At 70.0% G+C, this 458,498-nt stretch carries 390 protein-coding genes, 2 tRNA genes, 42 pseudogenes and 1 riboswitch (2 of these 435 running past the window's edge); of the genes and pseudogenes, 210 read left to right on the top strand and 224 right to left on the bottom strand.

What is annotated here, in order from left to right; translation table 11 throughout:
* A protein-coding gene (locus OG978_RS37820) for an amino acid permease (RefSeq protein WP_326769541.1) crosses the window boundary here: on the top strand, window positions 1-290 show its end. The gene continues 1,153 nt to the left of window position 1, outside the view; only the last 290 of its 1,443 coding nucleotides appear in the window; its start codon lies off the left edge, out of view; it ends in the stop codon at window positions 288-290.
* A 202-nt stretch (window positions 291-492) separates the two neighbouring features.
* A complete protein-coding gene (locus tag OG978_RS37815) occupies window positions 493-1,062 on the top strand; it encodes a sigma-70 family RNA polymerase sigma factor (RefSeq protein WP_326769540.1) in 570 nt (189 codons plus the stop codon).
* Here OG978_RS37815 and OG978_RS37810 read toward each other — a convergent pair.
* Window positions 996-1,193 (bottom strand): zf-HC2 domain-containing protein, encoded by a 198-nt coding sequence (locus tag OG978_RS37810; RefSeq protein ID WP_326769539.1) that lies wholly within the window; start codon window positions 1,191-1,193, stop codon window positions 996-998. The genes OG978_RS37815 and OG978_RS37810 overlap by 67 nt on opposite strands.
* A 125-nt stretch (window positions 1,194-1,318) precedes the next feature.
* On the opposite strand from OG978_RS37810, the gene OG978_RS37805 reads away from it, so the two are divergent.
* Entirely contained in the window at window positions 1,319-1,837 is a 519-nt protein-coding gene (locus tag OG978_RS37805) for a hypothetical protein (RefSeq protein ID WP_326769538.1), read from the top strand.
* Window positions 1,838-1,856: 19 nt separating this feature from the next.
* On the opposite strand, the gene OG978_RS37800 is transcribed toward OG978_RS37805, so the two are convergent.
* The 10 genes from OG978_RS37800 to OG978_RS37755 all read right to left on the bottom strand — a co-directional run bounded on the left by OG978_RS37800 (window position 1,857) and on the right by OG978_RS37755 (window position 12,788).
* Window positions 1,857-3,086, bottom strand: coding sequence for a sensor histidine kinase (locus OG978_RS37800; RefSeq protein WP_326769537.1), 1,230 nt, complete (start codon window positions 3,084-3,086; stop codon window positions 1,857-1,859).
* A 178-nt stretch (window positions 3,087-3,264) separates the two neighbouring features.
* Window positions 3,265-4,728 carry a sodium/solute symporter gene (locus OG978_RS37795; protein ID WP_326769536.1) on the bottom strand — a complete coding sequence of 488 codons (1,464 nt, stop codon included), beginning with the start codon at window positions 4,726-4,728 and terminating at the stop codon, window positions 3,265-3,267.
* Window positions 4,725-5,087 carry a hypothetical protein gene (locus tag OG978_RS37790; RefSeq protein WP_326769535.1) on the bottom strand — a complete coding sequence of 121 codons (363 nt, stop codon included), beginning with the start codon at window positions 5,085-5,087 and terminating at the stop codon, window positions 4,725-4,727. The genes OG978_RS37795 and OG978_RS37790 overlap by 4 nt, the downstream gene beginning before the upstream one ends.
* A 62-nt stretch (window positions 5,088-5,149) precedes the next feature.
* Entirely contained in the window at window positions 5,150-5,902 is a 753-nt protein-coding gene (locus OG978_RS37785) for a LytR/AlgR family response regulator transcription factor (RefSeq protein WP_326769534.1), read from the bottom strand.
* An 88-nt stretch (window positions 5,903-5,990) separates the two neighbouring features.
* Window positions 5,991-6,851, bottom strand: a complete 861-nt coding sequence (locus OG978_RS37780) for an Fpg/Nei family DNA glycosylase (protein WP_326769533.1) — start codon at window positions 6,849-6,851, stop codon at window positions 5,991-5,993.
* 36 nt (window positions 6,852-6,887) lie between these two features.
* Entirely contained in the window at window positions 6,888-7,742 is an 855-nt protein-coding gene (locus OG978_RS37775; protein WP_326769532.1) for an amidohydrolase family protein, read from the bottom strand.
* A gap of 1 nt (window position 7,743) precedes the next feature.
* Window positions 7,744-8,055 carry an L-rhamnose mutarotase gene (locus OG978_RS37770; protein ID WP_326769531.1) on the bottom strand — a complete coding sequence of 104 codons (312 nt, stop codon included), beginning with the start codon at window positions 8,053-8,055 and terminating at the stop codon, window positions 7,744-7,746.
* Window position 8,056: 1 nt separating this feature from the next.
* On the bottom strand, window positions 8,057-9,049 hold the full coding sequence (locus tag OG978_RS37765) for an aldo/keto reductase (protein ID WP_326770278.1): 993 nt from the start codon (window positions 9,047-9,049) through the stop codon (window positions 8,057-8,059).
* 120 nt (window positions 9,050-9,169) lie between these two features.
* Window positions 9,170-10,582 carry a wax ester/triacylglycerol synthase family O-acyltransferase gene (locus OG978_RS37760; RefSeq protein WP_326769530.1) on the bottom strand — a complete coding sequence of 471 codons (1,413 nt, stop codon included), beginning with the start codon at window positions 10,580-10,582 and terminating at the stop codon, window positions 9,170-9,172.
* Window positions 10,583-10,721: 139 nt separating this feature from the next.
* Entirely contained in the window at window positions 10,722-12,788 is a 2,067-nt protein-coding gene (locus tag OG978_RS37755) for a SpoIIE family protein phosphatase (RefSeq protein ID WP_326769529.1), read from the bottom strand.
* A gap of 258 nt (window positions 12,789-13,046) precedes the next feature.
* On the opposite strand from OG978_RS37755, the gene OG978_RS37750 reads away from it, so the two are divergent.
* Window positions 13,047-14,414, top strand: a complete 1,368-nt coding sequence (locus OG978_RS37750; RefSeq protein ID WP_326769528.1) for an FAD-dependent oxidoreductase — start codon at window positions 13,047-13,049, stop codon at window positions 14,412-14,414.
* 95 nt (window positions 14,415-14,509) lie between these two features.
* Here the strand turns inward: OG978_RS37750 and OG978_RS37745 are convergent, their stop codons facing one another.
* Window positions 14,510-15,562 carry a chitinase gene (locus OG978_RS37745; RefSeq protein WP_326769527.1) on the bottom strand — a complete coding sequence of 351 codons (1,053 nt, stop codon included), beginning with the start codon at window positions 15,560-15,562 and terminating at the stop codon, window positions 14,510-14,512.
* A gap of 418 nt (window positions 15,563-15,980) precedes the next feature.
* Between OG978_RS37745 and OG978_RS37740 the strand changes: the two genes are divergently transcribed.
* From OG978_RS37740 to OG978_RS37730, 3 genes are read left to right on the top strand one after another with little or no spacing between them, the layout of a single operon-like run.
* On the top strand, window positions 15,981-17,030 hold the full coding sequence (locus OG978_RS37740; protein WP_326769526.1) for an iron-siderophore ABC transporter substrate-binding protein: 1,050 nt from the start codon (window positions 15,981-15,983) through the stop codon (window positions 17,028-17,030).
* 17 nt (window positions 17,031-17,047) lie between these two features.
* Complete coding sequence (locus OG978_RS37735) at window positions 17,048-18,085, top strand: FecCD family ABC transporter permease (protein WP_326769525.1); 1,038 nt, start codon at window positions 17,048-17,050, stop codon at window positions 18,083-18,085.
* A complete protein-coding gene (locus OG978_RS37730) occupies window positions 18,082-19,146 on the top strand; it encodes a FecCD family ABC transporter permease (RefSeq protein ID WP_326769524.1) in 1,065 nt (354 codons plus the stop codon). The genes OG978_RS37735 and OG978_RS37730 overlap by 4 nt, the downstream gene beginning before the upstream one ends.
* A gap of 16 nt (window positions 19,147-19,162) precedes the next feature.
* On the opposite strand, the gene OG978_RS37725 is transcribed toward OG978_RS37730, so the two are convergent.
* Window positions 19,163-19,618: a hypothetical protein gene (locus tag OG978_RS37725; RefSeq protein ID WP_326769523.1), complete on the bottom strand. Its 456-nt coding sequence runs from the start codon at window positions 19,616-19,618 to the stop codon at window positions 19,163-19,165.
* Window positions 19,619-19,775: 157 nt separating this feature from the next.
* On the opposite strand from OG978_RS37725, the gene OG978_RS37720 reads away from it, so the two are divergent.
* The 3 genes from OG978_RS37720 to OG978_RS37710 are packed head-to-tail and all read left to right on the top strand — an operon-like array spanning window position 19,776 to window position 22,598.
* Window positions 19,776-20,621, top strand: a complete 846-nt coding sequence (locus OG978_RS37720; RefSeq protein ID WP_326769522.1) for a YndJ family protein — start codon at window positions 19,776-19,778, stop codon at window positions 20,619-20,621.
* On the top strand, window positions 20,618-21,142 hold the full coding sequence (locus OG978_RS37715) for a DUF1990 family protein (protein ID WP_326769521.1): 525 nt from the start codon (window positions 20,618-20,620) through the stop codon (window positions 21,140-21,142). Before OG978_RS37720 ends, OG978_RS37715 begins: the two co-directional genes overlap by 4 nt.
* Window positions 21,143-21,161: 19 nt before the next feature.
* On the top strand, window positions 21,162-22,598 hold the full coding sequence (locus OG978_RS37710) for a lipase maturation factor family protein (RefSeq protein ID WP_326769520.1): 1,437 nt from the start codon (window positions 21,162-21,164) through the stop codon (window positions 22,596-22,598).
* On the opposite strand, the gene OG978_RS37705 is transcribed toward OG978_RS37710, so the two are convergent.
* The 3 genes from OG978_RS37705 to OG978_RS37695 form a co-directional block, all read right to left on the bottom strand.
* Window positions 22,576-24,939: an alpha-L-fucosidase gene (locus OG978_RS37705; protein ID WP_326769519.1), complete on the bottom strand. Its 2,364-nt coding sequence runs from the start codon at window positions 24,937-24,939 to the stop codon at window positions 22,576-22,578. The two genes, OG978_RS37710 and OG978_RS37705, sit on opposite strands and share 23 nt — an antisense overlap.
* 181 nt (window positions 24,940-25,120) lie before the next feature.
* A complete protein-coding gene (locus tag OG978_RS37700) occupies window positions 25,121-25,297 on the bottom strand; it encodes a hypothetical protein (protein ID WP_326769518.1) in 177 nt (58 codons plus the stop codon).
* 347 nt (window positions 25,298-25,644) lie between these two features.
* A complete protein-coding gene (locus OG978_RS37695; RefSeq protein ID WP_326769517.1) occupies window positions 25,645-27,129 on the bottom strand; it encodes an SDR family NAD(P)-dependent oxidoreductase in 1,485 nt (494 codons plus the stop codon).
* 254 nt (window positions 27,130-27,383) lie between these two features.
* On the opposite strand from OG978_RS37695, the pseudogene OG978_RS37690 reads away from it, so the two are divergent.
* Together OG978_RS37690 and OG978_RS37685 are read left to right on the top strand one after the other, a co-directional pair.
* Window positions 27,384-27,934 (top strand): annotated as a pseudogene (locus OG978_RS37690) (sensor histidine kinase); the annotation flags it as partial.
* 99 nt (window positions 27,935-28,033) lie between these two features.
* Window positions 28,034-28,489, top strand: coding sequence for an ATP-binding protein (locus tag OG978_RS37685; protein ID WP_326769516.1), 456 nt, complete (start codon window positions 28,034-28,036; stop codon window positions 28,487-28,489).
* Between the two features lie 41 nt (window positions 28,490-28,530).
* Here OG978_RS37685 and OG978_RS37680 read toward each other — a convergent pair whose 3' ends face one another.
* From OG978_RS37680 to OG978_RS37670, 3 genes and pseudogenes are all read right to left on the bottom strand, one after another.
* Entirely contained in the window at window positions 28,531-30,882 is a 2,352-nt protein-coding gene (locus tag OG978_RS37680; RefSeq protein ID WP_326769515.1) for a GH92 family glycosyl hydrolase, read from the bottom strand.
* Window positions 30,883-31,015: 133 nt separating this feature from the next.
* Window positions 31,016-31,368, bottom strand: a pseudogene (locus tag OG978_RS37675) (glycoside hydrolase family 2); the annotation flags it as partial.
* A 403-nt stretch (window positions 31,369-31,771) separates the two neighbouring features.
* Window positions 31,772-32,452, bottom strand: a complete 681-nt coding sequence (locus OG978_RS37670; RefSeq protein WP_326769514.1) for a (2Fe-2S)-binding protein — start codon at window positions 32,450-32,452, stop codon at window positions 31,772-31,774.
* A 234-nt stretch (window positions 32,453-32,686) separates the two neighbouring features.
* Here OG978_RS37670 and OG978_RS37665 point away from each other — a divergent pair, with 234 nt between their 5' ends.
* Window positions 32,687-33,811, top strand: coding sequence for a DMT family transporter (locus OG978_RS37665; protein ID WP_326769513.1), 1,125 nt, complete (start codon window positions 32,687-32,689; stop codon window positions 33,809-33,811).
* On the opposite strand, the gene OG978_RS37660 is transcribed toward OG978_RS37665, so the two are convergent.
* The 3 genes from OG978_RS37660 to eat all read right to left on the bottom strand — a co-directional run bounded on the left by OG978_RS37660 (window position 33,781) and on the right by eat (window position 37,615).
* Complete coding sequence (locus OG978_RS37660; protein WP_326769512.1) at window positions 33,781-35,166, bottom strand: peptidoglycan DD-metalloendopeptidase family protein; 1,386 nt, start codon at window positions 35,164-35,166, stop codon at window positions 33,781-33,783. The two genes, OG978_RS37665 and OG978_RS37660, sit on opposite strands and share 31 nt — an antisense overlap.
* Before the next feature lie 129 nt (window positions 35,167-35,295).
* Complete coding sequence (locus OG978_RS37655; RefSeq protein WP_326769511.1) at window positions 35,296-36,018, bottom strand: gamma-glutamyl-gamma-aminobutyrate hydrolase family protein; 723 nt, start codon at window positions 36,016-36,018, stop codon at window positions 35,296-35,298.
* A 127-nt stretch (window positions 36,019-36,145) separates the two neighbouring features.
* Window positions 36,146-37,615: an ethanolamine permease gene (gene eat / locus OG978_RS37650; protein ID WP_326769510.1), complete on the bottom strand. Its 1,470-nt coding sequence runs from the start codon at window positions 37,613-37,615 to the stop codon at window positions 36,146-36,148.
* A 268-nt stretch (window positions 37,616-37,883) separates the two neighbouring features.
* Between eat and OG978_RS37645 the strand changes: the two genes are divergently transcribed.
* The 3 genes from OG978_RS37645 to OG978_RS37635 are packed head-to-tail and all read left to right on the top strand — an operon-like array spanning window position 37,884 to window position 41,466.
* A complete protein-coding gene (locus OG978_RS37645; RefSeq protein WP_326769509.1) occupies window positions 37,884-39,248 on the top strand; it encodes a glutamine synthetase family protein in 1,365 nt (454 codons plus the stop codon).
* A 38-nt stretch (window positions 39,249-39,286) separates the two neighbouring features.
* On the top strand, window positions 39,287-40,675 hold the full coding sequence (locus OG978_RS37640; RefSeq protein WP_326769508.1) for an aldehyde dehydrogenase family protein: 1,389 nt from the start codon (window positions 39,287-39,289) through the stop codon (window positions 40,673-40,675).
* Between the two features lie 5 nt (window positions 40,676-40,680).
* Window positions 40,681-41,466, top strand: coding sequence for a 3-oxoacyl-ACP reductase (locus tag OG978_RS37635; protein ID WP_326769507.1), 786 nt, complete (start codon window positions 40,681-40,683; stop codon window positions 41,464-41,466).
* Between the two features lie 260 nt (window positions 41,467-41,726).
* Here OG978_RS37635 and OG978_RS37625 read toward each other — a convergent pair whose 3' ends face one another.
* Together OG978_RS37625 and OG978_RS37620 are read right to left on the bottom strand one after the other, a co-directional pair.
* Window positions 41,727-42,608, bottom strand: a complete 882-nt coding sequence (locus tag OG978_RS37625) for an alpha/beta fold hydrolase (RefSeq protein ID WP_326769506.1) — start codon at window positions 42,606-42,608, stop codon at window positions 41,727-41,729.
* Window positions 42,601-43,209 carry a TetR/AcrR family transcriptional regulator gene (locus OG978_RS37620; RefSeq protein WP_326769505.1) on the bottom strand — a complete coding sequence of 203 codons (609 nt, stop codon included), beginning with the start codon at window positions 43,207-43,209 and terminating at the stop codon, window positions 42,601-42,603. The genes OG978_RS37625 and OG978_RS37620 overlap by 8 nt, the downstream gene beginning before the upstream one ends.
* Window positions 43,210-43,387: 178 nt before the next feature.
* Between OG978_RS37620 and OG978_RS37615 the strand changes: the two are divergent.
* The 5 genes and pseudogenes from OG978_RS37615 to OG978_RS37595 form a co-directional block, all read left to right on the top strand.
* A pseudogene (locus OG978_RS37615) lies at window positions 43,388-43,954 on the top strand (NAD(P)-binding domain-containing protein); the annotation flags it as partial.
* Between the two features lie 68 nt (window positions 43,955-44,022).
* Entirely contained in the window at window positions 44,023-45,168 is a 1,146-nt protein-coding gene (locus tag OG978_RS37610; RefSeq protein WP_326769504.1) for a tyrosine-type recombinase/integrase, read from the top strand.
* Window positions 45,169-45,810: 642 nt separating this feature from the next.
* Window positions 45,811-47,250, top strand: a complete 1,440-nt coding sequence (gene gndA, locus OG978_RS37605; RefSeq protein ID WP_326769503.1) for an NADP-dependent phosphogluconate dehydrogenase — start codon at window positions 45,811-45,813, stop codon at window positions 47,248-47,250.
* A gap of 461 nt (window positions 47,251-47,711) precedes the next feature.
* Window positions 47,712-48,289 (top strand): annotated as a pseudogene (locus OG978_RS37600) (IS110 family transposase); the annotation flags it as partial.
* 155 nt (window positions 48,290-48,444) lie between these two features.
* On the top strand, window positions 48,445-49,128 hold the full coding sequence (locus OG978_RS37595) for an alpha/beta fold hydrolase (RefSeq protein WP_326769502.1): 684 nt from the start codon (window positions 48,445-48,447) through the stop codon (window positions 49,126-49,128).
* 18 nt (window positions 49,129-49,146) lie between these two features.
* Here the strand turns inward: OG978_RS37595 and OG978_RS37590 are convergent.
* Window positions 49,147-49,413: pseudogene (locus tag OG978_RS37590) on the bottom strand (IS630 family transposase); the annotation flags it as partial.
* 1 nt (window position 49,414) lies between these two features.
* On the opposite strand from OG978_RS37590, the pseudogene OG978_RS37585 reads away from it, so the two are divergent.
* Window positions 49,415-49,956: pseudogene (locus tag OG978_RS37585) on the top strand (IS701 family transposase); the annotation flags it as partial.
* A gap of 59 nt (window positions 49,957-50,015) precedes the next feature.
* Here OG978_RS37585 and OG978_RS37580 read toward each other — a convergent pair.
* From OG978_RS37580 to OG978_RS37560, 6 genes and pseudogenes are all read right to left on the bottom strand, one after another.
* A complete protein-coding gene (locus OG978_RS37580; protein WP_326769501.1) occupies window positions 50,016-50,435 on the bottom strand; it encodes a CBS domain-containing protein in 420 nt (139 codons plus the stop codon).
* Window positions 50,436-50,718: 283 nt separating this feature from the next.
* Window positions 50,719-50,835, bottom strand: coding sequence for a hypothetical protein (locus OG978_RS48490; protein ID WP_442817801.1), 117 nt, complete (start codon window positions 50,833-50,835; stop codon window positions 50,719-50,721).
* A gap of 136 nt (window positions 50,836-50,971) precedes the next feature.
* Window positions 50,972-51,043, bottom strand: a pseudogene (locus OG978_RS48485) (hypothetical protein); the annotation flags it as partial.
* Window positions 51,044-51,308: 265 nt separating this feature from the next.
* The gene (locus tag OG978_RS37570) at window positions 51,309-51,581 is read right to left on the bottom strand and encodes an SHOCT domain-containing protein (protein WP_326769499.1); all 273 of its coding nucleotides are present in this window, start codon (window positions 51,579-51,581) and stop codon (window positions 51,309-51,311) included.
* Window positions 51,582-52,224: 643 nt separating this feature from the next.
* Window positions 52,225-52,527, bottom strand: coding sequence for a universal stress protein (locus tag OG978_RS48480; protein WP_442817867.1), 303 nt, complete (start codon window positions 52,525-52,527; stop codon window positions 52,225-52,227).
* Between the two features lie 196 nt (window positions 52,528-52,723).
* On the bottom strand, window positions 52,724-53,398 hold the full coding sequence (locus OG978_RS37560; protein ID WP_326769498.1) for a CBS domain-containing protein: 675 nt from the start codon (window positions 53,396-53,398) through the stop codon (window positions 52,724-52,726).
* A gap of 217 nt (window positions 53,399-53,615) precedes the next feature.
* Here OG978_RS37560 and OG978_RS37555 point away from each other — a divergent pair.
* Window positions 53,616-53,795 (top strand): annotated as a pseudogene (locus OG978_RS37555) (DUF1918 domain-containing protein); the annotation flags it as partial.
* Between the two features lie 105 nt (window positions 53,796-53,900).
* Here OG978_RS37555 and OG978_RS37550 read toward each other — a convergent pair.
* From OG978_RS37550 to OG978_RS37535, 4 genes and pseudogenes are all read right to left on the bottom strand, one after another.
* On the bottom strand, window positions 53,901-54,191 hold the full coding sequence (locus tag OG978_RS37550) for a molybdopterin dinucleotide binding domain-containing protein (RefSeq protein WP_326769497.1): 291 nt from the start codon (window positions 54,189-54,191) through the stop codon (window positions 53,901-53,903).
* Entirely contained in the window at window positions 54,188-54,664 is a 477-nt protein-coding gene (locus tag OG978_RS37545; RefSeq protein ID WP_326770326.1) for a hypothetical protein, read from the bottom strand. Before OG978_RS37545 ends, OG978_RS37550 begins: the two co-directional genes overlap by 4 nt.
* A gap of 79 nt (window positions 54,665-54,743) precedes the next feature.
* Window positions 54,744-54,992 (bottom strand): annotated as a pseudogene (locus OG978_RS37540) (protein disulfide oxidoreductase); the annotation flags it as partial.
* Window positions 54,992-55,231 carry a hypothetical protein gene (locus tag OG978_RS37535; protein ID WP_326769496.1) on the bottom strand — a complete coding sequence of 80 codons (240 nt, stop codon included), beginning with the start codon at window positions 55,229-55,231 and terminating at the stop codon, window positions 54,992-54,994. The pseudogene OG978_RS37540 and the gene OG978_RS37535, both read right to left, overlap by 1 nt.
* Window positions 55,232-55,357: 126 nt before the next feature.
* Between OG978_RS37535 and ppk2 the strand changes: the two genes are divergently transcribed.
* Window positions 55,358-56,179, top strand: a complete 822-nt coding sequence (gene ppk2, locus OG978_RS37530) for a polyphosphate kinase 2 (protein WP_326769495.1) — start codon at window positions 55,358-55,360, stop codon at window positions 56,177-56,179.
* Here the strand turns inward: ppk2 and OG978_RS37525 are convergent.
* Entirely contained in the window at window positions 56,162-57,073 is a 912-nt protein-coding gene (locus OG978_RS37525; RefSeq protein WP_326769494.1) for a universal stress protein, read from the bottom strand. The genes ppk2 and OG978_RS37525 overlap by 18 nt on opposite strands.
* 426 nt (window positions 57,074-57,499) lie before the next feature.
* Between OG978_RS37525 and OG978_RS37520 the strand changes: the two genes are divergently transcribed.
* Both OG978_RS37520 and OG978_RS37515 read left to right on the top strand, forming a co-directional pair.
* Window positions 57,500-57,961 (top strand): cyclic nucleotide-binding domain-containing protein, encoded by a 462-nt coding sequence (locus OG978_RS37520; RefSeq protein WP_326769493.1) that lies wholly within the window; start codon window positions 57,500-57,502, stop codon window positions 57,959-57,961.
* Window positions 57,962-58,008: 47 nt separating this feature from the next.
* Window positions 58,009-58,632, top strand: coding sequence for a CBS domain-containing protein (locus OG978_RS37515; protein ID WP_326769492.1), 624 nt, complete (start codon window positions 58,009-58,011; stop codon window positions 58,630-58,632).
* Between the two features lie 169 nt (window positions 58,633-58,801).
* On the opposite strand, the gene OG978_RS48475 is transcribed toward OG978_RS37515, so the two are convergent.
* From OG978_RS48475 to OG978_RS37505, 3 genes are all read right to left on the bottom strand, one after another.
* The gene (locus tag OG978_RS48475) at window positions 58,802-59,242 is read right to left on the bottom strand and encodes a universal stress protein (RefSeq protein ID WP_442817800.1); all 441 of its coding nucleotides are present in this window, start codon (window positions 59,240-59,242) and stop codon (window positions 58,802-58,804) included.
* A 131-nt stretch (window positions 59,243-59,373) separates the two neighbouring features.
* Window positions 59,374-59,538 carry a hypothetical protein gene (locus tag OG978_RS48470; protein WP_442817799.1) on the bottom strand — a complete coding sequence of 55 codons (165 nt, stop codon included), beginning with the start codon at window positions 59,536-59,538 and terminating at the stop codon, window positions 59,374-59,376.
* Window positions 59,538-59,717 carry a universal stress protein gene (locus OG978_RS37505; protein WP_326769491.1) on the bottom strand — a complete coding sequence of 60 codons (180 nt, stop codon included), beginning with the start codon at window positions 59,715-59,717 and terminating at the stop codon, window positions 59,538-59,540. The genes OG978_RS48470 and OG978_RS37505 overlap by 1 nt, the downstream gene beginning before the upstream one ends.
* Window positions 59,718-60,063: 346 nt before the next feature.
* On the opposite strand from OG978_RS37505, the pseudogene OG978_RS37500 reads away from it, so the two are divergent.
* From OG978_RS37500 to OG978_RS48465, 3 genes and pseudogenes are all read left to right on the top strand, one after another.
* Window positions 60,064-60,309: pseudogene (locus OG978_RS37500) on the top strand (Acg family FMN-binding oxidoreductase); the annotation flags it as partial.
* Between the two features lie 58 nt (window positions 60,310-60,367).
* Window positions 60,368-61,123, top strand: a complete 756-nt coding sequence (locus tag OG978_RS37495; RefSeq protein WP_442817798.1) for a universal stress protein — start codon at window positions 60,368-60,370, stop codon at window positions 61,121-61,123.
* Window positions 61,056-61,244 carry a universal stress protein gene (locus OG978_RS48465; protein WP_442817797.1) on the top strand — a complete coding sequence of 63 codons (189 nt, stop codon included), beginning with the start codon at window positions 61,056-61,058 and terminating at the stop codon, window positions 61,242-61,244. Before OG978_RS37495 ends, OG978_RS48465 begins: the two co-directional genes overlap by 68 nt.
* 46 nt (window positions 61,245-61,290) lie before the next feature.
* Here the strand turns inward: OG978_RS48465 and OG978_RS37490 are convergent, their stop codons facing one another.
* From OG978_RS37490 to OG978_RS37480, 3 genes are read right to left on the bottom strand one after another with little or no spacing between them, the layout of a single operon-like run.
* Window positions 61,291-61,578, bottom strand: a complete 288-nt coding sequence (locus OG978_RS37490; protein WP_326769490.1) for a universal stress protein — start codon at window positions 61,576-61,578, stop codon at window positions 61,291-61,293.
* Window positions 61,473-61,901 (bottom strand): universal stress protein, encoded by a 429-nt coding sequence (locus OG978_RS37485; protein ID WP_326770277.1) that lies wholly within the window; start codon window positions 61,899-61,901, stop codon window positions 61,473-61,475. Before OG978_RS37485 ends, OG978_RS37490 begins: the two co-directional genes overlap by 106 nt.
* 59 nt (window positions 61,902-61,960) lie before the next feature.
* Window positions 61,961-62,566, bottom strand: coding sequence for an Rv1733c family protein (locus OG978_RS37480; RefSeq protein WP_442817796.1), 606 nt, complete (start codon window positions 62,564-62,566; stop codon window positions 61,961-61,963).
* Between the two features lie 309 nt (window positions 62,567-62,875).
* Here OG978_RS37480 and OG978_RS37475 point away from each other — a divergent pair, with 309 nt between their 5' ends.
* Together OG978_RS37475 and OG978_RS37470 are read left to right on the top strand one after the other, a co-directional pair.
* Window positions 62,876-63,337, top strand: coding sequence for a cyclic nucleotide-binding domain-containing protein (locus tag OG978_RS37475; RefSeq protein WP_326769488.1), 462 nt, complete (start codon window positions 62,876-62,878; stop codon window positions 63,335-63,337).
* A 103-nt stretch (window positions 63,338-63,440) separates the two neighbouring features.
* The gene (locus tag OG978_RS37470) at window positions 63,441-64,151 is read left to right on the top strand and encodes a response regulator transcription factor (protein ID WP_326769487.1); all 711 of its coding nucleotides are present in this window, start codon (window positions 63,441-63,443) and stop codon (window positions 64,149-64,151) included.
* A gap of 32 nt (window positions 64,152-64,183) precedes the next feature.
* Here the strand turns inward: OG978_RS37470 and OG978_RS37465 are convergent, their stop codons facing one another.
* A complete protein-coding gene (locus OG978_RS37465) occupies window positions 64,184-65,914 on the bottom strand; it encodes a GAF domain-containing protein (protein WP_442817866.1) in 1,731 nt (576 codons plus the stop codon).
* Window positions 65,915-66,122: 208 nt separating this feature from the next.
* Between OG978_RS37465 and OG978_RS37460 the strand changes: the two are divergent.
* A pseudogene (locus OG978_RS37460) lies at window positions 66,123-68,063 on the top strand (heavy metal translocating P-type ATPase); the annotation flags it as partial.
* 334 nt (window positions 68,064-68,397) lie between these two features.
* Complete coding sequence (locus tag OG978_RS37455) at window positions 68,398-68,856, top strand: Crp/Fnr family transcriptional regulator (RefSeq protein WP_326769485.1); 459 nt, start codon at window positions 68,398-68,400, stop codon at window positions 68,854-68,856.
* A 202-nt stretch (window positions 68,857-69,058) separates the two neighbouring features.
* On the opposite strand, the pseudogene OG978_RS37450 reads toward OG978_RS37455, so the two are convergent.
* Window positions 69,059-69,451, bottom strand: a pseudogene (locus OG978_RS37450) (CBS domain-containing protein); the annotation flags it as partial.
* Between the two features lie 29 nt (window positions 69,452-69,480).
* Between OG978_RS37450 and OG978_RS37445 the strand changes: the two are divergent.
* The 5 genes from OG978_RS37445 (at window position 69,481) to OG978_RS37425 (ending at window position 74,665) form a co-directional block, all read left to right on the top strand.
* A complete protein-coding gene (locus OG978_RS37445) occupies window positions 69,481-71,265 on the top strand; it encodes a cation-translocating P-type ATPase (RefSeq protein ID WP_326769484.1) in 1,785 nt (594 codons plus the stop codon).
* On the top strand, window positions 71,262-71,921 hold the full coding sequence (locus OG978_RS37440) for a potassium channel family protein (RefSeq protein ID WP_326769483.1): 660 nt from the start codon (window positions 71,262-71,264) through the stop codon (window positions 71,919-71,921). Before OG978_RS37445 ends, OG978_RS37440 begins: the two co-directional genes overlap by 4 nt.
* The gene (locus OG978_RS37435) at window positions 71,918-72,574 is read left to right on the top strand and encodes a potassium channel family protein (RefSeq protein ID WP_326769482.1); all 657 of its coding nucleotides are present in this window, start codon (window positions 71,918-71,920) and stop codon (window positions 72,572-72,574) included. The genes OG978_RS37440 and OG978_RS37435 overlap by 4 nt, the downstream gene beginning before the upstream one ends.
* A 356-nt stretch (window positions 72,575-72,930) precedes the next feature.
* Window positions 72,931-74,322 (top strand): AMP-binding protein, encoded by a 1,392-nt coding sequence (locus OG978_RS37430; protein ID WP_326769481.1) that lies wholly within the window; start codon window positions 72,931-72,933, stop codon window positions 74,320-74,322.
* The gene (locus tag OG978_RS37425; RefSeq protein WP_326769480.1) at window positions 74,207-74,665 is read left to right on the top strand and encodes an amidase family protein; all 459 of its coding nucleotides are present in this window, start codon (window positions 74,207-74,209) and stop codon (window positions 74,663-74,665) included. The genes OG978_RS37430 and OG978_RS37425 overlap by 116 nt, the downstream gene beginning before the upstream one ends.
* Before the next feature lie 315 nt (window positions 74,666-74,980).
* Here OG978_RS37425 and OG978_RS37420 read toward each other — a convergent pair whose 3' ends face one another.
* The gene (locus tag OG978_RS37420; RefSeq protein WP_326769479.1) at window positions 74,981-75,775 is read right to left on the bottom strand and encodes a hypothetical protein; all 795 of its coding nucleotides are present in this window, start codon (window positions 75,773-75,775) and stop codon (window positions 74,981-74,983) included.
* A 407-nt stretch (window positions 75,776-76,182) separates the two neighbouring features.
* Here OG978_RS37420 and OG978_RS37415 point away from each other — a divergent pair, with 407 nt between their 5' ends.
* On the top strand, window positions 76,183-77,439 hold the full coding sequence (locus tag OG978_RS37415; RefSeq protein WP_326770276.1) for an SLC13 family permease: 1,257 nt from the start codon (window positions 76,183-76,185) through the stop codon (window positions 77,437-77,439).
* 6 nt (window positions 77,440-77,445) lie between these two features.
* Window positions 77,446-77,949: a universal stress protein gene (locus tag OG978_RS37410; protein WP_326769478.1), complete on the top strand. Its 504-nt coding sequence runs from the start codon at window positions 77,446-77,448 to the stop codon at window positions 77,947-77,949.
* A gap of 109 nt (window positions 77,950-78,058) precedes the next feature.
* Here the strand turns inward: OG978_RS37410 and OG978_RS37405 are convergent, their stop codons facing one another.
* The 5 genes from OG978_RS37405 to OG978_RS37385 all read right to left on the bottom strand — a co-directional run bounded on the left by OG978_RS37405 (window position 78,059) and on the right by OG978_RS37385 (window position 83,430).
* A complete protein-coding gene (locus OG978_RS37405; RefSeq protein WP_326769477.1) occupies window positions 78,059-79,231 on the bottom strand; it encodes a serine hydrolase domain-containing protein in 1,173 nt (390 codons plus the stop codon).
* A complete protein-coding gene (locus OG978_RS37400) occupies window positions 79,228-80,208 on the bottom strand; it encodes a glycosyl hydrolase family 32 (protein ID WP_326769476.1) in 981 nt (326 codons plus the stop codon). The genes OG978_RS37405 and OG978_RS37400 overlap by 4 nt, the downstream gene beginning before the upstream one ends.
* A 71-nt stretch (window positions 80,209-80,279) precedes the next feature.
* Window positions 80,280-81,104 (bottom strand): carbohydrate ABC transporter permease, encoded by an 825-nt coding sequence (locus OG978_RS37395; protein WP_326769475.1) that lies wholly within the window; start codon window positions 81,102-81,104, stop codon window positions 80,280-80,282.
* Window positions 81,104-82,102, bottom strand: coding sequence for a carbohydrate ABC transporter permease (locus OG978_RS37390; RefSeq protein ID WP_326769474.1), 999 nt, complete (start codon window positions 82,100-82,102; stop codon window positions 81,104-81,106). The genes OG978_RS37395 and OG978_RS37390 overlap by 1 nt, the downstream gene beginning before the upstream one ends.
* On the bottom strand, window positions 82,102-83,430 hold the full coding sequence (locus OG978_RS37385) for an ABC transporter substrate-binding protein (protein WP_326769473.1): 1,329 nt from the start codon (window positions 83,428-83,430) through the stop codon (window positions 82,102-82,104). Before OG978_RS37385 ends, OG978_RS37390 begins: the two co-directional genes overlap by 1 nt.
* 293 nt (window positions 83,431-83,723) lie before the next feature.
* Between OG978_RS37385 and OG978_RS37380 the strand changes: the two genes are divergently transcribed.
* Window positions 83,724-84,767 carry a LacI family DNA-binding transcriptional regulator gene (locus OG978_RS37380; RefSeq protein ID WP_326769472.1) on the top strand — a complete coding sequence of 348 codons (1,044 nt, stop codon included), beginning with the start codon at window positions 83,724-83,726 and terminating at the stop codon, window positions 84,765-84,767.
* Window positions 84,768-85,487: 720 nt separating this feature from the next.
* Here OG978_RS37380 and OG978_RS37375 read toward each other — a convergent pair.
* Window positions 85,488-85,904: an ester cyclase gene (locus OG978_RS37375; RefSeq protein WP_326769471.1), complete on the bottom strand. Its 417-nt coding sequence runs from the start codon at window positions 85,902-85,904 to the stop codon at window positions 85,488-85,490.
* Window positions 85,905-85,966: 62 nt separating this feature from the next.
* On the opposite strand from OG978_RS37375, the gene OG978_RS37370 reads away from it, so the two are divergent.
* On the top strand, window positions 85,967-86,629 hold the full coding sequence (locus OG978_RS37370) for a TetR/AcrR family transcriptional regulator (protein WP_326769470.1): 663 nt from the start codon (window positions 85,967-85,969) through the stop codon (window positions 86,627-86,629).
* Window positions 86,630-87,289: 660 nt separating this feature from the next.
* Window positions 87,290-87,577 (top strand): annotated as a pseudogene (locus tag OG978_RS48460) (transposase); the annotation flags it as partial.
* Between the two features lie 674 nt (window positions 87,578-88,251).
* On the opposite strand, the pseudogene OG978_RS37360 reads toward OG978_RS48460, so the two are convergent.
* Window positions 88,252-88,771: pseudogene (locus OG978_RS37360) on the bottom strand (MBL fold metallo-hydrolase); the annotation flags it as partial.
* 175 nt (window positions 88,772-88,946) lie between these two features.
* Window positions 88,947-90,284, bottom strand: coding sequence for an aminotransferase-like domain-containing protein (locus tag OG978_RS37355; protein WP_326769469.1), 1,338 nt, complete (start codon window positions 90,282-90,284; stop codon window positions 88,947-88,949).
* Between the two features lie 200 nt (window positions 90,285-90,484).
* Between OG978_RS37355 and OG978_RS37350 the strand changes: the two genes are divergently transcribed.
* Window positions 90,485-91,081, top strand: coding sequence for a hypothetical protein (locus tag OG978_RS37350; protein ID WP_326769468.1), 597 nt, complete (start codon window positions 90,485-90,487; stop codon window positions 91,079-91,081).
* Between the two features lie 19 nt (window positions 91,082-91,100).
* A complete protein-coding gene (locus tag OG978_RS37345) occupies window positions 91,101-91,748 on the top strand; it encodes a LysE family translocator (RefSeq protein ID WP_326769467.1) in 648 nt (215 codons plus the stop codon).
* A 61-nt stretch (window positions 91,749-91,809) separates the two neighbouring features.
* Here the strand turns inward: OG978_RS37345 and OG978_RS37340 are convergent, their stop codons facing one another.
* Window positions 91,810-92,529, bottom strand: a complete 720-nt coding sequence (locus OG978_RS37340; RefSeq protein WP_326770275.1) for a response regulator transcription factor — start codon at window positions 92,527-92,529, stop codon at window positions 91,810-91,812.
* Window positions 92,530-92,992: 463 nt separating this feature from the next.
* On the opposite strand from OG978_RS37340, the gene OG978_RS37335 reads away from it, so the two are divergent.
* From OG978_RS37335 to OG978_RS37310, 7 genes and pseudogenes are all read left to right on the top strand, one after another.
* Entirely contained in the window at window positions 92,993-93,916 is a 924-nt protein-coding gene (locus OG978_RS37335; protein WP_326769466.1) for an NADP-dependent oxidoreductase, read from the top strand.
* Between the two features lie 34 nt (window positions 93,917-93,950).
* The gene (locus tag OG978_RS37330) at window positions 93,951-94,889 is read left to right on the top strand and encodes an AraC family transcriptional regulator (protein WP_326769465.1); all 939 of its coding nucleotides are present in this window, start codon (window positions 93,951-93,953) and stop codon (window positions 94,887-94,889) included.
* 502 nt (window positions 94,890-95,391) lie between these two features.
* Window positions 95,392-95,598 (top strand): hypothetical protein, encoded by a 207-nt coding sequence (locus tag OG978_RS37325; protein WP_326763348.1) that lies wholly within the window; start codon window positions 95,392-95,394, stop codon window positions 95,596-95,598.
* 10 nt (window positions 95,599-95,608) lie between these two features.
* Complete coding sequence (locus OG978_RS37320; protein ID WP_326763349.1) at window positions 95,609-96,226, top strand: TetR/AcrR family transcriptional regulator; 618 nt, start codon at window positions 95,609-95,611, stop codon at window positions 96,224-96,226.
* A gap of 88 nt (window positions 96,227-96,314) precedes the next feature.
* The gene (locus tag OG978_RS37315) at window positions 96,315-97,109 is read left to right on the top strand and encodes an SDR family NAD(P)-dependent oxidoreductase (protein WP_326769464.1); all 795 of its coding nucleotides are present in this window, start codon (window positions 96,315-96,317) and stop codon (window positions 97,107-97,109) included.
* Between the two features lie 82 nt (window positions 97,110-97,191).
* Window positions 97,192-97,464: pseudogene (locus OG978_RS48455) on the top strand (DDE-type integrase/transposase/recombinase); the annotation flags it as partial.
* On the top strand, window positions 97,451-97,684 hold the full coding sequence (locus OG978_RS37310; RefSeq protein ID WP_326769463.1) for an integrase core domain-containing protein: 234 nt from the start codon (window positions 97,451-97,453) through the stop codon (window positions 97,682-97,684). The pseudogene OG978_RS48455 and the gene OG978_RS37310, both read left to right, overlap by 14 nt.
* Before the next feature lie 17 nt (window positions 97,685-97,701).
* Here OG978_RS37310 and OG978_RS37305 read toward each other — a convergent pair whose 3' ends face one another.
* Window positions 97,702-98,379, bottom strand: coding sequence for a FadR/GntR family transcriptional regulator (locus tag OG978_RS37305; RefSeq protein ID WP_326769462.1), 678 nt, complete (start codon window positions 98,377-98,379; stop codon window positions 97,702-97,704).
* A 92-nt stretch (window positions 98,380-98,471) separates the two neighbouring features.
* Between OG978_RS37305 and OG978_RS37300 the strand changes: the two genes are divergently transcribed.
* The 5 genes and pseudogenes from OG978_RS37300 (at window position 98,472) to OG978_RS37280 (ending at window position 101,985) form a co-directional block, all read left to right on the top strand.
* Window positions 98,472-98,909, top strand: coding sequence for a RidA family protein (locus tag OG978_RS37300; RefSeq protein WP_326769461.1), 438 nt, complete (start codon window positions 98,472-98,474; stop codon window positions 98,907-98,909).
* Between the two features lie 164 nt (window positions 98,910-99,073).
* Window positions 99,074-99,598 (top strand): cupin domain-containing protein, encoded by a 525-nt coding sequence (locus OG978_RS37295; protein ID WP_326769460.1) that lies wholly within the window; start codon window positions 99,074-99,076, stop codon window positions 99,596-99,598.
* A gap of 247 nt (window positions 99,599-99,845) precedes the next feature.
* Window positions 99,846-99,974, top strand: a pseudogene (locus OG978_RS37290) (ABC transporter permease); the annotation flags it as partial.
* 20 nt (window positions 99,975-99,994) lie between these two features.
* On the top strand, window positions 99,995-101,302 hold the full coding sequence (locus OG978_RS37285; protein ID WP_326769459.1) for a sensor histidine kinase: 1,308 nt from the start codon (window positions 99,995-99,997) through the stop codon (window positions 101,300-101,302).
* 18 nt (window positions 101,303-101,320) lie between these two features.
* Window positions 101,321-101,985: pseudogene (locus tag OG978_RS37280) on the top strand (response regulator).
* 218 nt (window positions 101,986-102,203) lie between these two features.
* Here OG978_RS37280 and OG978_RS37275 read toward each other — a convergent pair.
* Window positions 102,204-102,650, bottom strand: coding sequence for a transposase (locus OG978_RS37275; protein WP_326769458.1), 447 nt, complete (start codon window positions 102,648-102,650; stop codon window positions 102,204-102,206).
* On the opposite strand from OG978_RS37275, the gene OG978_RS37270 reads away from it, so the two are divergent.
* Window positions 102,624-102,959, top strand: coding sequence for a tetratricopeptide repeat protein (locus tag OG978_RS37270; RefSeq protein ID WP_326769457.1), 336 nt, complete (start codon window positions 102,624-102,626; stop codon window positions 102,957-102,959). The genes OG978_RS37275 and OG978_RS37270 overlap by 27 nt on opposite strands.
* Before the next feature lie 87 nt (window positions 102,960-103,046).
* Here OG978_RS37270 and OG978_RS37265 read toward each other — a convergent pair whose 3' ends face one another.
* The 5 genes from OG978_RS37265 to OG978_RS37245 all read right to left on the bottom strand — a co-directional run bounded on the left by OG978_RS37265 (window position 103,047) and on the right by OG978_RS37245 (window position 108,067).
* Entirely contained in the window at window positions 103,047-103,946 is a 900-nt protein-coding gene (locus OG978_RS37265; RefSeq protein ID WP_266687104.1) for a polysaccharide deacetylase family protein, read from the bottom strand.
* The gene (locus tag OG978_RS37260) at window positions 103,936-104,646 is read right to left on the bottom strand and encodes a fumarylacetoacetate hydrolase family protein (RefSeq protein WP_326769456.1); all 711 of its coding nucleotides are present in this window, start codon (window positions 104,644-104,646) and stop codon (window positions 103,936-103,938) included. Before OG978_RS37260 ends, OG978_RS37265 begins: the two co-directional genes overlap by 11 nt.
* The gene (locus OG978_RS37255; RefSeq protein ID WP_326769455.1) at window positions 104,643-105,887 is read right to left on the bottom strand and encodes an MFS transporter; all 1,245 of its coding nucleotides are present in this window, start codon (window positions 105,885-105,887) and stop codon (window positions 104,643-104,645) included. Before OG978_RS37255 ends, OG978_RS37260 begins: the two co-directional genes overlap by 4 nt.
* 70 nt (window positions 105,888-105,957) lie before the next feature.
* Entirely contained in the window at window positions 105,958-107,313 is a 1,356-nt protein-coding gene (locus OG978_RS37250) for an amidohydrolase family protein (protein ID WP_326769454.1), read from the bottom strand.
* On the bottom strand, window positions 107,303-108,067 hold the full coding sequence (locus OG978_RS37245; protein WP_326769453.1) for a sulfite exporter TauE/SafE family protein: 765 nt from the start codon (window positions 108,065-108,067) through the stop codon (window positions 107,303-107,305). The genes OG978_RS37250 and OG978_RS37245 overlap by 11 nt, the downstream gene beginning before the upstream one ends.
* Window positions 108,068-108,197: 130 nt before the next feature.
* Here OG978_RS37245 and OG978_RS37240 point away from each other — a divergent pair, with 130 nt between their 5' ends.
* Window positions 108,198-108,869 (top strand): GntR family transcriptional regulator, encoded by a 672-nt coding sequence (locus OG978_RS37240; protein WP_326770274.1) that lies wholly within the window; start codon window positions 108,198-108,200, stop codon window positions 108,867-108,869.
* 291 nt (window positions 108,870-109,160) lie between these two features.
* Here OG978_RS37240 and OG978_RS48450 read toward each other — a convergent pair.
* Together OG978_RS48450 and OG978_RS37235 are read right to left on the bottom strand one after the other, a co-directional pair.
* Window positions 109,161-109,354 (bottom strand): annotated as a pseudogene (locus OG978_RS48450) (hypothetical protein); the annotation flags it as partial.
* A 572-nt stretch (window positions 109,355-109,926) separates the two neighbouring features.
* Window positions 109,927-110,147 (bottom strand): annotated as a pseudogene (locus tag OG978_RS37235) (tautomerase family protein); the annotation flags it as partial.
* Between OG978_RS37235 and OG978_RS48445 the strand changes: the two are divergent.
* A pseudogene (locus OG978_RS48445) lies at window positions 110,141-110,470 on the top strand (alpha/beta fold hydrolase); the annotation flags it as partial. The pseudogenes OG978_RS37235 and OG978_RS48445 overlap by 7 nt on opposite strands.
* On the opposite strand, the pseudogene OG978_RS48440 reads toward OG978_RS48445, so the two are convergent.
* A pseudogene (locus OG978_RS48440) lies at window positions 110,415-110,548 on the bottom strand (IS5/IS1182 family transposase); the annotation flags it as partial. The pseudogenes OG978_RS48445 and OG978_RS48440 overlap by 56 nt on opposite strands.
* A gap of 265 nt (window positions 110,549-110,813) precedes the next feature.
* Here OG978_RS48440 and OG978_RS37225 point away from each other — a divergent pair.
* A pseudogene (locus OG978_RS37225) lies at window positions 110,814-111,052 on the top strand (hypothetical protein); the annotation flags it as partial.
* 77 nt (window positions 111,053-111,129) lie between these two features.
* On the opposite strand, the pseudogene OG978_RS37220 reads toward OG978_RS37225, so the two are convergent.
* Window positions 111,130-111,338 (bottom strand): annotated as a pseudogene (locus OG978_RS37220) (CBS domain-containing protein); the annotation flags it as partial.
* A gap of 1,004 nt (window positions 111,339-112,342) precedes the next feature.
* Window positions 112,343-113,062, bottom strand: coding sequence for a DJ-1/PfpI family protein (locus tag OG978_RS37215; RefSeq protein ID WP_326769452.1), 720 nt, complete (start codon window positions 113,060-113,062; stop codon window positions 112,343-112,345).
* 146 nt (window positions 113,063-113,208) lie between these two features.
* Between OG978_RS37215 and OG978_RS37210 the strand changes: the two genes are divergently transcribed.
* Window positions 113,209-114,210, top strand: coding sequence for a GlxA family transcriptional regulator (locus tag OG978_RS37210; RefSeq protein ID WP_326769451.1), 1,002 nt, complete (start codon window positions 113,209-113,211; stop codon window positions 114,208-114,210).
* Window positions 114,211-114,350: 140 nt separating this feature from the next.
* On the opposite strand, the gene OG978_RS37205 is transcribed toward OG978_RS37210, so the two are convergent.
* Entirely contained in the window at window positions 114,351-114,674 is a 324-nt protein-coding gene (locus OG978_RS37205) for a recombinase family protein (RefSeq protein WP_326769450.1), read from the bottom strand.
* Between the two features lie 287 nt (window positions 114,675-114,961).
* Here OG978_RS37205 and OG978_RS37200 point away from each other — a divergent pair, with 287 nt between their 5' ends.
* Window positions 114,962-115,108 carry a hypothetical protein gene (locus tag OG978_RS37200; protein ID WP_326769449.1) on the top strand — a complete coding sequence of 49 codons (147 nt, stop codon included), beginning with the start codon at window positions 114,962-114,964 and terminating at the stop codon, window positions 115,106-115,108.
* Window positions 115,109-115,136: 28 nt separating this feature from the next.
* Entirely contained in the window at window positions 115,137-115,736 is a 600-nt protein-coding gene (gene rsgA / locus OG978_RS37195; RefSeq protein ID WP_326769448.1) for a GTPase RsgA, read from the top strand.
* Between the two features lie 128 nt (window positions 115,737-115,864).
* On the opposite strand, the gene OG978_RS37190 is transcribed toward rsgA, so the two are convergent.
* Complete coding sequence (locus OG978_RS37190; protein WP_326769447.1) at window positions 115,865-116,269, bottom strand: RidA family protein; 405 nt, start codon at window positions 116,267-116,269, stop codon at window positions 115,865-115,867.
* A gap of 65 nt (window positions 116,270-116,334) precedes the next feature.
* Between OG978_RS37190 and OG978_RS37185 the strand changes: the two genes are divergently transcribed.
* The 3 genes from OG978_RS37185 (at window position 116,335) to OG978_RS37175 (ending at window position 118,738) form a co-directional block, all read left to right on the top strand.
* The gene (locus tag OG978_RS37185; protein ID WP_442817795.1) at window positions 116,335-116,478 is read left to right on the top strand and encodes a mycothiol transferase; all 144 of its coding nucleotides are present in this window, start codon (window positions 116,335-116,337) and stop codon (window positions 116,476-116,478) included.
* Between the two features lie 314 nt (window positions 116,479-116,792).
* A complete protein-coding gene (locus tag OG978_RS37180) occupies window positions 116,793-117,992 on the top strand; it encodes an alpha/beta hydrolase family protein (RefSeq protein WP_326769446.1) in 1,200 nt (399 codons plus the stop codon).
* An 80-nt stretch (window positions 117,993-118,072) separates the two neighbouring features.
* Window positions 118,073-118,738 carry a DDE-type integrase/transposase/recombinase gene (locus OG978_RS37175; protein WP_326770273.1) on the top strand — a complete coding sequence of 222 codons (666 nt, stop codon included), beginning with the start codon at window positions 118,073-118,075 and terminating at the stop codon, window positions 118,736-118,738.
* Between the two features lie 511 nt (window positions 118,739-119,249).
* Here the strand turns inward: OG978_RS37175 and OG978_RS37170 are convergent.
* The 5 genes and pseudogenes from OG978_RS37170 to OG978_RS37145 form a co-directional block, all read right to left on the bottom strand.
* Window positions 119,250-119,574 (bottom strand): annotated as a pseudogene (locus OG978_RS37170) (NF041680 family putative transposase); the annotation flags it as partial.
* A gap of 276 nt (window positions 119,575-119,850) precedes the next feature.
* Window positions 119,851-120,563, bottom strand: a pseudogene (locus OG978_RS37165) (alpha/beta hydrolase); the annotation flags it as partial.
* Between the two features lie 273 nt (window positions 120,564-120,836).
* Entirely contained in the window at window positions 120,837-121,481 is a 645-nt protein-coding gene (locus tag OG978_RS37160; protein ID WP_326769445.1) for a zinc-binding dehydrogenase, read from the bottom strand.
* A 169-nt stretch (window positions 121,482-121,650) separates the two neighbouring features.
* A complete protein-coding gene (locus tag OG978_RS37155; RefSeq protein ID WP_326769444.1) occupies window positions 121,651-122,115 on the bottom strand; it encodes a hypothetical protein in 465 nt (154 codons plus the stop codon).
* Window positions 122,116-122,752: 637 nt separating this feature from the next.
* Window positions 122,753-123,019 (bottom strand): hypothetical protein, encoded by a 267-nt coding sequence (locus OG978_RS37145; protein WP_326770325.1) that lies wholly within the window; start codon window positions 123,017-123,019, stop codon window positions 122,753-122,755.
* Window positions 123,020-123,221: 202 nt separating this feature from the next.
* Between OG978_RS37145 and OG978_RS37140 the strand changes: the two are divergent.
* The 3 genes and pseudogenes from OG978_RS37140 to OG978_RS37130 all read left to right on the top strand — a co-directional run.
* Window positions 123,222-124,115: pseudogene (locus tag OG978_RS37140) on the top strand (NADP-dependent phosphogluconate dehydrogenase); the annotation flags it as partial.
* A 168-nt stretch (window positions 124,116-124,283) separates the two neighbouring features.
* Window positions 124,284-125,357, top strand: a complete 1,074-nt coding sequence (locus OG978_RS37135) for a Dyp-type peroxidase (RefSeq protein ID WP_326769443.1) — start codon at window positions 124,284-124,286, stop codon at window positions 125,355-125,357.
* Window positions 125,357-126,154 carry a family 1 encapsulin nanocompartment shell protein gene (locus tag OG978_RS37130; protein ID WP_326769442.1) on the top strand — a complete coding sequence of 266 codons (798 nt, stop codon included), beginning with the start codon at window positions 125,357-125,359 and terminating at the stop codon, window positions 126,152-126,154. The genes OG978_RS37135 and OG978_RS37130 overlap by 1 nt, the downstream gene beginning before the upstream one ends.
* A 4-nt stretch (window positions 126,155-126,158) precedes the next feature.
* Here the strand turns inward: OG978_RS37130 and OG978_RS37125 are convergent, their stop codons facing one another.
* Window positions 126,159-127,571: a M64 family metallopeptidase gene (locus OG978_RS37125; RefSeq protein WP_326769441.1), complete on the bottom strand. Its 1,413-nt coding sequence runs from the start codon at window positions 127,569-127,571 to the stop codon at window positions 126,159-126,161.
* 204 nt (window positions 127,572-127,775) lie between these two features.
* Between OG978_RS37125 and OG978_RS37120 the strand changes: the two genes are divergently transcribed.
* On the top strand, window positions 127,776-129,152 hold the full coding sequence (locus OG978_RS37120; RefSeq protein ID WP_326769440.1) for a helix-turn-helix domain-containing protein: 1,377 nt from the start codon (window positions 127,776-127,778) through the stop codon (window positions 129,150-129,152).
* Between the two features lie 21 nt (window positions 129,153-129,173).
* On the opposite strand, the gene OG978_RS37115 is transcribed toward OG978_RS37120, so the two are convergent.
* The 4 genes from OG978_RS37115 to panD form a co-directional block, all read right to left on the bottom strand.
* Window positions 129,174-129,458: a hypothetical protein gene (locus OG978_RS37115; protein ID WP_326769439.1), complete on the bottom strand. Its 285-nt coding sequence runs from the start codon at window positions 129,456-129,458 to the stop codon at window positions 129,174-129,176.
* 415 nt (window positions 129,459-129,873) lie between these two features.
* A complete protein-coding gene (locus OG978_RS37110; RefSeq protein WP_326769438.1) occupies window positions 129,874-130,500 on the bottom strand; it encodes an aspartate/glutamate racemase family protein in 627 nt (208 codons plus the stop codon).
* 36 nt (window positions 130,501-130,536) lie between these two features.
* A complete protein-coding gene (locus OG978_RS37105; protein ID WP_326769437.1) occupies window positions 130,537-130,896 on the bottom strand; it encodes a GNAT family N-acetyltransferase in 360 nt (119 codons plus the stop codon).
* 30 nt (window positions 130,897-130,926) lie between these two features.
* A complete protein-coding gene (gene panD, locus OG978_RS37100; protein ID WP_326769436.1) occupies window positions 130,927-131,352 on the bottom strand; it encodes an aspartate 1-decarboxylase in 426 nt (141 codons plus the stop codon).
* 283 nt (window positions 131,353-131,635) lie between these two features.
* Between panD and OG978_RS37095 the strand changes: the two genes are divergently transcribed.
* From OG978_RS37095 to OG978_RS37085, 3 genes are all read left to right on the top strand, one after another.
* Window positions 131,636-131,866, top strand: coding sequence for a hypothetical protein (locus OG978_RS37095; protein WP_326769435.1), 231 nt, complete (start codon window positions 131,636-131,638; stop codon window positions 131,864-131,866).
* Window positions 131,867-133,122: 1,256 nt separating this feature from the next.
* Complete coding sequence (locus OG978_RS37090) at window positions 133,123-134,061, top strand: NUDIX hydrolase (RefSeq protein ID WP_326769434.1); 939 nt, start codon at window positions 133,123-133,125, stop codon at window positions 134,059-134,061.
* A gap of 6 nt (window positions 134,062-134,067) precedes the next feature.
* Window positions 134,068-134,763, top strand: a complete 696-nt coding sequence (locus OG978_RS37085; protein ID WP_326769433.1) for a hypothetical protein — start codon at window positions 134,068-134,070, stop codon at window positions 134,761-134,763.
* Window positions 134,764-135,077: 314 nt separating this feature from the next.
* Here the strand turns inward: OG978_RS37085 and OG978_RS37080 are convergent, their stop codons facing one another.
* From OG978_RS37080 to OG978_RS37060, 5 genes and pseudogenes are all read right to left on the bottom strand, one after another.
* On the bottom strand, window positions 135,078-135,884 hold the full coding sequence (locus OG978_RS37080; protein WP_326769432.1) for a hypothetical protein: 807 nt from the start codon (window positions 135,882-135,884) through the stop codon (window positions 135,078-135,080).
* 1,030 nt (window positions 135,885-136,914) lie between these two features.
* Window positions 136,915-137,130 (bottom strand): annotated as a pseudogene (locus OG978_RS37075) (IS701 family transposase); the annotation flags it as partial.
* A 119-nt stretch (window positions 137,131-137,249) separates the two neighbouring features.
* A complete protein-coding gene (locus OG978_RS37070) occupies window positions 137,250-138,341 on the bottom strand; it encodes a hypothetical protein (RefSeq protein WP_326769431.1) in 1,092 nt (363 codons plus the stop codon).
* A gap of 80 nt (window positions 138,342-138,421) precedes the next feature.
* Window positions 138,422-138,730, bottom strand: a pseudogene (locus tag OG978_RS37065) (transposase); the annotation flags it as partial.
* Window positions 138,704-139,477: pseudogene (locus OG978_RS37060) on the bottom strand (transposase); the annotation flags it as partial. The pseudogenes OG978_RS37065 and OG978_RS37060, both read right to left, overlap by 27 nt.
* Window positions 139,478-139,660: 183 nt before the next feature.
* On the opposite strand from OG978_RS37060, the gene OG978_RS37055 reads away from it, so the two are divergent.
* Window positions 139,661-141,916, top strand: coding sequence for an NB-ARC domain-containing protein (locus tag OG978_RS37055; RefSeq protein ID WP_326769430.1), 2,256 nt, complete (start codon window positions 139,661-139,663; stop codon window positions 141,914-141,916).
* Window positions 141,917-142,025: 109 nt separating this feature from the next.
* Here OG978_RS37055 and OG978_RS37050 read toward each other — a convergent pair whose 3' ends face one another.
* From OG978_RS37050 to OG978_RS37015, 8 genes are all read right to left on the bottom strand, one after another.
* On the bottom strand, window positions 142,026-143,015 hold the full coding sequence (locus OG978_RS37050) for an alpha/beta hydrolase (RefSeq protein WP_326769429.1): 990 nt from the start codon (window positions 143,013-143,015) through the stop codon (window positions 142,026-142,028).
* A 179-nt stretch (window positions 143,016-143,194) separates the two neighbouring features.
* Complete coding sequence (locus OG978_RS37045; RefSeq protein WP_442817794.1) at window positions 143,195-144,220, bottom strand: helix-turn-helix domain-containing protein; 1,026 nt, start codon at window positions 144,218-144,220, stop codon at window positions 143,195-143,197.
* 511 nt (window positions 144,221-144,731) lie between these two features.
* On the bottom strand, window positions 144,732-145,979 hold the full coding sequence (locus OG978_RS37040) for an MFS transporter (RefSeq protein ID WP_326769428.1): 1,248 nt from the start codon (window positions 145,977-145,979) through the stop codon (window positions 144,732-144,734).
* 155 nt (window positions 145,980-146,134) lie between these two features.
* Window positions 146,135-146,470: a GNAT family N-acetyltransferase gene (locus OG978_RS37035; protein ID WP_326769427.1), complete on the bottom strand. Its 336-nt coding sequence runs from the start codon at window positions 146,468-146,470 to the stop codon at window positions 146,135-146,137.
* A gap of 130 nt (window positions 146,471-146,600) precedes the next feature.
* The gene (locus OG978_RS37030; protein ID WP_326769426.1) at window positions 146,601-146,726 is read right to left on the bottom strand and encodes a hypothetical protein; all 126 of its coding nucleotides are present in this window, start codon (window positions 146,724-146,726) and stop codon (window positions 146,601-146,603) included.
* A gap of 80 nt (window positions 146,727-146,806) precedes the next feature.
* Entirely contained in the window at window positions 146,807-147,403 is a 597-nt protein-coding gene (locus tag OG978_RS37025) for a CE1759 family FMN reductase (RefSeq protein WP_326769425.1), read from the bottom strand.
* Complete coding sequence (locus OG978_RS37020) at window positions 147,400-148,515, bottom strand: LLM class flavin-dependent oxidoreductase (protein WP_326769424.1); 1,116 nt, start codon at window positions 148,513-148,515, stop codon at window positions 147,400-147,402. Before OG978_RS37020 ends, OG978_RS37025 begins: the two co-directional genes overlap by 4 nt.
* Window positions 148,516-148,607: 92 nt before the next feature.
* Entirely contained in the window at window positions 148,608-149,033 is a 426-nt protein-coding gene (locus OG978_RS37015) for an SsgA family sporulation/cell division regulator (RefSeq protein ID WP_326769423.1), read from the bottom strand.
* A 417-nt stretch (window positions 149,034-149,450) separates the two neighbouring features.
* Here OG978_RS37015 and OG978_RS37010 point away from each other — a divergent pair.
* From OG978_RS37010 to OG978_RS36990, 4 genes and pseudogenes are all read left to right on the top strand, one after another.
* Window positions 149,451-151,220 (top strand): annotated as a pseudogene (locus OG978_RS37010) (thiamine pyrophosphate-binding protein); the annotation flags it as partial.
* A 322-nt stretch (window positions 151,221-151,542) separates the two neighbouring features.
* Window positions 151,543-152,517, top strand: a complete 975-nt coding sequence (locus tag OG978_RS37000; RefSeq protein WP_326770270.1) for a hypothetical protein — start codon at window positions 151,543-151,545, stop codon at window positions 152,515-152,517.
* 140 nt (window positions 152,518-152,657) lie between these two features.
* Window positions 152,658-153,167, top strand: coding sequence for a MaoC family dehydratase (locus tag OG978_RS36995; protein ID WP_326769422.1), 510 nt, complete (start codon window positions 152,658-152,660; stop codon window positions 153,165-153,167).
* Window positions 153,168-153,183: 16 nt separating this feature from the next.
* Window positions 153,184-153,336 carry a hypothetical protein gene (locus OG978_RS36990; protein ID WP_326769421.1) on the top strand — a complete coding sequence of 51 codons (153 nt, stop codon included), beginning with the start codon at window positions 153,184-153,186 and terminating at the stop codon, window positions 153,334-153,336.
* A 200-nt stretch (window positions 153,337-153,536) separates the two neighbouring features.
* Here OG978_RS36990 and OG978_RS36985 read toward each other — a convergent pair whose 3' ends face one another.
* Window positions 153,537-153,878 carry a GNAT family N-acetyltransferase gene (locus OG978_RS36985; protein ID WP_326769420.1) on the bottom strand — a complete coding sequence of 114 codons (342 nt, stop codon included), beginning with the start codon at window positions 153,876-153,878 and terminating at the stop codon, window positions 153,537-153,539.
* 10 nt (window positions 153,879-153,888) lie between these two features.
* Window positions 153,889-154,869 (bottom strand): pirin family protein, encoded by a 981-nt coding sequence (locus tag OG978_RS36980; protein WP_326769419.1) that lies wholly within the window; start codon window positions 154,867-154,869, stop codon window positions 153,889-153,891.
* Window positions 154,870-154,986: 117 nt separating this feature from the next.
* On the opposite strand from OG978_RS36980, the gene OG978_RS36975 reads away from it, so the two are divergent.
* Both OG978_RS36975 and OG978_RS48435 read left to right on the top strand, forming a co-directional pair.
* Window positions 154,987-155,475 carry a carboxymuconolactone decarboxylase family protein gene (locus tag OG978_RS36975; protein ID WP_326769418.1) on the top strand — a complete coding sequence of 163 codons (489 nt, stop codon included), beginning with the start codon at window positions 154,987-154,989 and terminating at the stop codon, window positions 155,473-155,475.
* A gap of 37 nt (window positions 155,476-155,512) precedes the next feature.
* Window positions 155,513-155,637, top strand: a pseudogene (locus OG978_RS48435) (IS256 family transposase); the annotation flags it as partial.
* Between the two features lie 160 nt (window positions 155,638-155,797).
* Here OG978_RS48435 and OG978_RS36970 read toward each other — a convergent pair.
* Window positions 155,798-157,108, bottom strand: a complete 1,311-nt coding sequence (locus OG978_RS36970; protein WP_326769417.1) for a helix-turn-helix transcriptional regulator — start codon at window positions 157,106-157,108, stop codon at window positions 155,798-155,800.
* Here OG978_RS36970 and OG978_RS36965 point away from each other — a divergent pair.
* The 3 genes and pseudogenes from OG978_RS36965 to OG978_RS36955 all read left to right on the top strand — a co-directional run.
* Entirely contained in the window at window positions 157,107-157,886 is a 780-nt protein-coding gene (locus OG978_RS36965; RefSeq protein ID WP_326769416.1) for a helix-turn-helix transcriptional regulator, read from the top strand. The two genes, OG978_RS36970 and OG978_RS36965, sit on opposite strands and share 2 nt — an antisense overlap.
* A gap of 118 nt (window positions 157,887-158,004) precedes the next feature.
* A complete protein-coding gene (locus OG978_RS36960; RefSeq protein ID WP_326769415.1) occupies window positions 158,005-158,991 on the top strand; it encodes an alpha/beta hydrolase in 987 nt (328 codons plus the stop codon).
* 87 nt (window positions 158,992-159,078) lie between these two features.
* A pseudogene (locus OG978_RS36955) lies at window positions 159,079-160,035 on the top strand (helix-turn-helix domain-containing protein); the annotation flags it as partial.
* 20 nt (window positions 160,036-160,055) lie between these two features.
* Here the strand turns inward: OG978_RS36955 and OG978_RS36950 are convergent.
* From OG978_RS36950 to OG978_RS36930, 5 genes are all read right to left on the bottom strand, one after another.
* Window positions 160,056-161,795, bottom strand: a complete 1,740-nt coding sequence (locus tag OG978_RS36950) for an MFS transporter (protein WP_326769414.1) — start codon at window positions 161,793-161,795, stop codon at window positions 160,056-160,058.
* A gap of 181 nt (window positions 161,796-161,976) precedes the next feature.
* A complete protein-coding gene (locus OG978_RS36945; protein WP_326769413.1) occupies window positions 161,977-162,714 on the bottom strand; it encodes a YoaK family protein in 738 nt (245 codons plus the stop codon).
* Window positions 162,695-163,219 (bottom strand): DoxX family protein, encoded by a 525-nt coding sequence (locus OG978_RS36940; protein WP_326769412.1) that lies wholly within the window; start codon window positions 163,217-163,219, stop codon window positions 162,695-162,697. The genes OG978_RS36945 and OG978_RS36940 overlap by 20 nt, the downstream gene beginning before the upstream one ends.
* Before the next feature lie 46 nt (window positions 163,220-163,265).
* Window positions 163,266-163,928 (bottom strand): hydrolase, encoded by a 663-nt coding sequence (locus OG978_RS36935; protein WP_326769411.1) that lies wholly within the window; start codon window positions 163,926-163,928, stop codon window positions 163,266-163,268.
* Window positions 163,929-164,060: 132 nt separating this feature from the next.
* On the bottom strand, window positions 164,061-165,950 hold the full coding sequence (locus OG978_RS36930) for an amidohydrolase (protein WP_442817793.1): 1,890 nt from the start codon (window positions 165,948-165,950) through the stop codon (window positions 164,061-164,063).
* A gap of 415 nt (window positions 165,951-166,365) precedes the next feature.
* Between OG978_RS36930 and OG978_RS36925 the strand changes: the two genes are divergently transcribed.
* Window positions 166,366-167,337, top strand: coding sequence for an alpha/beta hydrolase (locus OG978_RS36925; RefSeq protein ID WP_326769410.1), 972 nt, complete (start codon window positions 166,366-166,368; stop codon window positions 167,335-167,337).
* A 56-nt stretch (window positions 167,338-167,393) separates the two neighbouring features.
* Window positions 167,394-168,116 carry an alpha/beta fold hydrolase gene (locus OG978_RS36920; protein WP_189280738.1) on the top strand — a complete coding sequence of 241 codons (723 nt, stop codon included), beginning with the start codon at window positions 167,394-167,396 and terminating at the stop codon, window positions 168,114-168,116.
* Window positions 168,117-168,209: 93 nt separating this feature from the next.
* Here the strand turns inward: OG978_RS36920 and OG978_RS36915 are convergent, their stop codons facing one another.
* A complete protein-coding gene (locus OG978_RS36915) occupies window positions 168,210-169,352 on the bottom strand; it encodes a low temperature requirement protein A (RefSeq protein WP_326769409.1) in 1,143 nt (380 codons plus the stop codon).
* Window positions 169,353-169,402: 50 nt separating this feature from the next.
* Window positions 169,403-170,770 (bottom strand): dihydrolipoyl dehydrogenase family protein, encoded by a 1,368-nt coding sequence (locus OG978_RS36910; protein WP_326769408.1) that lies wholly within the window; start codon window positions 170,768-170,770, stop codon window positions 169,403-169,405.
* A gap of 243 nt (window positions 170,771-171,013) precedes the next feature.
* Here OG978_RS36910 and OG978_RS36905 point away from each other — a divergent pair, with 243 nt between their 5' ends.
* Both OG978_RS36905 and OG978_RS36900 read left to right on the top strand, forming a co-directional pair.
* The gene (locus tag OG978_RS36905) at window positions 171,014-171,592 is read left to right on the top strand and encodes a Dps family protein (protein WP_326769407.1); all 579 of its coding nucleotides are present in this window, start codon (window positions 171,014-171,016) and stop codon (window positions 171,590-171,592) included.
* Between the two features lie 152 nt (window positions 171,593-171,744).
* Window positions 171,745-172,617 carry a LysR family transcriptional regulator gene (locus OG978_RS36900; RefSeq protein WP_326769406.1) on the top strand — a complete coding sequence of 291 codons (873 nt, stop codon included), beginning with the start codon at window positions 171,745-171,747 and terminating at the stop codon, window positions 172,615-172,617.
* Window positions 172,618-172,992: 375 nt separating this feature from the next.
* On the opposite strand, the gene OG978_RS36895 is transcribed toward OG978_RS36900, so the two are convergent.
* Genes OG978_RS36895 through OG978_RS36885 form a run of 3 tightly spaced genes read right to left on the bottom strand, consistent with a single transcriptional unit; the run spans window position 172,993 to window position 174,349 of the window.
* Window positions 172,993-173,142, bottom strand: a complete 150-nt coding sequence (locus OG978_RS36895; RefSeq protein WP_326769405.1) for a hypothetical protein — start codon at window positions 173,140-173,142, stop codon at window positions 172,993-172,995.
* Window positions 173,100-173,723, bottom strand: a complete 624-nt coding sequence (locus OG978_RS36890) for an FAD-dependent monooxygenase (protein WP_326769404.1) — start codon at window positions 173,721-173,723, stop codon at window positions 173,100-173,102. The genes OG978_RS36895 and OG978_RS36890 overlap by 43 nt, the downstream gene beginning before the upstream one ends.
* Window positions 173,720-174,349 (bottom strand): MFS transporter, encoded by a 630-nt coding sequence (locus OG978_RS36885; protein WP_326769403.1) that lies wholly within the window; start codon window positions 174,347-174,349, stop codon window positions 173,720-173,722. Before OG978_RS36885 ends, OG978_RS36890 begins: the two co-directional genes overlap by 4 nt.
* Between OG978_RS36885 and OG978_RS36880 the strand changes: the two are divergent.
* Window positions 174,238-175,078 (top strand): annotated as a pseudogene (locus tag OG978_RS36880) (IS5 family transposase). The gene OG978_RS36885 and the pseudogene OG978_RS36880 sit on opposite strands and share 112 nt — an antisense overlap.
* A gap of 213 nt (window positions 175,079-175,291) precedes the next feature.
* On the opposite strand, the gene OG978_RS36875 reads toward OG978_RS36880, so the two are convergent.
* Together OG978_RS36875 and OG978_RS36870 are read right to left on the bottom strand one after the other, a co-directional pair.
* Window positions 175,292-175,987, bottom strand: coding sequence for a hypothetical protein (locus tag OG978_RS36875; protein WP_326769402.1), 696 nt, complete (start codon window positions 175,985-175,987; stop codon window positions 175,292-175,294).
* Between the two features lie 271 nt (window positions 175,988-176,258).
* Window positions 176,259-176,945 (bottom strand): hypothetical protein, encoded by a 687-nt coding sequence (locus OG978_RS36870; RefSeq protein ID WP_326769401.1) that lies wholly within the window; start codon window positions 176,943-176,945, stop codon window positions 176,259-176,261.
* 804 nt (window positions 176,946-177,749) lie between these two features.
* On the opposite strand from OG978_RS36870, the gene OG978_RS36865 reads away from it, so the two are divergent.
* The gene (locus tag OG978_RS36865; protein ID WP_326769400.1) at window positions 177,750-181,175 is read left to right on the top strand and encodes a galactose-binding domain-containing protein; all 3,426 of its coding nucleotides are present in this window, start codon (window positions 177,750-177,752) and stop codon (window positions 181,173-181,175) included.
* A 269-nt stretch (window positions 181,176-181,444) separates the two neighbouring features.
* Here OG978_RS36865 and OG978_RS36860 read toward each other — a convergent pair whose 3' ends face one another.
* From OG978_RS36860 to OG978_RS36830, 7 genes are all read right to left on the bottom strand, one after another.
* On the bottom strand, window positions 181,445-184,972 hold the full coding sequence (locus OG978_RS36860; RefSeq protein WP_326769399.1) for a glycoside hydrolase family 2 protein: 3,528 nt from the start codon (window positions 184,970-184,972) through the stop codon (window positions 181,445-181,447).
* Between the two features lie 75 nt (window positions 184,973-185,047).
* On the bottom strand, window positions 185,048-186,817 hold the full coding sequence (locus OG978_RS36855) for a glycoside hydrolase family 35 protein (RefSeq protein WP_326769398.1): 1,770 nt from the start codon (window positions 186,815-186,817) through the stop codon (window positions 185,048-185,050).
* A 74-nt stretch (window positions 186,818-186,891) separates the two neighbouring features.
* Window positions 186,892-188,538 (bottom strand): ABC transporter substrate-binding protein, encoded by a 1,647-nt coding sequence (locus tag OG978_RS36850; RefSeq protein ID WP_326769397.1) that lies wholly within the window; start codon window positions 188,536-188,538, stop codon window positions 186,892-186,894.
* Window positions 188,535-189,596 carry an ABC transporter ATP-binding protein gene (locus OG978_RS36845; RefSeq protein ID WP_326769396.1) on the bottom strand — a complete coding sequence of 354 codons (1,062 nt, stop codon included), beginning with the start codon at window positions 189,594-189,596 and terminating at the stop codon, window positions 188,535-188,537. The genes OG978_RS36850 and OG978_RS36845 overlap by 4 nt, the downstream gene beginning before the upstream one ends.
* Window positions 189,593-190,657: an ABC transporter ATP-binding protein gene (locus OG978_RS36840; protein WP_326769395.1), complete on the bottom strand. Its 1,065-nt coding sequence runs from the start codon at window positions 190,655-190,657 to the stop codon at window positions 189,593-189,595. Before OG978_RS36840 ends, OG978_RS36845 begins: the two co-directional genes overlap by 4 nt.
* Window positions 190,654-191,574 (bottom strand): ABC transporter permease, encoded by a 921-nt coding sequence (locus OG978_RS36835; protein ID WP_326769394.1) that lies wholly within the window; start codon window positions 191,572-191,574, stop codon window positions 190,654-190,656. The genes OG978_RS36840 and OG978_RS36835 overlap by 4 nt, the downstream gene beginning before the upstream one ends.
* Window positions 191,571-192,644 carry an ABC transporter permease gene (locus OG978_RS36830; protein ID WP_326769393.1) on the bottom strand — a complete coding sequence of 358 codons (1,074 nt, stop codon included), beginning with the start codon at window positions 192,642-192,644 and terminating at the stop codon, window positions 191,571-191,573. The genes OG978_RS36835 and OG978_RS36830 overlap by 4 nt, the downstream gene beginning before the upstream one ends.
* A 375-nt stretch (window positions 192,645-193,019) precedes the next feature.
* On the opposite strand from OG978_RS36830, the gene OG978_RS36825 reads away from it, so the two are divergent.
* Window positions 193,020-194,063, top strand: a complete 1,044-nt coding sequence (locus OG978_RS36825; RefSeq protein WP_326769392.1) for an enolase C-terminal domain-like protein — start codon at window positions 193,020-193,022, stop codon at window positions 194,061-194,063.
* Window positions 194,064-194,338: 275 nt separating this feature from the next.
* Here the strand turns inward: OG978_RS36825 and OG978_RS36820 are convergent, their stop codons facing one another.
* The gene (locus OG978_RS36820; RefSeq protein WP_326769391.1) at window positions 194,339-195,115 is read right to left on the bottom strand and encodes a FadR/GntR family transcriptional regulator; all 777 of its coding nucleotides are present in this window, start codon (window positions 195,113-195,115) and stop codon (window positions 194,339-194,341) included.
* A gap of 411 nt (window positions 195,116-195,526) precedes the next feature.
* Between OG978_RS36820 and OG978_RS36815 the strand changes: the two genes are divergently transcribed.
* Window positions 195,527-196,696: a Gfo/Idh/MocA family protein gene (locus tag OG978_RS36815; RefSeq protein WP_326769390.1), complete on the top strand. Its 1,170-nt coding sequence runs from the start codon at window positions 195,527-195,529 to the stop codon at window positions 196,694-196,696.
* A gap of 146 nt (window positions 196,697-196,842) precedes the next feature.
* Here OG978_RS36815 and OG978_RS36810 read toward each other — a convergent pair.
* The 5 genes and pseudogenes from OG978_RS36810 to OG978_RS36790 form a co-directional block, all read right to left on the bottom strand.
* Window positions 196,843-197,675, bottom strand: a pseudogene (locus OG978_RS36810) (amidohydrolase family protein).
* 61 nt (window positions 197,676-197,736) lie between these two features.
* Window positions 197,737-198,744 carry an aldo/keto reductase gene (locus tag OG978_RS36805; protein ID WP_326769389.1) on the bottom strand — a complete coding sequence of 336 codons (1,008 nt, stop codon included), beginning with the start codon at window positions 198,742-198,744 and terminating at the stop codon, window positions 197,737-197,739.
* A 140-nt stretch (window positions 198,745-198,884) separates the two neighbouring features.
* Window positions 198,885-199,712 (bottom strand): carbohydrate ABC transporter permease, encoded by an 828-nt coding sequence (locus OG978_RS36800; protein ID WP_326769388.1) that lies wholly within the window; start codon window positions 199,710-199,712, stop codon window positions 198,885-198,887.
* Window positions 199,713-199,714: 2 nt separating this feature from the next.
* A complete protein-coding gene (locus OG978_RS36795; RefSeq protein ID WP_442817865.1) occupies window positions 199,715-200,524 on the bottom strand; it encodes a carbohydrate ABC transporter permease in 810 nt (269 codons plus the stop codon).
* A 188-nt stretch (window positions 200,525-200,712) separates the two neighbouring features.
* On the bottom strand, window positions 200,713-202,005 hold the full coding sequence (locus tag OG978_RS36790) for an extracellular solute-binding protein (RefSeq protein WP_326769386.1): 1,293 nt from the start codon (window positions 202,003-202,005) through the stop codon (window positions 200,713-200,715).
* 423 nt (window positions 202,006-202,428) lie between these two features.
* On the opposite strand from OG978_RS36790, the gene OG978_RS36785 reads away from it, so the two are divergent.
* The gene (locus OG978_RS36785) at window positions 202,429-204,807 is read left to right on the top strand and encodes an Ig domain-containing protein (protein WP_326769385.1); all 2,379 of its coding nucleotides are present in this window, start codon (window positions 202,429-202,431) and stop codon (window positions 204,805-204,807) included.
* 94 nt (window positions 204,808-204,901) lie between these two features.
* Here OG978_RS36785 and OG978_RS36780 read toward each other — a convergent pair whose 3' ends face one another.
* The 3 genes from OG978_RS36780 to OG978_RS36770 all read right to left on the bottom strand — a co-directional run bounded on the left by OG978_RS36780 (window position 204,902) and on the right by OG978_RS36770 (window position 212,106).
* A complete protein-coding gene (locus OG978_RS36780; protein ID WP_326769384.1) occupies window positions 204,902-207,271 on the bottom strand; it encodes an Ig domain-containing protein in 2,370 nt (789 codons plus the stop codon).
* Between the two features lie 37 nt (window positions 207,272-207,308).
* Entirely contained in the window at window positions 207,309-209,660 is a 2,352-nt protein-coding gene (locus OG978_RS36775) for a discoidin domain-containing protein (protein ID WP_326769383.1), read from the bottom strand.
* Between the two features lie 97 nt (window positions 209,661-209,757).
* Window positions 209,758-212,106, bottom strand: a complete 2,349-nt coding sequence (locus OG978_RS36770) for a ricin-type beta-trefoil lectin domain protein (RefSeq protein ID WP_326769382.1) — start codon at window positions 212,104-212,106, stop codon at window positions 209,758-209,760.
* Window positions 212,107-212,621: 515 nt separating this feature from the next.
* Between OG978_RS36770 and OG978_RS36765 the strand changes: the two genes are divergently transcribed.
* The 14 genes from OG978_RS36765 to OG978_RS36700 all read left to right on the top strand — a co-directional run bounded on the left by OG978_RS36765 (window position 212,622) and on the right by OG978_RS36700 (window position 229,599).
* Window positions 212,622-213,128: a hypothetical protein gene (locus OG978_RS36765; protein WP_326769381.1), complete on the top strand. Its 507-nt coding sequence runs from the start codon at window positions 212,622-212,624 to the stop codon at window positions 213,126-213,128.
* 127 nt (window positions 213,129-213,255) lie between these two features.
* Complete coding sequence (locus OG978_RS36760) at window positions 213,256-216,381, top strand: ATP-binding protein (RefSeq protein ID WP_326769380.1); 3,126 nt, start codon at window positions 213,256-213,258, stop codon at window positions 216,379-216,381.
* A gap of 137 nt (window positions 216,382-216,518) precedes the next feature.
* Complete coding sequence (locus tag OG978_RS36755; RefSeq protein ID WP_326769379.1) at window positions 216,519-217,595, top strand: ATP-binding cassette domain-containing protein; 1,077 nt, start codon at window positions 216,519-216,521, stop codon at window positions 217,593-217,595.
* Window positions 217,592-218,383: an ABC transporter permease gene (locus OG978_RS36750; RefSeq protein ID WP_326769378.1), complete on the top strand. Its 792-nt coding sequence runs from the start codon at window positions 217,592-217,594 to the stop codon at window positions 218,381-218,383. The genes OG978_RS36755 and OG978_RS36750 overlap by 4 nt, the downstream gene beginning before the upstream one ends.
* 169 nt (window positions 218,384-218,552) lie before the next feature.
* Entirely contained in the window at window positions 218,553-218,906 is a 354-nt protein-coding gene (locus tag OG978_RS36745; RefSeq protein ID WP_326769377.1) for a cation:proton antiporter domain-containing protein, read from the top strand.
* Window positions 218,907-219,490: 584 nt separating this feature from the next.
* Window positions 219,491-220,345 (top strand): helix-turn-helix domain-containing protein, encoded by an 855-nt coding sequence (locus tag OG978_RS36740; protein ID WP_326769376.1) that lies wholly within the window; start codon window positions 219,491-219,493, stop codon window positions 220,343-220,345.
* Window positions 220,346-220,679: 334 nt separating this feature from the next.
* On the top strand, window positions 220,680-221,768 hold the full coding sequence (locus OG978_RS36735) for an iron-siderophore ABC transporter substrate-binding protein (RefSeq protein WP_326769375.1): 1,089 nt from the start codon (window positions 220,680-220,682) through the stop codon (window positions 221,766-221,768).
* Between the two features lie 45 nt (window positions 221,769-221,813).
* Window positions 221,814-222,896, top strand: a complete 1,083-nt coding sequence (locus OG978_RS36730; RefSeq protein WP_326769374.1) for a FecCD family ABC transporter permease — start codon at window positions 221,814-221,816, stop codon at window positions 222,894-222,896.
* Between the two features lie 77 nt (window positions 222,897-222,973).
* Window positions 222,974-223,972, top strand: a complete 999-nt coding sequence (locus OG978_RS36725; protein WP_442817864.1) for a FecCD family ABC transporter permease — start codon at window positions 222,974-222,976, stop codon at window positions 223,970-223,972.
* A gap of 80 nt (window positions 223,973-224,052) precedes the next feature.
* Window positions 224,053-224,880, top strand: coding sequence for an ABC transporter ATP-binding protein (locus OG978_RS36720; protein WP_442817792.1), 828 nt, complete (start codon window positions 224,053-224,055; stop codon window positions 224,878-224,880).
* On the top strand, window positions 224,877-226,562 hold the full coding sequence (locus OG978_RS36715) for an ABC transporter ATP-binding protein (RefSeq protein ID WP_326769372.1): 1,686 nt from the start codon (window positions 224,877-224,879) through the stop codon (window positions 226,560-226,562). Before OG978_RS36720 ends, OG978_RS36715 begins: the two co-directional genes overlap by 4 nt.
* Window positions 226,559-228,325: an ABC transporter ATP-binding protein gene (locus OG978_RS36710; RefSeq protein WP_326769371.1), complete on the top strand. Its 1,767-nt coding sequence runs from the start codon at window positions 226,559-226,561 to the stop codon at window positions 228,323-228,325. The genes OG978_RS36715 and OG978_RS36710 overlap by 4 nt, the downstream gene beginning before the upstream one ends.
* A 73-nt stretch (window positions 228,326-228,398) precedes the next feature.
* On the top strand, window positions 228,399-229,292 hold the full coding sequence (locus OG978_RS36705) for a siderophore-interacting protein (RefSeq protein WP_326769370.1): 894 nt from the start codon (window positions 228,399-228,401) through the stop codon (window positions 229,290-229,292).
* A 160-nt stretch (window positions 229,293-229,452) separates the two neighbouring features.
* Window positions 229,453-229,599, top strand: a complete 147-nt coding sequence (locus OG978_RS36700) for a hypothetical protein (RefSeq protein ID WP_326769369.1) — start codon at window positions 229,453-229,455, stop codon at window positions 229,597-229,599.
* 60 nt (window positions 229,600-229,659) lie between these two features.
* Here OG978_RS36700 and OG978_RS36695 read toward each other — a convergent pair whose 3' ends face one another.
* From OG978_RS36695 to OG978_RS36685, 3 genes are all read right to left on the bottom strand, one after another.
* Window positions 229,660-230,262: a dienelactone hydrolase family protein gene (locus OG978_RS36695; protein ID WP_326769368.1), complete on the bottom strand. Its 603-nt coding sequence runs from the start codon at window positions 230,260-230,262 to the stop codon at window positions 229,660-229,662.
* Between the two features lie 60 nt (window positions 230,263-230,322).
* Window positions 230,323-230,844: a hypothetical protein gene (locus OG978_RS36690; protein WP_326769367.1), complete on the bottom strand. Its 522-nt coding sequence runs from the start codon at window positions 230,842-230,844 to the stop codon at window positions 230,323-230,325.
* Between the two features lie 343 nt (window positions 230,845-231,187).
* Window positions 231,188-231,715, bottom strand: a complete 528-nt coding sequence (locus tag OG978_RS36685; RefSeq protein WP_326769366.1) for a DoxX family protein — start codon at window positions 231,713-231,715, stop codon at window positions 231,188-231,190.
* A gap of 237 nt (window positions 231,716-231,952) precedes the next feature.
* Here OG978_RS36685 and OG978_RS36680 point away from each other — a divergent pair, with 237 nt between their 5' ends.
* Both OG978_RS36680 and OG978_RS36675 read left to right on the top strand, forming a co-directional pair.
* Entirely contained in the window at window positions 231,953-233,968 is a 2,016-nt protein-coding gene (locus tag OG978_RS36680; protein WP_326769365.1) for an NADPH-dependent 2,4-dienoyl-CoA reductase, read from the top strand.
* A gap of 104 nt (window positions 233,969-234,072) precedes the next feature.
* Entirely contained in the window at window positions 234,073-234,612 is a 540-nt protein-coding gene (locus tag OG978_RS36675) for a PadR family transcriptional regulator (protein ID WP_326769364.1), read from the top strand.
* An 87-nt stretch (window positions 234,613-234,699) separates the two neighbouring features.
* Here the strand turns inward: OG978_RS36675 and OG978_RS36670 are convergent, their stop codons facing one another.
* Window positions 234,700-235,665 carry a hypothetical protein gene (locus OG978_RS36670; RefSeq protein ID WP_326769363.1) on the bottom strand — a complete coding sequence of 322 codons (966 nt, stop codon included), beginning with the start codon at window positions 235,663-235,665 and terminating at the stop codon, window positions 234,700-234,702.
* On the bottom strand, window positions 235,662-236,510 hold the full coding sequence (locus tag OG978_RS36665; protein ID WP_326769362.1) for a phosphatase PAP2 family protein: 849 nt from the start codon (window positions 236,508-236,510) through the stop codon (window positions 235,662-235,664). Before OG978_RS36665 ends, OG978_RS36670 begins: the two co-directional genes overlap by 4 nt.
* 162 nt (window positions 236,511-236,672) lie before the next feature.
* Here OG978_RS36665 and OG978_RS36660 point away from each other — a divergent pair, with 162 nt between their 5' ends.
* The 6 genes from OG978_RS36660 to OG978_RS36635 all read left to right on the top strand — a co-directional run bounded on the left by OG978_RS36660 (window position 236,673) and on the right by OG978_RS36635 (window position 241,557).
* Window positions 236,673-237,296, top strand: a complete 624-nt coding sequence (locus OG978_RS36660; RefSeq protein WP_326769361.1) for a TetR/AcrR family transcriptional regulator — start codon at window positions 236,673-236,675, stop codon at window positions 237,294-237,296.
* Between the two features lie 238 nt (window positions 237,297-237,534).
* Window positions 237,535-238,353, top strand: a complete 819-nt coding sequence (locus OG978_RS36655; RefSeq protein WP_326769360.1) for an SDR family oxidoreductase — start codon at window positions 237,535-237,537, stop codon at window positions 238,351-238,353.
* Between the two features lie 90 nt (window positions 238,354-238,443).
* Window positions 238,444-239,457, top strand: a complete 1,014-nt coding sequence (locus tag OG978_RS36650; protein ID WP_326769359.1) for an SPFH domain-containing protein — start codon at window positions 238,444-238,446, stop codon at window positions 239,455-239,457.
* Entirely contained in the window at window positions 239,454-240,353 is a 900-nt protein-coding gene (locus OG978_RS36645) for a hypothetical protein (protein WP_326769358.1), read from the top strand. The genes OG978_RS36650 and OG978_RS36645 overlap by 4 nt, the downstream gene beginning before the upstream one ends.
* Window positions 240,354-240,488: 135 nt before the next feature.
* On the top strand, window positions 240,489-241,007 hold the full coding sequence (locus tag OG978_RS36640) for a nucleotide triphosphate diphosphatase NUDT15 (RefSeq protein ID WP_326769357.1): 519 nt from the start codon (window positions 240,489-240,491) through the stop codon (window positions 241,005-241,007).
* Window positions 241,008-241,062: 55 nt separating this feature from the next.
* Window positions 241,063-241,557, top strand: a complete 495-nt coding sequence (locus tag OG978_RS36635) for an FBP domain-containing protein (protein ID WP_326769356.1) — start codon at window positions 241,063-241,065, stop codon at window positions 241,555-241,557.
* A gap of 21 nt (window positions 241,558-241,578) precedes the next feature.
* Here OG978_RS36635 and OG978_RS36630 read toward each other — a convergent pair whose 3' ends face one another.
* The 7 genes and pseudogenes from OG978_RS36630 to OG978_RS36600 form a co-directional block, all read right to left on the bottom strand.
* Entirely contained in the window at window positions 241,579-242,805 is a 1,227-nt protein-coding gene (locus OG978_RS36630; RefSeq protein WP_326769355.1) for a cytochrome P450 family protein, read from the bottom strand.
* A 144-nt stretch (window positions 242,806-242,949) separates the two neighbouring features.
* A complete protein-coding gene (locus tag OG978_RS36625; RefSeq protein ID WP_326769354.1) occupies window positions 242,950-243,456 on the bottom strand; it encodes a GNAT family N-acetyltransferase in 507 nt (168 codons plus the stop codon).
* A gap of 88 nt (window positions 243,457-243,544) precedes the next feature.
* The gene (locus OG978_RS36620; protein WP_326770324.1) at window positions 243,545-244,132 is read right to left on the bottom strand and encodes a hypothetical protein; all 588 of its coding nucleotides are present in this window, start codon (window positions 244,130-244,132) and stop codon (window positions 243,545-243,547) included.
* 1 nt (window position 244,133) lies between these two features.
* Window positions 244,134-244,253: pseudogene (locus OG978_RS36615) on the bottom strand (transposase); the annotation flags it as partial.
* A gap of 117 nt (window positions 244,254-244,370) precedes the next feature.
* Window positions 244,371-244,907 (bottom strand): MarR family winged helix-turn-helix transcriptional regulator, encoded by a 537-nt coding sequence (locus OG978_RS36610; protein WP_326769353.1) that lies wholly within the window; start codon window positions 244,905-244,907, stop codon window positions 244,371-244,373.
* 32 nt (window positions 244,908-244,939) lie between these two features.
* Window positions 244,940-245,539 (bottom strand): hypothetical protein, encoded by a 600-nt coding sequence (locus tag OG978_RS36605; RefSeq protein WP_326769352.1) that lies wholly within the window; start codon window positions 245,537-245,539, stop codon window positions 244,940-244,942.
* Between the two features lie 5 nt (window positions 245,540-245,544).
* Window positions 245,545-245,694 carry a 2Fe-2S iron-sulfur cluster-binding protein gene (locus OG978_RS36600; protein WP_326769351.1) on the bottom strand — a complete coding sequence of 50 codons (150 nt, stop codon included), beginning with the start codon at window positions 245,692-245,694 and terminating at the stop codon, window positions 245,545-245,547.
* On the opposite strand from OG978_RS36600, the gene OG978_RS36595 reads away from it, so the two are divergent.
* Window positions 245,693-245,833, top strand: coding sequence for a hypothetical protein (locus OG978_RS36595; RefSeq protein WP_326769350.1), 141 nt, complete (start codon window positions 245,693-245,695; stop codon window positions 245,831-245,833). The genes OG978_RS36600 and OG978_RS36595 overlap by 2 nt on opposite strands.
* Window positions 245,834-245,878: 45 nt before the next feature.
* Here the strand turns inward: OG978_RS36595 and OG978_RS36590 are convergent, their stop codons facing one another.
* The gene (locus tag OG978_RS36590) at window positions 245,879-247,243 is read right to left on the bottom strand and encodes an MFS transporter (protein WP_326769349.1); all 1,365 of its coding nucleotides are present in this window, start codon (window positions 247,241-247,243) and stop codon (window positions 245,879-245,881) included.
* A 303-nt stretch (window positions 247,244-247,546) separates the two neighbouring features.
* On the opposite strand from OG978_RS36590, the gene OG978_RS36585 reads away from it, so the two are divergent.
* From OG978_RS36585 to OG978_RS36535, 11 genes are read left to right on the top strand one after another with little or no spacing between them, the layout of a single operon-like run.
* Window positions 247,547-249,031, top strand: coding sequence for an aldehyde dehydrogenase (locus OG978_RS36585; protein WP_326769348.1), 1,485 nt, complete (start codon window positions 247,547-247,549; stop codon window positions 249,029-249,031).
* Between the two features lie 31 nt (window positions 249,032-249,062).
* Window positions 249,063-250,007: a VOC family protein gene (locus OG978_RS36580; RefSeq protein WP_326769347.1), complete on the top strand. Its 945-nt coding sequence runs from the start codon at window positions 249,063-249,065 to the stop codon at window positions 250,005-250,007.
* Window positions 250,004-250,801: an aspartate dehydrogenase domain-containing protein gene (locus OG978_RS36575; protein WP_326769346.1), complete on the top strand. Its 798-nt coding sequence runs from the start codon at window positions 250,004-250,006 to the stop codon at window positions 250,799-250,801. The genes OG978_RS36580 and OG978_RS36575 overlap by 4 nt, the downstream gene beginning before the upstream one ends.
* Complete coding sequence (locus OG978_RS36570) at window positions 250,798-251,586, top strand: alpha/beta fold hydrolase (protein ID WP_326769345.1); 789 nt, start codon at window positions 250,798-250,800, stop codon at window positions 251,584-251,586. Before OG978_RS36575 ends, OG978_RS36570 begins: the two co-directional genes overlap by 4 nt.
* Before the next feature lie 12 nt (window positions 251,587-251,598).
* Complete coding sequence (locus OG978_RS36565; protein ID WP_326769344.1) at window positions 251,599-252,120, top strand: cupin domain-containing protein; 522 nt, start codon at window positions 251,599-251,601, stop codon at window positions 252,118-252,120.
* Window positions 252,113-252,868, top strand: a complete 756-nt coding sequence (locus tag OG978_RS36560; protein ID WP_326769343.1) for an SDR family oxidoreductase — start codon at window positions 252,113-252,115, stop codon at window positions 252,866-252,868. The genes OG978_RS36565 and OG978_RS36560 overlap by 8 nt, the downstream gene beginning before the upstream one ends.
* 19 nt (window positions 252,869-252,887) lie before the next feature.
* Window positions 252,888-253,676 (top strand): SDR family oxidoreductase, encoded by a 789-nt coding sequence (locus tag OG978_RS36555; protein WP_326769342.1) that lies wholly within the window; start codon window positions 252,888-252,890, stop codon window positions 253,674-253,676.
* Between the two features lie 9 nt (window positions 253,677-253,685).
* The gene (locus OG978_RS36550; RefSeq protein ID WP_326769341.1) at window positions 253,686-255,311 is read left to right on the top strand and encodes a thiamine pyrophosphate-binding protein; all 1,626 of its coding nucleotides are present in this window, start codon (window positions 253,686-253,688) and stop codon (window positions 255,309-255,311) included.
* A gap of 38 nt (window positions 255,312-255,349) precedes the next feature.
* Window positions 255,350-256,285 (top strand): PDR/VanB family oxidoreductase, encoded by a 936-nt coding sequence (locus tag OG978_RS36545; RefSeq protein WP_326769340.1) that lies wholly within the window; start codon window positions 255,350-255,352, stop codon window positions 256,283-256,285.
* Between the two features lie 28 nt (window positions 256,286-256,313).
* On the top strand, window positions 256,314-256,538 hold the full coding sequence (locus tag OG978_RS36540) for a recombinase-like helix-turn-helix domain-containing protein (protein WP_326769339.1): 225 nt from the start codon (window positions 256,314-256,316) through the stop codon (window positions 256,536-256,538).
* 2 nt (window positions 256,539-256,540) lie between these two features.
* Complete coding sequence (locus tag OG978_RS36535) at window positions 256,541-257,557, top strand: aromatic ring-hydroxylating dioxygenase subunit alpha (protein WP_326769338.1); 1,017 nt, start codon at window positions 256,541-256,543, stop codon at window positions 257,555-257,557.
* A gap of 234 nt (window positions 257,558-257,791) precedes the next feature.
* Here the strand turns inward: OG978_RS36535 and OG978_RS36530 are convergent, their stop codons facing one another.
* Complete coding sequence (locus tag OG978_RS36530; RefSeq protein WP_326769337.1) at window positions 257,792-258,136, bottom strand: hypothetical protein; 345 nt, start codon at window positions 258,134-258,136, stop codon at window positions 257,792-257,794.
* On the opposite strand from OG978_RS36530, the gene OG978_RS36525 reads away from it, so the two are divergent.
* From OG978_RS36525 to OG978_RS36495, 7 genes are all read left to right on the top strand, one after another.
* Window positions 258,122-259,138 carry an ABC transporter permease subunit gene (locus tag OG978_RS36525; protein WP_326769336.1) on the top strand — a complete coding sequence of 339 codons (1,017 nt, stop codon included), beginning with the start codon at window positions 258,122-258,124 and terminating at the stop codon, window positions 259,136-259,138. The genes OG978_RS36530 and OG978_RS36525 overlap by 15 nt on opposite strands.
* A 75-nt stretch (window positions 259,139-259,213) precedes the next feature.
* The gene (locus OG978_RS36520) at window positions 259,214-259,615 is read left to right on the top strand and encodes a hypothetical protein (RefSeq protein ID WP_326769335.1); all 402 of its coding nucleotides are present in this window, start codon (window positions 259,214-259,216) and stop codon (window positions 259,613-259,615) included.
* 126 nt (window positions 259,616-259,741) lie between these two features.
* The gene (locus OG978_RS36515; protein ID WP_326769334.1) at window positions 259,742-260,389 is read left to right on the top strand and encodes a hypothetical protein; all 648 of its coding nucleotides are present in this window, start codon (window positions 259,742-259,744) and stop codon (window positions 260,387-260,389) included.
* 382 nt (window positions 260,390-260,771) lie between these two features.
* On the top strand, window positions 260,772-263,570 hold the full coding sequence (locus OG978_RS36510) for a GH92 family glycosyl hydrolase (protein WP_326769333.1): 2,799 nt from the start codon (window positions 260,772-260,774) through the stop codon (window positions 263,568-263,570).
* Between the two features lie 268 nt (window positions 263,571-263,838).
* Window positions 263,839-264,150, top strand: a complete 312-nt coding sequence (locus OG978_RS36505) for a beta-galactosidase (RefSeq protein ID WP_326769332.1) — start codon at window positions 263,839-263,841, stop codon at window positions 264,148-264,150.
* A gap of 924 nt (window positions 264,151-265,074) precedes the next feature.
* Window positions 265,075-269,262, top strand: coding sequence for an NPCBM/NEW2 domain-containing protein (locus tag OG978_RS36500; RefSeq protein ID WP_326769331.1), 4,188 nt, complete (start codon window positions 265,075-265,077; stop codon window positions 269,260-269,262).
* A gap of 216 nt (window positions 269,263-269,478) precedes the next feature.
* A complete protein-coding gene (locus tag OG978_RS36495; protein WP_326769330.1) occupies window positions 269,479-270,840 on the top strand; it encodes a hypothetical protein in 1,362 nt (453 codons plus the stop codon).
* Between the two features lie 368 nt (window positions 270,841-271,208).
* On the opposite strand, the gene OG978_RS36490 is transcribed toward OG978_RS36495, so the two are convergent.
* The 7 genes from OG978_RS36490 to OG978_RS36460 form a co-directional block, all read right to left on the bottom strand.
* Window positions 271,209-272,276, bottom strand: coding sequence for a class I SAM-dependent methyltransferase (locus OG978_RS36490; protein WP_326769329.1), 1,068 nt, complete (start codon window positions 272,274-272,276; stop codon window positions 271,209-271,211).
* Window positions 272,277-272,404: 128 nt separating this feature from the next.
* Window positions 272,405-272,608 carry a hypothetical protein gene (locus OG978_RS36485; RefSeq protein WP_326769328.1) on the bottom strand — a complete coding sequence of 68 codons (204 nt, stop codon included), beginning with the start codon at window positions 272,606-272,608 and terminating at the stop codon, window positions 272,405-272,407.
* Window positions 272,605-273,801: a glycosyltransferase gene (locus tag OG978_RS36480; protein ID WP_326769327.1), complete on the bottom strand. Its 1,197-nt coding sequence runs from the start codon at window positions 273,799-273,801 to the stop codon at window positions 272,605-272,607. The genes OG978_RS36485 and OG978_RS36480 overlap by 4 nt, the downstream gene beginning before the upstream one ends.
* Window positions 273,798-274,625, bottom strand: coding sequence for an alpha/beta fold hydrolase (locus tag OG978_RS36475; protein WP_326769326.1), 828 nt, complete (start codon window positions 274,623-274,625; stop codon window positions 273,798-273,800). The genes OG978_RS36480 and OG978_RS36475 overlap by 4 nt, the downstream gene beginning before the upstream one ends.
* Window positions 274,626-274,628: 3 nt before the next feature.
* On the bottom strand, window positions 274,629-274,955 hold the full coding sequence (locus OG978_RS36470) for an acyl carrier protein (protein ID WP_326769325.1): 327 nt from the start codon (window positions 274,953-274,955) through the stop codon (window positions 274,629-274,631).
* Window positions 274,952-279,430 carry a beta-ketoacyl synthase N-terminal-like domain-containing protein gene (locus tag OG978_RS36465; RefSeq protein WP_326769324.1) on the bottom strand — a complete coding sequence of 1,493 codons (4,479 nt, stop codon included), beginning with the start codon at window positions 279,428-279,430 and terminating at the stop codon, window positions 274,952-274,954. The genes OG978_RS36470 and OG978_RS36465 overlap by 4 nt, the downstream gene beginning before the upstream one ends.
* Before the next feature lie 44 nt (window positions 279,431-279,474).
* Window positions 279,475-286,371, bottom strand: coding sequence for an SDR family oxidoreductase (locus OG978_RS36460; protein ID WP_326769323.1), 6,897 nt, complete (start codon window positions 286,369-286,371; stop codon window positions 279,475-279,477).
* Window positions 286,372-287,149: 778 nt separating this feature from the next.
* Between OG978_RS36460 and OG978_RS36455 the strand changes: the two are divergent.
* Window positions 287,150-287,690: pseudogene (locus OG978_RS36455) on the top strand (tyrosine-type recombinase/integrase).
* A 98-nt stretch (window positions 287,691-287,788) separates the two neighbouring features.
* On the opposite strand, the gene OG978_RS36450 reads toward OG978_RS36455, so the two are convergent.
* Both OG978_RS36450 and OG978_RS36445 read right to left on the bottom strand, forming a co-directional pair.
* Window positions 287,789-287,862 (bottom strand) — tRNA-Pro (locus tag OG978_RS36450).
* A gap of 50 nt (window positions 287,863-287,912) precedes the next feature.
* Window positions 287,913-290,546: an ATP-binding protein gene (locus OG978_RS36445; RefSeq protein ID WP_326769322.1), complete on the bottom strand. Its 2,634-nt coding sequence runs from the start codon at window positions 290,544-290,546 to the stop codon at window positions 287,913-287,915.
* Between the two features lie 107 nt (window positions 290,547-290,653).
* Between OG978_RS36445 and OG978_RS36440 the strand changes: the two genes are divergently transcribed.
* Together OG978_RS36440 and OG978_RS36435 are read left to right on the top strand one after the other, a co-directional pair.
* On the top strand, window positions 290,654-291,178 hold the full coding sequence (locus OG978_RS36440; RefSeq protein ID WP_326769321.1) for a DUF309 domain-containing protein: 525 nt from the start codon (window positions 290,654-290,656) through the stop codon (window positions 291,176-291,178).
* A 133-nt stretch (window positions 291,179-291,311) separates the two neighbouring features.
* The gene (locus tag OG978_RS36435; RefSeq protein ID WP_326769320.1) at window positions 291,312-291,680 is read left to right on the top strand and encodes a hypothetical protein; all 369 of its coding nucleotides are present in this window, start codon (window positions 291,312-291,314) and stop codon (window positions 291,678-291,680) included.
* A 7-nt stretch (window positions 291,681-291,687) separates the two neighbouring features.
* Here the strand turns inward: OG978_RS36435 and OG978_RS36430 are convergent, their stop codons facing one another.
* The 3 genes from OG978_RS36430 to OG978_RS36420 are packed head-to-tail and all read right to left on the bottom strand — an operon-like array spanning window position 291,688 to window position 295,821.
* Window positions 291,688-292,923 (bottom strand): FAD-dependent oxidoreductase, encoded by a 1,236-nt coding sequence (locus tag OG978_RS36430; RefSeq protein ID WP_326769319.1) that lies wholly within the window; start codon window positions 292,921-292,923, stop codon window positions 291,688-291,690.
* Window positions 292,920-294,368: an NAD(P)/FAD-dependent oxidoreductase gene (locus OG978_RS36425; RefSeq protein WP_326769318.1), complete on the bottom strand. Its 1,449-nt coding sequence runs from the start codon at window positions 294,366-294,368 to the stop codon at window positions 292,920-292,922. Before OG978_RS36425 ends, OG978_RS36430 begins: the two co-directional genes overlap by 4 nt.
* Window positions 294,369-294,387: 19 nt before the next feature.
* Entirely contained in the window at window positions 294,388-295,821 is a 1,434-nt protein-coding gene (locus OG978_RS36420) for an FGGY family carbohydrate kinase (protein WP_326769317.1), read from the bottom strand.
* Between the two features lie 442 nt (window positions 295,822-296,263).
* Between OG978_RS36420 and OG978_RS36415 the strand changes: the two genes are divergently transcribed.
* Window positions 296,264-297,271 (top strand): hypothetical protein, encoded by a 1,008-nt coding sequence (locus OG978_RS36415; protein ID WP_326769316.1) that lies wholly within the window; start codon window positions 296,264-296,266, stop codon window positions 297,269-297,271.
* Between the two features lie 86 nt (window positions 297,272-297,357).
* Window positions 297,358-298,887 carry an amino acid permease gene (locus OG978_RS36410; protein ID WP_326769315.1) on the top strand — a complete coding sequence of 510 codons (1,530 nt, stop codon included), beginning with the start codon at window positions 297,358-297,360 and terminating at the stop codon, window positions 298,885-298,887.
* A gap of 92 nt (window positions 298,888-298,979) precedes the next feature.
* Here OG978_RS36410 and OG978_RS36405 read toward each other — a convergent pair whose 3' ends face one another.
* Genes OG978_RS36405 through OG978_RS36395 form a run of 3 tightly spaced genes read right to left on the bottom strand, consistent with a single transcriptional unit; the run spans window position 298,980 to window position 302,769 of the window.
* On the bottom strand, window positions 298,980-300,278 hold the full coding sequence (locus tag OG978_RS36405) for an MFS transporter (protein WP_326769314.1): 1,299 nt from the start codon (window positions 300,276-300,278) through the stop codon (window positions 298,980-298,982).
* Window positions 300,251-300,856, bottom strand: coding sequence for a DUF5825 family protein (locus OG978_RS36400; RefSeq protein ID WP_326769313.1), 606 nt, complete (start codon window positions 300,854-300,856; stop codon window positions 300,251-300,253). Before OG978_RS36400 ends, OG978_RS36405 begins: the two co-directional genes overlap by 28 nt.
* Window positions 300,853-302,769 (bottom strand): RiPP maturation radical SAM C-methyltransferase, encoded by a 1,917-nt coding sequence (locus OG978_RS36395; protein ID WP_326769312.1) that lies wholly within the window; start codon window positions 302,767-302,769, stop codon window positions 300,853-300,855. Before OG978_RS36395 ends, OG978_RS36400 begins: the two co-directional genes overlap by 4 nt.
* Window positions 302,770-303,198: 429 nt before the next feature.
* Between OG978_RS36395 and OG978_RS36390 the strand changes: the two genes are divergently transcribed.
* The 5 genes and pseudogenes from OG978_RS36390 to OG978_RS36370 all read left to right on the top strand — a co-directional run bounded on the left by OG978_RS36390 (window position 303,199) and on the right by OG978_RS36370 (window position 307,896).
* On the top strand, window positions 303,199-304,341 hold the full coding sequence (locus tag OG978_RS36390; protein ID WP_326769311.1) for a substrate-binding domain-containing protein: 1,143 nt from the start codon (window positions 303,199-303,201) through the stop codon (window positions 304,339-304,341).
* 102 nt (window positions 304,342-304,443) lie between these two features.
* The gene (locus OG978_RS36385) at window positions 304,444-304,650 is read left to right on the top strand and encodes a hypothetical protein (RefSeq protein WP_326769310.1); all 207 of its coding nucleotides are present in this window, start codon (window positions 304,444-304,446) and stop codon (window positions 304,648-304,650) included.
* Window positions 304,608-304,898: pseudogene (locus tag OG978_RS36380) on the top strand (carbohydrate ABC transporter permease); the annotation flags it as partial. The gene OG978_RS36385 and the pseudogene OG978_RS36380, both read left to right, overlap by 43 nt.
* A 47-nt stretch (window positions 304,899-304,945) precedes the next feature.
* On the top strand, window positions 304,946-305,998 hold the full coding sequence (locus tag OG978_RS36375; protein WP_326769309.1) for a hydroxyacid dehydrogenase: 1,053 nt from the start codon (window positions 304,946-304,948) through the stop codon (window positions 305,996-305,998).
* Window positions 305,995-307,896, top strand: a complete 1,902-nt coding sequence (locus OG978_RS36370) for a DUF2264 domain-containing protein (RefSeq protein ID WP_326769308.1) — start codon at window positions 305,995-305,997, stop codon at window positions 307,894-307,896. The genes OG978_RS36375 and OG978_RS36370 overlap by 4 nt, the downstream gene beginning before the upstream one ends.
* A 51-nt stretch (window positions 307,897-307,947) precedes the next feature.
* On the opposite strand, the gene OG978_RS36365 is transcribed toward OG978_RS36370, so the two are convergent.
* The 6 genes from OG978_RS36365 to OG978_RS36340 all read right to left on the bottom strand — a co-directional run bounded on the left by OG978_RS36365 (window position 307,948) and on the right by OG978_RS36340 (window position 313,873).
* Entirely contained in the window at window positions 307,948-308,580 is a 633-nt protein-coding gene (locus tag OG978_RS36365) for a LutC/YkgG family protein (protein ID WP_326769307.1), read from the bottom strand.
* Window positions 308,577-310,124: a lactate utilization protein B gene (locus tag OG978_RS36360; RefSeq protein WP_326769306.1), complete on the bottom strand. Its 1,548-nt coding sequence runs from the start codon at window positions 310,122-310,124 to the stop codon at window positions 308,577-308,579. The genes OG978_RS36365 and OG978_RS36360 overlap by 4 nt, the downstream gene beginning before the upstream one ends.
* Window positions 310,121-310,888 carry a (Fe-S)-binding protein gene (locus OG978_RS36355; RefSeq protein WP_326769305.1) on the bottom strand — a complete coding sequence of 256 codons (768 nt, stop codon included), beginning with the start codon at window positions 310,886-310,888 and terminating at the stop codon, window positions 310,121-310,123. The genes OG978_RS36360 and OG978_RS36355 overlap by 4 nt, the downstream gene beginning before the upstream one ends.
* Before the next feature lie 184 nt (window positions 310,889-311,072).
* Window positions 311,073-311,819, bottom strand: a complete 747-nt coding sequence (locus tag OG978_RS36350) for a FadR/GntR family transcriptional regulator (protein ID WP_326769304.1) — start codon at window positions 311,817-311,819, stop codon at window positions 311,073-311,075.
* Between the two features lie 134 nt (window positions 311,820-311,953).
* Window positions 311,954-313,000 carry a S66 family peptidase gene (locus OG978_RS36345; RefSeq protein ID WP_326769303.1) on the bottom strand — a complete coding sequence of 349 codons (1,047 nt, stop codon included), beginning with the start codon at window positions 312,998-313,000 and terminating at the stop codon, window positions 311,954-311,956.
* Window positions 313,001-313,093: 93 nt separating this feature from the next.
* On the bottom strand, window positions 313,094-313,873 hold the full coding sequence (locus OG978_RS36340) for a crotonase/enoyl-CoA hydratase family protein (RefSeq protein WP_326769302.1): 780 nt from the start codon (window positions 313,871-313,873) through the stop codon (window positions 313,094-313,096).
* A 108-nt stretch (window positions 313,874-313,981) separates the two neighbouring features.
* Here OG978_RS36340 and OG978_RS36335 point away from each other — a divergent pair, with 108 nt between their 5' ends.
* Together OG978_RS36335 and OG978_RS36330 are read left to right on the top strand one after the other, a co-directional pair.
* Window positions 313,982-314,860 (top strand): DUF2510 domain-containing protein, encoded by an 879-nt coding sequence (locus OG978_RS36335; protein WP_326770267.1) that lies wholly within the window; start codon window positions 313,982-313,984, stop codon window positions 314,858-314,860.
* Window positions 314,861-314,980: 120 nt separating this feature from the next.
* Window positions 314,981-315,307 carry a hypothetical protein gene (locus tag OG978_RS36330; RefSeq protein ID WP_326769301.1) on the top strand — a complete coding sequence of 109 codons (327 nt, stop codon included), beginning with the start codon at window positions 314,981-314,983 and terminating at the stop codon, window positions 315,305-315,307.
* Between the two features lie 38 nt (window positions 315,308-315,345).
* Here the strand turns inward: OG978_RS36330 and OG978_RS36325 are convergent, their stop codons facing one another.
* Window positions 315,346-315,978, bottom strand: coding sequence for a class I SAM-dependent methyltransferase (locus tag OG978_RS36325; protein ID WP_326769300.1), 633 nt, complete (start codon window positions 315,976-315,978; stop codon window positions 315,346-315,348).
* A 536-nt stretch (window positions 315,979-316,514) separates the two neighbouring features.
* Here OG978_RS36325 and fusA point away from each other — a divergent pair.
* The gene (fusA, locus tag OG978_RS36320; RefSeq protein ID WP_326769299.1) at window positions 316,515-318,620 is read left to right on the top strand and encodes an elongation factor G; all 2,106 of its coding nucleotides are present in this window, start codon (window positions 316,515-316,517) and stop codon (window positions 318,618-318,620) included.
* A 225-nt stretch (window positions 318,621-318,845) separates the two neighbouring features.
* A pseudogene (locus tag OG978_RS36315) lies at window positions 318,846-319,073 on the top strand (IS1380 family transposase); the annotation flags it as partial.
* Between the two features lie 32 nt (window positions 319,074-319,105).
* Here OG978_RS36315 and OG978_RS36310 read toward each other — a convergent pair.
* On the bottom strand, window positions 319,106-319,936 hold the full coding sequence (locus OG978_RS36310; protein WP_326769298.1) for a nucleotidyltransferase domain-containing protein: 831 nt from the start codon (window positions 319,934-319,936) through the stop codon (window positions 319,106-319,108).
* Window positions 319,937-320,814: 878 nt separating this feature from the next.
* Here OG978_RS36310 and OG978_RS36305 point away from each other — a divergent pair.
* The 22 genes from OG978_RS36305 (at window position 320,815) to OG978_RS36200 (ending at window position 344,780) form a co-directional block, all read left to right on the top strand.
* Window positions 320,815-321,462 (top strand): helix-turn-helix transcriptional regulator, encoded by a 648-nt coding sequence (locus tag OG978_RS36305; protein ID WP_326769297.1) that lies wholly within the window; start codon window positions 320,815-320,817, stop codon window positions 321,460-321,462.
* A 64-nt stretch (window positions 321,463-321,526) separates the two neighbouring features.
* Complete coding sequence (locus OG978_RS36300; protein WP_326769296.1) at window positions 321,527-322,048, top strand: aspartyl/asparaginyl beta-hydroxylase domain-containing protein; 522 nt, start codon at window positions 321,527-321,529, stop codon at window positions 322,046-322,048.
* Window positions 322,049-322,067: 19 nt separating this feature from the next.
* A complete protein-coding gene (locus OG978_RS36295) occupies window positions 322,068-322,709 on the top strand; it encodes a class I SAM-dependent DNA methyltransferase (RefSeq protein WP_326769295.1) in 642 nt (213 codons plus the stop codon).
* Window positions 322,706-323,263: a hypothetical protein gene (locus OG978_RS36290; RefSeq protein ID WP_326769294.1), complete on the top strand. Its 558-nt coding sequence runs from the start codon at window positions 322,706-322,708 to the stop codon at window positions 323,261-323,263. The genes OG978_RS36295 and OG978_RS36290 overlap by 4 nt, the downstream gene beginning before the upstream one ends.
* A 9-nt stretch (window positions 323,264-323,272) precedes the next feature.
* Window positions 323,273-324,598 (top strand): hypothetical protein, encoded by a 1,326-nt coding sequence (locus tag OG978_RS36285; protein ID WP_326769293.1) that lies wholly within the window; start codon window positions 323,273-323,275, stop codon window positions 324,596-324,598.
* Between the two features lie 4 nt (window positions 324,599-324,602).
* Window positions 324,603-325,886, top strand: coding sequence for a hypothetical protein (locus tag OG978_RS36280; RefSeq protein WP_326769292.1), 1,284 nt, complete (start codon window positions 324,603-324,605; stop codon window positions 325,884-325,886).
* A gap of 73 nt (window positions 325,887-325,959) precedes the next feature.
* A complete protein-coding gene (locus tag OG978_RS36275) occupies window positions 325,960-326,790 on the top strand; it encodes a TauD/TfdA family dioxygenase (protein WP_326769291.1) in 831 nt (276 codons plus the stop codon).
* The gene (locus OG978_RS36270) at window positions 326,787-327,488 is read left to right on the top strand and encodes a hypothetical protein (protein WP_326769290.1); all 702 of its coding nucleotides are present in this window, start codon (window positions 326,787-326,789) and stop codon (window positions 327,486-327,488) included. The genes OG978_RS36275 and OG978_RS36270 overlap by 4 nt, the downstream gene beginning before the upstream one ends.
* Entirely contained in the window at window positions 327,473-328,621 is a 1,149-nt protein-coding gene (locus OG978_RS36265) for a hypothetical protein (RefSeq protein WP_326769289.1), read from the top strand. The genes OG978_RS36270 and OG978_RS36265 overlap by 16 nt, the downstream gene beginning before the upstream one ends.
* On the top strand, window positions 328,618-329,892 hold the full coding sequence (locus OG978_RS36260; protein WP_326769288.1) for an aminotransferase class III-fold pyridoxal phosphate-dependent enzyme: 1,275 nt from the start codon (window positions 328,618-328,620) through the stop codon (window positions 329,890-329,892). Before OG978_RS36265 ends, OG978_RS36260 begins: the two co-directional genes overlap by 4 nt.
* 10 nt (window positions 329,893-329,902) lie before the next feature.
* Window positions 329,903-331,273: a thymidine phosphorylase gene (locus OG978_RS36255; protein ID WP_326769287.1), complete on the top strand. Its 1,371-nt coding sequence runs from the start codon at window positions 329,903-329,905 to the stop codon at window positions 331,271-331,273.
* Window positions 331,266-332,330 carry a phenazine antibiotic biosynthesis protein gene (locus OG978_RS36250; RefSeq protein ID WP_326769286.1) on the top strand — a complete coding sequence of 355 codons (1,065 nt, stop codon included), beginning with the start codon at window positions 331,266-331,268 and terminating at the stop codon, window positions 332,328-332,330. The genes OG978_RS36255 and OG978_RS36250 overlap by 8 nt, the downstream gene beginning before the upstream one ends.
* Window positions 332,330-333,805, top strand: a complete 1,476-nt coding sequence (locus tag OG978_RS36245; RefSeq protein WP_326769285.1) for a carboxylesterase family protein — start codon at window positions 332,330-332,332, stop codon at window positions 333,803-333,805. Before OG978_RS36250 ends, OG978_RS36245 begins: the two co-directional genes overlap by 1 nt.
* A 20-nt stretch (window positions 333,806-333,825) precedes the next feature.
* The gene (locus tag OG978_RS36240; RefSeq protein ID WP_326769284.1) at window positions 333,826-337,593 is read left to right on the top strand and encodes an ABC transporter ATP-binding protein; all 3,768 of its coding nucleotides are present in this window, start codon (window positions 333,826-333,828) and stop codon (window positions 337,591-337,593) included.
* Complete coding sequence (locus OG978_RS36235) at window positions 337,590-338,624, top strand: hypothetical protein (RefSeq protein ID WP_326769283.1); 1,035 nt, start codon at window positions 337,590-337,592, stop codon at window positions 338,622-338,624. The genes OG978_RS36240 and OG978_RS36235 overlap by 4 nt, the downstream gene beginning before the upstream one ends.
* Before the next feature lie 71 nt (window positions 338,625-338,695).
* On the top strand, window positions 338,696-338,899 hold the full coding sequence (locus tag OG978_RS36230) for a hypothetical protein (protein WP_326769282.1): 204 nt from the start codon (window positions 338,696-338,698) through the stop codon (window positions 338,897-338,899).
* Between the two features lie 18 nt (window positions 338,900-338,917).
* Window positions 338,918-340,744 (top strand): hypothetical protein, encoded by a 1,827-nt coding sequence (locus OG978_RS36225; protein ID WP_326769281.1) that lies wholly within the window; start codon window positions 338,918-338,920, stop codon window positions 340,742-340,744.
* A 56-nt stretch (window positions 340,745-340,800) separates the two neighbouring features.
* Window positions 340,801-341,826 carry a zinc-binding dehydrogenase gene (locus OG978_RS36220; protein WP_326769280.1) on the top strand — a complete coding sequence of 342 codons (1,026 nt, stop codon included), beginning with the start codon at window positions 340,801-340,803 and terminating at the stop codon, window positions 341,824-341,826.
* Window positions 341,823-343,043, top strand: a complete 1,221-nt coding sequence (locus OG978_RS36215; RefSeq protein WP_326769279.1) for a class I SAM-dependent methyltransferase — start codon at window positions 341,823-341,825, stop codon at window positions 343,041-343,043. Before OG978_RS36220 ends, OG978_RS36215 begins: the two co-directional genes overlap by 4 nt.
* Before the next feature lie 60 nt (window positions 343,044-343,103).
* On the top strand, window positions 343,104-343,640 hold the full coding sequence (locus OG978_RS36210) for an AAA family ATPase (protein WP_442817863.1): 537 nt from the start codon (window positions 343,104-343,106) through the stop codon (window positions 343,638-343,640).
* 216 nt (window positions 343,641-343,856) lie between these two features.
* Window positions 343,857-344,489 carry a hypothetical protein gene (locus tag OG978_RS36205; RefSeq protein WP_326769277.1) on the top strand — a complete coding sequence of 211 codons (633 nt, stop codon included), beginning with the start codon at window positions 343,857-343,859 and terminating at the stop codon, window positions 344,487-344,489.
* Window positions 344,490-344,642: 153 nt separating this feature from the next.
* Entirely contained in the window at window positions 344,643-344,780 is a 138-nt protein-coding gene (locus OG978_RS36200; protein ID WP_326769276.1) for a DUF2283 domain-containing protein, read from the top strand.
* A gap of 112 nt (window positions 344,781-344,892) precedes the next feature.
* Here the strand turns inward: OG978_RS36200 and OG978_RS36195 are convergent.
* A tRNA-Pro gene (locus OG978_RS36195) sits at window positions 344,893-344,966 on the bottom strand.
* Window positions 344,967-345,092: 126 nt separating this feature from the next.
* Here OG978_RS36195 and OG978_RS36190 point away from each other — a divergent pair.
* The 4 genes from OG978_RS36190 to OG978_RS36175 all read left to right on the top strand — a co-directional run bounded on the left by OG978_RS36190 (window position 345,093) and on the right by OG978_RS36175 (window position 351,294).
* Complete coding sequence (locus OG978_RS36190; protein ID WP_326769275.1) at window positions 345,093-345,794, top strand: transketolase; 702 nt, start codon at window positions 345,093-345,095, stop codon at window positions 345,792-345,794.
* 61 nt (window positions 345,795-345,855) lie between these two features.
* A complete protein-coding gene (locus tag OG978_RS36185; protein ID WP_326769274.1) occupies window positions 345,856-346,758 on the top strand; it encodes a transketolase family protein in 903 nt (300 codons plus the stop codon).
* Between the two features lie 183 nt (window positions 346,759-346,941).
* Window positions 346,942-350,424, top strand: a complete 3,483-nt coding sequence (locus tag OG978_RS36180) for a ThuA domain-containing protein (RefSeq protein ID WP_326769273.1) — start codon at window positions 346,942-346,944, stop codon at window positions 350,422-350,424.
* Window positions 350,425-350,439: 15 nt separating this feature from the next.
* On the top strand, window positions 350,440-351,294 hold the full coding sequence (locus tag OG978_RS36175) for a sugar phosphate isomerase/epimerase family protein (RefSeq protein WP_326769272.1): 855 nt from the start codon (window positions 350,440-350,442) through the stop codon (window positions 351,292-351,294).
* Between the two features lie 67 nt (window positions 351,295-351,361).
* Here the strand turns inward: OG978_RS36175 and OG978_RS36170 are convergent, their stop codons facing one another.
* The 3 genes from OG978_RS36170 to OG978_RS36160 are packed head-to-tail and all read right to left on the bottom strand — an operon-like array spanning window position 351,362 to window position 354,104.
* Window positions 351,362-352,186: an ABC transporter ATP-binding protein gene (locus OG978_RS36170; protein WP_326769271.1), complete on the bottom strand. Its 825-nt coding sequence runs from the start codon at window positions 352,184-352,186 to the stop codon at window positions 351,362-351,364.
* The gene (locus OG978_RS36165) at window positions 352,183-353,202 is read right to left on the bottom strand and encodes an ABC transporter substrate-binding protein (RefSeq protein ID WP_326769270.1); all 1,020 of its coding nucleotides are present in this window, start codon (window positions 353,200-353,202) and stop codon (window positions 352,183-352,185) included. The genes OG978_RS36170 and OG978_RS36165 overlap by 4 nt, the downstream gene beginning before the upstream one ends.
* A gap of 38 nt (window positions 353,203-353,240) precedes the next feature.
* Window positions 353,241-354,104 (bottom strand): ABC transporter permease, encoded by an 864-nt coding sequence (locus tag OG978_RS36160; RefSeq protein WP_326769269.1) that lies wholly within the window; start codon window positions 354,102-354,104, stop codon window positions 353,241-353,243.
* Between the two features lie 247 nt (window positions 354,105-354,351).
* Between OG978_RS36160 and OG978_RS36155 the strand changes: the two genes are divergently transcribed.
* Window positions 354,352-355,443 carry a LacI family DNA-binding transcriptional regulator gene (locus OG978_RS36155; RefSeq protein WP_326769268.1) on the top strand — a complete coding sequence of 364 codons (1,092 nt, stop codon included), beginning with the start codon at window positions 354,352-354,354 and terminating at the stop codon, window positions 355,441-355,443.
* 52 nt (window positions 355,444-355,495) lie between these two features.
* Here OG978_RS36155 and OG978_RS36150 read toward each other — a convergent pair whose 3' ends face one another.
* The 5 genes from OG978_RS36150 to OG978_RS36130 all read right to left on the bottom strand — a co-directional run bounded on the left by OG978_RS36150 (window position 355,496) and on the right by OG978_RS36130 (window position 362,897).
* Window positions 355,496-357,712, bottom strand: a complete 2,217-nt coding sequence (locus OG978_RS36150) for a right-handed parallel beta-helix repeat-containing protein (protein ID WP_326769267.1) — start codon at window positions 357,710-357,712, stop codon at window positions 355,496-355,498.
* Window positions 357,709-359,175: a M1 family metallopeptidase gene (locus tag OG978_RS36145; protein WP_326769266.1), complete on the bottom strand. Its 1,467-nt coding sequence runs from the start codon at window positions 359,173-359,175 to the stop codon at window positions 357,709-357,711. Before OG978_RS36145 ends, OG978_RS36150 begins: the two co-directional genes overlap by 4 nt.
* A complete protein-coding gene (locus OG978_RS36140) occupies window positions 359,172-360,845 on the bottom strand; it encodes an extracellular solute-binding protein (protein WP_326769265.1) in 1,674 nt (557 codons plus the stop codon). The genes OG978_RS36145 and OG978_RS36140 overlap by 4 nt, the downstream gene beginning before the upstream one ends.
* 95 nt (window positions 360,846-360,940) lie before the next feature.
* Entirely contained in the window at window positions 360,941-361,801 is an 861-nt protein-coding gene (locus tag OG978_RS36135; RefSeq protein ID WP_326770266.1) for a carbohydrate ABC transporter permease, read from the bottom strand.
* Window positions 361,802-361,883: 82 nt separating this feature from the next.
* Complete coding sequence (locus OG978_RS36130; RefSeq protein ID WP_326769264.1) at window positions 361,884-362,897, bottom strand: ABC transporter permease; 1,014 nt, start codon at window positions 362,895-362,897, stop codon at window positions 361,884-361,886.
* Window positions 362,898-363,236: 339 nt separating this feature from the next.
* On the opposite strand from OG978_RS36130, the gene OG978_RS36125 reads away from it, so the two are divergent.
* The 6 genes from OG978_RS36125 (at window position 363,237) to OG978_RS36100 (ending at window position 370,721) form a co-directional block, all read left to right on the top strand.
* Window positions 363,237-364,223, top strand: a complete 987-nt coding sequence (locus tag OG978_RS36125) for a hydroxyacid dehydrogenase (RefSeq protein WP_326769263.1) — start codon at window positions 363,237-363,239, stop codon at window positions 364,221-364,223.
* A gap of 59 nt (window positions 364,224-364,282) precedes the next feature.
* Entirely contained in the window at window positions 364,283-365,377 is a 1,095-nt protein-coding gene (locus tag OG978_RS36120; protein WP_326770265.1) for a LacI family DNA-binding transcriptional regulator, read from the top strand.
* A 156-nt stretch (window positions 365,378-365,533) separates the two neighbouring features.
* The gene (locus OG978_RS36115) at window positions 365,534-366,934 is read left to right on the top strand and encodes a M60 family metallopeptidase (protein WP_326769262.1); all 1,401 of its coding nucleotides are present in this window, start codon (window positions 365,534-365,536) and stop codon (window positions 366,932-366,934) included.
* A gap of 23 nt (window positions 366,935-366,957) precedes the next feature.
* Entirely contained in the window at window positions 366,958-367,353 is a 396-nt protein-coding gene (locus OG978_RS36110) for a hypothetical protein (protein WP_326769261.1), read from the top strand.
* Window positions 367,353-368,786, top strand: coding sequence for a polysaccharide lyase family 8 super-sandwich domain-containing protein (locus tag OG978_RS36105; RefSeq protein WP_326769260.1), 1,434 nt, complete (start codon window positions 367,353-367,355; stop codon window positions 368,784-368,786). The genes OG978_RS36110 and OG978_RS36105 overlap by 1 nt, the downstream gene beginning before the upstream one ends.
* A gap of 24 nt (window positions 368,787-368,810) precedes the next feature.
* Entirely contained in the window at window positions 368,811-370,721 is a 1,911-nt protein-coding gene (locus tag OG978_RS36100; RefSeq protein WP_326769259.1) for a DUF2264 domain-containing protein, read from the top strand.
* Between the two features lie 45 nt (window positions 370,722-370,766).
* On the opposite strand, the gene OG978_RS36095 is transcribed toward OG978_RS36100, so the two are convergent.
* From OG978_RS36095 to OG978_RS48430, 6 genes and pseudogenes are all read right to left on the bottom strand, one after another.
* A complete protein-coding gene (locus OG978_RS36095) occupies window positions 370,767-371,354 on the bottom strand; it encodes a GAF domain-containing protein (protein ID WP_326769258.1) in 588 nt (195 codons plus the stop codon).
* Window positions 371,351-371,989: a GTP-binding protein gene (locus OG978_RS36090; protein WP_326770264.1), complete on the bottom strand. Its 639-nt coding sequence runs from the start codon at window positions 371,987-371,989 to the stop codon at window positions 371,351-371,353. The genes OG978_RS36095 and OG978_RS36090 overlap by 4 nt, the downstream gene beginning before the upstream one ends.
* Before the next feature lie 283 nt (window positions 371,990-372,272).
* On the bottom strand, window positions 372,273-372,644 hold the full coding sequence (locus OG978_RS36085) for a DUF742 domain-containing protein (RefSeq protein ID WP_326769257.1): 372 nt from the start codon (window positions 372,642-372,644) through the stop codon (window positions 372,273-372,275).
* A 2-nt stretch (window positions 372,645-372,646) separates the two neighbouring features.
* The gene (locus OG978_RS36080; protein ID WP_072488891.1) at window positions 372,647-373,081 is read right to left on the bottom strand and encodes a roadblock/LC7 domain-containing protein; all 435 of its coding nucleotides are present in this window, start codon (window positions 373,079-373,081) and stop codon (window positions 372,647-372,649) included.
* 7 nt (window positions 373,082-373,088) lie between these two features.
* Entirely contained in the window at window positions 373,089-375,068 is a 1,980-nt protein-coding gene (locus tag OG978_RS36075) for a sensor histidine kinase (protein ID WP_326769256.1), read from the bottom strand.
* A 461-nt stretch (window positions 375,069-375,529) separates the two neighbouring features.
* Window positions 375,530-375,682 (bottom strand): annotated as a pseudogene (locus tag OG978_RS48430) (IS630 family transposase); the annotation flags it as partial.
* A gap of 202 nt (window positions 375,683-375,884) precedes the next feature.
* Between OG978_RS48430 and OG978_RS36070 the strand changes: the two are divergent.
* Window positions 375,885-377,099: a beta-ketoacyl-[acyl-carrier-protein] synthase family protein gene (locus OG978_RS36070; RefSeq protein WP_326769255.1), complete on the top strand. Its 1,215-nt coding sequence runs from the start codon at window positions 375,885-375,887 to the stop codon at window positions 377,097-377,099.
* Here the strand turns inward: OG978_RS36070 and OG978_RS48425 are convergent.
* From OG978_RS48425 to OG978_RS36060, 3 genes are all read right to left on the bottom strand, one after another.
* Window positions 377,027-377,326 (bottom strand): TIR domain-containing protein, encoded by a 300-nt coding sequence (locus OG978_RS48425; RefSeq protein ID WP_442817791.1) that lies wholly within the window; start codon window positions 377,324-377,326, stop codon window positions 377,027-377,029. The genes OG978_RS36070 and OG978_RS48425 overlap by 73 nt on opposite strands.
* A 285-nt stretch (window positions 377,327-377,611) precedes the next feature.
* On the bottom strand, window positions 377,612-378,811 hold the full coding sequence (locus OG978_RS36065; RefSeq protein WP_326769254.1) for an MBL fold metallo-hydrolase: 1,200 nt from the start codon (window positions 378,809-378,811) through the stop codon (window positions 377,612-377,614).
* 100 nt (window positions 378,812-378,911) lie between these two features.
* Window positions 378,912-379,352, bottom strand: a complete 441-nt coding sequence (locus OG978_RS36060; RefSeq protein WP_326769253.1) for a PPOX class F420-dependent oxidoreductase — start codon at window positions 379,350-379,352, stop codon at window positions 378,912-378,914.
* A gap of 161 nt (window positions 379,353-379,513) precedes the next feature.
* Between OG978_RS36060 and OG978_RS36055 the strand changes: the two genes are divergently transcribed.
* The gene (locus tag OG978_RS36055) at window positions 379,514-380,077 is read left to right on the top strand and encodes a carboxymuconolactone decarboxylase family protein (protein ID WP_326769252.1); all 564 of its coding nucleotides are present in this window, start codon (window positions 379,514-379,516) and stop codon (window positions 380,075-380,077) included.
* Window positions 380,078-380,329: 252 nt separating this feature from the next.
* The gene (locus tag OG978_RS36050) at window positions 380,330-380,920 is read left to right on the top strand and encodes a TetR/AcrR family transcriptional regulator (protein WP_326769251.1); all 591 of its coding nucleotides are present in this window, start codon (window positions 380,330-380,332) and stop codon (window positions 380,918-380,920) included.
* Window positions 380,921-380,988: 68 nt separating this feature from the next.
* Here OG978_RS36050 and OG978_RS36045 read toward each other — a convergent pair whose 3' ends face one another.
* Entirely contained in the window at window positions 380,989-381,990 is a 1,002-nt protein-coding gene (locus OG978_RS36045) for a DUF6745 domain-containing protein (protein WP_326769250.1), read from the bottom strand.
* 190 nt (window positions 381,991-382,180) lie between these two features.
* Window positions 382,181-382,507, bottom strand: coding sequence for a hypothetical protein (locus OG978_RS36040; protein ID WP_326769249.1), 327 nt, complete (start codon window positions 382,505-382,507; stop codon window positions 382,181-382,183).
* A gap of 191 nt (window positions 382,508-382,698) precedes the next feature.
* On the opposite strand from OG978_RS36040, the gene OG978_RS36035 reads away from it, so the two are divergent.
* From OG978_RS36035 to OG978_RS36010, 6 genes are read left to right on the top strand one after another with little or no spacing between them, the layout of a single operon-like run.
* Window positions 382,699-383,655 carry an STM4015 family protein gene (locus tag OG978_RS36035; protein ID WP_326769248.1) on the top strand — a complete coding sequence of 319 codons (957 nt, stop codon included), beginning with the start codon at window positions 382,699-382,701 and terminating at the stop codon, window positions 383,653-383,655.
* A gap of 6 nt (window positions 383,656-383,661) precedes the next feature.
* Window positions 383,662-384,633 carry an STM4015 family protein gene (locus OG978_RS36030; RefSeq protein WP_326769247.1) on the top strand — a complete coding sequence of 324 codons (972 nt, stop codon included), beginning with the start codon at window positions 383,662-383,664 and terminating at the stop codon, window positions 384,631-384,633.
* Window positions 384,614-385,768 (top strand): STM4014 family protein, encoded by a 1,155-nt coding sequence (locus OG978_RS36025; RefSeq protein ID WP_326769246.1) that lies wholly within the window; start codon window positions 384,614-384,616, stop codon window positions 385,766-385,768. Before OG978_RS36030 ends, OG978_RS36025 begins: the two co-directional genes overlap by 20 nt.
* Before the next feature lie 37 nt (window positions 385,769-385,805).
* Window positions 385,806-386,621, top strand: coding sequence for an STM4013/SEN3800 family hydrolase (locus OG978_RS36020; RefSeq protein WP_326770263.1), 816 nt, complete (start codon window positions 385,806-385,808; stop codon window positions 386,619-386,621).
* Window positions 386,618-387,979: an STM4012 family radical SAM protein gene (locus tag OG978_RS36015; protein WP_326769245.1), complete on the top strand. Its 1,362-nt coding sequence runs from the start codon at window positions 386,618-386,620 to the stop codon at window positions 387,977-387,979. The genes OG978_RS36020 and OG978_RS36015 overlap by 4 nt, the downstream gene beginning before the upstream one ends.
* Before the next feature lie 8 nt (window positions 387,980-387,987).
* Window positions 387,988-388,863, top strand: a complete 876-nt coding sequence (locus OG978_RS36010) for an STM4011 family radical SAM protein (protein WP_326769244.1) — start codon at window positions 387,988-387,990, stop codon at window positions 388,861-388,863.
* Between the two features lie 71 nt (window positions 388,864-388,934).
* Here the strand turns inward: OG978_RS36010 and OG978_RS36005 are convergent, their stop codons facing one another.
* The 3 genes from OG978_RS36005 to OG978_RS35995 form a co-directional block, all read right to left on the bottom strand.
* The gene (locus tag OG978_RS36005) at window positions 388,935-389,780 is read right to left on the bottom strand and encodes an SGNH/GDSL hydrolase family protein (protein WP_326769243.1); all 846 of its coding nucleotides are present in this window, start codon (window positions 389,778-389,780) and stop codon (window positions 388,935-388,937) included.
* 187 nt (window positions 389,781-389,967) lie between these two features.
* The gene (locus OG978_RS36000; RefSeq protein ID WP_326769242.1) at window positions 389,968-390,912 is read right to left on the bottom strand and encodes a M23 family metallopeptidase; all 945 of its coding nucleotides are present in this window, start codon (window positions 390,910-390,912) and stop codon (window positions 389,968-389,970) included.
* Between the two features lie 3 nt (window positions 390,913-390,915).
* Window positions 390,916-391,072, bottom strand: a riboswitch (cyclic di-AMP (ydaO/yuaA leader).
* A gap of 297 nt (window positions 391,073-391,369) precedes the next feature.
* Complete coding sequence (locus OG978_RS35995) at window positions 391,370-393,466, bottom strand: alpha-galactosidase (protein ID WP_326769241.1); 2,097 nt, start codon at window positions 393,464-393,466, stop codon at window positions 391,370-391,372.
* 225 nt (window positions 393,467-393,691) lie between these two features.
* Here OG978_RS35995 and OG978_RS35990 point away from each other — a divergent pair, with 225 nt between their 5' ends.
* A complete protein-coding gene (locus OG978_RS35990) occupies window positions 393,692-394,504 on the top strand; it encodes a tyrosine-protein phosphatase (protein WP_326769240.1) in 813 nt (270 codons plus the stop codon).
* A 21-nt stretch (window positions 394,505-394,525) separates the two neighbouring features.
* Here the strand turns inward: OG978_RS35990 and OG978_RS35985 are convergent, their stop codons facing one another.
* The 19 genes from OG978_RS35985 to OG978_RS35895 form a co-directional block, all read right to left on the bottom strand.
* A complete protein-coding gene (locus tag OG978_RS35985) occupies window positions 394,526-394,693 on the bottom strand; it encodes a DUF6126 family protein (RefSeq protein WP_176729046.1) in 168 nt (55 codons plus the stop codon).
* Window positions 394,694-394,726: 33 nt separating this feature from the next.
* Complete coding sequence (locus OG978_RS35980; protein WP_326769239.1) at window positions 394,727-395,335, bottom strand: helix-turn-helix domain-containing protein; 609 nt, start codon at window positions 395,333-395,335, stop codon at window positions 394,727-394,729.
* A 67-nt stretch (window positions 395,336-395,402) separates the two neighbouring features.
* The gene (locus tag OG978_RS35975; protein WP_326769238.1) at window positions 395,403-396,800 is read right to left on the bottom strand and encodes an aspartate aminotransferase family protein; all 1,398 of its coding nucleotides are present in this window, start codon (window positions 396,798-396,800) and stop codon (window positions 395,403-395,405) included.
* Window positions 396,797-398,698 carry a 1-deoxy-D-xylulose-5-phosphate synthase gene (dxs, locus tag OG978_RS35970; RefSeq protein WP_326769237.1) on the bottom strand — a complete coding sequence of 634 codons (1,902 nt, stop codon included), beginning with the start codon at window positions 398,696-398,698 and terminating at the stop codon, window positions 396,797-396,799. Before dxs ends, OG978_RS35975 begins: the two co-directional genes overlap by 4 nt.
* Before the next feature lie 26 nt (window positions 398,699-398,724).
* Window positions 398,725-399,891, bottom strand: coding sequence for a flavodoxin-dependent (E)-4-hydroxy-3-methylbut-2-enyl-diphosphate synthase (gene ispG / locus OG978_RS35965; RefSeq protein ID WP_326769236.1), 1,167 nt, complete (start codon window positions 399,889-399,891; stop codon window positions 398,725-398,727).
* 4 nt (window positions 399,892-399,895) lie between these two features.
* Entirely contained in the window at window positions 399,896-400,915 is a 1,020-nt protein-coding gene (hpnH, locus tag OG978_RS35960) for an adenosyl-hopene transferase HpnH (RefSeq protein WP_326769235.1), read from the bottom strand.
* A 5-nt stretch (window positions 400,916-400,920) separates the two neighbouring features.
* Complete coding sequence (locus OG978_RS35955; protein ID WP_326769234.1) at window positions 400,921-401,580, bottom strand: phosphorylase family protein; 660 nt, start codon at window positions 401,578-401,580, stop codon at window positions 400,921-400,923.
* Window positions 401,580-403,580 (bottom strand): squalene--hopene cyclase, encoded by a 2,001-nt coding sequence (gene shc, locus OG978_RS35950; protein ID WP_326769233.1) that lies wholly within the window; start codon window positions 403,578-403,580, stop codon window positions 401,580-401,582. The genes OG978_RS35955 and shc overlap by 1 nt, the downstream gene beginning before the upstream one ends.
* A gap of 108 nt (window positions 403,581-403,688) precedes the next feature.
* Entirely contained in the window at window positions 403,689-404,792 is a 1,104-nt protein-coding gene (locus OG978_RS35945; RefSeq protein ID WP_326769232.1) for a polyprenyl synthetase family protein, read from the bottom strand.
* Entirely contained in the window at window positions 404,789-406,177 is a 1,389-nt protein-coding gene (hpnE, locus tag OG978_RS35940; protein WP_326769231.1) for a hydroxysqualene dehydroxylase HpnE, read from the bottom strand. The genes OG978_RS35945 and hpnE overlap by 4 nt, the downstream gene beginning before the upstream one ends.
* Window positions 406,178-406,295: 118 nt before the next feature.
* Entirely contained in the window at window positions 406,296-407,216 is a 921-nt protein-coding gene (gene hpnD / locus OG978_RS35935) for a presqualene diphosphate synthase HpnD (protein WP_326769230.1), read from the bottom strand.
* 29 nt (window positions 407,217-407,245) lie between these two features.
* Entirely contained in the window at window positions 407,246-408,166 is a 921-nt protein-coding gene (gene hpnC / locus OG978_RS35930; protein ID WP_326769229.1) for a squalene synthase HpnC, read from the bottom strand.
* Between the two features lie 447 nt (window positions 408,167-408,613).
* On the bottom strand, window positions 408,614-409,399 hold the full coding sequence (locus OG978_RS35925; protein ID WP_326769228.1) for an ABC transporter ATP-binding protein: 786 nt from the start codon (window positions 409,397-409,399) through the stop codon (window positions 408,614-408,616).
* Window positions 409,392-410,321, bottom strand: a complete 930-nt coding sequence (locus OG978_RS35920; protein WP_326769227.1) for an ABC transporter permease — start codon at window positions 410,319-410,321, stop codon at window positions 409,392-409,394. The genes OG978_RS35925 and OG978_RS35920 overlap by 8 nt, the downstream gene beginning before the upstream one ends.
* Before the next feature lie 110 nt (window positions 410,322-410,431).
* On the bottom strand, window positions 410,432-411,304 hold the full coding sequence (locus tag OG978_RS35915) for a glycosyltransferase family 2 protein (RefSeq protein WP_326770262.1): 873 nt from the start codon (window positions 411,302-411,304) through the stop codon (window positions 410,432-410,434).
* Between the two features lie 8 nt (window positions 411,305-411,312).
* Complete coding sequence (locus OG978_RS35910) at window positions 411,313-412,092, bottom strand: CDP-alcohol phosphatidyltransferase family protein (RefSeq protein WP_326769226.1); 780 nt, start codon at window positions 412,090-412,092, stop codon at window positions 411,313-411,315.
* On the bottom strand, window positions 412,070-413,131 hold the full coding sequence (locus OG978_RS35905; RefSeq protein WP_326769225.1) for an iron-containing alcohol dehydrogenase family protein: 1,062 nt from the start codon (window positions 413,129-413,131) through the stop codon (window positions 412,070-412,072). Before OG978_RS35905 ends, OG978_RS35910 begins: the two co-directional genes overlap by 23 nt.
* Entirely contained in the window at window positions 413,119-413,856 is a 738-nt protein-coding gene (locus OG978_RS35900) for a phosphocholine cytidylyltransferase family protein (protein ID WP_326769224.1), read from the bottom strand. Before OG978_RS35900 ends, OG978_RS35905 begins: the two co-directional genes overlap by 13 nt.
* Entirely contained in the window at window positions 413,853-415,622 is a 1,770-nt protein-coding gene (locus OG978_RS35895; RefSeq protein ID WP_326770261.1) for a DUF5941 domain-containing protein, read from the bottom strand. Before OG978_RS35895 ends, OG978_RS35900 begins: the two co-directional genes overlap by 4 nt.
* A 437-nt stretch (window positions 415,623-416,059) precedes the next feature.
* Here OG978_RS35895 and OG978_RS35890 point away from each other — a divergent pair, with 437 nt between their 5' ends.
* From OG978_RS35890 to idi, 3 genes are all read left to right on the top strand, one after another.
* Window positions 416,060-417,001 carry a cation diffusion facilitator family transporter gene (locus OG978_RS35890; protein ID WP_326769223.1) on the top strand — a complete coding sequence of 314 codons (942 nt, stop codon included), beginning with the start codon at window positions 416,060-416,062 and terminating at the stop codon, window positions 416,999-417,001.
* A 210-nt stretch (window positions 417,002-417,211) separates the two neighbouring features.
* Window positions 417,212-418,480: a bifunctional class I SAM-dependent methyltransferase/N-acetyltransferase gene (locus OG978_RS35885; protein WP_326769222.1), complete on the top strand. Its 1,269-nt coding sequence runs from the start codon at window positions 417,212-417,214 to the stop codon at window positions 418,478-418,480.
* Window positions 418,481-418,627: 147 nt separating this feature from the next.
* Complete coding sequence (gene idi / locus OG978_RS35880; RefSeq protein ID WP_326769221.1) at window positions 418,628-419,221, top strand: isopentenyl-diphosphate Delta-isomerase; 594 nt, start codon at window positions 418,628-418,630, stop codon at window positions 419,219-419,221.
* 75 nt (window positions 419,222-419,296) lie between these two features.
* On the opposite strand, the gene OG978_RS35875 is transcribed toward idi, so the two are convergent.
* Complete coding sequence (locus OG978_RS35875) at window positions 419,297-419,752, bottom strand: ATP-binding protein (protein WP_326769220.1); 456 nt, start codon at window positions 419,750-419,752, stop codon at window positions 419,297-419,299.
* Between the two features lie 135 nt (window positions 419,753-419,887).
* Complete coding sequence (locus OG978_RS35870) at window positions 419,888-420,511, bottom strand: HdeD family acid-resistance protein (RefSeq protein ID WP_326769219.1); 624 nt, start codon at window positions 420,509-420,511, stop codon at window positions 419,888-419,890.
* Window positions 420,512-420,591: 80 nt separating this feature from the next.
* On the opposite strand from OG978_RS35870, the gene OG978_RS35865 reads away from it, so the two are divergent.
* Complete coding sequence (locus OG978_RS35865) at window positions 420,592-421,350, top strand: enoyl-CoA hydratase/isomerase family protein (protein ID WP_326769218.1); 759 nt, start codon at window positions 420,592-420,594, stop codon at window positions 421,348-421,350.
* Window positions 421,351-421,374: 24 nt separating this feature from the next.
* Here OG978_RS35865 and OG978_RS35860 read toward each other — a convergent pair whose 3' ends face one another.
* From OG978_RS35860 to OG978_RS35850, 3 genes and pseudogenes are all read right to left on the bottom strand, one after another.
* Window positions 421,375-422,010, bottom strand: a complete 636-nt coding sequence (locus tag OG978_RS35860) for a DJ-1/PfpI family protein (protein WP_326769217.1) — start codon at window positions 422,008-422,010, stop codon at window positions 421,375-421,377.
* 48 nt (window positions 422,011-422,058) lie between these two features.
* A pseudogene (locus tag OG978_RS35855) lies at window positions 422,059-422,766 on the bottom strand (GlxA family transcriptional regulator); the annotation flags it as partial.
* A 165-nt stretch (window positions 422,767-422,931) separates the two neighbouring features.
* Window positions 422,932-423,186: pseudogene (locus tag OG978_RS35850) on the bottom strand (DJ-1/PfpI family protein); the annotation flags it as partial.
* A gap of 133 nt (window positions 423,187-423,319) precedes the next feature.
* Here OG978_RS35850 and OG978_RS35845 point away from each other — a divergent pair.
* Window positions 423,320-424,183, top strand: a complete 864-nt coding sequence (locus OG978_RS35845) for an SCO6745 family protein (protein ID WP_326769216.1) — start codon at window positions 423,320-423,322, stop codon at window positions 424,181-424,183.
* Window positions 424,184-424,333: 150 nt separating this feature from the next.
* On the top strand, window positions 424,334-426,748 hold the full coding sequence (locus tag OG978_RS35840) for a Tex family protein (RefSeq protein WP_326769215.1): 2,415 nt from the start codon (window positions 424,334-424,336) through the stop codon (window positions 426,746-426,748).
* Between the two features lie 227 nt (window positions 426,749-426,975).
* Here OG978_RS35840 and OG978_RS35835 read toward each other — a convergent pair whose 3' ends face one another.
* The 3 genes and pseudogenes from OG978_RS35835 to OG978_RS35825 form a co-directional block, all read right to left on the bottom strand.
* Window positions 426,976-428,613 carry an ABC-F family ATP-binding cassette domain-containing protein gene (locus OG978_RS35835; protein ID WP_326769214.1) on the bottom strand — a complete coding sequence of 546 codons (1,638 nt, stop codon included), beginning with the start codon at window positions 428,611-428,613 and terminating at the stop codon, window positions 426,976-426,978.
* A gap of 76 nt (window positions 428,614-428,689) precedes the next feature.
* A complete protein-coding gene (locus tag OG978_RS35830) occupies window positions 428,690-430,459 on the bottom strand; it encodes a BCCT family transporter (RefSeq protein ID WP_326769213.1) in 1,770 nt (589 codons plus the stop codon).
* A gap of 131 nt (window positions 430,460-430,590) precedes the next feature.
* A pseudogene (locus OG978_RS35825) lies at window positions 430,591-432,587 on the bottom strand (Xaa-Pro dipeptidyl-peptidase).
* Between the two features lie 210 nt (window positions 432,588-432,797).
* Between OG978_RS35825 and OG978_RS35820 the strand changes: the two are divergent.
* Together OG978_RS35820 and OG978_RS35815 are read left to right on the top strand one after the other, a co-directional pair.
* The gene (locus tag OG978_RS35820; protein ID WP_326769212.1) at window positions 432,798-434,291 is read left to right on the top strand and encodes a M1 family metallopeptidase; all 1,494 of its coding nucleotides are present in this window, start codon (window positions 432,798-432,800) and stop codon (window positions 434,289-434,291) included.
* A gap of 162 nt (window positions 434,292-434,453) precedes the next feature.
* Window positions 434,454-435,503: a LacI family DNA-binding transcriptional regulator gene (locus OG978_RS35815; RefSeq protein WP_326769211.1), complete on the top strand. Its 1,050-nt coding sequence runs from the start codon at window positions 434,454-434,456 to the stop codon at window positions 435,501-435,503.
* Here OG978_RS35815 and OG978_RS35810 read toward each other — a convergent pair.
* On the bottom strand, window positions 435,466-436,383 hold the full coding sequence (locus tag OG978_RS35810) for an oxygenase MpaB family protein (protein WP_326769210.1): 918 nt from the start codon (window positions 436,381-436,383) through the stop codon (window positions 435,466-435,468). The genes OG978_RS35815 and OG978_RS35810 overlap by 38 nt on opposite strands.
* Window positions 436,384-436,676: 293 nt before the next feature.
* On the opposite strand from OG978_RS35810, the gene OG978_RS35805 reads away from it, so the two are divergent.
* Complete coding sequence (locus OG978_RS35805) at window positions 436,677-437,651, top strand: oxygenase MpaB family protein (RefSeq protein ID WP_326769209.1); 975 nt, start codon at window positions 436,677-436,679, stop codon at window positions 437,649-437,651.
* Here the strand turns inward: OG978_RS35805 and OG978_RS35800 are convergent.
* The gene (locus OG978_RS35800) at window positions 437,569-438,201 is read right to left on the bottom strand and encodes a TetR/AcrR family transcriptional regulator (RefSeq protein WP_326769208.1); all 633 of its coding nucleotides are present in this window, start codon (window positions 438,199-438,201) and stop codon (window positions 437,569-437,571) included. The two genes, OG978_RS35805 and OG978_RS35800, sit on opposite strands and share 83 nt — an antisense overlap.
* Window positions 438,202-438,643: 442 nt before the next feature.
* Window positions 438,644-439,120, bottom strand: coding sequence for a macro domain-containing protein (locus OG978_RS35795; protein WP_326769207.1), 477 nt, complete (start codon window positions 439,118-439,120; stop codon window positions 438,644-438,646).
* Between the two features lie 129 nt (window positions 439,121-439,249).
* Here OG978_RS35795 and OG978_RS35790 point away from each other — a divergent pair, with 129 nt between their 5' ends.
* Window positions 439,250-439,981, top strand: coding sequence for a MerR family transcriptional regulator (locus OG978_RS35790; RefSeq protein WP_326769206.1), 732 nt, complete (start codon window positions 439,250-439,252; stop codon window positions 439,979-439,981).
* A 34-nt stretch (window positions 439,982-440,015) separates the two neighbouring features.
* On the opposite strand, the gene OG978_RS35785 is transcribed toward OG978_RS35790, so the two are convergent.
* The 4 genes from OG978_RS35785 to OG978_RS35770 all read right to left on the bottom strand — a co-directional run bounded on the left by OG978_RS35785 (window position 440,016) and on the right by OG978_RS35770 (window position 445,979).
* Window positions 440,016-442,187 (bottom strand): 3-hydroxyacyl-CoA dehydrogenase NAD-binding domain-containing protein, encoded by a 2,172-nt coding sequence (locus OG978_RS35785; protein ID WP_326769205.1) that lies wholly within the window; start codon window positions 442,185-442,187, stop codon window positions 440,016-440,018.
* A 199-nt stretch (window positions 442,188-442,386) separates the two neighbouring features.
* A complete protein-coding gene (locus OG978_RS35780) occupies window positions 442,387-443,601 on the bottom strand; it encodes an acetyl-CoA C-acetyltransferase (RefSeq protein ID WP_326769204.1) in 1,215 nt (404 codons plus the stop codon).
* A 35-nt stretch (window positions 443,602-443,636) separates the two neighbouring features.
* The gene (locus OG978_RS35775; RefSeq protein ID WP_326769203.1) at window positions 443,637-444,779 is read right to left on the bottom strand and encodes an acyl-CoA dehydrogenase family protein; all 1,143 of its coding nucleotides are present in this window, start codon (window positions 444,777-444,779) and stop codon (window positions 443,637-443,639) included.
* 66 nt (window positions 444,780-444,845) lie between these two features.
* Window positions 444,846-445,979 carry a CaiB/BaiF CoA transferase family protein gene (locus tag OG978_RS35770; protein ID WP_326770260.1) on the bottom strand — a complete coding sequence of 378 codons (1,134 nt, stop codon included), beginning with the start codon at window positions 445,977-445,979 and terminating at the stop codon, window positions 444,846-444,848.
* Between the two features lie 202 nt (window positions 445,980-446,181).
* Between OG978_RS35770 and OG978_RS35765 the strand changes: the two genes are divergently transcribed.
* Together OG978_RS35765 and OG978_RS35760 are read left to right on the top strand one after the other, a co-directional pair.
* On the top strand, window positions 446,182-447,372 hold the full coding sequence (locus OG978_RS35765) for a saccharopine dehydrogenase family protein (RefSeq protein ID WP_326769202.1): 1,191 nt from the start codon (window positions 446,182-446,184) through the stop codon (window positions 447,370-447,372).
* A gap of 229 nt (window positions 447,373-447,601) precedes the next feature.
* Window positions 447,602-448,561: a peptidoglycan-binding protein gene (locus OG978_RS35760; RefSeq protein ID WP_326769201.1), complete on the top strand. Its 960-nt coding sequence runs from the start codon at window positions 447,602-447,604 to the stop codon at window positions 448,559-448,561.
* Window positions 448,562-448,599: 38 nt separating this feature from the next.
* On the opposite strand, the gene mmpA is transcribed toward OG978_RS35760, so the two are convergent.
* Both mmpA and OG978_RS35750 read right to left on the bottom strand, forming a co-directional pair.
* The gene (mmpA, locus tag OG978_RS35755) at window positions 448,600-448,743 is read right to left on the bottom strand and encodes a morphogenic membrane protein MmpA (protein WP_266429678.1); all 144 of its coding nucleotides are present in this window, start codon (window positions 448,741-448,743) and stop codon (window positions 448,600-448,602) included.
* A gap of 49 nt (window positions 448,744-448,792) precedes the next feature.
* Complete coding sequence (locus tag OG978_RS35750; protein WP_326769200.1) at window positions 448,793-449,470, bottom strand: endonuclease V; 678 nt, start codon at window positions 449,468-449,470, stop codon at window positions 448,793-448,795.
* A gap of 113 nt (window positions 449,471-449,583) precedes the next feature.
* Here OG978_RS35750 and OG978_RS35745 point away from each other — a divergent pair, with 113 nt between their 5' ends.
* Window positions 449,584-449,883, top strand: a complete 300-nt coding sequence (locus tag OG978_RS35745) for a YciI family protein (RefSeq protein ID WP_326769199.1) — start codon at window positions 449,584-449,586, stop codon at window positions 449,881-449,883.
* Between the two features lie 66 nt (window positions 449,884-449,949).
* On the opposite strand, the gene OG978_RS35740 is transcribed toward OG978_RS35745, so the two are convergent.
* A complete protein-coding gene (locus OG978_RS35740) occupies window positions 449,950-451,050 on the bottom strand; it encodes a WD40/YVTN/BNR-like repeat-containing protein (RefSeq protein ID WP_326769198.1) in 1,101 nt (366 codons plus the stop codon).
* Between the two features lie 183 nt (window positions 451,051-451,233).
* On the opposite strand from OG978_RS35740, the gene OG978_RS35735 reads away from it, so the two are divergent.
* Window positions 451,234-451,650: an SsgA family sporulation/cell division regulator gene (locus OG978_RS35735; RefSeq protein ID WP_326769197.1), complete on the top strand. Its 417-nt coding sequence runs from the start codon at window positions 451,234-451,236 to the stop codon at window positions 451,648-451,650.
* Between the two features lie 68 nt (window positions 451,651-451,718).
* On the opposite strand, the gene OG978_RS35730 is transcribed toward OG978_RS35735, so the two are convergent.
* On the bottom strand, window positions 451,719-452,123 hold the full coding sequence (locus OG978_RS35730; protein ID WP_326769196.1) for an ATP-binding protein: 405 nt from the start codon (window positions 452,121-452,123) through the stop codon (window positions 451,719-451,721).
* 214 nt (window positions 452,124-452,337) lie between these two features.
* Here OG978_RS35730 and OG978_RS35725 point away from each other — a divergent pair, with 214 nt between their 5' ends.
* The 3 genes from OG978_RS35725 to OG978_RS35715 all read left to right on the top strand — a co-directional run bounded on the left by OG978_RS35725 (window position 452,338) and on the right by OG978_RS35715 (window position 454,661).
* Window positions 452,338-453,189 carry a Scr1 family TA system antitoxin-like transcriptional regulator gene (locus tag OG978_RS35725; RefSeq protein WP_326769195.1) on the top strand — a complete coding sequence of 284 codons (852 nt, stop codon included), beginning with the start codon at window positions 452,338-452,340 and terminating at the stop codon, window positions 453,187-453,189.
* A gap of 11 nt (window positions 453,190-453,200) precedes the next feature.
* The gene (locus OG978_RS35720) at window positions 453,201-453,392 is read left to right on the top strand and encodes a hypothetical protein (RefSeq protein ID WP_326769194.1); all 192 of its coding nucleotides are present in this window, start codon (window positions 453,201-453,203) and stop codon (window positions 453,390-453,392) included.
* Between the two features lie 294 nt (window positions 453,393-453,686).
* Complete coding sequence (locus OG978_RS35715) at window positions 453,687-454,661, top strand: acyl-ACP desaturase (protein ID WP_326769193.1); 975 nt, start codon at window positions 453,687-453,689, stop codon at window positions 454,659-454,661.
* Between the two features lie 98 nt (window positions 454,662-454,759).
* Here OG978_RS35715 and OG978_RS35710 read toward each other — a convergent pair whose 3' ends face one another.
* The 4 genes from OG978_RS35710 to OG978_RS35695 form a co-directional block, all read right to left on the bottom strand.
* Window positions 454,760-455,260, bottom strand: coding sequence for a tetratricopeptide repeat protein (locus tag OG978_RS35710; protein WP_326769192.1), 501 nt, complete (start codon window positions 455,258-455,260; stop codon window positions 454,760-454,762).
* A gap of 48 nt (window positions 455,261-455,308) precedes the next feature.
* A complete protein-coding gene (locus OG978_RS35705) occupies window positions 455,309-455,899 on the bottom strand; it encodes a GMC oxidoreductase (protein WP_326769191.1) in 591 nt (196 codons plus the stop codon).
* A gap of 87 nt (window positions 455,900-455,986) precedes the next feature.
* Window positions 455,987-456,235 carry a WhiB family transcriptional regulator gene (locus OG978_RS35700; RefSeq protein ID WP_326769190.1) on the bottom strand — a complete coding sequence of 83 codons (249 nt, stop codon included), beginning with the start codon at window positions 456,233-456,235 and terminating at the stop codon, window positions 455,987-455,989.
* A gap of 73 nt (window positions 456,236-456,308) precedes the next feature.
* On the bottom strand, window positions 456,309-457,109 hold the full coding sequence (locus OG978_RS35695) for a VOC family protein (protein ID WP_326769189.1): 801 nt from the start codon (window positions 457,107-457,109) through the stop codon (window positions 456,309-456,311).
* A 320-nt stretch (window positions 457,110-457,429) separates the two neighbouring features.
* On the opposite strand from OG978_RS35695, the gene OG978_RS35690 reads away from it, so the two are divergent.
* Both OG978_RS35690 and OG978_RS35685 read left to right on the top strand, forming a co-directional pair.
* Window positions 457,430-458,296, top strand: coding sequence for a hypothetical protein (locus OG978_RS35690; protein WP_326769188.1), 867 nt, complete (start codon window positions 457,430-457,432; stop codon window positions 458,294-458,296).
* A gap of 151 nt (window positions 458,297-458,447) precedes the next feature.
* Window positions 458,448-458,498: the beginning of a LacI family DNA-binding transcriptional regulator gene (locus OG978_RS35685; protein ID WP_326769187.1), read on the top strand. It continues 975 nt past the right edge of the window; the window shows 51 of its 1,026 coding nt (coding positions 1-51); it begins with the start codon at window positions 458,448-458,450; its stop codon lies off the right edge, out of view.

Raw genomic sequence — 458,498 nt, 5'->3', positions numbered from 1 at the left:
CCGAGCTGACGAACATCGGCATTCTGCTGGCGTTCGTCGTGGTCTGCATCGCGGTGATCGTGCTGCGCTACAAGCAGCCTGACCTGCCGCGCACGTTCCGCACCCCCGGCATGCCGTTCGTCCCGGCCCTCGGGGTGGTGTTCTCGATCTGGCTGATCACCTTCCTTCAGTGGCAGACCTGGGTGCGGTTCGTGATCTGGTTGCTGATCGGTCTGGTCATCTACTTCGGCTACTCGTACCGGAAGTCGGAGATGGCGAAGGCACCCGGAACGGGCACGGGTACGGGCTGACCGGGCGGCCGCGCGGCGGCTGCCCGGCACCCGTGCGCACACCGCACCGGCCGCCGCCCGACCGTTCACCGCACCATTCGCCGCACTGTGCGACCGCTCGTCGCACGGAACCGCCCACCGCCTGTTCCTCGGCGTCCCGATGCGTTCGTATACGCCAGTCGGCAGCGAAGCGGCAGGGACCTCGGCGGGAAGGGCGTTCACGATGACCACCACGACGACCGATGAGCGGGCCCTCGCGGATCTCCAGCGGGAGCACGGGCCGGCCCTCTTCCATTTCCTGCTCGGTCTGACTTTCGGCGACCGGCAGCGGGCCGAGGATCTCCTCCAGGAGACGCTGGTCCGGGCGTGGCAGCATCCGGAGGCCTTCGACGCCCCGTACGACTCGATGCGGCCCTGGCTCTTCACGGTCGCGCGGCGGCTCGCGATCGATGCGCGCCGGTCCAGGCAGGCCCGGCCGACCGAGGTCGGCGACGCCGTGCTGGAGACCACCCCGGCCGGTCAGGACACCGCCGAAGCCACGGTCTCGGCCCTCGACGTACGCGATGCGGTGCGCACCCTCAGTCCTGAGCACCGTGCGGTCCTCGTCCAGATGTATTTCCGCGGGCTCACCGTGGACGAGACGGCCCGGGTGCTCGGCATTCCGGCGGGCACGGTGAAGTCCCGGTCCTACTACGCGCTGCGGCAGCTCTCCCGTAACCTGCCCGGCTACTCCAGCAGGTCCTCCTCGCGCAGCAGGGCGAGCAGCGAGACGGCCTCCGCGACCTCCACGTAGTCGGCGGCGCAACGGTCGCAGGACTGCAGATGACAAGAGACCGCGCGGGTCTCCTCTGCCGTGAGCGCGTCGAGTACGTAGGCGCCGAGCACATGCCGCATGTGCGGGCCCTCCCCGGGATCGGCGGTCATCGCATCCTCGTGTCGTGAACGGATCCGGTCGTGACGGATCCTGTCCTTCTGGCCACGCGGGGCGCGCTCCCCCGGTTCAATGCTCCGTGAAGCGCGGTGCCGAACAGAGAAAGAGGCGAAACGGGATGCGCCCGGAACGTCAGGATGGAACCAGTGGGGGCGGGCTGCTGGTCCCGATGGCCTGGATGTACGCGGAGTACATCGCCGATGAACTGCTGAGGACCGGCGATCTGATGGAGCCGTCCACGCTGGAGTACCGGGCGGGGCGGGACGCCCTTGCGCTCACCGTCTTCCTCTCCGACGGCGCGGTGGCCGATGCGCTGCCCGCGGCCCGGCTGGACGAGCTGCGCCTGCTGACGGCGTACGGGGCGGAGTGGTGCGGCTGGGTCCGTGAGCGGCTGGACGCGCTCGCCGCTGCCCCCGCGTCCGGGACGGCGGGCCCGGATCCCGATCTGGCGCTGGCCCGCGCGGCCTGGCGCTGGCTGGAGGAGACCGAACTGCTCGCGGCCGACCTCGATGCGATCGGTGCGCCGCCCTGGGAAGCGGTGGGCGACGAGCCGGACGCGGAGGAGGCGGCCCAGGTGTGGACGCCGGCGTGGCAGCTGGGCCTTCCGCTGGGACATCTGGCGATCCATCTCCACTGAGCGGTAACCGGCCCGCCGGTCAGGAACCGTGCACCCCGGCACGGTACTTCGGCAGCCGTACCGTGATCTTCATCCCGGCGCCGATGCCCGTCTCGATGACGAGTCCGTAGTCGTCCCCGTACACCTGACGCAGCCGTTCGTCGACGTTGAGCAGTCCGATTCCGGTGGAGTGGCCGCCCTCGCCGCGCAGGATGTGACGCAGGCGTTCCGGGTCCATTCCGGTGCCGTTGTCCTCGATGACGACCTCGGCCTCGGAGCCGGCGTCGAAGGCGCTGATGGTGATGCGGGTCGGGGTCTCCCCCGCCCGGACGGAGCCGGGGTCCCGGGGAACGGGCACGGCACCTTCGAGGCCGTGCTTGACGGCGTTCTCGACCAGTGGCTGGAGACAGAGGAACGGCAGGGCGACGGGCAGTACTTCGGGAGCGATCTGGAGGGTGACCGCGAGCCGTTCGCCGAAGCGGGCCCGTACCAGTGCCAGGTACTGGTCGATGGAGTGGAGTTCGTCGGCGAGGGTGGTGAAGTCGCCGTGGCTGCGGAACGAGTAGCGGGTGAAGTCGGCGAACTCCAGCAGGAGTTCGCGGGCCCGCTCCGGGTCGGTGCGGACGAACGAGGCGATGGCGGCGAGTGAGTTGAAGATGAAGTGCGGGGAGATCTGGGCCCGCAGCGCTCTGATCTCGGCCTCGATGAGCTGGGTGCGGGAGCGGTCGAGTTCGGCGAGTTCCAGCTGTACGCAGACCCAGCGGGCCACCTCCCCGGCGGCTCTCGCCAGCACCGCGGACTCGCGCGGTGCGTAGGCGATCAGGGTGCCCAGTACCCGGTTGTCCACGGTGAGGGGCACGGCGACGGCCCAGCGCAGCGGGCAGTCGAGATCGTCGCAGTCGCTGCGGAAGGCGGTGTCCCGGCCGCTGGCGAGGAGGTCCCGCACCTGGTCCATGACGTGGCCGCCGTGGTGTTCGCCCTCGCCGTCCCAGACGAGCACCCGGTCGCGGTCGGTGAGGCAGAGCGCGTCGGTGCCGAGCAGGGAGCGCAGCCTGCGGGCGGATCTGCGGGCGCTCTCCTCGGTGAGCCCGGCGCGCAGCGAGGGCGCGGCGAGCGAGGCGGTGTGCAGGGTCTCGAAGGTGGCGTGCTCGACGGGGGTCCCGACGTCGCTGGTGCGGACGGGCCGGGCGGTGCGCCGGCCGAGCAGGAATCCCGCGCCGAGCAGCAGGAGCGCGAGCAGGACGAGTACGGCGTATCCGGCTCCGGTCATCGGTGTCTCCCCGAGGTCGAGAGGGCCCGGCATTGGGCAGCGCGGGTGAAGGAGCGGGGCTGGGGTGCGTGCATCGCAGGGCGGAGGATTGAGGCAACGCAGAGCGTTGGTGATTGACGACAACGCCGCGAGGTGCGCACCCCAGCCCCGCGACGCCGCGAGGCCCGCTGCCGCACCCTCACAGCGCTTCGGGGAGGTGGAAGCGGGTCATGGCGGCGTTGGTGCCGGGGGGTATCCGGCCGGGCGTGGCGAGGGAGACCAGGACCATCGCGAGGAAGCCGACGGGCACCGACCAGACGGCGGGCCAGGCGAGCAGGGCGTGCGGCCAGCCCGGTGGGCGTACCGCGCCGCTGACGGTGATGGCGACGGACAGGAACGCGGAGCCGCCGCCGAGCAGCAGTCCGGCGATGGCGCCGGGCGGGGTGAGCCGCCGCCACCAGATGCCGAGGACCAGCAGCGGGCAGAAGGAGGACGCGGAGACGGCGAACGCCATGCCCACGGAGTCGGCCACCGGCACCCGGCTGACGATCAGCGAACCGGCCAGCGGTACGCACATGGCGAGGACGGTGGCCAGCCGGAAGTGCCGCACCCCGCGCGATGGCAGCACGTCCTGGGTGATGACTCCAGCGACGGCCATGGTGAGCCCGGAGGCGGTGGACAGGAACGCGGCGAAGGCGCCGCCCGCGATGAGCGCGCCGAGCAGGTCCCCGCCGAGCCCGCCGACGATCCGGCCGGGCAGCAGCAGCACGGCGGCGTCCGCGTCCCCGCCGTGGATCAGCTCGGGGGCGTACAGCCTGCCCAGTGCGCCGTAGACCGGGGGCAGCAGGTAGAACACGCCGATGAGGGCGAGGACGGCGACCGTCGTGCGGCGGGCGTCGCGGCCGTTGGGGCTGGTGTAGAAGCGGACGACGACGTGCGGCAGGCCCATGGTGCCGAGGAAGGTCGCGACGATCAGCCCGTAGGTGGCGTACAGCGGATGGTCGGCGCGGAAGACGGAGAGCTGCTCGTCGAAGGTGACGCGGGGCCGTCCGTCGCCCTGCCAGGCGAGCACCAGGAAGATCGCGGGGACCAGGAGTGCGGTCAGTTTCAGCCAGTACTGGAACACCTGCACGAAGGTGATGGACCGCATGCCACCCGCGGCGACGGCAATGACGACGACGGCCGCCACGAGCACGTCGCCGAGCCAGCCGGGCGCCCCGGTGAGGATCTTGAGCGTCAGCCCCGCGCCCTGGAGCTGCGGTACGAGATAGAGCCAGCCCGCCGCGACCACGAAGACGCTGACCAGCCTGCGCACCTGCCGTGACTCCAGCCGCCCCTCGGCGAAGTCGGGCAGCGTGTACGCGCCCGAGCGGCGCAGCGGTGCGGCGACGAAGACCAGCAGCACCAGATAGCCCGCGGTGTAGCCGACCGGGTACCAGAGCATGTCGGGGCCGTGCACGAGCACCAGGCCGGCGATGCCGAGGAAGGAGGCGGCGGAGAGGTATTCGCCGCTGATGGCCGCGGCGTTGAGCCGGGGCCGTACGGTGCGCGAGGCGACGTAGAAGTCGGAGGTGGTGCGGGAGATGCGCAGTCCGAAACCGCCGACGAGGACGGTCGCGAGAACGACAACGGCGACCGCCGCCACCGCGTACGTACGGCTCACTGCGCGGGGCGGCCTTCCACGAGCCGGGCGAAGTCGCGTTCGTTGCGCTCGGCCCGTCGCACGTACCACCAGGCAATGAGGGTGAGCGGCGGGTAGGCGGCGAATCCGAGGACTGCCCAGACGAGCGCGGCGCTGTGCAGGGCCTCGAAGACCAGCGGCAGTGTTCCGACGATCACGGCGAGGAGGGTGAACGCGGTCAGTCCGGCGCGCAGTTGGCTGCGCATCAGCGAACGGACGTACGCGCCGCCGAGTGCGGTCTGCTCGTCGATCTCCGACTGGGTGCGGTAGCGCGGCAGCGGGCGCACCCGCCGGGGCTCCCCGGTCACCACTTCGCGCCGGGGCGTTGGCTCTGCGGACATGGGCCCGGAGTGTACGCAGCACCGGACCGCCGTGGGAAGGGCCGGATCCCGGGAGGCCCTGGTCAGCGGCCGGTCTGGCGCATCAGCAGATCACGCAGCGCACGGGTGTGGCGGCGGCTCACCGCGAGCTCGGCGGAGCCGATGCGGACGCTCATGCTGCCCGCGTCGAGGCGGAGTTCGTCGATCCGGCCCAGCGCGACGAGGTGGCGCCGGTGGATGCGCACGAAGCCGCGAGTGCGCCAGCGCTCCTCCAGGGTAGTGAGGGGAACGCGGACGAGGTGGCTGCCGGCGGCGGTGTGCAGCCGGGCGTAGTCGCCCTGGGCCTCGGCGTAGGCGATGTCGTCGATCGGAATGAACCGGATGACTCCGCCGAGCTCCACCGGGATCTGGTCGCCCGCGGTGTCGAGCACGGGTGCGGAGCGGTCGCCGACCTGTTCGGCGACGCGGCGCACCGCTTCGGCCAGCCGCTCGCGGCGTACGGGTTTGAGGACGTAGTCGACGGCCTTCAGGTCGAAGGCCTGGACGGCGAAGCCCTCGTGCGCGGTGACGAAGACGATGAGGGGAGGCGCGGCGAACCCGGCCAGCAGTTGAGCGACATCGAGACCGGTGAGGCCCGCCATGTGGATGTCCAGGAACACCACGTCGATGGCTGCCGGGTCGTCCGGCCCGGCCTCGACGGCGCTGCCGATGCGGCGCAGCGCCTCGGTGGCCCCGGTGGCCCCCTCGGCGCTGCGGATCCGGGGATCGGCGCGCAGGAGGTAGAGGAGTTCCTCCAGGGCGGGTTCTTCGTCGTCGACGGCGAGTACGCGCAGCATGGGCCGGAGTGTAGAGCGCGCGCCGGGGTACGGGGCCGGGTGATTCACCGCTTCTTCGCGTACCGGCCGGCCCGCGCACCCCGGCGGGTCATTTGAGGAGCCGGGAGAGGCGGCGGTCGGCCAGTGGCTTGCCGCCGGTCTGGCAGGTCGGACAGTACTGGAGCGAGGAGTCGCTGAACGACACCTCGCGGATGGTGCCCCCGCAGACGGGGCACGCCTCGCCGGTGCGTCCGTGGACCCGCATCCCGCTCTTCTTCTCGGCCTTGAGCTTGCCGGCCGCGAGGCCGCTGGAGCGTGCGACCGCGTCGTGGAGCGTGGTGCGCATCGCCGTGTGGAGGAGGGTGATCTGGTCGTCGGTGAGGTTCGCGGTGAGCAGGTACGGCGACATCTTCGCGACGTGCAGGATCTCGTCGCTGTAGGCGTTGCCGATGCCGGCGATCAGGGACTGGTCGCGCAGGGCACCCTTGATCCGGCGGCGTTCCCCGGCGAGCAGCGCGGCGAACGCGTCGCGGTCGAAGGATTCGTCGAGCGGGTCGGGGCCCAGCCGGGCGATGCCCGGCACCTCGGCCGGGTCGTGCACCAGATACACGGCGAGGCGTTTGGTGGTGCCGGCCTCGGTGAGGTCGAAGCCGTCGCCGCCGGTGAGCACGGTGCGCAGCGCCAGGGGCCCCTTGCCGGGGCGCGGCGGTGCGGCGGGGAAGGTGTCCTTCCAGCGCAGCCAGCCGGCCCGGGCGAGATGGGTGATCAGATGCAGGGGGCCGGCTCCGATGTCCAGGAACTTGCCGTGCCGGGCGATGCCGGTGACCGCGGCGCCGTGCAGGGCGGTCAGCGGTGGGTCGTACGTCTTGAGGACGCTCACGTTGAGCGGCAGGACGCGGTCGATCTCCTTGCCGACCAGGTGGTCGTCGAGGAAGACCCGCAGGGCTTCGACTTCCGGCAGTTCGGGCATGGTTCCAGACTGCCGGAAGCGTCGGTGGGGTGCCTCTCAGAGGCCGTAGACCCGCTCGGCCGTGGTGGCGAGGACGCCGGCCCGTTCGTCTCCGGTGAGGGCGTCGGTCAGGGTGCGGGCCGTGTCGACGACCTCCTCGTACGTCGCCGCGAGCCGGCACACGGGCCAGTCCGAGCCGAACATCAGCCGGTCGGGGCCGAAGGCGTCGAGAACGGTGTCGGCGTACGGGCGCAGGTCGCTCACCGTCCAGGAGCGCACATCGGCCTCGGTGACCAGGCCGGAGAGTTTGCACACGGTGTTGGGACGGGCGGCCAGCGCCCTGACGTCGTCGGCCCAGGGCCGCAGCTCACCGGTGGCGACGGGTGGCTTGCCGGCGTGGTCGAGCACGAAGGTCAGCTCGGGCAGCAGTGCCGCCGCCTGGACGGTGGCGGGCAGTTGGCGGGCCTGGACGACGAGGTCGTAGACGAGCCCGGCGTCGGCGACTGCGCGCAGTCCGCGCCGGACGTCGGGGCGCAGCAGCCAGGCGGGGTCGGGTTCGCCCTGGACCTGGTGGCGGACTCCGACGAGCCGGTCGCCGCCGGGGAGTTCACGCAGCGCGGCCAGTGTGCCGGCGACGTCCGGCGCCGTGAGGTCGCACCAGCCGACGACGCCCGCGACGAGGTCGCTGTCATGGGCGAGGGCCAGGAACTCCGGGGTCTCCTCCGCAACGGTGACGGTCTGGACGAGGACGGTGGCGTACACCCCGGCGGCGCGCGCCTCGGGCTCCAGATCGGCCAGGGTGAAGTCGCGCCGGAGCGGGGCGAGTTCGTCGCCGGTGATCCAGTCCTGGTCGCGTACCGACAGGTCCCAGACATGGTGGTGGGCGTCGACGATCCGTTCCTGACCAGTCATGTCACAGCTCCCAGGCGACCGGGAGCCCGGCTTCGGCGCCATCGGCCGAGTAGTCGTGCGCCACGTCGAGCAGGTCGTCCATCCTGGCCTGCCAGGCCACGTTGACGGGGAGCTGCTCCAGCTCGGCGAGGAGTGCGGCGTAGTCCTCGCAGTCGATGACGTGGAAGAGGTCGGTGCCGCTGCGCCAGATCGTCCAGGACGTGGCGCCCGCCGCGCGGATCGCGGCGGTGAGCTCCGCCGGGACTTCGCGGTGCGCAGCCTCGTACTCCTCGATGCGGTCGGCGCGGACCTTGGTGTGCAGGGCGATTCTCATGTCAGTGTCCGTTCTCGGTCAGCAGGCCCTCGGCGCGCAGCTCGTCCCAGAGCTCGTCCGGGATCTCGTGGCGGAGCAGGGCGGCGGCGTCGCGCACCTCGTCCGGGGAGCGGGTGCCCACGAGCACTCCGGCGACGGCCGGGTGGGCGAGCGGGTAATGGAGGGCGGCGGCCCGCAGCGGGACGCCGTGGCCCTCCGTGACGGCCTTGATGCGCAGGGCCCGGTCCAGGAGGGAGAGGGGCGCGGCGGTGTAGTCGTACGTGGCGCCGGGGTGCGGGTCGGCGAGCAGCCCGGAGTTGAAGACCCCTCCGACGACCACGCTGCGGCCGCGGGCGGCCGCCTCGGGCAGCAGCTCGTCGAGCGCGGACTGGTCGAGGAGGGTGTAGCGCCCGGCGCAGAGCACCACGTCGACATCGGTGTCGCGCAGGAACCGGGTCAGCATCGCGGTCTGGTTCATCCCGGCGCCGATGGCTCCTACGACACCCTGCGCGCGCAGCTTCTCCAGTGCCGGGTAGGCCTCGTGGAACGCGGCCTCCGCGTGGTCGTCCGGGTCGTGCAGATAGGCGATGTCGATGCGGTCGAGGCCCAGCCGTTCCAGGCTGTCCTCGATGCTGCGGCGTACGCCGTCGGCGCTGAAGTCCCAGCGGCGGCGGTGGGTGGCGGGTACGGCGAAGCCCTCGGAGAGGCCGTCGGGGCCGCCACCGGCGGCGACGGCGTCGGCGGGCAGCGGGTCGAGCAGCCGTCCCACCTTCGTGGAGAGCACGTACGAGTCGCGGGGCCGGTCGCGCAGGGCCTCGCCCAGCCGTCGTTCGGAGAGGCCGAGTCCGTAGTGCGGAGCAGTGTCGAAGTAGCGGATGCCCTCGTCCCAGGCGGCGTCGACCGCGGCGGTCGCCCGCGCCGGTTCGACGGCGGTGAAGAGATTGCCGATGGCGGCCGCCCCGAAGGACAGCTCGGTGACCTCGACCGCGCTGCTTCCCAGCCTGTTGCGCCGCATGCTTCCGCCGCCCTCTCCGGTGATCGCTTCCTGCACACAGCGAATATTCATCGGATCACTTGGGCGCGTCAACACCTCAGGCACCACTGACTGTGGCACTTTCCGGGATATCTGTCCGACCTATGCCCGATCGGGGCGGCGTTCGCTCAGTGCGCCGGCAGTAAGCGTGAGCAGCTCCGCCACCTCGTCGTCGGCGCAGCGCGCCAGCCGCTCCAGATCGGGCAGCGCCTTGCCGTCGGCCACCAGCCCGACCCGCACCCGGCCGCCGTACGCGGACAGTGCGATGGCGAGGGACTGGCCGCGGGCCAGCGGCGCCATCGGGTAGACGGCGCGCAGCGGGCAGCCGCCGAGCGAGAGAGCCGAGCGCGGCAGGGGCACGCTGGTGACCAGGACGTCGAAGAGCATCCTGGCCGCATTCCCGGCGAGCGGCGCGCCGAAGCGGTGGGCCAGCGACGGCAGTTGGTCGGCGAGTACGGCGACCGCACCGGCGCCGCGCAGGGGGCCCGCGGACTTGTTGCGGTCCATGGCGGTGCGGACGATGCCGAGCCGCTGCCACGGATCGGGTTCGCCGACCGGGAGCCCGAGCAGATAGGCGGAGAGCCTGTTCCCGGTCGCCGCGGCCTGACCCGGCCTGCGGCGGGAGACCGGCACCAGGGCCCGCGGGTCCTCGTCGGGCAGCGGTTCACCACGCTCCTGCATCCAGCGGCGCAGCGCTCCGGCGACGATCGCGAGCAGGACGTCGTTGGTCGTGCCGCCCGCGGCTCGGCGGATCCGCTGGACGGCTTCGAGGTCCAGGTCCGCGGTGGCCAGCCGCCGGGTGCCGCTGGAGCTCGCGGTGAGCGCGGGCGCGCCGCGCGGATCGAGGCGGCTGGCCCGCACCATGGAGGCACCGACGCCGAACGCCCGCCCGAGATCCTCGATCCGCCCGAGCGCCAGGCCGGCCACCTGGCGCGGGCCAGGCATCCACGAGCGGGGCGGGACGGTACGCGCCCGACGGGTGGGGACCCCGACGCGGGCGCGGCCGGCGGCGATCTCGTCGAAGATCCCTGCGCCGATGGCGACCGCGCGCATTCCGTCGGCCAGCGCGTGGTGGAGTTTGACGAGCACCGCGAAGGGACCGCCGGCGGCGCCGCCGATCACGTACATCTGCCAGGGCGGCAGCCCCCGTTCGAGCGGCCGTTCCATCAGTTCACCGGCGAGCCGGGTGGCGCCCGCCATGAATCCGCCGTCCTCGTCCCGCGACTCCGCCTCGGTCAGCCGCACCCGCTCGATGTGCCGGTGGACGTCGAAGTCCTTGTCCACGAACCAGGCCGCACCGCCGACGGGCAGCAGTACGTCCCTGACCCGCATCCGCAGCCGGGGGATGGCGGCGGCGCGGGTGCCCAGCAGTTCGAGCACGGTCTCCGCGTCGGCACCGTGCACCGGGTCGGGGGCAGGGGAGAAGACGGCGAGCGCGCCGAGGTGCATCGGATGGGCATCGGATTCGAGGTGCCAGAAGGCCAGATCGAGGGGTGCCAGCAGCTCAGTTCCCAACGGATCCTCATGTCGTCGAAGACAAGGACTGACGGAGTCAAAAAAGACTGACGATTCGCAGTCAATCGCTCGCGGTCGGTTACGGTCAAGTACTGACATGTTACGTTCTGTTACTGTCGAGTAGGTAGACGTGTTTCTGTCACTCGTGTGCCGGGATGACGAATTCGCACCAGACGCACTTGCCGCTGCCCCGGGACTCCACGCCCCACAGGTCCGCCAGCCGGTCCACCAGCATCAACCCCCGCCCGGACACCCCGGCCTCCCCCGCGTCCCGGCGCCGGGGCAGCGCGCTGGAGCGGTCCTCGACGTCGACCCGCAGGCGCCGCTCGGGTCCGGTGAGCACGCGGATCGTGACGATGGCCCCGCCGTCGGTGTGCATGAGCGCGTTGGTGATCAGCTCGTCGGCGGCCAGCTCGACCTCGTCGGCCCGCGCCTTGGCGCCCCAGGCCCGTACCGCCGCCCGGATCATGTGCCGCGCGGAGCTCAGCGCCTCCGGGTCGCTCTGCGCGACATGCTGCTGGAGCCGGCCGCCCGGCTGGGGCGCGTGAGCGACCTTGCGGCGCAGCAGCAGGACCGCGACATCGTCCTCGCCACCGCGCTCGTCGACCTCCTCGCAGAGCCGGTCGGCCAGCCGCTGGAGGTCCTGCGGGCCGTTGCGCACCATGGCGGCCAGCAGCTGCATGCCCTCGTCGAGATCTGCGCCCGGCAGCTCCACGAGACCGTCGGTGAACAGCACCAGGGTCTGGCCGGGGTCCAGCTCGACGGTGCTGACCGGGTACTCGAGCCGCCCGAACTCGGCCGAGAGCCCCAGCGGCAGCCCGCCCTCCGCGGGAAGCCTGCTGCAGCTGCCGTCGCTCCCGCGCACCAGCGGATCGACGTGGCCGGCCCGGACCAGCTGCACCACTCCGGTCGTCAGGTCCACCTCGGCGTAGGTGCAGGTCGCGAAGCGCTCCGTGTCCAGCTCGTGCAGGAAGACGGAGGCCCGTGCCATCACCGTGGCGGGGCTGTGCCCCTCGGCCGCGTAAGCGCGCAGCACGATGCGCAGCTGCCCCATGACGGCCGCCGCGTGGGTGTCGTGGCCCTGCACGTCCCCGATGACGGCCCCGACCCGGCCGCCGGGCAGCGGAATGACGTCGTACCAGTCGCCCCCGATGTCCCGGCCCAGCCGGGCCGAGCGGTACCGGACGGCGACCTGCGCCCCCGGCACCTCCGGGATCCTGCGCGGCAGCATGGCCTGCTGGAGGCCCTCGGCGAGGTCGTGCTCCTGCTCGTACAGCATGGCCCGCTGGAGGCTCTGCGCGATGGAGCTGCCGAGCGCGACCAGCAGATTGCGTTCGTCGCCGGTGAAGCCGTCCTTGTCGCTGTAGAGCAGGCCGAGCGCGCCGATGGGCCGGGCCTGGGCGATCAGCGGCAGATAGGCGGCCGAGGTGATGCCGAGGTGGCTGATGTGGGGCCACAGAATCGGGTACGAGGTGGCGAAGTCCGTGGCGGATTCGATGAATCGGGGCGTGAGCGTGCGTACGACCTCACTCATCGGGTACTGCTCGTCCGTCCGGGTGTACCGGGTGCCGGGCACGAACGAGTCCTCCGGGCCGTCGGCCACCAGATGGATGCGTCCGGCCTCTATCAGCCCCATCACCAGGCTGGTGGCCCCGAGGTGTGCCAGGCCCTGGGAGTTCTTCAGCACCTCGATGACGTCCCCGACGGTGCGGGCGTGGGCCAGTGCGGCCGTGGTGCCGTCCACCAGGCTGGTGCGGCGGCGCCGCTCCAGGTCCAGCTCGCGGCGGGCGGTGGAGTCGGCCAGCTCCTGGGTCGCGTCGCGGACGATGCCGATGATGCGGTGGGGGCGGCCGGTCGTGTCCCGCCGGATGAAGCCCTGGGTATGGGTCCAGCGGAGGCTGCCGTCGCGCCGCTTGATCCTGAAGTACGCCCCGTAATTGCTCCGCCCGCTCTTGAGCGCCTGCGCGACCATGGCGTCGAGCCGTACGCCCTCGTCCGGCGGCACCCGGCGCCCGAGCGACTCCGGCCGGTCGTCGTACTCCTCCGCCCGCAGGTCGAACACGTCGAGCGCGGGCCGGTCCATGTGCATGAGGCCGCTGTCGAGGTCCCAGTCGAAGCTGCCCATACGGTTCAGGGCCAGGCTGAGATCCGGGTGGGCGGGCCAGTCGTCCGGGAGTGACAGGGCACCCGCTACCCGATCATCCATGTGGGTCACTCTGCCATTATTTGTCCGATTCTTCGAGCGATCCTCGCGCGGCTGGGCGAATCCCGCGCTCGCGCCACCCGAGTGCACTTCAAGCCATTTCGGGCACCGGACGAAGGGACCGGATGTCTCGTAGGGCGAACCGCCCCGAGGCTGTGGGCCGGCAACGGATACGGTGTTCCATGGAGCACGGTAAGCCCAGCCTTACCTTTACCCTGAGCTGCACTGCCCGCATCAGCACGTTCTAAGGACCAGCACCTGATGACCCGCCCCGTCCGCGTCGCCATAGTCGGAGCCGGCCCCGCCGGCATCTACGCTGCGGACGCGCTCCTGAAATCCGAGGCCGCCCAGGACCCGGGGGTTTCGATCGACCTGTTCGAGCGGATGCCCGCCCCCTTCGGCCTGATCCGTTACGGAGTGGCCCCGGACCACCCACGGATCAAGGGCATCGTCCAGGCACTCCACCAGGTTCTCGACAAGCCGCAGCTGCGCCTGTTCGGCAACGTCGACTACCCCAACGACATCGACCTGGACGATCTGCGGTCCTTCTACGACGCCGTGGTCTTCTCCACCGGCGCCGACGCGGACCGCGCGCTGGACATCCCCGGCGGCGCCCTGGACGGCTCCCACGGCGCCGCCGACTTCGTCTCCTGGTACGACGGCCACCCCGATGTGGCACGCACCTGGCCGCTGGAGGCGGAGAAGGTCGCCGTCCTCGGCGTGGGCAATGTGGCCCTGGACGTGGCGCGCATCCTCGCCAAGACCGCGGACGAGCTGCTGCCGACCGAGATCCCCGCGAACGTCCACGAGGGCCTCAAGGCCAACAAGGCCCTTGAGGTGCACGTCTTCGGACGCCGCGGTCCCGCGCAGGCCAAGTTCAGCCCGATGGAGCTGCGGGAGCTGGACCACTCGCCGAACATCGAGGTCATCGTCAACCCCGAGGACATCGAGTACGACGCGGGTTCGATCGAGACCCGGCGCGGCAACAAGCAGGCCAACATGGTCGCCTCCACGCTGGAGAACTGGGCCATCCGCGACATCGGCGACCGGCCGCACAAGCTGTTCCTGCACTTCTTCGAGTCCCCGGTGGAGATCCTCGGCGAGGACGGCCGGGTCGTCGGCCTGCGCACCGAGCGGACCGAGCTGGACGGCACCGGCAACGTCAAGGGCACCGGGAACTTCACCGACTGGGACGTGCAGAGCGTCTACCGCGCGGTCGGCTACTACTCGCAGGAGCTCCCGAAGCTCCCGTTCGACGTGGTCTCCGGCACCGTCCCGCACGCCGCGGGACGGGTCGTCGACGGCGGGGAGCACATGCCCTCGGTGTACGTCACGGGCTGGATCAAGCGCGGCCCGATCGGCCTGATCGGCCACACCAAGGGCGACGCCAACGAGACCGTGGCCTGCCTGCTGGAGGACCGGGCCGCGGGACGGCTGCCCGCCCCGGTCCGGCCCGAGCCGGAGGCCGTCACCGCCTTCCTGGAGGAGCGCGGCGTCCGTTACACCACCCGCGAGGGCTGGTACCGCCTGGACGCGCACGAGAAGGCCCTGGGCGCGGAGCAGGACCGCGAGCGGATCAAGGTCGTGGAGCGCGAGGCCATGCTGGACGCCTCCGAGCCCCGTTCCTGACCGTACGGCGTACCGACCGGCCGCCACCACGGCCGGCCGTAGGGGCAGCTCCGTCCACCTCGGCGGAGCTGCCCGGTCCGCGGTCGCCCGGCGCCTCAGCGGCCCTGCAGCGCCTTGACGTTGTCCCCGAAGGTCCATCCCTTCGAGCCGTCCCAGTTGAGCGACCAGGTCATCAGGCCCTTGAGGGCGTTGCCGTAGTGGTTCCAGGCCTGCGACACCTGACCCGGTGACATGTGACCGCCACCCGCGCCCGGCTGGGCGGGCAGCCCCGGAACCTGCTTGTCGTACGGGACCTTGATCGTGGTGCCCTGGATGACGAGCCCCTTGTCCAGGCAGTCGGTCTGGGCCGCGAACCCCTCGACCGTGCCCGCGGAGTACGAATCACCGGCGCATCCGTACATGCTGCCGTTGTAGTACTGCATGTTGAGCCACCACAGGCGCCCGTTGTCCGCGTACTTCTTCACGATGGGCAGGTACGCACCCCAGATCGAGCCGTAGGTGACGCTCCCGCCGGTGACATAGGCCGTCTCCGGCGCCATCGTCAGGCCGAAGTTCGAGGGCATCTGCGCGAGCACGCCGTCGATGATGCGGATGAGGTTGGTCTGCGAGGCCGACAGCTGGTTGATGTTGCCGCTGCCGGTCAGACCGGTCTCGATGTCGATGTCGATGCCGTCGAAGTTGTACTTCTTGAGGATCGGCACGATCGTCTCGACGAACCGGTCGGCGACGGCGCTGGAGTTGAGATCGATGCCGGCGGCCGCGCCGCCGATCGACATCAGGGTGGTGAGCCCGGACTCCTTCGCCCGGCACATCTCGGCCGGGGTCGGGACCTTCACGGTGGAGTCCATCCCGTCCTCCCACAGAACGGTGCCGTCCGAGAGGATGACCGGGAAGGCCGCGTTGATCACGTTGTAGCCGTGCTGCGGGATGCGGCTGTCGGTGACCGGGATCCAGCCGAGCGGCGGGTGCACACCGTTCGAAGCGCCGTCCCAGTTCTCCCAGTACCCCTGGAGCACCTTTCCGGAGGGCTTCGACTTGACCGCGCAGGTCTCCTCCTGCGCGGCGCTCGGCGTTGCACCCACCAGCAGCTGTACGACACATGCCGCCGCGAGGCCGACCCCCAGCAGGCGCGATGTCCGACCGAACATGCTCAGTTCCCTTCCTGTCGCGGCCGGGCGCCGCCGGGGCGATGCTGCTGCCCGAGGCGGCCCGGCGCGGGGCGAGTTGGCGCGTGAATGGCATGCCCCTGACAATCCCGGAATGCGGTCTCACATTTCACGGCTCGCCACACGCTAGGGAGGCCCGAACCTTCCGTCAATAGGTCTGGACCAAAGTGGCGACCAGCCGAGCCCCCGGCATCGACACCGAACCGGTGCAGGACGAGACCGAAAGCGTTTTCCAGGGGGGCCGGTTGTCGCCACACAAAGGCTTAGCTTAGGCTTGCCTAACTCCTTGCGATCTGCATCGGGGGAAGCCCGTCGTACCCCCGTACGGCCGCTCCTTCGGCATGCCCTCACGCGGTCTCGGGGACCTGCTGCTCCATCCGTTCAAACATGAGGAACATCCATGTCCCGGTTCACCCGCGCGCGTCGCCGGACGCTCGCCGCAACTGCCGCCGCCGCAGCCCTCGTTCTCGCCCTCGGTGGCTGCTCGTCGAGCGACGACGGCAAGGAGACCTCCGGCGCATCCGGGAAGAGCAGCGGCGCGTTCCCCGTCTCCATCAAGAGCGCGCTCGGCACCGCGGAGATCAAGGAGCAGCCCGAACGGGTCGTCACCCTCGGCCAGGGCTCCGCCGAGACCGCCATCGCGCTCGGCAACACCCCGGTGGGCATCGAGAAGTACGAGTGGGGAAGCGACAAGACGGGCTATCTGCCCTGGATCCACGAAGCGGTGAAGAAATCCGGCGACAAGCTGCCGACCCAGTTCACGGGCGGTGAGGACATCGACTTCGAGGCCATCACCGAGCTGGAGCCGGACGTCATCCTCGCGCCGTGGTCCGGGATCACGCAGAAGGACTACGACATCCTCAAGGACATCGCCCCCACCGTCGCCTATCCCGACCTGCCGTGGAGCACGGACTGGGACCAGCAGATCGAGATCATCGCCAAGGCGCTGGGACAGCCGGACGAGGCGAAGACCCTCACCTCGAAGATCGAGAAGCAGCTGTCCGACGCGGCGGCGACCCGGCCGGAGTACAAGAAGCACACGTTCTCGTACATCTACAACACCGGCCCCGGCACCCTCGGTGTGTTCAAGCCGAATGAGCAGCGCGTCAAGATGGTCTCCTCGCTCGGTCTCAAGGTCGACCCGGTGGTGAACAGCTTCAAGGAGACCAAGGGCACCGACTCGGCGCTCATCGGCCTGGAGAACGCCGAGAAGCTGAAGGACAGCGACCTGGTCTTCACCTTCTACATGGACGACAAGACCCGCAAGGAGATCGAGGCGCAGCCGCTGTACGCGGCGATCCCCGCGGTCAAGAGCGGCGCCGTGGTGGCCGGCAAGGACAACTCCTTCGTCACGGCCTCCTCGATCATCAACCCGCTCACCGTGCCGTGGGTGATCGACCGTTACCTGCCGCTGATCGACAAGGCCGTCGAGTCCGCCGACAAGGGCTGAGGCGGACCACCACCCACATGGCCACCACCACGCACGCACCGCCGAGCGGTGCCGGTACCTCACGGACCGGCACCGCTCGGCGGGTGTTTTCCGTCGTCATCGCAGTCGCCGTCCTGGTGCTCGCCGTGCTCGCGAGCGTCATGTTCGGCAGCCGCACCACCTCGTTCGGCGATGTGCTGGACGTCCTGTCCGGCAGCGCGGACCCGAATGTCACCACCATCGTCGAGAGTCGCTATCCGCGGACCGCGCTCGGTGTGCTGGCCGGACTCTGCCTCGCCGTCGCGGGCACCCTCATGCAGGGCGTGACCCGCAATCCGCTGGCCGATCCGGGCCTGCTCGGGATCAACGCGGGCGTCTCCGCGAGCATCGTCGCCGCGACGGCGTTCCTGGGGGCGTCGGGCAGCACCGCCACCATGTGGTGGGCGCTGCCCGGCGCGTTGCTCGCGGGTCTGCTCGTCCATGCGATCGGTTCTGCGGGTTCGGGCGGCGGTCTCGTCCGGCTGGTGCTCGCCGGCGCGGTGCTCTCCGCCGTGCTGATGGCGTTCATCCAGGCGGTGACCCTGGGCCGCCCGAAGGTGTTCGACAGCTACCGGTACTGGGTCGTCGGCGCGCTGGGCGGACGGGACTTCGACGTCTTCTGGTCGGTGCTGCCGTTCGCCGTGGCCGGTCTGGTGATCGCCGCGGTGCTCGGTCCCGGCCTCAACGCGCTCGCGCTCGGCGACTCGACGGCGGCGTCCCTGGGGGCGAATCCGGCGCTGGTGCGGGCGGGCGGGCTGCTCGCGGCCACGCTGCTGAGCGCGGCGGCGACGGCGGCGGTCGGTCCGATCGCCTTCGTCGGACTGGCCGTTCCGCATGTGGTGCGGGCCGTGGTCGGCGTCGATTTCCGCATGCAGGTCCTTTTCTCGGCGCTGGCAGGTCCGGCGCTGCTGCTCCTGGCGGATGTCGTGGGCCGGGTGGTCATGCGCCCGCAGGAGCTGATGGTCGGTGTCGTGACCGCGTTCATCGGGGCGCCCGCACTGCTCATCGCCGTACGCAGGATGAGGGGCAACGCATGACGTCGCAGCAGACCGCGGTCCGCACCGCTTCGCCCCGTAAGGTGCTGAGGGCCGGCGGGAGGGTGGCCGTGCCGGTCCGGCGGGTGTCGGTGCTGACGGCCCTCGTGCTGCTGGTGCTGCTCGTGGCGGGCGCCGTCGCCACGCTGTCGCTCGGGCGGCTGGGCATTCCGCTCGCCGACCTGGCCGGGGCGGTGACCGGCGGGGCCGAGGGCAAGAACGCGTTCGTGCTGGAGCGGCTGCGCGGCCCCCGGCTGACGGTCGCCGTGGGCACCGGTGCGGCACTCGGGCTCTCCGGGGCGCTGTTCCAGTCCGTCACCCGCAATCCGCTCGGCAGCCCCGATGTGATCGGGCTGGCGTCCGGTGCCGGGGCGGGGGCCGCGATCTCCGCGCTGTTGTTCCCGGACACCGTGCCGGTGGCGCTCGGCGCGCTGCTCGGCGCCGTCCTCGCCATGGTGCTGGTCTATGTGTCGACCGGTACCGGGTTCCGCAACCCGGCCCGGCTGGTCATCGCGGGCATCGGGGTCGCCGCGATCGGCACCGCGATCACCCAGTACGTCGTCTACGCCATGGAGCGGGACCGGGCCGCCGTGCTCAGCGCCTACGTCAACGGCAGCCTGTCGGCGCGGTCGTGGGAGGACGCCACCACGATCTGGCTGGTGCTGCTGGTGGTGGCCCCGCTCACCGTGCTCCTCTCGCGGCGGCTGGACATCGGGGAGATGGGCGACGACATCGCGGCCGCGCTCGGCTCCGAGCCCCGCCGCACCAAGACGGCCGCCGTGGTGCTGGCGATCGTGCTCTCGGCGGGGGCGGTCAGTGTCGCCGGTCCCATCGCGTTCATCGCGCTGACGTCCCCGCAGGTCGCCAAGCGGATCACCCGTGTATCCGGCCCGCACCTGGCGCTGTCGGCGCTGACCGGCGCGCTGCTGCTGGTACTGGCGGATCTCTGCGCCCAGCAGCTGCCGCTCTTCGACAACCTGCCCGTCGGCATCTACACGATGGCCATCGGAGGCGTGTACCTCGGCTATCTGCTGGTACGGGAGTGGCGCCGGGGAGTTCTGTGAGACGCGGCGCCGTACGCTACTCGCCGCCGAAGTAGCCGTACGGCGCCACGGACACGCCCTCGACGACACACCTCGGGTCGTCCTCCCCGGCCGTCGGGTCCACCTGACGCGCCTCCAGCACGCGCATGGACCAGACGGAGAACCCGGCGTGGAAGTCGTAGCCGATGTCGCACGGCGTGCTGGTGTAGCCCTTGGCGTGCAGTTCGGCGACGACGTCGTCGATCAGCCGGTGGGTCAGCTGGATCCCGTCGTAGCTCGCCTCGGCCTCGCCGCCCTGCCCGCTGCAGCCGATTTCGACGAGTTCCACGGTGTCGTCGGGTGCGTAGGTGATCACGAGCGTCGGTGTGGTGTCGTACACGGCAGGGCGGACGGCGGCGGTGCCGAGGCTCGGCGGGCCGACGCGCTCCTCGACCCGGGTCCGGTGGTCGCCGATCATGGCGAGGCCGACGCCGCGTCCAGGGATGATCTCCATGCCGGGCATCCTGCCATCGGCGCCCGGGTCTTCCCCTCCCACCCCTCGCACGCCCAGCTCCCCCCCCGCCCTCGCACACCCCCACTTGAACACGTTCAAGAAAGCTCGTAGAGTCGATGCCGAACACAGTTGAACACGTTCAAATCAGGGGGCGGCGATGTCCGTACTGGTCAATTCGATCGTGATGCTGGGCATGCTGGTGGTGGTCCCCGCGGGACTGCGGCTGACCGGTGCGGCCGAGCTGGACCGGATGCGGCGTCTGTGGCCGCTCTTCGCCGTTCCCGGCGCCGTCTCACTGTGGCTGCCGCGCGGCACGGCTGCCACCGCCCTGGCGGTCTGTTACGCGCTCGGCACCGCACTCCTCGCCCTGCACGCCCCGCCCCGGCTGCTCCGCAGTCCGTCGAGGTCCACAGCGCCCGCCGAGGTCGCCCTGCTCACCGCCCTGGTCACCCCGTCGGTCGCCGCCACCGCGCTGGTCGCCGAACGTTCGGGGCACCCGCTCTTCGGCTTCGGGCTCGGCATCCTCGCGCTGACCGTGCCGCACTTCCACTTCGCCGGATTCGCCGCCGCCCTGGTCGCGGGGCTCGTCTGCCGGGTCGCCGACAGCGCCGCGGGAAGGTTCGCCGCGCTGAGCGTTCCACTGGGCACCCTGCTCGTCCTGATCGGCTACTTCATCGGCGACTGGGCCGAACTGGCCGGCGCGGCCGTCCTGACCGCGGGAATGTGGACCGTCGCCGTCCTCACCTGGCGGTCGGTCCGTACCGGGCAGCGGGACCGGATCACCCGGTCGCTGCTCGCCGTCTCGTCCGCCGTGCTCGCCGTCACCATGGTGCTCGCCCTGAGCTGGGCGCTCGGCGAGGCCACCGGACTCCCGCACCCCACACTGCCCTGGATGGCCGCCACCCACGGCCTCGGCAACGCGCTGGGCTTCGCACTCTGCTCGGTGCTCGCCTGGCAGCGGCTCCGCGATCACACCGACCACGAAGAAAGCAGGACCGCATGAGCACCCTCAGCTATCCCGAGGTCGGCGCCACCCGCCTCGGCCCCCTCCCCACCGGATACCACCACCTCCACCACCGGGCCCGGGTCGGGCGCGGCCGGGCCGACCTCCGGGCGGCGGGCGCGGCGGTCACCGAATGGCGCATGCACCGCACCAGCGGTGCCCGGGTCCGCGCCTCGGCGCCCCGTGCCGGGGACGGGGTACGCGTCCGGGTGTCGCTGGGCATCGGCCTGCTCCGGTTCACCGCGCCCTGCCAGGTCGTCTGGACCGCGTACGAGCAGGATCGCATCGGATTCGCCTACGGGACCGAGGTCCGGCACCCGGAACGCGGCGAGGAGTCCTTCGTGGTGGAGCTGGCGGACGACGGGACGGTGTGGTTCACCGTCATGGCGTTCAGCCGCCCGGCCACCTGGTACACCCGGCTCGCCGGGCCCGTCGTACCAGTGCTCCAGCGGCTGTACGCCCGGCGGCTGGGCAGCACGCTCCGTCGCATCGTGGACGAGGAGCGCGGCGGGCGGGGCTGAATCGCCGATACTGGAAGTGATGGAGTGGTTCACCGCAGACGGGTACTGGCTCAGCCGGCTGATCTTCCAGCGGGCATTGGCCGCTGTCTATCTGGTCGCGTTTCTCACCGCCGCGCTCCAGTTCCGGGCGCTGATCGGCGAACGCGGCATGCTGCCGGTACCCGATTTCCTGCGCCGCACCGACTGGCGCGACGGCCCCGGGATCTTCCGGCTCCACTACTCCGACCGCTTCTTCGCCTTCATCGCCTGGACCGGCTGCGCGATCGCCGTCGCCCTGCTCGCGGGCGCGGACTCGTACCTTCCGCTCTGGCCGGCGATGGTGCTCTGGGCGCTGCCCTGGGCGCTCTATCTGTCGATCGTCCAGGTCGGCCAGACCTGGTACGGCTTCGGCTGGGAATCGCTGCTGCTGGAGACCGGCTTCCTCGCCGTCTTCCTCGGCAACGCGCACACCGCTCCCCCGGTACTGGTGCTGTGGCTGCTGCGCTGGGTGCTGTTCCGGGTGGAGTTCGGCGCCGGGCTGATCAAGATCCGTGGCGACGAGTGCTGGCGCAAGCTGACGTGCCTGTACTTCCACCACGAGACCCAGCCGATGCCGGGGCCGCTGAGCTGGTTCTTCCACCGGCTGCCGGGGCCCGTCCACCGGGCCGAGGTGGCGGCCAACCACGTCACCCAACTCCTGGTGCCGGTGCTTCTCTTCACCCCGCAGCCGGTGGCGAGCGCGGCCGCGGGGCTGATGATCGTCACCCAGCTGTGGCTGGTCGTCTCGGGGAACTTCGCCTGGCTGAACTGGCTGACGATCACCCTGGCCCTGTCCGCCGTCGACTGGTCCCTGTTCACCGCGCCGCCCGCCCAGTCCGCGCCGCCGCTCTGGTACGAGATCGTCGTCATCGCGGTGACCGCGCTGGTCGTCTTCCTCAGCTACCGCCCGGCGCGCAATCTGGTCTCCCGCCGCCAGGTGATGAACCGCTCGTTCGACCCGCTGCATCTGGTCAACACCTACGGCGCGTTCGGCAGCATCAGCCGGGTCCGGCTGGAGGTGGTGGTCGAGGGAACGGACGAGCAGGTCCTCCACGACGGCACCGTCTGGCGGGAGTACGGCTTCCGCGGCAAGCCGGGGGATCCGCGCCGGATGCCCCGCCAGTTCGCCCCGTACCATCTGCGGCTGGACTGGCTGATGTGGTTCGCGGCGCTCTCCCCCGCGTACGCCCGCCCCTGGTTCGGCCCGTTCGTGGAGCGGCTGCTGGAGAACGACCGGGACACCCTGCGGCTGCTGCGTCACAACCCGTTCCCCGACGCCCCGCCCGCGCACGTCCGCGCCAGGGTGTACCACTACCGGTACACCACCTGGCGCGAACTGCGGGCCACCGGACGCTGGTGGCACCGGACCTATGTGCGGGATTTCATGCGCCCGGTCTCGCTCGGCCCCGCCTGGCTCAGCCCGACCAGGCGATCTTGAACACCCAGGCGTGCTTCCCGTTCCTGCGGGCCGCCGCCGGTACGTCGATCACCAGCGAGCCGCCCCGGACCCGCCAGTTGAGCGGCCGGTCGTGACCGAGCAGGGTGACCCGGTCACCGCCGCGGACCGGCACCGGCGCCTCGACGGTGAGGGTCGCGCCCGGCCGCGCCAGCGAGTGGATGTAGAACGCACGGTTCGGCCGCAGGGTGAACCGCAGATCCTCACCGAGCTGCGGCATCCGTGACCAGTACGTGGTGTCGTAGATCGCCTCCCCGTTGGTCTTCAGCCACTCCCCCGTCTCGCGCAGCCTGCGCTGCATGATGTCGGGGATCGTGCCGTCGGCCCTGGGGCCGATGTCCAGCAGGAAGTTGCCGTTCTTGGAGACGATGTCGACGAGCGAGTGCACGATCTCCTCGGCCGTCATGTACTTCTCGTCCGGCGTCTGGGCGTTGTAGCCGTAACTGAACGGGTCGAGGCCGCGGCTGGACTCCCACTTCGCTGTGACGATCTGGTCGTACGTCGTGTACTCGGGCGTGGTGAAGTCGTACGGCCCGATCCCGGAGCGGTTGTTGACGGTGACCTCGACCGGGCGGGCCCGGTTCTTCGCGTGGTTGAAGTACTCGGCCAGCACCCGGTGGCTGTCGTTGTCGCCACCGATGTCGCACCAGAGGATCTCGGGGTCGTAGCCGTGGATCAGCTCCAGCATCTGCGGGCCCTGGAACTGGGTGACGTAGTCCCTGCCCGCCGTGTGCCCGGTGTACGGGACGGGCTCCAGGGTGTACGGATTGCGCGGGGCGTGGCCCATCCACGGGTGGTCGGGGTTGAACCACTCGGGCATGGAGAAGTACAGCCCGCGGTGGAGTTCGGGGGTGTAGCGGCGCGAGGCGTCGAAGAGCTCCCTGACCAGGTCGCGCCCCGGCCCCATCTTCACCGAGTTGCGGTCCGAGAGCTTGGTGTCCCAGAGCGCGAAGCCCTCGTGGTGCTTGGAGGTGAGGACGTGGTACTGGGCGCCGGCGTCCCGGAAGAGCTCCACCCAGGATCGCGGGTCGAAGCGTTCGGCGCGGAATCGCGGGATGAAGTCGTCGTACGCGAAGGACTCGCCGTAGGTCTCGCGGTGGTGGGCGTGGGTGGGGTTGTTGGGGTCCTGCATCTGGTTCCAGTACCACTCGGCGTACTGGGTGCCGACCGGCGCCCAGGCGGGCACCGAGTAGACCCCCCAGTGGATGAAGATCCCGAACTTCGCCTGCTGGAACCAGTACGGCGCCTGGTGGGTGGAGAGGGAGGCGTCCGTCGGCGCGTAGTCGGGGACGCCGAGGGTGAGCGAGCGCCGGACCGTGGCCGCCCGCGCCCCGCGTCCGCGTGCGACAACGTTGCCTTCCTGGGCGGTGCCGGGTGCGGTGCCGGGTCTGCTGCGGATGCCGATGCGGACGCGGGCCTGTTCGCCGGGGGCGAGGCGGGAGACGCGGGCAGGCGCGACGGTGCGGGCTCCGGGCACGTCCACGGAGAGGGTGAGGCCGTCGGCGGCGAGGATGCCGACCGTGCCCGCGTTGACGACGGTGGCCTCGACGCTCTGGGCGCCGGAGTCCAGCAGCGAGGTGGTGGAGTGGGCGTCGCGCAGCGACAACGCCCGCCCCTGGGCCGCCGGTTGGAGCGAGAGCGCGAAGATGTGCAGGGACGGCTTGCCCGCCTCGGCAGGCTGGGTGGTGGGCAGGGTGAGCGCGACGGCTTCCCTGGCCGGGTCGAGCGCGATCTCGCTGACGGCGATGGACACCTGGTGCGGGTCCTTGGCTCCGTCGGCGGCGTAGCGGTACGCGGCGGTAAGGGCGCCGCTGCCGGCGTACCAGTCGGGCCCGCCGAGCACCGGGGTCGTCGTGGTGCCGTCGGCGTAGTGGACCGTGGCCCTGCCGGACGCGGCGCCGTAGCTGCACGCGGTGAGGAAGAGACCGGAGAGATAGCGGCCGGGCGGGAGGTCGATGCGCTGACCGAGGGCGACGACGTTGTTCCTGGCGCCCTCGGAGGAGGCCGGGAAGAGGAAGGCGGTGCCGCCGATCTCCCGTTCTCCGGCGGGGAGTTCCTCACCCGGGAAGGTGTAGCCGGAACCGTCGAAGTCGCCGCCGCGGGCATCGGCGGTGTCGAGGCCGTCGTTGTCGAACCACTGGTCGAGCGGCACGGGGACGGCGGCGGGAACGGTGCCCCACTCGCCCTCATCGGCGCCGGCTCCTGTGTGCGGTGCGGCTGCGGTGCGCGGGGCCGCATCGGCGGTGGCGGGAGTGAGCAGGGCGACGCCGACTGCCGCCCCTGCCGTCATTCCGAGTACATGGCGCCTGGGAAGTTCGGTCATGACATCCGATGATTGGAGTACGACGCGAACCTGTCAATGCAATCTTCCAGACAGAACGAAACACCGTTCCCGCACTCATCCGATGACTGGACGAAGCCGGGAGCGCGCCGAACGGCCGAGCTCCGGCCCGCGCGATGCGGGCCGGAGCTCGGGTGGTGTGGTGCCGGGGCGCGAAGCGGAGTCAGTCGATGCCGGGCAGGATGTGCGGCTCGGCGAGGTCGTCCTCGTAGCCGGCCAGCCGGATCGGTGCGGACCTGGCCCAGACCTCGATGTTCCGGAGCTTCTCGGGCCTACGGGGCCGGTCTCCGTGCCGTTCGGCCGGTCGCTTCTCGTGCTTCGTCAGTTCCGGTGTCGTCACCGCGCACTCCTTTGTGTCGCGTAGCCCCGGGCGTCGCCGATGCTCCGGCCTCATTACCGGGAAGCGGCCGCCCGTGCGGGGCAGGGGCAAGAACAGTTCGGTCGCGGTGGCGCCGGGTAGGGGGCGGGACGGCGACTTGGTTGACAAGCCTGTCCCTGGACGGTCGAGGAAGGTTTGTGGACTCCTCGATTACGTCCGTTCACATCAGGGTAACCAAATGAGCGCTTCCGCGCTCGATGGAACGTGTGCTCTAGGTCACTTTCAGCCACCGCATACGGAAAAGACCCGGTCGGGAGCGGCTCCCGACCGGGTCCACGGCGGCTCACGGACGCCGCATCACCGAACGACTACCAGTTGGCGGGCGCGTAGTCCTTGAGGAAGCAGCCGTACAGATCCTCGCCGTCCTCGCCGCGCACGATCGGATCGTAGACGCGGGCGGCACCGTCGACCAGGTCGAGCGGGGCGTGGAAACCCTCTTCGGCGAGGCGGATCTTGTCGGGGTGCGGGCGCTCGTCGGTGATCCAGCCGGTGTCGACGGCGGTCATCAGGATGCCGTCCCTCTCGAACATCTCCTGGGCGCTCGTGCGGGTGAGCATGTTCAGGGCGGCCTTGGCCATGTTGGTGTGCGGGTGACCCGCGCCCTTGTAGCCGCGGCTGAACACGCCCTCCATCGCGGAGACGTTGACCACGTAGGCGCGCTTGGCGGCCGTTGCCGCCATGGCCGGACGGAGCCGGCTGATCAGGATGAACGGGGCGGTGGAGTTGCAGAGCTGGACTTCCAGCAGCTCGATCGGCTCGACCTCCTCGACGGTCTGGATCCAGCTGTTGGTGTCGTGCAGGTCGGGCACGAGTCCGCCCGCGTCGATCGCCGTCCCGGCGGCGATCCGCTCCAGCGAGGCGGATCCGGTGACCAGGGCGAGCTCGGTGACGTCCTGTGCGCTCAGCCCCTCCTTGCGGGCGGCCGGCAGGGCCGCGACCCGGTCGACGGTGCCACTGCCGAAGGTGCCGATGACCTCGGCGGCGGGCAGCTCGCCCGCCGGGAGCGGCGCGGACTCGGCATTGACCAGTTCGCTGTACGCGTTCGCGGAACGGCGCACCGTCTGCGCCGCGTTGTTGATCAGGATGTCCAGCGGGCCCTCGGCGGCGACCGAATCGGCGAGCGCGACGACCTGGGCGGGGTCGCGCAGGTCGATGCCGACGATCTTCAGCCGGTGGATCCACTCGTCGCTGTCCGGCATCGCCTTGAAGCGGCGGATCGCGTCGTTGGGGAAGCGGGTGGTGATGGTGGTGTGCGCCCCGTCGCGCAGCAGCCGCAGCGCGATGTACATACCGATCTTCGCCCGGCCGCCGGTCAGCAGCGCGCGTCGGCCGGTGAGGTCGGTCCGGGCGTCGCGGCGCGCACGGTTCTCCTTCGCGCACTGCTGGCAGAGCTGGTGGTAGAAGGCGTCCACCTCGACGTAACGGGTCTTGCAGATGTAGCAGGAGCGGGGCCGCTGGAGCACTCCCGCGATCTCGGCACGGGCGGACGACGACGGCAGGACGCCCTGGGTCTCGTCGTCGATCCGGTCGGCCGAGCCGGTCGCGGTGGCCTCGGTGACCGCCTTGTCGTGCGCGGTCTTGGCGGCGCGGCGCTCCTGGCGGCGGCGCTGCTTCACCGTCCGGTAGATCCCGGCCGTGGCGCGGCGCACGGCGATGGCGTCGGGGTGGTCGATCTCGATGGTGTCGAGTTCGTCGAGCACGCTCAGGCAGACGGCCAGCCGCTCCGGGTCGATACCGGGACCGAACTCCTCAGTACCGGGAGCGAGCTCCGGGCTGTCCTCTGTCACCGTCATTGCCGTTCCTCTGCCATCTGTCTCTCGTGGCGCCGACCGCCGTACCTGCTCCTGCCGGGCCGAACGCCCCGATCAAGTCTGCCATGCACCGGATGCTGCTCCGTTCGCGTGACTTCTCGGCCGTTCGGCACGGTTGGCAGGCGCGGGGTGCGGACGGCCGCGCCCGCCTGTGCCCGGCCGTCTCCGCCACGGGGCGCGGCGCCCAGGACTATCTCGTCAAGGGGCGGCTCGACCCCGAGGCGCTGGGCCGCGCCTTCTCCCGCGTGGGGCAGGTGCATGACGAGTGGAAGCCGGTCGGCCTCGACCGGACCCTCGACCGCGCGCTGGCCGATCTCGCGCTGGTCGTCGAGGAGTCCGGCGCCACGGTCGTACGGGAGGGCCCGCTGCCCGAGGTGACCGGGGACGCCACGGCGCTCTCCATGGTCTGGCAGAACCTGATCGGCAACGCGGTGAAGTTCCGCCGGACGCACCGTGCCGGATCGCGGTCGGCTGCGTCCGGGAGGGCCAGTGCTGGCACTTCCGGATGTCGGACGACGGCATCGGCGTCCCACCGGAGTCCGCCCAGAAGGTGTTCGTCATCTTCCAGCGTCTGCACGGCCGGGACGAGTACGAGGGAACGGGCATAGGCCTGGCCCTGTGCCGGAAGATCGTGGAGTTCCACGGGGGCCGGATCTGGCTGGACGAGGAAGTCTCCGAGGGCACCCGCATCCGTTTCACGCTGCCGGTCGCCCCCGAAGGGCCCGCGCACTCCGCGACGGAACCGCTCCTCACGGACTCGGCAGCCGGACGGTCCGGCCATCGCTGAGATCTGCCGGGTTCTTCCCGGAGTGGGACCGTTCGTCGCGGGTAGGCGGACGTCGAGAAGCTGTCACCGAACACCCCTGCGTCGCCCTGGCTGGAGCACATGAACGAACAGGTCACCTCGCGACCGGCCGGCTGCCCCTGCCCGGACCGGTTCACGGAGGTTCTGCACAGCGCCGAGGTGTTCGACGGCGAGCCCGGCTGCATCGCCCAGGCCAGGGCGCTGGCCGACCGCTTTCTGGTCCGGCTGGCCGCCGAGTGGCTCGCGGTCTTCGGCGAGCACACCCGCAGCGATCTGCTGCTGGCGGTGAGCGAGCTGGTCACCAATGCGGACCGCTACAGCCAGGGGCCGTATCTGCTGGAGCTGGAGGGCACGGCGGAGCGCGTCAGCGTCACGGTGTACGACTCCAGCACCGCCCTGCCGCTGTTCTACTCGCCCGACCCGACGCGCCCCGGCGGCCACGGCATGGAGATCGTGGTGGCGCTGTGCGACCGGCTGACCGCCGAGCGCGTGCCGGTGGGCAAGCGCATCCGGGCCGAGTTCGAACTGAGCAGCTGAGCTGTGGGGCGGGCGGGACGCCGCCCGCCCCACGACCATGGTCAGCCCAGTGCGGGCGGGGCGTCCGTGGCGGAGGTGCCCCAGTCCGACGGCTCGCTGCCCACCGTGAAGGAGAGCGAGCGGGCCGAGCGGATGTCGTCGGTGGTCAGGTAGGTGCGCGACCGCGCCGTACCGTCGAGCCGGGCCGACTGGATGTAGCGGTCGGTGGCCGAGGTGCCGGGTGCGCTGACCGTGAGGGATCCGCGCGGGTAGTAACGGCGGTCGAGCCTGATGTCGACGCGCTCGAAGGCGGGCGTGGACAGGCCCCAGGTGTCGGTGCCCGGCTGGACCGGGAAGACGCCGATGGAGGACAGCACCATCCAGGCGGACATGGTGCCGAGGTCGTCGTTGCCCGTCATGCCGGTCGGGGTGTCGGTGAACAGGGTCAGGGCCGCGTGCACCACATCGGTGGTCTTCCACGGCTGGCCGGTGGAGAGATAGGTGTACGGGGCGATCAGGTCGGGCTCGTTCTGCGGGTTGTACTTGTCGGCGTTGTAGTACGCGTACGGGCCGTTGACCCAGACCTCACGGGCGGTCTTCGCGGGGTCGGCGAGCAGCTTGTCGTACGCGAAGAAGGAGTCGAGCCGCTGGTTGGCGGCGTCCTTGCCGCCGATCAGGCCGACCATGCCGGGCAGGTCCTGCGGTACGAGCCACTGGTACTGCCAGGACGTGCCCTCGTGGAATCCCTCGCTCTTGGCCGGGTCGGCGGGTCCGGTGAAGGCTCCGGCGGTGTCCCGGGCCCGGAAGAAGCCCGTCGAGGGGTCAAAGATCTGGCGGTAGTTCTGGGCGCGTTCCGTGTACCGCTTCGCGTCGGCGTCGTGGCCGAGGTCGCGGGCCATCTCGCCGAGCATCGCGTCGGACAGCGCGTACTCCAGGGTGGCGGAGGCGCCGTGGTCGTAGTCCGAGTCGCCGGGCTTGGCGTGCGGCCGGCCCTTGATGTACGGGACGAACCCGTCCTTCAGGTACTGGACGTTGGCCTCGCGACCCACGGGTGCGGAGTCGGCGGGCGGCACCCCGTCGGCGTTCTTCTTCAGGGCGCGGTACGCCTCTTCCTCGTACCCCTTCAGCAGCCCCTGCTGGTAGGCGTTGGTGAGGAAGGGGGTGACCGGGTCGCCGGTCATGATGTTCGTCTCGACCGTGCCGTAGCCCCACTTGGGCAGCCAGCCGCTCTCGGCGTCGATCCGCAGGACCGAGAGCGCCATGTCGCGGGACTCGTGCGGGGCCAGGAGCGAGAGGAGCTGGGCCTGGGTGCGGTAGGTATCCCAGAGCGACCAGTTCTGGTAGTAGGTGAAGTCTTCGGCACGGTGGATCTTCTGGTCCCAGCCCGTGTAGCGGCCGTCGACGTCGCTGCCGATGTTGGGGGCGAGGAAGGACCGGTAGAGGGAGGAGTAGAAGGTGCGGCGGAGCTGGTCGCTGCCGCCCTGCGCCCGCACGCCTTCGAGCCGCTTCTCCCAGGCCTGCTGAGCGGCGTGCGCGACGCGGTCGAAGCTGCGGCCGCCCTCGGCACGGAGGTTGAGCGCGGCGCCCTTGGCGTCGACGTAGCTCAGGGCGGTGGTGGCCTCGACGGTGCGGTCCTTCGTGGTGTCGAAGCGCAGCCAGGCGCCGTTGCGGGCGCCGCCGGCCGAGGACTTCTCGGAGCCTTCGGTGACGGTGTCGCCGTTCCAGGTGCCGGAGGTGGTGAACGGCCGGTCGAAGCGGGTGACCGTGTAGAGCGTGTACGGCTTGGTGTCCTGGCAGAAGCCGCTGCCGGTGATCGCGGTCCGTACCGTCCGGTTGTCGAGGATCTCCACCTCGGACGCAAGCGTCCGGTGCAGCGACTGGCCCGCGTTGAGCAGGACGTTGGCCTTGTCGGTGGCGGGGAAGGTGTAGCGCTGCACACCGGTGCGGCTGCTCGCGGTGAGCTCGGCGTCGATCCCGGTCTTCAGCCCGACCTTGTAGTAGCCGGGGCTCGCCTTCTCGTCGTCGTGGCTGAACTCCGCCGCGTACTTGGCGTAGTCGGTCTGTGTGATGTCGCCGGTAGTGGGCAGGGCCGGCAGATCACCGCCGAGCCCGCAGCCGACACCGGAGAGATGGACGGTGGAGAAGCCGCGGATGTGGTTCTCGCCGTAGTCGTAACCGGTGTTGTGGCCGGTGTCCGGGGAGAACTGCACCATGCCGAACGGCACGGAGGCGCCCGGGTAGGTGTTGCCCTCGTTCTGGGTGCCGATGAACGGGTTGACCAGGTCGGTCAGTCGTCCGTCGGCACGGGGCGCGGCCTGGGCCGTGGCCCCGGCGGTGAGGACACCGCCGAGGAGCGCGACGGCGGCGAGCGCGGCCGCCGGACCGCGAAGTCGCGGCCGTGGGGTCCGGTGCATGGGGTACTCCTCCTTGGACAACGTTGTCAGAGCGCGATCATTCTTGGTTCCCCGGTGAGGCGCGTCAAGGGTTCGGACACGAACGCCGCGGCCCGCCCGGTGCGAACGGGACGCGCCGCGGCGCTGTCAAGGGTCAGGCGGTGGGACACCCCGCCACGACCGGGTTCGACGCATCGCGGACGAGCGCGTCCTGCGCCGCCCGGATCCGTTCGGCGTCGGGCTTCACGATCCGGCGGTCGTAGGTGAGCAGTCCGTTCAACTCGCCCTCGACATCCGAGATCTGGGTGTAGACGGCGCCGTTGCTGCCCTGGCAGGCAAGCTTCCGCACCTCGTCGAGCCTGGCCAGACAGCCGTCGGTGTACGTGGCCGGGTCGACCGCGATGTACGACTGCTGTACGGCCCAGGCGTGCCCGGGCACGGCCAGGCCGAGCCCCCGTACTCGCCGCTGACCAGGGCGCGTTGCCCGTCGGGCCGCGGCAGCAGCGCGCGGAGGGCGGACGGCCCGGGTTCGTTGCAGTACCGGATCCCGCGGACCGCCAGTCGGCGTACGAGCGGTGCGGGATGCGAGAGGGCGGCGGTGTACCGGTCCAGGGCCTCTTCGCCGAGGCGCATGAACGCGTCGCCGACCCGCTCACGCATCTCCTCGGTGGGTGCGTCGAGGAGGGCCCGGACCAGGGGGTCGAAGGCCGTGCTCCCGATCCGCCAGAACGCCGGGGCGACGTGCCGCCAGTCCACCGGGGAGGAGTCGTCGGTCAGCTCGCGCACGATGGCTTCCACCGCGGCGGCCCCGCCCCCGGCCAGGGCGTCCGCCGCCCCGGCACGCCGGTCCGCGAGACGCAGGTCCCGCACCGTGTCCGCCCGCATGAATCCCCCTCCGAACGGCAGTGTGTCAGACGCTCTCGAAGACGCAGTCCCCGCACAGGCCGCCGGCCGGTGTGCGGTAGTACAGACAGCAACTGCGGCGCCGGAACGCCGCGTCGTGCGGGGCGCCGGTGTTCCGCAGGTCCGGGTGGTCGAAGAGTTCGGCGACCAGTGCGCGGGCCCGCGCGGCCACGTCGGGGCGGTGGTGCGTACGTGCCCAGGCGAGGAGTTGACGCAGGGCTCCTGCCAGCGCGGACCCCGCGTTGCCCCACAGCAGCCGGCCGGACAGCGGGCTGTCCCGGTGGATCGCCTCGGCGAGGGGCACGAGGTGGCCGTACTGGACGGCTTCCCGGATCCGGCAGGCGGTGCCGGGCAGCGACTCGGTGCCGTCCAGCCACAGATCGTCGGGGGCCGGGTGCCGCGGGTCCCAGTGGAGGGCGCCGGGCGAAAGGCCGGGGAAGCGGCCGGTCAGTGCCGCAGGTCCGAGTGCGACCGACCAGAGGCGGGATGCCAGCCCCAAGTGCGCGATGGAGGCAGCCACTCTGCGCTCGGCGGTGTCCAACCGCGCGGCCACCGTGTCGATACGGGCCGTGAGCGGAGCCTGCTCCCCCGCGTACAACCGTGCCAGCGGGCGGTGCGCCCCGTCGGGCGGCGCGGTGGTCCGCAGCGCGAAGAATCCGCCCACCGAGGCCGCTGCGGACCCGTCCATCGCATGCGCTCCTTCTCGGCAATTCCGGTCGTCGGCCCCACTGCGCCGGCTCCCCTGCGCCGTTCACCGTAGCCGCCCGCAGGGTGAGGACTCCGCGAGGCCATAGGTCCTCCGGAAGGAGGACTACCCTCCGCAGGAGGACACTGGGGATACGGCCGTACTACCAAAGCAGTACGGCGAATCGCCGTCTCAAGGACGACGACGCAGCCGCGCCGAAGGGACATCGTGGTGTACATGAGTTCCCTTGCGCTGTCCGTGCTGCTGTCACTGGTCTCCGCGGTCGCGTACGCGGCCGGGGCGATCGTCCAGGAGCGCGTGGCGACAGCCGGCGACGGCCACTCGCTCGCCCCCCTGCGCAACCGTGTCTGGTGGGCCGCCGTGGCGCTGAACGGCGGGGGCGCGGTGCTCCATGTCGTGGCCTTGGCCTACGGTCCGCTCAGTCTCGTCCAGCCGCTCGGTGCGCTGACCATTGTCTTCGCCCTGCCGATGTCGGCGCTCTTCGTACGCCGGCGGGCGGGAGCCACCGCCTGGCGGGGCGCGATCATGGCAACCGTCGGTCTGGCGGGCCTGCTCGCACTCACGGGGAACGCCGAGTCGCACTCGTTGAACGGCCCGGATCAACTGATCGCCGCCGGTGTGACGCTCGGTGCGATCGCGCTGCTCGCCCTGATCTCCACGGGCGTGCACCGGCCGGTGGTACGGAGCGTGATCCTGGCCGGGGCGGCGGGCATCGCGTTCGGCATCGCCTCGGTGTTCGTGAAGACGGTGGCGGTGGGGTGGACCTCCGGTGCGCTGGCGGCAGGACTGCCGGCGCTGCTGGCGATCGCCGGTTTCGCGGCCGCCGGGCTGCTGCTCTCCCAGGCCGCGTACCGGGGTGCCGGACTTACCGCGCCGCTGGCGACGGTGACCGTGGTGAACCCGGTGATAGCGGCGGTCGTCGGCATCACGATGTTCGGCGAGCAGTTCCGGCACGGCACGGCCGGGACCATGCTCGCGCTGGCCTGTGCGGTGGTCGCCGCGGGCGGCCTGATACTGCTCACGACGGAGCGGCTGGGCGCGGAGCAGCGCGCCCTCCCGGATGCTCCGGTGGACGGGACGGACGCGGAGGGCGAGGAGGCGGCCGTGGACGCGGCGCCCGCCTTCCCGATGCCTGCCGGGGCCGTCGAAGCGGTCCCGGAAACGCTTTCCTCGGCGCGTCCGCTGCCCGCGCTGATGCCGCTGGAGTGTCTGGGCCGGGTGGCGTTCGGGCCCGGGCCGTCGTCGTACACCGGCACGGAACGGCGGGGCGGCTCGTCCGCGGGGCCCGTCGACCCCGACGACGCGGCCGTTCAGACGCTGACGCCGCCCGCCCTGAGGTAGGCCAGCGGGTCGATGTCCGATCCGTAGCCGGGACCGGTGCGGATCTCGAAGTGCAGGTGCGGACCCGTGACGTTCCCGGTGGAGCCCGAGCGCGCAATCCGCTGGCCTGCGGAGACGTGCCTGCCCTCACGCACGTGCAGCGCGGACAGATGCGCGTACTGGCTGTACTTGCCGTCGCTGTGCCGGATGACGACCTGGTAGCCGTATGCCCCGCCCCAGCCCGCCGAGACGACCGTGCCGGAGGCCACCGCCCTGATCGACGTGCCGGTCGGGACGGGGAAGTCGACCCCGGTGTGATAGCCGCTGGACCAGGAACCGGCCTGGTGGTACGGGGTGCCGATGCCGGCCGCGACGGGTGCGACGAGACCGGAGTGCTGCTCCGTCCGCTGCTTCGGCCGGTGGCTCTCAGTCTTCTTCGGCTGCGGCTTCGGCTTCGCGGCGTTGTGGTGCGGCTTCGGCTTCGCGGCGTTGTGGTGCGGCTTCGCTGCTGCCTTGCGCTGCTCCGTGGCCGCCTGCTGCTTCGCTTCGGCGGCCTGGGGGTACGGCTTCGCCTTCGGGCGCTCCGGTGCCGCCGACCGGTGCGGTGCGGCGACCTTCCGGGGCTTCGGCTCCGCCTTCGGCTTCGTCTGCGCGGGCGTGCCCGTCCTGGAGTCCGTCCTCGGCGACCGCGCCGTGTCCAGGCTCAGGCGCTGCCCGGGGAGGATGAGGTCCGGGTCGTCCCCCACGACCTCGCGGTTCTGCGCGTAGAGGTGCTGCCAGCCGCCCCGGACGTGCTCGGTCGCCGCGATCGCGGAGAGCGAGTCGCCGCGTGCCACGGTGTAGGACTCGCGCTTGCCGGGCACGGTGGTCGGCGTGGCGGGGGTGGACGTCCGCTTCGTCGTCGGGTTGCCCGAGGAGGTCTTGCCGGATGCGGGCTTGCCAGGAGCCTGGACGTGACTGCTCCGCTGCGACTGCGGGCTGATGTCGGCGGCGTCCCCGCCACTCGTCAGCCCCGCCTTCGTCGAGCAGCCCGGCCACGCGCCCGGCCCCTGCGCGTCGAGCACCTTCTCGGCGATGGAGATCTGCTGGTCCTTGGTGGCCAGATCGGCGCGCGGGGCGTAGACCGTGCCGCCGTAGGCCGCCCAGGTCGACCGGGTGAACTGTAGTCCGCCGAAGTAGCCGTTGCCGCTGTTGATGTGCCAGTTGCCGGTCGACTCGCAGGCGGCGACCTTCTCCCACACATCCGTCGACGCGGCGCCCGCCGAAGCCGCTGCGATGAGCGGAAGCGCGAGGCCCGCACCGCCCGCGGTGACCGTGAGCGAGGCACGGTTGATCCGGCTGGGCTGATATCTGCGGTGCCGTCCGTTCGCGGCCATGACTTGGCTCCCCCACTGACAGTAGGACACGTCGCAAGCGCCCAACTTATGTGCAGGCAAAGGCCGCTGACAAGAGAGCCCCGGGGCTCACCGTCACGGCCGACCCAACGGCCCCGCCCTCTCCGGCGGTTACGGTACGGGCGCGCCCGCGCGGGTGACGGAGCGGTGCCGGGCCGCCGCGTTCACGAGGGCGGCCATGATCCGGATGTCGTCGCCCATTTCGGGGTGCCACTGGACCCCCAGCACCAGGCTGTCGTGGTCGGTGAGTTCCAGGGCCTCCACGGTGCCGTCGGGCGCGTGGGCGCTTGCCGTGAGGCCGGATCCCAGGCGGTCCACGGCCTGGTGGTGGTAGGCGGGCACCGCGGCCGGTTCCGCGACGGCTGCCGCGTACACCGTGCCGCGAACGGGGGTGACGGTGTGTTCGCCGAAGACGCCGGGGCCGCCGGTGTGCCCGTCCAGGTGCTGGTGCAGGGTGCCACCGAGGGCGACGTTGAGCAGTTGCATGCCCCGGCAGATGCCCAGCAGCGGGACGTGCTGGTCGATCGCCGCCTCGATCAGGGCGAGTTCCCACGCGTCGCGTTCGCGGGCGGGCGGGCCGGTGCGGGGATCGGGCGACTCGCCGTAGCGGGCCGGTTCGACATCGGCGCCGCCCGCGATCACCACACCGTCCAGTGCCGCCACGGTCTCCCGGGCCGCGTCGGCGGTGTCGTCGGGCGGCAGCATCACCGCCAGGCCGCCGGCCGCCCGCACCAGGCGCGGGTAGCCGATGGGCAGCAGGGCGGCCGGCATGTCCCACACGCCCCACCGGGCCGGTTCCTGATAGGTGCTGATGCCGATGACGGGCCGGGTCATGGAGCCCCTCCTCTGGTTCGTTCGCTGATCGGTCGTGGTGCGCCCCTGCCGCGCGCGGGCGTGGCACGGACGGGCAGTGGCACGGGCGGGCAGGCGTGCGGACAACGGCCTTGTGTCGCGGTCCCGTTCAGTCCCGCGACAGTTCGGCCTCGGCCGCCGCCAGGGCGGCGAACTCCTCCTCCGGAGCGCTCGCGACAAGGCGGTGGCGGCTGTAGAAGGCGAAGTAGGCCAGTGCCACCGCGTACACGCCGAGAGCGATGAACGCCGCGTTCCGGTCCACCAGGAAGGTCGCCACCAGTGCCGAGCATGCCAGCACGAACGCCACGGACGAGGTGAGCGCGCCGCCGGGCGTGCGGTAGGGCCGTTCGAGGTGCGGTTCGCGGCGGCGCAGCACGATGTGGGAGAGCGCCATCAACGCGTAGCTGATGGTGGCGCCGAATACGGCGACGTTCAGCATCCGGCCGCCGTTGCCGATCCAGGCGGCCAGCGTGAAGCCGATCGCGCCGGGGATCAGCAGGCCGAGGTAGGGGGACTTGCGGCGGTTGGTCAGCGAGAGGAAGCGCGGCAGGTAGCCGGCCCGGGAGAGCGCGAACAGCTGGCGGGAGCCGGCGAAGATCAGCGAGAAGAACGAGGCCACCAGGCCCGCCAGGCCGGCGTAGTTGACGAAGCGGCTCAGGCCGGTGGGACCGCCCTCGCCCTCCAGCGCGACCACAAGGGGGTTGCCCGCTTCCTGGATGGCCTTCGCGCCCTGTGCGCCGGTGGCGGAGAGGAAGGTGAGCACCGCCAGCCCCACCAGCACGGTCAGAGAGATGGCCAGCGCCCTCGGCATCGACCTGACCGGGTCCTTGGCCTCCTCGGCGGCGAGCGGCACGCCCTCGACGCCCAGGAAGAACCACATGCCGAAGGGGAAGGCGGCCCAGATGCCGAGCAGCCCGAAGGGCAGCCAGGACGAGGAGCCGAGTGCGCCGGTGTCCACCGGGATGTCGTTGAGCCGGTCCGCGTCGAAGTCGGTGAACGCGCCGATGGCGAAGATCAGCAGAGCGGCCACGGCGACGGCGGTCACGATCAGGCTGAACCGCAGCGCCTCGCCGACGCCCCAGAGGTGGATCCCGATGAAGACGGTGAAGCACGCGAGGTAGACGGGCCAGCCGGAGGTGAGCCCGAACAGGCCGAGGGACTGGACGTAGTCACCGATGAACAGCGAGATGGCGGCGGGGGCGAGGATGTACTCGATGAGGATGGCCGTACCGGTCAGGAAGCCGCCCCAGGTGCCCAGGGCGCGGCGTGCGAAGCCGTAGCCGCCACCGGCGGTGGGCAGGATGGCGGAGAGTTCCGCCAGCGCGAAGACCAGGCACGCGTACATCAGGCCCATCAGCACGGTGGCCGCGGCGAGTCCGCCGAAGCCACCCTTGGAGAGGCCGATGTTCCAGCCGGAGTAGTCGCCGGACACGACATAGGCGACGCCGAGTCCGGTCAGCAGGAGCCAGCCCGCGCTGCCCCGGCGCAGGGTGCGGCGGTGCAGGTACTCGTCCGTTCCGGTCGCCGCGCCGGCCGTGTCGCCGGGTGGGCTGGTGGGGGTGTCGGTTCCCTGGGCCATGGGCACTCCAGATGTGTGTCGACGGCGCTGCGTCGAGGCGTGGGAGGCGAAGAGGGCGCATCAAAGGTTCGCCGATACACCTTTGTGGAACGCCAGAGGAAACACAAGGGACACACGTTAAACAGTGGTTACGGTTGCACGCATTACTCGTGACGGGTGCACCGGGCGCCTCCTCGAAGGCGATCCGCCACCACCGGCCGGGCCCTCTTCCCAAGCAATGGTTCTCTGTCATACCTTATCGGTCTCGGTGCACCCAAGGAGGAATCCCGTGGCAGACCGCACACCCCCGCTCGCCGTCGAGGAGCTGCGCTCACTCGTCGCGAGCGGGTCCATCGACACCGTCGTCCTGGCCTTTCCCGATATGCAGGGCCGACTCCAGGGCAAGCGGTTCGCCGCCGGGTTCTTCCTCGCCGAGGTTCTGGAGCACGGTACCGAGGGCTGCAACTATCTGTTGGCCGTCGACACCGACATGAACACCGTCGACGGCTATGCAATGTCCTCCTGGGAGCGCGGCTACGGCGACTTCGCCATGCTCCCGGACCTCGCCACCCTGCGGCTCCTGCCCTGGCACGAGGGCACCGCGCTGCTCGTCGCCGATCTCGCCTGGAACGACGGCAGCCCGGTCGTCGCCGCACCGCGCCAGGTCCTGCGCCGGCAGCTGGACCGGCTGGCCGGCCTCGGCTACCGGGCCCAGGTGGGCACGGAGCTGGAGTTCATCGTCTTCAAGGACAGTTACGAGCAGGCCTGGGACCGCGGCTACCGCGGGCTGACCCCGGCCAATCAGTACAACATCGACTACTCCATCCTCGGCACCGGCCGCGTCGAACCCCTGCTGCGCCGCATCCGCAACGAGATGCAGGCGGCCGGGCTGACCGTCGAGTCGGCCAAGGGCGAGTGCAATCTCGGCCAGCACGAGATCGCCTTCCGCTACGACGAGGCGCTGGTCACCTGCGACCAGCACGCGGTCTACAAGACGGGCGCCAAGGAGATCGCCGCGCAGGAGGGCGTCTCGCTCACCTTCATGGCCAAGTACGACGAGCGCGAAGGCAACTCCTGCCACATCCACCTCTCGCTCACCGACGACAACGGTGACAACGCGATGGCGGGTGACGGCCCGGACGCCATGTCCGACCTGATGCGGCACTTCCTCGCCGGACAGCTCGCCGCCCTGCGCGACTTCTCCCTGCTGTACGCGCCGAACATCAACTCCTACAAGCGGTTCCAGCCCGGCTCCTTCGCGCCGACCGCCGTCGCCTGGGGCCACGACAACCGCACCTGCTCCCTGCGCGTGGTCGGTCACGGCCGCTCCCGCCGCTTCGAGAACCGGCTGCCCGGCGGCGACGTCAATCCGTATCTCGCCACCGCCGGACTGGTCGCCGCGGGGCTGTACGGCGTCGAGCACGAGCTGGCGCTGCCGGAGGCCTGCACAGGCAACGCCTACACCTCCGAGTACGAGCAGGTGCCGACCACCCTGCGCGAGGCAGCAGACCTGTGGGAGGCCAGCCCCATCGCCAAGGAGGCGTTCGGCGAGGAGGTCGTCGCGCACTATCTGAACATGGCGCGTGTCGAACTCGCCGCCTACGACGCCGCCGTGACCGACTGGGAGCTGCGACGCTCCTTCGAGCGCCTGTGACCTCCGCCCCGTCCCTCACTCCCGATCGAGGCCCGTACGTGTCCCATCAGTCCGCACCCCACAGCCTGGACATCCTGAACCCGGCCACCGCCGAGGTCATCGCCGCCGTCCCGGCCACCGACGTCGCCACCGTCGACGCGGCCGTCGCCCGTGCCGCCACCGCCCAGCGCGTCTGGGCCGCGGCGGCACCCGCCGACCGGGCCCGGCTGCTCCGCCGGTTCGCCGCCGTCGTCGACGAACACATCGAGGAACTGGCCCTGCTGGAGGTCCGCGAGGCCGGTCACACCATCGGCAACGCCCGCTGGGAGGCGGGCAATGTGCGCGACCTCCTCGACTACTGCGCGGGCGGCGTCGAACGCCTGCTCGGCCGGCAGATCCCGGTCGCCGGCGGCATCGACTTCACCCTCCTGGAACCACTCGGCGTCATCGGGGTCATCGCCCCCTGGAACTTCCCGATGCCGATCGCCGCCTGGGGTGCGGCCCCGGCACTCGCCGCCGGCAACGCCGTCCTGCTCAAACCCGCCGAGACCACACCACTGACCGCGCTGCGCCTGGCGGAACTGGCCCTGGAGGCCGGGCTGCCCGGCGGACTGTTCCAGGTGCTGCCGGGCGAAGGACCGGTGGCGGGCGCCGCCCTGGTGGACCACCCCGGCGTGGCCAAGATCGTCTTCACCGGCTCCACCCGGACCGGCAAGCACATCATGACCCGCTGCGCCGAACGCGTGAAGCGCCTGACCCTGGAACTCGGCGGCAAGAGCCCGAACGTGGTCTTCGCCGACGCCGACCTGGAGGCCGCGGCGGCCGCCGCTCCGATGTCCTTCCTGGACAACGCCGGCCAGGACTGCTGCGCCCGGACCCGCATCCTGGTCGAGCGCTCGGCCTACGACCGCTTCCTCGATCTGCTGGCACCGGCCGTCGCCGCGGTGGTGGTCGGTGACCCGTCGGACGAGAAGACCCAGATGGGTCCGCTGATCTCGGCCGTCCAGCAGGAGCGCGTGAGCGCGTTCGTGGACGTCCTGCCCGACGGCGTACGGACCATCCTCGGCTCGGCGCCGGACGGCCCGGGGTTCTGGTACCCGCCGACCGTTCTCGCCGGGGTGTCGCCGGACGCCTCGGTGGCCGTCGACGAGGTCTTCGGGCCGGTCGCCGTGGTGCTGCCCTTCGACGACGAGGCGGACGCCGTACGGCTGGCGAACGCGACGGAGTACGGGCTGGCCGGATCGGTCTGGACGCGTGACGTGGCCCGTGCCCTGCGGGTCGGCCAGGGCCTGCGGGCCGGAAACCTCTCGGTCAACTCGCACTCCAGCGTCCGCTACGCCACCCCCTTCGGCGGCTACAAACAGTCCGGACTGGGCCGCGAGCTCGGCCCCGACGCACTCGCCGCCTTCACCGAAACCAAGAACGTCTTCATCAGCACGGAGGCCTGAGCACCATGACCGACACCACCGCAGTCTGCCGCCGCCTGGTCGGCCGCACCGCCGTAGTCACCGGAGCCGGCAGCGGCATCGGACTGGCCACCGTCCGGCGGTTGGCCGCCGAGGGCGCGCACGTCGTCTGCGCCGATGTGGACGAGGAGAGCGGCAAGGCCGCCGCCGAGGAGGTCGACGGCCTCTTCGTACGCACCGACGTCACGGACGCCGAGCAGGTGGAGGCGTTGTTCAAGGCCGCGTTCGACACGTACGGCTCGGTCGACATCGCCTTCAACAACGCGGGGATCTCGCCGCCCGAGGACGACTCCATCCTGGAGACCGGCCTCGACGCCTGGCGCCGGGTGCAGGAGGTCAACCTCACCTCCGTCTACCTGTGCTGCAAGGCCGCCATCCCGTACATGTGCCGCCAGGGCAAGGGCTCCATCATCAACACGGCCTCGTTCGTGGCCCGGATGGGCGCCGCCACCTCGCAGATCTCCTACACCGCCTCCAAGGGCGGCGTCCTGGCCATGTCGCGCGAACTCGGTGTGCAGTTCGCGCGGGAGGGCATCCGGGTCAACGCGCTGTGCCCCGGGCCGGTCAACACCCCGCTGCTCCAGGAGTTGTTCGCCAAGGACCCGGAGCGGGCCGCGCGCAGGCTGGTGCACATCCCGGTCGGCCGGTTCGCCGAGCCCACCGAGATGGCCGCCGCCGTGGCCTTCCTGGCCAGCGACGACTCCTCCTTCGTCAACGCCACCGACTTCCTGGTCGACGGCGGGCTCACCGGCGCCTACGTCACGCCGCTCTAGACCGTGCGGAGGCGGGACGGGACGCCTGGTCGTCCCGTCCCCCGTCGATGCCCGGTACGCGCGGGCGCCGGGGCGGCCACGGGAGGGTGATCCCGGACCGGTCCGAGAAGCCGCGTACGCCCTTGAGTCTGCCGAAGCAGTGGTCGAAGCTGCGGTTCCTGCATCAGCACCACCACGGGCCGGACGTCCTCGATAGTGCCGGTCGCCGTGGTCCCGGTCGCCGTCGGCATGGGACATTTACTTCCGCAGCAACACGGCCGCTACGCCCCGCGGTGCGTTTCGTCGAGCAGCACCGCCCGCAGCCGCGCGGCGAACGCGTCGGGGTCCTCGACGCAGCCGGTGTGACCGCCGGGGAACTCCACGAGCCCGCCGATCGCCCGGTCCGTCAGCCGGACACCGGGAATCGCCGTGAGCAGGGTGCGGGAGTCCTCCCCCACACCGATGACCAGCTTCTCCGTGGCGCGCTCCAGGGCCGCCAGGTCCGGTACGTAACCGCTGAACGAGCACAGCACGTGCTCCAGGAACACCGGAAGGTTGGCCCGCATCCGCCGGAACGCCTCGGCCTCCCGCGCGGACGGTTCGGCCGCCGCCCGGTGCCCGCCCCCGGCCGGCGGCACCGCCTCCGGGTCCGTCAGGCCCTCGGTCATGGTGGCCAGCGCCGCGGCCTCCCCGTCCCTGCGGAAGGAGTCGCGTACCGCCGCGAAGAGCTTCCGCCCCCGTTCCGGATCGGGCAGCAGTTCCACCAACGGCGGTTCGTGCGCGACCACTCGGTGCAGCCGCTCCGGGTGGCGGGAGAGCAGGTCCAGGGCGACGATCGCGCTCGAACTGGAACCGAAGACGGCCACCGGCCCGTCGTCCGGCGACAGCAGCTCGATGAGCCGGTACGCGTCCTCGCTCTGCACCGCCACCTGCTGGTCCGCGAGCGCGCCGTCGAGAAGGCTGCGCGAGTAGCCGCGCGGGTCGAAGGCCGCGACGGTCCACCTGTCGGCCAGCCGCGCCGCCATCCGGTCGTAGAGCCCCGCGTCGGCGCTCCCGCCCGGCATCAGCAACAGCAGCGGGCCTTCGCCGCGCACCTCGTAGTACAGCGTCGCCCCGGGCACCTTCAGGCGGCCCGTGCGCTCCGGCGCCGTGCGGTCAGCCATGGTCGCTCTCCCCCTCGTTCGTCTTCTCACCCGTCGCGGACGGCCAGTGCTCCAGCAGGAAGTGCAGGGCCTCGACGGACCGCTCCCAGGACGTCTGCACATCGCGGGGCGCACCGAAGCCCCCGCTCGCCTCCAGGGCGCAGTAGCCGTGGAAGGTGCTGCGCAACAGCCGTACCGCGTCCGTGAGATCGGGCTCTGCCAGGCCGTAGGCACGCAGCATCGCGCCGGTGGTCTCGATGGTGCGGTGGTACGCGGACGACTGGGCGACGATCGCGGGGTCGACCCGCATCTGCGTCGCCGCGTACCGTCCGGGCCGCTCCAGCGCGAAGGCCCGGTAGGCATCGGCGAACGCGACCAGGGCGTCCTTCCCGGCCCGGCCCGCCACGGCGGCGCCGATCCGGTCGATGAACTCTCCGGCGGCCAGCAGCGCGACCCGGGTACGCAGGTCGTGCAGATTCCTGACGTGCGAATACAGGCTGGCGTCCTTGACCCCGAAGCCGCGGGCCAGCGCGGAGATCGTGACCTTGTCGAAGCCGATGGAGTCGGCCAGATCGGCCGCAGCCACCACCACGCGTTCGGTCGTGAGACCCGCGCGAACCATCCGCCACCTCCGTCGAAGAATACCTAGACACCCTAGGTAGTTTCCTAATATACACAGGCCGGTTGACGGTCCGTCCGGACGATGCCGAACAGGCCGTTCCCGCGCCCCGTATCCATACTGAAGATCCCGGCATTCCTGAAGATCCCGGCATCCCCGAGACAGATTGCAGAGCACACACATGAGCGGCACTGCACAGATCGGCGTCACAGGGCTCGCGGTCATGGGCCGCAACCTCGCGCGCAACTTCGCCCGCAACGGCTTCACCGTCGCGGTGCACAACCGGACCACCGCGAAAACGGACGCCCTGGTGGAGAAGTTCGGCGGCGAGGGCTCCTTCGTCCCCGCGCACACGCCGGAGGAGTTCGTCGCGGCGCTGGAACGTCCGCGTCGGCTCGTCATCATGGTGAAGGCGGGCGATCCCACCGATGCCGTGATCCAGGAGTTCGCCCCGCTCGTCGAAGAGGGCGACGTCATCATCGACGGCGGCAACGCGCACTTCGAGGACACCCGCCGGCGGGAGAAGGCGCTGCGCGAGCGCGGGATCCACTTCGTCGGCGTCGGCATCTCGGGCGGCGAGGAGGGCGCGCTGAACGGGCCGAGCATCATGCCGGGCGGTGCGGACGAGTCGTACGAGTCGCTGGGGCCGTTGCTGGAGAAGATCGCCGCCAAGGCGAAGGACGGCACCCCCTGCACCACCCACATCGGTCCGGACGGGGCCGGGCACTTCGTGAAGATGGTCCACAACGTCGCGTAGTATGGCGGAGCCGCAGTTCAGGGCCATGCTCACGGGTGCCCAGTCAGCAAACACCCAGCATGAGTCAGGAAAACGCACCATGGCAACCCCGCTCGTTCGCGGCATGGGCAAGCTTCTTCAAGAACTGCCGCTGCACCCGTCAAAACCGCTGTGCACATCCGTACGTCGTCCGATACCGCGACGGGACGGGCCGCCAGCGCGAAGAGACTGGGTTCACCACCCAGCAGGATGCCCTCGACCGTCTGACGAAGGTCTACAACGAGAAGCGCCACACACCAGAGCGGCAGGCCGCGTCCCAGCGCGAGACAGGTCGGCACCGATTCGGTCCGTACGCGGCCTCATGGCTGACCCGGCAGCGTCATTACACGCCTGGCAGCGTCCGTACGGTGGACCAGGTCCTGAAGAATCAGGTGCTCCCCGTCCTGGAATCCCGTCGGATCAACACGTTCACCTCGACGGTGATCGACGACTTCATCATGTCGATGGAAGAGCGGTCGGTCGGATTGGGCGCCCAGCAGAACGCCTACGACACCCTCAAGAAGATCTTGCTGGATGCCTATCGCCGCGGAGGTATAGCGGAGGACCCGTTTATTGGCGTCGTCTCCCCCGAGTACATCCCACGCAAGATCACCATCCCTACCTTGGACGAGATCCGCGCGCTCAAGGAGGAAGGGAGCGAGGAGCTGCGCTTGGTCATCGACCTCATGCACGGCTGCGGGCTACGCAACGGAGAAGCCTACGCCGCGAACCTGGAACGTCTTGTGGCTGACGACGTGTACCGCATCACCGAGCAGATCGATGGCAGGACACGCCGACCCGCGCGTCTCAAGCGCCGAAAGCCAGGAGAATTCCACGAGTCTCCACTGCCGGCCACCGTGCGCGACTCGGTTCTCACCTATGCAAAGAACAAGGGAGTGGACGAGAACGGTTATCTCATCCGCACACAACGATCCCCGCACTGGGGATACTCAACCATGCAGTACCAGTGGTGGTCAGCAAGGAAGAAGGCTGGCATCACCCGAAAGCTCAACCCGTATTCACTGCGACACTTCTTCGCCTCGAACTGCCTCTCCAAGGGTGTTCCGATCACCGACGTCGCAGAGTGGATGGGGCACAGCAACATCAACATGACTTTCAGGATCTACCGCCACCTCATGCCAGCCTCGGTAGGTCGGGCGGCTCGGCTCCTCAACGAGGGACTGTGAAGCGCTTAAAGACGAAGGGCCGGGCTTGCGCCCGGCCCTTCATGCGGTCTTCTGCTGTTGGGCCCACCGGTCGAGGTCGGCCACCTTGAACTTCAGTTTGCCCCCGAAGTAGTACCTAGGGATGCCGTGCCTTCGGGACTCTTCGGTACATCCAACGTTCCGTCATGTCCAGATAGACCGCTGCGCTGGCGACTCCGATGTAACAACGCTCCATTCACTTCTCCTCACTTGGTCCGAAACCCGGTATACACGCACTCTTCGGCCGCACCAAGTCACCCTCACCATGGAGGCAGACGCAGCCGACGAACTACGAGGGTCCGGACGATCTGGACGGGCACCGGCCTGCCCGCGAGCGCGACGCCGCCGTGCGATTCGCCCTCAGAGATCACCACTGCACGGTGCCGTAACACGCGCCAGCTGCGCGTCTCCGCGCCAGGCCTGAATGTGGCACCCCGGACCGCGCTCCGCACGGAACAAACGGTCGTACCAAAGAGTGCGGACGTCCATCCGGGGAACATTGGCGACACCATGACAGCCTCCCAGTCCACGATCGTCTGTACCTCGTAGGCTCGGTAGCCCGTTCCATCATGGTGGTCGGCCGAACTGCCGAAGACCACGAAACCGGAAGCAGGCAGAGCCGCAATGAGCAGCACAGCGCAGATCGGTGTCACAGGACTTGCCGTCATGGGGCGCAACCTGGCCCGGAATTTCGCACGCAATGGATACACCGTTGCTGTACACAACCGCACGGCCGCTCGCACCCACGAACTCGTCGAACAGTTTGGCGATGAGGGTGATTTCATCGCGACCGAGAGTGCCGAGGAATTCGTGGCAGCTCTGGAAAGGCCACGACGTCTGGTCGTCATGGTGAAGGCCGGAGAGGCCACGGACGCAGTGATCGCGGAGTTCACGCCTCTCTTGGAGCCCGGCGACGTCATCATCGACGGAGGCAACGCGCACTTCGCAGACACGCGCCGCCGAGAGCGCGAGTTGCGCGAGCAGGGCGTCCACTTCGTCGGCACCGGCGTCTCCGGCGGCGAAGAAGGCGCACTCAACGGACCGAGCATCATGCCAGGCGGCAGCAAAGAATCTTATGACTCGCTTGGGCCGATGCTGGAAAAGATCTCCGCGAAGGCCAAGGACGGCGCCCCGTGCGTCACATATATCGGTCCTGACGGCGCCGGACACTTTGTAAAGATGACGCATAACGGCATCGAGTACGCGGACATGCAGCTCATCGGCGAGGCCTACCAGTTGCTCCGCGACGTGGCCGGATACTCCCCCGCGCAGATCGCGGACATCTTCCGCGTCTGGAACACCGGGCGCCTCGACTCGTACCTCATCGAGATCACAGCAGAAGTGCTCTCGCATGTCGATGCGTCGACCGGTAAGCCCTTCGTGGATGTTGTGCTCGACCAGGCGGAGCAGAAGGGCACCGGCCGTTGGACCGTGCAAGTCGCCCTCGACCTGGGCGTTCCCGTCTCCGGCATCGCCGAGGCCGTCTTCGCCCGCTCCGTCTCCGGCCACGCCGCCCTCCGTGATGCCTCACGCCACCTCGCCGGACCGACCGCCCGCAAACTCGGCGAGGACGAGGCGGCGGCATTCGCCGACCAGGTCGAGCAGGCACTGTATGCCTCGAAAATCGTCGCCTATACCCAGGGTTTCCACGAGATCGCGGCCGGCAGCGAGCAATACGATTGGGACATCAACCTCGGGAAGGTCGCCGCGATCTGGCGCGGCGGATGCATCATCCGGGCCGCGTTCCTCGACAGGATCACCAGCGCCTACGAGGCCCAGTCGCAGATGCCGAGCCTCCTCTCCGACAAGAGCTTCGCCGAAGAGATCGCCGCCGCACAGAACGACTGGCGCACCGTGATCGCCACCGCCGCTACCCAGGGCGTCCCCACCCCCGCCTTCGCCGCCGCCCTCGCCTACTACGACTCTCTCCGCGCCGACCGCCTCCCCGCCGCCCTCACCCAAGGCCAGCGCGACTACTTCGGCGCACACACCTACCACCGCATCGACCGCGTCGGCGCCTTCCACACCATCTGGGGCGGCGACAAAACTGAAGTCGAAAGCTGACCAACACCCGCAAAGCTGATGACGGGGCGGACTCGCACCAGCTTGCGATCGCGAATATTAAAGGGATCAGACGTGCTCGACTGTCCCCCCTGCCTCGCACGAGCAATGCTCAAGACCTAATAGCTGTGCACGGTGACGGGTGCCCCCTACTCAAGACCTGGAGCCGGACTCCTCTCCACAGGCAGAGGGCCCCGTCACCGTGCACCTGCCGGAGCGTGTCGCACAAGTCCATGATGGCGTCGTGATCGTGACCTGAGCCGTCCGTACGGCCACCTCTCCCTCACCACGCGAGCCGTCGAGCTCCCTCCAGAGACCGGGGACCGTGCGGGGAGCTGGGGCTGCGAACTGCTCATCGGATGTCGGGCCATCGAGCCCTCCTATTAGGTCGCGGCGCGCCCTGCACAGGCTCACACCAGGACGAGCACGAAGAGTAGGGAGCTTGAAGTTGACAATCACCTGGGATCGACTGGGCGGAAGACCACCACGACGTGGCGCTGGTCGACGAGACGGGAAAGCTGGTCGCCAAGCAGCGCATCAAGGACGACGCGGACGGTTTCCGCCAGCTGCTTGCCCTGCTCGCTGAAGCCGGTGACTGCGCTCAAGCCCCGATGCCGGTCGCGGTGGAGACCGCCCGCGGCCTGCTGTTCGCCTGCCTGCGCACCACCGGCCGCAAGATGTACTCGATCAACTCGATGGCCGTGGCACGCTACCGCGAGCGGCACCGCAGCGCCCGCGCGAAGTCCGACCACGCCGACGTGCACCGGCCGCTGCCCGCCGACTCCGAACTGGTACGGGCGATCGCCGTTCTCGCCCGCGCCCAGCAGGACACGGTGTGGAACCGCGCCCAGCTCAACAACCAGCTGCGCTCGCACCTCAAGCAGTACTACCCGGCCGCCCTCCCGGCCTTCGCCGTCCGTGGCGTGGGCCTGGACTCCCGGGAGGCCCGCGCGGTCCTCGCCGTGGCACCGACCCGCACACCGCCGCCCGCTTGCCCCGTGCCCAACTGCGGGCCGCCCTGCGCAGATCCGGACGGCAGCGGAACATCGAGGTCTAGTGCTGTGACCGCGTAGGTTCGCCGGGTTGGGTTGGGTCGAGCCGCAGTTTTCAAAGATCGCAGTCTGACCGGAGCCCGGTGTCAGAGCCTCCCGGTAGCGTGCCGGCAACCAGATCTGACGACTCTCCGGGAGAACCACCGTGGACATCCTGCTCATCGCTGGCTTGTGGCTCGACGGATCCGCATGGGACGACGTCGTGCCCGAACTCACCACGCTCGGCCACCATCCCGTGCCGCTCACCCTCCCGGGTCAGGGTGACGGCGCCGCCTCCGCGACGCTTGACGACCAGCTGGCAGCAGTGCTTGCCGCGGTTGACGCGGCGCCCGGAAAGCCTCTGGTGGTAGGGCACTCCGCAGCATCGACCCTGGCCTGGCTGGCTGGCGACGCACGACCGGAGAAGGTGGCCAAGGTTGCCTTGATCGGCGGCTTCCCCGCCGCCGATGGGCGGGCCTACGCCGATCACTTCGCGATCGAGGGCGGCGCCATGCCCTTCCCGGGGTGGGATCCTTTCGAGGGCGCGGACGCCGCTGACCTGGACCAGCAGGCCCGGGACCGCTTCGCGTCCGCCGCCGTTCCTGTCCCCGAGGCGGTCGCCAGGGGAGTCGTGCGCCTGACCGACGAGCGCCGCTTCGACGTCCCCGTTGTGGTTGTCTGTCCCGAGTTCACCCCCGCCCAGGCCGAGGAGTGGATCGCCGCCGGTGAGAGTCCTGAGCTCGCCCGCGCTACTCACCTTGAGTACGTGGACCTCGACTCGGGCCACTGGCCGATGGCCACCCGCCCCCGCGAACTCGCCCGCGTCCTGGGCGAGGCTGCCAACTCCTAGCGGCGCCGGGTTGGGTGGTCAGGCCGCGGCCGGTAGTGGTCTGCCGCCCCAGCGGAGGCCCTTCTCGCTGCGGATGCGGGCACGCTCCTTGCGTTCGGCGGCCAGGACGTCGCGGTGGCGGGCGTTGGCGTTGCGCCATCGCAGGTAGGCGTGCAGAGCCCGGGTCTGCACGGTGTGGTTGGGGTGGTGGGAGTTGGCGATGGTGAACTGTCTCAGCGGTCCGAAGTGGGCCTCGATGGGGTTCGCCCACGAGGCGTAGGTCGGGGTGAAGCACAACTCGACCTGCCTGATCGTGGCGACCGCAGACCCAGCCACCCTGCCCGCGAAGGCCACCTGGTACCTGGCCACCGACCTGCCCCGACCCGGCGGCCCCCGCGAGGCCGATAGTCCCGAACCCGCCGCTGACCTGCACGAAGTCGTCCGGATCTACGGCATCTGGCACTGGATCGAGCAGAACTACAAGCAGGTCAAGGACGAACTCGGGTGGGCCGACTTCCAGGTCCGCTCCGACACCGCCATCCGCCGCCACCAGACGCTGGTCACCTGCGCGTTCTCGTTCTGTTGGGACGCCTGGTTCAGTCCGCCACCCGAGGTTTCGCCCGGCACAGCACCACCGGAGCCGCCCGAAGAACCGAGCCGGCCCGAGAGGGGGCCCAACCAGACCCCACCAGCCCCACACGGCCAGCTGGCCAAAGCAATACGCGCCGTCCGGGCCTGGCCCGACCCCTGGACCAGCCTCCAACGATGCTGGCGAGCCTGGACGAATGCACCCCCACCACCGGAACTCCAAGCCCTGATCAACGCCGTCGGCGCAGGCCACCCGCTTGACCTCTACTCCCCGGCTTAACAAACCACCGCTAGGGGCACCGGGATGTCACCCCCGATGATCACTTCGCGGCGCAAATGACCTCGACGAAGTGGCCCACCTGCTCCTCCGGTAGGCGACGTGCGAGGTCCGCCTCGCTGATCATGCCGACCAGGCGATGGTTCTCAATGACCGGCAGCCTGCGGATCTTGTGCTCCTCCATTGCCCGCAGAACGTCATCCGTGTTGGCCCCAGCGTCAATGGTGATCGGTTTGCCCTGCTCGAGCATGCCCGCGGTCATGCTCTTCGGGTCTTTGCCTTTGGCGAGACACTTCACCACGATGTCGCGGTCGGTAACGATGCCGTGGAGCCTGTCGTCCGGCCCGCAGACCGGGAGCGCTCCGACATCCAGCTCACTCATCCGGCGCGCCGCGACCTCCAGCGTCTCGTTCTCCTGGATGCAGGTTGCATCGGCGTGCATGATCTCCCGTGCAATGGTCATGGCCGTCTCCTTCGGTCCTGAGGATCCACGCGGCAGAGCCCATAGGTCCGGGCACGCCCCGAATCTTTCCTCCCTGAAGCCAGTGTGGGTTCTTCGTACCCCGTACGCATGCTGGCTTCCAGAGTCGCCGCGCCTGGCCCGCGCGGCATCGTGACTGGCCAGACCGCGTTCGGGACGGGACCGGTAGCGGATGGCGTTTCTCTCGGTGCTTTCCGGGGGTCCATGGCCTCGACGGTGGCTGCTCGGTCCCTCGCCGGTCACTGCGAGCCGGAGGCGGATCCGGTCACCACATATGGCTGCAGCCGTGATTGAAGACATCAAGGAAATCGAGGAACAAGTCATCAGTGGCCAGGAGGCCAACGACACGCCAGTGCTCGTCCAGCACGGGCAACCTGCGCACGCCGGATCTGCGAAGCGCCTGGTAGACGGCCTGGATGTCGTCGGTGGTCTTGCAGCGTGACCACCGACGACGTCATCAGCTGCGAAGCAGCGGCTTCCGGGGAGCTGTCTCGCGCCAGGCAACGCGCCACCAGGTCGCGGTCGGTGACGATGCCTCGCAGTTCGCGCTTATCGGCGACCAACAAGCAGCCAACTGCCTCCCGGAGCATGCGCCGGCGGCATCCCTCTCAGCGGTCTTGTGGGTGAACCGTCGCCACCGGCGACATCATGTATGCGGAGGCCTTCATGGGACGCCCCTTCTCGCGTCCGGGTGGTGCTCCGGAGCGCTCGGGCCACCACTGGCAGGTGCAGCGCAGCATGCTTGCGTGACCTGTTCTTGGCCGCTGGCGCCCGCCTCCCTTCTCACGTTGCATGCGGTCCCGCACCGCGGCAGCGTCCCCTCAAGTGTCCGGTCGCGGTGTGCGGCGGCGCTGCTCACCGCTGTTCACGCAGCAGCGTGAGGCGGCGTTTGTACTCGTCCTCGTCGATTTCCCCGCGAGCGAACCGTTCTGCGAGCAGGTCTTCGGCTCGTCGGCTTCCCCATGCTGCCTCACCGGAGGACGGGCCGGACTGGCGACCTCGGTGGGTGTTGGTGAGGTAGTGGGTGAGGGCAACGATCCCGACGATCAGCAGCGACCAGAACACAACCATGATCACGGTCATGGGGGGCCATCCACTCCAGCCCCAGCCGCCGTCGTACCACATCATGCCGATCACCTTCTCTGGGACGACCAGCCGTCAACGGTTCCACAGTGGCGCTGCATGGCACCGATGCGGAAGGGAAACATGGCCCCTGTCAGAAGACTGAACGGCCCGTACGATCTGTACGCAGACGATCGCTGACGAAATCCGCTCAAGTCCTTGAGCCTCGCGTGCCTCGGCACGCTGGGGAGCGCGACACATCGAGGGTTCCGGGGAACATGTAGTCGGACCGATGTGTCAACGCGTCGGCCCCGTGCCGCGTCAATCGTGCGGGCGGCGACCGGACAGCTTGCGTGATGAATGGCGGCCTGGGCCACGGGGCCCACGTGTGTCGCCAGGTGCCGACGTCGGCCGGCTACCAGCAGATCGCTGCCCTCGGCGGCCCGTGCGACAGCCGTGGCAGGGCTTACGAGTACGGTCCTATCCGTGAAGTCCACCTGCGAGAACTTGTCACACCTGGGGCGGAGGATCTGGCCGAGGGGCTTCTGCGCGTCCTGAGCGATTCCTTCCGTTACATCGTGGTTCACGCCCCAGGGCACGTATGGGTCCACCAGCAAGCTCCGGCCAGCTCGCACCAGGACCACCGGCCGCTCGGCGCGTGCCACAACGGACGTGCTGGTGTCGCCGAGAAAATAGCTCTCGACAGGCCTCAGCCCCCCGCGAACCGAGCACGATCATCGTGGACTCCGGTGCCACTCGCAGAAGCGCATGCTCGGCATCGTCGGCGGCCAGGCTGCCGACGATGGGGAGCCCGGGTGGTGTGCACGATCCGCCTCGCCCAGTAATTCTGATCCATCTCGGCGGGAATTCCAGTTGCTCCCAGCACCAACGGAGGCCACGCGTGCATCAGGCGCAGTGTGAGCTTGCACCGCACAGCTTGGTCGGCAGCCCAACGGGCAGCGGCCAGGCCCTCGGGCGACCCGTCGAGGCCGACGATGATGGCTGGCTCCATGACGACTGCCTCCGCCTCACGAAAAGCCAGAACGACGGTGTGGGAGCCGCCCTTCCACACTGCTGTCGCCCCCTGTGTCACGGTCCAGGGCGTGGGGGACGACAGCAGGACATTGAAGGGCTGAGCAGTGGTCTCGGAAAAGGTATACGGGTGCACGGCCGCCAGCCTTGTGGTCGGACAACAGCCGCACGGTATCTCACGTGCTGGTGGGTGTACTCGGTACGTCGCCGGTCCGGTAGGCCAGGTGTTCGGCGACGGACACCACACCGTCGACACTCCTGCACAACCGTTCGATGATGGGAATCAGGCTCTTGAACTCGACGGATCCTCTGAGCGTCACCTCCCCCTGCCGGACCTCGACCGTCACCGCCGAGGGAGCGAGGCCCATCGTCTGCTGCAACACATCCCGGTTGATTTCCTCACGGATAGCATCGTCGTGGCGCAGGAAGACCCGTAGCAGGTCTCTGCGGCTGACGATGCCCAGTAGCTTGTCCGTCTCGTCCACAACGGGCAACCGTTTCACGTCCTGCACTTCCATGAGGCGGGCAGCCTCGACCACGGTCCACTCTGGACGCGCGCACACCGCGGGAGCCGACATCAGTTCCTCGGCCCTGGCCCCCTCGGCCTTGGCCCGCTCCCACGCCTCCAGATGCGGAATCGGTGTCCGGCCGGTCGGGTCGGTCAGGTCGGCCGACTTGCGCAGCAGGTCGGCCTCGGACACGACACCCATGGGCCGGTCCAATTCATCCACCACGGGCACTGCGGTGACATCGTTCTCCGCCAACAGTTTGACGATCTCCTTGAACGGCAGGTCACGCCGCGCCCGAACGACGTCTCGGGTCATGAGCTCTGCAACGGTTCGGTGATGCATGTGACTCGCCTTTCAGGGAGTGCTGGTCAGTGGTCACGCGTCGAGCGGATCAGGAACCAGACGCCCACGGTTGAGCCGACCGGGCTCGCCTTCGGGGCCAGGTGGACCCCAAGAAACGTCCCACTCGGCCCCACGGCATTGTGCTTTCCTCCTCGTGCGGCGGCACGCCGTGCGTGGCAGTTTGAGTACAGCGACACGATGAGGAACGGTGACGATCATGCGAGCTCACCTCGGCGATCACCTTGTCGTCGAAAGTCCGGCCACCGGCACCCGCAGGCGCGAGGGCGAGATCGTCGGACTCCACCATGCGGATGGAACCCCTCCCTATGACGTGCACTGGTCGGACACCGACCGGGAGACACTCGTGTTTCCCGGGCCCGACGCCCACGTGCGTCACTCCGGGTACAGGCCAGAAAGAACCCACTAGCTGGACCGGCGCCTGAATGCCGATACCCGACACGCGTCGAACGCAGTGCGTCCGGTGCCCGTCGGCCGGTCGCCGTCACAGCGCAGCCACACGTACCGCCGTGACCTTGTACTCGGGACAGGATGTGTCGGTGTCGGCGTGGTCGGACGTAAGACTGTTCACTCCGCTCGCCGGGAAGTGGAACGAACAGAAGACCTGGCCCGGTGCGGTCGTCTCGCCGATCCGGACGACGAGCCGGGCACTGCCGTGCCTGCTCTCCACCTTGACTTGCTCCCTGTTGCGCAGGCCGTACCGGGTCGCATCGTCCGGGTGTACGTCAAGGAAATCGACCGGATCCAGCTGGAGGTTGCCGCTGCGCCGCGTCATGCTTCCGGAGTTCGCGTCATGCCTCCAGGTTGCCGTTGCGGCGCAGCAGCGGCCCGGTGAGCCTCTGTTTCGGCGGCGGCGAACTGCCAGATGTGCCGCAGCACGTCCTCGGGAGCCACGCGCTGGTCGAAGGCGACCAGTCCGGCGTGCCCGAGTGCGGCACCCCGTGCGGCGAGGTCGGTCTCGGTCAGCGGCACGTCCAGCGCTTCAGCGGAGAGGAAACCGCCCAGCGGTCCGCCGACCTGGAGCGCGGTCAACTCAGCGTCATCCTTCAGGCCGGCGCCGAGTTCGGTGACGATCCGCTCCAGCGGGGTACCGAGTTCGACTTCGTAGGCACCCGGGCGGGCGAAGCGCTCGGACAGGCATACCAGTTTTGTCCCTGTCTCGGCGGAGGTCCCGCGCTGGGCGTACGTTGCACCGCCCCGGGAGACGATCCAGGGGACGGCCGCCAGGGTCTCGACGTTGTTGACCACGGTCGGCGCCCCACAGCCCGCGCTGGGTCGGGTAGGGCGGGCGCGGTCGGGCGCACCCCCGGTCCCCCTCCAAACTCGCGATCAGGGCGGTCTCCTCACCCGCGACGTACGACCCGGCTCCCTCCACCACCTTGATGTCCAGGGCCGTGGCCGTGCCGTGGACGGACGAGCCGAAGTGCACGTTGGCGTACGCCCGCGCGACCGCTTCCCGCATTCTCATCAGTGCGCGCGGATACTCGGAACGCACCAGCACCAGCCCCTGGCGGGCCCCGCACGCGAAACTGGCCAGAGCCAGGCCCTCCAGCACCCGCTCCGGGTCCTCCTCCATCAACCATGACGGCGACCGTGCGCGGTCGCCAGGTCCGCGTAGTAGCTGGCCGGTCCGAGCCCGGCTGCTGCGGGCAAGCCAACACGAGCGGCGACCGTCGGAGCCCACGCCTCGGGGCTGTCCGCCATTCCCGCTCCGGCCTCCGCGAGCGTCTCGATCAGCCGGGCACCCGGCCGACCGCGTCGGCCTGCCAGGGCCCGAAACGCGTCGAAGCGGTCTGCCGAACCGACAGGATCCATGCCTTCATCGTGGAGGCGGCCAGCCGTGTCTGCAATCCCGGCATGGGCGCTTACGGATGCGAGCAACAACAGCAGCAGGGCGATCCATGTGTGGACGGAACACGGTCGCTTCCTTAACGTCGTCCCATGTCGGACAAGAAGAGTTCGGGCGAGCCCCGGAAGCTGCCGCGCTCGCTGTACGAGCGGGAGCTGTACCGGCTCCAGACCGAGCTGGTGAAGCTCCAGGAGTGGGTGCGCGCCGAAGGCGCACGGCTCGTCGTGGTGTTCGAGGGACGTGACGCGGCGGGCAAGGGCAGCACGATCAAGCGCGTCACCGAACACCTCAATCCTCGAGTGGCACGGATCGTCGCGCTGCCGCGGCCCACCGAGCGCGAGCGCGGCCAATGGTATTTCCAACGCTATGTCGAGCACCTTCCGGCCCCGGGGGAAGTGGTCCTGTTCGACCGGAGCTGGTACAACCGCGCCGGCGTCGAGCGCGTCATGGGTTTTTGCACCATGGAGGAACACCAGCGTTTCCTTCGCCAGTGCCCGATCTTCGAGCGCATGCTCGTCGAGGACGGCATTCTGCTGCGCAAGTACTGGTTCTCGGTCAGTGACGCGGTGCAGGAGGAGCGGTTCCGGCGCAGGCTGCAGGATCCCACCCGCCGATGGAAGCTCTCGCCGATGGATCTGGAGTCGATCACCCGCTGGGAGGCCTATTCGCGGGCGAAGGACGAGATGTTCGTCCACACCGACATCTCGGAGGCTCCGTGGTACGTCGTCGAGAGCGACGACAAGCGCAGGGCCCGGCTGAACATGATCGCCCATCTCCTGTCGACCGTGCCGTACGAGACAGTCGCCCCACCGGTGATCGAACTGCCCCCGCGGCCTCCGGCCACCGGGTACCAACGGCCGCCGAGAGACCTTCAGACGTACGTCCCCGACCACGCGTCAAGGCTCGGGAAGTGAGGTGACGGGGTCACACGACCAGGCCGCGAGAGGTACTACGGCCACCGGACAGTCGGCGTGGTGAAGCAGGGTATGGGCAACCCGGCCGAGTTGGAGTCCGAGGTGGCCGTGGCGGCGATGCGCTCCGACGACGATCAGGTCCGCAGCGGCCGAGCGCTGCACCAGTACCTTTGCGGCCGATCCCTCCACCGCCGCCGAGTGCAGCCGGACCGTCGGGTGATCCTGTACGAACGCGGCCATCGCCTCGTCGATCAGGGTCGCCGCACGTTCCCTGTGATACAGGTGCTCACTGGCAGTACGCCGGGGGTCGGCACGGTTGTGCGAGGGACAGCGCCAAGCCCGTACGGCATCCAGTTCGCAGCCCCTCGCCCCGGCCTCACGGAAGGCGAACCGAACCGCCGCCGATCCACCCTCCGGTTCCCCGACGCCCAGGAGGATCCGCCCGTGCCCGCCTTCGATCCCTGCCCTGTCACCGCGCACGACGATGACGGGACACGGAGCCCGTGCGGCCACGGCCAGACCGACCGAGCCGAGCAGAAGTCCGGTGAACCCGCCACGGCCTCGATCCCCGGTGATCAGTGCCTCGGCGTTGCGGCCCTCGTGCAGTAGGGCGATCACCGCGTCCTCGGGCGTCGCCCCGGCAGAGATGTCGGCGTCCGGATGACGGCGCCGGACCCGCTCGGCGGCAGTTTCGACGATGCGGTCGGCGAGCGCCTGCTCGGAGGGTCGGCCCAGGCTGAGCGCGAGTGCGGCGCCCTCGTACTGCTCCCACCCGAACGCGTACACCAGCCGCAGCGGCAGCCCGTGGAGGGCTGCCTCATCGGCGGCCCAGTCGACCGCCCTCAGGCTGCTCTCCGATCCGTCCACACCCGAGACCAGGGGAAGCTTCATCATCCCCACCGCCTTCCGCTCGCCTGCTGGGGGAGAGTGCCTGTTCTCACGGTCGCACCGGAGCGATCGGCGGTGAGGGCCGGTTCGGCCCGGATGGGGGACGTTCGACCCTCTTCGTGGTCCGGCTGGACTGCATTACGCGACGTGCTTTTCGGCAGCGGCACGACAGGGGTCGGATGTGCTCGTCGCCGCCCTGGCGTCCGGGTGGCCCGCGAGGCGCCGGAGGCGATAGTGGAGGGACCGGGCGGCGGCCTGGTCCGGCCTTGCGATCGGGCGCAAGGAGCGACCCGGCCGACAGGGCCGCCAAGTGTTCCGGGATCGCAGAGCCCGCCCGGGGCCGGACGGACCTGCGACAAGGACCGGATGACCCATGTCCGTGAACCGGCTGCCCGGCGATGCTGACACCGGGAACCACAGAGGAGGCCACCGATGAGCGGTTCTCCGACTCGCATCACCGCGGCCCTGCCCGCCGAGTACCGTGCCCGTCTGATGGGGATCGGGCAGGAGGTCAATTTCCCCCAGGGGGTCCGTCTCTTCCGAGAAGGGGACCACGCGGACCGCTTCTGGATCCTGCGCTCAGGCACCGTCACGCTGGACATCCGCGTCCCCGGCAGCGCCCCGGTAGCCATAGAGAGTCTCGGGTCCGGCGAACTGGTCGGCTGGGCCTGGCTGTTCAAGCCCTACATCTGGCACCTCGGAGCAGAGGCGATGACGCCTGTCCGTACCCATGAGTTCGACGCGGCGACCGTACGCATGATGATGGACGCGGATCCCGCCTTCGGTTCGGCCATCGGCCATTGGGTCGGGCAGGTCCTCGCCCACCGCTTGCAGGCCACCCGGATCCGTCTGCTCGATCTCTACGCCCCGCACGGCAGCGGCGGATTCGTGTGAGTACGCCGTCGTGCCACCACCCAGGAGTCACGCCCGAGGAGCACCCCATGGCCGCGTCCCCGTACACCGTCAGCGACGTCATGACCTACACCGCCGTGGCCATCGGCCGCGAAGCCTCGTACAAGGAGATCGTCGAGCTGATGCACCAGTGGAAAGTCAGCGCCGTGCCGGTCCTCGAAGGCGAGGGCCGCGTCGTCGGGGTCGTCTCCGAGGCGGACCTGCTGCCGAAGGAGGAGTTCCGGCAGGACGACCCGAAGCGGCCCGCCCAATTGGAGGAGGCGACCAAGGCCGACGCCGTACTGGCCGAGGATCTGATGTCGAGTCCGGCCGTCACCGTCCACCCTGACGCCACGCTCGCCGAGGCCGCCCGGATCATGGCGCGCAAGCGCGTGAAACGACTGCCCGTCGTGAACGATCTCGGCATGCTGGAGGGCGTCGTGAGCCGCAGCGACCTCCTGAAGGTGTTCCTGCGCCCGGACGAAGAGATCGACGAGGAGATCCGGTCCGCCGTCGTCGCCGAACTGTCTCCCCCGGACCGGGTGGAATTCACTGTGCTGAACGGTGTCGTCACCGTTCAGGGACCTCTCCGGGACCGTTCCCTGGTGCCGCTTCTGGCCCGGGCCATTCGCGCGGTCGAAGGCGTCGTGGACGTCCGCATGGATCTTGCCTGAAGCTTCCGGGAGAGCGGTTTCAGGGAGACGGTCATCAACGAGACGACGCGGTCGTACCGTAGCGGCACTCACTGAACGACGAAGCACCTCGCGCCACCTCCGGTCCGGTCGGCGCGGGGCTCCTGTCCGGGTTTCCTCTCCCTGGCCGGAGCGTTCGTCACGACGGGGTTCACACGAGGGGAACCGTGATCACTGGGCAGTGCGCCCGGTGCAGCAGACCATGGACAACGGAGCCGAGCCGCATGCCCTCATAGCCGCCACGGCCACGGCGGCCCACCACGACGGCCAGGGCGTGCTCGGCCGCCCCGGCCAGCTCCTCCACCGGATGTCCGGTCGGTACCTCGTGGATCACGTGCACGTCCGGGTACCACGGTGACCAACTCGCCGTGGTCTCGGAGAGCATGCGTCGCTGAGCCTGCACGGCGTTCTTCTCGTCGTGGAGCATGAATACGGGCGGCTGCCACACCGAGACGGCGCGGAGCGCTGCTCCGCGCAGGTCGGCCTCCTCGAACGCGAACCCCAACGCCGCCTTCGCCTTCGAGGACTCGCTGCCGTCGATTCCCACGACCAGGTAGGTCGGCTGTTGGGTGATGTACTCCGCGTCACCCACGACCACCACGGGGCAGCGCGCCCGGGCCGTGACAGGGACGACGAGAGAACCAGCGCTGAAGTATTCCGCCGCACGGCTCAGGTGGCGGGATCCGAGAACGACCATGCGGGCCCGCGCAGTCAGCCACCCGATCACGGCAGCCGGGAAACCATCGAGCAGATCAGAGGTACGGCCAGGACGAGCCGGAGGTCCAGCCCGCGTCGACGCGCCTCGTCGGCCGCCCAGGCCAACGCCAGGTGCCGGTTCCTGGCCGGGTCGATACCTATGACGAGCTCACGGCGTTCGTCGGCGTCCATCACGAATTGCTCCCCTGTCCGGAACCGTGCCGCGGAATGAGCTGCACGGGACAGTGCGCGTGGTGCAGAAGGCTGTGCGTCGCCCGCCCGAGGGTGGGGCCGATGTATCCGGGCGTCCGTCGCCCACCCATCACGAGCAGATCCGCATGGCGCGATGCCTCGACTCGAACGCCCGGCATCGGCCTAACCGAAGGAACGGCGGTATCTCGGCCGAGGAGCCGTCCGGGACCGAGCGAGGGACGAACGGCCCATACGTACCGGGCGGCGATCCGCTCCATGCTGAAGGCATCGCCCCTTCCCGACGTCCGGGAGACCCACAATGCTCACCGACGCACTCGAAGACAGCGCACTGGCCGACCTCGTCGCCGATGCCACTGCCGCCCCGTCCATGCACAACGCTCAGCCCTGGCTCTTCCGCTATGGACGCCGCAGCCGCACCCTCACGCTCCGGGCGGACTTCGAGCGCGCGATGCCGGACCGACCCCTCCGCCCGCGCCCTTCACATCGGCTGCGGCGCGGCCGGGCGACCGCACCGCGGACTGGCTGCGTGCCGGTCAGGCCCTGGAACGGGTTCTGCTCACTGCCACGCTCCATCAGGTGTCCACATCGTTCGCGACCCAGCCCCTCGAATGGCCGGACCTGCGCTGGGTCCTGCGCGACCCGGTCTTCGGCACGGGACACCCGCAGATGATCATCCGTCTGGGGTACGGGCCGAGCGGGCCACGCACACCACGACGTCCCCCCAACCATGTCCTGACCATCGAACCGTAAAAACCGGACCGTATCCATCGCAGCAGGAGCCGTCCGAGCAGGAAAGGCGGTGGGAGCCATGCAGCTCCCCATAGTCGTCGGAGTGGACGGATCAGGGGGCAGCCTCCGTGCCCTGGACTGGGCCGCGGCGGAAGCGGCACGCTCGCAGCTTCCCCTGCGCGTCGTCTATGCGTCGTTGTGGGAGCACTACGAAGGCATGCGTCCCACCTTCGACACCGAGCGTCCGGCCGAGCAGATCCTCGCCGAGCATCTCGTCGCATCCGCGCAGGAACGTGTGCATCGCCTCCACGCCGAGGTGCGGGTGCTCGCCGACGTACAGCCGGAGGATCCGGTCAGCGCGCTGGTGCGCGAGAGCCACGAGGCAGCCCTGATCGTTCTCGGCTCCCGGGGCCGCGGCCGTATCGCCGGGATGCTCCTGGGGTCCGTGAGTCTCGCCGTCACGGGCCGGTCCCACTGCCCGGTTGTCGTGATCCCGGCGGCCGCACCGGACGCCCAGCCGAAGCCGGGCCGCGTCGTCGTCGGCATCGGCGACGCCGCAGGACCGTCCGCAGCCGCCCGTTTCGCACTCGCCCAGGCGGCATCACGCCACGGCGAGCTGATCGCCGTACGCGCCTGGCGGTGCCCCGCCCACGAAACCGCGGATCATCCGCTCCTCGCCGGCTCCCCGGCCGCCGCACACCACCGACGCGCCGAGGAACACCTCGAAGACGTCCTGGCCGTACTCGAACGGACCGGGTCCGAAGCGGATGCACCACCGATCCGTGGTGCAGGGACCCGTACACCAGGTACTCATCGAGGAGGCCGAACGGGCTGAGCTCCTGGTCGTCGGCGCACGCCGTGCCGGTGGACACCATGGTCCGCACCTCGGACCGGTGAACCACGCGGTGTTGCACTACGCGTCCTGCCCGGTCGCCGTCGTCCCGGACACCCACTGAGCGCGAGTGCGGCACCGGTCCTCAAGGGGCACCTTTGACCAAGTGATCAAGGATGGGGTACGAGGACGACCGGGCAGTGCGCGTGGTGCAGGACAGCATGCGTCACGTGGCCGAGCGGAGAACCGATGGAGTGGGAACGCCGACGGGATCCAATGACGATCACGTCGGCTCCGGCAGTCGCTGCCACCAGCACCTCGGAGACGGACACGGCACGAACGACGTGTTCGGTCACCGTGAGGTCCGGGAAATCCGTGCGCACGGGCGCGACGAGCCGGGCAGCCGCGGTCGCCTGGTCCGCGGCGAGCCGGTCCACACCATCGAACATCGTCGCCATGCTGCCGACGTTCTCCAGGAAGATCCATGCGCGGAACCGGCTTCGCCGAGCAGGCATGCTGCCGGCTCGTTCTCGCACACGGCCGTCGTCACGGGGACGGCGGGATCAAGTCGGTGTGCGAGTGCGACAGCCTCTTCCAGCACGCCTTCCGCGAAGCCGTCGATCTGTCGGCTGTCCTCCTGGGAGAGGTACGGTCTGCCGTGGCCCGTCGCGTACGCGATCCGCAGCGGCCGACTGCGAGCAGCCGCCTCGCCCGCGGCCCACCGCACCGCCCGCGTCGCATGGTCGGAGCCATCGGTGCCGACCACGACCGGTCCTGTCATGGTCACGCTTGAGCGAGTGCTGTTCATGGTCTCTCCTTGGGGTTGCGTGTGCTGATCCGCTAGCGATTTCGGAACTGCTCGGACAGTTCGGCTTCCACCTCGTCCCATTCCTTCTCCCACCCCCTGTACCTGATGGTGTCCACCAGCTTCGTGAAGACCTTCCACATTGCGGTGAATAGTCCCGTCGCCAGCGCGAAAGTCACTGTTGCCGTCATCCACGCGGATGCAACGGCCTCCCCTGGTGTCGCGGGTCCCCTGCTGGTGGCCGCACCTTGAGCAGTGGTCCAGATCGGGACCGTGGTACCGGCCGGACTGCCCGCCCAGACACTGACCACCGCCGTGCGCACGTGACCGTCGGGCTGTGTCCAGCAGACGGGGGCGCGCACCAACGACTGTGCTCTGGCATCCACTGCGGGGCCGCCGGCATCGGAGACGAGCCGAGCCTCGACTTTTGTCGTATCGGAGAGTGTGGCAGCACGACGGGTCTCGGCATCGTGCACCGCACGGCCCGTGGCGGCCGATGCAAAGGGTGCCGCCAGCAGGAAGACCACAACCAGGATCACTCTGCCCCAGCGCTGGATCCGGTCCGAGACGCGGACCGGCAGCCTACGCGTGCTGGACCCGCCGGGTCCTCGGCCTGCTTCAGGGGGCACTTGTTCAGTCATGATCCGGCCTCATTCCCCTGCTGCACCGCCCCTTGCCCGTAGCGCATCGCGAAGCACGCGGGCAGGAGCGGATGCCACCACCCTGTGCGCCCCGTGCGGCCTGCGGCATGGGCTGAGCGGGGCGCGGAACAGGCCGGTCGGCCCAAGCGCCATGCGTTCCGTGCAACACACGATGGAGTGGGCGAGGAGCACTCAGTGGATGATGACGCTTCGCACCGACTGGCCGAGCGTCCCTCCGCAAGCACTCATATCGCCCGGAACGGGCGGGCGGTACACGCCGTCGGCCAGGAACGGAGGAACGGAGATCCCTTGTCAACAGCCAGGAGTCTGCTCGACGCGGTCCCGCCCGAGAGCCGGGCCCGCTTGCTCGACGAGGCGGCCTGCGAAGTACCGCTGGTTCTCGACGCACGGCTCTTCGAGGAAGGCAGAAGGGCCGACCGCTTCTGGGTCATCCGCTCCGGACAGGTCGAGGTCGACCTCCATGTGCCCGGCCGCCGTGCGGCGGTCGTCGAGACATTGGGACGGGACGATTTGCTGGGCTGGTCCTGGCTCTTCCCCCCGCATGTGTGGCACCTGGGCGCGCGTGTGATCCAGGCGGGGCAGGCCGTGGAATTCGATGCCGCTGCCGTCCGCTCACTGTGCGAGGCCGATGCGGTGCTGGGACGGGCGGTGTACAGGTTCGTCGCCGAGACCGTGGCGGAGCGCCTGTACGGAACACGGAAACGACTGCTGCAGCTGTACGGCCCCCGGGCCGAGGCTCCCGAGGCCTGACCGGACCGGAGAACGGGACCGTTCGGCCCTGGTGTGTTCCGCTTGTACGAACTCACGATGACGAAGCGGGACTGCGCAACCCTTGAAAGTGAGGAGGGCCACGATGAGCGACGACACGGGGTTCTCGGCGCAGAAACCGATCCGTGTGTTCCTGCTGGACGACCACGAGGTGGTCAGGCGCGGGGTGCAGGATCTGCTCGACGCGGAACCCGACATCGAAGTCGTCGGCGACGCCGGCACGGCCGACCACGCGCTGGCGCGCGGCCCGGCGCTCCGCCCCGACGTCGCGATTCTCGATGTGCGGCTGCCGGACGGCGACGGGATCACGGTCTGCCGTGAGCTGCGCTCGCGGATGCCGGAACTGGCCTGTCTGATGCTCACCTCGTTCGACGATGACGAAGCACTGCTCGACGCCATCATGGCCGGGGCGGCAGGCTACGTACTCAAGGAGATCAAGGGTTCGGACCTCGTCACCGCGGTCCGCACACTGGCTTCTGGGCGCTCGACCCTCGATCCGTCCACGACGGCACGGCTGATGAACAGTCTGCGCGAGGAGGAGTCCGGTTCCGGCTCCGAGGAGGACGACGCGCTGTCGGGGCTGTCCCCGAGGGAGAAGGACGTCCTCGCGCTGATCGGTGAAGGGCTGACCAACAGTCAGATCGGCAAGCGCCTTTATCTGTCGGAGAAGACGGTCAAGAACCACATCTCCCGTCTGCTGGCGAAGCTCGGTGTCGAGCGCCGTATCCAGGCGGCTGTGATCGCCGCGCACGCCACGGAAGCCTCCCCGCCCGGTGCCGGGCACCATCAGATCTGACCGTACGGCTCCTCGAAGCACCCCGCGCGGCATCAGGAGAGTCGCAGCGGCACCCGCCAGCTCAGCCGGGTGCCGCCCTGTGCGGACTCCCCCACGCTCATCTCCCCGCCGAGTTTCTCGGCGCGCCGTGCGAGGTTGTCGAGCCCGCTCCGGGAACCGCTGTGTCTGGGCATGCCCACACCGTTGTCGGACACGATCAGGTTCACCTCGCCCTTTCCCACCACCAGCGAGATGTCAACCGCCGTCGCCCGTGCATGGCGGGCGACGTTGCTCAGAGCCTCGCCGAGCACCGCGATCACCTGCTCGGCGGTCTCGGTCGGCACATCCGTGTCGATCAGCCCTCCCATCCGCAACGATGGCTGGAAGCCCAGCGTCCGGGCGGCCTGCTCGACCGTGGCCGCCGTCCGGGCGCGCAGCCCCTGGCCGGCCCGGCCCGAGTCACGGGCGCGGAGTCCGAAGATCGTGGACCGGATGATCTTGATGGTCTCGTCCAGATCGTCCACCGCGCGCAACAGCCGCTCGCTCGCCTGTGGCTGTTCCACGAGCCGCACCACGCTCTGCAGCGTCATTCCGGTGGCGAACAGCCGTTGAATGGCCAGGTCGTGCAGGTCTCTGGCGATGCGGTCGCGTTCCTCCAGCAGGGCGATCTGCTCGGCGGACTCGCGCCGTTCGGTGAGCTCCATCGCCAGTGCCGCCTGTCCGGCGAACGCCAGCAGGGGCGCGGTCTCCGCATCGGTGAAGGCGGGACGCTCCCGTACCCGGGCCAGCAGCAGCACCCCACGGGCCCGCTCCCCCGTGACCATCGGAACCGCGACCGCGGGGCCGAGCCCCGTCCACCGCGGCGGGCCCTCGGTGATCCTCGGATCGTGTTCGACATCAAGGCTGGTGATCGGCTCGCCCGCGTCCAGGGCGGCGCCGGCGAACGATCCCGCCCGTGGCAGGACCAGACCGCGATGCGTCTCGGCGTCCAGCCCGGACGCCTGTGCCACGCGGAGGGACTTCCCTTCCACGGCCGCGGGCAGTGCCAGCACACCAAGATCCGCATCGAGGATGCGTGAGGAGTGATCAACGATCATCCGCAGGACGTGTGCTTCGTCCGCCCCGCTCAGCAGAGCCGCGACGATCTCGCTGTTGGCTTCCTGCCAGCGTTGGCGGTCGCGCGTCTCGGCGTACAGACGGGCGTTCTCGATGGCCACTCCTGCCGCCACCGCTAGCGTCGACAGCACGGTTTCGTCCTCGGCGTCGAATGCCCGGCCGCTCCGCTTCTCGGTCAGGTACAGATTCCCGAATACCTTGTCGCGCACCCGGATGGGCACCCCCAGGAACGAGTGCATCGGGGGATGGTTCGGCGGAAACCCGTAGGACGACGGATGCTCGGATAGTTCCACCAGCCGCAATGGCTCAGGGTGGCGGATCAGCTCGCCGAGGATGCCGTGTCCTTCGGGCAGGGGGCCGATGGCCTCGCGCTGCTCCCTCATGACGCCCACCGGCAGGAACTGTGCGAGCCGGGTCCCCTCACCGACCACTCCCAGGGCCCCGTATTCGGCATCGACCACGACGACCGCGGCTTCGACGATCCGACGCAGCACCTGGGGCAGATCGAGCCCTCTGCCCACGGACATGACGGCATCCAGCAGGAGAGCCGCCTCCGCCGGACCCCTCCTCACGGCGTCCAGCCGCTCCTGAAGATCGCCCGGCAGAGTGCCCAGCCGACGGTGCGCCTCTCCGCAGTGTCCAGATCCCTTGTCCCCGTTGTCGCCCACGGTGCCTCCGTCGTGCCCCGTGTAGCCGGCGGGGTCACACTTCACGGTAGTAGCCTCACGCCGAGAAGCATCCGGTGGACGGCGACCGGCCCGGACAAGCATCACGGACGTCGCTCCGGGTCTCGCCCACCGCGCTTGTTCGCACGCCGCGACAGCTGCCCCGGGCCCGGCGGCGCGAAGAGCGTCTGTACGGCCCTGGTGGCAGAGCCACGCTCCCCGCTCGGCACGACGCCGGACGTCGGCTGGAGTCGCCACGGTTGCGCTGAGCGAAGTCGCCACAGGTGACCTGCTCATCGTGGGTCCGGGCGAGGTAGTCCCGGTGGACGGGCGGGTGGAGGGCACCGCGGCCGACCTCGACGAGTCCGTACTCACGGGCGAGTCCCTGAGCGTCGGACGGCCAGCAGGCGACACCGTCCGCAGCGGTGTGGTCAACGCCGGCGGTGCCTTCGAGTTGCGCGCCACGGCGACCGAGCAGGACAGCACGTACGCCGGAATCGTGCGACTGGCCAGGCAGGCCGGGGCCGAGTCCGCGCCCGTGGTACGGCTGGCCGACCGCTACGCTGCCTGGTTCCTTCCGCTCACCCTGGCGGTGGCGGGAACGGCCTGGCTGCTCAGCGGCTCGGCGGTTCGGGCGGTCGCGGTGCTGGTGGTCGCCACCCCGTGTCCGCTGCTGCTGGCCGCGCCGGTGGCCATCGTCTCCGGGCTCTCCCGAGCCTCACGCCTGGGAGTGGTCATGCGCGACGGTGGCGCCCTGGAGAACCTGGGCCGCGCCCGCACCCTGCTGCTCGACAAGACCGGCACCCTCACCCGCGGCCGGCCTCGCGTCGTGGATGTGCTCGCCGCACCCGTGTGGCAGCCGACGGAGGTACTGAGGCTGTCCGCGTCGCTGGACCAGTACTCACCACATGTTCTGGCCGGGGCGATCGTCGACAGTGCGCACGAGCGGAAGCTGGGCCTGTCCGTCCCGTCCGATGTCACAGAGGAGCCCGGCCGTGGTGCTTCGGGCATCGTGGACGGGCACCGGCTCTCCGTCGGCCGCTTCGATGTGCCCGGCGCCCGCCCGCCGGGCCAGGGCAGTGGACAACCGTGCGCTTCTCGACGGAGCCGCGGTGGCCTGGCTGGCCGTGGACGGTTGTCCTGTGGGGGCGGTGCTCCTCCGGGATCCCCTGCGCCATGACGCCGCGCGCACTCTGCGCCATCTGAGGGCCGCGGGCATCGAGCGGCTGCTGATGCTGACGGGCGACCGCGCGGAACCGGCCCGCGAAGTGGGTGCCGTCCTCGGCCTGGACGACGTCCGCGCCGGGCTCGACCCGGTCGGCAAGGTCGCCGTGTTACAGGCCGAACGCGAACGTGCGGTCACCGTCATGGTGGGGGACGGCGTGAACGACGCCCCCGCGCTGGCCGCAGCGGACATCGGTGTGGCGATGGGTGCTCGCGGCTCCACCGCCTCGTCGGAGGCGGCCGACATCGTGCTGACCGCCGATCGGGTGGACCGGCTCGCCGACGCCGTCTTCGTCGCCGTACGGGCCCGGAGGATCGCCGTGCAGAGCGCTCTGGGCGGAATGGCGATGTCCCTGGCGGCGATGGCCGCTGCCGCATTCAGCCTGCTGCCGCCCGCGCTGGGGCCCTGCTCCAAGAGGCCATTGACGTGGCGGTCATCCTGAACGCCCTGCGCGCGCTGCGCGTGGACCGGACAGCGCGGCCGGCGCTGACACCCGCGGCCGAGGAACTCATTCACCGCTTCGCATCGGAACACGACGACCTCCAGGACGTGCTCGAAGCGGTGCGCGGTGCGGCAGACGATCTCTCGGACGGTCCTGGCCCACAGGCTCTGGCTGGCGTCGAAGGGGCACATCGTCTGCTCACCGACCGGCTGCTTCCCCACGAGTATGCCGAGGAGCACGAGCTCTACCCCGCACTCGCGCCCACCCTGGGCGGTCCGGAGTCGACGGCCACCATGAGCCGTGCCCACACCGAGATCGAACGCCTCTCCCGCCGCATCGCGACCCACCTGCGGCTGGCCCACGCCGAGGGCGGCCTGTCCCCCGGCCAGCTCGACGACCTGCGCTGCTGCCTGTACGGGCTGCACACGGTCCTCCGCCTGCACTTCACGCAGGAGGAGGAGAACTACTTCTCGCTGGCCCAGTAAGGCCGACCGGGGCCGGCACTCCCCTGCTCCGCACCGCATTGGCGCCCAGGGGGCCTGTGGCCCTGGCGCAGAGCGTCGCAATTGGATTCGATCCCGCTTCTGGGTAGCCCACCACCCGGCCGGTGCACCGTGGCAGCGGGCGAGCGACCAGGCTGCCGTGTGCCGGCCGCCGAGTGGCCTGGACATGCCGGTACCCGCCGCGGACGTAGAGGGGCAGAGGCGGCCGGGGCGGCTCGCATGGCCCGATGGGCCCTGGTCGGATCCGAGCGGCCCGTGGTGGCGGGAACCGCATGCACTCACGCTGGAAGCAGGAACCACGAAGGGAGCCGGTGTGATGACTTCCCCCACCTCCATGACCGCTGCCTTGCCCACCGAGCACCGCGACCACCTGATGCGGCTCGCCCGCGAAGTCTCCTTCGATGCCGGCACCCGGTTGTTCGAGGAGGGCCGGCACGCCGACCGCTTCTGGATCATCCGCACCGGCACCGTCGCCCTCGACCTGCATGTGCCGGGTCGTCGTCCCGCCGTCATCGAGTCGATCGGTCGCGGTGAACTGGTCGGCTGGTCCTGGCACTTCCCGCCCTTCACCTGGCACTTGGGCGCCGAGGCGATGAGCCCGGTACGGGCCTGGGAGTTCGATGCAGAGGCGGTCCGGGCGATGTGCTCCGAGAACCCCGAGTTCGGCCGGGCGATCGCGGTCTGGGTCGGCCGGGTGGTCGCCCATCGGCTGCACGCCTCCCGGGTCCGGCTGCTCGACCTCTATGCCCCCTACGGCAGCGGTGGCCTGACGTGACGGCCCGCTCTCCGCAGGAGGACGGTACACACATCGGACCGCACCGGGTGAGTAACACGATGACGCCCCCGGGGCCACACGCGCCCGCCCGGCCGTCGTGCACGGCCGCCTCCACGGATTTCCGGTCGCCGGGCGGGCAGCATGACTCGATCCTGGCCACGACCTCCGCCCGAATTTCGGCGTCATCCCTGATGAGAGCCTGCAGTAGCGCATTACGGCGTACAACACCGACCAGGCGGCCCCCGCGGTCGGTGACCGGAAGCCTTTTCAGCCGGGACAGTGCGGCAAGCCAAGCGGCCTCGGCGACGGTCGCGCCGGGCAGCACCGTAATCGCGGGACTCGTCATGAGGTCAGCCGCTGTCTCACCGAAGGCCTTGCCGTGCATGCGTCGCTCGCGCAGCCTGCCGATGCGCCCGACCCGGTGGCCGGAGGCCTCGAAGGCGACTTTCGCGAGCAGATCGGACTCCGAGACGACGCCGACCACGTGGTCCTCGTCGTCCACGACCGGAATCGCGCCGACCTGCTCGCGTGCCAGGAGGCGGGCGATGTCGCGGTACGGCAGATCGTCGCGCAGGGAGGCGGCGGGCACGTCCATCACGTCCCGCGGCGCCGCAACTGCTCGCGGTGGAGGCGCTCGGGTCGACGAGCGTGGTGTGCACCGACAAGACGGGCACGCTCACCCAGGCCGAGATGACCGTCGTCCAGCTGTGGGTGAACGGTGTGCCGCACTCCGTCGCCGGAGTGGGATACGCACCCGTCGGTGAGGTCACCGACGCCGGACCTGTGCGGGAGCTGCTCCGGACAGCGGCACTGTGCAGCAATGCCCGACTGGTGCCGCCGACCGGCCGGGACGGTTGGCGGGTGCTCGGCGACACCACCGAGGGGGCCCTGGTGGTGGCTGCCATGAAGGCCGGCCTGGATCCGGCGGCCGAGGAGGCCCGTACTCCGCGGGTGGCGGAGCATCCGTTCGACTCCGTTCGCAAGCTGATGAGCACCGTGCACCGCGACCTCGACGGCAGCTACCTGGCGTACGTCAAGGGCGCGCCACTGGAGCTGCTCGCCCGCTGCGACGCGGTCGACCGGCAAGGCGCGCGGGAGCCACTGACGGACGCCTGCCGTGCAGAGATCACCGCAGCCGCGGACGGCATGGCGGGGCAGGGCCTGCGCGTGCTGGCGGTCGCCCGACGGCAGGTCGACGGCCCGCACCCGCCGCTCGGGGACGCCGAGTCGGGGCTGACCTTCCTGGGTCTGGCCGGGATGTACGACCCGCCCCGGCCCGAGGTGCGGGACGCGGTGGATGCCTGCAGGCGGGCCGGAATCCGGATCGTCATGGTCACCGGCGATCATCCCCTGACCGCCGAGGCCGTCGCCCGCCGAGTCGGCATCGTACGGGGACGAGCCCCGTCCGTGGTGACAGGCACACAGCTGGACGCACTGGACGACGGCGGCCTGGATGCTCTGCTGGCGAGCTCCACCGAGCTGTTGCTGCGCCGGGTCAGCCCCGAGCACAAGATGCGGGTGGTCACCGCGCTGCAGCGGCGCGGCGAGGTCGTCGCCGTCACCGGGGACGGCGCCAACGACGCGCCCGCCCTCAAGCATGCGAACATCGGCATCGCCATGGGCGCCTCCGGCACGGACGTCGCCCGTGAGGCAGCGGTGATGGTGCTTCTCGACGACTCTTTCGCCTCCATCACCACGGCGGTGGGTCTCGGCCGTTCGGTCTACCGGAACATCCGCAAATTTCTGATCTACCTCTTCAGCCACAACATCGCCGAACTCGTACCGATCCTCGCGGCGACCTTCGCCGGGTTCCCGCTGGTACCGATCACGGCCGTGCAGGTCCTCGCCATCGACCTCGGCTCAGACGTGCTGCCCGCTCTGGCGCTGGGCGCCGAGCCGATGGAGCGCGACGTCATGGACAGCCCGCCGCGGCCACGCCGGGAACGGCTGTTCTCGACAGCTGTCATGGGCCGCATCCTCTTCCTCGGCGGTATCCAGGCCCTCGGCGTGTGCGCCGTGTTTTTCTGGCACATACACGCCTCCGGCATCCCGTATGCCGACTTCACCAAGAGCGATCCCGTCTACCGGGAGGCGATCACCATGGTTCAGGCCGGCATTGTCGTCAGCCAGTTCTTCAACTCGCTCGCGGTGCGCACCGACCGGCAGAGCGTCTTCCGAGTCGGCTTGCTGACCAATCCCTGGCTGCTGGCCGCAGGCTGTTTCGGAATCGGGCTGATGGCGGCCATCAGCTACGCGCCGCCGCTCCAGGCGATCTTCAACACCGCGCCGCTGGCAGCTGCGGACTGGGCAGTTCTGGCCGCGTTCGGGGCGCTGTTGCTGGCCGCCGAGGAAGCACGGAAATGGGTGCTGCGGCGGCGTGGTACGCCTCTGAAGGGAGAAACACGATGAGAGTGATCATCGTGGGCTGCGGCCGAGTCGGTGCCACCCTCGCCACGCAGCTCGCCGCCGAAGGCCACGACGTGCGCCTCGTCGACCGACGGACCGAGGCGCACAGGCTGCTGCCGCCAGGATTCCCCGGCGCCTTCCACACAGGCAACGGCTTCAGCCGATCCGTGCTGGAAGCGGCCGGGATCGACCGCACGGACGCTTTCGTCGCGGTCACCTCGGGGGACAACAGCAATATCGTCAGCGCGCGAACCGCCAAGGAGACGTACCGGGTCCCGACCGTCCTGGCTCGCATTCACGATCCCCGCCGAGCCGACATCTACCGGGAGCTGGGCATCCCGACGGTCTCCAGTGTCCGGTGGGCCGTCAACCGCATCCACCAGATGCTTCTGCACCGCCATCTCAGCCCGGAACTCTCCTTCGGCAGCGGCGAGACTCTGGTGGTCCGCTCCCGTCTGCCGGCCTACCTCACCGGGCGGCCGCTCACCGAGTTCGACGTCGACGGGGAGATCCGCGTCGTTGAGATCACCCGCGGCAGCCGCTCACTGCTGCCCGCCCACGGTGTCCTGGCCGAACCCGGTGACCTGGTCACCTTCGCCGTCGCAGCCACCGCTCTGGGCCGGCTGCGCGGCTTTCTGGACAAGGAGCTGGGAACGTGAAGGTCCTGATCGCAGGTGCGGGCCGCCTCGGTACCCAGGTTGCCCAGGTGCTCTCCGCAGCGCGCAATGACGTCACACTCGTCGAGCACGACGAGGACCGCATCACTGAAATCGGCGACCTGCCCGCGGTGCACCTGATGGCCGGGGACGCCTGCGAGCCCGTACTCCTGGAGCGGGCGGGCGCACTGACCTGCGACCTCGTCATCGCCGCCACTGGCCGGGACGAGGACAACCTCGTCATCAGCCTGCTCGCGAAGCGCCGGTTCGGCGTGGCGCGCGTGGCCGCGCGTGTCAACGACGCGGAGAACGCCTGGCTCTTCGACGGGCGGTGGGGCGTGGACGTCGCGGTGCCCGCGGCCACTCCGCTGATCTCTCTCATCGAGGAGGCCACAGGTGCCACGGGCACGGTGGCGCTGCTGCGACTCAGCAAGGCCGGCGTCGAGGTCATCGAGACAGCAATCACCGAGAACTCCCGGGCGGCGGGTCACACGCTGGGCGAGATCACGCTTCCGGCCGGCACGGTCGTGGCCACCGTCGTCCGCGACGGGCGTCCGACGGTGCCGGGCCCCGAGGTGCGGTTGCTGCCGGGCGACGAACTCCTGCTCGTCTCGCACGAGGCCACCGAGCGGGAGATTCACGCGGCCTTCCAGTGATCCCGCCGCGCCGTTCCGGCCGCGGCTCCGGCTCGAATGTACGCGATCGGGTGCGCGCGGATACGCAGCTCAGCGAGGTCCATGTCCGCCGTGTGGGGCGTGCCCAGGGCCACCGTCGAACCCGACACGAGGCGTGGCGCCCACCCCCAGCAACGTGAGCCGTGGCCGTGGCCGTGGCGCCATGCCCGTCACCACCCGGGAACGCACCCCGTCACCGTCTCGGGCAGGCGCCGGCGGTGGGCCTGAGCCGTCCGGCCACGTACGGGGGCCGTTCGACCCAATGCGGGCGGAGCGTCCCGTGGCGGATGGTCGAAGAAGGCCCAGTCGAAGAAGGCCCGAAGGAAGGAGGGGCCGGCATGCGGTGGGAGACGATTCGGAAGGATACTCCTCCTCGGACTGCCCCCCATCTGGGCGACTACGACGAGGAGTGTGCCGGCTTTTCGTGGTCGGAGGCACGGGCCAGGCTGGAAGGGCTGCCCGGCGGGCGGGGACTGAACATCGCACACGAGGCCGTGGACCGGCACGCGGCATCGCCCCGTGCGTCAGCGGTCGTGCTGCACTGCGTCGGGCGCGACGACTCCGTGACCTGCGTGACCTACGCGGACCTGAGCCGTTCGACGGCACGGTTCGCCAACGTGCTCCGCGCTCTTGGGATCGGTCACGGCGACCCGGTGGTGACGCTGCTGGGGCGGTGTCCCGAGCTATATACCGTGGTTCTCGGCACGCTGAAGAACACCAGCGTGCTGTGCCCGTTGTTCTCCGCGTTCGGACCGGACCCGGTCGCCCAACGAGTGACGCTGAGCGACGCGAAGGTGCTGGTCACCACCGCAGAGCTGTACCGCAGGAAGGTCGCCGGGCGACGCGACGGACTTGCCGCCCTGCGCCACGTACTGATCGTCGGCGAGGGCGCGGACGAACTGCCCGGCACTGTTTCTCTCGCCGCGCTGATGGCCGACGCGGCCGACACCTTCACGATCCCGCCGACGTCGCCCCACGACATGGCCCTGCTGCACTTCACGAGCGGTACCACGGGCACCCCCAAAGGCGCGGTGCATGTGCACGAGGCGGCCGTGGCCCACTACACGTCCGCGCTCTACGCTCTCGACCTCCACCAGGACGACGTGTTCTGGTGCACCGCCGACCCGGGCTGGGTCACCGGCATGTCCTACGGGATCGTCGCACCGCTCATGCACGGCGCGACCATCGTGGTGGACGAGGGAGACTACGACGCCCGCCGCTGGTACCGGATCCTCGCCGAGCAGCGGGTGAGCGTCTGGTACACGGCGCCGACGGCCCTGCGCATGCTGATGCGGACGACTCCGAGGACTGGACCGTACGACCTGCCCCATTCGTTCGACCTGAGCGCGCTGCGCTTCATCGCGTCGGTCGGCGAGCCGCTCAACCCGGAGGCCGTGGTGTGGGGGCGGGACGTGCTCGGGCTGCCGGTGCACGACAACTGGTGGCAGACCGAGACGGGTGCCATCATGATCGCCAACTTCGCCGCCTGCGACATCCGCCCCGGCTCCATGGGCCGTCCGCTGCCCGGCGTGGAAGCTGCGGTGCTGAAGCGCGCAGAGGACGATTCCGGCGGCGTGCTGCGGCCTGTTCGGGCTCAGGCCGGGCCGCGGCCTGGTGCCCTGCGGCCCGCACCATGCCGAGTACCTGCTCGGCGCGGCGACCGAGGGCGTGATCTTCCGGTCCGTGCGCGACACCGCGGCAATGCTCGACATCCTCACGGCCATCCCTGACAGGGGCGGTCCCTACCTGTCCGCCCTCCCTGCCGAGCCCTATGCACAACTGGTCGGTCGAGACCCCGGCCGACTGCGCATCGGATACCTGACGAACTCCCCGATCGGGACTTCCGTCGGCGACGAGGCGGTCGAGCATGCCGTAGCCCTGCTCACCGGACTGGACCATGAGGTCGAGCCCGTCGAGCTGGATATCGACGGACATCAGCTCGCCCAGGACTTCTCGCTGATGTGGTCCGTCGAAGTCGCCACCACCATCGCGGACATCCAACGCACCACAGGCCCCGTACCGGAGACATCGAACTCGACAGCCGCCTGCTCGCAGCCGCAGGAAGGGTGGTAAAGGCCCCCGCGTACACGGCCGCACACCAGCGATGGAACAACCACACCCGTGCGCTGACGGCATTTCACGAGCGCTACGACATGGTGCTCACGCCGTCCCTGGCGCGGGCTCCTGTACGCATCGGGGAACTGGAAACCCCCCGTGTCACCCGTTCTGTTGGGTGAATTCCTGCTGCGAGTTCGACTTCTCGGCCCCTTCTCCAGGACGAAGCTCTGGGCCGACCAGGTCACTGCCAACCTCGCGACCGCCCCCTTCTCTCAGCTCGCCAACAACACTGGCCGGCCATGTCCGTCCCTGAGGTTGATCCGCAGGCCCTTAGCGTTTCTGCTGATCACGCAAGGGGTTCGGCATCTGTGTGATTGCCGCGTAGCGGCCCGTGCGGACTCTCTTGATCATTCCTCTCTCGGTCCAGCGGGCGAGTTGGCGATAGGTGGCGACGAGGGTGACGTCGCCGAGGAGCTCGGCGATCTCTCGTGAGCGCCACAGCCGTTCGGGCTCTGCCTGCAGGATGGTCAGGACACGTGCCATGCGATTGCCGGTGTTCTGCCGGTCGGTCGTCGCGGGCAGTGCGGGCTGTGGTGGTGGGGGCGGCAGGAGGTTGATCGTCGTCGAGGTCACGACCTTGCTGCCGTCGGGTCGGCCGTCCAATTTCCTTTCCGCGTAACGGGAGATGGGTGACTTCATCTTGCGGGTGCTGACACGGGACCGCCGTGCGGGCGACAGCACCGACAGGACTCGCCGACCGATCTCCCCGATCCCCTGCTCGAAGACTCCTTCCGCGCATACCAGCAGGTCGCGAGCGGTTTGGAAGGCGATGGTGAAGCCACAGCGGTCGGGATCGGTGCCCGGCCTGGACTCCGCCGCCTCGACCATGGCGCGGCGCAGAAGCTGGTAGAGGGTGAGCAGGGCCCACATCTCCTGCTCGACGCCGACCGGATCGTGGGAGCGCAGGACCCGTGCGTGCAGGATGGTGTGGCGGAGCGCGTAGTAGGCACTCTCGTGCTCCCAACGTTCGTGATAGAGGTGCACGAGACGGTCGGCGGGGTGGCGGCGGGCGTCCAGCAGCGTGGTTGCCAGGCGGTAGGAGCCCTCGAAGGTGCTGCCGTCCATGCAGATGACGCTCACCCGGGCCTCGATGATGCGTACCCCCAACGCCGCCGATGACCGAGAGGTACGAGGAGTCGGCGAGTGCCTTCAGAACCGGTGGACGGCGGCGCTGATTGATACGGCCCAGGACCCGTGCGCCGGTGGCGTGCACGGCGGCGAGGAAGTCGTTGCCGTCGAAGCCCCGGTCCCACAACACCAGCATCTCGGGGCTCAGATGGGGCAACAACCTTGTGGCGTACGAGGTCTCGCCCTCCCGGGTGGGGCCGAAGACCGCCCCGACCACGGCCCGTCCGACAGCGCATTTTCTTTCTGAAATTTCGCTGAGCCTCGGCGTGCTCGACACGAGTCACTGCCAGCCCCGGTACGGTCGTTCCGCTGTGCCAGGATTCCGTCCCAGAAAGGCTCAGACGCTGAACTCCGCACTCGCAGAAGCACTCTCTGTCGCCCTGCTCCTGACGGTGCTGGCCTGCGCGGTGATCCGGCCGTGGGGCTGGCCGGAGGCCGTCGTGGCTGTCCCCGCTGCCGGGTTGGTCATCGCCACCGGCGCGATCTCGCTCGACCACGCGGCGGCCGAGGCCGCCCGGCTGGGCCCGGTGATCGGCTTCCTCGCGGCCGTCCTGGTCCTGGCCCAGCTGTGCGACGACGAGGGCCTGTTCCACGCGTGCGGCGCCTGGATGGCCCGCCGGGCGGCCGGCCGGCCCCGCCGCCTGCTGGTCCTCGTGTTCGTAGCCGCCTCACTGATCACCGCAGTGCTCAGCCTGGACGCCACGGTGGTGCTGCTGACTCCGGTGGTGTTCGCCACCGCCGCCCGGCTGGGCGCCCGCGCGAAGCCGCACGTCTATGCCTGCACCCACCTGTCGAACACCGCCTCGCTGCTGCTGCCGGTCTCCAACCTGACCAACCTGCTGGCGTTCGCCGCCAGCGGCCTGAGCTTCACCCGCTTCGCCGCGTTGATGGCACTGCCCTGGCTGGTGGCCATCGGTGCCGAGTACGTGGTGATCCGCCGCTTCTTCGCCACCGACCTGGACGCGGGCGCCGAGGCCCCACCCGCCGACGAGCCCCGCGAACTGCCTCTGTTCGCCCTGCTCACGGTGGCGGGCACTCTGGCGGGCTTTGTCCTGACCTCGGCGGTCGGTATCAACCCGGCCTGGGCGGCGGCCGCAGGCGCGGCCGTCCTGGCGGCCCGCGCCCTGGCCCAGCGCCGCACCACCCCCACGGCGATCGTCCGGGCCGCGGCCCTGCCGTTCTGCGCCTTCGTCCTGGCCCTGGGCATCGTGGTCCGGGCGGTGGTCGACAACGGCCTCGCGGACGTACTGGGCCACCTGGTGCCTTTCGGCACCGAACTCCCAGACCTCCTCGCCATCGCGGCACTGGCAGCCGTACTGGCGAACATCATCAACAACCTGCCCGCCGTCCTGGTCCTGCTCCCCCTGACCGCCCCCACCGGCCCGGGCGCCGTCCTCGCCGTCCTCCTCGGCGTGAACATCGGCCCGAACCTCACCTACGCCGGCTCCCTGGCCACCCTGCTGTGGCGGCGCATCGTGCGCGAACACGACACCGACGTAGGCCTCGGCGAGTTCACCCGGCTCGGCCTGCTCACCGTGCCCGCCGCCCTGCTGCTCTCCGTGGTGGCACTGTGGGTCTCACTCCAAACGATCGGAGGCTGAAACACCGTGACTGTCATCGTCTGGATCGTCGAGGGCACCTGGCCCGCCTGCGTCGACGCCGCCCGCACCCACGCGCCCGCCAACGCTGACCTGGTGCTGCTCCACGTCACCGGCCCCGAGGTGCCGGGCGCCGCGCACGGCGCCTACGCCGGACTGCTGGGCCGCGCACGCCCCGACCGCGACCCCGGCACCGCAGTGGAACACCTGGCCGCCGCCTCCGCCGAACAGCTCCTGGCCAGCGCTGCCAAGCGGCTGGGACGCCCGTGCACCCGGCAAGAACGCTCGGGCCGCGTCGAACGGGAAGTCGTGACCGCCGCCGAAGGCGCCGACCTGCTCATCCTCGCCCGCGACGGCGACCGCACCCACCTCGGACCCCGCAGCCTCGGCCCCGCCAGCCGCTTCATCGTCGACCACGCCCCCTGCCCCGTCCTGCTGGTCTGGCCGGAGACCGCACCCAGCACAACCACCATCCCGCCACCACCACCCCACCCGCCGCACCACCACCAGTAGCCGCTATATCCAGGCCGCCAGCCCGGTACCTGAGAGATACGGCGCGGGGTAGGTGAGGCCAGACCCCAGCCCACACACCACCCACCACCGCAACCAACCACCCCCAGCGTTACTTGCGGAGGATGCGGCGGAGTTCGTCCACGATCGCGGTTGCGCGGTGGTCGGGCCCCGCTTCCATGAGGTTGGTCAGGAACGCGAATCCGACCTGGTGTGTCGCGTCGGCAAAGGCGACCTGCCCGCCGGCGCCGTCATGTCCGAAGGAGGCGGGCCCGAGGAATTCGCGGGCGAGGGAGGGAAGCTGGAATCCCATGCCCCACCGCGGAAAAGGGGGTTGTCCCCCGAATATCGGGGGGCCTTCGGTCTGCGGTCGCGTGGCGTCAGTGACCGTGGCAGCGCCCAGCAGCCGCACTCCGTCGGTCTCCACCACGGTGGATGACCAGATCGAGGCCAGCGCCCGGGCCGATGCGATGCCGCCCGCTCCCGGCAGCTCCGCCGCTTGGATACGGGGGTCGTTGAAGCCGCTGGTGGCGTCGACGAGTTCCGACGGGAACGCGTTTCCGAGGGTCATGGCCCGCTCGGTCCAGTCGATCTCCCCGGCAACGCGCGCCGCTGCCTGTTGAGCGACGAGCGCGGTGAGGCTCGTTCCGGCCCGTAGATGGGCGACCTGGTGCCGCGCCCCGCGGGGGATGCCGATCCACGCGTCGGCCTGCAGCGGTGCGGCGATGAGCTCGTCGAAGTACTGGCCGACCGTTTTGCCGGTGATCCGGCGGATGACCTCACCGGCGAGCCAGCCGTGGGTGAGGGCGTGATACGCGTGCCCCTGGCCGGCGGTCCACAGTGGTTGCTGAGCTGCCAGGCGACCCGTGACGCCATCCCAGTCGATGACGTCCTCGACGTTCAGGAAATCGCGTGGCGCCGAGAGCCCGGACCGGTGGGCGAGAAGATCGGCGACCGTGATCTTCTCTTTCCCTTCGGCGGCGAACTCGGGCCAGTAGGTCGCGACGGGAGCCTGGTAGTCGAGGAGTCCGTCCTGCACGAGACGCGCCGCGAGGATGGAGACAAGGCCCTTGGTGCAGGAGAAGATGACGCTGGTGGTGTCCTTCGTCCAGGGCGAGCGGTCGCGCGGGTCGGCAATCCCGCCCCACAGGTCAACGACTGTCTCGCCGGCCACCCGGACACAAAGTGCCGCGCCCATGGCGTCATGGCCGGTGAAAGCGGTGGAGAAGGCTTCCGCGAGGGACGCGAAGCCTGGGGCGGTGCTGCCCTCGATGCGGGTGCTCATTCCGGGGTGCCTTTGCTCTGGAGGGCCAAGGGGACGATGCCGTGCCGCTCCGGTGACCAGCTCACGTGGATGGGGTCGGATATCGAGCCGGCGAACCCGCCGTCGGTAGTGGAGTTGTCGAAGGCGAGCATCACGGTTCTACCGGTCCGGTCTTCGATGAGGCGCCCGCTGTAGAGGGATTCCTCGACGACCAACGTGGCGTCCTCTACCGGGTACGGGCCCAGGACCGCAGCGGCTGGAACACTCCAGACACCTCCGACCTGGCCGGCTTTGCGCCGTGCGGCGGACAGCCGTGGAGTGTCGCAGGACAACAGCAGTACGGACTCGCCGTCGACGGTCGTGATCTGGGGGACCTCCAGGTGGGCGAAGCCGGCGCCCACGCGGCTGAGCGGTGGCCGGACGGTCCATGCCTGAAGATCCGGTGATGTCGCGTGCCCGATCACGCCCCGGTCGTCATCAGCACCGTGGTTGGCCCGGGCCGTGATGAGCATGTGCCAGCCGTCACCGGCCGGGTCCGGGAAGACCCAGGGATCGCGCCATGCCTCCTCCGGCCAGTTGGAGTCTCCCAGCTTCTCGTACCAGCGCCCGTCCGCCTCGATGAGCGGCCCGGGCTGTTTCGTCCAGGTGTGCAAGTCCGGGGAGGTGGCCAGGCCGACGGTTTCGACGTTGCCCCCGGCGTCGAGGAAGCGGGCTCCGGTGTAGAACATCCGCCAGACGCCGTCGGGTCCGCGGAGCACGCTGCCCGTCCACGTGGCGGTCTCGTCGAAAGTGCCGGGTTGTCCGGGGCCGAAGACCGGTCCGTGGTCCTGCCAGTCGACCAGGTCGACGGAGGTGGCGTGCCCGATCCGGGCGTTGCGGTGGCGCAGCTCCGGGTCGCCCAGGTTCTTGGGTGCGTGGAGGTAGAACAGGTGGAAGGTGTCGCCGTCATCGGCGAACCAGAAGTCCCACACCCAGGCGTGGTCGAGGCGAAATGTCATGCATTGTCCTTGTGGCTGCGGCTGTCGTCGTGAGCAGGCCGGACCGATGAGGGGGACGGAGGAGGGGCGCTTCAGCCCTTGACCGCGCCCTGGAGAAGCGCCTTGATGAACTGGCGCTGGAAGATGACGTAGATCACGATCGTCGGCAGCATGATAATCAGCGCACCCGCGAACAGCAGGGGGAGCTGGTTGAGGTACTGCCCCTGGAACGCTCCCAGGGCTCCGGCCATGGTGCGTTTGTCGGGATCGTCGACCAGGACCAGGGGGAGGAGGAACTGGTTCCAGGTCCACAGGAACAGCAGGATGGCCAGGGCGGAGAGGGCGGGCATGGCCAGTGGAATCTGGATGCGGCGGATCTCCTGGAAGGTGCTCGCCCCGTCGATGCGGGCCGCTTCGGAGAGTTCGGTGGGGACGCCGACGAAGTGCGCACGCATCCAGACGACGCCGAAGGGCATGTAGAGCCCGATCAGCGGAAGGATGATCGCCCACTGGGTGTTGAGCAGTCCCATGGCGCTGATCTCGTAGTAGATCGGGATGATGATCGCTTCGAAGGGAATGGTCAGTCCCAGCAGGAGCAGGACGAACACGTATCTCCCGCCGGGAATACGCAGGTTGCCCAGGGCGTAGCCGGCCAGCGTCGACAGGAGCAGGCTGAGCGGTACGACGCCGAGGATGATCAGGGTGCTGGAGCCGAGGAGTTCCCAGACGTGCGCGGTCTGGAAGGCGACGACGAAGTTGCCCCACTGGGGATCGCTGGGCCAGGAGAACCCGTCAGGGATGCGATCCGCGGGCTGCAGGGCTCCGGAGAGCATCCCGGCGAGCGGCAGCAGAGTGAGGATCAGCACGAGGACGAGGACGACGCGTCCGATGACCGCTTCTGTCTTGTTGACGACCATCAGTCTCGTTCCCTTCCCAGCAGTTGAATGGGCAGCACTGCCAGGAGGACGAGTGCGAGGAGGATGATGCCGAAGGCGGACGCCAGGCCGACTTCGCTCTGGGTGAAGGCGAGCCGGAAGATCGAGATGCCGGGGACGAGCGTGCTGGTTCCCGGGCCGCCCTTGGTGGTGGTGTAGATGATGTCGAAGCTGCTCAGCGCGGCGATGACAGTGATGGTGACCAGCACCACGATCTCCTGCCGCAGCCCGGGAAGGGTGACGGTCACGAATTCTCGCCACCAGCCCGCCCCGTCGAGCCGTGCCGCCTCGTAGAGGGAGGCGTCGATCTTTCCGATGCCGGTGAGCAGCAGGATGGTGCACAGGCCGGTCAGCACCCAGGAGCCGATGAGGCCGACGGCGGGCAGAGCGGTCCCGAAGCCCGCCAGCCAGGACCGCGAGAGGAAGCCCAGGCCGACGGAGTCGAGAATGGTGTTGATCGTGCCGGTCTGCGCGTACATCCACGACCAGGCGATACCGGCGGCCACCAGCGGGATGATCTGCGGAAGGAACAGCACCGTGCGGGCGACCGTGGCGAAGGGACCGGGCCGCATCGTGCGGATCAGGGTCGCCAGGGCCAGGCCGCTGGCAACCGGGATCACCGTGAAGAAGACGATGAGGACCAGCGCGTTGACGATCGAGATCAACAGCTCCGGATCGGTGAAGACCCGGACGTAGTTGTCGACGCCGACCCAGGTCGACGCGCCGATGCCGTTCCAGCGGTAGAACGAGTACTGCACGGCCGTGATCAACGGGTAGACCACGAAGGCGCAGAAGAACGCCAGTGCCGGCAGGACGAAGAGCCAGCCGATGACGCGCCGGTGGCGGGCCGCCCTTCGTACGGAGGGCCGGCCGGCCTGACCGGAGGACCTTCCGACGCCCGCAGCATGAGCGCCCACGTCGGGGCGCCGCAGTGCCGCGGTCGGCTTCGGGTCCTCATGCTTACGGACATCGTTGACCATCAGCCCGTCAGCTCCTTGGCGTAGTACTCCTGGATCGCCGCCACGAAAGCCTTGGGTTCCATGCGCCGGGTCAGCAGCTTCTGCTCGTCCGGCTGGAAGGCGCCCGCGTAGATGCCCGCCGTGGTGTTGGCCATGAAGTCGACGAACCCGTCATCGGATCCGACCTTCGCCGACGCCGCGAGGGCCTGCGCGATCAGCGAACCGTCCTTCACCTTGGGCAGCTCCTGCGAGGGATCTCCACCCGGGGAGGCGCCCGTGACGTCAACCACGATCTGACGGGCCTTGGGGTCGGTGTGGATCCAGTCCAGGAAGAACGCCGCCGCGTCGGCATGCTTCGCTTTGGCCGGGATGGCGAAGGAGTTCGCGGCGCCCATCGCCACGTGCGCACCACCGGCGGTAGACGGAGGCGCCAGGACGAACCGGGCCGCGCCTTCCCCCATCGCCTTGTCGGTCTTCGCGGCGTCCCAGTTTCCGTCGAACATCAACAGACCCTTGCCCGCCTGGAAGTTGGACACCATCGTCGTGTAGTTGATCGCGTTCACGTCGGAGGGGAAGTACCCCGCGTCGGCCCACTTCTTGAAGGTCGTGGCGCCCTTGAGGCTGGCCTCGGTATCGAAGGTGGCACCGGGCTTGTTGAACATCCAGTTCACCAGGTCCGCCTTGTCCCCGTACTGGTTGATCAGCGACTGGAGCGCGAACGTGCCCACGCCATCCTGCATTCCGATCTGCACAGGAAGGATCTTGGCCGCCTTGGCCTTGGCCATCCACCGCTCCAGCTCCGCGATGGTCGATGGTGCACCGGAGAGCCCCAACTGCTTGGCGTACTTCTGGTTCACGTAGATGCCCGTGACGCTGTAGCCCAGGCCCATCTGGTACAGGGAGCCCTCGCCCCTGACTCCCTTGGCGCTCATCCGGGACGCGGCCAGCTGGCCGGCGGAGAACTTGTCCCACCCGTAGCCCTTGAAATACGGGTCGAGGTTGGTCAGGAGCCCGTCCTTGACGGTGTCCCCCATGGTGGGAAGCCGGATGAGGTCGGGCGCGTCGGCGCTGGCCAGGAGGCGTGGCGAGTTGGCGGTGAGGTTGGCGAAGCTGTCCCGGACGACCTTGAAGGTGACGTTCGGGTGCTGCTTTGTGAATTCGTCGGCCAGGTTGTCGGTGACGGGGAAGCCCGCTTCGTCCTGGATCTTGATCGTGATCTTGTCGGACGGGAGCTTCAGGCTCACCTTGCCCGATGCGGTCGGGCTCGCTTCCGGGGATCCCGGCGCACACCCGGCCAGGACAAGCCCGCTCACGGCGACCGCGGCCGTGACGGCCGGCCTCCAGCTCATGATTGATGCGGCTCTGCGTCCCTCACCGGGGCGGTTCGACTTGTGTGCCATGTACAAGACTCCGTTGTCTGAGCGTGCTCCGTGGAAGATGCCCCTGCGCACCACAAGCGGGTGCCGCCACTGTCGGGGGGTCAACACCCCCGACAAACGGGCTAAACTGTCTGCTAAAAGCATTTAGCGCTGCTCATATTGGAATGCCGGATGCCCCCTGTCAAGGAGTCAGTGGTCAGGGCGTTGTGATTGTCTTGGGGCCGGCACGCACGCCGTCCCGTCGCGCCGCACGAGAGGAAGTCATGCCCCCCAAGCGCGTCACGCTCGCCGATGTCGCCCGCCGTGCCGGGCTGTCCCCGACCGCCGCGTCGATGATCCTCAACGGCAGGCCCGACTCCCGGCTCTCCGCCGACGCTCATGCCCGGGTCCACGAGGCGGCCACCGAACTCGGATACCGGCCGAACGTCGCGGCGCGCAGCCTGCGAACCGACAAGACCCTCACCATCGGGTTCATCTCCGACGTCGTCGCCACCACCCGCTTCGCGAGCGGCCTGATCCGAGGAGCACTGGACGCCGCGCAGCGGGCAGGGCATGTCATGCTCGTGCTGGAGACCGGTGGCGACCCAGCACGTGAGTCGGAGGCGATTGGCGCTGTACTTGACCGTCAGGTGGACGGAATCATCTTCGCCGTCATGCGCGCCCGGGAACTGTACGTGCCCGAGATCCCGTCGACCACGCGCGTCGTCATGCTCAACGCCACGAACAAGAAGCACCCCGTTTCCGTGCTTCCCGACGAACCCGCCGGAGGTGCCTCAGCAGTCAGACTTCTCGCTGCCGCCGGCCACCGTGAAGGAATTGCCCTCATCGGGCACAACGCGGAAGCCGAGAAGGGGCTCTTCCGGTCCACCACCGTCGAGCAGCGGATTTCCGGCATCCGCGCGGAGATGGCCAGACAAGGCCTGCAGTTCGCCACCGAGGAGTCGTGCTGGGACTGGGAGCCGCACCACGGCTACGACGTCACCCACGCCCTCCTCGAACGCCGGAGCGACATCCGAGCCCTGCTGTGCATGAACGACCGCCTCGCGTTCGGCGCGTACCAGGCCCTGGCCGATCACGGTCTGACCGTCCCGAAAGACATCTCCGTGGTCTCGTTCGACAACGACGAACTCGCCTCCTACCTCCGGCCCGGCCTCACGACCGTCGGACTGCCACACGAGGCCATGGGCCGTGCCTCCGTCGAAATCCTCCTCGCCCCCAGCGCACCGTCCGGCAGCCGCCTGATTCCCATGCCGGTGATCGAGCGGACATCGGTCCGGACACATCCGCTCGATCATGCAACTGCCTGAGCCAGCTCGTTTGAGACGCCGCCTGCGAGTCTCTCCCGGTGGACCCTTGGTCATCGGCTGCTACGGATCAGGTGCGGCGAAGCAGTGAACCGGCCGCTGCCGAAGTGCCGGGCGGTGGCGGCCGGTCAGCCGCCCCACGGGCGGGTGCTGGAACAGCGCACGGCCTGGGGAGGCGCTGCGCCACCAGCCTGCAGCCGTGGGGTGACGAGCGAGTTTCCGCCTTGACCTATCGCCGTGGCTGGCCTGTGGTGCATGGTGTGAGTGCCAGGCTGGCCGCTGGACCTGGCTCGTCATCGCCGCCCACACCCAACTCCGCCTGGCCCGGCCACTGGTCGACAACCACCGGCTGGCCTGGCAGCCCCCGCTGCCGCCCGGGGAACGCACCTCCGGCCGGGGCCGCAAAGGACTCGGCCGCCTCCTCGCACATATCGGAAGCCCGGCCAGGCCACCGAAAGCCTCAGGCCGCCCACCAGGCAGACGCTCGGCCCCGGCGGCACGACACCCGGCCATCAACAAAACCGCATAACGGATACCACAAGCCGCTCACTCCAGCACGCCCTCAGGCTGCCGAGCCCTTCCCGCCCGACAGCTCAACCGACATGCCACGACAATAAAAGGCGATACTCAGGGACTGTCCGGTGGCGGATCGCCACCCTGCCCGCCCGGGCAGCCGCTCGATTTTGCCGGCAGGTAGGGGCAGCGTCGTGGCTCGCCGGTCGATCAGTCGTGGGACGCGGAGTGGTGCGTGAGTTGGCCGACCACGGTCGCACTGTCCGCGAAGAGCCGCTCCTCGACTACGTAGCCCTCCGAATCGAAGGTGATGACGGCCGCCATCTCGATGACGATCGAGTTGCCGGTGGCCGCGAACGCCCCGTACTCGCCGTCGTGTGTGCCTTCGAAGCGGACCAGCATCGAGCCGGTGAGGCCGTCCTGGCCCAGCGGACGGATGCTCGCCCTCAGGTCACTGAAGCCTGCGAAGAGCGCCGACTCGCGGGCGGCGAGCGCATCGATCCCCTCCTGGGGACCGGTCAGGGGCGAGTCGTACCGGGCCGGTTCACGCCAGAGGGCGGTCACTTCGTCGATGCTGTGCTGATTGACAGCGGCCTCGGCCGCGCGAGCGAAATCGTCGATGAACATCGCCAAGCCTCCTTAATTAAACCTGCGTGCTGGTCTATTTAATTACCAGTATCATGCTGACCATGGCAAGCGCGATCAGGAACAGTGACCCTGCGAGGCGAGTCGGCCGCCCGCCGGGACCCACCGCCCATGGAGCCGCCTCCCGCGACCGCATCCTGGAGGCGGCCGCCGGAGTGTTCGCGCGGCTCGGCTACGACCGTGCCCGGATGGCGGACGTCGTCATGGAGAGTGGACTCACCAAGGGCTCGGTCTACTTCCACTTCGAGAGCAAGGAAGCGCTCGCGATCGCGGTTCTGTCCACCAAGCACGCACAGTGGCTCGACCTCGTCCGCACGAGACTGGCCGCGACGCCGGAAGGGGTCGATCGGCTCGAAGCGCTGCTCCCGACGATGCTCGACCTGCACCGCGACGACCCGGACGCCTGGGTCATCGCCCGGTTGATCCAGGACCTGGCGGACGTTCCCGAAACCCGCCCGCTGGCAGCCCAGCTGACCCGGACCTGGATCGACGACGTCGCCGACCTCATCCGCGGCGCCCAGCGCGCGGCGGACGCAACGGTCGGGAGCGACCCCACCCTGCTCGCCACCGTTCTCGTCGGCGCCTTCGACGGTCTGAAAAACACCGTCGCCATCCTGAACGCCGGTGCCGACGAGACGAACGCACAGCTCGCCGCCGGCGGCGAGGTGTTGCTGACGATGCTGGGGTCCGTCCTGGGGCGGGCGTAGCCCGCTCTCCCATCGCAACCGGTGATCCCGCCGCCGCGCGAGCGTCCGCCAACCCGTAGTCCCAGAACACCTACTACCGCTTGACCCGACGCCGGCCGGTGTTCGTGCCAGGCGGCGCTCACAGGTAGGCGTCACCAAAATGGCAGAGACAGGACGTCACCAAGATGACAGTAAGGTTTCCTCAACGAAATGATCTAGCCGCCGCTGGGGCATGGGGCGGCTCTGGACAGGCGTGAAGCCCCTGGTAGGACGGGCCTGCGAAGATCACGTCCATTGAACCAGAGACTTCACGTTGGTCACCTACGCTGCCATGCTCGATGTCCCTCGCCATGCCGTTGAGCTCGTCGCCGGCTTGCTGGCCGGTCACCGGCGCGGACCGGCGCACCGAAGGGTTCCGGGCGCCGGGTCCGTTCCGTCAGGCAGTGCTGATACTGGGCTGGTTCCGCGACCGGGCGTGCGTGCACTGCCTGGCCCGGGACACGGGCATCTCGCAGGCCACCGGCTATCGCTACCTGCACGAAGGCATCAACGTCCTCGCCGGTCAGCCCCCGAACCTGCACGACGTGCTGGACCGCTGCCGCCGGGAGGGCATGACGCATGTGGTCCTGGACGGCACGCTGATCGGTCTGCGCCGTCGAGCGGGCCTACGGGCGAACTACCCCCAAGGTCGTCAAGCGGATCACGGACGACGAGGACGAACTCCTGGCGTTCTTCGACTTCCCCGCCGAGCACTGGATCGGCCTGCGGACCACGAACCCGATCGGTCGATCTTCGCGACGGTCCGTTTGCGGACCAAAGGGCACTGGCAGCCGCGCCGCCGTCCTGGCCATGGTCTTCAAGCTGATCGAGTCCGCCCAGGCCCGCTGGCGAGCCGTGAGCGCACCCCCACGTCGTCGCGCTCGTCCGCGCCGAGCCCGCTTCGAACGCGGCCACCTCATCGCACGCCCCGGAACGAACTCAACCCCTCCACGGGTGTGGACATCTACTCGGCCCGCTTGTCCAAGGCGTGCATCAGTGTGCGTCGTATGCCCCGGTAGTGGCCGAGCGCGGTCTCGCGGATCATCTCGTCGCTCCAGGGGGGCGAAGCGGCCGGGTGACAGGCGATCGGGGGCGACGAGGAGGTTGCCGGTTTCCAGGAGCATGTCCGCGAGTTGTCGGCCGACGCCGCCGGCATGGGTGACCCAGGAAGCTTCCGCAAACCACAGGCCGGGTACCCCCACAGCGGGGCCTACCAGGGGAAGTTCATCAGCGGTCAGGGCGAACACACCGTTGAGCCTCCGTCCCTGGGGTACCTGCCGGAAGGCCGGGACCAGGGCGGTGGCCTCAGCGATGGCGGTGCCGAAGGCTGCTTCCCGGAAGGGAGGTTCGGCCGATGTGAGCGTCGGGGACGGGGTCAGCGGGAGCGCGGCGTGGGGGTAGCTGCCCCAGTCCGTAGCGACGGCCGTGGCGGCGGGTGTAGACCGCGTGGTCAGGGTGGCGGACGATCGGTGTGTCGATGGGGGTCTCGTCCAGTCCGGGCAGTTCGGCGGAGAACCGTAAGGGTGCTGGACGTCGACCGTGGGCAGCCGCACTCCGGCATGCGCTGCCAGGACCGGGCCCCAGATGCCGTGGCCAGCACGAATTGTGAGACTCGCGCACGGCGCCGTGTCTCCTGAGCAGACCAGTGAACTGCCTGCCGCCTCGACGCGGACGGCGAAGGCCAGGATGCCGTGCGCCATCGCTCGGCTGGTCGGCGTGAGTGCGCCGACTTCCACCTGATGCCCGTCGCGCAGCTCATGGACGGCGAAGGCAGATTCGACCGGGCTGCGGGTCGAGGTGTTGGTGAGGAAGTGGGCCAACCGGTCGGCGATGCCCGGAGGGCCGTACAGGGGGATCGGCGCGGCGAGCCGTATCTGCGAAGAGAGCGCCGTAATAGGCAGTGAGCAGGTCCGCGCTGTGATCGGCGTGCAGATGCGAGATCCAGATCGCGTCCAGCTCATCCAGTCGGACGTGCCGTTGAAGCTGAGCCAGCGTCCCGCTGCCGGCGTCCATCCACACCCGTGTGTCGCAGCTGGACACCAGGTAGCCGGAGCAGGGATTGTCCACGCTCGGATCAGGCGTCGCACACCCCAGAACGGTGAGAAGGGGAAGCTCGGTGGTCATCCGGGAGTCTGGAACGCTTTGGTCCGCGACTACGAGGGCCGCCCGGCCTCCTCGGAGTCGCGGTGAAGCTCTTGTCCTGCGGGTTCCGCTCGACGATCTCGACGCCGGTCCCGTGTCTGTGGCCGTGGGCTTCGCCTCGGTCTTCGCCGGACGGTCGCTGGCGGGCGGGCAGGCGTCAGTCGGTGACGAGGTCGTCCGGGGCGGACCGGGCGAGTTCGGCCAGTGTGGCCAGCGCGTGGGAGAGAACGTCGGTCTGCGGGGAGGCAAGCCCCAGCCGGATCGCGTTGGGGGCGTGGTTATTGCCGACGGTGAACGCGGCGGCCGGCACCACTCCGATGCCGTGCCGGGCAGCGGCGGCGACGAAGGTGTCCGCGCGCCACGGGCGGGGCAGTTGCCACCAGCAGTGGTACGAGCGCGGGTCGCTCCGTACAGCGAAGCCGCCGAGGTGCCGGGCCGCGATCTCCTGTCGTACAGCGGCTTCCCGCTGCTTGGCCTGTACGAGCGCCTTCACGGTGCCGTCCTGCTGCCAGTGGTAGGCCGCCTCCAGTGCGAAGCGCATGGGGGTCCAGCCCCCCGAGCGCAGCGACGTGGCGATCTCGCCCACCAGGAAGCCGGGCGCCACCACGAACCCGAGGGTCAGGCCAGGGGCTATGCGCTTGGACAGGCTGTCGACGAGGACGGTCTGCTCGGGGGCCAGAGAGGCGAGCGGCGGCACTTCGTCGTGGAGGAAGGCCCAGATGGCGTCCTCGATCGCGGGGATCCCCGACCGCAACAGGACATCGGACAGATGCTCCACCCGTTCCCGGGGCATGGTGACCGACAGCGGGTTGTGCAGAGTCGGCTGTACGTAGACGGCGTGCAGCGGGCCGCTGCGGTGGGCTTCCTCGACGGCCTCCGGGATCAGCCCTGCTGCATCCATGGCCAGGGGCACGAGGGTGATGCCGAGCCGCGTGGCGATGGCCTTGATCACGGGGTAGGTCAGTTCCTCGACGCCGAGCCGAGCGCCCGGTGGCACCAGGGCGGTGACAACGGCCGAGATGGCCTGCCGCCCGTTCCCCGCGAAGAGCACCTGCGCCGGGTCGGGGCGCCAGCCGCCACGCGCGAGCAGATCGGCGGCGGACTCGCGGACGGCCGGAACGCCGGCCGCGCCGACGGGCCGCAGCGCGTACCCGAGGACATCGGGACGCAACAGCCTGCCGAGCCCGTTGGCCAGAAGCGCGGCCTGCTCGGACACCACCGGATAGTTGAGCTCCAGGTCGATCCGGCTGCCTGCGGGTTCGGTGAGCGCGGGCGCGGATGCACGGGGGACCGCGCGGACGAAGGTGCCGCGGCCCACTTCGCCCAGAGTGAGGCCCCGTCGGGCGAGTTCCTGGTAGACGCGGGTGGCGGTGGAGTTGGCGATGCCGTGCTGCTGGGCGAACTTGCGTTGCGGGGGAAGCCGGTCGCCCGGCCGGAGGATGCCGGCCCTGATCTCCTCGGCCACCGTGTCGGCGACGCTCTGATAGTCCTTCACGGCGCTCTCCTCTCGTCCACGTGCCTCCGCCATCCAACCACACAATTGCACCGAGTGCAATAGTGCATATTGCATCGAGGTTTTGCAGGCAATATGCTCGCGGCATTGCTTCGAGCCTGGCCCGTGCACCGGGCTGGGGGAACCCCTGTTGGATGCGCCACGAGAGGGCGCGCGACCGCCGGAAAGGAGTCCTGCCAGCAGTGAACACGACCGCATGGTCTCGGTCTCCGCTCGGCCGGACTCCCCTGCTGCTGCCCGACTGTGACCGGTGCGGATTCACCTCCTGCCTGGTAAGGCACGGTACGGTCGCCGACCTGCTGCGGAAGTACGCGGCGGAGTGGCAGCAGGTCCTGACGGGGCCGGGGCTCGACGGCCGGCGTGCGGGCGTGCCTCACTGGTCACCGCTGGAACACGGCTGCCACGTCCGTGACATGTGTCTCCTGTTCCACAAGAGGCTCGACGCAATTTTCGGAACCACACCGATTGCACCGCACCACCGCACCGCGCCGGATGTCGGGCCGGCCGCAGAACGCCCGGACATCGTCCGGCGCTACCGCGACGAGGAACCGCGACAAGTAGCGGAGGAACTGGGGTGGGCCGCCGAGGCCCTGGCCCGCCGCCTGGCCACGCTCACCGCCGACGACTGGGACCGCGACGGCGCGGGCCTGGCCGACTCGCGACTCACCGTCGATTTCTTCACCCGCCATCTCCTTCACGACATCGCTCACGACCTCGCCGAGGTACGGCGCGGTGACCGCTCCGGTAGGGCGCGTCCGGAGACGGCAGCGGGACATTAACAGCGAATGAGGGGTTTTCATGGTTGAACTGAGCGGGGTCCTCGGCGTGATGGTGGTGGCCCTCGGGATGGTGCTCACCCCGGGCCCGAACATGGTCTATCTCGTCTCACGCAGCATCACCCAGGGCAGGCGCGCCGGGATCATCTCCCTCGGCGGTGTGGCCCTGGGCTTCATCGTGTATCTACTTGCCGCAAACCTCGGCCTGTCGGTCGTCTTCATCGCCGTGCCCGAGCTGTACTTCGCAGTGAAGCTGGCCGGCGCGGCATACCTCGCCTACCTCGCCTGGAACGCGCTGAAGCCGGGCGGCGTCTCCGTCTTCACCCCGCAGGACGTCCCGTACGACTCGCCGCGCAAGCTATTCATGATGGGACTGATGACGAACCTGCTCAACCCGAAGATCGCCGTCATGTACCTCTCGCTCATCCCGCAGTTCATCGACCTGGAGAAAAGCCACGTCCTCCTCCAGGGCATCGCGCTCGGCTCGATCCAGATCGTGGTCAGCGTCGCGGTCAACCTCACCATCGTCCTGGCAGCCGGAACCATCGCCGTCTTCCTCTCGCGCCGCCCCTCCTGGCTCAAGGTGCAGCGCTACGCGATGGGCACGGCGCTCGGCGCGCTTGCCATCTCGCTGGCCCTCGACACCTCAGGTCCGGCCAAGTCGAGCTGACGGCACGGCACATGGGGGCGGTCCGGTGGCCGACCTGGGCTTTACCGCCTCAAGATCCTCATCACCGCAGGTCCCCGCGGGGCATCCGCAGGCTGTATCCGACCCCGCGTGTGGTGTGGATGAGCGCCGGTTCGGTTCGGTCGATCTTGCGACGCAGGTTCTTCACGTAGGTGTCGACGATGCGTGTGTCACCGGCGAAGCCGTAGTTCCACACCTGCTGAAGAATCTCCCGCTTCTGCAGCACCCGCTCGGGGTGGGACATCAGGCACACCAGCAGCCGGAACTCCGTCGGGGACAACTGCGCGGGCTGCCCGGCGCGCCGTACCTCGTGCGCTTCCTGGTCGAGAGTGAGGTCGGCATAGCGCAGTGCGGGCTGTCTGGCGGGGCTGGTCGTCGGGGCGCTGCTGCGGCGGAGGATGGCGCGGACGCGCAGCAGGACTTCCTGAACGTGGAAGGGTTTGGTGACGTAGTCGTCCCCGCCCGAGCTCAGTCCGATGATGCGGTCCTCGACCTCGGTACGGGCGGTGAGGAAAAGCACCGGCGTGTAGAAGCCCTGGGCGCGCAGCTCGCGGGTCACCGCGAAGCCGTCGGTATCGGGAAGCATCACGTCCAGCACGATCAGGTCCGGGCGGCAGCGGCCCGCCTTGAACATGGCGGCGTTCCCGGTGTCGGCCGAGGCGATGGAGTATCCGGCCGCGTGCAGGGCCGAAGTGAGCAGGGTGCGGATGTCCGGATCGTCCTCGACGACGAGGACGGTGTACCGGGCGGAAGGGGCGGCCATCACGGGCTCGGATCACCTCGGGTAGAACGGGAACGAAGGGCGCCGACCGGGGCGGCGCGCGGTGCTGACCGAAAAGGTCGGCAGACTCACCGGGCTCGGCGTCAATCTGCTGGGATGAAACCGTCCTGTACGTGCGGGTCTGAACCCGCTGCGGGCACGTGTACCCGACGCTGAGGTCCTGGCCTTACAGCTGCCCCAGAGTCCCGGCTATGCGGACTGGCAAGGCCGATGCGCCGCTCGGCCCTGCTGACGGACGCCACGGCCTGATCATCTGCTTCGTGACCGTCAAGGGTGTCATCGGTGTCTGAGGCATTTATGGCCGGGAGCACCCGCCGACAAGACGTTGGGACATGTAGCCGAGACGGAAGGCTATTCTGCGGCTCATTCGATCTCTCTAGGGTTGAGGGCATCAAGCAGGACGCCGAGCCAGAAATCAACCGGCCGAAACCCAGGGAGAGTTACCGTGCGCACAGTGTTCCAGAAGTCTTTCGGTGGCCCCGAGGTCCTTGAGGTCGTGGAGACCGAGCGGCCGAAACCGCTGCCCGGCGAGGTTCTTGTCAAGGTCCACGCCAGTGCGGTCAACCCTGTGGACGTGTTCGTCAGGTCCGGCGCTTTCCCACTGCTCGGTGAGCCGCCGTTCGGCGTGGGCTGGGACATTTCCGGGGTGGTCGAAGAGGCCGGCCCCGGCGCCAGGTTCGAGGTGGGTGACGAGGTATACGGGATGCCGTTCTTCCCCCGCGCCGCCACCGGGTACGCCGAGTACGTCGCCGCACCGTCCCGCCAGGTGGCTCGCAAGCCCGCCTCGCTCGACCATGTGCACGCCGCCGCCATCCCCCTCGCGGCGCTCACGGCCTGGCAGGGCCTGGTACAGGCGGCAGGCGTCAAGGAGAGCGACCGGGTACTGATCCACCGGGCAGCCGGTGGTGTCGGCCACTTCGCGGTACAGATCGCGAAGGCACACGGCGCCCATGTGATCGCCATGGCCAGTCCGGCCCGGCACGATTTCGTCCGCGGCCTCGGCGCCAACGAGGTCATCGACTACCGGACCACCGACTTCACCGAGGCCGTCAAGGACGCCGACGTGGTTTTCGACTCCACGGCCCAGGGCGATCTCTCGCTCAGTGTGCTGCGCCCCGGCGGCGTACTCATCAGCATCGTGGAACACGCCGACCCAACGCTCGCCGTACGCGTCGAGGCCGCCGGGCGGCGCTTCGCCGGCATCTCGGTCGAGCCGGACTACGCCGCGCTCGAAGCGATCGCCGACCTGGTCGACGCGGGCCTGATCCGCCCGCACGTCGAGGAAACGTTCCCGCTGGAGGAGGCCGGTAAGGCACATGAGCTGGTCGCCTCGGGACACGTACAGGGCAAGATTGTCCTGACGGTCTGACCGCGACGGGCCGAACCAGGGAGAGCAAGGCGGGATGGATATCCTCACCGAGGCGCTGGCCTCGATGCGCACCGGGCACCCGGCATCCGTACGGACCAACGGCCGCGCCCCCTGGGGCGTGCGGCTGCCGCCAGTCGCAGGCGCCGGGTTCCATGTGGTGCTGTACGGGACCTGCTGGCTGGTCCCCCTCAATGACACACCACCGCATCTGAAGCCGATCCCGCTGAGCCCCGGTGATGTGATCTTCCTGCGCAGCGGGCGGGGCCATATCCTCGCCGATCATCCCTCCACCCCGGCCGTGGAGGCCACTGCGGAGCAGTTCCAACGGGGTTCACCGATCGGCTCGCTCACGCTCGGTGGCAAAGGCCCCGAGACCAGCCTCCTGTGCGGCGACTACCAGCTGGACCAAAGCCGCCCGCACCCTCTGGTGCGCCACCTGCCCGAGGTGATCCATCTGCCGACGCGGCACGGCCGCCATCCGGAGTTGAGCGCCGCCGTCCAACTCCTCGGCTCCGAGCTGGAAAACCCACGCATCGGCTCGGACGGCATCGTGCCCAGCCTGATCGACTCGCTGCTCCTCTACATCCTGCGGGCCTGGCTGGACGATCAGCCCCCGACCGCCGCCCAGGGGTGGGCCGCGGCCCTGGGCGACTCGGCGGTGGCGCCTGCCCTGTCGGCCATTCACGACGACCCCTCGGTCCAGTGGACGGTCGAATCGCTGGCCGAGCGGGCAGGGCTGTCCCGCGCCGCCTTCGCCCGACGGTTCGCCTCGCTGGTGGGCGAACCGCCGATGGCTTATCTGACCCGCTGGCGCATGACGACCGCCGCCCGTCTGCTGCGCGAGTCCAACGCCTCACTGACGACGGTCGCCGCCCGCACCGGATACGGCTCGGAGTTCTCCTTCGCCAAAGCATTCAAGCGGGAGTACGGCCTGGCCCCGGGCGGCTACCGGCGCCAGACCAGGGCTGCCTAGTGTCCTGCGCCAGTAGTTGAGCGTTGGTTGTCGTGTGACTTCTGCTACCAGACGGGTTGTTCCACTGATCGTGCGACCGCAGGGTCTGCGCACCGTCCGCCGGAGTCGGCCCTGGACTGCACCACCAGCCGCCGCGCACCGACCTGGCGCGCCGGAGCTCGGCCAGAGGAGGCAGTTTCCCTCGACGCGTAGGCCCGGGATCCGCACCTGCTCCGGCACTCTTGCCGCTACGAGCAGGACGCTGAAGGCGGCCTTGTCCTCGATCCGGGCGGAGGTTGCTGTCGATCGCGGTGATCGCCGGTGGCGCGGGCAGCGTGGACAGCGGTTCGGTAGCCTCCCCAGGACACTGGTCCAGCCGTGCCGCTTTTCGGCCCCTCGGACACGGTCCTGGGCGGCCAGGACCGCGTGGGGGAAACCGGCCTGTTCCCAGCCGGGACAGCAGCCGATCGCTAGCGCCGGCCGCGTCAGGGTGCGCGGCCTGGGCCCGGCGTACAGGGAGCGCATGGACGGGCAGAACCGCTTGGCTGAGACCAGCGGGCGGCGCCAGGGCCTCGTCGAGGGCGGTCTGGGCCGCCTCCACGATTCCCGGATCGGGCACCTGCATCCGGCCGGTCATGCCGAACACACCAGTTCGCCGCTCGCCGCGGCCGGGGCCCTCCGGGTGACGCGGCTCTTGATCAACTTGAAAAACCGACTCGAAGGTATTTAGTATTGGGGGCATGGGAAGGCCAGTGGATCAACTGACACCGAAGGGCGCGGCGACGCGCCGGGAGATTCTGCGCGCCGCCGCCCGTGTCTTCGATGCCAAGGGGTACGCCCTGGCCCGGATGGACGACGTGGTGAGCGAGACCGGCCTCACCAAGGGTGCCGTGTACTTCCACTTCAAGAGCAAGGCCGCCCTGGCCCATGCGGTCGTCGACGATCAGAAGCAGGGGATGCTTGCGCATGTGCGCAGGCAGCTCGAGGGGCTCGGAGGGCCGGCTGCGCAGGTACGCGGACTCGTCCCCGTCCTCGTGGACCTCGTCATCGCCGAACCCGCGGGATGGTCCGTCGTGCGGCTCGACCGCGAGCTCACCACCGAGTCACCGCAGGAACGCGCTCAGGTGTCCGTTCTCGCGGAGTGGGTCGGCCTGGTCGAAGAACTCCTTCTGGCCGGCGCCCGCGCGGGCGACCTGCACCTTCCGGCCGACGCCCACGTGCTGGCGACCGTATTCGTGGGCGCGTTCGACGGGCTGAAGGGCGTCCTCGAGGCCACGGGGCGCGCCACTCCCGAAGAGCTGCGCCGTGCAGCAGGCGCTCTCGCCGAAGTCATTGAGGCGACCATCGAAGCTCACTGAACGCGGGCAGGCCGGACATCACGCACGTCGGCCACGTCGGCCTTTTCATCGCCAAGAAAAAAACCTTCAAGTCGGTATGGAGACAGACATGAACTACTCGGACACTCTCACCTCCCAGCTGGCCGTCGTCACCGGCGCTTCGTCAGGGATCGGCGCCGAGTTCGCCCGACAGCTGGCCGCCCGCGGTGTGGACCTGGTCCTCGTCGCCCGTTCGAAAGACAAGCTGGAGGAGCTCGCCTCGACCCTGCGGACCAAGCACGGCGTGACCGTCAGACCCATCGCCCTCGACCTCTCCCTGCCCGACTCCTCCGAGACCCTCGCGCGCACGCTCGACAAGCAGGGCGTCGCCGTGGACATCCTCATCAACAACGCCGGCTTCGCTTCCCACGGCGACCTCGCCGAGGCCGACCCCGGCCACATGGCGTCCCAGGTGCAGCTCAACGTCGGCACGCTCGTCGGCAACACCACCCGGCTCCTGCCCGGCATGGTCGAGCGCGGGCGCGGCACCGTCATCAACGTCGCCAGCACGGCCGGATTCCAGGCGGTGCCGCACATGGCGGTGTACTCCGCGACGAAGGCATTCGTCCTGTCCTTCACGCGTTCCCTCTGGGGCGAGACCCGCGGCACCGGTGTGACCGTCCTCGGGATCTGCCCGGGCGCCACCGACACCCCGTTCTTCGACGTGGCCGGTGACAACGCGTCGGTCGGCAGCCGGCGCACACCGCAGCAGGTCGTCGCCACAGCACTCGCGGCGCTCGGCGGACGCAAGGCGACCGTCGTCGACGGCGCCGGCAATGCCCTGGTGTCACGCGTCGTCAGCCGCCTGGTACCCGAGCGCCCCCTGATCCGCATCGCCGAACGCAGCGTACGCCCCAGCGCGTGAAAGGCCCGCCGGCGAGCCGTGAACGCACCCCACCTCGTCGCGCTCGTCCGCACCCGCCGTCGGCGGCCCAAGTCCGCCCGGCTGGGTCTACATCGCCTTCGTCCCGGACGTGTACTCACGGATGATCGTCAGGTGGCAGCTCGCCACCCACATGCGCACCGATCTCCCCCTGGACGCCCTGGAGATGGCGTTTTGGCGGCGTGGAATCAAGAAGGGCCTGGGTCTGATTCATCACAGCGACCGCGGCTCACAACCCGGACTCAATCCGCTACGGCGATCGGTTGCCGAAGGCCGGCGCGACCGCGTCCGTCGGCTCCGTCACGGACAGCTACGAAAGCAACTTGACGAACTATAGGAGCGTCAATGCCATGGCCGAGGCCCTCAACGGCTCGTTCGAGGCTGAGCCGACCGAGCACCAAGGACCCTGGCGGGGAGCTGACCAGGTAGAACGTGCCGTCGTCCCGTGGGTCGGCTGGTACGACACCGGGCGCCTGCACTCAGCCCTCGACCACCTCCCGCCCGAGGAATTCGAGGCCCGTTACTACCGATCCCAGGCAACCACGAACGCCGCCTGAAACCCACAAACCAACTGCTACGAAACTCGGAACAGCTCAGTGAGTGCATTGAGGCTCGGGCGGATCGCTGCCGCGGCCGCGGCGGCGGCAGCGGCTTCATCTCCGGCCTCGATCGCCGCCAACAGTGCGTCGTGGGGTTCGGCGCCGCTCTCCTGGATCACGTCCTGGCTACGCAGCGCGTGCAGGCTGTCATGGAGTCGGCCGACGAAGAAGCGGTAGCACTCCAGCAGCACGCTGTTCCCCGCCGCTTCCACCACGGCCAGGTGGAAGTCTGCGTCGGCACGGGCGAACTCCTCCGGCGCGGTTGCGCTGTTTCGGGCAGCGAGCATGCTGCGCAGCCGCCGCAGGTCGGCATCGGTGCGGCGCATGGCGGCGAGCTGGGCCGCCTGAACGTCGAAGCCGAGCTGGACCTCGAACACCTCGCGTACGTCGGCAGTCCCGAACCGTCGCAGCATGGGGGCGGGGTCGGTGGTGGAGACCACGTAGGTACCGGCCCCCTGTCGGGTCTCCAGTACACCCAAGTGCACCAGGGCCCGTACCGCCTCTCGGATCACGGTACGGCTCACTCCCAGCTCCTCGGTGAGCCGCTGCTCGGTCGGCAGCCGGTCCCCGATCGCCCAAGTGCCTTGCATCAGAGCTTCGTTGAGCTGGCCTACGACCTCGTCGACCGAGGACCTGCGGCCGATCATGCGCATGGGGACTCCTTCGCCGGTTGCAATCTTCCGGCCCCACAGTATCCTGATCACCTGCCATCACTCATCAGTCATCATACAAATTTGGAGCTACGGTGAAGCAACTCATCACACCCGATTCCTTGGCCTGGGCCGCACAGCTACGCGAGGGCACCGGGGCAGACGCCATGCCGTTCGCCCCGGCGGTCGTCACACGCGGCGACACTGTGTGGCTCTCGGGTGCCACCGCCTACCCGCTCGTACATCAGCACCCCCATGACGAGGCCGAGCTCACAGTGCCCGAGGGAATCGCGGAGCAGACCCGGGCCTGCCTGGAGAACCTGCTCATCGCGTTGAAGGCGGCCGGCGGCGACGTCCAGGACATCGTCAAGGTCACCATTTTCAACACCGACATGGACGCCCAGAACGAAGTCAACCAGGTCTACGCGGAGTTCTTCGGCGAACACAGGCCGGCACGCAGCCATATCGGCGTCAACCGTCTGGTCGGCCCCGAGCTGAAGATCGAGATCGAGGCCGTAGCGGTCCTTGGCTGACAGTGTGCGGCCCTTGGCTGATGGCGTGCTCCCCGATCAGGGTGTGTCATTCGCCCTGCCGACGCGTGTGCAGGCAGCGGGCAGGCGGCCTTCGCTGCCCGGCTGACCACTGCCTGCCCAGTAGTTCCTGCCTTTCAGCGGGATCAAATATCGTAGGAGCCAAAATGTCTCTCTTCATTCCCGATTTCGACGGAACCGTCGTTGTGCGCTCTGCTGACGCCGAATTGATAGGCGAGGGCGGCCCGGTAACCAACCAGTTGCTCGTCGACAGCTCCGCCACGGGCGGGGCGCTCTCCAGCATGCGTGTCACCCTCGGCAAGGGTGCCAATGGCGCCCGCCCGCACCACCACGGCAAGTCCGCCGAGATGTTCTACGTCCTCGACGGCACCGCCCAGCTACTGTCCGGCGATCAAGTGGTCACCGCGGAGCGCGGAGACGTCGTCGTCGTGCCGCCCGGTACACAGCATGCCTTCGCCGCCGCACCCGGCGAGATTGCGGACATGCTGGTCATCATCACGCCCGGAGTGGAACGCTTCGAGTACTTCCGCCACCTCGAGCGCATCCGCTACGGCAAGGTACCGCCGGAGAGCCTCCTCGACGTTCAGGAACTCTACGACTCCTATTTCGGAACGAGTCCTGTCTGGAACGCCGCACGCGAACAGCCATGCTCAGCGCAACAATGCCCGTGACGTGCGGATGACCGGGCCTTCGAGTGTGACCAAGAGTTTGCACGGTCTCGTCTCACCCTGTATTCACCGGCATATCGGCGTCAACCGTCTGGTCGGCCCCGAGCTGAAGATCGAGATCGAGGCCGTAGCGGTACTTGGCTGACAGTGTGTGGCCCTTGGCTGATGGCGTGCTCCCCGATCAGGGCGCGCCATTCGCCCCGTCGATGCCAGTGCGGGCAGCCGGCAAGCAACCGCCGCCGCCCCCAGCCCCCTGACTCTGGTGATCACGCTGATACGCGGCGGCTGGACCGGCGGCCTCTCCGCACACCACACCCTGGGCGTCGTGCTCGCGGTGTTTGCTGTACAGCGGTGGTTCCGGTGGGAGCCGCGGCATTGACCAGGGACTCGGAGGTGGGCATGAGCGGGCGCGGTGGCTGGTGGCGCGGCAAGAGCACGCCGGAGAAGGTCGAGACGTACACGCGGTGGTCGTTCAACTTCTTCGCCATGATCGAGGTCGTGTCGATCGGACTGCCCATCTTCGACAATGTGTCGTCGGCGCTCGCCTGGTGCCTGTTCCTGCTGGTGTGCGGACACTCCGCGCTGTGTGCGGTGACCGCCTCACAGGCTCTGGACTGGGCGCGCGGGACCCGGGAACAGCCCGGCCGGATGCTGCTCACCCTGGCGGTGGGCACGGCCGTGGTCGCCGTGCTCGCGGTCATTCTGTCGGGCACCACATGGCGCCCGGCGACCGACTCCGAGTTCCGCGTGGCCTCCACCGTGTTCGTGGGCGTCATAGCGTTCGGCACCAGTATGCTCGCGCTCGGCACGCGAAGCATACGGAGGATGACGCACGCGGTGGTCGGGGCGGCCCTCGGCGCCGGAGCGGTGGCGTTCCCCCTGGGCTTCCCGGGACCCGCAGCATTGATCACGGCCGGCGTGGTCATGCTCGCCGCGGGGTTCCTCACCGCCACCGCCGCCTTCTCCGTCTGGCTGCTCAACGCCGTCTACGAACTCTACGAGGCCCGCGAAACCCGGGCCCGGCTCGCCGTCGCCGAGGAACGGCTGCGCTTCGGGCGCGATCTGCACGACGTAATGGGCCGCAACCTGGCGGTGGTCGCGCTGAAGAGCGAGCTCGCCGTGCAACTGGCACGGCGCGGGCGGCCGGAGGCAGTGGAGCAGATGATCGAGGTCCAGCAGATAGCGCGGGAGACACAGCGAGAGGTCCGCGAGGTCGTACGCGGCTACCGCGAGGCCGATCTCCGGACCGAGCTCGCGGGCGCACAGGGTGTGTTGACGGCCGCCGGCATCGACTGCGAGATCAGCGGCCCGGTGACCGGACTGCCTGCGGAGATCCAGTCCACGCTCGGCTGGGTCGTACGGGAAGCGACGACGAACGTGCTGCGCCACGGAGACGCCGGAAGATGCGCGGTGTCCCTGCGAGTGGCGGAGGGCCGGGTGACCCTCACCGTCGAAAACGACGGAGCGCCTGGTACCGGTGCCGGGCCCAGCACCACCGAGCTGGCAAGGGGGTCCGGCCTCGCCGGGCTGCGCGAGCGGCTCAGGGAGGTGGACGGGGTGCTGCGGGCCGGACCTGCCGGGGGTGACCTGTTCCGCCTGACCGCCGAGGTGCCGCTGCCCTCCACCCCGGTTCGGGTTCAGAATCCGGGTCCGGACCCGGCTCCGGACCCGGGCGTGTCGCCTTCGCTCGTTCCCCCCACCCTGTGAGAGTGAGGTCATCCCATGATGTCCACCCCTCCCACCTCATCCATTCCACCTGCTCCATCCACCCCGCCTGTCCCTCCCACACCTACCGTGCGACTGTTGCTCGCCGACGACGAGCACCTGATCAGGGGTGCGCTCGCCGCTCTGCTGGGACTGGAGGACGACCTCGTGGTGGTCGCCGAGGCCGCGACCGGACCCGAGGCGCTGGCGCTAGCACACGAGCCCGACGTCGCCGTCCTGGATCTACAGATGCCGAGGGCGGACGGTGTGAGCGTGACCACATCGCTACGGGCCGAACTTCCCGGCTGCCAGGTGCTGATCGTGACGAGTCATGGGCGGCCGGGGTATCTCAAGCGAGCGCTTACGGCAGGTGCGCGGGGGTTCGTCCCGAAGACGGTCAGCGCACAGCGGCTCGCGGAGATCATTCGTACGGTGCATGTGGGAAACCGTTATGTGGACCTGGAATTGGCCGCGGACGCGATCTCCGCCGGGGACTCGCCACTGACCGCACGCGAGGCCGAGGTGCTCGAGCTCACCGCCGGTGGGGCGCCCGTCGCGGAGATCTCGGAGCGGGCCGCGCTTCGCAGGGGACCGTGCGGAACTATCTGTCGTCGGCCGCCTCGAAACTCGGGGCGGAGAACCGTCACGCGGCGGTGCGTCTCGCGCGGGAGCAAGGTTGGATTTAGACCCAATACCGCCGCCGCTTCAAGGACTTTCCTGGCATCTGCTGGTGGGTTTGGTGGGCGGGATGAGTGTGAGTGTTCTGGCTGGTGGTTGTGGTGATGGGGGTGTTTGAGGTGCCAGTTGGACACCTTGCGTTTGATGACGGGGGGGTTGGTGCGTGGTAGGCGGGGTGGCAGGAGTCGTTCCAGCAGTTCACTGCTGGTGTGGGTGAGAGCTTGTTTCAGCCGTAAGGGGAAAGTGCCGCCTGGTCGGTGACGTGGCGGCAGGCGGCGTTCAGGGTGCGGGTGAAGAAGATCCGGTCCGGTTCGAGGCTGGCCTGGTGGGCGGTGTCGTGGATGACGTCTCTGAGGGCGTGGTGGACCAGGAGGAATCCGTAGATCTCCTGCTCGACGCCGTCCGGGTGTTGCGCGTGCAGGACCAGGTGGCGGCCGCCCTGGTGGGTTTTGATCTCGTCGAGGGCGTTCTCGATCTCCCACCGTTGGTGGTAGAGGGGTGCCAGTTCGGCGGCGGGGGCCTGGTCCGGATCGCAGACTGTGGTGATGAGCCGGTAGACCGTGCCGTTGCCTCCGTCGAGGGTGTACTCGATCACCCTTTGGCGCAGATCCACCGGCACCGCGGCGCGCCGGAGCGAGCGCGTCCGATGGCGGAGCGTGCTCTGAGCCTGCACGAGTCCTGTCTGCTGGCGGATGGTCCCGCCATCGCGACGGACTTGGACACCCTGGCGCGAATCCGACACCTTCTCGGTGATCACGAGGCGGCGGTGCCATTGGCCGAGCGGGCGCTGCGGATCGACGAGGCGGCGTACGGGCCGGACGATCCGTATGGGTTCGCGTGCCACAGGTTGCTGGTCCGGAAGGTTTCTCCCGGACCAGCAACCCTTTCGATGCTCCGGATCGCATTCACCGGACCGCACGCGGATGGCGGTGAGGTCTCTCCCGTTGGACCATGGGTGGCGTCCCCAGGAACGTGGTGGTGATCCAATGGCCGGCGGCGCGGTCAGCCGCCCTGAGGAGTCGACGGAGGCCATGGAGCTCTGGTCGGCTTTCCCTGACAGTCGGGACCGTCACTCAGAAGCGGTCTGGCCCTGGTACCAGTCGTGGATCTGCTCGCCGGTGAGGAAAGTCGCTTCGGCGTGGCCGCGGATGTATTCCAGGGCCTGGTCCAGGTACTTCAGCCGGTGTGGCGCGGCCATGATGTAGGGGTGGACGACGAGTGCCATGACGCGCGCGGAGTCGTCGGCGCGGGCGTCGGCCAGGAGCTGGTCGAACTGGTCCGCGGCACGGCGCCGGTACTCCTCGGCGGAGTGGTGCTGAATGAGCATCATCGCCACGTCGTTGCACTCCTGTGTATAGGGCACATTGACGATGGGGGTGGTGCGGGTGCGCAGTTGGGTCGGCTGGTCGTCCAGCACCCAGTCGCAGACGTACGCGTAGCCCTCCTCGACCAGCAGGTCGGGGGTCTCCCAGGTCTCGGTGAGACCTGGGCCGAGCCAGCCGCGGGGCGGCTTGCCCACAACGGCGGTGATCGCGTCGCGGGTGCGCTGGATATCGAGCCGCTCGTCGGGCACCTTCTGCATGTTCTTCTGTGTGAAGCCGTGGCCCATGAACTCCCACCGGCGCTGGAGAGCGGCCTCGGTAATCTGCGGGTAGGCGGAGATCGCGGAGCCGTTGACAGCGAGGACCGCGGGGATCTCGTGCCGGTCGATCACCCGTAGCATCCGCCAGAATCCGACGCGGTTGCCGTACTCGTGCCAGGCCCAGTTCGGTACGTCCGGCGAGGGCACTCCGCCAGCCGGCGGGGAGAGTACGGTGCGCGGCATCGGCTCGGAGTCCGACCACTCCTCGATGTTGACGATGAGCCAGACGGCGACCCGCGCTCCGCCCGGAAGCTGCAGGGCCCGGCGTCCCTCGATGGGGTCGTAGTCGATCCGCTCACTGGGCCTTATGCGGGCGTTACTTGGCATCACGGTGGCTCCCGTTCTCGGTGATGGTGACGGACAGGGGTGCGAGGCCGCTGATCTCGACGTGGACGACGTCCCCCGGGACGATCGCGGAGACGCCGGCGGGCGTGCCGGTGTAGATGAGGTCACCGGGGCGGAGCCGGTAGTCGGTGGAGAGGTGGGAGATGATTTCGGCGACGTTCCAGATCATCAGCGCGAGCGGGGTGCGCTGGCGGGCCTCGCCATTGACATCGAGCCGTAGTTCGGCTGCGGCGAGGTCGCCCACCGACGCGCGGGGGGTGATCGGGCCGCACGGCGCGGAGGCGTCGAAGGACTTGCCGGCCTCCCAGGAGATCTGCCGGTCCCGGCAGTCACGCTGGCGGTCGCGGCGGGTCAGGTCGATGCCGGCGGCGTAGCCGTACACCAGGTCCAGCGCCTGTGCCACCGATACGTCCACGCCCTCGGCGCCGATCGCGACGACGAGTTCGCCCTCGAACTGGAAGTCTGAGGTGCGGGGCGGGTAGGGCACCTGGTCGTTGCCGGGCACAACCGCGTCGGTCGGTTTCTGGAAGAAGAACGGATCGTCCCGCTCGTCGCCCTCGCGCATCTCCCGGACGTGGTCCACGTAGTTGCGGCCGACGCAGTAGACGCGGCGTACGGGGAAGCGCTCGGCGATTCCGGTGACGGGCACCGACACGGTCGGCGGGGTGAACAACAGAGTCATGAGAGCTCCGATGGGGTTGTGGTGCTGAACAGGGCCGGGCGCAGCAGGAGGGCGAGCAGCGCGCCGGCCAGGAAGAAGCCGGCGATCTGCAGGAGTCCGGCGCCGGTCCATCCGAGGGCGGACACGAACTGGCTGAAGACCCAGCCGGATACGCCGGCGGCGATGTAGACGCAGGTGATGAACATGCCCGAGCCGTGTCCCGCGATGGCGGGTCGGACGGACTTCACCAGCAGGCCGGCGAGGGCGACGTAGGTCCCGCCACTGGCGAACAGCCCGAACAGGAACGAGAACGCGGCATGCCAGGCCACGTCGTGCGGGCCCAGGAATAGGGCGGCCGCCGACGCGGCCGCCAGCGCGTTCATCGAGCCGATGCACACGCGCGGGTCGATCCGGTCGGTGAGCCAGCCGCCGAGGGGCGAGGCGAACGCGGCCAGTCCGGACAGCCCGATGGCGAGGCCGGCCTGGCCCGAGGTGAAGCCGAGTTCGTCGCGCAGGTAGGTGGCGTAGAGGCCGATGTAGGCGAAGTCGGCGAGCCCGAACAGCACGGTGATGACGGCGAGCAGTATCGGGTTCCAGCTCAGGAGGGACGGGGACCCGCCGACGGTGGGCTCCCGCGTCTGCGTACCGGTGGCCTCGGTGAACCGGCGCGGCACGAAGAGGGCCACCGCGAGGGTCACCAGCAGGCCCAGCCCGCCGAACGCGAACATCGGCGCGTGCCAGGTGCCGTAGTGCTCCAGGAGGGCGGTCGCCGCCCAGGGACCGATGACCGACCCGGTGGCGAACGCCATGTTCACCGCGCCGATCGCCAGTCCCCGGTGGCGTGGGAAGGCTCCGGCTGCGACGGTCAGGATCGCGGCCAGCTGCAGTGCTTCACCGACGCCGGAGGATATGCGCCACAGCAGCATGTCGGCGAAGCCTGCGCTGAAGACCGTCAGCACGGTCGCGACGGAGAAGATGCTGGTGCCGACGACGACGAGCATCTTGCGGCTGAAGCGGGCGAGCGCGATTCCGGCGGGTATGCCGACGATCCCCATTCCCAGGGCGAAGATCGTGGATTGCAGGCCGGACTGGTCGAGGCTGAATCCGTACTCGTGCCGGACCTCGGGGAGCAGGACGGGGAAGACCATCCGGTCCATCGCGTTCACCGAGTACGCCAGCAGGAGCAGGGCGTACATGGCGACGGCGGGGAAACCCACGACAGCATGGGTCGCGGGCCGGATCGATGCCGCTCTGATGGTCATCCGCACACCGCCCGGATCGTGATCGATGGGAGAGCTGTGGCCGCGCGGGAGACGCTGCCACGGGACGGCCTCATCTCCAGTCACCGGCGGCACGCGCCCGCTCAACGAGCACGTCACGGCGGTCATCGGCACCGGAGATCGCGGCCTGCGCCGAGGGCTGGGTGAGCCGGCCGCGGTCGAGCAGCACCCGGCCGTCGACGACGACCGTGACGATGTCGGTGGCCCGGCCCTGCCTGACCAGTGCCTCGGCGGGGTCGCCCGACGGCAGGAGGTTGGGGGTGCGGGCGTCGATCAGCAGCAGGTCGGCCCGCTTGCCGGGGGTGATCGACCCGGTCACGTCGCCGAGGCCGAGGTCATGCGCGCCGTCGAGCGTCGCCATCTGCAGCAGCCGGCGCGGGGTGACCTCGGGCGATCCGGTTCGGGCGGCCTCGACGGCCTCCACCGCGCGCAGCGTCGTGAACACATCGGGTGCGGTCGGCATGGCCAGGGTGTCGGTCGACAACGACACCGGCACCCCGGCCTTGAACAGCTCGCTGAACAGGGGGAATCCCATGGTGCGCATCTCGGTGATCGGGCTGAGCGAGATGCGCGTGCCGGTGGCGGCCAGCGCGGCGATGTCGTCCGGAGAGGCGTGTACGGCGTGCACGATCTGCACGTCGGGTCCGAGCAGGTCCTCGTCGGCGAGCCGGGTGAGGCCGCAGGAACGACAGCCCTCCTCGCGCAGACAGCGGTCGCAGTGCATGGTGATCGGGAGGCCCAGCTCACGGGCGGCTCCCCATTCGCTGCGGCAGACCCGGTTGGGGGTGCGGTAGGGGCCGCGCAGCGCCACACCGAAGTCCAGCAGGCCGTCGAGCCGCTCGGCGGGCCAGCGCGCGGAGAAGCGCCGGAGGTCGTCGAGGTCCATCGGCTCATCCGCCGGGGTGGAGTCGCGCGGTCCGTATGAGAACCGGCCGCGGACACCGGCGTCGAGCTGGGCTTTGACGTTGACGTCGGCGTCCTCGGGCGAGCGGACGTTGTGGTCCCAGTTGTGCACGGTGGTGATACCGGCGGTGACCGCCTCGGCAAGGGCGAACCGGGCGGCCCAGTAGAAGTCCTCAAGGTCGTGGTGCGGGCCGAGCGCGCGCTTGACGGCGAAGTAGTCGCGGCCGGGCGCGTCGCTCACGGAGCCGCGCAGCAGGCTGTTCCACAGGTGCCAGTGCGTGTCGACGAAGCCGGGCAGCGCGAGGAGTCCGCTTCCGTCGATCACCGTGGCGCCCGGTGGGGTGGCCGCGTCCGCATCGGTGGTGACCGAGGTGATCACGCCGTCGGTCACGGTCACCGTCGCGTGCTCAAGGTCGCCCAGGCACGGGTCCATCGTGACCGCGGTGACACCGCTGAGGACCAGATCCCCGCGTTCGGGCAGGTCGGATTCAGGTTCAGGAAACATACAAGCTCACTTCCAGTGCTATGGCTACGCCCACACCCCACACGGCGACACCCCGGCGCAGTGCCGATGGTGATATTCGCCGAGCAGCCGACACGCCCAGTCGGCCGCCGACGAGTCCGGTGACGGCCAGGAGCAGGGCAGGGCCCCAGGCCACCGAGGTGAGAGCGACAAACGCGAGAGCGGACACCGACCCGACGATGAGCGAGAGCACGCTCTTGAGGGCGTTGAGCCGATGTGTTGTGTCGGTCAAGAAGACGCCGAGCATTGCCAGCATGACGATGCCGAGCCCGGCGACGAAGAATCCGCCGTAGAAGGCCACCACGAACTGCGCGGACAGCAGTCCGATCCGGCTCGACCCGGCACCGTGCCGCGCAGCCAGGGCCGCGACTCGGGGTTGCGCGGCGAGCATCACGGCGGACGCGAGAACCAGCCACGGCACGACGGCGCGGAACACCTCGTCGCTCACCGCGAGCAGGGTGAGCGCCCCGCCGATCGCGCCGGGGATGCTGACCAGGGCGAATGTACGGACCTGCCGACCTTGGCCCGTCAGCTCGGCCCGGTAGCCGAGCGAGCCGCCGAGATAGCCCGGCAGGGCCGCGACGGAGTTGGTGACGTTCGCCGTGACCGGCGGGACGCCCATGGCCACCAGTACGGGGAAGGAGATCATCGAGCCCCCGCCTGCCACCGCGTTCACCGAGCCGGCCAGCAGGCCGACCACGGCCAAGAGCCCGAGCTCCCACAGATCGGTCGTCACGTCGCAACCACCTCCCTTCGTGAGAGGGAAGGTATGCACTGCATGCAATGCATGTCAACGGTTGATGTGTGCAATTAGGCATGCCTTTTGCATGCAATGCACACCCTGTATGCTCTTGGCCGTGGACCACATGGGATCGCTTTCTAACCCGGCGGCGAGCAGCGCCGACATCGTGTATCTGACGTTGCGCCGGCGCTTCGCGGAGGGGGAGCTCGCGCCGGCCGAGCGACTCACCGAGGCCGCCTTGGCGCAGGAGCTCGGAGTGAGCCGCACGCCGGTGCGCGAGGCCCTGGGCCGCCTGCAGGCGGACGGTCTCGTCGTACCGATGGCGCGCGGGGTCGCGGTGGCGACGCTCAGCAGCGACGAGGTCGAACAGCTCTACAATCTGCGCGCCGTGCTGGAGGGGCTGGCCGCGGCCCAGACCGCCCGCCTGCAAGCGGCCGGGCAGATCGCACCCGCGCACCTCCGGGACATCGAGAAGGCCGCGGAAGAGGTGGAGCGAGCGGTTGCCGAGGGTGACGCGAAGCAGTCGGCGCGGGCCAACCTGGCCTTCCACCGGGCATTCGGACAAGCTCCCGGCAACGCGTTCCTGACGGACGCGCTGCACCGGGTGTGGGACCGTATCGCGATCTCCACGGTGTCGAACCTCTCCGACGGAGAGTGGGCGCGGGCCGCGCTCACCCAGCACCAGGAAATATGCCGGGCCATGATCGCCGGAGACGAGGACGCCGCCCGCCGGGCGGCCGAGGAGCACATCCTGTCGGCGATGCGCGTCTACAGCGAAGCCCTCGGCCGGGGATGACCGGCCGCCGGCCCAGCGCTGAACTGCGCGTCCCCCCTCGCACAGTCAGGAGTGCCGCACGAGGGGGGACACGGCGGCGGTACGGCCGTGGCGGAATCTTCTGGACGGCCAGCCGCGCAACCGTCCCGGCTACGTGTCCGACGCCCGACGACGGAGCTATCAGACCAGGCAGAGCAGAGCCCGCATGGCGAAGGACGTCTCCAGGGTGCAGACGTCCTCGGCCCCGAGGTCTTCGGCGTAGGTGAGGGTGCGTCCGGACGGCGGGGTTGTCATGCAGGTGGGTCCTCCCTTTCATGCGGTGCCGACTGGATCAGCTCCCGCAGTGAGCCTCCAGTTGGTGCTGCAGCGGATCTTCCGCAGGAGGCGCCAGCCTTGAGGGTGGCCACGGCTTGTTCACCGAGGCAGCAGATCTTGGCGTGGGTGCTGTTTTGGCGGCGCTTCCACCTCTTGAGGCGGCGGCCTCGGAACGGAATCCGGGCGGATCCGCCACAGCGGCGTGACCGGGTAGTGCGCCTTCTCCGCGTGGATGAACCGGCATGCCGTGCTCACCGATTGCTCTCCTTCGCGCGAGATCCGACAGGGTGCTGTCGTAGGCGGAGCGGGAGGAGATCTCCCGTGGTCTGGCTGCCGGTGATCCCTTCCGGTAGATCGCGGCCCGGTGCTGGGCGGCGACCGACAGGTTCGGCCCGCCCTCCGCACGCACCAGTACGATCCTGGCCCGGAGGGCCAGACCCTGCGCGGTCGTCCGGCGCTTGACCCAGTTGCTCAGTACCTGCCGCTCAGCCTCGCTCAGGACCAGTGGCTCCAGCCTGTTGTCACCCACAACCCACAGCAGACCGAAGCCGACCGACAGCCGTCAGCCAAACCCGCGAATTGGTACGCAAAGCGACTCACGTGGTGCCGAAACAACTCACGACCAGGTCGCTAGCTAGTTGGGTTTGGTCAGGTTGGTGCGGGGTCGGGGGTGTCGCGGTGACGGGTGGGGCAGGCGCCGGTCCAGAGTGCGAGGAGGAACTGCACACGTCTCCTGCCAGCAGGCGGGAATTCGACGACAGTTCTAGACCCGGGTTTCCGTCACGCCCGCACGTTCCTTCTGGGCCAGGGCAACGAGGTCGGCGTAGCGGACGACCGAGCCGCCCGCGCCCCAGGTGCCGTCGGGCTGTTCATGGATCAGCACCCACACCCGCAGCACCTCTTGCGGGGGCAGCCCGGCGGCCGCCAGAACGGTCTTCGTGACCTCCTCGATCAGGCCGGCCGGCGGCGTTCCGAGAGTGCGCCCGGCCGTGCACTTTCCACAGGTAGGCGACGAGTTTGACGGCTCCAGCGCGCGCCACCCGCAGGACATCTCGCGCGCCGCCTACGTCGCCGACGTCATCGCCGTTGTGAATCAGATGGCGCTGCGGCGGCCTGTCCTGGTCGGCCAGTCGCTGGGCGGGCACACGGCCATGCTCACCGCTGCTGCACATCGCAGACTCGTTAGCGCGCTCGTCCTCATCGAGGCCGGCCCCGGCGGTCCGAACCCGGACGGCCCCGTGCGAGGCCCACAAGCAATCTTCCCGCCAAGTCGGCGACGACCTGCACGTTCAACCCGCGCTTCCGCAGTAGTACGGCCGGTCGGCGGCGATGCGGTCGATCGCCAGCGGCGTGCCGTCGAGGATCACGAACGCTTTGCATGCCGCTGTGTCCCACAAGTAGTCCGCGACCTCGTCGGGCACGTCTTCGTCCGGACCCGGGCGTGGGACAGCCCTCACCGAGATCCATCGGGACCCGGGCGTGGGGCGAGGACTCTGTGTGAGTGATTCCGGCGGAACGGTCGGTCGCAGTGCACGCGCTGTCGGAGGATCGGTGCGGTCTTTCGCTAATGTCCGGGGCGCCGCGTCTTCGCGGGCGAGCGAACGTGAAGGTGCCCCAGCTCATCGATTCCGGCAGCAAGGAATGGTCACCATGGCCGTGTGCGAGGTCTGCCACAATGACTACGAGCTGGCGTTCGAGGTGCGTGCCGCGGGAGGGCGGTCCACGTCTTCGACAGCATCGAGTGCGCTGCGCAGAAGATCGCCCCGATCTGTGTCAGCTGCCAGTGCCGCATCCTCGGCCACGGCATGCAGGCCGACGGCCAGTTCTTCTGCTGCGCACACTGCGCGCGTGAGAAAGGTCTGTCCCAGTCCCAGCTCGTGGATCACGCCGGAACCCCTCGGCCCGGTCGCCCGACCACCCTGCGGGGGGACACCCTTCTCTGCGTGCGGTGCTGCTACCTGGTCGGTCAGCCGGCGGACAGCGCTTCGAGGAGGTCGCCCACGACCGGATCGGGCAGTGCACGGGCGACATCGGCCTGGGCGACCGCCCCACCAGCACGTGACCGTCGATGACCGGCAGTCGACGCACTTTGTGCTCGCTCATCGTGCGGAGAATCTCCGACGCATCGTCGTCCGCGCCGATCATGACGGCTTCACCCTGCCGAATGCGAGCGGCTGCAGAGCGACGAACACCCCGAGACTCGTTCTGCTCGTGATGCGCTGTCCCGGTCGCGGTCGGCGGGGGCGGTTTCGGGGAACCTCCGTTGTAAACGGGACCCGTTCGGCTCGGTCTACTGCACGCCGCGGGGTCCTGTCCTTACCGACAGGCCCCTCGGTGTGCAGGCTGGCGTCAGACGGGAAGGCTGGTGCTGCCCACAGGCGGGCAGTTGGCCACGTTGTCGAGTCCGCCGTCCGGCGCTCCAACTGTCCCGGCAGTACCGCCCTGGCCGGCTGGCGTGCCTACTTGTACCAGTAGCGGACACCGCCATGGCGCTGCAGGTGCCGCGGAACTTCTCCGCGTAGCTGTGGGTCCCGTCCTTGCACTCGGCGGTCGCGCCCGCCGGGTGCGGACTGCCGGCCTTGCACACGCCAGTGGTGTCCGGTGCGCACTCGGCGGTCGACTCGGCCTGGGCGGCCGGGACGAGGAATACGGCGGCGACAGCGAGCGCGGTGAGGGTGGCGCGGGCTGTACCGCGGTATTCCGGTGCCGTGATGGTGCGGGTCACGATGTGGTGCCTTTCGGGGTCGATTCCCGCGCCGCTGTCACTCCGGCGGACCGGAGCCCGGGGCAGCCGTGGCGGCCCGGCACCCCTCCCCCGGCGCCGATGAACCCGGACACCCCGAGCGCGAACATCCGCATCGGGTACGCGAGATGCTCGCACCTGGGCCAAGAGCTCCGGTCTCAGCTGGATGCCCTGGCCGAGCACGGCATCCCGAGAGACAAAATCTTCAGCGCCCTGGGTGTACTGCCCGGCCAGGACGGACCGCTCGGCCGCTGGTCCGGACCGGATGACGACGACCCGAGCACCACCGAGCCGGCCGAGCTGAGAACGCAGTCCGTGAACGCCGCCGGAGCGCGCATCCCAGCCTGCCGGGAGTATTCGGCCCGACCGACCCAGGAGACCTCTCATGACCACTGCGCCGTCTGCCTTTCCCCTCCCGCCCAGCAGCCCACGGCGCTCAGTTACTCAGGTGCGCCAGCAGGGCAGGGTGGTCGGCGAGAGCGTTCTGGAGCAGCTGTCGGGCGAAGGGCGCGTACTGGCCGCTGTCGGCAGCTGTCCAGTCGATCGGGCCGAAGGGCGGCTCGGGGTCGTACTCGATGAACAGCTGGACTATGCGCGCGACCTCGTTGCCGGCGAGGCGGCCGACAAGGTGCAGTGCCATGTCGATGCCGGCCGAGACACCGGCGGCGGTGATGAAGTGCCCGTCCTCGACCCAGCGCCGGGTGACCGGCGTTGCCCCGAAGCGGGCGAGCAAGTCGCGGTACATCCAGTGCGTGGTGGCCTGGCGGCCCTCCAGGAGCCCTGCCGCCGCGAGCAGTAGCGAGCCGGTGCACACCGAGCCGACGATCTGGGACCGCGCCGCGGTCTCGCGTAGGTTCCCCAGCAAATTCTCGTCGGCCATCGCGGCAAGGGTGGGGACGAGGCCGCCGGGCACGATCGTTGCGTGCGGATCCGCTATTTCCTCGAAGGTGTGACTGGGTACCAGGGACAGCGGGGTGTCGCTTCCAATCGGCTCGATCCGCTCGCCGATCACGACGGTGCGGTAGCCGGGAACCAGATCAGCCAGCGCTGCGAAGACCTGCAGCGGGCCGACGATGTCCAGCGGCGTGAGGCCCGGGTACAGCACGAAGGCGATGGTTTTCACCGGGGCCGACGGCGCGGGCGAGGTTTCGGTCATGACAGGACTCCTGAATGTCGGTGGGTGGCCGGTGGCCGGCCTGACCACCCTCACCCACCGCCGCAACCAGAGACAGGAGCCTCTGGACTCTATGTCCGAAATCCTGGGATACCTGTCCTGCAGACGGATTCGGTAGGGTCGTAGGCATGACGACAGCTGTCCGCCACCGCGTGGTGGTCGTGGCCTACGACGACGTGGAACTCGTTGAGGTCGCCTGCGTGACCAGTGCCTTCGACGGGGCGAACCGCCTCGGTGCGAATCCGCCCTACGACGTCCGCCTGGTCACCCCGGAGGGCCGCCCGGTGCGCTGCTCCTCAGGACTGGTCCTGGGCGCGCAGGCGGCGCTGGAGCGTACCCGCGGCCCGGTCGACACGCTGCTGGTCGTCGGCGGGCCGGGCCACGCCGCGGCGGCGCAGAACCCCCGGCTGGTCGAGCACGTGCGCCGCCTGGCCGGAATCGGCCGTCGGGTCGCATCGGTGTGCACGGGCGCCAGTGTTTTGGCGGCGACCGGGCTGCTCGACGGCCGGCGCGCCACGACCCACTGGGCGTACGCGCACGACCTCGCGCAGCGTCACCCGGCCGTCCAAGTCGACCCCGCGCCGCTGTACCTCCGCGACGAGCACGTCTGCACATCGGCCGGGGTCACCGGGGCGCTCGACCTCACCCTCGCGTTCGTCGAGGAGGACCACAACCCGGCCCTTGCCCGGACGCTGGCCCGGATGATGGTGACCTACCTCCAGCGGCCCGGCAACCAGGCCCAGATCAGCATGTTCGTCGACGCACCGGCTCCGGAGCACCGGACCGTGCGACGGACCGTCGAGCACATCACCGGGCACCTCGACGGCGACCTCAGCGCCACCGCGCTCGCCGCGTACGCGGGAGTCAGCGGGCGTCATCTGGCCCGGCTGTTCCTTGACCACCTCGGACAGACACCGGCCCAGTTCGTACGGACCGCCCGAGCCGAGGCGGCCTCACAACTCCTCGTCTCCACAGCACTGCCGCTGGCTTCGATCGCGAGGCGCTGCGGATTCAGCTCCGCCGAGACAATGAGGCAGGTGTTCCTGGACCACTACGGAACCACACCCAGCCAGCACCGCACAGTCCACAGCGCTCCCCGGGGTGCACCCTCCGAAGTACCAGTGGCTTGACGGGTGGCCGGATGTTTCGACTCGGACGGCGACGCATCGCGGCCTGCCCCTGCCCTTGGCGGACAGGGCAAATGGTCCGTGGCGTAGCACCGGGACGGGCGCGGGGCGGCCGTCACCTGTCCGTGTCGCGCAGGGTTCTGTCAGCCACCGGCTGCCAGTGGTTGCGGTGGCTTTGTCGTATGCGGCGAGGGTGCGGTACAGGGTGGAGCGGCCGACGCCGAGGTGCTTGGCGATAGCGGTGACTGACTCTTTCGTGTCCGACGCCGGAGGGCGACGGCGAGCATGTCGCCGTCGATCGCGGGCGGGCGGCCGCCGTTGTTGCCGTTGGCCGCGGCGGTGTCCAGGCCGATCAGGGTCCGTTCGTGGATGAACTCCCGCTCGACTGCCGCCATCGCGGCGAAGAACGCGAACAGCAGCTTGCCCGGGCCGGTGGTTGTAGATGCCTGGCAGGGCCCGGCGAGCATTTTCCAGGACCAGGCAGTGGGCGGTGAGGTGGTCGGCGAGCGCGGTAAGTTCGGCGGCGTCGCGGCCGAGCCGCTTCATCTCGTACACGGTGAAGATGACCCGGCAGTGCGGGGCGTGCGCCTTGACCTTCGCCTGCCTTCCTTCCCTGGGGGAGTAGTCCCGACACGCCTGCCGTCCGGCGGGGCCCCTTTCAAGGGTCTCCACATTGTTGCATCGACCCACTTCACACCAACCTGCTCGCTCTTCTCCTGCGCGCGTTCTGACTCTGGCCGACTACGGCTGGGACGTGGAACGTGAGCGTTCCTTCGCCCCGTCGCGGGCCGACGGACTGGTTCCGGGCCGCGTGGTGCGGGCCGAGCCCGGCCTGTGCGACGTCGTCGCCGAGACCGGGCCCGTCCGCGCGGTGGTCGTCCCCGCGGTCGGGCCCCGGTGACCGGCTGACGCCGTGCACCGGGGACTGGGTGGCCGTCCGGCCGGCCACCGTGGCCGCCTCCGCCACCGTCGTGGAGGTCCTGGAGCGCCGGACCGCTGTGGTCCGCTCCACCGCGTCGCGCGCCTCCCACGGCCAGGTACTGGTCGCGAACGTCGACACCGTGGCGGGGGCCGTCTCCCTCGCCGAACCGCTCAGGCACGGGCGGATCGAGCGAATGCCCGCCCTGGCCTGGGACAGCGGCGCCCCGCCGGTGGTGGTGCTCACCAAGGCCGACCGGTGCGCCGACCCCGGACCGGTGGCCTCCAGGTGGCCGCGGTCGCCCCGGGTGTGGAGAGTGCTGGTCACCAGCGCCGCCACCGGCGAGAGCATGGACATCGTCGCCGCCGTCCTGCCAGGCACGGTCGTCCTGCTCGGGCCCTCGGGCGCGGGCAAGTCCACCCTCGGCAACCGCCTGCTGGGCGAGGACCGCCTGGCCACCGGCGCGGTGCGCGAGAGCGACGGCAAGGGCCGGCACACCACCGCATGGCGCGAGTGCCTGACGCCGTCGGGGGATCTCGGGCGAGCGCCCTTCTGGGAGACCATGAAGCGGAACTGGAGGTTCTTGGGGTCGGCGCCGGGCCAGAGTTGACTCGGCGGTCAATCTCCCGGGCCGGTCTGGGGCAAGGTTCGTCGTTGAAGGGGCCTCCCACTACCGCGAGTCGTTGCGGCCGGGCCAACCATCGCGGGATCGGGCTGATGCTGCTTGCGGATGATCCGCTACGGCCGTATCGCCACCGCATCAACCTCGAACAGCATCCCCGGCAGTGCGAGCGAGGCCACGCCGCTCAGTGTCTGGGCCGGCAGCCTGTCGCCAAAACGGGCGTGCAGCGCCTTGCCGAGGATCTCCAGCTTGTCGAGGTCGTGGTCGACGATGAAGGTACCGAGGCGGACCACGTGCTCGTACCCGAGGCCGACCCCCTCCAGCGCGGAGCACAGCCGGTCAAACGCCAGATTCACCTGGGCCGCGAAATCACCGGGCACAGGAGCACCGGTGGTGTCGGAGGCGTACTGACCGCCGATGAAGACGGTTTCGCCGGGCGCCGAGACAGCGTGGCTGTAGCCAAACGGTGTCGGGTCATGGAGGGTGGCTGGGTTGGTGATCGCGCGCTGATCGGTCGTCATGCCTTTTTCAACACGTGCACCGACCTGCCCATTCCATCGGGATCAAGGCAGGTAGGGAGGGATCTGTGCGTTTCCCGAGAGACAGCCGTGGCTCCGCAGATGACGAGGAGCAGCGAATGGTGATGGTGCATGTGCTCCTGGAGTACGGCCGCCACAATGGGCATGCGGGCTTTCTGCGTGAGGGTTTCGACGGGACTGTGGGCGCCTGAGTCTGCAGGAGCCACCGACGGCAGGACCATGGTGTTGGAGGCGCTGGTTGCGGCCCGGTCACGCTCCTCGCGTACGACTGCGCGCACGCCCGGACTGCTTCGTGCGACATCGGCTGAGTGACAAATGTCAGTGAAAACGATGAGGAATCGCAGCAGTTCGTCGGCAGTGCGGTTCATAGCCTTTCGGTAGGTATCCACGTGCCTGGGTGCCGCGCGTACGACCCGCGAAGGAGATCGCCATGCCGCGTCCGGCCTCATCCTCACCGAGCAGCATCCGCAGGACCAGTAGGACCGCCGGAATCAGCAGGAGACGTATGGTCACCATGGGCACCGCGCTCGCTGCGGGACTCGCTCTGACCGCCGCCCCCGGCACCCCCGCCGTCGCCGCGTCGCCCCGCCGAGCGCCGGGTGATTTCCGGCCGCCCGTACGGCTCGTCCTTCCGCCGCCGAGCAGTCCTCATGCCCTCGGCACCGTGGCGCTGCATCTCAGCGACCGCAGCCGCCGGGACCCCTGGGTCGCCACACGGCCGGTACGGGAGCTGATGGTTCAGCTCTGGTACCCCGCACGTGCAGCAGCCGGCCTGCCCAGGGCGCCTTGGATGACCGGACAGGCCGCCGCGGTCTTCCAGCAGACGGGATATCTCCTCCCCGAGTACGCCACGCTGCCGGACACGCACGCCCGTATCGGCGCGGCAGCGGACACGCGCGGGGGCCGACGTCCGGTGATCCTCCACTCCCACGGACACGGGCAGCACCGCGGCTCCAGCACGGCGCTGGTCGAGGAGCTCGTCAGCCACGGATACATCGTGGCCGCCATCGACCACACATATGACGCCGGGCAGGTCGAGTTCCCCGGTGGCCGGGTCGAGAAGTATGCGATGCCGCCTCTCACGGGGGAGGACGACGACCCAACGATCCTCAAGGCTGTCGACGTGCGGGTGGCCGACACCCGTTTCGTACTGGAGGAGCTGTCACGGCGCGTACGGGGCCGCCAGAGCCCGCTTCCGCACGGACTCGGCGACATCCTCGACCTTTCCAGGACCGGCATGTTCGGCCACTCCCTGGGCGGTGCGACCGCGGCCTCGGCGATGGCGGCAGGGGTGCCGATCATGGCAGGCGCGAACCTCGACGGCAGTCTCTTCGGTCCTGTGGTGGCCAAGGGGCTGCGCAAGCCGTTCCTCCTGATGAGCGAAGATGCGGACAACAAGCCGAGCTGGCCGGAGATCTGGCCCCGGCTGCGAGGATGGCGTCGCCATCTCCGGCTGACCGGTACCCGGCACTTCTCGTACACGGACTATGAGACATTCATGCCGCAGGCCGCCTCCCGGCTCGGAGCGACCGACGAGCAGCTGGCCGCGTTCATAGGCCCACTCGACGGGACACGCGGCATCGACATCCAGCGGCACTTCCTGCTCGCCTACTTCGACCTTCACCTGCGCGGCTGTCGCGCCCCGATCCTCGAAGGACCGTCACCCCGGTATCCGGAGGTACGTTTCATCGGTGGTGTCGGATGATCTGAAAGAAAACTCGTGGACGCCCGCGTCCCTGCGGTTTTGACCGCAGGGACGCGGAATCTCAGTTCGCGAGCTGCCGGATCCTCGCAGCAGATACGCCCTGTGCCCCCGCGTGGCCCACAGTAAGGGCCGGAGCCGAGGCCCGGGAGGCGCGGCGACGGGCCGATGAGGCCCTGGCCCACGAGATCGCGGTGATCCACATCGTCTTCCGGCGGAACTACGATGTCCCGCGTGTCACCGCCGAACTGTGCCGGCAGGGCCAACCGGTCAACCACAAGCGGGTGGAGCGGGTCATGCGGGAGCACGGCATCGCCGGGAACGGCCGGCGCACCGTACGCCGCAGCCCGACCAAGGCCGACACCACCGCGGCGCCGTCGCCGGACCCGATCCGCCGGGACTTCACCGCCGCCCGTCCCGGCACGAAGATCGTCGGAGACAGCACCTACATCCCCGCCGCCGAGGGCCGTCTCTCCCTCGCCGCGTGGCTGAACCTGGCCACACGCGAGGTGATCGGCTGCTCGATGGCCGACCACCACCGCGCCGAACTCGTCGTCGACGCCCAGGACATGACCGCCGCGCTGGGCCGGCTGGAGCCCGGCTGCGTGATCCACAGCGACCGCGGATCGGAATACACCTCCACCAAACTCCGCTCCAGAATTGTGAAGTTGGGACACCGGCAAAGTATGGGCCGGACCGGGAGCTGCTTCGACTGTGAGGATGGGGTCACCGTCGCCGGGGCGGCCTGACTGGTGTTACGACTGACCCCTCGGGTGTCCTTGCTGTTGATCTGTCGGTCACTCCGGCGGCGGGCTCGATGCGGTCCGCCGACCGCGCGGCAGTGACCGAATAGGAGCCTGTTGCCCCCAGGCACTCGTCACAGTCCTGTCCTCCCGCCCGGCCGACGGTCTCGCGCTGACCGCCGCTCCCGGGAGGGGAACCGACAGCCATGACCAGCATCCTGCAGGCAGAACCGATCGGGAAAGTCGTCGTCGGAGTCGGCACCCACAAGTACATCCACACCGCCGTCGCCGTGGACATCGTCGGCGGGGTCCAGGGCACTACCCGCGTGTCCGCCGACCGTGGCGGCCATGAACAACTCGACAGCTGGGCCCGCCAGTTCGGCCAGGCCCTCGCCTTCGGCGCGACGCGGCACCGGCTCCTACGGCGCCGGACCCGCCTCCCACCTGCGCAGACACGGCCACAAGCTGGTCGAGGTCAACCGACCCGACCGGCGAGTGCGCCGCCAGCGAGGCAAGTCCGACCCGACCGACGCGGAGAACACCGCCCGCGCGGTCCTGGCTGGCACCGCCACCGCGACTCCCAGGAGTGGCGAGGCACTGCGAGGGGCCGGGCGAGGCGGAGTTGGGTGTGGGCGGCGATGACCAGCCAGGTCCAGCGGTCCGCAGCATCCGGTTCGCGGAGCTTCGGAGCTGTCCAGCCCAGCGTCTGCTTGATCATCCTGAAGGTGTGCTCGAGATCGAACCTGCGCAGAAACGATTTGCCAGAGCCGGTCCGTATCGGCGGCCGTGGCATCGGCGCGTGACCACCACAGCCACACCGGCTTGGGATCGCGGTCCGCGGGGCCAGGCAGTGACGAAAGCGTGACGGAGGGGCCTGCACGTGATCGACACCGACGACATCGATGTCTTCCCCGGCCTGGACGAACACCACGCCATCGCCGTCACAACCACTCGTTGATGGCCGCGCCGTCAGGCCCCGACCGAGGAGTTCGGTCGGGGCCCGCACCGGTTTCCGCGTCGGCGCTCGCGTCGCTTCGCGGTTTCCGAGCCGGACGGGGGCATCACAAGGTGGACGTGTCCTGGAACCGGCGGGCGAGGTAGCTGAACCAGGATTGCTGGAAGGTGGCCGCGAGCCGCGACTCGGGGGCGAACAGGTCAAAGGCGTGGTAGGCGCCCGGATAGAGGTGCAGTTCGACCGGGACCCCGTGGGCGCGCAGGCGCGCGGCGTAGTCGAGGTCCTCGTCGCGGAAGCAGTCGAGTTCGCCGACCGCGATGAAGGTCGGCGGCAGCACGCTGAGATCCTCCGCGCGGGAGGGCGCCGAGTACGGGGAGACGTCGTCGGTTCCGGTGCGGTCCCCCAGGATCGCCTGCCGGGCCAGGATGTTCGTGGAGCGGTCCCAGATACCTATGTCGGTGATTTCGTGGCTCGACGCGGTCAGGTTGCGGTCGTCCAGCATGGGGTACGTCAGCGACTGGAACAGGGGCGCCGCGCCGCCGCGGTCCCGGACCAGCAGTACGGTGGCCGCCGCGATGCCTCCCCGCCGCTCTGGCCCGCGATGCCGATCCGGGCGTTGTCCAGACCCAGGGCCTCCGCTTCACGGACGAGCCACTGGTAGGCGGTGAAACCGTCCTCGGCGGCGCCGGGAGAAGGTGTTTCCGGGGCGAGCCGGTAGTCGACCGCGGCGACGGCGCAGCCGAGCCGCGAGCACAACCGCTTGAGCCAGGGATCGTCCTGGGCGGCGAAGCCGAGCACCTGGCCACCGCCGTGGAACCAGAGCATCACCGGCAGCGGTCCCTGCGCGGTCGCGGGCCGCAGCAGGCGGACCGGCACGTCGGGGCCGTCCGCCCGGCTGACGCGGTGCTCCTCCGTGGTGACCGACGGGTCGTAGGGAGCTCGCTCTCGGCGATCGACTCGGCCTGCGCGCGGAACGCCGCGCGCGTCGCGGGAATGTCGGTGAGGTCGAACGCGCCGTTGGACGTCATGGGGACGCCGTCGAGTGCCTGGCTCAGTTCCCGGTCCATCAGCAGACGGGAAACGGGCATGATCGTGCCTGCTTTCTTTTCGTGAGGGGGCGCCGCTCCGGGCGCCGCCGGGTGGGACGGCTCAGGCCTGGAACTCGTCGATGACGACCACGCCGGTCGGTCCGTACGTCTCCAGGGACTCCAGCACCCCGCTCGCCTCGTGGAGGCCGACGGTGCGGGTCACGATCCGGCCGGGATCGAGGCGGCCGGCGGCGATCATGTTCAGCATCGTGCCGAACCGCTGGCCCTGCATGCCGAAGGCGCTCAGGATCTCCAGCTCCTTGACCATCATGACGTCGATCGGCAGCGCGACGTCCCCCTTCTCCGTGGCGGTGGTGTGCCCGAGCTGGAGGTGGCGGCCCCGCGTACGCAGGGACAGGACGGAGTTGCGGCAGGCGGCAGCGATCCCCACGGCGTCGACCGACACGTGGGCGCCGCCCCTGGTGAGGGTCTTCACCGCCTCCGTGGGCTCGTCCTTCGCCGCGTTGATGGTGTGGACCGAGCCCAGGGCCCGCGCGGCCTCCAGCTTCTCGTCCGTGATGTCGATCGCGATGACGTTGGCACCCGTCGCCGCGGCGATCTCCACCGTCGACAGGCCCATGCCGCCACCGGCGCCGTACGCCGCGACCCATTCACCGCCGCGGACCCGCGCCTGGTCAACGACGCCGTGGAAGGCGGTCATGTAGCGGCAGGCGAGCGCGGAGGCGCCTCCCGCACTCGTCGACATCGAGGTCCGGGCCCAGTAAGCGACTCCCAAAGCCGTCGAGAAGTAACTTCGCGAGCGGTCGATAAAGCCATAGGCCTTCTCGCCAGCACCGAGCACGAGCCGAGAACACCGTCAGCTGACCTTTTCAGTCGTTCCGCATGCCCCGCCCGGAGACGGGCTACTGCGATGATCAGGGAACACGCTCCTGCTGGCCGACCGGGCGGACATCGACAAGATCGAAGCCACCCTCGTGGCGCACGAGATGTTGGACCTGGCCCAGGCCGGAGTCACGGACGAACCCGACCCACCCTTGCGTGGTCGCGTGTCGAAGAAGCCACCCGACGACGTCCATCGTCACCCCGAAGTCGTCCTCGTGGACGCACGTCCGGACGGTCAGGGCCCACGGTTCGCTGCCGTCCAGGTTCGGCCTGTCCACGGCACGAACCAGCAGGGAGACATCGGCCCCGTCGAACGAGTGGCTCGCCGAGCCACCGTCGAAGGCCTGCCAGGAACCACCCCATGAATCCCAGTCGGTCGACTTCAACTCTGTCGGCATGTCCGCCTGCCCCAGGAGCCACCTCAGTTCCAGAAGCACCGGCTCGGGCAGGTCCGGCTGCAGGTCCACCGCCAGGAACAGGTCGTAGTAGTCACTCACATCAGGGACCCTAGCCCCAGCCGCTGACAGCACTCTGCGGGCCTGACAGACCCCCACGGAGCCCAGTGCTGTCAAAACTCGGGTTCGCTCGCCGTGCGGGACGCCAAGAGGGCCCGACGTGTGCCTGACCACGCACTGGCTGAACTGCAAAAAGCCGGAACAGCGGTCGGCATGATTCTGGTCCGGGACCGGACTCCTCGACAGGGACCCCGGACCCGGCACGATCGGGGTGCCCGACACCCGGGGCATAGGCGCCGCACTCCTGAACGCCGTGACCGCGGACGCACCCGATGGCCGGTGCTGGCTGCTGACGTCCGTGCGTGCCGAATCGGCCCTGTCCCTCTACCGGCATCTCGGCTTGGCGCAGGCCACTCACCCGGCCCCACAGGGAACTGGCTGTGCCGTGTTCCTCAGCCCCCGGCACCGTCGCAGTGGGCACGCGCAGCTGGATCATGGCTGTCGCCCTGAACAAGTCGGCCCGCGAGGCCGGGCTGAACGCAGCCGCTCTGGTCAAGGCGCTGCTCGGCGGCCGCGGTGGCGGCTCCGCCGAGCTCGCCTAGGGCGGTGGCCTGCCCGCCGCCCGTGTCGCCGACACCCTCGCCGCTTTGCCGCACCTGGTCAGCATCTCGAGAAGCAGTTAGCCAGGGACAATCCGGATATCGCTGAGGAACGTGCGCACCTGGCCGTGGCCTTGTCGCTGCGTATCGTTCCCGGTGCCGACCTCGTCACCCACCGAGTCGATCGATGCCAGCGCCTTCAAGCGCGAAATGGCCCTCAGCACCAGCAAAGTGGCTCCGGAGAACCGGGGAGGCCTGCGCTGTGGAGACACGACAACACCCCATTCAATGATCAACTTGTTGGCCTCGGTTGGCCAGCCAGAACCGAACGGCTCGAGTTCCCGCACCCCGCACCCCGGCTATGAGGGGGCATCACCCACACTCGCCCTTGACACCTCGTCAGCAAACTCAGCAAAAGGTCAGCATCACCCCCGCTGAGGACCGCCTCGAACTGCCAAGAGGCGCCAAGGTCGACAAGGCGAAGAACGAAACCGTGACCTGGGAAAATGCAGGTAGCGGGCCCAGTGCTAGCATCACTTTCCAGCACTCGTGAAGTTGGTCCACAACAGCATCGAGTACGCGAACATGCAGCTGATCGCGGAGGCGTACGACCTGCTGCGTGCCGTGGCGGGCTACTCCCCCGCGAAGATCGCCGAGACCTTCCGCAGCTGGAACACCGGCCGCCTCGACTCGTATCTGATCTAGATCACGGCGGAGGTCCTCGCCCACACCGACGCGGCCACCGGAAAGCCCTTCGTGGACATCGTGCAGGACCGGGCCGAGCAGAAGGGCACGGGCCGCTGGACGGTGCAGATCGCACTGGATCTGGGGGTGCCCGTCTCGGGTATCGCGGAAGCCGTCTTCGCCCGTTCGCTGTCCGGGCACGCCGATCTGCGCGAGGCGGCGCGGGACCTGGCGGGTCCGTCGGCGTCCCCGCTCGGCGAGGAGGCAGCCGCGGCCTTCGCAGACCGGGTGGAGCAGGCGCTGTACGCGTCCAAGATCGTCTCGTACACGCAAGGATTCCATCAGATCCGGGCGGGCAGCAAGGCGTACGACTGGAAGATCGACCTCGGCGCGGTGGCGGCGATCTGGCGGGCCGGATGCATCATCCGGGCTGCGTTCCTGGACCGGATCCGGGCGGCCTACGACGCCCGTCCCGACCTGCCGAGCCTGCTGTCCGACCGGCAGTTCGCCGAGGAGATCGGCGCCGCCCAGGACGACTGGCGGGCGGTGGTCGCCGAAGCGGTGCGGCAGGGGGTGCCGACACCGGGGTTCGCCGCCGCGCTCTCGTACTACGACGGCCTGCGCGCCGACCGACTGCCCGCGGCGCTCACCCAGGGGCTGCGCGACTTCTTCGGCGCGCACACCTACCGCCGGACCGACCGCGAGGGCTCCTTCCACACGCTCTGGGGCGGCGACCGGTCGGAGGTCGTCGCGGGCTGACGCGCGGACGGCGGGCGGACCGCCGGGCCGCCTTCGCGCTCGCCCCGGCCGGGTGGCCCGGGGTGCGGCGTGGTCGCGCCTGTGCGTAAGTAGCAGCGAGCCCTCTTTCCGCCCCGCACCACGAGCCCGTCGCCGTTTCCCGCCGTTGCCGCCCCAGGGAGCCCCCGTATGCCCGACGCCACCGCGGAACCGGCCGCGGCCCAGCCCGTGGTCGCGCCGCTGACCAGCGCCGCACTGATCCTGGTCGCCACGATCGAGCCCGGTGGCGAGCCCGCCGTACGCGAGGTGCTGCCGGATCTCGCGGCCTTCGCCCGCTCCATCGGGTTCCGGTTCCCCGACGCCGGTCTGGCCTGTGTGACCGGCTTCGGTTCCGGTGCCTGGGACCGGCTGTTCGCCGGGCCGAGGCCCGCCCGGCTCCACCCGTTCCAGGAATTGCACGGCGCCCGGCACCACGCGCCCGCCACCCCGGGGGATCTGCTGTTCCACATCCGGGCCGAACGGATGGACGTGTGTTTCGCATGGGCGGCCCAGCTGCTCGACCGGCTCGGCGGGGCGGTGACGGTGGTCGACGAGACGCAGGGGTTCCGCTACTTCGACCACCGGGATCTGCTCGGATTCGTCGACGGCACAGAGAATCCGGTGGGGGCGGACGCACGGTCGGCGGCCCTGGTCGGCGCCGAGGATCCCCCGTTCGCAGGCGGCAGTTACGTCGTCGTGCAGAAGTATCTGCACGACCTCGCGTCCTGGAACGCGCTGAGCACCGAGGAGCAGGAGCGAGTCATCGGCCGTACGAAGTTCGACGACGTCGAGTTCGCCGACGACGTCAAACCCGCCGACTCGCACGTCGCCCTCAACACGATCACCGACCCGGATGGCACGGAGCGCGACATCCTGCGGGCCAATATGCCGTTCGGCAGCTTCGGACAGGGCGAGTTCGGCACGTACTTCATCGGTTACGCCGCCGATCCGGGGGTGACCGAGCAGATGCTCCGCAATATGTTCCTCGGCAGTCCACCCGGCACGCACGACCGCATTCTCGACTTCTCGACCGCGGTCACCGGCACGCTCTTCTACGCCCCCGGCGCCGACTTCCTGGACGCCCTGCCGCCCTCGCCCTCGTCGGCCGGAACCGACGCCCTGCCGGAGCCCGCGTCCGCGCCGGTGACGGCGGAGGCCACGGTCCCGGCCGCTCCGGCCGACGGTTCGCTGCACATCGGCAGCCTGCAAGAAAGCGCCCAGTGATGAACAATCTCCACCGCGAACTCGCCCCTGTCACGGAAGCCGCCTGGGACCAGATCGAAGAAGAGGCCCGGCGCACCTTCAGCCGCCATGTGGCGGGCCGCCGAGTCGTCGATGTCACCGACCCGGAAGGCCCCGAACTGGCGGCCATCGGGGACGGTCATCTGCGCGACATCGATCCGCCCGCTCCGGACGTCATCGCCCGGGCCCGTACCTCGGTGCCGGTCATCGAGTGGCGCGTGCCGTTCACGGTGACCCGGTCGGCCGTGGACGACGTCGAGCGTGGTTCGGACGACAGCGACTGGCAGCCCGTCAAGGACGCCGCCCGCACCTGTGCGTTCGCGGAGGACATGGCGATCATCGACGGGTACGCGTCGGCCGGGATCACCGGGCTCCGGGACGGCTCCTCGCACACGCCGCTGACGCTGCCCGCCGACGCCCGCGACTACCCGACCACCGTCAGCCAGGCCCTCACCCAGCTGCGACTGGCCGGTGTCGACGGGCCGTACCGGCTGTTGCTGGGCGCCGATGCCTTCACCGAGGCCACCGAGACCTCCGACCACGGGTACCCGGTCGCCACCCATCTGGCCCGGCTGCTCGACGACCAGATCCTGTGGGCGCCCGCCGTCAAGGGCGGTGTGCTGCTGTCCACCCGTGGCGGTGACTTCGAGCTGTGCCTCGGCCAGGACCTGTCCATCGGCTATCAGGACCATGACGCGACCAGCATCCGGCTCTACTTCCATCAGGCGTTCACCTTCCGGATGCTGACGCCCGAGGCCGTGATCCCGATCATCGCCTGAGGCACTACCTCCTGCGGCCGGTCGCCCTGACGTTCCAGGTCAGGGTGTCGGTGGCCAGGGCGCGGACGGCGGGGTCGCTGATGGCATCCGTACGGTCCACGCTCTCGGCAGTCACCCGGTGTCCGCGGCCGTCCGCACGGACGCCGAGCGCCGCGGGGGTGACGGAGGTACGTCCCCGGGCGGAGACCTTCTCGACGCCGTCCACGTACCAGCGCAGATCGGCCCTGGCGAGACCGGTGACAGCGCCGGGCCGGTGGGTTTGCGTCCCGGCGCCGGCGGTCCGGAGGTCCGCCCGGCTCACGGTGATACGCCGGCCCGGTCCGACGGCGGTGCCGGTGTCGACGGTGCTGCTCAGTGCGTTGCCCGCGCGGTAGAACCCGGCGATCATCGCCTCGCGCCCCGGCAGGTTGAACTCGGTGTTGCTCAGCTCGCGCATGATCGATGACGCGGTGGGGCGGTAGAGCCCGAGCGGGTAGTAGGCGCTTCCCTCGTACGTACCGACCGTGCCGCCCGCCGGGTCGGCCTGGCCCAGCCAGCGGTACCACTTGGCCTGCTTCTCGGTGAGCTGCGCGGGGGTGTAGGTGGTGGAGTTGATCCCGCCCGGCTCGCCACCGGTCCAGGTCCCGTACTCGGCGTAGGTGTACTCGTCGTCCAGCAGACCCACCGAGTGCCCTATCTCGTGGGCGGCGATCAGGCTGGACGAGGCGTGGTCGGAGGAGAGGGTGGAGACTCCGTTGAAGGGATGGCCCTCGGCCTGGAGCCCGGAGTAGCCGGCGCCTCCGTACTTGGTGGAATTGGCGATGACGACCACGAGGTCGGCGGCCGGGGCCTTGGCGGCGTACGCGGCCGCCTTGTCGATGTCGGTACAGATCAGCCGCTCGATGTCGGAGCACCAGAAGTAGCTGCCGAGCGCGGTGTCCTTGACGGTGTCGGCACCGGGATCGCCGCTGATGCCGGACTCGTTGGAGACCGCGTCGACGGTCCAGACATTGAACAGGCCCTGGTAGCTCTTGTAGGGCTCCAGGGCGGTGATGTCGGCCCACTTGGCGGTGGCGTCGGCGTGGAAGTCGGCCTGCTGGCCCGCCGTGTAGCCGTCACCGATGATCACGACGTCCAGGCGGTCGTCGGACGGACCGGTCACGGCCTGTTCGCCGACCGTGCCGTCGACGGCGGCCTCGGCCGCGCTCAGCGGGGCGGCGGTTGCGCCCTTCCGTGCGGGGGCCCCGGCCGGGACCTCGACGGTCCGGCCCGAGCCACCGGGTTCGGGGAAGTACTCGGCCGCGATGCGACGGCCGCCGTCAGGACCGGTGGGGGCGGCCGACGCCGGTGCGGTGGCGGCGGTCGCCGCCAGGAGGCCGGCGAGAGCGAGCCCCGCCATGACTCCTGCCGCTCGGCGCGTACGGGGGCGTATGTGCATGGACAACTCCTTCGGGTCCGGGGGGACTTCCAGGGCACAACCCTCACGTAACTCGTGAGTTAAGTTGAATTAACGCAACGCTTAACCTAGAGGGGTGCGGACCGCCGAACAAGGCCCGGATGCCCGGTGGTTGAGGCTCGTAACCGGGCATTTACGATGCATGGACCGCATTTCGAGGCGGAGCGAGGCAGAAGGGGCGGCGCGATGAACGAGAGGCGCACAGCAGGGCGGGACGCGGGGCCGGAAGACGATCCCGGAGCCGTCGGCCGTCGCGTCCAACGGCTGCGTACCGAACGTGGCCTGACGCAGCGACAGCTGGCGGAGCCCGCCTACACCCCCGCCTACATCTCCACGCTGGAGGCGGGCCGGGTACGCCCGTCGGAGGCGGCCGTACGCCACCTCGCGGACCGGCTCGGCATCACGTACGAGGAATTGGCGACGGGACGCCCCGCCCATCTCGCGACCGGACTGCGGCTGAAACTCGTCGAGGCCCAGCGGACACTGGCCACCGGCGCCGCCGAGGACGCCGCCGTCGCCTACGCCGGCCTGCTCGCCGAGGCCGGCCGGCACGGGCTCGACGAGGAACGCGCCACGGCCCTGCTCGGGCTCGGCCACTGCGCGCTGGAGACGGGCGATCTGCCCACGGCCCGCGAGCACTTCGAGGCCGCGGAGAAGCTGCTCGCCGACGCTCCCCTGCCCCGGCGCGCGCCGGCCGTCCGGGGCAGGGCCGTCGCCCACCTCCTGGCAGGCGAACTCCGTTACGCCTGCTACCTGTTGGAGAGCGCCATCGACGAGCTCAACACCTCCGGCCTCCAGGACCCCGGCGCGCTCCTGCTGCTGTACACGGCCGCGATCGCCCCGTACATGGACATGGGAGCCCACGCCCGCGCCGCCCAGGCGGGCGAGTTGGCACTGGCCCTCGCACCGCAGGTGTCCGATCCCGAGCTGGTCGCCGGACTGCACCGCAGCGTCGCCCGTACGCTCATAGCGGCGGGCCGCACCGCCGAGGCGGACGCCTCGCTCGCCAGGGCGGCCGAGATCTACCAGCAGCTACAGATCCGTACGGAGCTCGCACACTGCCACTGGATGCGCGGCTACGTACACGCGCAGGACGGCGATCTGTCCGGCGCCGAGACCGAACTGCGCGCCGCCCGCGACATGCTGGCATCGAAGCGGGCCTCCCTGTACACGGCCCAGGTCGAAGTGGAGCTGGCCGATGTGCTGCGTCGGCGCGGCAGGACCACCCAGGCCCGGGAGCTGCTGCACCGGCTCCTCGGCGAACTGCACCCGGACCGGGGCTCGGTCCACGCGGGCGGCGCGCACCGACTGCTCGGTCTGATCCACGAGGAACAGGGCGAACTCGAGTCCGCCGAGGAGCACTACGTCACCGCGCTGGCCCTGCTGGAACGGGCGGGTGCCGCCGGTGATCTCGCGGACATCTGCCGGCTGCTGGGCGATCTGCTGCGGCGCGTGGGCCGGACCGAGGCGGCGATGGACGCGTACCGGACCGGGCTCGGCCATCGGGCCTCCCCCGGCAGCACCACACTGGGACCGGCACCGGTCCGGCCACCCACCACCTGAGCCCGGCCCGGCGGAACCGGTTCAGCGGCTCGCCGGCCCCCGGGCGAGGAACGTCTCGACGGTCCGGGTGAACCAGCAGGGGTCGTCGAGCCAGGGGTGGAAGAAGGGGGCGCTTGCCCCGAAGTCGGCGTCGGTGGCGGCACCCGTCCAGACCCGGCCACAGGCTTCGTACCCGGCCGCGAACCACGGCTCGGCGCTGCGCAGGGCGGCCGCCTCCAGGCGGTGCCCGTGGTCGAATTCGACACCGAGGGCGCGCGCCCGGGCAGCGATCAGGCTCAGCGGCAGTCGGAGCTGCGGCCGAGGCACGCCACCAGGGGGCACCGAACCCGTCGGGCGCACCCGGCCGCGTTCGCCGCCGCGTTCGCCGCCGCGTTCGCCGCCGCGTTCGCCCGGCCGCCGTCATCCGGCCTACCGGGGCGACGGCTCCGGCACCGGCTCGGGGCGCGGTTCGGGCGGTTTCGGAATGGGGTCCGGTGCCGGGCCGGGCGGGACGGGTCCGGGCGGCGGAGGCGGCGGCTCCGGCAGCGGCGACGGTGGTCCGGGCATCGGTCCGGGGGTGGGCGCCGGCGGCACCGGGTCGGGGTAAGGGTTCGTCATCGGGGGCCTCCGAACGGTTCGGGGTGGATCTCCTCCCACCGTCTCCCGGAGCGGCTGCCCGCGCCTGGTGAGTCCATGCGCACGGCTTCCGGATGATCTGCCGGGATCCGGGAGCCGTACGAGGTCAGCGTGCGGCGGCAGCCGCGGCGGCGAGACCCGGCCGGGGGCTTGAGAGCACCGGAACGCGGGTGACCGTACGGGTGACCGCGTCGGCCATGGACGCTTGCGCCAGCACGATCACATCGCTGTCCGTGACCGCATCGGCGGCGGCCGCGACGAGGTCCAGATAGCCGTCGCGGTCACCGGCCTCGAAGCGCGCCCAGGCGCCGTCCACCACGACGGTACGTACGTCGACGGGCCGGTCCCCCGCCTCTTCGGCGAGCAGCGCGAGGGTCGGCGCCAGCGTGCCGGTGATCGACGCGAGAACCACCACGCGGTCCTGTGCCGCGGCGGCGGCCGCCATCGGGCGGTCCACACGCAGCACCGGAACACCGAGCGAGGCCGACTCCGCCTCGGCGACGGCGCCGATCGTCGAACAGGTGCAGAGAACGGCGCGGGCACCGTCCGCGACGGCGCCCGCGAGCAGTGCCCGGACCTCGCCCGACACCGCTTCGGGACCCGATTCCCTGGCCCTGGCGAGCAGGTCCTCGTGCACGAGATGGCGCAGGGTAAGTTCGGGATGGTCGGCGTCCCGGAGCGCGTCGAAGACCGGTACGTGGACCGGGGAGGTGTGCAGCAGGGCGAGGGTCATCGGCCAAACAGTACAGCCCCCGGCCGACGCGGGTCGTTACAGCTCGGGGTGGGACTTGAGCTGCGTCTTCGCCTGTTCCACCAGTTCGGCCGGGGCCTCGGGAGCCAGGTCGGGGTGGCGCACCGCCCACTTCGCGGCGTACGGGCAGAGCGGCACGACGGGGACACCCTCGCGGGCCGCCATGGCGTAGAACTCCCGGACGAGGGCGCCCGCGATGCCCTTGCCCTCGTGGCCGGGTTCGACGACCGTGTACACGGCGACGAGCGCGGCGGGGTCACCGTCCATCACGAAGTACGCGATGACTCCGGCGGCCTTGCCGTTCTCGTACGCGAGCAGATTGCCGCTCGCGCGGTCGTCGCGGATGTCGAGTTCGATCCGCTCGGTCCGTTCTGCCATGACGGTGCTCCCTGAAGAGGTCGGACCGGATCAGCGCGCCGCGGGAACGGCGTGCGGGCTCCGTTCGGTGGTGGTGCCGGGTACGGGAGCCGACGCGTCGGAGCCGAGCTCGACGATCCGGTTGTCGGCGTCGACGTGCACGATACGCGGGACCAGGCCGCGTGCCCCGGCGTCGTCGACCTGGGCGTAACTGATCAGGATGACCAGGTCACCGGGGTGGACGAGGTGGGCGGCGGCGCCGTTGATGCCGATGACACCGGAGCCGCGCTCGCCCTCGATGACGTACGTCTCCAGACGAGCGCCGTTGTCGATGTCGACGATGTGCACCAGCTCACCGGGCAACAGATCCGCTGCTTCCATCAGCTCGGCATCAATGGTGACGGAACCGACGTAGTGCAGGTCGGCCTGGGTCACGGTGGCCCGGTGGATCTTGGACTTGAACATGGTACGCAGCATCGCGGCACTCCTGGACATAGGCTCCCTGCCTGCATTTTTGCAGGTCAAGGGCGTTTTCCCACCCTATAACGAGTCGCATGTTCGGGCAGCATTCCCCAGATTTTTCAGGACTCATGCTGACCACTTGCCGACTCTCCTGACACATCGCCAGGCGGCTGCAGGGGGCTTCGTCCGCTCTCCCGGACCCCACCGCAACGACTGCACAAGCCTACGCAGCCCCGCCGAGCGGCGCCCCGTCCCGCTGCCCTGGGCGACTTCGCCTGGCAGGAAAGGAGCTCGTACGTTGTTACCCGAGATCGACGACATCTGCCTGGTGACCACCGGCGACGCATTCCACTGGATCGCGCCCGCGCCGGGCATCGCCGTGCACCCATCGGTGAACGCCCGCTCGTGGGCCCGGATCGCGCGTCAGACGTCGTTTCCGTGGGCGCTGCGGCTGGCGGACGCAGCCGAGCAGTGGCTGAGTTACCGCCGCCGAGTCGACCACAGCGTCGCTCCCGGAGGAGCCCGGTGATGAAGATGCCCGAGCAGGGCTGTCTTTCGCGGCCACCAAGTCCGCGTGTGCCGGGAAGCGGGCCAGTTCCGGGGCGGCGGGCGGAGTCCGGGGCGTCTGAGTGCGCCTCGGGGACGGCAGCCTGGCACGCCGGTTCCGCGGCCGTGGTGCGGCCGCGCAAAATCGGGCCATTGCCGACCCCGTGACGCCGCGCGGCGCCCACTGGAGCGGCGCAGTCGCTGCACGGGTCGGCAAGGGTTTCAGGTTGGCCGGAAACCCGCGGCGGATGCGGCCGAAGGGGGGACCATCCATCGAACGGAGACGTTTCAAACGCCCCGCCCCCGCACACCCGGCGTGAATCGCGGTATTCGCACAGACATCCAGGATTCCCCTCGTCGTCACCCGTTACGGCGAGCCGCGGGGCCCGTTCTTAGAGCACCCGTGCCATTCGATGACCTGCTGGAGGACACGATGACTTCTCTTCCCGCCTCCGTGGACAAGCCCCTCGGTTTCGAACGATTGCGCCCGCCCCTGCCCATCCCGCCACTGGTGCGCAGCGAGTTGGCGTGTCCGCCCGCTGCTCGGCACGGCCGGATACGGGGTGGGCAGCCGACCGGCTCCAAGCCCGCCGATCACCGGGGGACGTGCACGCCGGGCCGCCGGCTGTCCGTCGGGCGGGGGGCCGACGGTGAGAGCGCGCAGGAAGCAGGAGCAGGGTGGCGTCTCGCGAGCCGAGCAAGAGCTCTACGAGGCCGACTCCGGTGGGACCGGAGCTACGTGCGCTACGAAGGCACGCTGACTCGGCTCGTTGTCCGAAGCCCTGTCGGACGCGCTCGGCCGTCGCCCCCCGTTCACTCTCAATGACCTGTGACGGGAAATCCTCTATCCCGTTTCTCGTACGAGGAAGTCATTCCTGAACTGCGTCGCAGAGGGCATCGGGTGCAGGCATCAGGAGAAATACCCTGGCGGGTTTCACATCGCCTCCACTCCGAGTGAGTCCCCCTCTCCTGCTACCGCGGAACGGAAGGTTACCGCCTTTGCCGGCCCGGCCTTTCCAGTACGGAGCACCCCAACTACTCCCATCCCGTGATCTCCGCAGACCAAGCGCGGGAGCTGCTTACCGGTGACCCACGCCGCACACACTCCTACTTCGAGCGCGATGACCTGCTGCCACGCCTTTCCCCTCAGTAGCCCCAGGTTGCAGAACCTCCCCGTTCCGAGCGCTGCGAAGCATGCCCCAAACGCCAACCAACTCCCCACGCCCAGGCGGTATTTCCTTGAACGCGTCCACTTCGTCTCAGCCCACAAGCACCGCCGTCCTGATCGTCAACGGCCGCGGAGAGTACCTCCTTCACCTGAGGGATGCACACAAACCGATCTGCGACCCCGGTACCTGGTCCCTGGTCGGCGGCGGGCCCGAGCCCGGCGAGACTCTGGACGAAGCGATCGCCCGCGAGATCCTTGAGGAGACGGGGCTCGTCCTCTCCGGTATCACCCCCTGCACGACCGTGCAGACCCACGGCCCGAACGTCACCGAGGGGAAGATCCAGGTCTATGCGGCCCGCTGGGACGGTACCGCCCATGACCTGCCCGTCACCGAAGGGATCATGTTCGCCTGGTTCGACATCGCCACCATGGAGCAGCTGTCCATGTGCCGGTGGGCTCATGAGGTGATCAAGGCCCACCACACCGAGCACCCCGCTCCACCGCTGCCTGGACCACGGGACGACACCGGTCAGGGCGGGGCGGGCGCGGTGAAGAACGTGATCGGCGCGCACCTGTTCCTGGAACGTGACGGCCGTACTCTCCTCGGTCTGCGTCACCCTGATGTGGAGTTCGCGGGCGGCGAGTGGCATGCCCTGGCCGGTCATGTCGAGAGGGAGAGCGTTCGCGCGTGCCTGGTCAGAGAGGCGTATGAGGAAGCCGGGATCGTCATCGAGCCCGCAGACCTCACCCTGGTGCACACCGTGCACCTGCTCGACGATCATGAGAACGCCGAACCCCGGATTCAGCTGTTCTTCCGGGCGATTCAGTGGTCCGGAGAGCCGGAGGTCCGCGAGCCCGACAAGTGCACGGCCTGGCAGTGGTGGCCGCTGGACGGTCTGCCGGACCCGATGGTCGGCTACACCCGTGCCGCGATCGAGGGCATCCTCACCGGCACCGCGTACACCGAGCTCGGCTGGGCACCCCCAGTGCGTGCCACCGGTGGCAGGTGAACTGCGGTGAATGCCGAATCCGGCACAGCCGACTCGGTGACCGAGGGCCGGCTCACCGACGTGGCATCGGCGCGTCTGGCGCTGGTCGAACGCCTGCAAGAAGATGGGGTGTTGACCGATCCACGCCTGCGGGATGCGCTGTCGCTCCTGGACCGCGGCGTGCTGATGCCACGGGCGTATGTACGCCGTGGTGAACAGGCCGGCGAGCCAGTGGTGTGGGAGCTGCTCGACGGAGCACACCCCAAGGACCGGGCCGAGTGGCAGGACCTCGTGTACTCGGGCGAGTCGGTCCTTGTCCAGCGTGACGGCGAACGGCTGGAGGGTCAGGCCCGTGGCATCGTGCGTGGAGGACGGATGACGGCGATGTCGACGTTCACCCCGTACACCGTGGAAGTCCTCCAGAGGATGCGGATCGCTGCCGGGCACACGTACCTGGACCTCGGAACCGGGCCGGGCGTCTCGCTCGCGCTCGCCGCAGCGCTCACCGGGCCCGGTCGGGCGGTCGGTGTCGAACGGGACGAGCACATGGCCGGGTTCGGCCGATCCCGCCCGTGCCGCATCCTGCGTCCACCAGGACCTGCCGGGGGCACAGCCGCAGCCGCGCCACCAGAAGGGCGAGCAGTGTCCAGTCGCACGCCCCGGAGGCTGCTACCTGCCCAGGGTGATCTTCGCCGAGGGCCTCGGCGTACAGGCGGGCTGTGATCGTGGACCGGGACCGGGCGTCGTGGGGTGCGGCCACAGGCACCCTGGTCAGGCTCCTGACTTGTTGAATCGACCCCAGACACTCGGTCGGTAGCCGTAGGGTGTCGGTCGGCACGGGCCCGCACTGCTCCTTGCCACCCCCGGCCGTTCGTACAGCGGGCATGGTGTGACGAGCGGCTCTGGGCGCCGCACCATACCGCCGGACAAGGCTGCCGCGTCGCCTGCGTAGTGACCTCAGCAATTACCACGGGCGTGCCGCGCGCGGTCGTGTACTCGCCCGTCACCGGTTCCGGTCCCGAGGACCGGTAGCCCACTCACACGTTCTGTGCGGGGTCATCGCCATTCTGGGAGATGGTCAGGAGCACTGGTTCTGTCACGCCGACATCGCGTACTGCGGTGGCGGTGACCTCGGCCGCCCAGATGGCGCTGTCGAGCGACCAGGCCGGCAAGGAGCAATGGATCGACGCCACGTTCTGCATTCCCTCGGTCTGTACCTCACCTACGAGGGAGGGAGCCAGCCCCCCTGTGGGTGCAGAGGGTCTGCCGGGATGGATGGCCAGGCGACCATAGGAGCATTCGAGGATCAGCACGTTCACGTCTTGCGCTCGGTTCGACAGACCGGCGGATTCCCGGGCCGCGATGGTGATGACACAGTCAGCCGCCGGTCCCGGCCCCGCAGTGGCCACCCAGTCCGCGGCCTGCGACAAGTAGACGGGACCGTCGTCCGTGGACAGCTGCAGGGGCACGACCGTGTGCAAGCCGGTGAGCGTGTACGTGCCCATGTGATGCAGTACATCGCTGAGGACGGTGGCCACCGGCAGAAGGGGCAGCCGTTGGCCGTGCAGCTGTACCTCCACGGCGACCTGGAGCCAGGCCAGTTGGCGGACACGGTCGTCCTCGGTCCAGTCTTCACCGGCGTCATTGTGTCCCCATCGGCAGCCGTCCAGCGGACCGCGGCCCAGGTGAGTGCTGCTCCAGCCGTAGGCTTCCGCCCTGGCCACGGCGAGACTGAACACGTCCTCGTCCTCCAGGTAGTTCTCGGCAAGGACGCGAGCGATCCACGGGTGCCGGTGGAAGACCCCGTGCAGGCCCATGATGAGGGTCGGATCGCTCACGTCCATGTCACTGCACTCCTTCTGCTTCTACGCTCCGCACGACAGGGTGACGGTCTTGGTGACCGCCTTCTCAGGGGAGTCCGCGATGCCGATCAGGTCGACATCGATGACGCTGCGCCACTGGGTCTTGTCCCTGTTCTCGCATGTCTTGCGAGCGTTGGCGCGGCGGGAGCTGGCGCCTTGCCACCGGCCTTCACGTTCTTGGACCCCTCTGCGACAGTCTTCCAGGTGTGTCCATGCTTGGTCTGAAGCCAGATGGTGACCTTTGCCTTCACATTCTTGTGCTTGCCGAGCGGGTCCAGCCACCATCCATGTGCTGATGCTGTTGCGGGCGGAGTGCTGGACACGTGGACGTGGTCTCCGTCGGTGACGAACCCGCCGACGTCTGAGGCCGTCATCCCAGAGGCGGCGTAGGCCGGTGGTGCGGCAAGGCTGACAGAGATCGCCGAAGCGAAGACCACAGACAGAAGGGGTGCACGCACGGGACTCCCTGGAGCTGGAGAGGTAGCTGGCAGTTGAAGTCCTGCTGATCATTTACAGCCGTCCAGGGAGTAACCCTTCCCACTGGGTCAGATCACCCGATCGATGTGGAAGGCCCGGCCCGCTGACGCCCTGCCGGGCCGGGTTGCTGCGCTTGCGAGTTGAGCCTGGGCCGATCGACGTTGCGGGCCGGCCGAGCAGCAGCACCGATGTCGGCTCAGTCCCGATTTCCGGGAGGCAATGGTGCTCGCGCTGGTCGCAAGGCGAGTTCAAGACGACGCAGGCCGCGGTGAGCGAGCTGGACGAGCGGGTCCTGGGACGCAAGATGGACCGTGCGCCTGGACGCTGCCGGGCGAGGCGGTACAGCGGTGCGCATCTCGTACAGCCGCCCCTCCTGTCCTGAGCAGCGTCTGCCGTCGGCGGCCGCCGGCCGTGCGGCCGCGGTCGCCCACCTCAAGGCCCACCTAAAGGCCCGCCTGAAGGCCGCTGCGGCACCTCGGGCCCAGGCGTACTGCGCGTGCGGGGCGGAGAGCGGCCACACCCACAACTGGCACCACGACAGCAGCCGCTGCAGTCCGTACGGGGTGTCGTGGCCCGCGTGCTCGGCTATCTGCCAGCTGTTCTTGCGGCCCACCGGGCCCAGCAAGCCGCGCACGTAATCCCGCATCCGCCGCCGCGGCTCGACCCGGCCGAACCGCTCTCCCACCCGTAGCAGCAACGAGTCCAACTCGGCATCCCACAGACCGACTTCGACATCGCTCTCCGTCTCCATGACTGGTTCAACGCGCCCCGATCGGATGAGTCACAAACCACCACTCTGACGGCGCGTCAGCTCGATAGACTTCAAAAGGGCCCTGTGACCAGGACAAATGGCAAAGCGCGACTGGAGTACTAGGAGCGGGTGGCGGTCGCGCAGCTGTTGCCCGTGGCCGTCGTGCCGTTGCTCGTGTCGATCGGCTTGCTGCGGTCGTACGGATCGACCTGGTGGGCCTCGCCGGCGGGCTGCTCGTCGGCCGCGCCGAAGGGTGGAACGAAGTAGCCGGTCGGGGCGGAGCAGCCGCCGTTGGTCATGTCGAGCGCGTACGAGATGAGGGACATCGTGCCCGGTTCGGTGATGACCTTGGCCGGGTCGTCCCAGCTCATCACCACCTGGCGCCGCACGATCGTACGGACGACCTCGGCGTCCCGCCCGCCGTCGCCTGCCGGGGTGACCGGGTACACGAAGGTGACGTCCGCCGTCACCTCGACCGCCCCCTGTTTCCCCTCCCGGTACGTGAGACGGCCGCGTGTCTTGACCACGTCACCGACCAGCCGGGACTGCTCCGGCCGGAAGCGGCTGAACAACAGCAGCGGGTCGGTCTTGTCAGTGGGCGCCGTCGACGACAAGGAGCTACGGAGATACTCCTGGATGTCCTTCTGGTGCGGGTTCAGCAGCGCGATCGCCTTCGTGGGCCGCTCGCCGTGCAGCACGCGGGAGTTGAGCCCTGCGGCCACCAGGAAATCCCGGCTCTGCCGCAGTTCCCGCTCGACCTGGGCGGCGTCCATCCAGCCGGTCGCCTTGGCCGGTGGCACCGTGATCCCTGCCGCTCCGTCGGCCCAGCGGGCGGCAGGCGAACCCCGGAAGGGTTCGGCGAGGGTAGGGGGCAGATCCCGCTCGGCGCCCGGAGCTTCCCGCGGGCTTTCCGACTCGGCGGCCAGCGGCGCCCCGTCCTGCTCGCCGTCGTTGCCACCGAACCAGCCGACGACCTGCTGCGGGAAGAGCCCCACGACCAGGAGGGCCACGACCGCCACCAGCCCGGTCACGTACCAGCCTGTCCTGCGCCGGGGCCGGGCCGGTGAGTACGTACGCCAGCCTTCCGGCTGCCCGGAGCTCTCCCGCAGCCGCCGCTCCACCTCACGGGCGCGCGCCGACGGCTCCACGGGGGCCCTGGCCGCACCCGTCACCGATTCACGGAGGAACCGCTCCCACTCCTCTTCGGACACGGACGACCCATCCTGCCCCCAGCCCCGCTCACACCGCACTCCCGTTCTCGCTCGATTGCTCGATGCCCGATGGCTCGATCGCTCGATCGCTCGACTGTCAACTGTCTCAGTGGTCCGAAGTGGGCCTCGATCGGGTTGGCCCAGGAGGGATAGGTCGGGGTGAAGCACAACTTGACCTTGTTCCTCTTCGCCCAGCGGCGGATGTCGGTGCCCTTGTGGGCGGACAGGTTGTCCAGGATTACGTCGATCGGGGCGCCGTCAGGTCGGACGGCGCGGATCGACTTCAGCGCGGCGAGCGTGCTGGCGGCGCCCTTCTTGCCGCGGTCGACGCCCCACAGACGCCTCAGGCCCTTAACTCGTCGAGCTGCGGCGGCGAGTTGGGTGGGGTAGGCGTTGGTTTCGTCGAACAGGTCACGGTGCTGGAGGCAGTGGTAGAGCTGGCCGAGCATGCGGTTGCAGAGGTTGCGCTGGGCGGCGGCGTGCCAGTCTCCGTGGTCGTCGCGTCGGGGCCGGTAGTGCGTCTTGGCGCCGGGTGGTGAGGTAAGGGCGGAGAAGGCCCAGAGGTAGCCGGCGTGGTTGAGCCGGTCGTTCTTCACTCATCGGCGGGTGATGCTGGACTTCTTCCCGGAGGCCCTGGTGATGGGCGAGGCGCTGGCGTATGTCTTGAGGCCGCGGGCGTCGGCGAACCGGGTTCGGTCGTCTCCGATCTCGGTGAGCACCCGGGCGCCGAGCTGGATGCCGAGGCCGGGGAAGCTGAGGATGATCTCAGCGTCCGGGTGCTGAGGGAAAGCCTCTTCGACCGCCTCGGACAAGTCGTCGGCGGCGGTGCAGGCGGCCTCCAGCTGGACCAGGAGGGCGAGCATCTGCTTGCCGAGCGCGTCTTCGACCAGTTGTGGCTGGTGGGCCCAGTCGGCGCGGAAGGCTTCGCGGAGTCGCTCGGCTTCGGCTTCGATGCCGCGTTCCCGGCCGGCCCGTTTCAGGGCGGCCTGGAGCTGGGTGCGGGTCAGCCGCGCGGCCCGGGCCGGGGTGGGCGCGAGCTTGAGCAGTTCGTGTGCCGCGGGGCGGCAGAGTCCGTTTTGCCACGGCTCGAAGGCGGCCAGAGCAGCTGGGTAGTACTCGCGCAACAGTCGCTCGACCACAAGCGGCGTGAATGTATTGAGCCCGGGTGCCCTGCCTCCTCCCCGCAGCCCTGGTCCTGCTGACCGCCCTTTCCCGGCGGGGTCGGCCGGGCGTTCCGGGGCGGCTGCTGCCGCTGCCCTGAGGCTGTGACCTGGAGAAACACGCCGTATCCTTCCGTCGAGGGAGAACAGGGAGAGGTTATGTCCGGAGAGAAGTCGTTCGGGGTTGTTCTGCGTGGTCTGCGGCAGCGGGGCCGTTTGACGATGGAGGAGTTGGCTGAGGCGTCGGGTGTGAGTGTCCGGGCGATCGGCGATATGGAGCGGGGGCGTAGCCGGGTTCCGCAGCGGCGCACGGTGGTGGCGCTGGCGGAGGGGCTGGGGCTTGCGGACGCGGAGCGGGAGGCGCTGCTGGCCGCGGCGCGGGCGGCGCGTCCGACGCGCGCGGTTGCGGTGGCGGGGACGGTTGTGCCGCCGCGATCGGTGGGGGACTTCACGGGGCGCGAACCGGAGCTGGCGCTACTGCGGGAGGCGGCGGAACGGGCCCGTGCCGACGGGGAGGTGTCGGTGTGGGTCGTCTCGGGTCCTCCGGGGTGCGGGAAGACGACGCTGGCGCTGAAGGCGGCAGCGGATCTGGCGAAGGAGTTCCCTGACGGGTGCTTCGTGGTGGACCTGCACGGGGTGGATGGCCCCGTGGACACGGGCGAGGCGCTGCTGAAGCTGCTGAAGGCCCTTGGCGTGTCGGACCGCCGGCTGGCGCAGGAGGATGCGGGGGGCCGCGCGGGGCTGCTGCGGGCACTGCTGCGCGAGCACCGGTGCCTGGTGGTGTTGGACAACGCCCGCGACGAGGGGCAGGTCCGTGCGCTGCTGCCTGCGGGCGGGCGGAGTCTGGTGCTGGTCACCAGTCGGCGGCCCTTGACCGGGCTGGAGGATGTCGACCGCCTGGCGCTGTCGGAGATGACGCAGGACGAGGCGGTCGATCTGCTGCGCCGGATCCTGGGCGAGGAGCGGGTGGACGCGGAAGCCGAGGCTGTGGCGCAAGTGGCGGAGCTGTGCGGGCGACTGCCGTTGGCCTTGCGGGTGGCGGGAAACTGGCTGACGGTCCGTTCTGGATGGACCGTTGACCACCTGGTCCGGCGCCTGGCCGACGAAGAACGCCGACTGGGCGCGCTCGCCGCCGGCGACGTGCGGGTGGAGGCGGCATTCGAACTGTCCTACCGTCAGCTGACCGGCCAAGCCGCGCGGATGCTGCGGCTGCTGAGTCTGGTTCCGGGGCCGGACATGACCGCCGCCTACGGCGCCGCTCTGACCGCGACCGGCGTCTTCGAGGCCGAGGACGTGATGGAGGAGCTGATCGAGGCCGGGCTGCTGCAGGCCACCTTCACCGGCCGCTACCAGCTGCACGACCTGCTGCGGCTGTTCGCCCGCGCCCGGCTGTCCCGCGAGGAGGAACCCGGCGAGCAGGAAGCAGCCGACGACCGGCTGCGCACCTGGCTGCTGGAGACGGCTGTGGTCGCCGGACGCTGGTACAAGCCCAAGTACGGGGCGCCGCCGTCCTCCTGGCAGGGCCTGGTCCCGCTGGAGAGTGCCGAGCAGGCCCGTGCCTGGCTCCAGAGCGAAGCCCCCGCCTGGCTCGCGGCGCTGCGCAGCGCCGCCCACAGGGGTGAGCACACCCAGGTCGTGGAGACTACCTATGCCATGGAATGGTTCTGCGACCTGTGGGTCCACTGGGGACACTGGCCCGAAGCCTTCCGCTTGGCCGGCGAGGCCGCTACCGCACTTGACGACCCGTACATGCAGGCCTTCCACCTCAACATGCACTCCTGGGCCCTCTCCTGCGAATCCCGGTACCGGGAGGCCATCGAACGGGCCCACGAAGCGCTGGACTGCGCCCGCCGCGCCCAGGACGCTTCCCAGCAAGCCTCGGCACTGGCGCAGGCGGCATGGGCCCAGGCGGAGCTCGGCGAGGTCGAGGAGGCTGCCGACAAGTCGCTCGCCTCCATAGGCCTCTACGAAGAGGCCGACGACCGCGAGGGCTGGCTGGGTGCCATGTTCACCTACGGATCCTCCCTGCGCATGCTCGGCCGTGCCGAGGAATCCCTGATCCAGCACAAGCACATCATCACCTTCCTGGATGCGCCCGACTGTCCGGTGAGCGGGCACCTCGCCGACATCTACCGTGCCAACACGACCCGCGCGCTTGGTCGTGGCTACGCCGTCCTGCGGCGATGGCGCGAGGCCGCCGACCACTATCGCGATGCTGTGGTCCAGTCCAACCGCATCAGCATTCCCCACATAGAGGGCAGCACGCTACTGCATCTGGGAGAGGCCCTGATCGAACTGGGAGAAGCCGAGGAAGCCCGCTCCTGCCTCCGTCAGGCCCTCGCCTTCGGCGACGCGGCCGACAGCAAAGACCTGAAGACTGCACAGAAACTCCTGGACTCGCTCTCCGCCGAGTGAGTAGCGCCTGCCGCCGCGATGTGCCCTGGGCCCGGCATCCCGCGGTGCTTCCGTCGGCCCTGATGATCACGGCCCGACGTGCGGGTGCACCTGTCCCGGAGCGGAGGAATCAGCCGCGGTGCCGGTGCAGGGCGACGTGCACGGTGTCGAGGGCCTGGATGAGGGCGGCGCGGGCGGCGTCCGTGTCGCGCAGCGGATCGAGCACCATGAAGTCGTGGATCGTCCCGTGGTAGCGCATGGAGACCACCGCAACGCCGGCCGCACGGAGCTTCGCCGCGTAGGCCTCACCCTCGTCGCGTACCACGTCGGCCTCGCTGGTGACCACCAGTGCCGGGGGGAGTCCGGTGAGCTGTTCCAGGGATGCCCGCAGCGGTGATGCGGTGGCCTGGCTCCGCTGCCGCACGTCGGGCAGGTACTGGTCCCAGAACCAGCGCATGGTCTCGCGGCCGAGGAGGTAGCCGTTGGCGAACTCCTGGTACGAGGGAGTGTCGAAGCCGGCGTCAGTGACCGGGCAGAGCAGCACCTGCTGCAGCAGCCGTACCCCTCCGCGCTCCTTGGCGAGCAGGGTCAGTGCCGCCACCAGGTTGCCGCCGGCCGAGTCGCCCACGGCGGCCATCCGGCTTCCGTCCAGGCCGATTTCGCCGCCTCGCTCGCAGATCCACTTCGCGACCGCGTAGCACTGCTCGACGGCGATCGGATACTGCGCCTCGGGGGCGCGCTCGTACTCGACGAAGACCACGGCCGCGTCCGTGCCGAGGGCGAACGCGCGCACCAAGCGCTCATGGGTGCCGGCATCACCCAGGACCCAGCCCAGCCCGTGCAGGAACAGCACGACGGGGATCTTGCCGACGCTGTCGGCGGGCCTGACCACCTGCACCCGTACGTGACCGGTCGGCCCGCCCGGCAGTGCGAACCACTGCGTGGATGTGGCCTCCTCGTCGAGGGGGTCGTCCTCACCCTGCAGCCGGGCCAGGCCCAGCCGGGCCTGTTCCGGGTCCGGGCCGTGCGCCGACCGTGGGCAGGTGTGCCTGTCCACGAACGCTCGGGTGGTGTGGTCCAGGACCGGGTGCCGAACGGACGGAGGGGCGAAGTCGGTCACACGATCTCCTGCCGAGAGGGCCAAGGGGGCATGAAGCGAAAGGGTTGTTCGGTGCACCGGGTGCCTGGTCGAGAGGCGGAAAGCGATGCGGCGGCTGCCGGGCGGGGGCACTGCAGCCGCGCGCACAGGGCAGCCCGCACGGCTCCGAGCGGGCACCCTACCCCCTGGATCGTGGGAGGTCAGCCCCCCGGTCGGTCGGCCACCGTGGACGACGGCGCCGGCGTGCCCGCCGGAGACCGCCCGACGTCGCCCTGGGTGGTGCGCAGGTCGCGCCATTCACGGGGGGAGACGCCGTAGGTGGCGCGGAAGACCCGGCTGAAGTGGGCGGGGTTGACGAAGCCCCACCGCTGGCCCACGGCGGACACGGTGGGGGCTGTCCTGCCGCGGCTGGCCAGTTCCCGGCCGCACTCCTCCAGGCGCCGTTGCTGGATGAGCCGGCCGACGGTGGTCCCCTCGCCTTCGAACAGCCGGTGCAGATACCGGACGGAGATCCGGTGCGTCCGGGCGATGCGCTCCGGCGACAGGTCCGGGTCGCCCAGGTTCCGGTTGATGTGGTCGCGGACGCGCAGCAGCAGGTGGCTGCGGGCGGTGTCCGCGACCGTGCCGCCCGGGTGGGCCCGCTCGGCGATCAGGGTGGCGAACAGGTCGACGACGTTGCCGGCCAGCCGGTTCGCGACAGCCGGCGGGTAGCCGTCGACCGAGGAGGCCAGGGTGGCCAGGAAAGGGAGCAGCATCGCGCCGAAGCCGTCCCCGGTGCCGATGGCGTTGCCCGTGACCTGCCGGATGTCGCTGTCCGGCACGCCCAGCGTGCGGCGGGGCAGTTGGAAGACGTGCGTGGCGAACCGCTGCGGATAGTCGAAGGAGTACGGCCGGGTCGTGTCGTACACCACCAGGTCTCCCTCGCCCACCTCGGCCCGCCGGCCGTCCTGGATAAAGGTGGCCGTGCCAGATATCTGGACACCGACTGCCACCAGCGCCTCGGACGATCGGGCGATCAGTGCCGGGGTGCGGCTGACCCGCTCCGCGTCGGCCTCCATGGTGGAGACCTGGAGATACCCGAGGCGGTCGGTGGCGATCCGGCCGTCGAACGGGCCGTCGCCCCGCGGGGCGACCGTCATCGGCACCAGCGTCCTGCTCACCGCATCGTTCCAGTACGCGACCTTGTCCCGGTCCGGCACGGAGGCGGTCGTCAACACCAAGCTCAAGTTGCTCTCCGCTCAGGGGAAGTGACTTTGGGGCTGCAACGGACGGGAACAGACGGACAGCCGCACCTCCCCGGAAGGCGGCGGCCGGTGCCCGGCAGAGCCGGACGGCTCGTCGTACGGGCAGCGACCTCGCTGGAGCGCAACCGGACCGCTTCGGCGAGGCCCGGGTTCCCGCCCGCAACGAACAGCCAAGCAGCGGACCACTTCTATCTCCAGGCAGAAACACTGGCAGAAATCGCGGGAGCGGACGAGCACGTCCGGTGCTGTGCTGCGCGCGGACTCCCAGTTCTACAACGCCGGAGTGATCGCCACCTGCCGCCGGGCCCGCGCCCACTTCTCCATCACCACCGGCATGAACCCCTCCGTCAAACGGGCCATCACCACCATCCCCCGACCAGGCTTGGCAGCAGATCGCCTGCCCCACGGCAGTGCCCGGCCCCGACACCGGCGAGCTCGTCTCGGGCGCCTGAGTCGCCGAATCGAGGCTTTGATCGGGTCCGACTGGTCTGCGTCAGGCGGACGAGTCTGGCGAGGTCCTCTCTGTCGAGGCCGGCTGCGGTTGGCGTTCAACGGCCCAGTAGGCAAGAGCGGCCAGCGGGAGAGCGGCGCCCAAGCCGGTCAGGCCGGCCCAGCCGGCAGCGTGGTAGACGATCGCCCCGAGCTGGGAGCCGATCGCGCCGCCGACGAAGAACATGGCGATGAAGGCGCTGTTGAGGCGGGCGCGGGCGGTTGGGTCGAGCTGGTAAACGGTGTGCTGCCCCAGGATGAGTGTCGTCTGCACAGCCATGTCGATCAGGATCGCAGCCAGGGCGATCAGGACGATACTGCGCCCGCCCAGACCCGCGACAGCAAAGGCCAGCGCGGTCACAAGGAACGCAGCCCCGGTCATGGGACGTACGAGCCCTCGGTCGGCCCAATGCCCGGCGAACGGAGCGATGGCTGCTCCGGCTGCGCCCACGAGGGCGAAGACGCCGACTCCGACCGGTGAGTAGTGGAAGCGGGGACCGGTCAGAACAAACGAGACAGTGGTCCAGAACGCACTGAACGCGCCGAACATCGCCGCCTGGTACAGCCCTCGACGCAGCAGCGCGGGATGCGTGCGCACCAGCTGGACGGTGGAGCGCAGCACGTGGTGGTACGGGATGGATGTGGTGGGTGCGTGCTGTGGCAGGGCCGCACGCAGGGCCACCGTGAGCACGGCCATCAGAGCGGCGGAGCCGAGGAAGACGACGCGCCAGCCTGCGATGTCGGAGACCAGGCTGCTCAGGGTTCGTGAGAGCAGAATTCCGGCGAGTAGACCGCTCATGACCCGTCCGACGATGCGGCCCCTCGCATGGTCCGCGGCCAGGTTCGCCGCGAAGGGCACCAGGATCTGAGCCACGACGGAGGTGGCACCGCTGATCAGCGACGCGATCAGCAGCATGGGGAAGCTCGTGGCGAGGCCGGCTGCCACGAGGGCGAGGGCCGTGATCATCAGGAGGACGGTGACCAGATTGCGCTTTTCCAGCCGGTCGCCGAGCGGAACCAGGAAGATCATGCCGAAGACGTAGCCGACCTGGGTGAGCGTGATCAGTATCCCGGCCGTGGCTGTGCTGATGTGGAAGACACCGCTCAGCGAGGACAGCAGAGGCTGGGCGTAGTAGAGGTTGGCGACCGTCGTCCCGGACGCGACGGCCAGGAGCGCGACCAGCCAGCCTGGCACGCCTTGTGTGGCCTCGATGGACCGGGGCGAAGTACGGAGGTTAGACCTTGTGGACATGTGCACCTTCTTTCGTCACGCAGGCACAACCACGGGTACGCCGCTTTCACTTCCTCACCAGGAGCGATGATCAGGGATATCAGTCATCTCCAGCAGAGATGACCAGCAGCGTCGCCCGGTACCTGTTGGGCATGCAATGGCGGAAACGATCAACGTCACAGCACGGCTGCCAGCCACTGCCGGATCTCAGGGGTCACAGGGTCGGTGATGTCGTCGAACTCGTCATGCTTTTTGAGGAATTTCGCGACGTAGGGGCAGACAGGCACGATGCGCCGCCCCGAGGCGCGGACGTCGGTCAGCGCCCGCTGCACGAGCTGTGAGGCCAGGCCCAGCCCGGCGTAGGAGTCGTCGATTTCGGTGTGGTAGAAGACGCGCTGGTCGGCGCTGTCGCGGTAGGCGGTGAAGCCGGCGACCTCGCCGTCCACCAGGATCTCGTAACGGTGCTTGTCGGCCACTCGCTGAACGATCGGAGCGTCGGCGGGTCGTGTCATTGCGTGCCTCTCAGGCGTGTCGGGATTGTGCGTGGAGTGAGGGTTGCGTGGGGCAGAGCGTGCGACGCTGTCATGGCGGTGGCCGACTGTCTCCACCTGTGAAGGAGGCCGGACCGAGTGGAGGCGGGCCTCAACGGGCTGCCTCGAAGTACTGCGAGAAGAAGACCGAGCTGTCCATACCGCGGCATGCGGCGTCGGCCTGCCATTCCCATACCCGCAGGAGCGGCTTGGTCTGTGGCTTGGTCCGTGTCTTCATCGAATTCTCCTTCCATGTACCTGCGGAGCTGTTGGGGGAGGAACAGTTCCATGACCTGACGGGGAATGCGCTGGTTGGGTCTATGGCTTCAGCGCGGCGAGCTGCGCCTCGAAGGGCACCGCGACGGGGCTCTCGCCGGCCGGCGTCCCGACCGTGGACAATCCGGTCATCAGTGCCGCCAGTTCGCCCGCGGCCCGTTCGATCCGGCCGTCGAGCCCTTCGGCGCCCCAGTCCTCGGAGGCGGCGTACACCCCGGTCGGAACGACGACGGTCCTCAGGTACGCGAAGAGTGGGCGCAGCGCGTGGTCCAGGACGAGGGAGTGCCGGGCGGTGCCGCCGGTCGCGGCGATCAGCACCGGCTTCCCGGCCAGGGCGCCCTCGTCGTGCACGCTCAGCGCGTCGAAGAACGACTTGAACAGCCCGCTGTACGAAGCGGAGAACACCGGCGTGACGACGATCAGGCCGTTGGCCGCCGCCACCGCGTCGAACGCGGCGCCCAGCGCCCGCCCCGGGAACCCGTTGGTGAAGTTGTGCGCGATCTCCACGGCGAGATCGCGCAGCTCGACCACGGTCACGTCCGCCGAGGTCCGCTCGGCGACCCGGGCGGCCAGCCGGTCGCCGAGCAGCCGGGTGGAGGACGGAACGCTCAGCCCTGCCGAGACGACGACGAGCTTCATGCGCGGACTCCTTCCTTCGCGGTGGCCAGCAGGGACGTGTGGGTCGGCGCGTCCGGCACATCGGCCGGACGGTCCTTGGCGAACTCCTTGCGCAGCACCGGCACGACCTCCTCGCCGAGCAGGTCCAGCTGCTCCAGCACGGTCTTCAGCGGCAGCCCCGCGTGGTCCATCAGGAACAGTTGGCGCTGGTAGTCACCGGCGTACTCGCGGAACGACAGCGTCTTTTCGATCACCTGCTGCGGCGAGCCCACCGTCAGCGGCGTCTGCTCGGTGAACTCCTCCAGCGACGGGCCGTGCCCGTAGACCGGCGCCACATCGAAGTACGGCCGGAACTCACGCACCGCGTCCTGCGAGTTCTTCCGCATGAACACCTGCCCGCCCAGACCCACGATCGCCTGCTCCGGCGTGCCGTGCCCGTAGTGCGCGTACCGCGCCCGGTACAGCTCGACCATCCGCTTGGCGTGGTCGGCCGGCCAGAAGATGTTGTTGTGGAAGAAGCCATCACCGTAGTACGCGGCCTGCTCCGCGATCTCCGGCGAACGGATCGAACCGTGCCACACGAACGGCGGCACCCCGTCCAGCGGCCGCGGCGTGGAGGTGAACCCCTGCAACGGGGTACGGAACTTGCCCTTCCAGGTGACGACGCCCTCTCGCCACAGGCGGTGCAGCAGGGCGTAGTTCTCGATGGCCAGGTTGATGCCCTCCCGGATATCCTTGCCGAACCACGGATACACCGGGCCCGTGTTGCCGCGCCCCATCATCAGGTCCATCCGGCCGTCGGCCAGGTGCTGGAGCATCGCGAAGTCCTCGGCGATCTTCACCGGGTCGTTCGTGGTGATGAGGGTGGTGGAGGTGGACAGGATCAGCCGCTCCGTCCGCGCCGCGATGTAGCCGAGCATCGTGGTCGGCGACGAGGGCACGAACGGCGGGTTGTGGTGCTCGCCCGTCGCGAAGACGTCGAGCCCGACCTCCTCGGCCTTCAGCGCGATGGCGACCATGGCCTTGATGCGCTCACGCTCGGTCGGCGTACGGCCCGTGGCCGGGTCGGGGGTGACATCACCGACGGTGAAGATGCCGAACTGTGTGGAGGTCGTTTCGCTGTTTTGGGTCACTCGGAATTCCTCTCGGGTGAATACGAGCTGAGTGAACGGCTGTAGTGCAGTGCCCGCCTGGGCGTCCAACAGGGTGCGACCGGGGCGGTCCGTCAGCCTCTTCTGCCTGTGAGCTCGCTGATGGCGCGGTCGAGGTCCATGTGAAGGCTTTCCGCTCCTTCGGGCACCAGTGCGCAGGTCCGCCGAAGGAATGCAGTCACCTCCGAAACCGCCATTTCGACCAATGCTGTGCCGGCGAGGTTCCTCAAGACGACACGCAGGGAGTGCGGATGGCAGCGATACCGAGGAATGACCAGCACGTCACCGGAACCGGTCGGCCGGCGCAGCCCCTCAGTCACCAGCTTGCGAGCGAACACCCAGTCGACGGGGCTCTTCATCGGCGCGCCGAGGGAAAGGCGGATGGCATAAGGGTCCGCCATGTCGTAGTACAGCTCCGCGGACAACGGAGCGGGCGTGCCCTTCGGGACGCTGACGTGCGCCGTCACTGTGCACGTGACCGTGCTGAGACGCTGATCCATGGTTGCCCCAAAGAATGATTGCAGAAGCGGTTTTCTACGCCCGACCCTAAATTCGGGTGGCTGGCACAGGTTGTCGAAGAACGCACGGAGCATTGCCCGTGAAAGAACTATGTTCCGACGAGCGTCTCCATGAATGCCGCCGCCCCAACGGCAGCCGTTCCGGCAACGACGCGGTGCCTTGTCGGTGGACATAGGGCCGGGGATCGCCGCACAGGCCGCCTGTGGTCGGGGTAAGCCGTCGACCGGCGTCGCACCAAGCCCGATTCAACCGGCGGTTGTCCGGCGCCCATGGGCAGGAAGCCGAGTCCGGCCGTGGTGCACTGCCGGGCCCCACACGGTGCACGGAGTGACAACTGGTCTGCTCGGCGCCTCATTACCCTGGCCACCGCCCCGTGAGCGACCATCCGAGGAACACCCATGCCCAAGCAGACCGTTGCCGAGCAGTACGTCGACCTCCTGGCCCGCGCCGGAGTGCGCCGCATGTACGGGGTGGTGGGCGACAGCCTGAACCCCGTCGTCGACGCGATCAGATGGCACGACGCCCTGGAGTGGGTCCAGGTCCGACACGAGGAGGTCGCGGCCTTCGCTGTCGGCGCCGAAGCGCAGCTCACGGGCAGGCTGGCGGCGTGCGCGGGGTCCTGTGGGCCAGGAAACCTGCATTTGATCAACGGCCTGTTCGATGCCCACCGGTCGATGGCTCCCGTCCTCGCGCTGGCTGCGCAGATCCCCAGCGGCGAGATCGGAACCGGGTACTTCCAGGAGACGCATCCTGACCGGCTGTTCGAGGAGTGCAGTCACTACTCGGAACTGATTTCCTCGCCCCGGCAGATGCCGCGGATGGTGCAGACGGCGATTCAACATGCGGTCGGCCGGCGCGGAGTGTCCGTCGTAGCGCTGCCAGGAGACATCGCCGCCGAGAACTCTCCGGTCGGCGGGGCCGAACTCGCGATGCCGCTGGACCGGCCCGCAGTCCGTCCGGCCGATCAGGAACTGACCCGGCTGACGGAGCTGGTGGACGCCGCCGAGACGGTGACGGTGTTCTGCGGCCAGGGTGCCGCCGGTGCCCACGCCGAGGTGATGGCGTTCGCCGAGAAGGTCAAGGCCCCGGTCGGCCATGCGCTCCGAGGCAAGGAACACATCCAGTACGACAACCCGTACGACGTCGGCATGTCCGGACTGCTGGGATACGGCGCCGCGTACGAGGCCATGCACGAATGCGACCTGCTGCTGCTCCTCGGCACCGACTTTCCGTACACGGACTTCCTGCCACGGCACGTCAGAACGGTGCAGATCGATGTTCAGCCCGAACGGCTGGGCCGTCGCACCCAGTTGGACTTCGCCGTCTGGGGAGACATCCGTGAGACGCTGCGGTGGCTGATCCCGGCCGTGCAGGAGAAGCCGTCCCGCCGGTTCCTCGACCGGATGCTGGACCGGCACGTCCACGCTTTGGAGGTTGCCGTCGGTGCCTACACCCGCAACGTCGACAAGCACACTCCCATACACCCCGAGTACGTGGCGGCGGTACTCGACGAGGAGGCTGCCGACGACGCGGTGTTCACCGTGGACACCGGGATGTGCTGTGTGTGGGCCGCCCGCTACCTGACGCCGAACGGCCGCCGCCGCATCCTGGGCTACGACGACGGCAACACCGTCATGGCGAACCGCATCGTCGAGCGAGCCTGGGAGTGGACCGACGGCGGACGTCTGCCGCTCATCGTCGACGCGTCGTCCTGCACACTCGGCATCGGGCAGGAAGTCACGCCGTATCTGACGGCCGAGAACCTGCGCAAGCACCGCGCTCTCACCGTGGTGGACTCCGTCGTCTGGGCCGCCACCGAACTGCTGCCGCACCTTGAGGTGACCGACCCGATCGACAGCGTGGTGCTCCACCCCACCTGCTCCATGCGACACCTCAAGGACGTCGACCAGCTTCAGGCCGTCGCCGAGTTCATCGCGCGGGACGTCCAGGTACCCGTCTACGCGGAGTGCTGCGGCTTCGCCGGCGACCGGGGACTGCTGCACAAGGAACTGACCAAGGCGGCGACGGCACACGAGGCCGCCGAGGTCACCTCGGGCGCGTTCGACGCCTGCCTGTCGGCCAACCGCACCTGTGAGATCGGCATGCAACACACCACGGACCGCCCCTACCAATCTGTGCTGCTCGCACTCGAACGTGCCACTCGGCCCACCAGCTGAGCACCGGCGCGGGCCACCCGCTTCGGCGCGGAACCGCCGCCCGCAACTCGACCCTCCATCCAACAGGGAGCCCGCCTTGCGCATCGCCAATCTCGCCGGCCGACTGGTCGTGATCACCCACGGCCGGGCGGCCGACGTCCACACAGCCAGTGGCGCACTGTTCTCCTCCGACCCGCAGGCGGTCTACTCCCGCTGGGACGAGTTCCGCGCCTGGGCCGCCCGGGCCGACCTCGGCGGCGGGGTCCCCTTCGACCCGGCGGGCCTCGGTGCGCCCGCGCCCCTGCAATCAGAGAGAAAGAAGAAGAGATCCCACATGACCAGATACCTGACAGGGACGCGCACCGGCCTCCTGGCCTCGGTCGTCGCGGCGGCCCTCGCCATGACCGCGGCCGGCCCCACGACCGCGGCCACCGCCGCCCCGAAGCCGGACGTGCGCTTCGTGGCACACCTGGACATCGCCGACGGACAGCGACCGGAGAACATCACTCTGGAGCCTGGCGGCAGCGCCGTCGTCACCTTCGCCTACAGCCGTCAAGTGGCCCGCATCCACCCCGACGGCCGGGTGCACGTCCTCGCCACCCTGCCCCAGCCTCCGGCCGGCGCCGACACCCCTGCCCTCTCCTCGCCCTTCCTCGGCGGAATCGTCCGTGCCCACGACGGGACCCTGTACTTCCTGTACGCCACCGGCAGCAGCGACCTGACCGGCCTGTGGCGACTGCGCCCCGGCGACGCCCCTCAGCGCATCGCCGCGCTCCCGGCCGACGGCCTGCCCAACGGCCTGGCCCTCGACCGGCACGAAGGCCGGCTGTACGTGGCCGACTCGGTCCTCGGCACGGTCTGGCGGGTGCCCGTCACCGGGGGCACGCCCACCCGGTGGGCCACCGCCCCCGAACTCGCCGCCGCCGGATTCCTCGGAGCCAACGGCATCAAAATCCACAACGGGGCGGTCTGGGTGTCCAACCTGGACAAGGGCACCGTGCTGCGCATCCCGGTCACCCGGTACGGCACCGCCGGCCCCGTTGAGACCCGGGCCACCGGCCTGATCAACATCGACGACTTCGCGTTCACCGGCCGCGGCGACACCCTCCTGGCCGCCATCAATGCGGACAACGAGGTGGCCCTGGTCAGGCCGGGCGGCAGCCACACGGTCGTGCTGACCGGCGCCGACGGGCTGGAGAACCCGACCTCGCTCGCCGTACGCGGCAACACGGCCTACATCGCCAGCGGCGCCTACTTCACCAACAACGACCCCAGCCTCCTGGCCGCACGGATCACCCCCGCCCAATAAGCCGGCCCCGCGCCGGTGCCGCCGCACCTGCCCGATGCGGCGGTACGGGGCCCCTAGGTCATCAGATCCGCCGTACGACGAGCGGGCGCCGCGGCTGCCGCATGCGGCAGCACCCAACACCGGACCAGAAGACAGAGTTGATGGACCAGCAGGACACGCAGCAGGCGGCAGCCGCCGCACCGCCCGCGTTCGACCGCGACGCATTCCTGGTCGTCCCGGCCAGAACCTTCGAGGACCCACGCATCGGCGAAGTCTTCCGAGCCCCCAGCCGCACCCTGACAGACGCCCACGCCGCGGCCTTCCAGACAGTCTCCGCAGACAACCACCCGGTGCACTACGACGCCGAATGGGCACACAGGCACAGCCACTCAGCACCGGTGGCGCACGGCCTGCAGGTGCTCGCCTTCACCGCGCCGGGCGCCACCCTGCTCCCCCACTTCATCGGAGAGGTGTTCATCAGCTTCCTCGAACTGTCCTGCACCTTCCTGGCCGAAGTGCACTCCGGAGACACTCTGTACCCGGCGCTCACCATCACCGGCCTGGAGCCGCAGGGCGACAACGGTGTCGTAGTCACCGCGGCCACCATCCGCAACCAACGCGGCGAACTGGTGCTGTCCGGCCAGCACAAGTACCTCCTGCGGCGTCAGTGAATCCTGAGGAAGCAACGTGACGCACCGTAGAACCCTCCTTGTCGCGCTCGCCTGTTGTGCCGCGCTGACCGGGTGCACGAGCCACACACCGGACGACGGCAAGGGCATGCAGGCGGTGGCCGACGCGGTCGACCTGAAGAGCGTCGACTGCGCATCCGCGCCGAACTGAACCGCGGCACCGGCCGTGGCTCGAGCACATGAAGCGGTCCTGTCCCCAGCAGCGCGTCCGGCGGGGACAGAACCGGGACTGCCGGTGCCGGCGGCCCATGCCCATGCGGTACTCCCGCCTTGATGTCACCGATCCTGCTCCGCCTCCGAGCCGCCGGTCCGGACGTACCGGCGGCTCGGAGAAGGTGGCGGCACGGGGCGTCAGTGCTGCAGCACGGTGTCCAGCCACTTCAGGACCTCGGGGGTCACCGGGTCGGTGATGTCGGCGAACTCGTCATGCTTCTTGAGGAACTTCGCCACATAGGGGCAGACCGGCACGATGCGCTTCCCTGAGGTGCGTACGTCGTTCAGGGCCTGCTGTACGAGGATCGAGGCCAGGCCCTGTCCGGCGAAGGCGTCGTCGATTTCGGTGTGGTAGAAAACGCGCTGGTCGTCGCGGTCGCGGTACGCGGTGAGGCCTGCGGTTTTGCCGTCCACCAGGATTTCGTAACGGTGTTTGGGGTCCACTCGCTGGACAGTCGGAGCGGCGGCGGGCTGCGTCATCGTATGCCTTTCAGGGGCGCGTCGGGTTCTTGCGCGGTGCGATGGTGGCGTTGGGAAGGGCGGGCGCGGGAAGGCGGTCGCCGTCGTAACCATCGACCTTGCCGAAGCGGTCGGATGCGCTCTGCCACGCTTCCCTGGCCTCGACGATGTCCTCGTGGCTCCGGCCGATGAAATTCCACCACATGACGATCTGTTCCTCGAACGGCGTCCCGCCGAGCAGGACTACTCGAGCATCGTTATCCGTCTCGTTCGCCAGCGTCAGTGTGTCGCTTCCCGTGCCGAGGTAGCCCAACTCCGCCGGGCGCAGGATTGTTCCAGCGATACAGACTTCCCCGTGGTCGACGAGAAGGCCGTACTCGAAGCCGGTGTCGATGGCGAGTGTGGTCGTCGAGCATGGCTCAAGGATGATTTCGGCACCGAGCAGGGGCGTGAAGGTCCGCACCGGAGAGGTGCCACCTGCCAGCGTCCCCAGGAACACTCTGACTTCGGCTCCGTCCACCCGGACCGGGCTCGGGACGTAGTGCTGGAAGTCACGGCCGGTGTGCCGGTGTTCTTCGGGAAGCGCAACCCACAGCTGGACGCCGTGGAGGATCGTGGTGCGGGTGGTGGAGACTTCCGAGTGGCTGATTCCGTACCCGCCCGTCATGAGATTCAGCTCTCCGGGTCTCACGAGCGCGTGGCTGCCCATGCTGTCCCGGTGCTCGATCTCCCCGCTGAACAGCCAGCTCACCGTCTGCAGACCGGTATGAGGATGGGGCGCGACGTCCATGCCGCCCGTGTCGGTGACGTCGTCGGGGCCGTAGTGGTCGACGAAGCACCAGGCCCCGATCAATGTCCGGGCCCGCTGTGGCAGCGTACGCCGTACCGTCATAGCCCTCGGACCGCCCAACGGGACGTCCCGCGCGGAGAGGACGTCGACCTTCGGCGCATGCTGATCACGGTCCGAGGCCCCGCAGTGAAGTTCGGCGGGCTCCCTCTCGACGTCGCTCATCGCACGTCCCTCCCAGGGATGATTTCATGTTCAATGATCACGTCTGATGGTAAGCCGACGCCCCATCAAGCACACGACAAGACGAGCGGGCCCGAGCGTCCCATGAAGGAGTCCAGGTTGAGTGGCACTGTGGCAGACCCCGTGAGCAGGCGGGTCTTCGTGGACAAGCAGAGTCCGAGTGCCTACCACGCACTGGTCGAGACCTCCGATGCGGTCCGCGCGGTCGCCTCCGACGCGGGGCTGGACCGCACGATCGTGGAGCTGATCAACCTCCGCGTGTCACAGATCAACAACTGCGCCTACTGCCTCAGCGTGCACACCCGGGCCGCGCTGCGTGCGGGCGAGACCACCCAGCGCCTGGGCGTGCTGGCCGCCTGGCGCGACACTGAACTGTTCACGACACAGGAACGTGCGGCGCTCGCCCTGGCGGAGGCGACCACCGAGCCCGCGAACGCTGTCGCACAGGAGAGCGCCTACGCCGCAGCCCGCCAAGCCCTCACCGACGACGAGATCTCCGCAGTGATCTGGGTGGCGATCACCATCAACGCGTTCAACCGGGTCTCCATCATGAGCAAGCACCCCGTGCGCGGGACCCCCCAGCAGTGATCCGGTCTCTCCCCGGCCGGGCGCCGAGTCATCGGCCGTACGCAACGAATTCCACCAACCACGGAGGGTGACCAAGGCGGCCTGGAAGTCGAGGTGATGGCCTCGCGGTTGAACGACAAGCGCGTCGACGAGGCGACCGGTGAGCGCACGTGGTTCTCCTCGTGGCAGGCCGACCACACGGCATGGGACGCGACCTGTCCACCACCGGCTCCGTCTACGTCCGGGCCACCGGCGGGCCGCGCACCTGGCCGTCGGAGACGGCGCACTCGACGCCGAGGAGACGGCCGCGGTACCGGCCCGGCAGGGGCACTCACACACTGAGTCAGTCCGGCGGAACGTGGCCGAGGGCATCGCGCAGTTGGACGCGGCCCGTGATGCCGAGCTTGGGGAAGATCTTGTGCAGGTGGAAGCCGATGGTGCGGGGAGACAGGTAGAGCCGGGCACCGATGTCCCGGTTGGTCAGGCCCTCTGCGGCGAGTTGGGCGATCTGCAGTTCTTGCGGCGTCAGGTCGGCCACGGCTTCGGGCGCTGCCGAAGGCGCCACGGCCACGCCCGCCGCGCGGAGTTCGGCAGCGGTGCGCTCGATCCAGGGGCGTGCGTCCAGCCGTTCGAAGATCTCAAGGGCGGTGCCGAGCAGGGGGCGGGCCTCGGTGCTTCGCCGGCGGCGCCGCAGCCACTCGCCGAAGTCCAGGTGCGTGAGGGCGTGCTCGAAAGGCCATCGAGCACCGGCCAGGTCGACCGCCGTCCGGAAATGGGTCTCCGCGTCGTCAGGATCGCTCAGCAGGGCCGAGGCACGATGCACGATCGCCTCCAGGCGAGCGGAGCGGGACTCGCCAAGGGTCGCCTCGGCGGCGCGGAGCACGGTGCGCGCGTCATCCGCCTGTCCGGCTCGGACGGCGGCGGCGGCAAGATCGGCGAGGCAGTAGGGGGAGGCATGGTAGTGCACGGGTGCAGGGTGGAAGTCCCGGGTGAAGGCCTGCCGGAACTGCTCGTACGCCGCCGTGTGGTCACCCTCCGCGAGGGCTGCCATGCCGAGCGCGTGACGGTGACGCACGTACAGGCTCCTGGACTTGCGCAGGTCGCGTCCGCGGACGGCCGCGTCCGCCTGCGCCCGCGCGCCCGCGTGGTCCCCGCGGGCGGCGCGCAGCGTGGCCTGGAGGAGCGGTGATCCCACGGTGACATTGTCCGCGCCTGCCTCTGTCGCCATCCAGAAGGCGTCTTCGGCGGCAGACTGCGACGCGGTCCAGTCCCCGCTCTCGAACAGCGCGAGGGCGAGGGCTTGCGCGACGGTGCAGTTGGTACCGGCCGTCGCAGTCCGTCGCAGCTGGTCCCTGGCCTGGCCGAACAGACGCACGGCCTCGTCGGTTTCGTCCAGTATCCAGGCCGAGGAACCGAGCGAGACGAGGGCGGTCAGAGAGCCGTCCGGCATGGCGTCCACTGCCTGGGGCAGGCTCTTCAGAACCCGCTCACGGTCCGTGAACGGGCGGCTGACCGCGTGTGGCCACACGCGGTCGGTCTCGTCCGGCTGCGGCGCTATGAGGTCGCTGATTCGGTGGATTTCGTGCCGGTAGCGGGCGTCGCCGGAGTTGTATGCCGGGGTCGCTGCACTTCTCGGCGAGAGCGTATCGGGCATGCAGTTCATCGGCCCGAACTGGCGCTCCGTCAGCCTGGACGAGAACCGGGCCACACATGCCCGGATGCTGCGGGCATGCGGTCTGACCGCGATGGCCCTCGGTGACGGGGACAGTGCCTTCCGGCACTTGCGCGCTCTGTTCGGGGACGACGGCTCGCCCCTTGATCCCTTCCTTTCTCCCCGCTGCATCAGCGAACTGGCCGCCGCCGCCCAGCGCGTCGGCCGGCAGCAGGAAGCGGCGCGCATCCTCATGGACGTGCGAGAACGCCAGGGCCCCCGGCCGACGACACGGATGACACTGCTCATGCACCATGCGGCGGCCCTCGTCGATGACGATGCCGAGCCCGAGCACCACTTCCGGCTGGCCCTGGTCAACCCTGAGGCGGTCAAGTGGCCCCTGGAACGGGCCCAGGCTCGTTTGCACTATGCGATCTGGCTGCGCAGGCGCAGAAGGCCCCTGGAAGCGCGCACACAGCTGACCGCGGTTCTGGAAGTCGCTACCCGGCTGGGCGCCGGGCACCTTGCCGCCTCGGCCCGCAGCGAGCTGCGCGCGAGCGGGGTCACCCACGCTCCCGCGTCGGCGGACCGGTTGGCCGAGTTGACCGCCCAGCAACAGCAGATCGCGCGGCTGGCGGCGAACGGCCTGTCGAATCGGGAGATCGGCGAACGGCTGTTCCTCTCGCCGCGTACCGTGGGCTCGCACCTCTACAACGTCTATCCCAAGCTCGGCATCAGCAGCCGCCACCAGCTCCGCGACATTCTGCTGCACGACGGGTGACGTGCGCGAAGCAGCAGACGCAGCCTCGGGGGCCGACGGGCAGGTGCACCAGCGTTCATCCTTCTCGGCCGCTGAACGACGAACCAGAGCCCAGAGGGCCGAGCGAAAGGTGTGCCGGATGGAGCGGGACTCCAGGGAGGACGGGGGCGGGAAGCGCCCGTCCTCCGTGGTTCTCGATCCGCTGGTGCAACGGCTCGTCGACGCATCCTCGGCCCCGCCGTTTCTGCACGAGCTGGGTCCGGTCGACGGCCGGCAGGCACTGAGGGAGTCCCAGGTCCACCGGGTCGAGGACTTCGAGGTGGACGCCACCTTCCAGGTGGCGCCCGTGGGACCGTCCGGGCTGGTGGGCTTCTGGATCTTCAGACCAGCCCGCGTAAGAGGACCGCTCCCTGCCATGCTCTACGTCCACGGGGGCCGGTGGATGCTGGGAGACGCGCAGACCCACGCTCGGCTCATCAGCGAGCTCGTGCTCAGCGCAGGCATGGCCGCTGTCGTCCCCGAGTACAGCCGCACTCCCGAGGCCCGCTATCCCGTGGCCGTCGAGGAGTGTTATGCCCTGATGATCTGGGTGGTCCGGCAGGCCTGCGAACTCGGTCTCGACGCGGACCGATTGGTGGCCGCCGGGGACTGCGCCGGCGCCACCATGGCCACGGCACTCACCATGATGGCGAAGTCGCGCGGCGGCCCGAGGATTCGTGCCCAGCTGCTGTACTACCCGATCACCGACGCACATTGCGACAGCCCCTCCCAGCGGCAGTTCGCCAGTGGGTATCTGCTCACCCGGGAGGCCCTGCGCCGTTACTGGCAGCAGTACACCGACGATCCCCGGCAGCAGGATGAACCGACCGCGTCTCCGTTGCGCGCGAGCCTCGCGGAGCTTGTGGGGCTGCCGCCGGCGCTGGTGATCACGGCGGAGGCGGACGTGACGCGGGACGAAGGGGAACAGTACGCGGATCAGCTCCGTCGTGCCGGCGTGGAGGTGACCGCGGCCCGTTTTCTGGGCACGGTCCACGACTTCGTTTCCCTGACGGCATTGCGCGACAGCCCGCCGACGCGGGCGGCCGTACGGCAGGGCAGTGCTTTCCTGCGCAGGCTGCTGAACTGAGAGGCGGTCAGGCCCGCCACGCAAAAGAGCGCGGCCCAGTCGGCCGACTGATGCGTCTTCCCCCTGCACAAAGGCACGCTTGCAGGCATGTCAGCAATCTTTGGTTCCTTCACGGAGAACGGCGGCCCCGGCCTCGACTCCACCGCGAGGCGACGCGGTGGAGTGCTGTCCACGAGTTCTGCGCCGATGTCACGCGCAGCGCAAAGGACGGCGCCGCCAAGGCCCGCGCCCCGTGGGGAAACCGGCCGCCGGAGTACCGGACCGCACGGGCATCGTCGAAAAGTGACCGGCACGGACGGTCTCGGCTCTCTGCGGACCACCGTCCTGTGTTCCGACGACGAACGCGCCCCCGTCCTGCCCTGGCTGTCGGACACCGGCGATGAGGAAGTCCTGTACGTCGCCCTGCATGTCCACGGTTCGGTCGCGGTCCGCCACGGCGGAAGCGAGGTCTTCCTGGAACCGGGCGACATCGTCTTCTGCGATGCGGGTCCAGGTGACTCACCGCGCTTCAGCGACCAGTTCCGGATGACAGTCTTCCGTGTGCCGCGACGCCGCCTGGAGAGCGCCGAGCCCGACCTGCGCCGGGTCATGGGGGTGCCCCTGCGCTGCAGAGAGGGTGTGGGGGCACTGGTGTCGAACTTCCTGTCCACGCTCGCCTCCGAGACGGCGCTCCACCAGTCGCACATCGGCGACCGGCTCGCCCGCAACGCCGTGGATCTCCTCGCCGCACTCGTCACGGGGTTCATCGAGGGGCAGCAGGTCGACGCCTCAGGCGTCGGTGCGCAGACGCTTTCACGCATCCGGACCTTCATCGAACTGCATCTGACTGATCCGGATCTGTCGCCGGAGTCGATCGCACTCGCCCACCACATCTCCGTCCGCTATCTGCACAAGCTCTTCCAGAGCGAGGGCACGACAGTGAGTCAGTTGATACGGCTGCGTCGGCTCGCGGCCTGCCGGTACGAACTCGGCCGGGCACCGGATCGCAGGCTCGCCGTGGCCGCCGTGGCGCACCGTTGGGGTTTCGCCAGCGCGTCACACTTCAGCCGGGTCTTCCGGGCCGCCTACGGCATGTCGCCCAGTGAGTGGCAGGCTTCGGCATGGGCTGACTCGGACGTGCCCGCTCCTGGCCGTTCTCCCGGAGGGCATCGACGCCCCGGGGCCGTCATCGCGTCGCCCGTCTCGGGCACCACGGGTCCCGCGGCGGCGTCGAATGCATGGGTCACCTCCGGCGCGGTGCCCTCGACAAGCAGTCGGCGGGCCCTCTCCTCGTGACGGCGGTCGGTGGCCGTGAGCCGGCTGTGGTGCTGGGCGAGATGCTCCGACCAGGACGCGACCAGGTAGTTCTCGACGAACCGGCCCGGATCGCTGCCGTCCTGGTAGAGGCCCCAGGTGAGGGCCCCTGTGCGCCGGCGTGAACGGGCCACATGGTCCATGCAGTCGATGAAGGCGGCCCTGTTCGCGGCCGCGATCCGGTATACGACGGAGACCAGCACGGGGCCGTCGGCCGGTCCGGGCTCGAACACCAGGGGCGGAACGGGCCAGTGGTCGGACGGGGACGGGTCAATGCCGTCCGTGCCGTACAGCGGCCAGCGGCGCACACTCGCCGCGCCGAGCAGCAGCAGACCGCTGCCGGCCAGAAGGGAGACGGTCAGCCCCAGCCTGTCGGCCAGCGCACCCCACAGGGGTGCCGCCAGCGCCTGCCCGCCCTGGAAGGCCAGGAGATAGACGGCGAGTCCCCGGGCCCTGACCCAGCCGGGCAGCCGTGCCTGGACGGCCGCGTTGAGGGTGGACAGCACGCCGATCCAGGCCAGACCGGCGGGCAGCAGCACAACCGCCGCGAGCCATGGGACCCGGACCGTGGCAAGTACCGCCAGGACTCCGGCGAAGACGAAGGCTCCTGCGGCGAGAGTGCCGTTGGCGCCCAGAGCGCGGCGGATCGCGGGCAGCGCGAAGGCCCCGCTCACAGCACCGGCTCCGACCGCACCGAGCAGCACCCCGTACCCGCCCGAGCCCAGGCCGAGGGAGCGGCTCGCGACCAGTGGAAGCAGCGACCACAGCGCGGCCCCGCCGGGGATGAACAGCACCGTGCGCAGCAGGACTCGGCGGACGCCGGGCGCGTTCCACACGTAGCGGCGGCCGGCGTGCAGAGCCGTCAGGAGCTTCTCGCCCTGCGCAGTCGGCGGTTCCGCCCCGGGCCGTCTCCACAGTGCGAGAACGGCCGCGGTGCCGAGGTAGGAGGCGGCGTTGAAGGCGAAGACCCAGCCCGCGCCTGCTGCCGCGACCACCGCTCCCCCGAGTGCCGGGCCGAGAGCGCGAGCGAGGTTCATGTTCACGGCGCCGAGCGCGGCCACCTGTCCCAACTGGCGGCGTTCCACGAGTTCCGGCTGGATGGCCTGCCAGGCCGGGCCCATCAGAGCGGTGCCGCATCCCAGCAGGAAGGTGAGACCGAGCAGCAAAGCCGGAGTGAGCGCGTCCGCGAACGCCAGCACCGACAGCGTGGTGGAGGCGGCGAGCATGGCGAACTGAGCGGTCAGCAACACCGTGCGACGGTCGAAACGGTCGGCCAGCACGCCAGAAGGCAGAGCCAGCAGCACGACGGGGAGACTGGACGCGGTCTGCACGAGCGTCACCAGGGCGGCGTCGTGGCCGATCAGTAGCCACTGGGCGCCCACGGTCTGCATCCAACTGCCGATGTTGGAAACCAGTTGTGCGATCCACAGCGCCCGGAAGACACGCGCCGCGAGCGGGGCCCAGGCCGAACCGGCCTCCGAGAAGTCCTTCGTTGACAGTGCAGTGTTCACGTCGGTCCCTACCGGTATGGGGCACGGACACCTGGCTTCCGGCGGTGTCCCGGGTGCCGTGCGGGCATGGCCGAGGGTGGCCGCAGACAGTCGCGGGTGCCGTCGACCGGGAGTGCAACGTCTGTGGTCCCGCGGCTCACTGACGAGAGCGCCGGCCCCTCTTGCGGGGCCGGCGCCGAGTTCACGCCTGCGGCTTGACCCAGGGGGCGTCGGGGGCCGAGAGGCGGTGGGCAGCCGCGGACGTCACCACGAGCAGCACCAACGTCAGGACCAGGACCAGGACGAGTCCTGTGTGTGCCAGAAGCACGGCGCCGGCGAGGGCTCCGAGGAATATGGCCAGTACGGACAGGATCCGCCGGCCGGGCCGGGGTGCGGCCCCGCCCGCCGGGGTGGAGTCCGCGGCCAGTCCGGTCAGGGTCAGGGTCAATACGGTCGTGGTCAGGTCCGGGACCCCGAGGCGTCTGGCGACCGCGTTCTGCAGCCCCATGGCGAGGCCGAGGAGCACGATCAGGGCGTAACGGGCCTCGGTGGTCACGCTGCCGTGCGAGACCACGGCCGTGATGACCGCCCCGACGACGAGCAACGCCTGAAGCGCCGTGGCGAAGGTCAGCAGCCGTCCGCGGTGCTCCGCGAACCGGGTGCCGAACCGGCCTCCCGCCAGTGCGCCGACGAGGAACGCGGCCATCGACACGATGGAGGCGAGCACGGACAGGCCGTCGGCACCTGCCAGGGCGAACCCGAGGAAGACCACGTTGCCGGTCATGTTGGCGACGAAGACGTGCCCGAGCCCCAGATAGCTGACGGCGTCGACCAGGCCGGTCGCCACCGTCAGCATCAGCATGAGCGGCGGCAACGGGCCGTGCCTGTCCCCCTTGGGCGGAGCCAGCGTGCGGGCCGCGTCAGTCAGCAGCTTGCGCATACCGAGTTGTTCCTTCCTTGGCTGAGGGACGATGCAGCAGCACACGGGTGATCAGTCCGCTCACCGGGCCGACCACGATGGCTGCGACCGAGACCCACAGGGGCCAGGGGGTCAGTCCGAGGGCGTGGTCGGCCGACCAGCGGCCGGGACCGGTGAGGGCCAGGACCGCGGAGGCCACGACGAGGACCATGGGGTACTCGTAGCCGTCGTTCTGGACCCAGAGCCCGTTGTGCCATTTGACGGTGCCGGCAACCGTCATCACCCCCATGGCTGCCATCGCCGCCCCGGGAGTGAGCAGACCGGCCGCCAGGAACAGGCCGGCGCCGATCTGGCTGCCGCCCGCGGCAAGCGCGGTGAGCCTGCCACCGCGGAAGCCGTCGTGGCGGAACTCCTCGGTTCCGCCCGCCAAGCCGTTGCCGCCGAGGCGGAAACTGACTTTCTGCACTCCGTGCCCGGCGATGAGGAGCCCCGCCACGAGTCGGAGGACCAACAGTCCGGTATCCATTCGTTCCTGCCTGTTCCTGACGTTCCGTCGATGCTCAGGTGAAGAGTCAGCCGGCCGCGTGGGCGCCGATGACGGCCTGCGCGTAGACCAGGCCCAGGCCGTAGGCCCCGCCGTGCTCCTTCACCACCTCCGTGACGGGGACGTACGTCTCCGTCCGCGCCCAGTCGCGCTGGAGCTCAAGGAGCACCTGCACCCAGGTCACCGGAATCGCGCCACCCTGGACCATGCGCTGGATGGCGTGCTCGTGCGCCTGCGGGCTGACGCCGCCGGACGCGTCCGTGACGACGTAGACCTCGTAGCCCTGGGAGATGGCGGACAGCGTGGGCAGTACGACGCAGACCTCGGTCCACAGCCCGGCAATGACGAGCTTCTTGCGGCCCGTCGCCTTGACGGCTTCGACGAAGTTGCTGTCCTCCCAGGCGTTCATCGTGGTGCGGTCGATGATCTTCTTGTCGGGGAAGACATCAGCCAGCTGCGGCATGATCGGACCCGAGAAGGACTCTGCGGCCACGGTGCTCAGGACCACCGGAACGTCGAACACCTTGGCTGCCTTGGCCAGGCCCACGGTCGAGTTGATGATGGCGGTGCGGTCGCCGCTGCCGGTGCCGAAGAACATCTGCGGCTGGTGGTCCACAAACAGCACGGCGCAGTTGTCGGGGGTCAGCAGGTCGGGACCGGGGGCGGCGGTGACTTCGGAGATGTTGACCACGAGAGGGCCTTTCTATGACTGATGTGATCGCGGACGGGCGTCCGCTGCTGAGCAAAGCCGTCCGTTCGACGGCGAGAGGTGGGGGGTGGTGCCCCGGGAGGGGCGGCTCGTGACCGGGCCTCTCCCGGGAGATCAGAGCGAGAAGCAGGGGTCGAAGACCGTGCTCTCGGTATCCGGGGCCAGACCTCGTCGGGCGCGCCACTGTCGGTGCTGCTCCGACTCCGCGACGGCCAGGCCGAGCAACTCGGCCTGGCGGGCGCCCGACGAGCCGGTACCGGGCGTGGCCTGGTAGCCGCCGAAGTGCGCGACCGGGCTCCACTCGGGGCTGACCGGCGGCAGTTCCTCGTCGAGGCCCTCGTACTCGGCGGCGGCGTAGACGATGCGGCCGCCGACGACCGTCAGCAGGGACTCGATGTGCACAATGTCCGGCTCGGGCACGGCAAAGTAGTCCTCGGACAGGACCGCGAGGTCGCCGAGGGAGCCCGGGCTCAGGACGCCCTTGACGTCCTCCTCGCCGGTCAGCCGAGCCCCTGCTTCGGTGAACATCGACAGCGCCGTCTGCCGGTCGACGCGGTTGTGCGGCGGGCGTATGACCAGGTCGCCGACGGTGCGGCCGGTGATCAGCCAGTGCAGGGCGATCCACGGGTTGTAGGTCGAGACCCGGGTGGCGTCGGTGCCGGCGCCGACGGTCAGACCGCGCTCCAGCATGGCCCGGATCGGAGGGGCGTCCGCTGCGGCGCCGGGGCCGTAGCGGCGTACGAACGCCTCGCCCTGGAAGGACAGGCGATTCTGCACGGACATGGCGCCGCCGAGGGCGGCGATGCGGTCGAGGCTGTCCGCAGAGACTGTCTCCGCATGGTCGAACAGCCACCGGTTTCCGGCCGGGAAGAGTCCTTCCGCGGCCAACTTTTCGAATATCGCGAGATCGCGTCGGATGGTGTCGTCGTAGGTGGCGTGCAGCCGGAATCCCCAGCCGTTCTCCATGAGCAGACGTACGGCCTTCTCGAATTCTGTCTCATAGCCGGGAGCGAGTTCCGGGCGCGGCTGGGCAAAGTTCTCGAAGTCTGCTGCCGCCCAGGTGAGATTCTCTCCCGCACCGTTGAGGCGGAGCCATTCGTCCCCGTCCTCGGGGCGGGCCATTTCGATCCAGCGGGCGAGGTCGTCGATTTCCTGACCGGCGTTCTGCGGGAAAAGATGGTAGGCGATGCGCAGCGAAAGCTGACCGGCCTTGGCCAGTTCGACGACCGTGCTGTAGTTGTCGGGGAAATTCTGGAAGCCCCCCGCCGCGTCGATCGCCGACGTGAGCCCGAACCTGTTCAGTTCCCGCAGGAAGTGGCGGGTGGAGGTCTTCTTGTCCTCGCCCTCCAGCACCGGGGCCTTGGCCAGAGTCGAGTAGAGGATCAGAGCACTCGGGGCGGCCAGCAGCATGCCCGTGGGCTCACCGTCCCGGCCCCGTACGATCTGACCGCCCTTCGGATCGGGGGTGTCCCTGGTGTATCCGGCGGCCTTGAGCGCAGCCCGGTTGAGCACCGCCGACTGGTACAGGTGCAGAACGAACACCGGTGTGTCCGGCGCGGCGGCATTCAACTCGGCGACGGTCGGCAGCCGCCGTTCGGCGAACTGCTCGGCCGACCATCCCCCCACCACCCGGACCCACTGGCCCTTCGGCGTGCGGGCCGCCTGTTCACGCAGCATCGCCAGGCCCTGGCGCAGCGTGCGGACGCCGTCCCAGCGCAGCTCCAGCACGTAGTTGAGCCCACCCCGGATGACGTGCAGGTGGGAGTCGTTGAGGCCGGGGATCATCCGGCGGCCGAGAGCGTCGACCACCTTCGTGGCCGGGCCGACGTGGAGGGCCACGTCCTTGTCGTCGCCGACGACCGTGATGACCCCGTCCCGTATGGCGATCGCCTCGGCCTGCGGGCGCCCCGGGTCTCCTGTATGGATCTTCGCGTTGCGGACGATGAGGTCCGCGGGGTTGTCGGTGGTGCTGGGAACCAGCCCACCGACCGGCATCGTGGACACCTTTGGACAACCTCCTGCGGCATGAACAGCGTCGATTTCATCTGCATCGACTTCCAACTGCGGTGACAGCGACGGGCAAAGAGAACCGGGAGAACCGCAATCAATGCGTCTACGCTCAACCGAAATGAATTCCGGGTAGGCCTTCTGTGCGATGCACAGCACCAACTCCGACAGCCCGCAACTGCTTCGCCACCAGGCTATTTCGAGCCGAAGCGTCCGTGTGTCCCGACAGTGCACAGCATTCGTCCCGACAGTGCACTGCGTCCCGTTTCCATGCGTTGTGAGGTCAGATCCGGTGCACTGACGGTCAATCTCCGCCACCTTCAGGGTTTTAGCGTAAGGATCGACGGCCCCGCAGATCTCCATGTCTGGCCCGGAGGGGCCCGGCACATCACATGAAACTCAGGAGACTCACATGTCCGACGTTGTAGAGCCGGTGCAGCCGGTGCTGGAGCCGGCGGCAGCTGCTTTCGCCGAAGCGACCGCCAGTCCGCCCTATCTGTTCGACCTGCCGCCCGCCGAGGGCCGGAAGGCGGTCGACGAGGTGCAGTCCGGCGAGACCGACAAGCCGCAGATCGACGAGGAATGGATCACCGTCTCGGGCGGTCCGACGGGCAGCGTCCGCGCACGCATCGTGCGCCCCGCCGGCGTGGAAGGGACCCTGCCGGTGATCCTCTACATCCACGGCGCGGGCTGGGTGTTCGGTAACGCCCACACCCACGACCGCCTCGTATGCGAACTCGCCGTCGGCTCGAACGCTGCCGTGGTCTTCCCCGAATACGACCTCTCCCCCGAGGCCCGCTACCCGGTCGCCATCGAGCAGAACTACGCGGTCGCGAAGTGGGTCGTCCAGCAGGGCGCGTCCAAGAACCTGGACGGCTCGCGGCTGGCCGTCGCCGGCGACTCCGTCGGCGGCAACATGACCGCCGCACTGACCCTGATGGCCAAGGAACGCGGCGACATCCCGCTCGTGCAGCAGGTGCTGTTCTACCCGGTCACCGACGCAAACTTCGGCACCGGCTCCTACCACCAGTTCGCGGAGGGCTACTTCCTGCGCCGCGACGGCATGCAGTGGTTCTGGGACCAGTACACGACCGACGAGGCCGACCGCGCCCAGATCACCGCCTCCCCGCTACGGGCCACCACCGAACAGCTCACCGGCCTGCCCCCCGCCCTCGTCATCACCGGCGAGGCCGACGTCCTGCGCGACGAAGGCGAGGCCTACGCCAACAAACTGCGCGAAGCCGGCGTCCCCGTCACCGCCGTCCGCTTCCAGGGCATCATCCACGACTTCGTCATGCTCAACGCCCTCCGCGAGACCCACGCCGCCCAGGCCGCCATCACGCTGGCCGCCGAAACCCTGCGCACCGCGCTCCACACCGGCTGATACCGCGCTCCCCGCCGACCTCCGAAAGCCCCCGACAACAGGGAGAACACCCGAACATGACCACGAACCCCACCCCCACAGCTGTTCTCGTGCACGGAGCCTTCGCGGACGCCGCCAGTTGGACCGGGGTCATCGCGGAACTGCAGAACCACGGCATCCCCGTGGTCGCGCCACCGAACCCGCTGCGCGGCCTGGCGTCCGACGCCGCGTACATCGCGTCCGTGGCTGCTCAGATCGACGGTCCGGTGGTGCTCGTCGGCCACTCCTACGGCGGTGCGATCATCTCCGTGGCAGGCGCTGCGGAGAACGTCGTCGGGCTGGTCTACGTAGCGGCCTACGTCACCGAAGAGGGCGAGAGCCTGGGCGAGTTGCAGGGCCGCTTCCCCCTCTCGCCGCTCGTCAGCAACCTGAAGGAGGCGACGTACCCCGCGGAGGGATCGGAGCCTGCCGTCGAAGTCACCATCAAGGCCGAGGCGTTCCCGGACATTTTCGCCGCCGACGTCCCGGCCGCCGCCACCAAGGTCCTTGCGGTGGCGCAGCGTCCATTGGCCGCCTCGGCATTCACGGAGACGGCCTCGGCCGCCGCGTGGAAGACCAAGCCTTCCTGGGCGCTCGTGGCCGGCGCGGACCAGGCGATCAACCCCGAGGTCGAGCGCTTCGGAGCCAAGCGGGCCGGGGCGACGATCGTCGAGATCGAGGGCGCCTCGCACGCCGTGGCCGTGTCCCGGCCCAAGGAGGTCGCCGAACTGATCCGCGATGCGGTACGCGCGACGAGCTGATGAGGCGGCGGGCGGTAAGGCGGCCGCGCGGCGGCACTCACCACACGGTGAGTGCCGCCGCGCGGCCCTTCGGTCCCGGCACAGGGTGAGATCTCACCGCGGGCTTCTGCACCGCTGTTCCACCGTGACCACCACGGCCAGGACCGCCAGCAGCGCACCGGCGGCCAGGGCAGGCGCCGGGAAGAAAGCGGCCAGCAGGACGCCGACCGCGGCGACGGGGTACGGAATCCACTCGGCCACGGTTCTTTGATGGGGCCGGAGGTGTACGGCCCACACGGTGATCAGGAAGACGGCCGCGGGGACGGTGACCGCCGCGCTCGCGGCCAACGGCGAGGCGTCCGTGCGACGCGTGACGTGATCGGCGTACGCAGCCAGGCCGGCTCCCTCGGCGGTCGCCGAAGCGAAGATCAAGTAGTGGCCGTAGGCCCAGGTGAATCTCCTGCGGTGGGCCTGGTGCGTTGTGGCAAGCAGGGTGTGCGCGGATCTTGCGAAGTACAGCCACCACATGGAGTAGGCGATGAACAGGCCACCGGCCGCCACCGCGTACAGCGAACCGGTGCCGTGGTGCCGGTCGAAGGCGCCCCGGACGGCGACGGCGGCCGCCGCGACGGACTCTCCGAGGACGATGAGGGTGAAGAGTTCGTAGCGCTCGGCAATGTGGCGCGGATGCCATGGGGTCATCCCGGCGGACTGCGCCCACACCGGGACGGAGACCTCGGCGATGATCAGCACCACAATGCCCGGCAGCCGCGCCGATGCCGGGAGACCGAGCAACCCGACCCACCCGATCTGACATACCGTCACCCCAACGGCGAAGCGCAGGGTGGTCGGCCGCCGGGCGGGGTCGGACCACGCGGCGCGCAGCCACAGGGCGGCCAACGCCGTGCGCAGCACGACGTATCCGATGGTGATGACCCGCAGGTCACCATCCTCGAACGCGCGGGGAACGCCTGCGGCAAGCACGAGCGACCCCGTGATCTGGACCAACACCGTCAACCGGTACAGGACGTCGTCCGGGTCGTAGGCGGAAGCGAACCAGGTGAAGTTCATCCACGCCCACCAGATGGTGAAGAAGACCAGCGCGAAGCGCAGGACACCGGTGGCGTACTCCCCGTCGGTCAGCGCCTCGTGCAGACTCCCGGACGCCTGCGCCACCGCGATGACGAAGCACAGATCGAAAAGAAGCTCCAGCGAGGTGGCGGCCCTGTGCGGCTCACCGGGGTCGCGGCCCGGCATGGTGCGCCATCGCCTGGGCGCCGGGGCCGCGCGGGCGATCTGGGAGCGGCTCAGCGGAGGGCTCCGAGCGCGGCCTCGACCGTCCGGTGGAAGGTGGGATACGTGTAAATCATGTGCTGGAGCCGGTCGACGGGTATCTCGGCGTGGACGGCCACGTTCAGTCCGTAGAGCACCTCGCCGCCCGCCGGCCCCGCCGACGTCGCGCCGATCAGCACACCCCGGTCCGCGTCCTCCACAAGCTTGATGAGCCCATCGTTGCCCGGCCCGTGGATCCAGCCTCGCGTGGAGAAGGCGATGGGCAGCACACTGGTGCGTACCCGCAGCCCCCGCTCACGCGCCTGCCGCTCCGTCAACCCGACGGCCCCGATCTCCGGATCGGTGAAGGTGACGCGGGGCAGCGCCCGGTAGTCGGCGTCGGGACCGGGCTGTCCGAGGATGTCCCGGACGGCAATCTGCGCCTGGTACATCGACACATGGGTGAAGGCGCCTCGGCCTGTGATGTCGCCGACCGCCCACAGCCCCTCCCCCGCCCGCATCTGCCCGTCCGTGTTCACGGCTCCCGCCGTTGGATCCAGCCCCACCGTGTCGACCGCCAGCGCGGCCAGGTCGGTGTGGCGCCCGGTGGCGACCAGAAGCCGTTCGGCACGAAGCGGCTCCCCGTCACCCTCAAGGCAGACGGTGAACTCGGTGCCGTCATGGCTGACCTGCCGTGCCCGAGCACCCGTGAGTACGGTGACTCCGTCCGCCCGCAGCACCTCCGCGGCCAGCTCCCCGGCTTCCGGTTCCTCCTGCGTCAGCAGCCGATCCTGCCCCTCGATCACCGTGACCGCGCACTTGAAGCGGGCATAGACCTGGGCGAGTTCGACACCGATGGCGCCCCCGCCGAGCACGACCATCGACTCCGGCAGCTCCTTGGCCGCCATGGCATCCCTGTTGGTCCAGTACGGCGTTCCCTCGAGGCCCGGCACCGGGGGGATCCGGGGCCGCGTGCCGGTGGCCAGCACGACACCGCGCCGGGCTTCGAACGTGCGGTCGCCGACCGCCACCCGGCGCGGCCCGGAGAGACGGCCCGTCCCCCGGACGAGCCGGCCGCCCTTGGCCGCGAGACGGCCGGCGGCGGCCTGGTCGTTCCAGTCGTCGGTGGCCTCGCCGCGGATACGCCCGGCGACCCTGCCCCAGTCCGGAGTCACGACCGCTTCACCGGCGAGGGCGGGCACCCGGCCCGCCTCGGCGAGCAGATTCCCGGCCCGGATCATCATCTTGCTGGGCACGCACCCCCAGTACGGACACTCGCCCCCGACGAGTTCCGCCTCGACCCCCACCACGTCCAGCCCAGCTTCGGCCAGCGTGCCCGCGACGTACTCACCACCCGGCCCCAGCCCGACGACCACCACATCCACCTGCTCGTTCGCGCTCATGACTGCCTCTCCTCGTTCCTCGAGCTCCACGGACGTGGGCCGTCCTGCCGAAGCTAGATCGGCCGGCCGAAGGCCCGTGCCCGACAGCGCACGGGGGCTTGCCCGAAAGCGAACGCTTGGCACGGGACACCGCGCACTGTGCACTGGCGGACACCACCGCATGCGCTCCCGGTCAATGCGCCCTGCGTCGGGGCACCTAGCGTCACTCGGGTACGCACAGCAAGGCACCGCAGGAGGCGAACCATGACCACCAGTACCAAGCCCGTGAGCAGCAGCCAGCCGTGGCTGCACCAGAGGGGCGAGGTGATCCAGGAGTTCGGCACCGTCAAGCAGTTCCCGATCGGCCTGTCCTACGAGGCGCGGATGTACTCCTGCCAGCGCCTGAACAAGGTCCTGGCGGACACTCAGATCCTCCACGGCCTCTACAAGAAGCATCACTGGCTGATGCGCGGCGCGACCTTCTACCAACTGCACCTGGTCCTCGACAAGCACGCGGGGGAGCAGCTGGAAATCGTCGATACCATCGCCGAACGCGTCCAGTCCCTGGGCGGCGTCGCGGTGGGCGACCCCAGGCACGTCGCGGAGATCACATCGATCCCGCGGCCTCCGGACGGAGTGGAGGAAGTACCGGCGATGCTGTCACGGCTGCTGGAAGCCCACGAGACCATCCTCGTCGAGGCCCACGACGCCGCCGCCCGGACCGGTGAGCTGGGTGACGACGGCACCAACGATCTCCTGGTCTCACAGGTGATCAGGACCGGGGAACTGCAGGCCTGGTTCCTGGCCGAGCATCTGGTCGACACCCCGCTCGTCCGCGCCTGAAGGATCCCGCCGGTCCGCGTCTGAAGGTGCCGGAGCGCGTGCCTGAAGGAGCATGAGCCGGCCCCGGACAACGACGTCGTCCGCATACGATGCAGCAAGAATCGAAGATCGTCGTCTCTGTATTGGACGGAGCGCTGTTTGATCGGGAGCGGATGATGGATCTGCGGCAGATGGAGGTCGTCGTCGCGGTGGCGGATGCGGGCGGGTTCACGGCGGCGGCAAGGCGGCTGCACGTGGTCCAGTCCGCCGTATCCAGCACGGTACGGGGCCTCGAACGTGAGCTGGGCACGCCGTTGTTCGACCGCACGACGCACCGCGTCGCCCTGACACCGGCCGGCGAGGCGTTCGTCCCCGCCGCACGCGCGGCGCTCCGCGCCGCCGAACTGGCACGGGAGGCGGTCGACGCCGTACAGGGACAGCTGCGCGGGCGGGTGACGGTCGGCACAATGCAGGGGGTCTGGGCGGGTCTCCACCACGCCCTGGCCGCGCTGCGGGCGGAGCACCCAGGTGTGGTGGTCCAACTGAGGCAGGCGGCAGTGGCCGACATCCGGCAGGCACTGCGCGAGGGCACGGTGGATCTGGCCGTGGTGGCGCTCGACCGCCAACAGCAGCGAGGACTGACGACCCGGCTGCTGTCCCGCGAGGAAATGGTGCTGGTTGTGTCGTCCCGGCGGGTCATCGCCGGGACGACACCGAACGGCGAGGTCCGACTCGCCGACATCGCCCGGTTGCCCCTCGTGGACTTCACCCCCGGCTGGGCCATCCGCTACGCGGTCGATCGGGCCTTCCGTGCCGCAGGCGTCGACCGCAGCACGACATTCGAGGTGAACGACATCGTCGCGGCAGCCGAACTGGTCCGCAACGACTTGGGCATCTGCATCATGCCCAAGTCGATCGCAGCCCGCTTCCCCGATCTGCCCCAGTACCGGTTCGGCCGGCACGCGCCGAACTGGAAGATCATGGTGGTGAGACCTCCCGGCGAGGCACCCCCGGCAGTCGCCGCGCTGCTGCGGCACATCACCTGACGGCGAGGCGACTCACGACCCGAGCCTCGCGGCTTCTCCTCGCACCCGGCCTCGCTACTGGCCGATCCCACCGCGAATTTCGCCCAAGGAACCGGCACTCGCCGGCCCACCGTCGCTGCCTGTCGACGCAGGACGACCCTTGGCACCGCGTCGGCGGCCGTCCCACCAACAGCCGGGCCCAAGGTCAGCCGTGCCCGCTGGGCGCCAGCACCGTCCCGCGGTCGCGGCTCACGGCGTATCACCGCTGCGGCCCTGGACAAGCTGGTTTCCCGGGCGCGGGGCGTAGGCAGGCCGTCCGCCCGGCTCCGAATTGGCCGAGTGAGTCGGAAGCGCGGTCCCCGTGGCGACGACCTGCGGGTGCGGGACCAAGTGGGATCACACACATTGCCGAGGCTCGGTGACCGCCGTGCGGCGGATCACCACCTCACCCTCGTCCGTGGCGACGGCGACCGCGTACAGACCGGGACGTCCGCCGTTGTACTTCAAGGGAAGGTCGGCGGCGCCGTCGCCCAGCCACTCACGCATGTCCGCCGCGGTGCCACCGACCTCCATTCGGAGAGGTCCTTCTCCGGGACCGTGCCGCGCCATCCGATGTAGCCGGAGTAGGTAAGTGCCGCGGTCGGGTCGAGGCGCTCGCGGCCGATGGAGGTGATTCCGTCGGCGAAGACCACCAGGTCCGCGGTCACCTCACGTCCGCTCACGAACCGCACGGTGACGGATCGGTCGTCCTGGTCGAACCCGCAGGCGTACTCACCCAGGTGGTAGTGCTCCTGCCCGAAGTCGCCGAGCAGGGCGCGGTAGAACGTCCCCCACGAGGTGTAGCTCCACGTCCGCCGCTCGCGATGGACGATCCGGTTGTCGGGGCCCAGGTACTGCACGAAGTCGGTGGACGTGCTGAGGCTCTCCGGGTGCTGTTCGCTGCGCTCGGTGAACCAGCGCAGGGTGTCCGGCTGCAGGACGATGCCGCTTCCGCGTCCGTCCAGAGCGGTGGGGGTCCGCTCGAAGACGTCGACTGTGAAGCCCAGGTCGCGCAGGAGGAGCGCCGTGGTGAGGCCGCCGATCGACCCGCCGATGACTGCCGCGGTCGCGCCGTCATATGCGTTCATGTGTACATCTCCTTGCTGGTGATCGACCCGGTCGGCGGCTCCGCCTGGTCCGGGCCGAGCTCGAGGGGTTCGCTCGGGAGTTCGGCCCCGCGGGTCTCGGGTGCGAAGACGAGACCGGCGACCGCGATCAGGCCGACCGCCGCGACACAAGTGATCGCCAGGCCCAGGTCTCCGCCGAACCATGAGACGGCGATGACGCCGGCCACAAGCGGGCCGGCTGCGGTGATGAAGCGGCCGATGCTGTTGCACAGGGCCATTCCGGTGGCACGCACACTGGGCGGGAAGAGTTCGGGGCCGTAGACGAAAGTGCCCGACAGGGCGCCGAACAGGCCGAATCCGACGACCGGCAGGGCAAGCAGGAACTCGCCGTAGGTGTGCTGGAAGGGGAAGAGATAGCCGACGCTGACGGCGGAGACGGCGAAGCTGATGGCGAAAGCCCTGCGCCGCCCGACGGCGTCGGCGAGGAAGCCCCACGAGGCGTGCGCCAGCTCTCGGGAGGCTGGTCGACCTGTTTGTGTCTGTCCTGCCGTCCTGGCTGACCGAGCCGTTGTGGGAGCAGTTCGCGGCGTTGCTGCCCGAGCGGCCGGTCTACGATCCGGCTCATCCGCTGGGCTGTCACCTGCCATGTATCAGTGACCGGGTCGTCTTCGACAAGTTGCTGCAGCTGCTGCGGTTCGGCTGTTCCTACCAGGCGATTGCCGACCCCACGTGTTCGGCCACCATGATCCGCACCCGCCGCGATGAGTGGATCCGGCTGGGTGTCTTTGCCCGGCTGAGGCAGCTCGCGCTTCAGGCGTACGACCGGATCGTGGGGCTGGTCCTGGACCAGGTCGCCGTCGACGGCTGCATCACCAAGGCCCCGGGCGGTGGTGAGGTCGCGGGGCGCTCGCCGGTTGACCGGGGCAAGCAGGGCCTGAAACGCTCCGGCATGGTGGACGGCTACGGCATCCCCCTGGGTCGTGTCCTGGCCGGGGCCAACCGCCACGACTCACCACTCCTGGCCCCGACCCCGGACCTCCTAAACGGTCTCGGGCCTCTGCCTGAGCAGATCGCCGTCCACCTCGACCGGCTACGACAGCGACAACACCCGCACCCTGCTGGCCGGGCGCGGCCTGCACGGCCGCATCGCTCACAAGGGCGAGAAAGCCCCTATCCAGGCGAGTCGACGGTGGCATGTGGAGCGGACACATGCCTGGCAGAACGCCTTCCATCGCCTGGCCCGCTGCTTTGAGCGCCGCGCCGTGGTCGCCGACGCGTTCTTCGACCTCATCGACACCATCATCACCGTCCGCAGTCTGATCCGCCGGGCATGGACCACCCACCGCTGGCACACCCGACCCCACCACCGCCCTTGAACCGCCGACGTTGGCACGCCCCTGGGGTGTCGGCCACGCGGCAGCCCCCAGGGGCGTACCGTGCGGGACGTGGTCAGCGGGGGGTCAGCACTACAACTTTGCAGCATGGCAGGAGTGGTCGCCGGAAGACGTGGTGGCATGCTGGACGATGGTGGACGCGACCGGGACCTGGTGGCGAACAAGCCCGGCCCCATCCGGTTCGGCGGTGAAGGCTCAGTTGTCGCGTGTTGCCGTAGTGCGGAGCGGTAGACCTGCGTTGACACGCCGCTTCAGCTCGTGGAAGTCATCGAAACCGTCCACGTACGTGATCGCGTTGTCGTTCTCGTCATGGTCGTCGAACACGCGCAGTAGATCGCGGTCGAAATGTTCCAGCATGCGGGGGTCATCGATGTCGATCGCGGCCGGTGGGGTCGCGATCTCCAGGCGCGGCTCACCGATCACCGCGTTGGCGATGAGCGCGCCACCGATGGTGAAGTGATGGTTTTCGCCATAGAAGAGCTGGGCATGGACGTCGCCGCCGATGTAGGCGGAGCAGTCGTTGTAATCACCGATGAGCCGATCGGTTCTCAGGTCGCCGTGGACCTCGAGCCAGCCCGCGGTCACGATGTCGCGTGCCCGCATGTTGCCGGTCACCAGCGAAAACAACTCGGGATCGTCGCTATCGCCATACGTGCCGTCGACAACCAGATCGCCGAGCACAACCAAGAGCCAAACGTGCTCGTGTGTCAGGTCGAGGTCGCCGGGTATGTGCAGGTCGCCATCGACAAACCAGATATCGTATTCGTCGATCTCGTCGAGCGCCGCAGTTACACGCTTGATCTTGTAGTCGCTGCGGAACCGGCCGATTGCCGTGATGACCTCGGCTTGGGAGACCTGATTCTTCTTGTAGCTACGCACGTTGGCAATCATGGCCAGGACACTACCCTCGTGTGATTGGTGTCGAGTTCTGTCGAAGTGCATCTGTCAGATGGTGAGCCGCTGAGCCGACCTCTTCGAAGCCGCACCGGCATGGTAAACGCCCTCGCTGACACGCCCGCTCCGGCCCGACACTCCACGGCGAAATGCCGTAGCGCAATAGGCACTTCTACCGACACCACCGATCTGGAGGCACCACCGTACCTGTAGTAACAATCGCAGTCCGTAGCAGCCGCCCCGCCTCACCATGACCTGACCAAAACGCCTAACCGCCCCTATCCGCGCGGGTTGTTCGTTCGATGCCCGTGATGCGTAGGTGCTCGTTGATCACCTCGGCCAGGAGGCGCTGGGCAGACTCGTCCAGCAGGACATCGCCGGCGACGGCTGCCTCGATGAAGCGGGCAAACGTGCCATCGCTTGCTTCGAACGCGCCCAGCGCCTCGAAGAGCTCCTCCGTCGACCAGTCCGGATTACGGATGAAGTGCCGCTCGATACGGGACCGCAGGCTCCTCCCCTGGCCGGGGGAGAGCAGTTCGGAGAGCGGGTCGTCGTTGATGGCCCAGAGGCGGTCCTGCATCTTCATGTACCGGGCCGGGTGCTGCACCAAGACCGTCGAGTCGAGGGCTCGGGCGATCTCCCGGCGGGTCCGCATGGGTATCTCCGGCGGGGACGCCTCGGCCCACAGCGCGTCCTGGAGCTGGTTACGGGTCGCAGCGTCGACGTCCTGTGTCTGCAGGAAGCGCTCGGCGAGTTGGAGGAGATCACTGTCCGGCACCTGGGCGAAACTGCGCTCGACCCGCTCGCGCTTTGCCCCTTCATCGGTCGGCGGCATGCTGAGAACAGTGACACAGTCGCGGATGGCTTCGGCGTAGACGAACGAGCCGCCGGGGCACGCGCTCTCGGTGCGCCACCCCCGTGGCACAGCGGTGGCGCCTGCGCAGGGCGAGGACATGGACGCCTCCTTCCATGACGAGGTGGGCGCATCACGCTCCCAGGCGTCCGCCGCATCATGGTTCAGATTCCTCCAGGAGTCGTACCGCACTCGGGGGCTACCGCCCTCCCCCGGCGTTCCGCTGTGGAGAGCGCTCCGAGTATCGAAGTCCGCGCATGGCAGCGTCAAGAGATACAGCGCAACTATCCCCTCGGTTATGTGAGATAGATGCGATATATCGGCCACACTGCGCCGAGTGCGACGTGCCCCAGGGTGCACCCCACCACAAACCCCCACGGTCAGGCCGACAGACGACCTCCGAGCCCGATGCCGCCGACCCGGAACTTGGAAGTTTGAGTCGCATCACCCGATATGCCCAAAACCTGCACGTGGCGAAGTGATCAAGGCTACAGCCCGCACAGCGCACCCCTGGAGCCAGATAGATCCTAACTAAGTCTTGACTCGCCTTGCGCTCAGATGCACGCTAGACCGCACTCGCGCTGGGCGCCCACCGGGAATGGCAAAGGATCTCCAGCCCGGGCAGAGCGGCGGGAGTGCCCGTTCACCTGTCCTCTCGCCCGCCTCCCTGCGCTGGAAGAGTACGAACTATGTGCGTGACGCGCTTCGTCGCCCGCTTCCCGGCTCGAGATTCCGTTGTGGACAGGCGGGCTTGCCGCCGCCCCCACACGGGGCCGCTGCCCGCGCCGGAAGTCTGGCCGGGTCCAAGACGCCCTGTACGGCCGATGTCCAAAGGCGGCCCAGCGCGCTACGCAATTACAGCAGCACGGAATCGAATGATCACTGATGGAAGAAAGGATCTCGACAGTGAGCAGACGACATAAAAAGATCGCACACCTGCTATGGATAGCGGTCGTCGCATCACTCCTGTTCAGCCTGCCCGAAACGAAGCAGGCATACGCGCAGCAGACGGCGGGAAACGCTCCATTCATCAACTCGTGGCTGGTGTCAGGCCCGTTCAATTCGCCGGTCATCGACAAGCAGTATGAATGCGAAGGCGGCGAGTCACCGGTCGACGGAAAGACGAAGATCACCCCGAAGGTCGGCGACTCGCTGAGATCCGGCGACGAAAGCAGGAACTGGGAGTACTTCGACGACCGTATGTACAACCGGACCTACGACGACTACCAGGATCTCTACGGGTACTACTCCGTCAAGAAGGGTGTCGATACGAGGAACAAGTATGTGTACGCGCACACGTACGTCTACAGTCCGGTCGAGCGACAGGCAAGTTTCGACGTCGGGGCGAGCGGTTCTTACCGGCTGTATGTGAACGACAAGTGCCTGACGAGTCCGAGCACTCCGGTGGAGGTGCAGAAGGATCTGACAAAGCAGACTGTCCAGCTGCAGGCCGGCTGGAACAAGCTGATGATTCAGATCAAGCACACCTACACGGAGGACGTGAATTCAAATGGTGTGCCGATTGCCAAGGACCAGAACGTAGCCTATCTCGGGTTCTACGGCCGAGTGACGGATCAGTCCGGCAACAGGATCAATGATCTGGTGAACTCCGTAACAGGTCCTTCGGGAAACCTGCAGATCGTTTCGCAAGGGCTATCGACCGACGATTCGATCGACACTCCGCTCCCGAAGGGAAATATGCCGATCGGCTACAAGGAGTGGCCATACGTCTGGAACAAGTCCGCGGCCGACAACAAGTACGGCGTCGCCGCCTCAGATTTTCAGTTCATGGCAGCCGGTGGCTCGCCGGGCTATACATGGAAGATCACCGACGGCAGGTTGCCTGATGGTCTGGAGCTGAACCCTGACGGCTCCATCGCAAACGGACTTGTCGACGGGAAAGTCGATCTGAACAGCCCCAAAGGCATCATCGGCGCCAACACCAAACCGGGCGACTACCACTTCACCGTCCAGGTTGCCGACAGGGAAGGACAAACTGCTTCAAAACAATTCACCATCACGGTGAAGGAACGTCCCAACAAGTGGTTCGAAGAAGGCAGGGTCAGCGCACTGACGCATTCCACCCCGACGTACAACTACTTCGTGGATCCAAACTTCTCTGCTGATCGATGGGCAGCGAGAGCGAAGCGTCAAGGACACTCACTGGTGTCGATCGAATCACTGCAGCAGAACTACTTCTGGCCGTCCAAATTCGCAGATCCGAAGCACATCAGGGCGGAATATCTCCCCAAGGACAAGAACGGCAAGGTAGTAGACGGGCTGAAGCAGTACGCACAAGCAGTAAAGCGCTACGGCATGAAGTTCGGTTTGTACTACGCGACCGAGGGTGGGGGTCTGAAGCATTATTCCACTGATGTACTCGTGCAGAATGTGGAAGATCTCATCCACCGCTACGGTCCGGAGTACCTGTATTTCGACGGTCCACAGGCAATGCCCGATGCCAACTATGACGTGATGTACAGCCTGATACGCAACTACAGCGACGAGATCATCGTGAACTCGAACGCATGGGGGGCGGAGTACGGCGATCCGGATCTGAGAACCGGGGAGGCGTCGAGCATCTACGGCAACGGGGGGAAGAATCATCTTCTGAAGCGGACGCCCATGGAACCGTGGAAGATGATCCACACAAAGAACATGTTGTCGGCGTACTACGAAAAGCGCGACGACTTCAGGCAGGTCTCGAAAGAGATGCTGATGAACGCCGGTCGAGGACATGTCGACAACAACGATCAGAGTGTTATCGACAGCCGGGGACCGAACCAGAACTCTCCCCAAGATATCGCCACGAGATACCCGAAGGCGGTCCAGGAATTCATCGATGTAAGAGAAGAACTCGCCGACTGGTTCGCACCGAAGGGTAGGCCGGAGAGGCACGAGTCCACGACGGGCACGACTCCGTACTTCCTGGCCGGGTACGGATACGAAGACGACGGGCGAGGAAATTACGAGAAGTTCGCTCACCCAGACAGCACGACCGGCCCGCAATGGGGATACGCGACGGCCAGGGACAACAACGTCTACCTTCACATCATGAAGGGGCCGGACGGCAAGAAGGGCTTCGACGCGATCACCGACAAGTCCCTGACCATTGGCCCGGTCAAGGATCGGGTGACGTCGGTGAAGTGGTTGAACAGCGACACCCCGGTCACATCGTTCAGTCAGGAAGGCGACAGTCTGACCATCAATATGGCCAATGCGCACGAGGATCCGATCGACACGATCATCAAGATCGTGACCGACAACCCTGAGCGCAAGTACAAGCTGACCGACGTCACCGCGACCGGTGAGCAGCTTTCGCCGCGGAAATTGAAGGTCAATGCCGAGGGCTACATGACGTATCCCGCACTGAAGGCCCGGCTTTCAGACTTGACGTACACCAGCGCGAATCCTGAGGTAGCGAGAGTTCGGCCCAGCGGAATCGTGACTCCGAGGACTGACGGCACGACGAGCATCACGGTACGCGGCGCTCATGGGGGCGTGACCAAGCAGGACACGTTGACGGTGAAGGTCAAGGACGGTCTCGTCTACGTCGCCGAGGACGTGATCGGCGCATCGTTGCTGGTGGAAGGAAAGGAGGCCTACGGCGAGTTCGGCCTGAACAATGGGCTGAAGTACGAGATGGAAGGCAGGTCGGACGCAGGCGGGTCCATCGGCTTGGATGCAGCACAGATCAAGTGGCATGGCGGCATCGTCGATCTGAACGGCGGCGACAATTACAAGCCGGTTGCCGTCAAGGAAGTGGACACGTTCACGTTCAAGGGAGACAAGATCCTCACACCGCAGGTCGAGGCGCCCACCAGAGGAGTCGTCTGGGCGGACGTGACGCTGGACGGCAAGACCTTCACGACAAACAGGGTCTTCCTGGACCTGCTGCCGTACAAGAACCTGGCAAAGGACGCCGAAATCACTGCCGGCCAGCAGCACGAGGCGGTGCCGAACCTCACCGACGGCAAGCTGATCGAGGCCGATCGGTTCGATCAGTCGAAGTGGTCGGTGCCAGGAAACGAGAAGGCTTGGATTCAATTCAGGCTTCCGGCGAAGCACGAGATCTCCAACATCGACATCAACTTCAACACGCTGGATCAGAATTACATCAACACACCCAAGACGATGACGGTCCAAACCAGTGTCGACGGCGTGACCTGGAAGGATGCCGGCACCGTCAACGGCCCCACAGGAACCGCCTATTTCGGGTTCTACGACCAGTACCCCCTCAGCGCACAGGCCCGGTACGTGAAGTTGGTGTTTGACGGCGGCTCCAACGGGTCGACGACCGACTTGCTCGAAGTAGCCATCAACGGAAGGTAGACGACGCGGCGACGGTCAGCGTCGTGCCCATCAGGGACGACGCTGACCGGATGCCGACGGAGAGGCGACCCGCACCGCACATTTTCGGCTCGGCTTCACTTCCTCGCCTCCGGGCCGTGCTCACCGGCGCGGAGGCGCCTGACGAAACGCGCACGGCTGCGGTCGCCTGCGGCGGGCGCAGGCGATCACGGCCACGTCGTGGCGGCGCGGAGACACACCCAGCCGAACCCAGCTGCCCCTCCGCGGCCACCACGACTCTGTCTCATGGGTCAGCTCGGCGAGCCGTAGAGAATGACCTCCGCGATGCCCGCGACCGACTGCGCGCCGCCGCCGCTGACGTCGGTGATGTTGATACGGACGTACTGCGCGCGCTCGGCGGTGAAGGTCTCCGGCAACTTGTACTGGCCGCCGCGGGTCAGCTCGGGAATCGCCGTCGTCCATTCCTGCCCATCCCCGGACACCTGCAGGTTGTACGTGTACCAACTGCTGTCCTTGCCCCAGTGGATGCGGGTACCTACGAGGTCGTGGGCAGCCGACAGCTGCACAGTCAGCGTCTGCGGCAGCGTTGCTGACGCGGCGGCCCATCCCGTACCGAAGGTGATGTCGTCGTCGAGAGCCTTGGCGGGTTCAAAACCACTCTCGTGGCTGGTGGCGCTGACCTCGCTGATCCGGTCGCGGGGAATCTGTGGCCCAGGGTCGACCGGTGTGCCTCCGCCCGTGCCGCCGGGCGGAACGACCCGGAATTCACGCATGCTCGGCCAACCGCCGTCGACCGCAGGCACGTTCACCCGCACATACCGCGCCTTGGCGGACACCTTGTGGATCACTGTGGCGCTCTTGGCGGTGTTCGACTCCTTGTCCACCACCTTGGTCCAGTTCTCCGCGTCGTCCGAGGTGAGGATGGCGTAACGGTAGGTCGCCTGGTCGGACTCCCAGACGATCTGGAACTCGGAAATGTCCGATGACTTACTGACATCGACCTGCCACCAGGCAGACCCGCTGCCATTCGCGACCCACTTGGTGTTCGGGGTGTCATCGACGGCGTTGTCCGGGATGTTTCCTGGTTGGAAGCTCGATGCCGTGGTCGGCATGTTCAAGGCGATGTTCTGCGCGCCTTGGTCCTCCAACGTCGAGATGTCCTTCCACTCGGGATGACGGCCGTCGGGCAGGTGCCGGCCGGAATAGGGCTCTGTCCACACCGTGAACGCACCGGACTTCACCCCGTCGGACTTCGCGGTGATCGTGATGGCGCCCGGGTCCTTGTCCGCCGCGAGCAGCGCGTAGCCGATGCCGGCGCCGGCCTTCTGCCTCTGTACCGCGAGGCGGGGGATGTCGTGGCCGACGAGGCTGCCCTTCCCGGTCACGGCGAGCTCGATCTCCGCGGTGGACGTCGGGACGACGGTGCCGTTCACGTCCACGACCTTGATGAACACCGGGATCAGGTCCGAGCCGTCGGCCACCGGCTGGATGCGGGTGCGCGCCCGGGCGAATCGGCGGAGCGCCTCGGCTGCTGCGGCGGGGAGGGCGCTGCCGCGCTGCGCTCCGGCCTTCTTGATCAGCGCGTCGACCATGTCGGGCCGCACGTCGTCGGCCAGTGTCGAGGCCGCCTTCGCGCCGGACGGCGAGGCGTCCCGCAGGTAGTACGCGAGCAGGTCGCGCAGTGCCTCACGGACGCCCGCGTCATCGATCTCGATCTCGATGTGGTGCGGGACTCCGGGAGTTTTCACGACCTGGCTGGTGACCAGCTTGCCGTCGATGTGGCCCTCGGCTCTCAGCTCGCCCTCGGCGAACGAGGGGAGGGAGAAGGTGTAGTAGGGGTTGCCGTCCTTCCCGGCGATGTGCTTGGCGGTGCCCGCGTTCTGGCTCCGGCTCTTCTCGCCGACCAGGGTGCCGTTCTGGTACAGCTTCACGTGGTCGGTGTTGCTGAAGACCATGACCTCGCGGCTGGAATTCGCCGAGTAGGTGCTGGCGATGAAGACCATGGGGCCACCGTGATTGGGGTTCTTCGGCGACTGCATTCCCTTGAGCCAGTGGTAGCAGTACTTCGGGTACCGGTCGATGTCCACCGCCCCGGATTTCTGATACGGCGAGTTCGTGCCGTAGTCCTCGAAGACCCAGAGGAAGTAGCCGCCGATCCGGGGGCTGGCGTCCAGCCCGCCCCAGTCCCAGTACCCGGGACCGTTGAGGTACTTCTGCCGCCGCTCCACCTGCCCTACGAGGCCCTCCTCGCCACCTTCGCGGCCCGCCTGGCAGGGCCCCTCCCAGTCACCCCATTCCCGGGTGAAGAACGGCTTGTTCCGGTCGGGGTCCGAGCCGTCCGTGTTGACGACCTTGTAGTTCACGTCATAGTGCTGCTTTCCCCACAAGCCGTAGTCGCCCGCGGTGAACATCTGATCGTTGGGCATTTCCGCGTGCGCAAGCTCGGCGACCTTCTTCGCCCACCACTCCGGGTAGTGCGTCTCGTTCAGCGAGGTTTCCCAGAGGACCACCGACGGACGGTTGCGGTCCCGGCGGATCATCTGCACGGCGTCCGCGTAGGTGCGATTCACGAATGTCGCGTTCTCACTCCAGAACTGCCAGCCCGGCATGCAGGCGACGACGACCAGGCCGATCTCGTCGGCGGCGTCGAGAAACGCCGGATCGTGCGGATAGTGAGCGGCACGTACCGCGTTGAAACCGCCCAGCTTCAGCCGGAGCGCCTCACGCCACTTCATCGAAGCCGGTGCGGCGTCGCCGACGTAGGCATAGTTCTGGTGGATGTTCGCGCCGCGCAGGTAGAGGCGCTCACCGTTGATGTAGAAGCCGTCCGGCCGGTATTCGATGCGGCGGATGCCGATGCGCGTGGTGAGGGAGTCCAGCACCTGGTCGCCCTGGACGACCTCGCTGACGAGCCGGTACAGGTGCGGGCTGTCCGGGTGCCACAGGTCGGGGTGGAGCACCTCCAGGCTCGCCTCGAAGTCGTGCTGGGCGCCACGCGCGATCGTCGCGGTCTGGATGTCCCGGGCGACGATCTTTCCTTGTGGGTCGTAGATCGTCGACCGCAGCTTGGTGACGGCGGATGCGTCAGAGCTGTTCTCGACATTCGTCCTGGCGTTGACAACGGCCCGCTCCGCGTCGGCGTGCGGGTAGGTGACGAACACCCCGCCGCCTGCGACGCGGTCGGCCTCCAGAGGATCGGTGATGTGGATGCGGCCGGTCGTCTGCACCGTCACGTCGCGGTAGATGCCGCCGTAGGTGAGGAACCCGAGTTCTTCGCGCGGTTTGCCGGGAGGCGTCTTCGGGTCGTCGAGATTCGAGACGCGCACGGCGAGGAGATTGTCACGGTCCCGGTGGAGCTTGCCGGTGACGTCGACGGAGAATCCGAGATAGCCACCGTGATGCTCGACGAGCTTCACGCCGTTGAGGTACACCACGCAGTTCGTCTGCACACCGTCGAACCGGACCGTCACTCTGCGGTCCTTGTCGCCGGAATCCATCCGCAAGTACCGGCGGTACCAGCCGATGCCGGCGAAGACGTTGTAGACGATGGGCTCTTTGCGTTCCAGCCGCATGGTGTGCGGAATCGACACACCCGCCCACTCGGAGTCGTCGAAGGACGGCTCCTGCGCGCCCTTGACGTCCTCCCGCCAGAATGCCCAGTCGGTGCAGAGGTTGACGGTACGCCGCCCCTCTTCCTTACGTGCTCTTTCCGGCGATGCGGCACTCGCCGAGCCGGCGGGTACAAGCACCGCACCGGCACCGGCGAGGCCCGCAATCAGTACATTGCGGCGTCCAGGACCAAGTGCTTTCTCGCTCATGAGAATTGACCTCTTTCGTGTCGTGAGGCACATCTGCCGCGCATGTGGTCTTCGGCGGTCCCGATGAGTGGCGGGTCAGCCGGTGGGGCCCAGGTCCGCCGTGTCGAGGAGCTCGATCCGCTCGCCCGGCCGGTGCAGTTCGAGGATCACGAGCTCGTTGCGGCCGGCCCGCCACACCGGCGCGGGGGCGTAGAGGGTGCGCTGCGGGCCGCGGTCCCAGTAGCGGCCCAGGGCGAACCCGTTGAGCCAGACCTGGCCCTTGGTCCAGCCCGGCAGGGCGAGGAAGCCGTCGGCAGGGGCCGGGACCTCCACCTCCGCCCGGTGGAAGGCCGGGCCTTCGACAGCTTCGGCGGCCCCGAACCGCACGGCGGTCAGATCGGTCAGAGGGAGAGGGCGGATCTCCCAGCCGAACTGGTACTGGGTGTCGATCCGGACCCCGCCGCTGATCCCCTTGCGATCCTCCAGCCAGGGGCCGTAGTTGATCCGCCCCATGTTCTCCACGAGCAGGTCGAGTTCGGCGCCCGACGCGGGGACGCTGATCGGCAGCGCGTCCAACGGTCCGTCCCGCTCGAGGAGGCCGAGCGGCACACCGTCCAGGAACACCTGGGCCCGGTCGGCCAGGCCGTGCACGCGCAGGGTCGAGTCGGGGAACGGACCACGCAGCCGGGTCCGGTAGTGGGTCAGGCCGAGCGACTGGCCCAGCGCCTCCATCGGCACCGGCGCGCGCCGGTGGTGCGGAACGGACAGCGCGTCCAGGGAGTTCAGCAGCGCCACCGCGCCGTTCGGACGCACCGTCTGCGGGGCGAGCCGGTCGGGCCGCGCGGGTGCCTCGTGTCCGATCGGGCCGCGATGCCGCTCGATCACCTCGCGGAAGGCGTGGAACTTCGCGGTCAGCTCGCCCGCCTCGCCGACCGGGGCGTCGTAGTCGTAGCTCGTGCAGGTGGGCCGGTAGTGGGCCTCGTCGCGGTTGGCTCCGTTCCACCAGCCGAAGTTGGTGCCGCCGTGGCCCATGTAGAGGTTGACCGAGGCGCCTTGGGACAGCATCCAGTCCAGTTCCGCGGCGGCTTCCTCCGGGTCGCGGACGTGGTGCTGCTCGCCCCAGTGGTCGAACCAGCCGTGCCAGTACTCGGAGCACATCAGCGGGCCGACCGGCTGATGGCGGCGCAGCGTGGCGAACGACTCCTTCGGCCGCGAGCCGAACGTCGCGGTGGCCAAGGTGCCGGGCAGGACCCCGCCGCGCAGGACGCCGTCGGTGGCACCGTCGGCGGTGAACAGCAGGCAGTCCACGCCGCGGCGTATCAAGCCCTGCCGCAGATGGTCGAGGTAGGCGGTGTCGGTGCCGTAACTCCCGTACTCGTTCTCGACCTGGACAGCTACGACCGGCCCTCCCCTGCCGGCCAGCAACGGGCGCAGGACCGGGACCAGCTCGTCGAACCAGGCATCCACGGCGGCCAGATAGCGCTCCTCGGTCTGGCGCAGTCGCAGCTCGGGATCGGCGAGCAGCCAGGCCGGCAGGCCCCCGAACTCCCACTCGGCGCAGATGTAGGGGCCGGGCCGCACGATCACGTCCAGGCCCAGTTGTCCGGCGGTACTGATGAACCGGGTGACGTCGGCCGGGCCGGAGAACTCGGTCCGGTCGGGGGTCGGCTGGTGCAGGTTCCAGGCGATGTAGGTCTCGATCGTGTTGACGCCCATGGCGCGCAGGCGGCGCAGCCGGTCCTCCCACAGTTCGGGGTGGACCCGGAAGTAGTGGATGGCGGCGGAGATGATCTGGTAGGGGCGGCCGTCGCGCAGGAAGCCGTGGTCGGTCACGGTCAGCTCGGCGGCGTGGCGGAGTTGGGTCACAACTGTTCCCAGGTGATGAGGAGGGTCGCGGTGGGGCGGGCGGCGGTCCTTCAGCCGCCGGCCCCACCGGGCTTTCAGGAGGCCGGACGCAGCTGCTGCAGGGTCAGCGTGGTGTCCGGACCGACGGTGGTGGACGGCGTGTACTTGGCGGTCTCGGGGGTCGGCCAGCCGGTGAAGCGGCTGGAGTTGATGTCGACGAAGGAGGCCGAGCCGCCGATCGGGATGAACGGCGCCTGCTGGGCGAGGATCTTCAGCGCCGGTCCGGCCAGTTCCTTGAGCCGGGCGGTGTCGGCGGGGTCGACGGTGGCCATCTTCGCCAACTGTGCGTTGTAGTCCGGGTTGTTGAAGCGGCCGAAGTTGCTGCTGGTCGCCTTGCCGAGCGGGGCGTAGTAGTCGCTGCTGAAGGCGTTGAGGGTGCCGAAGATGCTGCCGTCGCCGGAGGGCGGGGCGAACGCGGTCTCCATCGAGAAGTCGCCGACCGGCTCCTTCTGGTAGAAGGTGGCCTCCGGCATGTTGTTGACCGTGACATCCAGGCCGAGGACCGACTTCCACTGGTCCTTCAGTGCGGCGCCCATGTCCACCCAGTTCGCGTACGGCTGGAAGACGTTGAGCGACAGCGGGTAGCTCTTGCCGTCCTTGCTGAGCTTGCCGCCCCGTACGCTCCAGCCGCCGGCGGCCAGCTCGGCGCGGGCACCGGCCGCGTCCTGCTTCAGGGTCTTGTCGGCCAGGTCGGCGGGCAGCCAGGTGGCGCCGACCTCGTTGTTCAGGCCGGACGGGTTGACCGCGGGCTGCTGCGTCCCCATCACCTTGAGCACCTTGGCCACGTCGACCGCCTTGGTCAGGGCCTGGCGGACGTGCACATCGGTGGTCGGGCCCTTCTTCGTGTTGAACAGCACGCCCTCGGACCCCAGCAGCGGATAGACCTGGTACTTGTGGTGCTCGGGGTCGCGGGCGACGTAGTTCTTCTCCGCGCCCTGCCAGGACATCGTGCTCCAGTCGAGTTGGTCCTTCAGGAGCAGGCTGCGCATGCTGGACTCCTGGGCCGCGACGATGGCGACCTTCTTGACGGCTCGGAACGAGCCGTTCCAGTAGTCCTCACGGATCTTGAGGGTGATCTGTTGCGGGCTGAAGGAGTCCAGGGTGACGGGGCCGCTGCCGACCGGCTTGAGGTTCTGGTCCGTCTTCAGGTTCCGCCCTGCCCAGATGTGTTCGGGGTAGATGTTGCGGTTCTTGAAGGCGCCGAGGTCGGCGTAGCCGCCCTTCGGATAGTGCACGACCACGGTCTTCTCGTCGGGTGCGTCGACCTTGGTGTAGAGCGCGCCGGCGAGGTTCAACTCCGTGTGCTTGATGGGCACTTCCAGGCTGAACTTGACGTCCTTCGCGGTGAGAGGCCTCCCGTCCGACCACTTCACTCCGGGGTGCAGACGGAAGGTGAGGGTCTTCCCGCCGTCGCCGAACTTCCAGGAGTCCGCCAGCCATGGCTGCGGCTCGGGGTTCTGGGCGTCGATCCGCAGCAACGGCTCGTAGAAGAAGGACACTCCGGCGTTGGGGTAGGCCGCGAACGGGTTCCACCCTTTCTGGAAGGCCTGCGTCGGGTGGGTGGCGAGACGCACGGTGCTCGTGGCCTTGTCCCCGGATCCGTCCGACTTCGCGGTGCTGCAGCCGGTCAGCAGACCGATGGTGGCCAAGGCCGCGGTGGCAGCGGCCGTCGAGCGCTTCATGGAAGCTCCTTCGAAGTTGTCCTGTCGAGCTCGGCCGACCGGCCGTGCTGGTGCAGCCAGCAGTGCGCCCACTGGCCGTCGGCGAAGGTGGTGCGGTCGGGAAAAGCGCGCCTGCAGTCGTCCATGGCGAACGGGCAGCGGGGGTGGAACCGGCAGCCGTCGGGCGGCGCGGTCAGGTTGGGGGGCTCCCCCAGGTCCTCGGCGTCGTCCAGGTCCTCGGCGTCCCCCTGGTCGCGCAGGCCGCGTCCGGGCCGGTCGGGGTCGGGAGAGGAGTCGATCAGCAGGCGGGTGTACGGGTGTTTGGGCGACTGGATGACCGCTTCCTTCGGCCCGCCCTCGACCGTCTGCCCGGCATACATCACCTGCACGTCGTCGCACAGGTACCGGGCGCTGGCGATGTCGTGGGTGATGTAGAGGAGGGCGAGGCCCTCCTCGTCGCGCAGCCGGGCCAGCAGGTTGAGCACGTCGAGGCGGATGGAGACGTCCAGCATGCTGATCGGCTCGTCACCCAGGAGCACGGCCGGGCGTACTGCCAGGGCCCGGGCAATGGCCACGCGCTGCAGCTGGCCGCCGGACATCTCGCTGGGACACTTGTCGATGAACTCCTCGGCCGGAGTGAGGTTGACCCGGTTCAGCAGGTCGAGGACCTGCTCCTCCACCTCGGCGCGGGTGCGGGCGTGGCCGTGCAGGCGCAGGACGCGGCCGAGGATGTGCCGCACCCGTTTGAGGGTGTTCAGCGAGGAGAACGGGTCCTGGAAGATCAGCTGTACCTGGCGGAAGTAGCCGTTTCCGGCGGGCGGTGCCGGCTGCCCGGCCAGCTGGATCTCTCCCGCGCTGACGGGGTGGAACTGGGCCAGCATCCGGGCCAGCGTGGTCTTCCCACTGCCGCTCTCGCCGACCAGGGCCACCACGCGGCCGCGGTGCAGCGCCACCGAGGCGTGCTCGACGGCGTGCACGGTGGTCTTGCGGCCCAGCTGGTCGCGGACGGTGAAGTGCTTGCTGACGTCGACGGCCGCGAGCACGGCAGGCTGGTCGGAGGTGGGGGCCTGCGTGGTCATGGCGCCTCCTGGGGGTCGGTGGAGTCGTACAGATGGCAAGCCACCTGCCGCTCGCGCTGCCCTACGACCTGGTGGAGGCGCGGCAGGGCCCGCTCGCACTCCGGCAGGCGCTTGCCGCAGCGGGGGTGGAAGGCGCAGCCGGGCGGCGGGTCGCGCAGGTCGGGTGGGCTGCCGGGGATGCCGGTCAGCGTCGTCAGCGGGGCGTGCAGCGGCGGGAAGGCGTCGCGCAGGCCGCGGGTGTAGGGGTGGAGCGGGTCCGCGTAGAGCTGCTCGGGTGCGCCGATCTCCACGATCCGGCCGGCGTACATGATGGCGATCCGGTCGGCGATCTCCATCAGCAGGGAAAGGTCATGGGTCACGAAGACCACGGCGAAGCCCAGGCGGCGCTGCAGGCGGAGGATCTGGGACAAGATCTGACGTTGCATCACCACGTCGACGGCGGTGGTGGGTTCGTCCATGACGACGAGCTCGGGTTCGCAGGCCAGGGCGAGGGCTATGAGGGCGCGCTGGCGCATCCCGCCGGACAGTTCGTGCGGGTAGGAACGGGCGCGTTCGGGGGCGATCCCCACCATGCGCAGCAGCCGGCCGATCCGCTCGGCCACCTCGCCCCGGGTGAGGCCGGGCTCGTGCTCGGTCATCACGTCGGCGAACTGCGCGTCGAGCCGCATGACCGGGTTGAACGCGGCCATCGCGCTCTGCAGCACGATCGACAGGTCGGTCCAGCGCAGGGTGCGCAGCCGGCGTTCGTCCAAGGTGACGAGGTCGAGGACCTGTCCGTCGCGGGCGTGGTAGCGGATCTCGCCGCCGGTGGTCAGCGCGGGCAGCCGCTGCAGTCTGGTCAGAGCGGTGATCAGGCTGCTCTTCCCGGAACCGGACTCCCCCGCCAGGCCGAGGATCTCGCTGCGGCGCAGGGTGAAGGACACTTCGTTGCAGGCCTGTACGGCCCCGCGCTCGGTGACGTACTCCACGGTCAGCCGCGCCACGTCGAGGAGTTGCTCGCCGCGCGGGGCCGAGGGCGGTGTGACCACCGAGCGTGCGGTGTCGACAGGACGGGCGGTCATGAGGCCACCTCCACAGGGGGCGTACGGTCCCGGCGTGCGGCCAGATGGGCACGGGCGCGCCGGATCGCGGAGCGGTTGCTGTGCCGCAGCACCGGGTTGCCGATCTCGTCGAGGCCGAAGTTGATCAGTGCGGTGGCCGTCCCGAGCAGCGCGATGAACAGGCCGGGCGGCGCGAACCACCACCACATGCCCCGCACCACGCCCTCCTGCTGCTGAGCGGAGGCGATCATGGTTCCCCAGGTCACGGTGTCGCCTCCGCCTATGCCGAGGAAGCGCAGCCCGGCCTCGGCGAACACCCCGGTCACCACGGCCCGCAGGAACAGCGAGGAGAGGAGGCCGGTCAGGTGCGGCATTATCTCCACGAGCACCATCCGCCGGCGGCTCTCGCCGACCATGCGCAGGGCGTGCACGAAGTCGCGCCCGCGCAGCGAGAGGGTCTGGGAGCGCAGGTAGCGGGCGCAGCCCGGCCACTCGAACAGACCGATCAGCAGGGCGATGGCCACGGCACCGACGTTGGACATGTATCCGGCCACGATCAGCATCAGCGGGAAGCTGGGCAGGGTGGCGAAGATGTTGGTGACCGCGGTGAGCAGCTGGTCGGTGCGCCCTCCGACGAAGCCGCCGGTCACACCGATGAGGGCGGCCGCCACGACGGCGAGGACACCGGAGAGCAGACCCACCTCTACCGACCCCCGGCACCCGGCTATCAGTTGAGCCAGCACGTCCTGGCCGGAAGTGGTGGTGCCGAGCAGATGGTCGGCACCGGGTGCCACCCCCAGGGCGTCGTAGTCGATCCGGTGCGGATCGGTGCCCAGGACCGAACTCACCAGCCACGGGCCGACGAGCGCGACGAGCAGGAATCCGCCGAAGACGGCAAGCCCGATCCGTACCTTGCCATGGGTCAGGAACTGCCTCATCGCTCCTCCCGGGTGCGCGGGTCGAGCAGCACATAGGTCGAGTCGGCGACCAGATTGGCGGCCAGCACACCCAGGGTGATCAGCAGGAAGATCGTCTGCATCAACGGGTAGTCGTGGCTGCTGACGGCCTCGAACAGTACGTAGCCCAGGCCGGGGTAGGTGAAGACGATCTCGGCGACGACGACGCCGCCGAAGATGCTGCCGAGGGCCAGGGCGAGGCCGCTGACGTTCGGCAGGAGCGCGTTGCGTGCGGCGTAGCGCAGCATGATCCGGCTCGGGCGCAGCCCCTTGGCGCGGGCGAGCAGCACGTAGTCCTCGCCGACGGTGGTGGCCATGACGTTGCGCATGGCGAACATCCAGCCGTTGACCCCGATGAAGATCAGCGTGAACGCCGGCAGCGCGCCATAGCGCAGCACGCTGAGCAGGAACCACAGATTGTTCAGCTGGAACGGGACGTCCGGGTCGTAGCCGCCGGAGATCGGGAACCAGCCGAGGGTGAAGCCGAAGACGTAGACCGCCAGGAGCGCCAGCCAGAACGGCGGAAGCGCGTAGAAGAAGGCAGTGAGCGGGGTCAGCACCGAGTCGGCCCGGCCGCCGGGCTTCCACCCGACGAAGGCGCCCAGCAAGGTGCCGAGGAGCCAGCCGATCACCGTGGTGGTGCCGGCAAGGAGCACGGTCCACGGCAGCGCGTCGAGCACGATGTCGGACACCGGGGTCGGGTAGTGGCTCACCGAGAGTCCGAAGTCGAGGTGCGCCAGGCTCTGCCAGTAGTCGAGGTACTGCTGGAGGAGGTTGCGCGTCGGGTCTCCGTAGAACATCCGCACCGCGTGCACGGCCGCCGCGTTCGGCGTGGTGCCGGTGGTCTGCTGAAGGTGATTCAGCAGCGTGACGGCGGGGTCGCCCGGCATGAAGCGCGGGATCAGGAAGTTCAGTGTGATGGCGGCCCATGCGGTCACCAGGTAGAACCCCAGGCGGCGCAGCACGAAGGTCAAGCCCGAGCGTGACCCGGAGTGCGGGCGGCGGTGTTTGGCGAGTGGCGCCGGCACGGGCGCGGCTCGTGTCGCAGCCATCCTCGCTCCTTTCGTCGGTGGTGCAGTGGTGGAACCGGTCCGCGCGCGCATCGTGCAGACCGTGGGCGATCAGCGGGATTCTTGTCCCCCGGTCGAACCAAGTACTCGGTCACAGGCACCTGGCACACAAGGCATAGATCTGATACATGCCAGGCTGCACTCATCAAGGGGGCAGCCCCGCGACGACGGTCACGACCAGGCAACCCCACCCGGGTGGGGAAAAGTCTGGGGTTACACGATCCTGGCGTCAAGAGTTTGGATGTGATTCACTGACCACCGATCAGGATATGTATATGAAACATACAGCGGGGCTGAGGCGAGAGCGCGCGACGAAACCCCTCCTGAATCCCGAACCTCCAGCCGTGAAGGACATCCATGCGAATCACCGATGTGACTGTGGAACTGGTCGACCTGCCCGCTCAGCCGTCCTTCCGGTGGCGGGCCGGGCTTCCGGGCTCGGAGCCCGCGGTGGTGGGCGGAGTCCTGCGCGTCCACACCGACGAAGGCCTCGTGGGCGAGGCGCACACCAGGCGCGGGCTGATCGTCTCCGACCTGGTGGACCGTCGTATCCGCGCGGACCTGACCGGCCGCGACCCGTTGATGCGTGAGCTGCTGTGGCAACGGCTGTGGGAGCTGGACCGCATCGAGGAGCTTCCGATCTACGCGCTCGGCCTGGTCGACGTGGCGCTGTGGGACCTGGCGGGCAAGGCAGCCGGGCAACCGGTCCACCGGTTGCTGGGCCCGTACCGCGAGGCCGTTCCCGCCTACGCGAGCACGGTCACCTTCGACACCACCGAGGAGTACCTCGAAGTGGCCGACCAATGCCTGGAGTTGGGCTACGCCGCCATCAAGCTGCACGGCTGGGGCGACCCGAAGGCGGACGCGGAGCTGTGCCAGAAGCTGCGGTCGCACGTCGGTGACGACGTGCCGCTGATGTACGACGGCTCGGCCGGGTTCGACCTCGCCGACTCGGTCTACGTCGGCCGTGCACTGTCCGAGGCCGGCTACCTCTGGTACGAGGAGCCGATGCGCGAATTCAGCGTGACCGCCTACCGCTGGCTGGCCGAGCGGGTCGAGGTCCCACTCCTGGTCGCGGAGACCTCCGACGGTGCACACCTGAACGTCGGCGACTTCATCGCCGCAGGCACCGCAGGCCGGGTCAGGACGAGCGCGCAGTACAAGGGCGGGATCACCGGGGCGCTGCGCATCGCGCACCTCGCCGACAGCTACCAGCTACGGGCCGAGGTGCACGGCAGCGGAGTGGTCAACGCCCATCTGTGCATGGCGATACCCAACACCACGTACTACGAGTCCCTGGTGTACACCAACCCCGTGGTACGCGAGCCCGCCGTCGGCGCCGACGGTCTGGTCCGCGCTCCGTCGGTTCCCGGCATCGGGTTCGACGCGCCGGGCTGGTGACGCATGCGCGAGCGATCGCCGTAGGCGACAACAGGGGGCGGGTGCAGTTGCACCCGCCCCCTGTTGTCGCCAGGCCGTCTCGCGCCAGAGGCGGTATCCCGGGAGGCCGTGCCACCGAAGACCTCGTTCCGGCCGTGCTTCGACGGATCCACATGGGACCTGTCCAAGTCGCTGAGAACGAGAGTGAGTTCCCGCCGAATCACTCAATCGCCGTTACCCACGCGTACGCGTGACGGCCCTCCCCGGCTGCACCACTACGACTGGAGACCTGCGGTTCAGGGGGACTCGTCGCCGGGTACGACACGGCGCCAGATTTCCTGCTGGAACTGCTGGGCGGTCATGTCGATGTGTTGGGCCATCAGCGCTTCGGCACGGTCGGTCTCCCCGGCGGCGATGGCCTCGGCGATGGCCTCGTGCTGTTCGGCGGCCACGTGCAGGGATCCGCCTGCGATACCGGCCAGCCCTATCGTCGTGACCTGCCGCTGCAGGCGCCGCATGGCGTCGACGGTCGAGGCGAAGAACATGTTGGCGGCAGCGGCCGCGATGCCGGCGTGGAAGGCCTCGTCGGCGAGCGTGAAGGCGTCGATGTCACCCTGCTGGGCCGCCTGCGTGGACTGCTGCGCGGCTTCGCGTACCACCTTGACCTGCGCGGGAGTGGCGCGCTGCGAAGCCAGGTTGGTCGTGGTGGTCTCCAAATGGCGGCGGAACTCGAAGAGTTCGTCCACCTGTCGCAGGTCCGCGGGCAGAAAGTTGGCGAGTGACTGCTGCCAGGAGGACTGCTCCGGCTCGGCCACATAGATGCCGCGGCCCTTCTGCACGGACAGCCGCCCCAAGGCGGAGAGGATCTTCACCGCCTCCCGCACCACGGTCCGGCTCATCTGTACCTCTTCGGCCAGATCCTTCTCCGTGGGCAGCCGGTCACCGGGCCGCAGCCCCTCCCGCACGACGTACTCGAGGACGCGCTCGGCTGCGACCTCGTACCCGGGCCGGTACCCGCCCCCCGTACCCGTCGGCACGGGCGCAGGCGCGGCGCTCTTCTCTGAGTGGGTCAACAGCTCTCCCTCACTTCCCTCTTGATGCATCGGCGCGCCAGGCCGGGGCCTTCGTCGCCGGTTACATATTTCCTATACATCAAGCAACTCGGCCCCAGTGAATCACACCCAAACACTTGACGCCAGGATTCGGCGACCACCAGAATCGACCAGTCTCCCACTCCCGCAACCTGGAACGACCGCCCACAGGGTTGATGCAACCCTGCCCGCGAGTTCCGAAATGTATCTGATTTACACTCTCCTTGCCGTCGCGTAAATGGGATGCCTCCATCCGCCTCCATCGGTGTTCAGCCCTCTCGCCGGCACACCGCGGCCATGGCTGATCCACCGTTCCGACTACGGCCTTCTTTCTTGCCTCACCCCCCATCGCGGCAACCGTAGCTCCTCCAAATCCCGCGAAAGGACAGCACGTTGGACGACATCAGGCTCGGCGTCATCGGCCTGGGCAATCGCAGCGACCTGGTCGACCTGGTTCATCGGCCGGGCTCGGGCTCCGTGGTGGCCGCCGCCTGCGACCGCGATCCGCGGATGCTCGCGCTCGCCGAGAAGCGCTTCGGCGAGCGGGTGAGGTCTGCCGCGGACCACCACGAGCTGCTCGACGCGGGACTCGACGGCGTGTTCGTACTGACTCCCGACCACACGCACGAACAGGTCGGCCTGGACTTCCTCGCGGCCGGTGTACCGGTGTTCCTGGACAAGCCGATGGCCATCACCGTCGAGAGCTGCGACCGACTGCTCGCGGCTGCCCGCGCCTACCGCACCCCTCTGTACGTAGGCCACAACATGCGGCACATGCCGGTCGTGATGGCCATGCGCGAGCTGATCGACAGCGGGGCCATCGGCGCGGTGAAGGCCGTCTGGTGCCGCCACTTCGTCGGCCACGGCGGCGATTTCTACTTCAAGGACTGGCACGCGGACCGGCGCAACACCACCGGTCTGCTGCTGCAGAAGGGAGCCCACGACATCGATGTCATCCACTGGCTGGCCGGTGGCTACACCCGGCGCGTGAACGCCATGGGCGGACTGACCGTCTACGGAGACATCTCTTCGCGCCGCGACCGCAGCGGGGAGCGGATGACCGACTGGCTGTCGGTGGACAACTGGCCGCCGCTCAGCCTCACCGGTCTGCACCCGGTGGTGGACGTGGAGGACCTGAGCATGATGCAGATGCAGCTGGGCAACGGCGTGTTCGCCAGCTATCAGCAGTGCCACTACACACCGGACTACTGGCGCAACTATACGGTGATCGGCACCGAGGGACGCCTGGAGAACTTCGGCGACTCCGAAGGCGCGGAGGTGCGGGTGTGGAACCGCCGCTCCGACTACCGCGCCGAGGCCGATCTGGTGGTCCCCGTGCCCACGCCGACCGGCACCCACGGTGGTGCCGATCCGCTCCTGGCCGCGGAGTTCCTGCGGTTCGTGCGGGAGGGCGGGGCCACCGTCACCTCTCCGGTGGCGGCCCGGGAGGCGGTGGCCGCGGGTCACGCGGCCACCATGTCACTGCGGGACGGAGGAAGAGCCGTCGAAGTGGCTCCTCTGCAGGCGGACTTGGCCGCGTACTTCGCACACGGCCAGAGGTGAGACCGGAGGCTCCGGTCCGGAAAGGGGGACGGACCGGGGCCACCCCGCCGGGTGGCGGCTCAGCCTGTGGGGCCTGCCCCGCGCCCCGGGCGCACCGATCCCACGAATGACCGGCGTGGGCCCCGCGCCAGAACCTCAGGACCAGCTCAGAGGTGGTAGACCCGCGAGGCCGTGCCGCCGAGGACCTCGTGCCGTTCCTGCTCCGACAGGTCCGCCAGGAGCTCGCTGGTGGTGGCGACCACCTGCCCGTAGTCGGCCGTCGTCGTGCACACCGGCCAGTCCGACCCGAATATCAGCCGCCGCGGGCCGAAGGCGTCCAGCGCGACCGACACGTACGGCCGCAGATCGGCGGGGCGCCATGCCTGCCGGTCGGCCTCGGTGACCAGGCCGGGGAGCTTGGCCACCGTGTTGGGCGGCCGGGCCAGGGCACGCAGGTCCGCGGCCCAGGTGTCGTGGCGGCGTGGGCGGACGGGAGGCTTGCCCAAGTGGTTCAGGGTGAAGGTGAGTTCAGGCCGGGCCTGCGCCGCCGCGACCGCCGAGGCAGTTGCTCCGGGCGCAGCACACCAGGCCGTAGGCGAGCCCCGCGGACGCGACGGCGGCCAGGCCGCGCTCGACATCGGGGCGCAGCAGCCAGGGCGGGTCGTCCTCGCCCTGTACCTGATGGCGGATGCCGACCAGGTGCTCGCCGCCGGGCAGGGCACGCAGTTCGGCCAGAGCGTCGGCGATCCCGGGAGACGTCAGGTCGGTCCAGCCGACGACTCCGGCCACCAGCCGGTCGGCGGCGGCGAGCGCCAAGTACCCGGGAGTCTCCTCGGGTACGCAGATCGTCTGCACCAGCACGGTGGCGTCGACGCCTGCGGGCGCAGGTCGTCGAGGGTGAAGTACCGCCGCAGTGTGACGAGTTCAGGTCCGCTGATCCAGTCCTGATCGCGGACCGGCAGTCCCGGAGGTGCTGGTGGGCGTCGATGGTGGTGGTCAAGGATGCTTCGCCTTCCGAGGGATCGGGTCCGGGCCGGTGACACGGAGCTGTACGGTCCGCGTCACCGGCGGCTTTCGGCCTGACGCCGGTCGGGCACCGGCCCATTCCGGGGCAGCAGGCCCCCGGATCGCAGCGCGCGCCACAGGTCCGGGGGGATGGGCCGGCTGAGCATCGCGGCGGCGTCCACCACCTCTGCAGCGGTGCGCGCCCCGAGCAGCACACCGGCGACCGCCGGATGCCCGAGCGGGAACTGCAGGGCCGCCGCCCGCAGCGGGACATCGAAGCTCTCGCACAAGGTCCGCAGCGCCAGGGCCCGTTCCAGCATGCGCAGGGGTGCGGGGGCGTAGTCGAAGGTTGCGCCGGGCCTGGGGTCGGCCAGGAGGCCCGAGTTGAACACCCCGCCCACCAGCACGGACACCCCACGCCGCGCGGCCTGCGGCAGGAGTGAGGTCAGCCCGCTCTGGTCGAGGAGGGAGTAGCGGCCGGCCAGCAGGACCACGTCGATGTCGGTGTCGCGGATGAACCGTGTCGGCAGCTCGGTCTCGTTCATGCCGACGCCGATCGCGCCGACCGTGCCCTCCGCGCGCATCCGTTCCAGCTCGGGGTAGGCGCAGTCGAGGGCCTGCCGCTCGTGCTGGTCCGGGTCGTGCAGGTAGACGATGTCCACCCGGTCGAGGCCGAGCCGGGTCAGGCTCTCCTCGACGGCGGTGCGTACGCCGCGGGCGGTGAAGTCCCATACCCGCTCATGGGTGGCCGGGACGGCGAAGCCGTTGGCCCGGTCGTCGCCGTGCGCTGCGGTACGCGGACGCAGCAGGCGGCCGACCTTCGTGGACAGGGTGTACTGGTCGCGCGGGCGGGTGCGCAGGGCTGCTCCGAGACGGCGCTCGGACAGCCCCAGGCCGTAGTGCGGGGCGGTGTCGAAGCTGCGTATCCCGCACGCCCAGGCGGCTTCGACGGTGGCGGCCGCGTCCTCGTCGCTGATCGCGTGGAACAGGTTTCCCAGGGGTGCGGCGCCCAGGGACAGTTCACCGACCGCTGTGGCGGTGCGCCCGAGTGCGGTGCTGCGCATGAGTTCGGGGGTGCCTCTCACTCGGGGTCTCGGCCGCGCGCCGGAGAACCATCAACCTGGCGGCCGGATCGGATAGTTGGAGATATGACACGACGGGGCGGGGCTGCCCTGCGGCCCCCGCCCCGGTGTCGGCCGGCCGGTCAGCCCTTCGTCGCTCCACCGGTGAGGCCCTTGACGAACTGCTTCTGGAAGGCCAGGTAGAACACGAGGATGGGCAGCGTCGCCAGGAGCATGAGGGCGAAGACCGAGCCGAAGTCCGCCTGATGTTCGCCGATGGCCCGGTAGATTCCGACGGTCACCGTGGTACCGGAGGCCGGGCCCAGGATGATCAGCGGGTTGAGGAAGTCGTTCCAGATCCACACGCCGAGGAAGATCAGCACACTGGCCGACGCCGGTCGCATCAGCGGGAAGACCACCTGCCAGAATGCGCGGAACGCACCGGCGCCGTCGATGGCCGCCGCCTCCTCGACCTCACGCGGGATCGTCTTGACGAAGCCGGCGAAGACGAAGACGCCGAACGGCATGTAGTAGCCGACGTACGCCAGGATCAGGCCGGGCACCGTACTCATCAGGCCAAGTCCCCTGAGTACGTCGGTGATCGGGGTGAGGATGACCGCCGGCGGCACCATGAGGCCGCACAGCAGCGCGACCATGGCGACCTTGGCCAGGGCGCCGGTCGCCCGCGCCAGATAATGGCCGAGCATGGCGGAGATCGCGGTGGTGATGAGGATGGAGATCACGGTGACCTCCGTGCTGTTGACCAACCCGTACCAGAAGAGGTGGTCGGGCCGGGACAGCACGCTGTGGATGTTGTCCATGGTCGGTGGGACCGGCAGACCCACCGGGTTCGACACGATCGACGAACCGTCCTTGAATACATTGGCCAGCACGAGGTAGATCGGCAGGAAGAACAAGAGGCCGGCGAGGAGCGCGACAGCCGGACGGAGCCAAGCCCTGGATGGGTTCATGATCAGGAAGACACCTCGCGTTTCTGCAGGAGGCCGAGCGCGATCACCGACACAGCCGCGACCAGGACCAGCATCGCGACAGCCATGGCGGAGGCGTAGCCGACGTGGTTGCCGTTGAAGGCGGTCTGGACCACCTGGAATGCGAGGGTGGATGTGGTGCCGGGTCCCGGGCCACCGTTGGTGAGGACCTGGACCTGGTCGTAGGCCTTGAAGCCGCCGATCAGTGACATCACCGTATTGATCGTGACGGCGGGCGCCAGCATCGGCCAGGTGACATGGCGGAACCGCGTCACCGGTCCGCAGCCGTCGATCGCCGCTGCTTCGTGCAACTCCTGGGGAATTCCCTGGAGTCCGGCCAGGTAGATCACGACGCAGAAGCCGAGTCCCTGCCAGGCGATGACCCACGAGACCGTGTACAGGGCGAGGCTCGGGTCGGAGAGCCACCCCGGCGGGTTGCTCACCCCCACCTCACGCAGCATGGAGTTGAGCAGTCCGTCGTCGACGAGGATCGCCTGCCAGATGACGCTGACCACCACGGCACTGAGGACGACCGGGACGAAGAACACGCTGCGCAGGACGTTGTACAGCCAGCCGCGTCGATCGAGGAGCATGGCGATGGCCAGCCCGCCGGCGTTGGTCACGAGGGTGACGATGACGGTGACGAGGACAGTGTTGCCCAGCGCTTCGAGGAATTCGTCGTCGGAGGCGAGGCTGGTCAGGTTGTCCAGGCCCACCCAACGAGTCGGTGGATTGAAGGGGTTCTTGTTCGTGAGGCTGTAACCGGTCGTGATGCCGATGGGTACGAGCACCAGAGCCAGATAGACCAGCAGACCCGGCGCCGCGAAGACGGCGAAGCGGCTCGCGCCGTATCGTGAGCGTGCGCGTCGGGGGCGTTGCGGCGACCGCTTCGCGACAGTGCGAGACCGCCGCTCCTGCGGTACGTCCGATTCTCCGTCCGTGGCCGTGGAACGTTCCGGTCGGGTGAGGGTGCGGATACGCATCAGCGGGTGGCCTTGTCCCACTGGGTATCCATGTAGGCACCGAATTGAGCGGCTGTCATACGCCCACTGAGCAGTTTCTGCATGCCGATCGCGGCCTTGTCGGCCAGGCCCGGAGGCAGGGACCCGTCGCCGGTCTCCTGGGAGAACGAGTTGACGACTCCATCGGACTTCTGAGCCCGCCGATATGCAGCCACCGTCTCTTCGTACACAGGTCCCATGTTGGCCGGTGGTGTGTAGCCCTTGATGTCGATGATGAGCCCGTCGGCCTTGACGGCGGCATCGAGGTTCTTCTCGTCCTCCATGAACGCCTTCGCCCACTTCTTGGCCAGCGCCACGTCCGGTGCCTTCGAACTCACCGTCATCCCGCCGCCGGTGACGCCGGGCAGCGCCGGCGCTCCCTGATCGGTGGGCCACGCGAAGACACCCGTGTCGAAGTCCGGCTTCTTCGCGTCGGCGGAGGCGGAGAACCAGCTGCCCATCGGGTACATGGCGCCCTTGCCGTCACGGAAGGCCTGCTCGGTGTCCGCGTAGGAGCGGGAAAGTCCGGCCCGGTCCATGTAGCCCTTCTTCGCGAGGTCGGCGACCTTCCCCGCGGCGGTCACGAACGCCCGGTCGGTGAACTTGACCTTGCCCGCGGCGCGCTGGGACAGCCAGTCCGGCGTCTTCTTGTAGACGTCGGTCGCCACGGTGCAGATCAGCGGGAACATGTCGGCCCACGAGTCCTTGCCACCACCGCCGACCACCATCGGGTTGATCCCCTTGGCCTTCAACTTGGCGCTGCTACCGAGCAGTTCACCGTAGGTGCGGGGCGGGGCCTTGATGCCGGCCTTCGCGAAGTCGCTCTTGTTGTAGTAGACGAGCGTCGTCTGGGCAGCATAGGGCAGTTGGTAGACCTTGCCGTCGTACGTGTTGGCGTGCGGCTCGGCGTACTTCGCGAGCTCCTTGTCCGACCATGGCGCCAGCTTGCCCGACTCGGCGAATCCGGCAGGGTTCAAGCCGATCACGACGTCCGGGAACTGACCCGTACTGTCCAGCTGCTTCGCGTAACCGGTGCGGTCGGCGCTGGGCGAGACAAGCTTCTTGATGGTTACTCCGGGAACCTTCGCCGAGGCACGGGCGATCGCCGCATCCCAGTACTTCGCATCGAGGTTGGGCGTTTCGAAAGTGAGGAAGGTCAGGGTCACCTTGTCGCCCGATGACGCACTCCCACCGGTTCCGCCCGCCGTGCATCCGGTCAGGACCACTGCACCCGCGAGAGCGGCGACCCTCAGGAGTGTCCGATTGCGTGTCATGCGCCTCTTCCCTTACCCACCGAATGCGTCACATGGTTCAGCTCTTTCGAGAGCCCTACTGCGCTCAGGGCAGCTGCTCTCCTCAAGCGCTCCCCCGTCTAAAACGCTCTGAGTATCGAAGCGTGCTCGCGACACTGTCAAGAGATGAAAGGGATCTATTTTCCACATGTGGAAGATATAGATCCTAACTAAGCCTTGACTGGCTCCGCGGTCAGCTGCACGCTAGATCGCACTTGTGCTGGGCGTCTACCCACAAGGGGCAAGGAATTTCTCTTCCTGCTGAGACCGCGGAAGCGTCGGTGCCCGTAGTCGCCTTGCCTCCCACCCTCGCAGAAGAGTCCGAACTATTTAGGTGACACCGCGCTTGCGCAACCGATCAGCACATGCACGCTCCGTCGAGATTCGCTACACCAAGGAGGAACTATGGACAGGCGGCGTTTCCTGGCCGTCAGTGGCCTGGGCTCGATCACGGTGATGGGGACGACGGCACTCACCGCCGCTCCGGCTCAAGCCGTGCCGGCTGCCGGCGATGCGGCATCCCGATCGCAGCGCATCACCGCGGGCTTCCTGTCGCTGGGTGTCAGCGCCTTCGGCCGGGTGACCAGCCTGGTGGATCTGCGCAGCGGCACCGACCATCTGGCAGCGGGCACCTCGGTGCCGCTGGTCAGTGTGGTGGCCGACGGCAGACATGAGGTGCCTGCCGAGATGAAGGTCTCGCCGCGCGACCGGCGCGTGCTGGTGTTCAGCGGCGAGAAGGTGACGATCGAGGTGAAGGTCGTCGGATTCCCGACGCACACCACACTCGAGGTCGTCGGTCTGACGGCCGCGCAGGGTGTGGATGTGCAGACGCTGCTGTGGGGCCCGCTGCCGACGAAGCTGGCCCGGACGATCGGTGAGACCGCCGGCGTGGTCACGGACGGCGAGTTCCTGCTGGGAGTCCGTCCGCTCAACGACAAGACCGTGGGCGGGTGGCCGAACGAGCACTTGGCCTACGGGTTCGGCCCGGATCTCGTCTGGAATCCGTACGGCCTGCAGACCGGCGCGAAGGACGAGTGGCTGGCGAGCAATGTCGCGGCGAAGACGACGTGGGGCAGCATGCTGCGCGCCGCCACCTATGACTACAGCCGCGTCCGGGTCCGGCAGCGCACCAACGGGTACTCGATCCCGCTCGGTCCGCTGCCCGCGCCGGACGGCCGGATCGTCGGGTCGAAGATCGCGCTGTTCGGCAGTGCCCCGGATCTCGCCCTCACCGTGCTGAGTCATATCGCCAAGGAGCACGGGCAGGCGTACCCGACCCTAGACGGACAGTGGCAGAAGGCGGCCCAGCGCACGTCGCAGTCCCACTTCTGGATCCACGACCTCAATACGACCAATGTCACCGCCGCCGGCCGGTACGCCCGACAGGCCGGGGTCAGGAACATCTACGCCATCTCCGGCGACGGCCCCTGGGCGTCGCACGGGCACTACCGGTTCAACAGCGCGTTCGGCGGATCCGACGCGGCGGCGGCCCAGTTGGTGGCCACGGCGGCGAAGGAGAACACCGAGGTCGGCGTGCACACCCTGTCCGACTTCATCGACGCCCACGACCCGTATGTGAAGGCCCCGGCCGATCCGCGGCTCGCGCTCGGCGGAAGCGTCGAGCTGACCCGCCCGCTCGGCAGCTCGGACACCACGCTGTACGTGGACGACGACGGCGCGCTCGGACCCGGCGTCGACGGTCAACGGCTGCGTATCGGCGACGAGTTGCTCACCTATGGCACCGTCACGAAGGTCAGCGACGGCGAATGGCAGGTCAGCGGCCTGGCGCGGGCCCAGTGGGGTTCGTCCGCGCAGCCCTGTCCGGCCGGGACCCGTGCCGCCCGGCTCATCCAGAACGGCTACGGCGGCGCGATCGGCGGGCTGCCGATCATCGACGAGATCGCGGCCCGTCTGGCCACGGCCTACAACGACACCGGCGTCCGGGCCACGTCCTACGACGGCCTCGAATCGGCGGGCTACAACGGATGGGGCGGTTACGGCTTCGCACGCCTGGTCAACGGCGTCTACCGGCAGCTGGACTCCAAGGAGTTCATCACCGAGTGCAGCAACCTCGCGTCCAACACCTGGGACGCCCAGTCCCGGGCCAGCTGGGGCGAGATCGGCGTGACGGACTACGCCCAGCTCCTCCGGAGCAACACGTTCTACCGGGCCAACTACCTGCCCGGGATGATGGGCCAGCAGGGCTTCTCCGGCAACGACAACCTGCAGACCATCGAGGTCACCATGGCGCGCGCGGCGTCCCTGGACGCCGGCGTCAACTTCGAGACCAGCGTGCAGAGTCTCGACTCCGGAGCGAACACCGCCGCTCTCCTCCAAGCCGTCAGCACGTGGGAGTCCGCGCGCGGCGCGGGCGCGTTCACCCTGGATCAGAAGAAGCAGCTCGGCGCCGCGGACCAGCATTGGCACCTGAGCGAGGTGACCCCGCAACAGGAATGGTCGCTGCAGCAGGTGGACGCGTCCGGTCAGCCGATCGGTGAGCCGCAGCAGGTCAAGGCCCCGACGCCGGGCTTCACCACGCCGGAGCCGCCGGATGCCAAGGCCGGTGTGCTGTACGCGTTCAAGGTGACGTCGAGCACGCCGCGGACCGTCCGCTACGAGATCACGTCCGGCAGGCTTCCGGCCGGACTCGACCTCAACAAGGACACCGGCGGCATCACGGGCGTGCCCACCACCACGGGCACCAGCAAGTTCACCGTCACCGCCCGCAACGGCGGGAGCGTGGCCGACGCCGCGATCACGTACAAGGTGACGACCAGGCCGTGAGCACGGCCCTGTGACATGCGAAGGCCGCTCTCTCCACCGTGGACATCGTGTCCGTCGTGGAGAGAGCGGCCTTCTGACTACCCCTGCGCGGTCGTCAACTAGCCTGAGCTGTAGTGACGTTCAGTCGGTACCGCACTGCCGCGTCGGGAACGCCGTCGCCGTTGCGGGCCGTGACGGTGAAGGCCCTGGCGCCGGACTTGGCGGGGACTCCGGTGATCCCGCCGGTGTCCTTGTTGAGGCTCAGCCCGGCCGGGAGGCTGCCGGACGTGATCTCGTACCGGACGGTCTGCGGTGTGCTGGAGGTGACCTTGAACGCGTACAGCTCCCCCACGCGCCCCTCGGTCGGCTCGGGTGTGATGAAGCCGGGCTTCGGCGCCTCCACCGTCTGCGCCGTGCCGACCGGATTGCCGTCCGCGTCCATCTCCTGCAGCGTCCAGCGCTTGCCCGCGGTCTCCTCACCGAGGTGCCAGTTCTTGCCCTGGTCCGCCATGAGCTGCTGCTGAGCGGGGGTGAACGCACCGGACGCGATCGCCGCGTTCCAGATCCTGACGGCGGCGAAGATCGCCTTGCTGTTGGGGCCCTTGGACAGGCTGCCCATGCTCGTCTCGAACCAGCCGAAGTTGACGCCGAGGGACGCGCCGCGCGCGAGGTTCGTCTCGACGTCGAGCGTCTTCGTGTCGCCTCCGATCGGGAGTGACCCTCCCATGAGCGGAAGGTAGTTGGCGCGGTAGAAGGTAACGTTCCTGGCCACCTGGTCGTAGTTGGAGTCGGACCAGCCGATGCCGCCCCAGCTGACGCGCGACTGAGCGTGCCAGGAGTTGGACGACGGGTTGGAGGCTTCGGCGATGAAGCCGTCCTGCGACGCGAGCTGACGGCGGAAACCGTTGATCATGTGCGCATAGCCCTGCCCGCCCCAGCCGTTCCAGGACACCTCCTCCAGTCCGTCGAACGAGATGTTCCTGATGCCGGTGGTGTTGCACACCGTGGCAAGGCGGGTGGCTATCTCATCGACGATGGGCAGGTCGCCTCGTGCGCCGCCGTACTGGTTCTCGGCGATCCGGGTGGCGTCGGCTCCCTGCGGGTAGGACGCCGCGAGGGTTCCCCATTGTGCGCGCTTGACGTCGGTGAACTGCCATTCGCCGTCGCCGACTTGGGTCGCACCGGAGAACGTGACGAACTCGTCTCCGAGCCGCAGCCGGCGGCCCAGGACATACCCGCCGCCGCCCGAGTCACCAGCGGCGTACAGGGTCGTGTCGGCCGCGGCGAGGGGGCGGGTCAGCTTCACGGTCTTGCCGGTCGTGAACCGCTTGTCGGCCGGTGCCGGTACGACATAGGGGTCGTTGGAGGCTATGAAGTTGGACAGGGTGTGCACGCCGAGCCGCACTCCGCTCGCGGCAGCGGTCGTCGCCATCCGGGTCGCGACGGCGTCGGAACCACCGAAGTTGCTGTTGAACCGGTAGTGGCCGGTGGACTTCCAGGGGCCTGCGGCGCCCTCCACCGAGTAGACATTCTTGATCCCCGCCTGCTGGGCGAACTCGACGGCGGCGGCCAGGTTCGTGGCACTCAGGTCGTGCAGCACCAGGAACGGCTGCCGGGTCGCCTCGGCCACCTTCTGCCACTGCCCGTTGATCGTCGGGTACGGCAGGTCCTCCCGCTGCGCGACCTGGCTGAGCACGGTGAGCACGAGATCGGGTGCGCTGCCGTACACCGCGAGCTTCGACCCGACGATCTTCCCTTCCGCTCCAGCGAGCGGGCCGGTCGGGATCTGGCCGTCCCGGATCCGGGCCTTGGTGTAGTCGTAGGTGTAGGCGCGCAGGATGCTGCCCCACGACGTCTTCGCCGCGGCGCTCCAGTCGTTCTGCGTCCCGCTCTGCCCGTACGGCCTGGACTCGACGTCCGCGCCGAACCCGAACGAGGCGAACTCCCTGGGCCAGGCGCCGATGGTCTTGTCGTTGAGCGGGTGGATGCCGAACACGAAGCGGCTGTCGCCGACCACGCCGACACCTTCACCGACCGTCTGGTTGGCGCGCACCGCGAGCGGCCCCCACAGCAGCGTCTGCACCTCCACCCCCGACGCAGTGTCCAGGCCGACGACTTCCAGCGTCGCGTACGTGGCATGCGCGACGACCTTCACCTCGACGATCGCCTTGTCGCTGCTGAACACCAGCACCCGCGAATCCCGCCGCGACACCTGCACCTGAGTCGGGGCTTCCTGCTTTCCGTCCTCCAGGACGACCGACACCAGGGGCTCCGTTCTGCCCTCGGCCGCGTAGTCCGTTCCGTTGCGCAGGTCCACCAGGCTGGTCACCCGGCCCGTCTGGTCGAGGCCTATCGCCAGGAATCCCGCCTTGATCCGCAGTGCCTTGGGTTCCTGTGCTGCGAACGCCGGCTCGGCCGGCGCCGGCAGGGCGATCGTCGCCAGCGAACTCACACCACCGGCGATCAGGAAACTCCGCCTGTCCATGCGTCCTCCATGTTGTTCTGTTCGGTATCGGTGGTGATCACGGGCTCGTGGTCCGGGCCTCGAAGCGCCAGAGCGAATAGCCGAAGGGCGACGTGCGCTTGACCCCTTGCATACGCACGTATCGGGCTGTCACCGGCGCGAAGGTGAGTTCGTCGACGCGCGCGCCCGACGGCTTGCCCCTGGCGGTGGCGGCCGTCGTCCAGTGCTCCGCGTCGTCGGAGACCTGGATGTCGTAGTCCGCCGCGGATGCCGTCTCCCAGTCGAGCAGGACGCGCCGGACGGTCTGCGCACGGCCGAGGTCCACCTGGATCCACTCGTCGTCCCGGTAGGCACTGGCCCATCGGGTCCTCCCGTCCCCGTCGGTGGCGTTCTCCGGTCCCAGACTGGGCACTTCGGACGACGAGGCCGTGGTCGGCCGATGCAGCGCGAGGTCGGGGGCGTCGAACACGCGCATGCTCCACAGCGCGTATCCGTCCTGCTTGCGGGCCGCCTCGGTGCCGACGACGCGTATGTGCCGGGCCGTGACCGGATCGAAGGTGAGCGTGTCGGAACCCGCGGATGTCCGGTCCGTGCGCGCGGCGACCATGGTCCAGCCCGTGCCGTTCCCGGACACCTGGATCGCGTAGTCGCGCCCGTACGCGGGTGCCCAGTCCAGCTCGACCTTGCTGACGGTCTCCGGCCGGCCGAGATCCACGCGGAGCCAGGCGTCGTCTCCCGGGCCGCTCTCCCACTTGGTGGTCCCTACGCCGTCGAACGCCGCGCCGGCCTTGCCCTCGGAGGCGGTCGCCGGTCGGCCCAGGCTCAGTTCGCTGTTGGCCGGGGTGGCCAGGGTCGTGGCAACCTTGGTCAGTCCGGTGCCGACGCCGAGCCTGCGCACGGTCCCGAGGAAGGAGTCGTACGGCACACCCGACGAGGCACCGCTCCACATCTTCTGGGCCAGCACGCCGAACGTGGGCTCGACCAGCCCGTGGACGTCCAGTTCGCCGTAGGAGGCTTCGGTCAGGTCGTTCCAGACGGCGGACATGGCGCCGAGGAGTTGGGGGTCCTGGGGTTCGACGCTCTGGCCGCCCGGGAAGACGTTGGGTTCCCACTCGTCGTAGAGGTACTTACCGTCAAGTCCTCGCCCGTGGTAGTAGTTCGCGAACGGAACGATGTAGAGCAGCGCGTCATTGGTGTTGATGAAGGAATAGCCGTCCCGCTTCGCGGCGTGCGGCCCGTACCACTGGTTGTTCCAGCTGTTGAGGGTGACGTCGCGGTCGTAGCCGTCGGTGTCGGACGCCATCACGGACAGGCTGCCCCAGGCCCGCGGATGCTTCCCGAGCGCGCGGATGTGCGCCGCCATCTCGTTGAAGTAGGTCTTGTAGCGGGGCTTGTCGACCGTGTACTCGTCGGCGCCGAAGTGCACGTCCGGGCTACGGAACCAGGGGACGAACTCGTCGAAGACCGACTTCATGAACGTGGTGGTCTCGGGCTTCGACAGGTCCAGATGGTCGGAGTCGCCGTTGTTCAGACCCAGTGACGGCCGGAACCGGGTGAACGCCAACGAGTGGGCGGGAGCGTCGATCTCGGGGATGATCGTGACGCCGTTGACGGCGGCGGTGTCCTCGAAGGAGTCCCAGTCGCGCCGGTCGTAGGCCCCGTCCTTCGAGGCAAGGCCGGCCAGTTCGGGGTTGTCGGACTTGAGCCGGAAGCCGGCCTGGACGTCGCTCCAGGACCCGTCGCCCTTGAACCCGTTGTCGTTCAGGTGCAGTTGGAGTTCGTTGAGCTTGAACCAGCCCATGAGATGTACGTAGTCGCGGATGAAGTCAGCGGTGAAGAAGCGTCGCCCGACATCCAGACTGAGGCCCCGCACCTTGTAGTTCGGCCAGTCGACCGCGGTGCCCACCGGTACCGAATCACGACCGTCGTCCTGCAGCAGGATCTGCAGCAGTGTGCGGGTGCCGTAGTAGACGCCCTTCGCGGTCGGTGCGGTGATCCGCACGTTCCTGTCGGTGACCGTGAAGGTGTACCCCTCCTTCTTGAACCCTGCACCTCCCCCGGCTCCGGTCGACGTGGGGTCGACGGCGAGGACGATGTCGCCGTCCTGCGCGGACCTGGTCGAGAGGGCGAGCTTGCGTCCAGCCGCCTGATCCAACTCACCCGGGAGCGCGGCCACTTGGTCGCGCAGGCCGTCACCGGGCCGGCCGAAGAGCACGATGCGGCTGTGCCGACGCAGCTCGAAGGAGCCTGTGCCGCCCTGCCACTTCTGCAGGGCGGGTACCACCGTGGGCCTGGCATTCACGGCGGCGGATTCGGCGGTCGCCGGGGCGACGGGGACGGCCAGGGTCAGGGCCAGTAGGGAGACGAACAGGGAGAGCAGACACGCGAGGCGTCTCGGGCGACATCTCATGGCGGGCTCCAAGCATTCTCGATGGGGTCGTTCCTGGAGGTGCGTGCGCGTTCTGAGTGCGGCTCTTGGGGATCGCCGGTCACGTGCCGGCCATGGCTCAGGGCAGCGTCCACCGTTGGTTCTCCCTGGCGTTGCAGTCCCACAGGGCCAACTGCACCGCACCGTTGCCCGCGTTGCCGCCCGGGACGTCGAGGCAGCGTCCGGAGCCCGCGTTCCAGAGGGTTCCGTCGGAGCGCGATATCCAGCGCTGGTTCTCCCGGCCGTCGCACGTCCCGAGCTGGACCGGGGTGCCGTTGCGCGTGCTCTTGGCGTCGGCCTCGACGCACTTGCCGTCCCGGCCGCCGAGCCGCAGCGTGCTGCCGTACGACGACCACTTCTGCGCGTCGGAGCCGTTGCAGTCCCAGATCTGGATGCGGTTTCCGTCCGCCGTGGCGCCCTGGGCGTCGTCGAGGCACTTGCCGCTCAGGCCGGAGGTGACCGCACCGGTGCTGGGCTTCGGGGCCGTGCCCGGGGTGAGCTTGAAGTTGTCGAACTGGTCCGTCTGGTAGCCGGTCACCCCGAGGCCCGCCTGGCCGCGGGTGAAGGTGGAGTCCTCCACGCTGCCGAGTTTCCTGCCGTCGAGGTACGCCGTCAGCGTCGTGCCCTGCATCTTGAACGCCAGCTTGTGCCAGGTGTTCAGGCCCACGGCGTCGGTCTTGCCCTTGGCCAGGGTCGCGTACTTCCATGTCCGGTCGCTCTTGTCGATCGACCAGGAGCCGTCGTCGCCGAGCCTCAGGTGGTAGGAGTCCAGGCCGTTGTTGTTGCGGCCCTGCATGCCGAGCCGGCCGAGGAGCTCGACGCTCCCGGACTTCTCCAGCATGACATCGGCGGAGACCGTGTAGTTGGACCACGAGGCGTCGCCCATGAACGAGTACGGGGCGTAGTACGGCTCGTCGGTCCAGCGGATCGGGGCGGTCGGCGCCATCTGGCGCAGGCAGCTGCCGGAGCGGCCGCCACCGCAGGCCACCTTCTTGAAGGCGCCGTTCATGTCGGAGAAGTACGTGGCGTTGGTGGTAGCGCCGGGCTTGTCGAAGGTGTCGCTGTACGGCAGCTTCATCGCGGCGCCCGCCGGGGCCTTCGCGGTGCCCTTGCCCTGGCCCGTGGTGGTGGTGAGCGAGTAGACGTGGCCCGGCTTCAGGGTCATGCGGTACGTGCCGTCCTGCGCCGGTGTGATGTCCTCGCCTCGCACGAAGTCGTCCGCGGTGCTGTCCGACGCCACGTCGGTGGACCAGACGTGCACGGTGCTGGTGGACAGGCCGCCGCCGACGGCGAAGTTCACGGTCTGGTCTTCCTTGGCGTCCACGGTCTCGATGACCGTCGAGTAGTCACGGTCGTTCGTCGACTTCAGCGAGACGTAGCTGCCGTTCGCCCGGTCACCGCCGAGATAGCCGCTCGCCGAGTCGATGTAGTGCCAGCCCGGCTTGGTGAACTGCGCGGTGTGCGCGGTGATCCAGGTCGTCGTGCCGATGCTGTAGTGACCTGACCAGGGCTGTGCCGCGATCGACATGCCGTCGGTCGAGAAGAACAGGTTCGGGTAGAGCGCGGCGATGGCCGGCCAGTTGAAGTAGGCGGTCATCTTGCCGTCGATGTAGTCGCGGTTGATGGCGCGGGCCACCGCGGGGGCGCCGGTGTCGGTTTCCAGGGATCCGTTCTCGCTCGCCCACAGCGGTTTGCCGAGGCTCTGCGCGGTGTCGGTGCTGGGGCACGAGGTGAAGTCGGTCTGGTAGCCGCACGGGTAGTGCACGCCGACGACGTCGACCGCGTCGTTGAACTCGGGGTCGCTCTTGAGCGCGTCGGCCACGTCCCAGCCACTTTCCGCAGCGACGACCTTCGTGTCGTAACCCTTCGTTGTGAGCGTGGACTTGAGCTTCTTGAACCAGTCGGCGTTGTATCCGCGCTCGTTCCAGCCGCCGATGTAGTCGATGTCCAGGTGGTGCTTCTTCGCACAGCCGAACCAGGACATGTAGTAGTCGATCGTGTCCTGGGACCAGAAGTCCCCGCCACCGATCCATCCCGGGGCGCCCCAGGCGAGGCCGGCCAGTTTGATGTCGGGGTTGCGGGCCATGGCCTGCTCGGCGAGCCACCACTCGTAGCCCTCCCCGCAGTCCACCTGCCCGCGGGTGTGCTCGTGGCTGGGCTCGGCGCCGTCGGTGGAGTTGGTGTCGCCGCCGATCTCCAGTTTCAGGAGTTGCAGGGAGGCCCCGTATCCGGGCTTGAACAGGTAGTCGAGCAGCTGGCCGCGCTGCGGCTCCGGATAGTCGATGAGCAGCCGGGTGTTGCCGCCGCCGCCACTGATCGCCCCGACCCCGTCGAAGGTGCGGCCGGGTTTCGTGCCGTCGATCGTGATGGAGGTGTTCGCGACGGCCTGGGCATGGGGCACGGGCCAGGCGACGAGAGCACCGATCACAAGGAGCAGGAGAGCGAGGAGAGTTGGTCTATGTCTGAGCAGGGGTGTCATGTCGACTCCGAGAAAGTAGGGAGGACCGACCGCCAATCGCACAATCTGAAACATGTGCGAACACGGACGCACAGTCGTGCCGATGGTGAGGGGTCCGGAGGAGCCTGTCAACGTCGAGGCGGCATGCTGTCAGCAGCACCGACAGCTCCGATGAACCCCCTCTGCGGCGTGGGGAATCCACGCGTCTTGGCCCGAACTCCTCGATACGCAGGGAGTATTCATGCGCCACAGCTCCGATGAGTCGCGGCCGACCACCACGCTGGACTCACCCCGCCGGAACTACGTCGGCTAGTGAATTGCTCTCAATTAGCACCCTGTCAGCCGGACTTGAGCCGCCGATGTTTCGGGAACATGATGACGCACCGCTCTTGACGTTCGAGGCACCGAACCGGTCTCATGGCTCACGCTGCACAAGACCGTCCGGACTCCGCGCCTGACAACGATGTCTCAACTGGAGAAGCAACATGCGACCTGGTAGACCGTCGACGTTCGGCGCCCTGCGACGCTCCCGGTTTCCGCAGCTGACACCGCTGTCCTGGGCGGTCACGCTCGTGACCGCCCTCCTCTCCGCGTTCCTCCCGCCGCTCACGTCCACGAGCTCTGCGCGTGACCGGCCGTCCGCCGTCGGCCAGGTCAACCCGTTCATCGGGACGACAGGGCAGAGCGATACCGAGTACGGCGGCGTGATCCCCAGCACCGCCCCGCCGTTCGGTATGACCCGGTGGTCGCCCATGACCCGCGACAACTACGTCAGCCGTACGCCCTACCACTACAACGACTCGGAGATCACCGGCTTCATCGGTACGCATCAACCAACGATCTGGATGGGCGACTCCGGCTACGTGGTGGGCATGCCGGGGGTCAGCTCCGTGAAGACGGCCGCCGCCGACCGCGGACTGCCGTTTCGTCCCACCCGGCCCGCCCACGGCTATTGCTCCGCGGGAACGGTTGCTCCGGGGCCGGGCGGGTGAGGCCCCGGAGCCATCGGGTGATGTCGCTCAAGACCTTCCGGGGCCGCGTCAGTGCGGGTTGTAGGCCGAGTGGCTCGATCAATTGCACGCGTGCGGGCGCGGTTGACCTCTTGGATAATCTGCTCAGGTGAGCACCGATCTGACCTTGCTGTCGCGTGTCGCCTATCGCGGGCAGGAAGTCACAGCCCCTCGGATCCGCGACCTCCTCGCTCTGCTCGCGGAGGACCTGCGCAGGGGGTGCAGAACCGACCGGCTCGTGGCCGGGCTGTGGCCCGACGAACTTCCCGAGCGGCCCGGCAAGGCGGTTCAGGTCCTGGTGTCCCGGGCCCGCACGCAGCTCGGCGCCGACGTCGTGGCCAGCATCCCGAGCGGCTACCGGCTCGCCCTCGACGAGAAACAGGTCGACGCCTCCGCGCTCCTGCTGCACGCCGCCGCCGGCGCCGAGCGAGCTTGGGTCGGGGACCACGCGGGGTCACTGGCCTCCGCCGAGGCCGGGCTCGCCCTGTGGGACGGCTCCCCCGATGTGGGGGGCGGCCCCCTCGCCGCGTTGCGCGCCGAACGGGCCCCCGTACGCGGCGCACTCGTCCGGGCGCAGGGCCTCGCGCTCGCGCGCCTGGGCCGCCACGCGGAAGCGGCCGGGCCGCTGGCCGTGGCCGCTTCGGAGCACCCCCGTGACGAGGAGGTCCTCGCCGAACTGCTGCGCGGCGAGGCGGCCGGGTCGGGCCCGTCCGCCGCGCTGACACGGTACGAGGCCTACCGGCGCGAGCTGCGCGAGGAGCTCGGTACGGACCCCGGCGCCGCGCTCAGGGCCGTACAGCAGGAGCTGCTGCACGGCGGGGCGCCCGTGGTCAGACACGGGGTGCCGCACGAACCGAACCCGCTGCTCGGGCGCGACGAGGACATCGCCGCGGTCGAAGGGCTGCTGCGTGCGTCGCGGGCGGTGACCGTCGTCGGCCCCGGAGGGCTCGGCAAGACCCGGCTCGCGTACGCCGTCAGCCGCCGCACCGAGCAGCGCGTCGTGCACTTCGTGCCACTCGTCGGCGTCACGGCCGACGGGGACGTGGCCGCGGAGGTGGCGTCCGCGCTCGGGGCGGGCGAGAACAGGCACACCGGGGTGAGCAGCCACGTCTCGGCCGACCCGGTGTCCGGGATCCTGGGAGTGCTGGGCTCGGGACCGGCGCTGCTGGTTCTGGACAATTGCGAGCACGTCATCCGCGGCTCCGCCAACCTCGTACAGGCCCTGGTGTCGTCATCGAAGGACCTGCGGGTACTGGCCACCAGCCGGGCACCGCTGGGCCTGACGTCGGAGGCCGTGTACGCGCTGCCGGAGCTGGGCCTGGCGACATCCGTCGAGCTGTTCACGCAGCGGGCGCGGGCCGCCCGGCCCGGGGTGAAGCTGCCGCCGGACGCAGTGGCGGAGCTGTGCGGACACCTGGACGGGCTGCCGCTGGCCGTGGAGCTGGCCGCGGCACGGGTGCGGGTGATGTCGGTGCCGGAGATCGCCCGGCGCATCGGCGACCGGTTCGCGCTGCTGCGCGGCGGTGCGCGGGACGTGCCGGAGCGCCATCGCACGCTGCACGCGGTCGTGGAGTGGAGCTGGAACCTGCTCACCGAGGACGCCCGGGCGGCGCTGCGCACGCTGTCGGTGTTCCCCGGCGGCTTCTCCGGGGAGGCGGCGGAGCACGTGCTGGGCGAGGACGCCCTGTTCATGCTGGAGCAGCTGGCCGGCCAGTCGCTGGTCACGGTGGTGGACGCGCCGGTGGGCGTCCGGTGCCGCATGCTGGAGACCGTACGGGAGTTCAGCGCCGCCCGGCGTGCGGAGGCGGGCGAGGAGGAGCCGGCCGTCGACCGGTTCCTGGACTGGGCGCGGGGCTTCGGGGTCGCGTACCACGACGTGCTGTTCGGGTCGGACCTTCTGGCGGCCTGGGAGTTGATCCGCGCCGAGCAGGACAACCTCGTCCTGGCGCTGCGGCACGCGCTGGCCCGCGGGGACGGTCCTTCCACCGCCGCGCTGACCGCGGTGCTCGCCGCGCTGTGGTCGACCGACTCCAACTACCCGAGGCTGGCCGTGCTCGCCGCCGACACCGGGCCGCCGCTCTCGCACTACAACCCCGAGCCCAGTTACGTCGAAGTCACCCGCGTCGCCGCCGTGTTGTGCACGGCGAGCCTGTTCATGGGCTACCGCCCGCACGTGACCGTGGTGCGGCAGCTGGTGACGCTGCGGCGGCTGCCGCCCGCGCCGCCGGACACACTGCTGCGGGCCACCGCGCTCGTGCTGAGCGCGATCCCCGAGATGGTTCCGCCCGGATACGAGGTGCTGCAGCGGTTGTGCGACAGCCGGCTTCCGCTGGTCGCCGGGATCGCCGAGTGCGTCGCCACCTACGTCTGGGAGTACGAGCACGACATCGACCGCGCGCTCGCGTCGGCCCGTCGGATGATCGCCGCGCTGGCGACGGTCACCAACCCGTCGATGCAGGTCATGGTGCACGCCCGGGTGAGCGACATGTGCTTGCAGACAGAGCAGGGCGACGCCGCGTACGGGCATCTGAAGGCAGCGCTCGAGGCGCTGCCGCGGCTCGACGACGAGCACGACTCGATCGGCATCCGCCGGGGCCTGGTGCTGGCCTGCCTGCAGCGGGGCGACCCGGACGAGGCGGAGTACTGGCTGCGGCAGGCGGAGGGCGACAGCACGCGGCCCGGTGACGCCTCCCACATTTCCGACCTGGGCGGGCGCGCCGAGATCGCGCTCGCCCGAGGACGCACGGAGACGGGGCTCGACCTGTGGCGCAGCGCCGTGGAGCGGATGCCCGACGCGGACTCGGCGCACAGCGGCGATCCGTGGCTGGACCCCTGGGCGCTGGAGATCCAGTCAGCGGCGGTGACGGCGCACGCGCACGCCGACCGGCTCGACCTGGTGGCGGAGGCCGTCGACCGGCTGCACCAGCGGCTGCTGACGCTGCTGTCCGGGCCGCCGCGCACGCCCAGGGAGCTGCCGTTGTTCGGGACGGTACTGCACGCGCTGGGGATGGCGGGGCTCGCATCCGGGGACGCGTCGGCGGTACGGCTGGTCGCGCTGGCCGAGCGGCTGCGGGTGCTGCGCGAGTTCCAGCCGACGATGTCGGCGGCACGGGCGCGGCGTGCGGCCGAGGCCGCGGACGCGGCGGCCTACGCGGACGCGGTGTCCCAGTACGCCGCGCTGGGGCGCGACGAACTGCGCGAGGCCGCGCGCGCACTGGTTTCGGGAAGCGGCTGAGGCAGCGGGGCGGAAACGTCCCGCAGGGGCGGAAAGCCTGCTCAAAGGAGCTTCGGTGACCGTTTCAGCGAGGGTTTCAAGGGGCTGAAGCCACCGTGAAACCCCGCTGAATGCGGCGTACCGCAACCTCTTGCTCCATGACGACCACGGCATCGCAATCACTCGCCATCGCGGCCAAGGGGCTGCGAAAGTCCTACGGGGAGAAGGCGGTCCTCGACGGCATCGACCTGACAGTGCCGTCCGGCACCATCTTCTCGCTGCTCGGGCCGAACGGTGCGGGCAAGACCACCATGGTCAAGATCCTCTCGACGCTCATCACGTGCCAGGCCGACGAGTTGTACGTCGGTGGGCACGACCTGGCAACCGACCCGCAGGGCGTACGCGCCTCGATCGGCGTCACCGGGCAGTTCTCCGCCGTCGACGGCCTGATCACCGGCGAGGAGAACATGCTCCTCATGGCGGACCTGCACCACCTCTCGCGCAGCGAGGGACGGCGCACCGTGGCGGAGTTGCTGGAGCAGTTTCATCTGACGGACGCGGCGAAGAAGCCCGCCTCCACCTACTCCGGCGGCATGAAGCGCCGCCTGGACATCGCGATGACACTCGTCGGCAGCCCTCGCATCATCTTCCTCGACGAGCCGACGACCGGCCTCGACCCGCGCAGCCGCCACAACACATGGCAGATCATCCGCGAGTTGGTCTCCGGCGGTGTCACTGTGTTCCTCACCACCCAGTACCTGGAGGAGGCCGACGAACTCGCCGACCGCATCGCCGTGCTGAGCGACGGCAAGATCGCCGCCGAAGGAACCGCCGAGGAGCTGAAGCGGCTCATTCCAGGCGGTCACGTGCGGCTGCGGTTCGCCGATCCCGTCGCCTACCGGTCAGCGGTCTCCGCCCTCAACGAAGCCACCACCGACGACGAGGCGCTGGCGCGCCAGGCCTCCAGCGACGGCACCCGGCGCGAGCTGCGCTCGATCCTCGACTGGCTGGACTCCTCCGGCTTCGCGCTGCGCGAGGTCAGCAGGGACGACGAGGCGCTCACGTTGAGGATCCCCAGCAACGGCGGTCAGCGGGAGCTGCGCTCGATCCTCGACTGGCTGGACGCCGCGGGCATCGAGGCGGACGAGCTGACCGTGCACACCCCGGATCTCGACGATGTGTTCTTCGCGCTGACCGGTGGTCTCAACCAGCCCAAGAAGGAGGCCGTCCGATGAGCTCCCTGTCCCTCGCCATGCGCGACTCGACCACGATGGTGCGCCGCAACCTGCTGCACGCGCGGCGCTATCCGGCGCTGACCCTGAACGTGGTGCTGACACCGCTCATCATGCTGCTGCTGTTCGTCTACGTCTTCGGCGACGTGATGAGCGCGGGCATCGGCGGCGGCGGCGCGGACCGCTCCGAGTACATCGTCTACATCGCCCCCGGCATCTTGATGATGACCATCGGCACCACCCTCGTCGGGACCTCGGTGTCCGTGGCCGACGACATGACCGAGGGCATCATGGCCCGCTTCCGCACGATGGCGATCCACCGAGGTTCGGTGCTGATCGGGCACGTCGCGGGCAGCGTGCTGCGATCGGTCATCAGCGTGACCCTGGTCGGCGCCGTCGCGGTGGCCATCGGCTTCCGCTCGGTGGACGCGACGGTCCTGGAGTGGCTGGCGGCGTTCCTGCTGCTCGCGCTGGTCGCGCTGGCGTTCACCTGGATGGCGATCGCCGTCGGCATGGCCAGCCCCAACGGTGAGGCGGCCGGGAACAACGCGGTGCCGCTGGTCATCCTGCCCTTCATCTCCAGCGCCTTCGTACCGGTCGACGCGATGCCGGGCTGGTTCCAGCCGGTCGCCGAGTACCAGCCGTTCACGCCCGCCATCGAGACCCTGCGCGGCCTGCTGCTGGGCAGCGAGATCGGCCACAACGGGTGGCTCACCGTGGTCTGGTGCGTGGGCCTGGCCGTACTCGGCTACTACTGGTCGAAGTCGCTGTTCAACCGCGAGACGCGGTAACCCGAGCCCGGGCTGAATCCCCCGCAGCCCGGACCGCCCCGGGGCGGAGCTCTCCGCCCCGGGGCGCCCCGCGGTCGCGCAGCGCCCTCCGTCCCGCCGGCCGCCTCGCACGGCTCGCGTTCCATGTCGACGCTGGCACCGCTGTTCTTCGCCACCGCGGGACTCCCAGGTGGAACTGGCAACCCTGGCCCAGCCCACCGTGTTGCTCGCCGGGATCGTCACGCTGCTGGTGGCCACCGTGGCCAAGTTCGCCGGGGGCTACCTCGGCGCCCGGCTCGGCCGCCTCGGCCACAGCGAGTCGCTCGCGATCGGGGCCGGACTCAACGCCCGCGGCGTCGTGGAGATCGTCATCGCCACGGCCGGGCTCCAGCTGGGCATCCTGACCACGGCCACGTACACGATCATCGTGCTGCTCGCCGTCGCCACCTCGGTGATGGCACCGCCGTTCCTGCGCCACGCGACGCTGAAGATCCCGAAGACGACGGCGGAGACGGATCGGGAGAGGGAGTTCGCCGGAACCTGAGCCGCGCGGGCACCCGAAGTACCCGTGGCCCGCTCGGCCGACTCGCGCGGCGAGGTGGTGCGCTATCGGATGAGGGCCGGGCCTGGGCTGGTGGTTGCTCCGAGCAATAACAGCCAGGAGCGGGATCAGGCCAGGTTGCGCAGGTTCTCGTCGCCGACCACCGCGGCCGAGCCGGTGAGGTTGAGCATGGGCAGGTCGGATATGTGGTCGTCGTAGGCGATGCCGTGGTCGGGTGTGGTGCGGTGCGCGCTGGTGACCAGCCTTACGGCGGTCGATCGGGGTCACGGATCGCGGTCTGCGTGACCTCCATGAGGACCTCGACGAGGATGCACAATCGTGAACTCGTCGCCACGCGCGGCCTACCACAGCGCGCGCAAGGATGCCTTGTACGGCTCGAAGCCGTTCCCGAGACGCCCTCCGGGCCAATCCGCCCTGCAGCCAGTCGCACGGCTCGGCAGTGGTCCCGAGAGTTTCGCAGGACTCATGCCGACCGGATGCCGACGTTCCTGACGACACATCGAACCTCGGCAAGGGCACTCGAGGCCGACCCGCCCAACGCGGCAAGGTTAGGCTAACCTAAGTACATGCAGGTTACCGTCAGTCATGATCATGGTGCGCCGCCCGGGTGGGACACGCCCCGATGGACCGAACCCTCGGCGGGCGGCGCCCTCGTGGCCCCGCCCTATTTGCTGACCACGGCGATCTTCGACGGATCGGACCCCCTGGGGCCGTCGGCAACCGGGGTGCACACCCACACCGACGCGCTCCTGGTCTGGCCGCACCTCGGTTCGATGACTCTGCACACCCGGAACGCGGTGCGTCACCTCGTACCCGGTCAGGGCATCTGGCTGCCGCCCGGCACGCCGCACGCCTCCCGTCCGGAGGCCGGCAGCGTGAGTTGCTTCACCTACGTGGCACCGGAGGGGATTCCGCCGGGCTGGTCGTCCCCGCGATCACTGAAGGTGGGACGGGCACTCCAGGAGATGCTGCTTCATCTCGACGCCACCCCGATGCCCGACGACCTCCGGCTCCGGACCCAGCGCGTCATCATCGACATGCTGGAGGAGAACCCGCGCTCGGTGATCGAGGTCCCCGTCCCCGAGGACTGGCGGATCCGCGCCCTGGCCCACGACGTCATGCGCGATCCGGAGAGCGACCTCTCGTTGGAACAGTGGGCCGCCCGGCACGCGCTCAGCGTGCGTACCGTCACCCGGGCGTTCGGCCGGGACGTCGGCATGTCGTTCACCCGATGGCGTTCGCTGGTCCGGATGTCCATGGCCACGACCATGCTGGCACGGGGCCACCAGGTCAACCTCGTGGCACACCGCTGCGGTTACGCCACGACGAGCGCGTTCTCCGCCGCCTTCCGCCGCGTGACCGGGGTCAGTCCGACCGAGTATCTGCGCGAGCAGACGGCGCCGACGCCCGTCGACCGCTGAGCCGCCGCACCGGAGCCACCGGGGGCGGCCCTGTCCCGGCCGGACGGGGACGGGACCGCCTCCGGATTCCGCGCGGCCGACGCCTCCCCGGGGCCGGCCACTGCCGGACGCCCCGCACCCGTGTCAGGGATATCGCCGGCAAGTGGCTGACTCACGACACACCCTGGCCGGATCGCAACCCCTGCCGACGCTCCGTCTGCTTAGCGTTCACTCAGGTGAGGGTTGCCTAACCACCGCGTGGGCGACAGATCGCATGGCTGTCCCGCCACAGCGTCGACTCCCACCACATATCCGCCTGCGTACCACCGCGCGGTGTCCAGTTCCTAGGAGAGACATGTCCATATCCACCCCCGCCCGACGCGGACCGGGCACCCTGGTCCGCGCCATGGCGCTGGTGATCGCCGTCGTCGTGAGCCTGGCGGGCTGTGGCAGCGCCGGGTCCGAACCGGACTCGGCGAAGGCGAAGACCGGGTCCGCCGCGGCGAGCTTCCCCGTAACCATCAAGCACGGCCACGGGAGCACGACGGTCGAGCAGAAGCCCCAACGCATCGTGGCGCTCAGCTGGATGTCACTGGACGTGGTCTCGGCACTGGGCACGGTCCCGGTCGGTGTCGACGAGCAGTGGGGTGGCGACAAGCAGGGATACACTCCGTGGTTCCGCGGCACGGTCGAGAAGCTCGGCGGCCCCCTGCCCGAGATACTGAACCGCGGTGACGCGGGCGAGATCGACTTCGAGCAGATCCTCTCGCTGGAGCCGGACCTCATCATCGGCCTGTACTCCGGCATCACGGACGTCGAATACAAGCGTCTCTCCGAGATAGCACCCACCGTCCCGTATCTGAAGAAGCCGTGGGACGGCGGGACCTGGCAGGAGATGACCCGCACCATCGGCAAGGCGATGGGCGAGAACACGAAGGCCGAGAGCCTCGTCACCGACGTCCAGGGACAGTTGGCCGCAGTGGCCGAGGACCACCCGGAGTTCAAGGACAAGACCTTCGCCTACGGAGTGGCCTTCCCGCCCGGGACGACGGAGGTCGGCCTGTACGTCGACTACGACGCCCGGGTCCGGCTGCTGACCGAGATGGGCTTCAAGAACACCCCGTCGATGAGCGCGATCGCGTCCACCGTCAAGGGCACCAACTGGTACGGCGGAGTCAGCCTGGAGAAGCTCGACACGATCGAGGCCGACATCTTCGTCGCCTGGGCCAGCGGCCCCGACGAGGTCGAGCACACCCTCAAGGACCCGTTGTTCTCGCGTTGGAAGCCGATCGCCGGCAAGCACTACGCCTTCGTCCAGGACCCGACCATGGGCATGGCCACCAGCGGCCCCTCCGTGCTCTCCATCCCCTGGGCGATCGAACGCTACGTACCGATGCTCGCCGACGCCGTCTCGGGCAAGGGCAACACCGGCGCGGACTTCTGACCGTCGGCTGCCACTCCGCAGGTGACGCCACCCCCAAGGACAACCATGAAAACCCCATCACCCCCGGGTGACCTCGCCACCGGTGCACAGCGTGATGTGCCGGGCCCGCTCCTCGGCGCGGGCCCGGCCCGGCGCGGCCGGTCCCGCCCGCTGATCCTGCTGGCCGCCGCCGCGCTGCTGCTCGTCGTGGCAGTCCTCAGTGTCATGGTCGGCGCCCGTTCCATCGCACCCGGCACGGTCTGGGACGCGCTGTTCCACTTCGACGACTCCGATGAGCATGTGATGGTGCGTGAGCTGCGGGTGCCGCGCACCGTGATCGGCCTCGTCGTCGGCGCGGCCCTCGGCCTGAGCGGCGCGCTGATCCAGGCGTTCACCCGTAACCCCCTGGCCGATCCCGGCATTCTCGGCGTCAACGCGGGCGCGAGCCTCGCGGTGACCTTCGCCGTCGCCGTACTCGGGTTCACCGCCGCGAGCCAGTTCATCTGGTTCGCGCTGGCCGGCGCCTTCGGCCTCACCGTGCTCGTCTACGTCCTCGGCTCGATCGGGGCCGGCCGCGGCACCCCGGTCAAACTCACCCTCGCGGGCGTCGCGTTCAGCGCCGTGTGTGGCGGATTCACCACCGCCATGGCGCTCAAGAGCACGACCACCTTCGACATCATGCGGTTCTGGGGAGTCGGCTCCATCGGCGGCCGGTCGCTCGACATCCTCCCGGTCGCCCTGCCGCTCATCGGTGCCGGCCTCGTCCTGGGAATGTCCAGCGCGGGATCGCTCAACGCCCTCGCGCTCGGCGACGACACCGCCCGGTCGCTGGGAACCCGCCTGGCGCTCACCCGGGTGACCGTGGTCGTCGCCGTCACCCTGCTGGCCGGGACCGCCGTCGCCGTCGCCGGACCCATCTCGTTCGTCGGTCTGATGGTGCCCCACATCGTGCGGTGGTTCGTCGGACCGGACCAGCGCTGGATCCTGCCCGTCACAGTCGTCGCCGCCCCCGCCTTCCTGCTGGCCGCCGACATCATCGGACGTGTGGTGCTCCCCTCCGGGGAACTGCGGGTAGGACTCGTCACCGCGCTCATCGGCGCACCCGTCCTCGTGGCCCTCGTCCGGCGCCGGAAGGTGAGCACCCTGTGATCACCGGAACCCCGTCGCAGGCCCCACCGGACCGGGTCGCCTTCGGACGTACCGTCTGGCACTGGCGCCTCGGCTCGATGGCGCTGCGCGTCGAACGGCGATCCGTCCTCGTCTGTGCCGCCCTGGCGGTGACCGTGGCCGCCCTCGGCGTGCTCACACTCGGCTCCGGATCCATCTCGCTCTCGCCCGCGCAGGTGCTGTCCGCCCTGTTCGACCCGGACGCCGACTCCCGTTCGCGGCTCGTCGTCGTGAACTGGCGGCTTCCCCGGCTGCTGTTCGCGATCATCTGCGGTGCGGCACTCGCGATCAGCGGGGCGATCTTCCAGTCGCTGACCAAGAACCCGCTGGGCTCCCCGGACGTGATCGGTTTCGCCTCCGGTTCGTACGCGGGCGCCAGCGTCGTCATGCTGCTCATCGGAACCGCCAACTACCTTGCCATCGCGTCCGGTTCGCTGATCGGCGGGTCGGCCACGGCACTGCTGGTGTACGTACTGGCCTACCGCGGCGGGCTGCAGCCGTTCCGTCTCATCATCGTCGGCATCGCCGTCGGTGCGTTCCTCGGTTCCCTCACCTCGATGCTGCTCCTCTCCGTCAGCCCTCAGCAGGCCATGCTCGCGGCGACCTGGGGAGCCGGATCCCTCAGCGGACTCGGCTTCGGCCAACTGGGTTCAGCGACGGTCGTCCTCGCCGTCCTGCTGGTCTGCTCCGCCGCCGTGGTACGGCCCCTGGTCCAGCTGGAGATGGGCGACGACACCGCCGTGGCGCTCGGCGTGAACGCGCAGCGCACCCGGCTCGTCGCCACCCTCGTCGGGGTCGCGCTCACCGCGCTGGTGACCGCGGCCGTCGGCCCGATCGCGTTCGTCGCACTCGCCGCACCGCAGATCGCCCAGCGTCTGACCAGGAGCTGCACCACGCTGCGCATCGCCCCGGCAGCACTCACCGGCGCCGTCGTCCTCGTTTCCGCCGACTACATCGCGCAGCGCGTCGACCTGCCCGTGGGCGTCGTCACGGTGTGCGTCGGAGGGGCCTACCTCGCCTGGCTCCTGGCCCGTCAGTACGCGGGCCGACGCCGATGAACCCGCGGATGCCGCAGGCGCCGGCCCCGTCGCCCGCGCCGCCGTCGCCGCCTCCGAACCGTCAGCCAGGAGAAGCCTTCGTGACCACCACGACGCAATACATTCGGACGCCGGATCCGGCACGGCTGGAGGTGCTCGACGCGACCATCGGCTATGCCCGCCGGCCCATCTCCGAGCATCTGGACGTACGGATCCCGGACCATTCCTTCACCGTGATCATCGGCCCCAACGCCTGCGGCAAGTCCACCCTGCTGCGGGCCGTGTCCCGCCTGCTGAAACCCAGTGCGGGAGAGGTCGTGCTCGACGGCCGGTCCATCGCGAACTACCGCTCCAAGGAGGTCGCTCGGCTTCTGGGGCTGCTGCCGCAGACCTCGCAGGCACCCGACGGGATCTCCGTCGCCGAACTGGTCGCCCGGGGACGCCACCCGCACCAGCGGCTGATGCGCCAGTGGACCGAACAGGACGAACGGGCCGTGCTCGACGCGATGGCGGCCACCTCCATAACGGAACTGTCCGACCGGCTCGTCGACGAGCTCTCCGGCGGCCAGCGCCAACGCGTCCGGGTGGCGATGGTCCTGGCTCAGCAGACTCCCATCCTCCTGCTGGACGAACCGACCACCTTCCTCGACATCGCCCACCAGATCGACCTGTTGGAGCTGTTCGCCGACCTGCACCTCGCCGGGCACACCCTGGTCGCGGTGCTGCACGATCTCAACCACGCGGCCCGCTACGCGACCCGTCTCATCGCCATGCGCGACGGCCGGATCGTCGCCGAGGGCACCCCGCAGGAGGTCGTGACCGCGGAACTGGTGGAAGAGGTGTTCGACCTGCCCTGCCGGGTCGTCCCCGACCCGGTCACCGCAACGCCCATGGTCATCCCCCTGCCCCGGCGGCGGAACGCACCGTGAACGAGCCCACAGCCACCGGTACCCATGAGCCCGGTTCCGTCCCGTCGCTGTTCCGCGTCGCGCTCCTGCACCAAGGCCGCGCCCGGCGGCTCACGCTCACGACCCTCGCGTTCATGGTCCACGAGCTGTGCGAGGCGCTGGTGCCGATCCTCATCGGCGTCGTCATCGACCGGGCGCTGGCCCCCTTGAACCGCCCAGCCCTGCTCTGGTGGCTCGCCGCGCTCGCCGGGGTGTTCATCGTCCTCTCCCTGTCGTACCAGCGGGCGTCGTCGGCCATGGTGACCGTCTACGGCCACGGCGAGCACGAGCTGAGACAGCGTGCCATGACCAGACTGCTCGACCCGCACGCACTGCGCCGCGCACCCGGTACCGGGGAGGCCCTCTCCCTCGTCTCGTCCGACACCTACCGGGTCGCCGGGGTCTCCTGGAGCGTCGTCCAGCAAGCATCGACGGTCACGGCCATCCTGACGGCGTCCACCGCCCTGCTGGTCATCTCCGTACCGCTGGGTCTGGGCGTCGTCGCCAGTACCGTCCTGGTGCTCGTCGTCATGCGCCGGATCTCGATGCCCCTGGAGGCCCGGGGACTGGCCGAGCAGAGTTCGGCCGCCCGGGCCGGCGACGTGGCCACCGACATGATCACCGGACTACGGGTGGTGATCGGCATGAACGCCCAGGCGGAGGCCGCCCGCCGCTACCGCACCGCGAGTGAGGAGTCACGCAAGGGTGCCGTCGCCGCCGCGCGCTCCATCCTGGCGTACAGCGGTCTCAGCCTGCTGCTGTCAGGGGTGTTCCTGGCCGCGCTCGCCACGGCGTCGGGACTTCTCGCGCTCAGGGGCCACCTCACCATCGGTCAGCTCGTCACCGTCCTCGGGCTCGCCCAGTACCTCCAGGGCTCCCTCGCCCATGTCGGTACCTTCGCGTCCAACTGGATCCACAAACGCGCCTCCGCGCGTCGGCTCAGCGAGCTGATCAACGAACCGCCTCTGATAGACCCGGCGCCGACCGGCGCCCCGAACGGGCCGGGCGGTTGCGCCGAACCCGCCGACGCCGGGGGCCACGACGGTGCGACGCTCCGGTGGCATCCGGTCGGCCATGCCGAGCCACTGGACGTCCGGCCCGGCGAGCTCGTCGGTGTCGTGCCACGCCACCCCGGGCACGCGCGGGATCTCAGTGACCGGCTCGGCTACCGCGTTCCCCTGCGCCGCGGCGAACTCCTGGTCGACGGCGTCGACGCCGTCGACCTCGGCCCGGACCGGGTCCGCGCACGGATCGCCGCCCCGCCCCACCACGGAGCGGTGTTCTCCGGCACCCTGCGGTCGAACCTCGTCCCCCGGGGAGGCACGTCGGACACCGCCGTGATCAGGGCCACGATGCTCGACGACGTACTCGAACACATCGGAGGAGACCGGGCCGACGTCGGCGAACACGGCCGCAGGCTCTCCGGCGGTCAGCGCCAGCGCCTGCTGCTCGCCCGCGCGCTGCACTCAGGAACCGATGTCGTCGTCCTCGACGAACCCACCACCGCCGTCGACCCGGTGACCGAACGGCGTATCGCCCAGGGACTCCGCGATCTGCCCTCCACGACCCTCCTGATCACCACCAGCCGGATCCTGCTCTCCGCCTGCGACCGGGTCATCGACCTCGGCGGAACACCCCACGAACCGAACGGAACACCCCGGTGACCCCCGAGAACAGCACTCTGCCCGTCGCCGGCACGCGCCGCACCAGGCGAGAGCTCCTGCGCCGGCTCGGCGCACACCGCGGCCGGCTCGCCGTGGCCGTGCTCACCCTGCTCGGCGGTACGGCGGTCACGCTCGCCACCCCGCCGTTGCTCGGCGGGATCGTGAACGCCGTCGTGGACAAGGCCGAACCGGGCCGGGTCACTGTTCTCGGAATCGCCCTCGTCCTCGTCGCCGCCACCGGCGCCGGGCTTGCCTTCGCCGGTGGCCGGATGCTGGTCTCGCTGGTCCAGGACGTCCTGGCGGGCCTGCGCGAAGACGTGTTCGAGACCGCGATCCACCTTCCCGGCGGCGTCGTCGAGTCCTCCGGCAGTTCCGATGTCGTCTCCCGGGTCACCCGTGACGTCGAGGCGATCTCCGAAGCGGCCTCGGACGTGCTTCCCGATGTCACCGCCGCCGGCTTCACGATCGCCCTGAGCGTGGTGGGTCTGGCCGTCCTCGATCCCCGTCTGGCCCTTGCCGGCCTGGTCTGTCTGCCCGTTCACGTACTCGCCACCCGGCAGTTCCTCACCCGCTCCCACCTGGTGTACGGGGACATCCGCCGTCTGGAGTCGGCGCGCGGGCAGTGCGTCGTGGAGTCGGTGCACGGGGCCGCGACGATCCGTACGTACCGGACCCAGGACCAGCACCTCGGTGAACTGGCCGAGCGCAGCGAACTGGCCATCGAGCGGCAGCGCGACGGTGTGCGGCTGCGCAATCGCTTCACGGGGCTGCTCAACGCGGCGGAGTTCCTCGGCCTCGCCGCCGTACTCATGACCGGCTTCGCGCTGCTACGCTCCGGGACGATCTCGCTGGGCGCGGCAACCGCCGCGGCCCTCTACTTCCACCGACTGTTCGGTCCGGTAGGAGCTCTCCTGGGCAGTCTGGACGACGTCCAGCGAGCCACCGTGGGACTGGCGCGTCTCGTCGGGATCACCGACCTGGGCGACCGCCCCGGCAGCGCACCGGGCGGCCGGGACGGGACGTCGTGCGGAGCGGAGATCGAGGTGCGGGGTGTCTCGTACTCGTACGACGGGACGCGTCCGGTGCTCCGTGATGTCTCCCTGCACGTACCCGCGTGCACCAGCGTCGCGCTCGTCGGCGCCAGCGGCTCGGGCAAGAGCACCCTGGCCCGCCTGATCGCGGGCCTCGACGAGCCGTCCGAGGGACGGATCACCGTCGGGGACGCCGCGGGCCCCGGCTCCCCCACCCGCTATCTGGTCACCCAGGAAGTCCATCTGTTCGGCGGCACCCTCGCGGACAATCTGAGGATCGCCCGGCCCGGTGCCACCGACACCGAACTCCGCCGATGCCTGCGCGAGGTCGGGGCCGACTGGGCACTGGGCCTGGAATCCGGGCTCGACACCGTCCTCGGCCCCGGCGGGACACCACTGGACGACGGGGCGGTCCAGCACCTCGCCCTGGCCCGCGTCCTGCTCGCCGACCCGCCCGTCGTCATCCTCGACGAGGCCACCGCCGAATCCGGTACGCAGACCCGCGCCCTCCTGCGGACGGCTCTCGCGCGGGTCGTCCGGGGGCGGACCAGCGTGATCGTCGCACACCGCCTGGAGCAGGCACGCGACGCGGACCGCGTCCTCATCCTCAACCGCAGCGAGGCCGCCGAGCACGGCACACACGCCGAACTGCTGTCCCGGGGAGGGGAGTACGCCGCCCTCTGGCAGGCATACACCCGCACGACCCAGCCACCGGACCCGGTCGCGCTGTAGCACCTGTCCGGAAGTCACCACCCGACACCCGCACGTCCAGGGGGAGCCACCCCCGTACGAAGGAGCAGCACCCATGACGATCCACCGAGCCGTCGTCGCCCGAGTCCAGCCCCTCACCGGGACCATGACCCGCATCACCTTCGACGGCGCAGGCCTCGCCACGTTCACCTCGACGGGTATCGGCGACGAGTACGTACGCCTCTTCCTCCCCCACGGCCCCGACCGCGGGGACGTCTCCTTGCCCGAGACCACGGACAACGGCGGCTGGCAGACCCCCGAAGGGCGTCCCGTCGCCCCCATGCGCAGCTACACCATCCGGGCAGTGCGCCCGGAGGCCGGCGAGATCGACATCGATTTCGTGCTGCACGACCACGGTGTGGCGTCCGGCTGGGCCGCCGCCGCCCGCCCCGGCGATGTCATCGGCCTCAGCTCCCCCACCGGGCTCTACAGTCCCCCCGCCGATCTCTCCTGGCAGGTGCTGATCACCGATCTGACCGGTCTGCCCGCCGTCACGCGCCTTCTCGAAGAGACCTCGGACCAGGTCACGACCCGGGCGGTCATCGAGGTGCCCGGGCCGTCCTCCGTCCAGTCGCTCCCGGACCGGCCCGGCATCAGGACGACCTGGGTGCACGGTGGCAACGGCCACGGCCCCAGCCGCCTGGCCGAGCTCGTGAGCGCCGCGATCCCGCCCGGCACGGATCTGACGGGCGGATACGTATGGGTCGCGGGCCAGACCAACTCCCTTCGCTCCGTGCGCCGTTACCTGCGCAAGGATCTGAAGCTCCCCGTGGAACGCTTCAAGGTCGTCGGCTACTGGGTGCCGGATGCCGAGACCTGGACCGAACGGTACGAGGCCCTGCCCGCCGCGGTGCGCTCCGAACTGGACTCCCTCTGGGACGAGCCGGATGATGAGGCCGAAGACCTCACCATCCGGTACGAGTCCCGCCTCAGCGAATTCGGGCTGTGAACCCCGGCGCGACGGTGGCCGGATGCCCCGGTCCGGGGTGGCAGCGCCGGCCCGCCGTCGACCGGGCAGTCAGCGTCCGCGCGATGCCGTTCGACGCAGGGCGCCCTGGCTCAGTCCGGTGAACAGACTTGCTGCGCCGTCCAGTTGGACGACTGCCCGCTTGCCGGAGACCGGTATCCGGGTCGCACGGCCGATGCAGTCGGTCCGGACGAGCTCGCTGCCCGTGGCGGGCAGGGTCACGGTGCTCTTCGTCGAGATCCGGGACGTACTGTCGGTCGAAGGGGCGATGGTCCCGCAGAGCCTTTGAGCGCCGGGAGACGGGCACCGACGCAGTCCCGGCCTTTCGCGACACGGGACCGACGCCGTGTCATGCGTCGTGATGGCCGACGTCCCGGGATCGGAGGAACATCAGCGTGCGGTCGAGCAGCAGCGCAGCGGCCTCGGCGTCGTAGGACGGCAGCGAGTTGTCGGCGAACAGGTGCTGGTCGCCGGGATAGAGGTGCAGTTCGGCATCGTCGGCATCGTCGACAAGGGCGCGGGCGGCGTCCGCGTCGCCCTCGTCGGTGAACAGGCGGTCCGCCTCCATGGCGTGGATGCGGACCGGGAGTCGCGACGGCCATCGCCCGAAGGCCGAGCTCGGAACGCATGAGTGGACGAACACGGCACCGCGTGCGCCCGGTCGGGTCTGGGCCAGTTTCTGGGCCGGCAGCACGCCGAGGGAGAACCCGATGTAGACCAGCTCTTCCGGTGAGTCCGGTGCGTCCGCCACCGCCCGGACGCCGCGATCGAGCAGCTCGTCGAAGCCGGTCCTCTCCGCATACGCCAATCCCTCGTCCAGGGTGCCGAAGGTGTGGCCCTCGTACAGATCGGGGGTATGCACGGTGTGCCCTTCGCCGCGCAGTACGTCGGCGAAAGCGATCACACCGGGGGTCAGCCCCTGGGCATGATGAAACAGGAACACTTCGGTCACCGTGAGCCTCCAACGGCCTTCGGACAAGGGTTGATCCATGAAATCCGGAAGGCCCGGGTGCTACCGCTCAAGGGCGATTTCCCGGGCCACGGGCTCGACCGGCCGAACCGCGCGGCCGGCGGCCGCCTCACTCCTCGGGCGGGGGCCCAGGAGCACCGGCCAGCCGTCATCGGCGGCGAGCGTGTCGTCGAGCGCGCGATCCGGGGTCCCGGTGAACACCGCGGTCGCGGGCACCGCCCGCGCATACAGCTCCGGTTCCACCTCGGTCTCCGCGCGCAGGATCAGCACCGCCTCCGGGTCGGCGGTCGAGCGGTCGGGGAACGCCTCGGGGTCCGCGCCTGTCCGCCCCAGCGCGGACGGGAACACGGCGATGTCGACCGTCAGGCGATGGCCGTCGAGGGTGTGCTCGGCCCAGCCGTCGGTCTGCGACAGGAACAGGACACCGTCGCCCTCGTAGCAGTGGTCACCGAGCCGGGCGACGGCGCGCTCACCGGGTGAGCCCTCCGGGTCGACGCGGAGCGTCACAACGGGCACGTCGGGCTCGTCGGGGTTGACGCCGGAACGGATGTGGAGCCGTGCCACGGGCGGCCTCCGGTGACGGGTGGGTCGGATGGGGCACCAGTACAGCACGGTGGTCCCGGCGTTCGGACGGCGGACGGCGGACGACCGCCGCACCGGAGATCGATCGAGCGGATTCGCCACGAGGGGTAGGCCCGCACGCCACTCTTGCTATACGTTCCGTCTAACAGCTTGCTAGACGTGGCGCCGGGTCGTCGCCGTCGACGCGTACGGGAACGCCTCGCCGGCCGCGTCGGTGACCTTCCGCAAGTAGTCGCCGGCCTTCGGCGAGTAGCGGAGCGAGACCGAGTTCGGGACCGGGCGGCTCCCTCCCTGGGGTGCCGCCCGGTCCCTGTCCTGCGGGCGGTCAGGTCGCGTCGGGGTCGACCGCAACCCGTCCCCTGGCGCGCCTGCCGACCACGGCCGCCGCCGCGACGGCACTGCCCGCGAAGGCCAGGGCAACCATCCACGGCTGGTTGAAGACATGCCGGGTGGCATGGTCGACGGAGTAGCGGCCGGGCCCGGTCAGGCCGATCGCCGCGGCGGTGAAGCCGAGGAACGCCGGGTACTCGTAGCCACCGCCCTGCGCGAAGAATCCGGCGGGTGCGTGGACGGCCACGGCACCCGCCATCGCCCCGGCCGCGGCCGCGCCTGCCACCGGGGTGGCCAGGCCGAGGGCCAGCAGCACTCCGCCGCCCGCCTCGCCGAGCCCGGCGGCGACCGCGCTGTGCTTCGGCGGGTGGAAGCCCATCGCCTCCATCGCGGCGGTGGTTCCTTCGATGCCTCCGCCGCCGAACCAGCCGGCCAGTTTCTGGGTGCCGTGCGCGGCCAGTACCGCACCGGTTCCGACGCGCAGGACGAGCAGGCCGAGGTCACGCCGGTCGAGGCAGGCCATGGGTGTCTCCGCAGGGGTTCGGGGGTGGGCGGGGGTGAGGGGGCATACGCGCCATGTCGGGCGGATGCCGCAGTTCCACTCTCCGTGGCGCGGGGCGCCGACGGGTCCCGGTGTTACGCCGTCCGAGGGACGACCCTGTTCGCACCTATGAGACCCACGCCATTATGCAACTTGTTGCACAATGGCGTTCCGGTGGTCTACAACTGGCGCAAACGACACTGCGCGAGGAGCCGCCGCATGAGCCCGTACCCGAATCTGCTGAGCCCGCTCGACCTGGGGTTCACCACGCTCCCCAACCGGGTGCTGATGGGTTCGATGCACATCGGTCTCGAAGAGGTCGAGCGCGGCTTCGAGCGGATGGCCGCCTTCTACGCGGAGCGTGCCCGGGGCGGCGTCGGCCTGATGGTCACCGGTGGAATCGCCCCCAACGCCCGGGGCTGCTCCTTCCCGGGCGGGGCCAAGATGACCACCGAGGCGGAGGCCGAGCAGCATGCGCGGGTCACCGGGGCCGTCCATGCGGCGGGCGGCCGGATCGCCATGCAGATCCTGCATTTCGGCCGGTACGCGCACCACCCCGAGCTGGTGGCGCCGAGCGCGATCCAGGCGCCGATCAGCGCCTTCACCCCGCACGCGCTCACGGACGACGAGGTCGAGGAGACCATCGAGGACTTCGCCAGGGCGGCCGAGCTCGCGCGCCTCGCCGGGTACGACGGGGTCGAGATCATGGGCTCCGAGGGCTATCTGATCAATGAGTTCATCGCCGCCGCCACCAATCACCGCACCGACCGCTGGGGCGGCTCCTACGAGAACCGCATCCGGTTCGCCGTCGAGATCGTGCGCCGGGTCCGTGAACGGGTCGGCAGCGACTTCATCCTGATCTACCGGCTGTCGATGCTGGACCTGGTGCCGGGCGGTTCCTCGCTGGAGGAGGTCGTGCGGCTCGCCCGCGAGATCGAGTCGGCCGGCGCGACGATCATCAACACGGGGATCGGCTGGCACGAGGCCCGTATCCCCACCATCGCCACCTCGGTGCCGCGCGGCGCCTACACCTGGGTCACGGAGAAGGTGCGCGGAGCCGTCTCCGTACCGCTGGTGACCAGCAACCGCATCAACACGCCCGAGGTCGCCGAGGAGATCCTCGCCTCGGGCCGGGCGGACATGGTGTCGATGGCCCGGCCGTTCCTCGCCGACCCCGACTTCGTCGCCAAGGCAGCCGAGGGCCGCGCCGACGCGATCAACACCTGCATCGGCTGCAACCAGGCCTGCCTGGACCACATCTTCAGCGGCAAGGTCACCTCCTGCCTGGTCAATCCGCGCGCCTGCCACGAGACCGAACTCACCCTGTCGCCGACCCGCACCGCGAAGCGGGTGGCGGTCGTGGGTGCCGGGCCCGCCGGTCTCGCGTGTGCTGTCTCGGCCTCCGAGCGCGGGCACCGGGTGACGCTGTTCGACGCGGCCGAGGAGATCGGCGGCCAGCTGAATGTGGCACGCAGGGTCCCCGGCAAGGAGGAGTTCGACGAGACGCTGCGCTACTTCCGTACCCGGCTCCGGGAGGAGAAGGTCGAGCTCCGGCTCGGTACGCGGGTCACGGCCGACGCGCTCGCCGGTTTCGACGAGGTCGTCCTCGCCACCGGTGTCACTCCACGCTCCCCCGCGATCCCGGGCCAGGACCACCCCAGCGTGGTCGGCTACCTCGATGTCCTGCGCGACGGGGCGCGGGTCGGCGAACGGGTCGCGATCATCGGGGCGGGCGGGATCGGCTTCGACGTCGCCGAGTTCCTGACCGACTCGGGCGATGCGGCGAGCCGCGACCCCGAGGTGTTCTTCCGGCAGTGGGGCGTCGACACCGACTACCGCGACCGGGGCGGGCTCCGCGCCCCTGAACGTCCGAAGGCGCCCCGGACCGTCCACCTGATCCAGCGCAGGACCGGCAAGGTCGGCGCGGGGCTGGGGAAGACGACCGGCTGGATCCACCGCACCGAGCTGCGGCACCGCGGCGTCACGACGATCGCGGGCGCCGCCTACGACCGGATCGACGACGAGGGCCTGCACCTCACGGTCGACGGCGAACAGCATCTCCTGCCGGTCGACACGATCGTGCTCTGCGCGGGTCAGGAGCCGCGCCGTGACCTGTACGAGGAGCTGCTCGCCGCAGGCCGTACGGCACATCTCATCGGCGGCGCCGATGTGGCCGCCGAGCTGGATGCCAAGCGGGCGATCCGCCAGGGCACGGAGCTCGCGGCTTCGCTGTGACGTACGGGCCTCGTGGCGCGGGGACCGTCCCCTGCGCCACGAGGCCACTGCCCATGAGGCCACTGCGCCACCGGGCCATGGCCGGCCGTCCATAGGATGCACCCATGTCACTCCCGCATGCGATCCTCACCGCCCTGCTCGAGAAGCCGTCGTCGGGGCTGGAGCTGACCCGCAGGTTCGACCGGTCGATCGGCTACTTCTGGTCCGCCACGCATCAGCAGATCTACCGGGAGCTGGGGAAGCTGGAGCAGGCCGGGCAGATCCGGGCGCTGCCGTCGGAGCAGCCCGCCCGTGGACAGAAGAAGGAGTACGAGGTGCTGCCTGCGGGCCGTGAGGCGCTCTCCGCATGGGTGGCCCGCTCCGAGGACCCCAAGCAGGTCCGGGATCCGCTGCTGCTGCGCATGCGGGCCGCGGCAGTCGTCGGTGCACCGGGCCTGGATGCGGAACTCCGCCGCCACCTGGGGCTGCATCGCCGGCAGTTGGCGGAGTATCTGGAGATCGAGGAGCGGGACTTCCCGCCCGAGCGGAACTCTGCGGAGGACCGGCTGCGGCATCTGGTCCTGCGCGGCGGCATCGATCTGGAGAACTTCTGGATCGGCTGGCTGACGCGGGCACTGGATCAGGACGAGAAGCCGAGTCCGTAGGTGGGTTGTTTCTGTACGTGACAGTTCGGCAGGCGGATGTCACGTTCCCGCGACACACCACCGGCCGGCAGGCATCGCGTCCACGCGTTACGAACCGCCCACCGGTGCCCGGCCAAGGTCCGGTCGAAGCGTCGGCTGGTCCAACGGCCCCCGGCTTGCGATGACGACCCGTGACGGCGGCCCGGCCCCGGGTTTCGGTTCTGCCCCGGCCGGACCGGCGACGGCAGGGGTCTCCGACTGGGCACGGCTGAGCAGGATCACGCCCCGTACCGCCGCCGCCGTCCCGAGCAGGGCGAGGAGCAGGCTGGTCGTACCGCCCTGGAGGCGTTCGCCGAGCAGGGCCAGGCCGATCGCCGCCGCGGCCACCGGATTGGCGAGCGTGACGACCGCCAGCGGTGCGCCCAGGCCGTCCCGGTAGGCGGTCTGGGAGAGCAGCAGCCCGCTCATCGCGAACGCGGAGACCAGCAGCGCGACGACGACCAGGCGCCAGCTGAACAGCGGACCGGTGTGGTCGGTGACGGAGACGGTCAGGGTCTGAGTGAGCGCGGACGCGACCCCGGAGGTGATGCCGGACGCGGCGGCGTGCCGCAGGCCGGGGCGTGCTCCCGGCCTGCTGAGTCCGGCGACGACGGCCATGGTCCCGGCCCCGACGGCCAGGGCCTCGGGCAGGCTGAGCGTTTCGTGCGGGGCGGCGGCGCCCGCGGTCATCAGCAGGGCGCCGAGACCGAGCAGGGTGAGGATCGTGCCGCGCCACTCGATCCTGGTGACCCGGCGGCCGGCGGCCCTGGCGCCCAGCGGGACGGCGGCGACCAGGGTAAGGGCGCCGAGCGGCTGGACGAGGGTGAGCGGGCCGTACTTGAGCGCCGCGACGTGCAGCAGCGCGCCGCCGGCGTTCAGCGCGACCGCCGACCACCAGGCGCCTCGCCCGAGCAGCCGCAGCACCCCGGCGTCCGGTTCGGTCCGCCCGGCGAGCCGGGCCTGCGCCACCGCGGCCGACGCGTAGGCGGCGGCGGAGACCAGGGACAGCGCGACGGCGATCAGGGTGGCGTTCACCGTCGCACTCCGGTCGAGGCGTACGCGGCCGGGACAGCAGGCTCGGCGGCGTACGACACGGCCGACGGAGCGGGTTCGCCCGCCGCGGACGGCCACGGGAGATGCGCCCGGACCGGCTGCGTGCGCGGCAGCCGCAGGGCCGCGAAGGCCACCGCGAGCAGCGCGGAGACCACGATCGAATCGAGCCAGTAGTGGTTGGCCGTGCCGACTATCACCAGCAGGGTGACGAGCGGATGCAGCAGCCACAGCCAGCGCCACCGGCTCCGCGTCGCGACGATCAGCCCGACGGCGACCATCACCGCCCAGCCGAAGTGCAGCGAGGGCATAGCGGCGAACTGGTTCGCCATCGAGTCGGTCGCCGGCGTCGCCCCGTACACCGTCGGTCCGTACACCTGGCCGGTGTCGACCAGTCCGGCGGCGGCCAGCAGCCGCGGCGGGGCGAGCGGGAAGAGCAGGTGGAGGGCGAGCGCGGCGCCGGTGAGTGCGGCGAGGATGCGGCGCGACCAGACGTAGTGACGGGGACGGCGCCAGTAGAGCCACATGAGGAAGAGCAGCGTGGCCGGGAAGTGCACGGTCGCGTAGTAGGTGTTCGCGAGGTGGATCAGCGTCTCGTTGTGCAGCAGCAGGCTCTGCACCGTGCCCTCGCCGGGCAGGTGCACGGAGCGCTCGAAGTCCCAGACGTGTCCGGCGTTGCGATACGCCTCGTCGACGTGACCGTTCGCGGCCTGCCGGCCGAGTTTGTAGATCACGAAGAGCCCCACGACCAGAAGCAGTTCGCGGACGAGGGGCGGTCGGGCAGTACTGTCCGGCTCCCGATCTGCTGGCTCGCTACCGGCGTACATCACCCGGTGCCCCTTTGCTGACGAAGCGGTGTTACGGCGGCATGGTCCAGTCCATGCCGTATCGATACGCCAGTGTACCGATACGCGAACGTATCGGTACACGCGCGTATCGGTACACTGGCGTATCGAAGGACCTCGTCGCAGAGTCGCTGAGAGGGATGCCACATGTCGCCGCAGGAAGCCGCGCAGGAACCGGCACACACACCACGTCGCTCGAAGATCACGCCGGAGCGGGCGCAGGAGTTCTACGCGGCCGTGCTCGACATGCTGAGAGAGTCCGGTTATGAGGCCCTCACCATGGAGGGGGTCGCCTCGCGGACCCGCTGCGGCAAGTCCACGCTCTACCGGCAGTGGGGCTCCAAGCCCGAACTGGTCGTGGCCGCGCTGCACGGCACCCGGCAGGCGCTGCTTCCGCACATCGACACCGGCACGCTCGCGGGGGATCTGCGCGAGGCGGCGCGGGCGATCGGTGCAGGCTCGGGGCGCGACACCCCGCTGATGCACGCGCTCAGCCATGCCGCGCTGCAGAGCCCCGAGCTGCTGTGCGCGCTGCGCGAGGCTCTGATCGTGCCCGGACTCGCGGCGATCGACGACATGGTCCGGCGTGGGGTGGAGCGCGGCGAGATCCCGGCGGACAACCCGGCGGCGGAGTTCGTCTCCGCGCAGCTCCTGGGCGTGATGCGCGCCCGGCCGCTACTGGAGGGAAAGTACGCGGACGAGGTATATCTCACCCGCTTCGTGGAGAACGCGGTCCTTCCCTCACTCGGACTGGGCGCGACACAGCCCTAGGGTCTGTCCGGCCCTGATCCGCCGGACAGACCCTAGGGCCGACAGACGTGGGCCGTTGCCGGAGCGGATGACGACGGCCCGCCGGCGCCGCACCGTGGGGACGGGGGCGGCGCACCATCCGGGCGGCCGGTGACCCCTTGGGGAGTCACCGGCCGCCCGCGGTTCACACCTGTTCCACCAAACAAACAGTTGGTAGATTTACCCGACCGTGCATGACGGAAGACGGCGGGGCGGACCCATGGATATCGGCAATCCCATCGACTTCACGGGGCGAGCCGTGATCGTCACCGGCGGCACGAAGGGCATCGGCGCCGCGATCGCCGAGGCGTTTCTCGCCTCCGGTGCGGAGGTGCTGGTCTGCGGTCGCGGTGAACCGCCGGAGCTGCCCGGGAGCGGCACACGCCGGGCACACTTCCGGTCGGCCGACGTCCGCGACCCGGCGGCGGCCGCCGCACTGGTCGACGCGGCGGTGCAACGGTTCGGACGGCTGGATGTGGTCGTCAACAACGCCGGCGGCTCCCCCGACGCCGACGCGGCCACCGTGTCACCGCGTTTCGTCGAGAAGATCGTCGCCCTCAACCTGCTGGCCCCGTTCTATGTGTCACAGGCCGCCAACCGGGTCATGCAGGGGCAGCGCGACGGAGGCTCGGTCGTCAACATCGGCAGCGTCTCCGCGCACACCCCGCAGCCCGGCACAGCCGCGTACACGGCAGCGAAGGCCGGACTGCTGGCGCTGACCCGGGCGCTGGCCCTGGAGTGGGCGCCGAAGGTGCGCGTCAACCACATCACGACCGGACTCGTCCGCACACAGAGCGCGGCACCGGTCTACGGCGAGGACGGTGGCGCCGCCGTGGCCGGGGTCATCCCGATGCGGCGGATGGCCGCGCCGGACGATGTGGCGCGCGCCTGCCTGTACCTGGCGGGCGGTCTGGCCGCGTACGTCAACGGCGCCGACCTGGCGGTGCACGGCGGGGGCGAGGTGCCGGCCAGATTCCTCGTGGCGAAGGGCGGACACGGCGGCCCGGCCGGGGAACCCGGACCACAAGGACCGCAATGACCGAAGCGAAGCAACACCTTTTCTCGTCCCCTTGACGATAGCCACCACTCCTCCTTATCGTCTCCATGACGAGAATAAAGGGGTCCCGACATGGCCGACATCACCAGGCGCTTCGGCTGGCGCCATCTGCGCTCCGCGCCCACCGCGCACATCCGCCACCACAAGCGCGGCCGGCTCGCCCACGACGGGCCGGGGCTGAGCTTCTGGTACCGCTCGCTGAGCGCCGCTCTCTCGGAAGTCCCGGTGAACGACCGGGAGTTGGCGATGGCGTTCCACGCCCGCACCTCCGACTTCCAGGACGTGACCGTGCAGGCCACCGTGACGTACCGGATCAGCGACCCGGCCGAGGCCGCCGCCCGGCTGGACTTCTCGATCGACCCGGACACCGGGGTCTGGCGCGGCGCGCCGCTGGAGCAGATCGCCACACTGCTGACCGAGACCGCCCAGCAGCACACCCTGGACGTACTGGCCAGGACGGCGCTGGCCGAGGCATTGGTCGACGGTGTCGCGTCGGTACGGGACCGGGTCGCCGCGGGGCTCGCCGCCGAACCACGGCTGCCCGCCACCGGCATCGACGTGGTCGCGGTGCGGGTGGTGGCCATCCGCCCCGAGGCCGAGGTGGAGCGCGCCCTGCGCACCCCCGCCCGGGAGCAGATCCAGCAGGAGGCCGACCGGGCCACCTACGAGCGCCGCGCCGTGGCGGTGGAACGGGAACGGGCCATCGCCGAGAACGAGCTCGCCAGCCAGATCGAACTGGCCCGTCGGGAAGAGCAGTTGGTCGAGCAGCGCGGCACCAACACCCGCCGCGAGGCCGAGGAGAACGCGGCGGCCGACGGGGTACGCGCCGAGGCCGAGGCGGCACGCAAGGTGCGGCTGGCCCGGGCCGAGGCCGAGGCCGCCCGTGAGGTCGGCGCCGCGCGGGCCGAGTCCCAGGCGGCCTGGCTGCGGGTGCACGGAGAGGTGGACGCCGCGACCCTGCACGCCCTGGCAGCGACCAGGCTCGCCGAGAACTTGCCGCGCATCGACAGCCTCACCCTCTCCCCCGACGTGCTCACCGGCCTGCTCAGCAAGCTCGGCAGCACCGGCCCGGAGACCCGGGCATGAGCCTCGCCCCGCGCGCGGTACTGGTCCACCGCACCACCGAGTACGAGGAGTTGCTGGCCCGGCACGGCACGCACGGGCAGGCCGCCTTCTTCCTCTCCAGCCGCGGCCGGTCCATCGACGAGGTGGCGCGGCGGCACCGGCAGACCCAGCAGGCGCTCGCCGATGTGGCGGCAGCCGTACCGCTCCAGTGGCGTCAGTCGCGGGTTGAGCGCGCGGACCTCGACCGTTTCCTGTTCGGGCCGGAGGACGTGGCGGTCGTCGTCGGACAGGACGGGCTGGTCGCCAACGCCGCCAAGTACCTCTCCGGTCAGCCCGTCGTGGGCATCGACACCGACCCCGGACGCAATCCGGGTGTGCTCGTCCGCCACCGGCCCCGCGACGCGGCCGCCCTGCTCCGGGCGGCCGCGTCCCCCGGCGGCGCGGCGGACGAACTCACCATGGTCGAGGCGGTGTCCGACGACACCCAGCGCCTCCTCGCCCTCAACGAGATCTATCTCGGCCCGCCCGGCCATCAGACCGCCCGCTACCGGCTCGGCCCGGACACCGCCGACGGCCCCGCCGAAGCGCAGGCCTCCTCCGGCGTCCTCGTCGGCACCGGCACCGGCGCCACGGGCTGGCTCCGCTCGCTGTGGCAGGAACGCCGCAGCGAGCTCCGTCTCCCGGCGCCCACCGACCCACGTCTCCTCTGGTTCGTCCGCGAGGCCTGGCCGTCCCCCGCGACCGGCACCTCGCAGGTCGCGGGCGAGCTGGGGCGCGGGCAGGGGCTGAGGCTCACCGTGGAGTCCGACCGGGTCGTGGTCTTCGGCGACGGGATGGAGACGGACGCACTGGAACTGACCTGGGGTCAGACGGTGCGGCTCGGCGTCTCGGCGACTTCGCTGCGGCTCACTGTCTGAGTGTCCGACCGCCTGACCGACCTACGGACGCGCACCGGGCGGCGATGCGGTTGTCCGTAGGCTGCCACGTACGACCGGAGTGCCGGGCCCCGTGCCCGCGGCACTCCCCAGCTGCGAGGAACACAGGGAGCACCAATGACGACCACGCCCGCGGACACCTCCTCCCGCAACACCCGTCCGCCGAAGGCGCAGGCGGCGCTCGGTGTGGGCGTCATCGTGCAGGACGGTCAGGGGCGTGTCCTCCTCGGCAGGCACCACGGCGGAACCTGGGAGCTGCCCGGCGGCAAGGTCGACCCGACGCATGAGTCCATCGCCGAGGCGGCCGTCCGTGAGCTCCGGGAGGAGACGGGCCTGGAGGTCGACGCTGCGAGCGTGCGCGTCTTCGCCATGCTCCACGACGTGGTCGGGGGGATCAACCGGGTGTCGATGGCCGCCGCGGTGACCGTGCGGTCGGGAAGCCCGCGGGTGACCGAACCCCATCTGATCAGTGCCTGGCAGTGGACCGGAATCGACGCCCTGCCGGAGCCGTTGTTCGGCCCCTCCGCCCAGGTGCTCGCGGCCTGGCGCCCGGATCTCTCGATCGAGCACCCGCCCGCGCACCGGCTGATGATCGCGGAGGGCGCAGACGGCGCTGAGGACACCGAGGGCGCATAACCTTGCCTCATTAACCGTTTGCCTAGTAATCCTAGGCAGAGTTAGCGTCCCTCGCATGAAGGCCGTGAGTGAGCAGGACATCCGCACATCGTTCATCAATTGCTCGAAAGGGGAGGCCAAGCGTCTGCCACTGCCCCGCGACCTCGACGAGCTGCCCTGGGACGATCTGGACTTCCTGGGGTGGCGGGACCTCTCCGCCCCCGGACGCAGCTACATCGTCACCGAACGCGACGGCGAACTCATCGGCGTGACGCTCCGCTTCCCCTCCCGGCAACGCGGCTTCCTCCACCGGAGCATGTGCTCCCTGTGCCTCACCACGCACCCGGGGAACGGCGTCTCGCTGATGACCGCCCGCAAGACCGGCGCGGCGGGACGCGAGGGCAACTCGGTGGGTCTCTACATCTGCACCGACCTCGCCTGTTCGCTGTATGTCCGGGGCAGGAAGACCCCGGCATCCGGCGGCCGTTTCAAGGAGACCCTGACGCTGGAGGAGCAGGTGGAGCGGACCAGGACCAACCTCGACGCGTTCCTGGGCAAGCTCTTCGGCTGAGCCGGCGGCTGGTGCACGTCTTCAGGCCGGGGCGTCGGCGGTGAAGGTGACGGGCAGTCGTTCGGGGCCGCGCAGCCCTCCCGGTCGCCACCGCAGTTCGTCGGGCGGCACGGCCAGGGCGAGGTGGTGGAGGCGGCGGAGAACGGTGCCGATGGCGATCTGCCCCTCGAGCCGGGCCAGCGGCGCCCCGAGGCAGTAGTGGATGCCGTGTCCGAACGCGAGGTGGGCGTTGTCCTGCCGGGAGATGTCCAGGCGGTCGGCTTCGGGGAAGTGGTCCGGGTCCCGGTCGGCGATGGCGGATGCCACGAGCACGGTCGCGCCGCGCGGGATGTGCACGCCCGCGATGGTGACGTCCTCGCGCGCGAACCGGGCGATGCCGGGGTTGACCGGCCCGTCGTAGCGCAGGAATTCCTCGATCGCGCCCGGCAGCAGTTCCGGCTCGTCCCGCAGCATCCGGAGCTGGTCGGGGTGGGCGAGCAGCGCCGCGACACCGCTGCCGATCAGGTTGACCGTGGTGACGTATCCGGCCGCCAGCAGCAGGAAGGCCATGGCGATCAGCTCGTCCTCGTCCAGCCTCTGCTCCTCGTCCCGGGCGGTCACCAGGGCGCTGAGCAGATCGTCCCCGGGCCGGGCCCGCTTCACCCCGATGAGCCCGGTCAGGTACCCGCGCATGTGCCGCCACGCCTCGTCCGTCCGGGCCGGGTCCGGCGGCTCGGCCCCCTGCAGGACCAGGTCGTCGGTCCACCGCTGGAATTCACGCCGGTCCGTCACGGGCACGCCGAGCAGTTCACTGATCACGGTGACCGGGAGCGGCAGCGCGAAGCTCCCGACGAGGTCGGCACGGCCGTCCGGCCCGATCTCGTCGAGCAGCCGGTCGGCGATCTCCTGGACGCGGGGCCGCAGCTCCGCCACCCTGCGCGCGGTGAACGCCTTGGACACCAGGCGGCGCAGTCGGGTGTGGTCGGGGGGATCGGTGCGGAGCATGTTGCGCAGTACGGACTCGCGGTCCGTGGCGGGCAGCCGCTCGATGAGCCGGGGGTCGGACGCATCGCGGACGTCGCTGCTCAGCCGCGGGTCGGACAGCGCCGCGAGGCCGTCCTCGTACCGTGTGACCAGCCACGCTTCCAGGCCACCGGCGATGATGGCACGCCGTACCGGGCCGTCCTCGCGCAGTTGTCGGTAGACCGGAAAGGGGTCCGCCACGAAGGCCGGATCGGCGTAGGGAAGAAGGACCGGCTGCTGGCTCATCATGCCTCCCGGGGGCCACCGCGCCTCTTCGCGCAGATTTGTACGCTACCAGCCCATTTGACCTGCTTCGTACCAGCGTAGTGGGCCCGAGAGGCCCGAGGCGGCCCCGGGTGCGAGTGCGAGGCGCGGTGCGGACCCGGCCGGTCAGGATGCCGGTTCGCCGTTCCGGTGGCACCAGGTCCGCAGCAGCACCCGCCACCCCTTCGACTCCCTCGGGACGAGCTCGTCCGCGGCCGGCCGGAATCCGGCCGACCGCGCCACGGCGGCACTCGGGGCGTTGTCGGCTTCTATCCGGAGAAGCACTCGCCTCGCATCCAGGTGATGGACGGCGTATTCGGTGGCGACCATGACCGCTTCGGACGCCAGTCCCCGACGCCGGTGCCGCGGCCCGACGCCGTAGGCGAGCTCGATGTCCCTGTCGTCCAGGTCGTCCTGGAAAAGCAGCACCTCGCCCTGCGGCTGCCCGCCGTCGGCCGTGATGGCCAGTTGCATACAACGGCCTTCACCCCGGGCCTTGCGGGCCCGTCCGAGATACTCGCGAGCGGCGTCCGCGTCGAACGGCGAGGGTACGGGCGTCCAACGGCCGATCTCCGGATCGTCGTACATCTCGATCAACGCGGGGATGTCTTCCTCCTCCCACTCCCTGAGCACAATCCTCCGTCCGGCCAGGCGAACGGGGGCGGTGGGCAAGGTTCTCGGCCGATTCTCCATGTGCCGATCGTGCCCTGTCCGAGTGCCGTCATGTCGGCTTCCGGCAGATGCGGCCGCTAAGCGCTGCAAGGACGCGCAGGGGGTCCGGGTCAGCGCACCGGCTGCTCCACCGCGCCGGCTTCCTCCGCCTCCCCCGGCTCTCGCACGCAGCGGCCGGGGCCGACTTCGGCAGTGCCTGGACGAGCAGGGCGACGATGACCGGGAACGCCACGACGACCGCGATGCCGAGGCAGAACACCTTCGGGTAGTTGTCCGGCGCGGGCGAGTCCCCGAGCGTGCCGAAGAAGACCAGCCCGACGAGCGAGACACCGAGCGCCGCGCCGCCCTCCATCGCCGTGGACAGCACGCCGGAGGCCGAGGAAACGTGCTTCGGGCCGACGCCCGCCATGGCCGCGGCGGGCAGCGGCGCGGCGACCAGCCCCATGCCTGAGCCGGCGACCAGCAGTCCGGGCGCGGTCCAGCCGGCCGTGCCGTCGATGCCGAGCTGCGCGACGATCAGCCCGACCGTTCCGTAGCCGACGGCGACCAGCACGGCGCCCAGGGAGATGACCTGGTTGCCGATGCGCGCGGCGATCTTCCCGGCGAGGAACGACGAGCCGAAGAAGCCGGCGCTCATCGTGGTGCCGGCCGTTGAAGGTGCGGCCCTCGAAGTGGGCAAGTCCCAGGGCCTGTTTCATCTCTCGGTAGTCGTGCTCGATGCGCCAGCGGAGCTTGGCCAGGCGGACGAGGGTGGTCAGCGGGGTGTCGGCGGGCGCCCGGCCGCCTCTACGGCCGCTGGGCGCATGTTCGTTTCGGGGACTCCGCACGGCACGCAAGGCGTTCGGCAGATCAAGGCCGTGGTCAAACCCTCTCTACTACGGGGCGTCGGCCAGTTCCTCGTCGGAATCGAGGATCGAGTACTCCAGCTTCCTCAGCAGCCGTGCGAGCTGTCGGCGTTCGGACGGCGACATCCCGGCGAGCATGTCGCGCTCGTTGTCGAGGTGCTTCGCGAACACGGTGTCCACCGTCGCGAGTCCCTTGTCCGTGAGGCGCGAGTAGACGACCCTGCGGTCGTCGGCGTCGCGTTCGCGGACGATCAGCCCATCCTTCTCCAGACGGTCGATCCGGAGGGTCACGCCCGCCGACGACACCAGTCCGGAGTCAGCCAGCTGGCCGGCCGTCAGCCGGAACGGCTCCCCCGATCGCCGCAGTGCGGTCAGCACGTCGAAGCCCGCCACCGACAGACCGTGCCGTTCGATCGACGTGGTGAGCCTGGTGTTGTAGCGCAGGAACGAGCGGTGGAGCTGCGCGAGGACCTCCAGCGGGCTGGTGTCCAGCCCCGGCCGCTCGCGCGCCCAATCCTCGATCACCTTCGCTACGGCGTCCTGATTCCCCGACTTCGATCCAGCCATCCTCAACCCCTCGCACGGCTCCCGCGGACTTCTCACGGTCCTGAGAATCTTACCGGTGAAGGGAAGAGGCCAGACCGCGAGAGCTGGCGCCGTAGGGTCTCACCTGCAAGAACGCCGCCTCGGCAGCTGGACGACCACCACGGTGAGGGCGTGTTCTGGGTCGACGAGCACGGGCAGCGGGGCGTACCGCACCTCACGATTTCCAGGGCGTCCTCGGCGAGGTAGCGGTTCTCGGCGAGGACGACGGCGACGGGCCGGCCGACGTAGACGACCTTCTCCCGGGCGAGCAGCGGCATGGGAGTCATCCGGACCAGCGGGTCCAGAAGCTCGGCGAGGCTCGGCGGGGTACGCAGTTCTTCCCCGCTCAGCATCGCGGGCAGGTCCGCCACGTCGTCGCCGGGCCACACGGCGACGACGCCCGGTGCGGCCAGGGACGCGGTCACGTCGACCGACTCGATACGGGCGTGGGCGTGCGGGCTGCGCAGGAAGGCGGCCTCGACGGCGCCGTGGAGGGCGATGTCGTCGACGGAGCGGCCGTTGCCACGCAGTAGCCGGTCGTCCTCGACGCGCGGGACGGAACGGCCGATCCAGCGGCCGTTGCCGGGCTTGGGCCGGTCGGAATCGTGGGACACGCGGGTCACTCCCCGAATCGCTCGTCGAGTGCCTGGCAGACGGCACGGCGGATGTTGCGGTAGCCGGTGCACCGGCACAGATGCCCGCTGAGCGCGTCGGCGACCTGTTCCTCGTCGGGACGCTCGGATTGCTCGGTCAGAGCGGTCGCCGTCATGGCCAACCGGGTCTTCGCCGTACGGTCGGCCCAGGAGCGGGAGCTGCTCACCGGGCTGGGCGCGGCAGACCGGCGCCGGCTCTCCGGGCTGCTCGGCACCCTGGGGCAAACGCTGGGGGCCGGTGTGCCGGAGCAGTGATCACTGCTCCGGTGCACCGGCCCCGCACCGGGACGTCCGGTCGCCTCAGGAGTTGAGTTCCTCCAGCGTCCTGCCCTTGGTCTCGACGGCGAACCACGCGATCACGGCGCCCACCGCGGCCACGACGGCGAGCTGCGCGAAGACGATGGCCAGACTGCCGCCCGCTCCGATGATCGCGCCGACGGTCACCGGGCCGAGGATGACGCCGATGCGGTTCCACAGACCGCCGAAGGCGGCGCCCTTGGCCCGGTTGAACGTGGGATACAGCTCGGGCGAGTACAGGTAGAGCCCCGCGTTGATCGCGTAGAGGAAGAAGGTCGTGCAGGAGGCGAAGACGGCGACCTGACCGCCCGAGGTCGCACCGGCCAGTGCGAGGACGCCCAGCGAGAGCACGGTGCCGACGAGCGCGCCGACGAGCGCCGGCCTGCGGCCGATCCGGTCGATCAGCAGGGCCACGACGAGCGTGCCGAGCAGGCCGGTGACGTTGCTGAGCAGGGTGTAGACGAGCGCGGTGGTCAGATCCAGCCCGAACTGCTTCGTGTACAGCGACGGCAGCCAGGTGGAGATGCCGTGGTTGACGTAGTACGCGACGAACCACAGACCCGACAGCACGGCCGTGCGGCGCAGATAGCGGCCCCGGAACAAATCGCTCAGGCGGCCCTGGGAGGTCTCGTCGGGCAGGGTCGCGACGGGTGCGGGCAGCGGCTCGGCGGTGGCCTGGGCGACCTCCGCCTCGATACGGGCGAGGGCCTCCTCGGCTTCCTCCGTACGGCCACGGGACAGCAGCCAGCGCGGGGACTCGGTGACGTGGCGGGGCAGCAGGGCGGCGATCAGCACCGGGAGGGTGCCGACGACGAACATCGCGCGCCAGCCGAAGTTGGGGACCACCCATACGGCGACCAGGGTGGCCACGGCGAGTCCCGCCGGGAAGATCATCTCGTACAGCAGGACGAAGCGGCCCCGTTTGTCGGAACGGGCGATCTCGTTGATGTAGGTGGCCGCGACGGGCACGACACCGCCGATGCCGAGACCCTGGACGAACCGGAAGAGCGAGAAGGTCTCGATGCTGCCGGAGAAGGCGACGGCCAGGCTGGCGAGACCGGTGACGGCGACACCCAGGGCGACGGTGCGCACGCGGCCGATCTGGTCACCCAACCAGCCGGCGGCCAGTGCGCCGAGCAGCATGCCGATGGAGGCGGAGGTCACGGCGAAGGTGGCCTGCCCGGTGGTCAGGTGCCATTCCTTCATCAGGACGGGCAGTGCGGAGGCGGCCAACAGCTGGTCGAACGCCTCGAAGAAGGTGACGGCGCCGATCAGGAATCGGACCTTGACGTGCCAGCGCGAGTGCGGCAGTCGTTCAAGTCTCGCGGCTATGGAGCCAAGGGCTGGCTTGCCGGCCACAGTCGTCATGGAGGGGGTCCTTCCGCGGGCAGAGGGGTTGCGGAGACAGTAGGGACCCATATCTAAGCGGTCAATAGTTAAGAGCTTAGAAACCTGACGTCCGTCCACTCGCGAGCCATCCTCGCCGCCCCAGATCTCATGCTCAAGGCCCCCTCGATACCGATTTCAACTCGGGTCTTGCGCGAAGAAAGTTAAGCCCTTAGATTTCAAGCACTTCGACAGTGCAGGTAACCCAACCGCTCCGGTCTCGCGCCGAACGCATCCGCACCCGAAGTTCACCCCCATTCCGCCGCCTCGCCCGGAGGTACCCCCGTGCCGCACTTCCCCACCGACATCCTGATCGCGGGCCAGTGGCGACGCGGCGCGGGTGAGCCCCTCGACACCGTCGACCCGGCAACCGGCCGCGTTCTCGCCACCGTCCACTCCGCATCGGCGGACGAGGTCGCCGAAGCGGCCGAGGCCGCGGCGAAGGCAGCCGCGGCCCCGTCGTGGCGGGACCTGCTCCCCCACGAGCGCGCCCGGCTGCTGCACCGGATCGCCGAACTGACCGAAGGGGCCGCCGACGAGCTCTCGGCCCTGCAGACCGCCGACACCGGCAAGCCCCTCACCGAGACCCGGGCTCTCGCGCTCAGCGCGGCGGGCACCTTCCGCTACATGGCGGCCTCCCTGGAGACGGCAGAGGACACGGTCACACCGTCCCGTGGCCCGTACGTCACGATGAGCGTGTACGAACCGATCGGCGTCGTCGGCGCGATCAACCCCTGGAACTCCCCCGTCGCCAGCGACGCGCAGAAGATCGCCCCCGCGCTCGCGGCCGGGAACGCGGTCCTTCTCAAGCCCGCAGCCTGGACCCCCCTGGTATCCCTCGCCCTCGGCCGTCTGATCACCCGGGCACTGGACGACTTCCGGTTGCCCACGGCCCTGCTGTCGGTACTGCCCGGCAGCGGCCGGGTGATCGGGGACGCCGTCGTACGCCATCCCCTCGTCGCCCGCATCGGATTCACCGGCGGCACGGAGACCGGCCGGTCCATCGCCGCGATCGCGGCGGAGAAGCTCGTCCCCGCCTCGCTGGAACTGGGCGGCAAGTCGCCAACGATCGTGCGCGCCGACGCGGACGTCGAACAGGCTCTGGTCGGCGTGCTGTTCGGGATCTTCTCGTCCAGCGGCCAGTCCTGCATTGCCGGTTCCCGGCTCTTCGTCGCACGCGAGATCTACGACTCGTTCGTCGGTGAACTCGTCGAGCGCGTCCGCAAGTTGCGCGTCGGCCCCGGCACCGAACCGAGCACCCAGGTCGGCCCGCTCGTGCACCACCGCCACCGCGACTCCGTCGCCGCCTATGTGGACCTCGCCCGCTCCGAAGGCGCGCGGGTGCTGTGCGGCGGGTCCGCCCCCGAGGGCGAGCGGTACCAGGACGGCGCGTACTACCTGCCGACCGTCCTCGACGGGCTGCCGAACACCTCCCGCACCTGCCAGGAGGAGATCTTCGGACCGGTGCTGGTCGCCCTGCCCTACGACGACGAGGACGATCTGGTCCGCCAGGCCAACGACTCGGTCTACGGGCTGGCCTGCGGCATCTGGACCCGCGACCTTCGGGCCGCGTGGCGGATCGCCCGCCGTATCGAGGCCGGCACCGTCTGGATCAACACCTACAAGCAGTTCAGCGCCTCCACCCCGTTCAGCGGATGGAAGGACAGCGGCCTCGGTACGGAGAAGGGCCGCGACGCGATCCGCGCCTACCAGCGCCAGAAGTCCCTGTACTGGGGCACCTCCGACCTCCCGCTCCCCTGGGCCAACTGACCCGGCACGCCTGCCCGTCTTGGAGAGACTCATGCACCAACCACCGCCCGGTCCGATCGCCCGGCTCCGCTCGCTGCGCTACGTCGAGCTGCACACGCCGGCCTTCACCGAGGCCGCCGACTTCTACGAGGAGGTCTGGGGCCTTCAGACCGTCGAGTCCGACGCCGGCGCCCGCTGGCTGCGCGGCACGGGCGACGAGCACCATGTCCTCCACCTGACCGAGCGGGAGCGGGTCGGCCTCGGCCGGGTCGCGTTCGCTGTCGCGACCCCCGCCGAGGTCGACGAGGCCGCCCGGCGGCTCGAAGCACGCTCCATCGTTCCCGTCTTCGGGCCCGGCCCGCTGGAACAGGCCGGCGGCGGCTACGGGCTGCGGTTCACCGACCCCGAGGGACGCCTCATCGAGATCAGCGCCCAGGTCGAGGCGGTCGTCCCGCGCGGCCGGGACGGCGCCGTGCCCGTCGGGGTCACGCACGCCGTGCTCAACACCACCGACATCGACGCCGCCGTCGCCTTCTACTGCGAGGTGCTCGGTCTGCGCGTCTCCGACTGGTCCGAGCACCAGATGGCATTCCTGCGCTGCAACGCCGACCACCACTGCATCGCCTTCAACCAGGCCGAGTGGACCTCGCTCAACCACGTGGCGTACGAGATGACCTCGGTCGACCACTTCATGCGGGGCCTCGGCCGGCTGCGCCACCACGGCATCACTCCCCAGTGGGGCCCCGGCCGGCACGGTCCCGGGAACAACACCTTCTCCTACTTCACCGACCCGTCCGGGCTGGTCTGCGAGTACACCTCCGAGGTCGCCCAGATCGTCGAGGACGCCTGGATCGCCCGGGTGTGGCGGCGGGTGCCGGACCTGTCCGACCTGTGGGGCACGGCCGGTCCGCCGTCGAAGGAGATCCGCTGCCACATGGCGGGCACGCCGGACTCCGGCCCACTCGCTCCCCTCGACGCCCAGGAGGCCACCGCATGAGCACCGTACGCAAAGTTGGCGTGGTCGGCTGGGGTGCGATCGGCCGGGTCGTCGGCACCGCCCTCGCCGATGGGCAGGTGGGCGGCGCCGAGCTGGTGTGCGTCGTCGACAACCGGCCCCTCGGTGAAGCCGCGCCCGCGCGTCAGGTCACCTTCGAGGAGGCCCTGGAACTCTGCGACCTGATCGTCGAGGCCGCGGGCCAGGGCGTCGTGCGGGAGTGGGGAGAGCGGGTGCTGGCCTCCGGCACCGATCTGCTGATCGCCTCCAGCGGGGCGCTGACCGACGACGAGCTGGCGAAGCGGCTGCTCGCGGCGGGACCGGGCCGGGTGTACTTCACGGGCGGCGCCGTCGGCGGTCTCGACCTGCTCCAGGCGGCACGCTCGCTCGGCCCGCTGGACGAGGTCCGCCTTACCACCACCAAGCTGCCATCGACCCTCGAACAGCCCTGGATGGACGAGGAGTTGCTGACCCGGATGCGGACGGCAACCGGACCGGTCGAGGTCATGTCCGGCACCGCCCGCGAGGTTCCGGTGAAGTTCCCCAAGTCGACGAACGTGGCCGCGTCGGTCGCGCTGGCCGTCGGCGACCTGGACGCTGTGCGGGTCCAGGTCGTCGCCGACCCGGCGGCACACCACACCCGGCATGTGATCGAGGCGTCCGGCCCGCACGGTGCATACCGCTTCGAGGTCGCGCATCTCCCCGACCCGGGCAATCCGGCGACCAGCCAGGTCGTGCCGTACGCGGTCCTGCGCAGCCTCGCGGCGCTCGCCGGACGGACGGGGCAAATCCTTTGAGCGCCGGCGCCGACGTCCATGTGGAGGAGGACGGCGAGCGGGGTCCGCTGCTGCTGTGCCTGCACGGCATCGGCTCGTCGTCGGCCGCGTTCGCCCCGCAGCTCGCCGAACTCTCCTCGTACGTAAGGGTCGTGGCCTGGGACGCCCCCGGCTACGCCAAGTCCCCCGACCCCGAGGAGCCGCTCACCCTCGACGACTTCGCGGACACGGCGGCCGCTCTCATTCGCGAGCGTGCCACGACCGCGCATGTGCTCGGCGTCTCCTGGGGCGGTGTGATCGCGCTGCGGCTCGCCACTCGCCACCCGGAGCTCGTCGCCTCACTCATCATCGCCGACTCCAGCCCCGGCTCGGGCACGGACGAAGCGAAGGCCGAGGGCATGCGAGCAAGGGCGGTCGAGCTCGCCGAGCTCGGTCCGCGCGCCTTCGCCGAGGCGCGCGGACCGCGGCTGGTGTCGCCGGGCGCTCCGGACGATCTGGTGCGGCGGGTCGTGCGGACCATGGCGGAATCGGTGCGGCTGCCAGGCTACGCGTACGCCGCCGAGTCCATGGCCGCGGCCGATCTGCGCGCCGAACTCCCCTCGATCGCCGCGCCCACGCTCGTGCTCTGCGGCGACCAGGACAAGGTCACCGGCATCGAGGCGAGCCAGGCCATCGCCGGGGCCGTTCACAGAACCGCCTACGTGATCGTCAAGGACGCCGGTCACCTGGCCAACCAGGAGCAGCCCGGGCACTTCAACGCCTGGGTGCTCTCCCACCTCCGCATCACCGCATCCATTCCCGAATAGGAGCTGTTCCCCATGCCTCTGACCACCACCGAGTACGACAACGGCGGCGACCTCTCCGCATACACCGACTCCCTCATCGCCACCAAGAACTCCCGTGTGGCGGACTTCGACACCCTCTCCTTCCAGGAGAAGGCCGGCTCGCAGTTCCGCCGAGGCCAGATCCGGTATGTCGGCTCGGGCGCCACCGGCAACCACGAGAGCGACAGCCGCATCATCCCGTCCGGCGGCTTCACCTTCTCCAACATGCTGCTGCCGCCCGGCGCCGAGGGCCCGGCCCACACCCACCACGATGTCGAGGAGGCCTTCTTCGTCCTGGAGGGAGAGGTCAAGGTCGGCATCCACCGCGGTCCCGACGAGGCCGAGTACCGCACTCTCGGCTACCGAGACATGATCGTCGTCCCGGCCGGCGTGACCCGATCGCTCAAGAACGAGGGCGACACCGACGCCCTGTTCTGCGTCGTCATCGGTACGCAGAAGCCGCAGGTGCCCACCTACCCCGAGTACTCGCCGATGCACGGTGTCACCCGTGGCTGACCAGCCCCCGGCCGACGCACGCACCGTCGTCGTCACCGGCGCGGGCCGTGGCCTGGGACTGGCCATGGCCCGCCGGGCGGGCGCCGACGGCTTCCGAGTCGTCGTCGCCGAGCTGGAACGGGAGCGGGGCGAGCACGCTGTCGCGCAGCTGCGCGCGGAGGGCATCGACGCCCACTTCGTACGCTGCGATGTCGCCGACCCCTCCTCGGTGGACGCACTGGCCGGCACCGTGCGCGAGCTGGGCCCGCTGTACGGCCTGGTCAACAACGCGGCGCTCGCCAACGGCGTGGGCGGCAAGGAGTTCCAGGACATCGACGTCGAGGTGTGGGACCGCCTGATGACGGTCAACGCCCGCAGCCCCTGGCTGGTGTCGAAGGCGCTGTACCCGCTCTTCGCAGCCCCGGGCCGGATCGTCAACATCGCCTCGGACGCCGCACTGTACGGATCCCCGCGCCTCGCCCACTACATCGCCTCCAAGGGCGCGGTCATCGCGCTGACCCGGGCCATGGCCCGCGAGCTCGGCGACAAGGGGATCACCGTGAACGCGGTCGCCCCCGGACTCACCGAGTGCGAGGCGACCGAGACCGTGCCCACCGAGCGGCACGACCTCTACCGCATGAACCGGGCCATCTCCCGGCCGCAGCAGCCCGACGACCTCACGGGGATCGTCTCCTTCCTGCTCGGCGAGGAGTCCCGCTATCTGACCGGCCAGGTGATCGCCGTCAACGGCGGCTTCACCATGAACTGAACTGCAGGAGAAACCAGTTATGGATCTGGGCCTCGCCGACCGCACCATCGTGGTCACCGGCGGCAGCTCGGGCGTCGGCCTGGCCACGGTCCGCGCCCTCCTCGACGAAGGCGCCCGCGTCGCCACCTGCGGCCGCGACGCCGACCGGCTGGCCAAGGTGGCCGCCCGGCTCGGCGCCGGACGTGACCGCCTGCTGACCGGCGTGTGCGACGTACGGGACGCCGATGCGGTGCGCGACTTCGTCCGTCGCACCGCCGAAGAGTTCGACGGCATCGACGGACTCGTCAACAACGCCGGACAGTCCCGGATGAAGGGTCTCGACGACTCCACCGCCGACGACTGGCGCGACGAGCTGGAGCTGAAGTTCGCCGGGGTGCTGAACCCTCTGCAGGCGGCTCGCCCCTACCTCACCGCCTCCGGCACGGCGAGCGTCGTCAACATCAACGCGGTGCTCGCCAAGCAGCCGGAGACCCGGCTGATCACGACGAGCGCCGCCCGCGCCGGCATTCTCAATCTCTCCAAATCCCTGTCGGTCGAACTGGCCGGCGAAGGCATCCGGGTCAACTCCGTCTGCCTGGGACTCATCGACACCGGCCAGTGGACCCGACGCCACGCGGCCGCGGACTCCGGCATGACCTACGAGGACTGGCAGGCGGAACTGGCCGCCGACCGGGGTATCGCGCTGGGCCGTCTCGGCCGGGCCGAGGAGGTCGCGTACACGGTCGTCACCCTTCTCTCCCCCCTCGCCTCGTACATCACCGGCACCAGCGTCGACGTCTGCGGCGGAGTCGGCCGCTCCATCCTCTGAGGAGACACCATGCGTTACGACAACGGAGGCGATCTCCTCGTCGCCGTCCTCCGCGAACTCGGAATCGACACCGTCTTCGGCATCGTCAGTGTGCACAACCTGCCGCTCGTCGAGGCCGTCGACCGCGAACTGCGGTTCGTCCCCGTCCGGCACGAGGCATCCGCCGTGAACGCCGCCGACGCCTACGGGCGGGCCCGCGGGACCCTTGGCTGCGCACTGACCTCGACCGGCACGGGTGCGGGAAACGCGGCCGGATCACTGATCGAGTCCCTGAGCGCGGGCAGCTCCGTGCTGCACATCACCGGTCAGGTGGAGAGCGAGTTCCTGGGCAGCGGCCGGGGCTTCATCCACGAGACCAAGGACCAGCTCGGCATGCTGACCGCCGTCTCGGCGTACGCGGCGAGTGTGCCGGACGCGGAGCAGGCGGGCAGGATCCTGCGCGAGGCGGCCCACGCCACGCTGACCGCGCCGGGCGGCCCGGCGAGCGTGGAGTGGCCGATCGACCTCCAGTACGCGACGCAGACCGACGAACCCACCGAGCTGTCCGCGCCCGCCGTCCCCACGCCCGCGGAAAGTGAACTTGCCGCCGCCGGGGCCCTCCTGGCGTCGGCGCACCGTCCGCTGATCTGGGCCGGTGGCGGCGCCGTCACCGCCCGCGGCGAACTGGCCCAACTGCTGGAGGCGACCGGAGCAGGACTGCTCACCTCGAACTCCGGGCGCGGAGCAGTGCCCGAGGACCACGAGCAGGTCATCGGTAACTTCGCCACCACCCCAGCTGTCCGTGCCCTGCTCGCCGACGCGGACGTCCTGCTCACGATCGGCACGCACTTCCGCTCGAACGAGACCGCCGACTACACGCTGGAGCTCCCCCGGGCGCACGTCCAGATCGACATCGACGAGGCCGCACTCGGCCGCGTGTACCCGGCCACCCACACCCTGCACGGCGATGCGGCCGCCACCCTGACCGGTCTGCTGCCGCACGCCCGGCCCGCCGAGTCCGGCTGGACCGGCCGCGTCGCCGCCGTACGCACCGAGGTGCGGGCGGCCCTGCACGACAGCATCGGCCCGCAGGCCGCGATCTGTGACGCGATCCGCGCCGCGCTTCCCCGCGAGGCGGTCGTGGCGCGCGACGTCACCATCCCGTCCAGCAGCTGGGGCAACCGGCTGCTGGAGATGTACGGCCCGTGCGACAACGTCTTCCCGCGCGGCGGCGGCATCGGGCAGGGGCTCGGCATGGGCATCGGCGCGGCGCTCGCCCGGCCCGACGCGCCCACCGTCGTGATCGCCGGCGACGGCGGACTCGCCGTCCACCTCGGCGAACTCCTCACCCTCGCCCAGGAGCGGCCCCGCCTGACCCTGATCGTCTTCAACGACGGCGGCTACGGCGTACTGCGCAACATGCAGGACCGTTACAGCGCACACCGGTCCGGGGTGGATCTCGTCACCCCCGACTTCGAACTGCTCGCGCGCGCCTGTGGGCTGCCGTATCTGCGGATCGCTGCCGAGGAGCACGCCGGACCGGTGCTCGACGAGGCAGTCGCCTCGGGCGGACCGACCCTCGTCGAAGTCGATCTGACGGCACTGGGCCCGATGAAGAACCCGTTCACCCCACCCGTGAGGATCCCGGGCCAGTAGCCCGGCCGCCCGTACTGCCGGTAAGGAGGCAACAGGCCATGAGCGAGAACTCGCTGCAGCTGATCGTCCGTCGTATGACATGGGAGGCCGATGGCGTACTGTCCGTCGAACTGACCCACCCCGACGGCAAACCCCTGCCCGCCTGGACGCCCGGCGCGCACCTCGATGTCCATGTCGGCGGCCAGGTCCGCCAGTACAGCCTGTGCGGAGACCCGCACACACCGGACGTCTACCGCATCGGCGTGCTCAACGAACCCGCCTCGCGCGGCGGTTCGCGATACGTGCACACACAGCTGCGCCCCGGGCAGCCGGTCACGGTCTCCGAACCGCGTAACCACTTCGCGCTGGAGGACGCCGACGCCTATGTGTTCGTCGCCGGGGGCATCGGGATCACCCCGCTGCTGGCGATGGCCCGGGAGGCCGCCCGCCGGGGAACCCCCTGGCGGATGGTCTACGGCGGCAGGGGCCGGGCCTCGATGGCGTTCACCTCGGAACTCGCCGCACTCGGCGGTGACGTCACGCTCGTCCCGCAGGACGAGCTGGGCCACATCGACCTGGACACCGCGCTCGCGGAGCTGCCCGACGGCACACTGGTGTACTCCTGCGGCCCCGAACCGCTGCTCACCGCCGTCGAGGAGCGCTGCTTCGAGGACCGGCTGCGGCTGGAGCGGTTCGCCGCACCGGTCGTGGAACACACCGGTGACGACGAGGCGTTCGAGGTCGAGTGCCGCGCCTCCGGGGTGACGCTCACCGTCGGCGCGGACACCTCGATCCTCGAGGCCGTGGAGAGCACCGGGCTGAGCGTGCAGAGCTCGTGCCGCGACGGGATCTGCGGGTCCTGCGAGACCCGGGTGCTCGACGGCACCCCCGACCACCGCGACTTCCTGCTCAGCGAGGCCGAACACGCCGCCGGCGCCACGATGATGATCTGCGTCTCGCGGTGCGCCTCCGGCCGGCTCGTCCTCGACCTGTGACACCTTCCCCACCCTTTCAGGAGACACCGTGACCGACACCTGGCCGTACCTGGACGTCCACCAGTCCCGTACGCACGAGCCGACCCCGTACGAGCACAAGCTCGCCGCGACCCTTGAGGAGGTCTTCACCGAGGAGGGCCACGAGCTGGCCGACGTGGTCCGCGGTCTCACCTCCCGCCAGGTCCACGCCGCCGACGGCACCCCGTGGACCGAGGAGTCCTTCCGCGCCGAGATGAACCGGCTGGGAGCCTGACCATGACGCTATCCACCTCCGCCACCGCGGACCACATCTACGCCACAGGGCTGCGCAACCAGTGGCACGCCGTCGTCCCCTCCCACTTCGTCGCCCCCGGTGCCATGCGCAAGGTCACGGTCCTCGGCGAGCAGTGGCTTCTGTTCCGCCGCTCCGACGGCACCCTGTCGATGCTCGCCGACCGCTGCCCCCACCGCGGAGCGCCGCTCTCGCTCGGCAAGCACCTCGGTGACCGGGTCGCCTGCTGGTACCACGGCGTCGAGGTCGAGACCGACGGCACGGTCTCCTCCGTCCCCGGGCTCCCCGGCTGCAGCCTGGAGGGCAAGAAGCTGGTCACCTCGCTGCCGGTGCGCGAGGTCGCGGGCGCGATCCTCGCCTACTTCGGCGACGAGGAGCACCCCGAGCCGGCCGCGCTGACGCTGCCCGAACCGCTGACGGACCCCGAGGTGAGCGCGTTCCTCTGCTACGCCGAATGGAACGTGCCGTGGCGGTACGCGGTGGAGAACCTCCTCGACCCGATGCACGGCGCCTTCCTGCACCACGAGTCGCACACGATGTCCGACGGCGACACGACGGCCAAGTTCCGCATCCGGGAGACCGCTCGCGGCTACTTCTTCGAGAAGACCGACCAGCGTGGTGTCAACTTCGACTGGGTGGAGCTGTGCCGCACCGGTGTGGACTGGGTCGACCTGTCCATCCCCTACCCGCCGTCGGCCGGCCCCGGCGGTCCGTTCGGCATCGTGGGCATGGCCTGCCCGGTCGACGAGCAGCGCACGGGCGTCTTCTTCTGGCGCTACCGCCGGGTCGAGGACTGGCAGCGCGCCTCCTGGCGCTTCCTGTACAGGACGCTGATCGAGAAGCGGCACTGGGACGTCCTCGAACAGGACCGCGTGATGCTGGAGTCCATGCCCGTGGACGCGGACCAGCAGGAAAACCTCTACCAGCACGACCTGGGCGTCGTCCGCCTCCGCCGCCTGTACCGGGCGGCGGCGGAAGCCCAGTCGTCGGCGGGCGCCTGAGTAGATCGGACCGCCCCAGGCCACAGCCCGGCTGCTCGAAGCGCACCTTGACCAGGTCAAGGTGCGCTTCCGCCCAGGAGTAGGGGTTATCCCTTTTGTCTACGCATACGGCTGGAGATCAGGGTGCACAGCGCGCGGTGCCGTGCGTGCCATTCAGGTGCACGGACACCGTCTGGTCCCCAACTGGTCCCCAAGGGGCATGTCCGTGACGCACGTCCAAGGGCCGCCGCCGGATCAAGAGGCCGGCTCACCAGGGCCCGTCACGGCGTGAGACCTCGCGGCCCTGCGCCCGAGCTCGCGGATGGTGTCCTGCCATTGCCAGGAACCACTGCTGCACCACTGTTCCTCATCGACTGGCTGCCAGGCCGCCAGTTCCTCCAGGCGGGGGATCACCGTGCAGGTGTCGGTGTCGGGAATTCCGCTCTTGCCGTCGAGTCGCCATTTGATGTCGTGCAATCGGTGAGCCGCACGGTAGTAGGACAGCTGCGAGTCGGTGAGTCTGCGTATGGCGTAGCCACCACACTTGCTGCACCAGTCGAAGTCGGGATCGTCGTCGCCAAGGCGATGCAGGACTTCCACCTGCCGTGGCCGCTGGCCATCGTGTTCGGCCTGCTGGTCGGTGCGGTCATCGGCGCGTGGCAGGGCTTCTGGGTGGCCTATGTCGGCGTCCCTGCCTTCATCGTCACGCTGGCGGGCATGCTGCTGTTCCGCGGCGGCAACCAGTTCATCGGCAACGCCGACACCGTCCCGGTTCCCGAGGGCTTCCGCACGATCGGCGCCGGCTATCTGCCCGAGGTCGGCCCCGACACCGGCTACAACAACCTGACCCTGTTGCTCGGCCTCGTCGCCTGCGTCGCGGTGGTGTGGCGGGAGTGGAGTGCCCGGCGCACCCGGCGGGAGATGGGCGCCCGGCCCGCGCCGTTGTGGCTCTCCGGTGTGCGCCTGGCCGTGATGGCGGGCGTCATCGTCTTCGCCACGCTGCGCTTCGCGGGCGGACGGGTCGGCACGAGCCTGCCGGTGTCGGGCATCATCCTGGGCGTCCTCGTGCTCGCCTACTCCTTCTACACACGCAACGCCGTTGGCGGCAGGCACATCTACGCGGTGGGCGGCAACGCGCGCGCTGCCGAGTTGTCCGGCGTGAAGCTCAAGCGGGTCAACTTCTTCGTCATGATGAACATGTCGGTCCTCGCCGCGCTGGCGGGCATGATCTTCGTGGCGCGGTCGGCCGCCTCCGGCCCGCAGGACGGACTGAGCTGGGAACTCGACGCGATCGCGGCGGTGTTCATCGGCGGCGCGGCGGTCTCCGGCGGCCTGGGCACCATCAGCAGCTCGATCGTCGGCGGCCTGGTCATGGCCCTGCTCAACAACGGCCTGCAGCTCATGGGCGTCGGCGTCGACCTGGTGCAGATCATCAAGGGCATGGTGCTGCTGCTCGCCGTCGCGCTCGATGTCTACAACAAGAGCCAGGGCCGCTTCTCGGTCATCGAGTCGATCACGCGTCCGTTCCACCGCGAGGGGCTGCCACGCATCGCGGCCCCCGGCTCACCCCGCGACACCGACAAGGCCCCGGCCGTCGGCTGACACATCCAACACCCCGCCCCGGCGGATCCCCCGCGGCATTCACCTGCCGCGACAGGCCACGAAAGGAAACCCACCATGCGCAAAATCTTCTCGAAGGCAGTAGCGGTCGGTGCCGTGGCCGTGCTGGCACTCGGCGCCACAGCCTGCTCCAGCGAACGCGATGCCCAAAGCGGCGGAAACAAGGCCGCGAAGGGCTTCGCGGCCGACTCCCTCATCGGTGTCGCTCTGCCGTCCAAGACCTCGGAGAACTGGGTCCTGGCCGGCGACCTGTTCACCGACGGGCTCAAGAAGGCGGGTTTCAAGTCCGACGTGCAGTACGCGGGCGCCTCGACCACCGTCGCTGACCAGCAGGCCCAGATCTCCGCCATGGTCACCAAGGGCGCGAAGGTCATCGTCATCGGTGCGACCGATGCCCGCGTCGGGTACGAGCGTGACGAGCGCACAGGACTCGCGCCTGGCGACCCCGAGCGCAACTAGCACGACTCCTGGCCCAAGCCCGAACTCATCTACGCGCTCACCACGTTCGAGGCGCTGTGCGGGTTCGCCGAGCCCGCACGGGCTGCGGACCTGCTGGCCTCGACCGGTGGCGCCCGGCTGCGCAGGGTGGCCGACGCGCTGATCGGTGGCGGGCCACGCGCGGCGGTCACCCTGCTGGGCCGCTGGCCCGAGGACGACCGCACCACGTTGGTGAACGAGGTGCGCGCGAGCCGCGCGGACGTCCCGGAACTGGTGTGGGCCCGGCGGCTGGCCGAGCTGTACCCCGACGACCCGGGCGTCGCCACCGCGCTGCTGATGAACCTGGTGACGTTGGCACCCGGCCAGGCGCTGTTCGCCCGACCCCGCACCCTCCACGCCTACCTCCGCGGTACCGGTGTGGAGATCATGGCGAACTCCGACAACGTCCTGCGCGGCGGGCTGACGGCCAAGCACATCGACCTCGCCGAGTTCCTGGCCGTCACCGACTTCACCCCCTCCACGGCCGAACTGGTGCGGGCCGTGGACCTGGCCAACGGGGAGGACCTCTACCCGACTCCGGCGGCCCAGTTCCAGCTCACCCGAATCCGCCGCGATGTCGAGATCGACGCCCCCGGCCCAGGCGCGCTGCTGTGTGTCGAGGGCGAGCTGACTGTCGAACGCGGGCCGGCCCGCGATGCCCTGCGCCGGGGCGAGGCGATGTTCATCCCCGCCGCGGGCGGACCACTGCGTGTGGGCGGAACCGGGCTCGCATTCCGTGCCGCAGTACCCTCCTGATCAGCACTCACCACCATCCCATCCCGCCACGAGTTGGACAAGGTCAGGTGTCAGGGAGGGCCCGACGATGTTCGATGCGGTCCTGCTCGGCAATGGCCTGATCGCGAGAGCCATCCGTGCATGTTTCGCATGAGGAATGCGTGCATGTGATCAAACAAACCATGATCACGCATTTTTCTTGCAGCAAGGCCTTGCTCAGTATGCGCCTGGCCAGTTAGATGTGGGCAATTGCTCGGGTGCCTGGGCGGTCGCTGTGGCCACCTACCGCGGCGGCCGGTCGGTCGACCGGCACGACCGGGGGCCTGCGGCAAGCACCTTTTGGATCTCCTCCGGCTCGCGCTCTTGACAACGTTGTCTATCGATTTCCACTCTGGAGGCATTGGTGATCGCTAGTCGGTATACGGACAGTCCGGGGAGAGCCCCGGCCCGCACTTCGCTCGCGAGACGCGCGAAGTCGGCCCCCAGGGGGCTGGCCGCCCTGATCGCGGGCGGACTGCTGGCCGCGTTGGTCCCGTGGATCGGTGCGACTGGCCCGGCGGCCGCAGCGCCGTCCGAGGTGACTGCGGCGTCCAACGTCGAGCATGTCGATCCCCTCATCGGGACGACGGGCGCCAACAGCACCGAGTACGGGGGCATGATCCCCAGTACGGCGCCCCCGTTCGCGATGACCCGATGGTCGCCGATGACCCGCACCAACTACGTCAGCAGGCTGCCCTACCACCACAACGACACGAAGATCACCGGGTTCATCGGCACTCATCAGCCGGCGATCTGGATGGGCGACTCCGGCTATGTGGTGGGCATGCCCGGAATCGGCGCAGTCAAGACGGCCGAGGCGGATCGAGGCCTGCCCTTCACCCACGCCGATGAGACTGCCGCGCCGGACAAGTACACGGTGAACATGACCCCAGCGCCCGGGCAGACGCTCAAGGCCGAACTCACCGGAACCTCCCGGGTCGGGCACCTGCGGCTGACCTACCCCCAGGGGGCCGCGACGAACTTCGTGATGCAGGCCACCCGGTCCGGCATCACGGGGAACGTGCACATCGACCCGGCCAAGAAGGAGATCACCGGTTACAACCCCGATCGCCAGGACAGCAAGCTCGGCCCGTCCAAGGCGCCCGGCTTCAAGGGGTACTTCGTCGCGCGGTTCGACACCGCCTTCGACAGCTACGGCACGGCCAAGGGTGCGACCCAGTTCGACGGGGAGGCCGACCGTACGGACCAGGACCTCGCAGGCTACGTCCGGTTCCCCGCCGGCAGCGAGACGGTCAACGTCCGGATCGCGACCTCGTTCATCTCGGTGGACCAGGCGCGGGCCAACCTCGATGCAGAGGTTCCCGACGGCCAGAGTTTCGATGCGACCGCGGCCAAGACCAGGGCCGCCTGGGCCGACAAGCTCGACCGTGTCGACATCTCCGGCGCCACGCCCGATGAGCGCACCACCTTCTACACCAGCATGTACCACGCGTTGCAGTACCCCTCGGAGATGTCCGAGCAGGGCCGCTACTACAGCGCCTACGACGACAAGGTCCATGACGGGGTCAGCTACACCGGATACTCGCTCTGGGACACCTTCCGGGCGCAGAACGCTTTCCTCACCCTCTTCGCTCCGGAACGCATCGACGACATGGTCACCTCGATGCTTCAGGACTACAAGCAAAGCGGCTGGCTTCCCATGTGGAAGAACTTCGCCGAGACCAACATCATGGTGGGCACGAACGCCGACTCGATCATCGCGGAGGCCATCGCCAAGGGCTTCGACCGGTTCGACCTGGACCTCGCCTACGAGGCCGTCCGCAAGAACGCGATGACACCTCCCGACAAGGACACCGAGCTGTGGTGGGGCGACCGGCAGCAGGGCACGCCCGCCGAGGCGCGCGCAGGCCTCACGACGTACAAGCAGAACGGCTGGGTCGCCGCCGACCGCACCGCGGAAGCAGGCAGCCGCACTCTTGACTACGCCTACGAGGACTGGGCCGTCGCACAGGTCGCCAAGGCCGCCGGCAACACCGACGACGCCACGTTCTTCCTGGACCGCAGCAAGAACTACAAGAACCTGTACAACCCCACGACGGGCTTCATGCAGGCCCGCAACTTCGACGGCTCCTGGAACAACGGCGGCTGGACCGAGGGCGACAAGTGGGTATACACCAACGATGTCATGCATGACGTCCTTGGCCTGATCGCCCTCAAGGGCGGCGACGCCAAGTTCACCGAGTGGCTCGACAGCTACTTCGACGGCGGACACAACAACCAGACCAACGAGCCCAGCCACCACTCTCCCTACCTGTACAACTACGCCGGCCGGCCATGGAAGACCCAGGAACTGGTCCGCCAGATCGCCGACGAGAACTACCACGCCGCCCCCGACGGTCTCTCCGGCAACGACGACTGCGGCCAGATGTCCGCCTGGTACCTGTTCTCCGCGATGGGCTTCTACCCCGTCAACCCGGCCTCCGGTGAGTACGCGGTGGGCAGCCCCATGTTCGACAAGGTCACGCTTCGGCTGCCCGGGACCAAGAAACCGCTGGTGATCAAATCCAAGGGCGCAGAACTCAAGCCGTACGTGAAGGGACTCAGCCTCAACGGCAAGCGCATCACCAAGCCGTTCCTGAGCCACTCCGACCTCACCGGCGGTGGAAACCTCAAGTTCACCATGGACGCGGCGCCGCAGAGCTGGGGCGCTTCGACCACCCCGCCGCCCGCGAAACCCGTGAATCTCGCCGCCCACAAGCCGATCACGATGATCAACGGCACCCCGGCGACCGCCTGGGGCAAGCCCGCCGAGAACGCCGTCGACGGCAATCTCGCGACCATGGCGCAGGCGACCACCAGCGATCCCTGGAGCCTGAAGGTCGACCTTGGCGCCAGCACCACGGTCCGCCGGATGGAGGTCAACCCCGACTGGGAGAACTACCCGACAAGCTATGACCTCAAGGTCTCGCAGGACGGCACCAACTGGACAACCGTCGCCGGCGAAGCCGACTCAGGCGGCACCACCGACTGCGCCGCCCACGGCGTCCAGAAATGCGGCCAGCCGCACTCGTACACCTTCCCCAAGGTGAAAGCCCGCTACGCGCTCCTGAGCGTCAACAGCTGGGTCTCCGCCAAGACCGGCACACCAGCCAACGGATACGGCTGGGGCCTCAAGGAATTCGGCGTCTTCGCCACCAGCTGAGGACCGGCCGGACAGCTGCCTGCCAAGCAGCTGTCCGGCCGCCGGACCGGCACCGGCGCGAGGTCAGTCTGCTTCTGGGGCCGTTGCCGTCAGGACCACGGTCCCGCGCGTCGACGAGGCCGACCTAGCCTCGCGCCTTCATGAGGCGGGTTGTCTGACAGGTGGTCCGGAAAGCAGAAATTGCCCCTGCCCAGTGAGAATGAGACCACCGCTCGCCGACGGCATCTGAGACTCGCAGCCCACTGGCCATGGACCGACGTGATCACCGATGCGATCGAACGGCTCAACGCACTCCCCGCCCCCGGCTGACCAGCAGCAACGTCCCACCCCTACGACACCAGCACCCCGACCGGAACCGTGGAACGCGGCGCCCCTACGACGTGACAGACGGACCTCCCGCCTGCCCACACCCTGCCCAACAAATCGAAACAGGCGCGGCGGCCGCGAGCACCGCGTGGTCTCGGCCGCCCTGCACTACTTCCGCATCCACCCCGACCTGCGGCACGACCGGCTTGCGCGGCTGCGGGCCATGGGGTGCGACACCGTCGAGATCTACAACGTCGGTCTGGCCGACGACTGACGACACGACCCATCCCGGCAGGGCGCAGGCATTATGCCCGCCCTGCCGGGATTTCACCCCAAACCGAATGACGTCTCCGTATCGGCATGGTCTTTCGGAAATATGTGATCACCGGCCTGGGCGTGTGGCCATCGGAATATACGCCATGCCCTGCGGCCGAATTGTCAGTGACGATATGCCTCGACGTTGACATGGGGCGCGGCCGCAACGGGCTCGGTCGCCCGCAAGTGGTCTTGGCGCGGAGTCGATCGGAGAGTGGCTTAGCTGCAGGTCAGTCCGTGGTGGCCTGGATCGTCACGTCTCGTATCAGCGTGGCAATGTGGTCAGCAGTGCCGTTCGCTGGGCGGCATGGAGATCCAGTAAGGGGGTCGACCAGTAATTACGGTCGGCGCCCTGCGCGTGTTTTCTTTATCGTCTGGAGAATTGGCAGGACGACTCTCGTTGGGCAAACGTTCATCTGATGGATCTCTGCGGCGGCAATTTCTTCCTCTATGTTTCCGTGTGGCTCACCGGGGGCGACCCGATTTGATGCGGGCGACGCCCGGTGTGCCATCTCTGTGTGGGAATTCAATGGTTACTCGAGGTTCTCGCCCTGCGCGGCAGGAATTCGATTGACGTGGCGCTGCGGACGGATCTCACCGTCCCCGTTCCGAGCCCGGACTCCGGAAATGATCCTGTTTGCGGGCGGTTCCCTCCGGAATACGAGCGATCAGATGAATCTGGACCACGATCAGAAAGAGGTCAGTTGATGTGCAGACTGCGTCGACCCATCCGAGGCCCGGTGGCTTCGGTACTGCACTCACCCACGGCTGTCACCGGTGCCGTGTCGGCGGCCGCCGTGCCGACCGCTCCAGCATGTGCCGGGGTGGCCGGCCCCCTGGCTGCCACGGCGCTGTTCCCCGACTCGACCACGTGGTCGTGGTCATGATGAAGAACAAGAGCTACTACCAGATCCTCCGCAGAGCAGCAGGTCTGGGCATCACGCTGTTCCTGCTCCTCCTGGGCTTCGGCGCACAGCCCGCTTCTGCGCATGTCTCACCGGAGCACGCCGAACTCGTCATCACGGCCAAGGAAAACGTCACCAGTGGACGGCTGATCGTCCATCGTGATGTGGTGTCACCGCAGAAGGCGGGTGCCTGGGCGTCGCACCTGCTGAGCGCGGCGTGCCCTGCCACCGGCTCCGGCGTCGCCGGGGACAGCGGCGGAGTCCCCGGTGGTGTGGTGGTCGAACTCGCGTGGAGCTGCCACGTCGACAGGCTCGACCTGAGCGCGATGCTGAAGCAGGCCGGGCTGACCCAGGTCATCGCCGAGTTCGACGGCACCACGGTCAACGCCAACGCGCAGACCCCCGTCATCGACGCCTTGGGTGCCCACGCGCTTCCCACCTTCCCGTGGGCTGAGGTGGCGCTCGGCATCGCGGCGGCCGCCGCGCTGCTGCTCGCGGTGTGGCAGATCCGCACCGGGCGCCTCCAGGTCGCCCAGCTGGTCGCCAGGGTGCGCGCCGGCCGCGGGCGGATCAAGGTGGCCGCTGTCGGCGCGCTGACGCTGTCCTGCCTGGCTCCCCAGATGGCAGCGGCGGCGCCGCTCGCCGAGGGGGCAGCGGCGAACACGGTCACGGGCACGGTCTTCAAGGACGCCAACGGCAACGGCAAGCGCGACGCGGGCGAGGCTCCGATGGCCGGGGTCGACGTCACGGACGGCGCCGGCTGGACGACGACCGGCTCCGACGGCTCGTACAGCCTGCAGATGGACCCGGCCCGCCGGGAGACCGACCTCATCAGCATCGTCTCCCCGAACGGCTACACCCCCCATCTGCGCGACGACTACGTTCCGGAGTACTTCCACAAGGTGCCCGAGGGCGGTCCGAGTACCGGTATCGACTTCGCCCTCGTCAAGGACAAGAACGCCGCCGACCCCACCAAGAAGTGGTTGATGGTCTCCGACACCGAGACGGACGGCGGCCGGGAGTGGACCGGCCACGTCAATGCGATGTCCGAGGTGGACGGCGCGTCGATGGTGATGACGACGGGTGACCTGACGGTCACCGACGGGACCGCGGAGTCGGGCCGGCAGCGCAATTACGACGGCCTGCGCAAGGGCCTGACCGACGGCAAACTCGGCATGCCCTTCTACCCGGTGATGGGCAACCATGACTTCGGCGGCGCTGCCAACTCCCGCGGCTATGGCGGCAGCATGGAGTACTGGCGCCGCAACCTGGGCCCGGAGTGGTACAGCTTCGACCGCGACGGGCGGCACGTCGTCGTGCTTGAGGACAACTACGACTCCAGCGGTCTGAAGCCGCAGCTGGAGTGGCTGCGTGAGGACCTCAAGCGCCACGCAGTCGGTAAGCAGGTGCTGGTCTTCGCGCACCGGTCGCTGTTCACCCAGTGGGGACCCGGCGCCGGCATGCAGCCGACCGTCGACGAACTGGCAAAGTACGACGTGCGGTTGTTCGCCGCGGGCCACAACCAGCAGGCGGAGTTCCGCCGTGGCGCCTTCAAGCGCTCGGTCGAGATCAACAACCAGGGCAAGTACGGCATCGACGGCTCCCAACCGGACTACAAGATCCTTGACTTCAAGGACATCACCGACGACCCGCGCACCGAGCGCAACGAAGACACCGGCCTCGTCACGGGTACGCACCGGGCGTGGGACGTCGACGACGATGCCGCACTGGTCAGCCCCGCGCAGGGCAGCGTCCACGCTGCCGGCGCCAAGATCCCGGTCGAGCTGTATGCCGAGGACGACGGCCGTACCCCGGCCACCGCGACCTTCACCATCCGCGACAGCCACGGCCATGCGGTGCGAAAGCACAGCCGCCTGAAGTTCGGCGTGAGCAACCGCCGTACGGGCATCGAGAACTGTTACACGGCGCCCGGCGGCAAGCCGGAGCCCTGTCCGGACGCGCGGATCTCCTGGACGCGGGTCAGTGACCGCATTGAGGGTCTGGCCCCGGGAACGTACACGGCGAAGATGACCGCCGTCGACACCAAGGGCAAGGCGTGGCCCACCATCACCAACACCTTCCAGGTGGTGCCTGACAGCGAGTTGCACAAGGCCAAGAGTGGCCAGGACTGGACCCGTCAGGGCCGCGACGAGGAAGGGCGCTCCGCGAGCACGGACAATCCGGGCAGCGAGCTCGACCTGCGCTGGGCCGCCAACACCGGTGAGCAGTTCAACCTCAACGGATCGGTGATCGCCGACGGCAAGGTGATCGTCTCCTCCCGGGCGTTCGACTCCCCGTACAGCATGATGCTCGCCTACGACCTCAAGTCCGGCCGTGAGATCTGGCGCACCTACCTGGACGGCGACGCCGAGTCGGCGCCGACCCTGCACGACGGCAAGGTCTACCTGACCACCGGCGTCGGCCGGATCTACTCTCTCGACGCGGGGGACGGTCACGTCGTGTGGCAGTCGATCGACCGTGAGGAGCAGCACGGCGACACCGTGCGCCGCTACGGTCGCGCGGGCGGACCGGTCAGCGTCTTTGCGCTTGCGGGCGAGGACCACCGTTCGGTCGCCGTCTACCAGGACGCGTACAACATTCGCTGTCGTGACGGCGCGACCGGCAAGATGCTGCCCGGCGGCTTCGGCGGCTCGTTCGGCTGGGGCCAGATGCACAGCACGGCGATCCGCCAGCCCGGCTCCAACACCGCCTACCTGCACACCGGTGCCAGCAGCACGCTGGTCGCCATGGACCTGGCGACCTGCACGCGGCTGTGGGAACAGGACAGCGGAGGCGACATCTGGAGCCACTCCTCCCCAGCCCTCACCGACCCCGCCGAGGGCGACCCGCAACTGGTGACGGCGACCTGGGGCGGTGTGCGCGGGTACGACCTCAAGACCGGTAAGGTCCTGTGGAAGGCCGCCGCGGGCGACGTCTGGAAATGCGAGGGCGGCCCGGCACCGGTGACGAGCCCCGCTGTCTGGGGCGATATCGCCTACGTCGCGAGTGGCGAAGGTGTCATCCGCGCCTTCGACACCAAGGCGGCCGACCCGTCCAAGCCGCTGTGGGAAACCCCCGTTGGCTACCTGCCCGGGGAGACCCCCTCGGCCGACACGTGGATGGGCTGCGACAGCAACAGCAGGCCCGGATCCCCTGCGGCGCACACCCTGGTGACCAAGGACCTGGTGTACGCGGGCACCCGGGACGGGCGTCTGCTCGTCCTGGACCGCGCCACCGGCGCGCGGGTGAACGAGTACAACCTCGGCGGCGCGGTGGCCTCGGCACTGTCCGTCAGCGGTGACTGGGTGATCGCCCTCACCGACGACGGGTCGATCCACGCGCTGGCCAGCAACGGCCGCCAGCGGCCGAAGACGTCCCTCACGGTGACCCCGACCGAGACGACGGCGGATGCGCAACCGGGCCACGCCATCGACGTGAGCGGCACGCTCAATCTGTCGGCGAATGGGCCGGTCAGCGACGTGGAGCTCAGCGTGACGCCGCCCTCCGGGTGGAAGGTCGACGGCGGAACGGTGTCAAAGGCGTCCATGCAGGACGGCTCGTCCATCAAGGGCCGGTGGGCCGTCACGCCGCCGGAGCAGACTGCCTCCAAGTATTACGACGTGCCGGTCGCAGCCACCTACCATTTCCGTTTCCCCAGTGATCCGCTGGACCACCCGATGCGGGTGGAGAAGACAGTCCGGGTGTTCGTGCCGCCGCCCTCCCCGAGCGGAACCGCCTATCTCAGCGACCGGCCGTTCCTGAGCGAGTCCAACGGGTGGGGCCCGGCCGAGCGCGACAAGTCCAACGGTGACAACGGCGCCGGCGATGGCGCAGCGCTGACCCTGGACGGGAAGACGTACGCCAAGGGCATCGGGGCGCACGCGGCCAGCGAGGTCACCGTCTGGCTCGGCAGTGCTTGTCGCACCTTCCATGCCGAGGTCGGTGTCGATGACGAGACGGGTCAGAGTGGATCGGTGGCGTATCAGGTGCTCGGCGATGGCAAGCAGATCGCCGACACCCCTGCCGTCCGCGGCCCCGACAGTGCCCGCACCGTCGATGCCGACGTGACAGGGGTCAGGGTACTGACACTGAAGGTCAACGACGGCGGTGACGGCAACGGCTCCGACCACGCCGACTGGGCCGACGCCCGGGTGGTCTGCGACTGAGCCACCCGCCGCTGGTCCGATCTCACCCGCGCGGTTGGCCACATGCCGCCGCGTGAGTCGGATCCGGTTTCCACCAGTGATGTGCGCACATCATCCTCGGCACACGTAGACCTCAGGTCGGGCTCGTGGCAGACCGAAGGACTGTCAAGCCGAGGGTGATGTGCACTGGCCGCCCGCCACCTGTGCGGTAACGGCCGTTGACCCACCGTCCGCGCGTTGCCTCTCCCCGCCCGGGGAGGCAACGCGCGGCGTTCCACTCCCGACGGGACCACCGCTGTGCACACCCTCCACACCACCCTCACCCACGCCGCCCGTCTCGTGCTGATCGGCCTGGCCGCCGCACTGGCGCTGCTCGGCGCCGCAGGCACGGCCGGGGCGCACCCCTTCGGCACACCGCCGGTCGCCCAGGTCAGGGCCGAAGGCCGCACCGTCGACATCACCTGGTCGGCCCAGCAGGACGACCTGGACGTCCTGCACCAGGCAGCCAAGGGGAACGAGGCGGCCTACCTCGGCTCGCACATCACCGTGCACCAGGACGGCCGCGCATGCCGGTTCGGGGCGGTGGACACTGCACGGCTCGCGAGCAAGGGCGCCCTGATCCACTACACCTGCCCCGAACCCGTGGACACGGTCGCCCTGACCATCACCGCACTGACCGACGTCAACCCGGCCTATCGCACGATCTCCGTGACAAAGAAGGGCGGCGGCGGCCTGCACACAGCAAGCGACCCCACCCTTACCCTCGCCCTCGGCGGAGCCGGCTCCGCCGCCACCGCATCCACGGCGCCGACGACCGTGTGGACCACGGACCTTGAAGCACTGCTGGACCACGGCGTCGTACTGCCGCTGGCCCTTCTCATCTCGGCAGCAGTGGGCGCCTTCCACGCCTGCGCCCCCGGCCACGGGAAGTCACTCGCGGCCGGATACCTCGTAGGCGGCCAGGGCAGAGCGCGGGACGCGGTGTGGCTCGGCGCCATCGTGGCCGTCATGCACACCGCATCGGTCACCGCACTCGCCGTGGGCTGGTGGCTCGCCGCCCAGCAAGCACCGGACGTCGCAGCGGTGACCAACTGGCTTCAGCTGACCGCAGCCCTGATCGTCGTCGCCGTGGGCATCGGCCTGCTCCGGCGCCACCTGACCAACCGCAAGCACGGCCACAGCCATGGACACCACCACGACCACGGGCATGACCACGAACACCACCACGGCCACAGCCACAGCCACCACATCCCGACGTCCACGTCTCTGCTCACCTGGCGCGGCATCCTGCTGCTCGGCACGTCCGGCGGCCTGCTCCCCTCCCCGTCGGCGTTCCTCGTCCTCCTCAGCGGACTGCTGACCGGCCGGATCGGCACGGCGATCGCCATGGTGGTGGCGTTCGGCGCCGGCATGGCACTGACCCTGACCGGCGTCGGCCTCGTGGTACTGCGCGGTCGCGATGCCTTCCTCGCCCGAGCCTCGAACTCGCCCGTGCTGCGCACCTGGAGCACCCGCATCCCGGTCATCGCCGCCTGGGCCGTCGTCATCGGCGGCACCGTCGCATCAGCCATCGCCGCCGGACGCGTCCTGGCAACGTGATCAAGGGAGCCTGGGCTTCGTCCGGCGGCGGTGGGGCTCACCCTGAGTGGCTCCGCCGATGAGGCCCTTGACGAAGTACCTCTGGCATACCAGTGGCCTGAGTCGGAGGTACGTCGTTGGTTTGGCGCGAGCCGTCCAAATCCGACGAGTCCGCCGTTGTCGGTGACCGGTGCCAAGTGGGCCGTGCTGGCGGGCTGGGACATGCCCAGCGCGAAATCTGGCCTCAGGCGTCTCGCCCCTTTCCCCTGCACCGCATATGACCGCGACGCTCACATCCTCGCAGGTCGCGGGCCTCTTCTTCTATAGGGCCGTCAGTTCGGGGAACTGCGCCGAGCAGCCGGGGTCGAGACGACACCTCGCCCCGCCCGTCAGTTGCGCCGGGCCACGATCCGATACGCGTTCGACACCCGAAGCCGGTACGACAGCGGCCGCACCACGAACCGGTCGAGCAGGGTGCCCACCACCAGCGCCGGAATGCCGGCGACCAGCAGCACCCCGCGCAGCGTGCGGCGCAGCCGACTCGGTGGCTCGGGCAGCCACGGCACATCGTCGCGCGGTGCCACATGGTTCAGCGCCAGCCATACGGCGGCCAGCAGGTCGACCGGGTCGTGCGGCTCGGCATGCTGCTCGGCGACCACTGTGAAGCCCATCTCCGTGAGCCGCTCCCGCAGATTGGCCACCGGGACGAAGTGCAGGTGCTGCGGCTGGAGCCAGGGCAGCCACCAACGGCCCAGCAGCCTCGCACAGCGGCTCTCAGGGTCCGGCACCTCGATGAGGAGATGCCCGCCGGGCCGTACCGTCTCCCATGCGGCGCGCAGTTCACGATCGGGCTCAGTACTGTGCTCCAGGTAGTGAAACATGCTCACCACGTCGTAGTGGCTGCCCAGTTCGGGTGCGAGGTCGGGAAAACTGCCTCGGTGACCACGGTCCACCCGGCCCTCCCGCTCAGCCAGTTCGACGCCGTCGGTGAAGTCAAGGCCGTCGAATACGGTGTGGGGCAGCACCACCCGCGCAGCCTCGCAGAAGTGGCCGTGCCCGGTCCCGACGTCCAGCCATCTCTTCGGCGCGGAGTCGTACGGCAGCATCGACTCAGCCCGCCCCCGGTACATCTTGGTACGGCCCCCGAAGGTGTCACCGAGTTTCTTCTCGCCGAGCCCGTCGTAGAAGTCCCGATAGTAGAAATCCAGTCCCTGCGCGTTCAGTCGAGGGTTCTGAAAGGTGTGACCACAGCCCTCGCAGCGGTCGAGAACGAAACGGCCCGGCTTGTGCTGGAGCAGGTCGGTGGTGCGCAGCCGGGTGGTCAGCTCCTGCGAACCGCACCATGGGCAGTTGGTGCGGCGCGGCTCGAAGAGGCTCTCCCAGCCGGCGGCGATGTCCGCCTGATAGGCGGGCCGCAGCCGGGCGATCCGGACAGCGGACTCGGTATCTTCGCTCATCTGAACTCCCTGGCTGTTGCCGTACGTCGTGGCGTTGCATCGGCTGATTCGCAGTGCGCGAGAGTGTCTGTCGAAGTCGTGGCCGCTCGGGTGGGAGATGGCGGAGCCTTCCCGGGCCGCGACATTGCTCACCTGACGCACAGCGAGATCGTCGAGACACTGAGGGCCAACCGGCTGACCGCGCGCGCCCCGCTGCGGAGGGTGGGCGACTGGGCCGGTGAGTACGCGGTCGAGGAGATCTTCGGGTTCGAGGCGGAAGTGCTCGACGACGACCGGCTGGGCTGTGGAGTGCGGTCGCCGTGGTGTCCGGCTTCGCCGTCACAGATGATCACGAGCATCCTCCCTTCATGCCCGCAGGCTTCCGGAAGGACTCGTCCAGTTCGCCGAGCCGGAGCGCGGCGGCACGGGCCCCGCCCGCGGAACGGAACGCCGTACGGATCCGGTGGGCCTCGACGCGGTATCCGGTGTCGTCCAGGACGGAGTCGACCGCCGAGACCAGCTTCTGGACCGTGACCCGCCCGAACCGCACCCGCACCCCTGCCCCGGCGTCCACGACCTGTCCGGCCACCACCGGCTGGTCATCGCGGATGGGAGCCACCACAAGTGGAACCCCGTGCCACAGCGCCTCGCACACACTGTTGTGGCCGGCATGGCAGACGACTGCGCCAACGCCTCTTTCCAGAAGGGAGAGTTGCGGCACGGACGGCACGATCAGCACATCCTTGTCGCCGTCCCGCGCCGAGAGCACGCCACCGGGATCGACGATCACCGCCTGCACCCGGTCGGCCCGCTCCCGCAGCGCGCTCCGGCACACGTCGAGGAACCGGCCGCCGACATCGGTGTTCGCCGTGCCCAATGTGACCAGGACGGTGGTGCGGCCGGCGTCGATCCATTCCCACGGGAAGGCGGCGGTGGACGGACGCGCCGTGATCGACGGACCGACCCAGCAGACCCCGTCGTGCGCCGAACCCGCCAACTCAGGTGTGCTGAAAGCGAGGACGAGATGCGGTGAGAAGCGGGGGTCGGCCGTGCCCGCCGGATCCCCGACGGCCTCCCGGAGCGCGCCCAGCCGCCGCTGCAACCACTGGCCGACCTTGGGAAGCCCGGCGAGGGGGTCGGTGAACTCGGCCGACGTGGTCGCCGAGGTCGCCCACGGCAGGCCCAGCCGCTCCGCGATCAGCGCGCCCGCGAATGCCTGCTGGTCGGCGACGACGACGTCCGGCCGGAACGCCTCGACAGCGGCCCGGACACCCGGGGCCATCGCCTCGGCCAGCGGCAGCAGATACCGCTCCCACAGGAACTTCAGCGCCTCCGGACCGCGCAGCTCCGCCGGCCGCTCACCTTGCGGCGCCCCGGCGCACGCCATGACGGGCCCGGCCCCGGGGCCCGCGAGTCGGCTGACCAGCGCCGGATCGGGACACACCCACGCCACCGCATGTCCTGACGCGACGAGTTCGGCGGCGACACCGACGGTCGGGTTGATGTGCCCGACCAGGGGCGGAACGACGAAGAGGAAGCGGCTCACCCGGCCACCTCCGCCGCCACCCGCCCTGTGGTGCGGCCGGCCTCCTCGACGAGCGCCAGGATGTGCCCGCCGACCGTCCCGGAGGCCTCCACCAGGACCGAGTGCTCGTGCCCCGGGATCACCACGGTCCGGCAGTCCGGAAGCGCTGACGCCAGCCAGGGCGCGAGTTCGGCGAGATCGGAGTCGCCGCCGTACAGGCCGAGCACCGGACAGCGCACTGCCGCGATCTGGCCGGCCGTCAGGGCGCTGCTGGCCGGGATGTCCCGGCCGAGGGTGGTGTCACGGGCCAGTCGGGCCGCACCCTTGGCCAGGCGCGCGGTGTTGTGCCCGCGGTGGGTGCTGATCCAGGCGATCGCGTCGGGCTCGTTGTGGGCGAGCTGGGTCACGACGCGGTCCAGGATGCCCCCCAGCTTCTCCGCCCAGGCGGCGGTGGCCGGTTCGGACTCGATGAGACTGACGCTCGCCGCCCGCTCGGGGCGCCGGGCCGCGAAGCCGAACGCGATCGTGCCACCGAAGGAGTTGCCGACCAGATGCACCGGACCGGTCACCGCCAGCCGGTCGAGCAGCGCCTCCAGGTCGTCGATGTTGTGCTCGACCGTGTAGCCCTCGGCAGGGCGTTCACTGCGCCCGTGGCCGCGCAGGTCGTACATGACGACATCGAGACCGGCGGCCGCGAACGCGGGCGCGACGGTGAAGTAGTAGCTGGCCAGGCTGTCGGTGAGCAGACCGTGCACCAGCACCACGGTGGCGATGGCCGGCCGGCCCTCCCGGGGACCGATCCGCTGTACGTGCAACCGGACGGCGCCGGTGTCGACCATCACCATGGCTCAGCTCGCCTCCCCGGCCTTCAGACTGGTCACGACGTACTCGACCAGCCGTCCGACGGTCAGCTCGATGATCTCGTCGAACTCCATACCGGCCAGGAACTCTGCGAAGTTGACCCGGTCCCCGTACCGCTCCTGGAGCAGCCCGGCCAGGGTGACGAGGTCGATGCTCTCCAGCTCCAGGTCACGGTTGAAGGTCGTCCTCATGCCGATCTCGACGTCGTCGAGGCCGTACTCGTCCTCCAGGAGCCGCGCCAGCATGCCGGTGAGGTCGGCGAGGACGGACTCCTCGTCGGCGGTGACGGGGATACGGGGGGTGGGAGCTGTCATCGGGCGTCGTACTCCTTAGCGGTCAGGTTTCCGGTCGTCCATGCCACTGCGTACGCGCGCTCCGGCAGCCGGGGCGGGTTGGTGGCCGGCACGCAGTGCACGGTGTAGGCGCGTTCCAGGCGGCCCGCGACGGTCAGCCGGTCGCCGGCCGGTGTCGCGTCGAGCACGGTGAAGTCCCGTGGCCGGCCGCCGAATCCGGTGCCCTCCGCCTTCGCGACGGACTCCTTGGCCGCCCAGAAACGGGTGAACCACAGGGCCTCGCTCTCGCCGGTGTCGGCCGACAGGCGGTGCAGCAGCCGCAGCTCGTCCCCGTCGAGGACGGCGGCGAGGGCCTGCGGGGTGCGATCGGTGACCTCCTCGATGTCGATGCCGGGGCCGGGGCCGGTCCGGTGCGGTCGGACGATCGCGACGGCCGCCTCCGCGCAGTGGGCCAGCGAGACGTCCAACGGGGGCAGGACCCGCCCGTGCACGCCGGTGACGTACGGACGGCCCGTCTCGTCGTTGTGCACCCGCAGTTCCGCCGGGAAGACGGGGCCCTCGCCGTGGTCCCACAGCCACTGCCGCACCGAGTCCTTGACCGCGATGCGCCCCAGCAGCCACTGCCGGCGCCCGCGTGGCGCGTGCCGCGCGTACTCCGCGCGCTCCGCACTGCCCAGGGAGTTACGCATGATCAGCTCCCGGGACGCCAGGTCCGGCCACCTCTCGTGCAGCAGCCGCCAGCCGCCGGGGCGCGGCTCGGACAGGGTGTTGCGATCCGGGAAGCGCTCGACGGGCCGGGTCTGCGGGTCGTTGTCGAAGCGGCGGTCCTGCCAGCCGTACAGCTCCGCCCACACGGTGCCCCCGGCCCTCAGCTGTACGTCGGCCTCCAGAAAGGCGTCGGTGAGCGAGGTGACGCGCACCAGACATTCCACCTCTGTGCCCGGCGCCGGATGCGGCCCGTAGAACCGCATCTCCCGCATCCCGACCGGGAACACGACAGTGCGCTCGGAACGGGTCGCCATGATCCAGTAGCCGAGGATCTGGCCGACGTTGTCCAGCAGCGCGCCGGGCGCGGAAGGGGTGGTGAGACGTCCGCGCACATGGCGGTCGCCGATCGCGGTGAGTTCGCTGACGCCCTGGAACGCCGGGCCGTGGAACATCCAGCGCTCGGCGTAGAGCTGGGCAGCGGTGTGGTCGGGGGCGTGCTCGGTTCCGGGATCGGTGGCCCATGGAGCGGGGGGCGGGGCGGGGTACGCGGCGGCGAGCTCCACGGTGGCGCGGGCCCGCGGGCCGAAGGAGACGGCGAGAAGGCCCGCGCCCTTCGGCGTCACGGTCACGGGCACGTCGACGGCCGGGGTGGCGGTGAGCCACTCGTCGAACCGCGCGCCGTGCACGGCGACCGGCAGCCCGCCGGGGACCGTCTTCTGCGCGGCGTCCACGATGTGCTGCACGATCGTCGTGGCCGGGACGACCGGCCACCGGTCGGCGACTTCGGGCCAGCCTGGCCGCTGAGGGAAGAAGCAGTGGTCCAGGAGGTAGGGCATGGTGTCGGTCGAGACGTGGACGGTCGTGTGCCGCGACCCGGCGGACGGGGCCGGCTCAGACGTCCTCGCCCTCGCGGACATGAGGGCGGCTGCCGTGTCCGCAGTCTCGCTCAGCAGGGCGCTCAGTTCGGCGGCCACCGGGGAGCTCTCGGCGAGTGAGTCCAGGGGCGACGAGCCGACCGGGACCGGCGCACACGCGGGCGCCCGCAGCTCGGCCCGCAGCGCGGGGAGCCGCTGGGGCGAGAGGGACACCAGAGCACCGCTCAAGTCCAGTCGCACCGGTGGCCGTCGATACGTGGTCGCCGCCTCGACGGGTTGCAAGGAGGGCGCCACCGTCGAACCCGCCGTCCACAGCGCGGTGGCCACCCGGCGCAACTGGGCGAGGCCGGTGCGGTGGGGCGAGTTGGCGGCGACCACCAGGTGGTCGCGACCGCCCAGGGTGTCGCTCACGAGGGAGCCGAGCTGACCGGGCCCGACCTGGACGAACACCCGGTGACCGGCCGCGTTCAGGGCCTCGGTCAGCTGCCGGAACCGCACGGGTTCCAGCAGATGCCGGACGAAAAGAGCCCGGATCCCCGTCTCGTCCTCGGGGAACGGCGCGGCGGTCGTGCCCGACCAGAGCGGGGTGTGCGGCGGATGCAGCCGGAACCGGCGGGCGGCCTCCTCGATCGGTCCGAGATGGGGGCGCAGCATCGGCGTGTGGAAGCCTGAGCGAAACGGCAGAACCTGGCTGAGGACGCCCTGGGCGCGACGCGCCCGTACGAAGTCCTCCACCGCCGCCTGCGGACCGCACACCATCGACTGACCGGGTGAGTTGTCGTGGGAGAGGACCAGGCCCGCCCGGCTCCCGCCCTCGTCGCGCAGGGCGGCCAGGACGTGCTCGGCGGAGGCGCCGATCGCGCCGAAGGCGAGACCGGGGACCGTCACCGAGGCGGGGTCGAAGGCGGCCATGAACGCGTCGACCTCGTCCCCGGAATACAGCCCGGCCGCCGCCATGGCCGTCCACTCGCCGACGCTGTGTCCGGCGACCGCGTCCGGCACGATCCCACTGCGGCGCAGCGCCGCGTCGAGGAGGCGGCCGACGGCGACCACGCCGAAACCGTGCCGGCCCACGTCGCCGGTCCGGTTTCCGTCGACTGCGGGGGCACGCAGACCGAAACGGGCGGCCACGTCGTCGACCTGCGGGGTGAACTCGCCCTCCAGACCCGGGAACAGGAATGCCAGTCCGCCGTGGCCGGCGCCCAGGAGGGGGTTCGGCCGGAACCAGACGTCACCGCGTCCGTGCCATCCTCGCTGCCGGGCGACCGCGCGGCGGGCCAGAGCGAGCCGTTTGGCGGTCGGGTCGACGATGCCGATACGGGCGGGGCCCGCCTCCGGGTGCGGGTGGCCGGGGGCGAGGCCGGCAGCCCGTACGGTGTCGTCGTCGGCGTCCAGCAGGGCGGCGAGGCGCGCCGGGGAGTCGGCCGCGAGCAGCAGGACGTGCTCGGGTTCGGCGACCTCAAGGACCGGGCGGGCCGGCATGCTCGCGCGGGACCTGCGCACGCCCGGGGCCTCCTCCAGCACCACATGCGCGTTGATCCCGCCGAAGCCGAACGCGTTGACCGCGGCCCGGCGAACGGGCCTGTGCGCGGTGGTCTCCCAGTCGGCGGCCTTCTCCAGTGTGCGGAACCGGGTGCGGGCCAGGGCGGGGTGCGGGTCGTCGCAGTGCAATGTCGGAAGGAGTGTGCGGTGGTGGACGGCGAGCGCGGCCTTGACCAGACCGGCGACCCCGGCGGCCGGCATGGCATGCCCGATCATCGACTTGACCGAACCCAGTACCGCGTCACCGTCTCCAGGGCCGAACACCTCGGCGAGTGTGGCGAGTTCGGCGCTGTCGCCTGCCGGGGTCGCGGTGCCGTGCGCCTCCAGCAGGCCGACCGAGCCCGGCTCGGCGGGGTCGAGTCCGGCCGCCCGCCACGCCTGCCGTACCGCCTGCGCCTGACCACCGGGCTCGGGGTTCATGAGACCGGCCACCCGTCCGTCGCTCGCCACGCCGGTACCCCGGACCACGGCGTAGATCCGGTCTCCGGCACGCTCGGCGTCGGCCAGCCGCTTGAGGACGACAACGCCCGTCCCCTCACCGATCAGGATGCCGTCGGCGTCCCGGTGGAAGGGCCGGATGCGCTGGCTGGGGGAGAGTGCGCGCAGCTGGGAAAAGACGCTCCACAGCGTGATGTCGTGGCAGTGGTGGACGCCGCCGGCGAGCATCACGTCGCACCGCCCGGAGGCGAGTTCGCCCACGGCCTGGTCCACGGCGACCAGTGAGGAGGCGCAGGCGGCGTCCACCGTGTACGCGGGCCCGCGTAGATCGAGCCGGTTGGCGACCCGGGAGGCGGCGAGATTGGGCACCAGGCCGATCGCGGACTCGGGGCTGTCCGGACCGAGACGCTCGGTGAACGCCTGGCGCACTCTTCCGAGTTGGTCTCCCGTCAGGTCCGGGAGCAACTCCGCCAGTGTGCGGAGCAGTTGGCTGGCCGTGCGGACTCGCTGATCGAGCCGGACCAGGCCGGGCGTGAGATAGCCGCCCCTGCCCAGAACGACGCCGACCCGGCCCCGGTCGGGAAGGCGATCCGTGCCGCCCGCGTCATCGAGGGCGGCCGAAGCCACGTGCAGGGCGATGAGCTGGTCGGGTTCGGTACCGGCCACCGAGTTCGGCATGATCCCGAACCGGGTGACCTCCACCTGCGCGAGCCCGTCCACGAACCCGCCGCGGCGGGCGTAGACCTGGTTCGCGACGGCCGGGTCGGAAGCGGTGCCCGGGTGGTAGTACTCGGCGTCCCAACGCCCGTCCGGTACCGCGCCGATCGCGTCCACGCCGTCGCGCAGGTTGCGCCAGTAGGCATCCAGGTCCGCAGCGCCCGGCAGCAGCACCGCCATCCCGACGATGGCCACCGGCACTTGTCGTGCGGCCATGACCTGGGTGCTGAGACCGTGTCGGGGCGGCGCCACCACGACCGTCACCAGCCCGAGGCGGTGTAGACAACGGCGGTGGCGGACTCCTCGCCCCAGGCGAGCTCCCGCAGCAGCGCCGCGGTCCCCTCCTCCGGATCGATCAGCCGGATGCCGCGCCGGGCGTACTCCCGGGCCAGCTCGGCCCCGATCATGCCGGTGTGATCGGCCGAGGGCGCCCAGGGGCCCCAGTGCACAGTCACCGCGCGCCGTCCGGTGCGGGCGGCGAACGCCGCGCCGAGGGTCTCCAGCGCGTCGTTGGCGGCCGCGTAGTCCACCTGGCCGCGATTTCCCAGGACGGCCGATATCGAGCCGAACAGCACGGTGAACGCGGGCGGTGCGGGCAGTTCCTCCAATGCGGTGAGCAGGGCGTCGGCGCCGGTCGCCTTCGTGGCGTAGACACGTCGGAAGGACTCCGTGCTCTTCTCGGCGATGAGCCGGTCCTCGATCACACCGGCCGCGTGCACCACGCCGTCGAGCCGGCCGTGCTCGGCATGGATCTCCTTCACCGCCTGCAGTACCGCGTCCGGTTCGCGGAAGTCGACCGATCGGTAGCGGGCCCGGCCGCCCAATGCGGTGATTTCGGTCAGGGTGGCCGTGATCTCCCGCTGGGCAAGCAACAGTTCGGCGGCGCGGTTGATCTCGGCCGGCTTCAGTCCGCCGCGGGCGGCGAGTGCAGCGCGCAGCTCGGCCGGGGTACGCGCGGACGCGGTGTCCTCGGCCTCCGGACCGTCCGGGGCGGGAGTGCGGCCGAGCAGTTCCAGACGGCAGCGTGCGGTGCCGGCGAGCACGGCGGCGAACTGTGCGGTGATGCCTCGCGCCCCTCCGGCCAGCAGCACCACCGAGTCCTGGTCCAGGCCGAGCGCCGTGGCCTCCGAGGTGCCCGCCCCGGCCGGTCCGGCGCCCGTGCTGCCGAGCACGCCGAGCGGCGCCGCCACCAGTTCGAACCCGTGCCGGCCTGCCGCCGTCCGCAGCACGACCGGCGTCCGGTCCGACGCGACGGCCTCGGCGACCACGGCGTGCGCGAGCGCGGACGGCGAGGCGTCGGCGACCTCGACGATCCGGGCCACCGTCTGTGGATACTCGTGCACCACGGTCCGGAACAGACCTCGCAGCCCCGCGGTCCGGGGGTCGGGCGCCTCAGCGTCGGCGGGCCGGACGGCCAGCAGCCATCGCGGGGCGCGTGCCAGGGCGGCCTTCAGCACGGGGAACGAGGCGGGCAGCAAGGGCAAGTCGTCGGTGCCCGCGAGGGCCCCCAACCACAGCACGCCGTCCACCGGGCCGTCGGTCTCCGTCAGGACGTGGTCCCGGGCCCGTGCGCCGACTTCGGCGCCGTGGGACGCCAGGCGGGCGGCGACCTCGGGGGCGTCGCCGAGCAGGATCCAGCGGGTGCCCGCGAGAGCGGACGACGGGTCGGTGCGGGCGTCGGCCCGTTCGTCGAGGAGGACCGGGCGCAGGAGGTGCCGTCCGGGGGGGTCGGCGGTGACCGCGTCCGGTCCGGGCTCCACCGCCGCCGGGACGGCGGGCCGCTCGGCCGGCCCGCCCATCCGCGCGGTCAGCCAGTCGGTCACCGCGGCGGCCGTCCGCGCCTTCGCCAGCTCCTCCAGCGCGTCGTCGTCCAGCGCGGCGAGGTCGGAGCCGGCCCCGGCACCAAGGCGCCGGGCCAGTTCGCCCGCGATCTCTGCCCGCTTGATGGAGTCGATGCTGAGGTCCGCCTCCAGGTCGAGGTCGGGCTCGATCATGTCGACGGGGTAGCCGGTGCGCTCGCTGATGATTTCCAGAACGACCCGCTGGACGTCGGCCGCTCCGGCGGCCTCCACGGCTGCCGGCTCCACGGCGGTGGCCGGCGTGCCCTGTTCCGGGTCCTTCATCGGCGGCTGCGCCGGGGGGAGTTGCGGCACGGCCTGGATCACCTGCGGGGCCGCCTGGGACGGGACGGACTGCGCGCCCGGGGCGGATCCGAGGTAGGTGAGCAGCACGTCCCGTTGGGCGGCGATCATCTCCCGGCTGGTGCGCAGGAATTCGGAGATGAGCGTGTCCTGGTCGGAGGGGGCACTGTGCGGGGAATTCGTCGTCACAGTCGTCTCCAGGGTCTCCGTGACTCGTCGGGCCGGTGCGAGCGCACCGGTGAGGAGGGCGCCGTCGGCGGTGCGGACCAGTTGTCCGTCGACCGTCCATCCGGGGATCTTCGGCGCCGGGGTACGTGCCGCGTCCACCGCGTCCCGGCCGCGCAGCAGCCACCCGGCGCGCACCGGCAGCCCCGCGACGGCGAGCTCGGCCAGAGCGTCGAGCCAGCCGCGCAGGCCGCTGCCCGGACGGGGTTCGCAGGCCACCGTGCGGTGCGGGCGATCGCTGAGGATCTGCCCGACCAGCCGGGTCAGAACCGAGCCGGGGCCGGCTTCGACGAAGACGCGTGCCCCGGCTTCGTACATCGCCTCGATCTGCTCGACGAAGGCGACCGGGGCACCGATCTGGGCGGCGAGTTCGGCCCGCACCGCGTCCCCGTCAGCGGCGTACGGGGTGGCCGTGCGGTTGGACCACACCGGGAATTCGGGCGCGTGCACCGGCCGGGCCGCGAGCGCCTCGGCGAACCGGTCGGAGGCGGCGGCGACCAGCGGGCTGTGGAACGCGCAGGCGACGGGGATGCGCTTGGCACCGTGACCGGCCTCGCGCAGCAGCCGGACGGCCTCGTCGACGGCGTCCGTCGGTCCCGAGATCACCGTCTGCCCGGGCGAGTTGCGATTGGCGACGACAACACTGTCCGGCGCGGACGCCGCCTTGAGCGCCTGCGCCACGTCCTCGGCGCCGGCCGAGACTGCGGCCATGGTCCCGGGATCGCCCCCGTCGCCCTGGGCGGACTGCGCGGCTTGAAGGATCGCCGCCGCTCGCTCCGCGCTCAGTTCCAGCAGCGTCTCGGGGGTCAGTGCGCCGGCCGCGCACAGTGCCACCAGCTCGCCGTAGCTGTGCCCGGCGGCCATGTCCGGCTGCACGCCGGCCGCGGTGAGCACGGCGTGCGCGGCGAGTCCCGTGACGCCGAGGGCGGGCTGTGCCACGCGGGTGTCGGTCAGCGCGGCCCGTTGCCGCTCGCGTTCGGTGTCGTCGAAGGCGGCGGGCGGATACAGGGTGTCGGCGTGGACGCGGGCGAGTTCCAGATAGGGGCGCAGCTCGGGAAGAGCGACGAACAGGTCGGCGAGCATGCCGGTGCGCTGGCTGCCCTGGCCGGGGAAGAGAAATGCCACCTTGGCGCCGCCCGAGTCGCCGGTTCCGGCCCGGTGGATGCCGCGTGTCGGAGTGTGCTCGTCGGGGTCGGCCAGAACCCGCCGCAACTTCTCGACCAGGTCGTCCACGTCCGTCGCCACGATGGCGACCCGGGCCGGGTCCGCGCTGGCGTCCGACCGCCGGGCCGCGCTCAGCGCAAGGTCCTGAAGCCGCCACGACCGGTCCCGGGGCTGAGCGGTTGTGAGGAGCTCCTCCATCGCCCGGCGGGTCGCGGCCTCGTCCCGTCCGCGGAACACGAACAGTTCGGCCGGCCAGGCGTCCAGTCCCCGCACGGGCGGTACGCCACCGGCGTGAGCGGCCAGCACCACGTGGAAGTTGGTCCCGCCGAAGCCGAACGCGCTCACTCCGGCGATCCGTTCCTCCGCGGGCGCCGCCCATGGCCGGGCCTCGGCGTGGAAGACGAAGGGGCTGGTGTCCGCCTCCCAGGCCGGGTTGGGCTTCTCGACGTGCAGGGTGGGCGGCCGGACGCCGGTGTACAGAGCCAGCAGCGTTTTGATCATTCCGGCGAGACCGGCAGCGCACTTGGTGTGGCCGATCTGCGACTTCACCGAACCGAGCGCACAGCCGCCCGGTTCTGCCCCGGCCTCGGTGAACACCTCGCTGAGGATGCGCAGTTCGGTACGGTCGCCAACGACCGTACCGGTGCCGTGCGCCTCGACGAGACCGACGTCGGCCGGTGAGACGCCGGCGTTGCGATAGGCGCGTTCCAGAGCCGAGCGCTGGCCCTCGGGCCTGGGCGCGGTCAGACCGAGTGAGCGGCCGTCGCTGGAGGAGCCCAGGCCTTTGATGACGCCGTAGATCCGGTCGCCGTCCCGCTCTGCGTCCGCGAGCCGCTTGAGGACAACGCAGGCGATGCCCTCGCCGAGCGCGATGCCGTCCGCCGAGTCGTCGAAGGCGCGTGAGCGGCCGGTGGGAGACAGGGCGTGCACGGAGGAGAACAGGACATAGTCGTTGATACCGTTGTGCAGGTCGGCGCCACCGCACAACACCACGTCGGAGGTGCCGCCGGCCAGTTCCTTGCAGGCGACGTCCACTGCGGCCAGTGACGAGGCGCAGGCGGCGTCGACGGTGTAGTTGGCGCCGCCGAGATCGAGCCGGTTGGCGATCCTGCCCGAGATGACGTTGGCGAGCATGCCGGGGAAGGAGTCCTCGGTGAGTCTCGGGAGCTGGTCGTCCAGACCTGCGGGGACGCGACCGTAGTACGAGGGCATCACCGCCCGCAGCGTGGCCGCGTTCGACAGATCGCTGCCCGCCTCGGCGCCGAACACCACGGAAGTGCGGGAGCGGTCGAACTCCCGTCCCCCGTAGCCGTATCCGGCGTCCTCCAGAGCGCGCCGGGCGGCCTCCAGGGACAGCAGCTGCACCGGTTCGGTGCTACCGAGAGAGGTCGGCGGGATGCCGTAGCGCAGCGGGTCGAAGGGGATGCGGGGCAGGAAGCCTCCCCACTTGGAAGGGGTGGACTCACCATGATGGACGGCCGGGTCCCAGCGCTCGGGCGGGACCTCGCTCACCGCGTCCACTCCGGCGACCACGTTCGCCCAGAAAGCAGGCAGGTCGGGCGCCTGCGGGAACATGCACGCCATGCCGACGACGGCGACGTCGAGCGGAGCGGGCGCGACCGGCTCCCGCACCTCGCTCGTCGGGGCCGCCTGCGCCGTCCGCCGGGTGAGGTGCTCGGCGGCGCCGGTGGTCACCGACTCGTGCAGCGCCGCGACGGTCGTGGTCACCGAGCGCAGCACGGCCACCTCGCCGGCCATGAACATCCCCTCGGCGAACTGGCGCCGCTCGTCGACCGGCGTGAGGCAGCCGTCGGCGGATCGGTCGACGCCCTTGCTGGCGATGCGCAGCCGGCCGACGTTGAGCCTCTCCAGTTCCTCCCAGATCCGCCGGTCCGGCACGCCCTCGGCGCGTAGCCGGGCCTCCTGGTCGCGGTAGCCGGCGGTGAAGGGGCTCGGCACGCACCGCGTCGCGTGCCCCGGCGCCGACTCCAGCAGCGTGGTGCGCTCGGCCTCCAGGACCTGCTGCTGGAAGAGCGGCCGGACCGCCCCGCGGGATACGGCCTCCTCGGTGAACAGATACGCGGTACCCATCAACACACCGACGGCCGCACCGCGCGCGGTCAGCGGCGCGGCCAGAGCGGCGACCATCGCCGCCGACCGCTCGTCGTGCACTCCGCCCGCGAAGAACACCTCGAGGTCTTCGGCCTCGTGGCTCTCCAGGAAATCCTCCAGGACGGCCAGTTGGGCCTCCCAGAGCGCGAAACTGCCGCGCGGCCCCACATGCCCGCCGCACTCCGAGCCCTCGAACACGAACCGGCGTGTCCCGGCTTGGAGGAACTGCCGCAACAACCCCGGTGAGGGCACGTGCAGAAACGTCCGGATGCCGTCCTGCTCCAGGGCCTGCGCCTGGGACGGCCGCCCACCGGCGATGATCGCGTGAGTCGGCCGCACGTCCCGTACGGCCTCGAGCTGGGCCGTACGCACGTCCTCCGGCGCGAAGCCGAGGACCCCCACGCCCCAGGGCCGGCCGTCCACCGCGTCCCGTGCCTCGGTCAGCATCGTCCGCGTCCGCGCGCCGTCCGCCAGCGCCAGGGCGAGGAAGGGCAGTGCTCCGTCCGCTGCCACCGCCGCGGCGAAAGCGGGTCCGTCGCTCACCCTTGTCATCGGCCCCTGGGCGACGGGGAGCCGGGTTCCGAGCGCCCGGCTCATCGGCGACCCGGGCCGCAGCGCCCGTGCGGCCGTGTCGTCCCGGACGGCGCCCAGCACCGCTTCCCGCAACGCGCGCACCGTTCGGCGCACATCGCCCCACCGCTCGGCGAACCGGGCGGCGAGGAAGCCGTCCTGGCCCACCGGAAGCAGTTGGGTAAGCGGATCCCGCCCGCCCAGAAGCGCCGCCACCTCCTGCGGCCCGGCACCCTCCGCGAGGCGCGGGGCGTCCGGGCCTCGCCGCAGCAGGACACGGTGACCGGCCCGGACGACGGTTTCCGAGCCGTCGATGGTGCGCAGCGCGGCGGCGACCGGTTCGGGCAGCGCCGACTCGGCGAGCAGCGCGAGTTGGCCGTCGAGGACGACGCCGGCCGCTCCACCGGCCACCGCGGCGGCGGCCGTTCGCGGGCCGATGCCGCCGCACGCCCACACGGGCCGGGTCACCTCGGGCGCGGCAAGGAGCCGCTGGAGCAGGACGAAGGTGCTCAACTCGCCGATCCGGCCGCCGCACTCGGTGCCGCGAGCGATCAGACCGTGCGCCCCGGCGCGTAACGCGTCCCGTGCGTCCTCCAGGCCGGTGACCTCGACGAGCACGCGAAAACGCGCCGCGAGCCCGGCGATCGTCCAGGCTGCACCTGCTTCCCCGGCCGCCGCTGCGACCGCGAGAACCACGGTGTGCGGACCGTCCGGAGCCAGGTCGGCCGGGGTGAGTCGGCAACGCGCGTCGACCCGGACGCCGAACCTGCCCGAAGCCGTGCGCCGCAATTGAGCGAGGGCCTCGCGGGCCCTCCGGTCGCCGGGCCCGAGGTCGAGCACGCCGAGACCACCGGCCCGGCAGACCGCCAAGGTGAGCCCGGCATCGGGCTCACCTAACGGGGTGATGCCGATGATCATGTCTTCGGAACGCACAGCGGAGTTCATCGTTCTCCGAATCAAGAGTGAGACTGCACGGTGGGGGGTTCTGTACAGACGAGGCGGCTCACCGGCTTCCTGCAGGGAAAAGCCCACCGCGGAACGCCGATATGAAGCGTGTGTTCGAAGCGGATTGAAAGGTAGTGGCCTGGTTACTCACCGGTCAAGGTTCAAGTGAGCGATCGGTAGCTGCTTCATCGATCCCGTCGGTCGCGAGTGGAGGGCGAGGCGGGAGGAGAACGGCTGAATTCTTTTCCGACGAGGCATCGTTCACCTGGACTGTTGCAACTTCCTTTACTGTGCAGCCGGTTGGGGATTGGCTGGTTGGGGTGCACAGCAGATCAGGCACGGGCTTCGCGCGTGTGTTTGAGGGCTGTTGATGGTGACGCCCTGGACCGGGCGATGGGCGCCCGTGCGACCGGTCGGCACCACGCAGCCACGGGCACTGTTTCCCATGACCGCCCCCATGTCCGGGCGCGTGATTGCCATGGACACGAAGGCGCCAAGGGCTCGGCCCGTCTCACCGTGCGGCCCAGACATCCGCTCTCCGCGGTCATCCCACGGCCGCGTGGGGACCAGGCCGAGTTCGGCACGAAGGCGAACGAGGCCGACCAAGACCTGCGTCGCGGACGAACTCGGCCGGATCGCCGTCCCCCACGCGCGCCTTGCCCTACACGTCGACCGTCGCCGCAGCTGCCCGGGGGCAACTTCGCGGCTGGCCAGCGCGTACTCCGGTTCCGTACTCCCCGGAGAATAGCCGCACTTGCCCAATGAACCGATAGCAACAATTGCCGACCTCGAACCGCATCACGAGAAGGAGGCCGCAGCGTCCCCCGAAGCTCCCCGCTCCGAGGGAAAAGACAGCGAAGAAGAAGCGCAGGAATGGCTCCAGGCCATCATCGAGGCCGCACAGGCCGGCCTGAGCCCGACGCTCGCCACCATGAAGCTCCGAATACGGCGTAGCGAACATGGACCTCGCCCTGCCCGGCCTTGAGTTGAAAACGCTGGACCCCTGCTTCGCAGGGTGGCGGATGCGCGTGGTCCCCGCTCTGGGCCACCTAGCGGTGCGGATGATCACTAATGGCGTCGTCGACCGCCACCTGCGCCGCCATGACCTCCGGCACACCGGACTGACCTGGTTTGCCGACGCCGGAGTCCAAGTGCACGTCCTACGCAGAATCGCTGGCCGCGGGTCACTGACCACCACCCAGCGCTACCTTCACCCGGACGTACACAAGATCACGGCTGCCGGCGCAGCGCTGTCCGCGCACCTCAGCGTGGTGCGCGCACCGCGCTCCCTGCCGGGCCCGATCGTCATGACCCGCTGACGCCGGTCAAGAGGCTGGTCCCCAACTGGTCCCCAAGAATGACCAAGGGCCGGTTTCGGATGTCTCCGAAACCGGCCCTGACCTGCGACTGTCTCCAGTCGGGACGACAGGATTTGAACCTGCGACCCCTTGACCCCCAGTCAAGTGCGCTACCAAGCTGCGCCACGTCCCGATGCGGTTCCCCCCGGTGTTCCCGGGCGGCTTCGCAGGACAAACATTACCTCACTCCGAGGCCCGGATCGACGCCCGTGCCTGGTGGGCGCGGTTTGCCAGGGATTCCGCACCGCACGCGGTGGCCAGTTTGTGGGCTCTGGCGAGTTCGCGCGGTGAGCGGATCGCGATGCCGTAGTCGACGAGGGCCAGCGCGTGTTCGTACGCGGACGGGGACGCCTCCAGGTGGCGGACCGACTCGGCCAGCAGGTGGGTGGCGTCCTCGGGGCGGGCGAAGAGGGAGACGCAGCGCAGGGCCTCACCGATCGCGGTGTCCGTGCCGAAGCGTTCGGCGTGCACCCGGGCCGCGGTGGCGAGTTGGGCGGCGCGGGCCGGGTCCTCCTCGGCCAGAGCGCGGGCGAGGTCACCGGCCCAGGGTGCCCACACCCCGTTGAACCTGCCGCGGGGTTCGAGGGCCTGGCCGGCCGCTTCGAGTTCGACGATCGCTTCCTTCGTACGGCCTTCGGCCAGCAGCAGCCGGCCGCGTACGCACGGGCCGTCGGGCAGCACCATCGCACTGGGGTAGGGCGCGCCGAAGGCGTAGCGGTCGGCGATCTCGCGGGCCTCGGTGACACGACCGCGGGCGACGAGGGTGTCGATGAGCAGACAGGCCGCGTCCCAGTGGACCGGGAGTCCGCTGCCGACACGGTCGGCGAGGCGCAGCCCCTCGCGCAGGAAGCCCTCGGCCTCGGCCAGCCGGCCGCGACGGCGGTGGACCAGTCCGAGCAGGGTGTGCGCGAACGCGAGGTGCGCACCGCTCCAGCCGGAGATCTCGAAGGCGCGGACGGCCTCGCCGAAGAGTTCCTCGGCCCGGTCGAGCTGGTCGGTGAAGGCGTAGGTGATGCCGACGAGGGTCGGCAGTTCGAAGCCCCACTCCGTATCGGTCCAGCCGAGCCCCCGGGCCGGGTGGCCGTCGACCAGGGCGCGTTCGCAGAGGTCGACGATGAGCTGGGAGTTCTCGCCGCGCAGCATGGCATCGAAGGCGCGGAGCGTGAGCAGGGCGCGCTCGGCGTTGTCGCGGCCGTGCAGATGGTCGGCGTTCCGCGCGAGCCGGCCGGAGCGCCCGGGGCCGTCCTCCTCGCTGGCCAGCATGCCCTCCCAGAGGAAGTGGGCGGCCTGGAGCCGCATCAGGCCGGGGCCGGGAGCGGTGCGTGCGGCCTCCGCGGCAAGGGCGCTCGCCGCTTCCTTGAGCTGGTTGTTGTGCGAATGCGCGGCCGCGAGCCGGTAGGTGGCGTCGACCCGCCGGCCGTCGTCGAGTCCCGGCATGTCGAGGGCGGCGCGCAGGTGCTGGACGGTGGTGGCCGGGGAGCTGAGCAGCGTGGCGCAGCCCAGTTCGTACAGCAGGGAGGCCTTCACGCGCTGGCGCGGTGGTTCCTGCAGGGCGCGTTCGAGGCAGCGGCGGGCTGCCTCCGGGGCGCCGACGGCGAGGTGCTGTTTGGCCGCTTCGCGGAGTTGCTCGACCAGTTCCTGGTCGTCGTCCGGGTGCACTTCGAGCAGGTGCCGGGAGGCTGCGGCGGGGCCGAGCCCGGCCCGGGTGATCGCCCAGGCGGCCCGGCCGTGCATGGCGGTGCGGGTGGCCGGCGGGATGGACCGGTACACCGCGCTCGCGATGAGCGGGTGGACGAACTCCAGCGGGTCGAAGCCGGTGACGATACGGGCTTCGCGCAGCCGCGCCGTGCAGTCGGCGGCCTCGGCCGAGCTCATTCCGGCCAGCGTGGCGGCGAGGTCCTGGGAGATGTCCGTGCCGAGGACGGCGGCGGCCCAGGCGAACCGGTTGGCGTTGGTACCGAGCCGTTCGAGCCGGGCGACGAGTCCGCTGCCGCGCGCCGAGGCGCCGAGCTCGCGCAGCAGCCCGGCCGACTCCTCCAGCGGCGCCAGTTCGCGGTCCTGCACCTTGGCGACGAGCTCTACCGCCTCGTAGGGGTTGCCGCCGGTGACGGCCCACACCTCGCGGCAGAACGGGTCGTCGGCGTGTTCACCGAGGGCCGCGCGGACCAGTTCCGCGGTGGCGTCCGGGGTGAGTGCGCGCAGCGCGACCCGGACCTGGGACGGGTGGGCGCTGCCCGGTCCGCTCTCCTTCTGCCGCGCGGCCAGCTCTTCCGGGCGGTGGGCCTGGACGACGAGGACGGGAAGTTCGCCGAGGCGGGCGGTGAACGAGGCGAGCCAGGCGAGGGATTCGCCGTCCGCCCAGTGCGCGTCGTCGATGATGAGCAGCAGCGGACGGTCGCTCAGCCGGGACGCGAGCCGGGCGACGACGAAGTCGAGGCCGTCCCGTACACCTTGCGGATCCGGCTGCGGACCGGTCGGCTCGGCCAGTCCGAGGGCCGGCGCGGTGATCTCGTACCAGGAACCGAACAGGGTCCGCACCTCGTCGGGCGGGAATCGGTCGAGCGCGGGTTGCAGCAGCTGGCGTACGACGTGGAACGGCACGGATGTGACCGTTTCGCCGCCTCTTGCGGACCAGACCGTGCAGCGGTCGTCGGCGATCGTCCGGATCTCGCCGAGCAGTGCTGTCTTGCCGATGCCTGCCTCGCCGCTGAAGATCAGCAGCCCGCCGACGGCATGGGCGCCGCAAAGGGCGTCCACGGCTTGTGCGGCGGCGGCGAGTTCCGGTTCGCGCTCGTACAGCGGCCGGGACGGCTTCATGCCTACCCTCCCCAGGGTGGTGCGGATGGCTTCGACACTAGTCGTGAACGGGGGTCCACGGACAGTGGTTCGGACAGTTCGCCGCAGGTGCGGGGCACAATCGTGGTGTGGACGAGACTCGCAGGGACCGCGACACCGAGGGCAGGGCGCGCAACGCGCGCCCGCGTGACGGGCTGGGGCGTCCCCTTCCGTACGGGGCGCCGGGAGTCGAGCGGCAGCCGGAGGGGGTGGTCCGCACCCCCGAGGAGACCGTGCGGGAGGCACAACGGCTGCTGGACGCGGGGATGCCGTTCCATGCGCACGAGGTGTTCGAGGACGCGTGGAAGTCGGGCCCGGTGGCGGAGCGGGAGTTGTGGCGCGGGCTCGCGCAGTTGGCCGTGGGGCTGACCCATGCGGCCCGGGGCAACGCGACGGGCGGGGCCCGGTTGTTGCGGCGCGGCGCGGCGGCGCTCGCGGAGTTCACCTCGGTCCGGCCGTACGGGATCGGCGTCGACGGGCTGATCGGCTGGGCCGAGGAGCTGGCCGGTCGGGTAGCGGCGGGGGGTGGAGGCGCGGCCGACGGACGGGCGGTGTCTGCCGAGCCCGTCGACGCGGCCGCCGAGGCACCGTGTCTGCGTCCTCCGGTCCCGTAACCCGGACCGGGCCCGGGGCGCACCGGTGCGAGGGGCGGGATGTGGCCGGGTACGCACCGGACCTGCGTCACATTCGCCGCCCATCACCCGGAGCGGTGAACAGTGCGGCCCGCAGCCATTACGATCGCGCGTCATGAGCACTTCTGACCAGGACCAGGCCGTGGACACCCCGATACCCGTCCCGGAGGCCGGCCCCGAGGACGTCGCGGAGACGGCTCCCGGGGCGGCCGACGGGACCGGGGACCGGAAGCTGACACCACGCCAGGCGAGACGGCTGCGGATGGTCCTCTCCTCGGTCGGCATGGCCGCGATGGCGGTGGTCCTCGGGCTGCGGATCGCCAGCCGGTCGTCCGTCCTGGTGGTCGGGGTGTACGGGCTCGCGCTGATCCTGTGCGGGATCGTGATCGAGCTCAGCAGGAACGGCCGTACCCGGCTGGGCAGTTGGCTGCTCGCCGTCGGCCTGGTCGCGGCGATCGGATCTGACTGGCTGCTCATTCCCTGACGTACGGTCAGCGCACCGAGATCCGTACGGCGCCGCCGTGCGGATCGGCCCGCTCGAGCCAGTCGGCGCGCAGATGGAACGGGCGGTCCGGCACGGCGGGCAGCAGCAGCCGCTGCCGATGGAGCTCACGGCCGTCCTGGCGGACGACCAGCAGCGGCGAGGAGAGCCGCCGGACGGTGCGCAGGGTGAAGCGGCCCCCGGGCGGGATGTCGCCGTCCGGGCCGATGAGGTTCGGTGCGATCCACCGCAGTGGGGACTCGACCGCGATGGGCGGCCGTCCGGTGGGCCACTCGCCGGTTGTCAGGTGACGCAGTACGGGCGCGGCGACGGCCCGGCCCTCGGCGAGGGCGAAGCCCGCGCTCTCCACGCCGTGCAGCAGATTGCCGACGGCGAAGATTCCGGTCCCGGTCGTGCGGTGGGCGGCGTCGTACGCGGGGCCGCGGGTGCCGGGGTCGAGGGTGATCTCGCCGCGCCGGGCCAGTTCGTGGTCGGGGATCCAGTCCCCGGTGAAGACGACGGTGTCGCAGCGCAGGGTCGTGGTCCGGCCGTCGTGGTGGCGCACCGAGACTCCGGTGAGCCGTTCCCGGCCGGTCAGGGCGGTGACGGTGGTGTGGCCGAGTACCGGGGTGCGGTCGCCGGTCGGGGCCAGGGCGGCGAGCCTGGAGGGCGGCTGGTCGGTGACCATGGCGACGACGTCCAGGCCGGCGACGCGCAGGGTGTCGGCCGCGGCACGGCTGACGGGTTCGTTGCCGATGACGACCGCGCGGCTGCCGATCCGCTGCCGGTACAGGTGGACGGCCTGCTGGAGTTCGCCGGTGGTGTAGACGCCGGGTGGGCGGCTGCCGGGGACGAGGCGGGCGCTGCGGGGGCGTTCGCGGGCGCCGGTGGCGAGGACGACCGCGCGGGCGGTGATCCGTTCGAGGCCGGTGGGCGCGGTGGTGTCCACGGTCAGTGGCCCGGCCCAGCCGGTGACGGTGACCCCGGTACGCAGGGTGGCTCCGGCGCGTACGGCGGCGGCCACGCAGCTCCGGGCGTACGCGGGTCCGGTCGCTCCTCCGCTGCCGATGGTGCGGCCGCCGAATCCGCCGTGGTGGCAGTGGCGGGGGATGCCGCCCGCGGTCTGTTCGCGTTCCAGGATCTCGACCCGACCCGCGCCGGATGCGGCGAGTTCGGCCCCGGCGCCGAGGCCGGCCGGGCCGCCCCCGACGATCAGCACGTCGACGGTGCGCTCGCGGCGGGTCATGACCGGGCCTCCTCGAACAGTGCGCGGACCGCGGCCCCGCAGTAGAACCCCTGGCACCGGCCGTTCCCTGCTCTCGTTCTGCGCCGCAGGCCGTCCGGGGAGTGCGGCGGCACCAGGCCGGCCAGGGCGTCCCTGATCTCGCCCGCGGAGACCCGTTCGCAGTGGCAGACCAGCGTGCCGTACGCCGGGTCTGCCGCGATGCGCACGGCGTCCTGGTACGGGCGCGGGAAGGCCTCGCCGAGGTTGGGCATGGTGACGGGCGGCAGCTCGGACGGCGTACCGAGATCGAGGCCCGAGTCGCCGAGCAGTTCCGTGACATGCCCGGCGATGGCCATGGAGGCGGTGAGGCCGGTGGAGCGGATGCCGCCGACGGCGATGTACCGCCGGTCCGGCCGGGACCGGATGCGGTAGTCCTCCTGGCCGGTCGCGGCACGCAGTCCGGCGTAGACGGCGGTGACTTCCTCGTCGAGCAGTTCCGGCAGGATGCGGCGGCCCTTCTCGCGCAGCAGGGCGATCGCGTCGGCGGTCGATCCGGTGGCGGTCTTGTCGTCGAGGTCCTCGGCGGTGGGGCCGAGCAGCACATTGCCGAAGACGGTCGGTGCGACCAGGACGCCCTTGCCCACGGCAGTGGGCACCGGGAGCAGGATGTGGCCGACGAGACTGCGGGCGAGCTTGTCGAAGACGATGAGCTGGCCGCGGCGCGGGGTGACGGTGAAGTCGTCGTGACCGAGGTCCCGGTCGAGTTCGTCGGCGTACAGTCCGGCGGCGTTGATCAGATGGCGGGTGCGCAGCGTTCCCCGGGTGGTGGTGAGGGTGTGGACGTCGTCGCCGCTGTCGATGTGCCGTACTCGGCAGTTGAGGTGCAGATGCACTCCGGCGCGCACGGCCTGGGTGGCGTAGGCGAGCGGGGTCGTCCAGGGACAGATGATGCTCTCGTCGGGGATCTCGAGCGCACCGAGGGCGCCGGGTCCCAGATGGGGTTCGAGGGTGCGCAGTTCACCGGCGTCCAGAAGGCGTGCCGCGTGGTAGTCGTTCCGCTCCGCCTTGGCCAACAGGGCGGGCAGCACGGCCAGTTGTTCTTCGTCCCAGGCGACGAGCAGGGCTCCGACGCGTTCGACGGGGATGCCGGTCTCGGCCGCGTACGCGCGGAGTCTTTGCTGCCCTTCGCGGACCAGCCGGGCTTCCAGGGAGCCGGGTACGGCGTCGAAACCGGTGTGCAGGATGGCAGTGTTGGCCTTCGAGGTTCCGTTGCCGATGTCGTCGGAGGCGTCGAGGAGCGCGGTGCGCAGCCGGTAGCGGGCCAGTTCGCGGGCGATGGCGGCGCCGACGACGCCCGCGCCGACGACGGTCACGTCGTAGACCGGGGCGCCGGGCCCGCTGTCGGGCCGGGTCCCGGGCAGCTCGTCGGCGGTCAGCTCTCCGGCTGTGGTGATCGTGGGGCTCATCGCGTGACTCTCGTACGTCTCAGGCATGGTCCAGCAGGGTCTGCACGGCGGTCCGGAATCCGGCGAGCCGTTCGGCCGCCTCGTCGGCGGCGATCCGGGGTTCGTACACGGCGGCGGGCTTCCAGTCGGGCACGGCCTGTCGGAGCGGGAGCCGGGGGTCGAGGCCGAGCCGGGCGACCGCTCCGACGCCGAGCGCGGTGACATCGGGCAGGGCGGACACCTCGACGGGTCGTTGCAGCAGATCGGCCTGGGTCTGCATGAGCAGTTCGGAGCGGGTCAGGCCGCCGTCGACGCGGAGCGAGGTCAGTGGCGAGCCGAGGTCGGTCGCGACCGCTTCGGTGAGCTCGACGACCTGTGCCGCGATGCCTTCGCACAGTGCGCGCACCAGATGGCCCGCGGTGGTGCCGAGGCCGAGGCCGGTCACCGATCCGCGCAGATCACCGCGCCACCAGGGGGCTGCGAGTCCGGCGAGCGCCGGTACGAAGGTGACACCGCCGGAGTCGGGGACGGTCGCGCCGACCGGGTCGAGGTCGGCCGCGCCGGAGATCACCCCCAGGCCGGCCAGCCAGTCGACGGCGGACGCGGCGGTGTAGACCTGCCCGTCGAGGCAGTAGTCCGTACGGCCACCGAGCCGCCAGGCGACACAGCTGACCAGTCCCGTGGAGCCCCGGCGTGGGGCGGGCCCGGTCTGGGCGAGCAGGAAGGCGCCCGTTCCGTAGGTGCATTTGGCGTTGCCCGGGTCCAGGGCGTTCTGGGCGAGCAGGGCGGCCTGCTGGTCGACGAGCAGGCCGGTCAGCGGGAGTTCACCGCCGAAGGCGGTCGTCGTACCGACCGTGCTGTCGCAGTCGACGACATCGGGCAGCCGTTCGTCGCCGAGACCGAAGACCTCCAGGGCCCGGGGTGACCAGTCGGCCCGGTCGAGGTCGAGCAACTGGGTGCGTCCGGCCGTCGCCGCGTCCGTGACGAACGCCCCGGTCAGCTGATGGACGAGCCAGGAGTCGGTGGTGGTGACGACGCCTTCGCGGGTCAGTTCCCGGCGGATCCAGGCCATCTTCGGCGCGGCGAAGTAGGGGTCGAGGGGCAGCCCGGTGAGATGCGTCAACTCTTCGTCGTACGAGGCGAGTTCGGCGCAGATCGAGGCGGCACGCCGGTCCTGCCAGACGATCGCGTCGGTGAGCGGGCGCCCGGTGTCCGGGTCCCAGGCGAGCACGGTCTCGCCCTGGTTGGCGAGGCCGACCGCCGAAACCGGTTCAGCAGCTTCCTGCAACGCCCGGCTGCCCGCTTCGATGACCGAGCCGAGCAGTTCGGCCGGGTCCGCCTCGACCACTCCCCCGGCGCCGTGACGAGGTCTCACCGGAACGGAAGCGGAACCGATCACGCCGCGCTCGGGGCAGATCACCAGAGCCTTCGTGCCCGACGTGCCCTGGTCCACGGCGAGTACCGGGCCTGTCATCGACTCTCCAGCTGTGCGGAAGCTCTGCGGCTTGAACGGAATCGTGATCACTGAACTCGCCGCCCAGAGTGGTGCAGACCACCGCGTACGTCAAGGGCCGCCCGGAACATGACCGGAACAACCGGTACATCTTTCAACGTCCTGGGGAATCAGCCGACTTGAGTAAGATCCGCGAATCGGTCCGGAGTTCGGAGTGACTGGCCTTACACTCACCGCCGAGCAACAACCGGACGCTTTCGAGCAGTTCGTTATTCAACAGCTGCTTCGCCCCCCACGTCCTTGAGGATTGATGAGACTGACAACCTGCCCCGAGCTCCGAGTCACCGGTTCCCCGCCTTTCCGCATCTGCGCGGGTTCCATGCCACCACCGGGTTGCGTGACGTGCTGAGGAGATTCCCCGACCGTCACAAGCCGGCCTGTCGCACGGGGGCAGGGCGAGTCCATGGCCAACAGTGATTTCCGGCCGGTCTACCACCCGGCCGGCCATGACAACGATCTGCGCGTCGCGTTACAGGATTTGCGCACCGGACGCTGGATGTCCATGCGGAGTCTGCTGGAGAGCACTCCGGACTGGACCCTGTGGACCCAGCGCACACAGGTGCTCGGGGCGGTTGCCGCCGGTTCGGATGCGGTGCAGGCCTGGCTGGCCGAGGATCCCAGGAGTGTCGCCGCCGCGGTGATGCAGGCGCGGGTCGTCGTCGAGCGCGCCGTGCGCGCCCACCGCGAGGGCCATCACCGGGCACAGGAGTTGTGGCAGGAGGCCTGGCAGGCCTGCCGGACGGCCGCGAACGCCTCGCCCGCGGACCCGGTGCCATGGGTGTGTCTGCTGGCCCTGTCCCAGCTGGACGAGCGGCAGCAGCTGGAGGAGCACCGGCTGCATCCGCCGGGGCCGATGCTCTTCCCCGGTCCGTGGGGGCTGCTGGCGGAGGCCGACAAGCGCGATCCCTGCAACCGCGAGGCCTATCACCGGATGCTCCAGTTCGTGTACGCGCGAAAGGCCGGCGGATCCCTCTCGGAAGCGGTCAACTTCGTCCAGTGGGCGGCCTCTTCGGCACCCGACGGCTCCGCGCTGCACGTACTGCCCCTGTATGTGCGGGTCGAGCGCTACCGCCGCGAGCAGGGCCACGAGAAGGCCCTGGACCTGCACTGGGTCACCGAGGACGCGGAACGGGACGCCGCCCGTGCGCTGGAGCTCTGGTTCCGTCGCACGACGCCGATCTCCCACTCCCTGCTCGACCTCAACCATCTGGCCCACGCCCTGTGGGGAGCCCTCCAATTCGCCGAGGCCGCAGCGGTGTTCCAGGAACTCGGCCCCTATTTCACCTCGGTTCCCTGGGTGTACCGCACGCGTGGCCGCAAGGGCCCGGGAGACGCGGAGGACGTCTTCCTGCGAGCCCGCAGCCGCTGTCTCGCCGTGTCCCGCACCCCCGGACGCGGGCCGCACCGCTGAGCGACGGCGCCGCGATGCCGTGCCTCCTCCCCGTCCCGAACCGATCCTGTCCGTCCCTTTCCATCCCGCTCATGGAGGTTTTCCCGATGTCCATATCCACCCCGACCCAGTCGGGTGCGGAGGCAACCCCGCCGAAGGACGAGGAGGAGCGGCTGCGCGAACTCGGCTACCAGCCGGTGCTCGCCCGCCGCATGGGAGGCTTCGGCAACTTCGCCATCAGCTTCTCCGTCATCTCGATCCTGTCCGGCTGCATGACCCTGTACGGCTTCGGCATGTCGACCGGTGGTCCGGCCGTGATGCTCTGGGGCTGGGCCGGTGTCGGACTCTTCGTGCTCTGCGTCGGCATGGCACTCGCCGAGGTCACCAGTGCCTACCCGACCTCGGGAGCGCTGTACTACATGGCCGACCGGCTCGGCGGCCGCAAGTGGGGCTGGTACACCGGCTGGCTGAATCTGCTGGGTCTGCTGGGCGCGATCGCGGGCATCGACTATGGTGCGGCGCTGTTCACCGGTGCGCTGATGAATCTGCAGTGGGGATTCACTCCCACACCGGGCAAGACAATGATCATTTTTGTCTGCATTCTGCTGCTGCACGCCGTGCTGAACCTCTTCGGTGTCCGCCTCGTCAGCGTGCTCAACTCGATCAGTGTGTGGTGGCATCTCGCCGGTGTCGCGGTGATCGTCACCGTGCTCGCGATCGTGCCCTCGAACCACCAGTCGCCGTCGTTCGTCTTCACCGAGTTCGTCAATGACACGGGCTGGCACAACCCGTTGTACGTGGCGGCGATCGGCCTGCTCCTCGCGCAGTACACCTTCTGCGGCTACGACGCCTCGGCCCACCTCTCGGAGGAGACGTCGAACGCCTCCGTGACGGCCGCCAAGGGCATCGTCCGCGCGATCTGGGTCTCCTGGATCGCCGGATTCGTGCTGCTCGCAGGGCTGACCTTCGCCATCCAGGACTACGCGGGCACCCAGAACAGCGCCACCGGTGTGCCGCCGGCGCAGATCCTGATCGACGCACTGGGCACCTCCGGGGCCACCGCCATGCTGCTGATCGTGATCGCGGCACAGCTGTTCTGCGGCAACGCCGAGGTCGCCGCCGCGAGCCGGATGGTGTTCGCGTTCAGCCGTGACAACGCCCTGCCGGGCTCGGCGCTGTGGCACAAGGTGAGCGCCCGCACCCAGACGCCCGTCAACGCGGTGTGGCTGTCCGTCGTCGTCGCCGGAGTGCTCGCGCTGCCCTCGCTGTACTCCGCCACCGCGTACGGTGCGGTGACCGCGATCAACGTCATCGGTATCACGCCCGCCTACGCGATCCCGATCTTCCTGAAGCTGCGCTCCGGCAGCCGGTTCGAACGCGGGCCCTGGCACCTGGGCCGCTGGAGCAAGCCGATCGGCTGGATCGCCGTCGTATGGGTCGCCATCGTGACCGTTCTGTTCCTGCTCCCGCAGTCCTCCCCGGTGACGGTCGACTCGATGAACTACGCGTCGATCGCGCTGATCGCGGTGCTGGTCCTGGCCACCGTCTGGTGGTTCGTCGCCCGGCGTTCGTACAGCACGCCGTCGGCGTACGGGAATGCCCGCGAGCAGGCGGAGATCGAGGAAGGCATCGTCTGAGCAGGCTCTTCCCCCGGCCCTCCCGGATTCGCCCTGCCGACAGGCGGCGATCCGGGAGGGCCGAGTGCGTGGTGGACCTTCGCGGCTCCCGCTCACGGCAACCAGAGGCAGGCGGCGGCCACGAGCGCCACCGTCGCCCCGCCGGTGAGCACCGGTACGTTGCCCAGCCAGGCGGCGAGCGCACCGCCGCCGAGCGCGCCGACCGGCACCGTGCCGATGAGCGCCGCCTGCAGGACCCCGGCGACCCGGCCCTGGAGCTCGGGCGGTGTGACCAGTTGCTGGGTGGTGGTCATGGAGATGGCCCAGACCGTGGCCGCGAGACCGAAGAGGAACTGGTACGCGAGCAGCGCCGGGAAGCCGGGGCCCAGCGAGGCGCCCGGGATCAGGAAGATCGCGAGAGCGGCCACCACGGCGCAGATCCGGGTCGCCCTGGCCAGGCCGATGGTGGCGGCGAACCGGCCCGCCAGCAGCACTCCCAGGACGGTGGCGACGCTGAACGCGGCGTAGACCGTCCCCAACTGCCAGGCCGGTAGCCCGAGATCACGGGTGGCGTAGAGCACGAAGAGCGCGTCGGCGGCTCCGCTGCCGAGATTGAACCCGGCCCCCGCGAGCACCTGCCGGCGCAGCAGCCGTTCGCCGCGCACGACTTCGAGTCCGGCACGCAGCGCGGCCGTTCGGGATTCCGATCGGCGACTCCCTTGCTGGGCCGGGGTGTTGAGCGTGGCGGGGAGTGCGAGCAGCAGCAGGGACTCGATGCCGTACGCCACGCAGGCGGCCAGCAATGCCGTCGAGGGTCCGGTCAGGCCCACCAGCACGCCGCCGAGCGCGGGGCCGCCGATCTGCCCCGTGGTCCGTGCGCCGGTCAGTGCCGAGTTGGCGGACAGCAGCTGCTCGGGGTGCACGACCCGGGGCAGGGCCGCCTGCAGGGCGACGGCGAGCATGGAGGTCAGCGCGCCGGACACGGTGGCCACCCCGTACAGCTGGGGCAGCCCGAGTCGTCCCAGGGCGGCTGCCAGGGGTACGGAACCGACGACCAGCACCTGCAGAACGGTGAGGAGCACGGTCAGGCTGCGCAGGCGCGCCCGGTCGACCAGCACACCGGCGAACGGGCTGAGCAGCGCACCCGGGAGATAGCTCAGCGCCATGAGCGCGGAGGCGCCGAACGGTCCCGCCTCCAGCCGGGTCACGGCGAGCAGCGCGAGAGCCAGGGTGGTGACCTGACGCCCGAGGGAGCTGGCGATCTGTTCCCCGCACAGCAGCGCGAACGGCCGGTGGCGCAGCAGGGCGCGTCCGGGGCGGTCGGTCCCGGCAGTACGGGTACGGGCGGAAGGGGAGGGCGGGCCGGGCAGCTGCTCCATCCGGCTCAGATGTCGGTGCAGGGGACGGGCCACCGGCGGATGCGTGGTGGCAGGGCCACCACCCAGCCGTCGGTCACCCAGGCGAGGCGTTCCGCCGCCAGCAGCTCCACCGCCTCCCGGCCCGTCGCGCTCAGCCCGGCCACGGCGGTGGCGTCCTGGACGGTGCGGAACGTGGCGAGCAGGTCGGGGTCGTCGATCGTGAAGCGGGCCGCGGCCGATGGCTCCCTGCGGTCCATGACGGTGACGAAGTCCGGTCCGCGCCGGTGGTAGAGCTGTCCGTAGGCATGGCGGTCCCGCCACGTGGTGAGCTCCGGCGGTTCGCCGGGCAGCGGGCCGGGGGCCGGCAGGTGGCGCAGCAGGCCGGCCGTCGCGGCCACCTCGTGCGCGGGCCCGGTGAACAGGGGGTCGTCGGTCGCGGGCAGCCAGCGCACGACGAGATCGTGGCTCTGGCACTCGCGCAGGAACCGGACCGCTTCCGCCGCCGGCCGGCCGCCCGCGCCCAGCCGCAGGGGTTCGTCCACCGTCACCAGCCGTCCTCGGGTCCGGTGCAACACCTGCCCGGCCGGCAGGACGGGGTCGGTACGGGTCGGGGGTGCGGGCAGGGGGCTCATCCGGCGACCTTCTCTCCATTGCCCGGCGCGCCCGATGGCCCGTCGGTCGTCACGTCCGGCCCCTGGGCGCGCTCGACCGACCGGACCGGCACATGCCAGGTGGGCAGTGACACGTAAGAACGTCCGTCGTCGAAGAGGAGCCCCAGCGCGACCGCGTCGCCGAGCCATGTGGCGAGCTCCTCGGCAGACGGCGGGTTTCCGTCGGCCGTGAGCAGCCGGTGCAGCGCCGACCGGGTGCGACCCGCCTCCAGGTGGCGGAGGGCGGCGGCCCGCCAGCCGGTCAGCCGGTGGGTGCGGCGCGGCCAGCCGTGCCGTCGGTCGTGGACGAGCAGCACGTCTTCGCCGTCGGGCTGTTCCAGGACCAGGGTCGAGGCGGGGTGGCCGGTGTACCAGTCACGGGCCGCGGCCTTCAGTCGCGTCTCGGTCTCACCGCCGATCCCGGCGGGCGGGGTGTCGAAGAGGTAGACGAGATCGGCCAGTTGTTCCTCGGGCAGATCGTAGACATGGCGGTACATCTCGGCGGGCTGCCGCTGGTGGAAGCCCAGCGCGGGGTTGGCGAAGTTGGGGCTGAACCGCTCCAGTTGGATGCGGTGGGCGCCGCCGGGCGGCTGGAGGTGGACGAGCGCCGGCATCTGGTCGATGACGGAGGCGTAGTCCTCGGCGGTCTCCCCCGGGAAGCCGTACAGATAGTTCCAGGAGCAGGTGAGCGCGTGGTTCTCGCACTCGCGGAGCGTACGGATGTTCCGGGCCGCGCTGACTCCCTTGTCCATCAGCTCCAGGGCCTTGTTGTTGAGGCTCTCGATGCCGGGCTGGATATGGACCGATCCGGCGCGGGCGAGCAGTTCCAGCTGCTCCGCGGTGAGGTTGGACTTGACCTCGTAGTGCATGCGCAGATCCCAGCCGCTGTCGGCGGCGAGCGGGAGGAAGTCCTTGAAGTACGCCATGTCGATGATGTTGTCGACGGTGACGATGTCCAGGAGGCGGTGGCGCCGGACCAGGCGGTCGACCTCGTCCCAGAGCCGGTCTCCGGTCTTGGCACGGAAGGTCATCGCCGATCCGTTGAGTCCGCAGAAGGTGCAGTGGTGCTTCTCGCCCCACCAGCAGCCGCGGGCCCCCTCCACCACCAGTTTCGGATGGACGTACTCCGCGAGCGGGGAGGCGTCGATGGCCCGCTGCCAGAGGTCGTAGTCGGGCGAGGGGATGTCGCCGGGCGCGACGGTGCGCCGGGACTCCTCGTTGGCGCGCGAATCCTGCCCGTCCCACCAGCAGAGTCCGGGCACATCGGCCGGTGCGGTGCCCGCGTCGATGTGGGCGAGCAGTGCGGGCAGGGCGTACTCCCCCTCGCCGCGCACCACATGGTCGACAAATCGATGGTTGCGGTGCAGGGCGTGGCCCATCGGACCGTCGCAGTTGCTGCCGCCGAACACCACGGTCAGCCCGGGGCGGCGCCGTTTGAGCTCCGCCGCGAGTGCCAGCGAGGAGACGTTCTGCATGAACGTGGAGGTGAACCCCACGACATCGGGTGCGTCGTCGAGTATCGCGCTCACGCTCTCGTCGATGAACTCCGCCGCGTGGACCCTCATCGCGGTCGCGGTGGATATGTCGGTCCCGCGCTGCGTGGCGTACTCCTTGAGTTGCGCCACGCCCCATTCGGGGTCGTTGTACAGGACGCCGGAGAACACCCAGTCGCCGAGGCCGTCGAAGATCGATTCACTGCCGACCGCGACGTGATCGCCGGGGCGGATCGCCCCCTGCGAGCGTTCCAGCAGGAATTCCGCCCAGCGCAGGGAGCCGTGGAACTCGCGCACCTCGTCGTCCGGCCGGGTACGGTCCAGCAGCGCGTGCAGCAGTCCCACCTGGAGCGAGGGAAGTTCGATCGGCTGCCACGGCATGGTCACCAGATGTATTCGCACTGCGCCTCCCACGGCACGGGGGCGGACGCCGGGTCGCACCCGGCGTCCGCCCTTTTCGTCACTGTCCGGCCGCGGCGCGCGCCGGCCCCGGTGGGCCGAGCGCGTCAGGTGCCGGCTGCATCCGAGCACACCGGCTCAGCGCGTCGGACGTTTCTCGATCGTCTGCCGCTCGCGGTTCTTCGCTTCTTCCTCGCGAACCACTACTTTCTTGATCTCCATATGCCCCTCCCCTCCGCGGTCGGTCTCAAGTCCGTTGACGTTAGGTGCCGTTACGAGAAAGTCGCAAGAGTGCCCCCTGGGGCGGGTGTGGTGTACGGGGCGGTCCGCAGCCGTGGACGGCCGAGGCTCGATCGCTATGCTGCGAGCCGAGCGCTCACTGGAAGCGTTCAAACGAACAGTGCGCGGCGGTACGGCGAGGGGGCCAGCAGCATGCGGGAGCCGGTTGAACTCAGGCGTCAGCGAATCCTGTCGGTGGTGGAGTCGCGCGGCGCCGTCAAGGTCAGCGCGCTGGCGGCCGAGCTGGACGTCTCGGTGGTCACGATCCGGCGGGACGTCGAGGAGCTGGCCCGGGACGGGCGGCTGCGCCGCGGGCACGGGGTGGCCCGCCCGGTGCGGGAGCCGGTGCCGACCGCCGCGGTCCCGGCGGCCCGGGGCGAGGAGCCGGCCGGGGACGCCGGGGCGGTCGCCCTGGTCGTCCCGGAGCGGCACACGTATCTGTACGAGACCCTGCACGGCGCCCGGTCCGTCCTGGAGGAGTCCGGGATACGGATCGCCCTGCACATCGCGCCCCCGTCGGCCGGCGCCGAACGTCCGCTGGTGGAGCGGGCGCTGGCGGACGGGGCACGCGGGCTGCTGATCGCGCCGCGCTGGCGCAGCGCCCACTCGGAGGAGCTGGACTACGGCTGGCTCGCGAACGTGGGGGTGCCGACCGTGCTGATGGAGCGGCGGCCCCGGCCGGGCAGCGCGCTGCACGCCCTGGACTCCGTCTGTTCCGATCACTGGTACGGGACGCATCTCGCCGTGGAGCATCTGGTGTCACTGGGGCATCGCCGTATCGTGCTGGCCGCCCGGGACGACAGTCCGACGGCGCGCAGCATCCGTAAGGCGTTCGCCGAGATCGCCGCGGCCCGTCCGGAGGTGGAGGACTGGACGGTGGTGCTGAGCTCTCCGCAGGCCGCGTCCGGCCCCGGCCCGGACTCCCCCGCACCGGCGGCCGACGGCCGTACCGCCCTCGACCTCGCCGCGCTGCTGCGCGAGCGGGGCGCCACGGGGGCCGTACTGCACGGCGACGTGGATGCGCTGATGCTGGTGCAGCGGCTGGCGGAGAGCGGTGTCGAGGTGCCGCGGGACTGCTCCGTGGTGGCGTACGACGATGTGGTCGCGGCCCTCGGGAGCACACCGCTGACGGCGGTGGCGCCGCCGAAGGCGGAGATCGGGCGGGCCGCCGCCGAGCTGCTGCTCCACCGGCTGTCCGGTGGGGCGGGCGCGACCGGTCCGGTGCGCCGTACGGAGCTGCTGCCCACGCTGGAGGTACGTGGATCGGCTCAGGAACCGCCCCGTTCCACCGAGTGAGCGTTTGACCGCTTCAATTTTCTTCTGAGCGATCTATTGACCAGTACCGATCAGCCGATCAGGATTCCCCGTGAGCCGATTCAGAAGCCGCGGGAGGCGCACATGCCCGGTCGACAGAGCCGTCGATCCGTGCTCGCCACGATCGCCGCCCTGCCCCTGGCGGGCGCACTCGGCGCCTGCGGCGGCAGCGACGGACCATCGGGGCCGGGCCGTACGAGCAACACCGGCGGCACGGCCGGCGGGAGCGGGAAGCGCGCCTCCCGCATCACCTTCGGGTCGCCCTGCGGATGCTGGGGCCGGGCCTTGTGACCGTCTTCCTCTTCCAGCTCACGGCGATCTGGAACAACTTCTTCCTGCCGATGGTGATGCTCTCCGACCAGCATCTGTATCCGGTCAGCCTCGGTCTCTACACCTGGAACAGCGCCGCTACCGTCTCGCCCGAGTACTACCCCGTCGTGATCATGGGTTCGCTGCTCGCGGTCCTGCCGTTGATCCTCGCCTTCGCCCTGCTCCAGCGTTTCTGGAAGTCGGGGCTCACCGCGGGCGCCGTGAAGTGACCGGGCTACCGGCTCCGCCCCCACCCCCGCCCTCTGCCAGGAGAAAGATGCCCAGCACCGTCCCTGACACCCCCGACACCCCCGGCACACCCACCACGCGGCCACGCGCCGCCGTCGCCATGAAGCCCGCCGCCGCGGCCGCGCTCCTCGATGCCCGGTCCCTGGCCGCGCTCGGCGAGGTGTGCGATCTCGCCGCCCTGCCCACTCTCGACGACTTCGGCACCGACCGGGCCCGCGCCGTGCTGGCCGACGTCGAGATCCTGGTCACCGGCTGGGGCTGCCCGCCGCTGGACGCGGCCGCCCTGGACGCGGCGCCACGCCTGCGCGCGGTCGTCCACACCGCGGGCAGCGTCCGCGGACACATCACCGAGGCCTGCTGGGAACGCGGCATCGAGGTGTCGTCGGCAGCCGCCGCCAACGCCCTGCCGGTGGCCGAGTACACCGTCGCGATGATCCTGCTCTCCGGCAAACGAGTCCTGGAGCGGGCCCATGACTACCGGACGCAACGCCGCCGCGACAACTGGCTCGCCACCCCCGACCGGGTCGGGAACTACGGCCGCACCGTGGGCATTCTGTCCGCCTCGCTGATCGGCCGACGCGTCATCGAACTGCTGCGTCCCTACGACCTGCCCGTCCTGCTGCACGATCCATACGTCTCCGACGCGGAGGCCGCCGCGCTCGGTGTCCGGTCCGTCGGCCTCGCCGAACTGTTCGCGCGGAGCGATGTGGTGAGCGTCCACACCCCGCTGCTGCCGGCCACCCGGGGGCTCGTCAGCCGTGAACTGCTCGACTCGATGCGCCCGGACAGCGTGCTCATCAACACCGCGCGGGGCGCCGTCGTCGACCAGGACGCGCTCACCGACGTACTCCGGCAGGACCGGATCCGGGCGATCCTCGACGTCACCGATCCCGACACACTGCCCGCCGTACACCCCCTCTGGGAGTGCGACAACGCCCTGATCACCCCGCACCTCGCAGGTTCGCAGGGCAACGAGTGGCAACGACTGGTCGATCTGGCGGTCGGCGAGACCGCCCGCTGGGCCGCGGGCGACGGTTTCGCCCATCCCGTACGACGCGAAAGGCTGGCATTCCTCGCATGACCGCTCCCCACCCGACCTCTCCCATCGAACTCCCGGCGGACGATCGGGAGTTGAGCGCGCACACCGGCTACACCCGCGCGCACTGGGAGGCCGCCGCCGACGGGCTGCTCCGGGCTGCCTGGCAGTGGGCCACTCCGGGCGGCGCCCTGCTGGATCTGCCGGGACGGCCGTCCGCGTCCGGTGTGCGTTCCGACGGTCTGGAGGGTTACGCGCGCACCTTCCTCGCCGCCGCCTTCCGGGTGGCGGGCGCGGAGGGCAAGGACCCGCACGGCTGGCTCGACCGGTACGCCGACGGGCTCGCGGCCGGTACCTGTACCCCCGGCCGAGAGGACGCCGAGTCCTGGCCGCTGATCCGCGACCACACCGTCTTCGGCCAGCCCATGGTCGAGTCCGCTTCGGTCGCCATAGGTCTGCGGCTGACCCGGCCGTGGCTCTGGGACCGGCTGGACGCCGGGGTCCAGGACCGGACCGAGGAGTGGCTGCGCGACGCGCTGCGGCACGTCCCCTCCCCCAACAACTGGTATCTGTTCCCCTACTCCGTGGCCGGATTCCTGGAGTCCGTGGGCCGTGGCGACGCGGAGACGGCGCGGGCGAAGCAGCGGGCCCTCGATCTGCTGGAGGGCTGGTACCGGGGAGACGGCTGGTACGCGGACGGCGACGGCCGGGCCTTCGACCACTACAACGGCTGGGCGCTGCACCTCTACCCCGTACTGGACGCGCACCTGTCGGGTGACGCGGAGCTGTCCGCGCACTACGGCGCCCGGCTGCGCGAGCACCTGGAGGGCTTCTCGCTGCTGTTCGGCGGCGACGGTGCGCCGATCCACTTCGGCCGCTCACTGACCTACCGTTTCGCGGCCGCCTCGTCGGTGGCGCTCGGCGCCGTCAGCGGGCACACCCCGCTCACGCCCGGCGCCTCGCGGCGGGTGATCAACGGATCACTGCGCTACTTCCTGGAGCGGGGCGCGACCGGTACGGACGGGCTGCTGAACCTCGGCTGGCACGGCCCGCACGAGGCGTCGCTGCAGAACTACTCGGCGCCCGCATCCCCGTACTGGGCGTCCAAGGCCTTCGTCTCGCTGCTCGCCCCGGACGGCCATCCGCTGTGGGCCGCGACCGAGGAGCCCGCGCCGAGCGAGGGCCCCGACCGGGTTCTCGCGCTGCCCGCGCCGGGTCTGCTCGTCCAGTCCACCCGCGCGGACGGGATCGTACGGCTGCACAACCATGGCAGCGACCATGTGCGCCCGCACGAGGGCGAGGCGGGTGTGCAGGACGATCCGCTGTACAGCCGCCAGTCGTACTCCACGGTGACCGGCCCCACGTCGAGGGCGAACGCGGCGGACAACCATCTGGCCGTGGTCGTCGCCGGGGCGCGCAGCGGTCGCCGGGTCATCCGCGCGCTGGGCGCCAGTGAGGGCGACGGCTGGGGCTGGGCCGCCTCCTGGCACCGCCCGGTGTTCACGTCGGGCTCGCCGATGGTGCCCGGGATGCGGGTGGAGAGCGTCACCGTGGTGCGCGGCCGGTACGAACTGCGGGTGCACCGGGTGCTCGGCGCGCCGGACGGGGCCCGGGTGGAGCAGACGGGCTGGGCGACCGGCCGCGACGACGCCCTGACCTCCGCGCTGTACGGCCTGCACGGCTGGGAGTCCCGGGACGAGGTACGGGCCCCGCAGGGCACCGCGTACACACCCTGGGCGGTGGTGCCCCGGCTGTCCGCGTCCGCGGAGGGCACGGTGGTGCTGGTGGCGCTGGCCTCCCTGACCGCGGAGCCCGACGCGACGCCGCTCGACGCGGTGGTGAGCGCGGTGACGGTGGACGGGGACGCCGTGGAGGCCCGCTGGGCGCAGGACGGCGCGACGACACGTATCGGCTTCGAGCCGGTGACGGTCACGCACGGGTGAGTACCGGGGTGCGCGGCCCCGCGGCCGCGCACCCCGCCCGCCGGACGGGCCCTACGCGTCCGTCCGGATCACCACGGCAAGTGTGCGCGGACCGTGCACGCCCTCCACCCGCTCCAGCTCGATGTCGGACGTGGCCGAAGGGCCGCTGATCAGCGTCGTCGGCCGCTGCGGCACCAGCCGCGCGACCGCCTCCGGCACACCGGCCTCGACCGTCGACAGATCGACGACGCACACGTGCAGATCGGGGACGAGGGACAGCGCCCGCCGTCCCTGGTCGGGCGAGCCGTCCAGGAAGATGGTGCCCGTCTCGGCGCAGCTGACGGCCGAGGCGGTGAGGACCCCGTCCAAGGCGTCGAGCCGCGGCGCCGGGATGTCGCCGGAGTCCTGCTGGACCTCGCCGTCGTACGCGTCGAGCCACTGCGGGTCGAGTCCGGCCGGCACACCGATCCGCCGCGCCCCGCGCTCCCGGAGCACCTCGGCGACGACCTGCGCCGTGCGGTCGGCGGTGCAGGTGTGGACGGTCGCCTTGTAGTCGACGAGCCGGTCGGTGAAGAGGGCCAGGCGTTCGTCGTCGGGGAGGGTGCGGCCGGTGCGGTAGGCACGCGGGACGGTCATGTCGGGGGTGGGGGCGAGGGAGAGGGCGTCCTTGATCCTGCCCAGCACCGTTTCGCGAGCGGTCGTCATTTCTCCTCCTCCTTCGTCTTCTTCCGGTTCTCCTCGTGCTCGCCCGCGGCGGCGCGCATCGTCGCGGCGCCCTCGGCCGATGCCAGCCAGGAGCGGAAGGTCTGCTTCGGCGGCGCTTCGGTGTCCCGGCTCTCGCTCCAGCCGTTGAACGGCGGGGGCAGGTGCGAGATCTTGCCGTCCCGCCCGCCGATGACGCGGCCGATCCCCGCACCCTTCTGCGCGGCCGTGAAGAGCTTCGGGTGCTTCATGACGGTGGCCGCGGCCTTCATGGCAAGCTTCTCCGCCGTCGTACCGGACTGCTCGGTGTTCTGGTGGCGCAGTTCGACCAGGAGCGACGGAATGTCGATCTTGACGGGGCAGGCGTCGAAGCAGGCGCCGCAGAGGCTGGAGGCGTACGGCAGCGAGCTGTTGGGGTCGTCCTTTGCCGCGTGCATCCCGGCGAGCTGCGGGGTGAGGACCGCGCCGATCGGTCCGGGGTACGTCGATCCGTATGCGTGGCCGCCGGCCCGTTCGTACACCGGGCAGACATTGAGGCAGGCCGAACAGCGGATGCAGTTGAGGGCCTCGCGCCCGATCCGGTCGGCGAGCGCCGCGGTGCGTCCGTTGTCGAGCAGGACCAGATGGAAGTCCTGCGGTCCGTCGCCCGGCGTCACACCGGTCCACATCGAGGTGTACGGGTTCATCCGCTCGCCGGTGGAGGAGCGCGGCAGCAGCTGCAGGAACACTTCAAGGTCCTGGTAGCGCGGCAGCACCTTCTCGATGCCCATGACGGTGATCAGGGTGTCGGGCATCGTCAGACACATGCGGCCGTTGCCCTCGGACTCCACGACGGCGAGGGTCCCGGTCTCGGCGATACCGAAGTTGGCGCCGGAGACCGCCACCTTGGTCGTCATGAACTTCTCGCGCAGGTAGGCGCGGGCCGCGGCGGCGAGATGCGCGGGTACGTTGTCCAGGCGCGGGTCGACGCCCGGGATCTCCTTGAGGAAGATCTGCCGGATCTCGTCGCGGTTGCGGTGGATCGCGGGCACCAGGATGTGCGACGGCTTGTCGTGCGCGAGCTGGACGATCAGTTCGGCGAGGTCCGTCTCGTACGGGGTGATGCCAACCGATTCGAGGTGCTCGTTGAGGCCGATCTCCTGGGTGGCCATCGACTTGACCTTGATGACGTCGCTGCTGCCCGTCGCCCTGACCAGCCGGGCGACGATCTCGTTGGCCTCGACGCCGTCCCGCGCCCAGTGCACGGTTCCGCCGCGCTCGGTGACCTTCCGCTCCAGCTGCTCCAGGAGTTCGGGGAGCCGGTTCATGGTGTCGGTCTTGATGGCGGAACCCGCCTCGCGCAGTGCTTCCCAGTCCGGTAGTTCGCCAGTGACGTTGAGGCGTTTGGCGCGGATGGTGCGGGTGGCCCGGCCGAGGTTGCGGCGCAGTTGTTCATTGCGGAGCTCGTCGTGGGCGGCCTTGGGGAACTTACGGTCGCCGCGCAGATTGCCCGTTCCGTACGGGGAACGGGGCGGGGTCGCGGGCATGCCGAGGAAGGTGCTGCTCATCGGACGGCCTCCGTGGGGACGTACGGCGAGGTGCGGGTGGCGGAGAGGATCTGCGCGAGGTGCAGGGTGCGGGTGCCCGACTTGATGCGGGAGAGCCCGCCGCCGATGTGCATCAGGCAGGACGAGTCGCCGGCGGTGCAGACACCGGCCCCGGTGGTGGCGATGTTGCGCATCTTGTCCTGGAGCATCGCGGTCGACGTCTCCGCGTTCTTGACGGCGAAGGTGCCGCCGAATCCGCAGCAGGAGTCGGCTTCGGGGAGCTCGACGAGGTCGATGGAGTCGACGGCACGGAGCAGCTTCAGGGGCTTGTCGCCGACGCGGAGCATGCGCAGGGAGTGACAGGTGGGGTGATACGTCACTCGGTGCGGGAAGTACGCGCCGACGTCGTCCACGTCCAGGATGTCCACGAGGAACTCCGACAGCTCGTACGTCTTGGCCTTGACGGTGGCGACGCCCGCGCGCAGCGCCGCGTCCCCGTACCGTTCGGCGACGATCTCGTGCTGGTGACGGACCGAGCCCGCGCACGATCCGGACGGCATGACGACGGCTTCGATCGAGGCGTCGCCGAACTGGTCGGCGAAGTTCCGCACCAGGGGCACGGGGTCGCGCTGATAGCCGGTGTTGACGTGCATCTGACCGCAGCAGGTCTGCCCCGGCGGGAACACCACGTCGTGGCCCAGGCGGGCGAGCAGGACCGCGGTCGATTTCACCGCCTCGGGGAAGAGCGTGTCTCCCAGACAGGTGGCGAAGAGTCCGATGCGCATGGGTCTCTCCGATCGTTCGCTTCTCCATTTTTATGGTCCGACCATACTAGCCTCGGTCCGGAACGGGAATGATGCGACGGCACAGCACCGGCCCGGATTCCCGAAGTACTAGCCATGCACCTGACAACGTCCTCACCGCGGGAGCACGCCTCCGGCCCACCCGGCCGGAGCCCGTTTCCACGCGTCAGGAATCCCCTCGCACCCGGTCGGACGTCTCGTCGACCAGCGTGCCGTGGAGGCTGCGGATGTGCTTCTCGACCAGGTCGGCGGCGTTCGCGCCCTTGCCCGCGCGCACCAGCCTCAGCAGCTCGGTGTGCTCCGCGTTGAGCGAGGCGGCCGTGGCCGGCCAGTCCTCCGCCGCCTCCAGCGCCCGCAGGATCAGCGGTCGCACCGACTCACGGACGGCGGAGGTGAGCGTGGAGGTCAGTTCATTGCCGGAGCTGCGGGCGATGTGCACATGGAACCGGGTGTCCAGATCGTTGAACTCCGGCACCCCTACATCCGGCTCCCCCATGCGTACGACCAGCGCCTCCGCCTCGTCGAGGTCCTCCGGGGAGGCATGACGCGCTGCCGCCTCGAAACTGGACCTCTCCAGCACGACGCGCGCCTCCAGGACGTCCTCCAGGCTGTAGCTGCCCAGCGCGAAATGCAGTCGCAGCAGCCGCCCGAGCGCGTCGTCGGGATTGCGCACGATCCGCGCCCCGGCATCCGGCCCCCGCCCCGGCTGCGCGACCAGCACCCCGATGGTCTCCAGCACCCTCAGCGCCTCGCGCAGCGCAGACCGGCTGACCCCGAGCACCGGCGCGAGTTCGCGCTCGGGCGGCAGCCGGTCGCCCGCCCGGAGCTCACCGGCGAACACCCGCTCCTCGATGCTCTGGAGCACGAGCTCATGCGTACGGGACTGCCGTACGGGTTGCCATTCGACGGGCATCCGTCACCCCCTGCCTCGGCCGGAATCGTCCGGTTGCCGTCGCTTCTGCTGCCCGATCTTCAACTATGTCACACACCACATATGGTCGGACCAAAGATCCGGCCGCTCGGACACCCCGCTCTCGCCCCTCACGCTCAGTAGGTGACGACGATGCGGCGGCCCACGCCGTCCACCTCGATCTGCCCACCGAACGGAATGATCAGCTGCGGGTCGGTGTGACCGAGGTCGACGTCGAGTACGGCCATGGCCTCGGGGGCGTACTCGCTCAACGCCCGCAGGACCGCCTGCCGTTGTCCCTCACGGAACCGCTCCCCCGCCTCGACGTCGAGCGGCTGCTCGAACGACCAGTTCTTGGCCCGGCCCATGAGGAGGGCGGGGAACTGCGCGAGCAGACCCCGCTCCCCCATGTTCCGCAGGATCCGGTAGACGTCGTCGGCCGACGGCATCTCCTCGGACGTTTCGAGGAACAGAACCCGCCCCGCGTAGGTGTCCACCGGCCGGATCTCGCGGTCGGCCATCAGCAGCCAGGACAGGATTTCCAGTTCTCCGCCCCAGCTCGCGCCCTTCACGGACCGGCCCTCGGCGTTGTGCCATATCCAGCCGTTGCAGGGCCGCATCTCGGGTTCGGAGTCGAAGGTACTCGGCTCCTCCCACCGGCCGTTCGCCCCGTTGGTCTCCTTGGACGGGGTGAGTTCGAAGGCGCCGCGGGTGAAGAGCGCGGCCCGCAGGGAGTCGGCGGTCAGCGGGTGCATCGCGCCGGGACGTCCCATCTCGACCATCACGGTGCCGCCGTGGTAGGCGACGATGCCCAGGTTTTCGAGGAACACCAGCAGGTTGGTGTTGTCGCTGTATCCGAAGAAGGGCTTGGGGTTGGCGCGCAGGAGGTCGCGGTCCAGGTGCGGCAACACGGTGATCTGGTCGTCGCCGCCGATGCTGGAGATCACGGCCTTGATGTCGGGGTCGGCGAACGCCGCGTGGATGTCGGCGGCCCGTTCCTGCGGGGTGGAGCCCATCTTCCGCGTCGCCGGGTACTCCACCGGTTCGAGCCCGAATTCCTCGCGGAGCCTGCGCAGTCCCAGCTCATGGGGCAGGGGCAGGATGCCAGGGAGGCCGGAGGAGGGGGACAGCACGGCGACACGGTCACCGGGCCGGGGCTGGGCGGGGTATTGGTTGGTCGACATCCGATGAGCGTAGGCGGCTCGCGAAGCGGCGTCGTCGAAATTTTCGGTCCGGCCGACGACGGCAGGGCGGGGCCCCCGCCGTCGGCCCAACCGTCACTCGTCGAAGGATCCGTGGCGGCCCGCACCACCCCCGAATCGTTCGGCCCCGGCCTGCGTCTCCCCCGCGGTCAGCGGCGCCAGACCGTGCCGGTACTCCGCGGCCAGCGCCTCCGGCTCGCTCAGACCGTGCTGCTCGCGCACCGACAGGCGGTCGTGGCGCAGACACAGTTGTGGGAACGCGGCGATTTCACGGGCGAGTTGCTCCGCCGCCCTCCGGGCCTCGCCGGGCGGCACGATCCGGTTGGCGAGCCCCATGGCGTACGCCTCGGCGGCCGGGACGGGCCGCCCGGTGAGGATCATGTCCATGGCCCGGCTCTCACCGATCAGACGCGGCAGCCGCACCGTTCCGCCGTCCACCAGCGGCACGCCCCAGCGGCGGCAGAACACCCCGAACACCGCGTCCTCCTCGGCCACCCGGAGATCGCACCAGAGGGCCAGCTCCAACCCCCCGGCCACCGCATGACCGGAGACCGCCGCGATGACGGGCTTGTTCAGGCGCATGCGGGTCGGCCCCATCGGCCCGTCGCCGTCGGCCAGGACCTTGTTGCCCCGCTCCGTGCCGATGCCCTTCAGGTCGGCACCCGAACAGAACGTACCGCCCTCGCCCCACAGCACGGCGACCGCCGCGTCAGGATCGGCATCGAACTCACGGAAGGCATCCGCCAGTTGGGAAGCGGTCGGTCCGTCCACGGCGTTGCGGACCGCGGGCCGGTCCAGGATCACCGTGAACACAGCGCCGTCGCGCTCGATCCGCACGGCTGGTTCTTCGCTCATCGTTCGGCCTCCCACAGAGGATGACGCGGGGACGGCGGGGAACCCCGCCGACACAGCTGATTCATGCGATTCTCACGCAATCGTTCTACGGTGGGGCGCGTGACCCAGATGAGCCCGCCCGGCTGGCACCCAGACCCCGGGTATACAGGAATCGGCCCCGTCCACGAGCGCTGGTGGGACGGCACCCGGTGGACCGACCACCTCCGCGTGCCGCCCGCCGTGGTCCGGCGTCGCCGGATGCGCATCGGACTGGGCATCACCGCCGGAGTGGTGGTCCTGGCCGCCATCGGGGGCAGCCTGTTCCTGCTGTCGGACCAGTCCGGCGACGAGAACGAGCGCGCGGCCACGGCTCCGTCCACCGCACCGTCGGAGGCTCCCGGCCGCGGGCCGGGCGCACCGGGAGGCGGCGGTGAGAGCGGGGCCCCCGAGCAGCAGATGCCGCAGACCGAGGACGGCTACGCCACGGACCTGACCAGCGGGATCAGCCTGCCGGTGCCCGACGGCTGGAAGGGCAGCTCCGGGATCGCCGGCGCGGGAGTGACCACGGGTGAGTACCCGTGTCCCGGCGACACGTCCGAGCAGTGCGTGCGCGGCGGGGTGTTCTCCATGCCCGCGAAGGGCCTGAAGCTCGACACCACGACAGCGAAGGCCACGGCGGTGAAGGACATCTCCGCCAATGCCACGGACTCCTACGGCGAGAAGATCTACGGCGGCATCACCTCGCACGAGGAACTCGAGTCCGAGCCGGTCACCGTGGCCGGCGAACAGGGCTACGTGGTGCGCTGGAAGGTGGTGACGAAGAGCGGTGACGACGGGTACGTCCAGTCGTTGGCCTTCCCGTCGCCCCGCTCGAAGGACATGCTGATCGTGGTCCGGTCCGGCTTCGACATCAACGCCAAGGCCCCCGCGCTCTCCGTCATGGACGACATCACCGAGGGCATCAAGGCCGCCTCGGGAGCGGGCTCCGATCCCGGCACCACCGCGTAGGGACCGTCGCGGACGAGCACGGTGGCCCGCTTTCGTACACCCGGGCGTGAGTACGAAGGCGGGCCGAGCTGAGTACGTCGGCCGATCCGCCGGCCGGCGGTCGCTGATCGAATGACCATCATGCTTCCTGACGCACCGCCCCGCCCCCGCATGCAGCACGTCGCCACGGCCGGCACGACCCTGGCCCTGTCCTTGGCCCCGCTGGTGATCGGCGTGCTGCTCGCCAAGACCATGGCGACGGATCCGATGACTCCGGTGAACGCGATGGTCACGCGGGGCGGGCAGCCCGTGCCCATCTCGCCCGCGCAGTGGCGCAGGTGCGGCAGGCAGGCGCTGCGCAACTGGAAGGGCCCGCTGCAGGCCGGCAGGCATCCCGGCGCTCTGGTACGGCGGTGCCCCGGGGTCCGGCGTCCGCGCCGCCCGGGGCCGCTGCCGGTCGAGCGCTGAGCATGCGGCGGAGCCCGGCACCCGGGGCGGGCCGGGCTTCAGGCCCGTCGGCAGTGCAGGAACAACTGGGGCTCGGCCACCGCCGCTTCGTATTCCGGGGTGTACAGGGTGCTCTGCTCCCACAGCACCGAGAAGCCGGCCGCGGTGACCAGCTCGGTGAACTCCTCCGGGCCGAAACTCGTCGCCCGCACCTCGTGGCCCATGAAGACGACGTCGAAGTCCTCCACGTCCAGCGGCACCGTGGCCACGACCAGATGGCCGCCGGGAACCAGCAGCCGCCCGAGTCTCCGCAGGAGCCGGGACTGGTCCTCGCGGGACATCTGGAGTAATGAGAAGTACGCGCAGACCGCTTCGAAACTTCCCTCGTCCAGGGGGAGTTCGTGAATGTCGGCGCATTCGAAGGCCGCGCCGGGAACCTGCCGGGCCGCCAGTTCGACCATGACGGGCGAGACATCCACCCCCAGCACCTCGTGGCCGGCCTCGGTCAGGGTCCGTGCGGTCGGTCGCCCCGTTCCGCTGCCGACGTCCAGGATCCGGCTGTGTGGTTTGAGATCGCCCAGGAGCCGGTGCAACGAGGCGTGGTGGGCGGCGGATCCGGCGAACGCCCGCTCGTAGTCGGCACCCAGAGCGTCGAACACCGTGGCGGCAGCGAGGCCATGGTCTCCGTCCATCGATGTGGTTCCTTCCCCTTGCCCATGCGGCTTCGCGAGGATCGTTCCATCATTCGCCGCAGCCTTCAACGCCCGCCTACAGAAAGGAACATGAAGACTTCAGGGGCACTGATGCACGAATGGGCGACGGGTCGTCCCTGGCTCGCCGCCGGGCGCGGCGGCCCCCAAAAAAAACCGTTTCCCTGTCCGCGCCCGGTTTCCTAGACTCGCCACGAATCGCGCGCCACAACAACATTGCGGTGCGCACCGTGACGAGTGAGGGGAGACCAGCCGTGCGCTACCGCACCGCTGTCGTCGTTCCCCCGTCACGGTACGAGGTGATCCTGGTGTCTTCGTGCCCCCGGTGCAGGCTGCGCGGCCCGCATCGGACCCCCGCGACGAACAACTGACCTCGCGGTGCCCGGCGTAGATGCGGCCGGGCGGCCGCTCACCGATACGGCACACCGTTTCAGAGGTCTTCGCCCGGCCTGATCACAGGCCGGTTCGTCCGGGAATCGCGCCGTCCCGTTCCGGATCATTCCGAAAGGCCCTGGGCCGTGCGTACCGAACTCCACCGTCAACCCACCAGTCCGCTGACCGACGTTCGCAACCTGGGCATCCTCGCCCACGTCGATGCCGGCAAGACCACCGTCACCGAGCGGATCCTCTACCTCACCGGCGCCGTCCACAAACAGGGCGAGGTCCATGACGGGACGACCGTCACCGACTTCGACTCCCAGGAACGCGACCGCGGGATCACCATCTTCGCCGCTGCGGTGAGTTGTGCCTGGGACGGTCACCGGATCAATCTGATCGACACCCCGGGCCATGTCGATTTCTCCGACGAGGTGGAGCGCTCGCTGCGGGTGCTCGACGGCGCGATCGCGGTGTTCGACGCCGTCGCGGGTGTCGAGCCGCAGAGCGAGTCGGTGTGGCGGCAGGCCGACCGGCACGGGGTGCCGCGGATCGCGTTCGTCAACAAGCTGGACCGTGCCGGGGCCGGCCTCGACACGGCGGTCGCGTCGATCAGGGACCGGCTGCACACCGTCCCGCTGGTGGTCCAGCTGCCGATCGGGAGCGAGGACGGGTTCATCGGAGTGGTGGATCTGCTGCGCATGCGGGCGCTGGTCTGGGCCGACGGCCGCGGCACGTTCGAGGAGGGGCAGGTGCCTGATGCCTTGCGCGAAGAGGCACAGCGGCGCAGGCGGCTGCTCGACGAGGCGGTGGCGGAACTCCATCCGGCCGCACTGGAGGAGTTCTGCGTGGAGTCGTCGGTCTCCGAGCAGACCCTGAGGTCGGCGCTGCGCGACCTGACCCGTACCGGTGAGGGTGTCGTGGTGCTGTGCGGTTCGGCCTACCGCAACCGCGGGATCGAGCCGCTGCTGGAGGCCGTCGTGGCCTACCTGCCCTCGCCGCTGGACGTGCCGCCGGTACGCGGCACCCTGGACGGCACGGTGCAGGAGCGGGCCGCCGATCCGGCGGCGCCGTTCGCCGGGCTGGTGTTCAAGGTGAACTCGACGGCCACGGGGCGGCTGACCTGCCTGCGGGTGTATTCGGGAACGATCCGGAAGGGGGACACGGTGCTGGACGCGGGTGCGCGGCGCCACGAGCGCATCGGGCGGATCCTGCGCGTGCAGGCCGGCCGGCACTCGGACGTGGACACGGCGGTGGCCGGGGACATCGTCGCGGTGATCGGGCTGAAGACGGCCCGCGCCGGGGCCACGCTCTGCGCACCCGCGGCGCCATTGGTCCTCGAACCGCCCACCGCGGCCGACCCGGTCGTCTCGGTGGCGGTCGAGGCCCGCAGGAGCACCGACACCGAACGGCTGGTGACGGCGCTGGCGCGGCTGGTCGAGGAGGACCCCTCGCTGTCGGTCCGTACCGACCCCGAGACCGGGCAGACGGTGCTGTCGGGAATGGGGGAACTACATCTGGAGGTCGCGGTGGAGAAGATCCGGCGTGCGCACGAGCTGGAGATCGGTGTCGGCAGGCCGCAGGTCGCCTACCGGGAGACGGTCGCCCGCGGGGTGTCCGGGCTGGTGTACCGGCACGTGAAGCAGGACGGAGGCGCCGGCCAGTTCGCCCATGTCGTCCTCGACACGGAGCCGTTGGAGGCGAGCGGTGACGACGACGGGGGCAGTGGGGGCGATGCAGGCTTCGTGTTCCGGTCGACCGTCGTCGGTGGACGGGTGCCGCAGGAGTACGTCCGGGCGGTGGAGGCCGGCTGCCGGGACGCGCTGGCCGAGGGCCCCCTCGGCGGGCACCCGGTGACCGGGCTGCGGGTCACGCTGACCGACGGAGCCACCCACTCCAAGGACTCCTCGGAGATGGCGTTCCGCACGGCCGGCCGGTTCGCGCTCCGTGAGGCGTTGCGCGCGAGTGCGATGGTGCTGCTGGAGCCGGTGGCGGAGGTCACCGTCACCGTGCCCGACGACGCCGTGGGCGGGGTCCTCGGCGATCTGGCGGCACGGCGCGGACGGGTCTCGGGCTCGACCGCGCGGGCAGGCACGGCGGTGATCACAGCGACCGTGCCGCTGGCGGAGCTGTTCGGCTACGCGACCCGGCTGCGCAGCCGGACCCAGGGCCGGGGAACGTTCACCACCCGCCCCACCGGTTACGCCCCGGCGCCGAACCCGGTCTCCCCCGGGACACCGGCCCGGTAGCGGCCGGGCCGGCCCCTCCCATTCGCGGGCGGGGCCGGCCGGGCCCGTAGCCGGGGCCTCACACCACATCGCGCCGGGCTACGGATGCGCCGGGATCACGCAGTCGTCCTCCCGCGCGGGAGGACGCCCCGTCGGCCAGGCCACCCCTTCGAACGTCAGCCGCTTCGAGCCGGGATCGAGATGGACCACGGACAGGGGCTTGTGGTCTGGCACCCCGCCCTGGACGCCGACGGCGGCTCGGCCCAGTTCCTGGAGGTCCGCCACCATGGACACGCCACAGTCGAGGACCACATCCGGTGCGGCAAGACCACCGGTTTCGGACGCTTCCCATCCCGCTTGCTCTCCGTCAACGCCGCCTGGCTCGAGCTCAGCCTCGCGCCCATCGGCCTTCTGGCCCGGACCCGCGTCCTGCTGCTGGACGGCGAGCCGCCCACAGCGTCACCTCGTCACCTCGTCACCTCGTCACCCCAAGCGAAACAGCGAGGCTAGCCGCCCGCGCCGAGGCGCACGCAGATGCGGGCGAGGTCGAGCGACCGCTCCAGGTCTCCGCGGCTCCACGTCCTTGTGACGTCCGCCCCCCTGCGGGCGTCGAGCACCTGCGTGAGGTGCGGCCGGAACTCCGGAGACCTGTCGGCGGCCAGCTCACCACCCTCCGACTTCGAGACGATGCGCCCGGTGAGGACCGTCGCCAGCAGGCGAGCCGGCCCCAGGGACATCCACTCGACCTCGAACGTGGACACCGGGTGGGCCGCTTCGTTGTCCAGGTAGATCTGTTCGGACAGGGTGATCCTGTTGCGCCAGTACTGGTCGAGATTGGCGCGGGAGAACCTGATCGCCCCGTCGCGCGCGGTCTCCTCCTCGATCGGCATCCCGGCGCTCCTCGGATCCACCGCCGTCATCGCCCCGTCCCCGGCGAGGGGGACACGGACACCGGACTGGACGATGTTGAGCCAGGTCGCCCAGTTCATCGGTCCGTCCGTCGACTCGGGATGCAGGGTTCCGGCGACCGACGCCACGACGGACTGGAGGGTGTCAGGGCCCTTGGCCAGACCGTCTCTTGTCACGTACATCGCATCGATCGTGTGACCGTATTCGTGCTTGGAGTTCTCGTGCAGCGGCGAGACGGCGTCGCGTGCCCGTGAATCCAATCCCCTCTCCACCACGCAGACGAGGTCGATGTCACTGTTCGCCTGCCAGTCGCCGAGCGACGCGGATCCCACCACCACGACATCACGGAGAGTGTCGCCCAGGGCGTCGGCCAGTCGATTCGTGAAACGCCGTGCGAGAATCCACGGCTCCTGGTCGGGATCGATCACGCATGGAGAAGTCAACTCGACGCCTTTCTTCGTACTTTTCGTCGTGCGTGGATGGCGTCCGCCGAAGTCGGCGCCATGCCGCTGTGGCGGGCAGGACCTTACCCGCGCTCGGGCTCGCCCCCTCTTCCGGTTGGCCAATATTGAGCCATTCCCGCGTCATTCTCCGAAACTATTGCCCCGGCCCGGAAACCGGGCGACATCCTGGCTGATCCGATCCGGTGGTTTCGCGCGAATCAATGGTGCATCGGGCGGCTGTGTGCCTTCCGGTTGCCTTGAACAGCTCGGCGCGCGAGGTCAAGTGATTGGTCGCGCCCTATCAATGACAGTGATATTTCACCAGCGACACTATGTGACGGACTGCTCTTGGAGAAGGAATGCCCGCACGCGTCATGAGACCGGTCACGGTGACGGCCGAAAGCCGGAGTGGCGCGCCGCGGCGGGACCACGAACCGACTATTCGCTAGAACGGGAGTTTGGAAATGCGGCGCAGCGGTGAGATGGTGCCGTTGGGTGGTTCCGTCCGGCGGGGAGACCGATGGACGGCCGAAGGGGCTGTGCGCGGGCCGGCGGCAGGGGGCGCCGGCGAACCCGGACACCAGGACCCGGCTCTCCGTGGCGTTCGTCCGATTCTGCAGACCACTGAACTGGGCAGTGTCACGGCACACCGGATCACATTCCGAACGGCCGGTTCCGCTCTGCATGTGCTGGAGGCCGATCCCGGGCGGTATGCCCTCGTTCTCAGTTCGCTCGGCGAGATCGGAGTGGCGCGAGCCGGACGCGAACTCATCGTTCGGGACGCTGCGGTGGCGCTGTGCGACACCCGACTCCCCCTGGGCATCAGCCCGACGCTGGGGAACCGGACGGCCGAGGCGGTCGTGATGGTCTTCCCGGGCTCCGCGATGCCGACGGTTCCACCGGACGTCGGCGCGCCGCAGCACAAGGTCCGGGACGCGGCCGGTTCCGGGCCGCTGCTCTGCTCGTTCCTGGTCGAGGCGGCAGGCCGGGCGACCGGGCTGGGTGCGCCCGAGGTGGCCCGGTTCGGCGATGCCGCCCTGCACTTGGCCGCGGCGGTGCTGGAACGGCACTTCGTCGACGCCGACGAAGTGTGCCCGCAGACCCTGCAGTACGAGTTGATAACGCGCATCCGCGGATTCATCGACCGCAATCTCGGCGACTGCGGCCTCACGCCGAGCCTGGTCGCCTCGGCACATCACATCTCCATTCGCTATCTGCAACGGCTGTTCAAGACAGCGGGCAGCACGCCGTCGGACTGGATTCGGCAGCGGAGGCTGGAGAACAGTCGACGTGAACTCTGCGACGCGCGGCTGCGATCGGTCTCGGTCCGCGAGATCGGCCTGCGCAACGGTTTTTCCCAGCCCTCCGACTTCAGCCGGGCATTCCGCGCCAAGTACGGCGTACCACCGGGCAGGTTTCGCGACGACTGGTTCCGACGGGACGCGATCGGCCAATCAGGTGGTCGCGTCCCGGCAATGACAGATCCTGCGGTGGTCAGAAGAATCAAGTAGAGGCAGGAAAACCGGTTCGCCGTTGGCGGACTTGGCTGATCCGTTCCGCAGGAGGAGTCACGCCGTGACCTTGCTGACGTCCAGGACTGATCTCGAGATCGACCCCGACAAGCTCCGCGAGTCGGTGGCAAGCCTGTTGGAAAAGCATCCGCTGGCCTTCGAGGGGACACGGCAGCTCGCTCTCCAGCACCGGCCGGCGGCAACGGACCCGTGGTACGAGGGCTGCCTGCGGCAGTCCTTGATTTCCTCGGACTCCGACTTCACCGAGGTGCACGCCGAACTCCGGGGCAGCTACCTGGGCGAGGTGTTCGACCGGCTCCCGTTCAAGCCCATCCGTACCAGGATCATGGCACTGGACCCGAAGCACTGCTATTCCGTGCACCGGGACATGACGCCGCGATATCACCTCGCGGTCACCACGAGCGAGCACGCGCGATTCGTTTTCGTCGAGCACGACAAGGTGGTGAATGTCCCGGCCGACGGCAACCTTTACTACGTCGACACCAGGCATCTGCACAGTGCGTTCAACGGGGGCGACGACATGCGGATCCATATCGTTTTCGGGACGGACAACGAGCAGAAATAGCGGCCGGAGGAGTCGGGGCGTGACGAACTTGGTGGCGCATTGGGACCACCGCGCCGAGAATTATGACGAAACACCGGGTAATTCGCTGACGTCCGAACAGGCGGAGGCGTGGAAGTCGATGCTCGCGGAGGTTTTTCCCATTCGTTCGGGAAGGCTCCTCGACATCGGCTGCGGGACGGGCACCTACGCGTTGTTGTGCGCGGAGCTGGGTTTCGATGTCCACGGTGTGGACACCTCGGAGCGGATGATCGCGCGGGCGCGGGAGAAGGCGCTCGGGCGGCGAGGACCGGACGGCGGTCCCGCCGTCACGTTCTCGATGCTCGACGCGCAGGACATCGACGGCCGGTACGACGCGGTGTTCTCCCGGAACGTGCTGTGGACCGTGGCGGACCTGGGTCGGCTGGCCGGGGCGGTGGCGACCCACACGACGGAGTCCGCCGTGTGGGTCGCCGTCGAGACGATGTGGGACGGCCGCCCGAACGGCGACTTCCGGAAGGCGGGGAGGGAGCTGCCGGGGTTCGGCGGCTGGCACCCCAACGTCCTCCGCGACGTGTTCGCGCGGCACGGATTCGCCCGAACCACCTGGTCGAGCATCTCCAACCGGCCGGAGCTGGCAACCGCGGACAAGGACATCCACGTACTGTTCCGGGTAAGCCGATGATCACAGTCGTCACGGGCCCCTGGGCGCTGTCGAGGATGGAGATCGCGCAGGCGGTCGCCGGCCGGCTCGGGGGTGTCGAGGTCGTCGACGGAGAGCAACTGGGCTTCGCCCTGATGAAGTTCCGTACCGGCCTGCCGGAGAACTTCCAGGAGGCCCCTGTCTGGCAGGCGCTGTTCACGTCGCTGTGCGTCCACACCGCCCGGCACGGCAGCGGCGGCGTCCTGGCACCGATGAACATCCATTCGAGCGAGCGACTGTCCCTCCTGCGGGCCGACATCGCGAGCCAGGGAGAAACGGTCCATGTCGTCGGCCTCCGAGCACCCCGGGAGTACTGCGAGCGACTGGCCGACACCTTCTCGTTCTTCGAGCGGGACTCGGCGGACTACCACCGCGTACGGAACTGGCAGTTGGCACGACTGGGCGAGTACCTGGAGTTCGTCGAGGACCCGCGGGCGCCGGTCGACCACTGGATCGACCTGCTACCGGACGCGTCGTCGGAATGGGTGGTCTCGTCGATCGCCCGGGCGATGACGCCGCTGCCGGCGAAGCGCTGAGTGGTGCTCATGACGATCTTTCCGGAGGAATTCGTGACGGAGACACAGGACGCGGCGTGCGTGGTCGCGTACCGGCGTCTCCGGCACGGGGTGTCCACATCGCGCCAGATCGGATACGGCCGCAACATGTACCCGGCCGCTCCGGAGCTCGTGGCGCAGATTCGTGCCCTGATCACGGTGTTGTTCGAACAGCAGCGCATGACGGACTACTCGACCGGGTTCGACGGCTCCGACCGGCACCTGATCAGCGCGCTCGCCGCGGAATGGCTGGGCCGTTTCGACATCGGGCCCGGCGATGTGTTCGTCATGTCCGGGTCGACGGAGGCGATCAGCGTGGTCACCGGGTATCTCGCCGGACGGGGGTACGAGTACGTGCTGCCGCTGCCCTGCTACTACGCCTTCGAACAGTCCGCCCACCGGTGGGGCATGCCGGTCGGCGCCCACTACAACGGCGACGGTCTGCTGCACGGCACCCGGTCGGGCGCGCCCAAGGCCCTGGTCGACATCGTGCCCAACGGAGTGACCGGTCGGCGTTTCCGGTTGCCCGACGGGGTCGGCGACGACTTCCGCATCCTCGATTCGGTGTTCCAGGTGTCCGCGGCGGCCGGCAAGGGGTCCGCGGTGGACGACCGGCATCTGCGCGAGGCCGTCCGGGACCTCGATCTCGGCCGGGGCTGCGTCATGCTCACCGCGAGCAAGGACCTGTCGGTCCCCGGACTGCGCGCGGGCCTGCTGATCACCCGGGATCCCGGTCTCAGACGGTATCTGGAGGCGGACCGGTTCGAGCGCTGCTACGCGCTGAACCCGTTGTCCACCGGCGTCGTCGCGCTGTACGTCGCGCTGATGTGCGCACGGGCGGCGCAGCGGAAAGGCACCGCTCCACCACGGCCTCCGCTGCTTCCCCCCGAGGTCGCGTCGAGCCGGCCGGCCGCCGACGACCCCCTCGCGACGATGCTGTGGGAATCGCCGGTCGTCGACACCCTCGACCGGTACCTGCGCGGCATGGCGCGGCACTACGCGGACGTCCTCACGGTCTACCGCAACCGGCTCGTGCCGCTGGGCATCGATCTCGACTCCCGGTACCCGGAGACCGGCTACTCCCTGTTCCTGCCGCTACCAGTCCGGGTCGACGGGCCGGAAGGCGCGGTCGTTTGGTGCAACCGGATCGGCCGGGAGGCGGGGCTCAAGCTCAACCCGGCGGCGATTTTCGGGGGCAGCGACGAGCCGTGGGCGGTCCTGTACGACTGCACCCGCCCCTGGGTGCGGTTCAACTGCTCGGTCGCGGAGCCGGATGCCGTCGGCACCGTGAGCATCCTCGAAACGGCGTTGAGGTGATGAGGTGACGGAGCGAACTGGCGGAAAGACATCGGCGGGCGTCGACCCGCTGATGCTGGGCAGGGCGATAGCCGACGCCGACCGGCGGGCCGCGCACGCCCTCAACCTCGTGCCCAGCGAGAACCGGATCTCGCCCTTGGCCTCGGTGCCACTGGGGTCCGACTTCTCCAACCGGTATTTCTTCAACACCGCGGGCGATCCCATGTTCTGGGAGTTCCGCGGCGGGGAGGACATCGCGCACATCGAGGCGCTCGGGGCCGGGGCGCTCCGGCGGATGGCCTCGGCGCGGTACTGCAACGTGCGGCCGATATCGGGGATGAGCGCGATGATTCTCACCGTCGCCGCCCTGTCCGCACCGGGCTCGACCGTGGTGAGCGTCGACCAGGACTCCGGCGGCCACTACGCCACCCCGGCGCTGCTCACCAGGCTGGGCCGGCGGTCCCGTCTGCTCGGCTGCGAGGACGGCCGGGTCGACGCCTCGGAACTGGCGGACGCGCTCGCCCCCGGCGACGTGGACCTGGTGTACGTGGACGTGCAGAACTGCGTCAGGGTGCCGGACTTCGGAACGATGTCGGACGTGGTGCGGAGGGTGAGCCCGGCCACCCGGCTGTACGTGGACGCCAGCCACTACCTCGGCCTCGTCCTCGGCGGTCTCGTGGAGAACCCACTGGCTTGCGGGGCCGATGCCTTCGGCGGCTCGACCCACAAGTCGTTCCCCGGACCGCACAAGGGCGTGATCTTCACCGACGCCGAGGACGTCGACGAGAGCCTGCGCTCCGCCCAGTTCGACCTGGTCAGCAGTCACCACTTCGCGGAGACCCTGGCACTGTCCCTGGCAGCGCTGGAGGTCGAGCACCGGATCGGGAACTACGCCCGGACGACCAACGACAACGCGCGACGACTCGCCGCCGCACTGGCCGATGCGGGGTTCCGGGTCCACGGCGACAGCGGCACCGGCTACACCGACACACACCAGGTGTGGGTGGCACTGGAGGGCCCGGCAGCCGCGTACGCCCTGTCGAACAGGCTGGCCGAGGCGGGTATCCGGGTCAATCTGCAGTCGTCGATGCCGGGGATGCCCGGCGTACACCTGCGCCTCGGTTCGAACGAGATCACCTTCGAGGGCGCCGGTCCGCAGGCGGTGGAGGAACTTGCCGCCGCCCTGGTCACGGCACGGGAGCGACCGCTCGGACCGCGGACGGTGAGCACGATCCGCGCCCGGTTCGGTCCGCCCTTCTACACCGATCCCAAAAAGCTGAGAGTGGAGGCCGGGCTGTGTACGTGCTGACCGGGAGGCCCTGCGGTGCCGGGGCGGGGGACGTGGCCGATCGGACCGTCTTCGACGTGCGGGAGCCCGTGGCATGCAACTGATGAGGTCGGACTACACGGAGCTGACCGCACACGGCCGCGGATACCTGACCGATCTGCTGAAGCCCGACAAGACGCACGACATGCTGGAGGCCTACGGCTTCGCGGTGGCGCGGAGCCCGGCCGGGACCGTGTCGACGGAGGACGCCCACCGGGAAATGGCGGCGATACGCGCCGACTTCGGCCTGGGGGAACCCTACGCCCCGCTCCTGTACCGCGACCGGAACGCGCCGCTCGTCACCGAGGTGACGCGGAAGGCCGAATCGGACCACCCGGCCTTCCACACCGGCGCGGCACAGGGCTGGCACACCGACGGGCTCCTGGAGGACATCGGGACCATCCGGACGACCCTGCTGTACTGCGTACGCCCGGCGCACGGAGGCGGCAGGACGTCCCTGCTCAACGCGGGACGGGTGTTCGACGAGTTGCGGACGGAGGATCCCGAGGCGGCCGAGGTCCTGTTGCGGGGCACGATCCTCGGCAGGCGGTCGACGATCCCCGGCGCGGTCCGCGAGGCCGTCGGGCCCGTGTTCGCCGAGCTCGGAGACGGCCACTACGCCACCCGGTACGGCGAAGGACAGGTCGAGCGCTGGTACCCGAAGGACGCCGCGGACCAGAAGTCCCTCGCACGCGCGCTGGGCTACTTCAGGGCCCGGCGGGACGACCCGGACGTCCGGATCGACCTGCTTCTCCAGGCCGGTCAGTGCCTGATCTTCCGCAACGACGTCCTGGCCCACGGCAGGGAGAGCTTCACCGACGACCCGCGGTGCCCGCGTCTGCTCCTGCGCAGCCTGCACACCGACGCCCCGGGGCGCACGTCATGAGGGCCTCCGTCATCGTCGCGATGGCCGGGGAGGGGACACGCTTCGGGGCTCCGTACCCGAAGGAACTCCACACCGTGAGCCCGCACCGCACCGTGCTGCACTGCTGCCTCGAACCGCTGACCGCGCTCGACCTGACCCAGGTGCGGATCGTCGGCGTCGTCGGTGCGGGCCGGGCCCGGTCCATGGACGTGATCGGGGAGGAACTGGGCGGACGCGGCGCGGAGGTGGTCTTCACCGTGCAGAACCCGCGGCGGCACGGACCGGGCCTGGGCGGTGCCGTCCGCGCCGGTCTCCCCTACTGCGAAGGAGTGACCGCCGTGGTGCTCCCCGACCAGATCTTCACCACCGGAGAGCCGGACGACTTCGCGGAGGCGATGGACATGGCGCGGCGGCACGGCCGGTCGGCACTGGTCCACCCGACCACGGACCCCGAGGTCCTGCGCGCCGACGGCGCGGTGGCGCTCGACCGGAGGACCGGTGTCATCACGGCGTGCGAGGAGAAACCGCAGCGGGGCCTCGACCGGTTCGACGGGCTGTGGGTGGTGCCGATGGTCTCCCCCGGCCACCGGGAACTGCTGCCGACGGTGGCGACCGACCCGGCGCGCGTCCTGTGCGGCGCGGCCTACGTCGAGGTCGAGAGCTACGTCAACGTGACGCGACCGTCCGATGTGTGGGGCCTGCGATGCCCGACGTACTGATGGACTGCACCGGACACCGCGTCGACTGGACGTCGCTCGGCGGAATCGGGCTGCGCGCGCGGGAACTCGCCGCGGAGATCGCGCGGGTCGCCGACGTCACGGTCTTCTCACCGGGATCGCTGCCCGAGCAGCTCGGTGCCGGGGTCCGGCTGGTGACCCGGGAGGCGGCGTGGGCCGACGAACTGCGGCGGAGCGACATGGTCTATTCCTTCGACTCGCCGTCCCCCGAGCGGCTGTCAGCCGTGGTCGACAGCGGCAAGCCGGTAATCGTGGAGAACGCCCCGCCCCTCGAACACGCGCTGTACCCGTCGCTGGTACGGAGCGCGGACCGCGAGGACGTCTACCGGAACACGGTGGAGGCGTACCGCCGCCAGTTGGCGAGCGGGACGTTCTTCACCTGCCGGTCGGCCGTGGAGCGGGCGACGCTCGTGGCGAACCTCTGTGTCACCGGGCGGGTCACGGTGGAGGCGATGCGGGCGTCGGGGGCGCTCGACAGGCTGATCTCCACGATCCCCATCGGGTTCTCGGAGTCCGCCGCCGCGGCGGCGCGGCGCGAACTGTCCGGGGCGGACCCGGAGCGGACGTTCCGGGTGGTCTGGTCGGGCGGCCTGTGGGCGTACCTCGACCCGGTATTCGCGCTGGACGCCGTACGGATAGCCCGGAGCCGCGGCGTGCCCGTGGAGCTCGTGTTCCTGTACGGGCGCGAGAACGCCGACAACGCGGTGGTGCTGTCCGGACTCCTCGACACAGTCGAGGAGCACGGGTGCGGCGACTTCGTGACCGTGCGCCGGACCCCGCTCGGTCGGGCGGAGTACTTCCGGGTGCTGGCCGGCGCGTCCGCGCTGATCTGCGTCGGTCGGCGCGGCGTCGAGAACGACACCTGCGTGCGACTGCGGGCCAGGGACTCGAGGCTGTTCGGCCTCCCCACCGTGCTCGACCGGCACGGCCCGACGTTCGACGAGTTGACCAGGGACGGGCTGGCCCACGGCGCGGACGACCCCGAGGAGGGCGCCGACGCTCTGGCGGCGATCCACCGGCAGCGCGGGGACCGCGCGCCCCTCGACTCGTACGCATACCGCCGTACCGCGCGCGACCTGTGCGCATGGATCGAGAAGGGGAAGGAGGAACGATGAGTTCCGGGGAAGAGGTGGCATCGGCCCTTGGGCGTCCCTGGCGGGCTCCCCGCGACCACTCCGGGCCGACGTTCGTCGCCGGGCAGGGCGCCTGGCTGGTCGACCGCGGCGGGCACCGGGTGATCGACGCGACGTCGGGCGCCCTGAACGTGTTCTGCGGACACGGCGTCGAGCCGATCGTGGACGCCCACCTGTCGCAGCTGAGGACACTCGCCCACGTCGACATGGCCCAGGGGCTCACCGAGCCCGCGCACCGGCTCGCGGACGGGCTCCGGGACATCCGGGGACACGGCGGCGACCGATTCTTCTTCGCCAACAGCGGTTCGGAGGCGATCGAACTCGCCGTCGGGCTCTCCTCGCGGTACTGGGCCGCGGTCGACAGCCGGCGGACGGACATCGTCGCCTTCGAGCGCGGCTACCACGGCTCGACCGCGCTGTGCCAGTCGCTGTCCGGCCTGCCGCAGACCAGCAGCGCACCGGACGGGTTCGGGGTGCGCGTCCATCATCTGACGTTCGGCGGGTTCACCGGCGCCGAGCAGCGGTCGGGAGCGGCGCGTGAGCACATCACCGCGCAGCTACGGACGGTCCTGGCCGGTTCGGCGGCGGGCACGGTGCTCGTCGAGCCGTTCCTGAACGTCGGTGGCGGCATCCGGCTGCCCGAGGGACTGCTCGGTGACATCCGCCGTGCCTGCGACGAGTACGGGGCACTGCTGGTGCTGGACGAGGTGTTCACCGGCGTCGGCCGGACCGGGGCGTGGTTCGCGCACGAGCACACCGGCGTACGCCCCGATCTCACGGCTTTCAGCAAGGGCTTGACCAACGGTGTGTGCGCGTTGTCCGCGGTCGCGGCCGACCACCGTGTGCTCGATCGGCTTCCCGCCGGGAGCATCGTGCCGTACGGCCACACCATGTCGGCCTCGGCCGCCGCCTGCGCGGCGGCGAACGCGACGCTGGAGCACATGCGCCGGACCGGGGCCGTCGCCGCGGCCCGCGCGATCGGCGCCAGGCTGCTCAGCGCGCTGGAGCGGGAGCTGCGCGGTGCCGACGGTGTGGTCGACGTGCGCGGACACGGTCTGGCTCTGAGCGTCGAGCTCGACGGCGTCGACTGCGCCGGGAATGTCCAGCAGGTGGTCTACGACCTCGGCGCCTATACGCGGCAGCAGGGCAGCACAGTCCTGCTCGCACCGCCCGCGTGCCTGAGCGGCGCGGAGGAGGACCGGCTCGTCGACCACCTGGTCACCGGGGTCCGCAAAGTGGTCGCAGCACGATGAGGAGTCGATGATGACAGACGTGTTCGGCGTCGACGACGCCCTGGAGCACATCGAGCGGCTTCGCCACGGCGAGACGCTCACCACGGAGCGGGCGTCGGCCGTTCTCGGCCTCCACCGGACGGGCCGGCTCGCCGACTACCAGCTGTCCTCCTGGCTGGCGACCATTGCGGCGAGAGGGCTGCGGTTCGCCGAGACAGTGGCCCTGACCAGGGCGTATCTCGGCCCGGCCCGACGGGGGGCGAGGGTCCGCCGCGGCGGGCGGACCGTCGTGGACAAGCACAGCACGGGTGGCATCGGCGACAAGACGACGTTGGTGGTCGTGCCGCTGGTGGCCGCGCTCGGAGTCCGGGTCTGCAAGCTGAGCGGACGCGGGCTCGGCATCGCCGGGGGCACGATCGACAAGCTGGAGAGTGTGCCGGGGCTCCGGCTCGAGTTCACCGAGGCGGAGCTGGCCGCGCGGCTCGCCGCGGACGACGTCGTCATCGGGTCCTTCTCCGGTGAACTCGTGCCCGGTGACACTGCGACGTACGACCTGCGGTCGGTGAGCGGCTGTGTCCGGTCGGCGCCACTGATCGCCGCGAGCATCGTCAGCAAGAAAGTGGCGGTCGACGCCGACGCGGTCGTCTTCGACGTCAGGTACGGAGCCGGGTCGCTGGTTCCCGACCTCGGGGCGGCGCGCCGGCTGGCGGGGCTTCTGGTCCGGCTCGGCGGCGAGTTCGGCCTGCGCTGCCGGGCGGTGCTCAGCGACGGCTCCGTCCCCCTGGGCACGGCCGTCGGCAACGCGGCGGAGGTCGACGAAGCGGTCGAGTTCCTGCGCGGAAGCGGTGACCGCGGGCTGGCGGCGGAGTGCGAGGCCCTCGCCGTACAGATGGTCCGCGTGGCCGAACCGGACGAACCCGAGGGCAGGATCCGGGACCGGCTGCGGTCGGCGATCGATTCCGGGGCCGCTCTGTCGAGATTCGTCCGGATGCTGACGGCGCAGGGCGGCGACACCGGACCGGTGCTCGGCAGGGGCGGGTACTGCCGGCCGGGGGCGCGGACGGCGGTGCTCGCGCGGGAGGCCGGGTGGGTCACCGACGTCTCGGCGCTGGACATCGGCCGGGCCGCGCTGAAGCTGGGGGCGGGCAAGGTGTTCGCGGACGACGTCATCGACCCGCACGCCGGAATCCGGCTCACCAGGCACCTGGGAGAGCGTGTGGCCGAGGGAGACGTCCTCGCCGAGGTGTTCCACCGCGACGGGCTCGACAGCGGCGAGGCGGCGGAGCTGGTGGCCGGGGCCGTCCGGGTCGGCCCCCGGGAGAACTGCCGGGTACCGCGTGAGCCGGAGCCGGTGTCCGAAGCGGACGTCCACACGGACGGGACGGGGATGGTCCATGTCTGACGGAATCGCCACGCCCGCGTCCGAGCAGGAGCTGCGGGAGTACCTGTCTCAGATGCTGCGCTGGCACTTCGGCGAGAAGACCGGGTCACGGTTCTGGCTCGGACGCCGGGACGCGCTGCCCTTCGACCCGGTCACCGACATCCACACCTTCGACGACCTGTGCCGGTTCCCGTCCCGGGTGAACGAGCTGCGCGAGGTCCGGGTCGAGGACCTGGTCCCCCGGGGGCTGGCGGAGGAACCCCCGCCCTACGTGGTGGAGTCCGGCGGCACGACCGGCAGGCCGAAGCGCGCCGTCCTGTCGCAAACCCGGATCGAGCAGTTGGTCGACATGTACTGCGCGTACGTGCCGGAGGCCGAAGGGCACACCATGCTGTCGCTGTTCCCGACCGGCCCCCACCTCGCGGGGAACTGGCAGCGGCGGTGGGCGCGGCGGCTACGCGTGCCCTACCTCCAGGTGGACATCGATCCGCGATGGGTGAAGTCCGGGATCGGGGCGGAAGTGCGGCAGCGCTACGTGGAGCACGTTCTGGCCCAGGCCCGGGATGTGCTCCGCACACAGCATGTCGGACATCTGCTGGTGACCCCTCCGCTGCTGCGCGCGTTGGCGCGGTCCGAGGAACTGGCGGAACGTGTACGTGCCACGGTGCGGGTCATCACCTGGGGCGGGGCGCGCATGACGCGCGAAGAGCTGTACGAGTACGCGCAACTGGTGTTCCCGGACGCCGCCTTCGTCGCCACCTACGCGAGTTCGATCACGGGCACCCGGGCGCTGCTCAGGCGCTCGACGGCATACGACGACCTTCCGGTGTTCGACCCGGTCGGCCCCGAACTGTTCCTCCGCGTCGTCGCCCCGGACACCCGCAGGCCCGTGCCGTACGGGGCACGCGGCCAGGTGCTGATGCACACGGTCACGCGGGACATGTTCCTGCCGAACAACCTGGAACGGGATCTGGCCGTGCGCGTGTCCCGGGGCGAGGAGTGGCGGGGCGACTCGGTCGCGGACGTCGTCCCGATGGCGGAGTTCGAGGGCAGCCGGGTAGTCGAGGGGATCTACTGATGGGGAACGGCCGGGAGGGGCAGAAGGTCCCCGTTGTACGAACGACCGCCGCCGGCAAGGTCGGCGGGGTGCAGTACCGGCCGTCCGGCTTCGCCCTGTGGCGGGGTGTCCCCTACGGCACGGTCCCGCCCGAAGGCGGCCGGTTCGCCGGCCCTGTGCGGCCGGAACCCTGGGACCGGGTGCGGCCGGCGCTGCATCACGGCAGCATGTCCTGGCAGCTCCCGCCCGTCTACGACAGGGCGTCCGGCACCCTGCGGGATTTCGACTTCGCGCACACCGCCGACCCGGAGCACGAGGACTGCCTGAACCTCAATGTGTACACGCCGGACCCCGGGCGCGCGGGTCTTCCCGTTCTCGTCTGGTTCCACCCGGGCATGCAGGTCGCGGGGTCGGGAAACATGCCCGGCAGACACCCGGAGGTGCTCAGCCGCAGCCACGGCGTCGTCGTGGTGACGATGAATTTCCGCCTGGGGTGCTGGGGTCATCTCTTCCTGGACGACCTGGTCGGGCGGGACACGGCGAACCTCAGACTTCGGGACCAACTCCTCGCCCTGGCCTGGGTGAAGGAGAACATCGCGGCCTTCGGCGGCGACGACACCAACGTCACCCTGTTCGGGGAGTCCGCGGGGGCGCGCAACATCGGCTCCGTCCTGGGGTGCGGCGCCGCCGACGGGCTGTTCGAGCGGGCCGCGCTGTACAGCGGCGGATGCGAGAACGTGGTGTCGCGGGACGCGGCGACCGGGTTCGCCCGGGAGTTCCTGGAGTGCGCGGGCCTCGTCGACGACCCCGAGCGAGTCCTCTCCGTCCCGAATGTGCACCTGAAGGTGGCGCACGAACGCCTGCTCAGGCGGCACGAGATCGTGCACTACCGGGATGTCGTGGATGGCGTGCACCTGTCCCGTCCCCCGATCGAGGCCATCGGGGCGGGGGCGGCCGGCAAGGTCGACCTCCTGGTGTCCAACACGGCGAACGAGGCCGGTCTGTGGGACCGACTGATGCCGGGCGGGGCGCGCGTGGTGGCGCGAGGCGCCAGGGCCGGGGCGGCACGGACGGCGCGGTACGGAACCGACCACGAGCGGTTCATCAACGCGGAGTTGTTCCTGCGCCCGTCGCATGACCTGCTGCGGACGAAGGCCGCGTCGGGCAGCGGCCGGTGCTGGTACCAGGTGTACGACCACGTCCCCTCGAACCACAGCTTCGCCGACGCCGACCGCGCGTTGCACGGCATGGACCTCGCATCGCTGCTGCTCGACCTCTCCGCCCCCGGGGCCGCGTCGGAGGCGGACATCACGGTGGCCCGCCACGTCCAGGGGGCGCTGGTGGACTTCGCCCGTGGGAGGGGCCCGTCGACCGGCGGTGTCCCCTGGCCCGTGTACGACGGCGCCGCGGAGAAGCTCGTCCGCATCGGCCGGGAACCGCGGGTGGAAACCGCCGAGTGGCCCCTGGACGACGACCACGCGGCAGCCGGCCGGTAGAGGAGCGGGGGCGACGGGGAATGCGTACAGAACTGCAGGGGTCGCCGTCGTGGACGACGCGGCTGATCGTGTCGTGTGCCGCCGAGCGGCGGGCGACGGTCTGCGCCGTGGTGCTCGCGCTGGTCGGCACCGGAATCGATCTCACCACGCCGCTGGTGATCGGATCCGTGGTCGACGGGCTGGCCACCGGCCGGGCGGTCGCCCTCGATGCGCTCGTCCTGCTCATGGTCGCCGCCGTCCTCAGGTTCGTCGCCCAGTTCGGCCAGCGCGCGACCGCGAGCCGCTTGGCGACGCGGGTGCAGCACGAGCTGCGGGTGGCTCTGCTGTCGTCCTTGTGCCGCTACTCCGGTGAGCAGCAGGACGCGTTGCGGCGGGGCGAGGTCGTGTCGCGGTCGGTCACCGATCTGCAGGTGATCCAGTCGCTGCTGGCCCTGGCCCCGCAGGCGGCCGCGGCCGTGTGCCACGTCACGGTCCAGATCGTGATCATGTTCGTGCTCTCCCCGGTGCTCGCGCTGGCGACGCTCGTCACCGTCCCGCTCGGGGGTGCGCTGGTGGTCCGTTCCCGGCGACGGATCCACGCGGCCACCTGGCTGTCCCAGCAGGCCGCCGCCGACCTGACCTCGTTCACCGGCGAGGCCATCGCCGGACTGCCCGTCACCAAGGTCTTCCAGCGGGAGGACCTGGTCGAGAACCGCTTCCGGGCCCTGGCCTGCGCGCTGTTCGGGCGGCGTCGGCGCGTCGCCCGGCTGAACTCCGTGTTCACCCCCGTCCTGATCACCCTGCCGCAGTTCGCGCTCGTCCTGGTCATCGGAGTCGGCGGGACAATGACCCTGCGGGGCGATATCGGCGTCGGCACCTTCGTCGTGTTCGCCACGTACCTGCTCACCATGACCGGGCTGGTCCGGCTGCTGGCCGGGGTGGTCTCCGCGCTCGCGCTCGCCCGGTCGTCCGCCGACCGTATCCACGCGATCATCGACAGCGGCGGCCACGAGCCGGACACGGTCGGCGACGGCTCCCGGACCGGCCGCGGCGGCAGTCTCGGGGTAGTACTGTCCGACGTCGGGCTGACGCTCGGGCCGGAGGCACGGGACGTACTGCGGGGCATGAGCCTCACGGTCGCGCCCGGGGAGTGCCTCGGTGTCGCGGGCCGGGCCGGCTCCGGGAAGTCGGTCCTCGGGCTGCTGCTCCAGGGGCAGTATCGGCACAGCTCGGGGCAGGTCGAACTCCTCGACCGTGCGGGCGGCTCCAGGGCGGCGGCTCCGGGCGACCCCGATGCCGTACTGGTGACACAGGAGCCGTTCCTGTTCTCCGGCACCATCAGGGACAACATCCTTCTGGGCCGGGAGTTCCGCGGCGACCGGTACGCGTCGGCGGTCGCCGACGCGGCTGTGGACACGATGCTCGACCGCCTGCCGGACGGGGACCGGACCCACGTCGGCGAGGGTGGGGCCCGGCTCTCCGGGGGCGAGCGGCAGCGGATCGCCCTCGCCAGGGCGCTGTACAACTCACCGGGCCTGTTGGTGCTCGACGACGCGACGTCCGCCCTGGACACCCTGACGGAGGCGCGGGTGCTCGATGCCCTGCGGCGGCGGCTCCGGGGCGGGTGCACCGTCGTCGTGACCGGCCGACGGCGGGTGGTGCTGTCGCTCGCCGACCGGATCGCGGTCGTCGAGGGCGGTCGCGTGGTCGAGCACGGTGGCGCCGCGGACCTCATGGAGCGTTCCGTGCGGTTGAAGGCCCTGATGGGAGAGGAAACGGGGACACCGACGCTCGGCGCCGACGAGATCGCGGGCGGCGAGCGGGACGCGTGCGAGGCACCGTCGGCGAACGGCGGGCCGGGCCGGGCACGGGCCGGGAACCAGGGGGATTCGGCCGCGGCGCTCGGGGCGTACGCCGCCCGTCCGCCCGAGGTCGTGGACGAGCCTACGGAATCGGATCTCAGGAGCGGGCGGCGGGACGGCCCGTTCGGCTTCGGGGAGGCGCTGCGGCCGGTCCGCCTGCTGGCCCTCGCGGCGGTCGTGTGCATCGGCGTCGAGGTCGTCGCGGCCGTGACGCTTCCGGCGGTGGCCCGGGCCGTCCTCGGGCGTTCGGCGGAGGGTGACGCGACGGCGGTCGGGGCGCTGTTCGCACTGGGACTCGCGGTCACCGCGGTGAGCTGGGCCGCGGGGTGGGGAACCATCCGTACGACCACGCAGGTGTGCGACCGCGTGCTGTTCGCCGTACGCCTGCGGTGCTTCCGTCACATCCAGCGCCTCCCGCTGCCCTACGTGGACCGGGTGCGGTCGGGAGGGCTGCTGACCCGGATGACGGCGGACATCGACTCGCTGTCCGCGTTCGTGCAGACGGGTCTGCTGTCCCTGGTCGTCAACCTGTTGCTGGTGCTCGGGGTCGGCCTGGTCGTGGTCTGGATCGCGCCGGGCTACTGGCTCGTCCTGGCGGGGGCAGGGGGTGTGGTGCTGGTCGGGGCGGCCGTGTTCCAGCGCGTCGTCTCCCGGTCGTATCCCAGGGCGAGGGAGCTGCTCGCGGCAGTCAACGCCGACCTGCACGAGAAGGCACACGGCATCCGTACGGCGCAGATCTTCCGCTGCACCGGGCGGATCGTCGCGGAGTTCGCGGAGAAGTCGGCGGCATACCGCGACGAGCGCCAGGTCGGGCAGCGTGCTGTGGCGTGGTTCTTTCCCCTGGTGGCGCTGACCATCGACGTGGCGCTGATCTGCGTGCTGCTGCCGGCCGCGGCGGACGGACTGCCCCGGGCGGGCGTCTCCGACAGCGGGACCGTCTCCGACAGCGGGACCGTCACCGACAGCGGGACCGTCACCGCTCTCATCCTGTACCTCTCCATGCTGTATTACCCGATCCAGCAGATCGCGACGGTCTACGACAGCGCCCAGCAGGCCAGGGTGGGAGTCCGGCGCGTCAACGGGCTGCTGTCGGAGCCGACCGAGGAGCCGGTCGGGAAGACGGTCGGGAAGGCGGTCGGGGAGGCGGTCGGCGGCGCACCGGCCGGCGCTTCGCGCGTCGGTGCGGACATCCGCTTCGACCGGGTCGGCTTCAAGTACCGGGAGGACGCCCCGTATTCGCTCCTGGATATCGTCCTCGACATTCCGCCGGGGACGTCGCTCGCCGTCGTCGGCCCGACGGGCGCGGGCAAGTCGACCATCATCAAGCTGCTGGCACGGTTCTACCGCCCGCAGCGGGGGGCGATCCGCGTCGGCGGCGTGGACGTCGACGCGATCCCGCTGCGCGACTACCGGCTGCGGACCGCCATCGTGCCGCAGGAGGCGCATCTGTTCAGCGGTTCCGTCGGCGAGAACATCGCGTTCGGACGTCCCGGCGCGTCCCCCGCGGAGATCATGGAGATCGTCCGGTCGTTCGGCGTGTCCGAACTGATCGACTCCCTGCCCGGCGGACTGGACTACGACATCGGCCCTCGGGGAGCCGCCCTGTCCGCCGGACAGCGGCAGGTGGTCGCCGTACTGCGGGCGCTCGTGTCGTGCCCCGAACTCCTGCTGCTGGACGAGGCCACCGGAGCACTGGACCTGGAATCGGAACGCAGCGTCGTCAACGCCCTGCGCGGTGACCGGAGCGGACGGAAGACCGTCCTGGTCGCCCATCGGCTGGCCACCGCCGCGCAGGCGGACGTCATCGCCGTGGTCGAGCGGGGCCGCCTGCTGGAGGTCGGCGGGCACGAGTCCCTGCTGGGATCGGGCGGGCTGTACGCGGAGCTGTGGGCCGCCTCCGGACACGACGGAGCAACGATCGACCGAGAACGAGGAGGTAGGACGTGAAGTCACTGACCTGTGGTGAGGGGTTCCGGTTCAACGGGGCGGTGTCGTTGCAGCGGGGCGAGAACTGGGTGGCACCGTGGCGGGTGCCCTTCGACCGGGCCCGGTTGTACTTCCCGGAAGGCGGCATCGGACGGGCGGGAATGCCGTCCGGGGTGGCCATCGTGCTGATGACGGACACGGAGCACATCGAGCTGGACTACCTGTGCTCGCGGTGCCCGGACAACATCGTCGACCTCGCCGAGGACATCGAACAGCTGGAGTCCGTCGACGTGGTGGTGGACGGGCGCCGCCTCGGCCGGCATGCGTTGTCGGCCTCCAAGAGCGAGGAGACCCTGCGACTCGACCTCGGGAACGAGAGCGGTGGCGACCGGCGGGTCGAGCTCTGGCTGCCGCTCTACGCCCAGTTCCGCCTGATCGGCCTGCGGGTCGACGAGGGCGCGACGGCGTCCGTTCCGGCCCCGAACCCGAAGCGGTGGGTGCACTACGGCGGTTCGCTGTCGCAGGGGATGGGTGCGGACTCGCCTCTGACCAGCTACGTCCAGTCGAGCCGGTGGCGCGACGATCTCGACCTGGTGTCGCTGGCCCGGGGCAAGGGCACGCACCTGGAACCGGTGTTCGCGGATCTGATCGCCGAGCTGCGTCCGCGCTACCTGACCATGGCGGTCGGCGGCATGGTCTATCTCACCGGATCGCTGAATCAGTACACGTACCTCACGAACATGCTCGGCTTCGTGAAACGCGTCATCGACGCCGTGCCCGACTGCGCGGTGGTCGTACTCATGCCACCGGCGAGTCCTCGGTACCGCGACCGCAAGGGCCCGGGCGGGCTGACCGCCGCAGAGTGGGCGGAGGTGCACTACGCCACCGTGGAGTCGGTCATGGAGTGGGGCGACAACAGGGTCCACCACGTGCGCCAGTGGTCGGACGTCGACGAGTCCGATTTCCTCGCCGACGGCATCCACCTGACATCGAGCGCACACCGCCGGTACGGGGAGTACCTGGCGGAGCAGATCCGCGCACGCGTGGGGTAGCGCTCGTCGATCCCGTGACGGGCAAGCAGGGCGAACAGGCACGACAACAGACGACGGGCGACATTCGCCCGATGAGGAGGAACGCTGTGCAGGACGCCGAGCAGGCACGCGACGACGAGCGGCACGACCCGATCCGGCCGGGCGGGCCGACCGGGCCGGCCAAACCCACGGGCGCCGCTGCCGAGGACGACCCCGACTGGTTCGACGACGTACCGGACGAGAACGTCGGGTCGGTGCTCTCGCTGGACGAACTGGCCCCGTACCCGGGGATCTAGAGAATCCAGAGGAGCGTTGTGGGCCCTTCACACCGAGCCGCCACCGGCCTGGCCGACAAGCGGCAGCAGGAAGTGCTGGAATGGTACGCGTCCCGGCCGGGCGGGCGTGGAACCGAACAGGCGTGGCCCGAGGGCGCGGTGGTCGTCATGGGCCGTGATCTTCTTCCGCACGATGCCGACCTGGCCGCCATCGGATGCCGTGCGGTCGCGCAGACCTCGCTCGACGACTGGCGGCGGGGTTCCGCCGAGCGGTCGGTCCCGCCGTCGGCGAAGTACGTCCTGGTGGTCGTCGCCCGGCAGGGGTTCGATCTCCGGCTCGCCGGGGACATCGTGGACTTCGGGCGCCGGATCGGACTCCCGGTGGGCACGTTACCGGCACGCTCCACTGGGGAACTGGGCTTCATGCTCCGGCGTATGGCGCTGGCCAGACGGATACGGGCCGGGAAGCACGTCTTCGTCGACGCCGCCGACTCGTCGTCCGTCGTGGGCGATGCGGCGGAATTCGCCGATCCCAGTGCGGAAGGCGTGCACAGCGTCTCCGTGTACGGCCACGGCAACGAATCGCACGTCAAGATCGGCGACAGGTTCGTCTGCGCGCACAGTGCGAGCGGCTTCCCCGCGCAGGACTGCGAGTGCGCGCAGCACGGTCTCAGGCTGTGCAGGCTCGACGACATCCGCTGCGCATGGATCCATCTGGGATCGTGCGGAGCACTGATCCCGGACTGGCGGCGCAGTCTGCCCGCGACCAACTTCGTGGACTCCTTCGCGAGTTCCTATGCGGCGACGCTGTGCGGATCGCTCCACCGCATGCCGACGTCGCGCCGGGCGATCGTGGGCCACGAGCTGGCTCAGCTCGGCGGGGCCGCTCCGGACGGAGCCGACCGGTCGGCGGGGACCCTGTGTCTGGGCGACCCGGTCCTGCTGCGGCACAGCCGCGGTATTCCGGACCGGAAGGCGACCGTCGTGTCCCTGGGCGGCGAACTCAAGGACATCGAGACGGGGTTGGCGCGTCTGTCCGAGGACAGGGAGCGGCTGCTGGCGCTGACGCGGACGGTCGACGACGCGCGTGGCAGGGTCGTCTCCCTGCGTCTGGCGGGAGGCCCTGCCGCGCGCGAGGCGCTGGACGCCTGCGCGCGCGGGATCGACAGTGCCTCGGGCTGGGCGGTACGGGCCGCCGCGGTGCTGTCGGTGGCGAACGAACGGACGCTGTACGGCGAGACCGTCCGGGCCGAGTTCACCCGCTGCGTCGCCAGGGTGGAGGGCCTCGCCGAACGGTTCGAGCGGGAGTTGGTCTCCTTCGTGGCGAGCGTGCCCGCGATCGGCGCCCGGGCCGTCGAGCGCGCCATGAAGACCGGGCTGCTCTTCGGGCCCACGGGGTCACAGGTGCTGTGCGCCTGTCGGTTGTGCGGGCTCCCGGTCCGCGTGGGCACGGCCCGGGGTGCGGCGGACGACCGGGAGTGCTTCTGGGCGCGGTGCGATGTCTGCGGACACCTGGCGAGGTCGTCGGACGGAGAGCGGTTCCCCCTGATCACCGTGGAGGAGCCGGGGGTGGTCGGCGTGCGGTTCTTCGGCGGTACGCGGCCCTCCGACGGCGCGCGGCTCTCCGGCGGCGCGCGCCCGGCCCCGTCCGCGCGGGTGGTCGTCGACGTCGACGACGGCGCCGGGGGCCTGCACACCAGAAGCGTGCACAGCATCGCGGCAGGTAACGAGGTGCGCGTGCGCTGCGATACGGGCGGCACCGGGCCCTCGCTGCGGGTGCGGGCGCTGGTGGTGTCCGGATTCGCAATGTGGTTCGCGCGCGCGACCGTGCCGTCGGCCGAGCTGCTCGGCTCTCCGTCCCACTGACGCGAAGGAAGTCATATGCGTGGTATCGCTGTCGGACAGTCCAAGGACGAGGACTCATGAAGGCCGTGTTCGCAACCGCCCCCGATCCTGACGACCCGTTGTCCACTGTTGTCGTCGGGCACCGCCCCGATCCCGAGGTGCCTCCGGGCTGGGTGCGGGTGGAGGTCCGGGCGGCTTCCCTGAACCACAAGGATCTCTGGACCCTGCGCGGCGTCGGGATCAACCGTGACCAGTACCCGCGCATCCTCGGCTGCGAAGCGGCGGGGGAACGGCCGGACGGGACGAGAGTGGTGCTGTATCCGCTTCTCGATTCCCCGCCTGGCATGAGCGACGAGACGCTGGCGATGCCCGCGGCGCAGCTCGTCGGTGCCCGGCCGGGCACTCTCGCCGAGTACGTCGCCGCTCCCCCGGAGAGCCTGCTGCCGGTCCCGGAACACCTGTCCTGGGAGGAGGCGGCGTGCCTGGTGTGCACCTGGCTTCCCGCATACCGGATGCTGTTCACGAAGGCGGCGCTGCGTCCCGGGGACACGGTGCTCGTCCAGGGCGCCGCGGGCGGGCTCTCCACCGCGCTGATCAGCCTGGCCTCGGCGAGCGGCGTGCGCACCTGGGTCACCGGCCGGTCCGCCGACAAGCGGGCCCTGGCCCGCCGGCTGGGGGCGAGCGCCACGTACGAACCGGGGGCCGAACTGCCCGAACCGGTCGACGCGGTGATCGACAGTGTGGGCAGGGAGACGTGGACGCACACGCTGCGCAGCGTCCGGCACGGCGGCACGGTGGTTGTCGCGGGCGCGACGACGGGTGATGTGCCGCCTGCCCGGCTGCACCGGATCTACTTCCACCAGATCAACGTCGTCGGCTCCTTCAGCGGAACGAGGGAGGAGTACGGGCGCATGCTGACGTTGATGCGCACCACCGGCATCAGACCGCTGGTGGACGATGTGCTGCCGGCCCAGGAGGCACGCGCGGCGCTCAAACGGCTTGCGGACGGCGATGTGCGCGGCAACCTCGTCCTCATCTGGCCGGGTGACACCGGACAGGCAGGCGGGCCGAAGGCACTCCCCGGCGAGCGGACCGGCCGGTGAGCTCCGCGATCGAGGTCGTGCGCGAGGCGGGCGACAGCGCTGCCGTTCCACCGTGCGACAGCCGGTTCCACTACGTTCCGCCATGGCGGGCCGCGACGCTGAGATCGCTGGCGGAGCAGGTCCTGCCCCCGGTCGCCGACGTGGCGGCGCGGTACTCGGCCGCCGCCCGGCCGGACGAACCGATCACCGCCGACGAGACGACGACGCTGATCGCCGCGTGCGCGTACGTACGGCTGCGGGGCGGGGGCGACGGCTGCACCCTCGCTTTCGGTGGCCTGCCCCCGGAGCTGGCGGGGCACGCCCGGTTCGAGCGGATGACGGTGCGGGCGGCGCTGGAGTGCGTCGGCTGGTTCGACGCCAACCAGCGTTGCCTCACCGGCGTACGCATCGCCCCGGACAGGCCCGCCGGGACACGGCCTTCCGACGGCGCGCTCTACGGGCCGGAGCTGGCACGGCGGTATGGCCCGGCGCGGCAGGTGACCGAGCGGTTCAACGACGTGCTGCGCGGTTTCGCCAAGGACTTCCTCGGCTCGCACCGCGTCCTGGAACTGGGCACGGGCACCGGCAGGCTCGCTCGCAACGTCGCGCCCTTCGCGGGCTCCTACACCGGGATCGAGGCATCGCGCGCGATGATCGACGCGGGACGCCGGGACGGCCTGGACGTGCGGCACGGCGACATGATGGCGATGCCGTTCGCCGCGGGCTCGTTCGATGCGGTCGTCGAGCACGAGAGCATCGACTTCTGCACGGAGCCGTTGCTGGCGGCCACCGAGGTCGAACGCGTACTGGCTCTGGGCGGTCGGTTCTACCGCGTCGAGCTGGAGACCGCTCCCGCCGCCGGGATCGGCCGGCTGCAGGAGGGGATCACCGCACAGCTGGCGGACATGTCCGGCGGGGTCTTCCCGTACTGGACCAAAGGACAGCGGCAGCGTCTGCACAGGTGGCTGTTGTGGCGGGGCTTCGTGCACCGCAGGATCGAGCTCGCGCGATGGGACGAGACCCGGGCGCTGCGCGACTGGCTGCAGGGTCTGGTGAACGCGAGCTATCCGTCCTTCTCGGGCATCGACGAGCGGACGGCGTTGTCCGTCTGTGTGGAGCTGGCGGGCGCGGCCTCGATGGGGGACCTCGACACGCGGTGGCCAGGACGCGTCGGCATGATTCTGCACCAGTACGAGCTCGTCGACCGGTGCTGTCCCGGACACCGTCCCCGTCCCTGAACCTGACCTTCGTGCTCGCCCAGCGGGGCGAGCCAAACCGTACGGGAGAGAAGCTTGCTGGTGTGGATCAACGGCCCTTTCGGGGCCGGCAAGTCGAGCGTCACCGACCAGCTGACGCGGATCGTCGGCAAGATCATCGTCTTCGACCCGGAAGAGGCCGGTTTCCATCTCCGCGCATGGGTGCCGATGCCGGAGTCGGGGAACTTCCAGGATCTGGCGTGTTGGCGCGATGTCGTGGCGCAGTCGTGCGCGGCGTTCGTACGGCACTATCCGGATCATCTTCTCGTCGTCCCGATGACCGTGGTGAACGACGCCTATCGGCGGGAGATCTTCGACATCATCCGGAAGGACACCGATGACGTCCTGCACGTCTGGCTGTCGGTCAGCAGGGAACTCCTCGCGCAACGCATCACCGACCAGGTCGTGCACCCGGACGATCCGGTGAGGGACGCCGAGGTGAGGACGTGGCGGCTCGGGCAGATCGACAGCGCGATGGCCTGCGAGGAGCGACTGGGGGCGGACACCGTCGTCCTGCTGACGGACGATGCGAGTCCCCGGCAACTGGCCGAACGGATTCTCACCGAAGTGAGCGGATGAGACACACGACTGGCGCACGTGATCCGTATCGCCCCGGCTGAGCACCCGGCGATCACCTGTCCGATATGGGAGGATCAGCCGCTGTGAGGACGTTTCCCCTTCAGTCCACCGCACCCATCGGACCAGGCCGGCCGGTACCGCTCACCCCCCGGACAGCCCACCACCACACGGCCCCGGCCGCACACCGGGCTCCGACCCGCCCTCGTTCCGCACCCGATGACTGACGAACGCGCCGCGCGTGCGATCGACGCGACGCGATTGCCCGAGGACGTCATGGCACGCATCGACGCCCTCGCCCCTGGAGAGGACCTGGTGATCACCCGGGACGGCGAACCGGTCGCGAGGATCTCCGGCGTCCCCGGCACCGTCGTCATCGGCACCGTCATCGATCCGGTCACGCCGAGCGCGGCCGATGAGGAGCCGTCGGCCACCGACAAGGGCGTCACGGTCGTCGTGACGGCGATGAAGCTGTCGGATTCGGCCCGCACCTCGCTCTCCGACCAACTCGGCGCGGACTACATCGTGCTCGACATGCACGCGGCTCCCGTATCGGCCGACGTCCTGCTGGTGCCGCCGGTCAGCCCGCAGCTGATCGGGAGCCTGCGGTCGGCGTTCCCCAGGGCCCGGGTCGTCGTCGCCGAAATCGAGGACGACGAACTCGGAGTCAGCTACCAAGGCCCCGTCCGACGCCTGCTCGACGCAGGCGCCGAGGCATACCTACCCCCGGCAACCGTCCCCCACCTGGCAAAACAGCTCAACCAAACCCTCACCCGCCGAAGCCACCCCCTCGACAGCTCCCCCACCCCGGAAATCGAACCGCACCGCGAGGCACCGGATTCCCAACGGTGATCGATCCGACGCTCGCGCAGGCCGGGCAGGGTGCCTGACCCTGCATCGGGACGACACGTCGAATGAGCGTCACGAGCGCCATGCAGCGTCAGGACATCGCGCGCAACACCCCTCATGCGAACCAACAAACCGCAAACGTATCCCTGCGATCCCGTGGACATCGACGGCATGATCAACCTCGACTTCGACGAGCAAGGCCGCCCAATCGGCATCGAGGTGTTCGCGGCCAGTTCAAAACTGCCTGATTACCTGCTCAAGTCGGCTGAGCGCCTGGACACCGAAGACGCCTGAAGCAGCTGAGCACGGCAGTCGGGGCCCCTTGCTCTGCAGCAGGTTGGAAAGAACGACCAAGGGCCGGTTCCGGATGTCTCCGAAACCGGCCCTGATCTGCGACTGTCTCCAGTCGGGACGACAGGATTTGAACCTGCGACCCCTTGACCCCCAGTCAAGTGCGCTACCAAGCTGCGCCACGTCCCGATGCCCGCCTGACCTGGGGTTTCCCCTTGGCCGAACGCGCATGAGAACAATACCGCACTCGGGCGGGTGGTCACGAACGCCTTTACCGCTTGACCTCAACCAAGCTTGATGTTCAACGCTTGTTCCATGACGAACACCACCGCCGCACCGGCGCGCGACTACCGCGACATGAATCGCCTGATGAGCCTGATGACCGGGGACGAGAAGCACGGCCCCGCGGCGACCTCCACCCTGGACGCCCTCTGGGTGCTGTACGACCGGGTGCTGCGGGTGACGCCCGACACCGTCGACGCGCCCGGTCGCGACCGGTTCCTCCTGTCCAAGGGGCACGGGCCGATGGCGTACTACGCGGTCCTGGCCGCGCACGGGTTCTTCGGGGAGGAGCTGCTGCCGGGGTTCGGGGCATACGACTCACCGCTCGGGCACCATCCGGACCGGACGCTGGCGCCGGGGGTCGAGATCGGCAGCGGGTCACTGGGGCACGGGCTGCCGCTGGCCGTGGGGAGCGTGCTCGGTCTGCGGGCGCAGGGGCTCACCGATCCGCGGGTGTGGGTGCTGATCGGCGACGCCGAGCTGGACGAGGGCAGCAATCATGAGGCGCTCGCCTATGCGGGCCCGGCCGGGCTGGAGCAGCTGCACACCGTGGTGATCGACAACGCGTCGGCCTCGTACGCCCGGCCCGGTGGGATCGCCGCCCGGTTCGAGGCGGCGGGCTGGTCGGTCGGCTCCGTCGACGGACGGGACCACGAGGCGCTGTACGCGGCCTTCACCACGCCGCACCCCGGACGACCGCGGGCCGTGGTCGCGCACGTCGATCCGAAGGACTGACCCGAAGGACCGGATACGTACCGCCTCGAATACCGAAGAGAACATGAGAGGGACACTTCAGATGGATACGATGCGTGACCGCTTCATCACCCCCACGTCACAGTTGCTGGACGAGGACCCGCGCCTCGCCCTGGTCCTGGCCGAGATCAGCCGGGACGGCTTCGGCCCGGCCGAGCGGGCCCATCCGGACCGGGTCGTCAATGTGGGAATCAGGGAGCAGCTGCTGGTCGGAGCGGGCGCCGGGATGGCGCTCACCGGGCTGCGGCCGATCGTGCACACCTTCGCCAGCTTTCTGGTGGAGCGGCCGTTCGAGCAGGTCAAGCTGGACTTCGGCCACCAGGGAGTGGGCGGGGTGCTGGTGAGTGCCGGAGCCTCGTACGACTGGCCGGCCGGCGGGTTCACCCATATGTCGCCGGGTGATGTCGCACTGCTGGACACCCTGGACGACTGGACGGTCCATGTGCCGGGCCACCCGGACGAGGCCGAGGCGCTGCTGCGGGAGGCCGCGGCCGGGGACGGCCGGGTGTATGTGCGTCTGTCGCTGCAGTCCAACGACCGGGCGCGACCGGTCGGCGCGGGGACCGGGTTCACCGCGGTGCGGGAGGGGACGGGCGGGGTGGTGATCGCGGTCGGGCCGATGCTCGACAACGTGCTCGCCGCGACCGACGGGCTCGATGTGACGGTGCTGTACGCGACGACGGTGCGTCCGTTCGACGGGGCCGGGTTGCGGCGGGCCGTCGGTGATCACGGGGTCACCGATGTGGTGATCGTCGAACCGTATCTGGCCGGCACGTCCACGGCTGCCGCCAATGACGCGCTCACCGAGCTGCCGCACCGCGTGCTGGGCCTCGGAGTGGGGCGGGCCGAGCTGCGCAAGTACGGGGAGATGGACGAGCACCTCGCCGCACACGGCCTGGATGCCAGGGGGCTGCGGGAGCGGATCGGCGCCTTCCTGCGCCGCTGACCGGGGCGGAGTATTCCCGGGCCGGGGCCGCCGCTCGCCCGGCCCGCACAGGAGGCACCGTGAAGCCACGGAGTGCCGTCCCGGCCCATTGACCCCATCGAGGCCTCAACCTAATCTGAACGATGCACTCCAGAAAGCGCTTTCTAAATCCCGCAGTCGGCATCTACCGCACAGGGAGCGCCCATGAGTCATCGCCCGTCGCACAGCCGTCCGTTACGGGGGCACCGGTTTCCGTCGCCGCTCGTCGCCCTCACCGCTCTCCTGGCGTTGGTTGTCGGCTTACTGGTGGCCACGCCGCCCCGGGCCCACGCGGCGCCCTTCCGGGTCCTGGTCTACTCCGAGGTCACCAACTTCAGGCACGACTCGATTCCGGCCGGAATCGATGCGATCAAGAAGCTCGGCGCCGAGAACGGTTTCGAGGTCGAGGCGACCGACGACTCCGCCGTCTTCAATGACACCGATCTGGCACGCTTCCAGGCCGTGGTGTTCAACAACACCAACTCCACACCGGAGAAAGGTGACTTGCTGAACGCCGCCGAGCGGACTGCCCTGCAGAAGTACATCCGTGCGGGAGGCGGCTGGGTCGGCCTGCACGCCGCGTCCGCCAGCGAGCGCGACTGGGGCTGGTACGAGGGTCTTGTCGGTGCGATCTTCGACCAGCACCCGGCCGTGCAGACCGGCCGGGTCAAGGTTCTCGACCACGTCCACCCCTCCACCAAGGGCCTTCCGGACCTCTGGGAGCGTACGGAGGAGTGGTACAACTGGCGCACCAATCCGACCTCCAAGGTCCACACCCTCGCGCAGATCAAGGTCCGGGACGGCATCACGGGGCTCGACGAGGGTGTGGACCATCCATGGTCCTGGTGCCAGAACTACGACGGCGGCCGCTCCTGGTTCACCGCCGGCGGGCACGCATCCTCGGCGTTCCAGGAGGAGGGCTTCGTCCAGCACCTGCTCGGCGGTATCGAGTGGGCCGCGGGTGCCAAGCCCGGTGACTGCACTGCGACGCGGACCGGTTCGTTCCAGCGGACCGCGCTGGCGACCAGCGACCTCGCCGATCCGTTCGAGCTGGCCGTCGCCCCCGACCGGCGGGTCTTCTTCGCGCAGCGCACCGGAAAGCTGAAGGTCATCGACCAGACGACGATGAAGGTGTCGACCGCGCTGGACTTCGCGTACACACCCGAGATGACGAGTCAGTCCGACGGACTGCTCGGTCTCGCGCTCGACCCGGGCTTCGCCACGAACAACTGGCTCTATCTGCTGCATTCCGACAAGACCGAGAAGCAGTTGAACCTCTCCCGGTTCACCGTCACCGGCAATTCGGTCGATCCCGCTTCGGAGAAGCGGCTGTTGACCATTCCGACCTGGCGGGGCGAGGGGCGGGCCAATTCCCACATGGCCGGTTCGCTCGCCTTCGACAAGGCCGGCAACCTGTACGCGGCGACCGGTGACAACACCGATCCGTTCGCCTCGGACGGCTTCAACCCGATCGACGAGAGCCCCGGCCGCCGCGCCTGGGACGCACAGGGCACCGCGGGCAACACGAACGATCTGCGCGGCAAGATTCTGCGCATCACGCCGAAGGACGACGGCACGTACACCGTTCCCGAGGGAAATCTCTTCGCACCCGGGACGGAGAAGACACGTCCGGAGGTCTACGCGATGGGGATGCGCAATCCCTTCCGGATCACCACCGATCCGCTGAGCGGCGCGCTGCTGGTCGCCGACTACGGTCCGGACGCCAAGGCGGCGGTCGCCGACCGCGGGCCCGAGGGCACGGTCGAGTACACCCGCATCACACAGGCGGGGAACTTCGGCTGGCCGTACTGCGTCGGCGACAACACCCCTTTCAACGACTACGACTTCGCGGCGAAGAAGTCCGGCCCGAAGTTCGACTGTGCGGCGCTCGTCAATGACTCGCCCAACAACACCGGGCTGCGGGAGCTGCCGCCCGCCCGGCCCGCCACCGTCTGGTACGCGTACTCGGCCTCCGCCGAGTTCCCGGAGCTCGGCACCGGAGGCGGCGGTCCGATGAGTGGCCCCGTCTACGACTACGACCCGGACAACGCCTACCGCACCAAGTTCCCGGAGTACTTCGAAGGGAAGTGGATCAATTACGAGCTGACCCGGAAGTGGTTCAAGACGTTCTCCTTCCAGCAGAAGGACCAGACGTTCCAGGATCCGCGGTTCGCTGCCGTCAAGGCCGGTGAGCTCCAGTCCGTCAACGGCATCTTCCAGGACATGCAGTGGAACCAGCCCTTCGATGCCGACTTCGGTCCCGATGGAGCGCTGTACGTCATCGACTTCGGGCTCGGCAGCGGTACGGGGCGCGGTGGCAGCAACGAAGGTGCGGGCATCTACCGGATCGACTACGTCGGTGACGGACGGCTGCCCGATGCGAAGATCACCGCGGACCGGGACAACGGAGCTGCACCACTGAGCGTCGGCTTCTCCAGCGCCGGATCCGGGCTGCCCGGCGACCAACCGATCTCGTACGCCTGGGACTTCGACGGGAACGGCACCACCGACTCGACCGATGCGAACCCCTCGTACACCTATCGCACGAAGGGGCTGTTCACCGCGCGGCTCACGGTCACCGGGCCCGGTGGGCTGACGGGGCAGGCCGTGCAGGACATCACGGTCGGCAACACCCGTCCGGAAGTGACCATCAAACAGCCGCCAAACGGCGGGGTGTTCAGCTTCGGTGACACCATCCCGTTCACCGTCAAGGTCAAGGACAAGGAGGACGGGAGCAGCGCACCGATCGACTGCTCGCGGGTGGTGGTGCAGTCACAGCTCGGTCACGACACCCATCTGCATCCGCTCGACAACTACACCGGCTGCGCCGGGGAGATCGTCACGGACGCCGGGGACAGTCATGGCCCCGGGCAGAACCTGTACTACGGCATCTCCGCCCAGTACGAGGACAAGGGCGCCCCGGGCGCACCCGCGCTCACCGGTTCCGCCTCACTCACCCTGCGTACCGCCTTCCGCGAGGCCGAGCACTTCACGGCGACCGGCGGTGCGCACGGCGGTGCGGTGACCGGGAACAGGGCCGATGCCTCGGGCGGGAAGCGGCTGACCGATATCGAGGACGGTGACTGGATCGCCTTCGACCCGGTGAACCTGAAGCACATCGAGTCGGTGACCGTCGGCGCGGCCTCCGGCGGGATCGGCGGCAGTGTCGAATTCCGGGCCGGATCGCCCACCGGCCCACTGCTCGGCAAGGTGTCCGTCCCGAACACCGGCGACTGGGGCAATCTCGTCTCGCCGACGACGGCGCTGACCGATCCCGGCGGCACCGTGAAGCTGTACGCGGTGTTCAGCAACCCGGAGTGGAGCGGCGACAAGGCCGATCTGTTCTCGGTCGACTGGCTGCACTTCAACGGTCACGGCGTCGAGAAGCGGCCGGGTACGAAGGTGGCGGTGACCGCGAGCGCGACGACCGGCGCCGCGCCGCTCTCCGTGATGCTCAGCAGCGCCGTCGAGCCGGTCGCCGGGCGCACGATCGCCTCGTACCACTGGGACTTCGGCGACGGCGTCAAGGCGGACGGCGCGACGGCCACACACATCTACGGCCGCAAGGGCGCGTACACCGCGCGTCTGACGGTCACCGACGACAAGGGCGACACCACCACCGGTTCTGTACGCATCGACGTGAGTTGAGAGGGGAGACCCCGCATGGACCGCACACGACGCACCTTCCTGGGCACGGCGGTGGGTGTCGCCGCAACCGCAGGGCTCGGCACCACCGCCGCCTCCGCCGCCGGGTCCCGTCGTCGGCGCATCCCGCCGTCCGGGATCGGCATGCACCTCTACACCATGCGCACACCGCTGGCGACCGACTTCCGGGGCACCCTGGAGCGGCTGGCCGAGATCGGTTACGCCACGGTCGGGGTGAGCGGCCGGCACGGGCACAGCGCGGCAGACGTCCGGCGGATGCTCGACGGGACGCGGCTGCGGGCCGTCCTCGAACATGTCGGCTACGACATCGTGAAGGGGGCCGGTCTTCCGCAGGCGCTGGAGGACATCCATACCCTGGGCGGCAAGTGGATCGTCGTGCCCAGTCTGCCCGGTTCGCTGCACAGTCCGGCCGGATACCGGGAAGTGGCCCGGGAGTTCAACCGGATAGGGCTCGCCGCGCGCGAGTCCGGGCTGAAGCTGCTGTACCACAACCACGGCACGGACCATCAGGTGGTCGACGGCGTCAGCCTGTACGGCATCCTGCTCGCCGAGACCGATCCGGAGCTGGTCGGTTTCGAGCTGGATCTGTACTGGGCGGCCAACGGCGGCGCCTCGGCGCCGGGTGAGCTCTTCGTGCGGCATCCGCGCCGCTTCCCTGCGCTGCATGTGAAGGACATGGCGCCGAACGGGGACTTCGCGGATGTCGGTTCGGGGGTGCTGGACTTCCCGGCGATGTTCGACACGGCCCGGCGGGGCGGCGTGAAGCAGTGGCTGGTGGAGCACGACGCGCCGGCTGATCCATTCGCGTCGGCGCTCGCGAGCTACACGTATCTGTCCCGGCTGCGGTACTGAGTCGACGGGTACGTGTGACGCCCTCGGCCCCGCGTGCCACGCGGGGCCGAGGGCGTCACGGATGGCGTCAGTCGTGCGTGGAAGCCGCACCCAGCAGTTCGCGGACGCGGGCCGCCGCGTCCCGGAACTCCGGGCGGCCCAGCGTTTCGCCGTACTCCCGTTCCGCGCCCAGCCCCACCTCGATGATCTCCGAGATCGTGCCGGGGCGCGGGCTCATCACGACCACCCGGTCGGCCAGGTAGACGGCCTCCGGGATGGAGTGCGTGACCAGCAGGACGGTGGTGCGGGTCTCCCGCCAGATGCGGTTCAGCTCCATGTTCAGCTGCTCGCGGGTGAGCGCGTCGAGGGCGCCGAACGGCTCGTCCATCAGGAGCACCGGCGGTTCGTGCAGCAGCGCCCGGCACAATGCCACCCGCTGCTGCATTCCGCCGGACAGCTCGTGCGGATACGCGTCCTCGAAACCGCCCAGGCCCGTCATCCGGATCAGTTCGTCCACCCGGCCGCGCGCCTGCGCCGGGGGCATCTTCCGGATCTCGGCCTGGAGCAGGATGTTCCGGCGCGCCGAGCGCCACTCCAGGAGGGCGGCGCGCTGGAACACGTAACCGATGTCGTGCCGCACCCCGTGGACCTGCTCGCCGCCCAGCCGGACCTCGCCCGAGGACGGTTTCAGTAGTCCGGCGACCAGCTTGAGCAGGGTCGACTTGCCGCATCCGGACGGTCCGACGATGGCCACGAACTCGCCGGGCGCCACATCCAGTGACACTCCGCGCAGGGCGGTGACGTCGCGTTTCCTGCTGCGGAACCGGACCGCCACGTCGGACAGGGCGACCGCCGCCGCGGCGGCGGAGGCCGGCGTTCCGGTCTTCGTCGCGTACTGCTCGGGCATCGTCATCCCTTCAGCGCCGTCTTCTCGTCCCAGTACTCCGCGACGGCCTTCGGCTTGCTCACCATGCCCGCCTCGGCGAAGACGTCGATGGTCTGCTGCCAGTCCGCCTCGTTGTTCACCCCGGGTGCCTTCCCCTCGGTCGACGGGGTGTGCAGCAGGGTGAGCGTCGTCCTGAACTGTTCGGCCAGGACCGTCTTCGAGGGCAGTTGCTCCGAGGCCCCGTCCATCGCCGCGACCGCGGGCCCGGGGGCCTTCGCAGCGGCCGCCCACGACTCGCTGACCGCCTTCACCATGCGCCCGGCGAGTTCGGACCTGGACGCGAGAATCTTCTGACCGGCGAGCAGACCATTGGAGTAGAAGTTCAGCCCGTTCTCGGAGAACCGCAGATACGAGACCTGCTTCTTGGCCTTGTCCTGCATGGTGGGGCCCTGGTCGCTGGCGTAGCCGAGCAGTCCGTCGGTCTTTCCGGAGATGACCGCGGCGATCTTGCCCGCCGGGTCGGTGTTCTGGACCTTGACGTCGGACTCGCCGAGGCTGTTCTTCTTCAGGAAGATCGGGAAGGTTTTGGAGAGCGCGTCGCCGGCGGTCCCGGCGATGGTCTTCCCCTTGAGGTCGGCCGGGGAACTGATCCCCTCGGCGTCGAAGGACTGCACCGATGCCGGGGTGGTCTGGAGGAAGACCCCGAGGCTCTTCACCTGGACGCCCTGGTCGACGCCGGCCAGCAGCGCGGGGGTGTCCGCCCAGCCGAAGTCGGTCTGGCCCGCGGCGGTGGCCTGCACCGTCTTCTGCGAGCCCTGGCCCGCCTGGATGTTCAGATCGATGCCGTGCTTCTCGAAGATCTTCTGCTGCTTGCCGTAGTAGAACGGCGCGTGTTCGCCGTACGGGTACCAGTTGAGGGTCAGCGTGACCTTGTCCAGCTTCTTGCCCGATTCGCTGGTGCTGGTCGACGCGTCGTTGCCACCGCAGGCCGTGGCCACCAGGACGAGGGGGACGACACCGATCAGGAGTCTGCGCGCATGCATGGGCTGGCCCTTCTCGCGACGAAGTCGGTACGGCGGAGTCAGTACGTGGTGGTGGCGGAGGTGTCCCGGCGGCTGGCGTGCCACGGGAGCAGCAGCATTTCGGCGATCTCCACGGCTACGAAGAGGACGACCCCGATGAGGGACATCACGAGCAGTCCGGCGAAGAGCATCGGGGTGTCGAGGTTGCCGTTGGCCTGGAGGATCACATAGCCCAGGCCCTCGTTGGCGCCGACGAACTCACCGACGACCGCGCCGGTGACGGCCAGGGTGACCGCGACCTTGAGCCCGGAGAACAGGTGCGGGAGCGAGGCCGGGAAGCGGATCTTGAGGAAGGTCTGCCAGGGCCTGGCGCCCATCGTCGCCGACAGCTGGAGCATCTCCGGGTCGACCGCCTTGAGGCCGGTGACCATGGAGATCACCACGGGGAAGAAGGCGATGAGCACGGCGATGAGGATCTTCGGTCCGATCCCGAAGCCGAGCCAGACGACGAACAGCGGTGCGATCGCGATCTTCGGTACGACCTGGGCGAACAGCAGAATGGGGTAGAGGGTGCGCTCGACGGTCGAGGAGTACACCATGACCACCGCTGCCAGGACGCCGACGGCCGCGGCGATCAGGAAGCCGAGGAGTGTCTCGTACGTGGTCACCCAGGTGTGCTGCCAGAGATAGTCGGCCTTGCCGGTCAGGACGTCGAGGGTCGCGCCGGGGGACGGTACGAGATAGGGCTTCACCAGCTCCGCCGCGGAAATCACCCACCACACGGCGAAACAGGCGAGCAGCAGGGCAATGGGGCGCCAGCTCTGCTCGGCCGCACGCGCGAACCGCTCCCCCACCGAGGGTCCGGCCCGCCGGACAACTCCCGTCGCCTCGGGGGGACTTTTGGTCAACGCGCTCTGGCTCACTGTGAACTCCCTGCACTTCGGGGGCAGTTGTGGAGAGCTGTGCGATCCTGCGGTGACGAGAAGGCGCTTTCAGAAAGCGCTTTCTGATAGGGTTTTCGCCACGCTAATGACTGCCTGCACGCACGGTCAATAGGTCGTCGGCAAGTTTCGGGGGCCTCCCACCACCGCGCCCTTGGGGGTCGAGTTGAGTGAATACGGAACATCGCACCGCCCAGGGCCGCACGACGGCCACCCCTCGACCGGGCATGTGACGCTCGACGCCGTGGCCCGGGAGGCCGGCGTCTCCCCCGCCACGGCCTCGCGTGCGCTCAACGGCACGGCCCGGGTGCGGGAGGATCTGCGCGAGCGGGTACGGGCGGCGGCCGGAAGGCTCGGGTACATCCCCAATGCCCATGCCCAGGCGCTCGCCAATTCGACCAACAACCGTACGGTGGGCGTGATCTGTCATGACGTCAGCGATCCCTACTTCGCCGCCGTGTCGAGCTGTGTGATGCGGGCCGCGGCCGAGCAGGACCTGCTGGTGATGCTGGCCTCCACCTTCCGGGAGCCGGCCCGGGAGATCGCCTATGTGTCGATGCTGCGGGCCCAGCGCGCACGGGCGATCCTGCTCATCGGCTCCGGCATCCAGGACCGGGCGTGGGAGCGGGCCCTGGATGCCGAGCTGGAGCCGTATGTCCGCATCGGCGGGCGGGTGGCCGTGGTGAGCCGGCACCGCAGTCTGCGGGTGGACACCGTGCAGCCGGAGAACCGGGCGGGGGCGGCCGCGCTGGCCCGGACACTGGCGGGGCTCGGGCACCGGTCGTTCGCGGTGCTCACCGGACCGCCCGCGCTGACCACCGTCTCCGACCGGCTCACGGGATTCCGGGAGGGGCTCGCGGAGGCGGGCATCGGTCTCGGCCGGGTCGTGGAGGGCGCGTTCACCCGCGACGGCGGGTATGCGGCGGCCCGCCGGCTGCTGGCCTGCGACGGGCCGCGGCCGACCTGTGTGTTCGCGGTCACCGATGTGATGGCGGTGGGTGCGCTCGCCGCGCTGCGGGAGGCGGGACTGCGGGTGCCGGAGGACGTCTCGCTGGCCGGGTTCGATGACATTCCGCTGGTGCGGGAGCTGTCACCGGCGCTCACCACGGTGGCGCTGCCACTGACCGCGATGGGCGAGGGCGTGATCGCGCTCGCCGCGGGAGCGAACGGCGGGGCGGCGGGCCCGGGTGCTGCGGGTGGCAGGCGAGGTGGTGGTGCGGGCGAGCACGGCGACGCCGCCGGTCGGGTGACCGACGGCGTCCCAGGGTCTTTCGTTTGGATCAGGCCGGGCTCGCGTGCCCCGGTGCCTGATCCGGCCTGATCCAAACGAGAGGCCCTCGGGGCCTGCCCGGTGGATCAGGGTCGTACAGGCCCTACGGGTGGACGAGCACTTGGGACAGGGCCACGCGTCCGGTGCCGGACGTCACGATCTTCACCGTGCGGGTGCGGCTGTCCAGGTCCAGGACCGTCGGGCGCAGCGCCTTCCCGCTGACGTGGATCGTTCCGTCGTCCGTGACCACGTCGAAGTCGGCGGTCGTGGAAGAGGAGTTGTTCCAGATCTCGATCTGACGGATGTGCTGCTCGCCGCCCAGGTCGACCTGCCACCAGGCGCCCGCCTCGGACAGCGTGCGGGTGTCCGTGTTGGTGTCGCCGTCCAGGGCGAGTGCCGCGTCCGCCGTGCCCTCGGTGGAGGACTGGGTGGCCGTGCCGGTGCGGGCCAGGTCGGTCCGCAACTGCTCGACCGGGCCGCCGTTGGCGCCTGCGCGGCGCGCGACGGCGAGCGCCTCGGCCGGCAGCCGGTCCAGGCCGGTGAGGTTGTCCGTCATGACCGAGCCCCGGCCACCGAGGGCGGGCGCGGCAGTGTCGGTCCAGTTGCCCCGGGCGGTGTTCTCGATGCCGTAACCCGCCCAGTTCGAGACCCACTTGTACCCGATGCGGGTGATGACGTTCTTCTCGACGAGGATGTGCGAGGACTGTTCGTCGAGGTAGATGCCGTTTCCGTCGCGCTCGGTGTTCCCGAAGGCGGAGCGGTTGATGTAGTTGCCGGAGACGACCGTGCCCGGCTGCGCGCCCTGGGTGTAGATCGCGCCACCGTCGTGCTGCGCCTGGGCGACCTCCATGACATTGGTGATCCGGTTGTCGGTCACCTTGTTGTCGCGCAGGACGGACTTCTGGGACTCGGGCTGGTTCCAGCCCCAGCCGACCGAGATCCCGGAGTACGGGAGGTGGTCCAGGCTGTTGTGGTCGACGGTCAGCCCGGCCTCGTACCCGGCCCAGATGCCCACCGCGTCGGTGTACTCGACGCCGGAGCGGGTGATGGTGTTGTACGCGACGGTGTTCCGCTCCCCCGCGAGCGCCGCCGACGGCATGGGCTCGGTGTCGCCCACGTAGATGGCGCCCGAGGACAGGTCGGTGAAGGACGAGCGGGTCACCGAGCTGTCCTCGGTGCCCGCTTCGAGGATCGCGCCCGCCCCGCCGAGCCGGCTGAACCGGGTGTTCTCGATGCTGACGCGCTGTCCGCCGCGGACGGTCACCGCGGCGGACGGCTTGGTGTAGAAGCGGCCCGCGTGGTCGACGGGGCCGGTGGCTCCGGTCAGGGTGAGACCGGCCTGCATGCCCGCGTAGCCCTCGTCGGTGCCGGGCTGACGGTACGCCGCGTACGCGAAGCCGATCCCGCTGACGGTGACGTCATGGGCGCCGTCGACGACGAGCAGCTGTTCGGTGTGCGGGGTGACGGCCCGCGCGTGGCGCATGTTCTCGCCCTTGCGCGGCAGGTAGGTGACGGTGCGGTCCTTCGAGTTCCAGACGAACTCACCCGGCTGGTCGAGGAGTTCGGGGGCGTTCTCGAAGAAGGCGACGCCGCTGTAGCGGGTGGAGTCGACCGTGGTGGAGTCCCAGGCGGGGCCGGTGCGGTCGGTGCCGCTCGCCGAGTTGGTCCAGCAGGGCTGGGCGAAGGTCATGACATCGCCGTTCACGCCCGTGATCCGGCAGTGGTAGTTGCGCCAGCGGACCCGGATGACGGCTTCGGCGTCGGTGGGACGCTGCCAGTCGGCGATGCCCGTGGCGACCGCGCCGGTCATGCCGGTCTTCGTGGCGTCGCAGGTGCCGGCGGCGCAGGCCCCGCCGCGGGCGCGGGTCGCGCGCCGGCCGTCGATGAAGAGCTGGCGCGGGTCGACGCCGGCCGGGACGCCGGCGGTCCAGGTGCCGTCGGCGTTCTGCCGCCAGCCGGTGATGTCCTGTCCGCCGGAGAGGACGGGGCGGGCGCCGGGGGCCGCGGTCCAGGTGACGGTGTGCCCGTCCTTCCCGGAGTCGGCGGCACCGAGCTTCAGGGGCCGGTCGAGCTTGTACGTGCCGTTCTTCAGCAGGACGCGGACATCGCGCCCGGTCTCGGTGCGGGCCTGGTCACGGGCGCCTTCCGGGCTGCACGGGCGGGCGACCGTGCAGGAGGTGCCGGCTCCGTCCGGGGCCGCGTACAGGGTGCGGGCGCCGGGCGCGGCCTGGGCGGCCGGGGCCGCGAGGAGGGCGGCCAGGACGGCGGCGGAGGCGGCAGCGGCGGTTCCTCGTACGACGTTCAGGGAGTGGCGGTTCACGCGGAGGCCTTCCAGTCGGGGTGGCCGGGCATGGGTGGGTTCACGGCTCCGAAGAGCCAGTCGCGCAGGAACGGGTCGACGGAGGTGTCGCCGGTGACGTCGACGGTGTGCAGGATGAACGCCTCGCTGGTGTACGTGGAGTCCTTGAAGCGCTTCACCCACTCGCGCATGACCCGGTCGAACATTCGCTGACCGATCTGCAGGCTGAGCGCGTACAGAACGAGGGCGCCGCCGTCGTAGATGTTGGTGCCGCCGAGCGCCTTGGGCAGTCCGGGCGGGCCGTCGGCGGCGCGGACCGCGTCGAGCTTCTCGTACGTCGCCTTCATCTTGTCCTCGAAGACCGACCAGCCGCGCTCCTCACCGTACAGACCGGCGTAGTACACGGCGGGGCCCTCGTTGAGCCAGGCCTGCTGCCAGTCGTTCGGGGTGACGGAGTCGCCGAACCACTGGTGGACCAGTTCGTGGACCATCGTGGTCTCGTAACCGGGCCGGCCGTTGGCGTTGAGCTTGAACCAGTTGGTGGAGAACAGGGAGAGGGTCTGGTTCTCCAGGGCGTCGGTGTAGCCGTCGTAGATGTGGACGCCGTAGACGGAGAACGGGTAGCGGCCGAACTTCGCCTCCAGCCAGGCCAGATGGTCGGCGGTACGGGCGACTACGGGTCCGTACTTGTCCTCCTGGCCCTGCGGGACGATGTGCCGCAGCGGCAGACCGCGATGGCTGGTGCCGTACAGATAGGTGCCCTTGACTACGGCGATGCCGATGAGTTCGGTCGCCATGCGCTCGCGCAGGGCGAAGTGCCAGACGGTGGAGCCGTCGGCGCGCGGGGTCTTGTGGAGCAATTCACCGTTGGCGGCGGCGACATAGCCCTGCGGTGCGCTGATGTGAAAGGTCCACGTCGCCTTGTCGGACGGGGTGTCGTTGCAGGGCAGGAAGGTGTCGGCGCGGGAGGACTGGGCGGCGGAGGCGAAGCCGCCGTCGGTGCCGAACTTCCAGCCGGTCAGGCCGAGTCGGGGCGACTTGCCGTTGCCCCGGTATCGCACCTCGGTGGTGAACGCCTGCCCGTTGTGGAGCGGGCGGGCGGGGGTGACGGTGAACTCCTGGCCGCTCTTGCCGGGCGCGAGCGCCCAGGTGGCGGGGCGGCCGCCGACGGTGACGGAGTCGATGGTGTGTCCGTCGGTGTCCAGGTTGAACGCGGAGAGGTCCTGGGTGGCCTTGGCGTTGATCCGCACCACGGCGGTGAAGTCGTAGGTGACCGGGGTGAAGTCGAAGGTCAGGTCGTAGTGGACGACCTGGTAGCCGCCGTTGCCGAGGGTCGGGAAGAGCGGGTCGCCGACGCCGTCCGGGCCCGGCTTCGGGTCGAAGCCGTGTGGCTGTGCGATGGCGGTCGAACCGAGTGCGGGTACGGCGACGGCCGCGGCGACCGCCGCGCCGCCGAGTCTGAGGGCCGAGCGTCGGGTCGTCACTTCTTCCCCTTCTGGAAGGCTTCCTCGAATTCGCCGCGCGCCTGCTCGCCGCCCTTGGCCAGGTAGTCCTTGACGAGCTGGTCGTAGGCGGACATGGGCTTGCGGCCCGCGACGATGTCCTTGAGCGCGTCCTGCTTGAACGTGTAGAGGCTGCCGGACCCCTTCGAGTCCCACGTGGGCGAGGAGTACTGCAGGGTCGGGTCCTGCTCCATCATCGGGATCATCTTGGTGAAGGCGTCGTGGACGTGACGGACGCCCTGCTCCGAGTCGGCGCTGAAGATGGCCGGGACGGCGGAGGCCATGAACTTCCAGGGCACGGTGACGTCCTGCGTGCCCTGCTTGGTGAGCGCCGGGTTGCCCTTGGCGTCGCGGGTGAAGTCCTTGCCCTCGACGCCGTAGTTGATGAGCGTGTACTCCTGGCTGCCGAACGGGGACGCGGCGAAGTCGGCGAGGGCCAGGATCTGCTTGACGCGGTCCCCGGACGCCTTCTTGATGTGGGTGTTCTCCAGCTTGACGTTGTCCATCCAGGCGATGGCGTCCTTGCCGACCGGCACGAAGGGGCGCGGGTCGTACTTCTTGTCGATCGCTCCCATGGCGGCGACGTACCCGACGCCGGGCGCCAGGTAGGTGGGCATCCCGTCGTAGACGTAGGCGCCCTTGCCGTTCTTGAACATGTCCGTGTACTGGGCCTTCTGCGCCCCGGACATCTGGAGCGTGCCCGGGTAGAAGCAGCCCGCCTTGTACAGCAGCCGGGCGGTCTCCACCGCCTTGCGGAACTCCGGCGTCTCCAGGTCGGTGGTGAACTTGCCGGTCTTCTCGTCCAGCCGCCAGTAGAAGGGCGCACCCGCCGACATGGCGAGCATGCTGGTCGCACCCGCGATGATGGCGTACTGGTCCTTCTTGGGCTGCGTCAGTTCCTTGCAGACCTCGACGAACCGGTCGAGGTCGGTGATCTGGTCGAGGCTGGTGACGCCGACCTCTTCGAACAGGTCGTGGCGGTAGACGCCGGCGCCGCCGGTGCCGGTGCGGGCGATCGGGATGCCGTACAGCTTCCCGCCGAAGATCGCGGCCTGCCAGGCGCCCTTCGGGATCGCGGCCAGGTTCGGGTAGTCCTTGATCTTGTCACCGGCGAGGTACGGGGTCAGGTCGGCACACTTGGCCTGGAGGAAGGCGGCCTTGTTGTCGACACCTCCGACCTCGGGGTACATGAAGAGGTCGGGCAGGCTGTCGCTGGCGACCATGGTGGAGAACTTGGTGCCGTAGTCGTCCGCGGGTACGGCCGTGATGTTCACCTGGCCGCCGAGCAGCTTCTCGATCTCCTGCCAGGCTGCGTTCTTGCCGCGCGCGGGCGGCGGCGGGGAGAAGGTCTCCATCGTTGCGCTGATCGGCTTCGCCCCCTTGAGCGGGGTGTTCTTCGTGGCGCGCAGCGGCTTGGCCGGGTAGCTGAAGAAGCCCTGCGGAACGCCGGCGGCGGTGCCTGCCAGGTCGGGCTTGAGACCGATGTTGCGGACCGCGGTGTCCGGGAGCAGCGAGGCGCTCTTGGCCTCCGCCTTCGCGGTCGTGCCGCCGTCGCCGCAGGCGGCGAGCAGCGGGGCGGCGGCCAGTCCCAGACCGACGCCCGCACCCATGCGGAACAGTGCTCTGCGATTGATGGGGGTGGAGCTCGACACCTGAATCTCCTTGAGAGAGGGGAAGGAAGGAGTGGGGGGCGGTGGCTGCGCTGAGAGGCTGTCGGGTGGCCTCTGATCGGGCGGCCGACGGACTCTCAGCCCTTGACGGCGCCTGTGAGCACGCCCTTGGTGAAGTAGCGCTGGAGGAACGGGTAGACGCAGAGGATCGGTACGACGGCGATCACCAGGACCGCCATCTGTACGGCCTGCTGCGGGGCGAGCACCTCGCCGGCCGATGCGGCGTTCAGGCTCTGGCCCTGGAGCACATAGGTGCGCAGCACCATCGGCAGCGGCCACTTGTCGGAGTCGTTGAGGTACAGGAGCGAGTTGAAGAAGGCGTTCCAGTACGTCACCGCGTAGAAGAGGCTGATCACGGCGAGGACGGCCTTGGAGAGCGGCAGCACGATCCGTACCAGGACCCGGAAGTCGCCGGCTCCGTCGACCTTCGCGGCGTCGTACAGCTCCTCGGGCAGGTTCATGAAGAAGGACCGCAGGACGACCAGGTTGAAGGCGCTGACCAGGGTGGGCATGACGAGCGCCGCGTAGGTGTCGTACAGGCCGAGGCCCTTGACCAGCAGGAAGTTCGGGATGATGCCCGCGTTGAAGAGCATGGTGAACAGGGCCGTCATCAGGATGAAGCGGGATCCCGTGACGTCGCGGCGGGAGAGCCCGTACGCCATGCCGACGGTGACGAGGAGGCTGGCGAGGGTGCCGATGACGGTGATGCCGACGGAGACGATCAGCGCCCGGGTGACTACGCCTCCGGTGAAGATGGTGCGGTAGGCGTCCAGGGTGGGGTGGTCCGGCCACAGGACGAGGCCGGAGCTCTTGATGATGTCGGTCTGCGAGGCGAAGCTCGTGCCGATGACGCCGACCAGCGGGTAGGCGACGGCGAGGACGACCACGACGATGGCGACCGCCTTGGCGGTCTGTCCGATGCGGGTCGGCCGCTCCATCCACGGGGGCCGGCCGTCGGACTTCCGGGCGGGGGCGGGGCGGGGCGCCGGTGCGGTGGATTCCGTTGTGGCGCGCGTCTTCTCAGCGGTCAGCACCGCGGTACACCCCTTCGTGGCCGAGTCGGTGGGCGAACTTGTTCGCGCCCAGGACGAGTGCGGTGCCGATGACCGCCTTGACGAGTCCGACGGCGGCGGCGACGCCCCAGTCGTTGTCCTTGATGCCGTGGTAGTAGACGTAGGTGTCGAGGACTTCACCGGCGTCCGGGCCGACCGCGTCGCGCTGGAGCAGGATCTGCTCGAAGCCGACGGAGAGGATCTGCCCGAGGTTGAGGATCAGCAGCAGGATGAGCACGGGGGCGATGCCCGGCAGGGTCACGTGCCACAGGCGGCGTCGCGGTCCCGCGCCGTCGATGGCGGCGGCCTCGTACTGCTGCTTGTCGATGTTCAGCAGCGCGGCGAGGATGATGATCGTGCCCCAGCCGGCGTCCTTCCAGGCGACCTGGAGGGTCAGCAGCCAGGGGAAGGCGTCGGGGTCGCTCATCATGTCGTAGCGCGGCAGCCCCATGCCGCCGAGGACGTCGGGTAGGAGCCCTGCACCGCCCAGGATCTGCTGGAAGATCGAGACGATGATGACCCAGCCGATGAAGTGCGGCAGATAGACGACGCTCTGTACGAAGCGTCTGATCCGGTCGCTGGCGATGCTGTTGAGCAGCAGGGCCAGGGCGATCGGGATCGGGAAGAAGAACACCAGCTGGACGAGGGCGATCTCCAGGGTGTTGAACGTCGCGGACCAGAAAGCCGGCTCGCTGAACGCCGCGGAGAAGTTGGCGAAGCCCACCCAGACGCTGTGCATGTAGCCGAGGTACGGCTGGTAGTCCTGGAACGCCACGACATAGCCGAGCAGCGGTACGTAGTGGAAGACGACGAAGTACAGCAGGCCGGGCAGGGTGAGCAGCAGCATCACCCGGTCCCGCTTGATCCGCTGCCAGAGGCTCAGCCGGTGCTGTGCGACAACGGCCCCGGCGGCTGGCGGGGAGGGTGTTTCAGCCTTCTGCCGCCGCTTTTCCCGCGGCAACGGGGGTGCTGTTTCAGCCATGGTGCGTCCTGTTCGGCTGGGTGGCGCGTGGTGGGCCTTCTGGGGCCGCAAGTTAGTAAGCGGTTAACCCAAGCGTCAAGAGATCCGGGCAAAAGTCGTTGAGTCGCGATGCTCCGGCGGCCGAATCCAGCACCTTGAACCAGCAAATATGCTGTTGAAATGGACAGTTGAGGCGGACGGGAGCTTGACGGTCGGCCGTCACGCTCCTTAGCGTGCCGGTCATCCCATAGAACGCGATTACTGTCCGGAGGCAGGGTGCGAACCACCGAAGAGGCACCGGCGCATTCCGGTAGCGATGCCGCGGCACCGTCCCCGCGACGGCCGCGCACGCTCCTGGTCATGAGCCCCGGACTGCTGGACGATGTCTTTCCGCCACCGGTACGGGCCCGCCTGGAGGAGACCGCCGACCTCCTCAACCCGTCCGTGATCAGCGAGTTCGACTCCCCGGAGGCCTCAGCTGCGCTGAGGGCCGCGGAGGTTCTGCTCACCGGCTGGGGCTGCCCTCCCGTCGACGCCGCGCTGCTGGACCGGGCGCCCGCGCTGCGTGCCGTGATCCATGCGGCCGGCACGGTGAAAACGTTTCTGTCCCCGGTTGCGTTCGATCGCGGGATCGCCGTCTCGTCGGCCGCCGCCGCCAACGCCGTGCCCGTCGCCGAGTTCACCCTGGCGGCGATCATCATGGGCGCCAAGCGGGTGTTCCCGCTGGCCGGGCTCTTCCGCACCCGGCGCACCCACCGCACCGGCGCCGACCTCGACCGGCAGCACTGGCTCGGCACGCACGGGCTGACCATCGGCGTCGTCGGGGCCTCCCGGATCGGCCGCCGGGTCATCGAACTCCTCCGGGTCCTCGACGCGGAGGTGCTGCTCTACGACCCCTATGTGAGTGCGGCCGAGGCGGAGCTGCTCGGCGTCACCCCGACCGACCTCGACACCCTGGTGGCGACCAGCGACGTGGTGACCGTCCACGCCCCGGACACACCGGAGACCCGCGGGATCATCGACGCCCGCCGGATCGGCCTGATGCGCCCCGGCACCCTGCTCGTCAACACCGCGCGCGGCCCCCTGGTGGACACCGAGGCACTGACCGGGCACCTGGTCAGCGGGCGGCTGGACGCGGTCCTCGATGTGACTTCGCCCGAGCCGCTGCCGCACGGCCACCCCCTGTGGGACCTGCCGAACGTCTTCCTCACCCCGCATCTGGCCGGCGCCCAGGGCAACGAGGTCGGGCGGCTCGGGGCGCTCGCGGTCGACGAGCTGGCACGGTACGCGCGGGGCACACCGTTCGACCACCCGGTACACCGGGCCGACCTGGGAAGGATCGCGTGAGTCCCTGGCCGGCGCAGGCTCTAGGCTCGACGTCACACGACAATCAGGGGGTGAGCCGGATGCGCCGGCAGAGTACAGCCGCGGACGGACAACGGCGGGCGACGGTCACCGACGTCGCACGGCGCGCAGGCGTCTCGACGGCCACGGTCTCCCGCGTACTGAACCGCAATTACCCGGTCGCCGAGGCGACCCGGGAGCGGGTCGAGTCCGCGATGCGCGAGCTGGGCTATGTCGTCAACGCCCACGCCCGCGCACTGGCCGGCGTCTCCAACCGCACCGTCGGGATCATCGTCAACGAGGTCATCGACCCGTTCTACGCGTACATCGCGCGTGGTGTGGAGCGGGAGGCGGCACTGGGCGGACGGCTCTGTCTGGTCTGTTGCACCCAGGGCGACCCACAGCGGGAGCTGGCCTTCATCGATCTGATGCACGAGCGCAGGGCGGACGCGGTGGTCGTGGTCGGCGGTTCCATCGCGGACCGCGGCTACACCACCGAGCTGGCCCGCCGGGCACGCGAGCTGGACGCGGGCGGTTCGAAGCTGGTGCTGTGCGGCAGGCCGCCGCTGGACGAGCAGGCCCCGACCGTCGCGGTCGAGTACGACAACGAGGGCGGCGCCTTCGCCATCACCGACCATCTGCTGATGCAGGGCCACGAGCGGATCCTCTACCTCGCCGGCCCGCCCAAGCTCTCCACCACCCGCGACCGGCTGACCGGATACCAGCGGGCGCTGCGGCTGCGCGGCATCGACCCGGACCCCGATCTCGTCAGGCCCGGCGCCTTCAGCCGCAACTTCGGCTACCGGAAGATGGCCGAAGTGCTGCGGGACGGGCCGGACTTCACCGCCGTCTTCGCAGCCAACGACATGGTGGCGGCGGGTGCGGCCCAGGCCCTGGAGGAGGCCGGGATCCGGGTGCCGAAGGACGTGTCCCTGGTGGGGTACGACGACATTCCGGTGGCCCAGGAACTGCGACCCCGGCTGACCACCGTCCACATTCCGCTGGAGGAGATGGGGCGCCAGGCGGTACGGCTCGCCGTGAACAGCGGGGACGAGGACGACTGGCGCGAACCCACCACGGGTGCGCTGCGGCTCGGCACCCACATCGTGGTACGCGATTCCGTTGCACCGAGGCCCGGCCGTTCGACTCGTAAGTGACCGGTTACTTCCCGCCTGTCCACAGTTGGCCATAGAAAATCGCAGTAACTTCCTATCCCCTCTTGCCTCTGGATAGCAACCGCTTACATGCTGGCGCCGAGCAGCACCGTTCCGCACGCTTCCGCCCCTCACTCGTTTCCGCAGGGAGAGTTCCGCATGCGCATGCCCACAGACTCCGCCGGCTCCTCCACCGCTTCTGTCAGCAGCACCTCCTCCGTCGGCCGGCGTTCCGTTCTCGCCGCGGCCGCCGGAGCCGGGGCAACCATCGCACTCGGCGCCGCTGCCGGAACGGCCCGGGCCACCACGCCCGGCACCGGCTCGGAGCGCCTGGCCTGCGGCCCGGTCATGCTGACCGTGACCGCCCGGCCCGCCGCCGAGGCCGAGCGGCTGCGGCTCGGACAGGCCCTGCGCGGCTCGGAGTTCCAGCCCACCGGTCTGTACGTCCCGGCCGGCACTCCCCTCTCGCTCACCGTCCAGCCGTACGACGATCTGCTGCCCACCCTCTGGATCGGCGCCTGGGACTACTACGGCGAGGTCACCGAACCCCGTAGCTATCCGCTGACCGCGGGCGCGAACACGGTCACGGACCCGCACGGCGGCCCGGTCTACCTCACCCTGACGGGCCGCGGCGAGCGGGCCGGTGTGGTGGTCCGCTCCGGTGCCGTGCCCATGCCGGTCTTCGCCCTGGGCCGCACCTCGGAGGCCGACTACCAGCGGCAGCTGGACACCCTCACCACATCGCCGTACGTCGAACTGCACGCGCCGCACACGATCATGACGCTCACTCGCGAGGGTGCGCTGCTGTACCGCGGCGAGGACCACGCCGCGCTGCTCGGGCTGGTCGAGACGATCATCGACTCCCATGCCCGGATCAGCGGCCTCGACGGCTCGAAGCCCGTGCACCGGCGCAAGGCCGGGCCGTACCACTTCACCGAGGTCAGCAAGGTGCCCAGCGGTGTCGGCGCCTACGCCACACACGGCTACAACGGCTTTCCGCGCGCCTACCTCGACCGGGCCACGACCGTGGAGGGGCTGCGGACCCGGGGCTGGGGGCTTTACCACGAACTCGGCCATCTCCACCAGCAGTTCGCGTACAAGCCCGGCGGTCTGACCGAGGTCACGGTCAACATCTACTCGCTGGCCGCACAGCGCACCCTGAAGCAGCCGTCCAACCTCCTCACCGTCGACCCGAAGACGGGGCTCACTTACTTCCAGTCGGCACGGCTGAAGTTCGGCACGGCCGGGCTGACATACGAGAAGTCCTTCGGCGCGTACGAGAAGCTCGTCCCGCTGCGACAGCTGGAGCTGGCCTTCGGCGACGACTTCTGGCCCCGGATGCACAAGCTGGTCCGCGAGGAGAACCCGCAGTCCGACTACACCGAGACCGACAAGCGCTACCGGGCGCTCGCCACCTGCTCCAGCCGGGTCGCGGGCTACGACCTCACGGACTTCTTCGTGAACACCTGGGCGTTCCCGATCGACGCCACGGGCAGGGCCGAGCTGGCCGCGCTGAACCTTCCGAAGCCGCCCGTCGACCCGTCCACACTGGCCGACTGACCGCAGCGACAGGGGAGTTCACCGTGAACCTCAGCAGACGTACCCTGCTCGCGGCGAGCAGCGCCACCGCCGTGACGGCCGCGACGGCACTCATCACATCGGCCGGCGCGGCGCACGCCTCCCCCCTCACGGACGCATCCGTCCTCGCGGACGCATCCGCCGGGGCCACAGCCGCCGCCGGCTTCGACACACTGTTCCAGCGGGCCGAATCCCTGCTCACCGGGGGCGGGTTCGACCCGGCCGACACCGACTTCACCGCGGCGGGCGCGGCCCTGGACACCACGGCCAAAGGGCTGTGGGACACCCTCGACCGCAGCGCCGGCCGCACCGCGCTCTGGCCGGACCTCGCCCCGCTCACCGACCCGGGCAACTTCGGCCAGAGCTATACCCGGCTGCGTACCGTCGCGACCGCGGGCTGATGATGGACTCGGTGCGCGGCCGGGCGGTCTCCCGGGAGCGTGCCGGTGACCACCGCGACGGTGCGACGGCCCTCGCGGCGATCCTGCTCCTGGCCTCCGGCGCACCGGCCGCGTACGCGACACGCTGGCGGGCACTGGTCAAGGGCTGGCTGACCCGTAACCGCACCACCCCCTTCGAGGCTTTCGCGACGCTGCCCCAACTCGCCCTCGCCAAGGCCGTCCTGAACGACAGGAGCCTGCCGGCCGAACCGCGCACCACGGGCAGCCATGTCTTCGCCGACATGGACCGTGTCGTGCACCGCCGGCCCGGCTGGGCCTGCGCGCTGTCCCTGTCGTCGAAGCGGATCTCTGCGTACGAGGCGGGCAACGGCGAGAATCTGCACGGCTGGTACACCGGCGACGGCATGACGTATCTGTACGACGGCAACGACCTGGGGCAGTTCAACGACGGCTTCTGGCCGACCGTCGATCCGTACCGGCTCCCCGGCACCACGGTCGACACCCGGCAGCGGACCGATCTCGGCACGAGCGCGGGTACGTCCACCTACCGTCCGGCCAACGCCGTCGCGGGCGGTGCCGTGCTGGACGGCCGGTACGGGGCCGCCGCGATGGAGGTGATCGGCGACCCGGGCACCACCCTGCGGACCAGGAAGTCGTGGTTCCTGCTGGACAATGCGGTGATCGCGCTCGGGGCGGGCATCACCGCGAGCGACGGCCGGCCGGCCGAGACGATCGTCGAGAACCGCAACCTGGGGACGGACGGACGTCACCGGCTGCTGGTCGACGGCGTCCGCCAGCCCGTCGAGCAGGGCTGGAGTGCCGAGTTCGGCCAGGCCCGGTGGGCACATGTCGACGGAGTGGGTGGCTATGTGTTCCCCGGGGCAACGGCCCTGCACGCCCTGCGTGAGCAGCGCACCGGCACCTGGCGGGCCATCGACACCGGGGCGGACACGGGTGGCAGCACCGATCCCGTCACCCGCCGCTACCTGACGCTCTGGACGGACCACGGCCTCTCCCCCACCGACGCCCATTACGCCTATGTGCTGCTGCCCGGCGCATCGGCCGCGGCGACCGCGGTCTGGTCACGGTCCCGGCCGGTCCGGATCGTCGCCAACGACACCACCGCACAGGCCGTGGAGGTACGCCGGGCGGGGCTGACCGCGGTGAACTTCTGGGGCGCCGGAACGGCCGCCGGAATCACCGCGTCGGGCCCGGCATCGGTGCTGGTGCAGTGCCACGGCGCCCAGGTCAGGGTCGCGGTCGCCGACCCGGGCCGGACGCTCACCACGCTCTCGGTCGAGCTGCCGTTCCCCGTACGGTCGGTGGTGAGTGCCGATGACTTGGTGAGCCTCGTCCCGGGCCGCAGGCCCGTGCTCACCGTCGCCGTCGGCGGCTCACGCGGCCACACCCACCGAGCCGAACTCATCCAGTAACCCACCCCGAGGAGCAGCACCACCATGTCCGTCGCACCGCATCTGCAACTGCCGCCGCCCGACCGGCTCCTGTCCTCACGAACCGGCTGGACCCGGGCCCACTGGGAGGCGACCGCCGACCGGATGCTGGATGCGCTGGTGCCGTACGCGACCCCCGGCTTCGCCCAGTACCGGCTGCCCGGCCGCGGCAGCTGGTCGGGGGTCGTCTCGGACGGTCTCGAAGGGTTCGCCCGGTCGTTCCTGCTCGCCGCCTGCCGGATCGCGGGCGCGGGCGGGGCGGTCGACCCCGCGCTGATCGAACGGTACGCGGCGGGGCTGGCCGCGGGCACGGACCCCGGCAGCAGGGAGGCGTGGCCGAAGCTGACGGACTGTTCGCAGCAGATGGTGGAGGCGGCGTCGGTCGCGGTGGCGCTGCACGAGACCCGGCCGTGGATCTGGGACCGGCTGGACGCCCGGGTGCAGGAACGGGTCGTCGACTGGTTCTCCGGATTCGTCGGCGGGCGGACCTGGGACAACAACTGGCGGCTCTTCCAGGTGGTGTCCGAGCAGTTCCTCGCCTCGGTCGGCGCGCCGTACAGCCGCTCGGACATCGAGTCGAACCTGGACCGGATCGAGGACTGGTACGTCGGTGACGGCTGGTACACCGATGGGGACGGCCGGAACTTCGACTACTACATCGGCTGGGCGATGCACCTGTACCCGCTGCTGTGGTCACGGATCGCGGGCGCCGACGACGGCGGCCGGACCGAGGTCTACCGGCAGCGGCTAAGCCGGTTCCTGGAGGACTATCCGCACTTCTTCGGCTCGGACGGCGCGCCGGTCCACCAGGGCCGTTCGCTGACGTACCGGTTCGCCGCCCTGGCGCCGGTGTGGATGGGAGCGCTGGCCGACTGCACCCCGCTGGCGCCGGGGCTCACCCGCCGGCTCGCCTCGGGCACGATGCGGCACTTCGCGGAGCGCGGTGTGCCGGACGAGCGGGGGCTGCTGACGCTCGGCTGGTACGACACGTTCCTGCCGAGCACCCAGCCGTACTCCGGTCCCGCCTCGCCGTACTGGGCGAGCAAGGGCTTCCTCGGGCTGCTGCTGCCGGCCGACCATGCCGTGTGGACGGCGCGCGAACTCCCGCTGCCCGTCGAGGAGTCCGACCGGTACACCGCGCTGCCGGCCCCCGGCTGGCTGCTGCACGGTACCCGCGACGACGGCATCGTCCGGCTGATCAACCACGGCAGCGACCACAATCCGCCGTTCGACGAGACGGCCGACCCGTCCGAAGGCACCGAGGATCCGCACTACGGTCGGTTCGCCTACTCGACGGCGACGGCGCCCGAGGCCGCCCCGCACGCCGTGGCACGCTCCATCGACGGTCATCTGGCACTGGTGGCACCCGACGGCACCCCGTCGCTGCGCCGCCGGATCCATCCGCTGCGCTGCGAGGACCGCGTCGCGGCCTCCTGGTACGCGGCGCGGCTGCCCGGTGACGATCATCCGTACCGGATCGAGACGACGAGTGTGCTGCACGGCCCGTGGGAGATCCGGGTGCACCGGGTCGAGGCGCCCGAAGGCGCGGTGGTGCGGGAGGGCGGTCATGCGGTCGCCCATGCGGAGAGCCCGTTTGCCCTGTCGGGTCCCGACTGGGCACTGGCCCGCACGGCCGACGGTCTGAGCAGCGCCCTGATCGCGCTGCACGGCTGGGACGGCGGGACCGAAGGGGCCGCTGTGGCGCGTGATGTCCAGTCCAACGCGTACGGGCCGCATTCGGCGATTCCGTATCTTCGCAGCGGGCCGCACCCGGGCGGGCGGAGCATCCATGTCTCGCTGGTCGCCCTCTCGCGGGACGCCGTGCATCCGGAGGCGCTGCGCGATGCGGTGCGGGTGCGTGCGGGTGCGGACTCGGTGGTGCTGACCTTCCTGGACGGTAGGACGGTCGAGATCTGATCGCGGTCGCGGGCGAGGGCACCTGCCTGGCGGCCGGGCAGCCGATCAGATTCCGATGCTGTTCCCCTCCCGCTGATCGATGTGCCCAACGAGCTCCCGTGCCAGGGACTTGATCGTGTCGAGCCCCGCTCTGCCCCACGGGCGGGGCACGGTGTCGACCGCGCAGACGGCGCCCAGGGCGATGCCCGTGCGGTCGATGAGGGGTGCGCCCAGATAGGAACGGATGCCTATTTCGTCGACCACCGGATTCCCCGCGAACCTGGGGTAGTCGCAGACGTCCTCCAGGACGAGCGCCTTGCGCCGGACGACGACATGCGGGCAGTAGCCTCGGTCGAGCGCCACGTACCGGCCGCTGCGACTGCTGCCCGCGGCCGTGGCGCCCAGGTCGGAGCCCTTGTGCGTGCCGGCCGGGGTGTGCAGTCCGGCGAAGAACTGCCGGTTGCCGTCGATGAAGTTGACCATCGAGAAGGGCACCTCGGTCACCTCGGCCACCCGGTCGGCGAAGGCGTCGAAGTTGTCGAACGACGCGTCGGCGCGTTCCCCGAGCCCAAGCGTCCTCAGCCGTTGGGTGCGGACGAGGGCATCGCGGTCGACGGGCGTGAGCAGCATGCGGCCGGTGGTGTTTCGGGTCACGGGTGGGCTCCGAAGCCGGTCAACGGGGCCGGGGCCGGGGCCGAGGTGGCGTTGATCAGGTGCTGGACCAGTGTGACCAGGGCCCCGGTGCCCGAGCTGGCGATCCGGGCGTCGCAGAGCACCACCGGTACGTCCGGGCCCAGGTCGAGTGCGGCCCGGATCTCTTCGGCTGCGTAGCGGTAGGCACCGTCGAACTCGTTCACCGCGACGATGAATCCGATGCCGCGCCGCTCGAAGAAGTCGACGGCGGCGAAGCACTCGGCAAGCCTGCGGGTGTCCGCGATCACGACCGCTCCCAGCGCTCCCTGGGAGAGTTCGTCCCACATGAACCAGAAGCGTTCCTGGCCCGGGGTTCCGAACAGGTAGAGCACGTGTTGCTCGTCGAGGGTGATGCGGCCGAAGTCCATCGCCACGGTGGTGGCGGTCTTGGACTCGATGCCGTCGAGGCTGTCGGTCGCTGCGCTGACCTGGGTCAGCAGCTCTTCCGTGGACAGCGGTGCGATTTCGCTGACCGCGCCGACGAACGTCGTCTTGCCGACGCCGAACCCGCCTGCCACCAGCACCTTGAGCGCGACGGGAAAACCTTCGGAGCCGGTGGGGCCTGCGGGGCCGCCGACTCCGGAGGCATCGTGGATGCCGCCTTGATCGCCGTAGCCCGACTCGGCTTCATAGCCCGGCCCGGCTTCATATTCATAGCGCGGCCCGGCTTCGTGACTGGGAACATCCCCGTAGCCCTGCGTGCCACCGTAGTTCTGCGCGTCTCCGTAGCTGCTCTGCCCTTCCCCGTGGTTCCCCGGGTGTCCGCAGCTCTCCAGGCTCCCGTAGCCCTCGGACCGGCCATGGATTCCATGGAATCCGTGACTTCCGAAGCCTTCGGAGCTTGCGTTGTTCTCGTACGCGGCTGAGCTGCCGAAGCCGTCAGAGCTGTCGTCGTAAGCCATCGAGCACTGCCTCCAGCAGAGATCGGTCGGTGGGCATGTCGTGGAAGGCGGGCGGGTGCGCGGTCACTGCCCCGCAGTCGACCAGGTCGGAGACGAGCACCTTGGTGACGACCGCGGGCAACCGCAGGTGGGCGGCGATCTCGGCCACCGATGTGGGGCCGCCGCACAGTCCCAGCGCAACGGAGTGCTCGGGGCCGAGATGCATCTGTGGCTCGGTCCCCGTGGCCATGATCAGGGAGAGCAGATCGAGCACGGCCGTAGGACGGGTACGACCGTTGCTCACGGTGTACGGGCGGATGAGCCGGCCGGCCGCGTCGTCGAGCAGCGGCCCGTCCTGCGGGACCGACACCCTCACAGCCCCGTGGCGCCCGGTGTCCCGGCCGCTTGTCTCACAGGTGTCATCAGATAGGGCCGGACGCTCTTGACCAGCATGGTCATCTCGTAACCGAGCACCGCCGCGTCCGCCTCGCGTCCGGCGAGGACGGCGAGGCAGGTGCCGGACCCGGCGGTGGAGACGAACAGCAGGGTCGAGTCGAGCTCGACCACCACCTGCCGTACCTCGCCGCTGTCGCCGAAGCGCGCGCCCGCGCTGCGACCGAGCGAGTACAGGCCCGCGGCCAGCGCCGCCATGTGGTCGGCGCTGTCGGCGTCCATGCCATGAAGGGATTTCACCAGCCCGTCGGCGGAGAGGAGAACCGCGCTGCGTGTGTACGGGACACGCTGGACCAGTCCGCTCAGCAGCCAGTCGAGGTCCGAGACCTGACCGGACGGCATATCGGTCGCCATGGTGCATCTACTCCTTGGAGGTGTTCGTTTCGAGGGGGTCGTTGGCCAGGGCCGCGTCCGGATCCGGGGCCGGGCCCGAGGGGTACGGTGCGACGGTCGCGGTGAGTCCGCGTACCGGCAGCGGTTCGAGCGGGGCCCGGGGCTGCCAGGCCTGCGGGTCCGCTGCCGCTTCGAGCCCCGTGTCCGGCTCCGAATCCGGGGCGGTGTCGGCCTCGGATTCGCTGCGGGCCTCGGCGAGTTCGATGCCTCGCCGGAAGGCCGCCACGAGCCCCGGATCGTGCAGGACCTGCTCGCCCTCGGTACGCGGGGCCGGCGCCTCCCTGAGCTGCGGGACCAGGTGCTCCTGGTTGGCGCGCCGGGGCAGTTGGGGGCGGCCCATGGTGCCACGCACGACTCCGGGCTCGGCGTCGAGAGCGTCGAGGGCGTCGTCCGTGGGCCGGCTTCCGGGGACGTCCTCGGCTGCGGTGGGACGGTCGAGGCGCTCGGCACGCAGCGGGAGCGGTGGGGCCTCGCCCTGGCCCTGTGCCTGCTGGGGCGGTTGATGCAGGCGCAGCGGTTGGCTGGGGACGTACGGCTGACGGCCGGTGCTCGGCTGCGAACCCGGTGCGGTGCTCGGGCCTGGGTTCAGGATCGGGTTCGGGTTCGGGTTCGGGTTCGGGTTGTGGTGGCTGCCCCTTCCCTCCTGTGCCGGTGGACGGTGCACGGGACCCGGGGGCGGGACCGGGGCTGCGCCGCCCTCGGCCGGAGCGGCCCCGTCCACGCCCAGCAGGGACTGCGGGAGGACGAGTACGGCCTGCGTGCCTCCGTAGATGTTGCTCTGCAGCCGGACCGCGATGCCGTGCCGGCGGGCCAGTGACGCGACGACGAACAGTCCGATCCGGCCGTCCTGCAGCAGATGGGCCACGTTGACCTGGTCGGGGTCGGCGAGCAGGGCGTTCATCCGCTTCTGCTCGTTGCCCGGCATGCCGAGTCCCCGGTCCTCCACCTCGAGGGCCAGTCCTGCGGTGACCTGCTGGGCGCGCAGCAGCACTTGGGTGTGCGGGGCGGAGAACACGGTCGCGTTCTCCACCAGTTCGGCCAGCAGATGGATCACGTCCGCCACGGCGTGGCCGCGCAGCGTGCCGTCGATCGGCGGCACGAGCTTGACCCGTGGATACTGCTCGACCTCGGCGATCGCCGAGCGCAGGACCTCGGTCATGGTGACCGGGTTGCTCCACTGCCGCCGGGAGACGGCGCCACCGAGGACGGCGAGGTTCTCGGCGTACCTGCGGATGCGGGTGGCGAGATGGTCGACGTGGAAGAGGCCCTTGAGCAGATCGGGGTCCTCGACCTCGTGCTCCAGCTCGTCGAGCAGCTGGATCTCGCGGTGCACGAGTGATTGCAGCCGACGGGCGAGATTGACGAAGACCTCGACCTTCTGGTCCTCGCCGGAATGGTCGGAGAGCCGGGACGCCTGGACGACCGCGGCCACGGCGACCTCCTGCTGGCGGCCGAGTTCCTGGGCGAGCAGCTCGAAGGCATCACTGCCCGGAGCGGCGGGCTGTGCGGGCCTGCGTGCGGGGACCGGTTCGCCGTTGCGGAGTTGTTCCAGCACCCGCTGCAGTTCGGCCTGGCCCTGGGCGCTGGCGCGACGGAGCGCCAGACAGCGGCCGAAGACGGTGGTGGCGACGCGGTTGGCGGCGAGGTACGCGGCCAGCACCGCGGCGAGCGCCAGGGCTCCGGCCGCGCCCAGCGCGATCCAGAGTTCGGTGGAGGGCCGGGCTCCGGTGGAGCGGGCGGTGAAAATGACCGCTGCGGCTCCGCTCAGTACCGCCACGACGGTCGGCAGCACCGCGGTGCGCAGGAGTTGGGGGCGTATACGCGCCTCGGGGGACGGCTGGGCGGCGCGCGGCCTGCCCGTGGCCGAGTGGGAACGGGCACCCGGTCGGCCGTGCCGTCCGCCCTCTCGGCGTTCCGGTCGCCCTTCGGGTGCGCGAAGTTGAGACATCAGTGTCCTCGGTACGTGGGGCACCAGGAATCGGCGTTCCTGCGGTGGCACCTACGGTGGTCGGTCAGGCTCGGATCATCGGTCGGGCAGGCTCGAAAGTTATGAGCCCACCGTTGATCACCGGCAACACACGGTAGTCGTCAATCACGCGGGTGCGGCGGGCAGTTGTCGAACTTGCCCGCCATCCGTCCCGCTCTGGTATGACCGCCCGCACAAGAGACCGATTACTCCGCATTGACACCTGGTCGGCCGACACCCGAATGGCCGATCGGAGTGAACCCATGAGCACACGAAACGGCGCGGCCCGTCCGGTCGTTCCGGACGGGCCTATGAACTCCTGACGAAATGATCTTCAAGGTGGTTGAATCACTCCGCAACTGACGATCCGGGAGGTATGGGGCGGCTCGGCCGAAGCCGTGGGCGGTGATCGAGCGGCTGCCGCCGAAGGTGGAGCGCCGGCCCCGCCATCCCGGGCGCAAGCGGCACCCGGACAGGTCCTTTGCAATCACCGCACTCGCCTCATCCAGGGCGAACCGATCCGCAGCCTGGAGCCGTAACCCCTCGCGGAACTCCTGCCGTTCGGCGGTCAACCCGCCCCCTTGTGGATACCTCATGCCCCGGTGATACCCCAGCAGGTGACCAGCCGTCAGCTTCTACGACCACCACGAGTCCAACCTCGTTAATTGTTGGAATAGGACAATCTCTCGCTTTCGAATCGGTCGACTCCTACCCTGACTTCCCTTCTGAGCGCTGGCATGATCTCCATGAAGGCAAGTCAGGCACTATGTAGCATCTACACAATTCAAGGAGGCTCGTGTGACCCGTAACGGTCGTGTGCTGGTGACGGGCGTCGGTGCGATGACGCCGCTGGGAGCCGATGCGCCGTCGTCGTGGTCGGGGCTGCTGGACGGTAAGTCGGGGGTGCGTTTCCTGGAGGAGGAGTGGGCCGCGGACCTGCCCGTGCACGTTGCGGCCGGGCTCACGGTGGACCCTGCCGCCCTGCTTCCGAGGGCCGAGGCCAGGAAGCTGGACCGCGGTGAGCAGGTCGCCATCCTCAGTGCGCGCGAAGCTTGGCAGGACGCCGGTGCTCCGCAGGTCGAGCCGGAAAGATTCGCCGTCGTCATTGGTACTGGGACCGGTGGTGTCCTCACCACGCTGGGGCAGGACGACGTCTTCGAACGCGCCGGGATTCGCCGGCTGTCGCCGTTCACGGTCCCCATGCTGATGCCCAACGGGCCGGCTGCTTGGGTGAGCATGGACCTGGGCGCGAAGGGAGGCGCCAGGACTCTGGTGAGTGCCTGTGCGTCCGGGGCAGAGGCCCTCGCCCTGGGGCAGGATCTGATCCGCAGCGGGCGGGCGGACGCGGTCGTCGCAGGTGGGGTGGAGGCATGCCTGCACCCCTTCACCATCGCGGCATTCGCCCAGATGAAGGCCCTCTCGACGCAGTCCGTGGACCCAGAGACCGTGTCCCGCCCGTTCGACGTCAAGCGGTCCGGGTTCGTTATGGGCGAGGGCGCGGGGATGATGGTGCTCGAACGCGCCGAGTTCGCCCGGGCCCGTGGAGCACGCGCCTACGGCACGCTGGCCGGCAGTGCCGTGAGTTCGAGCGCGAACCACATCACGGCCTCCGACGCGGAAGGCCAGGCCTTCGCCATGGAACTGGCGCTGCGCGACGCCGGCCTGGCCCCGGCGGACATTGGGGTCGTGCACGCCCACGCCACCTCGACGGAGTCCGGTGACCTGGCGGAGGCCGAGGCGATCGGCCGAGTGATCGGCAGCCACGCTGCGGTGACGGCGACAAAGTCGATGACAGGTCACATGATGGGCGCGTCCGGAACGATTGGCGCCATGGCCGCTCTGTTCGCGCTCAAGAACGGCACCGTGCCGGCCACGCGCAACCTCGACGAACTCGACCCGCGCGTGGAACTGGACGTGGTGCGCGGTGAGCGGCGCACCGGTCAGTGGTCTGCCGCGCTGGCCAACTCGTTCGGGTTCGGCGGACACAACGTCAGTCTCGTCTTCACCAAGTGACGACGAGACCACGAGTTCAACCTCAGTAGGTCACTGATCGATACATTGAACGCGTCGGCCGATTGGATGGACAGACGCAGCTTCTGCAACAGGTCTGCACCTGACTCGGCCGCCCACACATCGAAGTGATACCTCGCGAGCTCCTTGGCGATGGCAGCAGCTGCGCGTGAGTCGGAATTCCGGCAACTAATGAAAACGCTGGGTGATACATGGTTACCATCTGTCACGCGCGCCTCTGGAGCTGACGTCAGGGCGACCTATACGACCCCGCCGTTGCCAGCGCCCAGCAAGCCCCGTCGTCCAGAAGCAGAGCCGGATCGTGCAGCCGATCCCTCAGGCTCAGCCCCTTGCGGTAGGCATAGCTCCACGGCAGGAGTGCGGCGTCGACGCGTTCGTCGACAGCATCGAGCGACGGCTGCACTGCCCAAGGCTCGCAGCACACGCTCGCGCCCTTCGGGCGGGAGAAGCTCCCAGCATCCGCACGACCTCGGCAAGGTCGCCCCCGATCGACGTCACCGCCCGCCCGCGAGGTCGAGATCGCCGCTGCTCGTCTCGGCCACAGCGTCGGCACGACGGGGGCGACGCCACGGGTGCGCGATCGGATGCGACACAGTCCGCCACCACGGCTCCGCAGGCAGCTTCCCCGCAGGCTCGAACGGCTCGCCGGGACGGGGGAACGCCACCGCCTGGCCGGCCTCCTCGGCAGCGTCCTTCGTCCACTCCCCCGGCTCCGCCCACGGGTGCGGAGCCAGGTTGAAGGTGCCCCAGTGGATCGGCAGCATCACCCCGAGCGGCTCGCCGCCCTGGAGATCCAGATGGGCCCGCATGCCCTCGGCCGGTGTCATGTGGATGTCGGGCCAGTACTCGGAATAGGCGCCGATCTGGATCATCGTCGCGTCGAACGGGCCGTGTTCGGCGCCGATGTCCTTGAAGCCGGAGAAATAGCCGGTGTCTCCGCTGTGGTAGATCCGGTGCTCGGGCCCGGCGACAGCCCAGGAGGCCCAGAGCGTGTGCTGCTGATTGCGCAGGCCGCGGCCGCAGAAGTGCCGCGCCGGGGTGGCGGTGAGACTGATCCCGGCGATCTTCGTGGTCTCGTTCCAGTCCAGCTCGCGCAGCCGGTCGGCGGACACGCCCCACCGCTCCAGATGCGCGCCGACACCCAGCGGGACGGCGAACACCGTGTCCGTACCGGCGAGGGCCCGGATCGTCGGCAGATCGAGGTGGTCGTAGTGGTCGTGGGAGATCACCACCGCGTCCACGGGCCCGAGCGCGGCCAGCGGCAGCGGCACGGGGTGCAGCCGCTTGGGCCCGGCGAAGACGAAGGGTGAACAGCGCTCGCCCCACACCGGGTCGAAGAGCACCCGTCGGCCGTCGATCTCGGCGAGCACACTGGAATGGCCCATCCAGGTGAGCCGCAGCCCCGTGGCGGGCGTCTCGGCAAGATCGGCGTAGGTCGTGGCGTGGACGGGCAGGATGCCGGTCGGCGCCCTGCGCGCCCGCTCTTCCTTGCGGAAGTAGACCTTCGCGAACTCCAGGGTGGATCCGGACGGCCTGGTCCGCGCCCCCACCGGGTTCTGGAAGACGCCGTCGGCGAAGTTGGGCGAGCGGCGGATGCGCTCCATGCGGGCACCGCCCGGGTCCGCGCCGAATGCTGCGGGGCGCAGCGAACGCAGCCGGGTACGGAGCGGAGGCAAGGGGTCGGCGCCGGTCACAGCATCTCCTGGGGGAGTCGGTGTCGTCTCATTATGGGCGGGGGGTACGACAGTGCGAGAGCGGAAGGTCCCGGGGACCGACGGGCCGGACCGGGCCGCGTCAGCCACGCGGCTGCCCGTACACGTGCTCGATGCGCAGCCGTAGCACGATGCGCCGGTCCCGGACCATCGCACTGCGGTAGTCGTCCCAATCGGGGTGTTCGCCCTGGACGTCGCGGTAGAGCGTGATGAGCTCCTCCACCGTCGCGTCGTGCGTGTCGGCGGCGACCGGGGACAGCTCCGCGGTGGCGTCCACGACCGTCCACGCCCAGCGGTCCGCGCTGGTGACGTGGTAGCTCGCCCGGGGGTCGCGCCGGAGGTTCTTCGTCTTCGCCCGGTCGTCGGTGATCGAGACGCGGACGATGCGCTCCTTGGGGTAGTAGAAGTGATTGACATTGGACAGCTGGGGCCTGCCGTCCCGCCTGAGTGTCACGAGCACGCCGCCGTTCTCCTCGGCGAGCAGCCCGAGCAGCGCTTCCTGCCGTGCGTCGAATCCCGTCATGCCGGATCCAACGTCCGTACCCGCCGCAGGATTCCGCATCCGGCCGCACCGTCATGTCACATCCGCGGCCCCCTCGTCCGTCGCATCGGTGGAAACAGCCCGCCGCCGGCGTCCCTCGACGCCGCCGGACGGCACCCGAGCCGTACCGAAGGAGACCGGCCATGGCCGCCCGAATCCCGCTCGACCCGCCCCGCACCCTCCTCTTCCGCGCCATGTCGTGGTACTCGAACCGTACGTACGGCAAGGTCGTCGATCCCGTACGGGCCCACGCCCACCACACCGGGGTGCTGTGGTCCCTGGCCCGTCTCGAATTGGCGGTGGGCCGCTGGAAGAAGCTGGACCCGCAGCTCAAGGCGCTGGCCGTGATGACGTCCGCGGCCACCGTCGGCTGCAGCTGGTGCATGGACTTCGGCTACTTGGAGAACCACCGGCACGGCATGGACCCGCGCAAGCTGCGCGATGTGCCGTTGTGGCGGGAGAGCGGGGTGTACACCCCGCTGGAGCGTGACGTCATGGAGTACTCGGAGGCGATGAGCCTCACCCCGCCGGAGGTCGGCGACGAGCCGGCGGAACGGCTGCGGACCGCGCTCGGCGAGGCGGCGTTCGTCGAGCTGACGACGATGGTCGCGGTGGAGAACATGCGCTCCCGGACGAATTCCGCCCTCGCCCTGACCAGTCAGGGCTTCAAGGACCGGTGCGAGGTGGACCGCCCCGCGAACCGCTGACCCGGGCACCCGGCCTTCGCGTCGCCCGGTCTCTCCGCCGTGTTTCCCGCGGCCGGTGCGGCGGTTAGCTGCCATGGCAGCTACCCGCCAGTCCGTACAACTCCGGCTGCGCCGACATCTGGTGCTGACTGTGCGGGCCGGCGCCGCGGGCGCCGGTTGAACAGGGGGCGGGACCGTGGACGGCCCCGCCCCCGGTCTTCCCGCGCGTGGCATATTCGTTAGGGTGACGCCGTGGCAAGAGTGCGGTTGAGCGTGGCGGAACGACGTGAAGAGCTTCTGCGCGCTGCCGTCGAACAGATCGAGGTGCGGGGCGTCGCGGCGGTCCGGATCGCCGATGTCGCGGCCGTGCTCGGGGTGAGCAACGCGCTCGTGCTCTACCACTTCTCGACCAAGGAGAAGCTGGTCGCGGCAGCTTTCGCCCATGCCGCCGAGGCCGACCTCGCCCAGCTGCGCAAGGTGCTGGGCCGCCGCACCAGCGCGGTACGGCGGCTGCGCGCCGCTGTCCGCTGGTACGCGCCGACGGGGCAGGCCAAGGGGTGGCGGCTGTGGATCGAGGCCTGGGCCGCCTCGCTGCGCGATCCGGCGCTGCGCAACGTGGCCGGCGATCTCGACCAGCAGTGGAAGGCGGAGCTGGCCGAGGTCATCGAAGAGGGCGCCGCCGCCGGTGAGTTCCACTGCGACGACCCGATGTCCGCGGCCTGGCGGCTGACCGCCCTGCTGGACGGTCTGGCCGTGCAGACGACGTCGTACGCGGGTCCGCTCTCCCGGGCCACGATGCTGGCCTGGACCGACGAGGCGCTCGCCCGCGAGCTCGGCATCGACCACGAGGCACTGACGGCCTGACCCCACCCGCACCGGCCGGAGGTCCGGCCGGGCGGTCCGGGCCGGTGCTTCCGGTCGGCCGACGACGGTCAGGTCTGGCGTACGGGTGCGTACGCGTCGGCGTCGAGTCCGAAGGTCCACGCCACACCGCCCTTCGCGGTCCTGGTGCTGGGCGGCACCCGCAGCCAGTAGACACGGTGCGTGCCGTCCGGCTCGGGGGTGGAGTTGACCACCTCGACCATCGCCACGTCCTCGTCGCCGTCCAGCGCGATCCGCCACAGGACGCCCGTCTCGTCGCGGTGGACCGGCTCCGCGCCGGATTCGGTGAGGTATCGGTCGTAACCGTAGAACTCCAGCATCACGCGGCGCAGTTCCGCGTTCTCCTCCTCGCGTATCCGCTTCGGGGTCAGGGAGTTCAGCTCCGCCAGGAACTCGGCGGGCACCGGCATGCCGCGCCATGCGTGGAGGGCGAAGCCGTCGCGGTAGGCGAGCGCGGGGCCGTCCCCGCGGTCGAGCCGTCCCGCCTCGTCCCGGTGCAGCGCCTCCGGCCGCTCGCTGATCACCACGGCGCGCTCGTAGGGCCACCACCAGCCCGCGTTCCTGGCCACCTCCGCCAGACCGTCGAGCCGGTCGCCCCGGCCGTCGAAAGCGGCGAGCCAGGCCGCGTCGTGCTGGCCCAGGACCGCGTCGAGCAGCACCAGCCGGACGTCGGACTCGTCCTCGGGGCGCTCCGAGAGGTCCGCGACGACACCGGCCCTGATCCGCTCGGCGAGCGCCGCGGTGGTCTCCCAGAGCTGTGCGCCTGTGGCGGACCACAGTGCGGACCAGCCCGCGGGGCCCAGCTCGTCGTACATCCGGCGCCGCTCCTGCGCCCAGGGCCGGGTCCGTACCTCGTCGCGCACCGAGCGTCCGGCGTCGACGAGCTTCTCGACGGCCTCCACCGCGGCCCTGGGCGAGTCGACCCAGACGATCCGCTCCGGCTCGGCGAGTCCTGCGCTGCGGTAGGCGAGCCGCAGCCCGTCCTCGGCCGCGGACCGGTCGGCCGCACCGGTCGCCGCTGCCACGGCCCGCCATGAGTCCACGTACTGCATCGGTCTTCCCCGTCCCCTGTGCTCTGTCTTCTGTGTGCTGTGCTGTCCGCGGCGCGCTGTGCGCCGTGCTGCTTCGTGCTTCGTGCTTCGTGCTTCGTGCTTCGTGCTTCGTGCTTCGTGCTTCGTGCTTCGTGCTTCGTGCTTCGTGCTGTGGTGATTCAGTGGGCCGGTTCCCTTCCCCGGGCCGCCGTCAGTCCGCGACGATGCGGATCGCCCCCGGTGTGTACTCCCGCTGGCGCACCACGCGGTACCAGCCCTTCGACAGCGGTATCACCGCGTGCTCCTCGTGCACCACCCGCCCGCCCTCGGGAAGGTGGAGCAGCATCGGCCCGAACACCCCCGCCTCGCGCATCAGCCGGCCCGGCCCCTGAACCGCGTGGGCATGGCCGGTGACCTCGCCCAGCGCGAGGACCATGCGGCCCCGGCCGTCCCTCGGCTCACCCGGCGCGTCCACGAGATGCGCGGGCACCGCCGACTCCTCCAACGACACGATCAGTACATCGCCCTGCCGGTACACAGACGTCTCCCCTCGATGGCCGCACCCGCTGTGCCGGCCACGGAGAAAACGCTACGGGGAGGGTCTGACAATCGACCGGCGGCCGACCGGACCCGGCGGCCCGTCGCGGCGGTCCCGGTCGCGCCGTTGTCAGTGCGGCTTGATAAACCTTGTGGACATCAGCCGTCCCCCAGTACCAGGAGCTCAGGGTCATGTCCGGTGTGGACTATCTGCAGGAGTTGCTCGGCCTTCCCGCTGTCGACTTCCAGCACGCGACGGGTGAGGCGCCCGTGCAGGCCGCCGATGCGGCAGCCTGGCGCATCTCGGTCGATCCGTACGACGACGATTCCGAGATGACCTGGGAGGACGCCTTCCAGGCATTTCTCAAGGCGGTCGACCCGGCCGGCGTGCGGGCACTGATCATCGGTCAGTGGGGCGAGTCGTACGAGGAGAAATCGTCCTACCCGATCGATCTCATCATCGCCGCCGCCGACCGGCTGACCTCGCTGGAGGCCGTCTTCGTCGGCGACATGACGGCGGAGGACAACGAGATCTCCTGGATCGAGCAGTCGGATGTCACGGCGCTGCTGAACGCCTTCCCCGCTCTGCTCGAACTGGGTGTGCGCGGCGGCACGGACCTCGTCTTCTCCCCCTCGAAGCACGAGCGGCTGCGTTCGCTGACCATCGAGACGGGCGGTCTGCCCGTCGGTGTGATCCGCGGCATTCTGGACAGCGAGCTGCCCGCGCTGGAGCGGCTCGACCTCTGGCTCGGTGTCTCCGCCTACGGGGGCGACGCGGATGTGGCCGACCTGGCCCCGCTGCTCTCCGGCACCCGCTTCCCCCGGCTCACTCATCTCGGTCTGCGCAACAGCGAGGTGCAGAACGAGATCGCGACGGCCGTCGCGGGTGCCCCGGTCGTCGCGCAGCTGCGCGTCCTCGACCTGTCGAACGGCACCATGGGCGACGAGGGCGCGGCGGCACTGCTGGACGGCCAGCCGCTCACCCATCTCGAACAGCTCGATCTGCACCACCACTTCATGACGGAGCCGATGGAGCGCCGGATCAAGGAGGCGCTGGAACCGCACGGCGTGCGGGTCGATGTGTCGGAGCGCGAGAAGCCCTGGGGCGACCGCGGCGTCGAGGGCCGCTACACCTCGGTATCGGAGTGAGGCGCGATGACTGACATCGAACACCCCGAGACGTTTCACGGCCTGCCCGTCCACACCCTTCCCGGACCCGATCAGGCCCCCGGCACCCCGCTCCCGGACGCCGGATCGGTCGCCTGGCGGCTGGAGAGCGCCTGGCAGGACGATCTGACGTTCGGCCCGCTGTGGCAGCACTTCCTCGACACGGTCGACACGACGCGGGTAAAGGCCCTGCTGATCGGCGCCTGGTGGCAGCAGGAGTACGAGTCCTTCGCCCCGGTCGTCGATCTGCTGGTCGGTCACGCCGACCGTTTCCCGGCCCTGCGGGCGCTCTTCCTCGCCGATGTCGTCAGCGAGGAGTGCGAAGTGTCGTGGCTGGAGATGTGCGACATAACCCCGGTGGTCGAAGCCTTCGGAGAGCTGGAGGAGTTGACGGTACGCGGCTGCGGCGAGCAGGTCACCGACGGGCCGTCGCTCGGTCTGCGGCCGGTGCGCCACAAGTCGCTCAAGTCGCTGCGGTTCGAGTCCGGCGGGCTCCCGTCCGACATCGTGCGGGCGATCGGCGCCTCCGAGCTGCCCGCGCTGGAACGGCTCGAACTCTGGCTCGGCGTCACCGAGTACGGCGGTGACACCACGGTCGAGGACCTCGCTCCGCTGCTCTCCGGTGCGACGTTCCCCGCCCTGCGCCATCTGGGGCTGCAGAACAGCGAGATCCAGGACGAGATCGCGGCCGCCGTGGCGTCCGCCCCGGTCGTCGCCCGGCTGGAGTCGCTGTCCCTCGCGATGGGAACCCTGGGCGATGAAGGCGCCGAAGCGCTGCTCGCGGGCCAGCCGCTCACCCACCTGACCTCGCTGGATCTGCACCATCACTACATGAGCGACTCGTTGGTGGACCGCCTGAGGAATCTGCTCGGTCCGGACCGGGTGAACGGCGAGATCGACGAAGTCGAGTACTGGGATCCGGAAGAGGACGACGACCGCTATGTCGCCGTCAGCGAGTAGTACGGCCGGCCCGGCGCCGCGCTTCGCCGTCGTGGGTGTGCCCGGCAACCGCCGGGTCACGCTCTTCCAGGACGCCGTGCGCGCCGCCGGGCTGCCGGCGGCGCGCGTCGTGCCCTGGCTGGACGTCCTGCGCGGCGGAGCCGCGTTCCTGCCCGGCGAGACCGTACGGATGGACTCCCCCGGTGAGGACGCCGAGGTGGAGCGGCTGCTCCGCACGGTCGGGGACCCGACCAGGGTCGAAGGGACCGCCCTCTGGTACGCCGGGTTCACCGCGGCCGTGCGGGCGGTGGCGCGGGCGGCGGCAGCCGCCGGTGCCGCGCTGCTCGACGATCCCGGTGATGTCGCGGTGCTGTTCGACAAGCGGCTCTGCCATGCCGTGCTGAACGGCGCCGGGGTGCCGGTCCCGGCGTCACCGACCTCGGGAGCCGCGGCGCCCGTGGTGCGGGACTGGGCGGACGTACGCGAGCGGATGGCGGACCGCGGCATGCCCAGGGTCTTCGTGAAGCTCGCGCACGGCTCGTCCGCCTCGGGGGTCCTGGCCGTGGAGACGGCCGGGCCCGGCCGGATCAGGGCCACGACCTCGGTGGAGCGCGATGCGTCCGGACGGCTCTTCAATTCCTTGCGGGTGCGCCGCGTCACGACGGAGCGGGAGATCGGGGCGATCGTCGACGCACTCGCACCGGACGGGCTGCACATCGAGCGCTGGCTGCCCAAGGCCACCCAGCACGGCCGGGCGACGGATCTGCGGGTCGTGGTGGTGGCGGGCCGGGCCACCCATGCCGTCGTGCGCACCAGCCACTCCCCCATGACCAACCTTCACCTCGGTGGCGAGCGTGGAGATCTCGACGCCGTCCGCGCGGCCGTCGAGGCGGCGGGCGGCAGCTGGGGCGAGGCCCTGGCCGTGTGCGAACGGGCCGCGGCGTGCTTCCCGGACACTCTGTGTGTGGGCGTCGATCTGCTGCCCTCGACCGGCTGGCGGCGCTTCGCCGTCGGCGAGGTCAACGCCTTCGGCGATCTCCTGCCGCGGCTGACCGGCCTTCCGGGCAGCGGCGCCGAGGGCCTGGACACCTATGCGGCGCAGGTCGCCGCCGTAATGAACAGAGCAAGGAACCACCGTGCAACCGCCACTGCCTGACACCGCGCGTACCCCCGAGGACGCCCGGAACCCGGACATGAGCCAGATCGTGGGCAGCCACGATCTGCTGCTCGTCACCCTCGACACGCTGCGGTACGACGTGGCGGTGGAGCTCGCCGCCGCGGGACGCATTCCGCATCTGGCGCGCCATCTGCCGGGCGGTGTCTGGGAGAAGCGGCACGCGCCGGGAAGCTTCACCTACGCCTCCCACCAGGCGATCTTCGCGGGATTCCTGCCCACTCCGGCGGGCCCGGGGCCGCACCCCCGGCTGTTCGCGGCGCGTTTCGCGGGCAGTGAGTCCACCGCCTCGGGCACCTTTGTCTTCGACACGCCGGATCTGCTCTCCGGCCTCGCCGGCGTGGGCTACCACACGGTGTGCATCGGCGGTGTCGGCTTCTTCAACAAGCAGGCGCCGCTCGGTTCCGTGCTGCCCGGCATGTTCCAGGAGAGCCACTGGGAGCCGGAGTTCGGCGTGGCGTCGCCCACTTCCTTCGAGGCACAGGTGGCCCGTGCCGAGCAGGCCGTCGCCGGGCTCCCCGAGGAGCAGCGGCTGTTCCTCTTCGTCAATGTGTCCGCCCTGCACCAGCCCAACTGGTTCCACCGGCCGGGAGCCACTCGCGAGGCGGGCGACTCCCGCGCCACCCATGCCGCGGCCCTGGAGTACGTCGACGCCCATATCGGCAGGCTCTTCGCCGCCGCGAGCAGCCGCCGTCGCTGTTTCGCCATCGTCTGCTCGGACCACGGCACGGCGTACGGGGACGACGGCTACACCGGTCACCGGCTCGGTCACGAGTCCGTCTGGACCGTTCCGTACGCGCACTTCTTCCTGGAACCGGGGGCCATCGCACCATGAGCACCACGACCGTCGCGCCGGCCGCCCGGCCGTACCAGAGCTATGTCTACGCCTACCCGCACAAGACCGCCTACCGGCCGCTCGCCGACCGGCCGGGGCTGCGCGAGTTGTGGGCGGCCGAGCGCAAGGACGCGCTCTCGCTCTACCTCCACATACCGTTCTGCGAGGTCCGCTGCGGCTTCTGCAATCTGTTCACCCGGATCGGCGCTCCCGACGAGCTGACGACCCGGTACCTCGACGCGCTGGACCGGCAGGCCACCGCGGTCCGTGACGCGCTGGGCGACGACGGGCCGGTGCGTTTCGCCGCGGCCGCGTTCGGCGGGGGTACGCCCACGTTCCTGACCGCGGCGGAGCTGGAGCGGCTCTGCGACATCGCGGAGAAGCGGATGGGCGCCGATCTGCGGTCCGTTCCGCTCTCGGTCGAGACGTCGCCGTCGACCGCGACGGCCGACCGGCTGGCCGTCCTCGCCGACCGCGGTACGACCAGGATCAGCATCGGGGTGCAGAGCTTCGTCGAAGCGGAGGCGCGGGCCGCTGTGCGCCCGCAGCGGCGTGCCGATGTGGAGGCGGCGCTGGACCGGATACGCGATGCCCGTATCCCGGTCCTCAACATCGACCTGATCTACGGCATCGACGGGCAGACCGAGGACAGCTGGCGCACCTCGCTGGACACGGCGCTCGACTGGCGGCCGGAGGAGCTGTATCTCTACCCGTTGTACGTGCGCCCGCTGACCGGTCTGGGACGGCTCGACGCGGACGGCGGGGTGTCGGCGGACGCGGCCTGGGACGAACAGCGGCTGCGGCTGTACCGCGCGGGCCGGGATCATCTCCTGGCCCATGGCTACGAGCAGGTTTCGATGCGGATGTTCCGCCGCGCCGACGCCCCGCGGACGGACGGCCCCGACGACTACGCCTGCCAGACCGACGGCATGATCGGCCTGGGGTGCGGCGCCCGCTCGTACACCTCGGAGCTGCACTACTCCTTCGACTACGCGGTGGAGATGCGGGAGGTGCGGGCGATCATCGACGGCTACGCGGCCACCGAGGACTTCTCGCGTGCGGAGGTCGGACGGTACGTCGACGGCGACGAGGCACGCCGGCGCCACCTCCTGCAGTCGGTCCTCCAGGCCGATGGGCTGCCACTGGCCGACTACCGGGAGCGGTTCGGCACCTCGCCGGCCGACGACTTCCCCCTTGAGCTGGCCCGGTTCGAGGCGCGCGGCTGGCTCGACGCGTCGGCCGGGGCGTCCGGACTGCTGCGGCTCTCCCCCGAGGGCCTGGCCCACTCCGACGCGCTGGGTCCGGAACTCTTCTCCTCCGACGTGCGCGCCGCGATGGCCGCGTACGAACTGAAGTGAGTGCGCCCATGGACCTGACGATCCTCTACCGCGGCCCGCTCTCGTCGTGCGACTACGACTGTCCGTACTGCCCGTTCGCCAAGCGGCGCGACAGCCGGGAGCAGCTGCGTGCCGACCGGGCCGCGCTGGAGCGGTTCACGGCGTGGGCCGCGGCGCAGACCGGTGACCGGATCTCGGTGCTGTTCACGCCGTGGGGCGAGGGCCTGGTCCGCTCCTGGTACCGCCGTGCGCTGGTCGAGCTGGCACAGCTGCCGCACATCCGCCGGGTCGCGATCCAGACCAACATCAGCAGCCGCACGGGGTGGCTGGCCGAGGCCGGTGCGGGCCGCGAGAAGATCGCGCTGTGGTGCACCTACCACCCGGGGCAGACGCCGTACGAGCGGTTCCTCACCAAGTGCCGGGAGCTGACCGCGCTCGGCATCCGGCACAGTGTCGGTGTCGTCGGGCTCGACGACCATCTCGACGAGGCGCGGCGGCTGCGCGCCGCGCTGCCGGACGAGGTCTATCTCTGGGTGAACGCGGCGGAGGGCCACACCTATACGGACGAGGAGGCGGACCGCTGGACGGCCATCGACCCGCTCTTCCCGTACAGCCGGCATCCGCACCGGTCGGCCGGGCTGCCCTGCAGGACCGGTGAGTCGGTCATCTCGGTGGACGGTGACGGCACCGTGCGGCGCTGCCATTTCGTACCGGCGGAGCTCGGCAATCTCTACGACGGGAGCTACCGGCGGTCTCTCGGTCCGCGCGCCTGTCCGCTGGCGGTCTGCGACTGCCACATCGGTTATGTGCACCTGGAGACGCTGCCGCTGTACGACGTCTTCGCGGGTGGTGTGCTGGAGCGGATACCGGCCGCCCCGCTGTCGTCGCTCGCCGGACCGGCCTGAGGTTCAGGCCGGTCCGGCGAGCGACGGCACCACGGCGCGGACGCCCGTCCGGAGCGGCAGGAGGTCCGGTGCTAGAGCGGCAGGAGATCCGGCCGCTTGGCTTCGACGTGGTCGCCCGAGGACTCGCCGCGCAGCCGTCGGCCGATCCACGGCACCAGGTACTCGCGCGCCCAGTGGATGTCGTCGCGCCGCACTTCGAGGGTGCCGCGCTGTGCCTGCGGGGGCCATTCCTGGTCGGGGTCGGCCGGCACGTCGATGCCGAGTACCTGTGCGGCGCGCAGCGCGACCCTGGTGTGTCCCTCGGGCGACAGGTGGAGCCGGTCGTCGTCCCAGGCGCGCCTGTCCTGGACGGACCGCAGCGACCACAGGTCCAGGACCGGGCAGTCGTAGCGGTCGGCGATGGCCCTCACATGGGCGGTGTAGGTGGCGATCTTGCCGCGCAGATGGCGCAGCACGGGAATGCCACGGGTGTCGAAGCCGGTGGTGACCATGACCGTGCCGACCGCTTGGGTCAGTTCGGCAACGGCGCGCTCGAAGCGCTCGGCCACGTCGTCGGGGTCGGTGCCCGGCCGGATGATGTCGTTGCCGCCCGCACAGAAGCTCACCAGGTCGGGTGCGAGCTCCTTGGCGCGCGGCACCTGCTCCTCGACGATCTGGTCGAGGAGGCGTCCGCGTACGGCGAGATTGGCGTACCTGAAATTCCCGTGCACGGAACCTTCGGTCTCCGTCGCCGCATCGGGGTCCGGGAGCTGGTCCGCGAGAAGTACCGCGAAACGGTCCGCCCAGCCGACGAAGGTCCCGTCCGGGCCGGGGTCGCCGACTCCCTCGGTGAAACTGTCGCCAATCGCCGCGTACGACCCGATGACGCCCTGTCGGTTGTTGACGCCACGTTGATTTTTTCTCGAATCGTCTGCCACAAACGCTTATCCTGCACCGCCGAATGTGACCTACGCGACCGTAATAAGGGGTTGACGGGTGGTGAGATAGACCACCCAGTCAGTTTTTGGTAAAGGGGGAATAAGCAGCAGGGGCGGTGCGCCGCCGCGCACCGCCCCTGCTGTGTTGCTCAGGTCATGCTGTCACCCAGCTGCCCGGCCGTTCGGCTCAGACGTAGATGCCGTGCGAGGCCAGGTAGGCGATCGGGTCGATGTCCGAGCCGTAGGCCGGGCCCGTGCGGACCTCGAAGTGAAGGTGCGGACCGGTGGAGTTGCCGGTGGAGCCGGAGAGGCCGATCTGCTGACCGGCGCTCACGGCCTGGCCCACCGAGACGGAGGCGGAGGACAGGTGGCCGTACTGCGAGTAGCGGCCGTCGGCGTGCTTGATGACGACCTGGTTGCCGTACGCGCCGCCCCAGCCGGCGGCGACGACGGTGCCGGAGGTGATGGACTTCACGCTGGTGCCGGTGGCGACCGGGAAGTCGATCCCGGAGTGGCTGCCGCTGGACCAGTTGGAGCCGGAGGCGCGGTAGTTGGTGGTGTGGTTGCCGGGGACCGGGTGGACGTAGCCGGAGCCGTTGCTCTGGGCGGCCGGGGCGGAGGCCGGGGCCTTGGACTCCGGGGCGGCCGAGGACTTGGCCGGGGCGGACTTCTCCGCGGCCGTCGAGGGCGCTGTGGCCACCTTCGACGGGAGGGCCGAGCCGGTGCCGGCGCCGGTGGGCGCGGCGTTGCCGGAGGCCTTGGAGCCGAGGGTCAGCTTCATGCCCGGGAAGATCAGGCTGGGGTCCTCGCCGACGACCTTGCGGTTGTCCTGGTACAGCTTCTGCCAGCCGCCCTTGACCTTGTGCTCGGCGGCGATCTTCGACAGGTAGTCGCCGGAGACGACGGAGTACGTCGTGGTCGTGGTGGCTGCCTTCTTCTGCGCGACCGGCGCGGCGTGCATGGTGGCGGCGGCCGACTGCGGCGCGGCGGCCGGGGCGGCCTGCTCCGCGGCGTGGGCACCGGTGGCACCGAGCAGCGGCAGTGCGACGACGGCGCCGCCGGCGCTTGCCGCGGCGACGCCACGGGCGATGGTGCTGATCTTCGGACGACGGTGCTTACCCGATATGGGCATGAAGTATTTCCTCTCCGGCGCCTGCGAGGTGAGCTGTCGGGTTCGGGCTGGAGATGCCCGGCCGCGCTGAGCGCGACTTCACCCCGAGCCGGCCGGAATTCTCCGGTCGGCGGCTTACCTGGTTCCCCCGCTCCTGCCACGCGATGAGTGGATGCGAATTCCGGTCGGCGGCAGGATTAGGCGGTCCGTCCGGATTGACGGTGACCGTAAGCGAGTCGGGACGATGAGAACAAGCCACGGGTTCCACACCGGAATCCGCGCCGGGGAAATCGGCGCGGAATTCCGGTCACACTCCGTGGATTAAGGATCTTGAATTTCCGCGCCGCGCACGGAATACCCGACCCTCCCGTCACCACACACCGTCACGGATATGATCCCGCTCACGAGACGGCGATCATCTCCCATACAAACGGGCGATGTTCGGACAAAAGCCCGCATTACGGACATGTCCCGTCTGTCACCCCCGCCGCAGCCTCAGCACCCGCGCGTCGAGATCCCCCCGGAGTCCGGTGTGCAGCCCCTGATGCAGCAGTACCGAACCGTGGTGCACCGCCCCCGTGTCCAGGCAGGTGTACGTCGCCGCGGGGTCGAGCCCGCGCAGCCGCAGGGCCGGGGGCCGCTCCCCGTATCGCTGCGCCTCCAGCCACATCAGGACCACGGTCTCCACCCCGTGGACGTACTGGACCGCGCTCAGTCCACCGCGCGGCTCACGCAGCCGGTACAGCGCTCCCTGCTGCACGACCGGACGGATCTCCTTGTAGAGGTCCACCCAGGTCCGAGCCTCGGCCAGCTCCTCCTCGCTCCATTCGGTGAGGTCCCCGCCGACCCCGAGCACACCGGCCATCGCACTCACGAAACGGAAGCGCAGCGAGCTCACCCTGCCGTTGAGCTGGTGGTTCGGGCTGTCGGTGACCCAGGCGGCCATCACCCGGGCCGGATGGATGTGCCCGAAGCCCTCCTGGATGGCGAGACGGTCGAGCGGGTCGGTGTTGTCGGAGGTCCACACCTGGTCCGTACGGGACAGGATCCCCAGGTCGATCCGGCCGCCGCCGCCCGAGCAGGACTCGAACGCGACCGAGGGGTGCGCGGCCCTGAGCCGGTCGATCAGTGCGTACAGAGCGTCCACATGCTCGACCCAGAGTTTCTGCGGGTACTCCTCGCCCGGCCAGCCGGCATCGGTGAAGCAGCGGTTGAAATCCCATTTCACATAGTCGACGGGCGTCTCGGAGAGCAGCGTGTCCAGCTGTTCCCAGAGATATTCCTGCACATCGGGGCGGGCCAGATTGAGCACCAGCTGGTTGCGGTACTCCGTCCGCGCCCGCCCGGGGAAGTGCTGCACCCAGTCGGGGTGCGCGCGATAGAGATCACTGTCGGCATTGACCATTTCCGGCTCGACCCAGATGCCGAACTGCATGCCGAGCCCGTGCACTTCGTCGGCGAGCGGCTTCAGCCCGCCCGGGAAGCGGTCCGGATTGGGCGTCCAGTCGCCGAGCCCGGCCCGGTCACTGGTCCGCTGCCCGAACCACGCGTCGTCCACGACGAACAACTCGACACCCATCGCTGCGGCGCGCTCGGCGAGGGCGCGCTGCTGCTCCATGGAGATGTCGAAGCCCGTGGCCTCCCAGGAGTTGTAGAGCACCGGCCGCAGGTTCTCCGCGTCCGGGATCACATGGGCCAGCTGCCAGGCATGCCAGGCACGGCTCGCCCCGCCGAACCCCTGGCCGCTCCACAGGCCGGCGAACACGGGAGTGGCGTACGACTCCCCCGGTGCGAGCCGCAGCAGTCCGGAGTCGTCGTAGCCGGCGCCGCCGGTGATCTGCACGAGCCCGTCGGGCAGCCGCTGCACGGAGATCCGCCACGACCCGGACCAGCCGAGTGCGCAGCCGTACACCTCTCCGCTCTCCTCGGTGGCCACACCGTCGGCATCCAGCGCGACCCACGGCAGGTACTGGTGGCCGGTGTGGCCCCGCCTGCTGGAGATGACGCTCTCGCCGTAGGTCAGCTCCGCCCGCGCGATCCGCGACTCCGCCGCCCAGCGGCCGTGCAGCCGGCTCAGCCGCCAGCCGTCGCGGGCGGGCAGCGACCAGGCGGCCGCGTCGGCGCGGAGCAGTTCCAGCGGCGGGCCGTCCGGTCCGGCGTGGGCGACGGTGGCCCAGCGCTCCACGACATCGGAGTCGTCCCGCATCCGGTAGTGCAGGGTGAGGGCGAGCCGGTGCACGGGGTCGGTGAAGCCGATACGCAGTTCGTCCCCGTCCACCACGGCGGCACCGAAGGCCCACTCGGTGCCGCGAACCTCGGGGGTACGCACCGAGAGCGCCGGGCGGACGAACCTGGGGCCGCCCTCCACCGGATATTCCTCCCGGCCGTCGAGGTGGGACTCGAAGCCCCTGAAGGGCAGCTCCGGTGCCGCGGCCAGCGCCTCGGCCGCGGCGAGGGTGATCCTCGGCCCCCAGTGCAGATGGATCAGCTCGTCCTGCTCGGTCAGTCGCAGTGCGTAGCTGCTGCTCGCCCCGGTGAGCAGCCAGGTCCGGCCGGTGTTGCCCGTCTCGATCATCGCATCCCCACATTCCAACAGTTCCGCACATCATCGACCATTGGTGAGGCATGGGCAACGGTCCGGCTAGGAATTCACCGGGCGGATCGGCCGCAGGAGAACCGGAGTTCGCCCAGGTATCGACAGGGAAAGGCCGAGATGATTGCCTGAGGAATCAATGTCGTATCGTCGCGGGAGTGGCCTTGTCGGCGACTCCCGTCGGCACCAGACACTCCAGGAGTCACTGTGACGCAGCAGTTGCCGCAGGTCCCGTCGACGGGACCCGAGCTGGCGGGTGTCCGCAACTTCCGCGACGTGGGCGGGCTGCCCACCGTGGACGGCCGACGGGTGCGGCACGGGCGGCTCTTCCGCAGTGGCCACCTCGCACACGCCACCGCCGAGGACGCCTCTTTCCTCGGCGCCCTCGGTCTGCACACGGTCTTCGACTTCCGCAACGCGGCCGACCGCCGGCTCGACGGGCTGGACGTGGAGCTGCCGGGTGTACGGAATGTGAGCATCCCGCTCTCCGACCCGGCGGACGGCTCGCAGTTCTGGCACATGGTCCGCAACGGCGATGTCGAGCAGCTGCGCTCGATCCTCGGCGACGGCAAGGGGACGAACCGGATGCTCGCCTCGTACCGCTCGATCATCCGGGACCGCACCGCCGAGCACAGCCGGGTGCTGCACGCCCTGGCCGAGGACAGCATTCCCGCCCTGATGCACTGCGCGGCGGGCAAGGACCGGGCCGGGCTGTCGATCGCGGTGTCACTGCTCGCCGTCGGCGTCGAGCGCGAAGCCATCGAGGCCGACTACCTGAAGTCCAACGACGCCCACCGCCGCTACAAGGTGCAGCGCAGCGGCACCTCGGCGGACGGCATGTCGGCCGAGGTGACGGAACTGCTGAACCCGCTCTTCGGTGCCCATGCCGAGTACCTCACCACGGCGTTCGCCACCATCGACGAGACTTGGGGCAGCACGGAGCGCTACTTCTCCGAGGGCCTGAAACTCGCCCCCGAGACCCGTGAACGGCTGCGTGACCGGCTCCTCGACGAGGCGTAGCCGGGCGCCCGCCAGCGGTGGTCAGCCCTTGCCGGCCACCGCGAAGAGCAGGTAGAGGAAGGCCGCGAAAATGTGTCCGGCGATGAGGTAGGCGAACAGCCGGATCACCACGCCGCGCGGAAACTTCCGCTCCTGGGCCTCGTAGTTCTTCCTGGACCCCAGCGGGTCGAAGTTCTCTGAATCGGACATGACGGTCCTCTCTGGCGACCGGAGAAGCCGGTCTCAGCGACGGTGGATACCGCTGCCGAGACACAGCTCGGCGGCGGGGCTCTGCAGCAGGGTGTGGACGAAGAGCAGCTCGGCACCGTCGCGGTCGACGGCCGTGATCCGGTGCGGGGTGAGCGAGTCGAAGTGCGCGCTGTCACCGGGGGCGAGGTCGTGCACGGTGTCCCCGAGCCAGACCCGGAGGTGTCCGGCGAGCACGTACAGCCATTCCTCGCCGGGATGGACGCGCACGAGATCGCTCTGCGCGGCCTGCGGAACCCGGACGCGGAGCGCCTGCATGGCCCGGCCGGAACCACCGGCCTGCCGGTACATCCAGCCATCGGCCTCGGCTCCCTCGAACTTCCCACCGCGGATGATCGCATCACGTTCCGGGGGTGTCTCGCCGAGCAGTTCGGAGACCGTCGTACCGTAGATCCTGGCAAGACCGAGGAGCATCGGCAGCGAAGGCTGGCGACGGCCCGTTTCGAGCCGGGAGAGATGGGCGGGCGAGAGCCCCGCCCGCTGAGCGGCGGTCTCCAGCGTGAGACCACGGCTCCGGCGCAGATCGCGCAGGCGTGGTGCGACTCCGGGCAGCTCGTCGGCCGCCCCTCCGTCTGGAGGATTCATGTACCCATTGGGCCAGGAACCTGCCTGAGAGGCAAATTTCTTGCCTCTCAGGCAAAACCCTCCAGGATCAGCGGTTGGCGACCGCCTGCTTCACCAGTGTCCTGCCGAAGTCCCACATCAGCCCACCGCCGCTGTGTGCGTCATCCATCACAGCGGTGAACGCCGTGACGAACCGGTCGACGTCCGCCTCGTCGATCACCAGCGGCGGAATCAGCTTGATCACTTCCAGGTGGTCGCCCGAGACCTGGGTGAGGATGCGGTGCTTCTGGAGCAGCGGCACCACCACCATCTGCGCGAATAGTCCCTTGCGGGCCGCCTGCAGCATGGTCCAGCGGCTGCGCAGCTTGAGGGACGACGGCCGGCCGAACTCGATGCCGATCATCAGCCCGCGCCCGCGCACCTCGTGCAGCAGCTCGTAGCGGTCGACCAGTGCGGTCAGCCGGTCACGCAACAGCTCACCGGTGCGGCGCGCGTGGGCGACGGTCTCCTCGTCCTCCATCACCGCGAGGACCGCGAGCCCGGCCGCCATCGCCTGGGCATTGGAGCCGAAGCTGGCGGAGTGGACCAGGACCCGGTCCATCGACGAGTAGACGCGTCGGAAGATCCAGTCCTTGCCCAGAGTCGCCCCGACCGGCACATAGCCGCCGGAGAGCGCCTTGGCGACACAGACCAGATCGGGCTCCACCCCCTCCTCGTACTGGTACGCGTAGAAGTCGCCGGTCCTGCCGAGGCCGGTCTGCACCTCGTCGGCGATGAGCAGGGCCTTGTACTTGTGCAGCAGTTCCTGCGCCTCCCGCAGGAAGCCGGGCGGCGCGGCGTGGACGCCCTTGCCCTGGATCGGCTCGACGACCAGTGCCGCCACGTCACCGCGTTTCAGCTCGCGCCGCAGTGTGTCGAGATCGCCGAGCGCGATGGCGGTGTCCGGCAGCAGGGGGGCGAAGCCGTCCCGGAAGCCGTCCTCCCCGTTGACCGAGAGGGAGCCGGTCGTCAGGCCGTGGAAGGCGTGGGTGCAGTAGAGGATCCTGGGCCTGCCGGTGGCATAGCGGGCGAACTTCAGGGCCGTCTCGACCGCTTCCGTGCCGCTGTTGCCGAAGAAGACCCGGTCCAGGTGCGGGCTGTGCGCGAGCAGCTTCTCGGCCAGCAGTCCGGGCAGCGGCTGACAGTCGAAGCGGGTGAGGTCGGCGAGCGAGGCGTCCAGGACGTCGTGCAGGGCCTTGCGTACGACGGGGTGGTGCCGGCCGAGGCCCATCACGCCGAATCCGGCGAGCATGTCGAGGTAGTCGTTGCCGTCCGCGTCCCAGAAGTGTGCGCCCTCGGCCCGTTCGTAGACCTTGTCGAAGCCGATGGTGTGGAGCATCCGGGGCAGCTGGTGATTGAGGTACTTGGTGTGCAGCTCGTAGCGCTCGGCGCCGCGCTCCGCGAGGAGCCGCGCCAGGTCGAAGCCCTTGGGCCCGTCGTCCTTCATGCCCCGCTCTCCTCGGTCCTTGTCGCCGCCTCCCTGGCGGCCAGTGCGGCGCTGATCCGTCCGGCGATCTCGACCGGCGTGAGCCCGATGTCGGCCAGCACCTCGGCGCGCTTTCCGTGCGCGAGGAACTGCTCGGGGATGCCGAACGTGCGCAGCGGTACGTCGACCCCGGCGTCCCGCAGCGCCTGCCCCACCGCCGAACCGACGCCCCCTGCCCGGCTGTTGTCCTCGACGACGGCGACCAGCCGGTGCCGTGCGGCGAGCGGGGGCAGTTCCTCGTCGACCGGCTTGACCCAGCGCGGGTCGACGACGGTGCAGCGGATGCCGGCCCCGGTCAGCAGATCGGCGGCCTTCAGACAGACCGGGGCGAGCACGCCGACGGCCACGAGCAGCACATCGGGTTCGTCCGCCCGGTGCAGCACGTCCATGCCACCGATCCGGCCGGTCGCCGGGACCGGCTCCCCCACCGACTCCTTGGGGAACCGGATCACGGTGGGTGCGTCGTCGACGGCGACGGCCTCGCGGAGCTGGGCCCGGAGTTCGTCGGCGTCGCGCGGGGCGGCGATCCGCAGCCCGGGGACGACCTGGAGCACGGACATGTCCCACATGCCGTTGTGCGAGGCCCCGTCGGGTCCGGTGACGCCGGCCCGGTCGAGTACGAAGGTCACCCCGCACCGGTGCAGCGCGACGTCCATCAAGAGCTGGTCGAAGGCCCGGTTGAGGAAGGTGGCGTAGACGGCGACGACCGGGTGCAGGCCGCCGGTGGCCAGTCCCGCCGCGGATACGGCGGCATGCTGCTCGGCGATGCCGACGTCCCAGACCCGGTCGGGGAACGCCTCGGCGAACTTCGTCAGCCCGACGGGGTGCAGCATCGCCGCCGTGATGGCCACGACGTCCGGCCGCTCCGCGCCGATCGCGGCGATCTCGTCCCCGAACACCGAGGTCCAGGAGGGCCCGCCGGCCGGGGCGAGCGGTGCGCAGGTCAGCGGGTCCATCGCGCCGACGGTGTGGAAGCGGTCGGCCTCGTCCAGGAGCGCGGGCGGGTAGCCGCGGCCCTTCTCGGTGAGGCAGTGCACCAGCACCGGGCCGTGGAAGCGTTTCGCCCGGTGCAGGGCGGATTCGACGGCCGCGATGTCATGGCCGTCGATCGGCCCGACGTACTTGAGCCCGAGGTCCTCGAACATGCCCTGCGGGGCGAAGGCGTCCTTGAACCCCTTCTTCGCGCCGTGCAGCGACTCGTACAACGGCTGTCCGATGACGGGCGTCTGCCGGAGCATGTCCTTGCCCCAGGAGAGGAAGCGTTCGTATCCGTCGGTGGTCCGGAGGGTGGCGAGGTGGTTGGCGAGGCCGCCGATGGTCGGGCCGTAGGAGCGCTCGTTGTCGTTCACCACGATGATCAGCGGCCGGTCGCGCGCGTCCGCGATGTTGTTGAGCGCCTCCCAGGCCATCCCGCCGGTGAGGGCCCCGTCACCGATGACGGCCACCACGTGGTCGCTCCGCCCCAGCACCTGATGGGCCTTGGCGATGCCGTCGGCCCAGCCGAGGACGGTCGAGGCATGCGAGTTCTCGATGACGTCGTGCGCGGACTCCTCGCGGGACGGGTAGCCGGACAGGCCCCCTTTGCCGCGCAGCTTGGAGAAGTCCTGCCGCCCGGTGAGCAGTTTGTGCACATAGCTCTGGTGTCCGGTGTCCCAGAGGATGCGGTCGGCGGGCGAGTCGAAGGACCGGTGCAGGGCGATGGAGAGCTCCACCACCCCGAGGTTGGGCCCCAGATGCCCTCCGGTCCTGGCCACCCCTCGGATGAGGAACTGCCTGATGTCCTCGGCGAGTTCGTCGAGTTGTGCTTCGTTCAGCGCCTTGAGATCGTGCGGCCCCCGGATGCTCTCCAGAATCGTCACGCTCGGGCCCCCTCTCTGGTTCTGTTTCAGCTCACGGTGACGGTGGGAACCCCCGACGGCGTCCCCGCCCCGTCCATGCCCTCGGCGATCTTCAAGGCCTCTTCGATGAGCGTCTCGACGATCTTCGACTCGGGCACCGTCTTGATGACCTCGCCCTTCACGAAGATCTGCCCCTTGCCGTTCCCCGACGCCACACCCAGATCCGCCTCACGGGCCTCACCCGGACCATTGACGACACAGCCCATCACGGCCACCCGCAACGGAACCTCCATGCCCTCAAGACCCGCGGACACCTGATCCGCCAGCTTGTACACATCCACCTGCGCCCGCCCGCACGACGGACACGACACGATCTCCAGCCGCCGCTGCTTCAGATTCAGCGACTCCAGGATCTGGATGCCGACCTTGACCTCCTCGGCCGGCGGCGCCGACAACGACACCCGGATCGTGTCCCCGATCCCCTCCGACAGCAACGCACCGAACGCCACCGCCGACTTGATCGTCCCCTGGAACGCCGGACCCGCCTCCGTCACACCCAGATGCAACGGATAGTCACAACGAGCCGCCAGCTGACGGTACGCATTCACCATCACCACCGGATCGTTGTGCTTCACCGAGATCTTGATGTCCCGGAAACCGTGCTCCTCGAAGAGCGACGCCTCCCACAACGCCGACTCCACCAACGCCTCAGGAGTCGCCTTCCCGTACTTCGCCAGCAACCGCGCATCCAGCGAACCCGCGTTCACACCGATCCGGATCGGCGTCCCCGCATCCCCCGCCGCCCGCGCGATCTCCTTCACCTTGTCGTCGAACTGCTTGATGTTCCCCGGATTCACCCGCACCGCCGCACAGCCCGCATCGATCGCCGCGAACACATACTTCGGCTGGAAATGAATATCCGCGATCACCGGGATCTGCGACTTCTTCGCGATCACCGCCAACGCGTCCGCGTCGTCCTGCGTCGGACACGCCACCCGCACGATCTGACAGCCCGACGCCGTCAGCTCCGCGATCTGCTGCAACGTCGTACCGATGTCCGACGTACGCGTCGTGGTCATCGACTGCACCGACACCGGCGCATCCCCGCCCACCGCAACCGACCCGACCTGGATGCGCCGCGAGGGGCGGCGCAGCGCGAGCGGCCGGGCCGGCAGCCCGGGGAGACCCAGTGCGACCGGTTCTCCAGCGGTCATGACGTCACCGGTTCCCGGTGACGGTCTCGCGCGCCGCGCGCAGGGACTCCTTCAGCGATCCCATGGTGGCGAGCACGGCGGTGGGCTCGTAGCCGCAGTGGGCCATGCAGTTGGCGCAGCGCGGGTCCTTGCCCCGGCCGTACTTGTCCCAGTCGGTCTCCTCGATGAGCTGACGGTACGTCGGTACGTAGCCGTCGCTCATCAGGTAGCACGGCCGCTGCCAGCCGAACAGCGAGTAGTTCGGGATGGCCCACGCCGTGCACGGGAAGTCCACCTTGCCCTCCAGGAAGTCCAGGAAGAGCGGCGAGTGGTTCAGCCGCCAGCGGGCCCGGTTGCCGCCCGCGAAGGTCTTCTTGAACAGTTCGCGGGTCTGCTCGACGCCCAGGAAGTGCTCCTGGTCGGGTGCCTTCTCGTAGGCGTAGGCGGGCGAGATCATCATCTCGTCGACCTTCAGGTCGTCATTGAGGTAATTGAGGACCTCGATGATGGTCTGCGGGGTGTCGGTGTTGAAGAAGGTGGAATTCGTGGTGACCCGGAATCCGCGCCGCTTGGCCTCCTTGATCGCCGCCACGGCCTCGTCGAAAACACCTTCCTTGGCGACCGATTCGTCGTGCCGCTCCCGCAGCCCGTCGATGTGCACGGCGAAGGCGAAGAACGGCGAGGGCGTGAATTTCTCGATCTTCTTCCGCAGCAGCATCGCGTTGGTGCACAGGAAGACGTACTTTTTCCGCGCCACCAACTGCCGCACGATCTCATCGATCTGCGGGTGCATCAATGGTTCGCCGCCAGCGATGGAAACCATCGGGGCACCCGATTCGAGGACGGCGCCCACGGCCTGGGCCACCGGCATGCGCTGCTTGAGCACACCGGCCGGATGCTGGATCTTCCCGCAGCCCTCGCACGCGAGATTGCAGGCGTACAAGGGCTCCAGTTCCACGATCAGCGGGAATTTCTCCCGCTTACGGAGCTTCTGTTCAATGAGGTACGTCGCAACCTTGATGGACTGACGGAGCGGCATGGCCATCTGGCTCACCTCCTGGGGAGCAGCAAAGATCGGTGCCATTCGTAGAAAGCCGGCAGGACGGCACGGAGGACCCGGAAAGCTGATATTCCACCGCGTATCGTGCCGATGCGGACGAGCTCATACTCCGGAGCATCCACGACCACCCGTACGGCGGCAACCGGGCGCGGCCCGGACCGCAGAGCGGTGCGCAGAGTGGCGGCGGACTCCATGTCCACCGCGATCGCTCCGGTGGCCCGCAGCTCGGCCCGCTCATGTCCGCGTACGACATGGGCGGAGCCGGTCAGCGGACCGGTGTGGACGGCGCGGCCGGGCACCGCCCTGGCCAGGGCCTCGGCGAGCAGGCCCGGGCCGGTGCAGACCGTCGAGTTCCCGGCTTCCCGGGTCTCGTCGGCGACCACCAGGTCCCCGGGGTGCATTCCGGGCAGCAGCCCGGCGCAGAACCCGGAGGCGAGGACCGCCGTACCGGGCGCCCGGTCCTGACCGAGCGCTCGTGAGACGGCCGTCTCGGCGGCCCTGGGACCCATGCCCGTACGGAGTACGGTCACCGGGCCGGACGCGGCACCGGCCCTGCCCCGGCCGCTGCGCAGGGCGAACTGCTCGATGCCGAGCGCGCAGGCGATCAGCAGCGGCGCCACGGGGCCGGCCGTCCCCGGGCCGTCGGCCATCAGGCCCCCTTGCGGGTGGCCGTGCGGTCGGCGAACGGCTCGCCGTACACGTACCGCCCGAGTGCGGTGAGCGGGAACACCTGCCGGTAGAGGTGGTAGTTGATGGAGAAGTCCCACGGGAATCCGGTGCCGGTGAAGTACGGCTCGTCCCAGGAGCCGTCGGCCTGCTGGGTCCTGGTGAGCCAGGCCACCCCGCGCCGCACGGCGACGCTCTCCCGTTCTCCGGCGGCCAGCAGCGCGAGCAGTGCCCAGGCGGTCTGGGAGGCGGTCGAGGCGCCGTGCCCGATCCACTTCTCCTCCCGGTACGAGCGCAGGTCCTCGCCCCAGCCGCCGTCGTCGTTCTGCACGGACTCCAGCCAGCCGACCGCGCGGCGGATCGCCGGGTGCGTCACGGGCAGTCCGGCGGCCACCAGTGCGGGCACCACCGACCCTGTGCCGTATACGTAGTTGACGCCCCAGCGGCCGAACCAGGCGCCGCTCGCCTCCTGTTCGGCGAGCAGCCACTCGATGCCGCGCCGGGTGACCCGGTGACCGGACCGCCCCTCGACGGCGAGCATCTCCACCACATGCCCGGTGACATCGGCGGACGGCGGGTCGATGACCTCACCGAAGTCGCAGAAGGGCAGCCGGTTGGGGAAGGCGCTGGTGTTGTCCGCGTCGAAGGCGCCCCAGGCCCCGTTGCGGGACTGCATGCCGATGTTCCAGCGGACGCCTCGCTTGATGGCGGCCTCGATGCGTGCCCGGTCGGGGTGGCGGACCCGGCGCAGCGCGAGGACCACCTCGGCGGTGTCGTCGATGTCCGGGTAGTTGTCGTTGTGGAACTCGAAGGCCCAGCCGCCCGGGTTGAGCCGGGGGCGGCGTACGGACCAGTCGCCGGGCCGGACGATCTCCTCGCCGAGCATCCAGTCGGCGGCCTTCACGAGCGCCGGGTGGTCGGGGCTGACCCCGGCGTCGGCGAGTGCGATGGTGGCGAGGCAGGTGTCCCACACCGGGGACTGGCAGGCCTCGATCATGCGGGCGCCGTCCTCGCGCCACACGGCGAACCGGTCGAGCGATTCGAGTCCGGCCCGCATCACCGGGTGGTCCAGGTCGTAGCCGAGCAGATGCAGGGCGATGACGGAGTAGACGGCGGGTGGCTGGATGCCGCCCCAGCAGCCGTCGTTCTCCTGGCGTTCGATGATCCAGCGGGCCGCGGCGTTCATCGCGGTCCGGCGCAGCTTGCGCGGGGCGACCCGGTGGTAGACGTGCAGCGCCTTGTCCAGGCGCTGGAAGACGCCGTCCCAGCTCGCGGCCGGTGCGGGGCGCCTGGGCGGGTTCGGATTGCGTGGGTCGGTGTGCAGTTCGTCGAGGGAGAAGGGGGCCGGGCGTACCGGCCGCTTCGCCGAGACGATGGTGAGCGGCACGATGGTCTGGCGGGCCCAGCAGCCGAAGTCGTAGATGTTGAGCGGGGCCCATTTGGGAAAGAACATCAGCTCGGGCGGGAGTTCCGGCAGGTCGTCCCATTTCCACCAGCCGAAGAGGGCGAGCCAGATCCGGGTGAAGACCCGGCCGGCCGCGATTCCGCCCTGTTCCCTGATCCATCCGGCAGCGCGGGCCATGTGCGGTTCGTCCGGCCGGTCCCCGGCCAGCCGCAGGGCCACGTACGCCTCGATGGTGGTGGAGAGTTCGCCGGGGCCGCCGTGGAAGGTGGCCCAGGTACCGTCGCCCAGCTGTTCGCCGCGGATGAAGCGGCCGGCCGCCTGCACGGTGTCCGGGTCCTGAATGCCGAGGAATTGACGGAGCAGCAGGTCCTCGGCGTCCATCGTGACGTTGGTGGCGAGGTCGCCCTTCCACCAGCCCTGCTCGTCCTGCCTGCCGAGGAGGTGCTCCACCGAGCGTTCCGCGGCCCGCCGCGCGGCGGCGAATACGTCGTCCGCGGCGATGGTTGTGTCGGTCGGTTTACTGGCCGAGGCTGCGCGGGGGTTCACGGCCCCGGTGCTTCCGTCGGTCGTCGCTGTCATGGCTTCCCCTTCGTGCAGTTTGGTCCTCTGCTGTGCTGGGGTCTCCGTCGGCCGGTGCCTGTTACGGGCACCGGCCGGCGACTGCGAGTCATATGGAGCAGATGGTGATCATCTCTTTCGTACGACGACGAAGTCAGCGAGCGCCGTGAGCTGCGCCCGCACGGTCTGCGGCATGTCGACGCGGTGCAGCGCCTCGATGGCGACCGCATGCTGTCGACGCGCCTCCTGGGCGGTCCACTCGCGGCCGCCCGCCTCCTCGATGAGCGCCGCACGGGCGGCGAACTCCTCTTCGGAGAAGCTGTCGAAATCGCTGCTCTTGGCGTCGGCCGCGAGCAGTTCGCCCAGGCGCTCCGATGCCGGACCGTCCGCGGCGAGCGCGGCCACGACCGGCAGGGACTTCTTGCGCTGGCGCAGGTCGCTCCAGGTCTGCTTGCCGGTGGACTCGGGGTCGCCCCAGATTCCGAGCAGATCGTCGACAGCCTGGAAGGCGAGACCGAGGTGGTATCCGTACGCCTCCAGGGTGTCGGCGGTCCGGTCGTCGGCGCCGCCGAGGACCGCGCCGATGGAGCAGGCGCAGGCCAGCAGAGCGCCGGTCTTGTTGCCCTCCATCTCCAGGCACTCCTCGACGGTGACCCGCTCGCGGTGCTCGTAGGAGATGTCCTGGGCCTGCCCGTCGATGAGCTTGCGGCTGGCAGCGGTCAGCCGACGGGTCGCGCGGCCCGCCTCGACGGTGCCGAGCTCCAGCAGGACCTCGTTGGCGAGGGCGAAGAGCGCGTCGCCGACCAGGATCGCCTGGGCGGGGCCGTGCACCTTCCAGACGGTGTCGCGGTGGCGGCGCTGTTCGTCGCCGTCCATCAGGTCGTCGTGCAGCAGCGAGAAGTTGTGCACGAGTTCGACGGCCACGGCGCCGGGGACGCCGGCCTCGGCGGGGGCGCCGGCGGCCTCCGCGGACAGCAGGGCGAGGGCCGGGCGGACAGCCTTGCCCCCGTCGCCGTCGGCGGGCTGTCCCTGGGCGTCGATCCAACCGAAGTGGTAGGCGGCGACGGTGTCCATGGGCGGTGCGAGCCGGTCAACGGCGGCCCGGAGCACCGGCGTGGAAAGGGCCCTTCCGCGCTCCAGAAGCGCGGTGACGTCCGTGGTGTCGGCCACGGTGTCGAAAGCCGGATTCGCCGGGGTCACTGACTCTCCTCTTGTTCCGGTGGTACTGCTCATGCCGCCTCCTGCAGCGGATGTTCATGGGAGCGGCCGAGCGCCCGGAGCGCGGCGTCCGCCGCGCTGAACCCGCTGCGGACGGCCCCCTCCATCGTCGCGGGCCAGCCGGTGGCCGTCCAAGCCCCGGCCAGGCAGAGGCCGGGGACACGGGTGCGGGCACCCGGCCGCAGCCGGCCGACGCCGGGGGCGGGGGCGAAGGTCGCCGTGCGCTCCCGGGTGACGAAGAAATCCCTGATGCCGGCCCCGCGGGCGGCCGGCAGGAGCCGCTCCAGCTCGGGCAGGTAACGGGCGCGCAGCTCGGCGACGGGGAGGTCGATCTCCTCGTCGGCGGCGGACTGGGACACGGCGAGGTACTGCCCGGGTCCGGTGAGGCCCGAGGCGTCCGTGCGGTCGAAGACCCACTGGACCGGGGAGCCGAGCGCGGCGAAGAACGGGCGGCGCAGCACCTTGCGGTCGTAGACGACGTGCACATTGAGGATCGGCGACGTGCCGATGTCGAGCAGTCGTCCGGGCTCGTCGAGTGCCCCTTCGGGCAGCAGGTCGTGGGTCTCGCGCTGCGGCACGGCGAGGACGACGGTGTCCGCCTCGATCCGTTCGCCGCCGGTGTCCACGATCCAGCCGCCGTCTTCCGTACGGGCGATGGCGGAGGCCTTCGTACGCAGTTCCGTACGGACTCCGGCGGAGTCGAGGGCCTTGCGTGCCAGCGTGTCGTGCACCTCGCCGAGGGGCACGCCCGCCCAGCCGATGTCGGCGGCGCCGGGCTCGGAGAGGAGTCCGGTCTTGAAGACCTTCGCGGCCAGGGCCAGCGAGGAGTTCGGTGCGGTGGCATTGAGCGTGGCGACGCCGACCAGGTCCCAGAGGGCCTCGATGGTGCGCTGCGACTGGCCGTGCCGGGCGAGCCAGCTGCCGAAGTCGACGGCGTCGAGCGCGGGGTCGTCGGGGTCCAGGCGGCCGAGCGCCAGTGCGGCGCGGCCGACGCCCGCCCGCTCGGCGAGCGAGAGGTGCGGGTAGCCGACCAGTCCGGCGGCGAGGTGGAAGGGCACCGGCAGCGCGTTGCGGCGCAGCCGTCCCAGCCGGGGGCCCGAGGGGCGCCCGACATCGAGAACGGGCACGTCCAAACGGTTTTGCAGGGGTGCCAGGCGCGCCCCGTCGACGCGGTCGAGGAACCAGCGGTAGGCGGTGCAGCAGCGCAGATAGACATGCTGTCCGTTGTCGACCGTCAGTTCGCCGCGCCGGAAGGAGAAGGCGAGGCCGCCGAGCCGGGGCCGGCCTTCGAGCAGGGTCACGTCAAGCCCGGCGTCGGCGAGACGCAGCGCCGAGGTGATTCCGGCGAGGCCGCCGCCGATCACGACCGCGCGGGTGGAGCGCAGGGCGTCGTCCGTCATGCGTCCTCCTTTCGCCAGGTCACTTCAGTCAGGGACGCACCAGCACAGCGGAGGGTTGACCGCCGGGCGGATCGGATCTCCGTGCTGCACATGGTGCGCGAGATGTGCGCACGACGCATCAGGCACGCCCCCTGGTCGTGCGCCGGGAGATGTACCGGGCGTCGAGACCCGACAGACCGCGCACCGCGACGTACGCCTTCTCGTGGCCCGGCAGCGAGACCCGGCCGCGGAGCACCGCCTCGGGGTCCCTCTCGATCCGGTCGAGCAGCCGCCGGTAGATGCCCGCCATGGCCGCGACACACGCGCCGCTGCGCCGGTCCAGCATGGGCAGCAGCCGGTATCCCTCGGCGAACAGCGTGCGGGCGCGCCGTACCTCGAAGTGGACGAGGCCCACGAAGTCGGCGCCGGGCGGTGGTGTGGCCCGGTGGAAGCCGGCCGAGCAGCCGAACTTGGCGAGGTCGTCGGCGGGCAGATACGTACGCCCGTTGCCCGCGTCCTCGCGGACGTCGCGCAGGATGTTGGTCAGCTGGAGCGCGAGGCCGAGCGTGTCGGCGTACTCCGCGGCCCGGTCGGCCCCCGGCGCGCCGGGCTCCGTACCGAAGACGCCCAGGCTGAGGCGGCCGATGGCACCCGCGACACAGCGGCAGTAGACCTTGAGGTCGTCCCAGGTCTCGTACGTCGCGCCGCGCACATCCATCAGCACGCCGTCGATGAGCTCGTCGAGCCCGCCGAGCGGGAGCGGGAATCTGCGCGCGGCGTCGGCGAGCGCGACGGCCACCGGGTCGGTGTCGTCCTCGTCGACCGCTCCGTCCCGGATCCGGTCCAGGACGCTGCGGGTGCTCTCCAGGCGGGCCCGCTTGGTGTCCGCGTCCAGCTCGCCGTCACCGATGTCGTCGACACGACGGGAGAAGGCGTACAGCGCCGACATGGCCTGTCGCTTCGCGTACGGCAGCAGCCTGATGCCGTACGCGAAGTTACGCGCCTGCTGTCCGGTGACCGCCTCGCAGTAACTGTATGCGGCCTGTACCGGTGCCGACATGTACGTCGTCTGTCCCTCCACGGTCCGGCTCACCCCTCTCTACGCGCTCTTCGCAAGACAACTCCCACTTCGCGCAGCAGGCTGGGCTTGGTGGGCTTGGGCGGTCCGGGCAGTACGTCGAACCCGGCGGCCGCGATCGCGGTGAGGGCGGCGCGCCCCCCTCCCACGAATCCGGCGAGAAGCAGCTTGAGCCTGCCGTGGACGCTACCCACCAGAGGGGTGCCTTCATTCAGCAGTTCCCGAGCGCGTTCCGCTTCGTACGCGACCAGTGCACGCACCGATGCGCCCCCCGAGGGGGCGGCCAGATCGGCCTCCCCGACATGGAACCGTGCCATGTCGTCGGCGGGCAGATAGATCCGGTCGCGGCCGAGGTCCTCGGTGACGTCCTGGAGGTGCTCGACGATCTGCAGGGCGGTGCAGACGGCGTCGGAGCGGCGGATGCGTTCGGGGCTGGCGGTTCCGGTGATCTGCAGGACCAGCCGCCCGACGGGGTTGGCGGAGAGCTCGCAGTAGGCCAGGAGCTCCTCGTACGTCCCGTAGCGGCGGACCTTCTGGTCCTGCCGGTTCGCCTCGATGAGGCCGAGGAAGGGTTCCGGGGTGAGCGCGCAGCGCCGCACGGTGGGGCGCAGGGCACGCAGCAGGGGGTGGCGGGGGCCGTCGCCCGAGGTGTCGAAGACCCGGTGCAGATCGGCCTCGAAGGCATCGAGCATGGCCAGCCGGTCGTCGGCCTGCGCGGGATCGAGGCCGAGGTGACGGGCGTCGGCGCCGCCGGGGGCGAGATCGCCGTCGCCGATGTCGTCGACGAGGCGGGCGTAGCCGTAGACGGCCATCAGGTCGTCGCGCCAGGCGCGGGGCAGGAAGAAGGGGGCTACGGGGAAGTTCTCGTCCGCGGCCTTGTCGAGGGTGCTGGGCACGACGTCATCGGGGTGCGTCTGCCGGGTACGGGTCACCACGGACCGCCCGGCGCTGGGACGGCGTGAGCACCTCGGAGCTGGAGATTTTCCGTCATTGCCGTCACATCTCCCGTTCTACACTGCTGACCCAAAACATCCCATTCCGGACACGCCGCCCGCTCTGCCGAGTGCGGAGCGCTGCCTACGGGCCATTCAGCCAGGCGCTATCGCCGCACTTGGCTCGAATCAGCACCGGTCCAGCTTACGTTGTACAACGCTCATCCATACGGCGGGGTGTTGGGCGCGCTGCAGGAACGCTTCCCGTGCCGACAACCTTCCCCGTACGCAAGGGAATTGACGTCATCCGACAGGACGAGATCCTGCGCGGGGCATACCGCCGGGCGTGGAGAGCGCCGACCGCGGTCCACGATCCGGACACCGTGGCGGCCCCCGTCGGAACCCTCCGGCGGGGGCCGCCACGGTGTCGTGGGACCGGGCGAACCGTTACTTTCCGGTCTCGCGCTCGTACGCCTTGAGCACCTCGTCCGTCGGGCCGTCCATCAGCAGCTCGCCCTTTTCCAGCCACAGCACCCGGTCGCAGGTGTCGCGGATGGACTTGTTGCTGTGGCTGACCAGGAAGACGGTGCCGGCCTCCTTGCGGAGCTCCCTGATGCGCTTCTCGGAGCGGATCTGGAACTTGCGGTCACCGGTCGCCAGCGCCTCATCGATCATGAGGACGTCGTGGTTCTTCGCGGCGGCGATGGAGAAGCGCAGGCGCGCGGCCATGCCGGAGGAGTACGTACGCATCGGCAGGGTGATGAAGTCGCCCTTCTCGTTGATGCCGGAGAAGTCGACGATCCCCTGGTAGCGCTCGCGGATCTCCTCGCGCGACATGCCCATCGCGAGGCCGCCGAGCACCACGTTGCGCTCACCCGTCAGGTCGCTCATCAGCGCCGCGTTCACCCCGAGCAGCGAGGGCTGCCCGTCGGTGTAGACCTTGCCGTGCTCGGTCGGCAGCAGACCGGCGATGGCCCGCAGCAGCGTCGACTTGCCGGAGCCGTTGGTGCCGATGAGACCGATGGCCTCGCCGCGGTAGGCGGTGAAGGAGACACCGCGGACGGCGTGCACCTTGCGCACGCCGCGCGATTCGCCCTTGCCGCGGCGCATGATCCGGCTCAGCGCCGCGGTGGCGCTGCCCTTGCCGCCGTCGGCGCCGTTGACGCGGTACACGATGTGCACATCGTCGGCGATGACGGTGGGGACGCGCCCCGGAGTCTTGTCGTCAGCCACGGCCGTACCGTTCCTCTGCCTTCCAGAAGTACACGAAGCCCAGGATGCCGACGAGGACCGCCCAGGCGAGCGCCACGATCCAGACGTGCGCCGGCAGGTTCCCCGCGCCGTACCCGTCGATCAGCGCGAAGCGGACCAGGTCCATGTAGATGGCTGCCGGGTTGTACTGCAGCACGTTGGCGATCCAGTCCGGCTTGTCCTTGAGCATCACCGGGATGGAGAACATGACGCCCGACGCGTACATCCAGGTCCGCATGACGAACGGCATCAGCTGGGCGAGGTCGGGGGTCTTGCTGCCGAGCCTGGCCATGATCAGCGCCAGGCCGGTGTTGAAGACGAACTGCATGGCCAGCGCCGGAATGATCAGCAGCCACGAGAGGCTCGGGTAGCTGCCGAAGGCGACGGCCACGGCCGCGAGCACGATCATCGAGAACAGCAGCTGCTGGAGCTGCTGGAGCGAGAACGAGACGGGCAGCGAGGCACGTGGGAAGTGCAGTGCCCGGACCAGTCCCAGATTCCCGGAAATGGCCCGTACACCCGCCATCACCGAACTCTGGGTGAAGGTGAAGACGAAGACGCCGGTCACCAGGAACGGGATGAAGACCTCCTGGGGCATTCCCTTCCTGGTCCCCAGGATCAGTCCGAAGATCAAGTAGTAGACCAGGGCGTTGAGCAGCGGTGTGGCCACCTGCCACAGCTGGCCGAGCTTCGCCTGGCTGTACTGGGCGGTCAGCTTCGCCCTGGAGAACGCCATGATGAAGTGGCGTCGGCCCCAGAGCTGCCGGATGTACTCGAAGAGCCCTGGCCGGGCGCCGCTCACCGTCAGGCCGTACTTGGCGGCCATCTCGGCCGAGCTCAGGCCGTCGTCGGCGGATGGTGGGGTGCTCAATGCGACCGCACCATCATGGGTTGTGTCACTCACCAGATGAAACTCTCGTATTCAAGATGCGCAGCCAGTCGCGGGCGCGGCTCGGAGCGGACAGGTCCCGTGGAGAAGAAAACGTACGTCCCATGCTCTCAGAGGAGAGCCTCTCAGATCACGGGAGGTCGGCCGAGTCTGGTCAGCCGCCATACCGTGCGCCACTTCATCGGACGGCGGGTTCCGCACGGCGTGGACCAGCCTTCCCGGAAGCCGCCGAACCACGCCTTCAGCGCCGGGCCCGAGGGCTTGCGGAGCAAGGTCAGCAGCAGCCACACCCCGAGGTAGACGGGGACCAGCGGCGCGGGCAGATTGCGACGGGCCAGCCAGACCCGGTTGCGGGCCACCATGCGGTGGTACACCGCGTGCCGCGAGGGGGCGGTCGTCGGGTGGTTGAGGACCATGTCCGCGCGATAGTCGATCATCCAGCCGGCGTCCAGTGCCCGCCAGGCGAGATCGGTCTCCTCATGCGCGTAGAAGAACTGGCCGGGCAGCGGCCCGACCTCGGCGATGACCTTGGTGCGTACGGCGTTGGCGCCGCCGAGGAAGGTCGTCACGCGGGAGGAGCGCATCGGGTCGGAGGCCCGCAGCCGCGGCACGTGGCGGCGCTGCGTGACACCGGTGTCCGGGTCGGCGATGCGGAAGCTGATGATGCCCAGCCCGGGATCGGCCTCGAAGGCCTGCCGGCACAGCTCGGCGGTGTCCTTGAGCGGCAGCAGTCCGTCGTCGTCGAGGAAGAGCAGGGCGTCCACGTCGGCGCCGGACGGGCCGAAGGCCTCGATCCCGACGTTACGGCCGCCGGGAATGCCCAGGTTCTCGGGCAGCTCGACCGTCCGCACGCCTGCGGGGACGTCCGGCACGGGGGCACCGTTGCCGACGACCACCGCCTCGATCCGGTCGCCGTCCTGTCCGGCGACCGAATCGAGGAGAGCACGGAGCTCTTCGGGGCGGTTGCCCATCGTGATGATGACCGCGCCGAGTTTCATGGGCGTGCTCACTTCAGCCTGCTCGACGCCAGGATCGACACGAGGTGCAGGAGCGTCTGCAGCAGCGCGATGCCGGCCAGCACCGCGACCATGAGACGGCTGAAGAACAGGTCGTCACGGACCGCGTCGAGGACGGCCGCCACCAGGATGACCAGGGAGGCCTCGACCCCGAGGATCAGCCGGTGGAACTTGAGCGCGCCCGCGGCCCGGCGGGCGAGCGCCATCCCGGACGAGCGCGGCTCCGACGCGGCCTCCTTCACCGGCGGCAGCCCGCCCTGGTGGCGCGCGACCCCGACGAGGTCGGTCTCGGCCTTGATCAGGATGGCGCCGAGGGCCGCGAGCGTGCCCAGAAAGGCCCAGAGCCAGTCGATCCGTCCGGTGCCCCACAGGTCGGCGGCGCGCAGGCCGAAGCCGACCAGCACGGCCGCGTCGCAGAGGTAGGCGCCGACCCGGTCCAGGTAGACCCCGCCCAGCGAGAACTGCTTCTTCCAGCGGGCCACCTCGCCGTCGACGCAGTCGAGCAGCAGGTACAGCTGGACCATGAGCACCCCGAGCAGCGCGCCGGGGATGCCCGGAACGAGCAGGGCCGGCGCGGAGAGCACGCCCGCGACCGTCATCACGTAGGTCAGCTGGTTGGGGGTGACCGTGGTGTTCACCAGGTGCCGGTCGATGCGCAGCGAGATCTCGCGCATGTAGAGCCGACCCGCCCAGTGCTCACCACTGCGCCGGTCCTTCACACCCGGGGGGTGCACGACCGGACGGAGTTCAGCTATGGATGGCTTTTGCATAGTCGGCGTACGCGTCCCTGATCTGGTCGGTGGACAGGTTGAGGTGTTCCAGGATGGTGAAGCGCCCCGGGCGGGTCTGCGGGGCGTAGTCGACGGCCTGGACGAACTCGTCGGCGGTGAAACCGATCTCTTCGGGCACGACCGGCAGGCCGTGGCGGCGCAGGGTGACCGCCATGAGCAGCGACTCCTCGCGGGCGCCGCGCAGGTGCATGGCGAAGCAGGCGCCGAGGCCGACCTGCTCGCCGTGGCTGGCCGCGCGCTTGGGGTACAGCAGGTCGAAGGCGTGGTTGATCTCGTGGCAGGCGCCCGAGGCCGGCCGGGAGTCCCCGGCGACGGACATCGAGATACCGGTCAGTACGAGGCCCTCGGCCAGCACCTTGAGGAAGGCGTCGTCGCCGATCCCGCCGGGGTGGCGCAGCACCGCCTCGCCCGCCTGCCGGGCCATGGCCGCGGCGAGTCCGTCGATCTCCTCGCCCTTGACCTCGTGCGCGAGCTCCCAGTCGGCCACGCAGGAGATGTTGGAGACCGCGTCGCCGATGCCGGAGCGCACGAAGCGGGCCGGTGCCTGGCGGACGATGTCGAGGTCGATGACCACGGCGATCGGGGTGGGGACTCCGTAGGAGCCCCGGCCGTTGTCGTTGTCGAGCGTCGCGACCGGTGAGCAGAGGCCGTCGTGGGCGAGGTTCGTCGCCACCGCGACCATGGGCAGCCCGACCCGCGCCGCCGCGTACTTCGCCACGTCGACGATCTTGCCGCCGCCGAGGCCGACCACGGCGTCGTACCGGTTGCCCTTGATCTCGTCGGCCAGCTTGACCGCCGAGTCGAGGGTGCCGTCAGCCACGGGGTACCAGTGGGCGCCGGGCAGCGCGGGGGTCAGCCGCTCGCGCAGCGCGCGCCCCGAGCCGTCGCTGATCGCGACGGCGAGCTTGCCGGAGGCGGAGATCCGCTGGTCGGCGAGGAGGCCGGCCAGATCGTCCAGGGCGCCGCGACGGATGTCGACGACGACCGGGGACGGAATGAGCCGGGTCAGTACTGGCACGCGATCTCACGGCCCTTCGCGAGGTCGTCGTGGTTGTCGATCTCCACCCACGTCACTTCGCCTATGGGGGCCACGTCGACGGTGAAGCCGCGGTTCACGAGCTCCTGGTAGCCGTCCTCGTAGTAGAGGTCGGGGTCGCGCTCGAAGGTCGCCTTCAGGGCGTCGGCGAGCTCCTCGGCGGCCTCGGGCTCGATGAGGGTGACGCCGATGTACTCACCGGTCGCGGTGGCCGGGTCCATCAGCTTGGTGATGCGCCGCACACCCTTGCCGTCCTCGGTGATGACCTTCATCTCCTCGTCGGCGAGGTGCTTCACCGTGTCGAGGGCGAGGATGATCCTCTGCCCGTCGCCGCGGGCGGCGAGCAGGGTCTTCTCGACGGAGACCGGGTGGACGGTGTCGCCGTTGGCCAGGATGACGCCGCGCTTGAGTACCTCGCGGGCGCACCACAGGGAGTAGGCGTTGTTCCACTCCTCGGCCTTGTCGTTGTCGATCAGGGTGAGGGTCACGCCGTACTTGGCCTCGAGCTCGGCCTTGCGGTCGTACACGGCTTCCTTGCGGTAGCCGACGACGACGGCGACCTCGGTGAGGCCGATCTCCGCGAAGTTGGCCAGCGTGAGGTCCAGCACCGTCTTCTCGCCGTCGACAGGCACGAGCGCCTTCGGAAGCGTGTCGGTGTAGGGGCGCAGACGCCGTCCTGCACCGGCTGCCAGTACGAGGCCGATCATGCGGGTTCTCCTTCGTCGTGAACGGCGGGTGCTCCGGAGGACACCCAGAAGCGGATGGACTCCACGAGCACCACCAGTGCCACCGCCGCCGCGAGAGCGGTGAGTGCCACGGTGAAAGCCGAATGCTGCGTGAATACGGCGGCGAGTACGGCCACCACCAGGGTGCGGCCCTCGTGCCCACCGATCGTGCGCACCAGCCACTGGGGCGGCGCGCCGGTGCCGCCGCGAATGCGGTACACCGTGTCGTAGTGATGGTAGGCGACGGCCGAGACCAGCCCGAAGGCCGCGGGAAGGGCTCCCGGGACATCGCTGCGGGCGGCAAGAGCGAGGACGGTGCAGTACTCCGCGGCCCTGAACACCGGGGGCACGAGCCAGTCGAGGGCGCCCTTGAGGGGGCGGGCCACCGCCACGCCGGAGCAGATCGCGTAGAAGACCGCGGCGAAGATCATCTGCTTGCTGCCGAAGGGCTGCTGCAGCGCGGCGGCGATCAGCGCCCCGGCGCCGACGAGCGCGATCACCGGGGCGCTGAAGGCGCCTCGGATGCGGGGGCCCCGTGCCGCGACGAACTGGGCGAGGGGTCCGGAGTCGGCCAGGTCGGCGAGGGCCCGGGCGGCGCGGTCGGTGCGCTCGGCCTTGCGGGTCAGTGAGCGCAGCAGCCGTCCCGCGGTGGTGTAGCAGGCGGCGAAGGCGCAGCCGATGAGCAAGGCGTAGAAGACGATGCGGGGTGTGGTCACCGCGGTCAGCACCGCGATCATCGCCCAGCGCTCACCGATCGGCAGCACGATCATCCGGCGCACCCAGACGGTCCAGCCGACGCTGTCGAGCCGGTCGGAGAGTGCTGCCGTGGGGCTCGAATTGGCCACCGCGTCGTGGTTGGCCTCGTTGAACGAGAAGTCGATGACGTGCCGGCAGGCCTGGAGCACCATCGCGCCGAGGGCGAGCGCCCATACGTCGTCACCGCCGCGGGCGGCGCCGAGCGCGAGGCCCGCGTAGTACGCGTACTCCTTGGCCCGGTCGAAGGTCGCGTCCAGCCAGGCTCCCATCGTCGAGTACTGCAGCGAGTAGCGGGCGAGCTGCCCGTCGGTGCAGTCCAGGACGAAGGAGAACAGCAGCAGCAGCCCGGCCGCGATGTAGCCGCCGCGGGTGCCGGTCGCCGCGCTGCCGGCCGCGATCAGCGCGGTCAGCAGGGACGCGGTGGTGACCTGGTTCGGCGTGAGGCCGCGGCGGGCGCACCAGCGGGCGATGTAGCGGGAGTACGGGCTGATGAAGAACGTGGTGAAGAAGCCGTCGTGGGCCTTCACGGCGCTGCGCAGCCGTACCGACTCGTCGTCGACGGCGGCGAGGGCACTCTCCGCCGCGGCGCGCGCGGGCTCGTCGACCGGCACGGCGGCGACCAGCGAGCCCAGCTCGGGGCGCTGCACGGCGGTGCCCCCGGCGTCCATGGTGACGGCGAGGCGGCCCGGCACGGTGCGGTCGGTGACCGGTGCGGCGGACGTGCCCGTGGGTATGCCCGCGCCGACGGCCTCGGCCGTGGTGTCCAGGGCCCGGACGAGCGCGGGGCGCGCCTCCGGTTGCGCGGTGAGCGCGCCGGGCACGGTGGCGGCGGGGAAGCGCGGGTCGGTCAGTCCGAGCCTGAGGGCATGGACATGGCCGACGAAACGGGGGTCGACCAGTGCGACGCGGCGATCGGCGGGGACGGCCGAGAGCAGCCGTGCGGCCTCGGTCACATCGGCGGCGACCTGTACGTCGAAGCCCAGTGACCGCAGATCGTCCGCGAGCGACGAGCCGGGTACCGGTGCACCGGTGAGGATGGCGGTCGACAGACGAACTCACTCCTTGGTGCTGACGGGGTCGGCGCGCGACAGTGCGGCCCGGATGCGGGCCGGCGGCACGTCGGCAGAGGCTATCGGATGAACGGAAGCGCGAGTTCACTGACCGTTTGCGCTCTGTTCGGGGTGGAGCGGCATCATGCGACGCCGCCCGCGATCATCATCGTCGATCGCCGCCTCGACTGACAAAACGCGAGGGCGCGGTCCCGTTCCGCCTCATCGCGCCGACGCCCTGAACTGCAAGCATTTCCGCAGGTCAGAGCATATGACAACGGTGTTCAGTACCGTGTTGCCGGATACCCCCCACCCGTAGTTCACTGGCAGTGCCCGGGCGATCGCGTCCGGGACCGCGAGACGAACGGGAGGCGTTCCCCATGGGGGCAGGGCACGACCACGGGCACACACACGGCGGGCCGCCGCCCACCGGCACGGCAGCCGCCGCGTACAAGGGACGGTTGCGGATCGCGCTCTGCATCACACTCACCGTGATGGTCGTGGAGATCGTCGGCGGTGTGCTCGCCGACTCGCTGGCGCTGATCGCCGACGCGGCCCACATGGCGACCGACGCCCTCGGCCTGGGCATGGCGCTGCTGGCGATCCACTTCGCCAACCGGCCGGCCGGACTGAACCGCACCTTCGGCTACGCCCGCGCCGAGATCCTCGCCGCGCTGGCCAACTGTCTGCTGCTGCTCGGCGTGGGCGGCTTCCTGCTCTTCGAGGCCGTCGAGCGCTTCATCACCCCGGCCGAGACCAGGGGCGGGCTGACGATCGCCTTCGCCCTGGTCGGCATGGTCGCCAACATGGTGTCGCTGTCGCTGCTGATGCGCGGACAGAAGGACAGCCTCAATGTCCGCGGCGCCTATCTGGAGGTGCTCGCGGACACGCTCGGTTCGTTCGCGGTGCTGATCTCGGCGGGGATCATCCTGGCCACCGGCTGGCAGGCCGCCGACCCGATCGCCTCGCTGGTGATCGGCCTGATGATCGTCCCCCGTACCGTGAAGCTGCTCAGGGAGACGCTCAATGTGCTGCTGGAGTCGGCGCCCAAGGGGGTCGACATGGGCGAGGTACGGGCCCACATCACCGCCCTGCCCGGGGTGCTGGACGTCCACGACCTGCACGCCTGGACGATCACCTCGGGGATGCCGGTGCTCTCGGCCCATGTGGTGGTGCGCCAGGACATGCTCGACTCGATCGGGCACGAGAAGCTCCTCCATGAGCTGCAGGGCTGCCTCGGCGTCCACTTCGACGTGGAGCACTGCACCTTCCAGCTGGAGCCGAGCGGCCATGCCGAGCACGAGGCCAGGCTCTGCCACTGAAGATCCCCGTCCGGAGGGGCCGTGTAGGGTATTCGCAGAGGCGTTCGGCCTCCCCATGTGCGAGAGAGGAGCTGAGGTTGATGACCGTCGCGACGGCGCCCGCCCGGCGCAGCATCCGGTCCTTCCTCATCTCCCGGGTTCTCGGCTAGCACCCCGACTCTCACCGGGTCGACACGTTGGCCGGAGCCCTCGTACACAAGGGTTCCCACGTTGACCGACAACGACCGCGCCGTCCGTACCGAGGCGTTCTTCTCCCTGCATCACGGCCTGCCCCGGCAGAGCCCCGGCTCCGATGCCACCACCCGACGGCTGCTGGAGCTCACCGGCCCGTCGCCGCGCCGTCCGCGCGTCCTGGATCTGGGCTGCGGGCCCGGCCGCGCCGCGCTGCTCCTCGCCGCGGAGGCGGGTGCCGAGGTGACCGCCGTCGACCTCCACCAGCCGTTCCTCGACGAACTGCGCGAGGCGGCCGACGCCCGCGGGCTCGGCGACCGCGTCCGTACGGTCCGGGCCGACATCTCCGAGCTGTCCGGCCCCGACTTCCCCGACGGGTCGTTCGACCTCGTCTGGGCCGAGGGGTCGGCGTACATCATCGGTTTCGACACCGCACTGCGTGGCTGGAAGCGGCTGCTCGCCCCGGGCGGCTCCCTGGTCGTCAGCGAGTGCGTCTGGACGACGGACGCGCCGACGGCCGAGGCGCGCGCCTTCTGGGAGCAGGAGACGTCGATGCGCCCCGTGGCGGGCAACACCGCGGCGGCCGTGGCGGCCGGCTACCACGTCCTCGGGGCGCTGGTGCAGCCCGACAGCGACTGGGACGAGTACTACGTCCCGCTCGCCGAGCACGTCGAGGCCGCCGACGCATCGACTCCCGGTATGGAGTGGGCGCTCGCGGCGACCCGCGAGGAGCTGGCCATGCGGCGCGACCACGGCACGGAGTACGGCTACGCCGGCTATGTGCTGCGCCCCGTCGACCCCCGCTGGACGACCCGGCCGGAGACGGCGGCGGACGCGGCGGCCGTGCACACGGTCAACGCCGCCGCGTTCCCGACGCCGGACGAGGCCGCTCTCGTCGACGCGCTGCGCGCCGATCCGTCGGCCTGGCTGCCCGGCCTCGGCCAGGTCGCGACGGACGGCCCGGACGGGGACATCGCGGCGTACGCCCTGCTGACCCGGTGCCGGGTCGGGGACGCGCCGGCTCTCGCGCTGGCCCCGGTGGCCACGGTCCCGGAGCACCAGCGCCGGGGTGCGGGGCATGCCGTGGTGCGGGCGGTGCTCGACGCGGCCAGGCTGCGCGGCGAGTCACTCGTCCTGGTGCTCGGTCATCCCGAGTACTACCCGAGGTTCGGTTTCGTACCGGCGTCGCGTTACGGGATCCGGCCGGGCTTCGGCGTCCCGGACGAGGCCATGATGGCCCTGGTGCTCGACGACTCCGCGCCGGTGCCGCAGGGCACGATCCACTACCCGGCTGCCTTCGGCGTCTGACGTGCCGTCCGGTCCCGCCGCGCCCCGTGGTGCGGCGGGACCGGACATACCACCCCCCGAGGTGCGGACAAGCGGCTTTTGTACGGCAGACTTGAGCAGACTCGACGGGACCGGCGCACCGGGCCGGGACCATAGCGAAGGATGGGTATGCCGACCACACCAGCCACCGCGGCGCACAGCTCGTCGAACGGCACAGCAGAAGTGATCATGCTCGAACTGGTCGACGAGGACGGCACCACCATCGGTACGGCGGAGAAGCTCGCCGCCCATCAGCCGCCCGGTCAACTGCACCGCGCCTTCTCGGTCTTCCTCTTCGACGAGCAGGGCAGGCTGCTGCTCCAGCGTCGTGCGCTCGGCAAGTACCACTCCCCCGGTGTCTGGTCGAACACCTGCTGCGGTCACCCCTACCCCGGTGAGGCGCCCTTCGCCGCCGCCGCCCGGCGGACCCACGAGGAGCTGGGGATCTCGCCCTCCCTGCTGGCCGAGGCGGGCACGGTCCGCTACAACCACCCCGACCCGGCCTCCGGTCTGGTGGAGCAAGAGTTCAACCATCTCTTCGTGGGAATGGCACAGGACCGGCTGGACCCGGACCCGGAGGAGGTCGGCGAGACCGCGTTCGTGACGGCCGACGAGCTCGCCGAGCGGCACGCCCGATCGCCGTTCTCGGCCTGGTTCATGACGGTGCTGGACGCCGCGCGCCCGGCGATCAGGGAGCTGACCGGACCGTCCGCGGGCTGGTGACGGACGGACGGTCCCGGGTGCGCCGGCGGGTAGGGGCTGTCCGGCCCTGATCCGCCGGACAGGCCCTGCGGGCGGTCAGAGCCGCGGACTCAGCGGCAGCGCCGCCCAGATGATCTTTCCGCCGCCTGCGGTGTGCTCCACATCGCAGGCCCCGCCGGCTTCCCGGGTGATCTCCCGGACCAGCAGCAGACCGCGCCCGCCGGTCTGCGCGTAGTCCGTCTCCAGGGCCGTCGGACGGTAGGGATGGTTGTCCTCGACGGACACCCTGATCCATTCCTCGCCGACGGCCACCTCGACCGCGAGCTCCGGCGAGAGCAGCGCGGCATGCTTCACCGCGTTGGTGACCAGCTCGGAGACGATGAGCAGCAGACCCTCGGCGACGTCGTCGTCGATCGGCACGCCCTGGCGTTTCAGCAGATCGCGTACCGCGTGCCGGGCCTGCGGTACGGAGACGTCCACGGCCGGGGCGGTGAACCGCCAGACTCCCTCGTACGACACGGGCCGGGCGGGGACACTCCCGCGGCTCTCCATAGTCCGGTACCCGCTCTCCACTCGGTGGTGACAGCACGTCGAGTACAGAGTGCGGGGCGTAGTCGGCCCAGGCCGTGCCACTGAACAGAATTCAGCCTCTATCGACGGATTTTGACCGGACGGGACACCAAAGACTCAATCTTTGGACCGCTTCTGATCGTCTCCCCGGGGTGAGTCGGGCAGCTCTTCGGTCACCCTCTGTTCCGAGACCATCGAGACGATGCGGCGGCCGCCCACCCCCATCGCGATCAGACCGAGCCCGTCGAAGAGCAGAGCCAGCGAGAAGAAGAGCCCCAGTACGTAGAGGCTGCTGTGCGGCCAGTCGAAGAGCACCAGAAGTCCCAGCAGCAGGCCGAAGGCTCCTTGCAGCAGCGTCCAGCCGAACTGCGGGCCCCGCACCACGACACTGCCCACGAGGCGGAACACCCCGCCGGTCAGGAAGAGCAGTGCGGCGAACATCGTCAGCGCTTCGGCAGTGCCCTGCGGGTGGCGGATGACGACGATTCCGGCGGCGATGTTCAGCGCGGCCACCACGACGCCCAGCCAGAAATAGTCGGTGCCGCGGGAATCGATGGCGTGCAGCAGCCCGACGATGCCGCCGATCAGCAGCAGCCAGCCGAACAGGAGCATCGAGGTCAGCGTCGCGACGCCGGTGTAGACGAGACCGACGAGGCCGGCCACGACGAGAAGCGTGCCGAGCAGGGCGAGCCAGCCGAAACTGCGGCTCAGCCTCCTGCTCTCGGTTGCGGGATCGGCCACGGGAAGCTCCTCATGGTGCGTGCCTGGTCGGCGACCCCTTCTTGATCATAGGTTCGAACCGTACGGATAGCATCCGGCACATGGACCGTACGGAACCCGGGCTGGAGCACGCCGTCGCGGACGGCGTCGCCACCGTCGTGATCAGCAACCCCGCCAAACGCAATGCGATGACGGCCGCGATGTGGAGCGCGCTGCCCGGTCTGCTGAAGCGGCTGGCGGCCGACCCCGCGGTCCGGGTGCTGGTGCTGACGGGCGCCGGGGACACCTTCTGTGCCGGAGCGGACATCTCCTCGCTCCGGGACCCGGCGGACGATCCGCAGGCACTCGCCGTGGCGGCCGAGGAGGCGCTGGCCGCGTTTCCCAGGCCGACGCTCGCGGTGATCCGGGGTTACTGCGTGGGCGGTGGCAGCCAACTGGCGGCCGCCTGCGATCTGCGGTTCACAGAGGAGGGCGCGTCCTTCGGTGTCACGCCGGCCAAGCTCGGCATCGTGTACGCCGCGTCGTCGACCCGGCGGCTGGTGGCGCTGACCGGCCCGGCCACGGCGAAGCATCTGCTGTTCTCCGGCGAGCTGATCGACACCGCGCGGGCGCTGCGTACCGGTCTGGTCGACGAGGTGCTGCCGGCCGGCGAGCTGGAGAAGCGGGTCGACGCGTACGTGCGGACCCTGGCCTCCCGCTCGCAGCTGACGCAGGCGGCGGCGAAGGAGTTCGCCGCCGGGCGCGCGGACCGGGACGCGTACTGGGCGGAGCAGGCACGCCGCAGCGGCGACACCGCCGAGGGTGTCGCCGCCTTTCTGGAGCGGCGCGCGCCGCGGTTCACCTGGACGACCGGGGCCTGAGACCAGGACCTCACGGCCCGCGCCCTACTGGAGGAGGTAGTGGCGCTGGGCACGGAACTTCTCCACCATGGCCGCCGGGGCCTTCTCCGGCGAGCCCGCGTCGTACGGCGGCTGCGGGTCGTACTCGGTCAGCAGCTGTACGGCCAGGGCGTGCTCGTCGCCCGCGATCCGGCCCGCCAGGGTGAGCCCCATGTCGATGCCGGAGGAGACGCCCGCCGCGGTGACGTACTTGCCGTCGATGACGACGCGCTCGCCGGTCGGCTCGGCGCCGAGCTCCGCCAGGACGTCCAGCAGGAGCCAGTGCGACGTGGCCCGCCGGCCCGTCAGCAGTCCGGCCGCGGCGAGCAGCAGCGAGCCGGTGCAGACGGAGGTGGTCCAGGTGCTGGTGGCGTCGGCGGTGCGCAGCCAGCCGAGCAGCGCCTCGTTCTCCATCTGGTCGCGCTGGCCGGGGCCGCCGGGCACGACCACCACGTCCGGCGCCGGCACATCGGCGAAGGTCTTGTCGGCGACGAGCGTGAGGCTGTCGGTGTCGTTGCGCACGGGGCCGGTCCGTTCGGCGACGAACACGGTCTCGGCGCCGGGGGTGCGGGCGAGCATTTCGTGCGGGCCCACCGCGTCGAGTGCGGTGAAGCGGTCGAAGAGGACGATGGCGATCTGCATGGGGTTCCCTTTCGTGGTCGAGCGGTCGAACGGTCGAGTCGTCAAGCGTCAATCGGTGGCGGGATGGGTGCGGAAGCGTCGGCGGTATTCGGCGGGGGCGGTGCCCAGTGCCTTGATGAACGCGCGGCGCATGGCCTCCGGGGTGCCGTATCCGCAGGCGCGTGAGATGCCGGTGACACCGTCGGTGGTGTCCTCCAGCAGCCTGCGGGCCTGTTCGAGGCGTACGCGGTCGACGTAACGGCCCGGTGTGAGGCCCGTCTCGGCGTGGAAGGCGCGCGCGAAATGACGCGGCGAGAGGCGGACACGGGCGGCGAGCGCCTCGACGCAGAGGTCTTCGCCGGGGTTCTCGGTGATCCAGTGCTGGACCTCGCGCAGCGGTTCGCGCCGGGCGGTCTGGGCGGCGAGCTGGGCGCTGAACTGGGCCTGGTTGCCGGGCCTGCGCAGAAAGACCACGAGGTGCCGGGCGACGGTGAGCGCGATGTCCCTGCCGTGGTCCTCCTCGACGAGCGCGAGGGCCAGATCGATACCGGCGGTGACTCCGGCGGAGGTGGCCAGCCTGCCGTCACGTACGAAGATCGGGTCCGGGTCGACCTCGACGGCCGGGTGGTTGCGGGCGAGGTGGTCGCAGACCGTCCAGTGCGTGGTCACCCGGTGCCCGTCCAGCAGTCCGGCCCCGGCGAGCAGCAGTGCGCCCGTGCAGACGGAGACGAGCCGTTCGGCGTGCGGGGCGTGTTCCCGCAGCCAGTCGACTAGGGCCTGTCCGGCGGATCAGGGTCGGACAGGGCGCGGCGTCTGGTGCGGTGCATCGCAAGGCGCCGGAGCGTCTTAATAGCGGAGCTATTCGGACGTTTCGGCAACGCCGCGAGGTGCCGTGCCAGACGCCGCGACCCCGGCCATGATCCGCCGGACAGGCCCCAGTGCCGGGTCGGGGGCGCGGGTGCCCTCGCCGCCGGGGACGAGGAGGGTATGGGGCGGTTCGGCGTCGGCGAGGCTGCTGTCCGGGACGAGGACGAGGCCGCTGCAGGTGCGGACCGGGGCGCCGTCGAGCGAGGCGGTGCGCAGTTCATATCCGGCCCCGGGGAAACGGGAGGCCCCGGCGAAGACCTCCACCGGTCCGGTGACATCGAGGCTCTGGACGCCGTCGTAGAGGACGACGAGTACGGATCGCTGCGTCATGACCGCCATCCTGGTCGGCCCGGGATATGGCCGCAATGACGAAGAACCCACCTTTTCTGCCATGCCGTGGCCGCCGCAATTTCGGTGCCGCCCGGGGTTACCGGGCGTACCGACCGGTCGGTAATGTGCCCTCATGAGTACTCTGCCGCCTCGCGCCGGACGCCGCTGTCACAACGCCATCAACCCGCTGCACTCGACGGTCTACTTCTCCCCCGACCTCGGCAAGGAGCTCGGGGAACTCGGCATCGACGACTCGAACGCCGCCTACTTCGCCGCGCGTTCGGCGGCGATGGGTGCCGTCGGTCCGGGCACGGTCACCGCGACGTTCTACAACTTCAGCCACGACCTCGTCGCCCGGCACCTGCCCGCCGTGTGGTCCGTCGCCTCGCCGCAGGCGGTCCTGGACGCCCGGCTGCGCGCCGCCGACACCACCCTGCGGCGACTGCTGGGCGAGGAGATCATCGCCTCCCCGGAGCTGGCCGAGGCGGCCGGGCTGGCGCTGCGCGCGGCCGAGGCGTGCACCCGACACGCCCGGCCGCTCTACGCCGCCCATGCCGATCTCCCGGTGCCCGAAGAGCCGCATCTGGCGTACTGGCACGCCGGCACGCTGCTGCGCGAACACCGCGGCGACAGCCACCTCGCCGCTCTCCTGACCGCCGGACTCGACCCGCTGGAGGCCCTGGTCAGCCACACGGCGACCGGCAAGGGGATGTCCCCGCGCTGGGTGCTCGCCACCCGGGGCTGGCGCCGGGGCGACTGGGACGAGGCCTGCGAGCGGCTGCGCGGGCGCGGACTCCTGGACGCCGAGGGCGAGTTGACGGAGGCGGGCGTCGCGCTCCGGACGGAGCTGGAGGAGGCCACGGACCGGATGGACGCGGCCCCGTACGAGCACCTGGGCGCGGAGGGTGTGGAGCGACTGACCGAGCTGGCGCGCGGGTTCCTGTTCACGGCGGCGTCGGCGGGCGCGTTCCCGGCGGATCTGATCGGCAAGGGCTGAGAGCCGACAGGCTCTGAGCCGCCGTCCGGCCGACAACGGGGGTGGCCGGGCGACACGGCGCCCGGCCACCCGGCACAATGCAGGCGTAGGGGCCCTGCCCCGGCAAGCACAGCCAGTAGAGCCAGTACGAGAAGGCGAGTCGGTAGAACCGTGACGACGTCCATCGAAGGCAGGATCGCCGAGGAGCTCGGCGTACGCGAACGGCAGGTGAAGGCGGCCGTCGAGCTGCTCGACGGCGGGTCGACCGTGCCGTTCATCGCGCGCTACCGCAAGGAAGCGACCGAGATGCTCGACGATGCGCAGCTGCGCACGCTCGAGGAACGGCTGCGGTATCTGCGGGAGCTGGAGGACCGTCGGGCGGCGATCCTCGACTCGGTGCGCGAGCAGGGCAAGCTGGACGAGGCGCTGGAGGCGCAAATCCGGGCCGCCGACACCAAGGCGCGTCTTGAGGACATCTATCTGCCGTTCAAGCCGAAGCGGCGCACGAAGGCGCAGATCGCCCGGGAGGCGGGGCTGGAACCGCTCGCCGACGGCCTGCTCGGTGACCCGTCGGTGGAGCCGCTCGCCGCTGCCGCCGCCTTCGTCGACGCCGACAAGGGCGTCGCGGACGGTGCGGCGGCGCTGGAGGGGGCCCGTGCCATCCTCACCGAGCGGTTCTCCGAGGACGCCGATCTGATCGGTGAGCTGCGCGAGCGCATGTGGTCGCGTGGGCGGCTGGCCGCCAAGGTGCGGGACGGCAAGGAGGAGGCGGGCGCGAAGTTCGCCGACTACTTCGACTTCGCCGAGCCGTTCACCGCACTGCCCTCCCACAGGGTGCTCGCGATGCTCCGGGGCGAGAAGGAGGAGGTCCTCGACCTGGTCATGGAGCCGGAGGAGCCCTCCGAGACGCCCGGCCCCTCGACGTACGAGAACATGGTCGCCCGGCGCTTCGGCGTGGCCGACCGCGGCCGCCCCGGCGACAAGTGGCTCGGCGACACCGTGCGCTGGGCCTGGCGGACCCGGATCCTGGTGCACCTGGGCATCGATCTGCGGCTGCGGCTGCGCACCGCGGCGGAGGACGAGGCGGTACGCGTCTTCGCGTCGAACCTGCGCGATCTGCTGCTCGCCGCACCTGCCGGGACGCGGGCCACGCTCGGGCTCGACCCCGGCTTCCGTACGGGCGTGAAGGTCGCCGTCGTCGACGCGACCGGCAAGGTAGTCGCGACGGATGTCATCCACCCGCACGTCCCGGCGAACAGGTGGGACCAGTCGCTGGCCACGCTGGAGCGGCTGGCCAAGGCCCACGACGTCGACCTGGTCGCGATCGGCAACGGCACGGCGTCCCGGGAGACCGACAAGCTCGCCGGTGAACTCATCGACAAGCACCCGGAGTTGAAGCTCACCAAGGTGATGGTGTCCGAGGCCGGCGCGTCCGTGTATTCGGCGTCGGCCTTCGCCTCGCAGGAACTCCCCGACATGGACGTGTCGTTGCGCGGCGCCGTCTCCATCGCGCGGCGGCTGCAGGACCCCCTCGCCGAGCTGGTGAAGATCGATCCGAAGTCGATCGGTGTCGGCCAGTACCAGCACGACCTGTCCGAGGTGAAGCTGTCGCGTTCGCTGGACGCGGTCGTCGAGGACTGCGTGAACGGTGTCGGTGTCGACGTCAACACCGCTTCCGCGCCGCTGCTTTCGCGGGTGTCGGGCATCGGCTCGGGGCTCGCCGAGAACATCGTCGCGCACCGCGACGCGAACGGCCCCTTCCGCTCGCGCCGGGCGCTGAAGGACGTGGCGCGACTGGGTCCGAAGGCGTACGAGCAGTGTGCGGGCTTCCTGCGCATCCGGGGCGACGATCCGCTGGACGCGTCGAGCGTGCACCCGGAGGCGTATCCGGTGGTGCGGGCGATGGTGAAGCGGACCGGCAGCGATGTCGCCTCGCTGATCGGCAACACGGGTGCGCTGCGGTCGCTGCGGGCCGACGACTTCGTGGACGAGAAGTTCGGTCTGCCGACGGTCACCGACATCCTGAAGGAGCTGGAGAAGCCGGGGCGCGACCCGCGGCCCGCGTTCAAGACGGCCACCTTCAAGGAGGGCGTCGAGAAGATCGGTGATCTGGCGTCCGGAATGGTGCTGGAGGGTGTCGTCACCAATGTCGCGGCGTTCGGCGCGTTCGTGGACATCGGTGTGCACCAGGACGGCCTGGTGCATGTGTCGGCGATGTCGCGGACGTTCGTGAAGGACCCGAGGGACGTCGTGAAGCCGGGCGACATCGTGAAGGTCAAGGTCATGGATGTCGACGTGCCGCGGAAGCGGATCTCGCTGACGCTGCGGCTGGACGACGAGGCGGCGGCCGGTACGGGCTCGCAGGGCGGCCAGCGGCGCGAGCGGGGTGAACGGGGTGAGCGCGGCGGCCAGGGCGGCCGGCCACCTCGGCAGCGTCAGGGGCAGGGCGGCCAGGACCGTGACCGGCGCGGTGGCGGCGGTGGCGGCTCCGCCCGTCAGGCGCCGGCGCCGGTGAACAGCGCGATGGCGGACGCCCTGCGGCGGGCCGGGCTGACCGACCCGAATCAGGGCGGCAGGAAGCGATAGCGGTACCGGGGCGGGGAGGGGTGCACCTGCGGGTGACCTCCTTCCCGCCCTCCCCCTCACAGGTCCGGTGAGTACACCCCGGACCACGTGAGCGATTGGTCGGAAATGGCCCGGTTTTGGGGGGTGCGGGATCGGGAGGCGCGATCTCTTTGGCATGCCGGGCAGGGCAGAGGTGGATCGTCCGGGCCTCCGGGCACCGGGCCGCCGCCGCCGACCCGGTGCGGGGCTCAGGCCTCCGTCACCCTTCCCGCCGCCACCTCGACCCGCCGTGTCGTCCGTACCGCTTCCAGCATGCGCCGGTCGTGCGTGACCAGCAGCAGCGTTCCCGTGTACGACTCCAGCGCCGATTCCAGCTGCTCGATCGCGGGCAGATCAAGGTGGTTCGTGGGCTCGTCGAGCACCAGGAGGTTGACGCCCCTGCCCTGGAGCAGGGCGAGCGCCGCGCGGGTGCGCTCACCCGGGGAGAGCGTCGTGGCAGGGCGCATCACATGGTCGGCGCGCAGACCGAACTTGGCGAGCAGCGTGCGCACTTCGGCCGGTTCGGTGTCGGGTACGGCCGCACAGAACGCCTCCAGGAGCGACTCCGAACCGTGGAAGAGTTTGCGTGCCTGGTCGACCTCGCCGACCACCACGCCCGAGCCGAGCGTCGCGTGTCCGGAGTCCAGCGGGAGACGGCCGAGCAGTGCGGCGAGGAGGGTGGACTTGCCCGCTCCGTTGGCGCCGGTGATGGCGACCCGGTCCGCCCAGTCGATCTGCAGCGATGCCGGGCCGAAGGCGAAGTCCCCGCGTACGGCCTGCGCTTCGCGCAGGGTGGCCACGACCGAGCCGGAGCGGGGTGCGGCGGCGATCTCCATCCGCAGTTCCCATTCCTTGCGCGGTTCGTCGACGACATCGAGCCGTTCGATCATGCGCTGGGTCTGCCGGGCCTTCGCGGCCTGCTTCTCGCTCGACTCGCTGCGGAACTTGCGGCCGAGCTTGTCGGAGTCCGTGGCCTTGCGGCGGGCGTTCTTGACGCCCTTGTCCATCCAGGAGCGCTGCATCTGAGCGCGCCCTTCGAGGGCCGCACGCTTGTCGGCGTACTCCTCGAACTCCTCGCGGGCATGCCTGCGGGCGCGCTCGCGCTCCTCCAGATAGGCCGCGTATCCACCGCCGTACAGGTTGATCTGCTGCTGGGCCAGATCCAGTTCCAGGACCTTGGTGACCGTACGCATCAGGAATTCGCGGTCGTGGCTGATGACCACCGTGCCCGCGCGGAGCCCCGAGACATAGCGTTCCAGCCGCTCCAGGCCGTCCAGGTCGAGGTCGTTGGTGGGCTCGTCCAGCAGGAAGATGTCGTAGCGGGACAGCAGGAGGGAGGCCAGGCCCGCGCGGGCGGCCTGACCGCCGGAGAGCGCGGTCATCGGCAGGTCGAGGCCGACGGTCAGCCCGAGGTCGGCGGCGACCTCGTCGGCACGCTCGTCCAGATCGGCCCCGCCGAGGGCCAGCCAGCGTTCCAGTGTCTCGGAGTACGCGTCGTCCGCGCCCGGCGCCCCGTCGACGAGGCCCTGGGTCGCGGTGTCCATCGCGGCCTGGGCCCCGGCGACGCCGGTGCGGCGGGCCAGGAACTCCCGCACCGTCTCTCCCGCGCGCCGTTCCGGCTCCTGTGGGAGGTGGCCGACGGTGGCGGTGGGCGGGGATAGCCGCAGCTCGCCCTCCTCCGGACGGTCGAGCCCGGCGAGGAGCCGAAGCAGGGATGATTTTCCGGCGCCGTTGACTCCGACGAGACCGATCACGTCACCGGGCGCGACGACGAGGTCGAGTCCGGCGAAGAGCGTGCGGTCGCCGTGTCCGGCGGCGAGGTCCTTGGCGACGAGAGTGGCAGTCATCAGGGTGTCGATCCTAGTCGGCGCCGGGGGCGGAGCGGCCCGGCCGGTCATCGCACCGGCCGGGCGGTGGGCCTCCTCAGTCGTCGCCCGGCGGTCCGGCCGGGCCTGAGGATTCCGGTTCCGGTTCATGACCCTCGTGGAGTCCGGTGGTGATCTGGCTGCCGCCGGGACCGATCCGGATCTCGAAGTCGCCCGCGTACTTCGCGTGCCCTTCGATGACCGCGGACTCGACCGCTTCCACGCCGAATTCGCGCCGGACGATCAGCGGGTCCTGGCGCAGGTCCCGAATCAGCGCCACGCACATGCCGACCATGACGACGGTGAACGGCGCGGCGACCAGGATCGTCAGGTTCTGGAGTCCGGCGAGCGCGTCGCCCTTGCCGTTGCCGATGAGCAGCATGATCGCGGCCACGGCTCCGGTGACCACGCCCCAGAAGATGACGACCCACTTGGCGGGTTCGAGGATGCCCTTCTGGGAGAGCGTGCCCATCACGATGGAGGCGGCGTCGGCACCCGAGACGAAAAAGATACCGACCAGGATCATCACCACCAGGCTCATCACCGTGGCGATCGGGAACTGCTGGAGCACTCCGAAGAGCTGCGCCTCCTGGGTGACGGCGTTGCCGAGCTTTCCGGCCTCCTGCAGATTGATCGCCGTGCCGCCGAAGACCGAGAACCAGACCAGGCTGACGGCGCTGGGGACCAGGATGACTCCGCCGATGAACTGGCGGATCGTCCGGCCGCGGCTGATCCGGGCGATGAACATGCCGACGAAGGGCGTCCAGGAGATCCACCAGGCCCAGTAGAAGACGGTCCAGTTGCCGAGCCACTCGGCGACGTCGCCCTTGCCGGTGGCTTCGGTACGTCCGGCGAGCTGGGCCAGGTTGCCGAAGTAGGCGGCGATCGACGTGGGCAGCAGGTCGAGCACGATGATGGTGGGGCCCGCGATGAAGACGAAGACGGAGAGGATCAGGGCGAGCACCATGTTGGTGTTGGAGAGCCACTGGATGCCCTTCTCGACACCGGAGATCGCCGAGGCGACGAAGGCCACGGTCAGCACGGCGATGATCAGGACCAGGAGGCCGGTGCCGGTCTTCTCCTTCCAGTGCAGCTCGTGGAAGCCGCTGCCGATCTGGAGGGCGCCGAGGCCCAGTGACGCGGCGGAGCCGAAGAGTGTCGCGAAGATGGCGAGGATGTCGATCAGCCGGCCGAGACCGCCATGGGCGTGCCGGGCCCCGATGAGCGGCTCGAAGACGGCGCTGATCGTCTGCCTCCGGCGGCGCCGGAAGGTGCTGTACGCGATGGCCAGACCGACCACGGCGTAGATCGCCCAGGGGTGGAGCGTCCAGTGGAACAGGGTGGTGGCCATCGCCGTCTGCATCGCTTCGGCGGTGTCGGCGGGATGGGTGCCGGGCGGCGGGTTGGTGAAGTGGGCGAGCGGCTCGCTGACCCCGTAGAACATCAGGCCGATGCCCATACCGGCGCTGAACATCATGGCGACCCAGGACACGGTCCGGAATTCTGGCTCCTCCCCCTCCTGGCCGAGGGAGATCTTGCCGTAGCGGCTGACTGCGAGCCAGAGGGCGAAGACCACGAAGCCGGACGCGGCGAGCATGAAGGCCCAACCGCCGTTGTGGATCAGCCCGTTGAGCATGGAGCTGGAGACGTCCTGCAGCGAGTCGGTGGCGATGGCTCCCCAGACCACGAAGGCGAGGGTGAGCACGGCGGTGACGCCGAACACCACCCGGTCCGTCGTGGGGTGCCGGTTCCGGGCCGGGTCGCCGGGGAGGTCCGCCGTCACCGGCAGTTCCCCCCGGCCACCCGTTCTCTGTTCGTCCTGCGACACGAATGGCACCTTTCACGGAAGCAATTATTTTGCTCTCCGTAGGCAGTACCACACGCAGCGCTCACCTCCGAGGACCAACAAGCGGTGCGAAGGGCCCTCTCGGGAAGGCCCCTTCATGGTCGGGCGAGCCGTTACGGGTGGCCGCCGCCCGGGACACGGGCGGCGGGACGCGGCGACGTGACGCCCTGGACGCCAGCGGTCCGGGAGGTGTCCGGCGCGGCTGCGGAGCCCGTGGTGGCGCGCACGAAGGCGCCGGCGCCGCCGACGAACGGCAGCTTCGCGGAGGTGCGGGCCAGGTCGAGGGTGAGGGTGGGCGTGGAGTCCGGCGGGTCGATGAGGTCCCGGTCGGTACCGGCGACGATCAGGGCGAGGCGGTGTCCGGCCGGGACGACATGGTCGGTGGCCGCCAGGTTGATGGTGAGGGTGATGGCCCTGCCGGGAGTGAGGGGGCGGCCCTTCCGTGCGTCGGCGTACGTACCGACGTCGGCCCAGCCGCGGCTGACCACGGTCCGGTCGACGGTGGTGGCCCTCGCGCTGGTCTCCTTGAAGCAGGAGCTGTCCCCCGCGGTGCTCGCGCCCCAGCAGCTGCGGTCGGTGAGGGTCGTGATGCCCTCGCCGGACGAGCCGTAGTCGCGGATGGTGTCGGGGCCGAGGTCCACGAGGACCGCGGAGAGGTGGGCGGTCGTCGTGGTCGGGGTGGCGGTGACGGTCACCGTGGAGGAGCCGGAGAGCCTGAGATCGGCGGTGAGCGGCGCGGTGCGGAACCCGGCTTGGCGCTCGTGGTCCGGTCCAGGTCGGCGGCCCACTCCGTCTCGCCCTGTGCCGGATCGTCGGTGAACGTCTCGGTGGCGCCGGGGCGGGCGGGTTTCAGGGCCAGGGTGCCGACGCCCGGCGCGTTCCCGGTGCCCGGGCGCACGGTGGTGGCGTGGGTGGTGCGGGGCGGCCAGACCCGGTCGGTCGACCACTGGTCGGGGTGGCGTTCGATGTCGGCCATCGGTTCGCGGTCGATGCCGTTGTCGTAGCCGAGGAGGTAGTGGTCGAACCAGCGGTGCAGCGTGTCGACCCATTCGGCGCGCCGGAAGTCGAACGGGTCGACGTGTCCGGTCTGGGAGAGCCAGATCTTGCGCTCCACGCCCCGGTCCGCGAGCGCGTCCCACCACTGGCCGAGGTGCTTGGTGCGGACGTTGAGGTCCTGCATGCCGTGGACGGCGAAGACGCTGGCGCGCACCTTGCGGGCGTCCTTCACGTAGTCGCGCCCGGTCCACAGCCCCGTCCAGTCACCGGTGCGCGGCGCGCCGTCGACGAGCCGCTGCTGGACGGCGGCGCAGCGGCCTCGCGCCTCGGGGCTCTCCACGTAGCCGGAGAGCCAGTCGGGCCCGCTGCCGTAGAGCGGTGCGCCCTGGGCGAAGTAGTAGTCGTACCAGGAGGAGATGGCACCGATCGGCACGATGGTCCGCAGCCCTTCGACACCGGTCGCCGCGACTCCGTTGGCGACGGTGCCGTCGTAACTCTTGCCGATCATCCCGGTGCGGCCGTCGGACCAGCCGGCCGAGGCACGGGCGGAGCCGGTGCGGGTGGTGTAGCCGCGGGCACGTCCGTTGAGCCAGTCGATGACGGCCTTGGCCGACTGCACGTCCGAGCGGCCCCCGACGTCGACGCAGCCGTCGGAGCGGCTGGTTCCGGCCAGATCGACGGCGACGAAGGCGTAGCCGCGCGGCACGAAGTAGTTGTCGTAGTGGAGCGGGAACCGTACGGGCCGGCCGTCGGCGTCGTACGTCTTGAGCTGGCTCTCGTTGCCGCGTCCGCAGCAGGAGTAGTACGGGCTGGCGTCCATGATCACGGGGATCTTCCGGCCCCGCCGGGCGGGCTCGCGCGGCCGGACGATGTCGGCGGCGACGCGGTCGCTCCGCCCGTCCCCGTCGCCGTCCAGTCCGGTGTCGACCCAGACCGATTCGCGGACGGCGTCCCCGTACGAATAGACGGGCCTGCTCTCCGGTGGCCGGGCTTCCCCAAGGCTCGCGCCCCGGGCGCCTGCCGGTGAGAGCAGGACGGCCATCAGGGCGGCGACGGCTGCCACCACCACCAGCGATCGGTAACTCGAACGGGGTCCCAGCGCACGAATCGGCATGGGCGGAAGGTACCCCGGTCAACTCCCCCGCGACAGAGGGCGATCAGCGACCGGAATGGCATGATCACGGCGCACACCGACAGCCCGGAGTGGCGGCCGAATGGCGATCGTGTGACAGCTGTGGCCATGGACACGACTGTTGCGGCAGTCGCTGAATAGTGTCGGCATGACGGTTCGAAAGATCACTCGCCCGACGACTTGGAGCATTCCGTGCACCGCAGATTCATCGTCCCGAGCGCAATCGCGGCCTCCCTGCTGCTGGCGATCCCGGCCTCGGCCGCCGAAGGCACCGTGGGCGCCCCGGGCATCGGCGACGCCTACTACCCGGCCAGCGGCAACGGCGGCTACGACGTGTCCCACTACGACCTGCGCCTGAAGTACCGGCCCTCGACCGATCTGCTGGAGGGCACGGCGACGATCCTCGCCACGACCACCCAGGAACTCTCCCGATTCAACCTGGACTTCGGGCTGGACGTCTCCGAGGTACGGGTGAACGGCAAGAAGGCCGGCCATGTGAAGAACGGCGAGCAGGAGCTGGAGATCACCCCGGCCGCCCCGCTGGCGAAGGGCAAGGCCGTCTCGGTGGTCGTGCGGTACGCCGGGAAGCCCTCCGAGGTGAAGATCAACGGCTGGACGTCCTGGGTCCGCACCCCGGACGGCGCGGTAGCCGCCCAGGAGCCGGAGTCGGCGGCCTGGTGGTTCCCCAGCAACGACCACCCGCTGGACAAGGCGACGTACGACATCTCCGTGTCCGTCCCGGACGGCACCCAGGCGATCAGCAACGGCACGCTGCAGTCGCAGAGTTCGAAGCTCGGCTGGACCCGTTTCAACTGGCGCTCCGGCAAGCCGCAGGCGACGTATCTGACGACGCTGGCGGTCGGGAAGTTCGACATCACCACGGACACCACGGCGGACGGACTGCCGGTCGTCAACGCGTACAGCAAGGACCTCGGCGCCAACGCCGGTGCGGCGCGCGCCAGCATCGAGCGGACCACCGAGGTCGCCGAGTGGCTGACGGAGGTCTTCGGTCCGTACCCGTTCGACGCGCTGGGCGGGTACGCCCCCAATGTGACGAGCGGATTCGCGCTGGAGACCCAGACCCGGCCGTTCTACAGCCCGAAGCAGTTCGCCAACGGCGCGAATGTCTCGGTCGTCGTCCATGAGCTGGCGCACCAGTGGTACGGGGACAGCGTGTCCCTCACGGGCTGGAAGGACATCTGGATCAACGAGGGCTTCGCCCGCTACAGCCAGTGGCTGTGGTCGGAGAAGGAGGGCGAGGGCACCGCGCAGGAGCTGGCGGACTACACCTACGCCCTGCACCCGGCCGACGACGCCTTCTGGAAGGTGAAGCCGGGCGACCCGGGCCCCGACAACCAGTTCGACGCGGCCGTCTACGACCGGGGCGCGCTGGCGCTCCAGGCGCTGCGCAACGAGCTGGGCGACGAGACGTTCTTCGCGCTGCTCAAGGGCTGGCCCGCCGAGCACGCGTACGGGAACGCGAGCGTGAGCGACTTCGTCGCGTATGCGGAGCGGGTGTCGGGCAAGCAGCTCGCCGCCTTCTTCGACGACTGGCTGTTCCGGCCGGCGCGGCCCGAGGCCCCGGTGGCGGCCGGGACACAGGCATTGCGCGCCGCCGAGCAGCCCGCGCGGCCCGCCTCCTGGAAGAAGATCGCGGCGACGAACTCCCTGCACGACCACCGCTGACCGGTACGCGGACCGGGTCCGGGCACCGTCGCCCCTCCACCTCCACGTGGGGCGACGGTGCCCGGCGGCCGGCCGGTGGCGCCGGTTAGGCTGATGGCGTCGGTGCTGTCCGGCCGGCCCCGGCCGATTCCGGCCCGATATCGCGTGTACGAGGAGCGTCCCTTGCCCGGTCCGTCCCACGATCCTGCCCGCGATGCCCGCCCCACGTTGGAAGCCGTGGCGGCCCGTGCCGGGGTCTCCCGGGCGACGGTATCCCGGGTGGTGAACGGCGGGGCCGGGGTGCGCAAGCCGCTCGTGGACCAGGTGCGCAAGGCGGTCGAGGAACTCGGCTACGTTCCGAACCACGCGGCCCGGACCCTGGTCACCCGGCGCAACGGCGCGGTCGCCGTGATCATCGACGAGCCGGAGTTCCGGATCTTCTCCGACCCTTTCTTCTCCCAGCAGATCCGTGGCATCAGCCGCGAACTGACCCTGCACGACTCCCAGTTGGTCCTTCTCCTGGTGGAGGGCAGCGGGGACTTCGACCGGGTCGCCCATTATCTGGCCGGCGGTCATGTGGACGGCGTACTGGCCTTCTCGCTGCACACCGACGACGAACTCCCCGCGATCATCCGCAGGTTCCGGGTGCCCACGGTCTACGGGGGCCGTCCGGGCCGGCCGGGCGCCGCGTCGGAACTGGCCGTCCCGTACGTCGACTGCGACAACCGCGGCGGCGCGGCCGAGGCCGTACGCCATCTCGTCGCCCTGGGGCGGCGGCAGATCGCGCACATCGCCGGACCGCGCGACCAGACCTCGGCCCTCGACCGGGTCGACGGCTACCTCGACGTGCTGCCCGACGGCGATCCGACGCTCCTCGTGGACGGCGACTTCACCGTCGAGGGCGGCGCGCGGGCGATGGCGGAACTGCTCGATCGCCACCCCGGCCTGGACGCGGTCTTCGCCGCCAACGACCTGATGGCCTCGGGTGCCCTGCGGGTGCTGCGCGAGCGCGGTCGCAGCGTGCCGGAGGAGGTGGCGCTGGTCGGCTTCGACGACATGGTGTCGATAGCCGAGGCCACCGAGCCTCCGCTGACGACGGTCCGTCAGGATGTGGAGGGCATGGGCCGGTTGATGGTGCGGATGCTGATGAGCCGACTGGGCGGCGAGGCCGGGGGCGACGAGCGGGAAGCGGTGATCACGCCGACCGAGCTGGTGCGCCGGGCTTCCGCCTGAGCCCTCCCCCGCCCCGGACGGCCTCGCGATGGGCCGCCCGGGCCCTGCGCGCGTACGGCAGATAGCGCAGCCGCTCGGGGAGCACGGGCACCACGCGCCGCACCACCCCGCAGAAGCGCCGCAGTCTGCGCTCCTGCTGGTCCGTCCACTCCAGCCCGATGGCCTCCCGCGCGTCCGGCGGCATCAGCCCGATGGTGATGAAGCGCCGGAACCGGGCCAATGGCGGGAGCAGCACCGGCCACAGCGCCCTCAGCAGCAGCCTGAGCGGCAACGGCCCGCGGTCCGGCGGCGGGACGGGACGATCGGTGGCGACCAGGTCCTCGACAACCACGGTCGACTCGATCTCGTCGGCGAGCATCTTTCGGAAGTACGGCCAGAACTCCTCGATCGTCTGCGGCATGTCCCGGTCATGGATGCCGAGGATCCTGCCCACCTGGAGCCACTCCTGGTACAGGGCCCGCTCCTGTGCCGCGGTGAGCGGCCGGACGAGATAGCACGCGGCATGCTGGTAGACCGGGAAGCCCGTGGCGTGCACCCACGCGTAGTTCGCGGGCGACAGCGCATGGTAGCGGCGCCCCCGGGTGTCGGTGCCCTGGATGGTGCGGTGCAGTACGCGCAGCCTGCGCCCCTCCTCGGCCGCCGCCTCGCCCCCGTACACCCAGAGCTGGAGCGAGCGCAGCGACCTCTCGCCGCGTCCCCAGGGGTCCGTGCGGAAGACGGAGTGTTCGTCGACGCCGGCGCCGACCGCCGGGTGGGCGACCTGGAGGGTGAGCGCGGCGGGCAGCATCAGCAGGGCCCGGATGTCGCCGGAGAGGCTCCAGAGCACACCGCCGGGCGGAGGCGGGGCGGGGGTGCCGCCGCTGGCTGCTGCGCTGGTCATGCGGTGCTCCCGACGGTCGGCGGGCGCACGGCTCGGCGCCCGGTCCCTGCGTGATCCAGTATGCGAGCCCTTCGGGAGTCATGCGCACCGGCCCCCGCGGCACCCCACCGCACGCCCGGTCGACGGCGGTATTGACGGGACTCGTGAAACAAGTCGATAGTATTTGTAACTTTGACTCTCAGGCCGGACGGTCCGTCACATTCCTTGTGAATCAGCTGAGTTGGCCCGTCACGCAGCGACAACCTGCGAAAGCGGCCCCTCAGGGAGTCGGCACACGGACAGGAGGGCGCACCATGGGCCGATACAGCCGCCTGCACGAGATACGCCGGATGGATCCGGCGCGCGACTACGCCGAGATCCTTCGGCTGATCTCCCAGTACGAGTTCCCGTGGGACTACCGGCAGGGGGTGAGCGTCGCCTTCCTCCGGGACTACGGCGTTCCCCGCATCTCCGTGCTCCTCGACCGGACCCAGGAGTTCGAACGGGCCGGGCAGAAGCGGTACGACGACACGGTGCTGATCGGGTACGAGATGGCCGCCGACGGCTTCGACTCGGAGCGCGGGCGGGCGGCCGCGCGTCACCTCAACCGGATCCACGGCAAGTACAGGATCCCGAACGACGACTTCCGCTATGTCCTCGCGACCACGGTCGTGGGGCCGAAGCGCTGGATCGACCGGTTCGGCTGGCGTCCCCTGTGCGCCCAGGAGGTCCAGGCGCTGGTGGAGGCCGGCCGGAAGACGGCGGCGATGATGGGCATCGAGGGGGTGCCCGACACGTACGAGGGGTTCGAGCGGCTCCTCGACTCCTACGAGGAGCGGATGTTCGCGTACGACCCGGCGAACCGGCGGGTCGCGAACGCCACCTTCCGCGTGATCGCGAGCTGGTATCCGCGTCCGTTACGGCCCCTGGTGGCGAGATTCGCGCTCGGGCTGCTGGACGAGCCGCTGCTGGCGGCGCTGGGCTTCCGGCCGCAGCCGCGGTGGGTGCGGGCCTCGGCGTCGGCGGCCCTGTGCCTGCGCGCGCGTTGTGTCCGCAGGCTGCCGGCCCGGCCACGCAGGTTTCCCGCTCGCCCGCAGCCCCGTTCGTACCCCTTCGGCTGGCGGCTCGACGACCTCGGACCGCACTGGGCCCGCAACCGCCCCGTGGAACCCCTGCCCGACGAGTCGGACGGCCACGCCGGTGGTGCTACCCGGCAGCGAGCAGCGGCACCAGATAGCGGCGGGCGAACTCCCGCACGTGGGTGTCGTCGTCCAGCTCGAAACAGCTGACGGGGTTGAGGAGGAAGGAGACGGTGATCCGCACCATCAGCTCGGCGACCGGGGTCGGATCACTCGCCGGCCGGCCCTCCGCGCGCCGGGCGTCACGCAGCCGGTCGGCCAGGTACTCGCGGATGGCGAGGAAGGCCGGTTCGCTCTCCAGGGTCAGGAACGGCAGCATTGTCTCGGGCTCCAGCCTCAGCAGACCGCCGATGAGCGGGTGCTCGCGAATGTGCCGGAGAACCGCGGCGAAGCCCTCGACGAGCCGGTCCTCCGTCGTCGGCAGCGCGGCCACGGCGTCGTCCACCTCCACGACGAAGCGGCGGTACTCGCGCAGCAGACAGGCGGAGACGAGGCTGTCCTTGTTGCCGATCCGCCGGTACACGGTCACCCGCGAGACCCTGGCGCGCTTGGCGACGTCGTCGACGGTGGAGCGGCGCAGCCCGAACGTCATGAACTGCTCGCGCGCGGCGTCCAGGATCTGCTCGCTCAGCGCGTCGGAGGGCGGCGGCGTGCGGAGTGCCAGGGCCAGCCGTGACTCGTCGGTGCTCCGTGCCGTCATGGGCCCTCTCCCGTTCCGCCGCTTCCACCCCCACCATAGAAGTCGATACGGAGTGACTCACCCCGTATCCCTGTATCAGCGCGGGCAGGGCGCCCATTGGAGTCCGGTGGGCGGCACTGGCGAGCCCGCGGTCGACGAGCTGGTCGAGGACGCGCGCCACCGCCGGCCCGTTCAACGGGCCCGTCAGCGCATCCGGTTCGCTGTCGGAGCGGTCCACCAGCAGGCGGTGGACCGCGTCCTCGTCCGCCCCGAGTCCGAGCAGGGTCAGCAGGGACGCGTCCACCGGCTCGGGCGGTGCGACGACGTCGGGACGTCCAGGCTCTCCCCGCCCCACCTCGACCCCTCCACCGGACCCACCCCGCTTCCTGCCGCCCCTCGGCCGGGGTCAGGTCATCCGGCGGATTTCCGCAGGCCGAGACCCCCGGGAGGCCCGGACAAACCTCTAGTCGAAGTCGTACACCGTCACCGGTATGTCCCGGCCGGTCAGCCGCTTCTCGATCAGGGGCTCGATCCGGGACCACTTCCCGCCCGCGAGCCCGCAGCCGATCCGTGGCATGTGGACCGAAGCCCCCAGCTCCTGGGCCCGGTCGGCCACCGCTCCCAACCCCGTGTCGATCGCCTCGTAACGCACCGGGACCCCGTTGCTGCCCGTGCGCATCCCCCGCTGGCCCACCATGTTCGCCACCCAGATGTACGGACTCACCTGCACGAACTGCACCGCACCGAGGGCGAAGTCGTTGCCCGCGCGCTCCCGGTGCCACCGGCGGTAGGCCGCTTCGGGCTCGGGCCAGCGGCGCGAGAGGGCCAGGACGAATCCCTTGCCCCAGCCGCCCAGGTCGTTGCAGACGTGGACGATCAGCTTGACGCCCTTGCCGTGGGGCGCCGTCGCGTCCCCCTGTACGTACATGATCTCGGACATGGCATCAGGGTAGGCGGCGCCTCTGACGACCGAGCACTTTCACATCACTGGTGAGACAGCAATACTGTTGCACCGGGGTGGGCCACGCGCACAGCCGCTCGCCCTCAGAGTCGGACGCGAGGAGCAGAGATGGCGACCGGGACCGAGGAGCCGACGCTCACCGTCGACGAGCTGGCGGCGCGCGCCGGTGTCACAGTACGCACCGTGCGTTTCTACAGCACCCGGGGCCTGCTGCCGCCGCCGGTGATCGGGCCACGGCGCGTCGGGCACTACGGGCATGAGCACCTGTCCCGGCTCGCGCTCATCGAGGAACTCCAGCACCAGGGCATGACGCTGGCCGCGATCGAACGCTATCTGGAACAGCTGCCGCCGGACCTGAGCGCGCACGACCTGGCGATCCACCGTGCCCTGGTGGCGTCCTGGGCACCGGACTCGGCGGAGGACGCGACGCGGGCGGAGCTGGAGCGGCGGGCCGGCCGGGCACTGAGCGAGCAGGACATCGCACGGCTGGCCGCGATGGGTGTGCTGGAGCGCGCGGAGCCGGTCGACGGCAGCTACCGGGTGGACCCGGGGCTGCTGCGGCTCGGGGTCGAACTGCTCGGTGTGCCGATCGCGCACGAGACGATCCTGGCCGCCCGCACGGTCCTGCTGGAGCACTCCCGGTCCGCCGCGCAGGAGCTGACCCGGCTGTTCCGGGACGAGGTGTGGTGCCCGTACCGGGAGCGGGAGGCGGACCCCGAGCACGTGGCGGCGATGAAGTCGCTGTCGGCCCATATGCAGCCGATGGTGATCCAGGCGCTGGTGACCGCGTTCCAGCGGTCGTTGAAGGAAGAGCTGCGGGCCGCGTTCACAGCGGAGTGAACGCGGCCCGCGGGGCGGGCGTCAGCCGTGGGGCTCAGTCGTGGAAGGTCTCGCCCTTCTCGGCCTTCTCCACGAGCAGCGCGGGCGGCAGGAAACGGTCGCCGTACCGCTCCGCGAGCTCCCGGGCGCGGGCGACGAAGCCGGGCAGGCCGCCCTCGTAACCGTTGATGTACTGGAGCACGCCGCCGGTCCACGGCGGGAAGCCGATGCCCATGATGGAGCCGATGTTGGCGTCGGCGACGGTGATCAGGACGTTCTCCTCCAGGCAGCGGACGCTGTCCAGAGCCTCGGAGAACAGCATCCGCTCCTTCATGTCGATGAAGGGGATGTCGGTGTCCGGCTTGACGAAGTGCTCCCGCAGGCCGGGCCAGAGGCGGGTGCGCTTGCCGGCCTCGTCGTACTCGTAGAAGCCCGCGCCACCGCTGCGTCCCGGCCGGTCGAACTCGTCGACCATCCGGTCGATGACCGCGTCCGACGGGTGCCCGGCCCAGGTGCCGCCGGCCTCTTCGACGGCCCGCTTCGTCTCGTTGCGGATCTTGCGGGGCAGGGTGAGCGTCAGCTCGTCCATCAGGGAGAGCACCTTGGCCGGGTACCCGGACTGTGCCGCGGCCTGCTCGACGGACGAGGGCTCGACGCCCTCGCCGACCATGGCGACGCCCTCGTTGATGAACTGGCCGATGACGCGCGAAGTGAAGAAGCCGCGCGAGTCGTTGACGACGATCGGGGTCTTCTTGATCCGGCGCACCAGGTCGAAGGCGCGGGACAGGGCCTCGTCACCGGTCTGCTCGCCCTTGATGATCTCGACGAGCGGCATCTTGTCCACGGGCGAGAAGAAGTGCAGCCCGATGAAGTCGGCCGGGCGCGAGACGCCTTCGGCGAGGACGGTGATGGGCAGGGTCGAGGTGTTGGAGCAGAGCAGCGCGTCCGGCTCGATGATGTCCTGGATCTCCTGGAACACCTTGTGCTTGAGCGCGGTGTCCTCGAAGACGGCCTCGATGACGGCGTCGCAGCCCGCCAGATCGGCCGGGTCGCCGGTCGGGGTGATCCGGGCCAGCAGCTCGTCGCGCTTGGCCTCGGTGGTGCGGCCCCGGGAGAGCGCCTTGTCGAGGAGCTTCTCGCTGTACGCCTTGCCCTTGGCCGCGGCCTCGGTGGAGACGTCCTTGAGCACCACCTCGATGCCGGCCCGGGCACAGGAGTACGCGATGCCCGCGCCCATCATGCCGGCGCCGAGGACGGCGACCTTGTTGACCTGGCGCTGCTCGATCCCCTTGGGGCGGCTGGCACCGGAGTTGACGGCCTGGAGGTCGAAGAAGAACGCCTGGATCATGTTCTTCGCGACCTGGCCGGTGACCAGCTCGGTGAAGTAGCGGGCCTCGATGGTCAGCGCGGTCTCGAAGTCGACCTGGGAGCCCTCGACGGCGGCGGCCAGGATGTTGCGGGGCGCGGGCATCGGGGCGCCCGCGAGCTGCTTCTTCAGGTTGGACGGGAAGGCCGGCAGGTTGGCGGCGAACTTCGGGTTGGACGGGGTGCCGCCGGGGATCCGGTAGCCCTTGACGTCCCAGGGCTGCTGGGACTCGGGGTTGGCGTCGATGAAGGCGCGGGCCTTTTCGAGCATCTCCTCCCGGGTGTCGGCGACCTCGTGGACCAGGCCGTTCTCCAGGGCGCGCCGCGGGGTGTACTGGGTGCCCTGGAGGAGGACCTTCAGCAGCGCGTCGGCGATGCCCATGAGGCGTACGGTGCGGGTGACGCCGCCACCGGCGGGCAGCAGGCCGAGGGTGACCTCGGGCAGGCCGATCCGGGAGCCGGGTGCGTCGAGGGCGACGCGGTGGTGCGAGGCGAGCGCGATCTCGTAACCGCCGCCGAGCGCCGCGCCGTTGATGGCGGCGACGACGGGCTTGCCGAGCGTTTCGATGCGGCGCAGCGAGTTCTTGATGGCGGTGCCGGTGTCGAAGGCCTGCTGGGCGTTCTCGGGACCGACCTTGATCATGTCCTTGAGGTCGCCGCCCGCGAAGAAGGTCTTCTTGGCGGAGGTGTAGATGATGCCGCGGATGGAGTCCTTCTCGGCCTCGGCGCGGTCGGCGATGGCCGCGATGGAGTCCTTGAAGGCCTGGTTCATCGTGTTGGCGGACTGGTCGGGGTCGTCGAGTACCAGGGTGACGACGCCGGTCTCGTCCTGTTCCCAGCGGATGGTCGTGCTCTCGGTCATTGCTGTTCTTCTCCGTAAGTGAGGGGCCGGCGGTGGGTGGCGTGGGTGAAGGAGCGGGGCTGGGGTGCGTGGATCGCAAGGCGGAGGACCGATCCATGGCGGAGCCATGGTGAGGGACGACAACGCCGCGAGGCGCGTGCCCCAGCCCCGCGACGCCACGCCACCCGCCGCCGGCCCCTCCCGGGTGGCCGGGGGACGGTCAGAGACGCTCGATGACGGTGGCGACGCCCATGCCGCCGCCGACGCAGAGGGTGGCGAGGCCGTACCGCTGGTCGCGGCGCTCCAGTTCGTCGATGAGGGTGCCGAGGATCATCGCGCCGGTGGCGCCGAGCGGGTGGCCGAGGGCGATGGCGCCGCCGTTGACGTTGATCTTGTCGAGCGGGAGCCCCATGTCCCTGGCGAAACGGAGCACGACTCCGGCGAACGCCTCGTTGATCTCGACGAGGTCGATGTCGTCGATGGTCAGCCCGGCCTTGGCGAGGGCCTTGCGGGCGGCGGGCGCGGGGCCGGTCAGCATGATGGTCGGCTCGGAGCCGGAGACGGCGGCGGAGATGATCCGGGCTCGCGGAGTGAGTCCGTAGCGCTCACCGACCTCCTTGTTGCCGATCGCGACGAGCGCGGCGCCGTCGACGATGCCGGAGGAGTTGCCCGCGTGGTGGACGTGGTCGATCTTCTCGACCCAGTGGTACTTCTGCAGCGCCACCGCGTCGAAGCCGCCCATCTCCCCGATCGCGGCGAATGACGGCTTGAGCGCGGCGAGCGAGTCGGCGGTGGTGCCGGGCCGCATGTGCTCGTCGTGGTCGAGCACCACGAGGCCGTTGCGGTCCTTGACGGGAACGACGGAGCGCGCGAAGCGGCCGTCCTTCCACGCCTCGGCGGCGCGCTCCTGGGAGAGCGCCGCGAACTCGTCGACGTCACGCCGCGAGAAGCCCTCGATGGTGGCGATGAGGTCGGCTCCGATGCCCTGCGGGGCGAAACCGGTCTCGAAGCTGGTCATCGGGTCCATCGCCCAGGCGCCGCCGTCGGAGCCCATCGGGACCCGGGACATCGACTCGACGCCGCCGGCGAGGACGAGGTCCTCCCAGCCCGAACGGACCTTGGCAGCAGCCAGGTTGACGGCTTCCAGGCCCGAGGCACAGAAGCGGTTCTCCTGGACGCCGGCGACGGTGTCCGGGAGACCGGCCGCGATGGCGGCGATCCGGGCGATGTCGGAGCCCTGGTCACCGAGCGGGCTGACCACGCCGAGGACGATGTCGTCGATGGCCGCCGGGTCGAGGCCGGGGAAACGGCTGCGGAGTTCGTGGATGAGGCCGACGACGAGGTCGATCGGCTTGGTGCCGTGCAGGGCGCCATTGGCCTTGCCGCGGCCGCGCGGGGTGCGGATCGCGTCGTAGACAAACGCTTCGGTACTCAAGACAGCAGCCTTTCGGGGGTGGTTGTGCGACAGGTTCAGGCGAGCAGCGAACGGCCGATGATCTCCTTCATGATCTCGGTCGTGCCGCCGTAGATGGTCTGGATGCGGCCGTCGGTGAACGCCTTGGCGACCGGATACTCCGACATGTAGCCGTATCCGCCGTGCAGTTGGAGGCAGCGGTCGGCAACTCGCTTCTGCAGTTCGGTGGCCCACCACTTGGCCATCGAGGCGTGCACGGCGTCGAGGGTCCCGTCGGAGTGGTCGACGATGCAGCGGTCGAGGAAGGCACGGGTGACGGCGCACTCGGTGGCCATCTCGGCGATCTCGAACCTGATGTGCTGGAGCTTGGAGAGCGGCCGTCCGAAGGCCTCGCGCTCCTTGACGTAGCGCGTGGTGATCTCCAGCAGGTGTTCGGCGGCGGCGATTCCGGCTACCGCTATGCCCATCCGTTCCTGCGCGAGATTGGTCATCAGGTGGATGAAGGCGCCGTCCCGCTCGCCGAGCAGGTTCTCCTTGGGCACACGGACGTCGTTGAAGAACAACTCCGCGGTGTCCTGGGACTTCTGGCCGATCTTGTCGAGGTTGCGGCCCCGCTCGAAGCCTTCCGCGCCGCGTTCGACGACGATCAGCGAGAGCCCCTTCGCACCGCCCTCGGGGGTGGTCTTGGCGACCACGACCACCAGGTCGGCGAGGATGCCGTTGGAGATGAAGGTCTTGGAGCCGTTGAGCAGCCAGTGGTCGCCCTTGTCCTCGGCGGTGGTGCGGATGCCCTGGAGGTCGGAGCCCGCGCCGGGTTCGGTCATGGCGATGGCGGTGATGGTCTCGCCGCTGCAGAATCCGGGCAGCCAGCGCCGCTTCTGCTCGTCGGTGCCGAGGCCGGTGAGGTAGGGGCCGATGACGTCGTTGTGCAGCCCGAGCGCGAGGCCGGGCGCGCCGGCCCGGGTGAACTCCTCGGCGAGAACGGCGCCGTAGCGGAAGTCGGCGTTGCCGCCGCCCCCGTACTCCTCGGGTACGGCGAGACCCAGCAGCCCCTGCCGGCCGGCCGCGAGCCAGGCCTCGCGCGAGACGATGCCGTCCTTCTCCCACTGCTCGTAGTGCGGGAGGACCTCCTTGGTGAGGAAGGTGCGCACGGTCTCGCGGAACGCGTCGTGCTCTTCGGTGAAGATCTGCCGCTGCACTGCGGTCCTCCTGGAATCAGTTCTTGACGGTGGGGTCGAGACGGTCCGGTGCGGGCCCGGCGGGGATCACGGCCTCGCGATGCCGGGTACGCCCCAGTCGGCGGCGACGGCCTCGGTGTCCGCGCCGGGCCGCGCGGGCCCGCCGCGTACGGAGACGGGGGTCGCGGAGAAGCGCGGTGCGGGCGCGGGCTGGGTGAGTCCGCCGTGCTCGACGAAGGTGGAGCGGGCGGCGATGTGCGGGTGGTGGGGCGCCTCGCGGAGCGAGAGGACGGGGGCGACGCAGGCGTCCGATCCCTCGAACACCCCGGTCCACTCGGCACGCGTACGGGTCCGGAACCGGTCGGCGACGACGCTGCGCAGCTCCTCCCACCGGGCGATGTCGGCCCGGTCCGGGGCTTCGTCCCCGATCCCGAGGAGCCTGCCGAACTCCTCGTAGAACCGCTGCTCCAGCGGCCCGACCGCCATGTACTGGCCGTCGGCGGTCTCGTACGTTCCGTAGAACGGGCAGCCGCCGTCCAGGAGGTTGGAGCCGCGCCGGTCCTGCCAGCCACCGGCCGCCAGCATGCCGTGGATCATCGTGGCGAGATGGGCGGCGCCGTCGACGATCGCCGCGTCCACGACCTGGCCCCGGCCGCCGGGGGTGCGGGCGTGCTGGAGGGCGGCGAGCACGCCGACGACGAGATAGAGCGAGCCGCCCGCGTAGTCGCCGACGAGATTGGCGGGGACGGTGGGCGGCTCGCCGGGCTTGCCGATCACGGAGAGGGTGCCGGTGAGCGCGATGTACGCGATGTCGTGCCCGGCCCGCTCGGCGAGCGGGCCGTCCTGGCCCCAGCCGGTCATCCGCCCGTACACGAGCTGCGGATTGCGGGCCAGCGCGGCGTCGGGGCCGACGCCCAGGCGTTCGGCGACGCCCGGCCGGTAGCCCTCGATCAGGATGTCGGCGCGCTCGGCCAGATCGAGCACCTTGGCGGCGCCGTCCTCGGCCTTGAGGTCGACGAGCACGGAGCGCTTGTTGCGGTTGGTGAGGTCGTACGCGGGGTCGATGCCCAGCCCCGCACCGCCGGGCCGGTCGACCCTGACGACGTCGGCACCGAGGTCGGCCAGGAGCATCGCGGCGAACGGGCCGGGTCCGATGCCCGCCAGTTCGACCACCCGCACCCCTGTCAGCGGGCCGTGCGAGCCGTGCTCTGTCGTTGCCATCAAGCCCCCAGCGGTATGACACAACTGATGTAACAGCGATGATGCTAAGAACGCACCGCGCTCCGCACAACCCCTTGGGGCGAGCAAGCGCTTAGTTCTTTCTCCGGGATCCTCCCTCATGAGGGCCGCCCGGCCGCACACCGCCACGACCCCTCCGCTAACCTCTGCCTGCCACATCGGCGCCGGCCCCGCGGAGGCACACATGAACAGGCAGAACGGGACACAACGCCCCTATGACGTAATCCTCTTCGGCGCCACCGGCTTCGTGGGCGCCCTCACCGCCGAATATCTCGCCGCCCACGCGCCCTCCGGCTGCCGCTGGGCCGTGGCCGGACGCGACCGGGACAAGCTGGAGCGCCTGCGCGAACGTCTCGCCGCGATCGACCCGCGCTGCGCGGACCTCCCGCTGCTGCACGCCGATGCCGACGACGAGCACTCGCTGCGCGAACTCGCCGAATCCGCCCATGTCGTGGCCACGACGGTGGGCCCCTATGTCTGGTACGGCGAGAAGCTGGTCGCGGCCTGTGCCGAGGCGGCGACGGACTACGCGGACCTCACCGGTGAGGCGGAGTTCGTGGACCGGATGTATCTGGAGCACGACGCTCGGGCCCGCGAGACCGGGGCCCGGATCGTGCACGCCTGCGGTTTCGACTCCGTGCCGCACGACCTCGGGGTGTACTTCACCGTCCAGCAGCTGCCGCAGGGCGTGCCGCTGACCGTCGACGGCTTCGTACGCAGCAACGCCGTCTTCTCCGGCGGCACGTTCGCCTCGGCGCTCACCGCGATGGGCCGCGGCCCGCGGATGCTGCGCGCCGCCCGGGAACGCCGGCTGCACGAACCGAGGCTGGTCGCCCGCCGGGCCCGTGCCCCGCTGGGCGCCCCGCACTTCAGTACGGAGACCGGCACCTGGGCACTCCCGCTGCCGACGCTGGACGCACAGGTCGTCGGACGCTCGGCGCGGGCACTCGCCCGGTACGGCCCCGACTTCCGCTACCGCCACTTCGCCTCGGTGCGGCATCTGCCCGTGGCGCTCGGCGGCACGGCCGCGGTCGGCGCCCTGCTGGGCGCCGCACAGGTTCCGGCGGCCCGGTCCTGGCTGATGGACCGGTACGAGCCGGGCAAGGGACCGGACGCGGAGCGGCGGCGGCGCAGCTGGTTCACCGTGCGCTTCGTCGGTGAGGGCGGCGGGCACCGGGTCTTCACCGAGGTCTCGGGCGGCGACCCCGGCTACGACGAGACGGCGAAGATGCTCGCCCAGTCCGCGCTCTGTCTCGCCCTGGACGAGCTCCCGCCGACATCGGGGCAGGTCACCACGGCCGCCGCGATGGGTGACGCGCTGCTGGAGCGGCTGCGCGCGGCCGGCCTGCGCTTCCGGGTCGCGGCGGCCCGCTGAGCCGACGCCCGGGGTGGCACGCACTCGTTCGGGTGATGTCCGACGCATGCCCCTGCCTCCTCGTTCCCCGGGCGTGCGGGCCGTGACACCGCTTCGCGGACTCCTCGGCTGCGCGGCACGGATCGGCGCTTTCACTACGATCTGCGTCCCGCAGGTAGACGCACCCGGGCATGCTCCCGATGCACAGCGCTGACCTGCGCCTATGCACACAGAGAGTCGGGGAAGAACGATGACGGACAACACTGTGGCGGGTCGCGAGGAACAGCCGGGGCGGGCTCTCGCCGGGTTACTGAGGCACTGGTGGGAGTCGTCGGCGCGCGACGGCCGCGAGAAACCCACTCAGCAGTCCCTCGCCAAGCGGCTGGGCGTCGACCAGACCACCCTGTCGCGCTATCTGAATCCCGCCCACGCCTCCAACGCTCCGCGCAGGATCGTCGAGCAGTTGCACTCGGCGCTGCGGGCTCCGGCCGAGGACCTGGTCCGGGCGTGTGCCCTGGCGGACGCGGCGGCCGGGTCGTCCCCGGGCCGGAAACGTCCGGCGCCGGTGGGGCAGGTCACCGGCACGTCCGTACCCGCCGGGCCGGCCGACGGTCACAAGGCGGCGGCGTGTTGGCGGGACCGCTCTCCCGCCGCGTTCCCGACCCTGGCCGTCGCATCGTTTCTCCTGCTCGTGCTCGGCAGCTTCGCGTGGTGGCTGGTGCCGCCCACGGGACAGAGCAATGCCAAGGCCACGGCGAACGTGTCGGACCGGCCGTCGGAAGGCACGGACTGGCCACTGGCCCGCAAGGGCAATGTGCTCTGGAAGGCGCGTACGGTGCAGCTGCTGCTGCGGGCGGACGGTTACGACGTGAAGGTCGACGCCGACTACGGTCCGGCCACGGCGGAGGCCGTGAAGAAGTTCCAGGCCGCCCATGGCCTGACCCCGGACGGCAAAGTCGGGAAGGACACCTGGCCGTTGCTGATCGTCACGGTCGACTCGCGCACGACGAAGCCCGACGCCATCACGGCGGTGCAGTACCTGCTGCACCACGCCGGGGTGCCGACCGACAGCACCGGTACGTACACCCTCTCGACCATGCGGTCACTGAAGGAGTTCCAGGGGTCCCGGAATCTGCCCGTGACGGGCGTCGGCGACGAGGGCACCTGGCGCGCGCTGCTCAACGCCCAGGGGCCCGACCAGCACAAGTAGCCGCGGCCAGGCGGGGACGACGGCTGCGCCCTGCGGGCTCAGAGCGCCCAGGACACCAGCGTGCAGATCATCGAGACGGCCCAGACCGCTCCCGCGACCATGCCGAGTGTCATCCCCACCGCGACCCGGCGCTGAGCGAGATAGACGGTGCCGGGTCGCGTGGACGTTCGATGTTCGTTCATGCGTACAAGCTTGCCGGTCATGATCGGCAAACGGTATCCGTACGCATACTCAGGCGGTCGCCTCCCGCAGGGCCCGTCGGCAGAGCGAGTCGGCCCTGCGGGTGGATTCCGGCTGACGGAAGTCACGGGCCAGCAGCAGGGTGTGGGCGCAGGCGTTGTCCAGACCGGTCCGGTGTCCGACGGAGACGAAGACGGGTTTGACGCCGTCCTGTGTACGCAGCGCCCGACCGACTTCCTCCTCGCCGTCGAGCAGTGGCGACCAGTCGCCACGACGGGGGCCCGGCTGCTCGTACGAGAAGGTGAACGGGTTCTTGGCGACGCCGATCACCGGGAGGCCGGTGAGCACCCCGAGGTGGCTGGCGAGTCCGAAGCGGCGCGGGTGCGCCCGGCCGTATCCGTCACAGATCACGAGTCCGGGATCGACCGGCAGGGATTCGAGCGCGGCCAGCACGGTCGGGATCTCCCGGAAGGCGAGGAGGCCGGGGATGTACGGGAAGGTGACCCGGCCGACGGCGGTGGTCTCGGCGACCACCTCGAACGTCGCCGCGTCGAGGACGACCGCCGCCGCGACGACGACATCGCGCTCGTCGTCGTAGGCGACGTCGACCCCCGTGACCCGGCCGGTACCGGGCGGCGGGCCGGGTTCGTCGAGCACCACGCGGGCGCGCAAGGCGTCCTGGACGGCTCGGGCTTCGGCCTCGTCGGCGGGCATCGGGAGGTTTGTCATGGTGCCGCCGAGTCTAAGGGCTGTCCGTAACCCCTGGCGGGCGTGCGGGCAACCGGCACCCGGGCGTGACGGGGCCCGGAGCCCGCCGGGCCCCGTCACGTAGCCTGGCGATCATGTTCGTACTGGAGTTGACCTACACCGCACCCGTCGAGCGCGTCGACGCGCTGCTGCAGGATCATGTCGCCTGGCTGGACACGCAGTACGCGGCCGGGGTGTTCATCGCGTCGGGCCGCAAGAACCCGCGCGACGGTGGGGTGATCCTGGCGGTCGGGGACGACCGCGCAGCGATCGAGAAGATCGTTTCGGCGGATCCGTTCACGGCACAGGGCGTGTGCGCGTACCGGATCACGGAGTTCATCGCGACGAAGACATCGGACGAACTCGCCCCGTACCGCCAGCAGTTGCCCGGGTAGCGGAACCCTCCCCGGAGCGGGGCGGGGGCCGTACTCCGCCCCGCTCCGGGAATGCGTGAACCGCCCTCAGCGCCCCGCGCGCGCCACCCGTCCCTTCTCACCCGCGGCCCAGCAGCCGCCGTCCGGTGTGCAGTCGACGGTGTCGTAGGACCCGGTGTCGACTGTGCGCCAGGTGCGGCCGCCGTCCGTCGTGAGGTCGGTGCCGGTCGGGCCGACCGCCAGCGCTCCGGACCTGCTATGCGGCAGCCAGGCGACCCCCGAGCGGTAGGCGGTCGGCGGAGTGGCGGCCTGCCGCCAGGTGCGGCCGCCGTCGCCCGTCACGGCCGCGGCGTCCGGCGACGGCTCTCCGGCCCGGTAGTCGCCGCCGACCGCGATGCCGTGATGGCGGTCGCGGAAGGCCAGGCCGAAGACGCCGCGGGCCGGGTCGCCGGCCGGGATCGTCGATCCGGTCACGGTCCAGGTCAGCCCGCGGTCGGCGGAGTGCAGCACCCGTGCGGTGGCGGCGCCGCCGGTCGCGAGCCAGACGTCGCGCGGGCCCGAGGAGACCAGGCACTGCCCGCTGGCGGCGAATCCGGCCTCACCGGCCTGCGCCTCCGGCATACCCTCGGTGGGCAGCACCCGCCAGCTCCGGCCGCCGTCCGCAGTGGACAGGATGCGGTACTTCCCGTCCACGGGATCGCTCATCGCCAGTCCGTTCCGGCTGTCGAAGAAGGTGAGGCAGTCGTAGAAGGCGCGCGCGTCGGTGTTGCGGAACGACTCCGTCCAGGTCGCTCCCCCGTCGTCCGTGCGGAACACCCGGGATGCCTCGCCCTCCCCGATGGCCAGTGCCACCGCACGCCGGGCGTCGAAGGCCTCGATGTCGCGGAACTCCAGCGCCTCCTGGGCCGCACCGGGCGGTGACACATCGCGCCAGCGGCGGCCGCCGTCGGACGTTCGCAGCACCGTGCCCTTGGAGCCCGCCACCCAGGCGGTGCGACGGCTGACGGCGGCGAGGCCCCGGAAACGGGCGTCGGTTCCGGTGTCGGTGAGCGTCCAGACCGGCCGTTCGCCTGGCCGGTCGTGGTCCCACGGTGTTGCCGCGGCTGCCGGTGTGGCCAGTGTCGCGGTCAGCGCCGCCACACAGAGCCCCCATGACATCAGTCGTCTCGTCTTCCCCTTGACCCTCATGGCGCTGGAAGCTAGCCCACGAGCTGTGCCCAGTCCAGGGTGCGCCGCCGGGAAGTGGGGACGCGACGGGTACCGGGCGCGCGGTGATACAGCTCACGCCGCCCTCCGGTGCACGGATGAGGGACTTCCTTCGTCTGTATCAGTGCCGGGAACCGTTCATCTGGCCGAGAAAGGGAGCAGGTCTTGTCCACCGTCATCGAGCAGTCCGTGCAGGCCCGCATGGTCGCATCCGCGCCGCGGATGGAGACCCTTCCCGCCACCCTGCAGTACGACCAGAAGGATCCGTTCGCCGTACGTATGGCGTTTCCCGCCCCGGCGACCCTGGAGGGCACCGAGGTCGCCTGGGAGTTCTCCCGCGAGCTGCTGGCGGCGGGGATGGACGGGGCGGCCGGTGTCGGGGACGTACGCATCAGGCCGTTCGGCTACGACCGCACGGTCCTGGAGTTCCATGCCGCCGAGGGAATCGCGATGGTGCACGTCCGCACGGCGGAGTTGCGCCGCTTCCTGGAGCGGGCGCAGGAAATGGTGCCGGTCGGCGACGAGCACCGGTTCCTGGATCTCGACCGCAGTCTGACCGATCTGCTCGGCGGCCCCTGCTGACCTCGCGTCCGACGGGTCGGCACCGCCGGACGGCCGGCCCGGGCGCCGGGCGGGCGGATGGGTCGGGGTCAACGGTGGAGTAAGGCCCAGGCCTTGCAGCCGCCGGACGGAGTCAGCGCGGGCGCCAGCCCCCAGTCCCCGCCGTGCGCGTCGACCGCGGCGGCCAGCAGCCACATGCTGTCGCTGCGGCGTTCTCGGCATTCCTCTGACTTCATGGCCGAGCCGTGGGAGGGATGCTGGTCGTAGAGGGTGATGCGGAGTGCGTCGAACTGCCAGTGCACCCGCAGCAGCATCTCCCGGTCCGGGGTGAACCGGTAGGCGGTCGCGACCAGTTCCGAGGCGGCGAGTACGGCTGCCTCACGGAGCTCCGCGAGGCCGTGCCTGGTGAGGAGTTCACTCACGGCGCCGCGTGCGAGGCCCGCACAGAATGCGCCGCCGGGCAGTGCGAACGAATAGCTCAGGTTGTCAGCCACCGGTGGGTGGGGTCCGGCAGGTGCGACAGCCGGGAGACAACGCAGTGCGCCTTTCATCAAGATGCTCACATTTCGGTAATTGTGGTGACGATCACACATAGGCGCGGTCGCCCCGCGTGAGACTGGCGCTACCGACCGTAGCGCACCGTGGAGCACAGTGCTACTACTTGGGCAGTTCCGGTCATTTCACCCCCTCTCCGGAAGGAACCACGCCTTGCCGCCCAGAAGCACCCCGACCGCCCGGCAGCAGCGGCTCGGCTACGAACTGCGCAAACTGCGCGAGCAGTCGGGCATGCCGGTGCAGCAGGCCGCCGCGCTGCTCGGCGTCGACCGCACCCGCATTCCGAACATCGAATCGGGGCGGTTCGGCATCAGCGCCGAGCGGGTCCGCACCCTCGCCTTCAACTACGGCTGCCCGGACACCGGACTGGTCGACCTGCTCGCCGAGATGACCCAGGAGCGCGCCAGGGGCTGGTGGGAGGAGCATCGCGGGCTGCTGCTGCCGGGGCTGCTCGACATTGCCGAACTCGAGTACCACGCAGCCGAGTTGACCACCTCCACCACCACGCACATTCCCGGCCTGCTGCAGACCGAGGAGCATGCGCGGGCGGTCTTCGACACGGCCGATCCACAACTGCCCGGACCCGATCTGATCGCCCGGCTGTCCCTCCGGCTGCGCCGCCAGGAGGTGCTGGAGCGGGACCGCCCACCGATGTACGAGTCGGTGATCCACGAGGCGGCGCTGCGGATGCAGTTCGGCGGCCCGAAGGTGGCGAGGGCCCAACTGGACCACATCCTGGGGCAGTCGGAGCGGGACCGGATCACGGTCCGGGTGATCCCGTTCACGGCCGGCGGTTTCCCGGGCGCCGGACAGTCGTTCACCTATGCGGGCGCAGCGGTGCCGCAGCTCGACACCGTACAGCTCGACTCCTCGCATGGTTCGATGCTGCTGGACTCCGACATGCAACTGCGCCGTTACCGCGGCCTGTTGGAGCGCCTGCGCGCACTCGCACTGCCCGTCGAGGAATCGCGCGACTTCATCCGATCGATAACCCAGAACCTCTGAGGAGAGCGACCATGACCGATATCTGCTGGGACGAGGCCTTCTGCAGCGAGGGCGCCAACTGCTTCCGCTTCGGAGTCGACGACCAGGGCAGGGCGTACATCGGCTCCACGACGGACGCCACCGCCTATGTCAGCGACTCCGTGGAGGCGCTGCGGGCGCTGATCTCCGCGGTGAAGTCCGGCGCGGCGGACCATCTGCTCTGACCGCGCGACCCGAGTGCGCCCGTGCCCCCACAAGCGTTCGCTCCGAGTACGCCGACAGCTCAGAGCGCCCCGCGACCGAGGGCCGGCCGGTCCCGTCAGCAGTGATCCACGCCTACGGCTCCGCCGCCGTCGCACCTCGTTCACGGACGCGCGTCAGCGCCGGGACCTGCGTACATAACGTTACGTAATCGGGCATCACGGGGGCGGGCTTGGCGGTGGCCTTACCGCCGCTTTAACCTACGGTCTCGTAACCTACGTATCCGTAGGTAATTCTCCCGTCCCCAGGAGTCCCCCGTGACGATCACCGCTCCCCACCTCGGCAGCCCGAAGGCGTGGACCGACGCCCAGCTGCTGTACGCCCTGGAAGAGGTGGTGGAGAAGGAGCTCAACCGCCATCTCAAGGTCGCCAAGGACTGGATGCCCCACGAGTACGTGCCGTTCTCCGACGGGCGGAACTTCCCCGGCGTCTTCGAGGACGGTGAGGCCTGGCAGGCCGACCAGTCCAAGGTCACGGACATCGGCAAGGTCGCGCTGGTGGTGAATCTGCTGACCGAGGACAACCTCCCCAGCTACCACCACGAGATCGCCTCCCTCTTCGGCCGCGACGGCGCCTGGGGCACCTGGGTGCACCGCTGGACCGCGGAGGAGGGGCGGCACGGCATCGTGATGCGTGACTACCTGCTCACCTCGCGGGCCGTCGACCCGGACAAGCTGGAGCAGTTCCGGATGGCGCACATGGCGGAGGGCTTCGAGTCGGACAACCGCCACTCGATGCTGCACTCCGTGGCGTACGTCGCGTTCCAGGAGCTGGCCACCCGCGTCTCGCACCGCAACACCGGCCACCAGTCGGGCGACCCGGTATGCGACCGCATGCTGGCGCGGATCGCGACCGACGAGAACCTGCACATGGTCTTCTACCGCAACCTCCTCGGTGCGGCCTTCGAGCTCGCCCCGGACCTGACGATGCAGGCCGTGCGCGATGTCGTCGTCAACTTCCGGATGCCCGGTCACGGCATGCCGGGCTTCGAGCGGGCCGCCGCGCAGATGGCGATCGGCGAGATCTACAACATGCGCATCCACCACGACGACGTGATCCAGCCCGTGCTGCGCTACCTGAAGGTCCTCAACATCGACGGCCTGGGGCCCGACGGCCTGAAGGCGCAGGAGGAGCTGGGGCTGTACATGGGCGGCCTGGACAGCGAGGCGGCGAAGTTCGACGAGAAGCTCGCGGCCCGCAAGGCACGCATGGCGGCGCGCGCCGGCGCCTGACGGCCCCGAAGGCCTCCGGACAGCCGGACGCCGCCCGCCGGACGGGGAATGCTGATCACCCCGTCCGGCGGGCGGCGGGCCGACGCCCCGCGCCGGTCTCACACCGTTTCGTGCAGGTCCCGCGCATAGTGCTCGATCGCCGCCCGGTACTGGCGCACATACGGGTCCTCGCTGCTGGTCGCGAGCAGTTCCAGCAGCAGCCGCATGGCTTCGTGGTGCTCACCGGTGTTGAACAGGGCCATGGCGAGAAACGTCCGCAGCGCCCCGTCGTCGGGGAACCGCTCGGCACCGCCGCGCAGCACCTCGACGGCCTTCTCGTACTGCCCGAGCACCCGGTGCGTGCTCCCCAGGCCGAGCAGCGCGCCCCTGCAGTCCTCCTCCGAGAGCCCGGTCCCGGCCAGGGAGCGTTCGTAGAACGGCACCGCCTCGGCCTCCAGACCGAGCACATCGTGGGCCCAGGCGGTCTGATAGGCAATTTCCGCGTCCGCGGGGAATTCGGCGGAGAGGGACAGCAGTCGCTGCCGGGCCTCCTCCTGGTGGCCCTCGGTGCGCAGCCGCACGGCCGCCGCGAGGAGACTGTCCCGGTCGTGATCATTCATACGGACATCGTCCCAGGCCGGAGAGCCTGTCCGGATACGGCCCCCGCGTCACGGCGCGACCGGCTGCCGCGCGTCCTCCCGGATCAGCTCCGCCGCCTTTTCCGCGATCGCGACCGTCGGCGCGTGGGTGTGGCCGCGGGTGATGCGCGGCATCACGGAGGCGTCGACGACCCGGAGCCCCGCCACGCCACGCACGCGTAGCCGCGCATCGGTCACGGAGGCCGGATCCTCGCCCATGCGGCAGGTGCCGACCGGGTGGTACAGCGTCTCGGCACCGGTACGGATCGCCTCGGCGAGGCGGGCGTCGTCGACCGGGCCCGGGTAGACGCCCATCATGGCGTTGATCGATGAGCATCCGCCGAGCGTGCGGCCGCGCGGCCAGTACAGTTCGCGGCCGTCCAGGGCCGGTTGCGCCACCGTGCTGAAGTACCAGTCGTACGCCGTCTTGAACAACTTCGGGAAGGTGGCCGGGATGCGGATCTCCGGCTTGCGGTCACGCCCGCCCGACTCGATGAGCGCGACCCGTACCGTCGGGTCCTCGGAGAGTCTCGCGGCCAGGACGCAGCCGGCCGATCCCGCTCCGACGACAATGTAGTCGTACGCGCTCGACTCGGGTCCCCTCGTGGCCGACGCGGACACCGCAGCGGGTGTGCGGAGTGCCGAATTGCCGCACGGGCAGGGCGCGTTCGGACCTGGGTCCCTCCGGCCCGATCCGAACGAGTGAACCTAGGCGCGGCCGGTTCTGCGCAGCCGGTCCCGCTCCTTCTCGGAGAGCCCGCCCCATACGCCGAAGCGCTCGTCGTTGGCGAGGGCGTACTCCAGGCAGGCCTCGCGCCCCTCGCAGGCGTTGCAGAGCTGCTTGGCCTCGCGGGTGGAGCTGCCGGGGGCGGGAAAGAAGAACTCGGGCCCCGCCTGGGCGCACAGCGCTGTCTCCTGCCAGGCGAGTGCGGGGTCGGCCGCGGTGTTGATCAGCATGTGGTCCACAGTGCCCGGTCGCGATAAACGACTGATCAACGCCTCATCAATGCGGCGCGCCGATGACTTCCGGTCAGCTCTGCGGCGTCGGCGCGCTCTTGATCAGGGCGAATTCGGCCCCGTCCGGATCGGCGACATGGGCGAACTTTCCCACACCTTCCATCTCCATCGGTTCCAGGGTCGGTTTGCCGCCCAGCCGCTCGACGTCCGCCACCGCCTCGTCGCAGTCGTCGACCTCGAAGTAGGGCAGCCAGTGCGGACCGGCCAGCGCCCGGGCCGCCACCGCGTTCAGCGGTACGAGGCCGCCGAAGTCCGCCTCCTCGCCGCGGCCCCTGGTCCGGACCACCGTGTAGGACCCGCCGCCGCCGGGGAACGGTGTCCGGGCGCTCTCCCATCCGAAGACCGCGCCGTAGAACGCGGCGGCCGCGGGGACGTCCGGGGTGTACAGCTCGGCCCAGCACAGGCTGCGCGGGACGCCCACGGCGCCCAGGCCCGGGTTCTCCTTCGGCTGCCAGATGCCGAAGAAGGCCCCTGCCCGGTCCTTGAATCCGGCCATCCTGCCGAGGTCCAGGACGTCCATCGGGGCGAACGGCACGGTGCCGCCGGCCTGCTCGACCGCCTGCGCGGTGGCGTCGGCGTCCGCCGACCGGAAATAGACCGACCAGGACGGCGCCGCCTGCTCCTCGGTGACCGTCATCGCGCCGGCGACCGTCTTCCCGTCCAGCGTGAACGTGCCGTAGCCGCCGGTCTCCGGGCCTCCGGCCACGTACTCCCAGCCGAAGAGGCCGGCGTAGAACTCGACGGCCTCGTCGAGATCGGGTGTGCCCAGATCGGTCCAGTTGGGCGCTCCGTCGACATAACGGGTGGTGAGCATGGCCGGCTCCTTCGACGATGCCCGTGCTCTGGGCTGCGGGGTTCCTTACCGACGTTCCGAGTCTCGCACCGGGCACCGGCGACCGCAGCCCACGCCGGGCGCACAGCCCGTGTCGCCGTACGCCGTACGGGGGCCGGTCTGCGGATGGCTGATCTCCGCCGTTGCATTGCGTACCGGTACCGGCCCCATGGATGATCTCCCCATGACCACCAGAAAGGCTCATGCCGCGTAGGCGCCCCCCGCTCCGGCACCCGGCGAACGCGCCCCCGGTCCTGCGGATGTCCGCAGCCGACCGTTCACGCACACCGCCGAGGAGCATCATGAAGTCCGTCCGTCTGACCGAGTGCGCCCGCATGCCGCGCAGATACGGCCGACTGCACCTTCTGCACAGCACCGTCGACGCGTACGGCCGCGCACACTGGCTGCTCACCGAACGCGCCCCGGGGACGGCCGATCCGTACGACGCCCTGGTCGTCACCGCGGACCGGGGCGATGTGTACGAGACCCACCTCAGCGCGGTCCGGCTGTACCGGCCCCGGCTCGACGCCCTGCCCGACGGCGGTTTCGTGCTCGCGGACACCCGCAGCAAGCCCGACGAGCAGCATGTACAGGTCTTCGACGCGCTCGGGCGTTCGTCCTGGACGTTCCGGGTGGGGGACGCGATCGAGCATCTGCTGGCCGACACGTCGGGCGCCCTCTGGGTCGGCTACTTCGACGAGGGGGTGTACGGCGACGACCCGCTGAGCCACCCCGGTCTGCGGCGCTGGAGCAGCACGGGCGAACCGCTGTGGTCGTTCAGCCCCGGGCCCGGCCCGCTGGACATGTCGGACTGCCTCGCCCTCAATGTCGACGGCACGACGGCCTGGGCCTGTCCGTACATGCACCACCCCCTGATCGAGGTCCGCGCCGACGGCTCCGTGCGGGTCCGTACGACGCGGGTGAGCCGCGTCAGCGGCCTCGCGGTGGACGGCGGGCGCGTGGCCTTCCTGGACCTGGACGACGTACTGACGTACGGCCGGATCACGGAGCGCACGGTCGAGCCGGAACCGGGGGCCGCACGGCTGGTCCGGCCCGACGGCCGGGCCCTGGCTGGCCGGAGCACGGTCTGCCGCGGCCCGCGCATCCATGTCCGTGAGCGCGGCGGGACGGACTGGTCGGTGCTCGACATCGGCGACGGCGATGAGTGAAACGTATCACCGAACCCGCCCGGAGATGCCTGCTTCCGGGCTTCCGGCAGTGGCCCCCAGGTGCTTCGTTCCGGGGCTAAGGTGTTCGGATAAGGATTCACCGTCCAGGAGTTGGCCGGCCGCGGCGGCCCGGCCCGGGAGGTACGCAGCAGTGGTCAGCATCCGAGAGGTCGCCGAGCTGGCGGGTGTCTCCGTGGGAACG

This window comes from Streptomyces sp. NBC_01591 (genome assembly GCF_035918155.1).
Classification (GTDB): Bacteria; Actinomycetota; Actinomycetes; order Streptomycetales; family Streptomycetaceae; genus Streptomyces.
The sequence above is the reverse complement of the archived record's forward strand: the minus strand, read 5'-3'. Positions and strand labels throughout refer to the sequence as shown.

Bases quoted from the DNA above. Each gene is read 5' to 3' on its own strand.
- OG978_RS37815 (WP_326769540.1), top strand. From the start codon at position 493: ATGACCACCACGACGACCGATGAGCGGGCCCTCGCGGATCTCCAGCGG.
- OG978_RS37810 (WP_326769539.1), bottom strand. From the start codon at position 1,193: ATGACCGCCGATCCCGGGGAGGGCCCGCACATGCGGCATGTGCTCGGC.
- OG978_RS37805 (WP_326769538.1), top strand. From the start codon at position 1,319: ATGCGCCCGGAACGTCAGGATGGAACCAGTGGGGGCGGGCTGCTGGTC.
- OG978_RS37800 (WP_326769537.1), bottom strand. From the start codon at position 3,086: ATGACCGGAGCCGGATACGCCGTACTCGTCCTGCTCGCGCTCCTGCTG.
- OG978_RS37790 (WP_326769535.1), bottom strand. From the start codon at position 5,087: ATGTCCGCAGAGCCAACGCCCCGGCGCGAAGTGGTGACCGGGGAGCCC.
- OG978_RS37785 (WP_326769534.1), bottom strand. From the start codon at position 5,902: ATGCTGCGCGTACTCGCCGTCGACGACGAAGAACCCGCCCTGGAGGAA.
- OG978_RS37780 (WP_326769533.1), bottom strand. From the start codon at position 6,851: ATGCCCGAACTGCCGGAAGTCGAAGCCCTGCGGGTCTTCCTCGACGAC.
- OG978_RS37775 (WP_326769532.1), bottom strand. From the start codon at position 7,742: ATGACTGGTCAGGAACGGATCGTCGACGCCCACCACCATGTCTGGGAC.
- OG978_RS37770 (WP_326769531.1), bottom strand. From the start codon at position 8,055: ATGAGAATCGCCCTGCACACCAAGGTCCGCGCCGACCGCATCGAGGAG.
- OG978_RS37765 (WP_326770278.1), bottom strand. From the start codon at position 9,049: ATGCGGCGCAACAGGCTGGGAAGCAGCGCGGTCGAGGTCACCGAGCTG.
- OG978_RS37755 (WP_326769529.1), bottom strand. From the start codon at position 12,788: ATGGATGATCGGGTAGCGGGTGCCCTGTCACTCCCGGACGACTGGCCC.
- OG978_RS37750 (WP_326769528.1), top strand. From the start codon at position 13,047: ATGACCCGCCCCGTCCGCGTCGCCATAGTCGGAGCCGGCCCCGCCGGC.
- OG978_RS37745 (WP_326769527.1), bottom strand. From the start codon at position 15,562: ATGTTCGGTCGGACATCGCGCCTGCTGGGGGTCGGCCTCGCGGCGGCA.
- OG978_RS37740 (WP_326769526.1), top strand. From the start codon at position 15,981: ATGTCCCGGTTCACCCGCGCGCGTCGCCGGACGCTCGCCGCAACTGCC.
- OG978_RS37735 (WP_326769525.1), top strand. From the start codon at position 17,048: ATGGCCACCACCACGCACGCACCGCCGAGCGGTGCCGGTACCTCACGG.
- OG978_RS37730 (WP_326769524.1), top strand. From the start codon at position 18,082: ATGACGTCGCAGCAGACCGCGGTCCGCACCGCTTCGCCCCGTAAGGTG.
- OG978_RS37725 (WP_326769523.1), bottom strand. From the start codon at position 19,618: ATGGAGATCATCCCTGGACGCGGCGTCGGCCTCGCCATGATCGGCGAC.
- OG978_RS37720 (WP_326769522.1), top strand. From the start codon at position 19,776: ATGTCCGTACTGGTCAATTCGATCGTGATGCTGGGCATGCTGGTGGTG.
- OG978_RS37715 (WP_326769521.1), top strand. From the start codon at position 20,618: ATGAGCACCCTCAGCTATCCCGAGGTCGGCGCCACCCGCCTCGGCCCC.
- OG978_RS37710 (WP_326769520.1), top strand. From the start codon at position 21,162: ATGGAGTGGTTCACCGCAGACGGGTACTGGCTCAGCCGGCTGATCTTC.
- OG978_RS37705 (WP_326769519.1), bottom strand. From the start codon at position 24,939: ATGACCGAACTTCCCAGGCGCCATGTACTCGGAATGACGGCAGGGGCG.
- OG978_RS37695 (WP_326769517.1), bottom strand. From the start codon at position 27,129: ATGACGGTGACAGAGGACAGCCCGGAGCTCGCTCCCGGTACTGAGGAG.
- OG978_RS37685 (WP_326769516.1), top strand. From the start codon at position 28,034: ATGAACGAACAGGTCACCTCGCGACCGGCCGGCTGCCCCTGCCCGGAC.
- OG978_RS37680 (WP_326769515.1), bottom strand. From the start codon at position 30,882: ATGCACCGGACCCCACGGCCGCGACTTCGCGGTCCGGCGGCCGCGCTC.
- OG978_RS37670 (WP_326769514.1), bottom strand. From the start codon at position 32,452: ATGGACGGGTCCGCAGCGGCCTCGGTGGGCGGATTCTTCGCGCTGCGG.
- OG978_RS37665 (WP_326769513.1), top strand. From the start codon at position 32,687: ATGAGTTCCCTTGCGCTGTCCGTGCTGCTGTCACTGGTCTCCGCGGTC.
- OG978_RS37660 (WP_326769512.1), bottom strand. From the start codon at position 35,166: ATGGCCGCGAACGGACGGCACCGCAGATATCAGCCCAGCCGGATCAAC.
- OG978_RS37655 (WP_326769511.1), bottom strand. From the start codon at position 36,018: ATGACCCGGCCCGTCATCGGCATCAGCACCTATCAGGAACCGGCCCGG.
- eat (WP_326769510.1), bottom strand. From the start codon at position 37,615: ATGGCCCAGGGAACCGACACCCCCACCAGCCCACCCGGCGACACGGCC.
- OG978_RS37635 (WP_326769507.1), top strand. From the start codon at position 40,681: ATGACCGACACCACCGCAGTCTGCCGCCGCCTGGTCGGCCGCACCGCC.
- OG978_RS37625 (WP_326769506.1), bottom strand. From the start codon at position 42,608: ATGGCTGACCGCACGGCGCCGGAGCGCACGGGCCGCCTGAAGGTGCCC.
- OG978_RS37620 (WP_326769505.1), bottom strand. From the start codon at position 43,209: ATGGTTCGCGCGGGTCTCACGACCGAACGCGTGGTGGTGGCTGCGGCC.
- OG978_RS37610 (WP_326769504.1), top strand. From the start codon at position 44,023: ATGAGTCAGGAAAACGCACCATGGCAACCCCGCTCGTTCGCGGCATGG.
- gndA (WP_326769503.1), top strand. From the start codon at position 45,811: ATGAGCAGCACAGCGCAGATCGGTGTCACAGGACTTGCCGTCATGGGG.
- OG978_RS37580 (WP_326769501.1), bottom strand. From the start codon at position 50,435: ATGACCATTGCACGGGAGATCATGCACGCCGATGCAACCTGCATCCAG.
- OG978_RS37570 (WP_326769499.1), bottom strand. From the start codon at position 51,581: ATGATGTGGTACGACGGCGGCTGGGGCTGGAGTGGATGGCCCCCCATG.
- OG978_RS48480 (WP_442817867.1), bottom strand. From the start codon at position 52,527: ATGGAGCCAGCCATCATCGTCGGCCTCGACGGGTCGCCCGAGGGCCTG.
- OG978_RS37560 (WP_326769498.1), bottom strand. From the start codon at position 53,398: ATGCATCACCGAACCGTTGCAGAGCTCATGACCCGAGACGTCGTTCGG.
- OG978_RS37550 (WP_326769497.1), bottom strand. From the start codon at position 54,191: ATGACGCGGCGCAGCGGCAACCTCCAGCTGGATCCGGTCGATTTCCTT.
- OG978_RS37535 (WP_326769496.1), bottom strand. From the start codon at position 55,231: ATGGATCCTGTCGGTTCGGCAGACCGCTTCGACGCGTTTCGGGCCCTG.
- ppk2 (WP_326769495.1), top strand. From the start codon at position 55,358: ATGTCGGACAAGAAGAGTTCGGGCGAGCCCCGGAAGCTGCCGCGCTCG.
- OG978_RS37525 (WP_326769494.1), bottom strand. From the start codon at position 57,073: ATGATGAAGCTTCCCCTGGTCTCGGGTGTGGACGGATCGGAGAGCAGC.
- OG978_RS37520 (WP_326769493.1), top strand. From the start codon at position 57,500: ATGAGCGGTTCTCCGACTCGCATCACCGCGGCCCTGCCCGCCGAGTAC.
- OG978_RS37515 (WP_326769492.1), top strand. From the start codon at position 58,009: ATGGCCGCGTCCCCGTACACCGTCAGCGACGTCATGACCTACACCGCC.
- OG978_RS48470 (WP_442817799.1), bottom strand. From the start codon at position 59,538: ATGGACGCCGACGAACGCCGTGAGCTCGTCATAGGTATCGACCCGGCC.
- OG978_RS37505 (WP_326769491.1), bottom strand. From the start codon at position 59,717: ATGCCGGGCGTTCGAGTCGAGGCATCGCGCCATGCGGATCTGCTCGTG.
- OG978_RS37495 (WP_442817798.1), top strand. From the start codon at position 60,368: ATGCAGCTCCCCATAGTCGTCGGAGTGGACGGATCAGGGGGCAGCCTC.
- OG978_RS48465 (WP_442817797.1), top strand. From the start codon at position 61,056: ATGCACCACCGATCCGTGGTGCAGGGACCCGTACACCAGGTACTCATC.
- OG978_RS37490 (WP_326769490.1), bottom strand. From the start codon at position 61,578: ATGGCGACGATGTTCGATGGTGTGGACCGGCTCGCCGCGGACCAGGCG.
- OG978_RS37485 (WP_326770277.1), bottom strand. From the start codon at position 61,901: ATGACAGGACCGGTCGTGGTCGGCACCGATGGCTCCGACCATGCGACG.
- OG978_RS37480 (WP_442817796.1), bottom strand. From the start codon at position 62,566: ATGACTGAACAAGTGCCCCCTGAAGCAGGCCGAGGACCCGGCGGGTCC.
- OG978_RS37470 (WP_326769487.1), top strand. From the start codon at position 63,441: ATGAGCGACGACACGGGGTTCTCGGCGCAGAAACCGATCCGTGTGTTC.
- OG978_RS37455 (WP_326769485.1), top strand. From the start codon at position 68,398: ATGACTTCCCCCACCTCCATGACCGCTGCCTTGCCCACCGAGCACCGC.
- OG978_RS37440 (WP_326769483.1), top strand. From the start codon at position 71,262: ATGAGAGTGATCATCGTGGGCTGCGGCCGAGTCGGTGCCACCCTCGCC.
- OG978_RS37430 (WP_326769481.1), top strand. From the start codon at position 72,931: ATGCGGTGGGAGACGATTCGGAAGGATACTCCTCCTCGGACTGCCCCC.
- OG978_RS37420 (WP_326769479.1), bottom strand. From the start codon at position 75,775: ATGGACGGCAGCACCTTCGAGGGCTCCTACCGCCTGGCAACCACGCTG.
- OG978_RS37405 (WP_326769477.1), bottom strand. From the start codon at position 79,231: ATGAGCACCCGCATCGAGGGCAGCACCGCCCCAGGCTTCGCGTCCCTC.
- OG978_RS37400 (WP_326769476.1), bottom strand. From the start codon at position 80,208: ATGACATTTCGCCTCGACCACGCCTGGGTGTGGGACTTCTGGTTCGCC.
- OG978_RS37395 (WP_326769475.1), bottom strand. From the start codon at position 81,104: ATGGTCGTCAACAAGACAGAAGCGGTCATCGGACGCGTCGTCCTCGTC.
- OG978_RS37390 (WP_326769474.1), bottom strand. From the start codon at position 82,102: ATGGTCAACGATGTCCGTAAGCATGAGGACCCGAAGCCGACCGCGGCA.
- OG978_RS37385 (WP_326769473.1), bottom strand. From the start codon at position 83,430: ATGAGCTGGAGGCCGGCCGTCACGGCCGCGGTCGCCGTGAGCGGGCTT.
- OG978_RS37380 (WP_326769472.1), top strand. From the start codon at position 83,724: ATGCCCCCCAAGCGCGTCACGCTCGCCGATGTCGCCCGCCGTGCCGGG.
- OG978_RS37375 (WP_326769471.1), bottom strand. From the start codon at position 85,904: ATGTTCATCGACGATTTCGCTCGCGCGGCCGAGGCCGCTGTCAATCAG.
- OG978_RS37370 (WP_326769470.1), top strand. From the start codon at position 85,967: ATGGCAAGCGCGATCAGGAACAGTGACCCTGCGAGGCGAGTCGGCCGC.
- OG978_RS37345 (WP_326769467.1), top strand. From the start codon at position 91,101: ATGGTTGAACTGAGCGGGGTCCTCGGCGTGATGGTGGTGGCCCTCGGG.
- OG978_RS37340 (WP_326770275.1), bottom strand. From the start codon at position 92,529: ATGGCCGCCCCTTCCGCCCGGTACACCGTCCTCGTCGTCGAGGACGAT.
- OG978_RS37330 (WP_326769465.1), top strand. From the start codon at position 93,951: ATGGATATCCTCACCGAGGCGCTGGCCTCGATGCGCACCGGGCACCCG.
- OG978_RS37325 (WP_326763348.1), top strand. From the start codon at position 95,392: ATGGACGGGCAGAACCGCTTGGCTGAGACCAGCGGGCGGCGCCAGGGC.
- OG978_RS37320 (WP_326763349.1), top strand. From the start codon at position 95,609: ATGGGAAGGCCAGTGGATCAACTGACACCGAAGGGCGCGGCGACGCGC.
- OG978_RS37315 (WP_326769464.1), top strand. From the start codon at position 96,315: ATGAACTACTCGGACACTCTCACCTCCCAGCTGGCCGTCGTCACCGGC.
- OG978_RS37305 (WP_326769462.1), bottom strand. From the start codon at position 98,379: ATGCGCATGATCGGCCGCAGGTCCTCGGTCGACGAGGTCGTAGGCCAG.
- OG978_RS37295 (WP_326769460.1), top strand. From the start codon at position 99,074: ATGTCTCTCTTCATTCCCGATTTCGACGGAACCGTCGTTGTGCGCTCT.
- OG978_RS37285 (WP_326769459.1), top strand. From the start codon at position 99,995: ATGAGCGGGCGCGGTGGCTGGTGGCGCGGCAAGAGCACGCCGGAGAAG.
- OG978_RS37270 (WP_326769457.1), top strand. From the start codon at position 102,624: ATGGCGGAGCGTGCTCTGAGCCTGCACGAGTCCTGTCTGCTGGCGGAT.
- OG978_RS37265 (WP_266687104.1), bottom strand. From the start codon at position 103,946: ATGCCAAGTAACGCCCGCATAAGGCCCAGTGAGCGGATCGACTACGAC.
- OG978_RS37260 (WP_326769456.1), bottom strand. From the start codon at position 104,646: ATGACTCTGTTGTTCACCCCGCCGACCGTGTCGGTGCCCGTCACCGGA.
- OG978_RS37255 (WP_326769455.1), bottom strand. From the start codon at position 105,887: ATGACCATCAGAGCGGCATCGATCCGGCCCGCGACCCATGCTGTCGTG.
- OG978_RS37250 (WP_326769454.1), bottom strand. From the start codon at position 107,313: ATGTTTCCTGAACCTGAATCCGACCTGCCCGAACGCGGGGATCTGGTC.
- OG978_RS37240 (WP_326770274.1), top strand. From the start codon at position 108,198: ATGGGATCGCTTTCTAACCCGGCGGCGAGCAGCGCCGACATCGTGTAT.
- OG978_RS37215 (WP_326769452.1), bottom strand. From the start codon at position 113,062: ATGACCGAAACCTCGCCCGCGCCGTCGGCCCCGGTGAAAACCATCGCC.
- OG978_RS37210 (WP_326769451.1), top strand. From the start codon at position 113,209: ATGACGACAGCTGTCCGCCACCGCGTGGTGGTCGTGGCCTACGACGAC.
- OG978_RS37205 (WP_326769450.1), bottom strand. From the start codon at position 114,674: ATGCTCGCCGGGCCCTGCCAGGCATCTACAACCACCGGCCCGGGCAAG.
- OG978_RS37190 (WP_326769447.1), bottom strand. From the start codon at position 116,269: ATGACGACCGATCAGCGCGCGATCACCAACCCAGCCACCCTCCATGAC.
- OG978_RS37180 (WP_326769446.1), top strand. From the start codon at position 116,793: ATGGTCACCATGGGCACCGCGCTCGCTGCGGGACTCGCTCTGACCGCC.
- OG978_RS37160 (WP_326769445.1), bottom strand. From the start codon at position 121,481: ATGTCGACGAGTGCGGGAGGCGCCTCCGCGCTCGCCTGCCGCTACATG.
- OG978_RS37135 (WP_326769443.1), top strand. From the start codon at position 124,284: ATGCCCGACGCCACCGCGGAACCGGCCGCGGCCCAGCCCGTGGTCGCG.
- OG978_RS37130 (WP_326769442.1), top strand. From the start codon at position 125,357: ATGAACAATCTCCACCGCGAACTCGCCCCTGTCACGGAAGCCGCCTGG.
- OG978_RS37125 (WP_326769441.1), bottom strand. From the start codon at position 127,571: ATGCACATACGCCCCCGTACGCGCCGAGCGGCAGGAGTCATGGCGGGG.
- OG978_RS37120 (WP_326769440.1), top strand. From the start codon at position 127,776: ATGAACGAGAGGCGCACAGCAGGGCGGGACGCGGGGCCGGAAGACGAT.
- OG978_RS37110 (WP_326769438.1), bottom strand. From the start codon at position 130,500: ATGACCCTCGCCCTGCTGCACACCTCCCCGGTCCACGTACCGGTCTTC.
- OG978_RS37105 (WP_326769437.1), bottom strand. From the start codon at position 130,896: ATGGCAGAACGGACCGAGCGGATCGAACTCGACATCCGCGACGACCGC.
- panD (WP_326769436.1), bottom strand. From the start codon at position 131,352: ATGCTGCGTACCATGTTCAAGTCCAAGATCCACCGGGCCACCGTGACC.
- OG978_RS37080 (WP_326769432.1), bottom strand. From the start codon at position 135,884: ATGGACGTGAGCGATCCGACCCTCATCATGGGCCTGCACGGGGTCTTC.
- OG978_RS37055 (WP_326769430.1), top strand. From the start codon at position 139,661: ATGTCCGGAGAGAAGTCGTTCGGGGTTGTTCTGCGTGGTCTGCGGCAG.
- OG978_RS37040 (WP_326769428.1), bottom strand. From the start codon at position 145,979: ATGTCCACAAGGTCTAACCTCCGTACTTCGCCCCGGTCCATCGAGGCC.
- OG978_RS37035 (WP_326769427.1), bottom strand. From the start codon at position 146,470: ATGACACGACCCGCCGACGCTCCGATCGTTCAGCGAGTGGCCGACAAG.
- OG978_RS37030 (WP_326769426.1), bottom strand. From the start codon at position 146,726: ATGAAGACACGGACCAAGCCACAGACCAAGCCGCTCCTGCGGGTATGG.
- OG978_RS37025 (WP_326769425.1), bottom strand. From the start codon at position 147,403: ATGAAGCTCGTCGTCGTCTCGGCAGGGCTGAGCGTTCCGTCCTCCACC.
- OG978_RS37015 (WP_326769423.1), bottom strand. From the start codon at position 149,033: ATGGATCAGCGTCTCAGCACGGTCACGTGCACAGTGACGGCGCACGTC.
- OG978_RS37000 (WP_326770270.1), top strand. From the start codon at position 151,543: ATGACCAGATACCTGACAGGGACGCGCACCGGCCTCCTGGCCTCGGTC.
- OG978_RS36995 (WP_326769422.1), top strand. From the start codon at position 152,658: ATGGACCAGCAGGACACGCAGCAGGCGGCAGCCGCCGCACCGCCCGCG.
- OG978_RS36985 (WP_326769420.1), bottom strand. From the start codon at position 153,878: ATGACGCAGCCCGCCGCCGCTCCGACTGTCCAGCGAGTGGACCCCAAA.
- OG978_RS36980 (WP_326769419.1), bottom strand. From the start codon at position 154,869: ATGAGCGACGTCGAGAGGGAGCCCGCCGAACTTCACTGCGGGGCCTCG.
- OG978_RS36965 (WP_326769416.1), top strand. From the start codon at position 157,107: ATGCAGTTCATCGGCCCGAACTGGCGCTCCGTCAGCCTGGACGAGAAC.
- OG978_RS36970 (WP_326769417.1), bottom strand. From the start codon at position 157,108: ATGCCCGATACGCTCTCGCCGAGAAGTGCAGCGACCCCGGCATACAAC.
- OG978_RS36960 (WP_326769415.1), top strand. From the start codon at position 158,005: ATGGAGCGGGACTCCAGGGAGGACGGGGGCGGGAAGCGCCCGTCCTCC.
- OG978_RS36945 (WP_326769413.1), bottom strand. From the start codon at position 162,714: ATGCGCAAGCTGCTGACTGACGCGGCCCGCACGCTGGCTCCGCCCAAG.
- OG978_RS36940 (WP_326769412.1), bottom strand. From the start codon at position 163,219: ATGGATACCGGACTGTTGGTCCTCCGACTCGTGGCGGGGCTCCTCATC.
- OG978_RS36925 (WP_326769410.1), top strand. From the start codon at position 166,366: ATGTCCGACGTTGTAGAGCCGGTGCAGCCGGTGCTGGAGCCGGCGGCA.
- OG978_RS36920 (WP_189280738.1), top strand. From the start codon at position 167,394: ATGACCACGAACCCCACCCCCACAGCTGTTCTCGTGCACGGAGCCTTC.
- OG978_RS36915 (WP_326769409.1), bottom strand. From the start codon at position 169,352: ATGCCGGGCCGCGACCCCGGTGAGCCGCACAGGGCCGCCACCTCGCTG.
- OG978_RS36910 (WP_326769408.1), bottom strand. From the start codon at position 170,770: ATGAGCGCGAACGAGCAGGTGGATGTGGTGGTCGTCGGGCTGGGGCCG.
- OG978_RS36905 (WP_326769407.1), top strand. From the start codon at position 171,014: ATGACCACCAGTACCAAGCCCGTGAGCAGCAGCCAGCCGTGGCTGCAC.
- OG978_RS36900 (WP_326769406.1), top strand. From the start codon at position 171,745: ATGATGGATCTGCGGCAGATGGAGGTCGTCGTCGCGGTGGCGGATGCG.
- OG978_RS36895 (WP_326769405.1), bottom strand. From the start codon at position 173,142: ATGCGTGAGTGGCTGGGCGACGGCGCCGCCGACCTTCCCTTGAAGTAC.
- OG978_RS36890 (WP_326769404.1), bottom strand. From the start codon at position 173,723: ATGAACGCATATGACGGCGCGACCGCGGCAGTCATCGGCGGGTCGATC.
- OG978_RS36885 (WP_326769403.1), bottom strand. From the start codon at position 174,349: ATGGCAGGTGACAGCCCAGCGGATGAGCCGGATCGTAGACCGGCCGCT.
- OG978_RS36875 (WP_326769402.1), bottom strand. From the start codon at position 175,987: ATGATTGCCAACGTGCGTAGCTACAAGAAGAATCAGGTCTCCCAAGCC.
- OG978_RS36870 (WP_326769401.1), bottom strand. From the start codon at position 176,945: ATGTCCTCGCCCTGCGCAGGCGCCACCGCTGTGCCACGGGGGTGGCGC.
- OG978_RS36860 (WP_326769399.1), bottom strand. From the start codon at position 184,972: ATGAGCGAGAAAGCACTTGGTCCTGGACGCCGCAATGTACTGATTGCG.
- OG978_RS36850 (WP_326769397.1), bottom strand. From the start codon at position 188,538: ATGAAGCGCTCGACGGCCGCTGCCACCGCGGCCTTGGCCACCATCGGT.
- OG978_RS36845 (WP_326769396.1), bottom strand. From the start codon at position 189,596: ATGACCACGCAGGCCCCCACCTCCGACCAGCCTGCCGTGCTCGCGGCC.
- OG978_RS36840 (WP_326769395.1), bottom strand. From the start codon at position 190,657: ATGACCGCCCGTCCTGTCGACACCGCACGCTCGGTGGTCACACCGCCC.
- OG978_RS36835 (WP_326769394.1), bottom strand. From the start codon at position 191,574: ATGAGGCAGTTCCTGACCCATGGCAAGGTACGGATCGGGCTTGCCGTC.
- OG978_RS36830 (WP_326769393.1), bottom strand. From the start codon at position 192,644: ATGGCTGCGACACGAGCCGCGCCCGTGCCGGCGCCACTCGCCAAACAC.
- OG978_RS36825 (WP_326769392.1), top strand. From the start codon at position 193,020: ATGCGAATCACCGATGTGACTGTGGAACTGGTCGACCTGCCCGCTCAG.
- OG978_RS36805 (WP_326769389.1), bottom strand. From the start codon at position 198,744: ATGCGCAGCACCGCACTCGGGCGCACCGCCACAGCGGTCGGTGAACTG.
- OG978_RS36800 (WP_326769388.1), bottom strand. From the start codon at position 199,712: ATGAACCCATCCAGGGCTTGGCTCCGTCCGGCTGTCGCGCTCCTCGCC.
- OG978_RS36790 (WP_326769386.1), bottom strand. From the start codon at position 202,005: ATGACACGCAATCGGACACTCCTGAGGGTCGCCGCTCTCGCGGGTGCA.
- OG978_RS36785 (WP_326769385.1), top strand. From the start codon at position 202,429: ATGGACAGGCGGCGTTTCCTGGCCGTCAGTGGCCTGGGCTCGATCACG.
- OG978_RS36780 (WP_326769384.1), bottom strand. From the start codon at position 207,271: ATGGACAGGCGGAGTTTCCTGATCGCCGGTGGTGTGAGTTCGCTGGCG.
- OG978_RS36775 (WP_326769383.1), bottom strand. From the start codon at position 209,660: ATGAGATGTCGCCCGAGACGCCTCGCGTGTCTGCTCTCCCTGTTCGTC.
- OG978_RS36765 (WP_326769381.1), top strand. From the start codon at position 212,622: ATGCGACCTGGTAGACCGTCGACGTTCGGCGCCCTGCGACGCTCCCGG.
- OG978_RS36755 (WP_326769379.1), top strand. From the start codon at position 216,519: ATGACGACCACGGCATCGCAATCACTCGCCATCGCGGCCAAGGGGCTG.
- OG978_RS36750 (WP_326769378.1), top strand. From the start codon at position 217,592: ATGAGCTCCCTGTCCCTCGCCATGCGCGACTCGACCACGATGGTGCGC.
- OG978_RS36740 (WP_326769376.1), top strand. From the start codon at position 219,491: ATGCAGGTTACCGTCAGTCATGATCATGGTGCGCCGCCCGGGTGGGAC.
- OG978_RS36735 (WP_326769375.1), top strand. From the start codon at position 220,680: ATGTCCATATCCACCCCCGCCCGACGCGGACCGGGCACCCTGGTCCGC.
- OG978_RS36730 (WP_326769374.1), top strand. From the start codon at position 221,814: ATGAAAACCCCATCACCCCCGGGTGACCTCGCCACCGGTGCACAGCGT.
- OG978_RS36725 (WP_442817864.1), top strand. From the start codon at position 222,974: ATGGCGCTGCGCGTCGAACGGCGATCCGTCCTCGTCTGTGCCGCCCTG.
- OG978_RS36705 (WP_326769370.1), top strand. From the start codon at position 228,399: ATGACGATCCACCGAGCCGTCGTCGCCCGAGTCCAGCCCCTCACCGGG.
- OG978_RS36685 (WP_326769366.1), bottom strand. From the start codon at position 231,715: ATGGCCTGCCTCGACCGGCGTGACCTCGGCCTGCTCGTCCTGCGCGTC.
- OG978_RS36680 (WP_326769365.1), top strand. From the start codon at position 231,953: ATGAGCCCGTACCCGAATCTGCTGAGCCCGCTCGACCTGGGGTTCACC.
- OG978_RS36675 (WP_326769364.1), top strand. From the start codon at position 234,073: ATGTCACTCCCGCATGCGATCCTCACCGCCCTGCTCGAGAAGCCGTCG.
- OG978_RS36660 (WP_326769361.1), top strand. From the start codon at position 236,673: ATGTCGCCGCAGGAAGCCGCGCAGGAACCGGCACACACACCACGTCGC.
- OG978_RS36655 (WP_326769360.1), top strand. From the start codon at position 237,535: ATGGATATCGGCAATCCCATCGACTTCACGGGGCGAGCCGTGATCGTC.
- OG978_RS36650 (WP_326769359.1), top strand. From the start codon at position 238,444: ATGGCCGACATCACCAGGCGCTTCGGCTGGCGCCATCTGCGCTCCGCG.
- OG978_RS36645 (WP_326769358.1), top strand. From the start codon at position 239,454: ATGAGCCTCGCCCCGCGCGCGGTACTGGTCCACCGCACCACCGAGTAC.
- OG978_RS36640 (WP_326769357.1), top strand. From the start codon at position 240,489: ATGACGACCACGCCCGCGGACACCTCCTCCCGCAACACCCGTCCGCCG.
- OG978_RS36635 (WP_326769356.1), top strand. From the start codon at position 241,063: ATGAAGGCCGTGAGTGAGCAGGACATCCGCACATCGTTCATCAATTGC.
- OG978_RS36630 (WP_326769355.1), bottom strand. From the start codon at position 242,805: ATGAGCCAGCAGCCGGTCCTTCTTCCCTACGCCGATCCGGCCTTCGTG.
- OG978_RS36620 (WP_326770324.1), bottom strand. From the start codon at position 244,132: ATGAGCGCCGGCTTCTTCGGCTCGTCGTTCCTCGCCGGGAAGATCGCC.
- OG978_RS36610 (WP_326769353.1), bottom strand. From the start codon at position 244,907: ATGGCTGGATCGAAGTCGGGGAATCAGGACGCCGTAGCGAAGGTGATC.
- OG978_RS36595 (WP_326769350.1), top strand. From the start codon at position 245,693: ATGGCCAACCGGGTCTTCGCCGTACGGTCGGCCCAGGAGCGGGAGCTG.
- OG978_RS36600 (WP_326769351.1), bottom strand. From the start codon at position 245,694: ATGACGGCGACCGCTCTGACCGAGCAATCCGAGCGTCCCGACGAGGAA.
- OG978_RS36590 (WP_326769349.1), bottom strand. From the start codon at position 247,243: ATGACGACTGTGGCCGGCAAGCCAGCCCTTGGCTCCATAGCCGCGAGA.
- OG978_RS36580 (WP_326769347.1), top strand. From the start codon at position 249,063: ATGCACCAACCACCGCCCGGTCCGATCGCCCGGCTCCGCTCGCTGCGC.
- OG978_RS36575 (WP_326769346.1), top strand. From the start codon at position 250,004: ATGAGCACCGTACGCAAAGTTGGCGTGGTCGGCTGGGGTGCGATCGGC.
- OG978_RS36565 (WP_326769344.1), top strand. From the start codon at position 251,599: ATGCCTCTGACCACCACCGAGTACGACAACGGCGGCGACCTCTCCGCA.
- OG978_RS36555 (WP_326769342.1), top strand. From the start codon at position 252,888: ATGGATCTGGGCCTCGCCGACCGCACCATCGTGGTCACCGGCGGCAGC.
- OG978_RS36550 (WP_326769341.1), top strand. From the start codon at position 253,686: ATGCGTTACGACAACGGAGGCGATCTCCTCGTCGCCGTCCTCCGCGAA.
- OG978_RS36545 (WP_326769340.1), top strand. From the start codon at position 255,350: ATGAGCGAGAACTCGCTGCAGCTGATCGTCCGTCGTATGACATGGGAG.
- OG978_RS36535 (WP_326769338.1), top strand. From the start codon at position 256,541: ATGACGCTATCCACCTCCGCCACCGCGGACCACATCTACGCCACAGGG.
- OG978_RS36525 (WP_326769336.1), top strand. From the start codon at position 258,122: ATGCAGGACTTCCACCTGCCGTGGCCGCTGGCCATCGTGTTCGGCCTG.
- OG978_RS36520 (WP_326769335.1), top strand. From the start codon at position 259,214: ATGCGCAAAATCTTCTCGAAGGCAGTAGCGGTCGGTGCCGTGGCCGTG.
- OG978_RS36505 (WP_326769332.1), top strand. From the start codon at position 263,839: ATGCGATCGAACGGCTCAACGCACTCCCCGCCCCCGGCTGACCAGCAG.
- OG978_RS36500 (WP_326769331.1), top strand. From the start codon at position 265,075: ATGATGAAGAACAAGAGCTACTACCAGATCCTCCGCAGAGCAGCAGGT.
- OG978_RS36490 (WP_326769329.1), bottom strand. From the start codon at position 272,276: ATGAGCGAAGATACCGAGTCCGCTGTCCGGATCGCCCGGCTGCGGCCC.
- OG978_RS36475 (WP_326769326.1), bottom strand. From the start codon at position 274,625: ATGGTGATGGTCGACACCGGCGCCGTCCGGTTGCACGTACAGCGGATC.
- OG978_RS36470 (WP_326769325.1), bottom strand. From the start codon at position 274,955: ATGACAGCTCCCACCCCCCGTATCCCCGTCACCGCCGACGAGGAGTCC.
- OG978_RS36465 (WP_326769324.1), bottom strand. From the start codon at position 279,430: ATGGCCGCACGACAAGTGCCGGTGGCCATCGTCGGGATGGCGGTGCTG.
- OG978_RS36460 (WP_326769323.1), bottom strand. From the start codon at position 286,371: ATGAACTCCGCTGTGCGTTCCGAAGACATGATCATCGGCATCACCCCG.
- OG978_RS36445 (WP_326769322.1), bottom strand. From the start codon at position 290,546: ATGAAGCCGTCCCGGCCGCTGTACGAGCGCGAACCGGAACTCGCCGCC.
- OG978_RS36435 (WP_326769320.1), top strand. From the start codon at position 291,312: ATGAGCACTTCTGACCAGGACCAGGCCGTGGACACCCCGATACCCGTC.
- OG978_RS36430 (WP_326769319.1), bottom strand. From the start codon at position 292,923: ATGACCCGCCGCGAGCGCACCGTCGACGTGCTGATCGTCGGGGGCGGC.
- OG978_RS36425 (WP_326769318.1), bottom strand. From the start codon at position 294,368: ATGAGCCCCACGATCACCACAGCCGGAGAGCTGACCGCCGACGAGCTG.
- OG978_RS36420 (WP_326769317.1), bottom strand. From the start codon at position 295,821: ATGACAGGCCCGGTACTCGCCGTGGACCAGGGCACGTCGGGCACGAAG.
- OG978_RS36415 (WP_326769316.1), top strand. From the start codon at position 296,264: ATGGCCAACAGTGATTTCCGGCCGGTCTACCACCCGGCCGGCCATGAC.
- OG978_RS36410 (WP_326769315.1), top strand. From the start codon at position 297,358: ATGTCCATATCCACCCCGACCCAGTCGGGTGCGGAGGCAACCCCGCCG.
- OG978_RS36400 (WP_326769313.1), bottom strand. From the start codon at position 300,856: ATGAGCCCCCTGCCCGCACCCCCGACCCGTACCGACCCCGTCCTGCCG.
- OG978_RS36390 (WP_326769311.1), top strand. From the start codon at position 303,199: ATGCGGGAGCCGGTTGAACTCAGGCGTCAGCGAATCCTGTCGGTGGTG.
- OG978_RS36385 (WP_326769310.1), top strand. From the start codon at position 304,444: ATGCCCGGTCGACAGAGCCGTCGATCCGTGCTCGCCACGATCGCCGCC.
- OG978_RS36375 (WP_326769309.1), top strand. From the start codon at position 304,946: ATGCCCAGCACCGTCCCTGACACCCCCGACACCCCCGGCACACCCACC.
- OG978_RS36370 (WP_326769308.1), top strand. From the start codon at position 305,995: ATGACCGCTCCCCACCCGACCTCTCCCATCGAACTCCCGGCGGACGAT.
- OG978_RS36365 (WP_326769307.1), bottom strand. From the start codon at position 308,580: ATGACGACCGCTCGCGAAACGGTGCTGGGCAGGATCAAGGACGCCCTC.
- OG978_RS36360 (WP_326769306.1), bottom strand. From the start codon at position 310,124: ATGAGCAGCACCTTCCTCGGCATGCCCGCGACCCCGCCCCGTTCCCCG.
- OG978_RS36355 (WP_326769305.1), bottom strand. From the start codon at position 310,888: ATGCGCATCGGACTCTTCGCCACCTGTCTGGGAGACACGCTCTTCCCC.
- OG978_RS36350 (WP_326769304.1), bottom strand. From the start codon at position 311,819: ATGCCCGTCGAATGGCAACCCGTACGGCAGTCCCGTACGCATGAGCTC.
- OG978_RS36345 (WP_326769303.1), bottom strand. From the start codon at position 313,000: ATGTCGACCAACCAATACCCCGCCCAGCCCCGGCCCGGTGACCGTGTC.
- OG978_RS36340 (WP_326769302.1), bottom strand. From the start codon at position 313,873: ATGAGCGAAGAACCAGCCGTGCGGATCGAGCGCGACGGCGCTGTGTTC.
- OG978_RS36335 (WP_326770267.1), top strand. From the start codon at position 313,982: ATGAGCCCGCCCGGCTGGCACCCAGACCCCGGGTATACAGGAATCGGC.
- OG978_RS36330 (WP_326769301.1), top strand. From the start codon at position 314,981: ATGCTTCCTGACGCACCGCCCCGCCCCCGCATGCAGCACGTCGCCACG.
- OG978_RS36325 (WP_326769300.1), bottom strand. From the start codon at position 315,978: ATGGACGGAGACCATGGCCTCGCTGCCGCCACGGTGTTCGACGCTCTG.
- OG978_RS36305 (WP_326769297.1), top strand. From the start codon at position 320,815: ATGGTCTTCCCGGGCTCCGCGATGCCGACGGTTCCACCGGACGTCGGC.
- OG978_RS36290 (WP_326769294.1), top strand. From the start codon at position 322,706: ATGATCACAGTCGTCACGGGCCCCTGGGCGCTGTCGAGGATGGAGATC.
- OG978_RS36285 (WP_326769293.1), top strand. From the start codon at position 323,273: ATGACGATCTTTCCGGAGGAATTCGTGACGGAGACACAGGACGCGGCG.
- OG978_RS36275 (WP_326769291.1), top strand. From the start codon at position 325,960: ATGCAACTGATGAGGTCGGACTACACGGAGCTGACCGCACACGGCCGC.
- OG978_RS36270 (WP_326769290.1), top strand. From the start codon at position 326,787: ATGAGGGCCTCCGTCATCGTCGCGATGGCCGGGGAGGGGACACGCTTC.
- OG978_RS36265 (WP_326769289.1), top strand. From the start codon at position 327,473: ATGCCCGACGTACTGATGGACTGCACCGGACACCGCGTCGACTGGACG.
- OG978_RS36260 (WP_326769288.1), top strand. From the start codon at position 328,618: ATGAGTTCCGGGGAAGAGGTGGCATCGGCCCTTGGGCGTCCCTGGCGG.
- OG978_RS36255 (WP_326769287.1), top strand. From the start codon at position 329,903: ATGACAGACGTGTTCGGCGTCGACGACGCCCTGGAGCACATCGAGCGG.
- OG978_RS36250 (WP_326769286.1), top strand. From the start codon at position 331,266: ATGTCTGACGGAATCGCCACGCCCGCGTCCGAGCAGGAGCTGCGGGAG.
- OG978_RS36245 (WP_326769285.1), top strand. From the start codon at position 332,330: ATGGGGAACGGCCGGGAGGGGCAGAAGGTCCCCGTTGTACGAACGACC.
- OG978_RS36240 (WP_326769284.1), top strand. From the start codon at position 333,826: ATGCGTACAGAACTGCAGGGGTCGCCGTCGTGGACGACGCGGCTGATC.
- OG978_RS36230 (WP_326769282.1), top strand. From the start codon at position 338,696: ATGAGGAGGAACGCTGTGCAGGACGCCGAGCAGGCACGCGACGACGAG.
- OG978_RS36220 (WP_326769280.1), top strand. From the start codon at position 340,801: ATGAAGGCCGTGTTCGCAACCGCCCCCGATCCTGACGACCCGTTGTCC.
- OG978_RS36205 (WP_326769277.1), top strand. From the start codon at position 343,857: ATGACTGACGAACGCGCCGCGCGTGCGATCGACGCGACGCGATTGCCC.
- OG978_RS36190 (WP_326769275.1), top strand. From the start codon at position 345,093: ATGACGAACACCACCGCCGCACCGGCGCGCGACTACCGCGACATGAAT.
- OG978_RS36185 (WP_326769274.1), top strand. From the start codon at position 345,856: ATGGATACGATGCGTGACCGCTTCATCACCCCCACGTCACAGTTGCTG.
- OG978_RS36180 (WP_326769273.1), top strand. From the start codon at position 346,942: ATGAGTCATCGCCCGTCGCACAGCCGTCCGTTACGGGGGCACCGGTTT.
- OG978_RS36175 (WP_326769272.1), top strand. From the start codon at position 350,440: ATGGACCGCACACGACGCACCTTCCTGGGCACGGCGGTGGGTGTCGCC.
- OG978_RS36170 (WP_326769271.1), bottom strand. From the start codon at position 352,186: ATGACGATGCCCGAGCAGTACGCGACGAAGACCGGAACGCCGGCCTCC.
- OG978_RS36165 (WP_326769270.1), bottom strand. From the start codon at position 353,202: ATGCATGCGCGCAGACTCCTGATCGGTGTCGTCCCCCTCGTCCTGGTG.
- OG978_RS36135 (WP_326770266.1), bottom strand. From the start codon at position 361,801: ATGGAGCGGCCGACCCGCATCGGACAGACCGCCAAGGCGGTCGCCATC.
- OG978_RS36130 (WP_326769264.1), bottom strand. From the start codon at position 362,897: ATGGCTGAAACAGCACCCCCGTTGCCGCGGGAAAAGCGGCGGCAGAAG.
- OG978_RS36125 (WP_326769263.1), top strand. From the start codon at position 363,237: ATGAGCCCCGGACTGCTGGACGATGTCTTTCCGCCACCGGTACGGGCC.
- OG978_RS36120 (WP_326770265.1), top strand. From the start codon at position 364,283: ATGCGCCGGCAGAGTACAGCCGCGGACGGACAACGGCGGGCGACGGTC.
- OG978_RS36115 (WP_326769262.1), top strand. From the start codon at position 365,534: ATGCGCATGCCCACAGACTCCGCCGGCTCCTCCACCGCTTCTGTCAGC.
- OG978_RS36105 (WP_326769260.1), top strand. From the start codon at position 367,353: ATGATGGACTCGGTGCGCGGCCGGGCGGTCTCCCGGGAGCGTGCCGGT.
- OG978_RS36100 (WP_326769259.1), top strand. From the start codon at position 368,811: ATGTCCGTCGCACCGCATCTGCAACTGCCGCCGCCCGACCGGCTCCTG.
- OG978_RS36080 (WP_072488891.1), bottom strand. From the start codon at position 373,081: ATGGCGACCGATATGCCGTCCGGTCAGGTCTCGGACCTCGACTGGCTG.
- OG978_RS36075 (WP_326769256.1), bottom strand. From the start codon at position 375,068: ATGTCTCAACTTCGCGCACCCGAAGGGCGACCGGAACGCCGAGAGGGC.
- OG978_RS36060 (WP_326769253.1), bottom strand. From the start codon at position 379,352: ATGACGGGATTCGACGCACGGCAGGAAGCGCTGCTCGGGCTGCTCGCC.
- OG978_RS36055 (WP_326769252.1), top strand. From the start codon at position 379,514: ATGGCCGCCCGAATCCCGCTCGACCCGCCCCGCACCCTCCTCTTCCGC.
- OG978_RS36045 (WP_326769250.1), bottom strand. From the start codon at position 381,990: ATGCAGTACGTGGACTCATGGCGGGCCGTGGCAGCGGCGACCGGTGCG.
- OG978_RS36035 (WP_326769248.1), top strand. From the start codon at position 382,699: ATGTCCGGTGTGGACTATCTGCAGGAGTTGCTCGGCCTTCCCGCTGTC.
- OG978_RS36030 (WP_326769247.1), top strand. From the start codon at position 383,662: ATGACTGACATCGAACACCCCGAGACGTTTCACGGCCTGCCCGTCCAC.
- OG978_RS36025 (WP_326769246.1), top strand. From the start codon at position 384,614: ATGTCGCCGTCAGCGAGTAGTACGGCCGGCCCGGCGCCGCGCTTCGCC.
- OG978_RS36020 (WP_326770263.1), top strand. From the start codon at position 385,806: ATGAGCCAGATCGTGGGCAGCCACGATCTGCTGCTCGTCACCCTCGAC.
- OG978_RS36015 (WP_326769245.1), top strand. From the start codon at position 386,618: ATGAGCACCACGACCGTCGCGCCGGCCGCCCGGCCGTACCAGAGCTAT.
- OG978_RS36010 (WP_326769244.1), top strand. From the start codon at position 387,988: ATGGACCTGACGATCCTCTACCGCGGCCCGCTCTCGTCGTGCGACTAC.
- OG978_RS36000 (WP_326769242.1), bottom strand. From the start codon at position 390,912: ATGCCCATATCGGGTAAGCACCGTCGTCCGAAGATCAGCACCATCGCC.
- OG978_RS35995 (WP_326769241.1), bottom strand. From the start codon at position 393,466: ATGATCGAGACGGGCAACACCGGCCGGACCTGGCTGCTCACCGGGGCG.
- OG978_RS35985 (WP_176729046.1), bottom strand. From the start codon at position 394,693: ATGTCCGATTCAGAGAACTTCGACCCGCTGGGGTCCAGGAAGAACTAC.
- OG978_RS35980 (WP_326769239.1), bottom strand. From the start codon at position 395,335: ATGAATCCTCCAGACGGAGGGGCGGCCGACGAGCTGCCCGGAGTCGCA.
- OG978_RS35975 (WP_326769238.1), bottom strand. From the start codon at position 396,800: ATGAAGGACGACGGGCCCAAGGGCTTCGACCTGGCGCGGCTCCTCGCG.
- ispG (WP_326769236.1), bottom strand. From the start codon at position 399,891: ATGACCGCTGGAGAACCGGTCGCACTGGGTCTCCCCGGGCTGCCGGCC.
- hpnH (WP_326769235.1), bottom strand. From the start codon at position 400,915: ATGGCCATGCCGCTCCGTCAGTCCATCAAGGTTGCGACGTACCTCATT.
- OG978_RS35955 (WP_326769234.1), bottom strand. From the start codon at position 401,580: ATGGCCGACGGCCCGGGGACGGCCGGCCCCGTGGCGCCGCTGCTGATC.
- shc (WP_326769233.1), bottom strand. From the start codon at position 403,580: ATGACAGCGACGACCGACGGAAGCACCGGGGCCGTGAACCCCCGCGCA.
- OG978_RS35945 (WP_326769232.1), bottom strand. From the start codon at position 404,792: ATGAGCAGTACCACCGGAACAAGAGGAGAGTCAGTGACCCCGGCGAAT.
- hpnE (WP_326769231.1), bottom strand. From the start codon at position 406,177: ATGACGGACGACGCCCTGCGCTCCACCCGCGCGGTCGTGATCGGCGGC.
- hpnD (WP_326769230.1), bottom strand. From the start codon at position 407,216: ATGTCGGCACCGGTACAGGCCGCATACAGTTACTGCGAGGCGGTCACC.
- OG978_RS35915 (WP_326770262.1), bottom strand. From the start codon at position 411,304: ATGAAACTCGGCGCGGTCATCATCACGATGGGCAACCGCCCCGAAGAG.
- OG978_RS35910 (WP_326769226.1), bottom strand. From the start codon at position 412,092: ATGCAAAAGCCATCCATAGCTGAACTCCGTCCGGTCGTGCACCCCCCG.
- OG978_RS35900 (WP_326769224.1), bottom strand. From the start codon at position 413,856: ATGATCGGCCTCGTACTGGCAGCCGGTGCAGGACGGCGTCTGCGCCCC.
- OG978_RS35890 (WP_326769223.1), top strand. From the start codon at position 416,060: ATGGGGGCAGGGCACGACCACGGGCACACACACGGCGGGCCGCCGCCC.
- idi (WP_326769221.1), top strand. From the start codon at position 418,628: ATGCCGACCACACCAGCCACCGCGGCGCACAGCTCGTCGAACGGCACA.
- OG978_RS35875 (WP_326769220.1), bottom strand. From the start codon at position 419,752: ATGGAGAGCCGCGGGAGTGTCCCCGCCCGGCCCGTGTCGTACGAGGGA.
- OG978_RS35865 (WP_326769218.1), top strand. From the start codon at position 420,592: ATGGACCGTACGGAACCCGGGCTGGAGCACGCCGTCGCGGACGGCGTC.
- OG978_RS35860 (WP_326769217.1), bottom strand. From the start codon at position 422,010: ATGCAGATCGCCATCGTCCTCTTCGACCGCTTCACCGCACTCGACGCG.
- OG978_RS35845 (WP_326769216.1), top strand. From the start codon at position 423,320: ATGAGTACTCTGCCGCCTCGCGCCGGACGCCGCTGTCACAACGCCATC.
- OG978_RS35835 (WP_326769214.1), bottom strand. From the start codon at position 428,613: ATGACTGCCACTCTCGTCGCCAAGGACCTCGCCGCCGGACACGGCGAC.
- OG978_RS35810 (WP_326769210.1), bottom strand. From the start codon at position 436,383: ATGACCAGCGCAGCAGCCAGCGGCGGCACCCCCGCCCCGCCTCCGCCC.
- OG978_RS35805 (WP_326769209.1), top strand. From the start codon at position 436,677: ATGGGCCGATACAGCCGCCTGCACGAGATACGCCGGATGGATCCGGCG.
- OG978_RS35800 (WP_326769208.1), bottom strand. From the start codon at position 438,201: ATGACGGCACGGAGCACCGACGAGTCACGGCTGGCCCTGGCACTCCGC.
- OG978_RS35795 (WP_326769207.1), bottom strand. From the start codon at position 439,120: ATGTCCGAGATCATGTACGTACAGGGGGACGCGACGGCGCCCCACGGC.
- OG978_RS35790 (WP_326769206.1), top strand. From the start codon at position 439,250: ATGGCGACCGGGACCGAGGAGCCGACGCTCACCGTCGACGAGCTGGCG.
- OG978_RS35785 (WP_326769205.1), bottom strand. From the start codon at position 442,187: ATGACCGAGAGCACGACCATCCGCTGGGAACAGGACGAGACCGGCGTC.
- OG978_RS35770 (WP_326770260.1), bottom strand. From the start codon at position 445,979: ATGGCAACGACAGAGCACGGCTCGCACGGCCCGCTGACAGGGGTGCGG.
- OG978_RS35765 (WP_326769202.1), top strand. From the start codon at position 446,182: ATGAACAGGCAGAACGGGACACAACGCCCCTATGACGTAATCCTCTTC.
- OG978_RS35760 (WP_326769201.1), top strand. From the start codon at position 447,602: ATGACGGACAACACTGTGGCGGGTCGCGAGGAACAGCCGGGGCGGGCT.
- mmpA (WP_266429678.1), bottom strand. From the start codon at position 448,743: ATGAACGAACATCGAACGTCCACGCGACCCGGCACCGTCTATCTCGCT.
- OG978_RS35750 (WP_326769200.1), bottom strand. From the start codon at position 449,470: ATGACAAACCTCCCGATGCCCGCCGACGAGGCCGAAGCCCGAGCCGTC.
- OG978_RS35745 (WP_326769199.1), top strand. From the start codon at position 449,584: ATGTTCGTACTGGAGTTGACCTACACCGCACCCGTCGAGCGCGTCGAC.
- OG978_RS35740 (WP_326769198.1), bottom strand. From the start codon at position 451,050: ATGAGGGTCAAGGGGAAGACGAGACGACTGATGTCATGGGGGCTCTGT.
- OG978_RS35720 (WP_326769194.1), top strand. From the start codon at position 453,201: ATGACCGATATCTGCTGGGACGAGGCCTTCTGCAGCGAGGGCGCCAAC.
- OG978_RS35710 (WP_326769192.1), bottom strand. From the start codon at position 455,260: ATGAATGATCACGACCGGGACAGTCTCCTCGCGGCGGCCGTGCGGCTG.
- OG978_RS35700 (WP_326769190.1), bottom strand. From the start codon at position 456,235: ATGCTGATCAACACCGCGGCCGACCCCGCACTCGCCTGGCAGGAGACA.
- OG978_RS35695 (WP_326769189.1), bottom strand. From the start codon at position 457,109: ATGCTCACCACCCGTTATGTCGACGGAGCGCCCAACTGGACCGATCTG.
- OG978_RS35690 (WP_326769188.1), top strand. From the start codon at position 457,430: ATGAAGTCCGTCCGTCTGACCGAGTGCGCCCGCATGCCGCGCAGATAC.